The organism is Vreelandella venusta (assembly GCF_015689495.1).
GTDB classification, from domain to species: domain Bacteria; phylum Pseudomonadota; class Gammaproteobacteria; order Pseudomonadales; family Halomonadaceae; genus Vreelandella; species Vreelandella venusta.
In genome coordinates this window covers 1782918-2244290 of sequence record NZ_CP065135.1, presented here as the reverse complement: position 1 = coordinate 2244290, position 461373 = coordinate 1782918, and the positions used below count along the sequence as shown (strand labels likewise).

At 51.3% G+C, this 461373-nt stretch carries 449 protein-coding genes, 10 tRNA genes and 3 rRNA genes (2 of these 462 running past the window's edge); 206 read left to right on the top strand and 256 right to left on the bottom strand.

The genetic code is table 11. The features are described 5' to 3' along the window. From dusB to ppa, 6 genes are all read right to left on the bottom strand, one after another. Positions 1 to 315 carry the 5' portion of a tRNA dihydrouridine synthase DusB gene (gene dusB / locus IR195_RS10730; RefSeq protein WP_206047474.1) on the bottom strand. The gene continues 726 nt to the left of window position 1, outside the view, so the window shows 315 of its 1041 coding nt (coding positions 1–315); it begins with the start codon at positions 313 to 315; its stop codon lies off the left edge, out of view. A gap of 99 nt (positions 316 to 414) precedes the next feature. Then, positions 415 to 1326 (bottom strand): 50S ribosomal protein L11 methyltransferase, encoded by a 912-nt coding sequence (gene prmA / locus IR195_RS10725; RefSeq protein ID WP_206047473.1) that lies wholly within the window; start codon positions 1324 to 1326, stop codon positions 415 to 417. Positions 1327 to 1434: 108 nt separating this feature from the next. After that, a complete protein-coding gene (accC, locus tag IR195_RS10720; protein ID WP_125748228.1) occupies positions 1435 to 2775 on the bottom strand; it encodes an acetyl-CoA carboxylase biotin carboxylase subunit in 1341 nt (446 codons plus the stop codon). A 30-nt stretch (positions 2776 to 2805) separates the two neighbouring features. Further along, positions 2806 to 3270 (bottom strand): acetyl-CoA carboxylase biotin carboxyl carrier protein, encoded by a 465-nt coding sequence (gene accB / locus IR195_RS10715; RefSeq protein ID WP_125748225.1) that lies wholly within the window; start codon positions 3268 to 3270, stop codon positions 2806 to 2808. Positions 3271 to 3566: 296 nt separating this feature from the next. After that, the gene (gene dsbD / locus IR195_RS10710; RefSeq protein ID WP_206047472.1) at positions 3567 to 5447 is read right to left on the bottom strand and encodes a protein-disulfide reductase DsbD; all 1881 of its coding nucleotides are present in this window, start codon (positions 5445 to 5447) and stop codon (positions 3567 to 3569) included. A gap of 217 nt (positions 5448 to 5664) precedes the next feature. Further along, on the bottom strand, positions 5665 to 6195 hold the full coding sequence (gene ppa / locus IR195_RS10705) for an inorganic diphosphatase (RefSeq protein WP_125748222.1): 531 nt from the start codon (positions 6193 to 6195) through the stop codon (positions 5665 to 5667). A 272-nt stretch (positions 6196 to 6467) separates the two neighbouring features. Here ppa and IR195_RS10700 point away from each other — a divergent pair, with 272 nt between their 5' ends. Beyond that, entirely contained in the window at positions 6468 to 8183 is a 1716-nt protein-coding gene (locus IR195_RS10700; protein ID WP_125748219.1) for a bifunctional protein-serine/threonine kinase/phosphatase, read from the top strand. A 92-nt stretch (positions 8184 to 8275) separates the two neighbouring features. On the opposite strand, the gene IR195_RS10695 is transcribed toward IR195_RS10700, so the two are convergent. Both IR195_RS10695 and rnt read right to left on the bottom strand, forming a co-directional pair. Continuing rightward, positions 8276 to 9535: a 6-phosphofructokinase gene (locus tag IR195_RS10695; protein ID WP_206047471.1), complete on the bottom strand. Its 1260-nt coding sequence runs from the start codon at positions 9533 to 9535 to the stop codon at positions 8276 to 8278. 218 nt (positions 9536 to 9753) lie between these two features. Continuing rightward, on the bottom strand, positions 9754 to 10422 hold the full coding sequence (gene rnt, locus IR195_RS10690; RefSeq protein ID WP_125748213.1) for a ribonuclease T: 669 nt from the start codon (positions 10420 to 10422) through the stop codon (positions 9754 to 9756). A 210-nt stretch (positions 10423 to 10632) separates the two neighbouring features. Between rnt and IR195_RS10685 the strand changes: the two genes are divergently transcribed. From IR195_RS10685 to IR195_RS10675, 3 genes are read left to right on the top strand one after another with little or no spacing between them, the layout of a single operon-like run. After that, a complete protein-coding gene (locus tag IR195_RS10685) occupies positions 10633 to 11853 on the top strand; it encodes an argininosuccinate synthase (protein ID WP_125748210.1) in 1221 nt (406 codons plus the stop codon). Between the two features lie 53 nt (positions 11854 to 11906). After that, positions 11907 to 12233: an HlyU family transcriptional regulator gene (locus IR195_RS10680; RefSeq protein WP_125748207.1), complete on the top strand. Its 327-nt coding sequence runs from the start codon at positions 11907 to 11909 to the stop codon at positions 12231 to 12233. A gap of 30 nt (positions 12234 to 12263) precedes the next feature. Further along, positions 12264 to 13391: a DUF294 nucleotidyltransferase-like domain-containing protein gene (locus tag IR195_RS10675; protein ID WP_206047470.1), complete on the top strand. Its 1128-nt coding sequence runs from the start codon at positions 12264 to 12266 to the stop codon at positions 13389 to 13391. Positions 13392 to 13394: 3 nt separating this feature from the next. Here IR195_RS10675 and IR195_RS10670 read toward each other — a convergent pair whose 3' ends face one another. Genes IR195_RS10670 through IR195_RS10655 form a run of 4 tightly spaced genes read right to left on the bottom strand, consistent with a single transcriptional unit; the run spans position 13395 to position 18797 of the window. After that, complete coding sequence (locus tag IR195_RS10670) at positions 13395 to 16163, bottom strand: sensor histidine kinase (protein ID WP_206047469.1); 2769 nt, start codon at positions 16161 to 16163, stop codon at positions 13395 to 13397. A gap of 2 nt (positions 16164 to 16165) precedes the next feature. Continuing rightward, positions 16166 to 16369, bottom strand: coding sequence for a hypothetical protein (locus tag IR195_RS10665; RefSeq protein WP_125748198.1), 204 nt, complete (start codon positions 16367 to 16369; stop codon positions 16166 to 16168). Then, positions 16366 to 18426, bottom strand: a complete 2061-nt coding sequence (locus tag IR195_RS10660) for a 3'-5' exonuclease (protein ID WP_206047468.1) — start codon at positions 18424 to 18426, stop codon at positions 16366 to 16368. Before IR195_RS10660 ends, IR195_RS10665 begins: the two co-directional genes overlap by 4 nt. Continuing rightward, positions 18423 to 18797 carry a response regulator transcription factor gene (locus tag IR195_RS10655; protein WP_146943564.1) on the bottom strand — a complete coding sequence of 125 codons (375 nt, stop codon included), beginning with the start codon at positions 18795 to 18797 and terminating at the stop codon, positions 18423 to 18425. The genes IR195_RS10660 and IR195_RS10655 overlap by 4 nt, the downstream gene beginning before the upstream one ends. A gap of 154 nt (positions 18798 to 18951) precedes the next feature. Here IR195_RS10655 and IR195_RS10650 point away from each other — a divergent pair, with 154 nt between their 5' ends. After that, the gene (locus IR195_RS10650; protein ID WP_206047467.1) at positions 18952 to 20010 is read left to right on the top strand and encodes a tRNA-queuosine alpha-mannosyltransferase domain-containing protein; all 1059 of its coding nucleotides are present in this window, start codon (positions 18952 to 18954) and stop codon (positions 20008 to 20010) included. A 53-nt stretch (positions 20011 to 20063) separates the two neighbouring features. On the opposite strand, the gene nth is transcribed toward IR195_RS10650, so the two are convergent. The 7 genes from nth to rsxA are packed head-to-tail and all read right to left on the bottom strand — an operon-like array spanning position 20064 to position 25970. Next, positions 20064 to 20702: an endonuclease III gene (nth, locus tag IR195_RS10645; RefSeq protein ID WP_172420925.1), complete on the bottom strand. Its 639-nt coding sequence runs from the start codon at positions 20700 to 20702 to the stop codon at positions 20064 to 20066. A 15-nt stretch (positions 20703 to 20717) separates the two neighbouring features. Further along, positions 20718 to 21419 carry an electron transport complex subunit E gene (locus IR195_RS10640; RefSeq protein WP_125748186.1) on the bottom strand — a complete coding sequence of 234 codons (702 nt, stop codon included), beginning with the start codon at positions 21417 to 21419 and terminating at the stop codon, positions 20718 to 20720. Next, positions 21416 to 22075, bottom strand: coding sequence for an electron transport complex subunit RsxG (rsxG, locus tag IR195_RS10635; protein ID WP_125748183.1), 660 nt, complete (start codon positions 22073 to 22075; stop codon positions 21416 to 21418). Before rsxG ends, IR195_RS10640 begins: the two co-directional genes overlap by 4 nt. After that, positions 22072 to 23121, bottom strand: a complete 1050-nt coding sequence (locus tag IR195_RS10630) for an RnfABCDGE type electron transport complex subunit D (protein ID WP_206047466.1) — start codon at positions 23119 to 23121, stop codon at positions 22072 to 22074. The genes rsxG and IR195_RS10630 overlap by 4 nt, the downstream gene beginning before the upstream one ends. Next, positions 23118 to 24794 carry an electron transport complex subunit RsxC gene (gene rsxC / locus IR195_RS10625; RefSeq protein ID WP_206047465.1) on the bottom strand — a complete coding sequence of 559 codons (1677 nt, stop codon included), beginning with the start codon at positions 24792 to 24794 and terminating at the stop codon, positions 23118 to 23120. Before rsxC ends, IR195_RS10630 begins: the two co-directional genes overlap by 4 nt. Continuing rightward, a complete protein-coding gene (gene rsxB / locus IR195_RS10620; protein ID WP_125748175.1) occupies positions 24781 to 25383 on the bottom strand; it encodes an electron transport complex subunit RsxB in 603 nt (200 codons plus the stop codon). Before rsxB ends, rsxC begins: the two co-directional genes overlap by 14 nt. 5 nt (positions 25384 to 25388) lie before the next feature. Next, a complete protein-coding gene (gene rsxA, locus IR195_RS10615; RefSeq protein WP_206049721.1) occupies positions 25389 to 25970 on the bottom strand; it encodes an electron transport complex subunit RsxA in 582 nt (193 codons plus the stop codon). A gap of 246 nt (positions 25971 to 26216) precedes the next feature. Between rsxA and IR195_RS10610 the strand changes: the two genes are divergently transcribed. Genes IR195_RS10610 through IR195_RS10600 form a run of 3 tightly spaced genes read left to right on the top strand, consistent with a single transcriptional unit; the run spans position 26217 to position 28589 of the window. Further along, positions 26217 to 27380 (top strand): Na/Pi symporter, encoded by a 1164-nt coding sequence (locus tag IR195_RS10610; protein WP_125748169.1) that lies wholly within the window; start codon positions 26217 to 26219, stop codon positions 27378 to 27380. A gap of 20 nt (positions 27381 to 27400) precedes the next feature. After that, positions 27401 to 27634, top strand: a complete 234-nt coding sequence (locus tag IR195_RS10605) for a hypothetical protein (protein WP_206049720.1) — start codon at positions 27401 to 27403, stop codon at positions 27632 to 27634. Next, the gene (locus tag IR195_RS10600; RefSeq protein WP_206049719.1) at positions 27627 to 28589 is read left to right on the top strand and encodes a PstS family phosphate ABC transporter substrate-binding protein; all 963 of its coding nucleotides are present in this window, start codon (positions 27627 to 27629) and stop codon (positions 28587 to 28589) included. The genes IR195_RS10605 and IR195_RS10600 overlap by 8 nt, the downstream gene beginning before the upstream one ends. A gap of 130 nt (positions 28590 to 28719) precedes the next feature. On the opposite strand, the gene metG is transcribed toward IR195_RS10600, so the two are convergent. From metG to IR195_RS10580, 4 genes are all read right to left on the bottom strand, one after another. After that, the gene (gene metG / locus IR195_RS10595) at positions 28720 to 30756 is read right to left on the bottom strand and encodes a methionine--tRNA ligase (protein ID WP_125748164.1); all 2037 of its coding nucleotides are present in this window, start codon (positions 30754 to 30756) and stop codon (positions 28720 to 28722) included. Between the two features lie 99 nt (positions 30757 to 30855). Further along, positions 30856 to 31137: a hypothetical protein gene (locus IR195_RS10590; protein ID WP_125748162.1), complete on the bottom strand. Its 282-nt coding sequence runs from the start codon at positions 31135 to 31137 to the stop codon at positions 30856 to 30858. Between the two features lie 248 nt (positions 31138 to 31385). Then, positions 31386 to 32567 carry a 1-acyl-sn-glycerol-3-phosphate acyltransferase gene (locus IR195_RS10585; protein ID WP_125748159.1) on the bottom strand — a complete coding sequence of 394 codons (1182 nt, stop codon included), beginning with the start codon at positions 32565 to 32567 and terminating at the stop codon, positions 31386 to 31388. Between the two features lie 58 nt (positions 32568 to 32625). Then, complete coding sequence (locus IR195_RS10580) at positions 32626 to 33564, bottom strand: recombination-associated protein RdgC (RefSeq protein WP_125748156.1); 939 nt, start codon at positions 33562 to 33564, stop codon at positions 32626 to 32628. A gap of 158 nt (positions 33565 to 33722) precedes the next feature. Between IR195_RS10580 and IR195_RS10575 the strand changes: the two genes are divergently transcribed. The 8 genes from IR195_RS10575 (at position 33723) to IR195_RS10540 (ending at position 44774) form a co-directional block, all read left to right on the top strand. Beyond that, positions 33723 to 34151, top strand: a complete 429-nt coding sequence (locus tag IR195_RS10575; RefSeq protein WP_206049718.1) for an acyl-CoA thioesterase — start codon at positions 33723 to 33725, stop codon at positions 34149 to 34151. A 159-nt stretch (positions 34152 to 34310) separates the two neighbouring features. After that, complete coding sequence (gene gyrA, locus IR195_RS10570) at positions 34311 to 37085, top strand: DNA gyrase subunit A (RefSeq protein ID WP_206049717.1); 2775 nt, start codon at positions 34311 to 34313, stop codon at positions 37083 to 37085. After that, on the top strand, positions 37069 to 38172 hold the full coding sequence (gene serC / locus IR195_RS10565; protein ID WP_206049716.1) for a 3-phosphoserine/phosphohydroxythreonine transaminase: 1104 nt from the start codon (positions 37069 to 37071) through the stop codon (positions 38170 to 38172). Before gyrA ends, serC begins: the two co-directional genes overlap by 17 nt. A 5-nt stretch (positions 38173 to 38177) precedes the next feature. Then, a complete protein-coding gene (gene pheA / locus IR195_RS10560; RefSeq protein WP_038484667.1) occupies positions 38178 to 39269 on the top strand; it encodes a prephenate dehydratase in 1092 nt (363 codons plus the stop codon). 11 nt (positions 39270 to 39280) lie between these two features. After that, positions 39281 to 41572, top strand: a complete 2292-nt coding sequence (locus tag IR195_RS10555; RefSeq protein ID WP_146943539.1) for a bifunctional prephenate dehydrogenase/3-phosphoshikimate 1-carboxyvinyltransferase — start codon at positions 39281 to 39283, stop codon at positions 41570 to 41572. Beyond that, complete coding sequence (cmk, locus tag IR195_RS10550) at positions 41562 to 42251, top strand: (d)CMP kinase (protein ID WP_206049715.1); 690 nt, start codon at positions 41562 to 41564, stop codon at positions 42249 to 42251. The genes IR195_RS10555 and cmk overlap by 11 nt, the downstream gene beginning before the upstream one ends. A 184-nt stretch (positions 42252 to 42435) precedes the next feature. Beyond that, entirely contained in the window at positions 42436 to 44112 is a 1677-nt protein-coding gene (rpsA, locus tag IR195_RS10545) for a 30S ribosomal protein S1 (RefSeq protein WP_125748140.1), read from the top strand. A 287-nt stretch (positions 44113 to 44399) separates the two neighbouring features. Further along, positions 44400 to 44774: a histone-like nucleoid-structuring protein, MvaT/MvaU family gene (locus tag IR195_RS10540; protein ID WP_206049714.1), complete on the top strand. Its 375-nt coding sequence runs from the start codon at positions 44400 to 44402 to the stop codon at positions 44772 to 44774. Positions 44775 to 44852: 78 nt separating this feature from the next. Here the strand turns inward: IR195_RS10540 and IR195_RS10535 are convergent, their stop codons facing one another. Further along, positions 44853 to 45686 carry a helix-turn-helix transcriptional regulator gene (locus IR195_RS10535; RefSeq protein WP_125748133.1) on the bottom strand — a complete coding sequence of 278 codons (834 nt, stop codon included), beginning with the start codon at positions 45684 to 45686 and terminating at the stop codon, positions 44853 to 44855. Positions 45687 to 46056: 370 nt separating this feature from the next. On the opposite strand from IR195_RS10535, the gene IR195_RS10530 reads away from it, so the two are divergent. After that, positions 46057 to 46398, top strand: a complete 342-nt coding sequence (locus tag IR195_RS10530) for a hypothetical protein (RefSeq protein ID WP_125748130.1) — start codon at positions 46057 to 46059, stop codon at positions 46396 to 46398. Between the two features lie 31 nt (positions 46399 to 46429). On the opposite strand, the gene IR195_RS10525 is transcribed toward IR195_RS10530, so the two are convergent. Genes IR195_RS10525 through pilB form a run of 6 tightly spaced genes read right to left on the bottom strand, consistent with a single transcriptional unit; the run spans position 46430 to position 52075 of the window. Then, positions 46430 to 47302, bottom strand: a complete 873-nt coding sequence (locus IR195_RS10525; RefSeq protein ID WP_206049713.1) for a DNA replication terminus site-binding protein — start codon at positions 47300 to 47302, stop codon at positions 46430 to 46432. A gap of 13 nt (positions 47303 to 47315) precedes the next feature. Beyond that, a complete protein-coding gene (gene yacG, locus IR195_RS10520) occupies positions 47316 to 47549 on the bottom strand; it encodes a DNA gyrase inhibitor YacG (RefSeq protein WP_083004574.1) in 234 nt (77 codons plus the stop codon). A 39-nt stretch (positions 47550 to 47588) separates the two neighbouring features. After that, positions 47589 to 48185, bottom strand: a complete 597-nt coding sequence (coaE, locus tag IR195_RS10515) for a dephospho-CoA kinase (protein ID WP_206049712.1) — start codon at positions 48183 to 48185, stop codon at positions 47589 to 47591. Positions 48186 to 48225: 40 nt separating this feature from the next. Continuing rightward, positions 48226 to 49071, bottom strand: a complete 846-nt coding sequence (locus tag IR195_RS10510; protein WP_146943533.1) for a prepilin peptidase — start codon at positions 49069 to 49071, stop codon at positions 48226 to 48228. 55 nt (positions 49072 to 49126) lie between these two features. After that, positions 49127 to 50356, bottom strand: coding sequence for a type II secretion system F family protein (locus IR195_RS10505; protein ID WP_206049711.1), 1230 nt, complete (start codon positions 50354 to 50356; stop codon positions 49127 to 49129). Positions 50357 to 50362: 6 nt separating this feature from the next. Continuing rightward, positions 50363 to 52075, bottom strand: a complete 1713-nt coding sequence (gene pilB / locus IR195_RS10500; RefSeq protein WP_241006830.1) for a type IV-A pilus assembly ATPase PilB — start codon at positions 52073 to 52075, stop codon at positions 50363 to 50365. A gap of 258 nt (positions 52076 to 52333) precedes the next feature. Between pilB and IR195_RS20540 the strand changes: the two genes are divergently transcribed. The 4 genes from IR195_RS20540 to IR195_RS10480 all read left to right on the top strand — a co-directional run bounded on the left by IR195_RS20540 (position 52334) and on the right by IR195_RS10480 (position 54449). Next, positions 52334 to 52726 carry a prepilin-type N-terminal cleavage/methylation domain-containing protein gene (locus IR195_RS20540; RefSeq protein ID WP_277395566.1) on the top strand — a complete coding sequence of 131 codons (393 nt, stop codon included), beginning with the start codon at positions 52334 to 52336 and terminating at the stop codon, positions 52724 to 52726. 165 nt (positions 52727 to 52891) lie between these two features. Further along, on the top strand, positions 52892 to 53347 hold the full coding sequence (locus tag IR195_RS10490; protein WP_206049709.1) for an anti-virulence regulator CigR family protein: 456 nt from the start codon (positions 52892 to 52894) through the stop codon (positions 53345 to 53347). 90 nt (positions 53348 to 53437) lie between these two features. Then, the gene (locus IR195_RS10485; RefSeq protein ID WP_206049708.1) at positions 53438 to 54247 is read left to right on the top strand and encodes an inositol monophosphatase family protein; all 810 of its coding nucleotides are present in this window, start codon (positions 53438 to 53440) and stop codon (positions 54245 to 54247) included. 125 nt (positions 54248 to 54372) lie between these two features. Beyond that, positions 54373 to 54449 (top strand) — tRNA-Pro (locus IR195_RS10480). A gap of 147 nt (positions 54450 to 54596) precedes the next feature. On the opposite strand, the gene IR195_RS10475 is transcribed toward IR195_RS10480, so the two are convergent. Together IR195_RS10475 and IR195_RS10470 are read right to left on the bottom strand one after the other, a co-directional pair. Further along, positions 54597 to 55349, bottom strand: coding sequence for a VIT1/CCC1 transporter family protein (locus IR195_RS10475; protein WP_125748105.1), 753 nt, complete (start codon positions 55347 to 55349; stop codon positions 54597 to 54599). Positions 55350 to 55427: 78 nt separating this feature from the next. After that, positions 55428 to 55787, bottom strand: coding sequence for a hypothetical protein (locus IR195_RS10470; protein ID WP_146943420.1), 360 nt, complete (start codon positions 55785 to 55787; stop codon positions 55428 to 55430). 406 nt (positions 55788 to 56193) lie between these two features. On the opposite strand from IR195_RS10470, the gene IR195_RS10465 reads away from it, so the two are divergent. Next, positions 56194 to 58917 (top strand): cation-translocating P-type ATPase, encoded by a 2724-nt coding sequence (locus IR195_RS10465; protein WP_206049707.1) that lies wholly within the window; start codon positions 56194 to 56196, stop codon positions 58915 to 58917. 116 nt (positions 58918 to 59033) lie between these two features. On the opposite strand, the gene IR195_RS10460 is transcribed toward IR195_RS10465, so the two are convergent. The 3 genes from IR195_RS10460 to ppnN all read right to left on the bottom strand — a co-directional run bounded on the left by IR195_RS10460 (position 59034) and on the right by ppnN (position 61541). Beyond that, complete coding sequence (locus tag IR195_RS10460; protein ID WP_206049706.1) at positions 59034 to 59234, bottom strand: hypothetical protein; 201 nt, start codon at positions 59232 to 59234, stop codon at positions 59034 to 59036. 126 nt (positions 59235 to 59360) lie between these two features. Next, a complete protein-coding gene (locus IR195_RS10455) occupies positions 59361 to 60086 on the bottom strand; it encodes a sulfite exporter TauE/SafE family protein (RefSeq protein WP_206049705.1) in 726 nt (241 codons plus the stop codon). Positions 60087 to 60158: 72 nt separating this feature from the next. Then, positions 60159 to 61541 carry a nucleotide 5'-monophosphate nucleosidase PpnN gene (gene ppnN / locus IR195_RS10450; RefSeq protein WP_125748093.1) on the bottom strand — a complete coding sequence of 461 codons (1383 nt, stop codon included), beginning with the start codon at positions 61539 to 61541 and terminating at the stop codon, positions 60159 to 60161. 174 nt (positions 61542 to 61715) lie between these two features. Between ppnN and IR195_RS10445 the strand changes: the two genes are divergently transcribed. Further along, positions 61716 to 62618 (top strand): LysR family transcriptional regulator, encoded by a 903-nt coding sequence (locus IR195_RS10445; RefSeq protein ID WP_125748090.1) that lies wholly within the window; start codon positions 61716 to 61718, stop codon positions 62616 to 62618. 52 nt (positions 62619 to 62670) lie between these two features. Here IR195_RS10445 and gcvP read toward each other — a convergent pair whose 3' ends face one another. Next, on the bottom strand, positions 62671 to 65565 hold the full coding sequence (gene gcvP, locus IR195_RS10440) for an aminomethyl-transferring glycine dehydrogenase (RefSeq protein WP_125748087.1): 2895 nt from the start codon (positions 65563 to 65565) through the stop codon (positions 62671 to 62673). 77 nt (positions 65566 to 65642) lie between these two features. Beyond that, complete coding sequence (gene gcvH, locus IR195_RS10435; RefSeq protein WP_206049704.1) at positions 65643 to 66032, bottom strand: glycine cleavage system protein GcvH; 390 nt, start codon at positions 66030 to 66032, stop codon at positions 65643 to 65645. Between the two features lie 410 nt (positions 66033 to 66442). Here gcvH and IR195_RS10430 point away from each other — a divergent pair, with 410 nt between their 5' ends. Together IR195_RS10430 and gcvT are read left to right on the top strand one after the other, a co-directional pair. Next, positions 66443 to 67852 carry an alanine/glycine:cation symporter family protein gene (locus IR195_RS10430; RefSeq protein WP_206049703.1) on the top strand — a complete coding sequence of 470 codons (1410 nt, stop codon included), beginning with the start codon at positions 66443 to 66445 and terminating at the stop codon, positions 67850 to 67852. Positions 67853 to 67945: 93 nt separating this feature from the next. Beyond that, positions 67946 to 69058 (top strand): glycine cleavage system aminomethyltransferase GcvT, encoded by a 1113-nt coding sequence (gene gcvT / locus IR195_RS10425; RefSeq protein ID WP_206049702.1) that lies wholly within the window; start codon positions 67946 to 67948, stop codon positions 69056 to 69058. A gap of 64 nt (positions 69059 to 69122) precedes the next feature. Here gcvT and IR195_RS10420 read toward each other — a convergent pair whose 3' ends face one another. From IR195_RS10420 to IR195_RS10410, 3 genes are all read right to left on the bottom strand, one after another. Beyond that, on the bottom strand, positions 69123 to 69971 hold the full coding sequence (locus IR195_RS10420; RefSeq protein ID WP_216662326.1) for a LysM peptidoglycan-binding domain-containing protein: 849 nt from the start codon (positions 69969 to 69971) through the stop codon (positions 69123 to 69125). 32 nt (positions 69972 to 70003) lie between these two features. After that, entirely contained in the window at positions 70004 to 70885 is an 882-nt protein-coding gene (locus tag IR195_RS10415) for an acyltransferase (protein ID WP_125753580.1), read from the bottom strand. Between the two features lie 133 nt (positions 70886 to 71018). Then, positions 71019 to 71924, bottom strand: coding sequence for a LysR family transcriptional regulator (locus IR195_RS10410; RefSeq protein WP_125748074.1), 906 nt, complete (start codon positions 71922 to 71924; stop codon positions 71019 to 71021). Positions 71925 to 72071: 147 nt separating this feature from the next. Here IR195_RS10410 and IR195_RS10405 point away from each other — a divergent pair, with 147 nt between their 5' ends. Both IR195_RS10405 and IR195_RS10400 read left to right on the top strand, forming a co-directional pair. Continuing rightward, positions 72072 to 72770, top strand: coding sequence for a CoA transferase subunit A (locus IR195_RS10405; RefSeq protein ID WP_125748071.1), 699 nt, complete (start codon positions 72072 to 72074; stop codon positions 72768 to 72770). 45 nt (positions 72771 to 72815) lie between these two features. Next, positions 72816 to 73481: a CoA transferase subunit B gene (locus IR195_RS10400; protein ID WP_206049701.1), complete on the top strand. Its 666-nt coding sequence runs from the start codon at positions 72816 to 72818 to the stop codon at positions 73479 to 73481. Between the two features lie 36 nt (positions 73482 to 73517). Here the strand turns inward: IR195_RS10400 and IR195_RS10395 are convergent, their stop codons facing one another. After that, entirely contained in the window at positions 73518 to 74285 is a 768-nt protein-coding gene (locus tag IR195_RS10395) for a VOC family protein (protein WP_146943410.1), read from the bottom strand. A 134-nt stretch (positions 74286 to 74419) separates the two neighbouring features. Continuing rightward, the gene (locus IR195_RS10390) at positions 74420 to 74683 is read right to left on the bottom strand and encodes a GrxA family glutaredoxin (RefSeq protein ID WP_125748065.1); all 264 of its coding nucleotides are present in this window, start codon (positions 74681 to 74683) and stop codon (positions 74420 to 74422) included. A gap of 130 nt (positions 74684 to 74813) precedes the next feature. Between IR195_RS10390 and hybE the strand changes: the two genes are divergently transcribed. Next, positions 74814 to 75251, top strand: a complete 438-nt coding sequence (gene hybE, locus IR195_RS10385; protein WP_206049700.1) for a [NiFe]-hydrogenase assembly chaperone HybE — start codon at positions 74814 to 74816, stop codon at positions 75249 to 75251. Between the two features lie 76 nt (positions 75252 to 75327). Then, positions 75328 to 76101: a 3-hydroxybutyrate dehydrogenase gene (locus IR195_RS10380; RefSeq protein WP_125748059.1), complete on the top strand. Its 774-nt coding sequence runs from the start codon at positions 75328 to 75330 to the stop codon at positions 76099 to 76101. A gap of 52 nt (positions 76102 to 76153) precedes the next feature. On the opposite strand, the gene IR195_RS10375 is transcribed toward IR195_RS10380, so the two are convergent. From IR195_RS10375 to IR195_RS10365, 3 genes are read right to left on the bottom strand one after another with little or no spacing between them, the layout of a single operon-like run. Then, positions 76154 to 76693, bottom strand: a complete 540-nt coding sequence (locus IR195_RS10375) for a response regulator transcription factor (RefSeq protein ID WP_083004453.1) — start codon at positions 76691 to 76693, stop codon at positions 76154 to 76156. Positions 76694 to 76731: 38 nt separating this feature from the next. Further along, positions 76732 to 78006 (bottom strand): ATP-binding protein, encoded by a 1275-nt coding sequence (locus IR195_RS10370; RefSeq protein ID WP_125748056.1) that lies wholly within the window; start codon positions 78004 to 78006, stop codon positions 76732 to 76734. 7 nt (positions 78007 to 78013) lie between these two features. After that, positions 78014 to 78430 carry a hypothetical protein gene (locus tag IR195_RS10365; protein WP_125748054.1) on the bottom strand — a complete coding sequence of 139 codons (417 nt, stop codon included), beginning with the start codon at positions 78428 to 78430 and terminating at the stop codon, positions 78014 to 78016. 149 nt (positions 78431 to 78579) lie between these two features. Here IR195_RS10365 and pyrC point away from each other — a divergent pair, with 149 nt between their 5' ends. Then, positions 78580 to 79617 (top strand): dihydroorotase, encoded by a 1038-nt coding sequence (gene pyrC, locus IR195_RS10360; RefSeq protein WP_206049699.1) that lies wholly within the window; start codon positions 78580 to 78582, stop codon positions 79615 to 79617. Positions 79618 to 79691: 74 nt separating this feature from the next. Here pyrC and mtnN read toward each other — a convergent pair whose 3' ends face one another. Then, positions 79692 to 80405 (bottom strand): 5'-methylthioadenosine/S-adenosylhomocysteine nucleosidase, encoded by a 714-nt coding sequence (gene mtnN, locus IR195_RS10355; RefSeq protein ID WP_206049698.1) that lies wholly within the window; start codon positions 80403 to 80405, stop codon positions 79692 to 79694. A 48-nt stretch (positions 80406 to 80453) separates the two neighbouring features. Next, positions 80454 to 81320 carry a bifunctional methylenetetrahydrofolate dehydrogenase/methenyltetrahydrofolate cyclohydrolase FolD gene (gene folD, locus IR195_RS10350; protein ID WP_125748045.1) on the bottom strand — a complete coding sequence of 289 codons (867 nt, stop codon included), beginning with the start codon at positions 81318 to 81320 and terminating at the stop codon, positions 80454 to 80456. A gap of 336 nt (positions 81321 to 81656) precedes the next feature. On the opposite strand from folD, the gene IR195_RS10345 reads away from it, so the two are divergent. The 8 genes from IR195_RS10345 (at position 81657) to IR195_RS10310 (ending at position 87026) form a co-directional block, all read left to right on the top strand. Beyond that, positions 81657 to 81733: transfer RNA gene (locus IR195_RS10345), tRNA-Pro, on the top strand. 92 nt (positions 81734 to 81825) lie between these two features. Then, positions 81826 to 81902 (top strand) — tRNA-Arg (locus IR195_RS10340). Positions 81903 to 81958: 56 nt separating this feature from the next. After that, a tRNA-His gene (locus IR195_RS10335) sits at positions 81959 to 82033 on the top strand. A 46-nt stretch (positions 82034 to 82079) separates the two neighbouring features. Next, positions 82080 to 82154: transfer RNA gene (locus IR195_RS10330), tRNA-His, on the top strand. 545 nt (positions 82155 to 82699) lie between these two features. Continuing rightward, on the top strand, positions 82700 to 83941 hold the full coding sequence (locus tag IR195_RS10325) for an NAD(P)/FAD-dependent oxidoreductase (protein WP_206049697.1): 1242 nt from the start codon (positions 82700 to 82702) through the stop codon (positions 83939 to 83941). Positions 83942 to 84045: 104 nt separating this feature from the next. Beyond that, positions 84046 to 84255: a putative motility protein gene (locus IR195_RS10320; protein ID WP_089040872.1), complete on the top strand. Its 210-nt coding sequence runs from the start codon at positions 84046 to 84048 to the stop codon at positions 84253 to 84255. A 356-nt stretch (positions 84256 to 84611) separates the two neighbouring features. Beyond that, a complete protein-coding gene (locus IR195_RS10315) occupies positions 84612 to 86201 on the top strand; it encodes a peptide chain release factor 3 (protein ID WP_125748033.1) in 1590 nt (529 codons plus the stop codon). 33 nt (positions 86202 to 86234) lie between these two features. Next, entirely contained in the window at positions 86235 to 87026 is a 792-nt protein-coding gene (locus IR195_RS10310; RefSeq protein WP_206049696.1) for a TatD family hydrolase, read from the top strand. On the opposite strand, the gene ygfZ is transcribed toward IR195_RS10310, so the two are convergent. After that, positions 87023 to 87991: a CAF17-like 4Fe-4S cluster assembly/insertion protein YgfZ gene (gene ygfZ, locus IR195_RS10305; protein WP_206049695.1), complete on the bottom strand. Its 969-nt coding sequence runs from the start codon at positions 87989 to 87991 to the stop codon at positions 87023 to 87025. The genes IR195_RS10310 and ygfZ overlap by 4 nt on opposite strands. A 177-nt stretch (positions 87992 to 88168) precedes the next feature. On the opposite strand from ygfZ, the gene IR195_RS10300 reads away from it, so the two are divergent. The 7 genes from IR195_RS10300 to IR195_RS10270 all read left to right on the top strand — a co-directional run bounded on the left by IR195_RS10300 (position 88169) and on the right by IR195_RS10270 (position 95838). Further along, positions 88169 to 88366: a hypothetical protein gene (locus IR195_RS10300; protein WP_038484371.1), complete on the top strand. Its 198-nt coding sequence runs from the start codon at positions 88169 to 88171 to the stop codon at positions 88364 to 88366. Next, positions 88366 to 88773, top strand: a complete 408-nt coding sequence (locus tag IR195_RS10295; RefSeq protein WP_206049694.1) for an OsmC family protein — start codon at positions 88366 to 88368, stop codon at positions 88771 to 88773. The genes IR195_RS10300 and IR195_RS10295 overlap by 1 nt, the downstream gene beginning before the upstream one ends. A gap of 26 nt (positions 88774 to 88799) precedes the next feature. After that, positions 88800 to 90824 carry an excinuclease ABC subunit UvrB gene (gene uvrB / locus IR195_RS10290; RefSeq protein WP_206049693.1) on the top strand — a complete coding sequence of 675 codons (2025 nt, stop codon included), beginning with the start codon at positions 88800 to 88802 and terminating at the stop codon, positions 90822 to 90824. A 3-nt stretch (positions 90825 to 90827) separates the two neighbouring features. Next, positions 90828 to 91649: an endonuclease VIII gene (gene nei / locus IR195_RS10285; RefSeq protein ID WP_206049692.1), complete on the top strand. Its 822-nt coding sequence runs from the start codon at positions 90828 to 90830 to the stop codon at positions 91647 to 91649. Between the two features lie 177 nt (positions 91650 to 91826). Further along, positions 91827 to 93332, top strand: coding sequence for a fumarate hydratase (locus IR195_RS10280; protein ID WP_206049691.1), 1506 nt, complete (start codon positions 91827 to 91829; stop codon positions 93330 to 93332). Between the two features lie 117 nt (positions 93333 to 93449). After that, a complete protein-coding gene (gene cls, locus IR195_RS10275; protein ID WP_206049690.1) occupies positions 93450 to 94868 on the top strand; it encodes a cardiolipin synthase in 1419 nt (472 codons plus the stop codon). A gap of 52 nt (positions 94869 to 94920) precedes the next feature. Further along, a complete protein-coding gene (locus tag IR195_RS10270) occupies positions 94921 to 95838 on the top strand; it encodes a LysR substrate-binding domain-containing protein (protein WP_125748009.1) in 918 nt (305 codons plus the stop codon). A 32-nt stretch (positions 95839 to 95870) separates the two neighbouring features. On the opposite strand, the gene IR195_RS10265 is transcribed toward IR195_RS10270, so the two are convergent. Beyond that, positions 95871 to 96965, bottom strand: coding sequence for a bifunctional nicotinamide-nucleotide adenylyltransferase/Nudix hydroxylase (locus tag IR195_RS10265; RefSeq protein WP_125748006.1), 1095 nt, complete (start codon positions 96963 to 96965; stop codon positions 95871 to 95873). Positions 96966 to 97140: 175 nt separating this feature from the next. Between IR195_RS10265 and IR195_RS10260 the strand changes: the two genes are divergently transcribed. Together IR195_RS10260 and yccX are read left to right on the top strand one after the other, a co-directional pair. Continuing rightward, entirely contained in the window at positions 97141 to 98040 is a 900-nt protein-coding gene (locus IR195_RS10260; protein WP_125748003.1) for a YihY/virulence factor BrkB family protein, read from the top strand. A gap of 128 nt (positions 98041 to 98168) precedes the next feature. Continuing rightward, positions 98169 to 98444 carry an acylphosphatase gene (gene yccX / locus IR195_RS10255; protein WP_206049689.1) on the top strand — a complete coding sequence of 92 codons (276 nt, stop codon included), beginning with the start codon at positions 98169 to 98171 and terminating at the stop codon, positions 98442 to 98444. Here the strand turns inward: yccX and IR195_RS10250 are convergent. Further along, the gene (locus IR195_RS10250; RefSeq protein WP_206049688.1) at positions 98441 to 99406 is read right to left on the bottom strand and encodes a D-2-hydroxyacid dehydrogenase; all 966 of its coding nucleotides are present in this window, start codon (positions 99404 to 99406) and stop codon (positions 98441 to 98443) included. The two genes, yccX and IR195_RS10250, sit on opposite strands and share 4 nt — an antisense overlap. A gap of 202 nt (positions 99407 to 99608) precedes the next feature. On the opposite strand from IR195_RS10250, the gene IR195_RS10245 reads away from it, so the two are divergent. The 13 genes from IR195_RS10245 to IR195_RS10185 all read left to right on the top strand — a co-directional run bounded on the left by IR195_RS10245 (position 99609) and on the right by IR195_RS10185 (position 110680). Beyond that, positions 99609 to 99890, top strand: coding sequence for an FmdB family zinc ribbon protein (locus IR195_RS10245; protein ID WP_125747994.1), 282 nt, complete (start codon positions 99609 to 99611; stop codon positions 99888 to 99890). A 66-nt stretch (positions 99891 to 99956) separates the two neighbouring features. Continuing rightward, positions 99957 to 101738, top strand: a complete 1782-nt coding sequence (gene aspS, locus IR195_RS10240; protein WP_172420859.1) for an aspartate--tRNA ligase — start codon at positions 99957 to 99959, stop codon at positions 101736 to 101738. A 117-nt stretch (positions 101739 to 101855) separates the two neighbouring features. Then, a complete protein-coding gene (gene ruvC, locus IR195_RS10235) occupies positions 101856 to 102407 on the top strand; it encodes a crossover junction endodeoxyribonuclease RuvC (protein WP_206049687.1) in 552 nt (183 codons plus the stop codon). A 70-nt stretch (positions 102408 to 102477) separates the two neighbouring features. Then, positions 102478 to 103086, top strand: a complete 609-nt coding sequence (ruvA, locus tag IR195_RS10230) for a Holliday junction branch migration protein RuvA (protein WP_089038396.1) — start codon at positions 102478 to 102480, stop codon at positions 103084 to 103086. 42 nt (positions 103087 to 103128) lie between these two features. Beyond that, on the top strand, positions 103129 to 104166 hold the full coding sequence (ruvB, locus tag IR195_RS10225; RefSeq protein WP_125747985.1) for a Holliday junction branch migration DNA helicase RuvB: 1038 nt from the start codon (positions 103129 to 103131) through the stop codon (positions 104164 to 104166). Next, positions 104163 to 104555 carry a tol-pal system-associated acyl-CoA thioesterase gene (ybgC, locus tag IR195_RS10220; RefSeq protein WP_125747982.1) on the top strand — a complete coding sequence of 131 codons (393 nt, stop codon included), beginning with the start codon at positions 104163 to 104165 and terminating at the stop codon, positions 104553 to 104555. Before ruvB ends, ybgC begins: the two co-directional genes overlap by 4 nt. A 200-nt stretch (positions 104556 to 104755) precedes the next feature. Continuing rightward, on the top strand, positions 104756 to 105436 hold the full coding sequence (gene tolQ / locus IR195_RS10215; protein WP_232060367.1) for a protein TolQ: 681 nt from the start codon (positions 104756 to 104758) through the stop codon (positions 105434 to 105436). A gap of 11 nt (positions 105437 to 105447) precedes the next feature. Then, positions 105448 to 105885, top strand: a complete 438-nt coding sequence (gene tolR / locus IR195_RS10210) for a protein TolR (protein WP_125747976.1) — start codon at positions 105448 to 105450, stop codon at positions 105883 to 105885. Beyond that, positions 105848 to 107128: a cell envelope integrity protein TolA gene (tolA, locus tag IR195_RS10205; RefSeq protein WP_479715078.1), complete on the top strand. Its 1281-nt coding sequence runs from the start codon at positions 105848 to 105850 to the stop codon at positions 107126 to 107128. The genes tolR and tolA overlap by 38 nt, the downstream gene beginning before the upstream one ends. Then, positions 107128 to 108420, top strand: coding sequence for a Tol-Pal system beta propeller repeat protein TolB (gene tolB, locus IR195_RS10200; RefSeq protein WP_125747974.1), 1293 nt, complete (start codon positions 107128 to 107130; stop codon positions 108418 to 108420). The genes tolA and tolB overlap by 1 nt, the downstream gene beginning before the upstream one ends. A 46-nt stretch (positions 108421 to 108466) precedes the next feature. Further along, complete coding sequence (pal, locus tag IR195_RS10195; protein ID WP_125747971.1) at positions 108467 to 109012, top strand: peptidoglycan-associated lipoprotein Pal; 546 nt, start codon at positions 108467 to 108469, stop codon at positions 109010 to 109012. An 84-nt stretch (positions 109013 to 109096) separates the two neighbouring features. Then, a complete protein-coding gene (ybgF, locus tag IR195_RS10190; protein WP_125747968.1) occupies positions 109097 to 109885 on the top strand; it encodes a tol-pal system protein YbgF in 789 nt (262 codons plus the stop codon). Between the two features lie 33 nt (positions 109886 to 109918). Continuing rightward, positions 109919 to 110680 carry a YciK family oxidoreductase gene (locus tag IR195_RS10185; RefSeq protein WP_206049686.1) on the top strand — a complete coding sequence of 254 codons (762 nt, stop codon included), beginning with the start codon at positions 109919 to 109921 and terminating at the stop codon, positions 110678 to 110680. Between the two features lie 61 nt (positions 110681 to 110741). Here IR195_RS10185 and IR195_RS10180 read toward each other — a convergent pair whose 3' ends face one another. Both IR195_RS10180 and ubiG read right to left on the bottom strand, forming a co-directional pair. Continuing rightward, positions 110742 to 111407, bottom strand: coding sequence for an HAD-IA family hydrolase (locus IR195_RS10180; RefSeq protein ID WP_206049685.1), 666 nt, complete (start codon positions 111405 to 111407; stop codon positions 110742 to 110744). Continuing rightward, positions 111408 to 112151, bottom strand: a complete 744-nt coding sequence (ubiG, locus tag IR195_RS10175) for a bifunctional 2-polyprenyl-6-hydroxyphenol methylase/3-demethylubiquinol 3-O-methyltransferase UbiG (RefSeq protein WP_125747960.1) — start codon at positions 112149 to 112151, stop codon at positions 111408 to 111410. A 165-nt stretch (positions 112152 to 112316) separates the two neighbouring features. Between ubiG and IR195_RS10170 the strand changes: the two genes are divergently transcribed. The 6 genes from IR195_RS10170 to IR195_RS10145 all read left to right on the top strand — a co-directional run bounded on the left by IR195_RS10170 (position 112317) and on the right by IR195_RS10145 (position 121609). After that, complete coding sequence (locus IR195_RS10170) at positions 112317 to 113609, top strand: nucleotide sugar dehydrogenase (protein ID WP_206049684.1); 1293 nt, start codon at positions 112317 to 112319, stop codon at positions 113607 to 113609. A gap of 9 nt (positions 113610 to 113618) precedes the next feature. Then, positions 113619 to 114467, top strand: coding sequence for a coiled-coil domain-containing protein (locus tag IR195_RS10165; RefSeq protein ID WP_206049683.1), 849 nt, complete (start codon positions 113619 to 113621; stop codon positions 114465 to 114467). 70 nt (positions 114468 to 114537) lie between these two features. Next, positions 114538 to 116391 (top strand): autotransporter assembly complex protein TamA, encoded by a 1854-nt coding sequence (gene tamA / locus IR195_RS10160; protein ID WP_206049682.1) that lies wholly within the window; start codon positions 114538 to 114540, stop codon positions 116389 to 116391. Positions 116392 to 116400: 9 nt separating this feature from the next. After that, positions 116401 to 120408 (top strand): autotransporter assembly complex protein TamB, encoded by a 4008-nt coding sequence (tamB, locus tag IR195_RS10155; protein ID WP_206049681.1) that lies wholly within the window; start codon positions 116401 to 116403, stop codon positions 120406 to 120408. 9 nt (positions 120409 to 120417) lie between these two features. Beyond that, the gene (gene msrA / locus IR195_RS10150) at positions 120418 to 121038 is read left to right on the top strand and encodes a peptide-methionine (S)-S-oxide reductase MsrA (protein ID WP_206049680.1); all 621 of its coding nucleotides are present in this window, start codon (positions 120418 to 120420) and stop codon (positions 121036 to 121038) included. A 73-nt stretch (positions 121039 to 121111) separates the two neighbouring features. Continuing rightward, on the top strand, positions 121112 to 121609 hold the full coding sequence (locus tag IR195_RS10145; RefSeq protein WP_241006829.1) for a c-type cytochrome: 498 nt from the start codon (positions 121112 to 121114) through the stop codon (positions 121607 to 121609). Between the two features lie 39 nt (positions 121610 to 121648). Here IR195_RS10145 and can read toward each other — a convergent pair whose 3' ends face one another. After that, on the bottom strand, positions 121649 to 122296 hold the full coding sequence (can, locus tag IR195_RS10140; RefSeq protein ID WP_125747938.1) for a carbonate dehydratase: 648 nt from the start codon (positions 122294 to 122296) through the stop codon (positions 121649 to 121651). A 172-nt stretch (positions 122297 to 122468) separates the two neighbouring features. On the opposite strand from can, the gene gorA reads away from it, so the two are divergent. The 4 genes from gorA to IR195_RS10120 all read left to right on the top strand — a co-directional run bounded on the left by gorA (position 122469) and on the right by IR195_RS10120 (position 126539). After that, positions 122469 to 123851 carry a glutathione-disulfide reductase gene (gorA, locus tag IR195_RS10135; RefSeq protein ID WP_206049678.1) on the top strand — a complete coding sequence of 461 codons (1383 nt, stop codon included), beginning with the start codon at positions 122469 to 122471 and terminating at the stop codon, positions 123849 to 123851. A 234-nt stretch (positions 123852 to 124085) separates the two neighbouring features. Continuing rightward, on the top strand, positions 124086 to 124664 hold the full coding sequence (gene ectA / locus IR195_RS10130) for a diaminobutyrate acetyltransferase (RefSeq protein WP_125747933.1): 579 nt from the start codon (positions 124086 to 124088) through the stop codon (positions 124662 to 124664). A gap of 123 nt (positions 124665 to 124787) precedes the next feature. Continuing rightward, positions 124788 to 126056 carry a diaminobutyrate--2-oxoglutarate transaminase gene (ectB, locus tag IR195_RS10125; RefSeq protein ID WP_206049677.1) on the top strand — a complete coding sequence of 423 codons (1269 nt, stop codon included), beginning with the start codon at positions 124788 to 124790 and terminating at the stop codon, positions 126054 to 126056. Positions 126057 to 126140: 84 nt separating this feature from the next. Continuing rightward, positions 126141 to 126539 carry an ectoine synthase gene (locus IR195_RS10120; protein WP_125747927.1) on the top strand — a complete coding sequence of 133 codons (399 nt, stop codon included), beginning with the start codon at positions 126141 to 126143 and terminating at the stop codon, positions 126537 to 126539. A gap of 80 nt (positions 126540 to 126619) precedes the next feature. Here the strand turns inward: IR195_RS10120 and IR195_RS10115 are convergent, their stop codons facing one another. After that, positions 126620 to 127861 (bottom strand): NADH:flavin oxidoreductase/NADH oxidase family protein, encoded by a 1242-nt coding sequence (locus IR195_RS10115; protein WP_206049676.1) that lies wholly within the window; start codon positions 127859 to 127861, stop codon positions 126620 to 126622. Between the two features lie 148 nt (positions 127862 to 128009). On the opposite strand from IR195_RS10115, the gene IR195_RS10110 reads away from it, so the two are divergent. Next, positions 128010 to 129014 carry a hypothetical protein gene (locus tag IR195_RS10110; RefSeq protein WP_206049675.1) on the top strand — a complete coding sequence of 335 codons (1005 nt, stop codon included), beginning with the start codon at positions 128010 to 128012 and terminating at the stop codon, positions 129012 to 129014. Positions 129015 to 129092: 78 nt separating this feature from the next. Here the strand turns inward: IR195_RS10110 and IR195_RS10105 are convergent, their stop codons facing one another. Beyond that, on the bottom strand, positions 129093 to 130025 hold the full coding sequence (locus IR195_RS10105) for an NAD-dependent epimerase/dehydratase family protein (RefSeq protein ID WP_206049674.1): 933 nt from the start codon (positions 130023 to 130025) through the stop codon (positions 129093 to 129095). Between the two features lie 198 nt (positions 130026 to 130223). Between IR195_RS10105 and IR195_RS10100 the strand changes: the two genes are divergently transcribed. Next, complete coding sequence (locus IR195_RS10100) at positions 130224 to 131696, top strand: coniferyl aldehyde dehydrogenase (RefSeq protein WP_206049673.1); 1473 nt, start codon at positions 130224 to 130226, stop codon at positions 131694 to 131696. Positions 131697 to 131739: 43 nt separating this feature from the next. Here IR195_RS10100 and IR195_RS10095 read toward each other — a convergent pair whose 3' ends face one another. After that, positions 131740 to 132207: a MerR family transcriptional regulator gene (locus tag IR195_RS10095; protein WP_206049672.1), complete on the bottom strand. Its 468-nt coding sequence runs from the start codon at positions 132205 to 132207 to the stop codon at positions 131740 to 131742. Between the two features lie 213 nt (positions 132208 to 132420). On the opposite strand from IR195_RS10095, the gene IR195_RS10090 reads away from it, so the two are divergent. The 6 genes from IR195_RS10090 (at position 132421) to yidD (ending at position 137139) form a co-directional block, all read left to right on the top strand. Beyond that, the gene (locus IR195_RS10090; RefSeq protein WP_125747925.1) at positions 132421 to 133260 is read left to right on the top strand and encodes an ATP-dependent zinc protease family protein; all 840 of its coding nucleotides are present in this window, start codon (positions 132421 to 132423) and stop codon (positions 133258 to 133260) included. Positions 133261 to 133298: 38 nt separating this feature from the next. Further along, positions 133299 to 134822, top strand: coding sequence for an inactive transglutaminase family protein (locus IR195_RS10085; protein WP_125747922.1), 1524 nt, complete (start codon positions 133299 to 133301; stop codon positions 134820 to 134822). Next, positions 134819 to 135817, top strand: coding sequence for an alpha-L-glutamate ligase-like protein (locus tag IR195_RS10080; RefSeq protein WP_125747918.1), 999 nt, complete (start codon positions 134819 to 134821; stop codon positions 135815 to 135817). Before IR195_RS10085 ends, IR195_RS10080 begins: the two co-directional genes overlap by 4 nt. A gap of 31 nt (positions 135818 to 135848) precedes the next feature. Further along, the gene (locus tag IR195_RS10075) at positions 135849 to 136298 is read left to right on the top strand and encodes a transcriptional repressor (RefSeq protein WP_038484256.1); all 450 of its coding nucleotides are present in this window, start codon (positions 135849 to 135851) and stop codon (positions 136296 to 136298) included. Then, the gene (gene hisI, locus IR195_RS10070) at positions 136298 to 136765 is read left to right on the top strand and encodes a phosphoribosyl-AMP cyclohydrolase (protein ID WP_125747915.1); all 468 of its coding nucleotides are present in this window, start codon (positions 136298 to 136300) and stop codon (positions 136763 to 136765) included. Before IR195_RS10075 ends, hisI begins: the two co-directional genes overlap by 1 nt. Before the next feature lie 86 nt (positions 136766 to 136851). Further along, positions 136852 to 137139 carry a membrane protein insertion efficiency factor YidD gene (gene yidD, locus IR195_RS10065; RefSeq protein WP_146945199.1) on the top strand — a complete coding sequence of 96 codons (288 nt, stop codon included), beginning with the start codon at positions 136852 to 136854 and terminating at the stop codon, positions 137137 to 137139. A gap of 22 nt (positions 137140 to 137161) precedes the next feature. On the opposite strand, the gene IR195_RS10060 is transcribed toward yidD, so the two are convergent. Next, positions 137162 to 137578 (bottom strand): SufE family protein, encoded by a 417-nt coding sequence (locus tag IR195_RS10060; protein WP_125747912.1) that lies wholly within the window; start codon positions 137576 to 137578, stop codon positions 137162 to 137164. A 39-nt stretch (positions 137579 to 137617) separates the two neighbouring features. Then, a complete protein-coding gene (locus IR195_RS10055; RefSeq protein ID WP_206049671.1) occupies positions 137618 to 138814 on the bottom strand; it encodes a tyrosine-type recombinase/integrase in 1197 nt (398 codons plus the stop codon). Positions 138815 to 139016: 202 nt separating this feature from the next. Between IR195_RS10055 and IR195_RS10050 the strand changes: the two genes are divergently transcribed. Continuing rightward, entirely contained in the window at positions 139017 to 140051 is a 1035-nt protein-coding gene (locus IR195_RS10050; protein ID WP_206049670.1) for a DNA-binding protein, read from the top strand. A 239-nt stretch (positions 140052 to 140290) separates the two neighbouring features. Beyond that, positions 140291 to 140932 (top strand): TetR/AcrR family transcriptional regulator, encoded by a 642-nt coding sequence (locus tag IR195_RS10045; RefSeq protein ID WP_206049669.1) that lies wholly within the window; start codon positions 140291 to 140293, stop codon positions 140930 to 140932. Positions 140933 to 141114: 182 nt separating this feature from the next. Here the strand turns inward: IR195_RS10045 and nfuA are convergent, their stop codons facing one another. Further along, positions 141115 to 141726, bottom strand: coding sequence for a Fe-S biogenesis protein NfuA (gene nfuA, locus IR195_RS10040; RefSeq protein ID WP_125747898.1), 612 nt, complete (start codon positions 141724 to 141726; stop codon positions 141115 to 141117). Positions 141727 to 142012: 286 nt separating this feature from the next. Here nfuA and metH point away from each other — a divergent pair, with 286 nt between their 5' ends. From metH to IR195_RS10020, 4 genes are all read left to right on the top strand, one after another. Continuing rightward, positions 142013 to 145708 (top strand): methionine synthase, encoded by a 3696-nt coding sequence (gene metH / locus IR195_RS10035; RefSeq protein ID WP_206049668.1) that lies wholly within the window; start codon positions 142013 to 142015, stop codon positions 145706 to 145708. Continuing rightward, complete coding sequence (locus IR195_RS10030; protein ID WP_206049667.1) at positions 145708 to 147024, top strand: MATE family efflux transporter; 1317 nt, start codon at positions 145708 to 145710, stop codon at positions 147022 to 147024. The genes metH and IR195_RS10030 overlap by 1 nt, the downstream gene beginning before the upstream one ends. 138 nt (positions 147025 to 147162) lie before the next feature. After that, positions 147163 to 148821 carry a nitrite/sulfite reductase gene (locus IR195_RS10025; protein ID WP_125747890.1) on the top strand — a complete coding sequence of 553 codons (1659 nt, stop codon included), beginning with the start codon at positions 147163 to 147165 and terminating at the stop codon, positions 148819 to 148821. Then, the gene (locus tag IR195_RS10020) at positions 148808 to 149353 is read left to right on the top strand and encodes a DUF934 domain-containing protein (protein ID WP_206049666.1); all 546 of its coding nucleotides are present in this window, start codon (positions 148808 to 148810) and stop codon (positions 149351 to 149353) included. The genes IR195_RS10025 and IR195_RS10020 overlap by 14 nt, the downstream gene beginning before the upstream one ends. A 135-nt stretch (positions 149354 to 149488) precedes the next feature. Here IR195_RS10020 and smrA read toward each other — a convergent pair whose 3' ends face one another. After that, a complete protein-coding gene (gene smrA, locus IR195_RS10015; RefSeq protein WP_125747884.1) occupies positions 149489 to 150079 on the bottom strand; it encodes a DNA endonuclease SmrA in 591 nt (196 codons plus the stop codon). Positions 150080 to 150200: 121 nt separating this feature from the next. Between smrA and IR195_RS10010 the strand changes: the two genes are divergently transcribed. Genes IR195_RS10010 through IR195_RS10000 form a run of 3 tightly spaced genes read left to right on the top strand, consistent with a single transcriptional unit; the run spans position 150201 to position 151734 of the window. Then, positions 150201 to 150671 (top strand): gamma-glutamylcyclotransferase family protein, encoded by a 471-nt coding sequence (locus IR195_RS10010; RefSeq protein ID WP_206049665.1) that lies wholly within the window; start codon positions 150201 to 150203, stop codon positions 150669 to 150671. 47 nt (positions 150672 to 150718) lie between these two features. Continuing rightward, positions 150719 to 151345 (top strand): NAD(P)H:quinone oxidoreductase, encoded by a 627-nt coding sequence (gene wrbA, locus IR195_RS10005; RefSeq protein WP_206049664.1) that lies wholly within the window; start codon positions 150719 to 150721, stop codon positions 151343 to 151345. Then, positions 151342 to 151734, top strand: a complete 393-nt coding sequence (locus IR195_RS10000) for a DUF2069 domain-containing protein (RefSeq protein ID WP_193060433.1) — start codon at positions 151342 to 151344, stop codon at positions 151732 to 151734. The genes wrbA and IR195_RS10000 overlap by 4 nt, the downstream gene beginning before the upstream one ends. 29 nt (positions 151735 to 151763) lie before the next feature. On the opposite strand, the gene IR195_RS09995 is transcribed toward IR195_RS10000, so the two are convergent. Beyond that, positions 151764 to 152456, bottom strand: a complete 693-nt coding sequence (locus IR195_RS09995; RefSeq protein ID WP_206049663.1) for a cytochrome b/b6 domain-containing protein — start codon at positions 152454 to 152456, stop codon at positions 151764 to 151766. A gap of 237 nt (positions 152457 to 152693) precedes the next feature. Here IR195_RS09995 and pdxH point away from each other — a divergent pair, with 237 nt between their 5' ends. Then, a complete protein-coding gene (gene pdxH, locus IR195_RS09990) occupies positions 152694 to 153338 on the top strand; it encodes a pyridoxamine 5'-phosphate oxidase (RefSeq protein WP_038484211.1) in 645 nt (214 codons plus the stop codon). 120 nt (positions 153339 to 153458) lie between these two features. Here the strand turns inward: pdxH and IR195_RS09985 are convergent, their stop codons facing one another. Next, positions 153459 to 156203 (bottom strand): bifunctional acetate--CoA ligase family protein/GNAT family N-acetyltransferase, encoded by a 2745-nt coding sequence (locus IR195_RS09985; protein WP_125747868.1) that lies wholly within the window; start codon positions 156201 to 156203, stop codon positions 153459 to 153461. A gap of 106 nt (positions 156204 to 156309) precedes the next feature. On the opposite strand from IR195_RS09985, the gene IR195_RS09980 reads away from it, so the two are divergent. After that, positions 156310 to 157251, top strand: a complete 942-nt coding sequence (locus IR195_RS09980) for a histone deacetylase family protein (protein ID WP_125747865.1) — start codon at positions 156310 to 156312, stop codon at positions 157249 to 157251. Between the two features lie 132 nt (positions 157252 to 157383). Continuing rightward, positions 157384 to 158016, top strand: a complete 633-nt coding sequence (locus IR195_RS09975; RefSeq protein WP_125747862.1) for a helix-turn-helix domain-containing protein — start codon at positions 157384 to 157386, stop codon at positions 158014 to 158016. 36 nt (positions 158017 to 158052) lie between these two features. Here IR195_RS09975 and IR195_RS09970 read toward each other — a convergent pair whose 3' ends face one another. The 8 genes from IR195_RS09970 to IR195_RS09935 form a co-directional block, all read right to left on the bottom strand. Continuing rightward, on the bottom strand, positions 158053 to 158403 hold the full coding sequence (locus IR195_RS09970; protein ID WP_125747859.1) for a TusE/DsrC/DsvC family sulfur relay protein: 351 nt from the start codon (positions 158401 to 158403) through the stop codon (positions 158053 to 158055). Between the two features lie 2 nt (positions 158404 to 158405). Continuing rightward, positions 158406 to 158693 carry a sulfurtransferase complex subunit TusB gene (gene tusB / locus IR195_RS09965; RefSeq protein WP_206049662.1) on the bottom strand — a complete coding sequence of 96 codons (288 nt, stop codon included), beginning with the start codon at positions 158691 to 158693 and terminating at the stop codon, positions 158406 to 158408. 36 nt (positions 158694 to 158729) lie between these two features. Then, positions 158730 to 159095 (bottom strand): DsrE family protein, encoded by a 366-nt coding sequence (locus IR195_RS09960; protein ID WP_125747853.1) that lies wholly within the window; start codon positions 159093 to 159095, stop codon positions 158730 to 158732. Positions 159096 to 159150: 55 nt separating this feature from the next. Then, the gene (gene tusD / locus IR195_RS09955) at positions 159151 to 159540 is read right to left on the bottom strand and encodes a sulfurtransferase complex subunit TusD (RefSeq protein WP_172420825.1); all 390 of its coding nucleotides are present in this window, start codon (positions 159538 to 159540) and stop codon (positions 159151 to 159153) included. Between the two features lie 80 nt (positions 159541 to 159620). Continuing rightward, entirely contained in the window at positions 159621 to 160301 is a 681-nt protein-coding gene (locus IR195_RS09950) for a Bax inhibitor-1/YccA family protein (protein ID WP_125747847.1), read from the bottom strand. Between the two features lie 221 nt (positions 160302 to 160522). Beyond that, a complete protein-coding gene (locus IR195_RS09945) occupies positions 160523 to 160699 on the bottom strand; it encodes a hypothetical protein (RefSeq protein ID WP_186808867.1) in 177 nt (58 codons plus the stop codon). A 177-nt stretch (positions 160700 to 160876) separates the two neighbouring features. After that, positions 160877 to 161881, bottom strand: coding sequence for an aldo/keto reductase (locus tag IR195_RS09940; RefSeq protein ID WP_206049661.1), 1005 nt, complete (start codon positions 161879 to 161881; stop codon positions 160877 to 160879). A 22-nt stretch (positions 161882 to 161903) separates the two neighbouring features. Continuing rightward, positions 161904 to 162887, bottom strand: coding sequence for a hydrolase (locus IR195_RS09935; RefSeq protein ID WP_241006828.1), 984 nt, complete (start codon positions 162885 to 162887; stop codon positions 161904 to 161906). Positions 162888 to 163274: 387 nt separating this feature from the next. Between IR195_RS09935 and IR195_RS09930 the strand changes: the two genes are divergently transcribed. Further along, entirely contained in the window at positions 163275 to 164684 is a 1410-nt protein-coding gene (locus IR195_RS09930) for a cytochrome ubiquinol oxidase subunit I (RefSeq protein ID WP_206049660.1), read from the top strand. Next, on the top strand, positions 164681 to 165679 hold the full coding sequence (cydB, locus tag IR195_RS09925; RefSeq protein WP_146945195.1) for a cytochrome d ubiquinol oxidase subunit II: 999 nt from the start codon (positions 164681 to 164683) through the stop codon (positions 165677 to 165679). Before IR195_RS09930 ends, cydB begins: the two co-directional genes overlap by 4 nt. Positions 165680 to 165795: 116 nt before the next feature. Here the strand turns inward: cydB and IR195_RS09920 are convergent, their stop codons facing one another. From IR195_RS09920 to IR195_RS09910, 3 genes are all read right to left on the bottom strand, one after another. Further along, positions 165796 to 166965 (bottom strand): alpha-hydroxy acid oxidase, encoded by a 1170-nt coding sequence (locus IR195_RS09920; protein WP_206049659.1) that lies wholly within the window; start codon positions 166963 to 166965, stop codon positions 165796 to 165798. A gap of 171 nt (positions 166966 to 167136) precedes the next feature. Then, on the bottom strand, positions 167137 to 167439 hold the full coding sequence (locus IR195_RS09915; protein ID WP_125747830.1) for a helix-turn-helix domain-containing protein: 303 nt from the start codon (positions 167437 to 167439) through the stop codon (positions 167137 to 167139). Beyond that, the gene (locus IR195_RS09910) at positions 167436 to 168782 is read right to left on the bottom strand and encodes a type II toxin-antitoxin system HipA family toxin (protein WP_206049658.1); all 1347 of its coding nucleotides are present in this window, start codon (positions 168780 to 168782) and stop codon (positions 167436 to 167438) included. Before IR195_RS09910 ends, IR195_RS09915 begins: the two co-directional genes overlap by 4 nt. A gap of 194 nt (positions 168783 to 168976) precedes the next feature. On the opposite strand from IR195_RS09910, the gene IR195_RS09905 reads away from it, so the two are divergent. Then, positions 168977 to 169282 carry a hypothetical protein gene (locus tag IR195_RS09905; protein ID WP_146945197.1) on the top strand — a complete coding sequence of 102 codons (306 nt, stop codon included), beginning with the start codon at positions 168977 to 168979 and terminating at the stop codon, positions 169280 to 169282. Between the two features lie 187 nt (positions 169283 to 169469). After that, on the top strand, positions 169470 to 170249 hold the full coding sequence (locus tag IR195_RS09900) for a transporter substrate-binding domain-containing protein (RefSeq protein ID WP_146945198.1): 780 nt from the start codon (positions 169470 to 169472) through the stop codon (positions 170247 to 170249). Between the two features lie 91 nt (positions 170250 to 170340). Here the strand turns inward: IR195_RS09900 and IR195_RS09895 are convergent, their stop codons facing one another. Beyond that, complete coding sequence (locus IR195_RS09895; protein ID WP_206049657.1) at positions 170341 to 170931, bottom strand: hypothetical protein; 591 nt, start codon at positions 170929 to 170931, stop codon at positions 170341 to 170343. A gap of 250 nt (positions 170932 to 171181) precedes the next feature. Next, positions 171182 to 171613 carry an HD domain-containing protein gene (locus IR195_RS09890; protein ID WP_206049656.1) on the bottom strand — a complete coding sequence of 144 codons (432 nt, stop codon included), beginning with the start codon at positions 171611 to 171613 and terminating at the stop codon, positions 171182 to 171184. A 438-nt stretch (positions 171614 to 172051) separates the two neighbouring features. On the opposite strand from IR195_RS09890, the gene IR195_RS09885 reads away from it, so the two are divergent. Beyond that, positions 172052 to 172465, top strand: coding sequence for a DUF3617 domain-containing protein (locus IR195_RS09885; RefSeq protein ID WP_206049655.1), 414 nt, complete (start codon positions 172052 to 172054; stop codon positions 172463 to 172465). A 352-nt stretch (positions 172466 to 172817) separates the two neighbouring features. On the opposite strand, the gene betT is transcribed toward IR195_RS09885, so the two are convergent. Further along, positions 172818 to 174842, bottom strand: coding sequence for a choline BCCT transporter BetT (gene betT, locus IR195_RS09880; protein WP_241006827.1), 2025 nt, complete (start codon positions 174840 to 174842; stop codon positions 172818 to 172820). Between the two features lie 361 nt (positions 174843 to 175203). On the opposite strand from betT, the gene IR195_RS09875 reads away from it, so the two are divergent. After that, the gene (locus IR195_RS09875; protein ID WP_206049654.1) at positions 175204 to 176106 is read left to right on the top strand and encodes a LysR substrate-binding domain-containing protein; all 903 of its coding nucleotides are present in this window, start codon (positions 175204 to 175206) and stop codon (positions 176104 to 176106) included. A gap of 3 nt (positions 176107 to 176109) precedes the next feature. Here the strand turns inward: IR195_RS09875 and IR195_RS09870 are convergent, their stop codons facing one another. The 5 genes from IR195_RS09870 to IR195_RS09850 all read right to left on the bottom strand — a co-directional run bounded on the left by IR195_RS09870 (position 176110) and on the right by IR195_RS09850 (position 181595). Further along, entirely contained in the window at positions 176110 to 177177 is a 1068-nt protein-coding gene (locus IR195_RS09870; RefSeq protein ID WP_206049653.1) for an Ldh family oxidoreductase, read from the bottom strand. Between the two features lie 141 nt (positions 177178 to 177318). Continuing rightward, positions 177319 to 178251 carry an electron transfer flavoprotein subunit alpha/FixB family protein gene (locus IR195_RS09865; RefSeq protein ID WP_206049652.1) on the bottom strand — a complete coding sequence of 311 codons (933 nt, stop codon included), beginning with the start codon at positions 178249 to 178251 and terminating at the stop codon, positions 177319 to 177321. Positions 178252 to 178275: 24 nt separating this feature from the next. Continuing rightward, positions 178276 to 179025: an electron transfer flavoprotein subunit beta/FixA family protein gene (locus IR195_RS09860; RefSeq protein ID WP_206049651.1), complete on the bottom strand. Its 750-nt coding sequence runs from the start codon at positions 179023 to 179025 to the stop codon at positions 178276 to 178278. Further along, positions 179022 to 180533 (bottom strand): sodium/proline symporter PutP, encoded by a 1512-nt coding sequence (putP, locus tag IR195_RS09855; protein WP_206049650.1) that lies wholly within the window; start codon positions 180531 to 180533, stop codon positions 179022 to 179024. The genes IR195_RS09860 and putP overlap by 4 nt, the downstream gene beginning before the upstream one ends. Before the next feature lie 276 nt (positions 180534 to 180809). Then, a complete protein-coding gene (locus IR195_RS09850; protein ID WP_206049649.1) occupies positions 180810 to 181595 on the bottom strand; it encodes a pyrroline-5-carboxylate reductase family protein in 786 nt (261 codons plus the stop codon). Positions 181596 to 181947: 352 nt separating this feature from the next. On the opposite strand from IR195_RS09850, the gene IR195_RS09845 reads away from it, so the two are divergent. From IR195_RS09845 to IR195_RS09795, 11 genes are all read left to right on the top strand, one after another. Continuing rightward, positions 181948 to 183978, top strand: coding sequence for an NADH:flavin oxidoreductase (locus tag IR195_RS09845; protein WP_206049648.1), 2031 nt, complete (start codon positions 181948 to 181950; stop codon positions 183976 to 183978). Between the two features lie 135 nt (positions 183979 to 184113). Next, entirely contained in the window at positions 184114 to 184875 is a 762-nt protein-coding gene (locus tag IR195_RS09840) for an SDR family NAD(P)-dependent oxidoreductase (protein ID WP_206049647.1), read from the top strand. Between the two features lie 358 nt (positions 184876 to 185233). Continuing rightward, entirely contained in the window at positions 185234 to 186619 is a 1386-nt protein-coding gene (locus IR195_RS09835) for an MmgE/PrpD family protein (RefSeq protein WP_241006826.1), read from the top strand. 465 nt (positions 186620 to 187084) lie between these two features. Beyond that, complete coding sequence (locus IR195_RS09830) at positions 187085 to 188293, top strand: aromatic ring-hydroxylating oxygenase subunit alpha (protein ID WP_206049646.1); 1209 nt, start codon at positions 187085 to 187087, stop codon at positions 188291 to 188293. Positions 188294 to 188532: 239 nt separating this feature from the next. After that, the gene (locus IR195_RS09825) at positions 188533 to 189690 is read left to right on the top strand and encodes a quaternary amine ABC transporter ATP-binding protein (RefSeq protein ID WP_241006825.1); all 1158 of its coding nucleotides are present in this window, start codon (positions 188533 to 188535) and stop codon (positions 189688 to 189690) included. Between the two features lie 34 nt (positions 189691 to 189724). After that, a complete protein-coding gene (gene proW / locus IR195_RS09820; RefSeq protein WP_206049645.1) occupies positions 189725 to 190693 on the top strand; it encodes a glycine betaine/L-proline ABC transporter permease ProW in 969 nt (322 codons plus the stop codon). 46 nt (positions 190694 to 190739) lie between these two features. Beyond that, positions 190740 to 191762 (top strand): glycine betaine/L-proline ABC transporter substrate-binding protein ProX, encoded by a 1023-nt coding sequence (gene proX, locus IR195_RS09815; RefSeq protein ID WP_206049644.1) that lies wholly within the window; start codon positions 190740 to 190742, stop codon positions 191760 to 191762. A gap of 309 nt (positions 191763 to 192071) precedes the next feature. Next, on the top strand, positions 192072 to 192962 hold the full coding sequence (locus tag IR195_RS09810) for a dihydrodipicolinate synthase family protein (protein ID WP_206049643.1): 891 nt from the start codon (positions 192072 to 192074) through the stop codon (positions 192960 to 192962). A 24-nt stretch (positions 192963 to 192986) separates the two neighbouring features. Then, complete coding sequence (locus IR195_RS09805; RefSeq protein WP_206049642.1) at positions 192987 to 194315, top strand: NAD(P)/FAD-dependent oxidoreductase; 1329 nt, start codon at positions 192987 to 192989, stop codon at positions 194313 to 194315. Between the two features lie 26 nt (positions 194316 to 194341). After that, a complete protein-coding gene (locus IR195_RS09800) occupies positions 194342 to 195847 on the top strand; it encodes an aldehyde dehydrogenase (protein ID WP_206049641.1) in 1506 nt (501 codons plus the stop codon). A gap of 83 nt (positions 195848 to 195930) precedes the next feature. Further along, complete coding sequence (locus IR195_RS09795) at positions 195931 to 197040, top strand: FAD-binding oxidoreductase (protein WP_206049640.1); 1110 nt, start codon at positions 195931 to 195933, stop codon at positions 197038 to 197040. Positions 197041 to 197369: 329 nt separating this feature from the next. On the opposite strand, the gene IR195_RS09785 is transcribed toward IR195_RS09795, so the two are convergent. Continuing rightward, the gene (locus tag IR195_RS09785) at positions 197370 to 198347 is read right to left on the bottom strand and encodes a LysR substrate-binding domain-containing protein (RefSeq protein WP_206049639.1); all 978 of its coding nucleotides are present in this window, start codon (positions 198345 to 198347) and stop codon (positions 197370 to 197372) included. Between the two features lie 768 nt (positions 198348 to 199115). Between IR195_RS09785 and IR195_RS09780 the strand changes: the two genes are divergently transcribed. Both IR195_RS09780 and IR195_RS09775 read left to right on the top strand, forming a co-directional pair. After that, a complete protein-coding gene (locus IR195_RS09780; RefSeq protein WP_206049638.1) occupies positions 199116 to 199529 on the top strand; it encodes a hypothetical protein in 414 nt (137 codons plus the stop codon). 825 nt (positions 199530 to 200354) lie between these two features. Then, positions 200355 to 200564: a hypothetical protein gene (locus IR195_RS09775; RefSeq protein WP_206049637.1), complete on the top strand. Its 210-nt coding sequence runs from the start codon at positions 200355 to 200357 to the stop codon at positions 200562 to 200564. Here IR195_RS09775 and IR195_RS09770 read toward each other — a convergent pair. Continuing rightward, a complete protein-coding gene (locus tag IR195_RS09770; protein WP_206049636.1) occupies positions 200552 to 200749 on the bottom strand; it encodes a hypothetical protein in 198 nt (65 codons plus the stop codon). The genes IR195_RS09775 and IR195_RS09770 overlap by 13 nt on opposite strands. Before the next feature lie 153 nt (positions 200750 to 200902). Between IR195_RS09770 and IR195_RS09765 the strand changes: the two genes are divergently transcribed. The 6 genes from IR195_RS09765 to IR195_RS09740 all read left to right on the top strand — a co-directional run bounded on the left by IR195_RS09765 (position 200903) and on the right by IR195_RS09740 (position 204265). Beyond that, positions 200903 to 201256: a hypothetical protein gene (locus tag IR195_RS09765; protein ID WP_206049635.1), complete on the top strand. Its 354-nt coding sequence runs from the start codon at positions 200903 to 200905 to the stop codon at positions 201254 to 201256. A gap of 89 nt (positions 201257 to 201345) precedes the next feature. Then, positions 201346 to 202386: a hypothetical protein gene (locus tag IR195_RS09760; protein WP_206049634.1), complete on the top strand. Its 1041-nt coding sequence runs from the start codon at positions 201346 to 201348 to the stop codon at positions 202384 to 202386. Next, a complete protein-coding gene (locus tag IR195_RS09755) occupies positions 202383 to 202733 on the top strand; it encodes an STAS-like domain-containing protein (RefSeq protein WP_206049633.1) in 351 nt (116 codons plus the stop codon). The genes IR195_RS09760 and IR195_RS09755 overlap by 4 nt, the downstream gene beginning before the upstream one ends. Next, positions 202714 to 203232 (top strand): hypothetical protein, encoded by a 519-nt coding sequence (locus IR195_RS09750; protein ID WP_206049632.1) that lies wholly within the window; start codon positions 202714 to 202716, stop codon positions 203230 to 203232. Before IR195_RS09755 ends, IR195_RS09750 begins: the two co-directional genes overlap by 20 nt. A 182-nt stretch (positions 203233 to 203414) precedes the next feature. Continuing rightward, the gene (locus IR195_RS09745; RefSeq protein WP_206049631.1) at positions 203415 to 204056 is read left to right on the top strand and encodes a hypothetical protein; all 642 of its coding nucleotides are present in this window, start codon (positions 203415 to 203417) and stop codon (positions 204054 to 204056) included. An 11-nt stretch (positions 204057 to 204067) separates the two neighbouring features. Further along, on the top strand, positions 204068 to 204265 hold the full coding sequence (locus tag IR195_RS09740; RefSeq protein ID WP_206049630.1) for a hypothetical protein: 198 nt from the start codon (positions 204068 to 204070) through the stop codon (positions 204263 to 204265). A gap of 8 nt (positions 204266 to 204273) precedes the next feature. On the opposite strand, the gene IR195_RS09735 is transcribed toward IR195_RS09740, so the two are convergent. The 22 genes from IR195_RS09735 to IR195_RS09630 form a co-directional block, all read right to left on the bottom strand. Next, positions 204274 to 212955, bottom strand: a complete 8682-nt coding sequence (locus IR195_RS09735; RefSeq protein ID WP_206049629.1) for an LPD38 domain-containing protein — start codon at positions 212953 to 212955, stop codon at positions 204274 to 204276. A 19-nt stretch (positions 212956 to 212974) separates the two neighbouring features. Further along, entirely contained in the window at positions 212975 to 214231 is a 1257-nt protein-coding gene (locus IR195_RS09730; protein ID WP_206049628.1) for a hypothetical protein, read from the bottom strand. Positions 214232 to 214240: 9 nt separating this feature from the next. Further along, positions 214241 to 214501, bottom strand: coding sequence for a hypothetical protein (locus IR195_RS09725; RefSeq protein WP_206049627.1), 261 nt, complete (start codon positions 214499 to 214501; stop codon positions 214241 to 214243). Beyond that, positions 214498 to 214974, bottom strand: coding sequence for a hypothetical protein (locus tag IR195_RS09720; protein WP_206049626.1), 477 nt, complete (start codon positions 214972 to 214974; stop codon positions 214498 to 214500). The genes IR195_RS09725 and IR195_RS09720 overlap by 4 nt, the downstream gene beginning before the upstream one ends. A 2-nt stretch (positions 214975 to 214976) precedes the next feature. Further along, positions 214977 to 215597, bottom strand: a complete 621-nt coding sequence (locus IR195_RS09715; RefSeq protein ID WP_206049625.1) for a hypothetical protein — start codon at positions 215595 to 215597, stop codon at positions 214977 to 214979. Then, positions 215594 to 216106, bottom strand: a complete 513-nt coding sequence (locus IR195_RS09710; protein ID WP_206049624.1) for a hypothetical protein — start codon at positions 216104 to 216106, stop codon at positions 215594 to 215596. Before IR195_RS09710 ends, IR195_RS09715 begins: the two co-directional genes overlap by 4 nt. 31 nt (positions 216107 to 216137) lie before the next feature. Then, positions 216138 to 216506: a hypothetical protein gene (locus IR195_RS09705; protein ID WP_206049623.1), complete on the bottom strand. Its 369-nt coding sequence runs from the start codon at positions 216504 to 216506 to the stop codon at positions 216138 to 216140. Beyond that, complete coding sequence (locus IR195_RS09700; protein ID WP_206049622.1) at positions 216496 to 216864, bottom strand: hypothetical protein; 369 nt, start codon at positions 216862 to 216864, stop codon at positions 216496 to 216498. The genes IR195_RS09705 and IR195_RS09700 overlap by 11 nt, the downstream gene beginning before the upstream one ends. After that, positions 216865 to 220779 carry a phage tail tip fiber protein gene (locus IR195_RS09695; protein WP_206049621.1) on the bottom strand — a complete coding sequence of 1305 codons (3915 nt, stop codon included), beginning with the start codon at positions 220777 to 220779 and terminating at the stop codon, positions 216865 to 216867. Positions 220780 to 220806: 27 nt separating this feature from the next. Beyond that, entirely contained in the window at positions 220807 to 222432 is a 1626-nt protein-coding gene (locus tag IR195_RS09690; RefSeq protein WP_206049620.1) for a hypothetical protein, read from the bottom strand. A gap of 65 nt (positions 222433 to 222497) precedes the next feature. Then, positions 222498 to 222914 carry a hypothetical protein gene (locus IR195_RS09685; protein ID WP_206049619.1) on the bottom strand — a complete coding sequence of 139 codons (417 nt, stop codon included), beginning with the start codon at positions 222912 to 222914 and terminating at the stop codon, positions 222498 to 222500. Next, a complete protein-coding gene (locus tag IR195_RS09680; protein ID WP_206049618.1) occupies positions 222911 to 223303 on the bottom strand; it encodes a hypothetical protein in 393 nt (130 codons plus the stop codon). The genes IR195_RS09685 and IR195_RS09680 overlap by 4 nt, the downstream gene beginning before the upstream one ends. Further along, positions 223300 to 224334: a hypothetical protein gene (locus IR195_RS09675; protein WP_206049617.1), complete on the bottom strand. Its 1035-nt coding sequence runs from the start codon at positions 224332 to 224334 to the stop codon at positions 223300 to 223302. Before IR195_RS09675 ends, IR195_RS09680 begins: the two co-directional genes overlap by 4 nt. 9 nt (positions 224335 to 224343) lie before the next feature. Continuing rightward, a complete protein-coding gene (locus tag IR195_RS09670; protein WP_206049616.1) occupies positions 224344 to 224874 on the bottom strand; it encodes a hypothetical protein in 531 nt (176 codons plus the stop codon). Then, the gene (locus IR195_RS09665; RefSeq protein WP_206049615.1) at positions 224874 to 225575 is read right to left on the bottom strand and encodes a phage adaptor protein; all 702 of its coding nucleotides are present in this window, start codon (positions 225573 to 225575) and stop codon (positions 224874 to 224876) included. Before IR195_RS09665 ends, IR195_RS09670 begins: the two co-directional genes overlap by 1 nt. Positions 225576 to 225578: 3 nt before the next feature. Then, a complete protein-coding gene (locus IR195_RS09660) occupies positions 225579 to 225899 on the bottom strand; it encodes a hypothetical protein (protein ID WP_206049614.1) in 321 nt (106 codons plus the stop codon). 56 nt (positions 225900 to 225955) lie between these two features. Further along, complete coding sequence (locus tag IR195_RS09655) at positions 225956 to 226900, bottom strand: P22 phage major capsid protein family protein (protein WP_206049613.1); 945 nt, start codon at positions 226898 to 226900, stop codon at positions 225956 to 225958. A 51-nt stretch (positions 226901 to 226951) separates the two neighbouring features. After that, the gene (locus IR195_RS09650) at positions 226952 to 227890 is read right to left on the bottom strand and encodes a hypothetical protein (RefSeq protein WP_206049612.1); all 939 of its coding nucleotides are present in this window, start codon (positions 227888 to 227890) and stop codon (positions 226952 to 226954) included. Between the two features lie 253 nt (positions 227891 to 228143). Further along, entirely contained in the window at positions 228144 to 230402 is a 2259-nt protein-coding gene (locus IR195_RS09645; protein WP_206049611.1) for a portal protein, read from the bottom strand. Further along, positions 230395 to 230844 (bottom strand): hypothetical protein, encoded by a 450-nt coding sequence (locus tag IR195_RS09640; protein WP_206049610.1) that lies wholly within the window; start codon positions 230842 to 230844, stop codon positions 230395 to 230397. The genes IR195_RS09645 and IR195_RS09640 overlap by 8 nt, the downstream gene beginning before the upstream one ends. 20 nt (positions 230845 to 230864) lie before the next feature. After that, positions 230865 to 232475 carry a terminase gene (locus IR195_RS09635; RefSeq protein ID WP_206049609.1) on the bottom strand — a complete coding sequence of 537 codons (1611 nt, stop codon included), beginning with the start codon at positions 232473 to 232475 and terminating at the stop codon, positions 230865 to 230867. Beyond that, complete coding sequence (locus IR195_RS09630; RefSeq protein WP_206049608.1) at positions 232456 to 233025, bottom strand: hypothetical protein; 570 nt, start codon at positions 233023 to 233025, stop codon at positions 232456 to 232458. The genes IR195_RS09635 and IR195_RS09630 overlap by 20 nt, the downstream gene beginning before the upstream one ends. A gap of 119 nt (positions 233026 to 233144) precedes the next feature. Here IR195_RS09630 and IR195_RS09625 point away from each other — a divergent pair, with 119 nt between their 5' ends. Beyond that, the gene (locus IR195_RS09625) at positions 233145 to 233408 is read left to right on the top strand and encodes a hypothetical protein (RefSeq protein ID WP_206049607.1); all 264 of its coding nucleotides are present in this window, start codon (positions 233145 to 233147) and stop codon (positions 233406 to 233408) included. Positions 233409 to 233544: 136 nt separating this feature from the next. On the opposite strand, the gene IR195_RS09620 is transcribed toward IR195_RS09625, so the two are convergent. The 12 genes from IR195_RS09620 to IR195_RS09565 all read right to left on the bottom strand — a co-directional run bounded on the left by IR195_RS09620 (position 233545) and on the right by IR195_RS09565 (position 241003). Further along, the gene (locus IR195_RS09620) at positions 233545 to 233733 is read right to left on the bottom strand and encodes a hypothetical protein (protein WP_089038242.1); all 189 of its coding nucleotides are present in this window, start codon (positions 233731 to 233733) and stop codon (positions 233545 to 233547) included. Positions 233734 to 234071: 338 nt separating this feature from the next. Next, positions 234072 to 234533, bottom strand: a complete 462-nt coding sequence (locus IR195_RS09615) for a 3TM-type holin (protein WP_089038244.1) — start codon at positions 234531 to 234533, stop codon at positions 234072 to 234074. Continuing rightward, complete coding sequence (locus IR195_RS09610; protein ID WP_206049606.1) at positions 234530 to 234817, bottom strand: hypothetical protein; 288 nt, start codon at positions 234815 to 234817, stop codon at positions 234530 to 234532. Before IR195_RS09610 ends, IR195_RS09615 begins: the two co-directional genes overlap by 4 nt. A gap of 32 nt (positions 234818 to 234849) precedes the next feature. After that, on the bottom strand, positions 234850 to 235203 hold the full coding sequence (locus IR195_RS09605; RefSeq protein ID WP_206049605.1) for a YcbK family protein: 354 nt from the start codon (positions 235201 to 235203) through the stop codon (positions 234850 to 234852). Between the two features lie 145 nt (positions 235204 to 235348). Continuing rightward, positions 235349 to 235933, bottom strand: coding sequence for a hypothetical protein (locus tag IR195_RS09600; protein WP_206049604.1), 585 nt, complete (start codon positions 235931 to 235933; stop codon positions 235349 to 235351). 113 nt (positions 235934 to 236046) lie between these two features. Continuing rightward, positions 236047 to 237054: a hypothetical protein gene (locus IR195_RS09595; protein WP_206049603.1), complete on the bottom strand. Its 1008-nt coding sequence runs from the start codon at positions 237052 to 237054 to the stop codon at positions 236047 to 236049. A 25-nt stretch (positions 237055 to 237079) separates the two neighbouring features. Beyond that, positions 237080 to 237634 (bottom strand): hypothetical protein, encoded by a 555-nt coding sequence (locus IR195_RS09590; RefSeq protein WP_241006824.1) that lies wholly within the window; start codon positions 237632 to 237634, stop codon positions 237080 to 237082. Between the two features lie 425 nt (positions 237635 to 238059). Then, positions 238060 to 238428 (bottom strand): hypothetical protein, encoded by a 369-nt coding sequence (locus tag IR195_RS09585; protein WP_206049601.1) that lies wholly within the window; start codon positions 238426 to 238428, stop codon positions 238060 to 238062. Continuing rightward, complete coding sequence (locus tag IR195_RS09580) at positions 238428 to 238739, bottom strand: hypothetical protein (protein WP_206049600.1); 312 nt, start codon at positions 238737 to 238739, stop codon at positions 238428 to 238430. Before IR195_RS09580 ends, IR195_RS09585 begins: the two co-directional genes overlap by 1 nt. Next, a complete protein-coding gene (locus tag IR195_RS09575; RefSeq protein WP_206049599.1) occupies positions 238729 to 239241 on the bottom strand; it encodes a NinB/YbcN family protein in 513 nt (170 codons plus the stop codon). The genes IR195_RS09580 and IR195_RS09575 overlap by 11 nt, the downstream gene beginning before the upstream one ends. Next, positions 239238 to 240059: an ATP-binding protein gene (locus IR195_RS09570; RefSeq protein ID WP_206049598.1), complete on the bottom strand. Its 822-nt coding sequence runs from the start codon at positions 240057 to 240059 to the stop codon at positions 239238 to 239240. Before IR195_RS09570 ends, IR195_RS09575 begins: the two co-directional genes overlap by 4 nt. A 2-nt stretch (positions 240060 to 240061) precedes the next feature. After that, on the bottom strand, positions 240062 to 241003 hold the full coding sequence (locus IR195_RS09565) for a replication protein (protein WP_206049597.1): 942 nt from the start codon (positions 241001 to 241003) through the stop codon (positions 240062 to 240064). An 11-nt stretch (positions 241004 to 241014) separates the two neighbouring features. Here IR195_RS09565 and IR195_RS20535 point away from each other — a divergent pair, with 11 nt between their 5' ends. Next, positions 241015 to 241146: a hypothetical protein gene (locus IR195_RS20535; RefSeq protein WP_277395565.1), complete on the top strand. Its 132-nt coding sequence runs from the start codon at positions 241015 to 241017 to the stop codon at positions 241144 to 241146. Here the strand turns inward: IR195_RS20535 and IR195_RS09560 are convergent. From IR195_RS09560 to IR195_RS09550, 3 genes are read right to left on the bottom strand one after another with little or no spacing between them, the layout of a single operon-like run. Beyond that, positions 241143 to 241334, bottom strand: coding sequence for a hypothetical protein (locus IR195_RS09560; RefSeq protein WP_206049596.1), 192 nt, complete (start codon positions 241332 to 241334; stop codon positions 241143 to 241145). The genes IR195_RS20535 and IR195_RS09560 overlap by 4 nt on opposite strands. A gap of 32 nt (positions 241335 to 241366) precedes the next feature. Further along, on the bottom strand, positions 241367 to 241696 hold the full coding sequence (locus IR195_RS09555) for a hypothetical protein (protein ID WP_206049595.1): 330 nt from the start codon (positions 241694 to 241696) through the stop codon (positions 241367 to 241369). A gap of 58 nt (positions 241697 to 241754) precedes the next feature. Continuing rightward, positions 241755 to 241982, bottom strand: coding sequence for a helix-turn-helix domain-containing protein (locus tag IR195_RS09550; RefSeq protein WP_206049594.1), 228 nt, complete (start codon positions 241980 to 241982; stop codon positions 241755 to 241757). A 154-nt stretch (positions 241983 to 242136) separates the two neighbouring features. Between IR195_RS09550 and IR195_RS09545 the strand changes: the two genes are divergently transcribed. Both IR195_RS09545 and IR195_RS09540 read left to right on the top strand, forming a co-directional pair. Continuing rightward, positions 242137 to 242841, top strand: coding sequence for a S24 family peptidase (locus IR195_RS09545; RefSeq protein WP_206049593.1), 705 nt, complete (start codon positions 242137 to 242139; stop codon positions 242839 to 242841). Positions 242842 to 242903: 62 nt separating this feature from the next. Continuing rightward, positions 242904 to 243938, top strand: coding sequence for an SDH family Clp fold serine proteinase (locus IR195_RS09540; RefSeq protein WP_206049592.1), 1035 nt, complete (start codon positions 242904 to 242906; stop codon positions 243936 to 243938). A 1420-nt stretch (positions 243939 to 245358) separates the two neighbouring features. On the opposite strand, the gene IR195_RS09535 is transcribed toward IR195_RS09540, so the two are convergent. After that, positions 245359 to 245610 carry a hypothetical protein gene (locus IR195_RS09535; protein ID WP_206049591.1) on the bottom strand — a complete coding sequence of 84 codons (252 nt, stop codon included), beginning with the start codon at positions 245608 to 245610 and terminating at the stop codon, positions 245359 to 245361. A gap of 313 nt (positions 245611 to 245923) precedes the next feature. Here IR195_RS09535 and IR195_RS09530 point away from each other — a divergent pair, with 313 nt between their 5' ends. The 6 genes from IR195_RS09530 (at position 245924) to IR195_RS09505 (ending at position 248733) form a co-directional block, all read left to right on the top strand. Then, positions 245924 to 246076, top strand: coding sequence for a hypothetical protein (locus IR195_RS09530; protein ID WP_206049590.1), 153 nt, complete (start codon positions 245924 to 245926; stop codon positions 246074 to 246076). A 45-nt stretch (positions 246077 to 246121) separates the two neighbouring features. Continuing rightward, complete coding sequence (locus IR195_RS09525) at positions 246122 to 246394, top strand: hypothetical protein (RefSeq protein ID WP_206049589.1); 273 nt, start codon at positions 246122 to 246124, stop codon at positions 246392 to 246394. Between the two features lie 8 nt (positions 246395 to 246402). Then, the gene (locus IR195_RS09520) at positions 246403 to 246699 is read left to right on the top strand and encodes a hypothetical protein (RefSeq protein WP_206049588.1); all 297 of its coding nucleotides are present in this window, start codon (positions 246403 to 246405) and stop codon (positions 246697 to 246699) included. Then, entirely contained in the window at positions 246696 to 246860 is a 165-nt protein-coding gene (locus IR195_RS09515) for a hypothetical protein (protein WP_206049587.1), read from the top strand. The genes IR195_RS09520 and IR195_RS09515 overlap by 4 nt, the downstream gene beginning before the upstream one ends. A 78-nt stretch (positions 246861 to 246938) precedes the next feature. Beyond that, positions 246939 to 247781, top strand: coding sequence for a hypothetical protein (locus tag IR195_RS09510; protein ID WP_206049586.1), 843 nt, complete (start codon positions 246939 to 246941; stop codon positions 247779 to 247781). Further along, entirely contained in the window at positions 247774 to 248733 is a 960-nt protein-coding gene (locus IR195_RS09505; RefSeq protein ID WP_206049585.1) for a hypothetical protein, read from the top strand. Before IR195_RS09510 ends, IR195_RS09505 begins: the two co-directional genes overlap by 8 nt. 47 nt (positions 248734 to 248780) lie before the next feature. Here the strand turns inward: IR195_RS09505 and IR195_RS09500 are convergent, their stop codons facing one another. Beyond that, the gene (locus tag IR195_RS09500) at positions 248781 to 249584 is read right to left on the bottom strand and encodes a hypothetical protein (RefSeq protein WP_206049584.1); all 804 of its coding nucleotides are present in this window, start codon (positions 249582 to 249584) and stop codon (positions 248781 to 248783) included. 113 nt (positions 249585 to 249697) lie between these two features. On the opposite strand from IR195_RS09500, the gene IR195_RS09495 reads away from it, so the two are divergent. The 4 genes from IR195_RS09495 to IR195_RS09480 are packed head-to-tail and all read left to right on the top strand — an operon-like array spanning position 249698 to position 252040. Next, complete coding sequence (locus tag IR195_RS09495) at positions 249698 to 250057, top strand: hypothetical protein (RefSeq protein WP_206049583.1); 360 nt, start codon at positions 249698 to 249700, stop codon at positions 250055 to 250057. Then, entirely contained in the window at positions 250057 to 250851 is a 795-nt protein-coding gene (locus IR195_RS09490) for a DUF2303 family protein (protein WP_206049582.1), read from the top strand. Before IR195_RS09495 ends, IR195_RS09490 begins: the two co-directional genes overlap by 1 nt. Before the next feature lie 52 nt (positions 250852 to 250903). Beyond that, positions 250904 to 251449 carry a single-stranded DNA-binding protein gene (locus IR195_RS09485; RefSeq protein WP_206049581.1) on the top strand — a complete coding sequence of 182 codons (546 nt, stop codon included), beginning with the start codon at positions 250904 to 250906 and terminating at the stop codon, positions 251447 to 251449. A gap of 12 nt (positions 251450 to 251461) precedes the next feature. After that, positions 251462 to 252040: a hypothetical protein gene (locus IR195_RS09480; RefSeq protein WP_206049580.1), complete on the top strand. Its 579-nt coding sequence runs from the start codon at positions 251462 to 251464 to the stop codon at positions 252038 to 252040. A gap of 191 nt (positions 252041 to 252231) precedes the next feature. On the opposite strand, the gene IR195_RS09475 is transcribed toward IR195_RS09480, so the two are convergent. Next, positions 252232 to 252960, bottom strand: a complete 729-nt coding sequence (locus IR195_RS09475; RefSeq protein WP_206049579.1) for a hypothetical protein — start codon at positions 252958 to 252960, stop codon at positions 252232 to 252234. A 375-nt stretch (positions 252961 to 253335) separates the two neighbouring features. Between IR195_RS09475 and IR195_RS09470 the strand changes: the two genes are divergently transcribed. The 3 genes from IR195_RS09470 (at position 253336) to IR195_RS09460 (ending at position 254478) form a co-directional block, all read left to right on the top strand. Further along, the gene (locus IR195_RS09470; RefSeq protein ID WP_206049578.1) at positions 253336 to 253575 is read left to right on the top strand and encodes a hypothetical protein; all 240 of its coding nucleotides are present in this window, start codon (positions 253336 to 253338) and stop codon (positions 253573 to 253575) included. 94 nt (positions 253576 to 253669) lie between these two features. Beyond that, positions 253670 to 254095: a hypothetical protein gene (locus IR195_RS09465; protein WP_206049577.1), complete on the top strand. Its 426-nt coding sequence runs from the start codon at positions 253670 to 253672 to the stop codon at positions 254093 to 254095. Positions 254096 to 254142: 47 nt separating this feature from the next. Continuing rightward, complete coding sequence (locus tag IR195_RS09460) at positions 254143 to 254478, top strand: hypothetical protein (RefSeq protein ID WP_206049576.1); 336 nt, start codon at positions 254143 to 254145, stop codon at positions 254476 to 254478. Between the two features lie 250 nt (positions 254479 to 254728). Here the strand turns inward: IR195_RS09460 and IR195_RS09455 are convergent, their stop codons facing one another. Continuing rightward, positions 254729 to 254932, bottom strand: a complete 204-nt coding sequence (locus IR195_RS09455) for a hypothetical protein (RefSeq protein WP_206049575.1) — start codon at positions 254930 to 254932, stop codon at positions 254729 to 254731. 173 nt (positions 254933 to 255105) lie between these two features. Here IR195_RS09455 and IR195_RS09450 point away from each other — a divergent pair, with 173 nt between their 5' ends. The 3 genes from IR195_RS09450 (at position 255106) to IR195_RS09440 (ending at position 257216) form a co-directional block, all read left to right on the top strand. Continuing rightward, positions 255106 to 255327, top strand: coding sequence for a DUF4224 domain-containing protein (locus IR195_RS09450; protein ID WP_206049574.1), 222 nt, complete (start codon positions 255106 to 255108; stop codon positions 255325 to 255327). Further along, positions 255324 to 256343 (top strand): tyrosine-type recombinase/integrase, encoded by a 1020-nt coding sequence (locus IR195_RS09445; protein WP_206049573.1) that lies wholly within the window; start codon positions 255324 to 255326, stop codon positions 256341 to 256343. The genes IR195_RS09450 and IR195_RS09445 overlap by 4 nt, the downstream gene beginning before the upstream one ends. Before the next feature lie 360 nt (positions 256344 to 256703). Next, entirely contained in the window at positions 256704 to 257216 is a 513-nt protein-coding gene (locus IR195_RS09440; RefSeq protein WP_206049572.1) for a hypothetical protein, read from the top strand. 608 nt (positions 257217 to 257824) lie between these two features. Here the strand turns inward: IR195_RS09440 and IR195_RS09435 are convergent. From IR195_RS09435 to IR195_RS09310, 26 genes are all read right to left on the bottom strand, one after another. Continuing rightward, positions 257825 to 258394, bottom strand: coding sequence for a TetR/AcrR family transcriptional regulator (locus IR195_RS09435; RefSeq protein ID WP_206049571.1), 570 nt, complete (start codon positions 258392 to 258394; stop codon positions 257825 to 257827). Between the two features lie 11 nt (positions 258395 to 258405). Beyond that, on the bottom strand, positions 258406 to 258948 hold the full coding sequence (locus tag IR195_RS09430; RefSeq protein WP_206049570.1) for a carboxymuconolactone decarboxylase family protein: 543 nt from the start codon (positions 258946 to 258948) through the stop codon (positions 258406 to 258408). Positions 258949 to 259138: 190 nt separating this feature from the next. Further along, positions 259139 to 259723, bottom strand: a complete 585-nt coding sequence (locus IR195_RS09425) for a hypothetical protein (RefSeq protein WP_206049569.1) — start codon at positions 259721 to 259723, stop codon at positions 259139 to 259141. Between the two features lie 14 nt (positions 259724 to 259737). Then, complete coding sequence (locus tag IR195_RS09420; RefSeq protein ID WP_206049568.1) at positions 259738 to 261120, bottom strand: phage head spike fiber domain-containing protein; 1383 nt, start codon at positions 261118 to 261120, stop codon at positions 259738 to 259740. 137 nt (positions 261121 to 261257) lie between these two features. After that, positions 261258 to 262133, bottom strand: coding sequence for a hypothetical protein (locus IR195_RS09415; RefSeq protein WP_206049567.1), 876 nt, complete (start codon positions 262131 to 262133; stop codon positions 261258 to 261260). A 1-nt stretch (position 262134) separates the two neighbouring features. Continuing rightward, the gene (locus tag IR195_RS09410) at positions 262135 to 263568 is read right to left on the bottom strand and encodes a hypothetical protein (RefSeq protein WP_206049566.1); all 1434 of its coding nucleotides are present in this window, start codon (positions 263566 to 263568) and stop codon (positions 262135 to 262137) included. After that, positions 263565 to 269264, bottom strand: coding sequence for an SPFH domain-containing protein (locus IR195_RS20470; protein ID WP_241006823.1), 5700 nt, complete (start codon positions 269262 to 269264; stop codon positions 263565 to 263567). The genes IR195_RS09410 and IR195_RS20470 overlap by 4 nt, the downstream gene beginning before the upstream one ends. 469 nt (positions 269265 to 269733) lie before the next feature. Continuing rightward, positions 269734 to 270288, bottom strand: coding sequence for a DUF1799 domain-containing protein (locus tag IR195_RS09400; RefSeq protein WP_206049772.1), 555 nt, complete (start codon positions 270286 to 270288; stop codon positions 269734 to 269736). After that, positions 270240 to 270581 carry a hypothetical protein gene (locus IR195_RS09395; RefSeq protein WP_206049565.1) on the bottom strand — a complete coding sequence of 114 codons (342 nt, stop codon included), beginning with the start codon at positions 270579 to 270581 and terminating at the stop codon, positions 270240 to 270242. Before IR195_RS09395 ends, IR195_RS09400 begins: the two co-directional genes overlap by 49 nt. A gap of 79 nt (positions 270582 to 270660) precedes the next feature. Then, positions 270661 to 271626 (bottom strand): phage tail tube protein, encoded by a 966-nt coding sequence (locus IR195_RS09390; protein ID WP_206049564.1) that lies wholly within the window; start codon positions 271624 to 271626, stop codon positions 270661 to 270663. Further along, complete coding sequence (locus tag IR195_RS09385; protein WP_206049839.1) at positions 271619 to 271804, bottom strand: hypothetical protein; 186 nt, start codon at positions 271802 to 271804, stop codon at positions 271619 to 271621. Before IR195_RS09385 ends, IR195_RS09390 begins: the two co-directional genes overlap by 8 nt. A gap of 72 nt (positions 271805 to 271876) precedes the next feature. Continuing rightward, positions 271877 to 272275, bottom strand: a complete 399-nt coding sequence (locus IR195_RS09380; protein ID WP_206049563.1) for a hypothetical protein — start codon at positions 272273 to 272275, stop codon at positions 271877 to 271879. Further along, positions 272272 to 272874, bottom strand: a complete 603-nt coding sequence (locus IR195_RS09375; RefSeq protein WP_206049562.1) for a phage tail protein — start codon at positions 272872 to 272874, stop codon at positions 272272 to 272274. Before IR195_RS09375 ends, IR195_RS09380 begins: the two co-directional genes overlap by 4 nt. A gap of 12 nt (positions 272875 to 272886) precedes the next feature. After that, entirely contained in the window at positions 272887 to 273192 is a 306-nt protein-coding gene (locus tag IR195_RS09370) for a head-tail joining protein (RefSeq protein ID WP_206049561.1), read from the bottom strand. Positions 273193 to 273203: 11 nt separating this feature from the next. After that, a complete protein-coding gene (locus IR195_RS09365; RefSeq protein WP_206049560.1) occupies positions 273204 to 274187 on the bottom strand; it encodes a major capsid protein in 984 nt (327 codons plus the stop codon). 65 nt (positions 274188 to 274252) lie between these two features. Next, positions 274253 to 274621 (bottom strand): head decoration protein, encoded by a 369-nt coding sequence (locus IR195_RS09360; RefSeq protein ID WP_206049559.1) that lies wholly within the window; start codon positions 274619 to 274621, stop codon positions 274253 to 274255. A gap of 35 nt (positions 274622 to 274656) precedes the next feature. Further along, the gene (locus IR195_RS09355) at positions 274657 to 275781 is read right to left on the bottom strand and encodes a head maturation protease, ClpP-related (protein ID WP_206049558.1); all 1125 of its coding nucleotides are present in this window, start codon (positions 275779 to 275781) and stop codon (positions 274657 to 274659) included. Positions 275782 to 275793: 12 nt separating this feature from the next. Then, positions 275794 to 276102, bottom strand: a complete 309-nt coding sequence (locus IR195_RS09350) for an Acb2/Tad1 domain-containing protein (protein WP_206049557.1) — start codon at positions 276100 to 276102, stop codon at positions 275794 to 275796. Then, entirely contained in the window at positions 276099 to 277598 is a 1500-nt protein-coding gene (locus tag IR195_RS09345; RefSeq protein ID WP_206049556.1) for a phage portal protein, read from the bottom strand. The genes IR195_RS09350 and IR195_RS09345 overlap by 4 nt, the downstream gene beginning before the upstream one ends. Position 277599: 1 nt before the next feature. Then, a complete protein-coding gene (gpW, locus tag IR195_RS09340; protein WP_125747745.1) occupies positions 277600 to 277824 on the bottom strand; it encodes a gpW family head-tail joining protein in 225 nt (74 codons plus the stop codon). Between the two features lie 8 nt (positions 277825 to 277832). Continuing rightward, the gene (locus IR195_RS09335; protein ID WP_125747743.1) at positions 277833 to 279908 is read right to left on the bottom strand and encodes a phage terminase large subunit family protein; all 2076 of its coding nucleotides are present in this window, start codon (positions 279906 to 279908) and stop codon (positions 277833 to 277835) included. Beyond that, entirely contained in the window at positions 279901 to 280401 is a 501-nt protein-coding gene (locus tag IR195_RS09330) for a DUF1441 family protein (RefSeq protein ID WP_206049555.1), read from the bottom strand. Before IR195_RS09330 ends, IR195_RS09335 begins: the two co-directional genes overlap by 8 nt. Before the next feature lie 223 nt (positions 280402 to 280624). After that, positions 280625 to 281563, bottom strand: coding sequence for an HNH endonuclease (locus tag IR195_RS20620; RefSeq protein WP_423250119.1), 939 nt, complete (start codon positions 281561 to 281563; stop codon positions 280625 to 280627). A 159-nt stretch (positions 281564 to 281722) separates the two neighbouring features. Then, positions 281723 to 282139, bottom strand: a complete 417-nt coding sequence (locus IR195_RS09320; protein ID WP_206049553.1) for a hypothetical protein — start codon at positions 282137 to 282139, stop codon at positions 281723 to 281725. Beyond that, positions 282136 to 282498, bottom strand: a complete 363-nt coding sequence (locus IR195_RS09315; protein ID WP_206049552.1) for a phage holin family protein — start codon at positions 282496 to 282498, stop codon at positions 282136 to 282138. The genes IR195_RS09320 and IR195_RS09315 overlap by 4 nt, the downstream gene beginning before the upstream one ends. A 28-nt stretch (positions 282499 to 282526) precedes the next feature. Further along, entirely contained in the window at positions 282527 to 283057 is a 531-nt protein-coding gene (locus IR195_RS09310) for a glycoside hydrolase family 24 protein (RefSeq protein WP_206049551.1), read from the bottom strand. 178 nt (positions 283058 to 283235) lie between these two features. Between IR195_RS09310 and IR195_RS09305 the strand changes: the two genes are divergently transcribed. Continuing rightward, positions 283236 to 283412 (top strand): hypothetical protein, encoded by a 177-nt coding sequence (locus IR195_RS09305; protein WP_164517046.1) that lies wholly within the window; start codon positions 283236 to 283238, stop codon positions 283410 to 283412. A gap of 353 nt (positions 283413 to 283765) precedes the next feature. Then, positions 283766 to 285799, top strand: a complete 2034-nt coding sequence (locus tag IR195_RS09300; RefSeq protein ID WP_206049550.1) for a sensor domain-containing diguanylate cyclase — start codon at positions 283766 to 283768, stop codon at positions 285797 to 285799. A gap of 53 nt (positions 285800 to 285852) precedes the next feature. Here the strand turns inward: IR195_RS09300 and IR195_RS09295 are convergent, their stop codons facing one another. Continuing rightward, complete coding sequence (locus tag IR195_RS09295) at positions 285853 to 286110, bottom strand: hypothetical protein (RefSeq protein ID WP_206049549.1); 258 nt, start codon at positions 286108 to 286110, stop codon at positions 285853 to 285855. 392 nt (positions 286111 to 286502) lie between these two features. Between IR195_RS09295 and IR195_RS09290 the strand changes: the two genes are divergently transcribed. Next, a complete protein-coding gene (locus IR195_RS09290; protein WP_206049548.1) occupies positions 286503 to 289055 on the top strand; it encodes a bifunctional diguanylate cyclase/phosphodiesterase in 2553 nt (850 codons plus the stop codon). Between the two features lie 144 nt (positions 289056 to 289199). Here the strand turns inward: IR195_RS09290 and IR195_RS09285 are convergent, their stop codons facing one another. The 6 genes from IR195_RS09285 to IR195_RS09260 form a co-directional block, all read right to left on the bottom strand. After that, positions 289200 to 289760, bottom strand: coding sequence for a hypothetical protein (locus tag IR195_RS09285; RefSeq protein ID WP_206049547.1), 561 nt, complete (start codon positions 289758 to 289760; stop codon positions 289200 to 289202). Next, positions 289760 to 290269, bottom strand: a complete 510-nt coding sequence (locus IR195_RS09280) for a VRR-NUC domain-containing protein (protein WP_241006822.1) — start codon at positions 290267 to 290269, stop codon at positions 289760 to 289762. Before IR195_RS09280 ends, IR195_RS09285 begins: the two co-directional genes overlap by 1 nt. Further along, entirely contained in the window at positions 290266 to 290577 is a 312-nt protein-coding gene (locus IR195_RS09275; RefSeq protein ID WP_206049546.1) for a hypothetical protein, read from the bottom strand. The genes IR195_RS09280 and IR195_RS09275 overlap by 4 nt, the downstream gene beginning before the upstream one ends. 108 nt (positions 290578 to 290685) lie before the next feature. After that, positions 290686 to 290844 (bottom strand): hypothetical protein, encoded by a 159-nt coding sequence (locus tag IR195_RS09270; RefSeq protein ID WP_206049545.1) that lies wholly within the window; start codon positions 290842 to 290844, stop codon positions 290686 to 290688. Positions 290845 to 290846: 2 nt separating this feature from the next. Beyond that, the gene (locus tag IR195_RS09265; RefSeq protein ID WP_206049544.1) at positions 290847 to 291575 is read right to left on the bottom strand and encodes a hypothetical protein; all 729 of its coding nucleotides are present in this window, start codon (positions 291573 to 291575) and stop codon (positions 290847 to 290849) included. After that, entirely contained in the window at positions 291569 to 292582 is a 1014-nt protein-coding gene (locus tag IR195_RS09260; RefSeq protein ID WP_206049543.1) for a hypothetical protein, read from the bottom strand. The genes IR195_RS09265 and IR195_RS09260 overlap by 7 nt, the downstream gene beginning before the upstream one ends. Before the next feature lie 83 nt (positions 292583 to 292665). Between IR195_RS09260 and IR195_RS09255 the strand changes: the two genes are divergently transcribed. Next, positions 292666 to 293151, top strand: a complete 486-nt coding sequence (locus tag IR195_RS09255) for a hypothetical protein (RefSeq protein WP_206049542.1) — start codon at positions 292666 to 292668, stop codon at positions 293149 to 293151. A gap of 231 nt (positions 293152 to 293382) precedes the next feature. Here the strand turns inward: IR195_RS09255 and IR195_RS09250 are convergent, their stop codons facing one another. The 3 genes from IR195_RS09250 to IR195_RS09240 all read right to left on the bottom strand — a co-directional run bounded on the left by IR195_RS09250 (position 293383) and on the right by IR195_RS09240 (position 294473). Continuing rightward, positions 293383 to 293778: a hypothetical protein gene (locus IR195_RS09250; protein ID WP_206049541.1), complete on the bottom strand. Its 396-nt coding sequence runs from the start codon at positions 293776 to 293778 to the stop codon at positions 293383 to 293385. A 4-nt stretch (positions 293779 to 293782) separates the two neighbouring features. Further along, a complete protein-coding gene (locus IR195_RS09245; RefSeq protein ID WP_206049540.1) occupies positions 293783 to 294154 on the bottom strand; it encodes a hypothetical protein in 372 nt (123 codons plus the stop codon). 82 nt (positions 294155 to 294236) lie between these two features. Continuing rightward, positions 294237 to 294473, bottom strand: coding sequence for a transcriptional regulator (locus tag IR195_RS09240; RefSeq protein ID WP_206049539.1), 237 nt, complete (start codon positions 294471 to 294473; stop codon positions 294237 to 294239). An 88-nt stretch (positions 294474 to 294561) separates the two neighbouring features. Here IR195_RS09240 and IR195_RS09235 point away from each other — a divergent pair, with 88 nt between their 5' ends. Then, positions 294562 to 295230, top strand: coding sequence for a LexA family protein (locus IR195_RS09235; RefSeq protein WP_206049538.1), 669 nt, complete (start codon positions 294562 to 294564; stop codon positions 295228 to 295230). 50 nt (positions 295231 to 295280) lie between these two features. On the opposite strand, the gene IR195_RS09230 is transcribed toward IR195_RS09235, so the two are convergent. Next, entirely contained in the window at positions 295281 to 296357 is a 1077-nt protein-coding gene (locus IR195_RS09230) for a helix-turn-helix domain-containing protein (protein ID WP_206049537.1), read from the bottom strand. 17 nt (positions 296358 to 296374) lie between these two features. Beyond that, positions 296375 to 296995, bottom strand: coding sequence for a hypothetical protein (locus IR195_RS09225; protein ID WP_206049536.1), 621 nt, complete (start codon positions 296993 to 296995; stop codon positions 296375 to 296377). A gap of 267 nt (positions 296996 to 297262) precedes the next feature. Between IR195_RS09225 and IR195_RS09220 the strand changes: the two genes are divergently transcribed. The 10 genes from IR195_RS09220 (at position 297263) to IR195_RS09175 (ending at position 301975) form a co-directional block, all read left to right on the top strand. After that, positions 297263 to 297649, top strand: a complete 387-nt coding sequence (locus tag IR195_RS09220; protein WP_206049535.1) for a response regulator transcription factor — start codon at positions 297263 to 297265, stop codon at positions 297647 to 297649. After that, positions 297646 to 297825 carry a hypothetical protein gene (locus tag IR195_RS09215; RefSeq protein ID WP_206049534.1) on the top strand — a complete coding sequence of 60 codons (180 nt, stop codon included), beginning with the start codon at positions 297646 to 297648 and terminating at the stop codon, positions 297823 to 297825. Before IR195_RS09220 ends, IR195_RS09215 begins: the two co-directional genes overlap by 4 nt. Then, positions 297822 to 298148, top strand: coding sequence for a hypothetical protein (locus IR195_RS09210; RefSeq protein ID WP_206049533.1), 327 nt, complete (start codon positions 297822 to 297824; stop codon positions 298146 to 298148). Before IR195_RS09215 ends, IR195_RS09210 begins: the two co-directional genes overlap by 4 nt. A 10-nt stretch (positions 298149 to 298158) precedes the next feature. Further along, positions 298159 to 298302, top strand: coding sequence for a hypothetical protein (locus tag IR195_RS09205; RefSeq protein ID WP_206049532.1), 144 nt, complete (start codon positions 298159 to 298161; stop codon positions 298300 to 298302). Positions 298303 to 298558: 256 nt separating this feature from the next. After that, complete coding sequence (locus IR195_RS09200) at positions 298559 to 298798, top strand: hypothetical protein (RefSeq protein WP_206049531.1); 240 nt, start codon at positions 298559 to 298561, stop codon at positions 298796 to 298798. Between the two features lies 1 nt (position 298799). Further along, positions 298800 to 299744 carry a recombination-associated protein RdgC gene (locus IR195_RS09195; protein WP_206049530.1) on the top strand — a complete coding sequence of 315 codons (945 nt, stop codon included), beginning with the start codon at positions 298800 to 298802 and terminating at the stop codon, positions 299742 to 299744. Further along, positions 299737 to 300030, top strand: coding sequence for a hypothetical protein (locus tag IR195_RS09190; RefSeq protein WP_206049529.1), 294 nt, complete (start codon positions 299737 to 299739; stop codon positions 300028 to 300030). Before IR195_RS09195 ends, IR195_RS09190 begins: the two co-directional genes overlap by 8 nt. 73 nt (positions 300031 to 300103) lie before the next feature. Beyond that, positions 300104 to 300616, top strand: a complete 513-nt coding sequence (locus IR195_RS09185) for a hypothetical protein (RefSeq protein ID WP_206049528.1) — start codon at positions 300104 to 300106, stop codon at positions 300614 to 300616. Between the two features lies 1 nt (position 300617). Further along, positions 300618 to 300926: a helix-turn-helix domain-containing protein gene (locus IR195_RS09180; RefSeq protein WP_206049527.1), complete on the top strand. Its 309-nt coding sequence runs from the start codon at positions 300618 to 300620 to the stop codon at positions 300924 to 300926. Further along, positions 300833 to 301975, top strand: a complete 1143-nt coding sequence (locus tag IR195_RS09175; protein ID WP_206049526.1) for a tyrosine-type recombinase/integrase — start codon at positions 300833 to 300835, stop codon at positions 301973 to 301975. Before IR195_RS09180 ends, IR195_RS09175 begins: the two co-directional genes overlap by 94 nt. A gap of 42 nt (positions 301976 to 302017) precedes the next feature. On the opposite strand, the gene IR195_RS09170 is transcribed toward IR195_RS09175, so the two are convergent. Together IR195_RS09170 and IR195_RS09165 are read right to left on the bottom strand one after the other, a co-directional pair. Then, positions 302018 to 302108: transfer RNA gene (locus tag IR195_RS09170), tRNA-Ser, on the bottom strand. 58 nt (positions 302109 to 302166) lie between these two features. Next, on the bottom strand, positions 302167 to 303873 hold the full coding sequence (locus tag IR195_RS09165; RefSeq protein ID WP_125747687.1) for a potassium/proton antiporter: 1707 nt from the start codon (positions 303871 to 303873) through the stop codon (positions 302167 to 302169). Between the two features lie 147 nt (positions 303874 to 304020). Between IR195_RS09165 and IR195_RS09160 the strand changes: the two genes are divergently transcribed. Both IR195_RS09160 and IR195_RS09155 read left to right on the top strand, forming a co-directional pair. Next, positions 304021 to 305181 (top strand): ABC transporter substrate-binding protein, encoded by a 1161-nt coding sequence (locus IR195_RS09160; RefSeq protein ID WP_206049525.1) that lies wholly within the window; start codon positions 304021 to 304023, stop codon positions 305179 to 305181. A gap of 26 nt (positions 305182 to 305207) precedes the next feature. Then, on the top strand, positions 305208 to 306593 hold the full coding sequence (locus IR195_RS09155) for a 3'-5' exonuclease family protein (RefSeq protein ID WP_206049524.1): 1386 nt from the start codon (positions 305208 to 305210) through the stop codon (positions 306591 to 306593). 35 nt (positions 306594 to 306628) lie between these two features. Here the strand turns inward: IR195_RS09155 and IR195_RS09150 are convergent, their stop codons facing one another. The 3 genes from IR195_RS09150 to IR195_RS09140 form a co-directional block, all read right to left on the bottom strand. Next, positions 306629 to 307435: an alpha/beta fold hydrolase gene (locus tag IR195_RS09150; protein ID WP_206049523.1), complete on the bottom strand. Its 807-nt coding sequence runs from the start codon at positions 307433 to 307435 to the stop codon at positions 306629 to 306631. A gap of 55 nt (positions 307436 to 307490) precedes the next feature. Next, positions 307491 to 308159, bottom strand: coding sequence for a 7-cyano-7-deazaguanine/7-aminomethyl-7-deazaguanine transporter (locus IR195_RS09145; protein WP_206049522.1), 669 nt, complete (start codon positions 308157 to 308159; stop codon positions 307491 to 307493). 162 nt (positions 308160 to 308321) lie between these two features. Next, positions 308322 to 310238, bottom strand: a complete 1917-nt coding sequence (locus tag IR195_RS09140) for a propionyl-CoA synthetase (RefSeq protein WP_206049521.1) — start codon at positions 310236 to 310238, stop codon at positions 308322 to 308324. A 287-nt stretch (positions 310239 to 310525) separates the two neighbouring features. Between IR195_RS09140 and IR195_RS09135 the strand changes: the two genes are divergently transcribed. Continuing rightward, entirely contained in the window at positions 310526 to 310846 is a 321-nt protein-coding gene (locus tag IR195_RS09135; RefSeq protein ID WP_083004010.1) for an ArsR/SmtB family transcription factor, read from the top strand. A 44-nt stretch (positions 310847 to 310890) separates the two neighbouring features. On the opposite strand, the gene sohB is transcribed toward IR195_RS09135, so the two are convergent. Then, positions 310891 to 311937 (bottom strand): protease SohB, encoded by a 1047-nt coding sequence (gene sohB / locus IR195_RS09130; RefSeq protein WP_146945379.1) that lies wholly within the window; start codon positions 311935 to 311937, stop codon positions 310891 to 310893. Positions 311938 to 312072: 135 nt separating this feature from the next. On the opposite strand from sohB, the gene IR195_RS09125 reads away from it, so the two are divergent. Continuing rightward, the gene (locus IR195_RS09125; protein ID WP_125747673.1) at positions 312073 to 312384 is read left to right on the top strand and encodes an SCP2 sterol-binding domain-containing protein; all 312 of its coding nucleotides are present in this window, start codon (positions 312073 to 312075) and stop codon (positions 312382 to 312384) included. A gap of 23 nt (positions 312385 to 312407) precedes the next feature. On the opposite strand, the gene nudC is transcribed toward IR195_RS09125, so the two are convergent. The 4 genes from nudC to IR195_RS09105 are packed head-to-tail and all read right to left on the bottom strand — an operon-like array spanning position 312408 to position 315189. Further along, positions 312408 to 313187 (bottom strand): NAD(+) diphosphatase, encoded by a 780-nt coding sequence (nudC, locus tag IR195_RS09120; protein ID WP_125747670.1) that lies wholly within the window; start codon positions 313185 to 313187, stop codon positions 312408 to 312410. Next, complete coding sequence (gene dnaQ / locus IR195_RS09115; protein ID WP_172420789.1) at positions 313180 to 313932, bottom strand: DNA polymerase III subunit epsilon; 753 nt, start codon at positions 313930 to 313932, stop codon at positions 313180 to 313182. The genes nudC and dnaQ overlap by 8 nt, the downstream gene beginning before the upstream one ends. Then, positions 313920 to 314399, bottom strand: coding sequence for a ribonuclease HI (rnhA, locus tag IR195_RS09110; protein WP_125747666.1), 480 nt, complete (start codon positions 314397 to 314399; stop codon positions 313920 to 313922). Before rnhA ends, dnaQ begins: the two co-directional genes overlap by 13 nt. Beyond that, positions 314392 to 315189 carry a class I SAM-dependent methyltransferase gene (locus tag IR195_RS09105; protein WP_206049520.1) on the bottom strand — a complete coding sequence of 266 codons (798 nt, stop codon included), beginning with the start codon at positions 315187 to 315189 and terminating at the stop codon, positions 314392 to 314394. The genes rnhA and IR195_RS09105 overlap by 8 nt, the downstream gene beginning before the upstream one ends. Before the next feature lie 111 nt (positions 315190 to 315300). On the opposite strand from IR195_RS09105, the gene gloB reads away from it, so the two are divergent. The 6 genes from gloB (at position 315301) to IR195_RS09075 (ending at position 323226) form a co-directional block, all read left to right on the top strand. Beyond that, positions 315301 to 316068 carry a hydroxyacylglutathione hydrolase gene (gloB, locus tag IR195_RS09100; protein ID WP_172420787.1) on the top strand — a complete coding sequence of 256 codons (768 nt, stop codon included), beginning with the start codon at positions 315301 to 315303 and terminating at the stop codon, positions 316066 to 316068. A gap of 29 nt (positions 316069 to 316097) precedes the next feature. After that, positions 316098 to 317303 (top strand): transglycosylase SLT domain-containing protein, encoded by a 1206-nt coding sequence (locus IR195_RS09095; RefSeq protein ID WP_206049519.1) that lies wholly within the window; start codon positions 316098 to 316100, stop codon positions 317301 to 317303. 203 nt (positions 317304 to 317506) lie between these two features. Continuing rightward, the gene (locus IR195_RS09090; protein WP_206049518.1) at positions 317507 to 319387 is read left to right on the top strand and encodes an extracellular solute-binding protein; all 1881 of its coding nucleotides are present in this window, start codon (positions 317507 to 317509) and stop codon (positions 319385 to 319387) included. Between the two features lie 98 nt (positions 319388 to 319485). Further along, a complete protein-coding gene (locus IR195_RS09085) occupies positions 319486 to 320559 on the top strand; it encodes a microcin C ABC transporter permease YejB (protein ID WP_125747656.1) in 1074 nt (357 codons plus the stop codon). 2 nt (positions 320560 to 320561) lie between these two features. Beyond that, complete coding sequence (locus tag IR195_RS09080; RefSeq protein WP_206049517.1) at positions 320562 to 321635, top strand: ABC transporter permease; 1074 nt, start codon at positions 320562 to 320564, stop codon at positions 321633 to 321635. Next, on the top strand, positions 321628 to 323226 hold the full coding sequence (locus IR195_RS09075) for an ABC transporter ATP-binding protein (protein WP_125747652.1): 1599 nt from the start codon (positions 321628 to 321630) through the stop codon (positions 323224 to 323226). The genes IR195_RS09080 and IR195_RS09075 overlap by 8 nt, the downstream gene beginning before the upstream one ends. Positions 323227 to 323396: 170 nt before the next feature. On the opposite strand, the gene IR195_RS09070 is transcribed toward IR195_RS09075, so the two are convergent. Both IR195_RS09070 and IR195_RS09065 read right to left on the bottom strand, forming a co-directional pair. Continuing rightward, the gene (locus tag IR195_RS09070; protein ID WP_125747650.1) at positions 323397 to 324101 is read right to left on the bottom strand and encodes a pseudouridine synthase; all 705 of its coding nucleotides are present in this window, start codon (positions 324099 to 324101) and stop codon (positions 323397 to 323399) included. Beyond that, complete coding sequence (locus tag IR195_RS09065; RefSeq protein ID WP_125747648.1) at positions 324101 to 324916, bottom strand: amidohydrolase; 816 nt, start codon at positions 324914 to 324916, stop codon at positions 324101 to 324103. Before IR195_RS09065 ends, IR195_RS09070 begins: the two co-directional genes overlap by 1 nt. A 72-nt stretch (positions 324917 to 324988) precedes the next feature. On the opposite strand from IR195_RS09065, the gene rarD reads away from it, so the two are divergent. Beyond that, positions 324989 to 325897 (top strand): EamA family transporter RarD, encoded by a 909-nt coding sequence (rarD, locus tag IR195_RS09060; RefSeq protein WP_125747646.1) that lies wholly within the window; start codon positions 324989 to 324991, stop codon positions 325895 to 325897. Here the strand turns inward: rarD and IR195_RS09055 are convergent. Beyond that, positions 325868 to 327523: a methyl-accepting chemotaxis protein gene (locus IR195_RS09055; protein WP_206049516.1), complete on the bottom strand. Its 1656-nt coding sequence runs from the start codon at positions 327521 to 327523 to the stop codon at positions 325868 to 325870. The two genes, rarD and IR195_RS09055, sit on opposite strands and share 30 nt — an antisense overlap. Positions 327524 to 327753: 230 nt before the next feature. On the opposite strand from IR195_RS09055, the gene IR195_RS09050 reads away from it, so the two are divergent. The 5 genes from IR195_RS09050 to IR195_RS09030 all read left to right on the top strand — a co-directional run bounded on the left by IR195_RS09050 (position 327754) and on the right by IR195_RS09030 (position 333069). Then, a complete protein-coding gene (locus tag IR195_RS09050; RefSeq protein ID WP_125747642.1) occupies positions 327754 to 329454 on the top strand; it encodes a SulP family inorganic anion transporter in 1701 nt (566 codons plus the stop codon). Positions 329455 to 329549: 95 nt separating this feature from the next. Further along, a complete protein-coding gene (locus IR195_RS09045; RefSeq protein ID WP_206049515.1) occupies positions 329550 to 330680 on the top strand; it encodes an MlaE family ABC transporter permease in 1131 nt (376 codons plus the stop codon). Next, a complete protein-coding gene (locus IR195_RS09040) occupies positions 330680 to 331504 on the top strand; it encodes an ABC transporter ATP-binding protein (protein WP_206049770.1) in 825 nt (274 codons plus the stop codon). The genes IR195_RS09045 and IR195_RS09040 overlap by 1 nt, the downstream gene beginning before the upstream one ends. Before the next feature lie 6 nt (positions 331505 to 331510). Then, the gene (locus IR195_RS09035; protein WP_206049514.1) at positions 331511 to 332452 is read left to right on the top strand and encodes an MlaD family protein; all 942 of its coding nucleotides are present in this window, start codon (positions 331511 to 331513) and stop codon (positions 332450 to 332452) included. Further along, positions 332449 to 333069 (top strand): ABC-type transport auxiliary lipoprotein family protein, encoded by a 621-nt coding sequence (locus IR195_RS09030; protein ID WP_206049513.1) that lies wholly within the window; start codon positions 332449 to 332451, stop codon positions 333067 to 333069. The genes IR195_RS09035 and IR195_RS09030 overlap by 4 nt, the downstream gene beginning before the upstream one ends. Here IR195_RS09030 and IR195_RS09025 read toward each other — a convergent pair. The 10 genes from IR195_RS09025 to IR195_RS08980 form a co-directional block, all read right to left on the bottom strand. Beyond that, a complete protein-coding gene (locus IR195_RS09025; protein ID WP_172420758.1) occupies positions 333043 to 334908 on the bottom strand; it encodes a serine/threonine protein kinase in 1866 nt (621 codons plus the stop codon). The genes IR195_RS09030 and IR195_RS09025 overlap by 27 nt on opposite strands. 63 nt (positions 334909 to 334971) lie before the next feature. Then, positions 334972 to 336225 (bottom strand): 2-oxo acid dehydrogenase subunit E2, encoded by a 1254-nt coding sequence (locus tag IR195_RS09020; RefSeq protein WP_206049512.1) that lies wholly within the window; start codon positions 336223 to 336225, stop codon positions 334972 to 334974. Positions 336226 to 336242: 17 nt separating this feature from the next. Further along, on the bottom strand, positions 336243 to 337220 hold the full coding sequence (locus IR195_RS09015) for an alpha-ketoacid dehydrogenase subunit beta (protein WP_125747630.1): 978 nt from the start codon (positions 337218 to 337220) through the stop codon (positions 336243 to 336245). 1 nt (position 337221) lies between these two features. After that, a complete protein-coding gene (locus tag IR195_RS09010) occupies positions 337222 to 338424 on the bottom strand; it encodes a thiamine pyrophosphate-dependent dehydrogenase E1 component subunit alpha (protein WP_206049509.1) in 1203 nt (400 codons plus the stop codon). Positions 338425 to 338587: 163 nt separating this feature from the next. Continuing rightward, positions 338588 to 339364 carry an ABC transporter permease gene (locus tag IR195_RS09005; protein WP_422823839.1) on the bottom strand — a complete coding sequence of 259 codons (777 nt, stop codon included), beginning with the start codon at positions 339362 to 339364 and terminating at the stop codon, positions 338588 to 338590. Continuing rightward, the gene (locus tag IR195_RS09000; RefSeq protein WP_125747624.1) at positions 339354 to 340319 is read right to left on the bottom strand and encodes an ABC transporter ATP-binding protein; all 966 of its coding nucleotides are present in this window, start codon (positions 340317 to 340319) and stop codon (positions 339354 to 339356) included. Before IR195_RS09000 ends, IR195_RS09005 begins: the two co-directional genes overlap by 11 nt. Further along, a complete protein-coding gene (locus IR195_RS08995; RefSeq protein ID WP_206049507.1) occupies positions 340316 to 341509 on the bottom strand; it encodes an ABC transporter permease in 1194 nt (397 codons plus the stop codon). The genes IR195_RS09000 and IR195_RS08995 overlap by 4 nt, the downstream gene beginning before the upstream one ends. 3 nt (positions 341510 to 341512) lie before the next feature. Then, entirely contained in the window at positions 341513 to 342421 is a 909-nt protein-coding gene (osmF, locus tag IR195_RS08990; RefSeq protein WP_206049505.1) for a glycine betaine ABC transporter substrate-binding protein OsmF, read from the bottom strand. 149 nt (positions 342422 to 342570) lie between these two features. Beyond that, positions 342571 to 343962 carry a cysteine--tRNA ligase gene (gene cysS / locus IR195_RS08985; RefSeq protein ID WP_206049497.1) on the bottom strand — a complete coding sequence of 464 codons (1392 nt, stop codon included), beginning with the start codon at positions 343960 to 343962 and terminating at the stop codon, positions 342571 to 342573. 11 nt (positions 343963 to 343973) lie between these two features. After that, a complete protein-coding gene (locus tag IR195_RS08980) occupies positions 343974 to 345653 on the bottom strand; it encodes a glutamine--tRNA ligase/YqeY domain fusion protein (RefSeq protein WP_206049495.1) in 1680 nt (559 codons plus the stop codon). Positions 345654 to 345809: 156 nt separating this feature from the next. Between IR195_RS08980 and IR195_RS08975 the strand changes: the two genes are divergently transcribed. Continuing rightward, a complete protein-coding gene (locus tag IR195_RS08975) occupies positions 345810 to 346310 on the top strand; it encodes a peptidylprolyl isomerase (protein ID WP_038483952.1) in 501 nt (166 codons plus the stop codon). 13 nt (positions 346311 to 346323) lie between these two features. Further along, the gene (locus IR195_RS08970; RefSeq protein WP_206049493.1) at positions 346324 to 347094 is read left to right on the top strand and encodes a UDP-2,3-diacylglucosamine diphosphatase; all 771 of its coding nucleotides are present in this window, start codon (positions 346324 to 346326) and stop codon (positions 347092 to 347094) included. Positions 347095 to 347167: 73 nt separating this feature from the next. Here the strand turns inward: IR195_RS08970 and IR195_RS08965 are convergent, their stop codons facing one another. From IR195_RS08965 to IR195_RS08930, 8 genes are all read right to left on the bottom strand, one after another. After that, a complete protein-coding gene (locus IR195_RS08965) occupies positions 347168 to 348985 on the bottom strand; it encodes a SurA N-terminal domain-containing protein (protein ID WP_206049491.1) in 1818 nt (605 codons plus the stop codon). Between the two features lie 111 nt (positions 348986 to 349096). Then, positions 349097 to 349369: an HU family DNA-binding protein gene (locus IR195_RS08960; RefSeq protein WP_009724302.1), complete on the bottom strand. Its 273-nt coding sequence runs from the start codon at positions 349367 to 349369 to the stop codon at positions 349097 to 349099. A 194-nt stretch (positions 349370 to 349563) separates the two neighbouring features. Beyond that, a complete protein-coding gene (gene lon / locus IR195_RS08955) occupies positions 349564 to 351993 on the bottom strand; it encodes an endopeptidase La (RefSeq protein ID WP_125747610.1) in 2430 nt (809 codons plus the stop codon). 199 nt (positions 351994 to 352192) lie between these two features. Then, the gene (gene clpX / locus IR195_RS08950; protein ID WP_125747609.1) at positions 352193 to 353473 is read right to left on the bottom strand and encodes an ATP-dependent Clp protease ATP-binding subunit ClpX; all 1281 of its coding nucleotides are present in this window, start codon (positions 353471 to 353473) and stop codon (positions 352193 to 352195) included. A gap of 74 nt (positions 353474 to 353547) precedes the next feature. Then, positions 353548 to 354165: an ATP-dependent Clp endopeptidase proteolytic subunit ClpP gene (gene clpP / locus IR195_RS08945; RefSeq protein WP_089038315.1), complete on the bottom strand. Its 618-nt coding sequence runs from the start codon at positions 354163 to 354165 to the stop codon at positions 353548 to 353550. Positions 354166 to 354227: 62 nt separating this feature from the next. Further along, positions 354228 to 355580: a trigger factor gene (gene tig / locus IR195_RS08940; RefSeq protein WP_125747607.1), complete on the bottom strand. Its 1353-nt coding sequence runs from the start codon at positions 355578 to 355580 to the stop codon at positions 354228 to 354230. A 248-nt stretch (positions 355581 to 355828) separates the two neighbouring features. Then, positions 355829 to 356197, bottom strand: coding sequence for a hypothetical protein (locus IR195_RS08935; protein WP_125747605.1), 369 nt, complete (start codon positions 356195 to 356197; stop codon positions 355829 to 355831). 2 nt (positions 356198 to 356199) lie between these two features. Further along, positions 356200 to 356661, bottom strand: a complete 462-nt coding sequence (locus tag IR195_RS08930; protein WP_125747603.1) for a flavodoxin domain-containing protein — start codon at positions 356659 to 356661, stop codon at positions 356200 to 356202. Between the two features lie 142 nt (positions 356662 to 356803). Between IR195_RS08930 and IR195_RS08925 the strand changes: the two genes are divergently transcribed. Continuing rightward, positions 356804 to 357010 carry a DUF2788 domain-containing protein gene (locus IR195_RS08925; protein ID WP_125747601.1) on the top strand — a complete coding sequence of 69 codons (207 nt, stop codon included), beginning with the start codon at positions 356804 to 356806 and terminating at the stop codon, positions 357008 to 357010. Between the two features lie 129 nt (positions 357011 to 357139). On the opposite strand, the gene IR195_RS08920 is transcribed toward IR195_RS08925, so the two are convergent. The 12 genes from IR195_RS08920 to IR195_RS08865 all read right to left on the bottom strand — a co-directional run bounded on the left by IR195_RS08920 (position 357140) and on the right by IR195_RS08865 (position 368686). Then, positions 357140 to 357436, bottom strand: coding sequence for an integration host factor subunit alpha (locus IR195_RS08920; RefSeq protein WP_009724294.1), 297 nt, complete (start codon positions 357434 to 357436; stop codon positions 357140 to 357142). A gap of 105 nt (positions 357437 to 357541) precedes the next feature. After that, positions 357542 to 359923, bottom strand: coding sequence for a phenylalanine--tRNA ligase subunit beta (pheT, locus tag IR195_RS08915; protein WP_206049484.1), 2382 nt, complete (start codon positions 359921 to 359923; stop codon positions 357542 to 357544). Between the two features lie 26 nt (positions 359924 to 359949). Then, the gene (pheS, locus tag IR195_RS08910; RefSeq protein WP_125747597.1) at positions 359950 to 360969 is read right to left on the bottom strand and encodes a phenylalanine--tRNA ligase subunit alpha; all 1020 of its coding nucleotides are present in this window, start codon (positions 360967 to 360969) and stop codon (positions 359950 to 359952) included. A gap of 159 nt (positions 360970 to 361128) precedes the next feature. Continuing rightward, on the bottom strand, positions 361129 to 361482 hold the full coding sequence (gene rplT, locus IR195_RS08905; RefSeq protein WP_009097607.1) for a 50S ribosomal protein L20: 354 nt from the start codon (positions 361480 to 361482) through the stop codon (positions 361129 to 361131). A 57-nt stretch (positions 361483 to 361539) separates the two neighbouring features. After that, positions 361540 to 361734 carry a 50S ribosomal protein L35 gene (gene rpmI, locus IR195_RS08900; protein ID WP_009724291.1) on the bottom strand — a complete coding sequence of 65 codons (195 nt, stop codon included), beginning with the start codon at positions 361732 to 361734 and terminating at the stop codon, positions 361540 to 361542. Positions 361735 to 361815: 81 nt separating this feature from the next. Further along, entirely contained in the window at positions 361816 to 362307 is a 492-nt protein-coding gene (gene infC, locus IR195_RS08895; protein WP_009724290.1) for a translation initiation factor IF-3, read from the bottom strand. Between the two features lie 60 nt (positions 362308 to 362367). Continuing rightward, positions 362368 to 364290: a threonine--tRNA ligase gene (thrS, locus tag IR195_RS08890; RefSeq protein WP_206049477.1), complete on the bottom strand. Its 1923-nt coding sequence runs from the start codon at positions 364288 to 364290 to the stop codon at positions 362368 to 362370. A gap of 214 nt (positions 364291 to 364504) precedes the next feature. Further along, positions 364505 to 365374 (bottom strand): OmpA family protein, encoded by an 870-nt coding sequence (locus IR195_RS08885; RefSeq protein ID WP_146945144.1) that lies wholly within the window; start codon positions 365372 to 365374, stop codon positions 364505 to 364507. Positions 365375 to 365665: 291 nt separating this feature from the next. After that, complete coding sequence (locus IR195_RS08880) at positions 365666 to 366133, bottom strand: DUF2489 domain-containing protein (RefSeq protein ID WP_146945143.1); 468 nt, start codon at positions 366131 to 366133, stop codon at positions 365666 to 365668. 148 nt (positions 366134 to 366281) lie between these two features. Continuing rightward, positions 366282 to 367388, bottom strand: a complete 1107-nt coding sequence (locus IR195_RS08875; RefSeq protein ID WP_206049469.1) for a COX15/CtaA family protein — start codon at positions 367386 to 367388, stop codon at positions 366282 to 366284. 55 nt (positions 367389 to 367443) lie between these two features. Further along, on the bottom strand, positions 367444 to 367950 hold the full coding sequence (locus tag IR195_RS08870) for a hypothetical protein (protein ID WP_125747587.1): 507 nt from the start codon (positions 367948 to 367950) through the stop codon (positions 367444 to 367446). Positions 367951 to 367960: 10 nt separating this feature from the next. Then, positions 367961 to 368686, bottom strand: coding sequence for an SURF1 family protein (locus tag IR195_RS08865; protein ID WP_206049467.1), 726 nt, complete (start codon positions 368684 to 368686; stop codon positions 367961 to 367963). On the opposite strand from IR195_RS08865, the gene IR195_RS08860 reads away from it, so the two are divergent. After that, entirely contained in the window at positions 368685 to 368876 is a 192-nt protein-coding gene (locus tag IR195_RS08860; protein WP_038483896.1) for a DUF2909 domain-containing protein, read from the top strand. The genes IR195_RS08865 and IR195_RS08860 overlap by 2 nt on opposite strands. Positions 368877 to 368880: 4 nt before the next feature. On the opposite strand, the gene IR195_RS08855 is transcribed toward IR195_RS08860, so the two are convergent. The 5 genes from IR195_RS08855 to IR195_RS08835 form a co-directional block, all read right to left on the bottom strand. Next, positions 368881 to 369738, bottom strand: a complete 858-nt coding sequence (locus IR195_RS08855; protein ID WP_146945139.1) for a cytochrome c oxidase subunit 3 — start codon at positions 369736 to 369738, stop codon at positions 368881 to 368883. Then, complete coding sequence (locus IR195_RS08850) at positions 369735 to 370325, bottom strand: cytochrome c oxidase assembly protein (RefSeq protein ID WP_206049465.1); 591 nt, start codon at positions 370323 to 370325, stop codon at positions 369735 to 369737. Before IR195_RS08850 ends, IR195_RS08855 begins: the two co-directional genes overlap by 4 nt. 35 nt (positions 370326 to 370360) lie before the next feature. Continuing rightward, a complete protein-coding gene (gene ctaD, locus IR195_RS08845) occupies positions 370361 to 372004 on the bottom strand; it encodes a cytochrome c oxidase subunit I (protein ID WP_241006821.1) in 1644 nt (547 codons plus the stop codon). A 36-nt stretch (positions 372005 to 372040) separates the two neighbouring features. Continuing rightward, positions 372041 to 373162 carry a cytochrome c oxidase subunit II gene (gene coxB, locus IR195_RS08840; RefSeq protein ID WP_125747576.1) on the bottom strand — a complete coding sequence of 374 codons (1122 nt, stop codon included), beginning with the start codon at positions 373160 to 373162 and terminating at the stop codon, positions 372041 to 372043. A gap of 125 nt (positions 373163 to 373287) precedes the next feature. After that, positions 373288 to 373461 (bottom strand): DUF2970 domain-containing protein, encoded by a 174-nt coding sequence (locus IR195_RS08835; RefSeq protein ID WP_125747573.1) that lies wholly within the window; start codon positions 373459 to 373461, stop codon positions 373288 to 373290. 132 nt (positions 373462 to 373593) lie between these two features. On the opposite strand from IR195_RS08835, the gene IR195_RS08830 reads away from it, so the two are divergent. Both IR195_RS08830 and IR195_RS08825 read left to right on the top strand, forming a co-directional pair. Next, positions 373594 to 373953: a hypothetical protein gene (locus IR195_RS08830; protein ID WP_206049463.1), complete on the top strand. Its 360-nt coding sequence runs from the start codon at positions 373594 to 373596 to the stop codon at positions 373951 to 373953. A 101-nt stretch (positions 373954 to 374054) separates the two neighbouring features. Continuing rightward, entirely contained in the window at positions 374055 to 374270 is a 216-nt protein-coding gene (locus IR195_RS08825; RefSeq protein ID WP_125747569.1) for a hypothetical protein, read from the top strand. 35 nt (positions 374271 to 374305) lie between these two features. Here the strand turns inward: IR195_RS08825 and hrpB are convergent, their stop codons facing one another. Both hrpB and IR195_RS08815 read right to left on the bottom strand, forming a co-directional pair. Then, positions 374306 to 376747 (bottom strand): ATP-dependent helicase HrpB, encoded by a 2442-nt coding sequence (gene hrpB, locus IR195_RS08820; protein WP_206049461.1) that lies wholly within the window; start codon positions 376745 to 376747, stop codon positions 374306 to 374308. Between the two features lie 20 nt (positions 376748 to 376767). Next, complete coding sequence (locus tag IR195_RS08815) at positions 376768 to 377427, bottom strand: TetR family transcriptional regulator C-terminal domain-containing protein (protein WP_206049459.1); 660 nt, start codon at positions 377425 to 377427, stop codon at positions 376768 to 376770. A gap of 202 nt (positions 377428 to 377629) precedes the next feature. On the opposite strand from IR195_RS08815, the gene xdhA reads away from it, so the two are divergent. From xdhA to guaD, 4 genes are read left to right on the top strand one after another with little or no spacing between them, the layout of a single operon-like run. Further along, on the top strand, positions 377630 to 379087 hold the full coding sequence (gene xdhA / locus IR195_RS08810) for a xanthine dehydrogenase small subunit (RefSeq protein ID WP_206049457.1): 1458 nt from the start codon (positions 377630 to 377632) through the stop codon (positions 379085 to 379087). Continuing rightward, positions 379071 to 381494 carry a xanthine dehydrogenase molybdopterin binding subunit gene (xdhB, locus tag IR195_RS08805; protein ID WP_206049442.1) on the top strand — a complete coding sequence of 808 codons (2424 nt, stop codon included), beginning with the start codon at positions 379071 to 379073 and terminating at the stop codon, positions 381492 to 381494. The genes xdhA and xdhB overlap by 17 nt, the downstream gene beginning before the upstream one ends. Further along, positions 381491 to 382363, top strand: coding sequence for a xanthine dehydrogenase accessory protein XdhC (gene xdhC / locus IR195_RS08800; protein WP_125747558.1), 873 nt, complete (start codon positions 381491 to 381493; stop codon positions 382361 to 382363). Before xdhB ends, xdhC begins: the two co-directional genes overlap by 4 nt. Before the next feature lies 1 nt (position 382364). Continuing rightward, positions 382365 to 383678 carry a guanine deaminase gene (guaD, locus tag IR195_RS08795; protein WP_206049435.1) on the top strand — a complete coding sequence of 438 codons (1314 nt, stop codon included), beginning with the start codon at positions 382365 to 382367 and terminating at the stop codon, positions 383676 to 383678. Positions 383679 to 383921: 243 nt separating this feature from the next. Here guaD and rrf read toward each other — a convergent pair. The 10 genes from rrf to IR195_RS08745 all read right to left on the bottom strand — a co-directional run bounded on the left by rrf (position 383922) and on the right by IR195_RS08745 (position 395710). Further along, positions 383922 to 384037 (bottom strand): 5S ribosomal RNA (gene rrf, locus IR195_RS08790). A 118-nt stretch (positions 384038 to 384155) separates the two neighbouring features. After that, positions 384156 to 387048, bottom strand: a 23S ribosomal RNA gene (locus IR195_RS08785). A gap of 303 nt (positions 387049 to 387351) precedes the next feature. After that, a tRNA-Ala gene (locus IR195_RS08780) sits at positions 387352 to 387427 on the bottom strand. A gap of 184 nt (positions 387428 to 387611) precedes the next feature. After that, positions 387612 to 387688 (bottom strand) — tRNA-Ile (locus IR195_RS08775). Positions 387689 to 387879: 191 nt separating this feature from the next. Continuing rightward, a 16S ribosomal RNA gene (locus tag IR195_RS08770) occupies positions 387880 to 389414 on the bottom strand. Together the 16S, 23S and 5S rRNA genes with 2 tRNA genes alongside form the textbook arrangement of a ribosomal RNA operon. 441 nt (positions 389415 to 389855) lie before the next feature. After that, entirely contained in the window at positions 389856 to 390848 is a 993-nt protein-coding gene (locus IR195_RS08765) for an adenosine deaminase (protein WP_206049427.1), read from the bottom strand. A gap of 15 nt (positions 390849 to 390863) precedes the next feature. After that, on the bottom strand, positions 390864 to 392591 hold the full coding sequence (gene cydC / locus IR195_RS08760) for a thiol reductant ABC exporter subunit CydC (protein WP_206049425.1): 1728 nt from the start codon (positions 392589 to 392591) through the stop codon (positions 390864 to 390866). Then, positions 392588 to 394267: a thiol reductant ABC exporter subunit CydD gene (gene cydD, locus IR195_RS08755; RefSeq protein ID WP_206049417.1), complete on the bottom strand. Its 1680-nt coding sequence runs from the start codon at positions 394265 to 394267 to the stop codon at positions 392588 to 392590. The genes cydC and cydD overlap by 4 nt, the downstream gene beginning before the upstream one ends. A gap of 4 nt (positions 394268 to 394271) precedes the next feature. Then, a complete protein-coding gene (locus IR195_RS08750) occupies positions 394272 to 394520 on the bottom strand; it encodes a cytochrome ubiquinol oxidase subunit I (protein WP_125747548.1) in 249 nt (82 codons plus the stop codon). Between the two features lie 215 nt (positions 394521 to 394735). After that, the gene (locus tag IR195_RS08745) at positions 394736 to 395710 is read right to left on the bottom strand and encodes a calcium/sodium antiporter (protein WP_206049404.1); all 975 of its coding nucleotides are present in this window, start codon (positions 395708 to 395710) and stop codon (positions 394736 to 394738) included. Positions 395711 to 395932: 222 nt separating this feature from the next. Here IR195_RS08745 and IR195_RS08740 point away from each other — a divergent pair, with 222 nt between their 5' ends. The 8 genes from IR195_RS08740 to IR195_RS08705 all read left to right on the top strand — a co-directional run bounded on the left by IR195_RS08740 (position 395933) and on the right by IR195_RS08705 (position 404441). Next, positions 395933 to 397258 carry a paraquat-inducible protein A gene (locus IR195_RS08740; RefSeq protein WP_241006820.1) on the top strand — a complete coding sequence of 442 codons (1326 nt, stop codon included), beginning with the start codon at positions 395933 to 395935 and terminating at the stop codon, positions 397256 to 397258. Then, positions 397251 to 398936, top strand: a complete 1686-nt coding sequence (pqiB, locus tag IR195_RS08735) for an intermembrane transport protein PqiB (protein WP_206049397.1) — start codon at positions 397251 to 397253, stop codon at positions 398934 to 398936. Before IR195_RS08740 ends, pqiB begins: the two co-directional genes overlap by 8 nt. Before the next feature lie 10 nt (positions 398937 to 398946). Beyond that, a complete protein-coding gene (locus tag IR195_RS08730; RefSeq protein ID WP_125747540.1) occupies positions 398947 to 399534 on the top strand; it encodes a PqiC family protein in 588 nt (195 codons plus the stop codon). A 278-nt stretch (positions 399535 to 399812) separates the two neighbouring features. Then, complete coding sequence (locus IR195_RS08725) at positions 399813 to 401066, top strand: DEAD/DEAH box helicase (protein ID WP_125747538.1); 1254 nt, start codon at positions 399813 to 399815, stop codon at positions 401064 to 401066. Positions 401067 to 401143: 77 nt separating this feature from the next. Beyond that, positions 401144 to 401647, top strand: coding sequence for a hypothetical protein (locus tag IR195_RS08720; RefSeq protein ID WP_206049390.1), 504 nt, complete (start codon positions 401144 to 401146; stop codon positions 401645 to 401647). Between the two features lie 7 nt (positions 401648 to 401654). After that, entirely contained in the window at positions 401655 to 402860 is a 1206-nt protein-coding gene (locus IR195_RS08715) for an MFS transporter (RefSeq protein ID WP_206049388.1), read from the top strand. A gap of 181 nt (positions 402861 to 403041) precedes the next feature. Continuing rightward, positions 403042 to 404112, top strand: a complete 1071-nt coding sequence (locus IR195_RS08710; RefSeq protein ID WP_125747532.1) for an asparaginase — start codon at positions 403042 to 403044, stop codon at positions 404110 to 404112. An 89-nt stretch (positions 404113 to 404201) separates the two neighbouring features. Then, positions 404202 to 404441, top strand: coding sequence for a DUF2789 domain-containing protein (locus IR195_RS08705; RefSeq protein ID WP_125747530.1), 240 nt, complete (start codon positions 404202 to 404204; stop codon positions 404439 to 404441). Positions 404442 to 404495: 54 nt separating this feature from the next. Here IR195_RS08705 and IR195_RS08700 read toward each other — a convergent pair whose 3' ends face one another. After that, positions 404496 to 404912: an SRPBCC family protein gene (locus IR195_RS08700; protein WP_206049386.1), complete on the bottom strand. Its 417-nt coding sequence runs from the start codon at positions 404910 to 404912 to the stop codon at positions 404496 to 404498. A 203-nt stretch (positions 404913 to 405115) separates the two neighbouring features. Between IR195_RS08700 and queC the strand changes: the two genes are divergently transcribed. The 4 genes from queC to IR195_RS08680 are packed head-to-tail and all read left to right on the top strand — an operon-like array spanning position 405116 to position 407590. After that, complete coding sequence (queC, locus tag IR195_RS08695; RefSeq protein ID WP_125747526.1) at positions 405116 to 405826, top strand: 7-cyano-7-deazaguanine synthase QueC; 711 nt, start codon at positions 405116 to 405118, stop codon at positions 405824 to 405826. Further along, a complete protein-coding gene (gene queE, locus IR195_RS08690; protein WP_206049384.1) occupies positions 405826 to 406470 on the top strand; it encodes a 7-carboxy-7-deazaguanine synthase in 645 nt (214 codons plus the stop codon). The genes queC and queE overlap by 1 nt, the downstream gene beginning before the upstream one ends. Beyond that, the gene (locus tag IR195_RS08685) at positions 406470 to 407309 is read left to right on the top strand and encodes a 6-pyruvoyl trahydropterin synthase family protein (protein ID WP_206049382.1); all 840 of its coding nucleotides are present in this window, start codon (positions 406470 to 406472) and stop codon (positions 407307 to 407309) included. The genes queE and IR195_RS08685 overlap by 1 nt, the downstream gene beginning before the upstream one ends. Beyond that, positions 407306 to 407590 (top strand): YkgJ family cysteine cluster protein, encoded by a 285-nt coding sequence (locus tag IR195_RS08680; protein WP_206049380.1) that lies wholly within the window; start codon positions 407306 to 407308, stop codon positions 407588 to 407590. Before IR195_RS08685 ends, IR195_RS08680 begins: the two co-directional genes overlap by 4 nt. Before the next feature lie 8 nt (positions 407591 to 407598). On the opposite strand, the gene IR195_RS08675 is transcribed toward IR195_RS08680, so the two are convergent. Further along, positions 407599 to 411504, bottom strand: coding sequence for an ATP-binding protein (locus IR195_RS08675; RefSeq protein ID WP_146945209.1), 3906 nt, complete (start codon positions 411502 to 411504; stop codon positions 407599 to 407601). 30 nt (positions 411505 to 411534) lie between these two features. Next, positions 411535 to 412191 (bottom strand): MiaE family protein, encoded by a 657-nt coding sequence (locus tag IR195_RS08670; RefSeq protein ID WP_206049378.1) that lies wholly within the window; start codon positions 412189 to 412191, stop codon positions 411535 to 411537. A 521-nt stretch (positions 412192 to 412712) separates the two neighbouring features. Here IR195_RS08670 and acnB point away from each other — a divergent pair. The 3 genes from acnB (at position 412713) to IR195_RS08655 (ending at position 417956) form a co-directional block, all read left to right on the top strand. After that, a complete protein-coding gene (acnB, locus tag IR195_RS08665; RefSeq protein ID WP_206049376.1) occupies positions 412713 to 415316 on the top strand; it encodes a bifunctional aconitate hydratase 2/2-methylisocitrate dehydratase in 2604 nt (867 codons plus the stop codon). A gap of 191 nt (positions 415317 to 415507) precedes the next feature. Next, on the top strand, positions 415508 to 416002 hold the full coding sequence (gene rraA, locus IR195_RS08660) for a ribonuclease E activity regulator RraA (protein ID WP_125747512.1): 495 nt from the start codon (positions 415508 to 415510) through the stop codon (positions 416000 to 416002). Positions 416003 to 416069: 67 nt separating this feature from the next. Next, the gene (locus IR195_RS08655) at positions 416070 to 417956 is read left to right on the top strand and encodes a glycerophosphodiester phosphodiesterase family protein (RefSeq protein ID WP_206049369.1); all 1887 of its coding nucleotides are present in this window, start codon (positions 416070 to 416072) and stop codon (positions 417954 to 417956) included. Positions 417957 to 418035: 79 nt separating this feature from the next. Here the strand turns inward: IR195_RS08655 and ppsA are convergent, their stop codons facing one another. After that, positions 418036 to 420420: a phosphoenolpyruvate synthase gene (ppsA, locus tag IR195_RS08650; protein ID WP_125747510.1), complete on the bottom strand. Its 2385-nt coding sequence runs from the start codon at positions 420418 to 420420 to the stop codon at positions 418036 to 418038. A 283-nt stretch (positions 420421 to 420703) separates the two neighbouring features. Here ppsA and ppsR point away from each other — a divergent pair, with 283 nt between their 5' ends. Then, the gene (gene ppsR / locus IR195_RS08645) at positions 420704 to 421537 is read left to right on the top strand and encodes a posphoenolpyruvate synthetase regulatory kinase/phosphorylase PpsR (RefSeq protein WP_125747508.1); all 834 of its coding nucleotides are present in this window, start codon (positions 420704 to 420706) and stop codon (positions 421535 to 421537) included. 9 nt (positions 421538 to 421546) lie between these two features. Here the strand turns inward: ppsR and IR195_RS08640 are convergent, their stop codons facing one another. The 4 genes from IR195_RS08640 to IR195_RS08625 form a co-directional block, all read right to left on the bottom strand. Beyond that, entirely contained in the window at positions 421547 to 422125 is a 579-nt protein-coding gene (locus IR195_RS08640; protein WP_125747506.1) for a hypoxanthine-guanine phosphoribosyltransferase, read from the bottom strand. Between the two features lie 70 nt (positions 422126 to 422195). After that, positions 422196 to 423206: a beta-N-acetylhexosaminidase gene (nagZ, locus tag IR195_RS08635; protein WP_125747504.1), complete on the bottom strand. Its 1011-nt coding sequence runs from the start codon at positions 423204 to 423206 to the stop codon at positions 422196 to 422198. 81 nt (positions 423207 to 423287) lie between these two features. Continuing rightward, positions 423288 to 423809 carry a L,D-transpeptidase gene (locus IR195_RS08630; protein ID WP_146945214.1) on the bottom strand — a complete coding sequence of 174 codons (522 nt, stop codon included), beginning with the start codon at positions 423807 to 423809 and terminating at the stop codon, positions 423288 to 423290. Then, the gene (locus IR195_RS08625) at positions 423787 to 424464 is read right to left on the bottom strand and encodes a TetR/AcrR family transcriptional regulator (RefSeq protein WP_206049367.1); all 678 of its coding nucleotides are present in this window, start codon (positions 424462 to 424464) and stop codon (positions 423787 to 423789) included. Before IR195_RS08625 ends, IR195_RS08630 begins: the two co-directional genes overlap by 23 nt. 332 nt (positions 424465 to 424796) lie before the next feature. On the opposite strand from IR195_RS08625, the gene lexA reads away from it, so the two are divergent. Beyond that, complete coding sequence (gene lexA, locus IR195_RS08620; protein ID WP_206049365.1) at positions 424797 to 425474, top strand: transcriptional repressor LexA; 678 nt, start codon at positions 424797 to 424799, stop codon at positions 425472 to 425474. Positions 425475 to 425532: 58 nt separating this feature from the next. On the opposite strand, the gene IR195_RS08615 is transcribed toward lexA, so the two are convergent. Together IR195_RS08615 and purU are read right to left on the bottom strand one after the other, a co-directional pair. Then, positions 425533 to 426204: an energy-coupling factor ABC transporter permease gene (locus IR195_RS08615; RefSeq protein WP_206049358.1), complete on the bottom strand. Its 672-nt coding sequence runs from the start codon at positions 426202 to 426204 to the stop codon at positions 425533 to 425535. Between the two features lie 84 nt (positions 426205 to 426288). Next, complete coding sequence (gene purU, locus IR195_RS08610) at positions 426289 to 427143, bottom strand: formyltetrahydrofolate deformylase (RefSeq protein WP_125747495.1); 855 nt, start codon at positions 427141 to 427143, stop codon at positions 426289 to 426291. Between the two features lie 277 nt (positions 427144 to 427420). On the opposite strand from purU, the gene IR195_RS08605 reads away from it, so the two are divergent. Beyond that, on the top strand, positions 427421 to 429019 hold the full coding sequence (locus tag IR195_RS08605) for a ribonuclease J (protein ID WP_206049767.1): 1599 nt from the start codon (positions 427421 to 427423) through the stop codon (positions 429017 to 429019). A gap of 20 nt (positions 429020 to 429039) precedes the next feature. Here the strand turns inward: IR195_RS08605 and moaE are convergent, their stop codons facing one another. The 10 genes from moaE to IR195_RS08555 form a co-directional block, all read right to left on the bottom strand. Next, a complete protein-coding gene (gene moaE, locus IR195_RS08600) occupies positions 429040 to 429516 on the bottom strand; it encodes a molybdopterin synthase catalytic subunit MoaE (protein ID WP_125747493.1) in 477 nt (158 codons plus the stop codon). A 4-nt stretch (positions 429517 to 429520) separates the two neighbouring features. Continuing rightward, on the bottom strand, positions 429521 to 430315 hold the full coding sequence (moaC, locus tag IR195_RS08595) for a cyclic pyranopterin monophosphate synthase MoaC (RefSeq protein WP_206049351.1): 795 nt from the start codon (positions 430313 to 430315) through the stop codon (positions 429521 to 429523). A gap of 64 nt (positions 430316 to 430379) precedes the next feature. Further along, a complete protein-coding gene (gene mobB, locus IR195_RS08590) occupies positions 430380 to 430931 on the bottom strand; it encodes a molybdopterin-guanine dinucleotide biosynthesis protein B (protein WP_206049338.1) in 552 nt (183 codons plus the stop codon). Between the two features lie 41 nt (positions 430932 to 430972). Next, positions 430973 to 432145, bottom strand: coding sequence for a uracil-xanthine permease family protein (locus tag IR195_RS08585; RefSeq protein ID WP_423250118.1), 1173 nt, complete (start codon positions 432143 to 432145; stop codon positions 430973 to 430975). Between the two features lie 144 nt (positions 432146 to 432289). Then, a complete protein-coding gene (gene upp, locus IR195_RS08580; protein ID WP_038483772.1) occupies positions 432290 to 432919 on the bottom strand; it encodes a uracil phosphoribosyltransferase in 630 nt (209 codons plus the stop codon). 97 nt (positions 432920 to 433016) lie between these two features. After that, positions 433017 to 433700, bottom strand: a complete 684-nt coding sequence (ung, locus tag IR195_RS08575; RefSeq protein ID WP_206049336.1) for a uracil-DNA glycosylase — start codon at positions 433698 to 433700, stop codon at positions 433017 to 433019. A gap of 1 nt (position 433701) precedes the next feature. Further along, complete coding sequence (gpt, locus tag IR195_RS08570) at positions 433702 to 434181, bottom strand: xanthine phosphoribosyltransferase (RefSeq protein ID WP_146945221.1); 480 nt, start codon at positions 434179 to 434181, stop codon at positions 433702 to 433704. Between the two features lie 8 nt (positions 434182 to 434189). After that, on the bottom strand, positions 434190 to 434735 hold the full coding sequence (locus IR195_RS08565; RefSeq protein WP_125747482.1) for an adenine phosphoribosyltransferase: 546 nt from the start codon (positions 434733 to 434735) through the stop codon (positions 434190 to 434192). 34 nt (positions 434736 to 434769) lie between these two features. Next, positions 434770 to 436068 (bottom strand): NCS2 family permease, encoded by a 1299-nt coding sequence (locus tag IR195_RS08560; protein WP_125747480.1) that lies wholly within the window; start codon positions 436066 to 436068, stop codon positions 434770 to 434772. A gap of 197 nt (positions 436069 to 436265) precedes the next feature. After that, the gene (locus IR195_RS08555) at positions 436266 to 436892 is read right to left on the bottom strand and encodes a riboflavin synthase subunit alpha (RefSeq protein WP_206049334.1); all 627 of its coding nucleotides are present in this window, start codon (positions 436890 to 436892) and stop codon (positions 436266 to 436268) included. Between the two features lie 461 nt (positions 436893 to 437353). Here IR195_RS08555 and IR195_RS08550 point away from each other — a divergent pair, with 461 nt between their 5' ends. From IR195_RS08550 to IR195_RS08535, 4 genes are all read left to right on the top strand, one after another. Beyond that, a complete protein-coding gene (locus tag IR195_RS08550) occupies positions 437354 to 438397 on the top strand; it encodes a methionine ABC transporter ATP-binding protein (RefSeq protein ID WP_206049332.1) in 1044 nt (347 codons plus the stop codon). Further along, complete coding sequence (locus IR195_RS08545; RefSeq protein ID WP_206049330.1) at positions 438378 to 439031, top strand: methionine ABC transporter permease; 654 nt, start codon at positions 438378 to 438380, stop codon at positions 439029 to 439031. Before IR195_RS08550 ends, IR195_RS08545 begins: the two co-directional genes overlap by 20 nt. A 114-nt stretch (positions 439032 to 439145) precedes the next feature. Then, positions 439146 to 439937, top strand: a complete 792-nt coding sequence (locus tag IR195_RS08540) for a MetQ/NlpA family ABC transporter substrate-binding protein (RefSeq protein WP_125747476.1) — start codon at positions 439146 to 439148, stop codon at positions 439935 to 439937. 79 nt (positions 439938 to 440016) lie between these two features. Continuing rightward, positions 440017 to 440490, top strand: a complete 474-nt coding sequence (locus tag IR195_RS08535) for a GAF domain-containing protein (RefSeq protein WP_125747474.1) — start codon at positions 440017 to 440019, stop codon at positions 440488 to 440490. Positions 440491 to 440563: 73 nt separating this feature from the next. Here the strand turns inward: IR195_RS08535 and IR195_RS08530 are convergent. Together IR195_RS08530 and IR195_RS08525 are read right to left on the bottom strand one after the other, a co-directional pair. Beyond that, positions 440564 to 440640 (bottom strand) — tRNA-Val (locus IR195_RS08530). A gap of 31 nt (positions 440641 to 440671) precedes the next feature. Then, positions 440672 to 440748: transfer RNA gene (locus tag IR195_RS08525), tRNA-Val, on the bottom strand. 181 nt (positions 440749 to 440929) lie between these two features. Between IR195_RS08525 and IR195_RS08520 the strand changes: the two genes are divergently transcribed. Next, the gene (locus IR195_RS08520; protein WP_125747472.1) at positions 440930 to 442000 is read left to right on the top strand and encodes an endonuclease/exonuclease/phosphatase family protein; all 1071 of its coding nucleotides are present in this window, start codon (positions 440930 to 440932) and stop codon (positions 441998 to 442000) included. Between the two features lie 30 nt (positions 442001 to 442030). On the opposite strand, the gene IR195_RS08515 is transcribed toward IR195_RS08520, so the two are convergent. After that, a complete protein-coding gene (locus tag IR195_RS08515) occupies positions 442031 to 443407 on the bottom strand; it encodes a class II fumarate hydratase (protein ID WP_206049328.1) in 1377 nt (458 codons plus the stop codon). 349 nt (positions 443408 to 443756) lie between these two features. Between IR195_RS08515 and IR195_RS08510 the strand changes: the two genes are divergently transcribed. Then, positions 443757 to 444131 carry a phasin family protein gene (locus tag IR195_RS08510; protein ID WP_125747468.1) on the top strand — a complete coding sequence of 125 codons (375 nt, stop codon included), beginning with the start codon at positions 443757 to 443759 and terminating at the stop codon, positions 444129 to 444131. 75 nt (positions 444132 to 444206) lie between these two features. Here IR195_RS08510 and hda read toward each other — a convergent pair whose 3' ends face one another. Together hda and IR195_RS08500 are read right to left on the bottom strand one after the other, a co-directional pair. Continuing rightward, positions 444207 to 444911 carry a DnaA regulatory inactivator Hda gene (hda, locus tag IR195_RS08505; protein WP_125747466.1) on the bottom strand — a complete coding sequence of 235 codons (705 nt, stop codon included), beginning with the start codon at positions 444909 to 444911 and terminating at the stop codon, positions 444207 to 444209. After that, complete coding sequence (locus IR195_RS08500; RefSeq protein WP_146943733.1) at positions 444908 to 446020, bottom strand: AI-2E family transporter; 1113 nt, start codon at positions 446018 to 446020, stop codon at positions 444908 to 444910. The genes hda and IR195_RS08500 overlap by 4 nt, the downstream gene beginning before the upstream one ends. A gap of 200 nt (positions 446021 to 446220) precedes the next feature. On the opposite strand from IR195_RS08500, the gene purM reads away from it, so the two are divergent. Continuing rightward, a complete protein-coding gene (gene purM, locus IR195_RS08495; protein WP_125747462.1) occupies positions 446221 to 447288 on the top strand; it encodes a phosphoribosylformylglycinamidine cyclo-ligase in 1068 nt (355 codons plus the stop codon). After that, positions 447285 to 448043 carry a phosphoribosylglycinamide formyltransferase gene (purN, locus tag IR195_RS08490; protein WP_206049326.1) on the top strand — a complete coding sequence of 253 codons (759 nt, stop codon included), beginning with the start codon at positions 447285 to 447287 and terminating at the stop codon, positions 448041 to 448043. Before purM ends, purN begins: the two co-directional genes overlap by 4 nt. A 97-nt stretch (positions 448044 to 448140) precedes the next feature. Here the strand turns inward: purN and dcd are convergent, their stop codons facing one another. The 4 genes from dcd to cobA form a co-directional block, all read right to left on the bottom strand. Continuing rightward, complete coding sequence (gene dcd / locus IR195_RS08485) at positions 448141 to 448707, bottom strand: dCTP deaminase (protein WP_038483741.1); 567 nt, start codon at positions 448705 to 448707, stop codon at positions 448141 to 448143. A gap of 11 nt (positions 448708 to 448718) precedes the next feature. Next, positions 448719 to 449519 (bottom strand): iron-sulfur cluster carrier protein ApbC, encoded by an 801-nt coding sequence (gene apbC, locus IR195_RS08480; RefSeq protein WP_206049324.1) that lies wholly within the window; start codon positions 449517 to 449519, stop codon positions 448719 to 448721. Positions 449520 to 449673: 154 nt separating this feature from the next. Then, a complete protein-coding gene (locus IR195_RS08475) occupies positions 449674 to 450798 on the bottom strand; it encodes a coiled-coil domain-containing protein (protein WP_206049315.1) in 1125 nt (374 codons plus the stop codon). A gap of 139 nt (positions 450799 to 450937) precedes the next feature. Further along, positions 450938 to 451774, bottom strand: a complete 837-nt coding sequence (gene cobA / locus IR195_RS08470; RefSeq protein ID WP_241006837.1) for a uroporphyrinogen-III C-methyltransferase — start codon at positions 451772 to 451774, stop codon at positions 450938 to 450940. A 265-nt stretch (positions 451775 to 452039) separates the two neighbouring features. Between cobA and IR195_RS08465 the strand changes: the two genes are divergently transcribed. From IR195_RS08465 to IR195_RS08450, 4 genes are all read left to right on the top strand, one after another. Further along, positions 452040 to 452939: a GGDEF domain-containing protein gene (locus IR195_RS08465; RefSeq protein ID WP_125747451.1), complete on the top strand. Its 900-nt coding sequence runs from the start codon at positions 452040 to 452042 to the stop codon at positions 452937 to 452939. A 28-nt stretch (positions 452940 to 452967) separates the two neighbouring features. Next, positions 452968 to 453306 (top strand): 4a-hydroxytetrahydrobiopterin dehydratase, encoded by a 339-nt coding sequence (locus tag IR195_RS08460; RefSeq protein WP_206049313.1) that lies wholly within the window; start codon positions 452968 to 452970, stop codon positions 453304 to 453306. Continuing rightward, entirely contained in the window at positions 453307 to 454497 is a 1191-nt protein-coding gene (locus tag IR195_RS08455; protein ID WP_125747447.1) for an amino acid aminotransferase, read from the top strand. It begins immediately after the preceding gene. Between the two features lie 250 nt (positions 454498 to 454747). Continuing rightward, positions 454748 to 456232 carry an NCS2 family permease gene (locus tag IR195_RS08450; protein ID WP_206049312.1) on the top strand — a complete coding sequence of 495 codons (1485 nt, stop codon included), beginning with the start codon at positions 454748 to 454750 and terminating at the stop codon, positions 456230 to 456232. A 6-nt stretch (positions 456233 to 456238) separates the two neighbouring features. On the opposite strand, the gene IR195_RS08445 is transcribed toward IR195_RS08450, so the two are convergent. The 5 genes from IR195_RS08445 to purF all read right to left on the bottom strand — a co-directional run. Next, the gene (locus tag IR195_RS08445; protein WP_125753558.1) at positions 456239 to 457573 is read right to left on the bottom strand and encodes an MATE family efflux transporter; all 1335 of its coding nucleotides are present in this window, start codon (positions 457571 to 457573) and stop codon (positions 456239 to 456241) included. 165 nt (positions 457574 to 457738) lie between these two features. Next, complete coding sequence (locus IR195_RS08440; protein ID WP_125747443.1) at positions 457739 to 458323, bottom strand: YceI family protein; 585 nt, start codon at positions 458321 to 458323, stop codon at positions 457739 to 457741. 71 nt (positions 458324 to 458394) lie between these two features. Then, on the bottom strand, positions 458395 to 458949 hold the full coding sequence (locus IR195_RS08435; protein WP_125747441.1) for a cytochrome b: 555 nt from the start codon (positions 458947 to 458949) through the stop codon (positions 458395 to 458397). 232 nt (positions 458950 to 459181) lie between these two features. Next, positions 459182 to 460381 carry an O-succinylhomoserine sulfhydrylase gene (locus IR195_RS08430; protein ID WP_125747439.1) on the bottom strand — a complete coding sequence of 400 codons (1200 nt, stop codon included), beginning with the start codon at positions 460379 to 460381 and terminating at the stop codon, positions 459182 to 459184. A gap of 58 nt (positions 460382 to 460439) precedes the next feature. Beyond that, a protein-coding gene (gene purF, locus IR195_RS08425) for an amidophosphoribosyltransferase (RefSeq protein ID WP_089038171.1) crosses the window boundary here: on the bottom strand, positions 460440 to 461373 show its 3' portion. The gene runs 590 nt beyond the window's last position; only the last 934 of its 1524 coding nucleotides appear in the window; its start codon lies beyond the right edge, outside the window — the gene reads right to left on this strand; its stop codon occupies positions 460440 to 460442.

The following is a 461373-nucleotide window of genomic DNA, read 5'->3' as shown; positions in this document are numbered from 1 at the left end:
GTTGATATCAATCACCTGGGCGCCTAGTTCGGCGTTAAGGCGCGCAGCATTAGCCAGCATTTCAGCATCCCCTCCGGCAATTTGTACAACCCGTGGGTCAGGCTCACCTTGGTGATCCATACGTAGCTTGGACTTTCGGGTATGCCAAAGAGAAGGGTCAGCTGTCACCATTTCGCCGACCACCCATCCCGCACCTAAACGCCTACAAAGTTGGCGAAACGGGCGGTCGGTAACGCCAGCCATCGGCGCCAAGATAACTTGGTTGGGTAACTGGTAAGGCCCTATCATTGGTGGCTGAAAGTTTTGTGTGGTCATTGTGCTGCGCTGTTGATACAGATAATAATCGCCGAGTAGGCGTTTCAAGGGGGCGTATGATACGCCTACTCGGCGATGGGGTGAAGGCCGTTGGCTAGATTAAACAGCGCGGTGGCCAGATAGGCGAACCCACCCTTCGCGAATTGTGGGCTCTTCCATTGTCAAGCCCTGGGCTTCGTAGGCTTGCAAGACCTCATCCGCTTGGTTAGCTAAAATGCCAGACAGTGCTATTTGTCCGCCGGGCGCGACATGACCTGCAATCATTGGGGCTAACTCAACTAATGGTCCCGCTAGAATATTAGCCGTGACGACGGGGTAGTGGCCGTCGTTAAGTTGTTCTGGATAGTAAAGCGACAATTGTGCGTCGCTAATCTGATTGCGCGCCGCATTGTCTCGGCTTGCCTGAAGTGCCTGTGGATCTATATCAGTGGCGTCCGCATGGATAGCACCGAGCTTTAGTGCGGCAATGGCAAGAATGCCGGAGCCGCAGCCCACATCCAGAACGGTTTTATCTTCCAGTTCGCCACTAACGGCCAGGCTATCCAACCACTCCAGGCAAAGCGCTGTCGTGGGGTGGGTGCCAGTGCCAAATGCAAGGCCTGGGTCAAGAATGAGATTGACAGCATTGGCTTCTGGTGGCTCATGCCAGCTCGGCACAATCCATAGCCGTTGGCCCATTCGCAGCGGCGTAAAGTCATCCATCCACTCTCTTTCCCAGTCTCTGTCGGCTAATAGTTCATACTCAATCGTTGGGCAGGGTTCGCCGGGGACTTGCTCAGACCAAGCGGCCTGAATACGCTCAAGCATGGCTTCAATGCCACCTAAGTCGTCATATAGGCCGGTCAGAATTGTATCTTGCCAAAGCGGGGTAGTGCCTCGCTCAGGTTCGAAGACGGGATCATCGTGGGCGTCTTGTAGGCCAATGGCCGTTGCGCCTTCCTCTAACAGCAGATCTTCGAGTAGTTCGGCTTGTTCTGGAGCAACATGGGCTTTGAGTTGGAGCCAGGGCATCAGTAATCTCCACTGCGTACGTGCATTCACGCAAAGGTAAAACAATAACGGGGTGGCTATGGCCACCCCGTTGAGCATTATCAGCTATCTATATCGCTTTTGCAGATATTAGCTACTGAGTTTCTTTTCAAGATAGTGAATATTGACGCCGCCTTGGCGGAAATAACTATCTCTCACCAAATCTTTTTGCAGGTCAATATTGGTCTTGATCCCCTCAACCAGTAGCTCATCTAGGGCGTTGCGCATACGCGTTAGGGCAATCTCGCGATCAGCTCCCCAGGTGATTAGCTTGCCAATCAGTGAATCATAATGAGGCGGTACGGTGTAGCCAGTGTACAGATGAGAGTCCATACGCACGCCAAGGCCACCGGGGGCATGGAACAGAGTGACTTTGCCCGGGGAGGGCATAAACGTACGTGAGTCTTCCGCATTAATCCTGCACTCAAAGGCATGGCCATTGATCTTTACGTCTTCTTGGCGAATCGAAAGTGGCAGGCCGGAGGCAATGCGCAACTGTTCCTTAACGATATCTACGCCTGTGACCATCTCGGTGACAGGGTGCTCTACCTGTACACGGGTATTCATTTCAATAAAGAAGAAATCACCGTCTTCGTATAGGAACTCGAAGGTGCCCGCGCCACGATAGTTAATTTCGAGACACGCTTGGCGACATGCCTCGAGCACCTTTGCACGCGCTTCCGGGTTGATGCCAGGAGCAGGCGCTTCTTCCAGAACCTTTTGGTGTCGACGCTGTAAAGAGCAGTCGCGATCATAAAGGTGGATAGCATTGCCTTGCCCATCAGCCAGCACCTGAACTTCAACATGGCGGGGTTTCTCAAGGAATTTTTCCATGTAAACCGTGCCATCGCCAAACGCCGAGTGCGCCTCAGTGCGGGTGACAGTAATGGCTGAAAGCAGATGGCCTTCGGTGTGTACCACCCGCATACCGCGGCCACCACCGCCGGCAGCCGCTTTGATAATTACCGGATAGCCAATGCGGCGTGCTGTGGCTAGGTTGGTAGCATCATCATCACCTAACGGGCCGTCTGAGCCAGGCACGGTAGGAACACCTGCAGCCTTCATTGCTTCAATGGCGCTAACTTTATCACCCATTAGGCGGATAGTTTCCGCGCGCGGGCCAATAAAGGTAAAGCCAGAGCGCTCAACCTGCTCAGCAAAGTTGGCGTTTTCCGAGAGAAAGCCATAGCCAGGATGAATGGCGCTTGAATCCGTCACTTCAGCAGCGCTTATTAATGCAGGAATATTCAAGTACGACTGCGCTGAGGAAGCGGGACCGATGCATACCGCTTCGTCGGCCAAGCGAACATGCATCAATTCACGGTCAGCTTTGGAGTGAACCGCAACGGTTTTAATGCCTAGCTCTTTACAGGCCCGGAGAATACGAAGGGCAATCTCGCCGCGGTTTGCGATAAGTACCTTGTCCAGCATGGGAGAATCCACCCGTGTTGTTGTGAAAGATTAAGCGATGACGATCATAGGTTGATCGAATTCCACCGGCTCACCGTCTTCCACAAGGATGGCCTCGACGACGCCGTCGCGATCGGCTTCAATTTGATTCATCATTTTCATTGCTTCAACGATACATACCGTATCGCCTTGCTTAACCGTATCGCCAACTTCCACGAACGATTTTGCGCCCGGTGCTGGGCTACGGTAGAACGTACCTACCATGGGTGAATTAACCGCTTCACCTTGGTAGCTTGCGCTTGGGGACTCTGCCTCGGCAGCCGGGGCGCTGGATTGAGCGGGTGCCTGCTGCATAGGAGCCATTTGAGCATACTGTGGCATTGGCTGAGGCTGCCATGTTGCACCATTAGGATGGCGGCTGATGCGGACTGACTCTTCGCCTTCCTGAATTTCAATTTCGCTAATGTTTGATTCTTCGAGGAGTTCAATCAGTTTTTTAACTTTACGAATATCCATACCTGTTGCCCCAAAAGTGATGAAGGTTAATCGTAGTGCAGTTGGCTGTGGTACAGCCAGCTGCATTACGTGTCGTTACAGCGCAGTAAACCTTGCCTGAAAATGAACAGAACGCTGCACGATGTTGAACGTTACCCGGCGCTAAGTCCTAAAAAATGAGGATTTTAGCAGATATGGCTGCGAAGTTTGCCGAAAAAGTACCGGCATGTCTAGTGAAGGTCGACATAAGCTCGTTGTTGGTGATTTAAACAACTGTTTGACGACGTTCGCGACACAAGGTGGCTTTAGGCTCCAGCTCAGCCTTGTTGCCAGCGGCGTAACGCTTCCAGGTGCTGCACTAACTGGGGCGCAGTTATTTCGCCTTGAATGCGTGCATCTCGCACTTCTTCTCCCTGGCTAAAAAAAAGTAAGCTTGGTGGGCCGAATAAGTTAAACCGGTTAAGCAGCTCTCGGCTTTGAGCATCTGTATCGGTGACATCGACCTCGATCAGGCGGAAATCGTTCAATGCTGTGACCACATTGGGGTCTGGAAAAACATCGCGTTCCATTAGTTTGCAGGAGATGCACCAGTCAGCAGTGAAATTAACAAAGGCAGGCTGTTGAGCGCTTGCGGCTTCCGAGAGTGCTGTTTCAAGTGCGCTCAGCTCATCAACTTGCTGAAAAGCCAGTGTGGCTTGCGGTGTGCCGCTGTCCGATGAGGAGCTGGATACCGTTAAAGGGCGCAATGGGTTACTGCCGCCTTGGGCAGCGCCAATGACAAGGGCAATGCCCCATGCCAGTAACATCAGTCCTAACGTTTGTCGTGCTTTAGGCCAGCCTTGTGGCTGATTCATGTTTAAGGCGCCCAACATGAGTGCGCTACCTATCGCCAGCGCTGCCCAGAGCAAAAGCGCTATCGAAGGCGCTACTAATCGCTCAACCATCCAAATGGCAACGCCCAGTAACAGCAACCCAAAAGCAATTTTAACGCCGTTCATCCAAGCGCCTGAGCGGGGTAGTAGTGTTGCTCCAAAGGTGCCCACTAATAGCAGTGGCACACCCATGCCTAGACCTAGTGCAAATAAAACAGCCCCACCCATGGCTGCGTTTCCGGTTGAGGAAATAAACACCAACGCACCGGCAAGTGGGGCCGTTACACAGGGGGAAACCACTAAGACTGATAGAGCGCCTGCTAGGGCTAAGCCCGCAGGACCGCTTTGCTGTGCACGTGCTTGCCAGCCGTCAATTTTGGCGGCCAGTCGCGGCGAAACTCTTAAGTCAAACGCTCCGAACATAGCTAAAGCAAATAGCGTAAATAGAACAGCAAAAGTAGCTAGCACCGGCGCTGATTGTAGGTGGGCTTGAAGATTTAATCCCGCGCCGAACAGTCCCATTAATACGCCGACTAACGCATAGGTGGATGCCATGCCCAAAACATAGCTGGCTGAGAGTACAAATGCTCGGGGCCGAGTTGGTTTTTGTCCTACGATAATGGAAGACAAAATAGGTATCATCGGTAGTACACAGGGCGTGAAAGTAAGCCCCAGTCCGGCGATAAAAAATAACCCTAAGGCAAGAGGGAGGCTGGCGCTGCCGAGCAAGGCATTAAAGCGGCTATCTTCGCTTTGTGGGGCTGAGAATTCAGCGCTGCTATTTGTGTTCGCAGTTTGGCTAATTTGCTGGGTATTGCTGTCATCTGCGCCTGCCTGTGCTTGATCTGCAGCGTCCCAGTCAGCAAAGGCCGAGGGGGGGGATGACTCTGAAGCGTCAAGCGACAGGGTTTCCGGCGGATAGCAGAGACCTGCGTCGGCACAGCCTTGGAACGTTAGTTCAATATTGATCGGGCCGCTATAGGCAGGGGTAAATGGGGTTTCAAAGACTAATCGGTCGCGAAAAACATACACATCGCCCATGAATTCATCAGTTGTGAATGTTCCTTGCGGAAGTAGCGGTTCATCAAGGGATACAGCGTCCGTTTTGCTGCTAACGCTAAATTGGTGGCGGTATAAATAGTAGTCGTCGGCAATATCGACACCAATATAAATGGCGTTGCCATCATGCCAAGCGGCAGGCTGAAAGGCCTCTAGAACAGGTAAAAAGTCGCTTTGATTGCTGGAAGAGGAAAACCACTGAGCGTGGGCTAGCAGGGGAAGCCAGCAAAGTAACAGTAACAAGCTTAAACGCTTAAAAGACAACACGAAGTATCCTTACGCAGATGTATCAGGGAAATTTTGAAATAGCATATCCTACCTTGTGAAGTCAGCGTAGATGCTGCGGTGACGTGACGCGCTTCTTCATGCTGCGTTAATGTTAAACCTTAGAACTCGGAATTAAGCGGCAGAAAATACAAAAGGCTGCCACATGGGCAGCCTTTAAGAGGAAGCGAGGTCTGGCGTTATTGCTCAACCCGATAGGTTAAGCTTTTTGGTACGCCGCAACTGATTTTTCGATCGCTTTGCGTGCCGCTTCAACACCTTCCCAAGACTCTACTTTCACCCACTTACCTTTTTCGAGATCTTTATAGTTCTCGAAAAAGTGAGCGATTTGCTGACGCAGCAGTTCAGGAAGATCTGTCACTTCTTGAATATCGTCATACAACGTGCTCAGTTTGGGATGCGGGACGCACACCAATTTTGCATCTTCGCCGGCTTCGTCGGTCATATTCAAAATGCCAACAGGGCGAGCGCGAATGATGCTGCCCGGAGCTACGGGGTGGGGGGTAACGACTAAGGCGTCCAGCGGGTCGCCATCGTCTGCCAGGGTGTGGGGAATAAAGCCGTAGTTAGCCGGATAAAACATGGGGGTTGCCATGAAGCGGTCAACCAGAAGGGCACCCATATCTTTGTCGATTTCATACTTAATCGGCGCATGATTAGCAGGAATTTCGATCGCCACGTAAATATCGTTGGGCAGATCCTTTCCAGCGGGGATGTTATCGAAGTTCATCGTTTATTCCTTGGCTTGGCTTATCTTAGCTTGGCTTATGTCGTGCGAAGGCTAAGCAGTTGATGCATTGCATTAATGGCGGAGAATTATACGAAGTTGGCTAGTGGATTACCAATGCGACATAGGTGTGTGCCGCTAACAATGACAACGAATCCAAAAATAAGCATCGTTTTTCGCCACCACGACGTTTGGCGGGCATCGCTTCTCATGATCAGCGTGTATCATAACCACTGTGTGGTTCCCATGAAGAGCCGAAAGCCCAGGAGGATGAGTTGGCGCACGCCCAGTTACTAATTAGTTATGGCCAAGCCTTTGTAGCCCCTGATAGACGTCTGCACCGTAGCTCTATGTCGGTGCGGTTGCCTGATGCGCAGCTGTTGAAAGTAAAAGGGGGTTGCGCAGTTATTAGTGACTCGATTTCTCGTAACACCTTAGCTAAACAGGCAGGTGATTTAAGTGTTCGTGGTTTTTTGGCTGACTATTACTCTACGCCTGATCATTGGGACACGAAAACGTCGGCAACCCGGGTACTGCGTGCTCTCAATGGTTGGTGCTACAGCCAAAGCAAGCATGTTAAAGAAGGAAGTTTCGTATCTTCGCTATCCGCGATGGTCTTTCGCGAGCGTGAAGCGCACCTATTTCATATGGGGGATACGTTAGTTTTTCGCTTGCGAGGTGCTGAGTTCGAACAGTTAACCCGCGACCATGTAACCGATATTGGCGGCTACCGTTATCCCTCGCGTGCTTTGGGAATGGATGGCAGCGTCGATATCGACTATACCCATCTAGCGCTTAAACAGGGCGACTTTTTTGTTTTCACTACTCAGGGTGTCCGTGGCACCTTAATGCCATCTGATTATGTTCGTCTGATCCGCCAAAATGCCAGTGATCTAGACGCCGCCTGTGAGTGTCTAGCAAGCGAGGCAAAGCAGCGTGCCCAAGATAGGGGATATGGCGGCGATCAGTTTTGCTTCCAGATACTGCGTATTGATGAACTGCCGGAAGAGTCTGAAGATCACCCCGGGCTTATTTATGGTGACTTGCCTATTCCCCCCGAGCTAACGCCAGGAGAGCGATTTGACGGGCTTGAAGTGCTGTCGGTGCTGTCACGTAATGCGCAATCTAGAGTTTATCGCGTCCGCGATGTGCATTCAGAGCGTGAAATGGTGATGAAGGCACCCAGCCCAGAGCTCTCACTGCGTAACGCGTATCTGGAGCATTTTTTACTGCAGCAATGGGTGGTCGAGCGTGTAAATTCGCCCTTTGTCGTTAAAGTAATGCAGTCGTCACGGCCACGCCGTTACCTTTATTACTTAATGCAGCACGTGGAAGGGGAAACGCTCCGCCAGTGGGCAGAAAGGCACCCGCAAGCGAGTTTGGTGCAGCGCCTGGATATCGCCAATCAACTGGGTAAAGCGGTTCAAGCGTTGCATCATCGCGATATCATTCATCAGCAAATTACCCCGGATAATGTGCTGATCGACCCCCATGGCAAGCTTGTATTGGCAGATTTCAGCGCCTGTCACATGCGCGAGGTGGATGGCCATCGCCACTCGGGCGAGCTACTCCGCCAAATTGGTTTTAACGAACACACGGCCCCTGAGTACGCACTAGGTGATAGCGTAGGTCGACGTAGCGACCAGTACTCATTAGCATCAACGGTCTATTGGTTGCTGACAGGGGCATTGCCTTATACGTTGACGCCTAATCGACTGCGCAGCCACACCGATCTCGAAGAGCTCAGCTACCGTAGTGCTCGAACAACTAACCCAGAAATATCGACGGAGCTTGATGATGCGTTGCGCCGTGCGCTAGATCCTCAGCGCGCACTCCGTTTTAGACGGCTTTCCGAATTTCTGCATGCCTTAAGAGTCCCGTTGGGGCGCGTGCCAAGCCGTGAGGAGCCTCGCCAAGAGTCACGGCGTTTTTGGCAGGGGGTGGCGGGAATTCTACTGCTCTTATTGGTGCTTTCCTGGTTGTTGCGCTAGAAGCGTAACGTTGTTCAATTAATAAATACTAACCACAAAAAAACGGGGCGATGAATGATTTCATCGCCCCGTTTTTATGACACGCTAACTATTTACAGCGTGAATTTAGGCAGTTTTTGCGCGACTTTTGCCAGCTTCAGCTTAGCCACTTTAGGTAGGCCGTTTTCAAACGGAGGGAAATCCTCGCCCTGGATGAGCGGAGAGAGATACTCTCGGCAAGCGGGGGTAATCGCAAAACCGTTTTCGCTAATAAAATCCCGTGGCATGAATTTTTCTTGGTTAGCCACTTGTGACAGCGGCGCCGAGATGACATCCCACTGATAGGGAGTCTGGGAAATACGGCGAATGGCAGGCATCATGGCATTTTTACCTGCAAGTGCTAATGTTACCGCCTCGCGGCCCACTGCATAGGCTTGTTCAACGTCGGTTTTAGAGGCCAAGTGACGCGCCGCACGCTGTAAATAATCAGCAACTGCCCAGTGGTACTTATAGCCCAGGTCTTGCTTCACCATTCCTGCCAGGGTTGGTGCTACGCCACCTAATTGGCGGTGACCAAAGGCATCGGTATTACCTGCATCGGCAAGGAAAGTACCATCTTCATAGCGTGCGCCTTCAGAGACAACGATGACGCAATAGCCGTACTTCTGAACGCACTCTTCAACGCGCGCCATGACCGCTTTACGGTCAAACGATACTTCAGGAAAGATAATCAGGTGAGGCGGTTCGCCTTCGCCTTCTCCCGCTAAGCCGCCTGCTGCTGCAATCCAGCCAGCATGACGTCCCATCACTTCAAGGACGAATACCTTAGTGGATGTGGCGCACATAGACGCAATATCCAGCGATGCTTCACGGGTAGAGGTGGCAATATATTTGGCAACGCTACCGAAGCCGGGGCTGTTATCAGTAATAGGCAGATCGTTATCAACGGTTTTCGGCACATGAATCGCGGTTAGCGGATAGCCGAGCTTTTCAGACAGCTGGGACACTTTAAGGCAGGTGTCTGCGCTATCACCGCCGCCATTGTAGAAGAAGTAGCGAATATCGTGGGCTTTGAAAACTTCGATCAAGCGTTCATATTGAGCACGGTGGGTGTCAATATCTTTCAGCTTGTAGCGGCAGGAACCAAAGGCACCGCCAGGTGTATGGCGCAAGGCAGCAATCGATTCATCGCTCTCTTGAGTCACATCGATGAGGTCTTCCGTTAAGGCACCGATAATGCCGTTATGACCGGCATATACCTTGCCAATCTGATCGGGCGCTTGCCTGCAAGCTTCGATAACGCCACAGGCGCTGGCATTGATGACGGCGGTAACGCCACCGGACTGGGCGTAAAAGGCATTATGCTGAGCCATGGAAACGTCTCATCTCCTGAAAACGGGTAGTTAAAACAGTCTGCAAGCAAAGAGGAAATAATGCCCCTTTGCTTGTTTTCATAATCGTGCATTAAGCAGCGCGCACTAACGGCACGCATACCACTAATGACACGCTTACGTAGAAATATCGTGCAAACACGTGGCATGCAGCCGCGAAGTTTAGCGCAAAGCCACTGTGGGTGCATCTTGGAGGCTCATCACTCGCTGTCGTCCAGTTCCTGTTCCTGCTGAGCCAGCCGCCATCCGCCTAAGTCTTTATAGCGGTTGACCATCGCACAGAAGAGTTCTGCTGTACGCTCGGTATCGTAGCGTGCCGAGTGGGCGGACTTGTTATCAAACTCGATGCCTGCCGCTCGACATGCACGAGCAAGCACTGTTTGGCCGTACACAAAACCTGCCAGGGTTGCTGTGTCAAAGCTGGAAAAAGGGTGGAATGGGTTCCGTTTCACGCCGCAGCGGTTCGCTGCCGCATTTAGGAAGCCATGATCAAAGGCAGCATTATGACCAACCAGTATTGCCCGTGAGCACCCATGTGCCTTGATTGATTTGCGGATGGGGCGAAAAATTTCACCTAGCGCTTCAGATTCGCTTAGCGCCACTTGGCGACGCAACGGGTCATCTAGATTAATGCCTGTGAAATCAAGCGCAGATTGCTCGACGTTCGCGCCTTCAAACGGATGAATGTGATACGCGTAAGTGGCGTCGGGTAATAAATTACCGTCAGGGTCCATGGTGAGCGTCACGGCGGCAATTTCGAGTACTGCGTCACTTTGGGCGTTAAACCCACCCGTTTCTAAATCAATGACAACCGGCAGATAACTGCGAAAACGTTGGGCCATCAATTCGCGGGCAAATGCCTCGCTCATGCAGCTCTCCTTAGTAAAGCGAGTAATTAGTTAGAATAAGTGGTTAAAGCAACCCCTTTGTTGGCTATGATTCTAGCAGCTTTACCCCTTAGGCGTCGTTGACGGTATTCGCTGAGCATTGAGAGCGCTATACTCGTAGTTTATGTTATTACACCGCGCTCAGCGCGGTGTCGTTTGGGTGAACTACTTTTCATGAACAAGGAGTAAAGAATGTCCGATGTCAAAAAGGTTGTGCTGGCGTATTCAGGCGGCCTGGACACATCCGTTATCGTTAAGTGGTTGCAAGAGACCTACAACTGCGAGGTAGTGACCTTTACAGCCGACATCGGTCAAGGTGAAGAAGTCGAGCCCGCACGTGCTAAGGCTCAGGCACTGGGTGTTAAAGAGATCTATATCGAAGATCTTCGCGAGGAATTTGTTCGCGATTACGTATTCCCAATGTTCCGGGCGAACACTATCTATGAAGGCGAGTATCTGCTCGGTACTTCTATCGCTCGTCCGTTGATTGCTAAGCGCTTAATCGAAATTGCTAATGAGACGGGCGCTGATGCCATTTCTCACGGTGCAACGGGGAAAGGTAACGATCAGGTTCGTTTTGAACTGGGTGGTTACGCGCTTAAACCTGGTGTGAAGGTTATTGCGCCCTGGCGCGAGTGGGATCTCACGTCGCGTGAGAAATTGATGGCTTACTGTGACGAGCACAGCATCCCGGTTGATTTCTCAAATAAAAAGAAAAAATCACCGTACTCCATGGATGCCAACCTGCTGCATATTTCTTATGAAGGCGGCATTTTGGAAGACCCATGGGCCGAAGCAGAAGAGGACATGTGGCGTTGGAGTGTTTCTCCTGAAGCCGCGCCTGAGCAGCCGACTTATGTCGAGCTGACGTTTGAGAATGGCGATATCGTCGCTATTGATGGTGAAACGCTTAAGCCTCATGAAGTGCTTGAAAAGCTTAATAAACTAGGTGGCGATAATGGTATTGGTCGCCTGGATATCGTTGAAAACCGCTATGTCGGTATGAAGTCCCGTGGTTGCTATGAAACACCAGGGGGCACGATTATGCTGCGTGCTCACCGCGCCATTGAGTCGCTGACGCTTGACCGTGAAGAAGCGCACTTGAAAGATCAACTAATGCCTAAATATGCTGAAGTGATCTACAACGGTTATTGGTGGAGCCCTGAGCGCCGTATGCTACAAGCGGCGATCGACGAAACACAGAAAAACGTTGCGGGCGTTGTTCGCATGAAGCTCTATAAAGGCAATGCAACGGTTGTAGGGCGTAAGTCTGAGCAGTCGTTGTTTGATGAGTCGATTGCAACGTTTGAAGATGATGCGGGCGCATACGATCAAAAAGACGCAGAAGGCTTTATTAAGCTGAATGCATTGCGTCTGCGGATTGCTGCCGGTAAAGGTCGTCAACAGAGCTAAGCATGCTAAGCGGCCAGGCGACGTCTGGCCGCTTTTAATGTGAAGGAGAGCGAATGTTTAAAAAACTATTTTCTGGCCTGTTGGGTGGCGCGGGGGCTGGTGCCTCGGATGGAAGCACCAAAGCGGCCGAGCCAGTTGAATATAAAGAGTATTTGATTGTGTCTCAGCCTGATAACCAAAGTGGGCAGTTTCGCGTTAGCGGTTGGATCCGTAAGTTAGATGGCGAGGGCGTTACTCACGAGCACCGCTTTGAACGCTCTGACATGTTGCCAGGCCGTGATGCCTGCGATGCGATGATGGTCGCTAAAGCGCAGCGCTTTATTGATGAAGTGGGTGAGGAGATGTTTACCGCTGATCCTCGTAATGCTAGTGAAACCTAGCAAGCTTTTCGTTTAGTTGAGGAGCGGAGTATGCACATGGTCTATCGTGCTTCCCCTTGGCGCTCCTTGGTATGTCATCATGGCTCATTGGATATCTCGGCGCTAAGCGCTCCACTTCGCGATTTTTACGCGCATACCTCTCTTTTTAATCCATCCTTATCTGACGCCTATGCCGCACAGCTCTCTTTTGTTGAGACGTTGCTGCGTTATGACTTGCCTGCTTGGCGTATTAGCGAACTCATTAGCGACCACATCGCTTGGCTTTATCGTCAATCGATTGCCGCAGCACTAGATGAGATGCAGGCGCAAGGGTGGGGGAAGCCGCCGGTGGATTACTGTGTTGTTACCCTCGGCTCGGCGGCACGCTTTGAAAGCTTGCTGGGGCCTGACCAGGACAATGCGCTGATTATTGACGACTATCCTGACACTCGACACGTTGAAGTTGATGGCTACTTTCAGGCGCTAGGCGAGCGTTTTACACAGCGCTTAGATGAAGCAGGCATTCCGCTTTGCCGTGGCCATGTCATGGCGCGTTGGCCAATGTGGCGCAAACGCTTGAGCGAATGGCAGCAGCAATTTGTAATTTGGAGTGCGGATCGCCAGGTTAAGCGGGTGCAGCAAACCAATATATGGCTTGATTTTTATCCTGTGGCGGGGAACCCTGAGCTCGCACAAGCGTTAGGCCAACGGGTGCGTTCAACTCTCTCAAGCGCGCCTTTGTTCATGAATGAAATGGCGGCGTTGTTAGATGAGCTGCCGGTGGCGCTTGACCGGTTTGGCCGCATTGCTTCACATCCTGGGCTAGCAGCTCCCTATGACCAAGCAATCGATCTTAAGCGACAAGGATTGATGCCGTTAATAAGCGCTGCCCGATTACTCTGTGTGCGCTACCAGCGAAGTGAGATAGGCACCCGTGAACGATTAACGGCACTTGCCCATTTCACTCGTGCGTTGACGAAGGAGCAGTCGAACTTATTGCTAGCCGCCTTTAGCCGTATTCAGCACTTGCTTTTAGAGCAGCAACGCTACAATAAATCTTGTGGGCAGACCGCCGACGGTTGGGTGGACCTGCGACGCCTTCGTGATGATGAGCGGCTGTTGCTGAAATTTGATTTACAGCAAATCAAAGCGTTTGTTAATCAAGTAAAGCGCTTATAACGGCTATTCCTCCGTAAGTTGCGAAGAGTTACCTAGAGTTGACTCCTTTGGGGCTGCTGGTAGCTCTAGGGTTAAGCATGCGCCCCCCAGCGTTTTAGCATCTTCTACCCATAGCCTTCCACCAAGGTGAGCAATTATGCCGCGACTGATAGGTAAGCCAAGGCCGCTACCTTTGGGGCGTCCGCGTGGTGTCTCGCCGCTTTGCTGTATTTGATGAAATTTCTCAAATACGCGCTCACGCTCGTCAGCGCTGATACCTGGCCCGTTATCTTCAACGCTTAAACGAAAATGATTACGATGCCGATAAAGTGCCAACCGCACTTGAGGCTGCTGGCGGTCAGCGAATTTACTGGCGTTATCGAGCAAGTTAATAATGACTTGCTCCAAGCGGTCTTGATCACCGACCACCATAGCGGGGTCAGCCGCTAAACTGATATCCAGGGTAATACCTCGATCTTCATGTAAGCGGGCAACCGCATCGATGCTCTGTCTCGCTAGGGCAGCTAAGTCGAGGGTGACAGGATGAAGCGTCAGGCGACCGCTCTCTAAGCGCGCAAGGTCAAGAATTTCCTCGATTAAACGCGAAAGGCGCTGGCTCTCATGGACAATAACACCAAGAAAGTGTTGGCGTTTTTCATCGGGTAGTTGATCGCTATCGCGTAATATTTCGGCAAACGCGCGTATCGAGGTTAGCGGGGTTCGCAGCTCATGACTTACCATGGCGACAAACTCGTCCTTCAAGCGGTCAAGCTCGCGCAGCTGTTCATTGGCGCTGCGTAGCTCGTCACTGACGGCGACTAATTCTTGAGATTTTTGCTCTAGCCGACGGTTGTATTCCAGGGTTTGTGACGTGGTGTCTAAAATGCTCAAAATCGACTCAAGATCCAGTGCTTCTCCGCGTACTACAGAATTGATCAGTACGCGCGCTGATGCACTGCCAAGTGAGCCTGCCAGTGCCTGCTCTGAACGGGTAATTAGATCGGCTGTTGCCGGTTCGTCTGAGCGGTAGTCGCTTTTATTAATGCTTTGGTTAAACACACGATGGGTGACTTGATTGCCAAGGTAGCGAATCAACAGCGCTTTTAAGGCGCCTTGAGTCGTCTGGCCTCTCCATAAAGAGGTCGTTTGCAAGTTGGGGTGTAAGGCTTCAGTAAACAGGGCGGCTTGGGTTTGCTCAAGTGGCGTCGGGCGGGTAAATAGTGACACGCCAATCAGTAAGCCAACATTTGCCAACATACTCCACAGCAGTGCATGGGAATAAATATCCCAATCTTCCAGGCCAAATAAGCGGTAAGGCATTAACCATGCAATGCCCCATGGCCCCTGAGTTAGGAATGTTGCATCTAACCAACCGGATTGGGCAAAACCTGGCAGCAGTAACGTATAGCACCAGACTAAAAAGCCTGCGATTAAGCCAGCGGTGGCTCCTTGGCGGGTCGCACCGCGCCAGTAAAGGCCGATTAACAGAGCTGGAGCAAATTGTGCGACCCCCGCGAAGGAGACAAGCCCGATAGTGACAAGGCTGTAGGAGTCACCAATCAGCGCGTGGTATAGATAGCCAAGCAGCAGTATCAAAACGATGGCAATGCGGCGAATACCCAATAGCCAACCCGCCAACTCGCCGGACGTGCTCAGGTGAAGGCGTTGTGTTCTTAGCAGCAAAGGCATAATGAGCTGATTGCTTACCATGGTAGAAAGTGCAATCGTTTCAACAATCACCATGCCGGTTGCTGCTGAAAGACCGCCTATAAATACCAGTAAGGGTAACCCTTCAAGCCCTGCAGAGAGGGGCAGTGTCAGCACAAAACTATCGGAGTCGCCTGCGCCAGCACCTAACAATAGGCCAGCAAGGGCAATAGGAATAACAAATAGGTTGATGAGCAACATATAAAGCGGAAATAACCAGCTTGCCCTGGCTAAATGCTGTTCATCGACGTTTTCGACAACCAGCACCTGGAACTGGCGAGGCAGGGTTAAAAAGGCCAGAAAGGCGAGTACTAGCATTCCGGCCCAGCCAGTGGCACCGCCTGGTACACTTGCCAGCCCCATTTTATCCGCCACTTCAGGCACCATGGCAACGCTGTCGAATAGTGCGCCGGGGCCTTCATACAACACAAACACCACAAAAATACCGACGGCCATAAACGCAATTAGCTTTACCACTGATTCCAAGGCAATAGCAGCAACCATTCCCTCATGACGCTCACTGGCATCTAGGTGGCGCGTGCCGAAAAGTATAATAAATACCGCAAGTACTAAGGCGACCCAAAGCGATTTGTCCAGCCAGAAACGCTCATCAACCAGGGTGGCATCCGCTGTATTGGGATAGTTCACCAGTACGGCATGGCTAACAGTGATCGCTTTTAACTGCAGTGCAATGTAGGGCGTAATACAAATGAGAGCCATTAATGCAACGAGTGCGCCTAAACTCGTGCTTTTGCCATAACGAGCACTAATGAAGTCAGCAATAGAAGTGATGCGCTGGCGGGATGCGATGCGTACCATTTTACGAATGATGACAGGGGCGAGAAGCATCGCCAGAGTGGGACCAAGATAGATAAGTAGGAAGCTAGGGCCATATGCCGCCGCCCGCCCTACGCTGCCATAGAATGTCCAGGCGGTGCAGTAAACGGCAATCGATAGCGCATATACCGTGGGCGAGCCAATTAATGATCGACCTTGCTCGGCACGGCGATCCCCCCACGCGGCGACGATAAACAGTAGCGCCAAATAGCCAAATGCTGTTCCTAGAATCACTGCATCTGTTCGCATGATCAGCGCCCCGAGCGTTGTTCCATTAACCAAGCGGCGAGGCCAATTACTACGCCCCAAGCAACAAACAGATACAGCGGTAACCCGCTCATGCTCAAACCGGTGAGCCGATCAACCATGATAATCAACGGGGGGCTGAAGAGCAGTATTGCTAGGGCGAATAAGGCTATTAAACGCTCGATTTGCCGTGAGCCTGGATGTTTCATGAGGCACTGGCATCCTGGCGATCAAACGCGTTGGCCTGCAGCGCCAGCAGCTGCTCTAACGTATCCACGCCACGTGCTTCAAGGCGTGGTAACAACGCTAGCCATAACTCAGCGGTTACACGGGCATCCCCAAGCGCCGTGTGGCGAGTGCCTGGTGGAAACGTCAGGTCGTAGCGTTGTGCCAAGGTATCTAAATCATGTCCATCTAAGGCTTCGTCTAATGCTCTTGAGATTAATAAGGTATCGATAACTGGCAAATCAAAGACAACCCCTTTGTTAGTAATGGCGAGCATATCAAAAGCGGCATTATGCGCTAATAGAACCGCTTCACCGACGTAATCTCGAAAGCGCGTGAGGACAATATCAAGGGGCGGTGCACCGGCCACGTCAGCATCTGTCAATCCGTGTATGGCTGTACTGGCAGGGGGGATTGGGCGTTTCGGATCGACTTTTTGATCAAAGACCTCGCTGGCCAATAGCCGCGCATTGACCACCCGACAAGCCCCCAGGCTAATCACTGTATCTCCTCGGCGCAGCTCAAGGCCGGTGGTTTCAGTATCAAACGCAACCACCTCTAGGCTACGTAGCGTGCGGTTAGCCAATTCCTCATCGGGTGGCGGCAGGTCAGCAATGCCGAAATCATGGAACTCTGGTCGCGGAGGTGCGGTTTCACGAGGCGCCCCAACGCGCTCCATTGCCGGTAGCGGCAGGCGCAAGCGCGCATGAATAGCATCATCGTCAGCAAGACTCCAAATATCGCTTGCATGCTGACGCAGTACGTCAGACACCAGCGGATTAAGCGGTAGCGATGGCAGGGGCTGGCGACGCCATTTCGCTAGTTCATGCTCTGGCAAGGGGCTGCCTTGCCAAATTAAGTCCAAATAAACCCGCTTGTTGCCAAGGCATATCTCACCTTCAAAATGGCTAACCGGCAGGTGAGAATTCAGATGCTTGATTAAGGAATCAAACAGAACAATTAGTGCCGGTGCATCGCCTTTAAACCAGGCAGGCATACCAACAGGGGTGATGAGTCGATGCGCTGGGTCTAAGCGTTCATCCAGGGCTTGCCAGAAGTCATTCGACCACATGGGAGTTAAACGCTCACCTTGATGTTGCAAATCATCCAATAACTGTCCGATTTGACCAACATTATCGCCAAGGGTCGCGCCTTCCTCTTGAATTACCTGCTCGAACCGCTGGCGTAACATAGGGTTCTCCGCACCGTTATGGCGCAGTTGTATCAGTGCATCCGCTGCGCTGGTCAGGCTTGCCGTGTGTTGGCGTAACAAGGGGAGCTTAGAGGCGAGTTCTGCTCTAACCCCCATTTCATTTGACCAGGACGCGGTTGCATCGCTAAACGTTAGTAGTGTTTCTCCATCACTGCCAGGAACTCGGCGTAGCACAACCTTTAACCAGCGGTTATCACAGGGGGCAAGCAGCTCGCGGGGTGAACCATCCGCGGGAAGTTGGCTAAGCGCTTGTTGCAGGCTGGCAACGGGCAGCAGCGCCTCTAGGCGTTTACCCAAGCCCAGCGCCGTATTATCGATAAAGAAATCTTCCGCAGCCTGGTTGAAGAGCATCAAGCGGCGGTGGTGGTCACATAGTAATAAGGGAGTTTCGAGTACTTGCAGTAGCGTTTCTAGTTCGCGACGTATTTTTGCGGCGCTACGTGCGCCGTCGGCATGCGCTGTGGCTAATTGATTGCGATCAATGCGCCAACTCTCACGCACTCTTCGCAGATCAGGGCCGAGCCCTTTCAGCCAACCTTCTGGCGGGTGTTCATCACGCGCATCTGGGTTTGCCACTAACCTAGCCAGTTGAACCTGTAAATGACGGAGAGGGGTGAACAGCATGCGTTCTAGTAGCAGGCCAACTAAAAAGATTGTCGCGCCGCCGGAAAAACTACCCAACCAGAGCGCGACACGGGTAAGGCCGGTAGGCGTAAGCTGAGCATCTAGCCACGCAGCAAAAATAGCGCCCCCCAGCAAACTGATACCACTTAGCAATAGCCATAGGCCAATGAGCCGCTGACGTTTAGGGAGCCCATTGCGGGTCATTGCGGGTTACCACTGAGCAGTGATTTAACTTTTTCAATTAACGACTGGGTCGAAAACGGTTTGGTAATGTAGTCATCAGCTCCTAGTGCTAAGCCTTTCTCGCGTTCGATATCTCGCCCATGGGCGGTCAGCATAATGACCGGCAGCTGAGCGGTCGCTTCTGAACGGCGAAGGTGCTCAAGTACATCAAAACCGCTGATTCCGGGCAGACTTATATCAAGCAGCAGCAGATCGGGAGCTGAGTCGTTGATGCGTTCGAGTGCGGCTTCTCCGTCGTAGGCGGTGACAACTTGAAAGCCTGCCTGCTCCATTAAAAATTCCAGAGACAGTACAATATTGGGCTCGTCGTCGACCACGAGTACTTTGGCCATGATGCCCTCCCTAAAGGGGTCGTTGTTAGGTGTTTGATTAGAGTGTATGTAGCGCGACAGGTTAGGCCAAGACGACCTTGGCCGAATGCTCGTCATGTCTGTCATCAAGTGGCTGCTGTTTACTTCGCTTAGTGGGCTTTTTATTAAGGTGTTTATGCGCGTTTTATTATTGTCTGCTTATGAGGCTGTTAGTCACCGCTATTGGGCTCACAGTCTGATGGCCGAAGTAAGTGATGTCTCTTGGACGTTGCTTAGCTTGCCACCACGCCACTTTTCGTGGCGAATCCGCGGTAACCCATTGAGTTGGTGGTTAAAAGAGTATGAGACGCTGAGTGAACCCTATGAGGTTGTGTTAGCCACTTCGATGGTCGATATTGCCACGCTGGTTGGCTTATTTCCGCATTTAGGGCGTGCCAGAAAGATTGTTTACTTTCATGAAAACCAGTTTGCCTACCCAGAGTCTAGCGATCAGATCTCCCAGGTAGAGGCCAAGATGGTCAATTTATACGCAGCGTTGGCGGCGGATACGCTGGTGTTTAATAGCGCCTACAACCGCGACTCTTTTTTCGACGGTGCGCGGCGGTTGTTAAAAAAAATGCCTGAAAACCTGCCAGCAGCTAAGCCGTTAGAGCGCTTGCGCCAACAGGCAAAAGTGTTACCTGTACCAATAATGCCGCTAGCGGTTATTCCCCAGGTAAGCGTACACCCACGGCGGATTATCTGGAATCATCGCTGGGAGTACGATAAAAATCCCGAGGATTTCTTTGCAGTGCTGTTCAAACTGAGTGAGCAGCGGGTGCCCTTTGAGTTGGCGGTGCTTGGGCAGCGCTTTCGCGATGTACCTGCCATTTTTGATGAGGCAGAAGAGCGCTTGGCGGCGCACACAATTTGCTGGGGGCCACAGCCAGAGGCGGAGTATCGAGCGTTGCTAGCAGGCGGTGGTATTGTGGTCTCTACTACATGGCACGAGTTCCAGGGGTTAGCCATTATGGAGGCGGCCCAGCGCGGCGCGGTCCCGCTAGTGCCAGACAGGCTGTGTTTCCCCGAATTATACCCGAACGACTATCGCTTTGATGGCACGCGAGAGGGGCTTTACCAACGCCTGCACGCTTGGTTAACCGACCCTGCTAGCCAGCCAACGCTTTTGAACACCTGGCAGTGGCAGTGGCCCGAATGGCGTCACGCGTATCGTGCGCTTTTGATGGGACACTGATCACTGCATTGTTGGCCGAAGCCCGGCTTTGTTCAGGTTAACAGCCTGCGGACTTAAGCAAGTTCGGTTTTGTCTTGATAATCGCACAGGTCTTCAATAATGCAGCTGCCGCAGCGGGGCTTACGGGCAATGCAGGTATAGCGCCCATGAAGAATCAGCCAGTGGTGGGCGTCCTGTTTAAATGCCTTAGGAACATGGCGTAGTAGCTTTTGCTCAACCTCAACGACATCTTTGCCTTTGGCGATGCCCGTGCGGTTAGAAACTCGAAAAATGTGTGTGTCTACGGCGATGGTAGGCTGGCCAAACGCGGTGTTTAAAATCACATTGGCGGTTTTTCTGCCTACCCCCGGTAAGGCTTCCAGCGCTTTGCGTGTTTCAGGGACCTCGCCACCATGTTGGTTGATCAGCAAGTGACAGGTTTTCATCAGGTTTTCGGCTTTAGTGTTAAACAGCCCAATGGTTTTAATGTAACTTTTTAGCCCATCGATACCCAGGTCAATGATCCCTTGGGGCGTATTGGCCACAGGGAAAAGCTTATCAGTGGCCTTGTTAACACCAACGTCCGTGGCTTGAGCAGATAGCAGCACCGCGGCTAGCAGTTCAAAGGGCGTGCTCCAGTTTAGCTCAGTCGTGGGATGCGGGTTCTCCGCCTGCAGGCGAGCAAAAATTTCATGACGCTTTTGGGCATTCATCGGGTGCTCTCTTGGTTATTTGATAGTGCCAGTAACGCGTACGCGACGTTCGGTTCGGGAGACGGCTTGAACAGGTTGCGCGCGAGCGCTACGGCGTTGATCAATTACATTCTTTAGCGCAATCAACAGCCCCGCAACGAAAAAAGCCCCGGGTGGCAGTACGAAAAACAAAAATTGATAATCATCGACGAAGGTGAGTTGCCAGTTGCTGGCAATCGGCCCAAATAGTAGTTCCATATCGCTAAACAGCGTGCCTTGCCCAAGCAGCTCGCGTAGTGCCCCGAGCAGAATCAATACGGCACCAAACCCCAGCCCCATCATAAAGCCATCAATGGCGGCCGGTATGACTGGCTGGCGGGAGGCGAACGCATCTGCACGCCCTAAAATGGCACAGTTAGTGACGATCAATGGAATAAAAATTCCCAATACTTGGTAAAGCGAATAGGCAAATGCAGCCATTAAAAGCTCAGCGCAGGTCACGAAAGCGGCAATCACCATAACAAAGGCAGGCAGTCTTACTGCGCTGGGAACCTGGTGGCGAATCAGCGAAATAGTCGTGCTAGCACCCACCATGACAAGCAGGGTAGCGAATGCCAATCCCAGTGCATTGACAACGCTACCACTAACAGCCAGTAAGGGGCATAGCCCCAGTAACTGAACGAGAGCAGGGTTATTCGACCATAGGCCGTTTCGGGCTAGTTCGCGCCACTGACTCATTGGCTGGACTCTTCGAAGGTGATAGGGAGTTCTGTTTCGGCAGCGTTTTCGGCGACATGTCCGGAGACATAGCTAAGAGCACTCTGGACGGCGTTGACGACTGCGCGTGGCGTAATGGTGGCGCCTGTGAAAGCGTCAAAGTGGCCGCCATCTTTACCTACGGCCCATCCTCCCGGCGGCAGGCTATTTAAACTCAAACCGTTAAATTTAGTTATCCAGTCACTACGCTGGCGCTCAATGTCATCGCCAAGCCCAGGCGTTTCTTGGTGGTGGGTAACGCGTACCCCGGTAATACGTTGCTGCTGGTCAATGCCCACCAGTAGCCGAATTTCGCCATTATAGCCTTGGCGAGTAACGACCGGCAGGATGACGACCCGCTGATGATCGCGCTGGACGTACCATCCCTGTTGAGGTTCGCGGTGCCCCAGCTGTTCCGGGTTAGGAAGTTTGAATACGCCATCTAAAACCGTTTGAACCGCTACGTCTGCTAATGCGGCAGGCAATACATCCTGCAGTTGGCGGTGTTGATAGGCTAGCTGATGATCAGCGATACGCTCGGCAGTCACCGCTCGGGTCAACGCAACGCTGCCTGCAGTGACCAGCGAGAACATTCCTAAGGCGAAAGCGCCGCGTAGCATGGCTTGGCGGGAGGTCATGGTGAGTCACCGTGCTTGGCATGCTGCTGTGCTTTAGGCTGGCCCGTAGGGCGTGGCACGGTATAGATATCCAATAGCGGTACACATAAGTTCATCAGTAAAACGGCAAATGCCACTGCATCGGGGTAGCCGCCAAACGTGCGAATAATCATCACCAAGGCGCCAATCCCCGCGCCAAAAAATAGTTTTCCTCGGCGGCTGGTCGCCGCTGAGACGGGATCAGTGGCAATGAAAAATGCACCGAACATTGCTGCACCCGTGGTTAGGTGAAACAGCGGTGACGCAAAGTGGCTTGGGTCGCTGGCATAAAAAAGCGTGGCTAGCACTGCCATGCTAACAAGCATCGAGACAGGGATATGCCAACTGATAATCCGTTTGGCAATTAACAACAGTCCACCTGCTAACCAGGCTAGCGCGACGTTGCGCCAAGCGTTCAATGTTCCTTCAGGTAAAGGCTGACTAGCCCAAAACTCGCTGGCCAGTAGCGTTTCGCCTTTATGTTTAAAGGCATCTAGCGGCGTAGCACCACTTAGTGCATCAAGCGTGGCTGCCGATAAGGTACCAGTTATCTGGGGCCATAGGTTTTCAGAGATAAATGGCTGCGGAGGTGACCATAACGTCATATACGTGGGGAACGACACTAATAACAGCGCGTAACCCACCATAGCGGGATTGAAAGGATTCTGGCCTAGGCCGCCATACAGGTGTTTAGCAACCACGATGGCCGCAATAACGCCTATCCCAATGAGCCAACAGGGGCTAGCAGGTGGTAGCGATGCACCTAGCAGTACGCCGGTTAATAGCGCACTTGAATCTCTAAGCGCAGGCTGTAACGGACGCCGGCGAAGTTTTAACACCAGCGCTTCTGCGCCGAGTGCAAATAGGGCGGCTAAAAGCACATTACTAATAACGCCCAGGCCGAAGTAAAACGTCATTGCGCCAAGGCCCGGTGCAGTGGCGACGATCACCCATCGCATTAGCTGGGCGGTGGGTGGCATCGTATTAACTGATTCAGTCGTTCGCTGCGAGGCGTGCATCATGCTCATGGCGATTCCTGTTGTGCCATCGTGGCGCGAGCTTCAGCCAGCCGGGTATCAGCTGCCTTAAGGTTTTCTTGGGCGGTGGCCAGTTGAGTTTCTAAATCATCGTGGCGCTGATTTGGGTCTTCAGCTGCAGCCCTTGCGAGGGTTTTTTCAGCTTTTCTCACTGCCGCTTTAGCGGCGGTTTGAGCAATCCGCAAGCTGCGTAAATCCACTACTGGCGTTGTGCTGTCGGTTGTCTTTGCGCTATCTGACGTCTGACGACTTTGTGCCTGCCTCGCTTGGCGACGAGCTTGCTTCTCGGCATTCTCGCGCGCCAGCCGAGCCTGACGAAATTCAAAGCGATGTTTAGCGTGATCGGCTTTGGCGGACTCAATGCGCTTAATGCGAATACGCTGCTTTGCCGAACGATAGTCTTGTACTAATGGAATGTAACTAGGGCAAACATAACTGCAGGCGCCGCACTCAATACAATCAAATAAGTGGAGTTTTTCCAATGTAGCGTCGTTCTCTGCACGGGCATACCAATGCAGCTGTTGCGGAAGAAGCTGAACAGGGCAAACACTTTCACAGGCACCGCAGCGAATGCAGGGGGACTCACAAGGGGCTGGAGGAAGCTCTTCACGGGTAGCTGCAATCAAGCAGTTTGTCGTTTTGGTCACCGAGGCATCAAGTGTTGTGAGTGGTGAGCCCATCATCGGGCCGCCCACAATGACTTGATGAAGCTGTTGGTTTAATCCTACCTGCTGAAGCAGCGTTTCAACAGGTGTGCCAAGGCGCACCCAGTAGTTGCCTGGTGTGCTGATGGCGTCTCCCGTCAAGGTGACAATTCGCTCGACCAAAGGTTTACCATCACGTACTGCATATAGCGCTGCCAGCAGTGTGCCGGGGTTGTGGCAGAGAACACCGACATCGGCCGGAAGGCCACCACTGGGAACATCGAGGTTGAGCAGTTTTTTGATCAGTTGGCGCTCACCACCGCTGGGATAGCGGGTCTCGATGACCTCCATCGTTATGCTCACTGGATGCTGGCAGTCAGACTTTTGAAAGTGAGAGAGCACCTCTCTTAATGCATGGATCGCTTCGGGCTTATTATCTTCAATACCCACCACAATCTGATGGGCACCACAAAGCCTAGCGACCATTTGCGCGCCTTCCAGTATCTCGGTTGGATAGTGGCGAAGAGCCAAGTCGTCTGCTGTGATATACGGCTCGCATTCGGCGGCGTTGACGACGAGCGTATCAATGCGCTGATGATCCGCAATTTGGGCTTTGATATAAGCAGGAAAGCCTGCACCACCAAGGCCTACTAGCCCACAGCTGTCTAGTCTAGCAATGATCGCTTGGTGGTCTTCGCTACGCCAGTCAAGCGAGGGCAGCGTTTGCCAGCGGTCTAAACCATCGGCATCGATGGTGATGGCGCTATCACTAATCTGAGTCACTGTCCCACTAATGCTGGCGTGCAGATTGGCCGATATCATGCCATCTCGTTGGGCAATCAGGCTACCTACCTGAACCGCATCTCCGATCGCCACACAGGGGGTCGCGGGATTACCTGAATGCTGTTTGAGCGGAAGTGTTACCCGGGTAGGTAGCGTCGCGTTGCGAAGCGGCGATTGGTTAGAGCGGTCTTTTCGTTCGGGCGGAGTAATGCCACCTGGAAATTCATAGGCTGGCATGCTGGCTCCTGGTTAGCTGGCGATCGCTGGCGATTAACGGTGCTATGGTGACGACAGGCTGCCATTGGTTGAGAGGCTTGCTTCTGGGCAACATATCAATACAGTCGACGGGGCAGGGGGCAACGCACAAATCGCAGCCGGTGCATTCATCTTCTATCACCGTATGCATTTGCTTTGCAGCGCCAATAATGGCATCCACTGGGCATGCTTGGATGCACTTAGTGCAGCCAATGCACTCGGCTTCACGAATAAATGCAACGCTATCTTCGCTGGCTGCTTCGCCATCCAGTGGCACAGGCTCTCGGCCTAATAAGTCTGCTAATGCGTGAATAGTCGCTTCGCCGCCTGGCGGGCACTTATTCAAAGCATCACCCTGATTGATGGCTTCGGCATATGGCCGACAGCCTGGGTAACCGCACTGACCACATTGGGTTTGTGGCAGCAGCGCATCAATCTGCTCTACCAGCGGGTTCTCTTCGCCCTTGAAACGCACACTGGCCATTCCCAGTAGTGCTCCAAACGTGATGCCAATTCCGGTCAACACCCCCACTGCGCTGAGAATGCCCCACCAAGAAAATATGTCTCCCATGGCGGTTACCCCTGTACTAAACCTGAAAAGCCGAGAAAGGCCAGTGACATAAGACTGGCGGTGACCATTGCAATGGCGGCACCTCTAAACGGGGTTGGTATATCAGCACTGGCCAATCGCTCTCGCATCGCTGCGAACAGCACCAAAATCATCGAAAAACCCAGCGCAGCGCCCAAGCCATAGAGAGTCGTATGAAAGAAACTAAGCTCGCGGTTAAGTGATAACAGGGCAACGCCAAGTACCGCACAATTAGTCGTAATCAGCGGTAGAAAGATCCCCAGCACTTGATGCAACAGTGGACTGAGTTGGCGCACCATGATTTCGGTGAATTGCACGACGGCGGCAATAACAACGATAAAGCTGATAGTGCGAAGATAAGTAACGTCTAAGGGTACAAGTAAGCCATGATAGACCACATAGCTAGCGGCAGATGCTAGTGTTAGCACAAACGTCGTCGCCAGCGACATACCCATCGCGGATTCCAGCTTATTGGAAACCCCCATAAACGGGCAGAGCCCTAAAAACTGTACCAATACGAAGTTGTTGACCAGTGCAGTGCTGACCAAAATCAAGAAGAGTTCATTCATAGCGGCGTATTGTGCGCAGAAAAATCGTTGCTGGCTAGTAGGGGGAGCGCTATGACTGATTATTGAGCAGAAATAAGCTCTAGGTCAGCAGAGCTTGCTACCGCTCTGCCGATGCCCACCCTCCCTTAATACCGCCAGCTGCAAGCTTAGGTCTTGACCTTGAAAGCGCTTCAAATCTGTCATCAAACCGACATCATCCCGGCATACTCTCATCCAAATTAAAATCAGCTAGGGAGGGGGAACACAATGTCGACTTCAGGAGTTGTCTTACCGACGCAGGGGGAGCGCCCTGGGACGTCGCAATGGCTATCATGGTTAATTGTCATTGGACTGGTTTATTTGTTGTTAGCTGCGGTCGGGGCTATTGGAGATGGTTTCAAGGCTGCTACCGCAAGCAATGCTAAGGAGCTATTTTCATTTGCCACTAATCCAATCATTGGATTAGTTATCGGGGTTGTCGCAACCGCGCTAATTCAGAGTTCAAGTACTGTAACCGCTATCATTGTGGGGATGGTGGCGGGGGGCTTGCCAGTCAGTATTGCGATTCCGCTTATCATGGGTGCCAACATTGGTACTTCGCTGACCAGTACTATCGTTAGTTTAGGCCATGTGCGTAGTGGTGAAGAGTTTCGCCGTGCCTTCTCTGCGGCGACGGTGCACGATGCGTTCAATATCGTTGCCGTGGCTATATTGCTTCCCTTAGAAATGATGTTTGGTTTTTTAGAAAAAACCTCTGCCTTGCTGGCGGGCTTTTTTGTTAGCGATGCCAGCGTCGACATGAAAAGCGTCAATTTCATGAAAATGGCGATTTCACCGGCGACCGACTTGCTGAGCGCCTCGGTATCGTGGCTGCCGAATCAGGTCTGGATGGGCATTGCGCTGATTGTTATTGGGGTGGCACTAATCCTCTTTGTGGTAACGGCGATTGGTAAAGTATTGCGCAAGGTCATGGTGGGTAAGGCGCGTGACATCATGCACGCAAGCGTGGGGAGAGGGCCTGTCTCGGGCATGTGTTCGGGGGCAATCATTACGCTGTTGGTGCAGTCGTCCTCTACCACCACAGCACTGATTGTGCCACTTGCTGGCACGGGGGTATTTAATCTCAGGCAGGTCTATCCGTTCACCTTAGGTACCAATGTGGGTACCTGTATCACTGCGCTGCTCGCTGCAACGGCGATAAGTGGCCCAACGGCGGTATTGGCTATGCAGATTGCCTTGGTGCATCTGATGTTTAACCTAGTGGGGATACTGGTCATATACGGCCTGCCTTTTTTACGTGGCGTTCCACCTAGCATTGCCACTGGCCTTGCGGAGCTGGCACAGAAAAACAAACTCTATGTGGTGGCTTATATTTTAGGTGTTTTCTTTATGCTGCCATTGCTCCTGATCGGGGCGAGCCAGTTGTTTTGATCTAAGGGGATGGAATCGGTATGAGTTCACAGCGCAGAATTGAGACAGAAGCACGTATTCGCGAACTACGTGAATCGATTGATGAACTGGAAGCACAGTTGGCTGAGGCGTCCACCCAGGAGCGGGAAGAGCATGAGCAGCATGAGCTAATCGACCAGCTTGATCAGTATATTGATGCTGTAGATACCAAAGTGAGCGGTCTTAAAACCTTCTGGCAAGCTCTCAAGAAAGAGCTGGGGGGAGGCAATGACTAATGCTACACGCGGATATTCCTACTCCTTGATAGCGTCAGGCATGCTGTTGGGCCTTGTGCTTCAAGGCTATAGCGAGGATAGCCACTCAATGCAGGCAGCCGCCTCTGGTGATTTAACTGCCAGTGGTTCCAGTACCGTTTACCCATTGACGCGAGAAGCAGCACGTCGCTATGAGCGCGCCAATCCTGATGCCAATATTGCCGTCGAGTTCACTGGAACAACGGCTGGTTTTGAGAAGTTTTGTGCAGGCGAGACTGATATTAATAATGCATCGCGGCCAATAGACGAAAGCGAACGGGCTGTGTGCGCATCTAACGATGTAGCGTATGTGGAAGTGCCTATTGCGATGGATGCGATTTCGATCGTGGTGCATCCATCCAACCGCTGGGCAAATGATATTACTGTCGACGAACTTCACAGGCTTTGGTCTCCGGCGTCAGAAGGCGAGGTCATGACGTGGCGTGATGTGCGTGCAAGTTGGCCAGATGAACCCATTGAGCTATTTGGTCGAGGACAGGACTCGGGAACTTATGACTACTTCACAACGGCCATTGTAGGCACGACGCGTAGTAGTCGGATGGACTACGTTGCCAGCGAAGATGAGGAGTTTCTAGCTGCGCAAATCGCTGCTGAACCAGGTGCTTTAGGTTTCTTTGGTATCGGCGGATATCATCGTCACTGGAATGAGCTAAAGCTCCTTGCGGTGGCCAATAGCGATCAACCCGTATTTCCGACGCTGGAAACCGTCAAGCGTGGTGAATACACCCCCTTATCTCGTCCGCTTTATCTTTATCTGAATAGACAAAGTGTTGAGGACAAACCGGAACTTCACCGTTTCGCTATGGCCTATGTCGAAGGCATTCGTGACTGGATTCATTTTACCGGATACCTTCCGCTTGAAGAACAGGAGTATGCTGACACCCTCGACGCGCTTCGTCAGCTTGAGAGCCAGTGAGGGAGTAACAAGCTGACCGCGTATTAGCTGTTTTCTGGGCAGCTTATTGTCGCTAAGCGATGGACAAAAAAAGGGGCTAAGGCTGTAGCAGGCCTTGCCCCTTATTAGTGACTGATTAATCTATTAGCCGTTAAGTTACACGCTGTCCTGGTTCCGCACCGGCATCGGGTGAAAGGAGGTAAATACCTTCTTTGTTAGCAGATGCTAATACCATGCCTTCTGATAAACCGAAGCGCATTTTACGAGGAGCTAAGTTAGCCACCATAATCGTCAAGCGGCCTTCAAGCGCTTCTGGTGAATAAGCCGAACGAATACCTGAAAAGACGTTACGTGTTTCACCGCCTAAATCCAGCGTAAGCTGGAGCAGTTTGTCAGCGCCTTCAACGTACTGAGCTTTGGCAATACGGGCAATGCGTAAATCAACTTTCGCGAAATCATCAAAGCTGATTTCTGCTGCAATTGGCTCTTCCGCCAAGGGGCCTTTGGGAGTGTTTTTCAGCTTCTGTTCTTCCACTAAATCCTCCTTGGATGCCTCAATCATAGCGTCAATCTTATCCCGCTCAACCCGCGTCATTAACGGCTTGAATTTGTTGATCGAATGATTGACTAATACGCTATTGCGGCTGTCCCAATCGAGTGATTCGATCGCTAGGAATTCACGTGCCTGTTCGGCCATGCTTGGCACCACTGGTGCAAGATAGACCATCAACTGGCGGAATAAGTTGATGCCAACTGAGCAGATTTCCAGCACTTCGGTATCACGGCCTTCCTGCTTGGCTAGCGCCCAGGGGGCCTTGTCGGCGATGTACGTATTGGCGTCGTCGGCCAATTCCATGATTTTGCGCATAGCCCGGCTAAATTCACGCGCCTCAAAATCGTCGGCAATCTCGTCGCCAGCCGCGATAAAGCGCGCGACCATTTGTGGTTCGGCGCAGTGTTCAGCCAGCTTGCCGCCGCCCAGCTTTTTGACAAAACCGGCGCAGCGGCTGGCGATATTGACTACTTTGCCTACCAGGTCAGCATTAACCCGCGCAGAAAAGTCGTCGAGGTTAAGATCTAGGTCATCCACTTTAGATGTCAATTTAGCGGCAAAGTAGTAGCGTAAGTACTCTGGATTTAAATATTCAGCGTAGGTAGCTGCTTTAATGAAAGTGCCACGAGATTTTGACATCTTGGCGCCGTCTACAGTTAAAAAACCGTGACAGTTGACCGCAGTCGGCGTACGGAGGTCTGCACCATGCAGCATGGCAGGCCAGAATAAGGCATGGAAATAGACAATATCTTTGCCAATGAAGTGGTAAACCTCTGCGTCGGAATCTTTCCTCCAAAAAGTATCGAAGTCGATACCTTTTCGCTCACATAGGTTTTTAAAACTTGCTAAGTAGCCGATGGGGGCATCTAGCCAGACATAGAAGTATTTACCTGGAGCATCCGGGATTTCAAAGCCAAAGTAGGGGGCGTCTCGGGAGATGTCCCACTCATTAAAGCCCGACTCGAACCACTCCATCAGCTTGTTACGAATTTGCGGCTGTACATGGCCGTCATTAATCCATTGCTGAAGGAACTCTGCAAAGTCTGGTAGCTTGAAGAAGTAATGCGTAGAGCTGCGTACTTCTGGTGTTGCCCCAGAAATAGCTGAGACAGGATTGATCAAGTCAGCAGGCGTGTAAGTGGCGCCGCACTTTTCACAGTTATCGCCATATTGATCATCGGCACCACATTTTGGACACGTGCCCTTAATAAAGCGGTCCGCTAGGAATAGGCCCTTTTGCGGATCAAACATTTGCTCAATATCGCGGGTGGCAATGTGGCCTTTATCACGTAAGCGGGTGTAGATCAGTTCGCTAAAATAACGGTTTTCATCTGAATGGGTGGAGTGATAGTTATCAAATCCCACGCCAAAGCGGGCGAAATCTTCCTGATGATCCTGAGAAACGCGCTCAATCAGGGCTTCGGGCGTGATGCCTTCCTGCTCAGCCCGCAGCATAATGGCAGTGCCGTGGGCGTCGTCGGCGCAAACGTAGTAGCACTGCTGTCCACGACTTTTTTGAAAACGCACCCAAATGTCGGTTTGGATGTACTCAAGAAGATGACCCAAATGAATGGCGCCGTTGGCATAAGGGAGCGCGCTTGTCACCAAAATGTTGCGCGGGGCAGTATTTGACATGGTGAATGATAATTCCGGTTAGGCAGTGCAAATTAAGACGGCGAAGTAGAGGTTCGCTTCGCCGGTAACGTCAACATGCTGCTTACAGCGATTACTCCACTAGTAGAGTGCCTGCTCTTCCTGAACGACTTCACGCAGAAGCTCTAAAAAAAGCTTGTCAGCCTCAGAGTGCTCGGTGGGGTCTTCGGGGATATGGACGCTCGTAGTGTCGGAGATTTCGTTGGCAATATTGGCCATCACGGCAGGGCTATTGCCTTCGGCTAGCTGCAGTCGTGCAATCGCGAGGGATTGTTCTAAGATTTTTGGATCTTGGAGCAGCTTGCGAATAAAGTCGCGTAGTTCATTAATAATACGTGTTTTTTGAATTTCTGATGCGGACATTGGAGTTCTCCTTAAGACCGCGCTTGAGGGATGTTCAAGCGAGACCAATGAATGCTTTGACCATAGCACTTTTTTTACTGCTGAGCATGGGTTCCTGGGAGCATTGGGTGCAGCCTGTTGAGTTTTTACTAGCGCACTTGTTCAGCGCCTGTGTCTCCCGTGCATATGTTCCCAGTACGTATGTCTCCAGTACGTATGTCTCCAGTACGTATGTCTCCAGTACGTATGTCTCCAGTACCTTTGCCGCTTTAAAGGCTCAGGCGCCCAGCTTTGTGTTTGACAGGATTGGCGTACTGTTCCAACCAATAAGGCCGCAACGCTTCAGGAATACTTGCCAACCGGGCGTTAAAGCGCTCCCTGTCTTGACGCGTTATCGTTTTACGGGCAATGAGTTCTGGCGATTCGCCTAACGCTTCCAAAGCTAAATAATGGCTAGGGAACAAGCGATAACCGCCGATCACTTGGCGGTCAATTTCCGCTGCCACTTCATCAGGCGTCGCCATATCAGCACCTACTGGACTGCCAAAGCGCAGTTGCACTCGACCTTTTGGACCAGTGATGCCTAACACAATAGAGCGGATATCTTCGAATTCGCTTTTCGCGTAGCTTCCTTCGGTAGCGATGTCGTGAAGTTCCTGAGCTTTCTGCTGATCGCAAGGATCGTATTCGTAGCTAATCGATACCGGCACTAGTTTCAACTCGGCGATGGCGTCACCAAATACCATATCCCGGTCAGCGTTGCGTCTGGCCATGGTCAGCATTTTGATAATGGCTGGGTCGGTGCGATCAATGCCATTTTTAGCTCGACCCTCTCGCTGTGCCATCCAAATAGAGTGCTGGTCAACAGTAATTGAGTGGCGGATATAGGCTGATAGCTGCTGATATGCCGCCAGCATCGCCCGCTTGCCTCGGGCACTGCGCGGTACAATAAAGCTTTTGTTTAACCGCATTAGATCGGTGACGTAGGGCTTTTTCAGCAGATTATCGCCGATCGCAATACGCACGGTATCGCGATTAGCTAGATAAAGCGCGTAGTTCACAAATGCGGGGTCTAGCGATATATCGCGATGGTTGCCTATAAACAGATAGGCGCTGTCGTGGTCGAGCTTATCAAGTCCGGAGACTTCGAAGGCATCCGTAGTAGTGCGAATCATGCGCTCCATATAGCTGGCGATACGCATCTGGAAATCATATACGGATGTAACGCCCTTTACTTCGCGGCGGATGGCATGGCCTGCTAAAGCGCGGGCAATGGGAGGCGCCCACTTGGCCATGCGCGGGAGCCTGAACTGAGTCAATGCATTTAAAAGCTCGCTATCATGTGATAGGCGCTCAAGAACATCGGCCACTTCATGATCCATATAGGGGCGAATATCAGCCCAGGGGTCGTTGGCGGTGTCAGCGTTAAGTGCGTTGTTGTGATGAGTCATGCGATCCGTTGGATATAGGCAGAAATAAACAGTTTACATCAGCAGGCTAACAGCTGAATTAAGCGTCTGGCTGGGAAGCAGCTTCGCGCTGAGCTTCCCCACCCAGCCACTCGATTAGGCGAGGAATATCGTCAGAAAGTGCCTGCGCCATCAAAATAAAATCAGTTTCTAAGCGTGCAAGTGCATCATCGCCATCATCTGCGTGATCAGCTTCCTCTATTAATGCATCGCCAAAACGCAATGATTTCAGCGCTAAATCATCATGCAGAACAAAGCTTAAACGACCTTCCAAGCTAACTGCGAGCTTGCTGGCTTGACGCCCGCTTTCAAGCAATTGCTGGATCTCGTCGCTATCTAGATCAACTTGGCGAGCACGCAGTACGCCATCATCGCCTTTGGCTTTTAACTCAACCTGATCCCCTAACACAAGATCAGCAGGGCGGCTTTCCGCTTCGCCCAGCCATTGCGTCATAGCACGGATAGGCAGTGTTTGTGATGTCAGCGGTGTGACTTTCAAGCTACCCAGCGTTTCACGCAGGAGATCCAGTACATCTTCTGCCCGTGTACGAGAGCTGGCATTGACGCCAATTAATTGATGACGCGTATCCCACCATAAATCGATTTTCTGACTGCGAACAAATGCGCGGGGCATTAGTTCCTCAGTGACTTGCTCTTTCAGCGCGGTTTTTTCTTTGCGCGTTACCTTGCGGCCTTCGCTGGCTTCGATATCAGCGACTTTATCGTCCACTTCCTCTTTTACGACAGACGCGGGAAGCAGGCGCTCTTGGCGCAGAGCTGAAAGAAGTCTGTGGCCTTGGATTTCATGCAGCCGCTGACCACCCCCCAGTCGTCCTGCAGGGGCTGTCCAGCCTAAGCGACGCGCATCCGCATTGCCTAGAGGCTTGGCTGCGTGCTCGTCTAGCGCATTTGCTAGTGTATCGCTATCAAGCTCAGGGGCGCCGTGAAGGCGGTATAAATGTAGGTGCTTAAACCACATGTCACCAATCCTATTTAAAAGGTGGCACATTATGGCGAAACCAAGCCTTTCCTACCAGCGCCTTAGGGGGATTGCCTTATTATTGCACTGGTTTAAAACTTGTGTTTGATTTGAGAGGTTTTGTGAATGGTTAACAGATGTCTAGAGATGGGGGTGTTATGTCTACAGTAATATCCAGCGTTGCGCTGCGAGTACGTGGTTATCATTTAGACGGCTACGGTCACGTCAACAACGCGCGCTATCTTGAATTTATGGAAGAGGGGCGTTGGGCTTTTTTTGATGACCATCCGCGCCTGATAAATCAACTTCATAAGGCCGGTCGAGCATTTGTCGTGGTCAATCTAAATATTGATTATCGAGCGGCCGCTGTACAGAACGATGATTTGCAGATTATGACCGGCATAGTAGGCGTGGGCGATCGTAGTGCGGTTTGTCATCATCGAATTGTGCGTCAAGACGGTGTGTTAGTTGCCCAGGCAGATTTAACCTTTGTTCTGCTTGATGTGAAGGCAAATAAGGCCGCTCCCATTGAAGGAGACGTACGAGCGGTGTTTGAGGGACTTGTGGTCGATAAAGACGCCTTTTAAGCATAAAACGTAATGCCGTTGCCACTGACTGCCCTTGGTGCTTATGCAGTGGTATGATGGTGCTGACTCTGCGCGCCGCCTTGTTGTGGTATCAAGGGCGGCTTTTTTAAGCGCTTTCAACTCTCGCAGTGCCAATGCAGTGCAAAGGATCTGACTTTCATGGGTGACATCGCCAGAGAAATCTTGCCCGTCAATATTGAAGACGAGCTTAAACAGTCGTACCTCGACTACGCGATGAGTGTCATTATCGGTCGCGCTCTTCCCGATGTGCGTGACGGCCTCAAGCCGGTTCACCGGCGCGTGCTTTTTGCCATGCATGAGCTGAGCAACGATTGGAATAAACCGTACAAGAAGTCGGCGCGTGTCGTCGGCGATGTCATCGGTAAATACCATCCGCATGGCGATAGTGCGGTGTATGACACTATCGTTCGTATGGCCCAGCACTTTTCCATGCGTCACGTACTGGTGGATGGTCAGGGTAACTTTGGTTCTATCGATGGTGATAACGCGGCCGCCATGCGTTACACCGAGGTGCGCATGGCGCGCCTTGCCCACGAGCTGCTAGCTGATCTTGAAAAAGACACCGTCGATTGGGTCGATAACTACGACGGCACCGAACGCATTCCTGCCGTGCTACCAACTAAAGTCCCGAACCTGTTAATCAATGGGTCATCCGGGATTGCGGTGGGCATGGCGACCAATATCCCGCCTCATAATATGCGGGAAATAATCGATGGTTGTCTGGCGTTAATTGATGATTACACGCTCACCGTTGATGACCTCATGCAGTACATTCCTGGGCCGGACTTCCCTACCGGGGGCATTATCAATGGTCGTGCGGGTATTTTAGACGCCTACCGCACTGGGCGTGGGCGTATCTATGTACGTGCCTGCCACACGATTGAGCATGATGATAAGAGTGGTCGCGATCACATTATTATCACTGAATTGCCTTACCAGGTGAATAAAGCGCGATTGATCGAAAAAATCGCTGAGCTGGTAAAAGAGAAGAAAATCGAGGGTATTGCTGAACTTCGCGATGAGTCGGATAAAGACGGCCTGCGCGTGGTGATTGAGATCAAACGCGGCGAATCGGGTGATGTCGTCGTCAACAACTTGTTTGCGCAAACACAACTGCAAAATGTGTTTGGGATTAACATGGTGGCGCTGGAAAACGGCCAGCCACGCACTCTTAACCTCAAAGAAATGCTTGAGGCGTTTATTCGCCATCGCCGTGAAGTTGTTACTCGCCGTACCTTGTATGAGTTGAAAAAAGCCCGTGAACGTGGCCATTTGTTGGAAGGACTGGCAGTTGCCATCTCCAATATTGATGAAGTAATCGAGCTTATTAAGGCATCTCCTAATGCCTCTGAAGCGCGCGAAAAATTATTAGCTAAAACGTGGCAACCTGGTCAGGTTACCGCGATGTTGGAACGCGCTGGCGCAACCTCATGCAAGCCTGAAGAGCTGGATGAAGGGTTTGGTCTAAATACCACGGCAACCGAATATCGACTGTCGCCTGCGCAGGCTCAAGCAATCCTAGAGCTTCGTCTGCATCGCCTAACAGGTCTTGAAACCGAGAAGCTGTTAGACGAATACCTGTCGATTCTTGAGAAAATCGCCGAATTTACGACCATCCTGGCGTCTCCTGATCGCCTAATGGAAGTGATCCGAGAAGAGCTGCATGCTGTGCGTGAGCAGTATGGCGATGACCGCCGTACGGAAATTCAGGCGAGCCACCTTGATTTATCGATTGAAGATCTCATCGCTGAAGAAGATATGGTGGTCACTGTTTCCCGCTCCGGCTATGCCAAGACTCAGCCGTTATCTGACTATCAGGCGCAACGCCGTGGTGGACGAGGTAAGTCAGCCACCGCGATGAAAGATGAAGACGTTATTGAACACCTGCTGGTCGCATCTACCCATGACACTGTGCTGCTGTTCTCTAACCGAGGCAAGGTGTATTGGCTGAAAGTGTACGAGATGCCGAATGCTAGTCGTGGCTCTCGAGGCAAGCCGCTGGTCAATATGCTTCCGCTTGAAGAAGGCGAAGCCGTCAACGCCATTTTACCGGTGCGTGATTACGACCCTGAGCACTACATTTTCTTTGCCACGGCGAAAGGTACCGTTAAACGTACCAGTCTTGAGCAATTCTCTCGTCCACGTAGTGTTGGCCTGATTGCCATTGATTTGGAAGAGGGCGACCGTTTGGTGGGAGCGGCTATTACCTCTGGCTCTGATCACGCTATGCTGCTTTCCTCTAACGGTAAGGCGATCCGCTTCGAAGAAGGCAATGTGCGTGCCATGGGTCGTACCGCCCGGGGTGTGCGCGGTATGCGCTTGGCAGGTGATGCTGAAGTTATTAGCTTGATCATTCCTAAGAGCCAGCAAATCGACGCTGAAGATGATGCCGATGTCGATGCGGATGCCCAGGTTGTTGGGGCCGAAAATGCTCAAACGGAAGGTCAGATCTATATCCTCACGGCCAGTGAGAATGGTTACGGCAAGCGTACTCGCCTGGAAGAGTTCCCGCTGCGTGGTCGTGGTGGGCAGGGCGTTATTGCCATGCAAACCAGCGAGCGTAACGGCGCTCTGGTGGCTGCCATGCAAGTCTATGACAGCGATGAAATGATGCTGATCACTGATCGCGGCACCTTGGTGCGTACTCGGGTTGAAGAAGTGTCAACGACCTCGCGCAATACTCAGGGGGTTATGCTGATTCGCCTGGGTAAAGAAGAAAAACTAGTGAAAACTGTCCGTGTGGATGAGCCTGTCGAAATAGATGAGCTTGAGCCAGATAGCTCAGAAACAGACGCCCTAGACACTGGTGCGAGTGATGCCGATGTCGTCGAGAGCGATGCTGTTGATCCCGGCAAGCCAGATAACGCTGACGATGGCGAACAGGAACAGGGAACCGATGACACGTCATTATAACTTTTGCGCAGGGCCTGCGGCCCTGCCTGTTGCAGTGCTTGAACGTGCGCGCAACGAACTGCTGGATTTTCAAGGGCGTGGCTTGTCTGTGATGGAGATGAGCCATCGCAGTGATGAGTTTGTCGCTATTGCTGATCGAGCAGAAGCGGACCTGCGCCATTTGCTGGGTATTCCCAGCAATTACAAAGTGCTTTTCTTGCAGGGCGGAGCCAGCATGCAGTTTGCGATGTTGCCGATGAACTTGCTTGGACAAGGCGGGAGTGCCAACTTCATCCAAACTGGCATTTGGGGGAAAAAGGCGCTTAGTGAAGCTCAGCGGCTAGGGTTTGACTGTCATGTGGCGGCGAGTAGCGAAGCCAATGGCCATACGGCGGTGCCGGATGAAAATGCATTGGCGATTAGCCGCGATGCTGCCTATTTGCATTACACCTCAAATGAAACCATTGGTGGTTTAGAGTTTGACTATACGCCAAGAGTGCAGCGTGCAGATGGTGTAGATGTTCCTTTGGTTTGTGATATGTCGTCGAACATCCTGTCCGGCCCTATTGATGTGGTGCAGTTTGGGGTGATTTACGCGGGAGCTCAGAAAAACATTGGCCCGGCTGGCTTAACCCTGGTCGCTATTCGTGATGACTTGCTTGGCAAAGCATCTGGCTCCATTCCGTCGCTGTTTGATTATCAAATGCTTGCGGATGCGGGCTCTATGGTCAACACGCCGCCAACGTTTGCTTGGTACTTGGCAGGCCTCGTCTTCCAGTGGTTAAAAGATGACATCGGTGGTTTAGAGGTGATGGATAGCATTAACCAGCGCAAAGCGCAGAAGCTTTACGCTGCTATTGATGCCAGTGATTTTTATACAAATCCGATTGCCAGCCGCAACCGTTCCCGCATGAATGTTCCGTTTGTGCTCGCCGATAGCAATTTAGACAGTGTATTCCTGCAAGAAGCTGACGAGGCGGGACTTCTTAACCTAAAGGGCCATCGTAGTGTTGGCGGTATGCGTGCGAGTCTATATAACGCGGTGCCTGAAGAGGCCGTTGATGCGCTAATCGCCTTTATGGCGGATTTTGAACAACGAAGAGGCTAACCATCATGTCCGATACGCCGATTAATTTAGACGACTTACGTCAACGTATCGACCAGTTGGATGGCGATATTCTGCGCTTGATTAGTGAGCGCGCCAACTGCGCCCAGCAGGTGGCACACGTTAAGCTTGCTCAAGATAAAGACGCTGTATTTTATCGTCCTGAGCGGGAGGCGCAGGTGCTGCGCCGCATTATGTCGTTGAATCAAGGCCCGCTAGACTCAGAAGAGATGGCAAGGCTGTTTCGCGAGATTATGTCGGCGTGCCTTGCGCTGGAACAGCCTGTCAAAGTTGCTTACTTAGGCCCAGAGGGTACCTTTACTCAGCAGGCGGCGCTTAAGCACTTTGGTGAAAGTGCTGTCAGTATGCCGATGGCAGCGATTGATGAAGTCTTTCGTGAAGTGGAGGCCGGTGCTGTTCATTATGGAGTGGTGCCGGTAGAGAACTCCACCGAAGGGGTCGTCAATCACACGCTCGACACCTTTATGGACTCGTCAATCAAGATTTGCGGTGAAGTAGTACTACGCATTCACCACCACCTGCTGATTAGCGAAACCACGCGTCGGGATAAGGTCTCACGCATCTATTCCCATCCGCAGTCGTTTGGCCAGTGCCGTAAATGGCTGGATGCTCACTATCCCCACGCTGAGCGGGTGCCAGTTTCCTCTAACGCAGAAGCTGCCAAGCTGGTCAAAACAGAGTGGCACAGTGCAGCAATTGCCGGAGATATGGCGGCCAAGCTGTATGGTCTAGAGCGCATTGCCGAAAAAATTGAGGATCGCCCTGATAATTCCACGCGCTTTCTGATTATTGGTAATCAAGATGTGCCGATATCTGGCGAGGATAAAACCTCAATTGTTGTCGCTATGCGAAACCAACCCGGTGCATTGCATGATCTGCTGGAACCGTTCCATCGTCACCGCATTGATTTAACGCGGATCGAAACACGGCCCTCGCGGACTGGTGTTTGGAATTATGTGTTCTTTATCGATTTCAAAGGGCATCGAGATGAGCCGCAGGTAGCAGCAGTGCTCGAAGAAGTCAGGTTACGTGCTTCTGAGCTGCGTGTGCTTGGCTCCTATCCTCTAGGCGTGCTGTGACGGAGTGTGTGGTGCAAGCGTTGGAATCTAGCGCCGGCGTTCGGTCATCTTGCCAAGAGTCACACCTACTAATTGTTGGCCTTGGTTTGATCGGAGGGTCGCTGGCTGCCGCGCTACGGCGCTCCGGTTTCAAAGGGCATATTTCTGCGTGTGACTTCAATGCGTCAGAGATTGCCTTGGGGATTGATTTAGGGGTGATCGATCATGGCAGTTCACAGTTAGCAGAACTGCTTGATGGCGTCTCCATGGTGGTTTTGGCCGTGCCGGTATTGGCCATGGAGAGTGTGATGGCCACCCTGGCGGGTTCGCTTCACCGTGCGTCTGAAAACGTGGTAATTACCGATGTGGGCAGCACGAAAGCGACGATCCGTGACTGTGTTGTGCGTGCCTTCGGCGAGGTGCCCCCTTCGGTAGTGCTAGGTCATCCTATTGCCGGCTCTGAAAAAAGTGGTGTTGCCGCAGCAGACTCGACCCTCTATATCAATCACAAAGTGATACTAACGCCGGAGCCGAATGTCGACGCAGGAGCGCTTGCACGGGTTGAAGCATTATGGCGTGCCACTGGCGCAGACGTACTGCAAATGAGTGTAGAGCGGCACGACCAAGTGTTGGCACGTACCAGTCATTTACCGCATTTACTGGCATTTTCGTTGGTCGATACACTGGCACGTCAAGATGAGCGGTTAGAAATCTTTCGCTATGCAGCCGGTGGGTTTCGTGATTTTACCCGAATCGCGGGCAGCGATCCTGTTATGTGGCGAGATATCTTTATTGCCAACCGAGACGCTGTCTTGTCATCGTTAGATGATTTTGAGGCGGGGCTCGCTCGGTTGCGGAAAGCGGTAGAAAGCGGCGATAGCGATGCGCTTATTGCAACGTTTGATCGTGCCAGTCATGCACGCCATTATTTCGACACGTTATTGAATAAAACCAGCTATCAGGCGGAATATCATATGCAACCACACGGTAAAGTGACTTATCGCGTGCAGCCGGGCGGCCAGGCGCAAGGCCGTCTGCGCGTGCCGGGCGATAAATCAATGTCCCATCGCTCCATTATGCTGGGTGCTCTGGCGGAGGGAGTCACTGAGGTTAAAGGGTTTCTTGAAGGTGAAGACAGTCTTGCGACACTGCAGTCTTTTCGCGAGATGGGGGTTGCCATTGAAGGACCATATCAGGGGCGAGTGACTATTCATGGCGTAGGGATGCATGGCTTGAAAGCTCCGGCAGGCCCCCTGTATGTGGGCAATTCAGGTACTGCCATGCGCCTGTTTGCTGGACTATTGGCAGGTCAAGCGTTTGACAGTGAGCTAACCGGTGACGAATCGCTTACCAAGCGGCCAATGGGGCGTGTTGCTGACCCTCTGCGTTTGATGGGGGCGACTATCGACACCGCTGAAGGCGGGCGTCCGCCACTTAAAATTAAAGGTGGCGCCCCATTGAAGGGCATTTACTACGACATGCCCATGGCCAGTGCGCAGGTGAAATCCTGCTTGCTGCTAGCCGGCATGTACGCTGAAGGCGAGACTCGCGTGCGTGAACCCGCGCCAACTCGTGATCATACAGAGCGTATGCTTAATGGATTTGGCTACCAGGTCTCGCGCGAGGGCGATACTTGTTGGCTTCAAGGGGGCGGTAAGCTGGCGGCAAGCCCAATTGATGTTCCTTCTGATATTTCTTCTGCCACATTCTTCCTCGTCGCTGCAGCTATTACGCCAGGGGCTGACATTACCCTTGAGCACGTAGGTATCAATCCTACGCGTGTTGGTGTGATTAACATCCTCAGCTTGATGGGGGCTGACTTAACGCTTGAAAATCAGCACGAGGTAGGCGGTGAGCCGGTGGCGGATATCCGGATTCGCTATGCGCCTTTAAAAGGGATTGATATCCCGGTTGATCAAGTACCGCTTGCCATTGATGAGTTTCCCGCACTGTTTATCGCCGCCGCTAACGCGCAAGGCAAAACACGTTTGCGTGGTGCTGAAGAGCTGCGGGTCAAGGAGTCTGATCGGATTCAGGCAATGGCCGATGGGCTGGCAATACTAGGCGTTGAACACACAGTTGTTGAAGATGGCATTGATATTGTTGGTAATGCCGACGATTCTGTGGCGAGCTACGGTGGCGGGCGTATAGACAGCTTAGGTGATCACCGTATTGCCATGGCGTTTGCAATCGCCGCTTTGCGTGCAAGCGATGAGATTATTATTGATGACTGCGCAAATGTGGCCACCTCTTTCCCTGATTTTGTGACCTTGGCGCAGCGTATCGGTATGCAGGTGAGTGTGGAGGGAGCTAATGCCGAATAAAGCCCCCGTGCTAACGATTGACGGACCAGGTGGTGCAGGTAAAGGCACCATCAGTGGGTTGGTCGCCGAACGCCTGGGGTGGCACCTATTAGATAGTGGGGCGCTTTATCGGCTTACTGCTCAAGCAGCTTTAAAGCATGACGTAGCGTTGGATGATGAGGCGTCGTTGGCGTTGCTTGCTGAGCAGCTTGATGTCGCTTTCCCGGTACAAGGTGGGCAGTCTCAAACGCTTTTAGAAGGTGAAGACGTTTCTCGAGCGATACGCACAGAGCAGGTTGGTGAGCGTGCATCCCGTGTCGCGGCTCTTCCGCAAGTTCGTGAAGCACTGCTTCAGCGTCAGCGAGATTTTCAACAACCGCCAGGCCTAGTAGCCGACGGTCGTGATATGGGAACTGTCGTCTTTCCTAATGCTCCATTGAAAATTTTTCTAACCGCAAGTGCGCAGGAGCGAGCTAGGCGGAGGCATCTACAGTTGCAGGAAGCAGGGGTGGATGCTAGTCTATCGAGTCTTTTAAAGGAGATTCAGGCACGCGATGCACGCGATACGCAGCGCAGTGTGGCTCCTCTCAAGCCGGCAGATGATGCCATAACGCTTGATACCACATGCCTGAGCATACCGGAAGTGGTTGATCAGTTGACCGAATTACTAGACCAACGTGGCATAGTAAGCGGCAGTTGATTCTCCCTTGCGGCGTTTTTGGAAAGGTGTCACGACGTGGCAGGGCGATAACTCCATATCCGAGAGCCCGGTCAGGTCTAACCAGCGCTAACACCTCCAAAGGCTGAATGACATTAGGCCCGTACTTGCTGGTGGTACGGAGAAGGCATTTATGCCTCAACAACGTTGATCACGTAGGAAAACCATGAGCGAAAGCTTTGCTGAACTGTTTGAACAGTCCCTTAACGACATTAACATGGAGCCAGGCGCAATTGTCGCGGCTCAAGTTGTCGACATTGACGGTGACTGGGTTACCGTTAACGCTGGTCTGAAATCTGAAGGTCAGATCCCTGCGTCACAATTCCGCGATGAGAACGGTGAACTGACCATCGCTATCGGTGACGACGTGCACGTTGCACTTGAAGCTGTAGAAGATGGCTTCGGTGAAACGCGTCTGTCCCGTGAAAAAGCCAAGCGCGCAGAAGCTTGGAAGATTCTGGAAGCAGCCTTCGAGAAAGACGAAGTCGTCAAGGGCGTGATCAACGGTAAAGTCAAAGGCGGCTTCACAGTCGACGTCGACTCTATCCGTGCCTTCTTGCCGGGCTCTCTGGTTGACGTTCGTCCGGTTCGTGACACTGCGCACCTGGAAAACAAAGAGCTAGACTTCAAAGTCATCAAGCTTGACCCGAAGCGTAACAACGTCGTTGTTTCGCGTCGTGCTGTGCTGGAAGCTGAAAACAGTGCTGAGCGTGAAGCGCTGCTGGCAACCCTGCAGGAAGGTCAGCAAATCAAAGGTATCGTTAAAAACCTGACTGATTACGGTGCCTTCGTTGATCTCGGCGGCGTTGATGGTCTGCTGCACATCACTGATATGGCGTGGAAGCGCATTAAGCATCCGTCTGAAATCGTTGCTGTTGGCGACGAAATCAACGTCAAAGTGCTGAAGTTTGACCGTGAGCGTAATCGTGTATCGCTAGGTCTTAAACAGCTGGGTGAAGATCCTTGGGTCAATATCAAAGACCGTTACCCGGAAGGCACCAAAGTACACGCAGTCGTCACTAATCTGACTGACTACGGCTGCTTTGCTGAGCTGGAAGAGGGCGTCGAAGGTCTGGTTCACGTTTCAGAAATGGACTGGACTAACAAGAATATCCATCCGTCTAAAGTTGTCCAAGTGGGCGACGATGTTGACGTTATGGTTCTTGACATCGATGAAGAGCGTCGTCGTATTTCTCTGGGTATCAAGCAGTGTACTGCTAATCCGTGGGAAACGTTCAACGCTGAATACAACAAGGGTGACCGTGTTTCAGGTACCATCAAGTCTATCACTGACTTTGGTATCTTTATCGGCCTTGAAGGCGGCATTGATGGTCTGGTTCACCTGTCTGATATTTCTTGGACAGAAACTGGCGAAGAAGCTGTTCGTAACTTCAAGAAAGGTGACGAAGCTGAAGCCGTCATTCTTTCAATCGATCCTGAGCGTGAGCGTATCTCCTTAGGTATTAAGCAAATGGATTCCGATCCAGTAGCTGAGTATCTGTCGGTTAACGACAAAGGCAGCATCGTTACAGGCCGTATCGTAGAAGTTGATGCCAAAGAAGCACACGTTGAGCTAGCGACGGATGTTATTGCTATCCTCAAGGCGTCTGAAATCAGTGCTGACCGCATTGAAGATGCCCGTAACGTGCTGAATGAAGGCGACAGCATTGAAGCGCGTATCGTAAGCGTTGATCGTAAGAGCCGTCAGATCAGTCTGTCGGTTAAGGCGAAAGAGCAAGATGATACTCGTCAAAATCTGAAGAAACTGCGTGATCAAGAGCCGGAAGTAGGTGGCCCGACCACTATCGGTGATCTGATCAAACAGCAGATGGGCCAAGACTAATTAAGTAGTTGATTGCCTAGAAAAACGCCGCCCTAATGGGCGGCGTTTTTTTATGAATATATACGATGTAGAATAGATCACTAGCCTATGTTTGACTTGAGTATAAATCTAATTTTTATAGTTTCAATTAAGCAATAAAAATCGATTAGTATTTAAGCTAAAATCAACTAAACTATTGTCAGCTAGCGCGTTTAAAGCAATAATGTACGCGCATCCTGAACTCGTACGTACGGAGTTGATCGATTGATTAACTCGCGCTGTTTAAACCTCTGCTAAAGGGAATCCCTATGTCGTTATTAAATGAGTATATTCAAAAGGAACAGCAGCTAAAGCAACTGCAAGAAGACTTACAGCGTTTGGAAGGTGATCAGCGCTTGAAAAGCGAGCTTGAATTTAAAGCTAAGCTTGAAGCGCTAATGAATGAGTTCGGTAAGCGTCCTTCTGATGTTATTGCATTGCTGGATCCTAGCGCGGATCAACGTGGTTCAAAAGGTGCTGCTGCATCCTCCACACGCCGTAAGCGTCGTCTGAAGATTTATAAGAACCCGCATACCGGTGAAGTGATTGAAACCCGAGGCGGCAATCATAAAGGCCTACGCAGCTGGAAAGATGAGCATGGTGATGAAACCGTCGAATCCTGGCTAGAGCGTATGGAAGACTAAGTCTTTTTAAACCGGCATTTCTAACCAGAAGTGCCGGTTTTGGTTTGATGAGAGCGGATATAAAATTATCCCAACCGGCTAGGCAGATAAAGGTATTCGTAGCTCAATATGGTGTGGATGCCATAACACTTGCGGTGCATCACCGCTGATATTTAAACGTTTTTTTTCATCCATTAATGCCACTAGGGTTTCAGACATTATATAAGATAACTGTGAAATGTTATCGAAATATATTTTCGCATAGTAGCGTGAAGGAATGTCTACCCGACGGTAGTTGACAGGCAGTGCTAGGTATTTGGCAGTATTTCTATTCTCTAAATAGAGCCCGATATCAGTTCTCGTGTGGTTTGGAGTAGGTTCTTCTACAGCGGCCGTCACTTTCTCTGTTAAAAGGTCTGGCAACACCATGGTTGGGGTAGATGTTTCTAGTAGGGTTTGTAGGTGCCCTAAATGGTTGGCGTGATACTTTGTGTTGCCTAGCCCATGAATGTGGTCTGGCGCTTGGTATAAGCGCATTAAAACTACATGTGCGGGACGGTTTCTTTCAATGCTGATCGTGAGCTTTTTGTCAGGTCTGTTCAGAAGATACAGACTGCTTACCGCTTGGCGGTATTCGCGGGGTGACATTCGATAGCGGCGTTGGAATGCGCGTGAGAAAGAAGAGTGATTAGTATATCCACAACGAATAGCGATTTGCGCTATATTTTGTGAGGTGAGTGAAAGTAAGACAGCGGCTCGCTCAAGGCGCCTTTTTTCACGGTAAGCACTAGGTGAAATGTTGAAGCAGTGGCGGAACTGTCGGCGTACTTGTGATGCTGAGTATCCTAAGTGGTTAGCAAGGTCTTCGATTCCAAGCGGTTTATCGAGAGTGTCTTGCAGCCAGATCTCAGCTCGCGTCATTGCATTGAACATTATCTGGCCTCCTATGCTTAAGTCGTACAGGTCGCGTTACTCATCTCACCTGTAATGCACCATCCCGGTGCTTGCGTTGCTAGTAATCTAATAGGCGATTAACATTGCTGCTTGCCTACTAGATGAATTTGCCGCTATATGCGCCACCTTAGGTTGCTTAACTGGGCGTTTTTGCTCTGCCAGTAGGAGCATCCTGTTTTATATCGTGAGCAGCTTATTTAATACTAAGCTGTGATGCCTTTATGCTGGCAACAGAGAGCAAAGGCAAGTTTGCTCAGAGGCTTTACGCGTTTGGGCACAGTTTTGCCGGAAAAAGGTCTGTTTCAGCAGACTTGTCATTCATTTCAAGTAAGGTGTAAATGAAACATCGATGAAATATCAAAAAGTTCAAAAACAGCTAGATGAGCGTGAAAAGCTACGTAAGTTTCGTGAGCTGGATGATGCCTTCGCGCAGGCGCTGCGCCAGTTAGAAGACCCTAACAGCGATTTCAATATTCCAACGGGACCGCCAGTACGTTCAATTGCGGCGTTGGAGGCTGACGACCAAGCAGCAGACGAAGCGGCACACTCTCATGAGCAAGAGCGTTTGTTTGAGCAGCGCTTAAAAGTGCTGATTGGCGAATACGATTTGTCGGAGCAAGATGTTAGTGAAGTCGTGCACGCGCTACTGGCGTCTAAGCAGTGGAAGCTTGACGATGTGCCAGCAGCGTGAATAATGCGATTTTATGAGGTTTGGAGGCTCGCTAGCGATACCGATAGATGCGTAAGCTAGGTAAATATACCTCATCTTCTAATTTTTCGTCACTCCGCTTAGCTCTTGTGCGAGCCGTTGGAGGCGTTTCTGCTGGGGCTTTAAGATGCGGTAATCGCCCTTCATTTGCAGGCACAATTAATGGCATTGCAATATTAAGTGCTCGTCGCGTGTGTCCATCCGCAAGCGGTTCGACAAAAAATAGATTTGCTCGCATTAAGGGAGCTTGGGTTTGTACCTGTGCCAATATTTCTCCACTGGGAATGCTGGCGAGCTTGCGTAGCTGTATACGAATATGTGGAGCATCGCTGTCTAGCTGTAATAATTTTTGCTCAGCCTCTTGAACACTAACGCGTTTGATTGAGCGACCGCTGCTGTACCACGCTAGCCTAACTCTGGATACTGGCGCAGGGGCAATGGGGAGCTGCCTCCAGCACTGTTTCAAGTGGAGCCGTGCGAATCCGCTTTTACGAAGTATTTCGTTGATATGCGGGTGACGGTTCGGTAAGCGAGACTTGGCATCGTTCAACGCGTTTGGATGAGACTGCTTAATGCGTGCGAGTAAATCGCTGATATTTACTTTTGCGTGGTTAATTTGATGGCACGCTTCTAATAAGTCATCGTTAGCAGCGATGACCGCAATGTAGTTACGCGTTTCTCGTCCATCCTGTCCCTGCTGGTGCCACATGTCCAGCAGTGCTTCCCGCAGCCAAGTAGAATCATTCGCTTCTGGGTGGAATCGCCAAGTAGGTGGTGGGTTAAATTCGTATAGCGCTGCAGCCCACTCAATGTTGGCTACCAATTGATCAAAGTGAGCATCAAGCTCATGTAGTTGATGATATAAAGGTAGCGTGGCGTCAGTCATATTGGGTGAGCCTTCAAGAAAGAGGTGCGTCTCTATCTGCTTGAGCAAGCAGGGTATCTAAGTCCGCCTCATCCATAGCAGATTCACCTGCAATACGATGCGACTCTTCTGCCCAAGCGCCCAAATCAAGCAGTTGGCAACGTTTACTGCAAAAAGGGCGATAAGTACTTTCTGGCCCCCAAATAACTTTCTTGCCACATTGCGGGCAAGCAACCTCAAGCGGTGAATCATTCGCTGGCGTAGGCATGACAAACTCCTGTTTCAAAAGTGCGTCTCTAGCACGTCGTTAAGTGCACTCGGCGCGATAATAACGATCCAGCTGGATGACCTGGCGCATCATATTCGCATGGTCACCACTGTTATCGATGACATCATTGCCTTTAGCAAGGCGTTCTGCGCGCGGAAGTTGGGCGGCGAGGATAGCACGCACCTGAGATTCACTCACCCCATCGCGGGCAAGCGTACGTGCAAATTGCAGCGATTCGGGTACGTCAATGATTAACGTACGATCAACCAGTTTATCTTGGCCAGACTCAAAAAGCAGAGGAGACACTAATAACACATAAGGCGACTGCGCCTGCAGGCGGTCTAGATGCAAAAGCAGGCGCTCGCGTATTCTGGGATGAGTGACAGACTCTAACCACTGCCGTTGCGCAGGATCTTCAAAAATGATGCTACGCAGTGCTGACCTATTCAGTGTCCCGTCGAGGTTCAATACGTCGCTGCCAAAGTGTTCGGTAATAGCGGCTAGCGCGGGTTCGCCAACGGCAACGACTTCTCTCGCGACATCATCGGCATCTATCCAGCCAATCCCCAGTTCTTCAAATGCACGGGCAACGGTAGACTTTCCCGAGCCTATACCGCCTGTTAGTCCAATGATCATGCATGCTCCCCAAAAAATTGAATCAAAACCGACGTTAGGCTTAATACAGCAACGACGTATAGAGCGCCATTAACTCGTTGCCTACCAGTATGCAAATCCAGCCCGCCAGCGCAAGAAAGGGACCGAAGGGGAGAGGTTGGCCGCGCAGTTGAGGAAATAGAGCTTGAGCGGCTAATCCTATGGCTGCGCCAATTCCCGCAGATAAAATAAGCAGCAACGGTAACATGCTCCAACCTACCCAAGCGCCAAGGGCAGCGAGTAATTTGAAATCACCGAACCCCATGCCTTCTTTACCTGTTATGAGCTTAAAAGCCCAGTAGAAAGCCCATAGCACAAGATAGCCCGCCATTGCGCCGATGACAGCGCCAGAAAGCAGCTGTGGCTGAAAGAGTAATTGGTAAACTAAGCCAGCCCATAATAGCGGAAGGGTTAACATATCAGGGAGTAAATAGGTACGAAAGTCGATTACTGCCAAGGCCAGTAGCGTGACACAAGCGCCATAGATAAACATTGCGTTTAGCGTTGGGCCATGCAAGGCCACAACGACTACTGCAAGTAGTCCGCCCATCAGCTCAACGAAGGGGTACTGTACACTGATGGAGGTTTGGCAATGGGCGCATTTTCCCCTTCTTTTTAGCCAGCCTATTAAAGGTAGGTTATCGTGCCAGGCAATGGGTTGTTCGCAGCGTGGACACATTGACCTTGGCGTAGCAAGGTTAAAGCGGGGGGATGTTTCTTCGACCAGCTCAAGAGAGACGCGTGCTTCATTACGCCAACGGCGCATTAGCATAACGGGTAAACGAGTGATGACAACGTTAAGAAAACTGCCAAAGCAGAGGCCGATTAGTAAAGCAAAAAAGAGGTAACAGTTTGACGGTAAACCCATGGTATTCCAATTGTTGGGGAAGTGCTTGTTGGGGACGTGCGTATGAGCGGTTTATTTATAGTGCGGTGCCAATTTCAAAAATAGGTAAATACATGGAGACAACAACGCCGCCCACTAGCGCGCCAAGAACAACGATAATAATCGGTTCCATTAACGAGGTCAGGGCATCTACTTTATTATTTACTTCTTCTTCGTAGTAATCGGCGACTCGGTTAAGCATAGCATCCAGCGAGCCAGCTTCCTCACCAATACTCACCATTTGAACTGCCAGTGCTGGAAAACGGTTGGTCATACGCATGGCGAAATGCAGCTGTTGTCCAGTGGTCACATCTTGGCGTACGTCATGAATCGCTTTTATATATACTCGATTATCTGCTGCACCTGCGGCAGTTTCGAGTCCTTCAATGAGTGGCACCCCAGACGTAAAGGTAGTCGCTAAAGTGCGTGTAAATCGTGAGACAGCCGATTTGTGTAAAATATCGCCAATGAGGGGGAGGCGAAGCATCAGGCGGTCTAGCCGATAAGCGATGCGTGGTGAGCGCCGCACTGCCGTTTTCAGCAGCACGACACTGACGGCTAGGGAACAAGTTGCTTGTAACCAGTACTTTTGGGCCATGTTCGATAGGTTAACTGTGAATTGAGTGAGTGCTGGTAGTTCTGCACCAAAACCCTGAAACATATTCTCAAATTCGGGCACGACTTTGATGAGTAGCAGCATGGTCACGGCAACACCGATGATCATCACCGCAGTGGGGTACCACAGGGCTTTTTTGACACGACTTTTGAGTGATTCGACTTTCTCTTTATAACTGGCTATCCGTTCCAGCATTTGGTCAAGCGCACCAGCCTGCTCTCCAGCGTCTACCAGGCTAACAAACAGGCGGTCAAACTGTTTGGGATGTTTGGCCATGGCGCTGGAAAGGCTATCGCCCGAAGAGACGTCTTCCATGATGTGCTGGGTTAGAGCCACCATCGCGGGTTTTTTTAGGCTTTCCGAAACGGCTTGTAACGCCTGAAGAATAGGGATGCCTGCTCGCACCATAGTGGCCATTTGCCGTGCAAAAATCATGATATCGACGTTGGTTACCTTGCTGCGCCCACCAAAGCTGCTACGTTTCTGGACTTTTGTCGCGACAATACGCTGCTTAGCCAGTTGCTCAATGATTTCGGGTTTGGTGCGGCCAATCAGCTCGCCGCGCATGGCTCGGTCTTGTGGCCCTTTACCCTCCCACCTCCAGCGGTGCAGCGGCGTTGGCTTTTTGCGGAGGGCTTTAGCGTTGGCCATGGCGCGTTACTCCTTACTGATGCGGTTAACTTCTGCCAAGCTAGTGCTGCCATCCAGCACACGACTTAAGCAGCGTTGATAAAGGCTAGGGTAACCTTCGCGGCGTGCTTGCTGATCGATATTCAGCGCGTCAACATCACGCATAATCAACTGGCGCATGGCATCAGTAACAGGCACCACTTCATAGATACCAATACGACCTTTATAGCCCTGGGTGCAGTGTTTACAGCCGACGGCTGAATAAATCGTGCCGTTGCGAATGTCCTGCTGGCTAAAGCCAGCCTGACGCAGTGCTTCGTCAGGAATCTGTGCGGGGGTTTTGCATAGGCTGCATAGCTTGCGTGCCAAGCGTTGGGCAATGATCAAGCTAACCGAGCTGGCGATGTTATAGGAAGCGATGCCCATATTTGCTAAGCGGGTTAGTGTTTCAGCGGCGGAGTTTGTGTGTACGGTAGATAGCACTAAGTGTCCCGTTTGGGCTGCTTTCACGGCAATTTCGGCGGTTTCCAAGTCACGAATTTCGCCCACCATGACGACATCGGGATCTTGGCGTAAAAAGGCACGTAGAGCACTAGCGAAGTTCAGACCTATTTTAGGAAGAACGTTGACCTGATTGACCCCCGACACTTTAATTTCTACTGGGTCTTCGGCGGTGCAAATATTACGCTCAATTTGGTTAAGAATGTTGATGCCTGTATAAAGCGTCACTGTTTTACCGCTTCCCGTAGGCCCGGTAACCAGAATCATTCCTTGAGGCTTCTTAAGCGCGTGTTCATAAACGGCCTGTTGTTCAGAGCTAAAGCCTAGTTGTTCGATAGAGAGTTGAGCAGTGGCAGGATCTAGCAAGCGCAGCACTATTTTTTCACCAAACACAGTGGGCAGTGAGTTCACTCGAAAATCAATTGAGTGAGTGCGTGAAAGCTGCAGCTTGATTGCCCCATCCTGGGGTAGGCGCCGCTCAGAGATGTCCAGCCGAGACATGATTTTTACCCGAGCCGCAATGCGGTGCCGAAGCGCAAAAGGTGGGCGGGCAATTTCAAACAGCATGCCATCAATACGAAAGCGCACCCGGTACAGGGTTTCATAAGGCTCAAAGTGAATATCGGAAGCGCCGCGGTTGATAGCATCTAAGAGTATTTTATTGACGAATTTGACGACGGGGGCATCTTCACTCTCTTTTGTTGCCTTGTCTAAGGTTGCCTCATCTTCGTCCTGCTGAACAATATTCAACGCGCTGATCGCATCATCTACGTTGTCCAATTCATCTAGCATGCTGCGCTCATTTTGCGCTAGATACTGCGTTAGAGTGCTTTTAAGTTGATCAACGGGAGCCAGTACTCCATCGATACTTAGCCCGGTAGCGAATTGCAGCTCATCTAGCTGGGTTAGCGTTGCGGGGTAGGGTACAGCTACCGTCAGTCGATGCCCATGGCGTGCCAGGGGAAGGACCTCTAGACGCTCTAATAAGTTAACGGGATAGTCGTTGGCGGGTGGCAGCGCATTTATACGAATGACATCTAGCTCAACGACCGGCAAGCCAAACTCCCAGGCAGCGGCCTGCGCTGCTGCGCCTGATTCTACTAGCCCGCTATCAACCAGGTGCTGTAACAACGACACATCAAGCTCTGTTGCTGTGTTTTCCGCGACAGTCGCCTGAGCATCGGTCAGCTCGCCGTTTTCAACCAGCCGTTTAGCGATACCGTGCGGACCGCTATGCATGGCTATCTGGCTCAGCGTTGGCATGGGGGATAAATTGTTTATGGCTAAGATCAATCATATTTATTTTTGCTTTTTTATGTTGACTATTAATTATTATTAATGGTCAACGGAAATGTAACGATGTGATTGCTATTGTTAGTTCAATATAGCATCGAGAAGCTGTTGGTATTGTTAAACATTGTGGCATGGGTTTGTTTAATGCACTTATCGCATTCATATTGTTGAAGGGGAAGTTTAATCGAACAAAGGAGAAGTGTTATGAAAAAAAGATTTTTTAAAATAACTATAATTCACAAGCAAAGTGGTTTTACTCTCATTGAACTGATGGTAGTCATCGCGATTATCGGCATCCTGGCGGCTATTGGTGTACCCAAGTATGGTAGCTACTTGGACCGCTCCGAGGCTTCAGCATGTGTTGGAGAACTCAACTCATATCGAACACTTTCAATCGCGGAAGCGTCTCTCGGAGAGGGCGCGCCTGAATTCAGCTTTCAGTCATGTGCTGAAAATACGGATGTTGACGAGCTGTTTAATGTGTTTGCCGGCGCTGCAGATAACCAACTATCAGAAGCTATTGAAGTTTTAACTCAGGATCGTCAGGAAACTGTGTATGTGTCTGAAGGCGGGATAATTTCTCTGAATAATGAGTAATAGTGTGCATTACGTTAAAATCTAACCATTAGCTTTGGTCGTTGTGCCAGCTAATGGTTTTTTGTATCTGCAGGTTTTTTGACCGTGTTTTAATATTGCTCAATCTTCACACTGCCTGCGCATTTGCTCTTTATACTTAATGCTCCTGGTCACAAGGAGCCGATAATGAAATCAATTCCTATTAGCGCTTGCCTGTTAGTTTGCACCTTGCTTTGGCAAGTAGCGGCAGTCGCGCAGCCAGCACACGCACCTGCCCATGGTGTTAGAGACCACAGTCCTCACTTCGAGCGTCAGCGTGGCGGCCAGGATATAGGCCGACATGAGCGTCGCCATCGCGATGAACGCGTTGTAGACCTTCCTCGTATTAACGAAGTTGAATTGCTGCGTCTCTTGCGGCAATACGATGTGCCACGCGCTCAGCCATTGCCGCCGGGTATTCAGCGCAACTTAGAACGCGGTAAACCACTGCCTCCTGGAATTGCAAAACGCTTCGATGGTCCGTTGGCATCTCAGCTTCCCCATTACCCCGGCTACGAATGGGAGCGTGTAGGGGCCGATGTCGTGTTAATTGAGGCGGCGACCCGTATCGTTGTCGATGTGCTGGTTGATGCGTTGCGTTAATGTTTTGCATGACGTCATGGTAATACCATGTGCCACCGCTTAAGCTGAGCTGACGTTTGGGTAACGTGAAACCACAAGTAAGGAACGTTAATGGCGGTCTACACTTTAGAAGAGCGGCTGGCGCTGGCGGTATGTATTGCCGAGGAAGCGGGGCAGATGATTCTCCGCGCCCGTGAACAACAAGACTTTAAACAACATTTAAAAGCTGGCATTGAGCTAGTTACTGATGTTGATGTGGCAGTTGATTCGCTGATTAGCCAGCGCTTAGAGGAGCATTTTCCTGGTGAAGCAAGGCTAAGTGAAGAGTTGAGCCCTGAGCGGGCGCTGCATGCCCCCGCTGAGCAGCTGTGGGTGGTAGATCCTATCGATGGAACCATCAATTTTGCCCAAGGCCTGCGCCATGTGGCGGTGTCGATTGGTTGGATAGAGAGTGGCATCGGTAAAGTGGGCGTTGTTCATGCGCCTTTCTTGGGTGACACCTTCAGTGCTGCTCAAGGGTTGGGTGCATACTGCAATCAGCAATCAATTAAGCCTAGCGAAGCTGATACGCTTGAAAGTACCCTGGTAGCTACCGGTTTTCCCTACGATAAGCAGGCTCGTAAACAGCTTCTACCACGTTTGGAAGCCGTGTTGGTGAACTGTCAGGATGTTCGCCGCAATGGCGCTGCTGCAATTGATCTCTGCGATGTCGCCTGTGGCCGCTTAGACGCGTATTACGAAAGCGTTTCACCATGGGACTTTGTTGCGGGTTGGGTTATTGCGCGTGAAGCAGGCGCGAAGGTGGGCCACTTAACGGAGGTGCCCGACGGCGTGCCAGCTGACCTTTACCCAGAGCAACTACTCGTCACAACGCCCAAGGTATACGATGCCATGGCATCGCTACTTAAGGGTATCGATTAGCTGCTAGCGGCAAGCAATTGAAAAGAAAGCGCAAAAAGAGCTTTTCATTTGGTTAAGAAAGCGATAGTATACGCACCGTCTTGAGGCAAACGATGTTGGTTAACGATTGCTGCTAATCAAGGCATCGGAGTGTGGCGCAGCTTGGTAGCGCGTTGCAATGGGGTTGCAAAGGTCGCAGGTTCGAATCCTGTCACTCCGACCAAACAGATAAAACGGTCACCTAGCTACTACAGCGGTGGCCGTTTTTTAGTTTTTAAGCTTAATTCTGGATTAGCAATCATTAGCATAAGTTGTGAAGCCTTCTGATCCCACGATGCTTAGCTAACTAAGCACGCCAGTTCTGCTAGGTTTAGCCTGCTAATAGACTCTGCGCGAGAGAGCCTGTCGCAAAAGCAAGTCCTGCCGCGGCGGTACCCATGGAAAGGGTGCGTATGCCTGAGCGCCAGGCCGGTAGGCCGTAGACGGCGCTCTTAAGCATGCCAATAGCAAGGAATATGCCGCAAGCCAGCCCTAGACTGGCTAGAAACTGTGTCGTGATAGTGATGCTAGGTATTGTATACGGAAGTAACGGTAGAGCACCCACGAGCAAAAAAGCACTAAAGGTAACTAACGCTGCCCGCAGAGGGTTAAGGCCAGCAGATGAAAGCCCATGCTCTTCTTGTAACATGGTAGCCACCCATCTATCTGGTTCACGGCATATCGTTTCTACTACTTGTTCAAGTAGTTCTCCTTCAAAACCTTTGGCGTGGAAAAGTTGACGAATCTCTTCGCGTTCGCCCTCAGGCACTAGGTCGATATGTTGTCGTTCGATACGCTCAGTGCTGGCGATTTGAGCTAGCTGGGCCTGACCGGCTTCGTAATTGCTTACTGCCATACTGAAACCGTCAGCGATTAAGTTGGCGAAACCTAATACAAGCGCCACCTGTGGTGAAAAGCCTGCGCCAAATGCCCCTGATACGACCGCAAAAGTCGTCACGCAGCCATCGATAGCGCCGAGCACAGCATCGGGTAGCGTTGATGCTTTTACTGGAGCTGCCAGCCGCTTATGCACTGCATCCGGGTGATGATCATTGAGAAGGCTTTCACGGTTTGGGGTTGGCATATAGAGGCCTCATACTTCTCCAGGCTAAAAGCAGCATCGAATAATTGCTCTCCGCCTTCAAGTTAGCTTAGCCATGACTCAGAGCTCACTCCATATCTGCTCACGTAAGTCTTCGCTGAGTTCTGATACCTTGCGTATGCGGTTAAACGTTGCTTCTGCCATCTCTTCTGCAGTGTTGTGGTAGCAAACTGCCATTGACGAGAGGGTTTGAGGCCCTTCAAAACCGAGCATGCAGTAGGTTAGCTTGCTGTAGATCGGAGCCACCGATGAGATGAAATCCAGTTCATGGCGAAGCGCTTGATTTGCTGCTTCGAGCCAGATCCGTTGTAGCTTGGTGGCAGAATGTGTGGTTTCCACCCAAGGCTGATACCAGAACACCAGCATTAGTTCGTCGCTGGCAGGCTTTGCTGTCAGGCTGGGAAACAGTATCGTTGTCATTGTGTTGGTTCCTCTTAGACAGATATAAATAGTATAGCCACCCTTAATAGATTGACTGTAATTAATCACTGTTTATTTGATAAGGGTCATGTTTTATGGTCATGATGGTTTTTGTTTTTTTTTGTAATTTTTAAAGTATGACAAGCATATTTGAATAGTGTGATATTAATATTATATTTTTCATTTGTAGTAAAAATATATTATAAAAACAAAGGCTTGTGCTTATGACAGCCGGCAGCTATAGCTATGTGACGTATTCCTGGTGATGTTTTATCGGTGCACTTAGTCTTTATTGTGAGACTTTTTTTGCGTTGCATCATTTCCTTGTTAGTTTATAAGCACTATCGGTGTTGCGGTGCAGCAAGTTGCGGTAAGCTGACCGTATAGTTAACAAGGGAGCTTATGGATGAAAAACCCTCAAACACCAACGAATTCTTCTCAAGAGTGGCATGGTGCCTCGGTAGACCAAGCGCTTACGCGGCTGGCCACTACTGCCGATGGCCTATCCACCGTTGAGGCTCAAGCGCGCTTAGAGCGCTACGGGCCGAATCGTCTTCAGCAAACTCAAGAGCGGCCTTGGTATCGGCGTTTATTGGATCAGCTCAATAATATTTTAATTCTTATACTGCTGTTTGCTGCTGTTGCCAGCTTCCTACTTGGGCATAACATCGATGCGGCGGCCATTGTGGGAGTGGTGGTCGTGATTGCGCTGATTGGTTTTATCCAGGAAGGAAAAGCAGAGCAGGCGCTTGATAGCATCCGCAACATGCTCTCTCCTCAGGCAAATGTTCTACGTGACGGGAAGCGCACTACTATTCCTGCCGACGAATTAGTGCCTGGGGACATTGTGCTAGTGGAGAGTGGAGACCGAATACCTGCGGACGTGCGGCTTATTGAGGCGCGGCGTTTTCGTACCGACGAGGCGGCTTTAACTGGGGAATCTGTTCCTGTGGAGAAGCAGGCACACCCAGTGAGCGCAGATGTGGAGTTGGCGGAGCGAAGCAGTATGGCGTTTGCGGGCACGATTGTGGTGCAAGGCAATGCCCGTGGTTTGGTCGTTGAGACGGGGCGCTATACTGAAATAGGCAAAATTTCTGAGCTTCTGCGCCGTGTGGAAAAAATTAAAACGCCGCTGCTTCAGCAGCTTGATCGCGCAGGCAGGGTGCTGGCAGTTTTTATCTTGGGTGCAGCGGCTATTACCGCGTTGTTAGGCATGTTCCTTCATGGCCAGCCCGCTGCGGATATGTTTATGGCTGCTGTTGGTCTCGCGGTAGCCGCGATTCCTGAAGGTCTGCCCGCTATTGTCACCATTGGGCTTGCGCTTGGCGTGCAAAGCATGGCGAAGCGCAATGCTATTATTCGCCGGCTTCCCGCAGTTGAAACGTTGGGCTCCATCTCAACTATTTTTTCGGATAAAACGGGCACATTGACGCGCAATGAAATGACCGCGCAAGCGGTATGGCTGGGTGACGAGCAGTTTCTTATCGAAGGTATTGGTTTCTCGCCTAAGGGGGATTTTTATCGACTGTGTGCCAGCGGTGAACAAGAAACTGAATGTGTTGATATGGGCAGTACCCAACCGTTAAGCGACTTTTTATGTGCTGGCGTACTGTGTAATGACACTGAGCTGCAACAGCAGGCAGGGCAGTATCAGATTTACGGCGACCCGACAGAGGGCGCGTTAGTGGTTGCTGGCGAAAAAGCAGGTATCAAAACCTCAGAGGTGCGCCAGCAGTTTCCGCGGGTAGATGCGATTCCTTTCGAGTCAGACTATAAGTACATGGCCACTTTGCATGCACAAGCCGATGGCCAGCGTATCATCGTAAAGGGAGCGCCTGATCGTTTGATAGAAATGTGCGATAGCGTTGCTACTACAAAAGGCACCGCCGCTATTGATCGTAAGGAGTGGGAAAACCGCATTCACGAACTTTCCTCACGAGGTTTACGCGTTCTGGCCATCGCCGATAAATCCGCCGCTACGATTGATGAGCTTGACCATCACCATATTGAAGGTGGCTTGCGCTTATTGGGAATTATTGGCTTGCTGGATCCTCCTCGAGAGGAGGCAATCGAGGCGGTTAAGCGTTGCCAACAAGCGGGTATTCGCCCCGTTATGATTACCGGTGATCATGCTTCGACAGCGCTGGCTATTGCTAAACAACTGGGTTTTGCGCAAACCCAGAAAGCGCTTACCGGGCGAGAAATTGAAGCGATGTCCGACCAAGCATTAGAGAGTATCATTCTAGAGATCGATGTCTTTGCTCGGGCATCCCCAGAGCATAAGCTGCGTTTAGTAAAGGCGATGCAGGCACGGGGCGGAGTTTGCTCCATGACTGGGGATGGCGTTAATGATGGGCCAGCCTTAAAGCGTGCTGATGTCGGCGTTGCTATGGGCATACAGGGGACTGAGGCGGCGAAAGATGCCTCTGAAGTGGTGTTGGCAGACGATAACTTTGCCACCATTGTCAGTGCAATTGAAGAAGGTCGCAAAGTTTACGATAACATTCGTAAAACGATCACTTTTATTCTGCCTACCAACGTTGCTCAGGGCTTGGCGATTATGCTTGCTGTGTTATCAGGCTCGGTACTACCGGTAACACCGTTGCAGGCATTATGGGTAAATATGGTGGTTGCGATTACGCTAGGCTTGGCATTAGCGTTTGAGAGTGGGGAGAAAGACTTAATGACGCGTCAGCCAAGAGATCCTAAAGCACCGATGCTGGATCTGTTTTTATTATGGCGAGTGGTTTTTGTGTCTGTGCTGTTGCTTGTTGGCGTCTTCGGCATGTTCTCTTGGATACTTAACCAGGGGGGCAGCGAAGCGTTAGCGCGGGCAGGGGCGGTCAATATGCTAGTTACTGGCAGTGCCGCTTATTTGATTAACAGTCGTTTTTTAATTAATAGTACCTTGTCGTTTGCTGGCATTTTTGGCAGTCGCCCGGTATGGGTCGCTATTGTGATGGTGATGCTGCTGCAAATGGCGTTTACCTATCTACCCTTTATGCAGCTTATCTTTGATAGCGAAGGGTTAAATATGGCGCATTGGCTAGCTATTGTTGTCAGCAGTGGAATGATATATGTGTTAATTGAAGCTGAGAAGGCAGGTTGGCGAATGCTCGATGGCAAATAGACATAGACATAGGCTGAGGATGGGCTAATTGTCATTCTGTTTAAAGCCGAAAGCGCCACTAGTGGGTAAAACCCCGGGTGGCGCTCATCATGCTCAGGTTAGCATAGGCAATCTATCTAGCCTTGTGAGCGGTGATCCGCAAGGGCGGCTGCAACGGCTTCTTCCCATTGGCCGGCGGTAATTTCCCAGTGCGCCATTTCATCCAGATCCGGCGCGCCTTCTGAGGCTGCATTGAGTTCTTCAGGGGAGTAGCGTTCAAAGCAGTGCTTGGCGAATGCTTTGGTTTTTCCATCCCGAAGCTGATCAATCATTTCCATGCTATTTATCCTTTCCTTGGTGGTGGTTCCTACCTTGCCATTAGTGGTTTTAGGCAAGGCGTTATGACTGCGTCATTAGTGTAGCGGTTTGGCCCCCTTTCTGCCCAGTATGCCGCTCGCTAGGGGTTAAAGTGCAGCATCCACAATAATTTTCACTGCAATGCCTGCCAGCAACAGCATGATGAGATTATCAAACCAACGGTGCGGTAAGCGTTTACCGAGCTGTGCGCCAATGGGCATGGCGGCGAGAATGACGAATAGCGCTATAAAGCTGTAAAGCGTGCGTTCCCGTGTGAGTATTTCCGCACTCAGCAGCGCCGGTATTTGCACGCAAGTGATAGCAACAAAAAACACCGAGATAGAGCCGATGAATACGCGGCGCTCCAATTGCATGGCGTTTAAAAATGTCACAGAGGCGGGGGCAGACATACCTGCAGCACCCTGAAGAACGCCAGCCAATAAGCCGACAGGCAGTACGATGCGGTTAGCAATAGCGAAGGGAAGAGCGAGCGTTCGCCTAGCTATTTTGATCACTAAATAGAGCACGATCGATGCCGCCACCCCGAGCGATAAAAGCGTGGGGGATAGCACAACTAGTCCCCATGTGCCCAGCACAATGCCTAATCCACCTGATAGTGAGAAGGCGGCGAGAAATCGCAGCGGTAACAAATGGTGGCGATATTGCCATACTTGTAACATGTTACTGAACAAGTTGGGGGCAATTAACACGGCAATCGCCAGCTTCACGTCGTAAAGCATGGTGAGTACAGGGACTACAATGACCGGCACACCAGAACCGATAGCACCTTTGATGATGCCTGCTGCGATCAGCGTTAAAAGAGCAATAATCACGGTGAGTTTCCTGGGGGATCAGGCGCAGCGCGGTTGGGCTGCGCCTGATGAAATCGATATTCGCTAAATTAGTTACTTTAGAACATAGCAGGGTGTATATGCTTGTCCATCAAGTTTCATGCGTCCTTGGGCGACAAATGAGGTTAATAGCTCGTCTAAGCGCTGCATGAGTTCTGGTTCCGCGGTTAACTCAAAAGGTCCATGGGCTTCAATTGCTCGAATCCCTGGTTCTTTAACGTTACCCGCCACAATGCCCGAAAAAGCACGCCGTAAGTTGGCCGCTAGTTCATGGGTAGGCTGCTGACGATGAAGCGCTAGACCACGCATAGCTTCATGGGTGGGTTCGAAGGGGGCCTGAAAGTCGCGGGCAATGGTAAGGCGCCAGTTGTAGTAAAAAGCATCCTGATGCTTACGGCGGAAGTCGGCAATCGCGTCAATCTCTTCACGCATTTTACGTGCGACGGCCACAGGGTTGCCGGTAATAATCGTGTAGTAGCGGCGGATATCCTCGCCCAGCGTATAGACTAAAAATTCATCGATTTTCTGAAAGTACTCAGCGGAATCGGCAGGGCCGGTAAACACGAGCGGGTAAGGAATATCGTGATTGCTTGGATGAAGCAGAATTCCCAGCAGGTAAAGAATTTCTTCTGCAGTACCTACGCCTCCGGGAAAAACAATAATACCGTGCCCTAAGCGCACGAATGCTTCGAGCCGTTTCTCGATGTCTGGCATGACAACCAGCTCGTTAACGATAGGGTTGGGCGCTTCGGCTGCAATAATGCCTGGTTCAGAAATGCCCAAATAGCGGCCATCTTTACGACGCTGTTTTGCATGGGCAACGTTAGCGCCTTTCATGGGGCCTTTCATGGCGCCAGGGCCGCAGCCGGTACAGATGTCTAAATCACGCAAGCCAAGGTGATAACCAACGTCCTTGGTATATTCATACTCTTCTCTGGAAATCGAGTGGCCACCCCAGCACACCACCAAACTTGGATCGCGTCCGGGCTTTAGCGTGCCCGCCTTGCGCAGGATATGAAACACGGCGTTAGTTGTGCCTTCGCCCGTGGTTAAGTCAAACCGCTTGTGGTGTTGGATCTCGTTGTAAACATAAACTATGTCGCGAAGAATTGATGATAAGTGTTCACGTATACCACGAATCATTCGTCCGTCGACAAAGGCTTCGGCGGGCGCATTGGTTAGCTTAAGACGTATGCCTCGGTCTTGCTGTAAAACTTCAATATCAAAGTCTTTGTAGGCTTCCATAATGGCCAAACTATCATCCGTTGGGCTGCCGCAGTTAAGCACCGCAAGTGCACAGCGGCGTAGCAGATCATGCAAGCCACTTTTAGAGGTGCTTTTTAAGCGGTTAACCTCATGCTGGGAAAGCACTTCGAGGCTGCCTTCCGGGGAAATAATGCTGGAAATGGTGGCACGCGGCACTGGAGGTTGCGTCATTAGTCTGGCTGTCCCTAATCATATTGTTAACGAAACCACATACTATCATGGCCTTTACTAACTGAATTAAAACAATAAGGGTAGTGTGCTCCTTAGCGTCCGTTAAACGGCGGATTGTGCTACCCTGTGCTTTCGTTGAGAGCACACGGTGGCTAGTCAAGATGGCGCTTTATTATGTTTAATGCCCAGTATTTTCGGACGTTTATAACGTTAGTGGAAACAGGGAGTTTCACACGAACTGCGCGCCGTCTGGAGATGACGCAGCCTGGCGTCAGCCAGCATATCCGCAAGTTAGAAAGCTATTTGGATAAACCGCTGATAGAGAGAAAGGGCAGAAGTTTTACGCTAACGGAGTCTGGACGAAGGGCTTATGATTATGCGCTGAAGCTATTTGCCGAGCATGAGCAGTTTCGCCATGGTTTAGATGACGACTCACTGGATAGCGGCGAATGCCGGATTGCTTCTCCTGGCAGTGTTGGGTTGATGTTTTACCCTTTTATTCTTGGCCAGCAGCAGATGCACCCTAACTTAACGGTCAACTACAGTTTTGCTTTTAATCACGAAATCGTTAATGACCTGCTTGAAGGCCGCTACGATATTGGCATCGTAACTGAGCAGGTCAACCATACCGAACTGACCTGCACGGTATGGCACAAAGAGCCATTATGCTTAGTCGTACCTGCTGATTTCGCTGGTAGCACGCTTTCCGACCTGATGGGCATAGGCTTTCTTAATTATTACGACGGTATTAATCACGCCAATGCACTGCTGCGCGCTAATTATCCAGACGAATTTCGTTCAATGACGCATTTTCGGCATCAGGGATTTACTAACGAAGTGAGCATGGTGCTGGATGCAGTCGCTCGAGGGTTGGGATTTACCGTGGTGTCACGTTTGGTGTTAGAGACCTCTCCTTGGCAGCGCCAAGTAAAAGCCTTGGCGCTGCCTCAAGGGATTAATGAAGTGCTCTATCTGCTGCGTCGGCGCGATTCAGTCTTGCCGAAACGTTATGAAAAGCTGCTGGAGGGCTTTCATCACCAACGCCTGCAAGAAAAAACGCCCCTGGTGCCCGAATAACGGGCGCCAAGGGCGTTTAAGTGTGTTGGCTTAAGAGCGTATGCGGTGAGTATTAACGGCGATATTCGTCAATGCTAGGGCAAGTACAGATAAGTTGCCGATCGCCGAATACGTTATCAACGCGGTTAACCGCAGGCCAGTATTTTGACGCAGCAACCGCCTCTGTTGGGAAAGCGCCTAGCTTACGGTCATAAGGGCGCTGCCACTCGCTATCCATCAAATCTGCTTGGGTATGAGGGGCATTCACCAGCGGGTTATTATCCAGCGGCCATTCGCCCTTTTCGACACGCGCAATCTCTTCTCGAATCGCGATCATGGCATCACAGAAGCGATCAATTTCATAGAGTGACTCAGACTCAGTGGGCTCGATCATCAGTGTGCCTGGCACAGGGAATGACATGGTCGGCGCATGGAAGCCGTAGTCCATCAGCCGCTTGGCAATATCTTCTTCACTGATACCGGAAGCACTCTTAAGCGGGCGAATATCGATGATGCACTCGTGGGCGACATTGCCGTTCTGGCCACGGTAGAGAATCGGATAAGCACTCTCTAATCGCTTGGCAATATAATTGGCATTAAGAATAGCCAGCTCAGTGGCTTCACGAAGCCCACGTGCGCCCATCATCTTAATGTATGCCCAAGAGATCGGCAGAATTGACGCGCTGCCAAATGCTGCAGCGGAAACCGCACTATTTTCTGGATTAACACCATTAATAGGCGTAACCACGTGATTGGAAACGAAGGGGGCAAGGTGAGCTTTGACACCGATAGGGCCCATGCCCGGACCACCGCCACCGTGGGGTATGCAAAATGTTTTGTGCAGATTAAGGTGTGAGACATCACCACCGAAGTCACCAGGCCGCGTCAACCCTACCTGAGCGTTCATATTGGCACCATCCACATACACCTGGCCGCCATGCTGATGTACTACCTCGCAAACCTGGCGAACATGGGACTCAAATACACCGTGAGTGGAGGGATACGTGATCATTACGGCAGATAGCCGATCACTGTGCTGCTCGGCTTTACGCGTTAGGTCATCCAGGTCAATATTGCCATTGGCGTCACACTCAACCACGACAACGTCCATGCTAAGCATGGCGGCCGACGCTGGGTTGGTGCCGTGGGCAGAGCTGGGGATTAAGCACACATTACGATGAGCTTCTCCTTGTGCTGCCTGATAGCGACGAATGGCCAGCAGACCTGCATATTCACCCTGGGCACCCGAGTTGGGTTGCATAGAGATATGGTCATACCCCGTCACTTCCACTAAGAAGGCGGCTAGCTCATCAATCATTTGATGATAGCCGGCCACTTGATCGCGAGGGGCGAACGGATGGAGGTGCGCAAACGCAGGCCAGGAGATCGGAATCATTTCACTGGTAGCGTTTAGCTTCATCGTGCACGAACCCAGCGGGATCATAGCGTGAGCTAAGGAAAGGTCTTTATTTTCGAGACGTTTCAAATAACGCAGCATCTCGGTTTCACTGCGATAACGGGTAAACGTAGGATGTTCCAAAAAGCTGCTTTCACGCCGATACAGCGCAGGAATGCCGCTGAGCTCGTCATTAATGACCTGTCCATCAAGCGCTGCGACGGACAAGCCGTGCTCATCGCCTAACAGCACATCAAACAGCGTCGCGACGTCGTGAGCCGTTGTCGTTTCATCCAGGCTAATGCCCACATCGCCATTGGCGAAGTAATGAAGGTTGATATCATGCGTCATGGCGCGGCCATGAATTTTACCCGCATCTACCTGGGTCAGACGGAGCGTATCAAACCAGCTGTCGTTTGCTAACGTGACCCCACCTTGCTTAAGGCCTTCCGCTAGCAAGGTAGTGAGGCGATGTACGCGGCCTGCAATTTTGCGAAGACCTTCTGCACCATGGTAGGTGGCGTAGAAGCCAGCAATATTCGCCAGTAGTGCCTGGGCAGTACAAATATTCGAGGTCGCTTTCTCGCGGCGGATATGCTGTTCGCGGGTTTGCATGGCCATGCGCAATGCAGTGTTACCGCGGCTATCTTTGGAGACACCAATAATGCGACCTGGAATCGAGCGTTTCAGCTTGTCGGATGTAGCAAAGAAGGCAGCGTGTGGTCCACCAAAGCCCATCGGGACACCAAAACGCTGAGAGTTACCGACAACGATATCAGCGCCCATTGCGCCTGGTTCTTTAAGCAGCACGAGGCTCAATAGATCCGTGGCGACGCACGTCATGATGCCGCGTTCTTTGGCGGCGCTTAGTAGCGGAGAAAGGTCCGTGATGTTGCCACTGGCGGAAGGGTATTGCACCAGGGCACCAAATACATCGTGTTCCGCCAGCGTTTCAGCAGGACCACTGATTAGCTCAAAGCCAAAAAACTCCGCGCGAGTTTTAATAACGTCTATTGTTTGTGGAAATAGATCATCGGCAATAAAGAAAGCCGTTGACTTACTCTTCTTGTTACTGCGCTTGCAAAGCGCCATCGCTTCCGCAGCGGCAGTCGCTTCGTCCAGCAATGAAGCATTGGCAAGCTCCATGCCGGTTAAATCCATAATGACCTGCTGGAAGTTCAGCAAGCCTTCTAGTCGGCCTTGAGAGATCTCAGGCTGATAAGGCGTATAAGCGGTATACCAACCCGGGTTTTCCAGCACATTACGCTGTATGACCGCTGGCATGTGGGTACCGTAGTAACCTTGGCCGATGTAGCTTTTAGCCACACGGTTTTGGCGCGCCAGCTGGCTTAGGTAGTCTAATGCTTCGGCTTCGCTGCGTGGGACATCCAGGGCTAATTCACGGTCAAGGCGAATGTCGCTTGGCACGGTTTGCTCAATCAGATCTTCCATGCGCTGCAAATTGAGCGCTTTTAACATGGTGTCGACATCAGCGGGACTAGGCCCATTGTGGCGTTTGATAAAAGCATCATGGTCGGCCAGTTCGGCCAAACGGCGTGTTTCAAATGGCATGGGAGGGTTCCGAACGTAATGAGAAAACCGCGCAGGGTGAAACTAGAAAGCCTGCGGTACGCAGGCTTTCCGACTAATTAATCGTCTGAGCTTAGTGTTGCCTGGTATGCATCTGCGTCTAACAACCCTTCAAAGGCCGTGTCTGTCAGGCGCACTTTCATGATCCAACCACCTTCATAAGGTGCTTCATTGACTGTCTCAGGCGAATCTTCCAGTGCTTCATTCACTTCGATAACTTCACCGTTAACCGGTGAGTAAAGGTCAGAAGCCGCCTTAACAGACTCGATAACGCCAAACTCTTGGCCTTTGCTGAGTGCCTGACCAACTTCTGGCAGTTCAACGAAAACAACGTCACCCAACGCTTCTTGGGCATGATCAGTAATGCCGATCGTGACGGTACCGTCGTGGTGGTCAAGTACCCATTCGTGGCTTTCGGCATAACGAAGATTGGCAGGAAGATTGCTCATGATGATTCCCTTTATGAAACAGTTGTCTGGACAGGAGCATACTAACGCCTGTCGTTCGCCTTGGCGACTATTGGCCAGTTCTATGTCAGGCGATCTGCGCCCTATGTTAACGTGTTTCCAATCGGAAACAAATTTCTTCAGCGCCCCATGATGGCAAAAAAAGCGCGTCGAGTTTCCTGATGTTTTATATCTGCTAGTTTTTTTGAAAACAGATGCATTCTCTACTGAGTTGCGACATGACAATGGATGCGCACTAGGAAAATGGTGTAAAACATGCAAATTATGCGTTTTTTCAAAGCGTGAGACGCGCTATGGTGGAAACGTTTGATAACCTCAGCAGCAAAAACAAGGCAGCTTGACTGCCCGGTACCCATAATAAACGAGCTAACGAACAGGGTAAGGAGAAACACGTGGAAATATTAACTAACCTCCTAGGGGCAATTAACGGTGTCGTTTGGGGCCCGATAATGTTGGTCCTACTGCTAGGCGTAGGGATTTACTTACAGATTGGCTTGAAACTAATGCCGGTTAGAAAGCTCGGTGTGGGTTTCAAGCTTATGTGGAAGGGCCGCGACTCTAAGCCTAGTAAAGCAGATGCTGACCAGACATCTGCTGACAAAGATGGTGAGATTTCACCTTTTGATGCACTGATGACGGCGCTATCTGCGACGATTGGCACGGGTAATATCGCGGGCGTGGCAACGGCTATTGCGCTGGGTGGCCCAGGCGCGGTGTTCTGGATGTGGATCACTGCATTAGTGGGGATGGCCACTAAATTTTCCGAAGCGGTTCTTGCTGTACGCTATCGTGAGACCGATAGCACTGGCTACCACGTGGGTGGCCCGATGTTCTATATAAAGAATGGTCTCGGCAAGAAATGGCTCTGGCTGGGTGGGCTGTTCTCTTTCTTTGGTGCGGTAGCGGCTTTCGGAATCGGTAATACCGTACAGTCAAACTCTGTAGCGGATGCTATGGAATCTACCTTTGGTGTTCCGCATTGGCTAACTGGCGTAGTGATCATGGTGCTGGCGGGGGCTGTTATCCTTGGCGGCATTAAGCGCATTGCAAAAGTAGCCGGTAAACTAGTGCCCATCATGGGGATTGCTTATGTGATTGCTGGTTTGCTGGTATTGATCGTCAATGCAAGCCAAATTGGTGAAGCATTTGGTTTGATTTTCTATTATGCCTTTAATCCGATGGCAGCAGCGGGTGGCTTTGCTGGTGCAGCGGTAATGGCGGCTATCCGGTTTGGTGTGGCGCGCGGTATTTTTTCGAACGAAGCAGGTTTAGGTAGTGCGCCTATTGCACACGCAGCCGCGCAAACCAAAAACCCAGTTCGCCAAGGTCTCATCGCCATGCTGGGTACCTTTATTGATACCATCATCGTTTGTACCATTACGGCACTGGTTATTTTGACCTCTACGGTATGGACTGAAGGTGAGGCGGGCGCATCGCTAACGGCGCTTTCGTTCGACGCCGCCTTGCCCGGTTTTGGTAATCAGATTGTTGCGGTTGCCCTGGCTGTGTTTGCCTTTACTACGATTCTTGGCTGGTCGTTCTACGGCGAGAAGTGCTGTCAGTTCCTGTTCGGTACACGTTCAATTATGCTGTATCGCGTGCTGTTCGTTCTGGCAATTCCGTTGGGCGCTGTCGCACAACTTGGCTTTATTTGGCTGATGGCGGATACCTTTAACGCTATGATGGCCATTCCGAACTTGATCGCGCTGGCGCTACTTTCGCCAGTGGTATTCAAGCTTACCCGTGATTACTTTGCAGGCAAAGACGTGCTGCCTGGTGAAGCGTTGGATCACGATAAGTAACCCCTATTCAACGTAATACGGGCCGATAAGATGTAATAGAGCCGGGAAGCCAGTCATGGCTTCCCGTTTCTCTTTCTCGACCGAGGAAATCCCATGACCGACCTTAAACAGACGCCACTCCATGAATTGCATCTTTCGCTAGGAGCCAAGATGGTTCCCTTTGCGGGTTATGACATGCCGGTGCAATACCCATTAGGTGTTAAGAAAGAGCATGAGCACACACGTCAGCAATGTGGGCTGTTTGATGTTTCTCACATGGGCCAAATAACGGTTTCTGGGGATAATGTTGCTAAGGCGCTTGAGTCACTGATCCCCGCGGACCTAGTGGGACTAAGCAAAGGTGAACAGCGCTACGGGCTATTTACCGGAACTGATGGCGGTATTATCGATGATCTCATGGCCGTCAATGCAGGCGATCATTTTTATTTGGTCGTCAATGCTGCTTGTAAAGAGCAGGATATTGCCCATCTGCGCACCAATCTTGCTGCTACTCATCACATTGAGGTACTCGACCGAGGGCTACTGGCTCTGCAAGGCCCACAAGCACGCGATGTTATGAAGCGACTGTGCCCCGAGGCGTGTGAGCTGACGTTTATGCAGCATGGCCGCTTCACAATGGCTGGGCAGGAAGTCTGGATTAGTCGAAGTGGTTATACGGGTGAAGATGGCTTTGAAATATCAGTTGCTGCTGATGCATGTCAGGCATTGGCAGAGCAACTGTTAGCTGAACCCGAAGTTGAAGCGATTGGCTTGGGAGCGCGTGACTCGCTGCGCCTAGAAGCAGGGCTGTGTTTGTACGGTCACGATATGGATATGACGACAACGCCAGTAGAAGCTGGGCTTATTTGGGCGATTGGTAAGCCTCGCCGACACGGTGGAGAGCGTCCGGCAGGTTTCCCTGGAGCGGATCTTATTCTGCACCAAGTAACCGCGAAAGATCACACGCGTAAGCGGGTAGGCTTAGTGGCAGAAGGGCGGGCACCAGTAAGGGAGGGGGCGCTCTTAGTTGATGCGCAAGGTAATGAAATCGGTGTTGTCACTTCCGGTGGCTTTGGACCAAGCGTTGGTAAGCCAATTGCCATGGGGTACGTAGGGCGTGAATGGGAAGCGCCTGAGACCACCGTTTATGCGCTGGTGAGAGGTAAACAGCTGCCGATGGTGGTGACACCTACCCCGTTTGTGAAGCCAGGCTATTATCGCGGTTAAATTACTGCGGTTAATACAGCCACCGTTCATGAAAAAAGCCCCTGATGTTAGGGGCTTTTTTAGGTCATCTTAATACTTGTCGGGGGTCGATCGGCTTACCACCTTGGCGCAGGTCGAAAAGCAGATCGTAGCGCTGCGTTGTGCTGCTTTGGCCGACGTCGCATAGCGGGTCGCCTGCGCTTACTTGCTGGCCGACACGGACTAAAATACGCTCACACAGTGCGTAGACGGTCTGCAAGTTATCTGCATGGTGAATAATGACAACATCACCAAGCTGGCGCATTCCATCGGCAAAACGCACTTCACCTGGCGCAACTGCTTGGGCTTTGGCTCCTGCCTGGGTGGCCAGTAGCATAGGCTGTAGCGTACCACGGCTATCGGCACCAAAGCGGCGCACAATCCGGTAGTCCTCTAAGGGCCAAGGCCAGCGACGTGCAGAAGCCGGTAGGCTTGTGCTTGGCGTCGGTGCTGCTACTGCTGGCCGACTTGTGCTGGAGCTGCGAGAAGTGCCGCTACTAAGCGGTACACTGACAATTTGGCCAACCCTGAGCGCTGTGGGCGAGCTGCCTGGATTGGCGCTCTGTATACGCCCAGCTGTGGTGCCAAAATGACGCGCGATGCTTGAATAAGTATCGCCAGGCCGGATCTGGTAGCGATAGGGTCCACCAGAGGGCGCTCGCTCTTGCTGGGTAGGTATTAATAAACGTTGTCCAACGTTTAAGCGTTGAGCGTTGACTCCTGGATTGAAGCGTTCCAGACGCTCAAGTGGAACGTTTGCTCGGTTGGCAAGTTTTCCCAACGTATCGCCGCGCTGTACCTCTACCCATTCACCGTTTATTTGACCGGCAGTGCTGCTGGGCACAGGATTATTTTGATCATTTGAGGAGGGAGAGCCTGCACATCCCGCTAACATCGTTGCTAGCGCACAGGCTGCTAGCCACCGAACTAATCGTGGTTGGTTTGCTTGGCTAGCAAGGCGTCTTTTTCCTGCCAGAGTGAATTGATCCATGCGTGGAAACGTTCCTTGTGCTGCTGTTCTTCGTGATAGTTGGCTTCGTTCATCCATTGGGGAATGGCGAGTTGCCTTGCGTTAAGTGTAATGCAAGCTTCTTTTCCACATAGAAAACCCCAGAAAGTGGGCGTTGGATTTTCATAGCTGATGGTGACATCCAAAATTCCATCCAGTTTGTCGCCAAGCAGGCTAAGTACCTGTGAGACACCGCCAGCCTTGGGTCTCAGTAAATGGCGATACGGGCTTTGTTGCTTTTCCCGTTTTGCCACGGTAAAGCGTGTTCCCTCGACAAAGTTAAATATTGCAATGGGTGCATTTCTAGCTTGTCGGCAAACGCGCTCAGTTGATTCACGGTCGATAGTGGCGAGTTTAGGGTTCTTGGCAAGTTGCTCACGACTGAAGCGTCGCATAAAAGGGAATTCTAACGCCCAAAATGCCAGTCCGACGATAGGAATCCAAATTAACTGATGTTTCAAAAAGAACCGGGGCATTGGAATGCGGCGATGCAATGCCATAAACAGAATGAAGATATCTGTCCAACTGCGGTGGTTTGAAATAACCAGCCACCATTGCTGTGGGCTGAGTGAGTCCGGAATGCTGATAGTGACATCAGGTTTGATCCACCGACGCATCCACCACAGGTTTGCGCCAATCCAATTGAGCGCCACGCTGCACAGGCCATCAAGAATTCTCTGTTTTTGACGTCGACCTGGGGTGATGACCTTTAGCAGCGTTAACAAAATGAGTGGTACGCCCCAAAACAGCGTCGTTAGCGTCAGCAGCAGTAGGCTGATGACTCCTTTGGCAGTAGACATACCACGATTCCTTTTACGTATGATGACACTAGTGGTGCAATTCCAGCGATAGGTGGCCAATCTATAGCAACCCCGCGTAAATGCTAAAGGATCACGCCCACGCTGCCCAGTATATTACGAAACCTTAGCATGCTTAATGAGCGTGTTTGGGCGTTAGTGTCGGCGTATTGATGCCTTCGATTAGCACTTTGCTTAGTGCTTGTGCGGCGACCGATAGTTCATGATGCGTCAGTATGCCAACTCGGCAGGCAATGCCTGGTGAGGTTAAGGGAACACAGTGGGCACCGAGTTGGTGCATTTGCTGAATACACATTGACGGTACGGCACTTACACCTAAGCCATCTGCCACCATTCTACCAACGGTTGAGAGCTGATGGCTTTCAAAAGCGACCGGTAAGTCAATACGTTGTTTGGCAAGCCCCTGCTCTAGCAATCTGCGCACCATTGATGGGCGTTGCAGAGTAATAAAATCCTGTTGCAGCAGTGTGGCCCAGCTCAGTGTGTTGGCCTGGGCCAAGCCTGATTGGGGTGGTACAACAGCGATAAATTGATCTTCAAAGAGCGGCGTAAACGTTAAACTGCCGGTTCCTTCGGGTAAAAAGGCAATGCCTATTTCCACTTGGCGAGAGCGCACCATGTCGATGACTTCTTCGTTGATAACATCATGGACAGTGATATTGATTTTTGGATATTGCCGACGGAAGGTAACCAAAGCGCTAGGCAGTAGATTACAGGCAAAAGAGGGCATGGCTGCTACGCTTAAACGGCCAAGCTGGAGAGTGAAGCGCTGGCGAAGTCGCTCCTCAGTATTATCCCACTGAGCAAGTAAATGCTTCGCCAGGGGGATAAGCGTTTCACCCTCAGGTGTGAGTCGGACGCTACGGGTACTGCGTATCAACAGTTTTCCCCCTAGCGAATCTTCAAGCCCTTTGATGGCCAGGCTGAGCGCTGGCTGAGACAAATGCAGACGCTCACAGGCTTGGGTAAAGCTCAGAGTTTGGGCTACCGCAAGGAAAGCGCGAAGTTGCTTAACGGTCATACTGGCCCTTTGATGAGTTTTTTATATAAATTGATAAGAAAAACAAACTTAACAAATATATCATCTGGTACAACACTGGCTATACAGATCCAATCGCATCATACCGACGCGTGCAACGTACCACTGATAATAATGCGAGGCATAACAATGGCAGGATTTGATAAGCGTGTATCTTCCTATGAGGAAGCGATGGAAGGTATCGAAAGTGGCATGACCGTTATTGCTGGCGGTTTTGGCCTTTGCGGCATTCCTGAAAATTTAATCGCTGAGATTAAACGTCGGGCTGTTACTGACCTCACGGTAGTGTCTAACAATTGCGGTGTTGATGGTTTCGGGCTAGGTGTGCTGCTCGAAGATCGCCAGATTAGCAAAATTCTCGCTTCTTATGTTGGCGAGAACGCAATGTTTGAACAACAAATGCTTAACAACGAAATTGAAGTTGTGCTAACACCCCAAGGCACCTTGGCCGAGAAAATGCGCGCCGGTGGCGCAGGTATTCCCGCATTTTATACGGCTACTGGTTACGGAACGCCTATCGGTGAAGGTAAAGAGGTGCGTGAATTTAATGGTCGCCACTATATTTTAGAGGAAGCTATTACCGGTGACTTTGCGATTGTTAAGGGCTGGAAAGCAGATCGCTACGGTAATGTCGTATATCGACATACGGCACAGAACTTCAATCCTATGGCAGCCACCGCAGGCAAGATAACGGTTGTAGAAGTTGAGGAAATTGTTGAACCAGGCGAGCTGGAGCCAAGCCAGATCCATACCCCCGGTATCTATGTGGATCGCATTATTCAAGGCTCATTCGAGAAGCGCATCGAAAAACGCACGGTACGTAGCTGATCGCTCTCTGGTTTAGACATTTTTACTCAATAAGAGGTATACACCATGGCTTTAACACGTGAGCAAATGGCGCAGCGCGTTGCACGCGAACTTGAAGATGGTTTTTACGTTAATTTAGGTATCGGCATACCTACGTTGGTTGCCAACTATGTGCCTGACGGTATTGATGTCATGTTGCAGTCCGAAAATGGACTGCTGGGCATGGGGCGTTTTCCCACCGAAGAAGAAGTTGATGCTGATATGATCAACGCCGGTAAGCAGACGGTCACCGCTCGCCCCGGGGCTGCTATTTTCTCTTCAGCAGAATCATTTGCCATGATTCGTGGTGGCCATGTAGACCTGACCGTGCTGGGGGCTTTTGAAGTGGACCAAGAGGGAAATATTGCGTCATGGATGGTGCCAGGTAAGCTCATCAAAGGGATGGGCGGCGCAATGGATTTGGTTGCTGGCGCAGAAAACATTATCTGTACCATGACGCACGCTTCGAAACACGGTGAGTCCAAGTTGCTGGAAAAGTGCACGCTTCCTTTAACAGGGGCAGGGTGCATTAACCGCGTATTGACCGACCTCGCTTATCTGGAAATTAAAGACGGTGCTTTTATTCTCAAAGAGCGCGCACCGGGGGTCAGTGTTGAAGAAATTATAGAAAAAACAGCTGGCAAACTGATTGTGCCCGATCATGTTCCAGAAATGACGTTTGATGTTGAATAACCCTTAGTCGACTACGCGAGGCGTGAGCTAACCCGCTCACGCCATTTCGCAGCGCGTGTGGTAAGGCAGTAGGATTTCAGCAGTGCGCTCATGACCGTCGCCGACATGTTTTTGCACGAGTGCTAGCCCCCCCAGGCAAAGGCGATGCTCATCACCTGAGTGGAAAACAGTTTTTTGTGGCATTGCAGGATAAAATCGATGCTCAAGTAGCGATGACACGGAAAATACGCCGTTTTGCTGCCCCTCGAAACTAGGCATACCGCATGCTTCAAGCTGGCTATGCAAAGTGTCTAGAGGCTCACCAATCGTTGAGCAGTCGAAACCTGCGTGATGCAGTCTAGGGCCCATTATCGATAGCCAGGCGGCGAGGGGGTGCGCCTGTTGCAGCTGTTGATAGAGTGCCCAAGAGGGCATTGGCCATGGGCGTCCTCGGCATAGCAAATTTTGCCCTTGGCAATCGGCCGGATGGCTTTGTAGTACGAGCTGCGTGAGTGCTTCGCGGGGGGCTTTTGAAAGCGTTCCCAGCTGCAACTCTGCTAATACTAGCCAACTGCTATTGTCATTAGGTGCAAGTAAATGCACTAAAAGGCCTTTATCAGCCATAGCGTAATGGCCAACTGAACGGTAGCCCATATGGGCAAGGCTGGGGTTGAGCTCGCTAGCAGCAAAGGGACCATAGTTTAGTGTTACTAAGGTTAAATACTCGGCTGTCGTGCTGAGTGGCCATAATCTTAGGCCGCCAAGGTCTGGGTGCGTATGCATGTAGTCCAGCCAAAGCTGTTGAACAAACTCCTCTCGCTGCATTGGGGTACCCTCGCCGCCTAATCGAACATCACATGAGTTGTCACATGGCTGTGATACTTCATTATAGGCAAGCGAAGATTTGGTTGTTCAACGGGTGTTAACGTCAGTTTTAACGCCAGGGTTCAGAAGCCGGGTTAAGAAGCCAGCAGCTGCTGTTGACGGACAAATTGGTCGAACTCAGTAAAACCACCTATGTGTTGTTGGTCAATAAACACCTGAGGAACGGTATGGATAGGCTTGCCAGCTGTTTTTGCAATATCTTCCTTGGTAACGCCTTCTGAGGGCATATCAACGTAGCGGTAGCCTTCTATCTTTCCGTTACTCTCTAAATGCTCTGCGAGAAGTTTTGCGCGTACGCAGAAAGGGCATGACATGCGGCCAAAAATTACCACAAACATCGTAGAAACTCCTTTAGGATAAAAATGGGTTGCCTATTGTGGCGTAGCGCATGCAGTTTGGCTAATAGCGCTACACTACATGCTCCATTAAGCCGTGTTATGGGTGAATGTTTAATAATTGGAAGAGCGTATGCGAACCTTAGCTGCCCAAGAATATCCGCGCTTAGCTGAATTGGCGCTGCATTATCGAGATACGTATCTGCGTTCAATGAAGCAGTCGAGTCATTATAACCCTTGCCTTGGTGTCGATGCATTGTGCTTCCAGCCCTGGGAAGAAGGGCATGCGTCGCTACTGGTAGGTGCGTTAATAACACCTTGTGCAATGTGGTTAGTGGTTGTGCCAAGTCTGGATCAGCATGATTCCTTGGGGGATGTACTACGTCTCACCCTGCCTTCTGGCCATTATTCGCTTTCATATGAACAGTTGCCCAACGGCAGCGAGCTCTATAAACGCGTCATTCTGGAGGATCTAAATGATCTAGCAAGTATGCAGGAAGCTGCGCGATTGGCCCAGCGCATGATGACGCAGCTAATGGTGTCTGATGGACCTTCTCCAGAGGGTGGTTAGGCAGCAAAGTCTACTTCTATCTAGGCTGTCTGTTTTTACATTTTTACTCTGAATAATCTCGGCAAAAGGAACGTTTATGTCTTCTGAAAAAGCTGTTATACCCCGTGTTGCTGTGGTCACTGGTACCAGTAGCGGTATTGGTGAAGCGGTGGTGAAGCATTTCTGCAAACAAGGCTTTCAAGTGTTAGCCGTGGACTTTAATCCGGCTGGAAAAGAAGTCGCTGAGGCGGCTGGCGCCGCATTTTACCAAGGGGACTTAACCGACCCCGATGCGTGCCGCGGAGCAATTGCTGAGGCGGTTAAGCGCTTTGGTGGCGTCGATATCTTGGTTAATAATGCAGGTATTCAGCACGTCGCTTCCATTGAAACGTTCCCTGAAGAGAAGTGGCGCCAAATCATTGATTTAATGCTGACGGCTCCGTTTTTGCTCACCCAGGCAGCATGGCCGCATATGCGTAAAAAGGGCTGGGGGCGTGTGATTAATATTGCGTCTGTGCATGCGCAGGTAGCTTCACCTGGCAAAGCCGCTTATATCAGTGCCAAGCATGGCATGATTGGACTAACGAAAACCGCTGCTTTAGAAGGAGGTGAGCAGGGGATTACCGCTAATACGATCTGTCCTGCCTATGTAAAAACACCACTGGTAGATAATCAGATCGCCGACCAAGCCAAGCTTCATGGCATGGGTGAGCAAGAAGTGATTGAAAAAGTCATGCTAAAAAACGCAGCGGTTAAGCGCTTGATTGAGCCATCCGAGGTTGCTGAGTTAGTTGCTTATTTAGCTTCCGATGCGGCAGGCGCAGTAACGGGAGCTAGTTGGAACATTGATCTAGGCTGGACCGCCCAATAACAGTACGTTGATGTCCACTCTTTGCGTCGTTGTTGCGCAAAGAGTGGACGAATTACCTGCGTACCGGGCGCTTCTGTAATTTACGTTGTAATGTGCGCCGATGCATACCGAGTGCCCTAGCCGTGGCTGAAATGTTGCCATCGTGCTCTTGCAACACCTTTTGAATGTGCTCCCACGTTATACGATTGATAGAGGGAGGGTTGTCGGCTAGCTCAATATTTGGGTCGCCATCCTGATGGTCAAAAGCTGCAATAACATCGTCAGCATCTGCTGGTTTACACAGATAGTTAACGGCACCGAGTTTGATGGCTTCTACTGCTGTGGCGATGCTCGAATACCCCGTTAATACCACAATGCGGCAATTCGGTGCGCTTGCCAGCATGTCAGGCAGTAACTTAAGCCCCGAACTATGCTCAAGTTTTAGATCAAGTGTCGCCATTGTGGGCATGAACTGCGTGATCAGTGTCATTGCTTGATCAGCATCATGGGCAACTTGCACCTCAAAACCACGACGCGTAAGCGCTCTGCTTAGCACGTGACAAAACATTTCATCATCGTCGACGATTAAAAGGCGTTGGTCTTGCGTCTGCATGATGTCCTCGATTTTCTGGCGAATGCTCTGCGTCGCTGTTACTTATCAGGGGCGGAACAAAGAGGCAAAGTTACTTCCGTTAACGTGCCTCCTTCCGGATGATTGTACAGGCTTACTCCACCACCGAAACGATTAATGGTGGCATGGGTTAAAAACAGCCCGATCCCCATGCCTTTGCTTTTGGTGGAAATAAACGTGTCGCCTAGTTGATCAGCAATCGACATTGCGATGCCGGGTCCATGGTCGCGAATATCAATGACAACGCTTTCATCTTGCCAATCCAGTCGAATAGCAATTTGCTCTGGGTTAGCGTCGGCGGCGTTATTCAGCAAATTGGTTAGCGCTTGATCTAATGTGGCATCGACGGCCAACCAGGGGCGGCCGCGTCTTTCGGCAACATCAAAAAAGTGGCTAACATCTGGCCTGATAACGAGCCAGCGTTGCACAACGGCAGCTAGCCACAGTTCAGCATCTAGTATCTCGGGTTCTGCCATGCGCCGACGGTCAGCCGTTGCAACAAGGTGTTGTAAGCGCGATTTGCACACTTCTACCTGCTGACGAAGAATGGCTATATCTTGTTGTAAGACAGAGTCATGAGGCGCATCTTGGTGCATTTCATTTAGTAGCACGGCCATGGTTGAAAGCGGCGTGCCAAGCTCATGAGCCGTGCCAGCGGCTTGGGTAGCGACAGCTAACACTTGCTCGTTGCGCAGCGCCGCCTCTCGCGTGCGAGAGAGTGCTTTATCGCGATTACGTAGGGCGTGAGCCATTTTGTAGATGAAGAACGTGACCAGCCCGGCTGATAAGCCGAAATTAAGCCACATACCCAATACATGAAGACTTAGTGGGCCGTCGCTGTTGATGTGACCCAGCTGAGGTATCGGGTGATAAAAGAACATCAGGTAGGTGTAACCTGCCATTGAACAGCCGGCGATGATCCATGCATGCCGCCAGGGAAGGGTTGCAGCGGCGATAGTGACTGGCACTAAGTAGTAAGTAATAAAGGGATTTGTTGAACCGCCTGAAAAATAAAAGAGTAGCGTTAAGCCTGCAATATCGGCCAGTAAATGGGCAAGATATTCAAAATGATTAACCGCTTTTGGTCTGCCTAAGCGCCACCATGTGACGATATTCAGTATCCCCATTGCAATCACAACGCTGACGACTGCGGTCACTGGCAAGTCGAAAGCGAGCAACTCAATGCCAACGATAATGGCCAGTAAGAAACCGGTCCAGGTAATCCCCCTGACGATCGTTAATCGAACAAGGTTACGGTTAGGCGTCGAGAGCGGAAGAGGCAGGGCGGTAGGCATAGCGGAGTTACTTGCTCGATGTTTTCACGTTGTGAATCACATATTTTATAAATAACGTCATAACGAACGTCAGCCATCCCGCTGAGGCAAGCAGGTTGAATAGCAGCATTTTAGGCGGTAGCCAGGCACTGCCCAGTACGGCCTCTAACATGATATGGAAAAACATAGCGAGCAAGAGTGGTAGCGCTAGTGTATGTATCCACATGTCAGTGCGGCGCTTACGTACGTGGTAGCGTTTCAACAAGTAGCGCATTGGACGGTGCGCCCAGCCGAATAACACGAGCGCGCCAACAACGAACAAGACAGCCAGTGTCGGTTCGGTACTCCCATAATACATCGAAAAGGATATTGACCAGGCAAGGCCAAGCCATAGTAATCCTTCAATACTAGCGATTATGTCCGCATAGCGACGCACATTCTGCATAAAAAACTGAGTCCTTGACCTTACAAAGTGCCGCCATGATACGACACTTGGGAACGGCTGTGGGATGGATAGGGGAGATTTATCCGTTACCCGTATTGGGTATACTGTCCTGACTCTTTGACTAAATTCATTTCTGCACAGGACTTGCCGTGGACGCTATTACGTTAACTCGCCCCGATGATTGGCATCTTCATTTACGTGATGATGAGGCGCTAAGCGCTGTGGTAGGTCATACCGCCGCCCAAATGGGGCGTGCGATTATAATGCCTAATTTAACGCCGCCGATCACCACGACTGCTCAAGCAATAGCGTATCGGCAGAGAATTTTAGCCGCGCTGCCCGAAGGCAGTGCGTTTGAGCCATTGATGACGCTCTATTTGACCGACACGACGCCGCCTGAAGAAATCGAGCGTGCTGCTGAAAGTGGTGTCGTAAAAGCCGTGAAGCTGTATCCCGCGGGTGCAACCACTAACTCTGCATCAGGTGTCACGGACATTGCACACTGCGATGACACTATTGCGATGCTAGCCAGCGTTGGCATGCCGCTGTTAGTGCATGGTGAGGTGACCGATCATGAGATTGATATTTTTGATCGAGAGGCGGTGTTTATTGAGCGGGTGATGAAACCGCTTTTGGCTAAACACCCTAAGCTTAAGGTAGTGTTTGAGCATATTACGACCCAGCAGGCTGCTGAGTTTGTTGCAGCGGCACCTGATAACATTGCCGCTACGATTACGGCTCATCACCTGCTGTTTAACCGCAACAAAATGCTGGCGGGTGGTATTCGTCCGCACTATTACTGCTTGCCGATATTGAAGCGTGAGCAGCATCGCCAAGCGTTGTTAAAAGCAGCGACCAGTGGCAGTCCTAAATTCTTTTTGGGGACCGATAGTGCGCCTCATGCCCAAGGCGATAAAGAGTCTAGCTGCGGCTGCGCAGGAGCATACACAGCGCCTGCTGCCATTGAACTCTATGCAACAGCCTTCGAAGAAATGGATGCCTTGGACAAGCTAGAAGCGTTTGCCAGTCTAAACGGACCGCGCTTTTATGGATTGCCAGTTAATGCTGATAGCGTGACGTTGGAGCGTCGTTCATGGAACCTGCCAGCGCATTATCCCTATACAGCTGGTCAGCATATCATTCCGTTAATGGCGGGTGAGAGCCTGGCATGGAAGCTGAAAGCGTAGCGCTTGATGGCAGGCCAAAAAAAACGGAGCCAACGGCTCCGTTTTGTTAACGCTTGAGGCACTTTTTCTGAGCTCTATTGCTTCATCTTACCAAGCGCGACCAGCATTTGATCTACCATCCGTGAGGAATGGTCAGCCGCGATGTCCAAAAATTGCTCGAATGACAGGTGATTGTCACCACTGCCGGGTATATCTGAAAGCGCGCGAATGACCACAAATGGGCAGTTATAGAGATGACATGTTTGTGCAATAGCGGCGCCTTCCATTTCAACGGCTAGCATGGTTGGAAACTGGGCGCGGGTAGTAGCGACACGCTCAGGGTCGGCCATAAAGGCATCCCCTGTGGCAACCAATCCCTCACGCACATTAACTTCACCTAATTCGGCAATGGCGTTACGGGCAATATCCCGAAGTTGCTTATCTGCTTGGTAGGCTGCAGGCATACCAGGTACTTGACCAATCTCATAGCCAAAGACCACGGCATCAACATCATGGTGGCGAACTTCATCTGAAATAATCACATCACCAATAGCAAGATCGCTCGCGAAGCCACCTGCGGAGCCGGTGTTAATGATCGCATCAGGTTGGTGCCGCTCAAGTAAAATCGCGGTGCCTACCGCCGCATTGACCTTACCTATCCCTGACTGCAACACAATAATTTCCAGGCCGTGGCGTGTGCCCGTATAAAAAACGAAGCCAGCATGCTCGTAGCGTTCAGCGTCTTCTAGCTGTTCTGCCAGTATATTCACTTCCTGCGCCATCGCGCCGATGATTCCGATTCGTTGCACTTGTGATTACTCCTTAAGAAATCGTTAACGGCAGTGGTGTTTGTATCACTACTGGTCTAGGCCTTTGTCGTGCCGTTCAGCGGCTTCTAGCGTGTTTTCAAGCAGCGTGGCAACGGTCATCGGCCCAACGCCGCCAGGCACGGGAGTAATGAAGCTGGCGCGCTCTGCCGCGGCTTTAAAGTCAACGTCACCAGTGAGCGTGCCGTCGTCTTGGCGATTAATGCCAACGTCAATCACGATAGCGCCCGGTTTGATCCATTCCCCTTTAACGATGCCAGGTTTGCCAACAGCGACAACAACCAAGTCAGCGCGGCGCACATGAGACTCAAGCTGCAGAGTGAAGCGGTGACATACTGTTGTGGTGCAGCCTGCCAGCATCAATTCCAACGCCATTGGCCGCCCAACAATGTTGGACGCGCCGACAACAGTGGCATCTAATCCTCGCACGGCAATGCCGCTGTGGGCGAGCATGGTCATAATACCTTTAGGCGTGCAGGGCCTGAGCGAAGGCATACGCTGCGCCAGACGACCAATGTTGTATGGGTGAAAACCATCGACGTCCTTGTCTGGACGAATCCGCTCTAGAATAGGGCGAGAGTCTAAATGCTCTGGCAATGGCAGTTGAACAAGAATGCCATCAACCGTTGCATCGTTGTTTAACTGATCGACCAGCGCTTCCAGTTCATGCTGCTGCGTATCAGCGGGTAGCGCATGTTGAAAAGACAGAATACCTGCCTGCTCACAGGCACGGTGTTTGTTGCTGACATAAACATGGGAAGCTGGGTCTTCCCCGACCACAACAACAGCTAGTCCAGGTGCCCGATCGCCAGCTTGCTGGCGCGCGCTGATTTTCTCGGCAACTTGCTGGCGGACATTAGCGGCGATGGCCTTGCCATCGATAAGTTGGGCGGTCATGTAATAGAATCCCTGTGAAGGTTAGAAACGAAGCTGGGTGACTATGTCTAGGCCGTGGCGTTTAAAGTATGGGAAGGGCGGCGGGTGGGCATCTTACCCGAACCTGTGTACCTGAACACCGATACTTAAACCCCGCTATCTATCACTCAGCACTTGAAATTACGTGGCTGAGCGCAGGAGGTCACGGGCTTTCGATAAGGGCTGATTTTCGCATGCTAGGGCGACGAGGCAAAGCTTCTAACGAATCAATCACTTTAGGTGTTGACTTTAATCTCAGAAATAGTAATATATGCCTCGCTTGAGACGGGACATGCAGCAGCGTCTAAGGTAAGAAATCGGGATGTAGCGCAGTCTGGTAGCGCGCCTGCTTTGGGAGCAGGATGTCGGGGGTTCGAATCCCTCCATCCCGACCACATACCTAGCGCGGAAGGTGGTAACTTGCTTTTCCGAACATTGGTTGTGGTCAAGTGCTCATCAGTATTCAGTCTCTTAGAATGCTTTATGTGCGCCCATAGCTCAACCGGATAGAGCAACGGCCTTCTAAGCCGTAGGTTGCGGGTTCGAGTCCTGCTGGGCGTGCCATTAAAGCTTTTGATGGACGCATTCGGTAAGACATGTAAGTCAGTACTTCATCAATGGTGGATGTAGCTCAGTGGTAGAGCCCCGGATTGTGGCTCCGGTGGTCGTGGGTTCGATCCCCATCATCCACCCCATTTGATGACGCATATTAATTGTATGCAACTCCAGTTTTAGGTTGTGGTGGATGTAGCTCAGTGGTAGAGCCCCGGATTGTGGCTCCGGTGGTCGTGGGTTCGATCCCCATCATCCACCCCATTAACCTTATTGTTATCCTCAGAAAACTCCTCTCGCGTTATCATTGCTTTTCCCCTTTATTAATTATTTTATTTGAAATCAAGCTGACCTATGTTCGGCTATTTTGCGTTTTTGGTCACTCATGTTTTAAACCTCTTCGTGTTTTAAGCCTCTTTCGCCTTATTTGCTACGTAATGCCTTTCCTAGGTTTTGTCTTTGATTCATTTTGTGTCCGAAAAATGTCTCTCTACCTGAAATTATTGCGAAATTTTCCTAGGCTTCTTATTGCGATACCGCCATAGCAGAGCGGGTAGGTCTGCGCTTGATGAACCGCTTAAAAAGGTCTTTAGTAAGCAGTGCTGGTGCGTTTTGATGGCTTTGGCGGTACGTGTAGTGAAGTCATCTATATTATTTTTTAATGCGATATTTGTTGCTGCTTTTTGGGCTTAAAACAGTTTTTTAAGCTATGTTATTGCTGCTTGGTTAGTGATATTTTTTAGTCAGTTATTTGTTGAAAATAATCATTTGATCTGTAGTCAGTATTTTCTTTTAGGGAGTGCAACACAATGGCACGTCAAACGGTGGTGTTAGGGGCAGGTATGGTTGGTGTTAGCATTGCATGGCACCTTCAGCAGCGTGGCCATCAAGTAACGCTAGTAGATCGCCGCCAACCTGGTCGTGAAACCTCTTTCGGCAATGCCGGCATTATCCAGCGCGAAGCGGTTCGCCCTTATGCTTTCCCGCGGGATATGAAAACCATCCTGAGCGTGCTGCCAAATAAGCGTGTTGATATTCGTTATCGACCTGCAGGCATGCTTAATGCTGCTTCGCCGTTGTTGAGCTACTGGCATAACTCCTCCAGCCGCCACTATAAAAAAATAGTGCCTGAGTATGCGTCATTGATACAGCTCTGTTTGAAGACTCACGGTCCTATGATTGAAGCGGCAAATGCTGAACACTTGGTTCGCCGAGAAGGCTGGCTGGAAATTTATCGTACGCCAGCAGAGCTAGAAAAACGCGTAAAAGAAGCACAAGACGCCCGGGATAATTTTGGTGTTCAGTTTGATGTCTTGGATCGCGCTGCATTAGAGGCTAAAGAGCCAGATTTAGGTAGCGATATTATTGGTGCTATTCACTGGCTTGACCCTTGGACAGTTGCCGACCCAGGTGGGCTGGTGGCCGCTTATGCCGATGCTTTTGTGCAACAAGGCGGGCGTATTTTGCAAACTGATATTAAGGGGTTGAAGCAGCAAGGTGGGCGCTGGCAAGTCGATACGGCTGCTGAGTGCCTAGAAGCTGATCAAGTTGTTGTTGCGCTGGGCCCATGGGCAGGTAGCTGGTTGAAAGGCTTAGGCTACCATTTCCCGACCTTTGTTAAGCGTGGCTATCATATGCACTACGCCACACAACCTTCTAAAAAGCTTCACTATTGGTTAATGGATGCGGAAGTGGGTTACTTGCTTGCCCCTATGAATGCAGGCGTTCGGTTGACCACCGGGGCTGAGCTTGACCGGCTTGAGTCGCCAGCAGATGAGCAGCAGTTAGCGGCTGCAGAAAAAGTTGCCCGCACGATATTCCCCCTTGCTGAGCGTCGCGATGCCTCTGCTTGGAAAGGCGCACGGCCATGTTTGCCTGACATGAAGCCTGTTATAGGGCCGGCTCCCAAGCATCAAGGTCTGTGGTTGGCTTTTGGGCATGGGCATCAAGGATTTACCTTAGGTCCTGCTACCGGGCAATTGTTGGCGGATATGATAGAAGGTGAGCCAACTGAGATTGATATGACGCCCTTTAAGGCTGACCGTTTCTAACCTGTGAAGTAGTGGTTGTCTAAGTGTCTGATAAGCGGGATGCTTGGTAGTAAAGCATGATGTTTGCTATGTTGGTAAAACATATTCAGATCGAGAGGTGAATGATGGATGTTGCCGTAAGCAACGCAGTGAGCACCGCACTCTATATGAATCAAGCACAATCTGCTGAACAAGCACAGATGCAGCTTTTTAAGCAGGCGCTTGATATGCAAGCACAGCAAGTGTCGGAAGTGCTTGCTTCTGCCAATATGGGCGCTCAGCCAAGCCTTGCCCAAGAGGGCAGCGTAGGGACTCAGGTCAATACTTACGCCTAGCCAAATAAAAATCAGTTCGAAAAAAAGCGCCGACATGTTCGGCGCTTTTTTAATTCCCCTTAACTGCTTTCCTAGTGGATGCCGTCGCTTTGCCAGAAAAATTGGTGTTGGAGACTGCCAAGCAAACCGTAGCTGACTTCCATGAAGTATGGGCGAAAGAAAAAGCCCATTTGCCGCTCACCAAGGCTATGATTGAAGCAATTGGGAAACACTTGCTAGGCATAACCACTGCGCTGACTCAATGAACATAGCACCAAACCCCTCATAACGTTACAATCTGCCCCATTTTGAACATCTCAGCGTCGGTGACCTTCAGGTTAAGTGCATAGCTGAGTACAAATCTCTGTAGAGGTAAGATGAAAGATACACAGTTGGCTCGTGAGGCGGAACTTAGAAGGACGTTCGCTATCATTTCGCACCCCGACGCTGGTAAAACCACCATCACCGAAAAAATGCTGTTATTCGGAAATGCTATTCAGCTAGCTGGCTCTGTTAAGAGCAAGCGTAATGATCGCCATGCCACATCAGACTGGATGAAGATGGAGCAAGAGCGCGGGATCTCGGTCACGACGTCGGTGATGCAGTTCCCTTATGGTGGGCGTATCGTGAACTTGCTGGATACCCCAGGGCACGAGGATTTCTCCGAAGATACTTACCGTACATTAACTGCGGTGGATTCCGCGTTAATGGTGATTGATGGTGCGAAAGGTGTTGAGGATCGTACCATTAAGCTGATGGAAGTCTGCCGTTTGCGCACCACTCCTATATTAACGTTCATCAACAAGATGGACCGCGATATCCGCGACCCTATCGAAGTCATGGACGAGGTGGAGACTGTACTGAATATCCAGTGTGCGCCGATGACATGGCCGATTGGCATGGGGCGGCACTTTAAGGGCGTGTATCACCTTTATAACGATGTTATTCATCTGTATACCCAGGGACAAGGCAGCCGTATTCCAGATGACAAGCGAATTGAGGGTTTAGATAACCCGGAAGTTGACGCTGTACTTGGTGAAGAGCAGGCCGAAGAGCTGCGCATGGAAGTCGAATTAGTGCGTGGTGCTTCCCATGAGTTTGATCTTGATGCCTATCGTCGTGGTGAGCTGTCGCCGGTGTACTTTGGTACCGCAATGGGTAACTTCGGCGTACGCGAAATGATGGATGGGTTTGTTGAGTACGCGCCGCCGCCCCAGCCACGCCAGACAGACATCCGCGAAGTAACCGCTCAAGATGATCGCTTTACTGGGTTCGTATTTAAAATTCAGGCGAATATGGATCCCAACCATCGTGACCGTATTGCCTTTTTACGTGTCTGTTCCGGTAAGTACGAAAAGAATATGAAGATGCGCCACGTGCGGATAGGCAAAGATGTAAAAATTGCCGATGCGCTCACGTTTATGGCGTCAGATCGTTCGCAGGTAGAAGAGGCTTGGCCAGGCGATATTATTGGCTTACACAATCACGGCACGATTCAGATTGGGGATACCTTCACTGTTGGTGAAGATATGCGCTTTACCGGCATTCCTCACTTTGCGCCAGAGTTGTTCAAGCGTGTTCGTTTAAAAGACCCGTTAAAAATGAAAGCGCTTCAGAAAGGGCTCCAGCAGCTCTCCGAAGAGGGCGCTACGCAGGTCTTTATGCCGATGGATAACAACGACCTGATTCTTGGTGCTGTCGGTACACTGCAGTTTGACGTTGTTGCTCACCGCTTGAAGGAAGAGTACAAAGTTGACTGTCTGTATGAAGGGGTCAATGTACAAACCGCACGCTGGGTCTATTGCGAAGACGCCAAAATGTTGGAAGAGTTTAAGCGTAAAGCGAGCTCCAACCTGGCTATCGATGGCGGCGGCTACCTGACGTATATCGCGCCGACGCGGGTCAACCTGCAGATGACCCAAGAGCGCTGGCCAGATATTCGTTTTCAGCCCACGCGCGAGCACTGATCGAACCTTTCTTACTATAGTGACTTCCCTGTTATGTTGATTGATGCTCACTGCCACCTGGATTTCGAGGCATTTGACAATGATCGCGATGCGGTCATCGAAAATGCCAAGGCGGTGGGCGTCGAACACTTTGTTGTGCCATCAACGACGCGCTCCCTATGGCCTAATGTATTGACGCTTGCCGCGCGTAAGGAGGTAAGTAGTTGTGTTGGCCTTCACCCTTACTTTGTTGGTCAACACGCTAACGACGATTTGATTGCCTTGGAGCAGCTTTTGGCTGAACAGAAGGTTGAAGCCGAAAAGCGCATTGTGGCAATAGGTGAGTGTGGTATTGATGGCCGCTTTAGGGAGTCATTAGATAAACAGTGGGCCTATTTCGATGCGCAGCTCGGCCTAGCAAAACAGTTCGCTTTACCTATTGTGGTGCACTGCGTAAAAGCTAATGATCAGGTAAGCAAACGTCTACGCCAGCTAGCGCTTCCTAGAGGTGGGCTTATCCATGCGTTCTCTGGTTCTTATGAGCAGGCCGCTAAGTTTCTCGATCTAGGCTATACCCTGGGTTTGGGCGGGGCGATTACCTACGAGCGCGCACAACGACTGCGTAATGTGGTGTCGCGCTTACCTGACGATGGCTTTGTATTAGAAACTGACAGCCCCGATATGCCGCTTAGCGGCTATCAGGGGCAACGTAATGAACCATGCAGAGTGGCAAAGGTAGCCAGCTTAGTGGCAGCACTTCGCCATCAATCATTTGTAAAAATAGCGGCACTGAGTAGTGCGAATGCTATTCGCTTATTCCAACTCCCATATCCCAATTGCTACTAGACGATTAGGCTGCTGGCCAGCTGTTCAGGGTCGAGGCGCTCAACGGTATAGGGCAGGTCGCAGAGCGTTATCGGATGCCCTTGCCAATAAAGAGGTGAGAGCGCTTCAATCGCTTTAGTATTTGCAACGGCGAGCATTTCAATTTGCTGGTTGTCGCTAAATGCGCTGCTAACGACTTCACCGACGGTTTTCTCCTGCTCATCCACTAGTGTGTCACCAACCTGGGGCAAGCTGCTAACACTAGCGGTAACGCGCACTAAGCGCTTTTTTACTTGGCCCCGAAAATGCGCCCGGGCGACGACTTCTTGCCCTGTATAGCAACCTTTCTTAAAGCTTATTCCCCCAAGTGCTTCCCAATTCAACATTTGTGGGAGGAAGTGATCTTGCTGCGGGGCTGTTAACCACGCCAAACCGCTGCGGATATCTGCTAATTGCCACGTGTTAAGCGCATCTTCATCATCATTTATTTCAATAGCGCTCTGTTCAGCAGAATCTTCTATGCTGATTAACCAACGCCCGCTATCTGGCTGGCATAAGACCGTCGCTTGGGTATTGCTGTGATGGGTATAAGGTTGATCAGGAAGCGCTAAACCAAACGCTTGAGTAACCTTGTTGGCACTTTCGCTGGCGCCGACGATTAGCATTGATGACTGAGGCTGCAATTCGACGCGATAAAAAGCGGCAAATTTGGCTAAATGGCTGGCGAGCATATCGATCAATGAGGTGCTCAACAGTAGCCTATAATGGTCGTTGCTGATTTTCAGTAATTGAGCATTGGCCAGCATTCTTCCCTTTGGTGTGCAAAAGCAGGTAAGAGGGGCAAAAAAGCCATTGGCTAAGCTTACCTGTGCGCTTGTTTGCCCTTGCAGGAATTTCTCAGCATCTGCACCTTTGACATCTAAGGCGGCGAGGTGAGGCAAACGGACGCAGCCATTCATCTTGAGTAACGAAGAGACAGTCGCCATATAGACTCCATATGGGAAGATAGGGTAAACGTAACGTAATCGCATTTGTATCAAAGGTGCGGGCACTGCAGGTAGATTGCAAGGGCCCTGGCGCATGCTAGACTGCTTTGCCTGTATCAGTTTTGCATAGCTTTCAATAGCGTACTCACTTCAATTCAGCGTAGAAAAGGGCAAGGAATGGCATATCAATCATTAACGTTCCAAGGTGTCACAACAGTCGATCAGGTGAATAAGATTACCACGGCGCTGATGATGCTGGATGGTGTCGATAGTGCTGAGGTAGGGCGCCACGGAGCAGAAGTAGAAGGGCGAGCTAAGCGTGAAGCGCTTATAAAAGCTGTTGAGAAGTTAAACCTCGGTATAAAGGTTTCCTAATGCATAAGCCAATCACGATTATTAGTGAGCGTAACCAGACATTTCGTCAACGTATTGAAGTCGATGGTTTGGAAGATCTCTATGGCGACGTCCCACCGGCAGTCGGGGGAGACGGCAGTGCACCAGATCCGCATGATTACTTTGATATTGCCCTAGGTACCTGCAAGGCGATTACCGTGCAAATGTATGCCAGGCGCAAAGAGTGGCCGCTTGAGGGCATCACTGTCAAAGTACAGCGCGATGATAGCGAGGAAAGAAAAGGTGTCTATAAGTTAGCTGTGACGATGACTTTCCACGGCATTGAGGATCCTGAACAGCGGGCAAAGCTAGAAGATATTAGTCATCGTTGCCCGATACAGCGGTTGATGACCCAAGCGACGATTGAAATTTCCACGTTTACCGAGTAGTTCACTTCCCCCCTTAAGGAGTAATGATGAGCAAGGAATTCCGGCTGCAGTCCAAATTTAAGCCTGCTGGTGATCAGCCCGCCGCGATACGCAGCCTGGTTAGTGGGCTTGAGTCGGGACTTGCCCATCAGACCTTATTAGGGGTGACTGGCTCGGGTAAAACGTTCACGATGGCAAATATTGTGCAGCAGCAGCAGCGTCCAACGATTGTAATGGCGCCCAATAAAACGCTGGCTGCCCAGCTATATGGTGAGTTCAAATCGTTTTTTCCGGATAACGCTGTCGAATATTTTGTCTCTTACTACGACTATTACCAGCCGGAAGCCTATGTCCCTTCTTCAGATACCTTTATTGAGAAAGATGCCTCGATAAATGACCATATCGAGCAAATGCGCTTATCGGCTACCAAGGCACTGCTTGAGCGTCGAGATGCGCTGATTGTTGTCTCGGTATCGGCGATCTATGGTCTTGGTGATCCAGATCAGTATCTCAAGATGCGGTTGCATTTCACCCGTGGTGAATTAATTGACCAGCGTGCTTTTTTACGCCGCTTGGCCGAATTGCAATATACCCGCAACGATATGGATTTCCGCCGAGGTACCTATCGGGTGCGCGGCGATGTGATTGATATTTTCCCCGCGGACTCTGACGAGGAAGCGGTGCGGGTGGAGTTGTTTGATAACGAAATTGATTCTATACGCTTATTTGATCCATTAACTGGCGAGGTGCGAACTCATGTGCCTCGTATGACCATCTATCCTAAATCTCACTATGTCACTCCGCGAGAAACTATTTTAGGCGCTATTGATGCAATCAAGGCAGAGCTTAAGGAGCGCCTTGAGTGGATGCGTAAGCACGAGCGTTTAGTTGAAGCACAGCGCCTAGAGCAGCGAACCCTTTACGATATTGAAATGATGCTAGAGCTTGGCTACTGCAACGGCATTGAAAACTACTCGCGCTATCTTTCAGGTCGTGCGCCTGGCGAACCACCCCCGACGTTCTTCGACTATCTGCCGGATGACGCGTTACTGTTTATCGATGAGTCGCATGTCAGTGTGCCCCAGGTTGGCGGTATGTATAAGGGCGACCGTTCTAGAAAAGAGACACTGGTTGAATATGGCTTCCGGCTACCCTCTGCGCTAGATAACCGGCCAATGAAATTTGAAGAGTGGGAATCTATTTCGCCTCAAACCATCTTTGTGTCGGCAACACCGGGCAAGTATGAAGCAGAACATGCCAGTCAAATTGTCGAGCAGGTGGTGCGCCCAACAGGCTTGTTAGATCCGGAAATAGAAGTTCGCCCGGCCAGTACCCAGGTTGATGACCTGCTGTCAGAAATTGGCTTACGTACCGCCGTAGGTGAGCGTGTTCTGGTGACGACGCTGACTAAACGTATGGCGGAAGATCTAACCGAGTACTTTGATGAGCACGATATCCGTGTGCGCTATTTACATTCGGATATTGATACCGTTGAGCGAGTCGAAATCATCCGCGACCTGCGTCTTGGTAAGTTCGATGTTTTAGTGGGAATCAACTTACTTCGGGAAGGCTTAGATATTCCTGAAGTGTCGCTTGTTGCCATCTTGGATGCCGATAAAGAGGGCTTTTTACGCGCTGAGCGCTCACTGATTCAAACTATTGGCCGTGCAGCCCGTAACGCCCATGGTAAAGCTATTTTATACGGTGACAAAATCACCGATTCAATGCGCAAAGCCATCGATGAAACCGAACGTCGCCGCGCCAAGCAGACCGCTCATAACCAAGAGCATGGCATCACGCCAACCACCGTAACGCGCTCTGTGGCGGATATTCTTGAAGCTGCCCAGGCACCAGGCAAGAAGAGCAGCCGTCGCCGTGGCAACGAGCGGAAAGTGGCAGAGAGTGCTGCTGACTATGATGTGGCCACGATGAGCAAACACGATCTGCTCGAGGCTATCAGTAAGCTAGAGGACGCCATGTTTGAAGCTGCACAAAATCTAGAGTTTGAAGAAGCAGCGAGACTGCGTGATCAGCTTCATCAAATGCAAGAAAAACAGCTGGCGCTGGGGTAATCGATGCCTGAAGGCCCTGAAATCCGCCGTGCAGCAGATAGAATTGAGCAGCAGATAGGTGGCAAACATCTGGATGATGCGTGGTTTGCGTTTCCGGAACTCGCCGAGCAAGCCAATTCATTGATTGGTCAACGAGTTGAGGCAGTTGATACGTGGGGCAAGGCCATGCTCGTCCGTTTTGCAGACCATCGTGTGCTGTACTCACACAACCAGCTTTATGGCGTATGGAAGCTACATAGCGAAAATAAGCCGCCAAGCACCAAAAGGTCACTACGAGTTCGGCTGGTGGCTGAGGGCAGGGTGGCTAGTCTTTACAGCGCCTCTGATATTTCGCTCTGGCATGAGAGTGAGTTGAGCCATCACCCTTTCTTGTCGCGCCTTGGGCCTGATTTATTAAGTCAAAACGTATCGTCTGATGATGTGAAACAACGCCTGACTGGTTCAGCGTTTATACGCAGAAGCCTGGGTGCATTGTTACTTGATCAAGGGCTTGTCGCTGGATTAGGAAATTACTTGCGCTCTGAAATTCTTTTTTTATCTAACGTGCACCCTAAAAAGCGCCCCTGTGACTTAACTGAAAACCAGCTAGACCTGCTCGCCACTACGATTGTGGAAACGACCCGACAGGCGTATTTAGAAGCGGGTGTTACTAATCGTGAGGCATGGATTAAACAAGCCATTGCCTCCGGTGAGCCACGCCGGCAATGGCGCTTTAGTGTATTTGAACGCGCTGGCCTTTCCTGCCACCGCTGCGGCTCAGTAATCGAACGTACAATGGTCGGTTCTCGCCGTTTATATTTATGCCCAACGTGCCAATCCCTATAATTTATACCGTTACCTCACGTATGCTGACAAAAATCAGACTAATGCCCTAGTTATCAAATGTAGGTTGGCGGTGGTTGTGGCTGCCGCATATAAGGCCAATACGGTATACTTACCGGTACATCTAGACGGCCATTAAAAAGGCCGCAGCCAAGACGATAACCGAGGAGCTGTTTGTCCATGACCGTGATTCGCCAGGACGACGTCATTCAGAGCGTTGCCGATGCTCTACAGTACATCTCTTACTACCATCCTAAAGATTTCATTGATGCAATGTCAGCCGCTTACGAGCGTGAAGAGAACCCCGCGGCGAAAGACGCGATTGCACAAATCTTAATTAACTCACGCATGTGCGCTACGGGACATCGTCCAATTTGCCAAGATACCGGTATTGTGACGGTGTTTGTTCACGTGGGTATGAACGTCACCTGGGATGCCGAGCTAAGTCTCGATGACATGATTAACGAAGGTGTGCGCCGCGCGTATCAACTGCCTGATAACGTGCTGCGTGCTTCTGTGCTCGCAGACCCCGACGGTAAGCGAGCCAATACCAAAGACAACACCCCAGCGATAATTCACCATTCGCTTGTGCCGGGCGATAAGGTCGATATCCACGTCGCCGCGAAGGGCGGTGGTAGCGAAGCTAAATCGAAGTTTGCGATGCTAAACCCATCCGATAGTGTTGTGGACTGGGTGATGGAGCAGTTGCCTAAAATGGGCGCAGGCTGGTGCCCACCGGGTATGTTGGGAATTGGTATTGGCGGCACCGCTGAAAAGGCGATGATGATTGCCAAAGAAGCGTTGCTCGACCCTATCGATATTCAAGATTTGCAGGCGCGAGGACCTAGTAATCGCGCTGAAGAGCTGCGTTTAGAACTGTTCGATAAAGTGAATAAGAGCGGTATCGGCGCTCAGGGCTTAGGTGGTTTAACCACGGTGCTGGATATTAAAGTTAAAGACTATCCAACCCATGCTGCCAATAAGCCTGTGGCCATCATTCCCAACTGTGCAGCCACGCGTCATGCGCACTTCACGCTTGATGGCAGTGGCCCTGTGGCACTTCCTGCCCCTAAACTTGAAGATTGGCCAGAAATTACCCGTGAAGCAGGCGATAACGTCAAACGCGTCAACCTAGATAGCGTCACTCCCGAAGAAGTCAAAACGTGGCAGCCGGGTGATACGTTGCTGTTGAACGGTAAGCTATTAACCGGCCGTGATGCAGCACATAAACGTATGGTCGATATGATTGCCAAAGGCGAGCCGCTTCCGGTTGATATGAAAGGCCGCTTTATTTACTACGTAGGGCCAGTTGATCCGGTCGGTGACGAAGTGGTTGGCCCCGCAGGTCCAACCACTGCTACTCGAATGGATAAATTCACCCGCACTATGCTTGAAGAGACTGGCTTGTTAGGCATGGTTGGTAAAGCGGAACGAGGCCAAACCGCTATTGATGCCATTCGCGATAACCAGGCGGTGTATTTGATGGCTGTTGGCGGCTCTGCCTACCTTGTTGCCCAGGCAATTAAGAAGTCACGGGTTGTTGGTTTTGAAGATCTAGGAATGGAAGCCATCTACGAATTTGAAGTTGAGGATATGCCCGTTACTGTCGCTGTCGATAGCCTAGGAACGTCTGTCCACCAGACAGGACCGGCCAAATGGAAGGAGATCATCGCTCAAAAGGCGTAGCATACTGATGGCGTCGAACCGCAGTCAGTGACAATAAGCCCCGTCTCTCGCGGGGCTTTTGTGCATTAGCAGTGCAATAATCTGATCAACAGCTCACTTGATAGCGAGGAACAGGCAATGACCTCATGGTTGCTAGGGACCAGCATTATGTTGATACACCTATTGGGTATCGTGTCAGCAGTTATGGCGCTTATGTCGAGCAGAACATCCCAGGGGGCTATTGCTTGGATTATTTCACTATTAACGTTTCCTTATGTTGCGCTGCCTGCGTATTGGTTTTTCGGACGCCCGCGTTTCTATGGCTATGTAACAGCAAGGGGGGAGCGAGATAACGTATTACGTCGAGTGTTGGTACGTTATCGCCATAACATTAAGCCGCACCTTTCATCGCCGACTAGCACCGATATTCAGGCGGTGGAGCAGCTGGCAATGATGCCGTTGACTAACGGCAATAGCGCCGACTTGTTGATCGATGGTGAAGCCACCTTCACAAGTCTTTTTGAAGGTATTGATCAGGCCAAAAGTTATTTGCTGCTGCAGTTTTTTATTGTACGTAACGATGCTTTAGGTAAACGGTTGCAAGACCATTTAATCAAAGCCGCACAGCGAGGGGTGCGCGTTTATTTCCTATATGATGAAGTAGGTAGTCGGAAACTAGACGATGGCTTTTTAAATGAGATGATCAAAGCAGGTGTCGAAGTAAAAGCGTTTCGTTCTTCTCGAGGCTTCAAGCATCGCTTTCAGCTTAATTTTCGTAACCATCGCAAAATAGCGGTCGTGGATGGTAACAAGGGCTGGGTAGGTGGCTTTAATGTTGGTGTAGAATATCTTGGACAAAACCCACGGCATGGCCCCTGGCGCGATACCCATCTAGCCCTCGGTGGCCCGTGTGTGCTGGGTTTACAGGAAGCTTTTTGGGAAGATTGGCACTGGGCAACAGGGGAGGTCATTACCCTAAACTGGCATGCCGACAGTCATCCGCAAGATGATCATCATGTGGTTATTGTGCCATCCGGCCCGGCCGATAAACAGGACACGGCTAGTCTTTTAATTCAACAGTTAATTCATAGTGCCAATGAAAGGCTCTGGGTCACCAGCCCATACTTCGTGCCAGATCAAGGAGTGCAGGATGCGCTAAGACTAGCAGCAATGCGCGGAGTAGATGTACGGGTTATGATTCCCGAACGCCCCGATCATCTGTTGGTGTTTCTATCTGCATTTTCATTTTTGCCTGATATGTTAAGAGCAGGTGTAAAAATATACCGTTATCTTCCCGGTTTTTTACACCAGAAAGTCATGCTAATTGACAGCAATGCAGCGACCGTCGGCACAATAAACCTGGATAATCGATCTTTTAGGCTTAACTTTGAAATAACGGCCTTCATACCCAGTACCGCATTTGCTAGTAAAGTACATGCCATGTTGGAGCAAGATTTTGCTCAGTGTCGACGCGTTACAATTGACGAAATTAGCCAGCGCCCAATGTGGAAGAAAGTAGTTTCTCGTGCGGCATATTTAACCGCACCTATTCAGTAATCAATAATAACCCTGCACGCCGCTAACAACGATTAGGCAAAAGGAGTTTTGGGTGAATTTAGAAACAAAATGGCTCGAGGATTTCGTTGCATTAGCCAATACACGAAGTTTTTCGGCATCTGCCAGGCAGCGCCATGTTACTCAGCCTGCATTCAGCCGCCGTATTCGTGCGCTAGAGCAAGCGGTAGGGGTCACCTTAGTCGATCGCTCGACAACACCGATTGGGCTGACCTCGGAAGGCCAATTGTTTTTGATCACCGCACGCAATCTAGTCGAGCAATTGAACGAGTCATTAAGCCATCTCCGGGGAGTTTCTATTGCGAATGAAGCACTCGATATCGTCGCGGCACACTCACTGGCATTAAGCTTTTTCCCGCCTTGGATTTCCCGTTTACAAAAAGGCTTGGGTGAACTGCCTACACGATTGGTCGCTATGAACGTTGGGGAGGCTATCCATGTTCTGCGTGAAGGTAACTGTGATCTGATGCTGGCATATTATGACCCCTTTGCCACTATGCAACTGGACGCAGAAGTCTTTCCCTCTTTCTCGATTGGCCAAGTAAAAATGCTGCCGGTTTCACTCCCAGATGAAGACGGCAAGCCGCTTTTCTCAATTCAAAATGACAGCTCGATTCCCTATTTAGCTTATACGCAGGGGGCTTTTCTGGGACGAAGTGTGCGCATGCTGCTCAAAAACGACCCATTACGACTGAAGCTGCGCACGGTTTACGAAACGGCCATGGCGGAAGGATTGAAAGGCATGGTGCTGCAAGGAGTGGGGGTTGCTTGGATTCCTGATTTTTGTATTCGTGAAGAGCTCAAAACCGGCAAATTGGTAAGAGCTGGCGATGAAAATTGGGATATCCCTCTAGAAATTAGACTTTACCGCTGTTCGTTAGTCCATAAACCCGGCGTTGAGCGTCTCTGGCGTCAAATGATGAAATTGCCACGCGATTTTCTGCAGGCTTAGCCAACAGAGCGACTAGAAAAAAGCCTCAGATTTTAAAATGTGCCTAAATCGGCCGGTAATCCAAGAAAATTTTGAATAATAAAGAAGTGATCTTCAAACAAGCTTTCAGGTTCTAGATCAGCAAGGGCGACCCAGCGAGCATGGTCGCCGCCCTTGACTGGCTTTAAACGGGGCAACTGCTGATCAGGCCTGAGAGCAAAATAGAAGGCTTCAGCTAACGTTCGTCCACGCCAACTGCGGTGAGGCTCATCAAATAAGCGTTGTCCACGTAACGAGCCCTTTAACACGGGCTCGGGCACTTTAAGTCTTAACCGTTCACGGAGCTCCCTTAAGCAAGCATCTAATAAGCGCTCATGGGGATTTATAAAGCCTCCGGGTAATGCCAGAAGTCCTTTACCCGGTGCCGCCATGCGCTTCACCAACAAAATATGGCCTGATTGGACGACAACCGCATTAACAGTCACAAAAATGGGCGGATAGGGGGCCTGTGCCCAAGCTTGCTTGTATTGATCAAGTAGCTGCTGCTCTTCCAGTAGGCCGTGATAGGCAATACCTTTGCAAAACCTGTCAACGCTTTTGACGACTTCAGGAGGTAAGTCGTGGTAGGCACCGGTACTCAAGTAATCATCGGTAGAACCCGGTGAGCGAAATAATCGCTCACGTATTTGACTCGCTGAGATACCTTCAACGAGTGGGACGCTAATGGACTCCCATTGAGGGAAAAGCGATAAATAATAGCTTGATTGTCCTCTACTCGCACCAATCAAACCAATACGCGGTAAGCGTGCGTTTGCAGGAGACGTCAAATCACGCACTTTGCGTTGCACATCACGTACCCACACATCATCGTTATAAAGCGCATCGAGTAGTGGCGTGATTTCCAGGCGTTGATTGTCTTGATCATCAAACCCAGAACGAATCATTGCCTGTCGCTCATCGAACGTCCACGGATTGCGTAAAGAGCGTGCCTGCCAAGCAGAGCCCACTAATACGATGACTTGACGTGCTTGTTTTAACGCCTCTCGGATAATGGCAAGGTGGCCAAGATGGGGAGGCTGAAAACGACCAATAAACACCAAGCAATCAAAGTCGTAAGCCGTAGTAGATTTAACAGCATCCGAATTCATAGCGCTTCCTTGGTCGTAAGTGAGAAAGTAACAAAGAAAAGAGAACCATTATGAAGTGGGCAGTTAAGGTGCGCAATGCGTCTCCGCCTGCGCTCAACGTTTTAGTTCGGTATGATTGTTAGAGGTATCTTGCGCTAGTGCTTGATAGGGACACTCTTTTGTTAATGGAATGAATATGCTGAAAAAAACGATCACTTTTTGGTGGAACGTGGTTCAAGATGCTACGGCGTTATGGCTTGAACGAAATGCCTTCAGCTATGCCGGATCATTAGCGTTCTACACACTCTTCTCCTTAGCGCCTACCGTTATTATCGCGGTAACAGTGATAGGCGTGGTACTGGGTGAAGATGCCGCTCAAGGACAAATAGTTGCTCAGCTACAGGACACGTTAGGCGCTGATGCAGCACTAGCGATTGAGCAGGCCGTTGCCCAGTCACGTATCGAAGAGTCAGGTATCTTGCCAACAGTGCTTGGCTTTGTAGCTTTATTGGTGGGTGCCACAACCGTGTTTGCGCAGATGCAATTTTCGCTCAATACCATTTGGGGCGTCACTGCAAAGCCCACTTCCAATAGTGCCCTTATCTTTATCAAAAATCGCTTACTTTCCTTAACGGTCGTGTTGTCTATTGGCTTCATTCTATTAGTATCGTTAGTGTTGGGGGTTATCTTGCGGGGTATGCTCCACGGAGCTAGTAATTTATTGCCTTACGCTAGTTTATTAACAACATCGCTTGAGTCATTAATTTCACTGGCGATGGTGACGTTGTTATTCGCTACTATTTTCAAAGTATTACCGGATGTGGTGCTGCGTTGGCAAGATGTGCTGATTGGCGCAGTAGTAACTGCTGTGCTATTTACTATTGGGCGCAGTGTTATTGCTATTTATTTGGCATACACCGCCACCGCGTCGACCTATGGTGCGGCAGGCTCCGTTGTGATGATTTTGTTATGGGTATATTACAGTTCATTAATTCTACTATTTGGCGCTGCTTTTACGCGCTCCTTGCTGCTTCGTCGCGGGCGGGCATTGGTGCCACGTAATAGTGCAGTGCTGGTGAAGCGGGAGTTAGTTTAAAAAAGGTTGGTAGAAAGAGCTCCTTAGAGAGCTCATTTATAACAAGCGCAGATCAGCAGAGTTCAGCCTGTCGTCCTATCGGGCTGAATTCTATAAACGCTATTGTATAAATACTGAGAGGATCGTTTATGTCTACTTGCTGTGTACGTGCTTATGTAACAGGAAAAGTGCAGGGCGTATGGTTTCGGCGTTCAACACAGGAACAAGCACTTCAACGAGGACTAACAGGATACGCCAAAAACTTACCCGATGGACGGGTTGAGGTGGTGCTATGTGGCAATTCAGCTGCTGTATCTACGCTAACTGAATGGTTATGGCAGGGCCCTGAAGGAGCGCAGGTAACGCATGTCACTATTGAAGTGTTGGACGGCCACCGCGCTCCCGATCATTTTGCGACCTATTAATCAGTGCTTAAGACGTTCGCCTCAGTTTGCCATTGCTGAATGTTGTCAGCAGTGAGCGACACAATGTTCTGGCGAGCCTCGGGCGTAATCCAGGCATTGTGAGGGGTCACTATCAAATTAACTGCCTCACCTTCTGCTAATGCTGTTAAGAGAGGGTGTCCTTCTTTCGGCGGCTCAGTGGGGAGCACATCAACTGCTAACCCTCCAATCTTGCCAGCACGAAGCGCCTCAAGTGCCGCTTCTTCATCGATGATGCCGCCCCGGGCGCAATTGACCAATAGCAGTGACGGTTTGGCGTTTACCAGGCGCGTGCGATTGATAAGGTGCTTGGTTGTTTCGTTAAGCGGGCAATGCAAGCTAATAATATCTGCCGTTGGTAATAAATCGTCGAGAGAGGGTCGTTTGTCGTTTAACTCATTCCCAGGGCGAGCAGCAAATGTAACCTTCATCCCAAACGCTTCAGCTAAACGCGCCACTTCTGAACCAAGCTCACCTTGCCCCACCATCACTAGGTGCTTATTGGAAAGCTGCAGCGTCGAGTGAGCTTGTAAACAAAAGAAATCGCTGCGCTGCCATTCGCCACGAGCGATATCAGCTTGATAACGAGGTAAACGATTAGCCAATGCCAGCATAAGCAGTAATGTATGCTGAGAAACGCTAGCTGTTCCATAAGCAGTGACATTCTTTACAGCAATATTGTGGGCCTTAGCTGTGTCGAGATCGATATTATTAAGCCCTGTCGCCAGCACACATATAAGTTTGAGTTTAGGTAAGGCTGATAGTGTTTCTGCGTTCAGTACAACCTTGTTGACGATCGCTATGTCGGCATCCGCCAAGCGCTCACTTGCCTGTTCGGCAGTGCTTTGCTGATACACCTCTAAATGACTAACAAGGTCTCGAATTGCTGTTAGATCGATATCCGCGCCTAAGCTCTCGGCATCCAGCATTACCGCATTGGGCATTTTTCTTTTCTCCATTATCTGCCGAAAGGCACTTGGCCTTGCTCAGCAGGGGGCACAAAAGGGTATAATGTGTCGCTCTATCAACCGCAGTCTTGGAATTTATCCCGACAGGCCACATATTCTTTGTCTGGCAAGCGTTGGTTTTGCCACTAGTTTATACAAACTTAGCCTGTCGGAGTTGAGCTTTTCAGGAGTTATCAACATGCCCATCTATGAGTACGAGTGCAAGGCCTGCGGTCATCGCATGGAAAAATTGCAGAAAATCAGCGCGGATCCGCTGAAGGATTGCCCCGCGTGCCAGGGAGCCAGTCTGGAACGCTTGGTCTCGGCGGCTGGTTTCCGCCTTGCTGGCGGCGGTTGGTATGAAACCGATTTTAAAACAGGAAGTAAGAAAAACTTGGCAGCAGAAGGCCAATCTACTTCTAGCACTGGTACCACAAGCGATACCAGTAGCGCATCAACGAAAAAGGGCGCCGCGGCTTAGCCGCGGTTGTCAGGGTCAGAACGGCCCACGACAATCTCATTGCCACGTAACAGAACAGGATTAGACATGCGCAGCCATTATTGCGGCCAGCTTAACGAAACTTTGGTGGAACAAACGGTCACTGTCTGCGGTTGGGTACATCGCCGCCGTGATCATGGTGGGGTCATCTTTCTGGATATGCGCGATCGCGATGGCATCGCTCAGTTCGTTGTCGACCCAGATACCGCCGAGGCATTTGCTAATGCTGACCGTGCTCGCAGTGAGTACGTACTTCGTATTACTGGCCGTGTCCGGCTGCGCCCTGAAGGAACGCAAAATCCTAACATGCCAACGGGCATGATTGAGGTATTAGCTAAAGAGGTGGAGGTGCTCAACACAGCCGCCACACCACCTTTTCAGCTCGATGAGCACAACAAAGTAGGCGAGGAAGTTCGCTTAAAGCATCGCTATATCGACCTTCGACGCCCGGATATGATTGAGAAGCTACGCTTGCGTTCGCGTATTTCTCACAACGTCCGCGCTTACTTGGAAAACCAAGGCTTCCTGGATATCGAGACGCCGGTATTGACTCGTGCAACGCCGGAAGGTGCCCGCGACTACCTCGTTCCTAGCCGGACACATGCAGGCAGCTTCTTTGCACTACCGCAGTCACCACAGTTGTTTAAGCAGCTGTTAATGGTGGCCGGTTTTGATCGTTACTACCAGATCGCTAAATGCTTCCGTGATGAAGATCTGCGGGCTGATCGCCAGCCCGAGTTCACGCAAATCGATATCGAAGCCTCTTTTGTGGAAGAAGACGACATCATGGGCATTACCGAAGCCATGATTCGTCAACTCTTCCAGGAAGTGCTGAGCGTCGAGCTGCCTGAGTTCCCACGCATGACCTGGCAGGAAGCAATGGATCGCTTTGGCTCTGATAAGCCTGATCTACGCATTCCGTTAGAATTGACCGATGTTGATGACTTGATGCAGCAGGTTGATTTTAAGGTCTTCTCAGGCCCTGCAAGTGCGGAAGACGGCCGCGTAGCGGCATTGAAAGTGCCGGGTGGAGCCAAATTGTCTCGTAAAGAGATCGACGAATATACTAAGTTCGTTGGTATTTACGGTGCCAAAGGACTGGCGTGGATTAAGGTCAATGAGCGGGCCAAAGGGCTTGAAGGTCTTCAATCACCCATTGTTAAGTTCATGGAGAATGTGGTTGAAGAGCTGCTTGATCGCGTAGGCGCTGAAGATGGCGACATCATTTTCTTTGGTGCGGATAAAACGCGCATCGTCAATGAAGCGATTGGTGCATTACGCGTCAAGTTAGGTGCCGACCTTGAGCTTTACACTCAGGCGTGGGCACCGTTATGGGTTGTCGATTTCCCGATGTTTGAAGCGGATGACAACGGCCGTCTCAGCCCGTTACATCACCCATTTACCGCACCTTCTTGCTCGCCAGAAGCACTTAAAGCTGACCCAGCAAAAGCATTGTCGCGTGCCTACGACATGGTGCTTAACGGCACTGAGCTTGGTGGTGGTTCCATTCGTATTCACGATCAAACCATGCAAAGCACTGTGTTTGAAATCTTGGGTATTGGCCAAGAGGAAGCGCAAGAGAAGTTTGGCTTCCTACTGGATGCGTTGCAATACGGCGCGCCTCCCCATGGCGGCTTAGCGTTCGGTTTAGATCGTTTAGTGATGCTGATGGCTGGAGCTAAGACAATTCGTGAAGTGATTGCCTTCCCGAAAACCCAAAGCGCCGGCTGTTTACTGACTGATGCCCCGGGTGAAGTCAGCTCTGATCAGTTGAAAGACTTAAACATCCGTCTGCGCCAAAAAGCCAAAGCAGAGACCGCTAGCGAATAATCGCTTAGCTCTGCTTTCTAGGTCAGCAACGAGCAGTTCGGCAACCAGTAGTCCAACACCGACGTTTAGGCGTCGGTGTTTTTGTTTGAACCGCTCGCTACCAATAGGACAGCTGCCATGGATGAAAGACGGCCCGCTCCCGCGATTAGAATCTTGGGTATCGACCCAGGTTCGCGTATCACGGGCTATGGTGTCATCGATTTAATGGGTGTTAAGCCTCATTATGTCGCTAGTGGGTGCATTAGAACGACCGATGTCCCTTTAGAGCAGCGCTTGGCGCAAATTTATGCCGGTTTAAGCGAAGTAGTGGGGCTGCATCGGCCCGATGCCGTCGCCGTTGAGCGAGTCTTCATAGCTAAAAATCCCGACTCAGCTCTGAAGCTTGGACAAGCACGGGGCACGGCTCTCGTCTGCATCGCGAATCACGGTCTGAGTATTGCAGAGTACGCAGCAAGACAGATCAAGCAAGCCGTTACGGGCCAAGGAGGCGCGGAGAAAAGCCAGGTGCAGCATATGGTCACCGCTATTCTACAGCTCTCTTCAACACCGCAGGCTGACGCCGCGGATGCGCTGGCTATCGCGCTTACCCATGCGTATGCAGGGCATGGCTTACTTGCTGCCCCCTCTAAGGGCAGTCGTCGGCGCAGCACAGGGCGGTGGCGGCTTTAGCTGCTTACTGGTCATTTGTACAGAGTGTCTTTATAGTAAATGGCAGCTTTTTATTATTGCGAGCATACACATGATCGGTCGTATTAATGGTTTTTTGTTAGAAAAGCACCCCCCTTGGATTGTGGTTGATGTGCATGGAGTCGGTTACGAGCTTGAAGCCTCGATGAATACCCTAGTGGCGCTTCCTGCTGTAGGAGAGAGCGTATCCATGTATACGCATCTTACCATTCGTGATGATGCCCATTTGCTTTACGGCTTTGGCCGAGAACAAGAGCGCGCACTGTTTCGTGCCCTAATCAAGGTCAACGGCGTAGGGCCAAAACTGGCATTAGCCATCCTTTCTGGAATGGACGAAGCTGCCTTTATGCGTTGCGTCCGTGACGACGATAGTAAAGCACTGACGAAGCTGCCAGGCGTTGGTAAAAAAACCGCCGAGCGGTTAATTATTGAAATGCGTGACCGTTTCCCTGAATGGGAGAACGCGGCGGATGCGCCCCTCGCGTTAGAAGCGGCGAATGGTGAACCTGCCCCTCGTGACTCACTGGCAGATGCGGAAGCGGCCCTAGTGAGCTTGGGCTATAAGCTGACTGAAGCCTCAAAAATGTTAGCTGACATTAATCCCAAGCAGTCAACAGAGGCAATTATTAAAGCCGCGCTGACAAAACGCATGACTGGGTAACAACGTGAGTTATTTCATGGAACGACTGATAGTGCGTACTTTATGTTAGAACATGACCGATTAATCGCAGCTGAGCCCGAACAAGGGGAAGGGCGTATTGATCATGCGATTCGTCCCAAGCATTTAAAGGATTATATTGGGCAACCGCGGGTACGCGAGCAGCTTGAAATTTTCATTGGAGCCGCAAAGCTACGTCAGGAAAGCCTAGACCATACCTTGGTATTTGGCCCCCCAGGGCTGGGTAAAACAACGCTTGCGAATATTATTGCTACTGAAATGGGAGTGGGGCTGAAATCAACGTCTGGCCCTGTACTTGAGCGTGCGGGGGACTTAGCAGCAATGCTGACGAACCTAGAACCAGGCGACGTGCTGTTTATTGATGAAATTCACCGATTGTCACCCGTGGTAGAAGAGGTGCTATATCCGGCAATGGAAGATTTTCAGCTGGATATTATGATCGGTGAGGGACCCGCTGCCCGCTCGATCAAACTAGATTTGCCTCGCTTTACCTTAGTAGGTGCGACAACGCGCGCAGGCTTGCTAACTTCTCCCTTGCGTGATCGCTTTGGCATTGTGCAACGCTTGGAGTTTTACAACCTTGAAGAGCTGACTGAGATTGTCACTCGCTCAGCCCGCTTGCTAGGTGTTGAAACGAGTCATGCAGGCGCAGTCGAGGTTGCCAAGCGCTCCAGAGGCACCCCGCGTATTGCCAATCGGCTGCTGCGCCGCGTACGGGACTATGCAGAAATAAAGGGCAATGGCATCGTTGATGTTACTCTCGCCGATGCGGCACTCAACATGCTAAATGTCGATCACCACGGGCTGGATCATATGGATCGGCGCCTTTTGTTGGCAATGATCGATAAATTTGATGGCGGTCCTGTGGGAATTGACTCAATCTCAGCCGCTATTAGTGAAGAGCGCGGTACCATTGAAGACGTCATTGAACCTTACTTAATTCAGCAAGGATTAATGATGCGCACACCGCGGGGGCGCGTAGTAACACGGCAGGCGTGGCTGCACTTCAATAAAACACCTCACGAACATGCCATTGATCCAGAAGGAGAGCGGCGCCCATGAGTAACGGGTTCACGATGCCGGTGCGCGTCTATATGGAAGATACTGACGCCGGTGGAATTGTCTACTACGTTAACTACTTGAAGTTTATGGAGCGCGCTCGCAGCGAATGGTTACGTACGCTAGGTCTTAATCAGCAAACTTTGCTAGACGATGGCACCCAGCTAGTGGTATATCGCTTGGCCTGTCACTACAGCAAGCCTGCACGCCTGGATGATTCACTTATTGTCAGTACAAATATTGAGAATGTTGGTCGATGCCGGATGACTTTTTTACAGCAAGTGCAGCGAGATGAGGAACTCTTATGCGCTGCTACAGTCGAGATAGCCTGCTTATGCGCGCATAAGATGCGGCCAAAAGCATGGCCAAAAACATTGCAGGTGCTGGGTTGATTCGTTTAGGGCGAACACCGAGAACACGCATAAATCTATGATATGTGTAAACCTATGGCATGTGTAAACCTATAGCATGTATAAACCTATGGAGTAGATAGCACGATGTAGCGTGCGTACTTCATGGCCTTTATATACCACCACTGTTCGGAAATTCCGACATTAATAGCTTGATGAGGGTAACTGTGAACGATAACACCATGTCCATCCCCCACTTGATAATGAGTGCCAGCACGGTTGTGCAGCTGGTGATGTTACTGCTGGTGGTGGGGTCAATCCTCTCTTGGGTGGTTATTTTCCAACGCAGCATTGCCTTGCGCAGGGCAAAACAGGAGTACAACCAATTTGAAGAATCCTTTTGGTCGGGTGTCGATTTAAACGAGTTATACCGAGAGATTCCTGCTGACGACCCACGCTATGGCGCAGAGCATATTTTCCAGGCGGGCTTTCGCGAATTTAATCGTTTAATGCCCAAAACACGTAACCCCGACACAATCTTGGAAGGTGTGCAGCGGAGTATGCGAGTCGCCTGGTCTCGGGAAGAAGATCGCCTGACTCAGCATCTTGTCTTCCTCGCAACGGTGGCTTCAGCGAGCCCTTACATCGGCTTGTTTGGAACGGTTTGGGGGATTATGGGGTCTTTCCAATCCCTTTCTATGACCCAGCAAGCTACATTGGCAACGGTTGCGCCTTGGATTGCTGAAGCGCTAATTGCAACAGCTATGGGCCTATTTGCTGCTATTCCCGCAGTCGTTTTCTATAACCGCCTATCGAATGATGCCGCTCGTCTATTGGGCAAGTACGAAGACTTCGCCGAGGAATTTCACGCTATCTTGCACCGTAATTTGCAAGGCCGTGAAAGTAAGTCCAGCGCTAGCTAAGGGAGTACGCTATGCAAGGCCCGTTTAATCGCAGCGGCAATAAAAAGCCGATGGCTGAAATCAACGTAGTCCCCTTTATTGACGTCATGCTGGTCTTGCTGGTGATCTTTATGATCACCGCACCAATGCTCACTCAAGGGGTGCAAGTAGATCTACCTCAAGTCACATCAGAGCCCATCGACAACCAAGACGAAAGTGACCCGATTATTATCTCTGTCGACCAGGATGGAGGCTACTTCATCACGCTTGGCGAAGATTCAACAGCTGTCTCTCTTGAGCAAATGGCTGAGCGAGTCACGGCGATATTGCAGCGACGACCTGAAACGCCTGTTATGGTTCGTGGCGATCGCAACGTTGCATACGGACAAATAGTCGTATTAATGAGCACACTGCAACGCTCGGGTGTCGCTAATGTCGGTCTGTTATCTGAGCCGCCACAAGATGGTTAAACGTAGCGCGCAAATAGCAATCAAACCACCCCGTGACCCACAGGATGTTGGCTATACTTGGCCTACCGTTCTGGCGGTTGCGGTGCATCTATTAGTGGTGCTTTTTAGTTTGGTTAGCCTGCCCAGTTCAACGGCAGAGCCAGACTCCTCCTCGATTGTGCAAGCGACCTTCGTCAGTACTGAGACATTCACTGACCAAGCACAGCAAACGACGGAGCAACAAGCAGCGCTCAATAGCTCAACCGACCCAGAGGAAGCTGAGCCAGCACCTGACCCAAGTGAGCAAGAAGCACTGCAGCAGCAGCAGGCAGACGAAGCGGCCGCTAGAGAAGAAGCGCAAGCTCAAGCACGGGCAGAAGAGCAAGCACGCGAGCTGCAAGAGGCTCAAGCTCAGGCCGCAGCCGAGGCACAGCGACGAGAAGAAGAAGCACAACGTCTAGCCGAACAGCAGGAAGAAGCGGCTAAAGCCAGAGAAGAGGCTCAACGGGCAGCCGAGGCAGAAGCTCAGCGCCAACGGGAAGCTGAGGCAGAAGCCCAGCGCCAGCGGGAAGCCGAGGCAGAAGCCCAGCGCCAGCAGGAAGCCGAGGCAGAAGCTCAACGCCAGCGCGAAGCCGAGGCAGAAGCTCAACGCCAGCGCGAAGCCGAGGCAGAAGCTCAACGCCAGCGCGAAGCCGAGGCAGAAGCTCAACGCCAGCGCGAAGCCGAGGCAGAAGCTCAACGCCAGCGCGAAGCCGAGGCAGAAGCTCAACGCCAGCGCGAAGCTGAGGCAGAAGCCCAGCGCCAGCGGGAAGCCGAGGCAGAGGCTCAACGCCAGCGGGAAGCCGAGGCAGAAGCCCAACGCCAGCGAGAAGCCGAGGCAGAAGCTCAACGCCAGCGAGAAGCGGAAGCGGCCATGCAGCGTCAGCTAGAGGGAGAAGCCCAGGCTGCTGCGAACGCACAGCAGGCGCAGCAAGCAGCGAATGGGTTTATTAATATTGTGCGTCGTGCGGTAGAGCAGGCATGGTTAATTCCCGCAGGCGCCAGTGACACGATGAGTGCTACGATTCAAGTAAGGCTTGGCCCATCAGGAGAGGTACTTTTAACCACTATCGCCTCATCCAGCGGTGATAGTGCCTTTGACCGGTCTGCCATGCAGGCTGTCGAACACGCTGCTCCGTTCAGCGAGCTGAGGGATTTGCCCGCAGAGCAGCAGCGCAACTTACGTCAATTTAATCTGCGATTTACCCCGGGGGATGTTCGCTGATGCAAACCATAAGCAAAGTGTGGCTGTTTTGCGTACTGCTATTCGTTAGTAGTTATGCAACTGCAAATGCAAACCTAACTATCGAAATAACACGCGGGAGCGACCAAGCCTTACCGATTGGTATCGTTCCCTTTGCAGGTGGCGATAACCTACCTGAAGATGTGGCTCAAATCATCCAGGACGACCTTGAGCGCAGCGGTTTTTTTGCGCCCTTAGAACGCAGTGCCATGTTTGATAGACCAAGCCAGGCGGATGACGTTGAGTTTGGTACTTGGCGGTCGCTTGATGTTCGATATTTGGTGGTAGGCCGAGCACAACAGACAAATAGTGGTTATCAGATTCAGTTCGAGTTAATGGATATCAGTGGGCAGCGCCGTATGATTGGCGAAACGGTCACAGCAAATGTGAACGATTTGCGTGGTGCTGCTCACTATATTAGCGATCAAATTTTTGAAGAAATTACCGATATCCGGGGGGCTTTCTCAACTAAAATTGCTTATGTAACCGCTCAAGGGTTGGGCGATAATATGCAATTTGGCCTGTATGTGGCCGATGCGGATGGACGTAATAGTCAACAAGTACTTACCTCCGACCAGCCGATTATGTCACCTGCATGGTCTCCTGATGGTCGAAAGTTGGCGTACGTATCCTTTGAAACAGAGCGTCCGGCTATCTATATTCAAGATGTTTCAACTGGACAACGAATACAAGCAACGTCTTTCGAAGGTATCAATGGTGCTCCTACTTGGTCACCTGATGGCCGCAAAATCGCCATGTCGCTGTCCAAAGATGGACAACCAGAAATTTATATCCTAGACATCGGTAATCGCTCCGTAGAGCGGATAACTCAAAACAGCAGCATTGATACTGAACCAACTTGGGCGCCCGATGGACGTAGTCTGTTGTTTACCTCTGACCGTAGTGGTGGACCGCAAATTTATGAATACTCGTTAGGTAGCGGTGAAGCCAAGCGCGTCACATTTACCGGTAACTACAATGCTCGCGCACGCTTTTCACCTGACGGAGAGCAAATCTTTTTAATTCACCGTTCCAACCGCGGCTATCAAGTTGCACGTCAGGAGCGTGACGGGGGGCGTCTTGTTGTAATCAGTGAAACAACAAGAGATGAATCTCCTAGTGTTGCGCCGAACGGGACCATGGTAATCTTCGCTACCCAACAGGGTAGTAATGGGGTGTTAAGTGCCGTTTCAGCGGATGGCCGCTCGTCATTTAGATTACCCGCAGCGCAAGGTGATGTTCGCGATCCCGCGTGGTCACCTTTTTTTAATTGATTGACGAAAAGTTTTAATTTTTTGTTTTCAGGCAAGGAGTCTGATTATGCAACTTAAACCGTTGGCTCGCTCATTAGCAGTAGCGCTATCTATCGTAGTAATCGCTGGCTGTTCCAGCACCGGCGGAACCCAGGATGGTGACTCTTATGGAAGCCAGGATGGCAGCGGCACAGGAGCGAGCACCTCAGGTGTTGGCACTGGTGGCCAGTATGGCTCTACATCAGGTTCCGGCGCAGGCGCTGGTCAACAAGCCGATTCACGCATTCCAGAAGTCCGTACTATCTATTTTGACTTCGACCGCGACACCATCAGGGGCGATTACGAATCAGTCGTTATGGCTCATGCTCGCTATTTGCGTGCTAACCCCAGCGCGCAAGTTGTTCTGCATGGCCATACCGACGAGCGTGGCACTCGCGAATACAACATGGCCCTTGGTGAGCGTCGTGCCGGGGCTGTTAAGCGGTTCTTAAATATTCAAGGCGTGTCTCCCTCGCAAATGAGCGTCGTCAGCTATGGTGAAGAGCGCCCGGCTGCTAGCGGCCAAAGTGAGAGTGCCTATTCTCAAAACCGTCGCGTCGTCTTTAACTACTGATGGCATTGGCGTACCTAGCTGTACAACATCAAGTACGCGCTACTTGGTGCTGGGTACGCTAACTAAGTAATGATTGGAGTCATCATGAATCACAGTCTCAAGCGTTATTTTGAGAGGCTGTGCGGTGCGGGAGCCATAGTGCTCCCGCTGTCCGTATTGCCTTTGACAACTTTTGCTCAACAGCCCCTCGTTCAAGACTTATCAAGTGGCTCTGGCTTTTATCAGCAGACCCAACGCCAGGAATCATCTGGTGGGAACTTGGTACTCTTTAACCAAGTGCAAGAGCATCAGAGAGAGATTCAGCAGTTACGTGGTCAGATTGAAGAGCTTCGACACCAGTTAGAGCAGCTTCGTCGGCAATCACAGCAGCAATACCTGGATATTGAAGATCGCTTAATGAATAGCGGTCCTAGCCAAATTGAGCAATCGACCCCTGCAGTAGAGCCCGAGGCGGCAGAGCAAGTTGCCAACGCACCCTCGTCTCGCAACGTCAGTGAAGATGCTCAGGCAGACTACCAAGCAGCGTTTGCCCACGTCCAAGCACGTCAATTCGAAGATGCAATCAATGCATTTAAAGCGTTTGTCACTGATCACCCCGACAGCAGTCTGACCGCGAACGGATATTACTGGCTGGGCGAACTTTATGCGGCGGAAGGTGAACTTGGCGCTGCTGATGAGTCATTTAGCCGTGTTATTGAGCAGTACAGCGGCAGCAGTAAAGTACCCGATGCGCTTTATAAGCTAGGATTAGTAAAAGCGCGGCAGGGCGAGGCTGAACGCAGTCGTGAACTGCTGGAACAAGTACGTGATGATTACCCGCAGAGTAGCGCGGCAGGACTTGCCAATGACTTTTTGCGTCAGTCGGCAGGATAACGTCTGTTTACATTTTTGTATCAAGGAAACCTCATGAGCTGCAAAATCGACTATCAACCAGCGCCCAATCTTTTGGAAAACCGCGTCGTGTTGGTAACCGGTGCGGGTGATGGAATTGGACGTGCTGCTGCACTCACCTACGCCCGCCATGGGGCAACTGTGATACTGCTTGGCCGCACGATCGCTAAGCTTGAGCGTGTCTATGATGAAATTGAAGCAGCAGGCGGACCCCAGCCGGCAATTTTCCCGCTCAACTTTGAGGGTGCAACGCTCAAAGATTTTCACGATATGGCTGAAACGCTGGACAAAGAGTTTGGCCGCTTAGATGGATTGCTGCATAACGCTGGCTTACTAGGCAGAATTACGCCTTTTGAGCAGTACAATCCAGAGCTGTGGGAACAAGTCATGCAGGTCAATATCAATGGGCCTATTTGGATGACCCAAGCACTGCTACCTTTGCTTCAGCAGTCTGCTGATGCTTCTGTGATCTTCACCTCATCGAGCGTTGGGCGAAAAGGTCGGGCTTACTGGGGGGCATACTCGGTTTCAAAGTTCGCCACTGAAGGCTTTGTCGAAGTGCTTGCTGACGAACTTGAAAACCAGTCTACAGTGCGGGTTAATACGTTGAACCCAGGGGCAACACGTACCCAAATGCGTCGGACTGCTTACCCAGGTGAAGATCCATTGACGCTGCGCACCCCTGAAGAAATCATGCCCACCTACTTATGGCTGATGGGGCCAGACAGCACGGGGGCTAGTGGCCAGAAGTTTGACGCTCAACCACCACGTGCCTAAACCAGCGCTTTCTTTCGCACCGCTTGTCGATGTTCTGTGCATTTTCATTAAATTAGCGCTATCAATGAAAAGCAGTCAGGGCATCGACTAAGTCTTCACACGTTTCAAACCATAAGTCAGCTGGCCATTGCTGATAATCGTCTTCCTCACTGATATACCCGTAACCAACGGCAACCGCTGTCATTCCCGCCGCTTTGGCGGCCTCAATATCACGGATATGATCACCAACGTACCAACAGGCTTGTGGTGCCACATCAAGCCTGCGTGCAGCTTCCCAAAGAGGTTCTGGAGCGGGTTTTTTTAGCGTCAGATCATCCGCGCATAAAAGTGCTCCTGGCGTTAACGCCAAGGCATCCAGCAGTGGAAGGGTATAGCGCCTAGGTTTGTTCGTTACGATTCCCCACAAGCGTGATGCTGAATGCCAACGCTCCAACCATTGGTCAAGAGGGGCAAATAGACGACTGTGAACAGCAACGGCTTGTTCATAGTTATCTAACAAATACTGCCGCGCCGTATCATGTTCACTAGAACCACTTTCGATACCAATAGCCAAGGTTACTAAAGCACTGCCTCCGTTAGAAACCTGGCCTCGTATTTTCTCGTAGGGCAGCGGTGTCAGCCCATGATGCCGCCGCAATGCATTCGTTGCTTGAGCAAGGTCAGGGGCAGTGTCAACAAGAGTTCCGTCTAAATCAAACAGTATCGCTTCAGGTATTGATGTTGACATTTATTGGCTCGCTTTCCGGCAATACATCATGTAATTGACCGATACATCATTTGCAACCAGACGGTAGTGACGAGTCAGCGGGTTATAGGTCAGCCCCGTTTGTTCGTTAACTTCAAGCTCTGCAGCTCTTGCCCATGCGGCCATCTCAGAAGGGCGGATAAATTTTGCGTAATCATGGGTGCCGCGGGGCAATAGATTAAGCACATATTCAGCGCCTAAAATCGCAAAAGCATACGATTTTGGAGTGCGATTTAGGGTAGAGAAGAAAACATACCCCCCGGGGCGAACCAGTTGACTGCAAGCACGAATGACCGAGGCGGGGTCGGGCACATGCTCAAGCATTTCCATGCAGGTTACGATGTCATAATGCCCTGGCTGCTCTGCTGCCAGCGCTTCAACGCTTATCAGCCGATAATCCACCGTTGCTCCGCTTTCTAGCGCATGTAGCCGGGCAACGCTAAGGGGCGCTTCCCCAAGATCAATGCCGGTAACACTAGCACCACGATGGGCCATCGATTCGCTTAAAATCCCACCGCCACAGCCGACATCGAGCACCTTTTTACCGGCTAGACCTGCACGCGCGTCAATAAAGTCCAGACGCAGGGGATTGATAGCGTGCAGCGGCTTAAATTCGCCCTCTGAGTCCCACCAACGACTAGCAAGTGCTTCAAATTTCGCAACTTCCGCTGCGTCGACATTGTCGTGGTTGCGATGAGTAGTGCTATCCTGAGGTATCGCTTGCATGTTTTAACTCCCATTGTCGGTAAGTTGGCATGAAGGTGGCAACCAACCAGTCGTTCAGTATTATGTCATTCTAACCACTCCTGGAAAGGAACGCATGAAAAGGAACGCGACATGAATCTTAACCCCCTATTTTCGCGACTTTTATTTTCTCAGGGAGCGTGATGAATGCGAGTGTTACTCCACGGAAGTGAACTAAGTGCCGCTACCGCCGCCGCAGCATTAGCTTGGGTAGGCCATCAAGTTGAGTGGCTGCTACATGAAAGCGCGCCATGGCCACAGCTTTTGAAAGCGGACTGGCTGCGCAGCGAACCTGAATTAATGACGCATATTGAACAAGCGTTAGCCAATGGAACATTGAGAATCATTGAAGCGCCACAGCAGGCTCACTCTCCTGATGTGGTGTGGCTGGCTCTATCACCCGATCAGCGGCAGGCTGCCAAGACGCTGCTTGAAGCCCCTTTATTTGAACACCATAGTGGTGCCGTATTAATTAATAATTCAACATTTCCAGTAGGCGAAACAGAACAGTTGCACGCGCTTATGGGGCCCCAGCACAGTAGCGTGGCGTTACCCGACACCTTGGAAGAGGGGCGGGCCTGGCTCTCCTTTACGCGTCCTTCGCGCTGGCTGCTCGGCTGTGACGATGCAACCGGTGAACAGGTGGCGCGCGAGCTTTTGCGCGCCTTTAATCGCCGCAATGACGTGTTCCAACGGATGCCATGTAGAGCAGCTGAGCTAACTAAGCTCGCGATTAACGGCATGCTGGCAACACGTATCAGCTACATGAACGAGATTGCCGGGCTGGCAGATACACTTGGTGTTGACGTCGAGCACGTGCGCCAAGGCATGGGCGCTGATACCCGAATTGGTTATGAATATTTATACCCTGGCTGCGGCTTTGGTGGCCCCAATTTCTCTCGCGATCTAATGCGCTTAGCTGATGTTCAGTCAGCCAGTGGCCGTAACTCGGCATTGTTAGAGCAAGTAATGGACATCAATGAGCAGAAAAAAGAGACGTTATTTAGGAAACTCTGGACACTCTTCGAGGGCGATTTAGCCGGCAAAACGATTGCTATTTGGGGAGCCGCTTTTAAACCAGGAACCACTCGAATCGATCACGCGCCTGTACTGACACTCCTTGCTGCCTTATGGGCGCAAGGCGTGAAGGTAAATCTTCATGATCCAGCGGCAACACCCGCGTTGCTCAATGCCGTAGGTGACCGAGATGACCTAACCACATTCACCAGTGACCCATACTTGGCATGTGAGGGAGCCGATGCACTGATGCTAGTGACTGAGTGGAAAACTTATTGGAACCCTGACTGGCATCGTTTAGCCTCATTATTGAGCGCTAAGTTGGTGCTGGATGGACGAAACATTTACGACCCAGCTTTTGTGGCTAGCTGTGGTTTACGGTATAGAGGAATCGGGCGTCGAGCAGATCCCACAACGTATTGAGGAAAAGTCATGCCCAACAGTACTGCGTCTTCTCGCATTGTTCCCGATGTGGATCAAAGCTTGACCGCACAGCACTTGCGTCATCGCAGGGGCCCTAAGCTGTGGCCATTGTGGTTATTGATGATACTTATTATCATTTCATTAGGCGCCGCTGCTACAGGCCTCTGGTATGAAAGAGAGCGCTTATTAAACGAGATACATCGAGTTAGTGGAGAAGTATCTAATCTTCATGCGAGACTCGACTCGGGTGACACAGATACGCAAGATGCGATAGCCTTTGTACAAGCACAGATGACAACGCTGTTCCAAGAACAGGAGCAATTAGCTGTTGCGGTGACACGTACCCGTGAGGAACTTTACGGTCTTTTGACGTCAAACGAAGAGCTTGTGAATGGTGAGGCTCTGAGCAGCATTGCTGAGCGCATTAGTCAGCTGGAAGAGCAAGCAGCGTTACGTGACCAACAGCTCACCGCTATACGCTCATCGCTTGATGCGCTTGAGCAAGCGGGCTTGTCTGGGCGGCAAAATTTAGCAGAAGAGGTAACTTACCTAGAAGAAATGCTGTCGCAGCGCCTATCGGCGACTACCAACCGACTCGATGATATTGCTAAGTTAGAAAATGAAAACAGCGAATTGGTAACAAATGTTACCGCATGGCAAGAAGAGGTCGATCAGCGTTTTACTGAGGTAAACTCCACTCTTGAAATGCTAAGCAGTACTGACACCTCAGCTACTCAAGAAGCGTTACAAGCGCTTGAACAGCAATGGGCGCAACGGTTAAACACCTTAGAGAGTGATATCCGTCAAGTACGGCAAGCCCAGCTGGCATTCAGTGCTCAGATGGAGATGCTCCGCTAGAAATTGTCACCTGCATAAAGCAATGGGTAATAAAGCCACCGAGTCGCTGATTTGGTTAGGGATAAACAGCATGGAAAGAATACGGCGATGGCCTACCGTTAAACAAGCGACTCGTGAGGTGGTTTTACCGCTTCTTGTAACGTGGTCAGCTCCCGTATGGGCACTTAACGCGTCAATCGATGGTGTCAGTAGTGAAGTAGAGGACAATATTGATGCCTATTTACAGAATATTGACGAAGATCAGTACACCGATATCCGTTTAGAAGGCGAAATACGTAAGCGTGCGCAAGAAGCCATGCGTGTTTTCGGCTATTACGGGCCTGAGATTACGGTTGATGTTGATAGCTCACCTATCACACTTCGCATTGAACCCGGCTCGCCGGTCAAAATCGACGTGCTTTCTGTCAATATCAGCGGTGAAGCAAGAGATGACCCTCCATTTCAGGAAGCACTCGATGCGTTTCCCTTGAAGGAAGGCGACACATTACGGCATGCCCCATGGGATCGCCTGCGCAATCAGTTTTCAGGCCTGGCACTTGAGCGTGGTTATTTCGACTGGGGGTTTACTGACCGCCGAATGGAAATAAGGCCATACCTTGAAAGCGCCCGTCTCTATATGGATTTTGACAGCGGCCCACGCTATCAATTTGGCAATACGACTATTTCAGGCAGTCATATCGAGCCTGAGCGTTTGCTGCAAATGCAGACCTTTGAAGCAGGGGAGCCTTATCTAGCGGAATCGATAGCCCGTTATAATCAACGCTTAGCTGAAACAGAATGGTTCAGCTCTGTGACGGTGCGACCACGTTTAGAGACAGCGCGCGAACTGGCCCTATCGCCGCCAACAGGAAGCTCACCGTGGTGGAATGAAGCAACGGCATCGCAGCCTCAACGTCCTAGAGTGTCCAGCGCAGCGCTTGCCAGTGCGCTTAGTGTTACTCAGCGGGAGGACACCAGTCTGCCTATTGACGTAAGTGTCGAGCCTGCCGACCGCCATCAATTTGAAGTCGGGGTTGGCTTTGCAACTGACGTAGGGCCGCGCATGCGCTTTGCCTGGAAACAGCCATGGATTAATCGCTTTGGCCATAGTCTGGATCATGATCTGTATGTTTCAGCCCCCGACCAGCGCTTCACAGGGACCTACAATATCCCGTTAGAAGATCCGTTACGTGATAGTTATCGTTTGCAATATGGCGTGCGTAACTTGGATGACGGCGATACCCAGTCGTTAGAAGGTACCGTGGAGATCGCTCGTCGATGGGAGTTTGAAAACCGCTGGGTACAAACACTTTACTTCCGGACGACCTATGAAGACTTCACCCAAGGCGGAGTCTCAGATGAAGTCTTACTGTTTTATCCAGGCATTCAGTGGAGCCGTACAAGAACGCGTCCTCAGCGCTTTCCGCTGTGGGGAGATAGACAGCAATTATCGCTCGAGTATTCAGACACGATATGGGGATCCGATGCCAAGTTCGCGCGTATGACGGGCGACACAGAATGGATTCGCACCATTGGCGATGATAATCGTTTTTCCGCACGGCTAAGCATCGGCGCTATTGAAACAGATAATTTCGACAAACTGCCTCCTTCATTACGTTTTTTTGCGGGCGGTGACCGAAGTGTCCGAGGTTACTCCTACGAAAGCCTATCTCCGCGAAATGAAGAAGGGCTATTACGTGGCGGCCAGCAAATGCTGACCTCGACTCTCGAGTACCAGCGTCGCGTGACTGGAGACTGGTGGGGAGCAACTTTTGTCGATACTGGCGATGCCTTCGATAATTGGGGGCCAGAAGAGTTAAAAACGGGCGCCGGGGTTGGCATCCGCTGGATTTCCCCTGTGGGCCCTATCCGACTTGATGTAGCACACCCATTTGACGATGAAGACGATTGGCGCCTGCATTTTTCCATCGGACCGGAATTTTAGGAGAGCATTTTGGCTAAGGTTGCAAAAGCGGCATCTATCAAGCGTCAACCGCTCTCAGGTAAACATCGTATAGGGTTGTTTGTGTGGAGTTTTGTCCGATTAGTCATTGTGCTACCACTCTGGCTATTTGGTCTGGTCGCTCTGCTACTCGGCGTTGCGCTCTCTCCTTGGGGAACAGGTCAACTGTTATCGCAAGGGGAGCAACGGGGCTTCTTTACGTATGAGCATCAGGAAGGCGCACTGCTAGACCAGTTTGCCTTACGCGGTTTTCAGCTATCGCTTGGTGAGACGCGCGTCAACGTCGACAACCTTGAGTTAGCCTGGGCCGAAGACTGTGTGCTGTCAGGTAAGCTTTGCCTGGACAAATTGCATGTAGAAGGCGCAGATATACGTTTGGGCGAGAGTAATGAAGCGGAGCCAGACACACCAGAAACTGATGGGATGCCTAGCATCCAACTGCCTTTTCCTATTGAACTACGCTCAGTTGAGTTGAATAACGTTCAACTGCAGCTAGCTGATGGAACTCGCGTCGGCTGGGAGTCGTTTTCAACCACGATTACCGCGCAGCAACATCTTGTCAGTATCGCGCCCACTACGCTCATGCAACCAACCGTGTACTTGCCTCCCACAGCAGGCACTCAACTAACAGAAGGTATCCAGACGCCGTTACATGCATCTGCTATTGATGGTGCGGTTATGGCTACCCAGCCGGTCATAGCAGAACCTGATCAAGCGGTAGAAGCATTAACAGAACGGCAGCGCATTGAGCTGCCTGAAATAATGCTGCCCATTGATATCGACTTAGCATCCTTCACCGTGACTGATGTCACTGTCAGCGGGGCCGTTGATTACCAAGTCGAACGGCTCGCCGTTGTTGCGAGCGGCGAAGGCAACCAAATAGCTCTGCGCTCATTAGAGTTGATCACGCCGGATGCCGAGGCAAATCTCACAGCTAACGCTACATTATCAGACAGCTACCCCTTAGATGCCCGCTTAACCACAACGCTGTTTTTACCCGAAATATTTCCTGAGCTAAGTGGTGAAGAACTTGTTTTGGAACTATCGGGATCCCTAGATGAGCTGACAGCCAGTTTAGGGGCATCCGGTGTCGTTAATGCAACGTTTGAGGCTCAAGTCGATGCGCTGGCACCGACGCTACCTTTCAATGTTCGACTGCAGAGCGAGCGCCTGCAGTGGCCCCTGACACAACCTAGTAGCGATGAATCATCGGCAGAACCCTATGTTGTTGAAGATATAGACATCATTGCTAGCGGCAGTTTGGAAGCCTACCAGACAACGCTTTCCTTAAGCGCCCAAGGGCCGCAAGTGCCGGCCACTGACATTCGACTCAGTGGCAACGGAGATCTTTCATCGTTCCGCTGGACGCCGCTAACCCTATCGATTGATGACAGTTCGCTGAGCAGTGAAGGGGAAGTAAATTGGGCTTCGTCACTACGCGTTGATACCACCATCCGACTGGATCAATTCGATCCTTCGCTGTTTGTCGAACAACTCAACGGCAATCTCAATGGCGACATTACCGCGAGTGTGCGTCAAACCGGCGAGCTATGGGAAGTCAGTCTGCCAGTCCTCGATATTACTGGGGAGCTCCAGGAGTATCCCTTGGCGTTACAAGCCTCCTTAGAGGCTAACAGTGCGCTTGAAGTTGATATCCAAGAACTGCTTTTCACCCAGGGTGACAACCGATTAACGGCTTCTGGCCAAGTTAGTGAGCAAGCGATGTCGCTAGATACCGAGATTGCATTGCGACAGCTACAAACGCTACACCCAGACTTAGCAGGGACATTAACAGGTAACATTCTTGCCAGAGGTAGCATTAGCCAACCTAAAGTAGCAGCCGAACTAACCGGCCGTGAATTACGGTTTGCCGAAAACCGTATTGAAACGTTATCACTGACCAGCAATATCGAGGGAATCGAAGATCCATCGCTAGACATTGACATTGGGTTGCAGCAGGTCAATGCAGGTGGTCAGGCATTTTCGAGTATTGACCTTGAGCTTGATGGTCGCTTATCCCAGCATGCGCTTACTATCAGTGTCGATGGCCAAGCCGATAACATGCTAAGCCGTGCGCTTGTGTCGCTGGATGGGCGTTTTGATCAGCAAGCGCAGCAGTATCAGGGGCAATTAACACCACTGGAAATCGACTCTGAGTTCGGCAACCTATCTTTGGAAGCTCCGCTTGATATTCGTTACAACCTTGCAAATGGCCAAGCACAGCTCTCACCTTTCTGTGTGCGTCGCGAAGAAGGAGGGGTCGTTTGCTCGCAAGAACAGCTTAGCGCATCAGCAGACCAAGGGCGCGCAGTGCTAAGCATCAGAGAGGTGCCGATGGAAGCACTTGAGCCGTTATTGCCAGAAGAGTGGAGCTTTGAGGGCGACACGACGGCAGACATTGTTGCAGCTTGGCGCCAAGGCGGGACTCAATGGCAAGCCGATGTTCAGGTATTAAGTGAGCTGGCGATTACGGCAGTCAACGATTACGGCCAGCCCGTACAGCTTCCTGTGATTAGTTTAAACACGCAGTTAGATGCCAGCCAGGCTCAAGCTGATGCCAATATTGTACTGTCGTTTGAAGATGCTGGTGAGCTGTCACTCGATCTCACCATTAGTGATCCACTTGGTCGTGGTGGCCTTAGTGGCGAGCTAAGCGCCCAAGCGCTCTCTTTAGCACCTTACCGCCCGTTGGTGGTGGGCATGGATCGCTTAGAGGGCAACTTAAATGGCCGTATACAAATTGCAGGAACCACCAGTCAGCCCGATTTACAGGGGCAGCTTGCGCTGCGCAATCTAAGCGTTCATGGCCCTGATATTCCTATCGATATCAAAGATGGCGAGCTGATCGTTGCGTTTGACGGCGAACAAGGGGACATAAATGGTTTTGTTGCTGCTGAACGTGGTCGCTTGAATATCGCTGGGGATGCTTACTTTCCTACAGGCGACGACTGGCGTATTGGTGTCGATGTTAACGCGACTCAGGAGCCATTATTAATCGTTTTGCCACAGTTTGGGCGTTTAGAGGCAGCGCCTGATATTCGTATTCGCGTAACGCCGGATCGCTTGCAGGTACGTGGTAATGTTGACCTACCATGGGCGCGATTAGAGGTTGGTAATATCCCTGCCTCAGCCGTTAGTCCAAGCTCTGATGAAGTTATTATCACCGAACGTGATGATCGCGAAGCCGAGCAGAGAGCCCAGCAACGAGCTGAGAATGGGGAGCCAAGCGCTGCTGACGAGCTTTCACAATCAGGAATGGATATTGATGTGCTCATCACACTTACCTTGGGACGCGATATGCAAATATCAGCATATGGGCTTAATTCTGAGTTGGGTGGCACGTTGGAAATCCGCCAAGGCAGCGGTGCACTTCAGCTGTTTGGTGATGTCAACCTTGTCAATGGTCGTTTCAAAGCCTTTAGTCAGGATCTGCTGATTCGCCGTGGGCAGCTAATATTTAGCGGCCCTCCGGGATTGCCAATCCTCGATTTTGAAGCCATTCGTAACCCTGATATCACGGAAGATGAAGTTATTGCTGGTCTTCGTGTCAGTGGCAGTGCGGAAGAGCCCAACTTGCTGATTTTTTCTGAACCAGCAATGGATGAAACCCGTGCGCTATCATATTTGTTGAGAGGGCGTGCGCCGGATACTGCTGGAGGCGGGATCGATAGTGCGCTTACTACCGCCTTAATTGGTATGTCTCTCGGCAAGACAGGCGGAGCCGTTGGTTCAATTGGGGAAGCGTTTGGGATCAGCGACTTAACCTTGGATACCACTGGTGCGGGTGACAATAGCCAAGTGGCGCTGACAGGACAGTTAACCGACGATATCCGAATTAGCTACGGCGTTGGGATTTTCTCGCCCATTGCAGAATTGACCCTTCGCTACACACTTTGGCGCAACCTATATGTGCAGGCAGTATCTGGTGCAAATCAAGCCGTCGACTTAATCTATACATTTACTCGGTCAGGTGACCCTACGATTTATCCACGGCAATAAGAGGGCGTTATGACGCTATTTTCTAAAGCAAATTCAGCACCGCTCGGCCGCGTGACACCGATTGAAACGAGTAGCGTGCATACCGTTACGGGCCACTCGCTTCATCCTCCTTTTCCAGAGGGCTATGAAGAGATTGTGTTAGGCATGGGGTGCTTTTGGGGTGTTGAGCGTCTGTTTTGGCAAGTGCCGGGGGTTTATGTAACTGCCGCAGGCTATGCCGGGGGAGAAACACAAAACCCCACTTATAAAGAAACCTGTACCGGACAAACAGGCCATACCGAAGTAGTTAGAGTGGTATACGACCCCAGTGCACTATCCTTGGACACACTGTTGCAAATTTTCTGGGAACAGCACGACCCTACTCAAGGCAATCGTCAAGGCAACGATGTGGGTAGCCAGTATCGCTCTGCCATTTTCACAACAACGACTGCTCAGTTGGTGGCTGCTGAAAAGAGTGCCAACGCCTATCAAAAGGCGCTCGATGAAGCTGGCCGTGAAACTATTACTACCGAGATCAAACCGCTGAATATTTTTTACTACGCAGAGGCGTATCATCAGCAGTATTTGGATAAGAACCCTAATGGTTACTGTGGGCTTAAAGGGACTGGCGTTACTTGCCCCATCGGTTAGTCGTAGTAAGAAGGGCCAAGTACTCCATCATAAGGTCAGTAAAATGCTACACATTTTAAAATGTTCATGGCTCATGCCCTCGGCTTGGGCCTTGGTTATCTCAGCTGCAATTGCGACGCCCGCTATAGCCGAAGAAATGACTGGAGATGCTGTGCCAGCGATGCCGCAAACGGTTGAAGAGAGCCCGTTTGCAAGTGAGCGAGAAGCCGTCATATGGCGTCAGGATGAATTGAAAGAGCTAGAAAGGCTGCTGCGTCAGCTGCGTTTTGACATAGTGAATAATCAAGATGCACGCGGAGCCGCGCCGCGCTTAGCTATCCTTGAGGAAAAAGCGACCCAAGCTCATTTTTTGCCTGCATTTATTGCTGGTACTCATGGGCGCGGGTCTGACGCTCGCCCAGAAATCTGGGAAGAGTGGGCAGATTTTGCAGCGGGATTTAGCGATCTTGAGCAAAAGGTGGCAACGTTGGTTGATGCTGCCGAGCAAGAGGATTATCGCGCGGCAACGCGTGCATTTTCTGATGTTGGCTTAAGCTGCAAAAGCTGTCATCGCGCCTACCGCTATAACTAACCGAAATCGATGTCATTAGAGCGATAGGCACAGAGAGTGTCAGTCGCTTTGTTGAATGCGGTCGATACGATAAAGGGTCTCAACCTGCTCCAGGCCAGTTATGGTGCATTTGAGATCTTTTACACGGCCGTCGCTCAACCCATAGACCCAACCATGCACTGAAATATCTTGGCCTCTCTGCCAGGCACGTTGCAGAATTTTGGTTCGGCACAAGCTATTCACTTGAGCCTTTACGTTCAATTCGCACATGCGGTCAATCTGCTCTTCCATTGGTAAATGTTCAAGCGAATTACGGTGATGGTTATACTGTTCGCGCACTGAATGCAGCCAGTAATCGACGACTCCGCACTCACCGCCGGTTACAGCCGCTTTAATGCCGCCACAACCATAGTGCCCCACAATCATGATATGGCTGACCTTGAGTACATCCACCGCAAACTGCACAACTGACAGTGCGTTCATATCGGTATGGTGGAGCAGGTTAGCAACATTACGATGGACAAAGACTTCGCCTGGCGGAAGGGCAATAATCTGGTTGGCAGGCACACGACTGTCAGAACAACCAATCCAGAGGTAATCAGGGTTTTGCTGATTGGAAAGACGTTTAAAGTAGTCCGGGTCTTCCTCGCACATACGCTCTGCCCAAGCGCGATTATTATCAAGCAGTGTCTCAATAGCGTTAGACATTGAATCTCCTTCACAGGTTGGGAGCTGTTAGGTTCAAGATAGAGCAAACTAGGATACAGAGAGAGGGTTTTTAACCTTCTCGGAATCTAAGGTCAATCTTTGTGCTTAGCGATCGCTGTCAGCAAGCACATGACCGATAAGTACATGCAATGGTTCAGGATAGGAGTAGCACATGGCGGATAACGCGGAATATGAATACGATTTACTAGTAATTGGAGCAGGGTCAGGGGGCGTTCGCGCCGCGCGAATGGCGGCAGCAACCGGTGCCAGAGTGGCCATAGCAGAAGATCGTTACTTGGGCGGCACTTGTGTCAATGTCGGCTGCGTGCCTAAAAAACTGTACTCCTATGCGGCTCACTTTCACGATAGCTTCGATGATGCCGCGGGCTTTGGATGGCAATTACCTGGGCCTGCTGTCTTTGAGTGGTCAGTGCTACGCGATAATAAAATCAGTGAAATAAAACGGCTAAACGGTATTTATCAGCGGATGTTAGAGGGCGCTGGAGTCGTATTACTTCATGCTAGAGCAACCGTTACAGGGGCACATAGCGTTTCACTGGCTTCTGAAGAGGGCGTTACCCAAGTAACCGCGCAAAAGATACTGCTAGCGACAGGTGGCTGGCCATGGGTTCCTGATTTTCCTGGCAGTGAATATACAGTCACTTCCAATCAGGTATTTGACCTTGACGCCTTTCCGGATCGGTTCCTGGTGTTGGGGGGCGGCTATATTGCGGTTGAGTTCGCAAGCATATTCAACGGCCTCGGTAGTGAAACCCATTTGATTTATCGTGGAGAGCTGTTTCTAAAAGGCTTTGATGAAGAAGTTCGAGCTTTTACCCGCGATGAAATGAGCAAAAAAGGCGTCAATCTGCATTTCAATACCAATATTGAACGGATTGAACCCAATGGCTCGGCGTTTAACGTGTATTTAACTAACGGTGATGTTCAAGAGGTAGATGCCGTCTTAGCAGCGACAGGACGTAACGCCAATACGCAGGGGCTAGGGCTTGAAGCATTGGGCATTCACCTTGATAGCAAAGGGAAAATCCCCGTGAATGAACGCTATGAGACAGCGGTTCCTTCAATTTTGGCGCTTGGCGATTTGACCCAGGGGCCTGAGTTGACGCCCGTAGCACTGGCTGAGGCGATGCAGCTCGTCGATATCCACTTCAATGAAACACTACCTAAACCGCTAGACTACGCCACGATTCCTACGGCTGTTTTTTGTCATCCCAATATTGGAACAGTAGGGCTATCTGAAGAGGCTGCTAGAGAAAACATTGGCAAAATTCGCGTTTATAGCGCGGACTTTAAAGCAATGAAGCATACATTATCAGGCAGCCAAGAGCGCACCTTGATGAAGCTAATCGTTGATGATGCTACCGATGTAGTCGTAGGGGCTCACATGGTCGGTGAAGAGGCTGGAGAGTTGATACAAGGGATCGCCATTGCGGTCAGAGCCGGGCTTACAAAAGAAGATTTCGATCGCACCATTGGCATCCATCCAACAGGTGCCGAAGAGTTTGTAACAATGAGAACAGCCACGCGCAATTGATTACATAGAATTCATATTTTTAAGGCGAGCATTGGCTCGCCTTTTTTGTCTAGCAGCCAGGCAAGGTTGATCTAAACTCTTTCAATATAGCGGATCTTTCAGCTGATTTTCGCAGGCAGAGCGGCTTTTATAATTTAAATTTATGGAAAAGCACAGGATGAATAATATGATTTTTGAATTGCTCATAATCAGCTGTTATAATGGCGCTCAAATTCGCTACAGCGAAGCATAACCATGAGCACGCCAATAATACCTTTTACCCCTTCTGCAGACCTTGCTCGCCCAACAGTCGCTGATGCTGTGGTTGGGCATGCGTCTACTCCATTATTCATTCGCAAGCCAAATGCAGATGATGGTTGGGGCATCTACGAGTTGATAAAAGCTTGCCCGCCGCTTGATGTTAATTCTGCTTATGCTTATCTACTGCTGGCAACCCAGTTTCGTGATACCTGCGCGGTGGCGACAAATGAAGAGGGCGAGATAGTTGGGTTTGTATCGGGCTATGTGAAAGACAATGCGCCGGACACGTACTTTCTATGGCAGGTTGCCGTTGGTGAAAAAGCACGTGGTACTGGCTTGGCACGCCGTTTAGTCGAAGCCATTATGTCGCGCCCAGAACTTGATAATGTGCATCACCTGGAAACGACGATCACGCCCGACAATCAAGCCTCTTGGGGTCTATTTCGCCGCCTCGCTGCCCGTTGGCAAGCCCCGTTAAACAGCCGTGAATATTTCTCTACCGAACAACTCGGTGGGGAGCATGATCCTGAAAACCTAGTTCGTATAGGTCCATTTCAAACAGACAGCATGTAACCGTACGAACCAGCTCTTGCCCAATGCGCGGCTCTTGCAAGCTGGTTACGTTTTAAATTGGTTACCGCTGTTTCCGCCAGTTCGTCCCACGCTTGACTCAATGATTTTAAAAGGAGGTCGTTAATGCAGACCCAAACGCTTGAACGCATGGAATCTAACGTACGTACTTACTCGCGCTCATTCCCCGTTGTATTTACCAAAGCCCAGAATGCTCGTTTAACGGATGAGAATGGTCGTGAGTATATTGATTTCCTAGCCGGTGCCGGCACGCTCAATTACGGTCACAATAACCCACATCTCAAACAGGCAATGATCGACTATCTGTCAACAGATGGCATTGTTCATGGCCTGGATATGTGGACCGCGGCAAAGCGCGATTACCTAGAAACCCTTGAAGAAGTTATCTTCAAACCGCGTGGCTTAGACTACAAGGTACACCTGCCGGGCCCGACCGGAACTAACGCAGTGGAAGCGGCCATCCGTTTGGCCCGTGTTGCTAAAGGTCGCCATAACATTGTGACCTTTACCAACGGCTTCCACGGCGTCACCATGGGAGCACTGGCAACCACAGGTAACCGCAAATTCCGCGAAGCGACCGGCGGTATTCCCACTCAGGGTGCAAGCTTTTTACCCTTTGACGGTTATATGGGAGAGCATACAGATACGCTGGATTACTTCGAAAAATTGCTTAACGATAAATCTGGCGGCCTCGATATACCCGCGGGTGTTATTGTCGAAACCGTGCAAGGCGAGGGCGGTATTAACGTAGCAGGCCTAGAGTGGCTCAAGCGTCTAGAAAGCATCTGTCGCGCCCATGATATTCTGTTGATCATCGACGACATCCAGGCAGGCTGCGGCCGCACGGGCAAGTTCTTTAGCTTTGAACACGCGGGCATCACGCCTGATATCGTGACGAATTCAAAATCACTTTCTGGATTCGGACTGCCATTTGCCCATGTATTGATGCGTCCAGAACTTGATAAATGGAAGCCTGGTCAGTACAACGGCACGTTCCGTGGCTTCAACTTGGCGATGGTGACCGCCACGGCCGCACTTAAAAAATATTGGTCCAACGATGTTTTTGAGCGTGATGTTCAGCGCAAAGCGCGTATTGTTGAAGAGCGTTTCCAAAAGCTAGCGGCCTTACTCAGCGAGAACGGCATGCCTGCCACTGAGCGTGGACGTGGCCTCATGCGCGGAATTGATGTTGTCTCAGGCGATATTGCTGACAAGATCACCAGCAAAGCATTTGAGCACGGCCTTATTATTGAGACCAGCGGCCAAGACGGCGAAGTCGTCAAATGCCTATGCCCGCTGACCATCAGTGATGAGGACTTGTTAGAAGCGCTGGATATTCTAGAAGCCTCTGTCAATGCTGTTATCCAAGCGTGATTTAGCGTTAGGCTAATTCAGTAGCATCAATTCAGCACTGGGCCGCGTTGATTAATACTAAGTGCCTCATAACGGAGCAATTCTATGATCGTTCGTAACCTTGAAGAAGCACGTAAAACAGATCGTCTTGTCACCGCCGAGAATGGCAACTGGGACAGCACGCGTCTTGTTCTAGCCAATGATAATGCGGGTTTTTCATTTCATATCACTCGTATTTTCCCAGGCACTGAGACGCATATTCATTACAAAAATCACTATGAAGCTGTGTTTTGCTATGAAGGAGAAGGCGAGGTAGAAACCTTGGCCGATGGCAAAATCTGGCCGATCAAAGCAGGCGATATTTATCTGCTGGATCAGCACGACGAACACCTGTTACGCGGTAAAGAAAAAGGCATGACCGTTGCGTGTGTATTTACTCCCGCTATCACTGGCAACGAAGTACACCAGGAAGATGGCTCATACGCCGCACCTACTGGTGAGTAAAGCTTAACGCCAGAGATTGGCCAATGAAAAAACAGCCTGCTAAAAAAGCAGGCTGTTTTTGTGAGGGTTGCCATTCCTCCTCATGATCGTGTTGCTTGAGATGCAGCTATTCTCCGACGATACTTACGGCTTCTTCGGGCATTGTCGATTTGGTTTCGAATCAACGCCCAAATTGGTGATACGTTAGGCTTGGCCCGCTGATTGATGCTGTGCTTATACAATTGATACTTGACCACTGCCATATAGCCCAGTGACGCTAGTGGTTTGTTTTTCCAGGTGATTGGTGAGATATCGGGTGTATTCTGCTTTCCCTGCCGCCATGCGCGGGGTAGGTAGGGGTCGATAGCCAGAGCCGTACCGATTCCGACCATATCCACACCACTTTCCACGACCTGTTCAGCTACGGGCAGGCGGCGTATACCCCCTGTGACCATAATCGGCATCCGGGCTACCTGCTGTATATCCTTGGCGAACTCTAGAAAATAAGCCTCTCGGGCTAGGGTACGACCATCTCGAGATCGGCCATGCATGGCCGGCGCCTCATAGCTCCCACCGGAGAGCTCCACCAGATCAACGCTCAATTCATTAAGCATGATGACTACCTGGCGAGCATCGTCCTGATTGAAACCACCCCGCTGGAAATCAGCGGAGTTAAGCTTTACCGCAACTGCAAAGTCCGGCGAAACGGAAGCGCGAATCCCACTGATAATCTCCAGCAGCAACCGAGCTCGGTTTTTCAGTGAGCCACCCCACTTATCCTTGCGTTTATTGGTCAAAGGGGAAAGAAACTGACTGAGCAGGTAACCATGGGCAGCATGCACCTCCACCCCGGTAAAGCCGGCTTTCTCGGCAAGCTGTGACGTACGAATGAAACGCTGAATTACTGTTTCAATCATCGCCTCGGTCATTTCCCGGGGAGGATTAAAGTACTTTGATAATTTACCTAGATCCACAGATACCGACGAAGGCGCCCAGGTTTGCTGGCCAAGATCGCCCGGCATCTGACGACCAGGATGGTTGATCTGCATCCAGAAGTGACCATTCTGAGCGCGGCCAGTGCGGGCCCATCGCTTGAATTGTTCAATGTACTTGTCGTTTTCCAGCACCACGCCACTGGGACCAGTCATGGCGTGGCTATCCACCATAACGTTGCCGGTAATCAGCAGGCCAGTACCGCCTTCCGCCCAGGCTTTGTATAGCTGCAGCAGTTGACTGGAGGGAGCAAAATTATCATCTGCCATGTTCTCTTCCATGGCAGCTTTTGCAATACGGTTAGGAAGGGTAGCACCGTTTGGCAGGGTCAATTCAGTAAACACATTCATAGCGAGTCACCTCTGTGGTAGTGAAGCGACTTTAACTTTGAAGTCAACTTTAAGGTCAAGCCTGTTTTTTATGCTTGACCTTAAAGCTAGATTCAACCTTAAGGTGTCCAGACTCGATTCAAAGCCATCAACACAGAGGTAAGGCATTATGAAGGTGAGAAACATTGCGCTAACGTCGGGTGTTATCCTGGGTCTACTAACACCAGCGGCGTGGGCAGTCAACCCAGCAATTGAGGAGCAACAGGACAGCACAATGATCGACATCGCTGGCCATGATGTGCCTGTAGCAAGAGGAGGGCTGTATGACCGCTTTCGTTCTAACCCGCCTTTATCCGTAATCGAGGAAGAATCACCTGATACCGATCTGAGCTGGTTTAGGACTCTCGAAAAAACCAGGGTGGATATCGGATTTGAGTCCTATTCACCGAACTTCTATTACGAGAACAGCAAAATAACGGTCATCTATACAGCGGACCTCGACCGGTTAAGGGAGTTGATGCCTGCGGAGATACTGGAACAGGTACAGCCTCTTCAGGTATGGCCAGGGCGAGGCCTGATTGCCTTGACCGGCTATTCGTATCACTACTGCGATAACGACAGCTACAACGAGATCTCCCTGGCCATTGTGACCAACAGGCCGGGCGACTCGAATCTGGGACCGATCAGTCTGATCGGCCAGAACCTATCGAAGGATTTCTGGGGCTATATTCTCAAGCTGCCGGTGGATACGGAACTGGCCCGAGTCAGGGGCGTGGTAGGCTACAATCTACCCAAATGGCTTACCGGAATTCAGTATCACGAAAACGCGGAGTCGCTGACTTTCGAAATTATGGATCAGGAAACTGGCGAGTTGGATTTTGTGCTGGAAACAGCCAAGCTTGATGATGTGTCCGACAAACCATCCTTGGTCACCAACAGCTTCACCAACGTCGACCAGGAAGGCGAGTTGACCTATGGCTATGCCGTGTCGCGCCAGCTCCGCTATGGGTCTAGCATGAGCGATGAAACCGTTAATTTGACCCTGGGGGACGGTAGCTTCTCCCGCTACATTAAGTCGCTAGATCTGGGGGAAATGGTGCGTTATGACTACGTACCGGACTTCCAAAGCGCCTTGTACGCGCCTGAGCCTCTTGCTTCACTGATAACGGAATAAAGACCGAAAGGCTTCGGAAGGATGCTGGCTCAAGAAATCAGCCAGCATCTTTCTACTTAAACTAACAGAGTAGGGCGGTTAATGGCTCGCCTGCCCATCCCGAATTGCAGTCAGTCCCTCTCGATAGGTTGTGACCTTGAAATCCGGAAACAGAGACTTAAATTTATCTGAGAGAAAGAGGTTGTCTGATTTGTAGCGAGGCAGCAGTTCTTCGGTTTCCTGGATAGTTTTGCTGATCCGTGCGGCAACCCAGAGTTGCCAGCGCTTCAACACCTTGTAGTTCGCAGCCACGCCGAATATCTCCGCCGCCAGTTCAACGAACTGCCGATAAGTGAGGCGGTTGTCGTCGCAGGGTAAATGCCAAGTCTGCCCATAGGCTTCCGGCGTGTTGCCCAGCAGGGCCATAGCACGACTGGCGTCCGGTGTGAAAATCAGTGTTCTCAGAGTGTCGTCACGCAGAAAGACCTTTGCTGGTTTGCCGGCAAGCAGGTTGTCAATCACGGTGGTATTGGTAATGCTTTGTGTCTTTCCAGGCCCATAAAATTCTGGGGCTCGGCAAATTATCGCCTCGACACGATCTTGCGCCATAGCATCCAGTAGCATCTGGGTTATCTTGGCACGGGCCTGGCCTTTGGGCCCATTGGGAGTGAAAGGCGCATCTTCAAGCTGAGGCTGACTAGTCTGGGGATACATATAAGTATTGTCGAAATACACCAACTTGGCGCTGTGGGCTTCGCAGGCATCGAGTACATTGCGCATCATGACTGGCCAGCGCTCGACCCATAGCTGGCTGTCGATGGGTAAGCCGGCGGTCATATAGACGATCTCCGATCCTTCCACCGCTTGCAGGGTCTGCGAGGCGTCCATTAGATCTGCGCTGACCAGCTCGTCAGTGTCATTGATTTTCTCAGGCTTGCGGCTCACCAAACGTATATCGCTGGTGAAATCTCGTCTCAGGCTCAGGGCCAGTTCGCGCCCGATCTGCCCACTGGCTCCTAATATAGTTTGCATGCTTTCCGACTCCTTCGTTAACCCAGTTATATAGGCAAACTATAAGATTAAAGCTAACTTCAAAGTCAACAACTCACGCCTCGCCTTGACCTTAAAGCATTGTTTAACCTTAGTCTGCAACCTTAGTAACAGCCAATCAGCCTCCGTTGCACTCCAGCGACAGCGTATGCCATGCAATAATAGGATGAGGAATAAACGATGACTATCTCCGTAACCGCTGACCAGGGCTTATATGCAGCTGAGTTGCTGGCCCGTCAGCGCAAAGCGTTTCTCAATGAGAATTGGCCGACGCTCAAACAGCGCAAAGACCGGCTTACGAGACTACGCGCCACAGTGCTCGCCTATAGAAATGCGCTGGAAGAGGCCGTCAATGCTGACTTCGGGCACCGTTCACGCCAGGAAACCGACTTTCTAGAGCTAATGGTGATCATCCAGTCAATCGATTACCTGTCCCGAAATCTGCGCCGTTTCATGAAATCCGAGCGCCGGCATGTGGGAATATTTTATCGCGCCGGCAGCGCCTATGTTGAGTACCAGCCCTTAGGCGTGGTTGGGGTAATGGCACCGTGGAATTACCCGGTGTCATTGACATTGATCCCCCTGGCGACGTCTCTGGCCGCCGGCAACCGTGCCATGCTCAAGCCGTCCGAGTTGACACCGGAGACCAGTAAGGTGATCCATCGAATGATGGCTGAAACCTTCCCGGAAGAAGAGGTTTCGGTGGTGCTCGGCGGCCCGCAAGTCGGGGCAGCTTTTAGTCGTCTGCCGTTCGATCACCTGTTCTTCACAGGGAGCACCCTGGTGGGGCGCAAGGTGATGAATGCGGCCAGCGAGAACCTGGTGCCAGTCACACTTGAGCTGGGTGGTAAGAGCCCGGTTATTGTTGGCCGTGGCCAAGTGAATCCGCGAAACGTGGATAATATCGTGTTCGGCAAGCTGTCGAATAGCGGCCAGACCTGTGTGGCACCGGATTATGCGCTGATTCATGAAGAAGAACTGGACAGCTTTATTGCTGAGTACTCTGCATCGGTATCCCGTTTCTATCCCAAGGGGCCAACCAGTCAAGACTACACCTCCATCGTGAATGAAAGGCACTACCAACGGTTAACCTGTCTGGTTGATGATGCGCGAAACCAGGGTGCAAAAGTGATCAAGGTGGGGGTCAAACCTGAGACGGCTGCCTTGCGAATGCGGACATTAGCACCCACATTGGTTGTTGGCGCCAGAGACAACAGCGCTATCATGGAAGAAGAAATATTTGGCCCGGTTCTACCTATTCGTACGTATCGCAGTCTTGATGAAGTGATCCATTATGTAAATGCCCGGCCACGTCCATTGGCGCTTTATTATTTCGGGGCGCGTGACGCGGAGTGCGAGCGATTACTGCGTTGCACAGTCTCGGGCAACGTCGGGATCAACAACACCATTCTGCATGTGGCCCAGGAGGATTTGCCATTTGGTGGAGTAGGGCCAAGTGGTATGGGTGCCTACCATGGTATCGAAGGATTTCGTGCAATGAGCCATGCAAAAGGCGTGTTTGTACAGGGTCGCTGGAATGTGACAAGTCTGACCCGCGCGCCCTTCGGCAGGTTTGCCAACGTTGCTTTAGCAATGACACTCGGGCTAAGTCGAAGCCAAAAACGACCAACCAATGGGAATACTTCGTCATGAATAAGCTAAATTTACCTTGAGTTCAAAAACCTTGAATTGAAACCTAAGGTTGGTGCCGAGCGTGATTTTTAGATTTGGGGGAGCCCGTACCGGTGTTTGTGTCCTGAGGTAACAGGCCAAACCTCGACAGAACACGCTTGGCGTTTGCGGCACAATCTGTATCCTGCGGTTTAGCTTCGATTTCGGCTAGCACTTCCTTAAGTTGAGCCTTGCTTACAGCAAGTCGCTTCTGCATTTCCTCAATGTCCCGAACCTTCTTTTGAAGCGCATCCAACAGTGATCTATGGTTCCAATTAGCCAGATCAGAGGGCAACAGTGTACGTAACTCATCCAAACTAAAACCAGCCTGCTGCGCTGTGATTATCAGCTTTAGAGTAGTAATTGCCTCTGGTGGGTAAGTCCGGTAGCCGTTGGCCTTGCGGCTGACAGTCTGCAGCAGCCCAATGCGTTCGTAGAAACGAATTCTTGAGGGCGCCAAATTTGTGAGTTCTGCAAGTTCGCTAATTTTCATTGTAGCCATCCTTAAGATTGAAGTTAACTTTAAGTATGGTTTTCAATTTTTTCAACCGATCGATGTCTGATCTGTATGGCCACAAAAGTTCGCATAATATATATTATGTTAAATAAGATAAATAAAGGTTTCAAAACCGGCGGATCAAGTTGGACAATGTAATGTCCTTCTCCTTATCATTCATGCTCTTCTTGTTTAAGGATATCTCACGTTATGCGCCCAGGTGTATTGTGTCTAATGGCGGGTTTGTCGCTTTCGTTTGCAGGCTGTGCTGTGACACAGCCAGAAACGAATGAGCCGCCGCCATTAAGCGAAGCGTCTTTTAACACCCGCATCCTCGAACTTGAAACCTCTCTTGCTCAGCAGTGTGCATCCACGTCTGCACGACTGCACGAGCAGCAGCTTAACCAGCAGCAAGCATTGACAGCTGATGTTCGCGAAGTCGGCAGTCTCTTGCGCTACTTGCGCCAAGATGTGGCTGGCCTACAAGCTCGCGGTGAAGATCCCGTTATTATTCGTGAAGAGTGTGACGTTGATGCTGCTCAAGACAACAAAACACTGCTTGGCCGCAGCGAATGGGTTGGTTTACCCAGTGTTGGCACTTATTTGAAGGCACGCGTTGATTCGGGAGCCAACACTTCATCGCTATCAGCAGCCGACATTACCCGCTTTGAACGTGACGGTGAAAATTGGGTGCGCTTTAAGTTGGCACTAAATGACGATGACGTGGTCGTAGATCGCGTGCGTGATGAATGGATCGAAGCGCCAATTGTACGCAGGGTGCGTATTGTTCAGGCATCTGGTGAAGAGTCTCGCCCAGTGATCTCGCTTTTAATGACCCTGGGGCCAATCCGCGAAAACGTTGAGTTCACGCTCAATGATCGCACCCATCTAGACTATCCAGTGCTGTTAGGACGACGGTTCATGATGGATATTGCCACCATTGATGTTGCTCAGACCTATCTTTACGAGCGTCCAGAATTCCCAGGCGGTGAACCTGCTGATCAAGCCGCTGACGATGAAGCAGCAGATCAAGACGATACTGAAGAGTAACAGCTCTCCCCCGCCGTTTTTCGCTGAAAGGAATCATGATGTCACGGTTGCCGTTTTATTTAATCGTTGGACTACTGCTGTTAGTTGGTATTGCCGCCAGTGTGCATCGACATGTCCAGTTCGAAATCCCCTGGCTACCTGGCGAGCAGCGCCAAGTATGGGAAATCGAAGCTGTTATCAACTTTAATGCCCAGGACGGCCCTGTGCAGGTTGATCTAGCACTGCCTTCACATCAGGCTGGGTACCGGGTTTTGACCGAAAACACCGCGTCTTCTGGCTATGGGCTTGCCTATAAAGCAGATGAGCTAGGTCGTCAGGCTGAGTGGACTATTCGTAATGCCGCTGGCAGCCAGCAGCTTTACTATTCGGTGCAAATGCTGGTTTCGCCAGATGCGCGCTCACCGGTACAAACGCCACCAGAATTATCGTCTATTCCCCCCTGGGAAAGCCCGTATGACACAGCCGCTAACCAATTAATTGAACGTGCTTGGTCTCGTAGCGCCAATAACGCCACCTTTGCGAGAGAATTGATTTTAGATATTAACGGCGAGCGCCAAGGCGAAAATGCGCGACTACTCTTAACCCAGGAACAGCCATCGCCACTGATTGTGCGCTTGTTGAATCAAGCAGGTGTTCAAGCAAGGGAAGTCAGTGGGTTGTTGATGGAAGATGGCCGTCGTCGGCAAACCCTCAGCAGCTGGATTCAAGTGTTCGATGAATCTGCAGAAACCTGGACACTCTTTAACCCCACCACCGGCGAGCAAGGAAAGCCCGATAATCTCCTGCTCTGGGAAACAGGTGGTCGCGCGGTGCTAGAGGTTCAGGGCGGCACCAATTCGCGCGTCACCTTTTCAATGTTAACCCATTACCAACCGGCTTCTGCGGCGGTTCGCAATCACTACTCCGACGACACGCTACTCAACTTTTCTATCCATAGCCTTCCTTTGGAAGAACAGGCACTTTTCCAAACGATTCTGCTAATTCCCATTGGCGCGCTGGTAGTGGTGTTTTTACGAGTGCTGGTTGGGGTAAAAACATCGGGCACGTTTATGCCGGTGCTGATTGCATTAGCGTTTATTCAAACCACTCTGCTAACAGGTTTAATTGGCTTCCTACTGATTGTGGCCATGGGGCTGATCATTCGTAATTATCTGTCATACCTCAATCTATTGCTGGTAGCGAGGGTTTCAGCGGTCATCATCACTGTCATAGCAATCATCTCGATTTTTACCGTCATCGCTTATCGTATGGGCCTTAATGCTGGGTTAACTGTGACATTTTTCCCGATGATCATTCTGGCGTGGACGATTGAGCGGATGTCGATTCTTTGGGAGGAGGAAGGGCCGAAGCAGGTATTGATCCAAGGCGGGGGCAGCCTCTTAACCGCTGTATTGGCGTTCCTTGCCATGAACAACCCCTGGGTTCGCCACATTACCTTCAACTTCCTGGGCGTTCAGTTCATTCTAATGGCGCTCATCTTGTTGCTTGGTAATTACACAGGCTACCGTTTATTAGAACTACGCCGCTTTAAGCCGATTACAGATGAAGAGAAATCCTCATGAGCTGGCTAAAGAACTGGACATGGCCGACACGACTTAGAGATAAGGGAATTATCGGCATGAATCGGCGAAATATTCGCTATATCGGCCGCTATAATTCCCGACGTTTATATCCGCTGGTTGACGACAAGTTGAAAACCAAGCTTCTTGCGCAACGCTACGGCATTACAACGCCAGAGCTCATTGGTACAGTCACGACTCAGTTTGGGGTCAAGCATATCAGCGAGATGTTAAGTGGCCATTCGGGCTTTGTAATCAAGCCTGCTAAAGGCAGTGGCGGAAAAGGCATACTTGTTATTGAAAAGGTACAAGAGGGTATCTTTATCAAACCGAGCGGTGCCAGCTTGTCGATTGAAGATATTGAGCGCCATGTTTCGAACATACTTTCTGGGCTCTATTCGCTAGGCGGCTCACCGGATGTTGCCGTCATCGAAACACTGATCAATTTCGATGAGAGTCTGATGGCCTATACCTATGAGGGCGTTCCCGACATCCGAGTCATCGTGTTTAAAGGTTACCCAGTAATGGCCATGATGCGGCTTTCTACCGCCGCGTCGGATGGGAAAGCCAACCTTCATCAGGGGGCCGTGGGTGTCGGGCTAAATATTGCCACAGGCGCGGCCCTGCGTGGAGTGCAGTTTGATCGCCCGTGTTTTAGCCACCCCGATACAGGTCACGATTTGGCAAGCCTGGTTGTCCCACAGTGGGATACCCTACTCCACTTGGCAGCAGGCTGCTACGAGATGACCGGACTTGGCTATCTTGGTACCGACATGGTGCTAGATAGAAAGCATGGCCCCATGCTGCTTGAGCTTAATGCACGTCCCGGACTTGCGATTCAAATGACCAACGGGGAAGGACTTCGTCGCCGGCTTGACCTGATCGAACAGCAACCTGACGGTGTTCCCGTCGCTAAACGGGTAGCGTTTGCACAGCACCACTTTGCCCGCCAAAGCGAACTCGTAGAAACGCCTGACACTTCTTCGGCGACAGCGTAGACTACGCATATCCCGTTAAACGAGTGCCCTAATGACAGAAGCTAATACGCTATTACAACAAGCGGAATCCCAGTGTCATACCCGAGGCGTGAGATTTACACCTATTCGCCGCCGAGTATTAGAGTTGATTGCTGAGAATGGTGGCGGCCTAAAAGCGTATGACTTGTTAGACCAACTATCCACTGAACATGCCGCAGCAAGACCGCCCACGGTTTACCGTGCTCTCGACTTCCTTATCGAGCAAGGTCTCGTGCATCGGATAGAGTCACAAAACGCTTACGTTGCCTGTGCTTGCCCGGAGCATGCCCATGGCTTTCAGCTGTTAATTTGCCGCCACTGTGGCTATGTTGAAGAGCTTCACCTAGACGAAATAAGCGCTCAACTGGCCGAATTAGCCAAACGCCAAGGGTTTAACGTCGAGCGCCAAACGATAGAGCTTCAAGGCCTGTGCCAAAATTGCCGATCTGCGAGTAATGAGTAATGTCACGTTTTGACCAATTAGCCCCGCGCGACCTATTCAAAGCCCTAGAGTCTGCCAGCCCTTCCGACACGCTGCCCGGGACAGAAACGCTTCTTGACGCAGTTCGCTTTAACGAACAAGGCCTGCTGCCAGCCATTGCCCAGCAGTTTGATTCGGGCGAAGTGCTAATGATGGCCTGGATGAACCGCGAGTCGCTCGAAGAAACGCTAGCAACACAGCGTGTTTGCTACTATTCACGCTCGCGCAAAAAGCTCTGGCGTAAAGGTGAAACCTCGGGTCAGCAACAGCAGCTGAAGTCTGCGGCTCTCGACTGCGATGGTGACACGCTATTACTGCAAGTCGACCAAACGGGACCCGCTTGTCACACCGGTCGACGCAGCTGTTTTTACTTATCGGTAAACGAACAGCAGGCGGCAATTACCAGCGAGCCGCTTATCGACCCTGCGGCACTTTACGGCCAAAAATAGTGGTAAAAGAAATAGTGGTAAAAGAAATAGTGGTAAAGCCGCTATCCCAAGCAAAGCACTGGGCCTTGAAGGCTCTTGGCATCGCTATGATTGGCTGTATCAAGGTCTATCAATATACCATTAGCCCTCTTCTAGGGCCGCGCTGTCGCTTCTGGCCAAGCTGCTCGTCCTATACCGTTGAGGCCATTCAAGTGCATGGTCCTTTCAAAGGCGGCTGGATGGCAATAAAGCGCATTCTGCGCTGCCACCCAGGCAGTGCGGGCGGTATCGATCCCGTGCCCGGCGGCAGAAGCGAGCAATTGTGCCGTGAAGACCCCGACTTAACAGCGCCGCCACACTCTGAATGCAATCATAAATGCGATCATCAACACTGATTTATGCGCAGCCTGCTTTCTATTACGACTGCTTTGCCACTTGGTAAATACGCTCCAACATGGCATGCAAGCCGTTACTGCGGGTTGGTGATAGATGCTTGTCCAAACCTAAATCTTTCAAGAAGTGAGGTTCGGTTTGGCTAATCTCATCAGGCGTACGATCGCTATAGATTCTTAGCAGTAACGCGATCAATCCTGATACGATGGCGGCATCCGATGTTGCCTTGAAGATCAGCTTGTCGCCCTGCTCTGCGTGGCACATCCACACGTTAGATTGACAGCCCTGAATCTTATACTCCTCAGTCCGCTGCTCCTCCGGAAAGTCAGGCAGCTGCTTCCCCATATCGATAATGTATTGATAACGATCCATCCAGTTATCAAATATTTCAAACTCTTCAACCAGTTCTTGCTGGGCCAGTTCAGCGCCTGAAGTTGCCATGGCGTTACCTTTGGGGTTGGTGTACTCAATATACTGGCATTATAACGGGTTAGGCGTCTTTTTTGGGGCCGTTTTCAAGCGATGACGCTGCTGCTCTTGATGCCACTCATTATCTTCGGCGTGCAAGTAGCGGCTCGTCGTATCCAGCTTAGAATGGCGGGCACTTTCGGCTAAATAGCGCAGGCTTACTCCCGCTTGTGCTTGATGAGTAATCGACGTATGCCTTAGCCAGTGGGGGGTTGCACGACGCAGTGCACTCACATAGGCAGACTTGCCATTTTGCGCTTCTAACGCATCAGCCGCTTCGCTAAATACACCTTTAACCAGTCGATAAAGCTGGTTATCGCTAATTCCGCGACGTTTATCTAGCGCACGAATCAGCGGGCTGGGTTCGTAATGGCTAGGCAGGCCTGCTAATCCAAGGGCTTCCCGCCATTCGCACATGCATTCGAGCATGTCATCGGGCACCGGAATACGCGCCAGTTTACTCCCCTTACCCACCACCACCCACCACCATCGACCCTCGCTTTCCTGAAAGTCATCCATCCGAGCATTAGCCATTTCACTAATGCGAGGCGCTAATAGATAAGCGAAGCTGAATACAAATCGTCGCCGCGCTTGCTCATACGCTTCTCGCTCACTAGCGTGCCCAGCTGGCGCATTCAGCCACTGCCAAAACCATATCCAGAGATCTCGTTCTAAATAGCGCCCAATGATTTGCGTCTGGTTATTCAGCCGCCTCGCCTTGTCGCGCATAAGCGCAAATGGATTATGGCCTAGCCAGCCCGCCTCTATTAACCAGCTAAATAAGCCTTGCAGGATAATCAAACTTTGCCGCCGGCTTGCTGGCGAGAGCCCGCCACGAAAAGGCCGCCATTGCGCATGATTGCGAGGCTTGCTTGCCCCCACCCACCGCTCGGCTGGCTGAGGGTCTTCCAAAAAAGCGTCGTACTGGCGCAACATTTCGCGATTCATATCGCATAGCGAGCTGCCGTGGCTAGACAGCCAAAGCAGCAGGCGCTCCGCCTCTCGGCGGTAACTTTTCAATGTTTGAGGGCTGTCTTGGTACTCCCTTAACCACGCAGCAACAGCTTCTATGTCGTTTTGAGCATCAATTAACGGCGTGCCAGTTCCTGGAGTGGCGGGTACGGAAGGGTTAGGCAGCAAATCAAGCCAACTGCCCTTCTCTAGGCTTTTACCTACGTATTTTCGCTGTTGTTCAACTTCTCCGGGCATCGCTACGCCCTCCCTGGCCACTGGCTGATTTTTCAATGGGTTAAGTGTGCTGCTATCGGCATTAAAATTCAAGATAATTGCAGTAATCTTGAATTTATAACACTTAATGTAAATAATTTTACGTTTTATGTATTACGTAATTATTGTAATTTTAACCAAACCCTATGAAAATAGTGCTACCAATCTGATAGGGATAAGCACCATGGCTCGCAGCGGGATTCAATACAGTGATGTTCAGCAAGCAATCGATACTCTGCTCGCCCGCGGCGACACTCCTAGCGTGCAACGCATTCGGGAAGTATTGGGAACCGGCAGCTTTACAACGATTAGTGAGCATTTCCGTAATTGGCGTATTGAGCGAGAGCAAAATCGCGATGTTCCGCCACCTAAGGGCGTCCCAGAAGTCATCGTTAATGTCGCCACCGAACTATGGCGCGAGGCGCAAGAGGTCGCCAATCAAGCGCTCGCCCACTATCGTGAAGATGCTAACCGGCAGGTAGAGAGCGCCCAGCAGGAAGCTGCCGAAGCACTTCAGCAAACAGCCAATGCGCAGCAACGAGAAAGCGCCCTTGCAGAGCATTTACGACATACAGAACAGCGCTTGGAAGCACTTAATCGCGAGCTGGCCGCTAGCCAAGCGAACGAGCATCAGTGGCAGCAACAGGCAGAGCAAGCCAACCAAGATGCTAAGCGATACCAGCAGTTGCTTACCCAGTCTGAGCACGATGTCGCTTCACTGAAAGAGCGCTTCACTGAAGAGCTGCAACAACGCCAAGCCGCTTGGGAACAGCGCCTTGCTCAGGAAGAGCAGCGTAACGAAGCAGCGGAAGGAAAACTGATGGCGTTACTAGACACGCTTAGGCAAGAGCGCGCCCAGGAAGAAAAAGCACTACAAAAGCGCCTACTCCAGCAGGAGCAGCGCTCAGACAGTTTGGCGAAAGAACTTCAGCTCAAAAAAGATACGCTGCAGCGCTACCAGTTAGACAACATCAGCTTGCAACAGCGCCTTGACGAGCTTGAGCGCAACAATGTATCGCTAAAAGAGCAACACTCCAGCCTGCAAAGCGAGCTTGATAAAGCCCACCAAGCACTAGAAAAGCAGCAGAAGGCGGCGCTTCAAGACGAGAACTGGCAGCAACAGCTCTGGCAACGAATGGAAGCCCTTCAGGCACAGCTAACAGCCCTGCCGGAGACGATTTCCTCGCAAGAAAAAACAGATAATCCACCTAACGAGTGATCTACAGTCCATAAGTATGAAAAGTATCAAATACTTACATAGGTAGGCTACGCAGATTTAGAAGCCTTAACTCCCTATTCTGGCTTGATGGAAGGAGGCGGAGTTCAGCCTAAAAACCGGCCCCGCTAACAACACCATCTAATCAATGGTCAAGCTCAAGCGGCTAGTATAGGCTCCCAAAGACACCCAAGCTTCTTGTCTTTACGCTCCATATCTTTATCAATACTTGAGAAAATGAAATGCAAGAAAAGTCCTCTGACGCCAAGAAACCAGCCGACCCGCGCAATCGTCCCCGCACAAAGCCTGCTGATGTACGACTTAATGAGTTAATGAACGCTGCAGAAGCACTGTTTCTAGAACAGGGCGTTCAAGCAACCACGATCAACGACATCGTCAAAGCCGCCGACGTGGCCAAAGGCACGTTCTACCATTATTTTTCTTCCAAAAATGAAATCCTGGTAGCGCTTGGCAATCGCTACACGGAAAACTTCCTTGCTCATCTGGAGAAAGCGCTTGAGGCCTGCGACCAAAGCGACTGGATTGGACGGCTTCGCGCCTGGATTCGGGCAAACGTCGAAACCTACGTCGACACCTATCGAATACACGATATCGTCTATACCAATCACCATCACCATGATCGCTCCAATCAGGCTAAGAATGCCATTCTCGATCAGCTATTGAGTATCATTGAGGGAGGGCGGTCCGCGGGCCTGTGGGCACCTGAAAACCCAAGAGTGGTAGCGCTATTAATCTATTCCGGTGTCCATGGAGCTACGGACGACATTATTGCGTCCCAAATAAGAGACTGCTCGCCCTTTGCCGATAGCGTTTCGGATGCCTGTTTGAACATGCTGGCGTCCCCTGCAAAGAATGGTCGGTGAGATTGACGTCACGTTTATTGATAATCACGCCATCATTATTCAACGCGACCCGCAATCAGTAGCCTGAACGCCTCATCGTATTAATTTTCAACAAAAAACCCCAAACGCCGGACAGGGTGTCCAACACTTGGGGCGCCGTTTTGTCAGGCTTTTTGAAGCACAAACGCTACTGCTAAGTCGCGCTAGCGGTAGTAAGCGTTCGTTGTATCCGTGTGATCGGTCACGTCACGGATACCCGCTAGCTCAGGAATTCGCTCCATTAGTGTTTTCTCAACGCCATCTTTAAGCGTTAGGTCAACCGCGGCACAACCTTGGCAACCACCACCGAAAGCAAGAATTGCCACCTTGTCTTCGGTCAGCTCTACCAGTTTGATTTCACCACCGTGGGCCGCCAGCCCAGGATTGATCTCGCTGTAAAGCGTGTAGTTGATGCGGTCTTCCAATGGGCTGTCCGCATTAACTTTGGGCATTTTCGCGTTAGGAGCCTTGATGGTTAACTGGCCGCCCATACGATCCGCATTAAAATCAACCACTGCCTCGTCTAAAAACGCCAAACTGTTTTTATCGAGAAATACGTTAATTTTTTCAAGTTCAAGCTTAACGTCTGTCGGTTCTTCCTCACCGGGGCGGCAATAGGCTAAACATGTTTCCGCGTAAGGCGTGCCGGGCTGGGTGATGAAAATACGCACAGCAATGCCTTCAACATTCTGCTTTTCCAGCAGTTCAGCAAGATACTCCTGAGCACTGTCAGTAATATCAATACCTTGGGTATCATTTTCGATAGTCGCGGTCATAAGGGATGTTATCCTCCCGTGGTTGTGGCGTGGCCACATCACATGTCATTTATAACTATTTCATTAACGCCTATGGTAAGCAAAACTGCTCGTCAGCACAATCCTGACTATTTTAGTAGGCTATTGCCTATGCATATGAGCGCGCCTCATTAAGATACTGCAATAACTTCACGCCCTTACTTGCTGCCCTATGGGGTGCCCTTTGTTATGATAGGCGCCGCTCACACTATGACGACGACTATAAAAATATCCTTTTCGACTGAGATGCTGGAGACTTCCCCCTGCCATGGCTGCTAGTGATTTGACCGCTTCCCTTACCCAACGCCTTGCCCAACGTATCCTGATTTTGGACGGCGGCATGGGTACCATGTTGCAGAACGCCGAACTCAGCGAAGACGATTTTCGTAGTGACCGCTTTCGTGACTGGCCCTCGGACCTTAAAGGTAATAATGACTTATTAGCACTTACCTGTCCGGATTTGGTGGCGCGCATTCACCGCGACTATCTAGAAGCCGGCGCGGATATTATCGAAACCAATACCTTTAATAGCACCCGTCTGTCCCAATCAGACTATGGCATGGAAGATTTGGTGCCTGAGCTGAATCGTGAGTCGGCACGTTTGGCACGTAATGTCTGTGACGCCGTGGCGGCTGAAACCAATATCCCACGGTATGTCGCTGGTGTGCTTGGGCCAACGTCACGTACCGCGTCGCTGTCGCCGGATGTCAACGACCCTTCTAAACGTAATGTCACCTTCGACGAGCTTCGCGAGAACTACTATGAAGCGGCTAGTGCGTTAATCGAGGGCGGTGCCGATCTTATTATGATCGAGACTATCTTCGACACGCTTAATGCCAAAGCCGCTATTTATGCGCTTGAAGAGCTGTTTGATGACTTGAATACTCGGCTGCCGGTGATGATTTCCGGAACCATTACCGATGCGTCAGGCCGCACCCTTTCTGGCCAAACCACCGAAGCCTTCTGGAACTCTGTCCGTCACGCCCAGCCGCTCTCGGTCGGCTTAAACTGCGCCCTGGGTGCTGAAGAACTGCGCCCTTACATCGAAGAGCTTGCCACTAAAGCCGATACCTTTGTTTCTGCGCACCCTAATGCGGGCCTGCCCAATGAGTTTGGTGAGTATGACCAAACCCCAGAGGAAATGGCAGCCATTGTCAGCGAATTCGCGGAAAGTGGCTTGGTTAATATTATCGGGGGTTGCTGTGGCTCTACCCCTGAGCATATTCAAGCCATCGCTGAAGCCGTCAGTTCGATGCCTCCCCGCAAGATAGCAAAGCGTAGTTATGCATGCCGACTGTCTGGTTTAGAGCCCTTCAACATTGAAGCCGACGCGCTGTTCGTCAATGTCGGTGAGCGTACTAACGTGACCGGCTCGGCGCGCTTTAAGCGGTTAATCGTTGAAGAAGACTTCACAACCGCACTTGAAGTCGCCTTGGAGCAGGTCGAGAACGGTGCGCAAATTATCGACATCAACATGGATGAAGGCATGTTGGAGTCCCAGGAAGCGATGGTGCGCTTCCTTAATTTAATCGCCGGTGAACCCGATATCGCTCGCGTTCCCATTATGATCGACTCCTCTAAATGGGACATTATCGAAGCGGGCCTTAAGTGCGTTCAAGGCAAAGCGGTGGTCAACTCAATCTCGCTAAAAGAAGGCGAAGCTGCGTTTCGTGAACAAGCCACCAAGTGTCGCCGCTTTGGCGCTGCCATTGTGGTTATGGCGTTTGATGAGGAAGGCCAGGCAGATACCTTTGCGCGTAAAACTGAAATTTGTGAACGCGCCTACCGCTTACTCGTCGATGACATTGGTTTCCCTGCGGAAGATATCATTTTCGACCCCAATATCTTTGCTATCGCGACCGGCATAGATGAGCACAATAACTACGCCGTCGATTTTATTGAGGCCACCCGGTGGATCCGTGAGCACCTGCCTCACGCGATGATTTCCGGTGGCGTGTCGAACGTCTCGTTTTCATTCCGAGGCAATAACCCTGTTCGTGAAGCCATTCACTCGGTATTCCTTTACCACGCCATTCGTGCAGGCCTCAGCATGGGCATCGTCAATGCTGGCCAATTGGCGGTTTATGATGATTTACCCGCTGAGCTGCGTGATGCGGTAGAAGACGTTGTACTCAACCGCCGCAGCGATGGTACCGAGCGTCTGCTTGACATTGCCGACAAGTACAAGGGCGATGGCAGCGGCGCAGCCAAAAAAGAAGATCTGGAGTGGCGCAGTTGGCCGGTTAATAAGCGTATCGAACATGCGTTGGTTAAAGGCATAACGGCATATATAGAAGATGACACCGAACAGGCACGCGCCGAATCCGCCAGGCCCATTGAGGTTATCGAAGGCCCGTTAATGGATGGCATGAACGTGGTCGGCGACCTGTTTGGTGCCGGTAAAATGTTTCTTCCCCAGGTAGTTAAGTCGGCTCGCGTGATGAAGCAGGCGGTTGCCTATCTGATTCCCTATATCGAAGCGGAAAAAAGCGAAGAGACCAAAGCCAAGGGTAAGATCGTAATGGCCACGGTCAAAGGCGATGTTCACGACATCGGCAAAAACATTGTTGGCGTGGTACTGCAGTGTAATAACTATGAAGTTATTGACCTTGGCGTGATGGTGCCCACTGAAAAAATTCTGCAAGCGGCTCAAGATCACAATGCTGACATCATTGGGCTTTCAGGGCTGATTACCCCATCGCTTGATGAAATGGTACATGTTGCTAAAGAAATGAAGCGCCGAGGCATGAATCTACCGTTGCTCATTGGTGGCGCAACCACTTCAAAAGCCCATACGGCTGTAAAAATCGAACCTCAATACGATCACCCAGTCATTTATGTGACCGACGCCTCCCGAGCGGTTGGCGTTGCGGGTCGCTTACTGGCGCCGAATCTTAAAGCCGCCTATGTTGCCGAGATTCGTGATGAGTATGAAAAAGTGCGCGAGCGTAACGCCAAACGCCGCCCTAAAGCCGCAGACTTGGATTATACCCAAGCCCGTAAACGCCGTTTTCGTACTGACTGGAACAGCTTTACTCCAGTTAAACCTCAGGTGTTAGGCCTCAAAACTTTCGATGACTACGATCTTGAAGAGCTGATTGAACGAATTGATTGGACACCGTTCTTTATGAGCTGGCAGCTTGCTGGCAAGTACCCAAAAATCCTTGAAGATAAAGTAGTTGGGGAAGCTGCGCGCAGTTTGTTTGCAGATGCCAAAGTAATGTTGCGCAAGCTAATCGACGAAAAGCGCATTCAAGCGCGCGGCGTCATTGGCCTTTGGCCGGCTAACAGCGTTGATGACGATGTCATCGAAGTCTATGCCGATGAAAGCCGCAGCGAGGTCGTTGAGCGTTTGCACCACATTCGCCAGCAAACTACTAAAGGGCGTGACGGAATTTGCTACAGTCTTGCGGACTTTATTGCCCCTAAAGAAAGCGGCAAAGCCGACTGGATCGGTGGCTTTGCCGTTACCACAGGCCATGGAGTTGATGAACTTTCCAAAGCCTACGAAGCAGCAGGCGACGATTACAACGCGATCATGGTGCAAGCATTAACCGATCGCTTGGCAGAAGCATTCGCCGAGCGCATACACGAGCGTGTACGCAAAGAGTTCTGGGGCTATGTGCCGGAAGAGGCGCTGGATAATGAAGCGCTCATTGCCGAGAAATACCAGGGTATCCGCCCTGCTCCCGGCTACCCAGCCTGCCCTGACCATACCGAAAAAGCTACGCTATTCCGGTTGCTTGATGCGACAGAAAATACCGGTTTGGCGCTGACTGAAAATTTTGCCATGTGGCCTGCGGCGGCAGTCTCCGGCTGGTATTTCGCACACCCCCAGTCCAAATACTTCTCCACCGGCAAAATCACCCGGGATCAAGTGGAAGCGATTGCACAACGCAAGCAGATGCCATTAGCGGACATGGAGCGCTGGCTATCGCCAGTGCTCTCTTACGACCCTAGCTAATGTCGCCTGTGGGTCGCCGCCAAGGCAAGGTCATGCGCTTAGCCTTACCCATCATGCTGGGCATGCTCTCTCAGAGCATGCTCAACCTTATTGATGCGGCGCTGGTGGGCCATTTAGGCCAAGAGGCATTGGCAGGTGTTGGTATAGGCGGCTATGCCATGTTTATGATGACGGCGCTAGTTTTTGGCCTCTCTTCCAGCGTTCAGTCTCAAACCTCTCAAGACCTGGGCGCAGAACACTTTCCGTTGACTCGCTCACTTCACTCTGGCTTGCTGATCGCCGTTATTATCGGCATACCATTATCTTGCCTCGCGTGGTGGCAGGCTCCCCGATTAATACAATTAATTACCCCAGCAGATGACGTGACGGCCATTGCCGTAGAGTATTTCCGCTGGCGCGTTGTATCGTTAGCCGCGATTGCCCTGACGCTTTGCTTTCGCGGTTACTGGAACGGGCGACAGCATACACACCTTTACCTGCGTATTATCGTCATTGTGCATGTGTTTAATGTGGTCGCTAGTGCGGGGTTAATTTATGGCCTTGGTGGCCTTCCAGCGCTGGGTGCCAATGGTGCAGGGATTGGCACCACGCTTTCGCTGCTGCTGGGGCTGATGATATGGGCTTGCGTGACCTATAACGCCCACGCACTTACTCGGCAAAAGCTGACCTTGCGCTCATTACAGACCACCCTATTTTTGGCTATCCCACACTCAATGCAACAGGTGTGGTTTGCCGCCGGTTATGTGGTGCTGTTCTGGCTATTAGGTAGGATGGGCACGCAGAGTGTTGCCGTTGGCCATGTTCTCGTGAATTTATCACTGCTGCTTATTTTACCTGGAGTCGGCGTAGGTGTTGCGGCGATGAGCTTGGTAGGTGAGGCATTAGGGCGTGATGATCAACAGGCTGCACACCGCTGGGGAATCGACGCATTAAGCGTCGCTGGCTTGCTGCTGACAGTGTTGGCACTCCCTATGCTGTTGTTCCCGGCAACTGTTCTGGCTGTTTTCTTTGAAGACCAATCACTCATTCAGCTAGGTATTCTCCCCTTACAAATTACTGGCCTAATGATAGTCCTGGATGCTGCCGCACTGGTGCTGGCCCAAACGTTAATGGGCGCTGGTGCTCAGCGAACAGTGATGCTGCTTACTTTGAGCATGCAGTGGCTAGTCTTCCTACCACTGGCCTGGTGGGTAGGCATTGAGTTGGAATATGGGCTGCTTGGTGTATGGCTGGTGCAGCTCTTCTACCGTGCGCTCAACTCCAGCAGCTTCTTGTGGGTGTGGCAGCGTCGACGCTGGCTAGCTCAAGCGCCATGACTCATAAACCTTAAATGCCATTTAACGATAAAAAGATAATTATATATTCTTTTGTAGAATATGATAGCCGCGTTAAGGTGACGGCACATTACCGTCCGTCTCGACGTGACCATTTCGCTTTTAGCAGGATCGTGCCACATGTACCGTTATGATATTCACGACCAAACGTTGGTTGACGAGCGCGTCGCTCAGTTCCGTGACCAAATGGACCGCTACCGCGCCGGACGTTTGGGAGAAGAAGAGTTTCGCCCACTGCGACTCCAAAACGGCCTGTATATTCAGAAGCATGCGCCGATGCTACGAATTGCCATCCCTTATGGCATGCTGGCGGGTAAGCAGCTTCGCGCGTTAGCGGAAATTACTCGGCGCTATGATCGTGGCTATGGCCACTTCACGACTCGGCAAAACTTGCAGCTGAACTGGCCAGCATTGGAAGACGTGCCCGATATTTTGGCAGACCTCGCCAAAGTACAAATGCATGCTATTCAAACCAGCGGCAACTGCATCCGCAATACCACCAGCGACCAGTTTGCCGGTATCGCGGGGGATGAAGTGGAAGATCCGCGCCCCTGGTGTGAGCTAATTCGCCAGTGGTCGACCTTACATCCCGAGTTCGCCTACCTGCCGCGCAAATTTAAAATTGCTGTTAGCGGTGCCGCCGAAGACCGCGCCGCCATCCAAGTGCATGATATCGGCCTGCGGCTATGGCGTAACGAAAACGGCGACGTGCGCATCAAAGTGCTAGCAGGCGGGGGCCTAGGCCGTACACCGATGATTGGCGACGTGGTGCGCGAAGACCTTCCCTGGCAGCACCTCTTAACGTATTTGGAAGCGTGTGTTCGCGTGTACAACCAATTTGGTCGCCGCGATAACAAGTTTAAAGCCCGTATTAAAATTCTCGTCAAAGCGCTCGGTATTGAAGAGTTTCGCCGTCGCGTTGACGAAGAGTGGGCGCACCTTAAAGATGGCCCGCAAACACTCAACCAAGCAGCGGTTGATGCGGCCAAGATCCACTTCCCTGAACCAGAGCGTCGTCCAGTTGCTGAGAGCGCCATTGCCGATTTCGAACAGTTACGCAGCGAAAATCGTAGTTTGGCCCGCTTTGTGACGAATAACGTCACCGACCACAAAGTCCCTGGTTATAAGGCGGTGACCCTTTCACTTAAACGCCGCGAACACGCGCCTGGTGATGTCACAGCGGATCAAATGGAAGCCGTCGCCGACTTGGCAGATCGCTATAGTTTCGGTGAAGTGCGCGTGACCCACGAGCAAAACTTAGTGCTGTCTGACGTTCCCGTCGACGAGTTGGAAGCGCTCTGGAAAGAGCTTGATGCACTGGGCATGGCCAACCCCACAGTGGGCACATTGAACGATATTATCTGTTGCCCTGGCGGCGACTACTGTGGCTTGGCCAATGCGGTCTCCATACCTATCGCTCAGGCACTGCAAGAGCGGTTTGAAGACCTGGATTTCCTCTATGACCTCGGCCCACTGGATCTCAACATCTCAGGCTGCATGAACGCCTGTGGGCATCACCACGTTGGTCACATTGGCATACTTGGCGTCGACAAAAAAGGCGAAGAGTACTACCAAATCTCAATTGGCGGTAACTCAACGGACGATGCATCGCTAGGTAAAATCCTGGGCCCCTCTTTCTTCCGCGAAGACGTGCCGGGCGTTGTCGATAAGGTACTGCAAGTCTATGTGGCCGAACGTCACGAAGACGAGCGGTTTCTCGACACCTATCGCCGTATTGGCTTAAAACCCTTTAAGGAGCGTGTTTATGCCCAGCAATGACACTCAGACTGACGCGGTTGAGCTCACGCCGGTCCATGTCGACCATCTGATCGCTGATGGTGAACTGGCAGCAGAGAATGCTTGGTGTGTGTCCTACGATACAAACACGCTTCCTGAACAGCGTCCCGCCTTTGTGCCGCTGCCACTCTGGCAAGCGAATCAGGACGATGCCGAGCTGGCACCACTGCTTTCAAGTGATACCGAGTTGACGCCGGCGCTTGGCCAGCAGCTAAGCAGTACCCGTGCGGTTGCTCTCGATTTTCCGGCATTTACGGATGGACGTGGCTATACGCTTGCTCGTTTGCTTCGCGAACGCTACGGCTATACCGGTGAAGTACGTGCCGTCGGTGATGTGTTGGTCGACCAGTTGGATTACATGCGCCGCTGTGGCTTTACCGCCATGGCTCTGCGAGATGATCAGCATCCAGACGACGCTATCCGTGCGTTGAATATGTTTAGCGTTCGCTACCAAAGCGATGTTGAGCAGCGCCAAGCACTGTTCGAACGCCGCCTAGCGGACAGCAAGCAGTAACCGCAAACGATATCGAGATGATATCGAGATAGAAGCAGCAAGAAAGTAGAGATAGAAACAGAAAGGGCAGCCGCGAGGCTGCCCTTTTGCTTGATAAACAGCTTGATAAACAATTACCTAATAAATAATGGCAGGCTATCCGCGACGTTTTTGCTGGCGCTCACGGTTATTCGCTTTGGCACGGTCACTTTTACGTAGCATGACCCAAGTAGCACCCAGGCCACCCTCTGCAGGCTGAGCAGAAATATAAGCTTGCACTTCGTCGAACTGAGTGAGCCATTTAGCCAGATAGGAACGCAGGACGTTTGCAGGACTATCTATTTCTCGACCTCTCCCATGCACAATGAGTACAGAGCGAAGGTCGTGAAGGTAAGCTTCTTGAATAAATGGGAACAGCATTCTGCGACACTCTGCCAGCGGCCGCCGCAGCAGATGTAATTGGGCCTGGACACTGTACCCGCCATGCTTCAGTTTATCGACCACACCTTGCTGAATACCCTCACGGCGATATTCAATCGGATCAAAGGGCGGCAACAAGTCGACAAAATCATCGGATAAGAAATTGCGCTCCTCCAGACGCTGCTCAGCACTTTCACGACGAGCAAGCTGGGCCTCTGTAGGCCGCTGGCGCTGAGTGCCTGTATCTGCGCGGTTATGCTTGGCTAACGGCTTTACATCGCCGACCAACGCACTGAAATCCATCTCATCACGAAGTGATTGATTCATAACAGGCTCCTCTGACAAGGTCTAATACCCTTATCCTAGCAAACCCGTCGACATTGCTTAAGACTTGTTTTCATTAACATCTAACGCCACGCTAATAGCCAATACAATCAAAGGAGTGGGCATGGTTTGGTTAAAACGTTTAATCGCGTGTAGCACAGCACTACTGATCGGTGCTGCAGGGTGGCTTTGGCTGACAATGCTGAGCCCGTGGTTTTACGAACGCCCCTCCCACTTGCCAAATATCGAAGAACGAATCCACAGTGTCTTCGTCTATGGCACACTGCGCTATCTCCCGGTGCGCTGGGTGGTGATGGGCAGTTCAGGCAACCCACAACCCGCACGTCTTGAAGGTTTTAAAAAACAAGGCCTGGACTTGACTCCCGATGCCCATCGCCATGTAGACGGGTTAAGGTTAACAGTCACTGCAGATCAGCTATTGCGCTTGGATCGTTATGAGCGCTTGGGTATTCGCTATGAGCGGGTCAAACAAACGCTGGCGGATGGTTCAATTGCCTGGGTTTATCTACGCCTGCCCGCATTTAGCCAATTGCGTAACGCATCTCCTGTACAACCGGTAGCTCTGGTACCATAAGCAGACAACGCAGTGCCCTCTTTACGTCGTTATTTCTAGGATACCTCATGAGTGATTCCACGCCGTTTGTTTTAATTCTTTACTATTCGCGCTCAGGAGCCACTGCGGATATGGCAAGGCAAATTGCAGCAGGTGTCGAAAGCATTACGGGGATTGAAGCGCGGCTGCGCACCGTTCCCCCTGTCTCCACAACCTGTGAAGCCGTTGATCCCGAGATTCCAGCGGAGGGAGCAGTCTATGCAGACCTCGAAGATTTGCGCAACTGCAGCGCGTTGGCATTGGGTAGCCCTACGCGTTTTGGCAATATGGCGGCACCGCTTAAGTATTTTCTAGATACCACCAGCAGCCTATGGATGAATGGCGCGTTGATTGATAAACCTGCCTGTGCATTTACCTCCACTTCCAGCCTTCATGGGGGCCAGGAAAGCACGTTGCTCACCATGCTCATTCCGTTACTGCATCACGGTATGGTCTATGCTGGCATCCCCTATAACGAGACCACCCTTCTTAATACCCAAACCGGTGGCACGCCCTATGGGGCTAGTCATGTTGCCGGTGCGCGTAGTGACCGCTCTGTCGACGAGCATGAGCGTGCACTGTGTCTTGCTCAAGGCAAGCGGTTAGCCAAGCTTGCGCGAGCACTGCATACAATGCGCCAGGAGGACGCAGTATGAGGCAGTGGTTAGAAGGTCTTGAGACTCGCCATGGACTCGATAAGCTCACGCAGCAAGCAAGGCAGTTAGTCCTCGTCAGCTTTGTCATTTTACTGCTGCTTGTTGTCTATCGTGGCTTTTTTATTCAGGGTGATACCTTTAACTGGCGTCCAGTGGTCGCGTTTGTGCTGCCACTCTTGCTATTCCTACCCTCGATCATTGGTCAGCGAGCCAGAGGCCATGCCTGGTTAGCCTTTGTTAGCCTACTGTACTTCACGCAGGGCACTATGCTGGCAACCCTACCCGGCCAAGGCGTTCGCGGTGTGCTGGAAGCGCTTGCATCCCTGGCTCTATTTACTGGCTGCATGGCGTACGCGCGTTTTCGCAGCCGTCAACAGCGCCAAGCGTAAGCTTAGCTCCCCTCTGTTTGCTAAAAACATCAGTAGGGATAAAACCACAGCCAGCCACAAACGCCCGCCGCAACTAAAAAAGCACCTAGCGCAAATAGGCGATGCTTAGTTCGGCGGGCAGGTTTTATATCAATCGGTTCACTATTGAAACGTTTGATTCCCGTCACCATCGCCGCGACTAAATTTTCTCCTTGCAGAGCATGCACAACGATGCCCGCAACATGGATTGCTATCAGGATAAGCAGCACATCGCTATTGAGTGAATGCAAGCTGGCTAGCTCGCCACTTATGTCTCGGCCCAACAAACCGTAAAGCGGGCCCTGAAAGAAGATATCGTCACTCAAAAACAGCCCACTCACTGCCTGAAAACTCAGTGAGAGCAGCAGAAGCACCACCATCCATCCCCCCAGGGGGTTGTGGCTCGCATAGCGAGGTGCACGTCGCTTGAGCAGCGCATTTGCATAAATTGCCGTATTTTTTGGCCCATAAACAAACGTACTAAAGCGGGCATAGATAGGGCCTGACACACCCCAGATCACGCGAAATATCAATAAACCAATAATCAGGTAGCCTGCTTGGGCATGAGCCTCAATCGGAAACAAAAACGGTGCGCCATTGGTTTTCGCGGTGTAAAACGAAATGGCCACCGCTGCCAGCAGACACCAATGGAATAAGCGTACAAAGACGTCCCAAACGGCCAGCTGTTTTCTTTCATTCTGCATTACGTTGCCCTTTATCTTCTATCCATACATTTTCTCATTTCTTCAATGTTTCTGATATAACGCATTACAGAGCACAGGCGACGCGTTATACAATCAAGCAACTTTGCATTACCCGTAACGCCATCAACCTCTCGGCTGGGCTTCCAAATAGAGCTTGTCAACAAAGCGTAGAGACAGGGCTTGAGCTTTACCGAAAGACCAGCGACCATGAACAAAATTTAAAGGGAGCAGTATTCAATGACACGCAATATAGCTGATATTAGGCGCGATTATGAAGGTGGCCGCCTTGATGAAGCCCAAGCCCCCGACAATCCCTTTGTGCTGTTTGATGAGTGGTTTAGCCTAGCGCTGGAAACGGAAGGACAAGACGGTAACGCAATGACCCTTGCTACGGTAGACAGCCAGGGGCGCCCCCATGCCCGTGTCGTTCTGCTCAAGGGGTTTGATGAGCAAGGCATGGTGTTTTTCACCAACTACCATAGCCACAAAGGTAGCGAGCTGAGTAACGTACCTTTTGCGGCCATCACCTTTTGGTGGCCTTCGCTGTCACGACAAGTGCGCATCGAAGGTCCCGTAGAGCAAGTGGCACAAGAGGAGTCTGATGAGTACTTCTCAAGTCGTCCACGTGGTAGCCAGCTGGGTGCCTGGATTGCTACCCAAAGCGTTGTGATCCCCGATCGCAATTGGATCGAAGAGCGGCAAAAACGCTTTGAACAAGCCTACGAAGGGCAAGATATCCCACGTCCGAATCACTGGGGTGGCTATCGAGTTAATCCTGAAATGATAGAGTTCTGGCAGGGGCAACCCAGTCGTCTTCACGACCGCCTACGTTTTGAACGACGTGACGGCGGCGACTGGAGCCGCTTCCGCTTAGCCCCTTAATCAAGCAATTCATTAAGTTAGTCGGTTCTTAATTTAGACATTTCGTCACTTGCGTTTACCCATCCCATGAATGAGCCTGCCTCAAAAGAGGCAGGCTCATTTGGGTCAGAAGCAGCCTAGTCAGGCTGGGCTCTCTAACCGGTGACGCTGCCATTCACTTTCAGGCTCGTTCAACCTGAGCACGGCATCAATCACCTGCTCTTCCATGTTATAGCGACACTTAAAGCCTAAGTGCTTCATCAAAGCGCGCATGGGATGGTTATCAACCATAATTTTGCCGATCATTTCGAGCGTGCCAATGCTGGTGCAGTAATCAATCATCTTGTTCATTAACAGGCTACCAATACCCAGCCCCTGCAAGTCGTCACGGATAATAATCGAAAACTCCGTGCGAATATTATCAGGATCATTCCATACCCGAACGACACCCAACATCTCTTTACTCCCGTCATCATGCTGATGTTCGGCAATAAAGGCCATCTGTCGGTCGTAGTTGATATGCGACAGAATCGACAGATCACGCTGGGTTAAGTTAGATTTATTGTGGAAGTAACGAAAACGAATACTCTCCTCTGATAACTGCCGGTGGAACGTCGTAATCAGTGGAGCATCTTCCGCGCGGATGGGGCGAACCTCTACCCGCCATCCATTTGTCAGCGTTACCCATTCACGTAGCTCTTCAGGGTAAGGCATGATGGCAAAACGCGCAGGCGGCCCTAAGTCCATGGCAAAATCTACGGCTAACATCCCATCGCGGTTTAGCAACAAAGGATTGAGTTCAAGCCCTCTCAAGTCGACTAAGTCAGACGCCATTTGAGACAGCTTGACCAACAGCTGGCAGAGCCGCTGGATATCTCGTTCGGGGTCGGCCGAATGCTCGCGAATCAATGAAGCCGCATGGGTCCTGCCCACCACGTCAGCGGCCAAGCTCATGTTCAGCGGCGGTAGCGCAATCTGGCGGTCCGCTAGCACGTTTACTTTATAGCCACCTATCCCAAACACAATCAGCGGACCGAACACAGGGTCACGCGTGATCCCGGCACAGATCTGCATTGAGTGTTTACCACGCTGCATTGGCTGCAAACAGTATTCGCGAATAGCATATTGAGGGAATTTCTCGCGTACCTTATCGCCCAGCTGGCGAATTCCTTCAGCCACTTGTTCAGGCGTTTCTAAATCTTGCAGTAGACCCGCGGATATTTTATGGGGATGCTTACGGTAACGATAAGGACGACAATTGCCCTCGTGAATGACTTTTAGCGCCTTAGGGCCTGGAAAATGATCCGCCATTGCTAAGGCATCTTCCGGCTTGCTCAAATAGACACTAGGCGCCGCTGGAATGCCATAGGCTTCCAATACTTGGGCCGTTTCGGAATGGGTCAATGTTTGTCGCCCTTCCGCTTTGGCATTTTTAATCAGCGCGCGACACTCCGCACGAATCTCTGCGCTGGTGGAAAAAGGTAAGCTAGGCGGAATTTCATGCAGCAGCGCTTGAACACGCTGGTAGTCCACCATATGCATAAATGCTTTTACCGCCTTTTCCGGCGATGTATAGGTGGGTATCCCCGCCAAATTGCACACATGCCTAGCATTCAGAGCTTCTTTTAGCCCCATCCAACTCGTCAGCAAGTTACGTTTAAATGTTTTTCGATGATCAATCAGCGCCTGAGCGGTGGCCATTGAAGGCGCTAAACGCGTGGGTGCGTGAACCACCAGCACGGCATCCACATTTGGATCGGCAGTGACAATTTTTAGCGCTTCGACAAAACGCTCTGGCGTTGCGTTGCCGCCTAAATCCACTGGATTTTCACCAGGCTTGCTGATATCGACCTGGCTTTTATGCAGCACACGCTGGGTCTCTTCGCTAAACTCAGCCAGTTTACCGCCTGCACTAATCAGTTTATCGATCGCCAGCATGGCGGGCCCTAAGCCATTAGATACAATAGCCAATCGATCACCGCGAAGCGGTTTCATACGCGATAAGGTTTCCAGCGCATCCAGCAATTCATCATAATCATTAACGCGAACAACGCCAGCTCGGGCGAAGGCCGCGTCAAAGACCACATCACGATTAGCAATGCCTGGCGTGGGGGCCATACCCGAAATATCTGACTGCGGCGTTCGCCCACTCTTGATGGCGACGACCAAGCGGTTACGCGATGCATCACGCACGGAGGTCATAAAATGCTGAGCATCCATCACGCGCTCAAGGTGCAGTAGAATCGCTTGCGCTGGAGAAAACTGATTCACATAATCAATCAAATCTGGCAGTAGAACATCAACACTGTCGCCTACCGTGATTAAGTGTGAAAAGCCTACATCGCGACCGGCCGCCCAATCGATCATGGCATTAGCCAACATGCCCGATTGCCCTAGATAGGCCACCTTACCTGCTTGAACCGGCTGACTGGCATAAGAGGCATTCAGTTTTTTCCCAGGCACAATCAGTCCCATGCATTCAGGCCCCAGCACCCGGATACCCGACTCTATCGCTGACTGCAACATACGCTGCCGGATAGACCCCTTATTACCCGTCTCTCGATCCAGGTAGGCACCACCGGAAAGCACCAAAGCAGCCTTAACACCAAACTGGCCAAGTTTTTTGATCAGGCTAGGAACACCATCGATTGGCGAGCAAATAACTGCTAAATCAGGAATTTCAGGCAGTTCATTTACGGTGCGGACGCAATCTACGCCGAAGACTGTGTCATAGCCCTTCAGATTGACTGCCCATATTTTTCCCCTAAAACCGCCTTCTTGAAGATTACTGAGTACTAAACCGCCCAACGAAGCTGGCTTTTCAGAGGCACCGAACACGGCCACTGTGCGCGGTTCGAAAAAATGATGCAAAAAACGTGTGCTCACGAATGCGTCTCCCCTGAAATTAATAACCACTGTGTACGACTTATTGACACTGTCGCGCAAGCCCCTGAGACGATTAAGGTGGCGATATTGTCTTCGGAGCGCTTGCATGATTACTGCCTACCTTACTCACCCAGACTGCGCATTGCACCATATGGGGCCTGAACACCCTGAAAGCCCCCAACGGCTTGAAGCGATTCGTGCGCGCCTATCGCTAGCAGGCCTTCTTCAACAAACCATGCAGGCGGATGCCAAAGCGGCGTGTGACGAGGCGTTAGCAAGAGTGCACCCAGCAAGGCACCTTAATGCGTTAGCAAAGTGCCTGCCGAAAGAAGGCATCGTTACACTCGATAGCGACACAATGATGAACCCCGATAGCCTCAATGCCGCAAGAGTCGCCGCAGGCGCCGTCATTCGCGGAGTTGATCAAGTGTTTAAGCGCCAAGCTGACAACGTATTTTGCGCAGTACGGCCGCCAGGGCATCATGCAGAAGCGGCGGATGCGATGGGGTTTTGTTTCTATAACAACATTGCCGTCGGTGCGGCCCATGCAAAAGCAAAGTATGGTGCTAAACGTATCGCAATACTCGATTTTGATGTCCATCAATGCAACGGCACTATTGATATCTTCAAAAATGACCCCGAGGTACTGGTGTGCACGAGCTTCCAGTATCCGTTTTATCCATGGCGCTATTTACGCAGTGAATGGCAAAATGTGGTCAATACGCCGCTAGAAGTAGGCACTGACAGTAAAGAGTTTAGACGCATTATCGAACGGCAGTGGCTCCCCGCGCTGCATGCGTTCAAACCCGACTTAGTCATGCTTTCTGCAGGCTTCGATGCTCATCGTGACGACCCAATGGGAGACATCTGTTTAGAGGATGAGGACTTTTATTGGGTAACCCACTTAGCAATGGAGATTGCGGCCCTCTATGCAGAAAACCGAGTAGTTTCAGTACTTGAGGGGGGATATAACCTGAAAACCCTCGCTAGCGGTGCAGAAGCTCACTTAAAAGCGCTATTGGGTTTGCCGTTTACGGATGTCCCATGACGTATGCCACTCGCTATTGTAAAGCGCCATGCAGCGTTGCTTGAAACTGAGCTGCTTGAAAACTGTGCGACCTTGAAACAGGGTGTCTGTGATAACATGCGGTTTTATTGACGTTTACTCACGTGGCTTTTTATGACCGCTACTTCTGAAGAGCATGCTGCGCTGCGCATAGCTTCTGGGCGAAAGCCCTTTGTCGAACCTTTACGCTTGGGGGAACGGTTAAAACAGATTCGCCTTGCCAACCAGTGGACATTGGAAGACGTCAGCCAGCGCACAGGTTTAGCCCGCTCAACACTCTCCAAGATCGAAAATGATCAAGTGTCGCCTACGTTCAGTGTGGTTCAAAAACTTATTACCGGCCTGAACATCGACCTGCCCCAGCTATTTACGCCGCCGAAGCGTGAACGCTATACCATGGGGCGTAGAGATCTTACCCGTAAGGGCAAGGGCCAGGTACACCCTACCCCTACCTATGAGCATGAGCTGCTAGGACATCAGCTTGCGCAAAAGCGCATGATCCCTTTCAAGACCATTGTTAGAGCACGCAGTTTTGAGGAGTATCATCAGTGGGTTCGACACGACGGTGAAGAATTTCTGATGATTTTAGAAGGCGATATTTTGTTATACACAGAATTTTATGCGCCACTCGTGCTCGCCGAAGGCGATAGTATTTATTTTGATAGTGACATGGGGCACGCTCTTGTTTCTACCAGCCCAGAAGATGCGGTCGTACTTTCTGTTTGCACACGGGGCGACTCGGCCTAACGCCCACATCTCGTACTGCTAAAACTAACAAAAGAGCTATAAGCAGTTCGTAGGCTTAGGAAGGCCAGCGATGCGAGCAATACGCTTTGGTGGACTCCCCGGAAACAGAGTCATTAAATAAATTGAATTCCCCTTCTCATCACCTAGCGCCTGTTTTGTGGCTTTAACTAGGGGGCGCATGGCGGGTGCCATTTCATATTGACTATAAAAATCACGCACCAGGTGAATAATTTCCCAGTGTTTTTCTGTGAGCGCTAAGCCTTCGTCCTCAGCGAGTAACTGAGCAATCTCATCGCTCCACTGATCCTGCTTAACCAGATACCCCTCAGGATCTAGTTGGATTTTTTGTGACGAATCAAGATAACGGTATAAACTTTGATTGCTCATATTCAATACCAGGAAATGATCTTTTCATTTTGCTCGGTCAACCTAATAAAGCCGTCCATTTCTAGCAAAGGTAGCCCATGGCTAGTGGCAACAGAGTAAACTCCTCTCGCCATAGCATCTTCAGCGAGCAAAAAAATCGATGCTGTATTTGCTGCCCAGCCTTGCCACTCAGGATAGAGTGCAGCCTGCACGCCATCTTCTATCAGCACAACGGAATCGCCATTGCTGAGTGCGTTGAGCATTTGCACAGCAGCATCGTTATGGGGAGGTTTATTCAGAATATGCAGCATAGTTATTGGCTACTCTGCTAAAAATGGAGCGCAAAATTAAAAATTAAGAACATAATTATAACGCTGGAATAGGTCGGGCATATCTGAAGCCGGGACTAGGGTAACTCCCTCAACCAGCTGATCAGAGGCTATATTAAAGGCTTGTAGCGTCTCAGTAGGGACTAATATGTTTTCTATATCGTACATTTCTAACATATTAATTGTCGGTAGCGTTGCTTTTTGACCAGGCGCGCCAGCCCCTTGCTCTTTGAGTAACGCGAATATCCCCTGCCCTAAAAACAGCAGATCAACATCTTGTCCAAAGGCAGCAGACACAAGTGCAACATCCAGCCCTTCCCGCAACTCATTTGAGCGATAGGGCGCATGTCGTATAACGATAAGTCGCTCATTTGCTTCAGCCATCTTACTCCCTACCTATCAAACTCTGGTCGCCCTGGTTTTAGCCCTATTCACCATACTAAGCAAACGTAATCAATCGATCACAGCGCTGCTGTAGCTCAAGCAGTTGCCCCAGCCCCGTTAATTCAAAAGGTGGCTCAAGATTGAAATTCACGTGCCCGTGCCGCTTGGCCTCTGCCTCACTCACCACGCCACGGCGTAACGCCGCCGCAATGCAGACATCTAATGCCACCCCGTGCTGATGATGCAGATCAACCCAAGCATCACGCATATTTAGTTCATCTTGTGGAGGAGACATAAGCTGGGAAGCATTATGAACGCCATCTTGATAGAAAAAAATGCCCTTGATGTGGTGCCCTTCATTTAGCACTGCTTGGGCAAATCGCAGTGCGGAATGCGGGGCGGCACTACTATACGGCGCCCCCATGACCAATAAGCCATACTCCATCGGATTATCTCGATACAGTCCGCCCTAAAAAAAACAGACCCTAGTAAGTAGGGCCTGTTGCGATAGTACTGCAAGGATGATCAGTCGTTGCTCATAATGCCTAAAATCGAGAGCAGACTGATGAACAGATTATAAATGGAAACATAAAGCGTAATAGTTGCGAGGATGTAGTTGGTCTCTCCCGCCCGGTGAACAATCTCACTGGTTTGGTAGAGGATCGCAGCGGATGCAAACAGCACAAAACCAGCAGAAACCATCAATGAAAGCGCTGGGATGTTAAAGATCAGCCCAGCAACCATGGCCAAAATCAACACAATGGCGCCAGCCATCAGGAAATTACCTAAAAAGCTGAAGTCTTTCTTGGTGGTTAATGCAACCGCAGAGAGGCCGATAAACGTCAGACCAGTCATTGCCAATGCGTTCATTATCAAAGCGCCACCGTTAGGTAACGTCAGATAAGCAGAAATGATTGGGCCAAGCGTAAAGCCCATAAACCCAGTGAACGCGAAAGTAGCTAACAATCCAGCCGCCGAGTTGGCCGTTTTGTGAACCAGGAACATCAGCCCATAAGCACCGATGAAGAACACAAAAATGTTCATTTGTTGGATGCCCATTGCAACAGAGGCACCAGCGGTGACCGCAGAGAATAGCAATGTCATGGCCAATAGCGCGTAGGTATTACGCAGAACTTTGTTAGCGCCAACACTACTTACTTCGCCGCGCGTTTGCGCTCTCGCCGTGTTCGAATCGTTAAAAGCCATTTATCTATGCTCCCTAATGGTAATACTAACAACGGACAAGGATGCCGTTACCAAGTTCCAGACGCAAGTATTTGTCTTCCACGCAAACAACTGCTTTTTAAGGCACTTGCTCCTCCAGCGTTGACTATGCTTAATATTCCACACCATTTTGGACATAGAAATGCGCTATAAAATTCCCCTGACCGCGCCACATTTGGCGTGATTATCTTCGCCTCTTCCGCTTACAGCTTCACTGCTGGCGGTGAAACGTTATCGTCGTCTTCTTCCTTGTGAGATAAATGCTGCATTGTCGCTGCTTGACGCGCATCCTGAGCATTGTAGAGGCGTGCATCAATCACGTTCAGCACCGCCAGCTGTGCGAACAGCACGGTAAAACAAATGATCAGACCTTTTAACATGGCACTGTTCCTTAGGGGCTAACAACTTAGGGGGACAAACAACTTAGAGGGCTAACAACATCGTCGTTGGTAGCGAATAATAGTCCTAGGCGGAAAGAAAACAACTAGGCTTGGTAAATAATTTATCGCCGCTGCCACGCCCGCTTTCACACCACCAGTTGCCCGATCAATCGACTCTCAATCCGCAAACTCTTCAGTATCAACATCAGCTTGTTGCGCGTCGTTATAACGAGCGCCAGCAACTTTGCTCGGCAACAGCATACCGTTGAGCTGAGTCACTGTTGCGTCATCCAGTACGACCGTTGCAGCGCGTAAGTTCTCACGTATATGCGTCACTGAGGAGGAGCCCGGAATAGGTACAATATGCTCGCCCTGGGCGTTTAACCAAGCTAGCGCCAGCTGTGCGGGTGAGATCTCAAGACGCCTAGCAATGGTTTTAACGCCATCCAACAAAGCTATATTGTGAGGTAAATTGTCTTTACTGAAGCGAGGCATTCCGGCGCGCATATCCCCTGTCGAAAACTGGGTACTTTCTTCCACGGCTCCCGTCAAAAAACCACGCCCAAGAGGGCTGAACGCCACCAAAGCAGCACCGAGTTCCACACATACATCCCTCAGCGCAATGTCGGGATTACGTGTCCAAAGTGAGTATTCTGACTGTACTGCTGCCACGGGGTATTCCGCATTGCCTTTACGAAGTGTTTCAGCCGATACCTCAGATAAACCAACTGCGCCAATTTTACCCTCTTCCACTAGTCGCCCCAGCGCCCCAACACTCTCTTCAATAGGAACACTGCGATCTAGACGGTGCAGGTAGTAAATATCCAAATAATCCGTTTTTAGTCGTGACAGGCTCTCTTCACACTGGCGACGCACGGTGTCGGGGCGACCATCGATAATGCGTTTCCCCGTTTCAGCATCCAACGCCATTCCACACTTGCTGGCGAGAAACAGTTGGTGCCTTTTTGTTTTTAAAGCAAGCCCCAACAACCGCTCATTGGCTGTTCCACCATAGAGTGTCGCCGTATCAAAATGGCGGTATCCCATCTCAAAGGCTTCTTCCAGTACCCGGAGTGCCTCTGTTTCTGGCACATACTGGCCATAGCCATGGGAAAGATTCATGCATCCCAAGCCAATACGAGGAGACGAGACTCCGTTTAATCGGTCAAAAAACGCGGACATAGCAACCTCTGAGTGATTGACGTTAATTGGATAGTAGTGCACTAGTGTTATGCGTTTTGCCCTGGCTGCAAAGCTGCGACTGCAGCCAATTAGGCAACCGGTGTTCAAGATAATAACGCGGCCGCCACGGAGGCCCCTCTATAAAGCCCACATGGCCACCCGAGGCATGAAGCTCCAAGGTGACACAGCTTGGCAGGACTTCAGCCTTGGGAACGCTTTGGGGATAGATAAAAGGGTCATCTAGCGAATGCACAATGAGCGTTGGAATACGAATCTGCTCCACGAAAAAAGCACTACTGCAACGGCGGTAATAGTCATCAGCGCTTTCAAAGCCATGCAGCGGGGCAGTAACGCGGCCATCAAAGTCCCAAAACGTTTTCATACCCTTTAATGTTTCAAGCGCTGCTAAACGCGCTAGCTCCCCCCTGCGCCCTTGGCGTAAAAACGCCTGCCGTTTATGTTCAACATACCGGCGCAGGCCTCGCAGGAAGCGGGCCTGATAAACTCTTGAAAAGCCCTTATTGATTCGCTCTGCGCAGTGGTCTAGCCGAAACGGTACCGATACGGCTACCGCCGCCTTCAACGGCGTATTACTCCCCTTTTCGCCCAAATACTTGAGCAACACATTGCCACCTAATGAGTAACCAATGGCGGCAAACAATTTGTGTGGATAGCGTAACGTCAGTTGCTTAACCACATCCGCCAAGTCTTCACTCACGCCAGAATGATATCCTCTGGCACGATGATTTGGCTCACCAGAACAGCCACGCCAATTGACAGCCGCGCTCTGCCAGCCGCGCGCCGCTAGCGCCTGCTGTTGCCCAAGTATATACAGTGAAGCAGAACTTCCCGTCAGGCCATGCAGCAGCAACACGCAATTCGTCGCTTCACCTTCAGGCCCATACCAATCCAGATCGATAAAATCACCATCTTGAAGCGTCATTCGCTCCCGCCGACGCTGTAATTGAGGCGATGCCCGCCATAGCGGGCTATACAGTGTTTGCACATGCCCTCCCGACAGCCAGCGCGAAGATCGAAATGGAGGCATAGTTGAAGACCGCATTGAAGACGACATTAAAGACATGGAGAAAAAGCGCCAGCAAGAACAATAGCGGGATAGCTTAGCAAAAATTATCAGTCGATTTGGTTACGGCAGAAGTATCGCCTTTAGACTAGCACTGGCTCGCCTAACGCCAACACGCCTGGTATGCATTGTTCTCATAGATGCGACAATACGCCATGCGTCGCCGGGCACTTTCAACTTACGTCGCAGAGTGGTTTCAACTACTATTATTAATAGTTAAAGAAATATAGCCATAGCCTTTAAGAATATAGCTCCTGCGACAACGACTGATTTTTAACTCTTTCATGCCACACGATCTAGGAGGTCGCCATGGAATTAGATCCCCTGTTGCTTTCCAGGCTACAGTTCGCTTTTGTTGTCTCTTTTCATGCCATTTTTCCGGTGTTTACTATCGGTCTAGCGTCCTATATCGCACTACTGCATGGCCTATTCTACAAAACGGAAAATCCCGCTTGGGATCGCTTAGCGCTGTTCTGGACAAAAGTGTTTGCCGTTGTGTTTGGCATGGGCGTTGTATCAGGCATTGTGATGTCGTTTCAGTTTGGGACGAACTGGAGCAACTTTGCCTACGCCACATCTAACTTTCTAGGTCCTGTCCTCAGCTATGAGGTAGTAACGGCCTTTTTCCTGGAAGCTGCTTTTCTAGGCGTACTGTTATTTGGCCGCAATAAGGTACCTGAAGGTGTGCATCTGTTTGCTGCCATCATGGTTGCTGTGGGCACGTTTATATCTTCTTTTTGGATACTTTCTGCCAACAGTTGGATGCAAACCCCAGTGGGTTTTGAGCTAATCGACGGTCGGTTCCATATCACTTCCTGGATGGAAGCACTCTTTAACCCCTCTTTCGGGTATCGCTTTGTACACATGGGCATGGCTTCCTTCCTAACCGGCGGATTCGTCGTTGCTGGGGTGAGCGCCTGGTTCTTACTGCGCAAGCGTGATGTTGAAGCTAATAAAAAAGCGCTATCCATGTGTTTGTGGCTACTGCTGATTTTAGCGCCCGCACAAGCGGTAGTTGGCGATTTTCACGGTCTGAACACCTTAGAGCACCAGCCTACGAAAGTAGCCGCCATGGAGGGTAACTGGGAAACGCAAACCAATGTGCCACTTCTGCTTTTCGCTATCCCAGATAAAGAATCTCAGACCAATCATTTTGAAATCGGCATTCCCAACCTCGCCAGCCTGATCCTAACGCACCATATCGATGGTGAAGTTCCCGGGCTTAACGCAGTACCGATAGAAGAGCAGCCCCCTGTCATCATTGTGTTCTGGGCTTTCCGCGTCATGGTAGGTATTGGCGTGCTAATGATTGCGGTTGCGCTGACTGGGTTGTTTCTACGTCGCAATGGGCGCGTCTATGAAAACCCGCTTTTCTTAAAAACACTGACCGTCATGATTGCATCCCCCTTCCTCGCGGTTTTGGGTGGCTGGATTGTTACCGAATCAGGACGTGCGCCTTGGTTAGTGTATGGCGTTATGACTCACGCGGAAGGCTTAACGCCGTCGCTTACAGGCGGCATGGCGCTGTTTACCTTAATTGGCTATATCGCGGTTTACAGCGTGGTGTTTTTAACCGGAATTTATTATTTAACGCGAGTTGTGCGCAATGGCATGACAGAAACACAGGCCGAAGTTGGAGGCGAGATTGAACGCCCGAAACGCCCACTATCCGCAGCACACACCCCCTTTGATGATGATTTGGAAGGAGCCAACACATGAGTATTGATCTTTCACTCATCTGGGCTGCCATTATTGGCTTTGGCGTCATTATGTATGTCTTGATGGATGGCTTTGATCTAGGGTTGGGAATTTTGTTTCCCTTCGCCCCTGATGAAGAGTCACGCGATGTGATGATGAACTCTGTTGCTCCCGTGTGGGATGGCAATGAAACCTGGCTAGTGCTGGGTGGCGCTGGGCTGCTCGGCGCTTTCCCTCTGGTCTATTCCGTGTTTTTGCCCGCGCTCTATATCGGTGTTTTCCTAATGCTGGCTGGCTTGATTTTTCGCGGTATCTCGTTCGAGTTTCGCTTCAAGTCTAAGAAAAACCGCCGTTGGTGGAACCGTGCCTTTAGCTGGGGGTCCGCTATTGCAACCTTCGCTCAAGGGGCGGTCGTCGGCGCTTATATCCAAGGATTTGCTGTCGAAGACTTCCGCTATGTCGGTGGCGCACTGGATTGGCTGACACCCTTTACTGTATTAACAGGGCTAGGACTCATGGCTGGCTACGCACTGCTTGGTTCTACGTGGCTGATTCTGAAGTCAGAAGGCCATGTCCAGCAGTGGGCTTACCGAATTACGCCAAAACTGCTGTTAGCAGTGCTAGTCGTGTTTGGCATTGTCAGTCTGTGGACGCCGCTGGTTAGCCCAGAAGTGCGTGACCGCTGGATGAACCAGATCCACCTAATTTGGCTGTTCCCCATTTTTGCCATGGTCTGTGCTGGCGCTCTTTATCGTGCCGTCAAGCGCCAACAGGAAGGCCTACCGTTTGTTGCAACACTGGGGCTGTTTGTCTTTACCTACCTTGGTCTCATCGCCAGTAAGTGGCCGGTTATCGTACCGCCCAACTATACGATTTGGGACGCCGCTTCCGCCCCTGAGTCGCAATTATTTTTGCTGATTGGCGTGCTGTTTGTTATCCCCATCGTGTTGGCCTATACCGCCTGGACGTACTGGGTATTCCGCGGCAAGGTAAAAGTGGGCGAAGGATACCATTGAGGCTTTGCTACTTAATCTGTTAATTGCTTATCACAAATTGCTTGTAACAAAAAAGAAGGGTGCCATTTAGGCACCCTTCTTTTATTGCTTTGGATACAGGCCTCACTGAGTGTGGCCTACAGCTTGACGGTAGGGTCAGCAAAACCATTCGGCACATAAAGATTATGCGGACCTAAGCGGCTAACGTCTGTTTCACCACATAGCGCCATCGTGGTATCCAGCTCTTTATGAATAATCTGTAGCGCCCTGGTGACGCCCTCTTCACCGGCAGCCCCTAAACCATAGGTAAAAGCACGCCCAATGTAGGTTCCCTTAGCCCCCAACGCCAACGCTTTCAGCACATCCTGACCCGAACGGATACCAGAGTCGAGATGGACTTCTATCTCGCCTCCCACTTCATCCATAATGCTTGTCAGCATCCGGATCGAGCTCATTGCTCCATCAAGCTGACGACCACCATGGTTAGAAACAATAATGGCATCGGCACCTATCTCTACGGCGCAGCGCGCATCTTCAGGGGTCATAATGCCCTTAATAATCAGCTTACCGCCCCACCACTCTTTAAACTGCGCAATACGCTTCCAGTCCAGCGATACATCAAAGGCCTCGGCCGTCCAGGCTAACAAGGAGGAAGGGTCAGTAACCCCTTTGGCGTGCCCCACAATATTGCCAAATGAGCGACGTTTGGTTTTCAGCATTTCCAAACCCCAAGGGATTTTCGTTGCCATGTTAGCAATCGATTTTGCGGTCAATTTAGGGGGTGCAGAGAGTCCGTTTTTGAGATCTTTGTGGCGCTGCCCCAGTACTTGCAAATCGACAGTGACCACAATAGTCGAGCAGTTAGCCGCCTTAGCACGCTCAAACAAGCGGCGCATAAAGTCATCATCTTTTAAGGTATATACCTGGAACCAGAACGGCTGCGTCGTGTGTTCGGCAATGTCCTCAATCGAGCAAATCGACATGGTCGACAGCGTAAACGGCACACCAAATTTTTCAGCCGCCCGTGCTGCTTTAATTTCGCCATCTGCCGCTTGCATTCCTGTTAACCCTACGGGTGCAAGCGCAACTGGCATAGCCACATCTTCGCCCAGCATAGAACTTCGCGTAGAACGCCCTGACATATCGACCGCAACACGCTGTTTCAAGTGAATATGCTGGAAGTCGCTGGTATTTTCACGGAAGGTTTGCTCTGTCCAACTGCCTGATTCGGCGTAGTCATAAAACATTTTTGGCGTGCGGCGGGCGTAATGGCGACGAAGGTCTTCAATGTTGGTATAGATCGGCATAAATTATCCTTAATGAATATTATTCCCATTAACATCCAGAACAGACGGCCTTTATATTGTTCTTCAATACTGCACAAGTAAACGTCCTATTCCGCTCTCTTTACTCAGCAAGCTATTTCAGCATGACCGGCAGAGATTTGCGGAAATGGCAGCGTATTAAAATGAAGCAAGTTACTCGGTGAACGCCAAAATTTGCTCCAACAGGGCACGCTTACGCGGCAGCAAGCTCACTTCTAACCCTAGCGGACGGAATACACGATTCTTAACCTCTAGGGTGACATTGTTCTTATCGCCTTCCAGATCCGATAACGTTCGTCGACTGATACCCACCAAAGCGGCATAACGTGTTTGGTTCAACCCCAGCACATCGCGGCGTAATGCACGCAACAACGCACCATCGGTGATTTCCCCGGCATAGAAACGTTTTAGCAGAGCCACCAAGGCTTCCTCGCGATCATCCGCATAGCGCTTCATAACAACCCCCAACGCTTGAGTCGAGTATTGATAGTACGTAGGCCGACTGCAGGCATATCAAGAATTCGGGCTGGCACCCCACGGACAGCCAAGCGTTCATCGACGCCCTCTAGTCTCAATGCAAGCGCACGCAGCTCTTCCATCACTCGCTCTGGCTCGATAACGTCTGCCAGGCTGTCGGCAATTCCTTGCCAGTCGTACTCCCCGCCAATTTCCAAGGGCGTTCCCCATTGCGTTGTTCGTGTCACCCCCTCGGGGTCAGCCTTCATCGGCGCGAAGTCATATACAGGGGCAAGCTCAATGCCTTCGAGGCGCTTCAATAACGCCGTATTTCGGCCATGATTGTCAGAATTGCCGAAAGCGATATTCAACAAATCACGCTTAATCCACTCCAACGCTAAGCGCTCGCCATCGAAAAAGGCGCCTTGCTCTTGCACGCGGTATTGAGCTTCCAGCAAGCTAATCAGTCGGCGAATAGTGTCGCCATGATGCAGAAAGGTGCCCGGCGCGGCGTCTACCAAGGAGTAGACCGACTCAAGGCCATAGCGAACCCAAGTGCCATCGAGATACTCCATGTCGAAACGGGGTAACCACAGGGACGGGTAACGCTCTCCTTCCACCAAGCGCATCCGCTCGGTATCTATCGTGGCCACCCCTAACGATGCAAGCTCCTGATAGTAGTGATATTCAGCGCGCAAGATGTCGCAATCATCCGTTGAACGTCTACCGCGTGGAAATTTCACCAGCATGGGTAGGTCAGGTCGATGGTTCTCATCCTGCCAGGTGTCAATCCAAACCTGGTCGTCGTTCGTCAGCCTGAGCAGCAATTTTGGCGCTTCACCACCTGCCCCAGTGGCACCGCCACTGGCCGCCCCCATCTGCTGGGCATACTCTAAAAAGTCCACCTGACGCTCTATAACGCTTTGCAGTGGAAAACGTCGCTCCTCTAAAGCTTTTTTTACGGAGAGATCAGGCACTGATTGTTTGATTCTCAAGTTGCCGACCGGCGCGATAGTGCCACGTGCCAGTAATTCAGCATCCTGCTGCCCGACCGGCAAGTCGTGAAGCCCTAGATAATCCACCCAAAAACGTCGGCTAGCCCCAGCCGGCATGATGTCTTCCAAGAAACCGAACCAGTGTGGCGATTCATGAGTTAGCATTAACTCGATAGGCAACCGCATACTGCAAGCGTGCAAGTCATCTTGAAATAGCCACTCAACGGCATAGTCAGTCGCATAGCGCAGCCGAGACTCTCCGCGAGTACCCTGATCCGGATGGGGCAACGACAATTCAGCCGCGTCATGCCACGCTTGTTCAAAATGAACCTGTATCGTTAACTTCACGAATCACCCATGTCGAAAGTTGCTAATATCGAAGCCACTCATGACCCAGCCATTAATGTGCAGTAAAGCGCTCAAAAAATTCCTTCACCACTCATTTATGAGTAGTTTAGCGCACATAATTACTGCAACAAAGAATTAATGAGCATCATATTGCACATTTAATTATCCACACGAGCGCCATATGGGAACCTAATATGAATGCTACCCATTTAGAGCATGCGTTTGTCGCATTGCTGATTCAGATGGCTCTACTTCCCTTTGCAAATGCAAAAATCACCGGCACCATCGCGGTAGCACTGCTGCTTGGACGTGAGATTGCACAACATGAATACAGGCTAGCCGTTCAACGTGGTTGGGAATGGGGGCAAGCATTACCGGTGGGCATATTTGAAGGGGTTTGGCGTGGCTGGACGCTAGATTCAGCGCTAGACATTGTTGTACCGGCTCTAGTATGCACCGTGGTAGCCGTTGCGCTAAAAATCATAAAGCCAAACAGCTAAATCACGAAAGCCAAGCATCTAGCAACAACAAAAGTCCTGGCTCCTCAAAGGCTTTTATAACGAATCCCGAGCACACCTATTGGTACACAGGCGTTAAACAAGCCTTTATAAAGCACTTTACCTATTACGCGAATCATGCAAAATTGCTTAATCAACACCTTATATAAAAACGAAAAAGGAAAGTACTATGGCCCGTAGCCACATAGGAATAGCAACGGCACTTACCTCACTGCTATTTGTCGTTCCAGCCTACTCCGATGAGCCACTTCGCCTCGCTGTTGATGTTCCCTTTGAGCCTTTTGAGTACCGTTTGCCCGACGGCACCCTAACAGGCTTTGAGGTGGAGCTGGGTGAAGAAGTATGCCGACGCATCGAGCGTGAGTGCGAATGGGTAGAGCAAGGCTGGGACGGCATTATTCCCGGCCTACTAGCACGCAAGTACGACGCCATCATGTCCTCAATGGCAATCACCGATGCACGCAGCGAACAAGTGCTGTTCTCAGAACCCTACTATAGCAACCCTAGCGTATGGGTGACCCAGGAAGGCAACGAGATCGATATTGAAGATCGCGACGCCCTTGACGGCATATCGGTAGGCGTTCAGCGTGGCACCATCCGCGATGAGTACATCACCGACACCTATGGCGACCTCGTTGAAGTACGCCGCTATGCAACAGGCGAAGATCTCGCGGTAGATATGAGAACAGGCCGCTTAGACGCAGCTTTTATGTATTACCCACTGGCACTGTCATCGCTTGAAGTTAACGCTGAAGGCAGCGGGATTGTTACCAGCTCGCCACTTATCCGCGAGCCCAAGCACTATTTCGGGCATGGCGTGGCAGCAGCCTTCCATCCTCGTAATGAAGCCCTGGCGGAGCAGTTCAATGAGGCACTGCGCGAAATCAAGCAGGACGGCACCTACGACGAACTAATGCACAAATACGTCGACTACGACATCAAGATCTAAGGTCTGTCACTATCGCGCCAACGGTAACCCCAGGGATAGCACGCGACCCTTAACCCTGGGGTCGCTGAATTAAGCAGAAGGCAACCCCAATCTAATTACGTGACCGTACTTCATTAAGAATGGGCACTTGTACCCTACTCAGCCCAGCTAGTCGCCAGGTCTCAACCGGCTCGGTACCCTCTACTCCCTGGACTGAACCCCACGCCACTCGAATCGACGTTGTGTAAACCGCCCCGTCTCCCATCACAATAGTCGCGTCAATCAAATACCGCCGCTTCTGCTCTTGCATGACGTCATCATCGAAATCCGAGGTTACTTCAATCTCGGTAATCCCCGCATCGTTACACGCTTCATTGAAAAGAGAAAACTTCTCTTCATAATAGGGATCCGGCTCAATTTTCCGTTGATGCATACCCAGATGCCTTTCTATATCGCCATCGCAAATTGCTTGAACAACGACCTCAACCATCCCTGTTGCCGTATCGCTATACACCCCATTCGCTTCACTAGCCTCACTAGCCTCACTAGCCTCACTAGCCTCACTAGCCTCACTAGCCTCACTAGCCTCACTAGCCTCACTAGCCTCACTAGCCTCACTAGCCTCAGCCAGCGTAGTGGAAGCCAGTAGTAAAGAAAGCGCCACAGCGGTCGAAATAGAGAATAAATTACTTTTTTTAAACATGCTTACTTCCCTTTTTTAGCGCTACTCAGCATGAACTTGAGGTCGATATCAGCCCATCGCAATCACTCGCAATCCTTAAAATGACAGTAGCTTAGGAAGCGAAACCTGTCACAAAAAATTACCCCACATCTCACACCCCAAAAGCGCTTGGGAGCGCTTCGGGGGGAACGTTATGTGGGAATAGGTATTATTGGGTTATTTAGATGAGGGCAAGAGCCGGCAAAGGCAGCTAACGGCCAAGAGCTTCCTTTTAGGTATATGACCGCGATAGTAAATACTTGCGAACTGCCTTGTATTCTTCTTGACGTTCGTAATCTCTAGACGTAGGTTTTTCGATACGACTTAAATCCATATTTTCTGCATTATCTGCCAGTTTCACTATAAGCGCTATTGGGTTTTCGGCTGCCCTTTTTGCAGCATCCATCCGAGTTTCACCGACCCGCTTTGTTAGAGCATCAACTGCATTGACTATAGCATCTGAAAAACCCTCCTCATTTAGTACAGAAAGCGTTATATCTGTATCTTCAACGATATCATGTAGAACAGCTGCTATTTTTTCTTCAATGCCGTCAACTCTCATCATAACTTTGAGCGGATGGAGAATATACGGCGATCCAGACTTATCCGTCTGCCCTGAATGTGCTTTCACAGATATTTCTATTGCTTTTTCAAGTGTCGACATACTTACTCTTACCTAACAGTGATTATCACTCCCTTTACAATAGGCAGCGTTAGACACATTATCGTGACGACTGCATAACACTGTTGAACCTGCATGTCGCTCTTTTCCGAGATGTCGTGTCGAGACGACGCCTACCCACCACACTTTCACACAATTATTAAGGTGACACTAGCGTAAAGGACGAGACCTGTCACCCCTGCTCTCCGCGGGCTTCTACACCAAGCAACCGGTACCTGCGCCAAAATCGGAAACAATTACAATCAGCAACTTGAATATCAAACCAAACTGCGCGCTCTGAATGCCATGGGCGTCAATAGCTAGTCTGGCTATAGCGATACCATCTAGCACAACTGGCTACCTGACCATACCGCACTAACAATTTATTTCTTAATTAAGTTACCATTGATATTTACCATTTCTAAATAACAGGAGAAAAATATGCTAAAAAAAGGCCTGATTGCGACACTGCTTGTTGCAACTTCGCTACCTGCTTGGAGTCTTGATATTAAATCAGGTCATTGGGAAATGACGCGCGTTATGCAAGGCAACCTCCCTCCAGAGTTAACACAAGAACTCGCATACGAAGAGTGCATGACTCAAAGTGAGATTGACGATCTTGAGGGTACTTTTCGAGAAAGCATGACCGATGGAGGATTTCATAACTTAGTATTTTCACATGGTGAAAACACGTTAAATGTAACAGCAGTCAACACAACATCCACACCCAATATAAGCATGGATGTAACAATGACCAGATATAGTGATGAACACTTTAAAACCATCACTGAGGCAACTTCGCAAGAACCATTTACAATAATCCAAGAAGGTCATTGGGTTAGAGAAGGCTGCTAACTTGTCATCCTCGCTTAACTGCTTAATTCGTGCTTATTAAAGGTCACCCACTGAGGTGGCCTTTTGGGATGCCTAGCCCAGCCCTGAAACAGATTGGCTCTTATTTCATCTCAAACACACAGCATGGCTATAAATCTCGACTGACGAGTACGCCATTTGATGCGCTTGATAAAGGCCTTCTAACCAATAGACATTCAGCCTTCAATAGACCTTCCTATTCGTTCAATAGAAAAAACAGCAAGCCACTCAGAATGAATGGCTTGCTAAAAACTGTAAGGTCATTGCTGCGAGCCTCACGCTAGGCAAAGGAGTTCTCGCATTATACTAGCTATAAAAATTCGCTATTTATTATCTAGTTACGTACTAATTGCAAGAAGTGGAGATGTTTCTCGTACTGATCGAGAATATCGCTAATTACCTGAGCTTTACTCTGTCCAGTAATACTGTACTGTTGCCCACCCTCGCGCAGGTAAACTTCCGCCCGGTAGTGATTACGTTCGTTAGACTGCGTATGCTGGCGAAGGCTACTCATGGTAAAGGAAGGTGCAACGTACGAACGTGCTCTTACACCATAAATAAAGTCCGTTTCCTCACCATGTTTGACTCGAATGTAGCACCGATCCTCTTCCTGCGTTACTTTCACTTCAAGATCTTGTTTTTCGAATTCATTCGCGACATCTTTCATAGCAGGTTCTACGGATCTATTAATAAAGTCGATAACCTGTTGACGGCGTGGAGACGAGATAATTTGCTGTAAGCGTCCTTGCCAGTGATCACCGGTTTTTATACCGATTTGGTTACCGTTATTAGGCGCACAGGCGCTATGGCGCAAACTATCACGCTTGAGCGCTTCTATACGCAATGATTTGAAAAGACCAAAACCAACTAAAATCAAAATTGGTGCAAACGGCAGCGCAGATGCCAGCGAAGCAGCCTGTAAAGCTGATAGTACATTAGCACCTCCTGCCAGAATCAAAGCGGCAGCAACTAAGCCTTCTGAAAGCGCCCAAAATATACGCTGCCATACGGGCGACTCGTCACCATCTTTAGATGTTAATGTTGCAATAACCATTGAGCCTGAGTCTGCTGACGTGACAAAAAAAGTAATGACAAGCAACGTCGCAATCACTGAAGATATGCTAGACAACGGTAGTGCATCTAAAAAGTGAAAGAGAGAAGTCGAGCTATCTGCAAACACCTGTTCGACGAGATTAGGCATGGTATCATTCATGATCCCGTGTAACGCGGTATCACCGAAGACCGTTAGCCATAAGAAAGTCATACCAACAGGCACAAACAGTACACCTATTACGAACTCACGAATGGTGCGCCCCCGCGAAACTCGCGCTACAAACATACCAACAAAGGGTGACCACGCGATAAACCATGCCCAATAAAAGAGTGTCCAAGAACCTAAGAAACTATCGGCACTTTCATCATCCGAGTAGGCATAAATATTAAAGGTCATATCAAAAATGGATGATAAATATGTCCCCACATTTTGGCCCAGTGATTTAAAGATAAAAAGCGTCGGCCCTACTACTAAAACGAAAACCAGTAGTATGACCGCGAGACGCAGGTTCCACTCTGATAAACGGCGTATACCTCCATCCAAACCTAATACAACTGATAACGTGGCCATGCCGGTAACCGCAGCAATTAAAATGAGTTGAACCAGCGTATTAGAAGGAATATCAAATAGATAATTTAGACCAGAATTGATCTGCAAAACACCTAACCCCAGGGATGTGGCAATACCAAACATCGTGCCAAAAACAGCAAATACATCAACTGCATGGCCAATCGGTCCATAAATGCGCTTACCAATTAAAGGATATAACGCCGAGCTAATGCGCAGAGGCAAACCATGGCGGAAGCTAAAGTAAGCCAGAGCAAGCGCTACGATGGCATACACGCCCCAAACATGAACGCCCCAGTGAAAGAAAGTGAAACGCATCGCATCACGTGCAGCAGCAATCGTATTAAGATCTCCTTGGGGAGGATTTGCAAAATGAAAAACCGGCTCTGCAACCCCATAAAAAATTAATCCAATCCCCATGCCCGCTGAAAACAGCATCGCAAACCAAGATTTATAACTAAAATCAGGCTCACTATGGTCAGGACCAAGTTTAAAATCTCCATAACGGCTGAGCGCAAGAATTAAAGCCAGTAAAAGATATATCCCCATGGCCAAAAGATAGAACCACCCAAAAGTATCAATAATCCAGCTTTGCATTGAACCGAAAATAATACCTGCCGTTTCTGGCGCTGAAATGGCGAAGATCACAAAGATACATATTAGTAGAGCAGACGGAAAGAAAACCGGTCTATTAATACCCGCCATCAATGCGGGAGCCATCCTTTTAGAAGATTCCATGATGTGTTAAATCTCTTGATTATCGTATTGAATAAAAACAAGCCATATGAATTCATGGCCAATTATGAAAGCGTTAGTTTTTACTAAACTGCTTGCATGGCAATGCATTAAGAGAAAAGGTGTTAAGGTGTTAACTAACAGCCCATTAATTCAGAAACTGAGACGTTAAAATCAACGCCCTTGTTTAAGATAGTGTGATGGGAAACACTCGCTACACACAGGCCACCTAGATAGGATAAGGCCCTTTGCCATCATTCTTCTCCATAAAACAACTATCAAAATAGTATTCTTGCTCGACATTTTGCTTAAAAGTGAGCCATCATGGAAACGATGACTTTTGATAATTGGATCACGTTTTATAATGACCATCTCTCGTAGCGCTCGCCCCCTCGACCTTGTTGTGCTAAATACTTTTATCCATGTTATTGATAAAGGCGGCTTTACGGCTGCTGGCAAAACCCTACACATTGCCCAGTCGACCGTTAGTGCTCATATCAAGCGCCTAGAGGAAACCTTCGGTCAACCTCTTTTACAACAAGGGCAACAACGGCCAAGCCCTACTCCCGCTGGAGAAAGGCTGCTGTCTCATGCGCGGCAAATGCTACGGCAAAATTCATTAGCTTGGCAGGATGTTAATGAACAACGCCTGGACGGCGTTGTGCGGCTAGGTATTCCGGACGATTATTTAGTATATCTTCCGGAGGCTCTTTCAGAATTCGAAGCAAAATTCCCAAGCGTTGAGCTGGTAGTGCACTGCGGTCTTAGTGTTGATCTTGTACAGAAAGTAAAGTCCGGCGGGCTTGATTTGGCCATTACGACGCGTCAGCCCAAAAGCCCCGGAGGTGAGGTGCTTTGCCGCGAACCGACCGTCTGGGCAAGCGCGCCTGGTTACGATACTCAACAGCGCACCCCTTTGCCTCTAGCAGTGTCCACCGATGGTGTTTGCATCTTCAGAGAACGGGCTATCGCTGCGTTAGACACTGCAGGCATTATATGGCGGATTGCTTACACCAGCGCAAGCCTTTCGGGTCTCTCAGCGGCGGTACGTGCTGGCCTAGCGATAACGGCTATAACACCGTCAATGCTCAATTCTGGTATGCGGATTCTAGGTCCTTCGGCTTGTTTACCCGAGCTACCTGCCACAGAAATTGCTTTGCATCGTTCACCCGGTCGGCCAAGCGAAGCCACCAGACAACTTGCACATCAGCTCCAAGTGCATATAAAAGAGCGCTCGAAACGTATTAACTCAACGCATGCACTGTAATTTTCAGTACGTAAACGTTTTAATTTTTCTCACGGTATCGTCGTCTATTGCAATACTGCATGTTTGTTTAAGTCTTAGCTCGTCATGAGTCAATTGTTTATGATTTTGTTTTTCATGATCGAGCCCTTCTGAATTGGGCTGTTGGAGAGATGGCAATGAGCGCCGTCCAGGTATGTACACGCCTCTAGCTGCCAGTCGTTCAAGCTGCTGGCTTAAGCGTGCCGAAAAATGTTCATCAACTGCAGTAGGTGAAATCGCTATCACGACCATCCCGGCATTGGGCGCTTTACTTCCTGTTTGGAAGCTCGGCATATCCAACGACCAAGCTCCACTGGATAAACCAGCGGCAAGGCACTCAACCATTAGTGCAATATTGGCCCCTTTTGCTCCCCCAAAGGCCAACAGAGCCCCTCGCAGAGCCTCCTGAGCGCTAGTGGTTGCCTCACCTGTTTCATCAATTGCCCAGCCTTGAGGTATGTTTTGCTCCTCTGCGGCAGCCTTAACGATATTGACAAAGGCAGTAGCGCTAGCAGCTTGATCAATCACAATCGGAGCATTAACGTCACTTAGCGGTGCGGCAAACGCCATCGGGTTAGTGCCAAACGCGACTTTCCCACCGGGCACACCAGCCATCACGGCGGGGCTATTCGATACTGCAAAAGCAAGCAGCCCTTCTAGCGCAAGACAACGCACATAATACCCAAGCTCACCCGTAGTATAGCTATTACACTGCGTAAACAATGCGATACCCAGTGTTTGGGTTCTTTCAACGAACGTTGGCATTGCTTGGTCAAAGCCAAGCTGAGCAATTCCACCCTGCGCATCGGCATGAATGATGGCGGGCAGGGGAAACATAAGACGGGGAGTAGCCTGCGTATTAATACGTCCATCACGCAAGCTTGAGAGATAATCCAACAGATGAGGAAAGCCAACACTGGCACGGCCATAACGCGCCGCCGATACCGTGGCTTGCGCTAATGAACGGGCCATTGCGGGATTAGCACCTGCTGCAAGACAAGCGTTTTCGGCTAGCGCTACAGCTTCATGGACGGAGAATATGGTTTGTGTCATTGTCATTAATTCGCTGTTAGTGGTAGCGCAGCTGCATAGCTCGGCTATAAGAAAAGAAAGCCCAAACGTTAATTCACCTGTCGTCAAACCGTTTAAAAAAGGCACAGCCATAAACGGCTATGCCCTAAGCCATAGAAGCGGTTAGGCGTTTAATTGACGCTCTAGCTCTGGAATGACCTCAAAAAGATCTCCCACCAAGCCGTAATCAGCGACTTGGAAAATAGGGGCTTCTTCATCTTTATTGATCGCCACAATCACCTTGGAGTCTTTCATACCCGCTAAGTGCTGAATGGCCCCCGAAATGCCCACCGCAATATATAGATCGGGCGCTACGATTTTACCAGTTTGACCAACCTGCATATCGTTTGGCACAAAGCCCGCATCGACCGCTGCCCGTGACGCTCCCACTGCCGCACCCAGCGTGTCGGCAATGCCGTCCAGCAGTTTGAAGCTTTCGCTATTGCCCATACCGCGGCCACCGGAGACCACAACGCGTGCTCCTCCTAACTCTGGGCGATGGCTCTTGGCTAATTCTTCGTTGACAAGACGCGACTGGGTATTGCTTACCACAATCTCGACTGTTTCTACCACGGCGCCTCCCCCTTCGCTGATGGCATCAAAGGCGCTAGTGCGTACAGTGATCACCTTCAGTGCGTCGTCACTCTTGAACGTTGCTATGGCGTTGCCCGCGTAAATAGGCCGCTTAAACGTATCGGCGCTGTCGACGGCAATCACATCGGAGAGCTGACTAACGCCCTTCAGCGCCGCTAAGCGAGGAAGGACATTCTTGCCCGTGGTAGACGAACTGGCCAGCACGTGGGTGTAGTCATCGGCTAGCGCCACCAGCAGCGCGCCCATAGGCTCAGCCAGCTGATACGCGTAGACAGCATTGTCCGCCACACGCACCTTATTGACGCCCTCAAGTCGCGCGGCAGCGTCGACCGCGGCTTGAACGTTATCTCCCACGACCAGCACGTCAATGTTACCGCCAATAACTTGGGCAGCGGCCACGACGTGGGCAGTGGTGCCCGCTAGCTGACCTTCATGGAGATCAGCGAGTACCAGAATGCTCATAGGATTCACTCCTTAAACGTCTTATCAAAGCACCTTGGCTTCGGTTTTCAGTTTGTCGACCAGCTCGTCGACCGAGGCCACCCTGATACCGCCCTGGCGCTCGGCTGGGGGCTCGACTTTTAGCAGCCTGACTCGTGAGGTGACCTCCACGCCCAGATCCGCGGGCGTCTTGATATCCAGCGGCTTTTTCTTAGCTTTCATGATATCGGGCAACTTGGCGTAGCGCGGCTCGTTCAGACGCAGATCGGTGGTGACGATAGCGGGCAAGGATAGGACCACGGTCTGTAGGCCGCCATCAATCTCCCGGGTGACGCTGATCTCGTCGCCGTCGACAGTCACCTCTGAGGCGAAGGTTCCCTGAGGCAAGTTGGTCAACGCCGCCAGCATCTGCCCGGTCTGGTTGTTGTCGGTGTCGATCGCCTGTTTCCCAAGGATCACTAGGCCTGGCTGTTCGTCCTCTACTACTTTCGCCAAAAGCTTGGCAACAGCGAGGGATTCTGCACGCTCATCGGTCTGTACATGGATGGCGCGGTCGGCCCCCAAGGCAAGAGCGGTGCGCAACTGTTCCTGAGATGCTTTGTGGCCAATCGAGACGGCCACCACCTCCGTCGCCACGCCCTTTTCCTTAAGGCGGACGGCCTCTTCCACGGCAATTTCGCAAAAGGGATTCATGGCCATCTTAACGTTGGTAAGATCGACGTCGGAGTTATCCGCCTTGACTCGGATTTTGACGTTGTAATCGATGACGCGTTTGACCGCGACGAGGACTTTCATGCATTTATCTCCTGCTGTTTATTGTAAAGCGCTGCCTGCATCTCATCGAACTGGCGCGAGACCGAAGCCTGAGGGGCGTCCGTACTCAATGAGACGCCAACAATTGCGCCAAGCGATAAAATGAATCCCGGAACGATTTCGTACAGATCAAACAACCCACCCGATAGCCGCGACCAGACGATAACCGTGATGCCGCCGACAACGATGCCTGCAAGTGCTCCCCACTGGTTCATGCGCCTCCAGTAAAGACTTAGGATCAGAGTGGGTCCAAAACATGCGCCAAACCCCGCCCACGCGTAGGAGACCAGCCCAAGTACTTCTGAGCCCGGCGCCAGCGCAAGTAGCAACGCGGCAAGAGAAACGCCAAGTACAGCCAACCGGCCTACCCGCAGCAGCTCTTTTTGGGTGGCGTTTTTACGGAAGACCGCCTTGTAGATATCGTCAGCAATTGTCGAGGAGCAGATCAGCAGTTGTGAATCCGCAGTCGACATGACGGCTGCCAGAATTGCGGTCAGCAGCACGCCAGATACGACCGGGTTGAACAGTACATCAACCATGAACATAAAGATGCGCTCCTGATCATCTAGCCCTTCCGGGAAGAAGCCGTGACCGAGTACTCCGATTAGCAGAGCACAGACCAGTCCGATGGCTGTCCAGGTGACCGCCACGCACCGGGCAAAGGGAATGTTACGATGATCATTGATACCGGCAAAGCGAGCCAGGGAGTGAGGTTGGCCAAAGTAGCCTAGCCCCCAGGCGAGCGAGCTTGCAATGGCAATCCAGGTCAGGCTTTCACCGCTGGCCGTGTCGGTCAACCACTGCAGGGCTTGGGGCGACGCCTGCTGGACGGACACCATCGCAGCATTGATGCCGCCTAGCTCCATCACGGCCGCCACGGGCACGGCCACAAGGGCAAAAATCATCATGATGCCCTGCAGTACATCGGTCCAGGAGACAGCCAGATAACCACCGAAGAAGGTATACGAGATGATCGCTAGCACGCCGAGGATGACGGCCAGCGAATAGCTCATTCCAAAGACGGTATTCAGTAATTTTCCACCCGCCACTAGTCCGGAGCTGGTGTAAAACAGATAGAACACAATAATGAACAACGAGGCGATAACACGTAATATCTTGGTATGCTGCTGGAAGCGTTCCGCAAGAAACTCAGGAATTGTCAGAGAATTATTCGCCACAAAACTGTAAACCCGAAGCCGCTGAGCCACGATCAGCCAGTTCAGAATGGTCCCCATTAGCAAGCCGCCAGCCACCCAGAACGATGATAGCCCTGACAGGAAGGCAGCCCCCGGCATGGCTACCATCAGCCAGCCCGACATTTCCGAGGCACCGGATGAAATCGCCGTTGCGAAGGGTCCAAGCGTACGTCCTCCCAGTGCATAGTCCGAAAAGTCCGACGAGCGCTTCCAAGCGACGATGCCAATAATGAACATCACGACAAAATAAAGGGCGAACGTGATAATCACGATCGCGCTGTTGTTATCCAGCATTTAACTGGCTCCTTTTAAACACCAAGCAGGTCTAGTAGTGCGCGATAGCGCTGCGATTTGTTATATTCATGAGCGGGGCGCCACCGTGTCACCGCGCAGTGGCATATATCCATCGCCCTACCGTCGTACAGCCTCTCGGCCCCAAAAAGGAGCCACTGCCGGAAGTTGATTACTGCTGTTGTATAGGTACATACCCTCTCCTTTTTTTATAGCGCGTTGAAAGCGTTGTATGGCTGGGCGTTAGCTAGGCGTTGTGTTTGTTGTAGCGTTATACGATCAGGACTTGGCCGCACCGTGAGCGGCTTCCACTCCCTCCTGCACTGCTTCACGAAAGCCACGCTGTAGCATGGCGTTCAAACCTTTAGTGGTGGTACCACCGTAATTAAGAAAGCGGCTAACCATTTCTGTTGGCGACGCACTTTCCTCCAACATCAGTTGACTCGCGCCTGACAGCACTTGGAGTACGCTCCGCTTAGCCATCGCCGGAGAAATCCCTTGAGCAATAGCATGACGAATCAGTGCATCGGCCAATAGTGCAGGGAATGCAGGACCACTGCCCGTAAGCGCAGTCAGGTAATCAATTTGCGCTTCATCTTCCACCTCATCGCTTACACCGCAGGCAGAAAACAAGCGCTGAACGAAGGCGCGCTCTTCCATGCTGACGCCTGTCGTTGCGCACCAGGGGGTATAGGAGCGCCCAATAGCTGCTGCCGCGTTGGGCATGGCACGCACAACTCGCTCGCTTCCGGTTGCCTTGGCCAGCGTGGCCATTGGCACTTTGGCCATCAACGAAATGATCAGTCGGTTCTCAAGCGCAAGCGACAGTTGCGAAAACTGCTCGGGCCGCACCGACACCACGACAGTATCGACCACTTTCAGTAAGGCCTCGGCGCTATCGACACAGGCTACGCCTGGCCAGTCCTGGTAATGGTCATGCTGGCGACTAGCCGTTACCACCAGCTGCTCGGGTGCTATCAAACCACTGCGCAATACGGCCTCCCCCAGCGCACTGCCTAACCAACCATTACCCCCGATGATGCCGAGCCTCGATGGTGGTTTCATCTGTCACCTCCTGTTGTTGTGCGGCCATCTCTTCTGGCATAACCGCGCTTTATGGCATGCCGCTAAGCGTTCCAGATCCGCGAGTGAATATAGACGGCTACTTTTCGCTTTACGTGATCATGGACGGCACTGACCTGCGAGGCCATCAGCAGCCAATAAGCAGCATCAATCCAACCCGTTTAGTTAATCGTGGCGCGTCCGTTTTGCACGTATTGCCCTCTTTGTGATGGAAATGAGTCAGCCACACCAGTAAGTCTTCTATTGTCATGTACACCAATGTCAATTATATTGACAAATATGTACATTGAAGACTAGCGTATGTCAACCACCAAAACAACAAGGGAAGACGACCGTGAAAAACGACCCTTTGCTACAGCCGCTGCAACTAAAGCATCTCACTTTAAAAAACAGGGTAATGTTGACCTCTCATGAACCGGCCTACCCTGAAGATGGCATGCCTAAGGAACTTTATCGGGCGTACCATGTTGAACGGGCAAAAGCAGGTGTGGCGCTTACCATGACAGCAGGGTCGGCTGCGGTTTCCCGAGATAGCCCGCCGGTATTCAACAACATTCTGGCTTACAAGGATGAAGTGGTGCCGTGGATGCGCGACCTGACCGAGGCATGCCATGAGCACGGCACGGCGGTCATGATTCAGCTGACACACCTTGGCCGCCGCACCCGCTGGGATAAAGGCGACTGGCTGCCAGCCGTTTCTGCTTCCAACCACCGGGAAGCTTCCCACCGCGCTTACCCGAAAAAAGCCGAGCTGTGGGATATCGAGCGTCTGATCAAGGATTACACCGACGCAGCCGAGCGCATGTACGTTGCTGGTCTGGATGGCATGGAAATTCAAGCATACGGCCACCTGATGGACCAGTTCTGGTCGCCGCTGACCAACGAGCTAGATGCGCCTTACGGCGGCAGCCTGGAAAATAGGCTTCGATTTACCTTTGAAGTACTTCAGAGCATTCGCAAGCGTGTCGGCGATAAATTTCTTCTAGGCGTCCGCTATACGGGTGATGAGTGCTTAGCCGGAGGCCTCGACGCTCGGGACGGGATGGAAATTTCCCACCGCCTGAAAAACAGCGGGCTGGTCGATTTCTTGAACATTGTCAAAGGCCATATCGATACCGACCCAGGCCTGACAGACGTAATTCCTATCCAGGGTATGCCCAGCGCGCCGCACCTAGATTTTGCAGGTGACATTAAGCGCGAAGTCGATTTTCCAACCTTCCATGGTGCCAAGATTCAGGATGTGGCCACAGCTCGTCATGCAATTGCATCCGGAAAGGTCGACATGATCGGCATGACCCGTGCCCACATGGCCGACCCACACCTAATGAAGAAAGTTATCGAAGGCCGGGAAGAGGAGATCCGCCCTTGTGTGGGCGCCAACTACTGTTTGGATCGTATTTACCAGGGCGGCGCTGCGTACTGTATTCACAACGCTGCCACCGGCCGCGAAACCACCATGCCCCATACCATTCCCCCCGCCGATACCAAGCGCAAGGTGGTAGTCATCGGCACAGGTCCAGGCGGACTGGAGGCGGCCCGGGTGGCGGCCGAGCGCGGCCACGAAGTCGTCGTGTTTGAAGCTGCAGACGCCCCCGGCGGTCAGATTCGCTTGACGGCGCAGAGCGAGCGTCGCAGAGAAATGATGGGCATCATTGATTGGCGTTTCGAGCGCTGCCAGGCCATGGGCGTTACATTCCACTTTAATGTCTTTGCCGAACAAGATGAAGTGCTGGCCGAATTGCCTGACGTCGTCATCGTGGCAACGGGCGGGCAGCCTAACGAAGAGGCGCTGGCAGAAGGCAACGAGTTGGCCGTTACCGGCTGGGACCTGCTCTCGGGCCACGTAAAACCCGGCAATAATGTGCTGGTTTACGACGATGCCGGTGACCATACCGCACTGCAGGCGGCTGAAATCATCGCCAAAGCGGGAGGTAAGGTCGAGTACATGACAGCCGACCGCGCCCTGGCACCGGAAGTCATGGCCATGAACCTAGTGCCCTATATGCGCACGTTACAAATGCTGGATACCACCTTCACCCCCACCTTCCGCCTAATCAGCATCAAGCTTGATGGCAAGGAACTAGTCGCTTCGGTCAGCAGTGATTACACCAATGTCGTCAAAGAGCGGCGAGTGGATCAGGTGGTGGTCAATTTTGGCACCTTACCCATGGCTGACCTTTACGAGGAGTTAAAGCCACTGTCGAGCAATCAGGGCGCCGTCAATTATGACAATCTAATAGTAGGCACACCCCAGCCAGCAGCCACCGATGGGAAGTTCCAACTATTCAGGATCGGTGACGCCATCTCGCACCGCAATACCCACGCAGCGATTTACGACGCCCTGCGTATCGTCAAGGACCTGTAGGTTCCAGGTGCCAACGTGAGCCGGCCCTATGTCGGCTCACTATTTCGGCGAGCGAATATAGCAATAACTGATCGGTGGTGCCTGTACCCACCGAGCTACCTTCAGCTTCACTATCATTTGGTTAAGGAGAGTCCATTGAAACTTCGCAATAAAGTTGCTGTTGTTACGGGCGGCGGACGAGGCATTGGTCGCGGCATCACCGAAATGTTGCTTAAAGCTGATGCTCAAGTCTTGATAGCCCAACGCCAACCCCTAGGCGACGACCTCAACGCAAATCCCAATGTTAGCTGGCTGAAAAGCGACCTCATCGATCGCAATGCGCCTTACGCTATTGCTGAACACGTTAATAACGTCTTTGGAGGTGCTGACATACTCGTCAATAATGCGGGTATTATGTTTGAACAGTCACTTGACGATATGAGCGAGGAAGAGTGGGACCGGATGATGATTGTCAATATGCGTGCCCCTGTTTTTCTAGCCAAAGCATTGCTGCCTCAAATGCGACAACGTGGAGGTGGCAGTATTATCAATATCGGATCAGTTGAAGGATTAAGCGCGAACCCCAGGCATATTGCCTATTGCAGTTCGAAAGCCGCTATTCATGGCTTCACACGAGCATTAGCTGTAGACCTAGGCCGCGACGGTATCCGCTGCAACGCAGTTGCGCCAGGGTGGATTAACTCTGATTTAAGCAGTGGTTATATACAGGCTCAGCTAAGCCCTGAAGTCGCTCACAAAGAGCTTTTACGGCTACACCCTGTCGGTCATACTGGAGAGCCAACCGATGTTGGCTCTTGTGTCGTCTTTTTAGCCTCTGACGAGGCTCGCTTTATCACTGGGCAAGTGCTAGTAGTTGATGGAGGCCGCACCGCTAAGCTGTCATTACCATTCGATTAATTGTTATTTCTACTTGCAGAAAACACTCCCCTCACGATGCGTCCTCGGCTAGGTTTCAGCTATCAAGGTTGAATAACCTGTCTAGCGATGCCCACACGGTGCATATTGGCGGTAGTACCGCTGAAGGTATCGAAGCTCTGCGCGTTGGTCTACTGCTTTCACTCCCACGGCGATATGTAATCGACGCTTGATTGATCACTTTCTCGTCTATCAAATTGCGACAAAAAGTCGTTAGACAGGCAGCCAGAAAACCCCTCATTTTATAGGCGTAGCAGGATGTGGCCCCACCTCCTGCTTTTTATACCGCCAATAGAAAACACGCCCCTTGCTTATATAGCAAGAGACTGAAGGAGGACGCATGACCATCTCACTACATGCCTTTATCCAGACCCTAGAAATTCAGCGTATTCCCGCTTCTACACGTCAGCTGGTGCAGGCTAGCCTGCTAGACATTCTCGGCGTTGCGGCGGGCGCTTTCCGCAATTCGACAAGCCAACGTATCCAGCAATACGCCGTCAGTCACTACCCTGCTACTGACCTTTGTAGCCGTATTCTTTTTGACGGGAGGGCAGTCCATCCACTGGGCGCGGCTTGGGCAGGTGGGTTCTGTATCGACAGCCTGGATGCTCATGAAGGCCATTTCACTTCCAAGGGCCATGCTGGCGCCACAGTCGTACCTGCCCTTCTGGCACTGATAGACGCTTACGAACAGCAGGGGCGCACTATCAGTGGCCTGGAACTCTTGACCATCTTGTGTATTGGCTATGAAGCGGCTCTTCGAGCAGGTACTGCACTGATGGCGACAACCCCGGAGTATCATGCCTCGGGAGCGTTTTCTGGGATTGGGGTGGTCTGCGGTGCGGCCCGACTACTGAAGCTAGACGAAACCTCGTTTCGCCATGCCTTGGGTATAGCCGAATATTTCGCACCTCGCTGTCCAATGATGCGCCTTATTGATCACCCGACCATGCTGCGCGATGCCCACGGCGCCGGTGCCTACGCTGGGATTAACGCAATCCTGCTGGCCTGTGCTGGAATTACCGGTGCGCCTGCTACGACAGTTGAGTCAGGCCTGACGGCCAATTATTGGGAGGACCTGGGCAGTCGCTGGGAAATCGATGCGCAATACTTCAAACCGTGGCCGGTTTGCCGTTGGGCTCAGCCCGCTTTGACGGCAATGACCAAATTACTTGATCAGCATTCGCAGATTCGCGGTGAGCGGATCGATAGCATTGAGGTTGAGACGTTTCATGAGTCAATGCGCTTGCAGGGGCACTTTCCTCAGACGCCTGACGAAGCGCAATATGCGTTGGCCTTTCCTCTGGCGGCACTAATCGCACGCGGTCAGGTAGGTCCTGCAGAAGTCACCGAGGAGGCGATTCAAGCCGCGGATATTCTTAACGTAAGTCGGCGTATCATCATTCGGGAAGCACGCGATCTTTCAGATCGTTTCCCTGAGGAGATTCTTTCCCGGGTAACGGTCACGCTGACCAGTGGCGAGCGTTTTGAGAGCCCCACCACCGCGGCAAAAGGCGACCCAGCGACCGCCATGACGCCTGACGAGCTGAGCGCAAAGTTCCACCGACTCTCCGCGCCCAGTCTGCCCAAAACGGTGCGGTATGCCATCGAACATGAGATAGCGCAGTTGCCCACTCGCAGCCACTGCCAAGGACTGTTTGACCTTCTCTATGCCCAATCAGTAAAGCCACGCACGACGCCTACAGCCGTTGGCTCAGCCAAGTAGTCGCCCAACCTACATTGCACAAATGAACTGCCCTTTTTGGCAATGATTGCCTTCACTGATGAAGAACTATTTTAATTGGCTGCTGCAGCACGTTATTTTCTATTTACCTAATATGGCCATCAGATTAAAAGTGGCTTCGACACCATTTCCGATGAATCAAACGGCCGTTTTATTAAGATGCAACTAATTATGACAAACCCGATGATTTAGCCGCTAATAAATAGTCAGTGTGCTAATTCACGCCCCATGCTTCTTCATAACTTAAGGTTATCGTTCTTCCAGAGAAAAAGTCGATTCCCCGCGAAGAGCTTCCTACCTAGACTCGAAGGTAAGCACAAAGCTGTTAAACAAATATTTCTAACCTAAAACAGCGTTAGACAGCAAAAGACCGTTTCGCTGACATCGACAAGCGGCTTCGCTTGACTTTAAAACAGGCGTAGCGAAAGTAAATGAGGAGCTGGAAAATTGGCTAACAATAAAACGCTTGGCTTCGTCCAACAACGCAAACCACAGCATGCACTTCCCCGTGAGCTATACCGCGATGATGGCACTTACCGTGATGACTTAGCACAGATATGGCATAAAGAGTGGATATTTGCAGGCCATACCTTCGAGGTAGAAAAAGCGGGTCAGTACTTTACCCTCCAGATTGGTGACTATCCGATTGCTATCGTTCGCGGTAACGACGGTGAAATACGTGCGTTCCATAACGCTTGTCGTCATCGCGGCTCGAAAGTGTGCCAGAGCGCCAGCGGCAAAGTAGCCAAGCTTGTCTGCCCCTATCATAAGTGGACGTTCGGACTGGATGGTAAATTACTTTACGCTGGCAATATGGGCGAAGATTTCAATCCTCAGGACCTGCCGCTGAAGACAGCACACTGCGCCATCATGAACAGCTACATCTTCGTGTGTGTAGCCGATGAGCCACCGGCAATCGAGCCCTTCCTGGAGGCACTAAAGCCGTTCATAGAGCCGCATAAGCTCGACAACTGCAAGGTTGCCTATGAGTCTAATCTGATCGAGCGCGGCAACTGGAAGCTAGTGTTTGAGAATAATCGCGAGTGTTATCACTGTGACGGCTCCCACCCCGAGCTTTTGAACTCGTTTGTGGAAAACTTAGCAGTTGCAGGCGTGGCCGGTGATGATGACCCTGAGCTGCTGGCGTTTTGGGATCGCTGCGAATCAGCAGGATTACCCAGCCGCCTGAAGATGGATGTTAATGGCCAGTTCCGAATGACGCGTATCCCCCTTACCGAGCGAGCCGTGAGCTACACAATGGATGGCAAGCCCGCCGTCGCCAAGCGACTCGACAAAAGTGGCCTGGATAATATCGGCGCACTTTTATACTTCTACTATCCCTCGACCTGGAACCACTTTCTAGGCGATCACGCGCTAAGCTTCCGCGTGCTCCCCATAGGACCAGATGAGACGCTGGTAACAACTAAGTGGATCGTCCACAAGGACGCCCAGGAAAGTATTGATTACGACATTGAAAATCTTACCAAAGTCTGGCTGGCGACCAACGACCAGGACAGAGCACTAGTGGAAGGTAGCCAGGCAGGTATTCAATCACCCAGTTATGAACCAGGCCCCTACTCATCCGTCGCGGAGAATGGCGTTTGCCAATTTGACGACTGGTATTGCGAAACCATGGAGCGCAAGTTGACTACTTAAGGTCAGTCCAGCAGGTGGATGCTAATGCGACTACTCATTCACCTGCTTATTTAGCCTCATTAGTAACCGTTCGCATAAATAGGCCACCATTATCGCCTGAACAAGAATAGCGAGTTAAGCGATCGCCTTAAAAAAATTGCTGACCAGTTAACTACGTTTATAACAACCATCAATCAACACTTATATTCGTAAATAACTTCCAGTATCAGCTTAACCAATAAACATATAAGAGGTTTAAGATGAACACTGACGATGAAATTTTATCGGTCAAAAACATCTATAAGGTGTTTGGACCGAGACCCGAAGAAGCAATGGCCATGCTGGATAATGGCGCCGAAAAAGATGAGATCTTCGAAAAGACAGGCCACGTCATCGGGGTATTTGATGCAAGCTTCTCGGTAAAACGCGGCGAGATCTTCGTCATCATGGGACTATCCGGCTCGGGAAAATCAACCATGGTGCGGCTGTTTAACCGGCTCATCGAACCCACCTCAGGCAGTATCTACCTAAACGGAAATGAAATTACCGGTTTATCGGACAAGGAGCTACTTACCGTTAGACGACAAGACATGAGCATGGTGTTTCAGTCATTTGCCCTAATGCCACATATGACTATTCTGGAAAACGCGGCCTTTGGGCTAGAAGTCTCTCATGTTGAAGAAAATGAGCGTAACCGACGAGCATGTGAGGCGCTCTGTCAGGTGGGGCTATCGGGGCACGAATATAGCTACCCTCATCAACTTTCAGGCGGTATGCAACAGAGGGTCGGATTAGCCCGAGCTCTCGCTAACGACCCTGACATCCTGCTGATGGATGAAGCCTTTTCAGCCCTTGACCCACTTATCCGCACCGAAATGCAAGACGAGCTAATCCGTCTTCAAGCCGAGCAGCAGCGCACGATCATTTTTATTTCCCACGATCTGGATGAAGCGATCCGTATAGGCCACCGAATTGCGATAATGGAAGGAGGCCGTGTCGTTCAGGTAGGCACTCCACTGGAGATTCTCAACAACCCCGCCTCTCCCTATGTAGAAGCTTTCTTCAAGAGCGTCGACTCCTCCAGGATTCTGACCGCGGGCGACTTGGCCTATTTTCAGTCCGATATTGTGGTGAAGCAACCTGCAAAATCGCTTGAGCAGCCAGCACCTTTCGCCTACCTCACAGACAGCCAACAGCGCTTTGTCGGCCTCATTGACAGCAGCAACACTTCCCAGGGAAGCGTGCCGCAAACAATCTCCCTGAGTGATTCTTGCTTTGTGTCATCCACGACGCCGTTGCATGAAGTATTGGGGCTGGCAGCAGCAGTGCCTTACCCACTTCCCGTGGTGGCCGCCGATGGCACACTGCAGGGCATCCTTTCAAAGGACACCATTCTGAAATCGCTCAGCCGTCACTGAACCAAACAACGATATAACAGGGCAGGTAGACACTATGTCAGAACTACTTCTTGATCCGTTTCAGATCCTCCAAATCCCCCTTGGGGAGTGGGTAGAAGCTAGCTTGCAGTACCTTGTCAGCAACTTTCGAGATGTGTTCCGCGCTGTACGCTGGCCTATCGATCAAGTGCTCAACGGTATCGAAAGCATTCTTCAATCCGTGCCGCCTACCATCGGCATCCTGCTTGGCTCACTGCTGGGCTGGCAGATCGCCGGTCGGAGAATGGGTGTGTTCTGTGCCATTACGCTGATCATGCTCGGGCTGATCGGTGTCTGGAGCGAGTCGATGACCACACTTTCACTGGTGCTAACCGCCGTCTTCTTTTGCGCTTTGCTAGGCGTTCCACTGGGCATAGTTTGCGCCCGCCATGACCGGCTAGAAAAGCTTGTCCGGCCGGTACTCGATGCCATGCAGACCCTGCCGGCCTTTGTCTATCTAGTGCCTGTAGTCATGCTGTTCGGAATCGGTAACGTGCCGGGAGTGCTGGTCACTATCGTCTTCGCACTGCCGCCATTGGTTCGCCTCACCAACCTGGGGATTCGCCAGGTACCAGCCGACAAGATTGAGGCCGCGCGGGCATTTGGCTGCACCCCGTGGCAGATGCTGAAACGAGTCCAGCTACCTCTGGCTACACCCACCATCATGGCAGGGCTCAACCAAACGCTCATGCTGTCGCTCTCCATGGTGGTCATAGCTTCAATGATTTCCGTAGGTGGCCTAGGACAAATGGTACTGCGCGGTATTGGTCGACTGGATATGGGCCTTGCCACTGTAGGGGGGGCAGGTCTTGTGCTACTCGCTGTCTTCCTAGATCGCCTGACCCAGGCCATGGGTGAACGCAGTGCAGTGGCGGGTGATCCGCGCCGCTGGTATCACAAGGGGCCACTGGGGGTCGCTCTACGGCTATTCGGCATACGCCCCATTGTGTCTCAAACCGAAATCAAGAAGCTTAAGAAAGCGTAAAACAATGGCGTGAACATGCGCCTTCGATAATAACAGGAGCTATTTGATGAAACTCATCTCTGCACAACGCAAATTACGCTGGACTTACCCTGCAGTCATTTCGACTATCAGCTTGCTGGCCGTCTCCATCGTCAGTGCCAACGATGATCAACCTGGCGAAGGCATCACCGTCACACCTATCTTCCCCTCCATTGCCGAAGAGCACTTTCGTGGCGAGATCGCTCGTATCGGATTAAGCGAGCTGGGCTACGAGGTTGAACAGGCAAGAGAGACCGACTACCCCACAATGATGATGGCCCTCTCCTACAGAGATGCTGACTTTACCGTACACCTTTGGGACAACCTCCACGCCAACTTCTACGAGCGAGCGGGCGGCGACGATACAATGATGAAGGTAGGTAATATCATGGAAAACGTCATTCAGGGGTACTTGATTGATATCAAGACCGCCCTTGAGCACGACATTACCTCGCTTGAGGATCTGAAGAACCCGGAGATCGCCGCACTTTTCGATACCAACGGTGATGGCAAGGCAGATTTAACGGGCTGCAACCCAGGTTGGGGTTGTGAAATGACCATCGACCACCACCTCGAAGCCTACGACCTGGAAGATACCGTCACACAGAACCGTGGTTCCTACTTTGCCTTGATGGCTGACACTATGACGCGCTACGAACAGGGCGAGCCGATTCTCTACTATACTTGGGTTCCACAGTGGGTTTCCGCGGAGCTTGTTCCTGGCGAGGACGTTATGTGGCTAGAAGTGCCCCGCACCGACCTACCCGATGGTAGCAATGACGCCAACACCATGCACGAGGGTAAGAATATCGGTTTCGCTGTTGATAACGTCAAGGCTGTGATGAACAAAGAGTTTGCCGAGGAGAACCCTCCAGCACGTACGTTCCTCTCGCTTTTAAACATCACCACCGATGACGAAAGCGCGCAGAACCTGCTAATGCAGAACGGCGAGAACAGCAGCGATGACATTCGCCGCCATGCCCAACAGTGGGTAGAGAATCACCGCGAACAGTTCGACATGTGGATCAATCAGGCGCGGAACGCCGAATAGTTGCTATCTAAAATGGTTACCCATGCCCGCCCATAGGCGGGCATTTTATTGGCTAATCACTTGAAAACTTAATATTTAACTTTCAATACACCATTACATTAACCGATACCCGCCACTCTTTAATCATCTATCTCCTCCAGCCAAATAATCATAACTTTTAGTCATTGAAACTTAGTAAAAAAGGTTTCTTTTTAAGTTAAGAAGGCGTGTTTATTCTCTGACAACGATCTGGTGGTTATTAAACGTTTCTAAGCGTTTTCATACTCCCCCTTTTCCTACAACAATGCGGCTTACAATAAGGTAATTATTATGAACTTCGATGGTATCTGGACACCAGTTGTTACTCCCTTTGCTGATGACAACTCCGTTGATCTCGACAAGCTGGGAAGCGTTATCGACACACTGATTGACCAGAAAGTCAGCGGCCTCATCATTGGTGGCACGACCGCCGAGTATTACGCACTGAGTAAGAACGAGCGTAAGCAAACACTTAGCTACGTAGCCAAACACGTTCAAAAACGTCTTCCCATCATGGCCGGCATCAACGCCACCACCACCGACGAGTGTCTGGAGCTAGGCCAGCATGCCAAAACAGTTGGCTACAATGCCCTTTTAGTCGCCGCGCCCTACTACTGCCAGCCTACTCAGGATGAATTGCTGGCTCATGTCCGCTACATAGACGGCGAACTGGATATGCCCATCATGCTCTACAACTTCCCCGACCGTACGGGAACGCCTATGAGTATGGAGTTTATCCAGGCGCTGAACGATCGCCCTAACATCCAAGCAATTAAAGAAAGCACCGGTTCCATTGACCGGATGCATGCCCTGGCAACCGAATTTACTGACCAGCTCCAACTTAGCTGCGGTATGGATGACCAAGTGCTTGAGTTCTTCACCTGGGGGGCGCGCAGCTGGGTAGCGGGTGCTTCCAACTTCCTAGCGCCAGAGCACGTCGCTCTTTACCAGAAGTGCGTTGTCGAGCAGGATTTTGTAACAGGTCGTGAACTAGCTGAACGTATCCTGCCGCTGCTGAACCTGCTTGAGCAGGGAGGCAAGTTTTGCCAGTACATCAAGTATGGCTGTCAACTCGCAGGCCTCCCGGTTGGTCCGGCACGCCGCCCGCTGCTTCCACTCACTGACGAAGAGAAGACTACGTTCAAGAACGCATACGAAACGTTAGTAGCTTACCGCCGCTAAGCCATCGTTGGTGGAGAACTCACTATGCAGCTCCCATGCAATATAATTCCCCAAGATGATGGCCGTTGCGGTTGGTACGAAAGCCTACCAGCACCAGCGCCAGCCATACCGCTTCAGGGCAATGTGAAGGCTGACTGGGTCGTATTAGGCGCAGGGCTAGCGGGGTTGGCGGCGGCTCGTCGCTTGGCCGAGCTGCAGCCAGATAAACAAATTGCGCTAATAGAGGCACGCCGCGTTGGATTTGGCGCAGCGGGGCGTAATTCAGGCTTCATGATTGATTTACCCCATGATCTAACATCGCATAGCTACACTGGCGCCCGGGAAGCTGACTTTCGACAAATTTGCCTTAACCGGGGCGCCATCGATTTTATGCGCAATATAGTCACGCGCAACAACATCGAATGTGACTGGCAAGAAAATGGCAAGCTTCATGGAGCAGTAGAACCCCACGGTATCAAGGCACTTGAAGCATTCGCTAAAGGACTGAGTGCACTTAATGAGCCATATGAGCAGCTTGATGGCGAAGCCATGAAGCGACTTACCGGCACTTCCTTTTACAAAGCCGGGCTTCACGCTCCTGGTGCGGTTTTGGTTCAGCCAGCAGCGCTGGCTAGAGGTTTAGGCGCAACCCTCCCCGAAAATGTTCAACTGTACGAAGATAGTCCGGTGCGCAATATCCAACTAGCAGCTATACATACTCTGGCTACCGATCAGGGGAAGATAACAACACCCAAGCTAATTCTAGCTAATAACGCTTATGCCGCACAGTTCGGCCAGCTGGGTCTTAAGGGGCGCATTCTGCCTGTCTATACCTACGGCAGTTTGACTCGTCCTTTAAGTGCTGAAGAGCAGGCCACACTGGGCGGAGAAGAGCGTTGGGGACTGATTCCCGCCGACCCTATGGGAACCACGGTCAGGCGTCTTGGCAACGGTCGTATCTGTATTCGCAACTCGTTCACCTACAATCCCAGTGTGAGCGCCAGCGCTCAGCGCTTAAAGCGCGCCCTAGCCTCCCATCAGCACTCCTTTGAAAAGCGTTTTCCCATGTTGCCAAAGGTCACCCTGGAATACACCTGGGGCGGTGCTCTGTGCGTATCTCGTAATGGCGGCGCACCTTTCGGTCAGATCAGGCCAGGTGTATTCAGCGCTCTATGCCAGAACGGTCTGGGACTAACCCGGGGAACCATTTCAGGGAAACTGATTGCCGAATACGCGCTTGGTGTCCAAAGCGAGCTACTTGACTATATGTTGCTACAGCCACAACCCCAATCAAATCCGCCTGAACCAATACTGGGAATTGGGGTGCGATCCACACTTGCTTGGAAAGAGTGGCAAGCCGGTACTGAGCGTTAATATCGCTAATAGAGAGGAGAATAACAATGTCCGATGTTTTGACAAAAGAGACTATTCAGCAGCAGGTTGCACAATTAGAGTATCGTCGTTTAGCGTTTATCGATGGCCAGTTCGTCCCGGCTCAATCGGGAGAGCAGTTTGATACGTTAAACCCTGCTACCGGCAAAGTGCTTACCCAAATCGCCTCTTGTGATGCCAAGGATGTAGACCTTGCAGTTAAGGTTGCCCGACGGGTATTCGAAAGTGGTGAGTGGTCCCGGCTGGCGCCGGCTGAGCGTAAGACGATCCTCATCCGTTTTGCCGAAAAGATTGAAGAGCACTGTTTCGAACTAGCAATACTAGAGGCACTTGAAGCAGGCAAGCCGATCAGCGAATGCTATAACGTCGATATTCCGGATACGGCGAACACCATTCGTTGGCACGCTGAAGCCATCGACAAGTTGTACGACGAAGTAGCCCCTACCGGAAAGGATAACCTAGCCATTATCACCCGCGAAGCCATTGGTGTTGTCGCAGCGGTGCTGCCTTGGAACTTCCCAGCCATGATGGTGGGCTGGAAACTTGGCCCGGCATTGGCAACAGGCAATAGTGTGATCCTAAAACCCTCGGAGCTAACCTCACTAAGTACGCTACGTATAGCAGAACTGGCTCAGGAAGCAGGCATTCCCAGCGGCGTTCTAAACGTCGTGCCGGGGCTTGGCCATACGGCGGGCAAAGCAATTGGCCTACACCCAGATATCGATCTAGTGGCATTCACCGGTTCAACCGCTACCGGACGCCGCTTTCTGGAGTACTCAGCCGCCAGCAACCTAAAGCGTGTGGTGTTGGAATGCGGCGGTAAGAACCCACAGATTGTTATGCAAGACAGCGGTGATGTTAACGTTATCGCCAGCAATGTTTTGGCTGCTGCCTTCTGGAACATGGGAGAGAACTGCTCGGCGGGTTCGCGCCTGATCGTCCACCGCTCTGTAAAGGCCAAGCTGCTTGAAGCAATGCTCAGCCTGCTCGACAAGGAGTGGGCACTAGGCGACCCAATGGATCCGTCAATACAGCTAGGCGCCCTGGTAGAACAGGCGCACCTGGATAAGGTGATGGGACATATAGAGAATGCCAAGGCAGAAGGCCTAAAAGCGATTGTCGGTGGTGAGCGGGTCAATCAGGAGAGCGGCGGCTACTTTATTCCCCCGACAATTTTTGATGATGTGCCGGCTGATGCTTCGATCGCTAAGGATGAAATATTTGGCCCCGTATTAGCTATCATCCCTTTCGATACCGAAGAAGAAGCCATCCGTATTGCCAACGATACCTGCTACGGGTTGGCAGCATCGCTCTGGAGCGAAAATCTGAATACAGTTTATCGCCTATCGTCGGCTATTCGTGCCGGTACAGTATCGGTCAACTGCTTCTCTGAAGGCGATATTACCACGCCCTTTGGCGGGTATAAGCAGTCTGGCTTTGGAGGGCGCGATAAGTCAATCCACGCCCATGACCAATATTGCGAGTTAAAAACAACCTGGATTCAGCTATCTTAATTATTATTAACCAATGCACCAAGTAGTCGTTGTCTGTCGCTTCTACTGGCTGGAAGCGGCAGGGCCGCCTGAGGAATAACAACATGACCAGCTTTAACAGCTCTGATTATCTCAACCCGGTTAATACGCAAACGTGGACCAATGGGCGCCATCTTGTTCGCTGTTTGAAAGTGACCCAAGAAACGCGCGACGTCCGGACATATTGCTTTAGCCTTCAGCAACCAGTGCTGTTCTTCTTCAAACCAGGTCAGTTTGTAACGCTGGAACTAGAGATAGAGGGCGAGCAGTTGATGCGCTCCTACACGATCTCCAGTGCTCCTTCGATTCCTTACAGTTTTTCAATCACAGTCAAGCGAGTTCCAGGTGGCATTGTATCCAACTGGATTCATGACAACCTCAATGAAGGCGATCTGATTCCAGTTCATGGACCTGTCGGACAGTTCAACTGTATCGATTATCCTGCCGAGAAAGTGCTCTTTCTTTCTGGCGGTGTTGGTATCACGCCGGTAATGTCGATGGCACGCTGGTTTTTCAACACTAATGCCGAAGTCGATATGGTGTTTGCCCATAGCGCACGAACACCCAGCGATATTATCTATCGTGCCGAACTCGACTACATGTCAACGCGTATCGAAAATTTCAAGCTGCACCTAATCTGCGAGCAGAGCGAAACTGGGCAGGTATGGAGTGGCTATCGGGGTTTGTTGAACCGGGATATGTTGCAGCTTATTGCTCCCGATTTCAAAGAGCGCGAAATTTTCTGCTGTGGCCCTACCCCGTACATGGCCGCCATTCAACAGCTGCTTACCGACGCTGGGTTTGACTTTACCCATTACCACGAAGAATCATTTGGCGCGACTCCGCCGTCCGATATCGCCGCCGCCGAGGAACAGGCCGAAGGAGCGGCCGAGGTGGAGGAAGTAGATATCGATAGCCATTGGGTTACGTTCCAGGAGTCAGGCAAGTCGATCCAGGTTCCCAAAGGCACCATGCTTCATGAAGCAGCTGCTATCGTCGGATTGACGATTCCCAAGGCTTGCGGCATGGGCATTTGCGGCACATGTCGGGTGAAAGTTACCTCGGGTCAAGGAGAGATGAATCACAATGGCGGCATCAGTGATGAAGAGATCGAGGAAGGATATGTGCTTAGCTGCTGTACGAGCGTGACAGAGAATGTAGAAGTGGACTGTTGAAGCTTTTTCCTACATCAGACTGAATCACAGCATCTGATCCGACACTGATAGAAGCAAAACGGCGCCTAATCAGCGCCGCTTTTCTGTCACCGCATCAACACTCAATGGCATTGTGCTCAATGCAGGATACCTGAACCAGCCCATCCACCGAGTCACAGGTCAGAACCGGCTTATACTCAAGACACTGTCTTCATTAACCGCCAAAGCAAAGACATTGACCCAACCTATGGCCGAGAACGTCGGGGCAAGCAGGCAGGCAGGCAGGCAGGCAGGCAGGCAGGCAGGCAGGCAGGTGTTATATTCGGCAACGTGCTGATGCTAGTCGCGATTCATGTATTATCAGTGAGAATATTACATTGACTGATAAACCAGTGACGGAAAAGCACCAGAGTTTCATCGTCCTCCTTGTCTTCACGGTAGGTCAAATAGTGCCGCGTTCCCTCTAAAACCAGCTCCTTTTCGACGGGCTTAATCAATCGCCCACTCTCAACTAGGTGCCCAACCAAATGGTTCCAGCCTAGTACAACACCTTGGCCGCCAAGAGCCATCTGTATCAACATATTGTAATCATTAGCATTAAATGTGTGTATAGCTTCTCCTGAACGCCGATCTACACTCATTTTATGGATAGCCAACCAAGTCTCCCAGTTAACATGCTCAGCTAGTTGAGAACGTCCATAAGGGGTTAGGTTAAGCAGTACTCCGTTACGCAGCCCCTCTAGCGTCGTTAATGTCGGATTTTCTGCTAAGTAGGTAGGAGTACACACCGGATAAATCACATCATGAAACAAAGGAATACTGCGGTATCCTTCACGCATTTTCTGCATTTTAGTAATGAATATATCAGGATGAACACCCGGCTCCATCGTTAAAAAGTTTTCGGTTGATACCAGTTGGAGATCAATATCAGGATGGCTATTAAAAAAGCCTGGCAAACGGTGTGATAGCCAAAGTGACGAGAAGGCTGGCGAACAACAGAGAACCAAGGAGCGTCTTGTTGGTGACGACTGATGATTACGAATACGGTCTGTCGCTTGAGCAATGTTCAAAAATGAGAGCTGGACAGCATCAAAAAAAATAGCTCCTGATGGTGTTAGCTCAATTGAGCGACCAACACGATTGAATAGATCGGTTCCAAGAAAGCCCTCCAACTCTCTGACTTGGCGGCTAATGGCGGCTTGGGTAACGCACAACGATTCAGCAGCTCGAGTGAAGTTCTGGTAGCGCGCGGCAGCTACGAAAGACTTGACCGCTGTCAATGATGGCATCTTAATAAGTGTTTGATCAGGCTCAGTATGTTTAGTCATATTTAGAGAGCGCATGATACTTTGTTAGCTTTTTCATTGAACAAACCCTTGTGATCAAATGTGATCCATCTAGATCACCTATAGAACAATCACCCTACCTCAAAACTTGAGATGGCAACAGATGAATCTTCCACTACGAATATAATAATCGTGGGGAGCGGCAAAATTGCCATAACGTAGCTTTCGCACCCTGACTGAAGCTCCAAATATATCCCCATATACTTTAATAAATTCAATCTTTTATATGCCAGAAAAACACTCAACCAAAAATAAAATAATGCTGATCAACTTGCAAGATCAGCACGAAGCTGCATTTTCAGATCATTATCATTCACCATCCTGACTGGGATCGAATCAAGAGCGTTTGAGCCGGAGCGTCACACCGCCTGATCTCTTCATCACTCGTAAATACAACACAAACCATCGTGAAACCATGCTCCTAGTAAAAGAAGAGCATGTTGCTCTTTCTAGTAAATTATTGAGCTGAACAGCAAAAGCTTAAGGAGCTACACCGTTTCAAAACAGAATAGTAAGCTAACCTCCCCATTCTGCACCAGAAACCCTGCTCACCCGCTAAGCGCTATATGTGAGTAGCCAAGACTGATGCATGAGCCAATAAGGAAGAATTTGCCAACACCCAAACTTGCATGGAAGTCTATCGGTACCCGCTGGATCAAGAGGCCAAAGCCGATTAATTAAGATGATTCGCATATAAGTAGAAAGCTCAGTTATTCTTAACCGCCCCCTTTGCAACAACTGGAGAGAATCATGCTAAGGAAAAGCCTTATAACCATCTTAATGGTTGCAGCTTCGATGCCCGCCTGGGGCTTCGATATCAAGGCCGGACTATGGGAAGTAACCCGAGAGACAGAAAGCCCTTTTCCTGATGAATTAGAAAGCGAAGCTCATTATGTTGAGTGCATACCACAGGAAGATATTAACGACCCTGAAGGTACTTTTCGGTCAGCTTTCGCAGAAATGGGTATAAATAATTTCCAGTATAGCGAGATTGATAACGTTATTAATGTAAAAGGTGTCAATACATCGTATGAAACAGATGTCACTATGGATGTATTAATGACAATACTTAGTAGTGAACACACTCGAACTGTTACCAAAATAAACGGCTACGAAAGTGCCACCATGGTCCAGGAAGCACATTGGATTAAAGAAGACTGCTAAAGCAGCATGGTCGTTCAATCGACACTGATTAATGGCCACTTAATTAGGTGGCCTTTTGAATTTAGAGGTCGCACGGCCCGAGGCATTAACAAAGTCATTTTGCTTGGCAACCTGGGCTACCCCCCCCCAAAGTACGCTTCAACCAGGGCAGTACCACGGGCCAATGAAAAGCAGGTGTTGGGTCAACATGACAGAGCGCTATGCACGCTTAGCGCCACACCGAGCAAGGGACGCGGTAGCCAAGCGGCAATCACGTTCTCATCACGTTAAAGAACCGGTTGATAATATCGAAGTGTTACTGGCGAGGAAAAAGAAAGCTTAGAAACGAAAAAAGCCCCTGACGAATCAGGGGCTTTTCGGAATAATTGGCGGAGGGACAGGGATTCGAACCCTGGATAGGCTATTAACCTATGCCGGTTTTCAAGACCAGGGTTAAATTAGCTTTTTAAATTTAAAATTCAATCACTTAAAGCACAACAGTATAACGACTAGCGGTTATACTCTTGTGTTTTGTACTAGTTCCCACCTCAAAAGCTCGCCTTATAGTTACCCAATTTATCCTCCTCTTCACTACCCTGCTATCCTGATTTCAATAGATCAAAAAACACCTATGTAAACACCCGCCGAATACTTCACCCGAAGACTCACCGATGAAGAGCTCGTCACTAAGCTTCGTAAGATGGCGCTCACGCCCCTACTATCTAGCTAATAACACCAAGCTACCCAGCGTGGTGGCTTTTACTGGCCTGTTTGAATGAACAGTCTGCCCAATTCCTAATCATACTGATAATCTCCAAGCTCACCACAAGCTAAGGAGGTAGTAGCATGACTCAGGAACAAAACAATGAATGGGCGGTAGACCGCATTGAGTTACAGTCTATCGGCAAAAGGGATAAGCTTACGGCTGCAATAAGGGGCCCTAAAGATGCAACCCTGTACGTGAATCCTGAGTTGCCTGAAAATTATCGTAGCCTTACGCTAACCCAGCTCGAAGAACTGATAATGAAAGAGGCCAAAAGCCTTTATCCTAAGTGATCCAAGCGTCTATTAACATGCATTAAACTAACTTCTATAGATGCTAACCGCTCTTCGGTCTCCCGTTGAGCGGTTTCGAGCCGCTCAACGCGCTGGAGCAATACCGTCGTTTCAGAATGGCGCAAAGCCTGCTCGGCTGTCATTCGTTCGGCGAGAGTGTGAAGCTGCTGCTGTAGATCGGTCATGGTGTTGCCTCCCGGCAAGACTTGGCTGAAAAGTTATTATCACTCAGTGGATACGGGATGAAAAGGTGCTGGTAGCAATAGTAAGCCCGCTGGTACCACTTTTTCTTTTTCGCTGACATGCCTATTAAGTAATCGAAAACAAGGAGATAAGTAATGAAGGCTAACCCTATATTTTTGGCGGCAACAGTTTTTTTTGGGACCCCATCACTATCTCATGCTCAAGACTTTTCCTTTGATCAGTATGCAAAAGTTGTTGAAAGAGCGCACGAGCTAGGCGAGGTTTGCCGGGAGAGTGCGAATGCCGGCGAAATGACACCACAGTGCGAGACATTTTTAAATTATTACAACAACGAATATGACGAGCAGGCAGTGCTGCTTTCTGAAGAGATGTCTGAACGAGGCAACCAGTTTATCAACGGCATTGGCTATGACGAGTTTGATCGCGTGTCGGAGCTTGATATGCAGGTAGAAGAAATGGAAACATATGCATACGACTTGCAACATTGACGCTATATCCTCCTCACCTATCGAGTTTATTAGAAGTTGAGATATCAAAGACTTCGGCAATAAACCCCAGCTAATCAAGGGAGCGGGGAATGAAGAAGCTAACTGAGAGTCAGGCAAAATGGTTTGAAATAAGAAGGCGGGGCGAGGCTAAAAAGATTGGCAGGAAAAGAAAATCAGATGACAGGGAGCGTCCAGGCATTTTTACTCCCGTGCATGCCCCCGAAGTATTTTCAATACGCACGCAGAAAGAGCGCTCCAAAGTTGTTAGCTTCATATCTAAAGTGAGAGCTGCTTGTCTGGATGGCTGTAACGTGAAAATTGACTTTTCACACACTAAGAGGCTGGGGTCCGACGCTACTGTTCTGCTTCACGCAGAAATTCATAGAATTGTTCACTGTCTAGATGATATTGAGCTTAGAGCCATCCCTCCGCGTAACTGGATGGCGGCCCAAGCAATGAAGAAGATCGGACTATTTCGGTTAACAAAGACGCCGCTCAAATTTAGCAAGGAAGCCAATCACAAGCATGTCGCAAATTGGCACTCTGCATATGGCGAAGAAGTGAATGGCGAGAAGTCCGAAGGCCTACTGTCAGCCTATGAGGGTGTTATTGCAGAGGTGCTAACTGGTGACCTATACACGAAGATCACTGAGGCAATGATTAACGTGCATCACCACGCGTACATTGAAGACAGAAATGATGGGCTGTCATATAAAGATGACCGCAAGCCTTGGTGGCTTTTTTCGCAAGAGCTTGATGGCTACCTAACCGTGGCCTTCTGTGACCTGGGGATTGGCATACCTAGATCCCTTCCCATAAAAAAGCCAAAACTTTGGAAAAAAATTGCTACGATGGGTAGCGCTGGCAGTGACTCGAACGCTATTTCCGAGGCTATCAAGGATAGCCAGACCCGCACTGGCGAAGAGCACCGTGGAAAAGGGTTAAAGCAAATTGTTGATACAGTTAGGTCTTTTGATACAGGAATCGTCAAGGTGCACAGCAACAAAGGATGCTATACTTCCGAAATGGGAAGAGTTATCCATTCCGACTTTGAAGAGTCGATTATGGGAACGGTCATATCCTGGAGAATTCCACTTCCCGCTGAGAGGTCTGAGGAAGAATTTTCATGAGAGCAGTTAAAATGGCCAAAATCTCAATTGCCAAGCAATTCTCACGCTTCCCCGCCGGTCGTTATAAAACCGATGGTCCACATAGTGGTGAGAAATTTCGCGAAGAGCATCTTGTTCCTGCTTTACAAAAGGATGAGACAGTAACTATCGAGCTAGATGGTGCACGTGGCTATGGGTCTTCATTTTTAGAAGAAGCGTTTGGCGGTTTGATACGTGCAGGTGCGGATGTCACCTTGGTTAAAAAGAAACTTCGGCTTCATTCAAAGGATCAAAGCCTCGTATCAGAAATTAATGAATACATTGAGAAGGCTATCGATAAGAACAAACATGCAAGAATGCACAGCTAGCTTCGATTTTTCGAATGTAATTACGTGGGCGCTTGTAGTATTTGGCTGGTTGGTAGTGTACCGGCAAAATCGCGCCTTTCAGGACAGGAAAGAGCTTCGCGCAGCTTTAGATAAAATCATTATCGACATCGACAGCCTAAGAGAAATGGCTGTGAGCTACCATACAGTAGAGAGCGAAGCCAACTCCCTGCTATCAAACAAGATTAAAAGCCTGACACAGAGCATCTCTGCTAATATTTCTGGGACCGCTCTAGGCTCTCCAGACGTGCTTGAAAAAATAAAGCAAACACGTCAAAGCATTACGTTTGAAAACTTCGAAACTACTGAGTATGAGCCTCAGCGCCATAACTCTGGCTTGGTATTAGAGATTTTCGGCTCCACCGATGATCTTAAAGATTCACTCGAGACACGGTACACCGATCTTTACAAGCGCACGCTAAGGTATAAATTTTTGTGTTTAGTAAAACGCTCACCACAGTTAGATTCTGGGCCGACATGAGGCTAGTATCTTCTCTATTGGGGCTTTAACCACCATATTGATTAATATCAGGCCCTCGCCATCAACACAAAGCCACCTACGGGTGGTTTTTTATGGCCTGACAATTGGGTGGCGTGCATGCCACAAAGGCGGCATCGTTAAAGGGTCAGCTGATTTTAGGGACCCAAAAGGAGAAAAGGGTTGTGAGACTAACGAGCATAGCGGTTTTGATTGTTGCTATTTCTGGCATATCCGGATGTGCATCCCAAAAATATCAAGCAGATATAGATGACGCTCAAGCGCGAATCGACGGTTTGTCGCAGTACAGACTGGAGCATCTAGCAATATCGCCATCTAATCATGAGAACTTTGATTCAGCCACAGCAGTTTGCGGATCTACTTTCGTCTCATACCGTCAGGACATATTGCAATCAATTGATACCAGCAGTACAGCCAAAGCATCTTCCAGCCTCATCAAGGCTAGGCGCGAAATGGCAGACTTGGAGAAATGGCTGGATGGGTGCGCGAGTCACTATGGAATCCAGATAGTTGCTTTAATGAAGTCTCCTAACGATAAGGGCGGACTATCTACGTCTGACTGGCTAGGGCGTCAGCACGGAGCCATGATGGATCGCAGAATTGCTGCTAACCATTTAAATAGACATAGAAGTGAGATGAGGCAATTGAACCAAGCTATAGGCATGGCTTTAATGGTCGGAAGTTCGGCATCTTCGGCCCAATATCAATATATCAACCCTTACATCAAGAATGATGGCACCTATGTAGACGGTCACTTGCGGTCTGCGCCAAATTCCTTTTGCTACGACAATTTAAATGGATGCTAAGTGGAGTGGGTATGAATAAAGATGGAGTTATAGCAGTGCTGGCCATCGCGCTAATAATCACGATCATGCTGTATATATCAGCGCTTAATGACGTAAAAGGAGCTGAGCGATATGCCCAGCGGTTTTATCAAATGCTGCCTGTATCAAAGCAGCAGGAAATAATGGAAGCCTGGGAGACGCGACAAGAATTACTTGGCGACGCCCCCTAGCCTCATCGTTACTGAACAGCCTCCCCTGCTTGGTTGTAAAGCAGGTTAAAGAAATCTACCTCGCTATCCATCGCGTCTTCAATCTCGTCGAGCTGCTCATCGCGCTCTTCAGCAGTAAGGCGCTCATCGGCTTCAATGGCGTCGCGCACCTTGCGTAGCTTCGTCAGCGTTTTTTCAAGATCTTTCGCCATATCAAACAGTGCTATCTTGCCTCCATGCTCGTCATAGAAGCTGCGCGCCTCCTCTCGGGGCAGATTGATAAACTCCTCATGCAACTGCCCAACCTCGGTGCGCCGCTCATAGAACGTTTGAATATCCCCGTACTCATTGACCTCAGACTTGAAGCGGCCCACAAACGGAATGCGGTGGGCATCGATGGTTTCGCCAGTCGCCGTGCGTTTAATGCTGTCGGCCACTTTCTCAGTAAACGACCAGGCGCCGCCGCCGTAATAGTTAACCACATGCTGCAGTACATCAGGGCTAACGTCGACACCGCCTGATCGGTACTCACTGCCGCCGGTGAGCTCATTTATAAACTGGGCAAAGCTTTGGTAAGCCGATGGTGTAGACCTGAAAGCAAGTGAGCTATCTGGCTTGGGCGTGCCGAAGGGGAAGTTCTCTTTGAAGATCACGCGGCCTGCAAAGTCCTCATTGACTGCCACCTGAGTAACCGAGCCTAGCAGTGTAGGAGTGAGGTTTTTCATCACCAAATTGGATGTATCCTCTGAATCTTGAAAGCCGATGGGAGAAAAGCTTCCAAGAATGGCCAGCGTCATATCCTTGCCTGCTTCCGTCAGCGATGATTTACCCGACATAACGGATTCAGCGTGCGTACCGATGTTAGAGAACACGTTATATCCGTAAGGCAAAGGAATGCGCACATAGTCTTTGCCACCTGTCATGATGATCAGGTTGCGCTCTTTGACGTGGCCAGGAATCTTGTCATAGAACAGCTCACCGTCATCATCCTCGTCTGACATCATGCGGTTAAACATGGCCATTGCGTAACTGCCTACGGCCATACCTACGGCTAGCTTTTGGGCGGCGTTCATGCGGCCCCAGATGTTCATCCGATTTCCACCCACCGGTGTATCCTTTACGGTTGCCATAGTGCGGGCGACGTTCATGGTGCCCTGGATGGATGCGTTGGCGAACATGTACGCAGCATTAAGCGCAGTGCCTGCCTCCCCGCGGCGGTTAAAGTTGACCGTCAGGTTTTTGGCCAAGCTGGCGGCCTTTTTACGGCTAATGCCGGCCCTGCGCGCATTGACGTAGGCGGATAAGCGCACCGCGTTTTCAACGGAGCCGTTCATGTTCTCAACGAAGTCGGCTACGGTTTTCTTAGCCTTCAGCATATTGCCCATGGTGCCGCCGTTCTCACGGCCAATAATGCTTTTGATCTCTTTGGCCTGGCCAGCCAAATCCTTCATATCGAAGTAGCCTGTCTTGGCACCGTCCTCAATAAACTCATCGAACCAGCGGTCCCACTCGGTATTGCGCGGCGCATCAGGATCGGCCAGCCCTCGGTAGGCCGCTTTCATTGCGCGGGGAATATCTCTCGCCGTCTGCCTAGCAATTTTCTCGCCTTTTATCTTGCCGTCGTCCCTGGTCTGCTCTGCGGCCACGTTGAGCAACGCCGTTTGCACATCTCGGGTAAAGTTGGTCAGCATGAACTCAGGGTTATAGCTGGTCATCATGGCAGATAAAGCACGCGTGCCAGATGCTGCAGTACGTACCAGCAAGTTGTTCTGCTCAGGCCCTACATTGCGCATGGCGTTCAGCAAGCGCTGGTCGTTGATCTTGATGTAATACGTGCGGCCCGCCTTCTTGGTTTTGAAGTAACGCTCGTTCATTTCCATAGCTACCGGGCGCTCTTCTACTTCGATACGCTTGGTACCATCCGGATTAGTGCGCTCGACCTGAGTGCGCTGAGTATCTGGATCGTTGTTGGTGAACACCTGCCACAAATCTGGGTTGGGGTTATCCGTGATTAGTGACAGCAGAGCGTTGCCGACTTCGTTCTTGCGCTTGCGAATCATAGACTCAGTGGTATCCACAATCGCTTGCGTAGAGGGTGACGCCGCTTTTGATAGGCGACCAAGTGCTGTTTTGGTTTCTCGCCCGCCTATCTCGTAACCGCGACCTGAGCGCATCCGGCCGCTTCCATCCTGGCCTACAGGAACATCTTCATCATTCGCCCAGCCTTTTAGCGGTACGTAGTAGTCATAACTGGCATCCCAGGCATCTAGCGTTTCATCAGATTCAAGTCCACCTTCGCGGATTATCTCGCGGCGATGTGCCAGCATGTCATCCACAATAGCGGCCAAGCGCTCAAGTCTCAGTTTCTTACCGCTGCTTTCAGCCTCTTGCATAATGGCAGCCGCTTCAGCGTTGGTCATACCTGATCCGCCATCTGCGTAGCGCGGATCATCAGGGTTACGCTCAGCAATGCGGGCATTCCGCTCTGGCGCATGACGGGCATAAAGATAGGCATCTAGTTCTTCTTGTTGGATGCCGCGCGCTGCCATGCCCTTGGCTAATTTTTCAACGTAGTTGCGGCTCAGCTCGTTCAGATCGCGTTCTGTTTTGCCGTGAAACAACTCTTCGGCTAAGTAGACATCATTGTCTTCATTGATATTCCCGCCTGCTTTCTTGATAACCTCCTGAGTTACCTTGAGACGGTTCATCTTGTCAGCCATCTTTCGCAGCGCGGTCTGCTTTAGCGACTCGTCGGGCAGCGCGAAGTTGGTGCTGTCGTTGTCGAAGTTGCCGCCAGGCGTCGGCGACAAGCTAAATAGCAAGTCGTTACTATCTACGCCGTCGGGATCAAAAGCCGCCTGAGTTGAGCGAATTTGAGAAGGATCAAATAAAGCAATTTCGTATGCGTCACCATACTGAGTAACAACGCCATCAAAACCCTGCTCTTTGGCTTGCTCTGCGAACTTGGCTGAAATTTCAGGGCTTTTGGTCGACAATTGCTGTTTGAAATTGGGTGGCACACGCAAAAGTGAGTTAGGGCGAATATGCAGAGGCATAATCACCTCGCCGCCCACACCAGCTTTTTCACCATTTCGTTGCGCTTTCTTTTCAGCGTAATGCTTGGCAACACCTTGATCGGTTGTTAGGTAGACTCCTTTTCCGAGCCATCCGCTGTCGAGCCGGTCTTGATGCCCGGGAACGAACGCTTCAACATCGCCTCTTGTTCCGTGGTAGAAAGTGAGCGCCACTCTTCCGCCAGGATTGCTGCCATCTCCTCCAGTGAATCCGCCTTCATTAGTCGTTCGTCGTTCGACTTTTCCGTCATTACCCATCTCCGCTGTGATTGCTTCATCGATAGAGGCAATGTAGCCCATATCGCGGGCGCGTTGCATCCGGCCTTTCTGGCTCATGTCCAAGCCTTTGGCTTCGGCGCGCTGCCATGCGGTGCTTTCAGGGCCGTGATTCTCCAGACTGAATAGAGCAGAATCTGACTCTGAGTCGATGGCTTGCTGCTCACGACGCAGGTATTCCCTGGAGCGTTCAGAAAGCTGCATAACATCCGTGTCAGTCCAGTTTATACTAGGGAAGTAGCGACGCAGAAGCTCGCGGATTCTGGCAACGGCACGGCGCAGCACATTAGGCTGCCAGCCTTTTTCTGTAAGGTGGGCAACCATCTCTTCAGCGATGGTTATCTGATGTTCAGGGTTAGACTGATCAAGAAACGGGTAGCTTTCCAAGACCTCTTTCAGCGCTTCACGCCCGCGCGGATCTAGTGGCAGCGTGTTATAGACTTGGCGCATGACTGTTTCTAACTCTGCACCCAGCACACCACGAATACCTTTGTGCCCTACCGCCTCATGTACCGCGGTGCGAATACCATCTTCAACACTGTCTACGTTATCCGCAATGACATACAGCTCATCCCCGATAAACATGCCCCGAACATCCGCTGGGTTAACGCCACGAAACACCATGCCCATAAGAGCTGAAGGCGGGAGTTCTGCGGCACTTTGAATAACCTTTGTACCCGCCATTTCTGGCATGTCGCGAATTGAAGCTTCAATTTCTGAGCGAATAGGTACCGCATTCGGGGTACGAGGCTCAGGGCTGAGCGAATAGCCCTGTTGGCTAAATAAGCGTTCTGCTTCAGCGCGCTCAGAAGATGCGTTCGTGTTCGTAGGCTGAGGGCTTTCATTAGCCGCTGACTGTTCGCGATTAAAGGAATCCTGGTCAGAGTCAGGAAATGTTCTTTGCTGACGTCGGTCTTCGCGTATTTCTTTACTTATGGTGGATGCTAAATCGTGAAGCTCTGCACGGCTGAGGGGATGCTTAGTAAGGCCTGCTTGGCGCATCGCGCGGTTAAGCTGTGAAAGCACACCATCCCAGGCAGCCCCAAAACGGCCTCTCTCCCGTTCAGCTAAATGTGCAAATACTTCTTCTGCGCGAACATCTGCCGATGTGGAATCAGCTGGGTAATGCTGATTAACGTGATCCCACGCAGGCCTTAACGACGGGACTTCTTGCGTTTCAAGAACGCGATCAAGGATCTGCCTTTTGACTTTAGGCTCGAAGGTATTAAGTCCATAATGTCCAACCACCTCGTGCCGTAATGTTTTTCGCCCGTCTCTCGCGTCACGAAGGCTGGCAGCTGCAAGTACGAGCTTTCCTGATCCTGAGTGGTAGGCTCCTTTGATGACGCCGACGTTTTCTCGGGTTGCTGCGGGTCCATATGCATCCTCTTGGCGATTCACCACCATTAAATCAAGCGGGATATTGCCATTGTAGTCTGCCATAAACTCATCAGCGATGCGTTGCGCTTCTTCTAGCTTCACGCCCTGTTCTTTGCCATCGCCACGCACCACGCTACGAAGGCTATACATTGCCTCTTGGTTACTCTGACCGCTTTCCTGTTCGGCCTTTGTCACTTCAGCAATAGGGGCTTTAGTGCGTCTGCTGGCCTGCGTCCACTCTCCCTGGCTGATAAGCACAGAACTGCCACGCTCTACGTTGGTGGCTTGGAGTGTGCCGTCTTTATTGAGCGAATCGACGGTATAGGAAGAACCTGCTTTAGCGTAGCCCACATCAGTTGCAAGCTTGATCGTATCGCCTACTATTGCACCACCAAAGGCATTGCTAGCCAGCTGCTGTCGTGGCGTTAGCTTTGTAGGCTTTTGCTTTTTAGCAGCTGCAGGCAACTCCGCTGCCTGGGCACGTTGCACGTCACCTTGCCGCTGCTGAGTGCCGGCCTGCTGAACCTCCTGCTCTCGCTGGGCAAAGCTTTCTTCTGTTTGGGTTCCGAGGGTTAGGTTATCTGATTGCTGTGTTGTAGGGCGCTCAGTAGTGACAGCGAACTGCTTTGCTTCTCGAAGTGTGTCTTTAGTCGCTAGCTGTATACCTTTATCGAAAGCATCTCGGTTTTTAAACACCATAAACATAGGTGTTCGGTTACCGCCTATACTAAAACCGTGGTCAGCAATGACCATGCCATTACTACCATTCCATACTTTGCTATTCTTACTTCGACGCTGCCAATTAACAGTTTGGCTTTGCCCTTTATCGACATCTTTCAAAGGTTGAGCAGCTTTATGCTCATTAGTGGCGGTGTTGGCAGCTTTTTGAGCAGCATTCTGCACAAAAAAGCCCCACCCGCCATTTATTTCCACTGGTTGGGCGTTCGGTGTGTCACGGAAGCGCTTAGATAGCTCGACGGCTTTGCGTGTTTGGAAGGGCTTGCCGTCGGTCTTTAGAGTTACCGCTGGTTCTGCTTGCGTTCCTGCTCCAGTAAGTAGGTGTTGTTCTCTAGCACGCGTTGTTCGTGCGTCGTTGACCGCAGGTACTGGTTTACTTCGTCCAATGTTTTGCCCTGCTTGATCAGTCTGTCCGCTGCTAGGTGCTGGTGTATATCCTTCGCTCGTTGCTGGGCTGTTTGTGCCATTTAGTAGTGCCTCTTTAAGTTCTCGCGTCACGCTTGCGAGTGCTTCGCCATCCTTCACTCGGCGCGCGGCGTCATTGATTTTTTGGTTAATTTCAGGCGTGGTTGTGGCCCGCTCAAGTAGCGCAATGGCTTCTACCGAGGTTTCCTGCAGAGCGCTGTTGCGATCCTTCGCGATGCGGTTACCTGCCTGTTCAGCCGTTTGGGCGTTATCGTTCAGAGTAGCGAATAAACGCTTATCGCGCACCAAGGTTTGACGCAGGTTATCCATTACCTTCACACGCTCGCCCATGAGCGACTCTGCTGGATCATCGCCAAATAGGCCGCCTTGCTCGCCCCGACTGTCGGCAAAGCCAGCTTGTCGTACTTCATTAGCTAGCAGCTCGCGCTGATTATCGTTGGTCGGCTTCACGCGATGGAAGACACTGACGGCAGCCATTTGTTGGTCAGGGTCGGTAAAAGAGCGGCCAATAACTGCGCCGTCTTTTTCGGCGATTACCTTGTTAAGCACCGCACCAAAGGGCTCAGTATCAAGTTTGGCAATATTGGCACCATCGCGCACAAGCTGAGTACGTGGCAGGTTGCTCTCGCGTATCACTGTATCGATATCGCCTTCGCTATTACGGAACACCTTGGCGGCATCCATCGCTGTGGCGCTACCTGCGGCAATGTTCGCCTCGGCGGCCGCGCGGCGAGCATCATCAACAGTAACGCCATCGGCTTCTCGCAACACAATGGCGTTCACGTCAGGCTGCTGCAGCTGACGAGCCAAGTTAATGCGGTGGTGGCCATCAGCGGCGTACACGCTGCCGTCGCTGCGCTCATGGAGAATTAGATTGCCAGCGCGGATATCGTCCCATTTCTCAATGCCCTCAAGGCGGCTATCTACCCCCTGCTCATTAACCTCGGTGCGGAACTGATAGGCCTGAGGGTCTACCTGGATGCTTTCAACCGGCACGCGGCGCGGTGTTTTAGAATCAGGGTTTGGCGACGGCTGGCTAGGGGGCAGTACTGGTTCGGGCTGGGCCTCCTCTGACTGCTCTGGTTCCTGAGCCACTTCTTCTGCTTGCTCGTCTTGGCGCGTGGCATCCGGCGCAACTGGCGGCGCTAGTGACTCATCGGCCACTTGCTCGCCGTTGATGGTAACCGTTTTGTCGGGCAAGTCAGCATTTGGGTCGTAGTCAGCTATGCCGTCTTGGGCAGCCTGCTCACGCCATGCTTCTTCCCAACGGCGCTGGGCGCCCATATCCAAGCCTGCCACTTGCTCTTGAGCGCCATTGTTGTTGTCAGTGCTATTTAAGCGATCCATTACGCGAGTGAAGCGCTCAGAGACGCTTTGTAGCTGCTCACGAACAGGCATTAAAGCATCGCTATCGTTGCGGGACCGCGCGATGGTTTCAGCCTCAAGTGCGGCGGATATCTCGCTGCTAATGGCGTCCATTTCAGCAACGGCATCGTTATCACCACGCTCCTCAGCAGTAGTGCGCAAGGCTTTAAAGGCGTCACCGTAGCTGATGGAATCACGCACATCGCGCTCGGCGGATGACAGCTCAAAACGAGGCTTGGCGATTAGTTCGGCAGCAGTGCCGACTGCCTCAGCATTAGCGGTTTCGGCTTCTGGAGTCGGCGCTTCCTCTGGAGCGGGGGAAGATTGTTCAGTAGGCGATTCGCTCGGCTCTGGTTGCTCGCTTCCCTGCTGATTATTTCCGCGCATCTCCATGGCAGCGGTACCAGCTCGCACAGCTCCACCGGTGGGGCCACCTACAATAACGCCACCTGCCGCACGGCGCTCAGCGGTTGTAGCATCCCAGCCAGTCTCAGTACCAACAGACTCCCCAGCGTACTCAATGCCGCCTTCTTGAATCGCTTCAGTTACGCTTTCTGTGGCGGCAGCACGGCCAACGGCACCCGGTATTTGACGAGCGCTGGCCACTGCATTTTTGCCACCCGGCAGTAAACGGCCAAGAGCAAAGCGGTCTAGAAGTACAGAAGCGGCAGCCGTCGGACCGGATACAGCATAGTCGCGCCCCACCGGCATTCCTTCGCGGTTATCATTCTCCACGCGCCCTTCGCCAATCTCTTGTGTCCGGGCAGCTAGGTAAGCCGGTAGGTTAACCACCAAACCCGCCATATCAGCCAGCGCAGCGGGCCCTTGCTCGGCAGCAGCGCCTGCAATGGTTTTAATGCTCGGCTCGTCTAGTGCGCGATCAATCGTGTAGTTAGGCTGGTAGCCGAGGCTTATATCTTCTACCGCCTGTCCTGTATCGATAAGCCCAGTGCTGGTGTCTTCGGGCTTGGCGCGCATGGTGAAATCTAGGCCAAAGCCGCCTAACGTAATATCTGGCTCATACCCACGCTCGCGCATCTCGTCAACGCTGCCACCAATCACGCCAGGGTTAATGCCTCCAAGCGCATCAGTAATTGCCTGCTCTCCACGATCTGCCACGTTACCAACAAACTGAAGCGCATTTCCTGCTAGATCAAGACCGCGCTCACCAGCGTTGCGTAATGCGTTACTGGCTAAATTTGGTGTTGCGGGCTGGCTCCCATCAGCGCTGGGCTGATTTTCACGCCCACCAAACACATCTGCTTCAGTGCGGGTAAAGAACTGATCACGCACGCGTGCAAAATCTTCCGAGCTCTTAGCGAGAGGACGAACCACACGGTCAACATAGTTATTGCGCATTTTCTGACGAGTTTTCCAGTCAGCGCTTTGGAAGGCAGGATGCTCAGAAACAGCTTTCCACGGTAGGGGCTGGGGTTGTTCAGCGGCGTTCACACGCGGCTCCTTCTATGTGCTATAGGTCGCGTAGGATAGAATTAAGCAAATCATTTTCTGCTGGTTCACTAGACTTTGGTCCTGGCTGAAGCCCTCTCTCTCGCTGAGATTGTGGCGGCGGCTCAGTACTGGTACTAGCCGCCGCTGAAGACTGTCTTGATGCGGGTATGCTTAATCCTGCGGGCTGACGCCCAAAGGCACGGCTTTCTAACTCTGGCAACATATCCCGAATGGCCTGTCTTTCGCTTTGAAACTGAGCCAGCTCTTCATCATTCATAGCGTTAGCTGCGCCAGGCGCACTCAATATGCTTTCGATATCCTCTAAACGACCCGTGTAATATTTGAGCTCGTCACGAGATGAGTCATTGCTACGATTCAGCATTTGCCAGGCCGCTTCGCGGCTGGGTGCTAAGCCATTATTTAAAAGATATTCGATATCTTTTTGCGTAGCGGTAGGCCTATCCCAGTAATTGCCCCCTGACTGCGGCGCCCTTCCTAGCACCTGCTTAGTCTCACCAGTCACCGTATTGCGCTGCAGGATAGAACCGCCTGGGCCTTGCACTTGCTCCCAGCGCTCTTGCGAATCGCCGCGCAGCAGACCAAGCACTTGCGTGGCACGCTGTTGGGCTTCAGGCGAGCGCAGGGTATTACGCAGCATGCGCATGCCCTGCACCTGTTCCACAAGCGCTTCCACCGGCACATATTTCACTAGGTCATCTTCAGCGGTGCCGCGTCCTTCCGTCATCGGTGCGCGATAGGTGTTGCCGTCTTCGCCCACCACCTCTAGCTCCAGAGCCACACTCTGGCCATCCGGTGCCGGGTACATGCCGACCACACGTTTTTGCCCGCCTTCGCCGCGGTTAATCTCGGCGCCAAACATTTGATTAAGCGCAGCCAGGCTTTCAGGGTCGTTAGCATCGACCGAGGTATTGGGATCAATCACCGCCATCGCCTGATTAATAGAGTTGTCGGTTTCAGGGTCGAGCGCCGACCAGAACTTGGGATATTTGCGCAGTGTTTTCAGCTCGTCTTCGCCAACCTCCATGCCGGAGCCAATCTTGCCCAGCGTGAACTGAATATTTTCCATATCACGCTGCCGTTCCACCTCTTCCTGCTGGGCACTGAACTGCTCGCGCTGCATATTCATGCGCTCTTGCTGCATTCCCATCTGCTGGTCAGCGCGCTCGTCGGCACGTTGGCCGCGCTGAAACTGGTTCATCAGCCCAAAACCTTGCGCAAAGCCGCCCGCCAAGCCGCGTGTATCTAGTCCTGCCATGGTGTTCTCCTAGAAGATTGAGCTTGCGAGAAAGCCGATGCCCGCGCCGATAGCAGCGCCCATTGGGCCGCCCACGCTGCCAGCCTGCATGCCTGCCATCATGCCGATGCCAGCCCCAGTGCCTACGGCCTGCATCTTCTGCGCCTTTTCAGCCTGCTTCATTTGATCTTCTGCCACCGTCGCTTGGCGTTGCTGACCTGCGAGGTCACCCAGCCCTTGCATGGCCTCGCCTTCCATTTTTTGACGCAGCCCTAGTAACCCGTAGCTCATTGGTTCATCACCCGATCAGGAATATTGGAGAGGCCCATGCCACCAGCGAGAATTGCTTGTTGTCGATCTTGGGCAGAGATGCGCGCCTCGTTGCCTGCGCTCACCATTGACGCGCTGCGCTCTAGCTGGGTACGGCGCTCCTCAGCGGCTTGTTGCTGAAGCGTTTGGCTTATGCCGTAACCTTGGCGCTGCTGGGCAAGCCCTTGCTGGCTACTGTCGAACGCCAAGCCCACCGCGTTACTAGCATTAGCAGCGGCAGTGCCCGGGGCATTGTTGTCTTGAGCCACGCGGGCCAGCTCATCGACGTACGGCGCAAAGCGATTCTTCCAATCGGCCCACTGGGCCCGGTTGAGTTGACCAAGCAGCTGCGAGGCTCCCTGGTCACCGCGCATGGCTTGGTTTGGATCAATGCGTTGCTGTGCCGTCTGGGAGGGCGCGTAATTAATCTGCCCTAGCGTGGGTTGGTATTGCATGGCTACACCCCGCCTGTGCTGACTTGGTCGTAAAGATTCAGCCCTTGGGGCTGGCTGGGTTGGCTGAGATAGTTGGCGGTACCGGCACCGGCCACTTGTCCGAGTAGCTGCAAGTTGGCACTACGACGATTAAAGCGATTAGCAGCTGTTTGGCGGGCATCGACCGCAGACTGACTAGCAATGCTCGATAATCCTTGCTGTGCCTGTCCCGCTTGGCCCTGACCAATGGCGACAATGTTTTGGAGGCCGCGCACCTGCTGGTTTTCCTGCTCAAACTGAGCGCGCCCAAGGGTTTCACCACCTGCACTGGCACCACCTAGCGCAATGCCACTCATAGCAGACTGCGCCCGACCGCTAGACGGGTCGATACCTGCTTGGCTTAACTGCAAACCTGCTTGCTGACTGGCGTCGCTCACCGCTTGCTGCTGACTTTGAAGCGTTCGGCCAGCGATATAGCTCATATTGGCGTCGCTGGTCATATCGCCCACCGATTCCATGTAAGCGTTTTCAAGCGGTGCCAGCTTCTCTTGAGCGAAGTTCCACTTTTCGGCGGCTACTTGGGCAAGCTGGCGTTGCTCGGGAGTGTCTTTAACTGTTGTATCACCGCCACCACCACCGCTCATAGGTCATCACCATTTAGCGATTCATCGACATCTTGCTGGTACGCTTCGTCTTGCGTGGGGTCGAGTCCAGTCAAGTAGTCATCAAGGCCGTCTTCATGGAAATGGTCACGAATCGACAGGCTGACTTTGTTCATCCACTCATAACCGCCGATTAGATAGGCGCACTGTGTCACTACCGCGGTAAGCTGGTCACGCAGGACAAAGGCAAGGGTTTTGTAATGGCGGCTGTCAGAGCGCTCAAGGCATGAGCTATCACGCCAGTCCTGTAGGGCGCTGGCCATCAACGGTCGCAGATAGGGTTCATGTTCTCGATAGAACGGATTCGCGGGCAACTCGATCAGCGCTTCCCAAAACGTGCGGATCAGCGTGGTATCGGCTACTGGGTTATCTTTATCAACGAGGTCGTCGAGGGTTTGAGAAATACGGAACAGCATCTCGCAAAATTGCGCAGCCGCTTCGTTATTGCGGAGTACGCCACGTAAAAACGTAGCTTCATTCTGGCGGGGCATGCAGCACCTCACGGTGGGGCAATTTAAAGGGTTATTGTAGCAGGGTTAGCTGTTGCTTAAATTCCTTTACCGCTTCATACATCTCGGCGGCAGTATCGGCTTTACGAATTCTTGCTTTTGCCTTTACTCGATCTAGCTCAATGTGATGGCTTCGCAGCTGCCTCTTCTCGTGCTTATGTAGAACGGCGTTAATTAAAACATCTAGCGGCATTCCTAATTCTTTAGCCTCTGACTCCAGTAATTCACCGCAGCCCTCTCTGGCTTCCATTAACTTCTGTTTATAAACGTCAGCTTGAGCAGAATCGATATGCCGTGCGTTTGCCGCATGCGTATCAATCATCGATAAATAGTGCTCTTCAGCATCGTCTCGACTCGCGAAAGTACTAGCTTTAAGGGTCACCAACAGTCACCTCCAGTTCACGGTCTAAGCAGTTAACCCGCCCTGACAACGCAATTCGGTATGTTCCAGGAACATCGTACTCAATTAATAACGGTTCATTATCCGTTACAGTGCTTAGCTTGTTTGTTGATACCGTAAGCCCCACAGGCAGACCAGTTAAAGTAACGACTAGCCCTTCTATTTTTAAGCCGAACGATATTTCTTCCCTCTTTCTAATCTCATTGGGTGTAGTTGTCACATCTACATAATGAGAGTCATCAGATATATCCGAGCCTTCTGGTACTTCTATATAGCGAGCACCGCCCGTGATTACCTGAGATATTTCGCCGTTAAACTTTGAAACTACGTAAGTAGGCATTTAGTTGTCCTTTAACGTCAGCGTGCTAATCATCCGGTGGGAAACCTGAAACTGTAGACCGCTCTGAGTACCTGCACCGCGCAAATAGAGCCTAAAGGTCCGCCCACCACTTTTTGCTGGACGCTCTATCGTGAAAGAGATTGCTTGCCGTGTGTAATCAAAAGCGGTGCTTGAATACCCCGCTCTAAGCACTTCCGTCGCATATCGACTGACACCGTCTTCCTCTAATTTCGCGTATACAGGGAATTTACCTGTGGTGTCTACGAGCACCCTGAATGAGCATGTAATTTGAATGGGGCCAGGGGATTCAGGTAGATACAGGGCTTGTATTTGCTTCCAGTTAGTCCACCCACCAACGTCATTACTTCCCCCCACTGCACCAAGGACTAGCGTACCGCCGGTATAAGCAGATGAAGGGATGGTTATTGCTTGCCCTTTAACTTGTAAGGTATCGACATATGCGTCGCCGGTGAAAATTTTGTTACCGTCAATTCGAGTCGAATTAGGACGCGTCCAGTCATCGGTGCGATTTTTTGCAGCTGCGCCGCTATTAGCGCGCGTCAGCACCAGGCCAGCTGTCGAGCCAGTTAGATCTTCATAGACAATCGCGTCCTTACCCGCTAATGCCCCTGCGCCCTGTACGTTGCCGATATTAACAACGCCATTAAATCGCCCTTCGTTGAACTCGACATTGCCGTTTTGTCTGATACGCCAACCCCGTTGGCCTGCAATGTAGTTACCCGACTGCACATCAGCGTAAAAGCGCGCCGCTTCTGCAACGCTGAGATTATCGACGTCAATCGCTTCCGCACGGATTAGGCCGCCTGCAGTAGTAACTGGCGTACCGTCATCAAGAAAGAATTTTCCGATCGTGATGGGACCAAGATGCCCCTCTTGAATAGAGCCATTTCTAATCATTGCGTTGTTCATATAGACAACGTCATCATCAATGATAAACGGCTTTCTCTTATTCCCATTTGTGCGGCCAATCCAGAAGCGATCAACATCAAAACCGGCATCCACGCGGCTGCCGTCGTTATAGATACCGAAGCCGCCAATTAAGCCATTCGCTTGTACTTGAGCAGTGTATCGAGCCCCAATCGCCACTAACTCACCATCGACGCGCTTGATATTAGTCGTGAGATTTTGTTGTACTGAAGCAATGTCATCATCCAGCGCAGATTGCGCTGTAGTAATTGCCCGAGCGTTAGCGCTTAACTCGTCGTTGATACGGCTGACGTTCGTCGAAAGATTTTGCTGGACGGTCGAAATATCACCCTCTAACTGGGACTGAACCGTCGTAAGCGCTTGAGAAACACTGCCCACTCGGCCATCTAAGCGGCTAACTTGAGTGTTTAGGCTCTGACGCACTCCCGCAACATCACTTTTCAGATCAGAGCGAACCTCAAGTACTGCTTCGGCGTTGGAATTAATGCGCCCATCAACTCGATCTATCTCAGTATTAAAGTCCTGCTGAACAGCGGCAAGCGCCTCCTCGCTTGACGATTGAACATCCAGAATCGCTTGAGCATTTGCGTTCAGCGTCCCATCGATACGGTTGACGTTCGAAGAAAGGTCCTGACGAACTGTAGAAATTTCTGCGTCAAGCTGAGACTGAACGGTCGTCAGTGCACGGGACTGCGCATCAACTCGGCCATCAAGGCGGGATACCTCTGATTCAAAAGATTGCTGGATGCTAGAAAGATCATCACCCAGCGCAGCAGAAACGGTTTCAATTTGCTTAGCTAATGTCCGGTCTTCTTCCGCGAGAAGCTCCTGAGCTTGCTCAATAGCAGAGCGCGCATTCGCAAGCTGCACTTCAATGCCGTCGATACGTAAAGCGCTCGCCTGGGCTTCAGTTGTCCGCACTTCCTCTAAGCTATAAAACGTAGCGGACGCGGCACCCCGAGACGCTGACATAACACGCTGCACCGCCGCTAATAGGTCGTCTTCTGTCGCTCTAACGCTCGACTCACGCGTGATACGCCCTTCTGCATCGTCGACCCGGGCCGACATATCAAGTACATCACTGGAAACCGCCTCTACTGCCGATGACCATGCCTCACGTTCAGCCGCGATATCTGCCACGTTCTGCTCAGTGAGCGCTGTCATGGTAGCTATATCACGTGCCAGCGCATCGTACTGCGTTGAGCGGGTTTCAGTTTCCTGCTCTATTGAGGATGTGTTGTCGTTAAGCCGTGACAGGAATCCTTGCAGTTGGCTAGCAACCGCTTGCTCTTGCTCGGCTAATGCTTGCTGAATTTGCTCAATCGCTGCGGTGACTTCAGGAATCTCATTTTCTGAGAACGTCGCTAACACGCGATCGATCAACACGCCTTTACCTGTTCCTGAAGTGTCGCCCCATATCACTAGAGAATGTTCATGGCCTTCGGTATCCGCTGGCACATCAACCAGCATGTCGTGAAAGGTATACTCGCTATCCGGCGAGAAGCGTGCCCACTCACCGAGAACTCCATCAACGCAGTACGCAATAGCAAACTCGGCGCTGGCATTTAAGCTAGGTTGCTTGGCATATAAAGAAACGCGAATTTCATTACCACTAAACTGACTGGATGTGTCCTCGCTGATTAAACGACGCACACCGTCTTCACGAGGCTCTGCATTAGAGAGTGTTGAAGTAACAAGTGCGGCTTGCAGCCCTGCATAAATATCGCTGGTTTCAGGTGTTAAGGTACTGCCATCGGTTGCCGCCCACGCATCAAAATCGCTGCCCGGTTCAAAGCTGCTTGCAAACGATGGCCGTGCATCAAGTCGCGCAGATAGGATGCCGACTTGAGTAGCCAGCGAACTGAACTGGTCAATGCGAATTTTCTGCTCGTCGAGAATTAGCGCTTCGTTATTGCTGACATTGCCAAACAGCTGATCGATTTGGGACGCAAAGACTTCGTTATCGTTGATGCGTATCTGCGCCATTGAGTAAATAGAGGCAGAGTTAGTATCGTATGCCGCCGCCATAACGTTTTGCTGTAGCGCCAGTAGGCTGTCTTCTAATTCAAGCTGCTCAACGGCCTGATTAATCGCGGTAGTGCGATTTTCTACTTCCTGCTGGAACGCCTGCGCGCGTGCCTGCGCCTCAAAAGCCAAGCTCTGAATACGCTCGTTACGCTCATCGTCCAGCGCTTCAATACGCAGCTCTCGCTCTTTAGCCAGGCGATTTGCTACCGTGCCATCAAGCGACTCAGGCCCCCGCAGCTCCTCCTCTATCGGCCCAATGCGCTCAATGCTAGATTCGATAGCGGGGATTTTCTCAATTTCTTCCCGGAGGGACTGCGCTAAAACACCCTCGTCAATCTCTCCAGTTAGCAGTTCAATGACATATCCAAGATCTGCCAACGGCGCAGCGTAGGTGCCGTTCGGGCTGTTCGGCGGGCCTTCAATATCGGTAACTGAAGTAAATGTAATCCAGTAGTAATAGCCTTTCAGCTTTGTCGGATCGTCAGGATCAACCGCATCATCGCGCACGTAGTCTGTGTAAAAACTACCCGCTTCACGGCCAATGACTTCTGCGTTAGCAAAGTTGTCTTTTTCGCTTCGAAAGATGTTGGTATAGGCATGGTTGCGGTACTGCTGGCCGGGGATGGTCCAGCTTAGATTAATCATGCCGTAGAAGCCGCCTTGGGCATCAAAGTTGGCAGGCGCTGGCGGTATGCTTAAATCTGGCGCTGGCGGCAGTGCGCCAGAATCTAGGTTGCCATCTTGGCCTGGGCGCATGCCTGGCTTTAATTTACCAATGCCGCTATCCAACAGGTCACGCAACGTTACCTTGCGGTCTAAGGGGTCGCCCCGCACGCCTTCGCCGGTTTCCAGTATCTCGGTCATGGCAGCGATCAGGGGGCGTAACTCGCTCGGTGCCTTCGGCGGCACTGGCGGTAATGTCCGACGGCGTCGGTTCATGGGCACCTCACGGTGAGCCTGAAAAGGTTAAATCAATTCGCTTGGAGAGGTCGCGATTTGTATGGACTGCACTTCGTTGTTGCCCTGAATCTCAACTTCCCAATCTCGGCACAATGTAAAGCCTGCAGGAAGGCGAAACATATCAGAGCTGGTAATCCCGGAATCAAGAACAGTATTTCCATCGGCACGGATAATGAGCCTCACAGGGTAGTTAGATGCAATGAGCTTGCCGCAGGTAAATCCAGCGCTACCAGGAGGGAATTCATGAAGACGCGAGCGCCAGGTATAATTCATGAGGTTTCCCTTCCCCCACGCTTTAATGGCACTGTTCTGAATCAGGTAAAGTGTGCCCGCTGCTATGTCGTGATAGCCACCGCTGGCGTTAATATCCAGAAACTCGACGCCTTCACCAGGCGTAAAAACCATGCAGCCGCCACTATAGAACGCGATATAGCGGCCATCATAGCGGTAGGCGTGGATCGTTTCGGGGTTGAGCGATTGCCACTGGTCTTTTGAAAACACCTCGGCAGTCACTACACGAGCATCACGGCCACCTGCTGCGACCAAGCCTTCGTGCCCTGCGTAGATAACGTACTCGCCCATATCGACCAGTGAACGCTCGGATATACAAGGTTGGTCAACGTCTAGCTGCATTGGTGACATAGCCTCGGGACTGGCACCACTGACAAGGTAGGGCTGCCCTTGCGTCGCCACAATCAAGCCCGACGATGTAGCGCCAATGGCAACGATGTTGTCTTTGAAAGCCAGCTGATACGCCACTGGCCATGCATGAGGCAAGTACGCCTCGCTAAAGCACAGCGTGTTTTCAAAATATCCGGCCAGAATACCACCAGGTAGTGCAGTCAATCCCTGCAGCCTGGGGTCAGGCATATCCCACTCGACCGATGGCAATGCACGGCCAAGCTGGGCACTGGTGTAACTATCAAGATATTCACTTGCAGATGCGTTTACATTGGCAACGTACTGATAGATGCCATTCGACTCAGCACGGTAGATTCGCTTTGCCACAATGCCATGGCTGCCACTGGGGACGCCTGGGAGCGATAAATGCACTTCACCGCCTGCAGGCGCACTGCCCGTCATATCCCAGCGTTCAATGATATTGCTGGGCACACTGGGCGCACTTTCTTCGCCGAAGCGCGACACCAGCGTCACTACATAGGATGTTTCCAATGTCGTGGGCGGACGCTCGTCAACGGGTGCGCGATTACTCGGCGCAGATGCTGTCGGCCCGCTGCTTGGTGCGGGTATGCCTAGTCGATAGCCACCACCAGGATACGGCGGGGTTCCACTGGTAATATCGCTAATACCGCCCATTTTCGGCGGACCATCACCTGTCCAGTACACGCGGGAAAAATCGTCGCTCGCTAGTGGCGACTTCACAACGTGAACGTTACGCCCCATCCCCCAGGTCAGCCAAAAGCCTTGCCCATTGTTTCCGCTGGGATAGCGGTAAAGCGTGGATGGATTCGCCACAGTGCTAAGCGACTCTACGGTTAGCGGTGCGCGTTCAGGCTTTAGCGTACCGCGCTTTAGGTAAACATTTCGAGCCCGCTGTGCGTTGTTTTCTGGCAGCAACCGCGCGTCTAAAATTGGTAACTCGCCACGAAAGGCGCTGTGTTGGATTTTCAATATGTCCACCTTTCAGGCACAAAAAAAACCGCTTGCGCGGCTGTTGTTCTGCTAAGTTTTACGCCCTACCAGCTAATAGCGTTTGCGGCCTCATCTGTTTCAGCAGCCCGCACAGCTTTCACCAGTCTTTGCCGCTTCCCTGTCAGCGTCTGAAACTGGGTGAACATTTCCGCATTCTCAATAACGGCTGCGCAAAGTTCTGTCATCGTTTCAGTGCCGTCCTCACCATTACGCCCCAGCAGTATCGCATTGAGCACAGGCGTTGATGGCTGCTCGCTCTGCGTGTCTTCATGCCACGCCAAGAAAGCGCGCGCTTCAGCTTCTTGCGCGAGCCACGTTTGCTGCTCTATCGCCGGATACTCTCTGATTAGCGGCTCAGCCTCTGCGGCATACGCCGCGTTGATCTCTGCGATCTTTGCTGCCTGGGCGTCTGCTAATAGCTCAGCGGAAGTTTTTGCTGGAATAAACCACGGCTCACTCATGGTGTTAGCTCCCCATTTGGTTGCGGCACTACAACTGTCCAGCCATCAGCGCGCTTCACGTACTCAGCGCCTTCGGGTGCAGACGTTGCGACGATATAACAGCGGTCGGGATCGTAATCAGCGGCATCAATCCATTCGTCGGTGCCGGACCAATCATGTGAGCCGTTCATCGGCTGACACTCATAAGCAAGTCCGCACTGTCCGACCGTGATGTACAACTCTCCGTCGATACGGTCTACGCAACGAATGCCTGCCGCCAAAGTTTCCTCGGTTGCAAAGAACTTAGCGCCTTCGGGGAAAGGGGAAAGATCAAAGCCGTTCACGGTACTTTCCGATATTTTTAAATCAATAACGCCGCAGGTTCCCACTGGTATGAATTTAATCTTCACGCTTTCCATCTCCCAAAAATTACTATGTCGAGCGATTCAGAAAAATCTTCATAAGCTAACGTAGTGCCTTCTATCCTGTATATTCCCCTAAACCCGTTACTGCCATAGTGAGAAAATGCTACAGCTTTCCACTTAGAGTACTGCTCATAGCCAGATGCAGAAAAGCTCCAAGAAACACTAAAGGTACCCACAAACTGTTTTGGAGATGGAAATGACTGCCAAGTACTGGCGTTGTAGCTGAAAAGTACTCTTGTACGGCAAATCATAGTGCCGTCAGCGAACTTCACATAGTACCCGTCTTCATTGCTACCGCTCTCCATTACAGAAGATTGTTCGACATTTCCTACGATAGTCTGGGAGCTAACATCCTCGACCCAATCCCCCCAAATGCGCTCTCCTTCGGAGTTTAAGGCATTGGAGCAAAGCCTTTTCCAACTTCTAATTTTAAGAGCTGCGCTACTACTGTTGGCGGTATTTGCGTAATTGACAGCCTTTTGCACAAGTGCGTGGCCGCCATATAGACGTTGGGTTTCTACCCAAATAAACGAACCACTATTTTCAGGAAAAACTCCCATATTGGCGGTTGAATATAGTGCGCATTCACCAGAAATAGCTTGGTCTATGTTTTGATTAGCTGACTGACCTGAATGATAATTACCGAAGTGCGCTCTGCTTGCGAACGGGGCATCGGCCAATCGAACTAGCTCTCCACCATTCCCCAGATTGTTCAACCCACCAGTCACACCTCTCCCCAGAAGCGGCCCCAACTGATCAATCACACTGTTCAGTTCAGCGCGGTCAGGGAACTCAGCAATCAACTCGGCACTTGACCCCTGTCTACGATAGAGGCGCATGTAAGCACCGTTACCAGGGACGCTGAAATATTTACCATCAGCCGTGTTCTGGCGTCCCTCTGTGATCGTTGAATAGATGTTGTTAAGCCCCATAGCTGCATCGCGGAAACGCACCACTTCTTCTTGCAGCTTGGAGTTCGTTTGTTCTAGCTGTACGACAGCCTGCTCGAATGACATTGCATCCCCCTACATAAATCGACGTGGTTGAACCCGCGCGCCCCGCTGCTGCCCATACACTGACAGTCGGTAGGCGTCGTTAATGCCAGCAGTGAACTGCGTTTCGTGATACGCAGCTTGCTCGACGTTGCGCCACGGTTGAGGCAGCAACAGCAATCGATGAGTGGCGCCATGGCGCAGGGTTTCAAAGTATTGGTCACGTAACTCGGCGGGTAGTGCATTGTCAGGCGCTGGCTTGACCGCAATGCACGCCGTGTAGATGTCGGCATTGCGCTGCCGATGAATGGTCACTATGTCAGGCGCTAGCTGCTCATAGTCCGCGCCCGGCATCATGGCCCGGCCATTGCGGTATACAGCTAGTGCACGCACGCAGGTAGTGTCAACAGGGGCCGTAATGGCCCCCTCGCTTGTGACTGGCGCATCAACGATCCATGCATTGCCGTCCTGGCACAGCCGGAACTCTGCCCACCGCAACGCATCCCGAACAGTCATTAGCGGCGCTTCTGGCACGTCCTGCACCACCGTTTGCAGCAAATCCATTACTGCCGCGTCCGTGGCGGATTGGATGAGTTGTCAGGCGTGTTAGGCGAGATAGCGCGCGCTACTTCCACCTTCTGTCCCAGCGCGCCCATGTACGCCTGCATGTGCATTTGTGCGCGATTTAGGTTCGCAGCGTGTTCAGCGTCTTTCGAGTAAGCGCGATACAAGATGTAATCGGTAATCACTGGGGCGTAGCTGTCGTTGAGACGAATCGGGTCTTCTTTCAAGCCATCTAGTCCCAACGCAACATCGTGCGGTGTGGGTGTTGAGGAGTAGATCAGCTCGACTTCGGCACCATCCGCAGCAGGTGGGTACACATAGAATCGGGTTGGGTCCTGATCATCGAACACATACTGCTCAATGTTCACACTAGGCTCGTCGGCGTGCCAGCTGCGGCGCGTGGTATCCAGTGCACGGCGACTGGTAACCAAAATACCTAGTTTATCGCTGAGGTCTGCAGTATTTCGGACTACATCAATAAGGCGAAGACCATCGTCAGGTATCTCTTGCCGGGTTCCTGATACAAGTGGCACCGCTGCGTTGATTGAAGAGGCGTCGGGCTTAATCTGAACGATGGCCTGGTAGGATTCGTTCAGCCAGCCGATCAGCTCCTCGTTGGTCCAGCGGGTACCGGCGGCCGTCACTTCCTGCAGTACCAGTTTGGTATTGCGTATGACGGTGCCTACAGTTGTGACGGCCATTGCTTACACCTCCTGCATGTAACGGTTTTTTGCCAGTGCAGCCGTCCACGGGAATGTGCGCCCGTTTTTCAGATGCTTAAGCATGCGCCCCTGATACTTTGGTTTCTCGGGCTCTTCAGGCTCGGCAGGCGTCTCGCTAGGGCTTAGATCCTCCTCCGATGTAACGCCCTTTTCTGCCAGCGTTTCAGCGGCTTCAAGCAGCTCGGCGCGGATGGTCTCAACGCCTTGGCGCTTATTGAGCTCAACACCTAGCTTCTCGGCCAGTGGGTCGAAATCATCCTTGGTCACCGCTTCTTCAATCTGCTCAATCAGTGTCTTGGTCATGCGTGTTTCCTCACGGAAAGTAAAACGCCACCCCGAAGGATGGCCTAGGTAGGCGATTAGGCGGCGCGTTGCGCGTACAGATGCCCCATAGCGTTGGGATCGATCACCTCGTAGCCAAAGACATTCAAACCGCGCACCAACTGACCGAAGTCATTCGGGTTTTTCAGGTCTTCCATCTTGGTCATTTGCGACGCAAACGTGAGCGCTTTCTTATGACCGAAGATGCAGTTGGTGGCCTGCTTAGTCGTCGTGGCATCGGTGACTTTCGACATGTTGTTGCTGACAAACACATCGAAGCGGTCGAGCATGCCCACCTTGCCGTTACGGAATACAGAGGTGTTGTCACCCATGGCACTCGCGTCACGCAGGTCGGACTTCTTGAGCATGCCGTTCATCCATGCGGGAATGACGATCCAGCGGCCGTCATCCGGTACGTTCTGTTCATCCAGAACGGAACCGCAATCAACAAACACATCGAGAATGTTGGTTTTGTTCACGTCTACTGGCGCACCGGCTTCGCCCATGTTGTAACCACTGGATTCAAGACCGGCAGCAGCTCCTGCGTTCTCGGCCGCCGCATCCGCAAACACGTCGCCAAGAATCACCTTGTCGATGGCAATTTTCATCTGCTGGCCAGCATCATCTGACCAGTTATTCATCAGCTTGATGTCTGATTGGTACTCATCGATGTTATTCACTTCAAAGGCAAAGTATTTCGCCTTATCAATGTGAAGTTCGACCATATCGCTGGTCGGTTTCTCATAGCTGAGGCCACCGCCAATCTCGTAGTCTTTGATCGTGATCGACGGTGTGGTGCGGATCATCACCGTGTCGCCTTGCGACTTAATTTCTCCTTCATAATCCGTATTAGAAATTTCAGCGAAACACGTTCGCGTATACAACTTTTCAATCATCTTTCCCGACCAGACCTGTGGGATAAACCCAGAAGCGGACGTGCTGGAATAGTCGGGATGTGATGCGTCGCGTGCTGGACCTGCCATTGGAGTAACCTCTTATCGCCTCACGGCGAGGAATCGGAACCGCCAGCCGGGTTATCGAACCCGGCCTTCACGTTGGGCGGCGAATATGTCGGCTTCCAGGCGTTGCGCTTCGTCAGCGGAGTAGCGGCCAGCGGTCTTGTCACGATAGAACTGGGTAATGTCGGCACCCGTCCACAGCCGCCCGCCTTGTGCTTGCGGCGTTGGGGCTGCTTTCGTGGTGCGCGGTTCTACTTGCTCATCGGGGACCGTGCGTTTCTCTTGCGGCTTCGGCGCTGCCTGACTCAGATAGAGTTTGAATACGTCAGCCACCCCTTTGGCGTTTAGCGCCTGTTGCGCCTGGCTGAGTGCCTGTTGGTACTGCTTACCCGTTTGAGGATTGAACGTGCTAAGGAATTGCAGGAACGCCGGTTCGCTATTGATTTGCTGGTAGTTGGGCACCGCTTGCTCTAACCCAATCCAGAAACGCGCTTCTGCATCCTCTTGCTTCTCGGACTCAAGACGCTCAAGGCGTTGCGCGATCTCTGTGTTGGGCTGTTGCTGCTGGGAGCCGCTTAACCGCATCATTAGTGAGACAAGGTCGTCGCCATATTCTTCTTTGTAGCGGGCTAGCTCTTCGTCGCTCACACCTGGTAACGACTGCTTAGTCGCGTCGGGGGCTTTGGTGGCGTCGGCTAGCTGCTGCTTTAGCTGTTCGTTCTCTTTACGCAGCGCTGGTACTTCGGTGTCGTACTTACCGCGAATGACGTTAAAGCGGTGTTCCCAGTACAGAGCGTCTTTTGTCTCTGCTTTAGGTTCGGGCTTAGGCTCGTCTTTCGGCGGCTCGGCGGGTTGCGTATCGGGTTTATCAGTGTCCGGCTTCTCAGCGTCGCGTGGCGGGTTTTGCTCACTATCAGGAGCCTTGGCCTTATCGGCGTCGGGGTTCTCTGGTTCGCGGTCAAAGTGCTGTGCGGCGGCGTCAACTTGCGCCTGTACGGACTGGGGTAATGACATTTCAACTCCTATGACGCCTCTCGGCGTGTCTGTGAGCCGGACTTAGCCGGGGTTCACGATTCGGGTAACGGGTTCAACCTGCAGTGTTGAGCGTTGCCCACAAAAAAGCCGCCTCCGGAGAAGCGGCTTACTTGTGAGGCCGGACGATTCCGGCTATTTGAAACGGGTATCTATTACGTCGCGCGCGGTTTCTAGCTTTTCGATTAGTTCTGCAAGCACGGTTGCCTCGCCCTGCTTGCGTGCTATTTCTGCGTTATCGCGGCATCGCTCCAAGTGGTTGCGACAATCCTCGCGCAGGGACTTGAGTATTTCCCGCAGGTGCCGCCCCTCTGGGCTGCTGTTGATTTGCGATAGGGCTTTCCACTGCTGCTCGTTCATTCGCACCTCTCTGGGTTTCGGCTATCAACTTGGCAATCTGTGCTAGCAGGTGCTGAGCATCCAGCGGTGCCATTTGCTGGGCTATTTGTGTGTCGGCTTGGATTTCGGCAGCGTCGGCGCCGTACTTCTGTGCCTGCGCCTGCTTAACGGCCACTTCGGCTTGGGCCTTTGCTTGCTCGATCTGCTGCTGGGCTTCTAATTGCGCCTGCTGTGCCTTCTGTTGCTCGGCTAGGTTCTGCTCCATTTGCTCTTGCGTGGGGATCAGGCCGGGCATATCCAACTTCTCGGCCACGCTATCCAACAGTTTGCGACGACCTTCCATACCTACAATTCCCATATCCATTTCATTCTGAGTGAGCTGCAGGAACTGCTGGCGTAGCATATTCGTCTGTTCGCGTATCAACATGGCTGAGCTACCGCGCGCGACGACATTGCAATCACCTTTGATGCTGGGGTCTTCGCTGTACTGCATGTTGTGTAGCCATAAAGCTTCAATCACACGGCGCATCACGCCACGGTCAATGTGCCGGATGGCGTCTTTGATACCTTTGTTTGCTGATTCCATCAGCATTGATAAGCCACTAGCGGTATTACCAGCACCACCAACATTCTCATTGCCATAGGTGTAACGCGGGATGTTAGTGGCATCGTCTGCGCGCCGCTCAAACTGATCGTAAACAGCGAGCAATTCAGCAGCGTTACTACTGGGCTGGTAAAAGCGAACGGCGGCGTTATTACCGGTGACTTGGCTGTCTTTAGTACGCCAGATTTTCCAGGGGTAGATGTTGGTCGGATCTTCCTGGGGCTGCAGGCGGTCTTCGTAGACCTCTACCTGCGGGCCGGATGAAATAGCGAGGTTGTTAACAAGACTACGCGCCGTGGCGTTGCACACGTCTTGAATATCGGCCATGAGTTCAGGGATGGCTTGGCCCCAGAAACTGCCTGGCACTGGCTGGTAGCTCGCTTTGTGATAAGGGCGACGCTCCAACGGGTCACGGTTAATGCGAACACGGATAACGTGTTGGCCAATCAAGATGGCCTCAATCTCATACTCTGCCAGCGGGTCTTCAATATCGTCGGGGTTAACTCCCCACTGCAGCAGCGTTACGCCCTGGGCACCGCCGGAATAGATAAGCCCATCAATAGTTTCGCCGTGGGTTAGCCACTCATCATGGCCACGCCCTTCCAACTCGGCGCGCTCGCCGTCGGTCCATAGCCAATCACGCAAGCCGCCTTGGCCGTACTGCTCCAGCACGCGACGGATAGATTCTTCATTGAATGACGGGACACCAATCAGCTGGTTGAGCTGCATCCGAGTAAAGCGAGCTCGCTCAATGATGAACGCGCCGTCATCCACGTTTGTGGCGTCAGGGCTGGGATACATATCGAACGGTGATACCCGCTCGAACTCAGGCCGGATAGTGGTGCTCTTGATCGGCTGCCAGCCTTCTAGCCATTCCAGTGTAGGCACGCGTCGTAGGATCGGCGCACGCACAAACGCGCCTGGGTAGGTAACGAAGTCATCGACGAACTGTTCAAATGCTTCAGACCAGCCGCCTTCGGCTAGCTGATCGGCTATCACGTCTTCATGACGCTCGGCAGCTTCTTCAGCTTTCTCTTGCGCCATTTGCCGCACTTGCTCGCGCGCTTGCTCGATCAACGCAGCCATATCGACTTGCTGACCTTCCTGCTGAGCCTGCATGGCTTGCTGCTGCATCTGCTGGAATACAGGGGCAACGTACTCGTCGGGCACGTCTGCCACTGGTGTAGGTTGCAAACCCCACGGCTGCTCATTGGCAGGCATCATAATGTCGCGAATCCAAGCCCCAGCAGCGCGGCACTTGGTGGCGGTCAACATCATGTAAATTTCTGCACCACCTTCCTTGCGAATCGCCGCTAGCTTGTTGGGGTCGTACTCGCCTTTACGACGACGCAGACAATCCAGCAGTCGATATTCAACCTCTTGCTTAGCTGTCTTGGCGGATTCCCATGACCGGCGAATGTGCGCACCTAGCGACGACTCCATGAGCTGACGACGGCGCTCTTCCTCGGCCTGCATTTGCTGTACTTCAGCCGCTTGCTCGGCGTGCATTTCAGTCGCCGACTTGTATTGCAGCAAACCCAAACTAGCCATTAGCAGCACCCTGCGTTATCGCACGGTAAATAGCGGCATCGGCGGCACGCTTGTGGGTACGCATCCGTTGCACGTTGCGGCGCATCGGGCCTAGCTGCTTAAAGAGATCGGTCACGTAGCCAGCGGGATCGTCTAGGAACTCCAACAGCTTGACGTTAAACGTCACGCCCATATTGCCCTCAACCTCAAACTGCAGGCGCATACCTGGCTCTGGCGTCGTAACCTTCTCCTCGATAATGATCATATCGATTTGCACGTTGCCAACGTCGGGACGGAAACGCTTTGAGGGAATCGGGATGCCGTGCTTCATCAATTCTTGCGCCATGCCCATGGCGGCATCGCGTGCAAACTTTTCAATCTCACGGCTTTGCAGGCCTGACAAGCGCAATGCTGCCGTGCGGGCGCGCTGTTGCTGCGAGCCGTTCGGGGTGGTGTGAATCATAGCGCCTCCCGGCGGGGTGATTAGGTGTGTGCGCTCCAGCCACCGCGTGACGAGCGGTTAGCGGGCGTGGCGGGCAGTTGCGCCCTTGCAAACAGTGATGAGCGAGCGAGGGTTTCAAGCGCCTTGGCACCGTGAGACGCCCAATCGTGGCGAGGCGTCGACTTGTACACGCCGCGCTTGTCGTCCCATTCCTTCCGGTAATTGTCGAGGCAAAGAACGCCCTGGTGGCAGGCCTCCTCGTCTATCCAGCACATCGGCAGGAACTGGCGCGTGGCTTGAACGCCCTCAGCATGGTTGCTAATGCGCGGCACCGTTTCAAAGTTGATGCCGAAGCCCTTGGCAACATCGGAACGACTGAGCCCGGTACCCAACTCCCTAACGGCCAGATCGTGCGGGCCAAAGTGGCCACCATAGCGGTAGCCCTTCTTGTTGAGCAGGTCGGCGTAGTATTCGATGCCTTCGCCCTCGCCTTCTAGGTAGTCCACCAAGTGCACCTCACGCCCAACGACCTGGGCAAACCAAATCGCCATGGTGTCGTTCATGCCCAAGTCCCAACCGGTATAAACCGGCAGGCTTGGATTAACCTGCACCTCAGACGTGAGGCGCTTGTTCTTGCGCAGGAACTGCATTTGTGTGGCGAAGTAAGCGCCTTCTACTGACTGGTTGAACGCTTCCTCTGGTGTGCTGGGGTACTCCCGCTGCATATCATCCTGCAGCTTTTCAGCCTTTTTGGCGTACCAAGCGCGTTGACCTGGCGTAGTCGTGATGCGGTGTTTGTGCTCTAGCTGCTCGAAATATTCGTTTAGCCGTTGCGGTATCACCACACCTTTAGGCGACATGGTGTACGTTGGCTCTTGCCACCAGGGGAAGAAATGGAACTGAAAGTCCATCTCCGTCAACGTGCGGCCCATTTCCTTGAGCTGCTGCGCTGTTTGGCAGTAGTCGAAGAAATAGCCTTCGCGCCCTTCGGCTGTCGATTCCAGTGTTATTTGATTGCCGATGCCAACAGCTTCAAACGCACCAGTGACGATTTCCTTGGCTTTGTGCGGGAACTGGCGGCAGATTTTGCCGAACTCGGATACGTGCAAGCGCTGGAGCGTGCCGCCACGGTATGACGTGCTGACTTTGATGCTTGAGCCGTTATCGAAGACATAAGCGCCGCTACCACTCTTGTCACTGATCGGCCTGGGTATCTTGGTACCCAGCATTTTCAGCAGTGCGTGCCAGGCGTCGTCGATGTTCTCGTAAGCAAAGGTGATCTTATTGCGGAAAATGTCTTGAGCGTCTTCCAGCTTGTGACAGATACAGCCCGCGGCGAAGTTATCCTTGAACAGACAGTCATCTAGCGCGTCGATCATCTCGAACGTTGTAAAGCCCAACTGGCGAGCCTTCAAGATCAGGTCGAGGCAGTGGCCATTCAGGTAGCGCTCCCGCTGCGCCTTGTTAGGCTTGAAGCGCACTTTCTTACCTGACTTATTCTTGATCTTGTAGAGCGAATTGAGACGAAACCATTTGAGGCTAAGCGCGGCCAGCAAGTCAGCTTTATCGGTTAGCCTGCCCTTTGCATGGGCTCGCAGGTAGGCCTCTGCGCGCTTAACCTGGCGTGCCCGCTCACTCGGTGGCAGGATCATTAGGTGCGACCTCTGCCATGAGCTCTTCAAACGACTTCACGCCGTCGTCTTTATCGTTGATATCAAGCCCGTAGTTCTGACGTTCCAGCTTGATAACGCGGTCTAACGCCTGGGTGCCGTGGCCCATGCACTTACCGACATACTCAAGCGGCACGTCGATCTCAGCGACGCCACCAGTGGGAAGTTCAACACTGATCTTGCCTTCTGCTATCTGCCCTTCAAGTAATTCGGCAAATCGCTCAGTAATGCCCCGCCAGCGCTCAAGCGTTTTTCGGTGCCCCTTCACAACCGCCGCATTCTCGTTCGCAGCTTGCTCTACCACCTCGTCATCGAGCGCGGCTTGTGCCTCTGGCGGAAGCGTTGCGCGAGTGATCTTCTCTTGCGTGCGCTCCCTTACTCGCTCGGTTAAATCCTTCTTCCAGTCATACTTTTTGGCGCGGCGATGAATAGTCGAGCGGTTCACGCCATGACGCGCTTCAAGCTGCGCGAGAGAGAAACGACCGGTGCGATATTCCCGCTCGATCAGCTCCCAATCGTTTCGTTTAGCCATAAAAAAACGCCGCCATTGCTGGCAGCGCCCTAAAAAATATTGTTTTAGAACAGCGTTTCCTTTAACTTCTAAGTTCTATTAAGAAACGGGTTTATCAACTGTCAACAAGGAATATGAGTGTGTTTGAATTCTCTTTCGGCCTGATGCCAATACTCTTGGCGGTGGCTTTGCCGCTTATCTATATCGTTACACGTCAAGCACGTCGCGCAATTGCCTGGGTCGGGAAAAATGAACCACCCAAAGAGCGAGCTTGGGTTATCGTTTTGATAACAGCTCTTTTCGGGCTTATTGTTGGAAGCTTTATTCAACCAGTATATGAGCAAGCTCTGGTTTGCAACGCATACACTCAACCGCTTGTTCAGTGCGTTTTAACCAACCTATAGGCTTAGAAGTGCCCGGGCGTCTCACGACGTGCCGGGCGTTTGGTGGCAGTGCCTCACGGCATGGCCTTAGGCGGCGCTTCACAGCGTTGCCTTGTCGCCTCACGGCGAGAAATCTAGTGCCTTCAAGAGGCAATGTTCACTCTTTATCAATACTAAGGTGCATCCAATGAGCCGCTTGATGGAGTACAGCTACAATCATTCCCCAGCAAAGCCCCTCGGATTTAGCATCCTCAATTGCATCCCTAATTTTATTTTCGAAACGTTCAGATGCTGCCTCCCCTAACGGGGTTAGAGACTTTTGTCTAGAAAACTCAGAAATAGACATTTCAACACTCCAGCAGATGTACACTTACTAATGGTCGAAGATTAATTCGATCAACATGGTTTCACTAGCGAGGTGATCAACATGGCAACGAACCCTCCTTCAGGAGATGGCAAGCGTAACGGTGCGGTTAAGGGTCGATCTCAAACACAAACTCCTTCCGGCAACTGGGTTAAGCGAGACACTTCTACTGGAAGATTCATGGATCAGAAGACAAGTGACCAGACACCGTTCAAGGGAGTTAGAAAGGAGAAGAAGAAGTAATACCATTCCGGGCTGTTGTAGCAGCCCGGTTTAACAAGGGGTATGTATCACAATTACTATCAAGCTCGGCTCTGGAGCTATCTCCCCTTAATCTCTCTATATAAACCTTGCGCTTTAGCTTGTTCTCGAGCCACTTGCCCACTTTGCCACGTTGAAATGCCTCGCTCAGCAGTCTGGCCAGCAATATAGCCACCAACACCTAGCGTCATGAGATTCCAGAGCGCGTCAGGTAATGGCAAGGTCAACCCCACGTCAAACATGGCTGATAGATACGGCGCGATCAGATAGTTGTTAGCAACGATAGCCACGATGGTAAGCATGAGAATCGGCCGCCAGTTGCGTTGAAGCCAGCTTTCCCCCGCCGCCTCTGCTAGTACAACTTGCATCTGAGCTTTAAGTGCGCTGTTTTCTGCATCAATCAACTGCGCCTGAATTTCATGCTTGAGGCGCGCTGCTTCGTCTTTGTCAGTGACTGCCTTGTCGATCACGCTGAACAGCGGACCGGTAATCACCGATAACGCTTTAGCTGCAATGCTCACTGCATAGTCTCCAGCGCCGACACGCGGCTGTTCAGGTTGTTGATGCGGCTCTCAATCTCATCAAGCTCACGGCGTGCATCAGTAGCGCGGTAATAGGTATCACCCCAGCTTTTAAGCTCCTGGCGCATTTCTTGAAGCATTAAGCCCTGCATGGTTAGTCGCTCTTCTAAAACGACTGACTGTTGCCCCAGCTTCACTAATTCAGAGCCAGCCCAAATAATTAGCGCTACCAAGAGCACCTGTATGCCTGTCTGCATATGCCGCTCGAAAGCTGAAGGTTTCACGTCGCGCTCCTGGGGCATTACGCCGCCTCCCATTACCAGCGTGCCGGGCCATTGGAGCGCGTATCAACGTGGGTAAACGTCGAGTAGCGACCAAGGCTGGCAGATGGAAAGTTGGCGGCAAGCCAGTCGTAAACGGCATCAGGTTTAACGCCAGAAACACGAATATCAGCAGCGCGGCCTAGCGTGTGCTGACTATTGGGCGCGCCTCCTACACGGCGATTGTATTCAGGACAGCGGCAGCCGCTATTGATGACTACAGGTTTGCCGAAGTGCGTGCGCACCGCTTCAAGGATCGCAAGGGTATCAACGTCTACGGTGTCGAAGCCGCAGCCGCAGTTGCACGCAAATTCTGTGCGGTGGAAGTGAGGACTGATTTTGTTGGGCATAGAAGGTACCTGCTGTCTCACGACAGTAGAAATAGAAAAGCCCCACCATGAAAGGCAGAGCTTAATGAAAATTCAAGCTTGAGACTAAAAAGCAAAATCTGTTTATTAAACCAATATTTCAACAGCTTAGACTAAACAGTCGATATTAATCAACAGAACCCTTATTCATTATTTCATAACTTATTTTCTCATCGAGGTGTTTGAAAACCTCGGTTGCAAAAACCGTCTGCTTACGTAGCAAATCGACTTTGGCCTTTTTATCAGATTCATCATAAAGCCGATTAGACAGAATAAAACAAGAAACCTCAGCTTCAACAAAAATGTCATGAAGCTGATCAATCTTATCAAACTCGCTTTTCAACTCATGCTTAATTGTTCTAATTAACTCTTTAAATTCACTATCAACAAGTGGTGTATTTTCAGCAATATAAGGCTGTAACTTATCCCGCTCATTGTAAAAATAATAGTCAACATGTGCAGAAAAGCTACGGAATTTTTGGCTCAGCCTATCGATTATCGGTAAAATTCTTTTAATTCTATTAAGGTGTGCTTGGTGATTACTAGCTTTAACTGATGCGGCATACGCACCTTTAGCGCCGAGCCAAGCACCTAAGGCTGCACCACCTAATGTAAATAGCCCTGCACAAATTACTGTCATCCAATCTACCGTAGGGGCTTGGATGATCACTTGTACAGGCTGGCTTAGATACTCTGGCAGCAACGGCGGCACTCGCAGGGCCTCATAGCAAAACGCCCCAGCAAAGCCAGGGCGTAGAATCGGATGATGAAGAAACCATAACTAAAATTGATGCATAAGACAAGGCTTCTTTGAATCCAGCGAGCCTACATAACAGGTGTCTTCAAAAGATACCAAGCAATAGCGATTTTTCGAACCTCTTGATTCTCTATTTTCACATCTCCAAATATCTCAAGAAAATGACCATCATCAATTGAGTCATATTCTATCTCATTACTAGCATTCAAATATCTTCTGTAACACATACTTAAGAATGTGATCTTATTGGCCAAATCCTCTAAATATTTAGCAAACTTAAAATCATATAGATAAAAAATCTGGGAAGAGTAATAGTAGTGTTCTGAAATTATACAGAGATACCTCACTAAACTACGGATCGCGGCTGTTTGAAAATCTTGTGACGGTTCCGCTGACTCTCCTTGATATTTTTCATTAGTAAAATAAAAACCTAGAAAATCATTAGCAGCATCACAGACTACCTCATCAGACACACCTATAGTAAGATTATTTATTTCATTTTTTGCCCACTTAAATAAATTCATTGCTGCAGATTGCCTTTGTCTTAAAACGTCCCCACTCTTGTTTTTTATAAATTCAGACATAAGTGATTCATAAGCAAAGTCTATGCATATATTTGTCGGTGCATTGTAGTTCTCATGAAACATCTTTCTTTGGAAAGAAAGATGATAATGAAAGCTCTTAATAGGCTGAGCTATTGTTTCAGAATAAAAGGGCCAGTCTCCATTATATCCAAATAGCCTATCATTATAGCCCTCTAAAAGGTTTAAATAGTTTTCAAGCAATTTATTCTGATTATCCTCTTCTCTTCTTGATTCAGAAGTCCTGATCAACTCAGCTGTCTGCTCAGTTGCCAACATCCTAGAAAAAGTTGCTCCCAAGGGTATAGATAGCGCAGCAATTGCTAGAAAGAATTTACCGCGCTCATAGAAAGTGTCTATGCCATCTAGTGTTTTCGATAACGGAAGATCGAAAAGGCCATAGAACCAAGCTAACCCCACGGCTATTAGCACTGGCCCCAGTACCATGGCCCAGAACCAGCCGTGTCGAAATAAGCCTTTATCAGGATTGAGCATTTATGAAGTCCTTAATCATAAAAAACTATGCAGCTAAGGTTATTAATACCGCGACTGGCTGAAGCGAATGCTGTTCCCAGCTATCAAGAATTAACAACAAATGCTGCCATATATTTCCCCAGCTAGCTCTATCCGTGCGAGACCAAAATCTCACATTGAGCTCAGCACCTAAGTATTCATTAAACCACTTACGAACGGCATTAGGCGAGCGTAAACCCTGGCGTGAGTACGGCCACGTCACCTCACTATGATGGTAAAGCGCAGCCATACATAGATATCGAAGGGTCTCAAGCTGCTGAGCAGTTGGCTTACCTTTACCCTGCCCTGGAAGCTTTACACCCTTATGAAGCATTTGCTGGTATAGCGCTATCTCGACGGTCTCCCGATCCCCCGCCAACTCATTCTTGGTAAACGGCCCGAAGCAGTAACGGGCTAGCGCTGCCAAGTGCGCTGGCTGTTTCTCAACGGCACTAATCACCGCGCCCGCTTCCAGTCCATTCACAATACGCCAGTCATTGTTGTTGCGCTGAGTGGTCTGCACTTGGGCGCCCATGCGCGCTATCTCCTGCGCATAAGCCATAACGCTTCCACGCTGTTCGTGATACGCGTCAAAGATCATCTGTCGAGCTGAGATATACCGCATCACTTTCCCCTACCGTTGCGTTTTCGTTGCGTTATTGCGCAACTGTTGCGTTTTGTTGCCTGCTGCGTTGCGTTTATCTCTGCAACCACTTCATTCCAAACGTCTTTTATCCATTCCGGTGTTGCACTCGGATATACTTTTACAAACTGAATCTAGCGACATCTTAATTGGCGTGGACTCCTTCGAATGCATCTCTCTTATGAGTCGCTGCCTAAGAATTTCCACCTCTTGGTGCTTCGTAAGAGCCAGAACCTCCATTGCAGTCACGTAATCAAGGTTTCCGTAACGAACGGAATCAAGCGCCCTTCGGGTTGTTGGATCATTAAGTGCCAGGTCACGGATCTCTTCTATATGCTGTCCCATTACACTGCTATCTCCTCTATCTTCCAGCCGCCGCCGCGCTTCTTGGCAAGGGGATACGCCACCTTGAACCGGAACGGATACATTTCAGCCGCCACCTTCATCTTCACTCGGGCATCATCTGTGAATATTCGAGGACTACCCTTCGTGTCATGTAGCTCCATAACGCCATCGCCTGCCATAACGGCAAAGTCCACGGTAAGGAACGTTTTATCAGCCAGGCGTAGCTTGATGCCGTCGAAGCGGTACCACTGGATATCACCGGCACGCTTGAGTATTTCCAGATACTGAGCGTACGCCGCCTCAGTCTTGTTCATCTGACCAGCTTTAAGGCGACCCAGGGCCGCCAGCCGTTTGTTGTTGTGCATCATCACTTCACCGCCTTAACTAGCTGTCGCCTAGCTAGTTGATCCAGTGTTAGAACGATGGCCTCGTTCATCCGCGCTCGGCGCTCCTCACGACTTAAGTGCTGACCGTTATCGATTTCACCATGGCACTTTGGGCAAAGCGCAGCTGTTAATGCGTCGCTAGCTTTCTGCCCGCGCCCACGGTGTTGGTTGCTATGGGCGGCTTGGATGCCCCAGGTACCGCAAAGCACGCAGCTATCTATCTCGTGCACGTTGCTCAACCACTGACGGCAGCGGTGCGGTTTGGTGGGTAAATAGCACTCGTTAGGCAGCATTCTTCACCTCCTTGTATTCGTCTGGACAGAAGCCACGCAGGTTGGGATCAGTCAGCCGCATCCCCAGGCCAGTAAAGTGCTGCCAAACTCGGTCCAGGTACTCGGCCTTTTGCTTTTTGTTCATAGCGCGGGTCACTGGCCAGTCGAACGGATGCCGCATCAACGCCAGCTTTTGCTCATAGGTAAGGTCACCGAGTACTTGACGGCAGGCGTCGGCGTACTTCTTAGAATCACGACAGAGAATCACCATGCCAATGTGCAACTTGCACCACGCTTGATATTCATCGGCAGTCTGGTCACCCTGCTGACTGGCCTCTTGGCACCACTTCCATTGCAGGGCGTTTTGATCAAGGCTTCGTCTGGGTTCATGTTTTTGGATAACGATCTCGACTTGGCCCCACTGCTGGATAGCCGTTGTCAAAACGCGGGGGAGCTTGGCGACGGCTGCCAACGCTTCCTGAACTGACGATGCACGGCTAACAAATGGCTTTTGCTTGTTCATGCCGCACCTCGCTGCTTCCGGTAACTGCCCCAATCCAGCTTGAGCGTGGTACCGCCGCCTTCCTGCATCCGGTCGATGATGCGCTTGCCCATGTACTCCTCGAGCTTGTCAGCTTCCAGATTGCTAATCAGGATCGTCGGCAGCATCTGCTTGTAGCGCTCGTTGATGATCTTGAAGAGCATCAAGCGCTCCCACTCGGTGCCGAGCTGCGCGCCCACCTCATCCAGAATCAGCAGGTCTAGCCCACCAACGAAGGCGCGAATCGCCTCTCGCTCGCTGCCTGCTTTCTCCTTGCTGAAAGCTCGCTCTTTGATCAGGTCGATCAGCTCATAAACATCGATTCCCATGACCACACGCCCGCTGGCTAGCAGTGCGTTACCGATCGCGTAAGCCAAGTGACTCTTGCCAGTGCCTACGCTGCCGGTGAAAACCAGCCCACCGCCCTGCTCCAGGCGTTCATCAAACTTGGTGACATAAGCACGGCAAACGCTCAATACATACGATTGCTCGCGACTTTGCGCCTCAAAACCGCTGAGGGTTTTGTTTACGAAACGCCTAGGAATCAGCGAGTCTTCGCGCAGCTTCCCAAGTCGCCGGCGGCTGCTGGCTTCGCTGGTCTGATTCACCTCGGCCTGGCTAACGCCTTTGGCATCCTCAAGCGCACAGTGGGGGCACCCAGCCCACCGACCGTTAGGCATCTTGGTATTGGTAAACTCGCCATGAATACGGCAGCTGTCAGCTTTATTTTCAGCGGTACCGGCGAGCATGCTGGCTAACTGGCCGCGCACTTGCGGAGTTGTTGTCAGTGATTGAGCCATGGTTAATCCCTCGCCCACGCTGGGAGTTCAAGATCGTTGGTGCCGTAGGAGCCCACAGGCATCGGCTGGGCGAACCCCATGCGGCCATCGCTGCGCTGGGCTGGTCGTATCGCAGGTGGGAGCCAGTCGTTCTCGTACTCAGCGTTAGGCCCAAAGAACAGCTGCCCCTGCATGACAAACTCGGTGCGCTCGTCACCCTTGGCACGGATGAACTGGGCGTATCGCTCCACGCCCGCCTGCATAGTTTCGGCAGGCACGCCCTGCTTGCGGCGAGCACTCCACGCCTTGAAAGCTGATTTTTTGGGGTTTCCGCCAGCACGTTTCGGGTAAGCCGACCATGCCGCCTCGAAGTCATCGGGGTATGGGGCCGCGCTAGGTTTTGGTTTGGGTGTATCCGGTGGCGTCAGCTCAAGCTCAGACGATGCGGATGGTTCACCCTCTGAACGTAGTGAAGAGGGTTTAGTGTCTTTCCTGTCTTTATAGGTCGGCTCATTTTGGGCTGGTTTAACCGGCTCATTTTGGGCCGACTCGGCTCTTTTTGTCGGAGCCTTCCGTTTTGAGCCGTTTGAAGGTTCCCAGCTTGGAACATCCTTATTCAAAGTGATCGGTGAGCGGCTGCCACCTTTGCGGAAAATAACGTTGCGACGAACTAACTCACTTATCACTTTTGAAACACGGGACTCATGCATCTTGGTTAGCTTGGCAACGTCCTCCGCGAAGATGCGATCACTCTTTTTGTTCCAGCCATACGTCAAGCGAACCACGGTTAGCACTACGCGGCGTTCACGATCAGTAACTGGCGCTCCAATAATCTCATCGAACAACTCATTGGCTATGCGAGTGTATCCATCCTCCACTTGTGGCCCCCTGCCAGAGCGCTCAGGCTCCGGCCTATCGACGTCTTCTCGACGTGGAAACTGGAAAATCTCAGCAGTATTAGTCATAATTAACTCACATGATTTACTTCAAAGCCCAGCACGCTCCCCAGCGTTTAATGCTGGGCTTTGTCGTTTATGGCTTATCTCAAGACGACCTGACAGGGCCCCATATCGCCCCTAAAAAGCGGGCGTTAGCCCGCTGGCACTAAACCGCTCGTAACGTTTGCCTACGCCGTAAGCTGTAAAGCTGATCCTTCAGCGGCCCCGCGATAGCAATCGCGTGATCAAGCATCACGTCTTCTACTGCCACCCCGCGCCGCGATGCTTCCTGTGCAACCACCTCTTGGTGCTGTGGCGTCATGCGCCGATAAGTGCGCGTTAATGCTGCACGGTTCACAGTCACTCCTCGGGCCTAATCCGGCCCTTCTGCTAGGCGCGTAAGCGCTGCATCATCTGCTCAGTGATGCGGTTTTCGATGAGGTGCGCCATGAGGGCTTCCACCATGTCGTCTTGTGCGGCTTGTATGCTCTGGCCTTCGGCCAATCGCTTTAGCAGCACGTCTTGCCGGAGGTTAATGACCTCCATGCCCACTAAGGCGCACTCCCGTATTGCGTGGGAGATAACGCCCCCGTGGCGCATTTCTGCTACCTGTTCCAGCGCGAGGTATTCCGAATCCTTAAAGCGCACGCGAGCAGGGTTATCCAAGTGCTCGCCTTCCGCCTTGCGGGTAGTGGGAATACGAGGTTCACGGTTCAGCATTGAGGCTTCCTTCTTCGTTTTTGCTGAGATCGCGGCCTTCACAGGCAGGCGGCAGGGATTAGGCGACCTGTGTTGTTGGATCGCCAAAAATATCGGGGCGCAAGCCTTCAATAGTCAGCTCACCATCAGTGGCGTCTTGAAGCCGCTTGGCCATTTCAAGTGATGCTTTCCTATGTCCACCCGAGAGCTGCCACAGATAAGCCACTGACGTTTCAGCGCTCTCTGCTACCAGCTGTCGTTGATCGGATGATGTTTTGCTAAGCCAAATTCGTAATTGATGAGACATACGGCATCTCCTGTTTAATGCTAAACAATTTAGCTTTGCGCTAATTTAAAATCAAGCAAGGATTAGCATTTTGCATATTTATCATTCTGCTAAATACTGCGAATATCCAAATATGGACGCTTACCAAATTCGCAAAGAAAACTTGCTGAAACTCATGCAGACACGCACAAAAGCGGCGTGTGCTGACAAATGGGATACATCAGCCTCTACGCTCAGCCAGATAACCTCGAAAAAGTCAGTGAGGAATTTGGGGGATACGCTCGCGCGCAAAATAGAACGCGCGGAAGGTTTGCCTGTTGGCTGGTTGGATAGGACGCACGCTGATTCCGATATCGATAGCCACAACGCAGGTGCGAGCTTTATCCATAAGCCTCGGGGGCCTAATGAACTAGAGCTTCACGACACGGAAATACTGGATGAGGACACTCCGCTTAGAGATGACGAGGTTGAACTTCCTTGTTTCCGAGAAGTGGAGTTTGCAGCTGGTGATGGCAGCACTCAGGTAATCGAGAACCATGGGCATACGATGCGCTTCCCTCTGTCAAAGCTGGCCAAGCGCGGTGTATCTCCAGAAAACGCGGCATGTGCCACCGCTACCGGCACCTCAATGGAACCAACGATTGCCGATGGCTCCCCTATCGCTATCGATAAAGGCACTCGCTATATCATCGATGGCAAAATTTATGCCCTTGATCACGGTGGCATGCTGCGTATCAAGCGTCTTTACAAAATGCCTTTAGGTCGCGTGCGTCTTGTTAGCGACAACTCAGATGAGTACCCGGAAGAAATGCACAGCCTTATGGGTCCCGATGCTCCGAAGATCATCGGACGAGTGTTCTGGTGGGAAGTATTTGACTAGATGGGAAAACTTAGCGATTTATATTATAAAAAGTTTGATTGCAGCCAAAAATAGGGGGATAAATGACTAGTTCCATTTCCATCTTGAATACTCTTCAAGCTGACCAAGACAGTGGGGGCGAAACCGTATCCGAACCCGAACCCAAATCTAAACGGGACCAGGTGGCTGAACAACGTAAAAAAATACTGCTTGACTTAGGCATTGATTTAATAGTATATAGCGGTCAGATAACGTTTGATAGCGATAACAAGGTATTTGAAGTCCTCCAATTAACACCCGAAGAACACAGACAGGATACTGGAGTTCTTTGGTTGTCTACACTCGGAGGCCTTCCAGATAGTGCGTATACTATTGCCCGCGCATTTCAGCGAAAATACAAAAATTTCAAGGTCTTAGTATCTGGCTACTGTAAAAGCTCAGGTACTCTGGTGGCACTCGGTGCTCAAGAGTTGATCATGACAGATGGTGGTCAGTTAGGCCCGCTGGATATACAAGTAATGAACCATGAAGAATTTGGTGAGCGCTTATCCGGCTTAAATCCATCTGAAGCACTGAGAGCAATCAATTTTCAGTCAATTGAAATGCTTAGAGAGCAATTTTTAGAGCTCCGTCTAGGCTATAGATTAAGCACGAAACAGGCTCTTGAGGTAGCTACAAACTTGACTGGACAGCTAATGAGCCCAGTCACAGCCCAGCTCGATTTAATGAAGTACGGTGAATTTATTCGAGCTATGAGAATCGCCGAGGACTATGGATCCCGCTTGACTAATCATTGGGATGGAGCCAACCTAAAGGCAGGAGCAATTGGCAAGCTCACTTCAGGTTATCCATCTCATGGGTTCGCAATAGACAGAGAAGAAGCGGAAAAATCTCTCTTCTCAGCCGTTAGCAAGCCATGCGAAGGTTTGAGTGTACTCATTCAACAACTAGGTTCAGGCATTGATAGGCATGCCCTTTCAAACAATGATACTCCATTAGTTTTGAACCTGAACCATGCATTTGATGTCTACTCTGAAGAAGACAAAGCCATTCAGACCATGAATGCACACCAGGACGACAATAGTCATGAACATGAAACCGGAGAGCCGGATGCGTAAATATGGACAACGGCAAGTGAGCGTTGACGTATCAAAGCAGACAAAGGAAATTGTTCGCCGCTCTTACGAAAACGCCAAAAGAAGTACGGAAGAACCTGCTACTGAGCGTAGAAGCAGATTTCTTGGTGAAGAGTTTCTGGCTAGAATCTGAAGCTGAGTGTACTGCAAAAATTCAGAACCCGCCTAAGGCGGGTTTTTTTGTATCATGCCGAAATTTTTTGCCCTACCGCCCTAAGCCACCCTAATGCGGCGAGCCCCATAAATCATAAAATGTTTTGTCGGAACATTGATGACCAAATTTCTAGCTATTATCATTATGGCATTGCTCATAACTCTACCAGCGTCAGCAACAGGGTCCGCCATAAACGCATCCACCCCTGAAACGCAAACACAAGCATTACCCAGCACCCAGTCCCCCACAGCTTGAAGATGAAGAATGTCAGCAGATTCTTGGAGAGTCTCATGAAGAGCTAGGCATTGCACAGAGTGGCTGCTACACAGTATGTCGCAAAGGCGAAGCATGTGGTAACTCATGCATTAGCCGGAGCTACAACTGCACTAGACCCTGCGGCTGCGCATGTGACGGCTAATAAGCAAAAAATTGAATATGAATAACCGCCCATCGAGGCGGTTTTTTTATGCGCTAAATAAAAAATTTAGCATTTTGCTATTGACGAATATTTAGCATCAAGCTAATTTTATTAGCACGAATACACCACAACGTGTTCAGGCCCTCACAGGCCACGCTCTTTAACAACATGCCGTAGTACGCGCACAGCCACCCCGTATGCGGAGGCGAGAAAGCACACATACAAGATGCACTCGTCGCGGGGCGTTTCCTAACTGACGTGGAGACGTAGGCACTCTGGATTGCGACCCCAGGCTGCCGGTGAGTGACACCAGTTGTGCGTAAGGAACGAGAGTTCGACGGAGTCCCTTGCTGATGACAGGGGGCATCCGAAAGCTAATTCACTGAATTGGTTTTCGGATCAACGGTGTGGAGAAAAGATGTGATTAAGCGACGGTATTTCTATTCAGCAACACGAAGAACCGAGGGAGGAACATATGCCTGGTGGCACGGCGTTCTTGAAATACCTTCCTGGCGGCCCTTCCCAGCTAGGAAGATTTTGAGTCTGGCGGTGACTGACGCTAAGGAAGGCATCGATAGCATTACGGGCTATCAGGAATGGCACGACAGAAAGCCACGCATTGTGGCCCTCAACCGGCTCTAGAAGAGGTCGTTATGAACGAAGAATTGAAAGCACTTTATCTAGCGGCTCAACAAAACCATGAGGCCATCACACATAAAGAAAGCGAAATAACCAAACTTCGCAAGACGCAGCGGGAGCTTGAGCAGGCGCTTATGAATGAGATGGCTGCCAACGCAGGCGATGACAGCCAACCTTTCACCAATAGTTCATTACTCGTATTTAGTGGGGTACTTACCGTCCCACATAGCAAGTTGTTCTAGCACTTGCATACGAGCATCCAAGTTTGCAAACAAGTTGTTAATACATGATTGAGCATGAGCTGCGGCAACAACCCCAGAGGGATCAGCTTTGGCAGCCAATGTTGATAGCGCGCTTAAGTGCTTTCTCAGCTCTTCGTGCTGCTGCCCAAAATCAACATCCGTCAACGCCGCAACGCGCGGCAGTTTTGGTGGTTGTTCCATTTTTAGCTCCTGGTGTGTGGAAACTTCAGGATAACTAAGACGCGGGAGCTGCGATAGTGCCACTTAATGCCTGCCGCCTGGGCTGAGAATACAGGCGGCATCGGTATGCTGCTTGCCTCATGACTGCCATGGGCTATGGGGAAGCGCCAGGCAGCATATCGATGTATCCGCATCAGCTCCCTGCTTGCCCGCGCCCAGCGGGCTTTTTTACGGCATGGCCTATTGCCGAGTCGTCATGCCCGCGCCGCTTCCCTTCTTTCAATGTTGGCACTGCGAGAGCTGCAGAGGCGGCGCGCAATATTCAGGAGGTTTTATGGCAACTCTACCCACTAAGGCAATCAGCAAAGAAAAGCTACGGCGCCAAGCAGATGATGACGCCGCCGTCCGCTACCGACGGCGTTTGGAGTTAGATCAGCGCTTAGCTGATATACGGCTTGAGAAATCGTTACGTGAGGTTTGGCGGTGAGAGCCGCGTCCATCCTTATTCCACTCATCTTCAAGGTGAAACGACATGCCTACGAGAACGCTTAGCCTAATCGCGCTTGCCGCCATCATCGGCAGCATGAACGTGGCCAGCAAGCTGGATGCATCCGATAAAGAGCGTATGCATCGGAAATATTGCCAGGAAGTCGCGGTGTGGGAAGCGGAAAATGTACGTGGCATTGATCCGCTAGACCGTACAGGGCACCCAGACTATCGCGGTAACGCTGCAGAAGTATGTCCAGGAATGCGCCCCGCTGCATTCACCCCCACCTACCCTTCCCCATTACTGGTTCAGTTCTGAGGTGCTTTATGAACCGCAACAAACAAATCCAACTACGCGCCGAATCCCTGAGTGAGTCGATACATGACGGTGACGCCGAAGGCATTGCACGATTCGGCACATATCTGAATGAGGTTGGTGACTTGGCCAGCGCAGTCGATGAGCTAACAGCATCAACAACAGTGGCGGATATGGTCGATGCCTATATCCAGTCCACTGTTGGTCAAAGCGTGTTGTACGCATGGGCAAAAGACGTTGCCGAAGATGAACAGTTTAGTCTCGAAGAAGAACAGGCAGAAATGGAAGCAAGCTGGAGGGCCGCATGAGCGAATGGCGACTCACAGGCAAAGCGGGCTGGGATGAAGAGACTGGCGTGGCGGTTTACTACGTCACAAAAGGTAGCACCAGCTTGAACGTCAATGACCACGTTGAGCTAGGCAAGCTGCTTGCGGGAGCACAGGACCAAGAGCCAAGCCGCGAAAACTAAAAAGCCCCTTTTAGTGCGCGAACACGGATAGGGGCAAAGTCGATCAACGTCTGGGAAGATCATTGGGGAGTATAAACCATGAATTCAATTAATGAGAAGCCACGCATTCGCGTGCCTTCCGGACGCTATCGCGTTGTCGATAGCGCCGATCACTTAGAGCTATGGCGTGATGTTGATAAGACACCGACCACAGCTATTAAGGAAAAAGAAGTTAAGGGCCAAAAACTAACCGCTCTTGACGCTATGCACGTTATCGAACTAGCCACCAAAAAATTTGGCCCAATAGGTATCGGCTGGGGCTATCGAATCGAAGTAGATCGCTTTGATCAAGGCGCCCCCGTTTACGACCATAAAAAAGGCATGCTACTTGGCCACGAGCTAACGCACACAATTCGATTAGCTCTTTGGTACAAGTGGAAAGGGGAACTAGGCGAAATTAGTCAGTATGGCCACACCCCCGCTGTTTATTACACAAGAGGCAACTACTGGGTAACAGACGAAGACCCCGCTAAAAAATCGGTTACCGATGCCATCAAGAAATGCCTAAGCCTTCTTGGATTCGCCGCTGACGTCTATTACGGCAAGTTCGACAAGAAGGACTACAAGGATGTCCAGCAGGCGGCAACCGCTATTCAGGTTGCCGAAGATAAAGACGCTGAGATAGAGCGATACAAAGACGAGTACCGCGATTGGCTCAAACGTGAAGCCGATACGCTACGCAACAAAATCCCCCATCCAAAAAGCATCACTTTGGCGGCTGAGCGCGTACTTCAGCGTGTTGCAGATAAGGCCAAAATGGCTGGCATGGAGCCGGATGATGGACGCAACGTAATCATCAAGGCCCGCGATGAAGGTATCGCCCGCGTCTATGCCGAGCAAGAAAAAGCCAAACAGCAAAAAGAGGAAGCGAACCATGACTAACGCAGCCCCCAACACCGACTACAAAGGCGAGCTGATCGAGCTAGATGCCGTAGAGCAGGCCCTGGCAGGGCTGCGCAAGAAGTACGGCACGGTGCCCAATGTGCAGACCAAAGAGGGTTATGAGCTCTGCAAAAAAGGCATCAAAGAACTTACCGGCTACCGCACCAAGACAGAAGAACGTCGCAAAAAAATCACTAAGCCACACCGCGACTTTATTGACCAAGTTAATAACTACGGCAAGCGGCTAACTGCTGATTTGAAAGAGATTGAGCAGCCGCTGAGAGACGCAAGGCAGCACGAGGACGAGCGCGCCGAGCGTGAAAAGCAACAGCGCATCGCCAAGCTGCGCGAACGCATCCAGGTCGAAATCCTCAGCTACCGAGATACAGCGGTAGGGCTCGATTCTACCGGCCTAGCTGAGCTGCACGACTCAGCCGTGAACATCGACACCGACGGCTATTTTGACGTGACCAAAGAGGCCGAGGATGCAAAAGCGGAAGTACTACAGTACATCAGCGAAATGCACGGCCGCGCTCTTGAGAAAGAGCGCCTAGCTGCCGAGCAAGCCGAGATACAAGCAGAGCGTCGCCGCTTACGCGAAGAAAACGAGAAGCGCGAGGCTGAACAGCGAGAACTTGAAGAGCTGCGCCATTTCAAGGCAGAGCAGGAAGCCAAACGAAACCCACCTCCTCAACCTGAACCTGAACCAGAACCAGAACCAGCTCCCCTGCCCGCCGCTGCTGAGCATAAACCGCTTAATACAAGCCGCCTCAGCGCTGCCGCTGATTCTTACAAATCACCGGCTACGCCAACAGAGAAACCGGAGACGGTCACCATTAGCTTCAAAGAGTATAATCGGCTACTTAATTCAGAGGCTAAATTACTAGCTCTAGAAGCAGCTGGGGTTAGTGAATGGCCAGGATATAAGAATATTATTCAACAGGCTGCTTAATCAATCATGGTAAGTGCTGATGCAAACCATCTTCACTTACCATATTCTCAAGATGGAATATTACTAATAATTGTTAGTATACTAGCGACAATTGTTCCAATATTCCCAATATGCGGTAATGTATTTAAAAGAATTTTGGCAGGATTTCTCTTCGGTGGATCGCTTTTAATAAGTTGCTGTGCAGAGTCGACCGCTTCTAAAGAATCGTTAAGATCACTGCCAGATAAATATTTTTTCATTTCGGCTCTAAGGGAGTCGAATTCATCATCTAATTGGCTATTAGCAATAGATGCAACAAGCTTATTATTATCCCCCACAACACTCTGCTGCACGACTGTATGAGCTTGTCCTATTATTTGTATAACACTAGGATTAACATCCTGTTTATCATCAGTGGGCAGCTCATCAACAATCTCCTCCAGCTTATAATTAATTTCTCTGAAAAGCGGCATGCTTACCGCATCATTAAAAGTTGAAATCATACTATTATATTGAGGCCCTGTAGCAAAAAAGCATCGAACAAAATTTATCAAACTCAACTCTTCACTATTAACCTTCTTTATTATTTGATACATAAAAGCAATACGATCATTTATATTAGTAGGGAACTCTAGATCACCACTTCCAGCCATGCCAGTAAAAGTTTCTTTTCTGCCAGAATACCATACATAAAACTCATCCGCCTTATAACCAGCTAGTTGCTTATCAATTCTTGAAAGCACTTCATCATTTTCAAGAAAATTAACAAGCATTCTTAATCTATCATTAAAAGTAGCGTTATCAGAGCACAATAGGTCTGATGAATAATCCCGGAATCGTTCAATGCTTCGTTTTACTTTCTCAGGCTTCATATTAACCTCACTTTGATCAAGATAATACCAAATGTAGTTTCAACAGTTGATCGTACATGTTTCTGACTGATCACACACCCCATTCACTCACCACCTCCATGAGGTAACTCGCAATGTCTCATCCCACCGATGTGACCAGGTTCCTTGAGGACCTGGACGGCGGCGTATTGGCTGAACGCCTGGGTAAAGTCCTTAGCCATGCAGCAGCGGCTGCAACGGACAACCCAAAGAAGAAAGGCAAGGTTTCGATAGATCTCACTATCGAGAATATCGGATCAGGCGCCCGGGTCGGCGTAACTCATAAGCTGGCCTTCAAGATCCCGACCGAGCACGGCACCCAGTCGGAAGAACACACCACCGAAACGGTCATGTGCGTGAACACGGGCGGCGAAATGACGCTAGAGCCCAAAAACCAGTTCGACATGATCGGCCACCCGCATCGTAAAGATGCCCACCACGGAGAGCAGCACTAATGTCACTGACCAAAGAAGCCCTGCAGCACATTGAAGCAAGCCACAAAACTGGCACCGAAGCCGCCGAAGGTCATGCGTTGATCGTCGGTGATAATTTCAAACTGGTGGATATGGAGAAGTACCAAGACCAGCGCCGCCGCTTTCGTGGGCAATTCAAGACCAAGGGGCTGAAAGACTTTATCGCCTACGTTAATGGTCGCCAGAAAGACGCGCCGGTATTCATCGACCGCGACGCCATGGCTGCAAGTTCATATCTGGATATCGGCGACATCGACCTTCCCGGGCATTGTGACCATTCCGCCACCCTCACCCTACCCAAAACGCCAGAGTTCACCGCTTATCTACGGGCCGATGCCAGCACCTTCGATCAAGAGGAAATGGTCGAGCTGGTAGAGGACTGGGGCCATCTGCTGACTTTTGAAAACAGCGAAGGCGAAGCGCTGGAGCGTAGCAAGGTCTTTCACGCTTTCCGCAAGGTCAAATTGGACGACTTGACCAGTATCGAAAGCGACAAACAGGAGCATTCCAGCCGCGTGGGCGTGATGAATAGCGTCACCGTAAAGAATGCCGACCGACTGCCCACAGTGATGTACTGGACAGTTACCCCTTACGAGGGGCTGACAGAGCGCACGCTGGCAATGCATGTTTCCAGCAAAACTAAGGGCGGTCCATCGTTTGGGCTTCGCGCTATCGCGCTGGACGCCGCTAAAGAAGAGATCGCCGCCGAGTTCGCCAAGCTGGTGACCGATGGCCTGACAGAAAGCGAGTGCTTGCTGGGCACGTTCCAGCCTTAACGGCCGCACACAATCACGTAGGGCCTTCGGGCCCTTTTTATTTGGAGGTCACATGGCCCGAGGCATTAATAAAGTCATCTTGATTGGCAACCTGGGCCAAGACCCAGAAGTACGATTCACTCAAGGCGGCACAGCCGTCGCCAATATCAACATTGCCACCAGTGACAGCTGGCTAGACCGCAACAGCGGCCAGCGACAGGAACGCACCGAGTGGCACCGCGTCATCTTATTCAAGAAAACGGCAGAGATTGCCCAGCAGTATTTGAAGAAAGGCAGCAAGGTCTACATCGAAGGCCGACTCCAAACCCGCAAATGGCAAGACCAAAGCGGGCAAGACCGCTACACCACGGAAGTCGTTGCTAACGATATGCAAATGCTAGATAGCGGCGGGCAGCAGCAAGCCCCACAACAAAGCGGGTACCAGCAACCGCCTCAGAATCAGCAGCGCAGTGGCTACCAACAGCCGCCTCCGAATAATTCAGGCTATGGCGGTGCGCAGCAGCCCCAAGGTCATCGACCACCACAAGGGCAGCAGCCATATGGCGCGCCTGATCCTGGCCAGTACGCCAATTTTGATGATTCGGAAATACCGTTCTGATGAGGTGCTCTTATGGACTCAAAAACGCTATTAATCATTAAAGAAAGTTACTCCAGGCTAAAGAATCTCAAGCTAGTGGAGATTGAAACTGGGATTAAATGGCAAACGGTTTACTGGCACTTAAAGAAAGAAGGAGTGCCCATCACAGGAGATAAGGCTCGCTACGGCTCAGCTACTGATCGTCTGGCTGTATTTGGCGAGCAATTTTTCCAGCGCCTTGTGCCTGACGCAATTGATAACAACGACTTAAAGTGGCAGTCATCAATTGATTTTTCGGTTTACGGAGTGAAGGTTGATATTAAGACATCCCGTTTAATGCCAGCAGGCCGAAACAATAAAGGAAAGTCTTTTTCAGCTCGATGGTGCTACTGCATTAGCAAGCAACAAGACATAGCAGATTACTTCGTGTTGCTGGCACTACCTGAAAACGATGATGAACCACGGCACATCTTCCTGCTTCCAAAAGAGCTAGCAACAGCCAAGACCACGATCTCCATCCCTCTTACCATGAAAAGTAAGTGGGCCGATTACAAGGTATCGGCGCAGGAGCTTCAGCAGTTCTTCACGGCGTTTAAGAAACGCCAGGCCTAATGCACACATCGCGCCTAACCGCTTGCACATCGGCTCGGTCGAGCGCGTGTGCCCACCTTTATCAATAAGCCAGTGTAGCCAAAAAAACCCCATCCCTGGGCTCTACACGCAACAGCTGGCATATACCGGACGAGTCGACTACAACGCAGTAGGTGCGTGGGCAAGGCAATATGCCCCACGAAACGAGGTCTTTAACTAGCCAAATCATTAAAGCCTCGCTCACTTATCGCCCGTATTAAAGATGTTAAAAAGTGAACTATCGCAGAGTGGTAATCATTAAATACAGGATCAGTCATGCGATACAGTCCTCCCTCAAAAACCTTCAATGTAGGAAAGTCCTGGGCATCCTTTGGCATAACTTCGCCGCTTCGGTGCAATAAAATATTTCTTACTCTATTAGCTTCATCAAGTTTTAAGCTATGATTTTCATCGAGAACCAATGAGACTCCCAAAAAAGAATATAAATTTATAAGCACCTGGGATTGCGAAGAGGTATTTTCTGGTTTGCTTTTAGCACATCTACCTAGCATTTGGGCAAGGTGAATTCTGCTATCCGAATCCCAAGGCCACTGTTCAATGGAGTATTTAGGCTTACGGAAAACACGCAAAGCATTTCTTGATGCCTCTTCGTCGTTCTTTAAAATCGCAGCAATATTATTATCTAATCCACTTTCAAATGCAGACCACTGTCCTATAAAAGAATGAGCATAAATTGAGTGAAAATTCTCGGACTGCATTCTTTTTTTAAAATCGTGAACATCTCGTCCATTTCTATTCATTCGAGAATCATTTAAAAGGCGCTTATATATCCCGACTCTAAAATACTCATCTATTAGGTAACTGGACAATTCCTGAATGTGATAGTACATCCACCCATCTTCCATTGAGGTGCCTAATTTCGGTCTTTTTGTAGAGAACATAAAACCTCCAGATATAAATAAAACTGCCTAGCTGGTATTAAGATGCCTTAATTAATTTAATCCATTTAACAAAAAAATACACGGTATGACCACTTGCGAAGAAACAAGCACCTACCGAAAGAGAAACCGGCGCTTTTACAACCAAGCGTTCTGATACGTTATCGCCCATATCAAGGAAGCTCAACGGCTACATGATGCCCCACTGCAAGGCTCATCAGAGAATCAGAGGTACAAATGTGACCTACTACCCCAAGCCCATCATGTGCATGACATGCCGCCACGCCATAGCCGACTGTGACCACCTGCCATTCTCCAGCATGCCCATACTGAGCAAAAGCAAACACCGCATCATTGTCAGCTGTAAGGAGTACCAAGATGCTCGACCAGCTCCCAAACGCCCGACGCATTGCTGCGCTGGTGGTGCTTAGCCGGATACCCGACACGCCGCAATGGCGACTATCGACACGACTGTTTAAGGACTATGGCCGCTCTAAGCGGCTTTATTTTTGCCTGGAGGTTTTATGGGACACGTCAGAGGCCCCTTTCTTGAATACGAGTGCACCAAGTGCGGCTGCACTATCAAGGAAAACGCGCCGCGAAACCAAGAGCGGCTAGTTGATCGTATAGCTGACGCCAATGCCAGCCCAGACAAGAGAGTTTGTGCCTCTTGCTGGGATCCTGGTGATAACAATCTTGAATGAGGTGAATCATGACTAGCACAGCATTTGATGACCAGTTTGCAGTATGCACGCCTGAGGAAGAGGAGGCATTTCAAGCAATGGAGGTTGGCAGGGTTAAACAGTGGGATGGCGAGGGATTGCCGCCAATTGGCACAGTGTGCCGTATTGAGGTATGGAATGGTGAATGGGTGTTTTTAGATGAAGAGTATCGAGTTGACTTCATCGGTGAGCGTGTCGTTGTAGCGACTACTGTTGGCACTAAGCGAGAAGTTGAGCGCGTCTTTGATGTTCAGGTTCAATTTAAGCCGAGGATGTCCCCAGAGGAGCGTGCAAGGAACGCTATTCAGTGCGCAGCGGGTGGCCAGATGCTTACGCTGTATCAAGCGAGAAAAGTCTACGCCGCCATCCGAGACGGCAAGATTCCAGGCGTTGAGATTAATCGAGGTGATGTATGACGCAGCGAGAACGATTCGAAAATTTATGCGGGAGCTTTCCTTTCTGCATGCCCATGCATACCTACGTTAATGGCGACTACAGAGACACAGATACAAAAAGAGCCTGGGCAATCTGGCAAGCCGCTTGCCCCGAAGGCTACAGTTTGGTGCCTACCAAGATAACGGCTGAGTCTGGTCACAAGTACGCCCTCATGGGGGAGTTTTGCGAGTCTTTAAAGATTACATGCCCAGAGTGCTGGAGTGACGATGAAGCCGATGTTGATTGCGAAATATGCTACGGCCACGGTGAGTTCACGCAACGCGTTCCTATTGAGTGGGACACCATCAAGCGTATTCATGACCGAATAGTTTCTAAGTCAGCACCACCAGAAACGCAGTGTTAATTTTCCCCACCGATTAGTAGGCCGCCAACTGGCGGTTTTTTATTGCGAGGTATTGGTGCGAAAGAATACAGGCAAGCCGCTTAGCTTTATCAAATGGCACAAGGCGTTATTCAAAGAGGATAAACGTGAAGGCTATAGCGAAGTAAGACGACCATCCGCAGTACTACGTCAGCTTTACGGCATCTATCGATCATCATTTCAAGATAAGAGCAATTCACAGCCGCCACTAGGGCGGCTTTTAGTATTGACCTCACTTTATACTAGCAATGGACTTAATGTCCTGAAGCGCACCACGTGCTGCTGATTTTTGTTTAGGGCATCCAAGACTGTCGCTGTCCATGAGGCTCAGCCTCGCAGTTATAAATGCCGAGTTCGCGCTTAGAGCTATTCTTGGATCGTTCAGTAGCGCCGCTAACAGGTGTTCCAGCGCCGCCACTCTTGCTTCTATATCCATCACTCACTCCTTCATCCGCCCCTATACCAGTAACTCAAACAAATCCTAGCCCTATTTAATCTCTAAAGTCGAATCTATATAGGAGCTTCCTTTTCCACATGCCTCCCAAGAGGCGACTTTATGCGCTCACAGGCCCTGCTTGGGCCTCGCTGTCCACCAAAGGAGACGCCACCATGGACCTGTTATTAACACTAGGCGAGATAGAGACCCTGACTGGCCGCAAGCGAACCAAGGAGCAATGCGCCTCGCTTGATGCCATGGGGGTGCGCTGGAAGGTTAATGCCAGTGGCGCACTTATTGTAGGCCGTCGGCATGTTGAGCAAGTGCTTTGCGGCGAAAATCTCAGTCAGGCGCCAGAAACCAAACGACCTAATTTTGAGGCTTTACACGTATGACGCAGGAAAACCCAGGCATTCCCAGGGTGTATTGGAAAAGTGGTGCATGGCGCTATAAGTGTAACGCCCGCCAGAAAGCACTGGTGGGCAAAAGTTGGATACGCCTGGGAGAAACAGCTAAGGAAGCCCAAGCCGCGTATGAACAGTGGCAAGAGCGACTATTCCCTAAAGCAGGCATGGGCCGCATATTCGACCGCTATGAAGCCGAGATCATCCCCGCCAAGCCTGCTGAAGCTACAAGACGCTCCAACCTGCAGGAGCTTAAAAAGCTGCGCGCTGTGTTTGCCGATTGTGAGCCAGGCGATATAACGGTTCACGACATTTATCGTTATATGGACGCCCGCGGCGTTCAGTCTAAAACGCAGGCCAACCATGAGTTGGCATTGCTCAAGCACATATATAGGTACGCCCAGCGCTGGGGAATTGTCGAACACAACCCCGCCGATCCGGTGACCAAGTTCAAGCTCAAGCCGCGTGACCGCTATATCACACACGCAGAATTTAGCCGCTTCCTAAAATTCACCTCCCCGTGGGTGCGCCGCTATGCCCTGCTCAAGTACAAAACCGGATTACGACAGCGCGACCTGCTCACGCTTCGACTGGATCAACTCACTCCAGACGGTATTGTTTTACGAAGCAGTAAGGCAGGTAAGCAGGCCGTAATTCCCTGGGATGATGAACTGAGGCGTTTAGTGCAGGAGATAAAGGCCGACAATCTAGGCCGTGGCAAGCAAGGCCCCACATTGTTCTGCAAGCGGGACGGTATGCCCTACAACAAAGATAAGTTTCACAGTCGCTGGCAATACGGAATGCGGAAGGCTATGCATGAAGGCCACGTCGAGCGATTTACCGAGCATGATATCCGGGCTAAGCATGCGACCGATGCCGATGAGCAAGGCTATGACGCCATGACTAATTTGCAGCACAGCGATCGGCGAACTACCGAGGTCTATCTACGTGCTAAACGAGTGTTGACGGTAAGTACGTTAGGAGCGGAAGAGTTCTTAGAAGACTAGACATTAGTCTATTGTGCACTGGTCTAGCGAAAGCAGTATAACGGCAGGTGTTCCCCTCGTTATATTTTCGCCCTTTTTTGATGCCTAGAAACAAAAAAAGGAACCAGCTAAGTAGCTGATTCCCTTAATGTTTTGGCGGAGGGACAGGGATTCGAACCCTGGATAGGCTATTAACCTATGCCGGTTTTCAAGACCTACCCTTTCAATCATCATCCATCATAACCAACTGATTTTAATAACATAACACGCTGGGCGCAGTGTGTACCACATTACCGAAGTTCTCAATATTAAGCAGCTAGACACATTAGGATGCAGATCTCTGGCACAATCTGGACACAGTAAACAAATGGAAGCTATGTGATGTTAACAGCAAGCTCTTTCCACGAATGGCTAGAAAGCATTGGCATGACTGCGGCTTGGCTTCAGGCCTGGGGGGCACTACTCGCCCTATCAATTGCTATCAGCTTAGCTTTTTATAACCAGAATCAGGAACGAAGGAGAGAGAAAAATAAGCAGGTGCAATACATGGAAGCGATCGCAGCCATCAGCAGCGAGGCCTTACAAGCTGTATCTTCTATCATCTCGGAAATGCACTCAGGTTCGATACATGACCATAACATCACGACCAATGAACTTGATCGATGCGCTCAAGCACTGGCCACAATTACCCTAGAATCCCTACCTAATGCCAAAGCCTACATGGCTATTTACCAGCTACGAAAGGAGATTCAAGGAATTTGCTACATCGTCTCATGTCAGCACTATTACGACTTGGTCACTTCCTCTAGTACACTAGATGAAGTCTCGAATGCTGCGGCGCGGCTGAAGCAAGCCGATGAAGAGTTTTCAAAAGCACTGAGGCTTGCTAGGTGACAATCAACCTTTGTAATCCCACTTTCTTTCTCACCAATAACGAAAAGTTTTTTGGTCGAAGCATAGAATTATGAGTGCACAGAGAAGAAGAGCTAGCAATAAGAATGCGAGATTAATTTGCCTTCCATGGCAACTTTGAGTCCATTCATGCGTTATCTTCCATGTGTGACGCTTCCGACTTCTTTGCGGCGTTCCCTGGCGTCACGCTCTTATCGTAGCAGAGTTATAAAACCGCTGTTGTAAGAGATCGCGGACAGTTTTTGTAAGCGATGGCTTACAAAAACACAAAAAACCCGCCGTTCGGCGTTACCCATAAGCGGCGGTTTTTATTAGATATTCTTGGTCGGAGTGACAGGATTCGAACCTTCGACCTTTGCAACCCCATTTTCACGCGGCTATCCAAGTAAGCCATTGATTATAAATAGATACACACTCGTTTAAGTGCCAGCCAATACAGCCAATTTGCTCTATAAATATCAGCAGGTTACACGTTAGTTTTCAGCTGCTACATTCTCACCTTCACATGGGATTATGAGTGCACTCACCTCTATAGCAAGGTTATCGATCCATACTGGGTATATTCAGCAATCTGGTCGTGCCCTTCCCCGTCAGTGTCGCTGGAGAGCCGAGACGATCAAACACTCCAAGGTCACGACAGCCTGATCATAGGGAACCTGATCCTCCATCGTGGCTTTCGCCATTTCCTCGATCGCCCCAAATATCGCCACCAGCCGATAGTCAAGGCACCCATCGGTGTCATAGTCCGAGAAAAGCTCCCTATAGACATACACAAAGGAATTTCGAATGTTGGTGCGAATATTCTTATATTCGGGATAGGCCATTAAAGCCGAGACGATAGCTTCGTACTGAGGACCACACAGCCTGACACAATCAAAATAAAGTGCCACGACATGATGCACCTTCTCCTGCAGTGAGAAGGCCTTGCCAGCAACCTGTTGCCGGGTCACATCGACCAGTTGCTGGTCAAATCGAGCATATAGCTGATAAAGCAGATTGGCTCGACTCTGGAAGTGATCATAGGCCACGGGCTTGGTCACGCCCGCTTCATGGGCGAGTGTGGCCAGAGTAAGAGCGTCCGCTCCATCTCGCTCAAGAATCACCAGAGACAGATCCAGCAGTTGCTGTCGTCGCTCGTCCTTGGAAAGCCTTTTTCGCATTAACGCCTCACTTACTTAGGATTCGGAATCAGCTCAACTTTCGGGAAGTCAATCTTTGGTTGCACCAGATTATTGATCCAGTTACTGAAATTGTTAATTCCTGTCCATGACACTATCTGCACGATCAGAGCATCACTCATGCCTAGAGCCCTGCAGCGATCTTTCTGCTCAGGGGAGCAAGCTCCATTATGTTTCATCACGTCAAGGGCTAGGTCGAGCATTGCCTGATCCAAAGCATCACTGGCCTCACCTACCTGGGCAGCACGGCACTCCTCCTTACTCATGCCCAGCTTTCGGGCCGAAAAGGTATGCCCACTGACACAGTAATGACAGCCGTTTCGGTTAGCCACCGCTAGGGAGATCAACTCTCGCTGCTGCTCACTCAACAGACAGCGTTCCTCAATCGCCGCCTCGAATGCCAGGTAGCCTTTAAGGCTCGCCCCATCGATACCCAAGGCTCCGTAGAAGTTCGGGACCATCCCATAGCGCTCCTGGAACTCTTTCAGAATAGGCTTGGCCAGATCATCGGCCGTTTCAAGACTCACCGGTTTCATCGTTCACCTCATTCAACAAAAAATGGCAGGGCAAAGCCTGTTCTTTAAAAGAATATGGTGGTTTGTGGTAAAAGCTCAGCCGTAAACCTACCAATAGTAAGTATACCATTAGTAAGTTATGCCACAACCCTCTTTTCAAATGAAAAACCGCTTTCGCGGCCGTTGGGGTGGTCACTCATCTTCTACTGGCCTACAACCTCGCTGCTTGAATAAACAGGCAGTCTACGTCTTGTTCTGATAGAGCCAGCGCGTTGCCTATCGCTAGCAGTTGCGGATTGTAGCGCTCCCAAATGCCTGCTTTGTCTAGCCAGTTACGTACCAGTTTGCGCTCTACGGGGTCGGTGATGCCGTTGATGGCGTCGTCTACTTGTTCATCTAATCCGCTGCGTATTAGCTGTTCCATGCCCTGGCGGCTGGAGACTGACTCGGGCACTGACAGTACGCTTTCTGCGAGCATGCCGAATTTGAACGGTGGCGTGATGGTTTGTGTGCCACCCTCACCGTCGTCAACTTCACGAGGGCTTGTGTCGTAGACCGATTCGTAGAGGGCTAAAGCGTCGGTGTCATTTTGGATTTGTGCATAAACGCGGTCAGCGGTGCCAGTGCCGATGTACGGTGCTTCGGCTAAAACTGTAACCCGCTCATCAGTAATAGGCATTTTAGTGCGCGTATAGATTAGCGCTTTAGGGCCACTAGTGTAATTCGCGCCTTCTGGAATCGTATCTTCATCGCTAAAATCGGTTACATCGTTGATATATAAAATGGCATCAATCATTTAAACGATTCCTTTTACAATTTAGTTAAAGCAGATAGCTCTGCTTCAGTGGCGACATAAGGTGCGTAAAAACAACTTGCGTTTTTTCTATATCTACTTCCCCCTGAACTAACCGAAAATGATAATACTGTCAGGCTAGAAGGATCAGGTAGATTAAGGTCGTTAGCCGAGTATGAATAACCGTTTACAGCAAGAACACATTTCTTTGCACTATATGAAAATGCAATTTTAAGGCGCCCAGTTCCAGAAACATTGCTAGAGATTGATGAGTCTTCAGCTGCGCCGAAAACCGACAGCCTTATTACACCAGCGCTTCGCCATAACAATAGAGAATTAGAGGTTCTTAGCGTTGAAGCAGACCCAGACAACTGCAAAATATAATTTGAAGATTGGGTGTCATTTGGAAGGATGGTGTCGATGAACACTGTCCCCTCATGCGGGTCAAGCTCACCTCCCAGCAGCCTCCAAACAGCGTCTCTTGATTGTGTTACGATAGAGTCTGTAGTAGGTATATAACTACTCGGCACCGTTCCCTCATTTAAATGAGCCGCAAGCACACGCAGACCCGACTCGCCGTCTCCTTGAAATGAGGATAAACCGCCAGTAACTAGACTAATAACAATAGAGTTTGAGCCTGCCGAGGTAAACACCCCTGATCCCCATACGAGCACAGCGCCACTGCTCAATTTTGCCGCCCCTGACAATATAGTTTCACCACCGAGTGACATTATTTCGCCAGTTGAAAGGCTAGCAACGACCGAGAAAGGGTTTGTCGCAGCCCCCGAATCAAAAGAACTGATTCGCACAGAATCAACAAGCGAACCTATAGGCTCAACAATAACCAAAAAAGTAAAAGCGCCCTCTAAAGAGCTGTAAAAAAATCCCGCACTATGAAGGCCTTCTTCATTTGTAGAGATGACTTCGGTAGCCTTACCCCCTGGCCGCAAGTTGCTATCTACTTTGCTTAAAGTAACCCGACTAGTTACGTTCCAAGAGGCGTTTGTTAAATCCTCACTCCATAACTTAAGGTTAGTCGTATCGGGTTCGATAACCATTCCTTCGCATTTCCCTGTTGCGGGATTCCAATGCCGGGCTATAGCATTTATAGGAACTTCACGCAGGCTACCATTAGGACCAAACTCCCATTTAGGCTCTGAACGAGCAACTGTCAGCACGTCACTTGGATCAGTCGTCTCTGTCAGTACCCCGTCATCAACACGATAAATGCCGCGTTCAAAATCTAAATCAAGCGTCGCTTTGCGCCGAAACTGTTCAAGAATGTTAACCTTGTACGCATCCGCTACCGCCTCAACATAGCCTTTTGCATCCTCAGCCCGATCCGCATTAGCTGCCGCTGCGTCAATTTTTGCGGCATATTGGGCGGTGTAGCCTGCCATTGCGACCGCGCCTTTTAAACACGGCACGAATCGATCTAAATATCCTAACCCGTCGAGTCCCGTCTGAGGGTCTGCATCGTCTGTGTAAGTTTTCCCATCGCCTCCAAGTGCGACAGGGAACGTTACGCTATTAGCCATTACAGTTTCTCCAAAAGGCTCATGCCGTTTTCAAAATTGGCGTGAAACGAGTTAACCAGGGGATCGAGTGCTGTCTGATGACACACCATGTTGCGCTGATAGTTTTCTGCAGAGGGGGTAATGGAATAGACGTACAAGATCTCGCCCACAATATCTTCTGTACGCTGCAGGCGATGCAGACGCATGAACGCCTCGCTTTCACTCAAGTGTGCAAGCTCAAATGTGGCGGTACGTTTGGGGGTTACCCGCCGGGCATAGCGTGTACGCGCCCTGTCACCGGCCTCTTTTATCGAGGTACCACTGTCGTAGCCGTGCTGGATGCCGCGGCTGACGTTGTACTCTGGCTGCCATATATCCATCACTAACGTACGGCCCAACATGACGGCGCCATCTAGGTTCGCTGCATCGAAGATTTCTACATGCACGGCCGACCCCACCACCCGCTCATCAAAAAATACGTTGCTCAGCGGCGTGTGGTTTTTGCGGTCGTCTTCTCTTAAGCGGCGATTCCAAAAATTGTCATCACCCCACATCACATCCTGCATGTCGTAGACCACTGGCCAGGCATCTACTCGCCCGGTGTCATACACCAGGTCGGTACCGGCTGTGTCTCGGTAGACACGCACGCGCAATGAGGCCGTTGCACTAAAATTCTGTGCCGGAAAAGAGACGGCATGCAGGCGCCTACGCCGGGGGAACGTTATCCAAAACTGCGTATCAGCAGGGTTCAGCGAGGCGCTTTTTGTCATCACGGCAAATTTATCGTTTTGAAGATGCGAAAGCGGCAATGTGGGCAGCCAGTTGCCACCGCTTAGCGTGCCCTCATCAATGTAATTGGGCCAGCCCAGAGCGATACGATTAGGATCAAGCGGCATATCACCCCCAAGCGTTGATAGTCAGTTCATCGGCGGCGGCATTCAGCCGGTAGCCCGTAGCCAGCACCAAGCGCCCGGCGGCGTAGCCCAGACGAGGCGTTATCACGGTGGTGCTCTCGCCAATTACCGGGGCATCCAGCTCCAACGCCTCAATTTCGAGTGTGTCGCGACGCACACTCATAAGTTGCAGAATACGCGTGGCCACCGCCCGCGCTTTCGGGGCGCTGGCAAGTAACGTGCGAATCGTTAACTCTCCCGCCAAGGGGTGGCGATCACGCACTGCCGTATCATCTACAACCACTTTTCGGTATTGCTGAGAGAGACGCGCCCGGCGTGCATCGCTCACATCCCCTGCCAAATCGGTTGGCATACTCTCGATACGGTCGTATTCGAGCGTGACGCGCCACACTGGCAACCCGTTATCACCCGCGCCGGTACTGCTGCGCTTGATCTCGGCAATACTGTAATCATTGATCGTGGATGCCGTGGACACGGGCGCAAGTAGCTCGCGCAGTCGCAACACGCCATCGGGCTGTATGCTGAGATAGCCGCCGATACTCTCCGCAAACTGATCGAGCAGCGCCAACGTGTTAGCTTCGGCGTTGAGATACAGTTTGACGTTGCCATAGGCGTTAAGCGCGGCGACGTCATCAGCGTGGAGCGTATAGCCGCGTTCCGCCGCCAGGGCTTGTGCCACTGCGCCCAACCGTGGGTCGGCCTGCTCAGCGCTGACAGTGACGCTGCCCTGGGGTGAACCACCGAGCTTGATAAAACCTTGGTACGTTCGATACGCCCCCTCTCCAGGCTCGATGTTTTCCAGCTCTGACAGGCTGGCACACTCACCGCCGTTATTTAGCAGCCACCCTCGGTCATAAACGGCTGACACCTGACAATCAGCAAGCGATGACACTTGATAAATAAGGCGAGCACTATTAACCAGTTTCGGCACTGCCTCATCGGCAGTGCCCCACACTTGAGGCTTTGTCTCGCCCGCAATATCGTTTTCAGTGCCTTCTAGCCCGTCGGGCAACACGTTGGTACCCGCGTAGGTATCCATGGGGTGAGGCGTATTCAACGGCTCCAACGGGTCACGCAGTACTACCGCTACTTCATCATCATTAAAGGTCAGCCGCGCTACGGTGCCACGTACCTGTTCCACACCATTAAACGCCAACACCATCGTCCGACCATCCACAGCGTAATCGGCGAGGTGGTCCAGAGCGCCATCGCTATTTTCAAGCGTGGTCTGGCCATGGCCACTACGGCTTTGGCGCAGCAACTGGCCCGCGTACATGCCCCCTTGATATAACCCCGGCTGCAACATAACTGGGTTAAAGAATGCATTGTCGGGGGCGTCGTAACGCCCCAGGCTAAAGCGCAGTGTTTCAGGCTCGTTCACGGCGTTAAGCGCCTCCAGCGTTAACGTCCAGGTCATCGCCGTACCCCTTCCAAGGCCATATCGTCTTGCATGCGTTTCAGCATTTTGTTGCCCTCTTTAATCGCATCGATTTCACGCAGGAAGCCGCTACCGCGCTGCGCATTGGCAGCAGCGAGCAGGCGGGCATTTTCTGCGTGTAGGGTTTTGTTTTGCTTGCGGGTATCGATCAGCTCGCGCTTAACGTCCTGTAGCACTTGCAGTACGTCGCTATTACCCAGCGTGGGGAACTGCGGCAAGGGAACGCTAGGCATGGGCATGTCACGCGGGGAGGACATTGATAGCTTGGGCACTGACGCACCGCTGGTGGCCAGCTCGCGCAGAGCGTTAGCAGGCCCAGCAGGCACAACCATCTCGCCCTTATGCAGCTCAGCCAAATAGCCATCAAAACCTATATTCCACGCGCCGCTTGCATGACTACCGTTAACGCCACCCACGCCAGCATCAACGTATTTCCGACCTATTCTTTCGGCCCACTTGTGGAACTGTTCGGCGTACTTATGCCCAATGCCACCCGCTGCCTCTTTATGTTTGAACGTCAACCAATGACCAATCCCCTTTAGAGCTGTCGGGGATTGATGATCCGCAAACGTGACGCGCATGCCCTTAGCCGCATCTTTAGCTGCGTCGGTATTAGCTTTTGTTCCCTCAGCCCCTCTTCTAATAGCGCCCAACTCTTCTAAGTCAGAGGCTTTAAACGCAACGTCAGCAAGCAGATCCAGACGTCGCGTGCCTGAAGCGGCGTTGATCACCGCCCACTCATCCGGTGTTAACTGTAAGCCACTGGTTTCCAGTCGCTTGATGATCGTGTCTGATTGCGCGTCAAGCAGGGTGCGCTCATCGTGCGATAGCCTGCCGTCAGCTAGGGCGGCCTCAAGAGTCGTAACGAAGTGGTTGCTGTCCTCAAGCGCTAGTGTGCGCACATCATGTGACAGACCGGATTCAAGAATGCCGTCGACCGTAGCTAGCAGACTGTTGCTTTTCGACAGCGCGAATTTACGCACATCTGGCGATATGCCGTCAGCCAGCACAGCATCAACAATCGTCTGATACCGGTTAGTAGACTCAAGCGCCAGTCGGCGGTCACTGCCTTTTAGCGCCATGCCCACAACCTGATCAATCACGCTGACGTAGTTGTGGTTTGACTGCAGCGCCAATCGACGGTTATTAGGCGTCAGTTTTCTCCCGACGATGTAGTCAACGTTGGCCAGATACCGGTTGCCGTGCTCAACAGCCAGCGTTCTGTCAGCGCCCGCGATGTCGTTGCGAGTCGCATAATCAATGATGGCGTCGTATTCGTTCAGCGAGCCAAGTGCAAGCTGGCGGTTTCCAGCCGTTAGCTCGGATCGCGCCACGTACTCAACAACAGCGGTGTACCGATTGATGCTATCAAGCGCCAGGTGCCGGTCTTCTGCGCTTATGTCACGCTCGATGGCGTACTCAATCATCGCGCTGTAAACATTAGATGACTCAAGCGCTAAGCGGCGGCTAGCGTTATCCAGATCAGATCTAACTGCATAATCAACAACAGCAGTCATCGTGTTGCTACTGCTGAGTGCTAGCCGCTTGTTATCGTCTGCTAGCTCGCTAAACGTAATGTATTTAACGGTGGCAACCAGCGTGTTTGTGCTGCCAATCGCGAGCCGTTCTAGTTCTGAAGTAAGCTGGTTTTCTCCGACTAGGTAGCTGAGCGTGCTATCAAGACGGTGCGACTGCTCACCCAGAATAGTGCGCAGATCAGTGGGCAGTTGATCAGTATTAGTAGCAAAATCAATCAGCGTGCTGATCGTGTATTTGCTATCCATGATTGCCCGCTCAATTTCGTCAGCGAGCTCGTTTGTAACAACATCCCTAATTCCGTCAACGATAAACTGCTCAGGCGTTAGCTGATCGGGCAGTTTAGCGAGCATGCCAGTCACGCGGTCAATCGTGCCGACGGTTTGCGCACCGCTTGCACTCCACCCCTTTTGGGCTTCAATAAATCGATCAGCGTATTGGGTAATACTGCTCATTGCGGCGCGGTCGCCGCTCGCAGCCTTTGCGTACTGCTCATCAAACGCAGCAGACGCGGCAGCGAGCTTATCACCCGGCGAACCCAGTCCCTTGTCCGTGCTTTGCAGGCCGTCGATCCAGTTGTCGATACCAACGCCAAAACTGGCTAGCTGCTCACGCGCCCGGGACCACGCCTGAGCCTCTTGCTCAATTTCCCGAGTACGCGCCTGTTGAGCACGCTCGGCTTCCTGTTGGGCAACTTTTTCATCTTCAATAGCCCAAAGACGCTTCTGCATCATCGTTAGGTTATCGATTTCGGCGTTTTCCAACTCGCTCAAGCGGTCTATTTCAATCTGACGTAAGGCATCGGTATTACCCTGGGCTTGCAAAAGCTGGCGGCTTAATTGCTCTTGGGTGCGCAGTGCTTCTCCAGTGCTGCTTGCAGCGTCTCCAGTGCCCTCAATCGCCGGTGTCAGCTGTGCGAACGCGCTCTCTAGCTGCAGTAACGCGGCGACGTTAGCAGTTCCCGCGTCGGTGTTGAGGCTTTGTGCCTCAACCAAAGCGCGGAAACCGTCTCGTGTCTTGGGCATTTCAAGCCCCAGCTCACGCATTGTCTCGCTGATCTGCTCACGCAGCTCCGCTTCGCGCTCTGCTTGAGTGAAATAGTTCTGATAGTAGCTAGCCCCCATGCCGCTGAGTGCATCCAGACCGCCAACGGCCTCTTGTAAAGACCATGCATAGTGGATAGCACCGCCTGCTGCGTCATCAAATTGCCAGTTCAAACGCTCGGCACTGTTGCCTAACAGCACCGTAGAGTTAATCGCCTGAGTGAGACTATCCGCCGTACCCTGAATGTTGGTGGTGTTGGCTTCCAGGTGTGCCGCAACATCACTCTGAACTTGACTGTTGAGCGACTGCATCACGCGCTCAATATTGAGCACAGACAAAAAGGCATCCGCCATCTGCTGCGGGTCAACAATCTGGGCAATAGCGGACTCAACCAGCGCGCCGGAACCGTCGATCAATGCGCGCAAACGGGTATCGAATAGATCTTCGGGGCCAGAGTGGGTGAACCCTTCAATGCTGGCACGCATCGCGTCGACACGCGTATCGATCGCTGCATTTGCCAGCGTGTTATCGAAGTTCGCGATCTGGTCCATCAGCGCTTGCAGCGCGTCCTGCTGCTCGCCCAGCTTGTAGTCGCTGAACTTTGCAATGCCAAAGTCGCCAAGTGCAGAGGTGCGGTCGCCGAACACACCAGGCTGAGCACCCTGCACAAAATCAAAGTCGAAAGATTTTTTGCCACTCCCGAAGAGAGAGTCAGCAAGACCACCGAGCGCGCCACCGATAGCGGCGCCTAAACCAGGTATCGGAATCAACGCTTGGCCCAACGCAGCGCCGCCCATTGCGCCATAGCTGGAATTAGCATTCTTGCCAAAAACGGCGCTGCCGATGGCTGTGCCGGCGTAGCCACCAGCAAGCCCGCCACCGATGCCAAGAGCTGCATTACCCAGCCCACTGGCCGCAAATGAGTCAAAGCCCGCTCGCAGGCCGCCTTCCGTTTGAACCGCTAACTCGCTGCCGAAGGTACCTGCGTAGGTGGAGCCAGTGCCCTGAAAGGCACGATAGGCATTAGCGATCGCTCCACTGCCGTCCATCATTCCGCTGAGCGATGGCATGGTGCCGAAGGATTGAGAGTCGCCCGCGTCCGGCATGCCCGTGGTATCCAGCCCCATCATGCCCGCCACGCTAAACGTCAGCTTTTGGGTAGTGAGCATGTGGATTATTTCAGCCAGCGTTTGCTGGAACCCTCGCTTCACGATGTCAAGCGCACTTTCAGAGCCGTCGATCAAGCCCAGCCACAGACTCTGGCCGGAATCATCAACACGGCGCAGGGTGTTATCAGCGACGGTTTCCCAACTGATAAAGCTGTTGGCAATGCGCTGGCTGGCGTCTTCGGATGCTTTAGCGGTGTTGTCGGTTTCCCGTTGCGCGGCCTGAAAGCTTACTTGCAGCATGCCCATGGCCTGCATGTACTGCACAGTCGTCATGCGGCCAGTGGCCAACGCCAGGTTTAAAACGCCTACATCTTTAGCGTATTGGCGCGCTGCACGGCGGTTAGGCTGGATGCGGTCGAGTAGATCTTCGTAGCTGTTGGCTAGGGTGGTGGTTTCTTTTGCCGCTTCGCGGGCGGCGGCGGCTGCGGTTGAGGTTACGCCGCCAAACTCATTTACTTCGTTTGCTGCCCCACGTGCGCCACCAGTCACCAGTTCAAGCGCTTTTTCTAGCGCCATTTGCTGGGTTTTAAGTTTGTCGCTCTCCTCAGACGTGTTGGACTGCGCTGCCGCTGTCACTTCTATTGTTTCTTGAAGGTTTCTGAAGTCAGCCGCCAAGACGCTATTAGTTCTTGATGAACGTCGGCTCTGCACTTCTAGCGCTTCTTGCGCGCCTTCCAGCTTCGCCATCTCAAGGGTCACGGCGGCAAGCTGGGTACGAATAGACGTTTCGCCCATGTGCTGCAGTGATTCTGCAAGCTCATTGGCTCGAAACTCCATATTAGCGGCACGCTCTGCCGTGTTATCCAGCCTATTAGCCAGAACACCTAGTGCGCCCGTTGCCAGCACTGCAGCTCCAACGGGGCCGCCCACTAATAGCATGGCTGACGAAGCGCCACGCGTAGCAATTGCCAATGCCGTTTGGCTAGCGGCGGCTACACCGCTAACCCCCGCCATTCGTGCAAGTGCGGCTTGATAGAGAATAGATTGGCTAGTGGCTGCTATTTTAGCAGCGGTAGCAGCAGCAAACGCCCCGGCATAACGCCCCGCCATCAGCGCGGCCAGAACGGCCGCAGCATCTGTTAGATTACCAACGATGACCTCAGCGCCCCCCAGCTCTTTTACCCAACTATTAGCGGTTTGTAGGCTCTCTGTGAGTGACGGCACTAGCTCAGAAAGTAGCGTTTGCGACAAGCCTTGAGCGGCAAACTGCAGGCGCGCAACTTCGTCGTTATAGGTGGCCATGCCGTTGGCCGTGTCTTGACTGATCGTTAGGCCAAGTGCGTCAGCTTCCGCGCGCATCGCGGCGATGGCATCTGTGCCGCTATTAACGATTTGCACCAGCTTGACGCCCTCGCTATCCCAAAGCTGCTGGGCTAGTCGCACACGTTCGCTACTGTTTTCCACGCCCTGCATTGCTGCAGCGATACGCTCGAACTGTTCTTCCGGTGCCAGTTGGTTTAGCTCTTTCGCGCTAAGGTTCAACTTATCAAGCGCTGCCACCGCCACGCCCGTGCCCGCTGCCGCTTCTGCAATACGGCGGGTTTGGCGCTGCCACGCGGTGGTCAGTTGGTTAAATTCAACGCCCGATAGGCTAGCAACATAGTTATATTGGCTGAGCGCTTCCGTGCTAGCACCAATACGCAGATTGGTTTTCTGTAGCTGATCAGCCCAATTGATTTGCCCCTGCAGCGTGTTAGCGGCAAACATGCCCGCGATAACCCCCGCAATAGGTGCCGCCGCCCGGCGTAAAACAGCCAGCCCTTGGCTGGTGGCGTTAACGTCTTGGTTAAACTGTTTGCTTTTGCGCGAACCACGCTCGAAGCCCTGGTTAAGTTTGCCCAGCTCGTCATCGGTGGCTTTTATGGCCCGAATGCCGCCGCTGGCGTCACCAGTAATAATTAAGCCAGTTTTGTAGTTCTGGGCCATTTTGGAACCTCATATTGCGGGCAAAAAAAAAGGCCCGCACGCGGCGGGTCTGTTAAATAACGGGCATTAAAAAACCCGCACGGCGGCGGGTTTTCTACGTCGAGGTATACTTACAATCGTGCTCCACAGTTATCACACGTTGAGCGACGGTCAGACACTTCAGCTTGACAATTTTTGCATACGACCCTGCCGCCTGTTATTGGCGCGACCTTTTTGTTGGCTTCCTTCGAGTCCCGAGCCGCAGAGATAAAAAACAGGCATGATGCAACAGCGACTACCACGGCCACTAGCCCGCCAAATATGACGACATACACTCCATAAAGAGCGGCAAGCGCTGCGGCCACACCAATCAACCACGGCGCTAACACCACCGCAATTATCACCAGCACTGCTAATATTAATATCTGAACCATCGCCCGCGCCTCTTGTGCAATACAACAAGAAACTTAGCGCACTTAATTCAATTTTGCTACGCCACAAGCGACCCATCACCGTAGCTATGTGGTAGATCCACCACGTTAATTAGCTCTTGCACATTAATGCGCTGTTGGTGCACTAGCTGGTATTGCTGCTCTACACATTGTTCAATGTATTGCGTGGCCTGTTGTCGCTCTTCAGCCTCTTGCTCAGCCATGTAGCTTTGCTCATTAAACGCGGCAAGCGCGCCCGCTTCGATATGCTGTATTTGGGTTAGCAGCTTGTCTTGCTCGTCGTAATCGAGGCGGGCGTATTTGGGGTGACCATAGAGCGAGGTGTAGTCGATCCCCAGCCGTTGCCCGCCAGACATACCTACTGCAACGCGCCACTGGGTACGCATGGCGAGAAACAGTTCTAGCGCTGGCCAGTGCTCTTGCCATACCTCGAAGTGCTGGGACGCATCATCTACATCGGCATCCTTTAGCCCCCATCGGTCAGCGTCTTTTTTTCGCTGATCTTTGGGGGCTGGGCCACTTGCCCACCACTGGCCAGCGCCGCTTAGTTTTTTGCGGCGGCCTGGCTTCGCCCTTCCTGTGCGGCATACCAGCTAATGATTAGCGGGCGACGAACGTAGGTCTTACGCATTGCCCAGGAAACAAGCTCGTCATCAAAGGGAAGATCCTTTTTGTCTTCGCCCTTAATGCCTGTGATGTTTTTTAGATCTTCCAAGACATCGTCGTCGCTTTTCTCTCCCGCTTGAAGCGCATCGGCAATTGCGCGGTATTCCGGCCAATCGTGAAGTTTCCATTCAGCCTGAATGGTAGATGGCTTCTTTTCGCCCGGCACTTGGACAGGCACATCAACGGTGGAAGTGGGGACGTCTTTCTTTACTAGAGACATGGTGTGTTCCTTTGATCAGCACAAACAAGTACGCCGCCCAGCGGCGGCGCGGTGCGGTTAGTGGTTGAGAGTTGGGGTGTTAGCGAAATACGTAGCGGTAATCGCCATCGCCTTCAGGGGCGGAAAGCAAACGCGTATCCATGGTGCAATGGGTAATGCCTTGCACTTCTACCTCCCCGTAGTTGGAGAGCTGCACGCGCGCAGCTTCAAAGTCCACGATATTGCCCGGCGTTTTGCCTTGGCCGTATGTCACTTCGTCCACGACCGTGCCGTTGTGCGATTCGACCTTCTCAAAAATATTGAGGTCTTCAAGGCGCGGTTTCTGGATGTTCAGCTGTCCGGTCGACTTGCGATCGGTAAGGTGGACGCCCTCATAGTTCACCAGATTACGAAGCTCGACCTGCCCGGTCATATCGAACGACCAGGACTGCATCGGTGCCTTGTAGCCAAACAGTTCAAACGTGCTGTTCTGCTTATTCACCGGCACTTCACCTGCTTGGGGCGCTTTGGTGGCTCCCGCAGGTGGCGCTTGCGTGGTGGGTCGTTGGTATAGCCCTGTTAAGCTAAATTCGAAATACGGCAGGCCTTTGGCATCGGTCGTGCGCGTAACGGTACCGCGCACGCCCGGTAACACCTGAAGTTCGTCATTATCAGACCACCAGAGCAATGACACTGAGGTGGCGTCGCTAGAGATGGGGTCGTAAATAACTTTTTCTTCACCGGGGACAGCGGTGTCGATGGTTTCGCTATGACCTGAGCAAAGCATTAGCGGCCAAAAAGACGGCGGCACACCGGGCGTTCCTGAGCCCGCATAGGGCGTCCGGATCGTGCGGGTTGAATACGGGGCCACATTGATTTGCTCGTTAGCACCAAAGCCCGGCTTCATGCGTTCGCGCTCTGCGGTATCACCCTGGTAAACGCCCGGCGACTCTTTTGTCATGACGTCAAAAAACACGGCAGCGCTCAGGTCGGTAGGCGTGACGCCATATTCATCCTCGACGATGGCGGCAACGGTCAGCAGTCGCCATAATAGTGGATCACTCATTACCCTTTACCTCTTGCTTGGCCGCCTTAGCGGGCTTGGGTGCTGCCGTTTCAGTTTTCACCGGAGCGCCAGCGGCTTTTTTGGCGGGCGCTTTCGTGTGCGTGGGTGTGGGCTTAGTGCGGTGCACTAGCTCGCGTTTGCCGTCACGGATGACGTAACGGCCTCCTGCGTTGGGCATGGGGGTTTCCTCCAGGCATAAAAAAACCCGCACGCGGCGGGAGTTTTAGGTTGGGTGGGGGTGTGTTAAGGGCTAGTTGCGCAGCCAGGTGTCAGTTGTCCAATATTCGCGCCACCAGATTAGCTCGCCGCGTATGTCGTGATTTTCACCGCCGAGGTACTCAACAGGATTGTGAAGGTCGCTAAATCCGTGCCCCATCAACGATTCGCGTAGCGCTTGCCGCTGGGCTTTAAATTCACCGCGCTTGCACACCAGCCAAATGCCATACGTTAGCCGCAATGGCTGCACGGGCTGTGTTGTGCGCGCTTCGCCAGTGACCCCATCTTTAGCTAGATACGCTAATACTGCGGGCGTTTGCTGATCGAAATTATCAATAGGTTCAGCAAATGGGGCGTGGTCTACCGTTGCCATACCTGGGCATTTATCACGCAAAAGCGCCAGCAGGTCGTCGATAACGTCTGGATCATTCATACCAGCCCTGCCTTCTTATTGAGGATGTAGTTAAGGCGGTCGTTAAACTGCTGGGGTAGGTCCTCGCGCACTAGGTTTTGCGCGGCGTCCATTACCTGCTGATTGTCGACCATTTCAGGGATTGAGGGGCCAAAGCGCATTTCTGGGGTGCTTTGGTTGTCGCTGCGCGTTTTGCGGCGAAAGATGTGGTTCTTTGCTAACCAGCCGCCTTGAACTAGCTTGCGGCCTTCGCCTTTACGCACCTGAACCGTAACGCCACGGCGGCGGACCATGCTGCCCTTTCGCGGCCCACTTTTGACACGTCGTTTCGGGTTAACCGAGACCCAACGTTCACGTGGCTTAAACTGAGTCAGCGGCAAGCGGCGGCCTGTATACAGCACCGCTCGGTCAATGTTGTCTCGATAACGCTCAATGGCCATCCGCTTGCGAATATCGCCAGCGCTCACGGTGTAGCGTTGACGGGTTTCTTTGCTAATGCGGGTGGCCGCTTTGCGAGCTGTGGCGTTAACCGCCCATTTCAGCGCCTTTTCTACGTCTTTCGGGTCGAACTGCTTTTTCAATTCCTGCAGGTCACGCACATCAAACTGTACGTTGGGCATAGCACCCCTCCCTCACGACACCCAGAGGCGACGCCAATAGCCGTCGTCTTCCAGAGTTTGTTGTACCGTCCACGTTCGATTGGCCAGCGCAATCGTGTCGCCCTGCCCAGACGCGGGCACCCGCTCAACCGGCACCAGAATCGTCGCTACACACATAGCGACTTGGTCTTGGTCGTACACTTCGTGGCTTAAATCCAGCTGGTACGGTATCTCAACCAAGGCTGCACCGCCCTTTGGCTGGTAAGTGCAAAGGCCATCGCTGAGGTTGTTAACAACCGCCTCATTGAGGCGGTTGGCGTACTGGCCAAAGAAGTCCATGGGGCACCCGTTTACTCAGTGAGCTTGATGCATGCCTGCGGGCGGGTGCATAGGTGCGCTGGGTTTGACTGCGCTTCCAGTTCCACGCCCTTGTTGTGGCGTAACGTTTCGGAGGACGCGTAGTACGGTAGACCTAGGGTATTAACGGTATCGTTGTAGTCTGCTGGAGCGAAACGAGTAATGAAGAGATCCATTACACCCAGCGGCACTACGCGCGCTTGGTCGTCCGGAATCTTAACCGCGCCACCACCACGATAACGCTCCCAGTAAATGCCACCAAAGAAGAAAGCATCACGCGGGTCGGCGCGCAGGCGCTCGCCATTCTGCCAGCGCTCGTAGGCTTCTTTGACTTTGCTGTGGCTAATAAATTTGCGCCAGAAGCTTTTGCCGCACATAGCAGTCGCGCCAGTGAAGGACAGGCCGCCCAGCGCCGCTTCAATGTGCTCATGAATGTCTAAGCACTTGCCTTGAATATCGGTGCCTGCGGTGCCGAGCGCCATGGCAACGGACTTTTCTTGAATACCAAACGCTTGGTAAAGGTCGTAGATAACGCCGGTGCCATCGGAATCCAGCACCTTGCCCTGAATCGCACCGATGCGGTGGTATTCGTGGGTGATGTCGATAAAGCGCGCCATCTTCGCCAAGCGGCGGTTTACAACGGTTTGCACGGCTTGCATTTGATCTTCGCTGCCAAACTGGCGGACGTTTTGAACCTCGTCGGCAAGGATGGTGGCAGTTGTTGGCAAGTGTGCAGTGGTGAAGGTGATGCCCTTGCGCTTGTCGCCGCCAATCACTTGACCGGGTGCGCCGCGGGGCTTGTTTTCCACTAAGCCAAGCTTTTCGCCGTCTTTCTCAATCAGTACGCTGGTGGTACTGACACCTTCGGGATCAAACAAGCCTAGAGAACCAATCTGGTTAGGCGCGTAATCAACTTCGTTAATGGCGGCGGTGAGCGACACCATTTCAAAAATATCGGAATCAAAGGGACCAGGCATGGTCAGTCTCTCTCTTTTCGGTGATCAATAAGGGGATGCTGCCCTGCCTGGGCAGTCAGCGTGGCTTAGTCGCGAGTGATGATGTGCAACGCGGCGAGGGATTCAATGCCAGCGGCAATCTGCGGATCTGTTGCTGCAGCAGGCCAGGTGAGCATTGCGCCATGTACGGTGCAATCACGGGCATGGACTACACAGGGCTGAGGCTCGGTACTGGCATCCACGGCGGCGTAAAGCACCGCCACTGCCGTTTCAGTGCCGTCACTAGCGGCAGGTGCTAGCTGCACATAATTCCCATCGGCGTTTAACGCCAGCACCGTGCCGGGCACATGCTTGCCGCTGGCTAGCGTGCCTTGCTCACGTGAGCGCTTCGGATTCGCCTCTTCCAACAAGTGCTCGGCGGTATGGGTGCCTTCGGTATATGTCTGGGTTGGCATGACACTGCCTCTTCTATCGAGTTAATGGGCGCAGGTTAGGCCTGCTTGGGGCGATGGCGGGCATAGATCTTGTCGTAATCAATGCCCTTGCGGTGCCCGCCTTCTGGCGAGTGGCTGTTGTGGATGGTGAAGCGGTTTCCGTGGGCAGCGGCTACGTCGTAGATGTATTCGCTGGCTTGTTTATCATCCATGCCGTTGGCAATCAGCTTTTCCATGAGCTGCGCTTGGCCAGTTGTCTGACAGGCTTTGACGATGGCGGTAATGCGGGTGCGTTCTGCTGCGACGGCTTGCGTCATCAGTGAGTCAGCCACGCTGGGTGCATTTTCCTGAACCCATTCAGCCGTAACAGCGAGGCTTTCAAGCGCTGCGGGTTGCTGCTGGCGTAGCGCGATAATTTGATCGCCCAAGTCAGCCGCTTGTGCTTCGGCTTCTTCCGGCGTCATATCAAACGCAAGCGCCAGCGCATCAGCTGCGGTCATCGTTTCATTACCGGCGCCCGCCAGCTTGGCTTTCAGCGTGGCAATTTCGCCCGCTTGCTCCAGCTGTTTCATGAAGAGCTTGGGATCAGCACAGGCCACGGCTTTTAGCTGTGCGTCTGCCTCAGTGGCAAAGCCCCATTCAATGGCTTCGTCTGACCCTAAGAAGGTGTCGCCTTGATCCAGTAAGGCGGCAATCTCGTCTTTATCTTTGCCCGTGGTGGCGGCATAAATGTCCACCATGGCGGCATCGATGGTTTTTAGGTTCTTGGCTGTCTCTTCCATTTCCTGGGCATTGTAGAAACCCAGCATTAAGCCGCTTGCGCGGTGCGTCATCATGGTAGAGCCGATGGCCATCGAGCGTGTGTCCCCGGCCATCATGATGATGGTGGCAATGCTCGCGGCAGTGCCGGTCACGCGGGTATGCACCTTGGCGGTATGGTTGCGCAGATAGTTGTAAATGCGCACGCCACTGGCGACGTCGCCACCCGGGCTGTTGATCTCTAGCGTGATTTCATCCAGTTCGCCTAACCCATCGACGGCGGCAATAAACTCGCGGGCGGGTTGTTCGCCGGTGAAATCACTGATCCAGTCAGGCGCCCAGTCGCTGCCGATAGGCTTATCAATCGAGATGATGGCTTTGCGCGGGTTATCCGCCATGGCCTGTGCTTTGAACCATTTCATGGCAATTACCTTCTAGATGGTTGGCTGCGCCACGGCGCGCACTAGCGCCATGATTCCGGTTTGAATGTCTGTCTTGCCGATAGCAGCCCACCGAAGCGGCTCAGCGTTTTCAAAACGCCGTAGCTCTTCACATTCAGGACGCATATACATGGAGGCCTTTACTGCAGCGGCCTTGGCTTCTAAATCTTCCTTCAGTCGAGCATCAAGCTCAGACTGAAGATCAAGCAGCTCAGCACCTTTCGCCTTAATGCGATTCATGAGGTCGATTTCTTCTTGGCTCAGGCTGCGGTAACCACTGATCTTGGTGTGCTGGTCCTTCATGTGGGGTCCTCTTCTTCGGTGGCGGCCAGGGCTTCGAGCGCTTTTTGTAGCCCGCCGTTTTTGGCTGTAATGCGTGGGTCGGAATCCAGCACCAGGCCGTACTTGTCGGCGCTGGCGTTGCCCTTGGCAATCTCGGCATCGAGCAGATCCAGCGACCAGCCGCGCTCGCCTGCCTTTTCGCTGCGTGGGGCTAGACCGCCACGCACTTCAAGCAGATCGGCGGTAACTTCTTTCAGAGGATCTACCCAACTCCACTTAGGCGCGATCCAATCAATAGCGAGCAACTGACTGCGCCGCTGCCAGTAGTTGGCGACCTGCAGGCGGCCGCTGGTGACAGCAACGTCTAACCATTTGGCGGCAATACGACGGCACCACTGGTGAACAATCAGATGGGCTTGTAGCGCTTCGGCTCGGCGGCGGAACTCGAGAAGGCCAGCACGAATTGAGCTGTAGTTCACGCCTTTGAGGTCGCCTGTCAGCTGCTCGTAGGTAATGCCAGCACCGGTGGCCACCGCTAATAGTTCTGTGCGTAGCCACTCGGTATATTGACTCTGAATATCGGGCGGTGTGGAGAACGTGACTTCTTCGTCATCTTCTAAATAGTGAATACCGCCGGGCGTGAACTCGGTTAGCCCTTCGTCAGCTTCCCCGGGCATAGTGACGTGGGTGCCAAAAAACGGGCCGTCATCTTCGGGATCGTGGTCGGTTTTGCGCTTAACGAATGCGCCAAACAGTTGGGCGAGCTTTTGCCGTGCTAGCGTGGCGTCCTGCATTTCGTCAATTTCATACAGCCGCACAATCACGCTTGTCAGCTCTGGTACGCCGCGTAGCTGTCCTGGCCGGGTGCGGCGGTACATGTGGATGACGTTATCAGCCGGTACCGGTACGCGTTCGTTATAGGCCGCCGTCAGTTGTTCGTGTGGGTGGTAACGCCACAGGTGGTAGGCGGTACGCTGACCAATGCCATCAAACTCAATCCCCATCCGAATCAAGCGGCTCCCGAAAGCGCGGCTAAAAGCTGGGTCGAGGTGTTCGGCTTCAATCACCTGCAGCTGCATAGGCACGCTGAGGCCGTCTGTAGCTCGGCGGTATCGGATGCGGCCTAACGCTTCGCCTGCTTCGAACTGGGAACCCAGCGCCAGCGCTTGCAGGCCGTAAAAGTTGTCAACGCCATCTGCATCGCACTCTTCTATCCAGCGGTCCCACAACGCTTGAGTGGCGGGGTCGCCCCACTGGGGTTTGATGCCGGTGCCCACTAGGTTGGAAACATACTTTTCCTTGGCGCTGGAGGCATAAGCGTTGTTGCGAATGGCGTTGTGGCTACGGGCCTGCAGAATAGGCAGGCTGCGTTCTATCGGTGTGTTGGGGCCGCTAACAACATTGCCCTTGCCCGCCATGCGGCGCTTCGTGCTTGCCCCTTCGTACTGAGAATTTACGGGCACCAGGTGACCGCCGCGCATCGTCATACGGATGCGCGGTTTGGTGAATGCAGTCATGTTAGAGGCCCTTCGAGGTCATCACGATACGGGATCGGGTGCGTCGCTTGTTAGCAGGTATCAATGTGGCTGCAATCGTGCGTTCTAAATCACGGAGCTTGTCGATGTCGGTTTGGGCAAACTGCACAGTGCGACCGTTGTGGGTAACAGAGACAACACGTTTGCCCAGCCCGAGATCTACAATGGCCTGCCGAACCTCGGCAAGCTGTTCGGGTGTATAGGCCATGTTCGCTCCTAAAGTCTGGGTTTCACGACACGGGCGCGTCGTTTGCGTGGCTGTTTTGCGCTTGCAGCTTCGATGGCCTGCGCTTGCGGTGCAGTGCTGTCAGGCTGAATCACCAGCATGTTGGTATCCCAGCTTTCGGCCCACGCGGGCGGCTGTTCCCAGTTGATCTTTTCAACTTTAAGGAGGATCAGCAGCGCGAGGTTATAAACACATAGGTCGAAGGCTTCGTTAGCTTTTTTGCCTGGCTTTGACCACTTGCCTGTTTTGGGGTCACGCACTTCGTAGGTCAGCTCGTCATGCCACCAGCGGCCAAGCCATGCCGGAGTGTGTAGGTAGCCCATTCCGGGATTGTTGCGATCCAGCATGGAAGCAACGGCGTCTTTCAGTAAGTCGGTGCCTAGCAGGTATAGCGGCACGTCACCTTTCGCTGAGCTTTTGCGGCTTTTGCGGCCGGTGTTGTCGGGCCATGTTTTGCGCACACGGTTAGGGGTTTTGCTACTGGCCCCCTTTAACAGGTAAACGCGATTCTGCACGCCTGCTTTGGCTAAGCGGCGGTACCATTCGTAGGCCTGATTAGTAACTGACTCTTCACCTTCACCTTCCCCGCCAGTATCAACACCCACGGCTAAAATCGGCATTCTGCGGCCTGAGCCATCGGCCAACTTGTAGGTGCGGTGGATCACATCACGGGTAATGAGATCCCAGTCTTCGGGGTGACTGGCTGGGCTGATTGCCCGTGGCTCTTGGTCATTTTCTGGGCCACGGTCGTCTTTGATGTTGAAGCGGTCGACTACCCAGGTTTCTCGGTGCGGGCCGTTGCCATGCACCTGCACGACGAAGCGGCGATCTTTGCCGCCCTGCACATCAATAGTGGCGGTTAGGAACCTTACGCCATGGGGCACCGTGCGTTTGACGGTGTCTTCTGCTCTGTCCAATAGCCGTTGACTGCTGCGCTGGGTGGTTTTACGCCTGAACAGGTACGGCCTGCCCCAGTCGGTATTGATGACGGTCTTTAGCGTTTCTTGGCTATCCGTTTGGGCGTAGGTCTCTTCTGCTCGCGCCAGCTTCTCTGCCAGGCTTACCCAACTCTGAAACGCTGCACTAGGCCCTTCCATCCAAAACGAAGCGATGCGGGTTTGTCGGCGTGTCCCTATTAGTTCGCCGCTGGCCGTTAATTCCATACCTTCGGGAACCCATCGGCCTGTCAGGTTGAGCGCTCGCTTTTGCGAAGGCTCCACCAGCGTGCCACAGTGCGGGCAGAATGCTTGGCGCGCCGCTAGGTTGAAGTTGTCCATGGTGGGTGTAAACCACTGCTGACAGGAGTGCTCCTGACACTGCCAGTACCATAAACGGCGGTCGCCTTGGTTGAATAGATCCAAAATGCCGGTGGTGGGCGGCGCCATGTGAGGGCAATCTGCTGGTCGCTCCCAGTCCAGGTCTACCACTTCTCGTCCTGGCGAGCTCTCCGCCAGTGTCATTCCGGTGGAGCCAAACGTTTGCGTACGTTTTGCGCCTAGCGTGAAGGCGTCACCTTCGCCGTCGATATTTTCAGGCAAGCGGTCAAAGTCGGTAATCAGTACAAACTGGTAATCAGAGCTGGCCAATACATTTTTAGACGGCCATTTGATGCCAAGGTAATTGCCAGCCCTAAAGGTTTTGTCGTGAACATTGTTATCGTGGCCGCGCGGGCTGAGGCGCTTAGCGAGGTCTGGCGAGTTCTGCAGCATCCTGTCGATGCGCTTCTTGCTGAACTCACGCGCCTTCTCTTCCGAGATCTGAACAATCAACCCGTCGCCTGGGTCGCAGTCGATCTTATAGGCAACGTAGCCATCCACCAGGGCGTTTGTTTTACCTGTACGCGCTGGGCCTGCGAATATAACGGCGTCATAAAGGCGCGAGCCCATGCAGTCCAGCGGCTCTACCATATAAGGCGTGGCATCTGCCGACCAATCCCTAACCGTGCCGTCACCACCCACCACCTTCATGCGCTCAGCAGCGGCTTGGCTTGCGCGAATGCGGCGCGGCGGGCGTATCAGCTCAGCAACATCACGACGAATGGCAGCGGCGCTGGCTAGGTTACTCATCATCGTTGCCTTCGTCGTCACTCACAATTACTTGATACATCTGCTCGCGTAGAGCGTCTGTAGTTTGTTCCACCAATTCAATTGCCTCTGGTGGCAAGCCTGCATCGCGCTCGAGCATATCGGCGAGACTATCCAGTCCGCTGGCAACCGCTTTAGCGAGGCGCGACATTTCCCTGTGCGCCTCCTCAACCGGTACCAAAAGGCGCATTTCCTTCTCAAGCTTTACGCGTGAGATCTCAGATGCATACCAATCTTTGCGGTCGCTGGGGTGATAATCATTAGGGTCGGTAGCAGTCCCTGGCCGTGACTCGCTGAACAGCGCGGGGCCTGCATCCTTTAGTGCGTAAACGTTCGCACCGTTCCGAGAGCCAGCGGGAACCACACCCGATTCTTTGAGGCGTTTACGCACCGTGTCGCGGTGCAGACCAAACGCGTCGGCCAGCCTGGTGATGTTCCAGTTGTAGGCCTCTTCAAGGCGATTGATCTCTGCCACACGCTTGTCATCCTATCGGCACCGTACCTCTATTGATTTCGGCAGCATCGGCACCGCTAAATGCGGCAACCACGCGGATTAAAGCCAGGTGCTGCTGACGACCATGAACTGCCGAAAATTTGTCGAATTCCGCGGCTGCTTTCCCCCGTGGACAAGGCAATGCTCCTGGGAAGGACCCGCCATTTTTTTGCACCAAAATGGATCAAAAGCGGTTTATTCAAACCTACCAACCATCCCACTTGTCTGCCTTATCAATGTTGCAGGCTCTGCACAGAAGTTGTGCGTTCTCTTTTGAGTGGATGCCGCCTTTGCTTAACGGCTGAATATGATCAAGCTCGGGGGCATCGGCGTGCGTAGTTCCACGCAGCCCAACCGGGGTAAGCACACCGCACTGATTGCAGATCCAACCATCTCTTTCAAACACATCAAAAGGATCAAACGCGCCATAGGCAGCACGGCCGGATCTCTCTGCCGCTCTTCGTGCTGACTTTTCTCTTCGTTTGAGTACACGGGCAGCAGCCTGCTCGCAGCTATCAGAGCATACTCGCGACTTGCTTCCATACAGCCTTGAGAACACACAGCCGCATTGCGTGCATTTAATCGGCTCTCTACGACTGTGTTTAACAGCCTCGTACTGTTTAGCCCGATCCCTGCCAGCCTCAAGACGACATCGCTTGGAGCAGATCTTTACGCCACGCCTTGATGCAAATTGAGACGAGCATTGAACACATTCAATGAGCACAATTCTGGTATACGGACCAGTCCGAAGAGGCGTGTAGCTTTCCGAGCACACCCTGCTACAAAAGGTTTCACCCTCGCCTCTTGGTCGCTTTGTGTAGTAAGTCTTCGCACAATTCTTGCAGCTGTATGGGCCTCTACCCCTAGACGAAGGGCGGGAAGCCGAGGCGCACTCAACGCTACAGAACTTCTTTGCCGCAACTTCAAACGGCCTGAGGCTGAATGTTTTCGCGCACGCGGGGCAGGACCAGTCGACGCGCCTCTTTTTTCGGCCTTTGACGCCAGATGTCTTTTGCTTGTCTCGTTGTTGTCGCTGAAGGTCTCGGCACTTCTTAGAACAATAGACACGCCTGCGGCCCCTCGACGGCTGAATAAGGGTAACGCCGCAAGCAATACAGCACCCTGCTGACTGTTCTTTGCTCATACGCCTTATAACCCCTAGCTATCGTCACCTTCGCTGTTCTGGATAATATCAGCAACCGCCGCCCGATCAGCATTGAACCGGCGCCTAAGCGCCTCATATTCAGCTAGCAAGAACAAAAGCCCTTTATTGCCTTGCAGAATCAACGGTGGCGGGGGTAGCTCACTGGTTAGGTGTTCGGGTACCGCCGGGCAGTGGCTCTGCATCTCCATCTGCTGAATGTTGGAGCTCGCGCACCCAGTCAGTGATAACAGTAGGCCTATTGCCATCGAGCCAATCACGCGCTTCAGCATTGGTTTCTCCCAGTCTTTCCAGCGCTACTGTGCTGGCGCGCATGTCGTCAGCAATAATGGTTAGCGTTTGGTCGCGCTCGGACATGGCAGCGTTGAGCGTTTCAATCTGCTGGCGCTGCCATTGCTGGTGCTCGTGCAGAATCTCGGCCCTTTCGCGCTGGCGCTCGGCTTCGGCTTGGTAGGCGTCCCGCTGGGTAGTGACGTGCTGCCAGTAGAGATAAGCACTCACCAGGGCTAAGCCTCCCAGCGCCCCCCCCATCGCCCGACTCTTGAGCGTGCCGATCATTTGAGCAGCTTCCGAAGAAAGCCGAGAAAGATCTCGTAGAGGCCATCGGCCTTCTCCCGCATCCAGTCAGTGCCCAGGAATGCCAAGAACACGCACGGCGGGAACGCAATGATGGGCGGCCAGCCTTGTGACTCGGCGACCCACAGGAACACAGGGAACAGCGGCGTAGCCAGCAGCGTGCACATCACCGCGCCTAGCAGAGAGCGCTTGAAGCTGCCGCCTTCATGCACTCCACGCACAAATGCCATAGCAAACGTCACGATAGAAACCAATGCGATTGGCATGTACTCGAGCAGCCAGTGCCAGTTGTTAGGGTCACGATTTGGCATGGCGCGTTTCTCTTTTCGTCTTGAATTCATGGCGCACCTCTCGGGCGGGCCTCGTCAGTTAGTCGATGGAAATGCCGCCAGCCGCTTTATAAACGCTCAGCAGCTCATCAGTTGCCAGTTCCCGCTGGCCATAGCCAGCGCCGGGAAGGCTCGCCCAAATCTTGCGGCAAGCGTGGATGGCGTCACGGATACGGCCGTCATGGATCAATGAAAGCGCTTTACATTGTCGAATGAGATGCACCGCACCCATGTCTTGGCTTGATGGAGTGAAGTCAGGGAGATTGAAACGCTCGGCTAAATCGTCCCAAGTGCGCGTCAAAAACTGGTACCGCCCAGCAGCGCTAGACTTAATCCTGTAAGCAGGCAGCCATACAAGCTGACGTGGGTGATCGTCGTAACAATCGAACGTCTTTCCGCCCACAATCACATCGTAGCCGTCCTCATAACCGAAACGCGGTGTACCTTCGGCATAGGCCAGCATGTCTAGGAACGCGGAGACGTTGCCCGCGCGCGTATCTTTAGGCGGTTCTGGCTCAACGCGCAGCAGTTCCGCCTCCTGAAGCCAATGGGTAGGAGAATGAGCAGACATAGACAGCCTCGGACACTGGAGACGTGAAGTAACCAGGCAGAAAGGATTAAACAAACGGGAACAGAGAGGAGTAAGCGGTGCCGAATAATGTTACAAGGGCTATCCAGTCTTGGATGACTGAGCTATAGCCTAATCTTAAAACGCAAATACACCTCTCAAATGGAACCTGGAGGATCGCATGAAAAAGTGGATTATGATGGCGGCTGCTAATTGGCTGCGTAAGCCAGAAAACCAGCAGAAAGCTAAATCAGCATGGAACAAGTTTAGAGATCGCAAATCTTCGAAACAGACACCGCAACATCAGCGCAATACGACTGAGCGCCGACCTGGCGAAAACTCCGATAGGCAGCCTTAACCCCCGGGCGGAACCAACCTAGCTTCCTTGGAAAAGTAAAACTTAGAACTTAGATACGCAAAAGCCCTGCCGGTTACCCGGCAGGGCTTCGATGTGGGGTGGCTTAAGCGCGTAGCTTTGGCAGCCTACGGATTAGGATGCACCAAACCCGACACTAAAGCAAATTTTATAATCGAATGGCTTTCATCGGGTGCACCATGGTCTCCACCAAAACACGAACTGATGTAATGTATAGAATGGGGCAACATTTCATACAGTATTTCTTTAACTGCTAATATAAGCCGGACTTTTTATTAATAAAAAAATAGACGATACGCTACTGCGTTGACCCCCTCTCCTGACAGGTGCTGTAAATGACACTGACATTAAATGGAAAATCTACTCAAAGACATCGTGTTAAACGATTATTTTTTCGTCTTATTTCTTTTCCCTTCGCTACGCTTCGTGGGCGCCTAGTCATTGGTGCCATAGTGCTGTGGAGTCTGCTTTGCCTCATTGTCTTAACGTTTGGCTGGAAGGCGGGACGGCTCCTGGTTAATGAGACTAATAACCAGCATCTGCGGTATGAAGCGGAACTCATCAGCAACTCTATTACATTTCAAGTGAATGAACGAGTCAGAGAACTTGAGCGTTTGGCGGAGAGTATTACGCAGCCAAGGGAAGGTGCTCTTCTTGAACAGCATGCTTATACCATGGAGCCACTCTTTGAGGCACTGCTACTCTACGATCTGAATAGCAAAATTATTGACGAGTGGCCGGCCGACGGAGGTGCCAAAGGCTATAGTTTTGCCGATCGAGAATATGCACGCTTTATGCACGCATTTAAAACCCCATACGTCAGCGAACCTCTTATAGGACGTATTTCAAATACACCGCTGGTGCTAATGCTGGTTCCCATGCATGACAACCAGGGACGCTACACAGGCTTTTTAGGTGGTTTAGTCAATATAAAACAAAGCCGACTGTTCAGAAATTTTGAGCAAATCCGTCTGGGCGATAACGGCTATGTCACAATTACGACCGCGTCTGGACTGCGTATTTACTCCCCAGGTCAACAAGAAGCTATCGTGACATTACCCGATACTATTTCACCAGTCCTAGACAAGGCGCTGGATGGATGGGAAGGCGAAAGTGTGGGCCGCTCGCTATCAGATGAGCCTCAACTGGTAGCCTATCGACAAATTTGGCCTGCTAACTGGATCGTTGGCGTACATCTACCACAAGACCAAGCCGAAGCCCCCCTTATTGCAGGCATGAAGAAAATCACTGTTTATGCCTGGGGCGTGCTCATCCTTATCTTACCTCTAGTATGGGGAGTGATATGGATAACGTTACGCTCCCTAGTTCAGCTTGCTCAGCAGGTTCAAGAACTTCAAGATGGGCGCCGCTCTGTACTTAATATTCCGACCAGTGCGATGGAGCTTCGACGCGTCATAGATGTAATTAATGCGACAGAGTCTGCTCGTCAGGTCAGCTTAAATGATCTAGCCGAGCAGGAGGCAATGCTAAGAGGGACGCTATCCGCTTCGCCGCTGGGCATGTTTGTTACGGATCAACGTGGTCACTTGACGTTTATTAATGATTCCTTACATCAGCTATTGGGAGATGACGCCCCTAGCAGTCTAAATGACTGGAGCGACCGGGTTCACTGCGATGATCGCCAAGATGTTAGATCGGCTTGGCTGCGTAGTCTTGTAAAACAATCGAGCTTTGCGCGTCAATTTCGCTTCGTAGGTACTAATCAAGAGTTGTACTGGTTAGATGTGCATACAGCCGCTATTCGTGTAAACGATAAGTTCATAGGGACCGTCGGCACGGTGCGAGATATTACCCAACATTACAATGATTATGCTCAAAAGAACTGGGAAGCAGAGCATGACCCTCTGACCCGCTTGCTTAATCGTCGTGGGCTTAGGAGGCACCTAAAAGAGTTGTTTAATCAATGGCAAAGTACGGAAAAACCGACAGCAGTTATTCTTTTCGATCTGGATCATTTTAAACCGGTGAACGACCAAGGAGGTCACGCCCTCGGCGATCAAATGCTTCAACAGATCGCTAGTGTTATACAAAACGAAGTGCGAAGCAGTGATTATACAGCTCGCCAAGGCGGGGATGAATTTGCCATTCTGCTACCAGGCTGCACACCAGAGCGTGCCCCTATGATTGCTGAGTCCCTGCGCGCAAGCATTGCCGCTTGCTCAGTTGAAGCTAATGGACGCCAATGGAAAGTTACCGCAAGTATAGGTGTGAGCCACTTCCACAAAGGCGATAAGACTATCGATGATGTTCTATCTCGCGCTGATGCGGCCAGCTATCGAGCTAAGAAGAATGGACGCAATCAAATTGAAGTGTCGGAGGTGAAGCCTAAATTTTTAATAGTCGTTTAGACTATAGAGATAGTCAGAGCGTTGGCCATCATTTTTGGCCAACGCAACCCTATCTATTCCTGCCCGACCTCCCCCACCACCAACACTTGCCATAACCGCTTACGCCCTCGCTTACCCGCCACCTGCAACGCCTCAACACTCTCAAAATGTCTAACGCCCTCATTTATCCCCAGCGCCCTAAGCAACACCTCCTGCCATTCGACCATTTGCCTAGCAGTCACCATCCAAATACTGTTGCCCATCTTCTCTGGACGTATATGGGCCACTTGCATCAACATGGCGGCGGCTTGGCGCTTGGGTGCAAGGCGCACCAGGCGGCACGCAAGGGGAACAGCGGAAAGCAAAAAGCCCCGCCGGAAGTGAACTGCCTCCCGACACTTTAGCAATTATAATTATGTTTTTTTAGAGACGCATTGCTATTCAAATTTGCTCCAACCTAAATATGTAACAATTAGCAGCGCGGAAGAAAAATTAAAATAGCAGGAAGTTAAAGGAGAAAAGAAATTTGCCGATCTTAAATGGACTAGATCAGCTTCGCCCATAGCTGCCGTTGATGACCAGTAGAGAACCTCCACCAAAAGCGTTCAGCCGAGGTGCTCCGCTCATTTAAAACCGTTGATCAGGCTTAGGCCGTAATTGCACAAGGTCAATGCAAGCGCAGCAAGCTGCAACTTAGCCCACTTTCTAGCCCGGCGAAATACCTATGACACGAGCCCCTGTTCCGCCCCTCTCTAATGACGCGGCACCATACATTGACATAACACGCCTTGCTTCGCGCTATTTAATTTATGTCATCTTCGCCTTGTTTCTTACAGCAGGACTGACGCTGGTCTATCTAAGCCTTTCGATCGACGAAAGTCATGTCGAGCACAGCGAGACCGACGCCGCCAGGGCGATTGAGAGTAGAAAAGACAAAAACGGTACAGCGTTAGCTGACTATGCCTTCTGGATCGACGCTTATAATTACACATACAACTCCGTTAACATGACATGGGCCTATGACCGTGACAACATTGGCCCCTCTCTTTTTCCAACCTATGGCCTAGATGGCGTGTTTATCGTTGGGCCGGATGCGACGACCCGTTACGGCCTCATTGACGGCGAGCTTAGTGAAATTCCCTTAAATGCGTGGATAAACGGAGACTTGTCCGCTCTGTTTGCCGAAGCGCGCAGAGGATCCGTTGAAGACGAAATCGCGTATGGGTATTTTTCTGTAAAAGAAACCCCCGCCATCGTGTCCGTTGCGGTAATCCGGCCAGACAGTTCCTATGAACAATTCGACGAGCTGTCGTATTTGGTTTATGTCGACGTACTTACGAAAGCCAAGCTAAAGGAGATAGAAGAAACCTATGATCTCCGCGGTCTTAATGCGAGCTTTGGCGTCTCTAACGCCACACAAAGACCTAAGATCAGTTTGCAAGAAGATGTCGGCGAGGTGGTGACTTTACAATGGGAAGGTAAGGCGCTGGGCCGTTCGATGTTGACCAAGTTACTTCCGATGATGCTCTTACTCGGTGTGCTGTTAGCCTTGCTTGTAAAAAGTCTTCGCAGTCGCATCATCCTCGCAAGTGAGATGATTGAGATGGCACAGCATGATTTACGAATCAGCGAGCAGCGCTTTAAGAATATATCGGAAGCGTCCTCAGACTGGATCTGGGAGACAGACCCGAATCAGATCTTAACCTATTTATCTGAGCGTTTTGCTCAGCTAACAGGCTTTCCTTGCCACAACTGGATTGGACGGCCTTTGCAAGAACTTTTAAATTACGATACCAATACGCTGGCATGCGCAGCCGAACAAGGCAATGCCAGTGGACGCAAGCCAATTCTTTGTGAAATGCGTGACAACAACGACATAATTCACTACTGCCAGCTGCATGCTCATGCGGTAAGAGTGGATAATCAATTGCTGGGTTATCAAGGGACTGTTTGTGATATTACCCAAGAAATTGAAGCCAAGGCGCACATCGAGCATATCAGCTACCATGATTCCCTGACCGGACTCGCAAACCGTTACCGCCTCAACCATTACCTCAACGATCGGCTTAAAAAAGGACTGAACGACGATCGCCCTCTTTTTTTACTAGCGCTGGATCTCGACCGCTTCAAGCCCATTAACGACATCTTTGGTCACGCTGCTGGGGATTGGGTTCTCAGGCAGGTTGCTGATGCAATCAGTAAATGCACCCGTGAGACTGACTTGGTGGCAAGACTGGGCGGGGATGAGTTTATCGTAGTGGCTAATAATTGCCGCACCTATGAGCATGCAGAACACCTGTGCCAACGCCTGATTGAGAAAATCAATCAACCAATTCCGTATAACGGGAATGACCTCAACATTGGCGTGAGCATTGGCATAGTCGCTGCACCCTATCAAGGCTTAAATGCCCAGGATTTATTGCGTTACGCGGACATCGCGCTATATGAGGCAAAAGCTAACGGACGCAACCTGTTCTGCTTCTTCGAGCCTGCAATGAATGAACGCATCATGGAACGCCGTAAGTTGGAAATGGATATGCGTCATGCATTGCGTTTGCAAGAATTTCGCCTTGATTTTCAGCCACGCTATAATGTGGCTTTGCAAACGATAGTCGGTGCCGAGGCGCTGGTGCGTTGGCAGCATCCAATAAGGGATCTGCTCAGCCCCGCTTACTTCATACCCCTAGCTGAAGAAACAGGCCTGATCTTCGAGCTCAGTGACTGGGTGCTGCACGAGGCCTGCCTCAACGCCCTAAGCTGGAACGATAGTTTGATGGTGTCAGTGAATCTATCTCCAGTTGAATTTCAACGCAACGATTTGGTGGAACGCATTTCTGCCGTATTGGAACATACAGGCATCTCACCCAATCGCCTAGAGTTAGAAATCACTGAAAGCGTGATGCTCGATGATGCTGCCTCAGCGCTGACGACACTGAACCAGCTCAAATCGCTAGGGGTGCGCTTGTCGATGGATGATTTCGGAACGGGCTATTCCTCACTCAGCTATTTGCGTAACTACCCTTTCGATGGAATTAAGATTGATCGCAGTTTTATTATGGGGCTGGATCTTTCAACGGATAGTAACGCAATAGTCAACGCTATCATCAGCATGGGCCACGCACTTTCTTTAACTGTTACTGCCGAAGGCATCGAGACCGCGGACCAATTTGGAAAACTGGAAGAGCTTTCATGCGATCAAGCCCAGGGATTCTACCTGGGTCGGCCCATGTCACCTGCTATGTTCAAGCAAGTCATCAAGGAAGCAGAGGTAACCTGACTAAATCGGGTTAAATTTCTCCTTTCCGACATGACTGTTATAAATCAGTTAGAGACTTTTTTAACAGCTAAATAAACGATTAAACGAGAGTGCTTTTATGAGTATCGTTGACCTTCTATTCAGGTCAACGACTCGCTACATTCCTTACAGCACTTGCACTTCCCCCTGCGCTAGCCATTCCCACAGCCGCTTACGCCCCCTCTTACCCGCCACCTGCAACGCCTCAACACTCTCAAAATGTCTAATGCCCTCATTCATCCCCAGCGCTCTGAGCAATACCTCCTGTCGTTCCACCATCTGCCTCGCCGTAACCACCCACTTGCTGGCGCCCATCTTCTCGGGACGCACCCGGGCAGCCTGCAAGAGCATCGCCGCGGCTTGGCGTTTGGGTAGTTGATCGAGCATTACACCGCAGGCTTTATGCCACTCGCTTTGAGGGTGGTAGCGAAGTGCGGCCAGCATGGCCTGATCACTACGCCCACCGCCGCCCGGCATCTCTCCCGCCAGAGCCGTCACACTGAACGGTTGGAAGCCAGGGTTATCGTGGCGATAATCCAGCTGCAGCTCCAGCATGGTGTCAATGATACGGGACACCGCTGCATCACGCGCTCGCTCATCACTCTTTGCGGCCTCAACGACACGCCAGGGGTTTGCTACCCGCTTCCAACCATCAAACTGCATCACTTTCCCCTTAAGCTGCGTCATCACCCCTTCCTCCATTCACTACCACTTTCCAGCGCCAGCCGATCACCCACTATTTGCGTACGTGGCCAACTGGCGTATTCCCGCAACACCGCTTTCGCCTCATCGAGCCCTCGCGCCAGCACGGCGCAGTAGCCTTCGTATTCGCTACCTTCCAACCAATCGAACTGACTAGGCGCCAGCGCGGCGTCACGCGGGGGCGTTGCCTTGAATTCCAGGTACAAGCCAAACCAGCCGCCGCGGGCTTGGCGCACGGGTAAGTCGGACACGCCCGCCTTCACGCCCTGCCTTTTGAGATCGCTGGCGGTTTTCTTGTTGCGCTGGCCACCGTTGGGAACGTGATAAATCGCGTCGAAGAGCGGCCCCACCTCGGTACCGCGCATCTTCTCGCCATACAGCCAACGAATCAGCACGGCTTGCTCCTGCCCTTCCCAATCAACAGGCTTTGCCCGGGGGGCGTCGCTTTTAGTCAGTGCACGCGGGCGGCGGGGTTTCTGGATTCGTAACGTCACGCCATCCCCCCAGCGATCTGGTCGAGCATTCGTTGCTGGCGCTCCCAACATTGGTAATCGGCCACGATGCGCTCCAGCATCGCCCGTGCCGTATCGTTATGATCAAGTTCGGCACGGCTTTGGATACCACACGAATGACGGATGAAATCAGCGCAGTCCTCCGGGCTATGAGTACCATCGGGCAGTTGCCGATACTCAAGCGCTTTTGCTTGGCGGCGGCGGCAATCGAGGTACAAACCGAATCGCACGTTTTGGCACAATAACGCGGCACGGCGCGCCTGCTGGCCACCTTTCAATGCTTCACCCATCGTTACGCTCCCCTTGATCGTTCAACTCTTCGACACTCTTGCAAAAGGCGCCAGCCGCACAGGCCACCGCGATGAATACACCCACCAGCACGCCCAACAGAAACCAGCTCATGCCGTCCATTGCCGACGCCCTCCACGCTGTGATTTGCGCATGCACTGCTTGCACGCCGGTAACTGCTCACCAGTACCCGGGGCACGGAAGTCGTCGGCGCTTTTGCGGTAGTGGCACTGGGGGCATTTAGGGCGGTTATAAACACGACTCAACATGGTTAACGCCCTCCCATCGCGGCCAACGGCACGCCTGCTTGTGCCAGCAGCTCACGGCGGCGGGCTTCTTCCTGCTCACGCGCTTCCCGGCGCGCTTGGGCGTGGGCATCCGCCGGTTTATTGATGATCTCGCGCAGCTGGCTCACCATCCGCTTACGCTGGCGCTGCCCCTCTTGGGTCAAGGGCTTTTCCGGCGGCGGCAGCAAGTGCGCCACCTTCGGCGCAGGCAGCTTGCCTGCAGAAACAGCTTCGTTCAGTACGATCTCGCGGCGCTGCTGGTCATGCCCAAGCGATACCTGCCACTGAGGCTGGCGCCCTTCTGCCTTCGCCGCCTCCAGTTCACGCTCATACGCCGCCAGGAACGCCATGCGGCCACCAATCTGATCACCTCCGGACAGCACCGGCTTGGCCACACCTAGCGCCCGGGCAATCTCTGGAGTCCACACAACGGTTTCCTGTTCGTCCAAGCTACGCAGAGCTAACGCCCAAGCCTCGTTCGGCAACAGGTGTGCATTGGCACTCGGTAGCCGGTCGATAATCGCGGCCAGAGTCAGCTTGCCGTGTAGCTCGGTACGGCAGCGGGCCAAGGCACGGCGGATTTCGGCAAACGGGTAGCCGCTTAAGTCGTCGGTGATCAATACTGCGGCAGTTGGGCGGATCTCCTGCCCCAATACCTCGGCCGTGGCGTACACCAGTTCGAGTACCTGGTCAGACTCTTGGGCGGTTAGCATGACGAAGACTCCTGCTGTTGGCGGCGGGCGGCCATGATGCGCTTGGCCTCCTCCGCGTTGTTCAGGTTGGTTTGTGTGCTGTCGACTTGGCGGGCGCGGGTCTGAGTGACCTGCTGGCCAGTGGCAAGCTGTGTAGCGATGGATTCGCAGTCCTGGAGGAGTAAGCCCACTGGGTGCATGCGGGCGGTGTAAAACTGGCTATTGAGCTTCAGGTAGTAAGCGGCCACGGCAGGCGCACGCTCAACACCTACACGGTCGACCAGTTGGCTCATGTTGGCACCAGCCTTTTGATTCCAGACCGGCCAGGTGCCGTAACGGGCACGGTAAGCGCAGGCGTAGTTCGCCCAGGGCTTGAACGTCTTGGCTTTTGGATCACGGGTACCCGGCATGTCGGCAGGAATTCGCGCCAGCAGATCAGCAGCGCTTTCTTGCGATGACTGGCGTGAGCAGGATTGAGGTTCGTCAGCGCCCAGGTAATCACCCTCTGATGCAGCGGGGCTCGTCCCCGGTGCGCCTTTCTGAGTACTCTCTGCTGTAGTCTCTGTAGTAATCTCTGTAATAGTTTGGCGCTTTCCGCCATCACTGATTGGCGCATCTGTACAATCTAGTTTGGCGCTTTCCGCCATACTGGGTGGCGAGTTCGTACATTCTTGATTGGCGGATTCCGCCATACTGGAATGGCGCTTTTGTGCAACCTGCATAAGGGCAGCTTCAAGCGCCTCACGGTCAAGGCGGTAATAGGTTTTACAAGGCACGCCACGTCGCACTTCCTCAACGTAACCCTTGCTGACCAGTTTCTTGCGGGCCGTCTCTTGCTCACGACGCGTCATACCCGTTTCTTCCGTCCATTCCGACTGCGTTTTATAGAACCAGCCGTCGCTATCTTTGGTTCGGGTAGACCAGTACACGCATTGAGAAAGCATCAGCGCACCTGTAATACCAAGCCCCAGGTCTACAAACGTGCGGTTGAAGGCGATTGGCCTATCGAGCAGGTTAAGCATGCTCATAATGCACTCCACAAATAGGATGTCCCACCGTCACCCGCTAAAGTGATAGTTGAGACACCACCTACTAACAGGAGGAAAACGACGTGGCTAAACCGGATCAAAAGCTTAAAAACGAAATACTTGAGGCCGCAGCTAGCAGCTTCCCCAATCCATTTGAAGTTGATAGCTGGAACCGAGAACTGGGCAAAGACATAGTCACTGCGACGGTCAGCTATCTGAAAGAGCATGGTCTGGTGGAAGCCACCGGGCGTGTGAGAATGGGTGTGCTCGACAGCTTTCACGATGTCACTATCACCAGCGCGGGCTTTGACTACCTCAGCGAAGACGGTGGACTGACCGCAGAGCTGGGCGTTGTGACCGTTCGAATTGAAGCCGAAACGATTCAAGCGCTGGTCGCTGCTCAGATCGAAATGACGGATGCAACTAGGCAAGAGAAGAACCTCCTGCGCCAGCAACTTCAGGCGCTTTCGAAAGAGGGCCACCAGCGTCTAGCCAGCCAACTGATTCGCCTAGGTCTAGAGGCGGCTCCGCGCTCCATTGAATGGCTGAAAACACTGATCGTCCCTTGATCACGTCAATCTGCTTGAACAGCAGATACCCACTTCCCATGCAAAAACACAGGTACTCCACCGTTTGTGGGCGGCAGGCAAAGCGAAGCTCTAGCGCCAGCCCTTTGCCTTCCTCAAACCACACACGGCTATCAAGTAGGTGGGCAGCGCTTGGAAAGCCCGATTTCGAATCTGGAAAGAAATGCGTGGCAGGCATAGGCTGCGCCAGCGTCTTATCCGTTAGCAACTTGCTCATACCGTACCCCCTAAATAGAAAGCCACACCGCATCCCGCTAGAGTGATAGTTGCAACACCATTCACTAATAGAAGGAAAACGACGTGGCTGAAAACGAATACGATGCCCTTTGGGATGCCCATGAGCGTGAAGAATTTAAGAGACGCCATATCGACCCAAATGAATGTTTGGTCGACGATCAACTGGAGGTTACGCGCGAAGTGCTTAAGCAATTCATGATCATATTTCTTGAGCACCACTTGAGCCGCCGCTATCGCAGCTTGGGGCTGGCCCTTGAAGGTGTTGAGTTGTTCCAAGCGCGTGCCGCTGAGGTCCACCATTGGCATCCAAGCGAAACCCAAGGAATGAACGTCGACGATTTGCTGATCTTGTTGGCCGGAGAGTTTGAGCATGTGGCTATCCCTCCCGACGCGCGTGAGGTGATACGGATGAGGACGCCTTATCTTCCTGAGTGGTTTGATATTGAGGCTCGCCTCGCTTAGCCCCTTTTTTGGGAACTTGCGTAAGCGGTAACCCCAAGCGCTGGCGATAGAGCGCCAGCGTTTCGGCCATTTGATCAGCCTCTTCTCTAAGCGCCTTGGCGCTCCATTCCAGGCCAGCCGCCTTGTGATATTTCTCCTGGATACCTTCGATCAACCCGCCCAAGGCTTTTTCAACTTCCCACTGTTCCATTTCCTCGAGCGGTGGCCCGATGTGCCCAAGCCCCTGCTTGAGTGAGTCAAGGCGGCGCCGAAGCTCTGCCGTGCTGAACTGGCTCTGGTTGCTCATACCCTCACCTCACAAATACCTGTACACACAAACAGACCAGCGGCGAGGGCTGTGCTGTTATGCGCGATTGCATACACTGGAATCATTGAGACGCCACCTTTTCAGTAAGAGGCTGAACAAATACAGACGGGCAAAGTTGAGCAGCTGTAAATTTGCCACCAGTCAATTTTTCAGCACGTAGAGCAACAGCCGGAGACATGCCATGCTTGCCTCGAACCCATCCTGAAACTGTTGCTTGATCCACATTAAGTAGCTCAGCAGCTTTAATCTGCGTGCCGAAGAAACCCACCAAGCTTTGGAAGGTAGAGGTTTGGCTCATCTTTGGGCGCTCCATAATAGGCATTCCCATATAATAGATACAGGCATACCCGTTTGCAAGTGTATGGGTTCGCCTATATAAACCACTTATGGAATTCAAAGACCGCCTTAAAAAAGCCAGGAAGTTAGCTGGCCTCAATCAAGCAGAGCTCGCCAAAAAAATTGGCGTGCAGCAAACCAGTATCTCGGATTTAGAGCGCGGCAAGTCTAAATCAACGTCCTTTTCCACCCAGATGGCACATGAACTAGGCGTGAGCGCCCTGTGGCTTGCTACTGGTAAAGGCGAAATGGTTCCTAGCGCCGTAAGTTCTGTGTCCGACAGCAACGTGTCTATGGCGCCTACACCAATGCGCTACTATCGCTACCCTGTGATCTCTAGCGTTCAAGCAGGCAAGTTCGCTGAATGCGTGGTGCCTTATCCTTCAGGCATGGAAGAACAACACGAGAGCACAGACTATGACGCCAAAGGCCCGGCCTTTTGGCTGGAAGTTTCCGGGGATTCAATGACCGCGCCAGCGGGCGTAAGGCCTAGTATTACCGAAGGGACGCTAGTGCTAGTAGATACCGGCATTGAAGCCACCCCAGGCAAGCTGGTGGTAGCTCAGCTGGATGAAAGCAACGAAGCTACATTCAAGAAATACATCGTAGAAAGCGGACAGAAATACTTAAAACCGCTTAACCCCGCTTATCCATTGATACCTATCAACGGGAACTGTCGAATACTTGGTGTAGCAGTTGAGGCTAAAACAAAACTTTAAAGCCCGTAACACAAAAAACCGCCTTTCGGCGGTTTTTTGTGTTACGGGCTTTAAACTACTTCCAGCTTTGCATTGCGTTTTTCTTTCTTCTGAGGTCCAGCACTGTGGCCAGTCAAACCTACAATCAAACCTTCAATCTCATCTAAAGGCCATGAAAGTTGGTCAGCTATTTCGGCTTTTGTTATTTTCTCAGACCATAATTGAGACAAAACCTTGAGCCATATCGCTGATTTTTCACGCTCAATCCCAATAGGCTCTCCTGATCGGTACCCTCTTCTACCAAGCTCAATACAAATGCTTTTATACTGCCAGTCGCTTAGGATACTAACTGAATGCAGTCTGTACGCCATTGCCATAGCAGACACACGCCAGCGGCTTTTAGCTTTAATTACTACATCAGTACTGATAAATCCTGGCATCCTAGAAACCACATCATCTCTAGGCATCAAGAAAGAAGAGGCAAACGCATTGGCCTCTCTCTCAGCCTCACGAGAGCCGCCAGTGCCACCGTGCTTATGAAGTACAAGGTGACCTAATTCGTGAGCAGCATCAAAAATACTATGCTCTGCTGTCTTGAAGTTATTCAAGAAAATATAAGGCGTTGAGTTCCTCCAAAATGAAAACGCATCTACGGATGCTGTAGATTCGGACAACGATAAAAATCTAACCCCCTGAGATTCTAGTAAATGTACAATATTTGAAATTGGTTTGAGCCCTAACCCCCAATGCTGTCGCAGTGACATTGCAGCCACTTCAGGAGAGGTTTCATAGCTTAGATCAAGTAGATTAGCGTCAGGCAAGCTAAACCTTTCTTCGACCCAGTCAATAAGTTGAAGCCCCAGGGTGCCTGCCGTAAGAGCTGCATCTCTCTCTTTTGCAGTCATCTTAGTCAAGCTTCTAAAGCTAACAGCTTCAGTTTGTATAGGCTCAAGCTCATCCTGATAAAAGAAATCCAAAGGATAACCTAGAGCCTTTGCGAGCTTTCCAACTGTAGACTCATCAGGAGGGTTGACTGATTTTTCAATCCTCGACACGGTCACGGGAGTTACCCCAGCTAACTCAGCTAAAGCTTTAGCAGATAGCCTTCTGCGTTTCCGAGCCAAAATCAGACGATTGTGGTTAAACATTTTGCTCTCCTGAGCATTTACCTCCGTGCGACGACCGGGTCAAAGGTGTTATCAGTATCGCCGTCTTCGTTAAGCAGCGGATCAATATCAAAATCCGAGCCATCTGAAATATAGATACGCTCATAACATTCGTAATAGTTACCAAACTCAACTGTAGGGCATGACAGCTCAGCAGCGCCTCTGCTATCCATCATGAAAAAATAAGTCGTAATATCGTCATTTGTCGGTGATGCATCCGGCAGTAAATGATCAAACATATCAAAGGTGTGGGAGCAAGCTCGTTCAGCCGCTGCACCTCTTGGAGAGCGGGCTTTAGGGCTTGAATCATCTTCACTAGCAATTTTAATGTTTGAAAAACCGACTCTAATCTTTAGTGAGTCATTGCGGATAAACTCCATGTTATCTAGACGCTCAATTCTCCATTCATCACCTACGAATAAACGGCGAAGAGCAGCAACCCCTTGTAGGTAGGCGAACAGGCCAGCAGCGTTTGCAGGGTGAAAAGGCGTTGCATCGGCTGCGGCTGACATTGCCTGCGTGCGTACCTCTAGGAGCTTCTCTCTACTCAATTCAAGCTGATTCAATCGTTGATTTATGCTTGGTTCATCTTTAAAAACCCTGGGTTTATGAAACTGCATGATCGCACCTCATGTTAATTTTCTCACCCCTACTGTAGGGTAGAAAAAATTAACATGCAAGTAGACCTGTGCTGACAGTGCTTCTGACCAATCTAGAATTCATCTATTCAAGCTGACAGCCTGTGCCCTTTTTACTTTAAAAAATGGCTTTACCAGCGGTAGTGCCATCTGAATTAGACGTTAAAAATTAAATATGGGTTTTCCTATTGACCCTTAATATGTGTTTACCTATATTGCACCTATGAATATATAGGTGAGGGCTAATTCATGCACATCAAACAAGGCAATTGGCAGGCACGTATCAACCCACAACGCGGGAGCTTAGGGCTTACCCGCACTGAGGCGGTAGATCTCATGTTGTTGGCCGCGGGCAACACCTGCAAAGAGATAGCGCGCACTACCGGGCGCTCCCCTGAAACCGTTCGCAGCAGTCTCAAAAAGGGCTATCACAAGCTAGGCGTTTATAAAGCCGCTGGCGCGGTTGCCGAAGCTTTGCGCCGTGGCTGGATTACCCCGCTACTGGTCGCACTCATTATCAGCGGCATCAACCCAGACGCCGACACGATGCGCCACCGCTCGCCAACACGTAGCCGCCAGCAAGTTAGCGCCAGCCGCACGCTAACACGCCGTGACGTAGGGAGCGTGTACGCATGAACTTCCAGATCAAACAAGCGCTGCTGCGCATCAAAGGCACCGCGCGCGCCATGCGTGAAGACGCCGAAGCCGCACGCACCAAAAGCATCCCTATCGAACCGGCCGCGCTCGACCACTACGCCGCGATGCTCGACAAGGCCCTCGACACACTGGAAACCCAAGGTGGTGCCCAATGAGCAACCAACGCACAAACACTAAATGGGCAGTTGCCCTGCTAGCTCTTGTAGCAGCTATGGGAATGCTAGCCGAGGGCGAAGCCGAAGATGCCGAGCGTGACGTTCTTGTTTATTGCGAGGGCGTGGCTGTTTTCGAAGCCGAAAAAGCACGGGGCGTGCCGCTTGAAAACCGTACTGGCCATTACGACTGGGACGACTCAATCGATGTAGCGGAACAGTGCCCAGGCATGCGCCCAGCCGCGCCAGCGGTGAAAAGTCGCGAACACATCGTTTACAGCTACCCCAACCACGCACAGCCACCCGTTCAAATTGTTCAGTTTTGAGGTGATGACGATGACCACCTTCCGCGTATACGGCATGACCGAGAGCAAAGCCCGCCAGCTAGCACGTTCCCTGCCGCCCAAAAACAGAGAGTCAATCGAGGATTACGAGAATCGAGTGCAAGAGCGTTTCGAACAGCTCATGGGTGGCGGGTAAGAGGTTCCGCTGAGCGCCGCCTTTGATGCGCCGCAATTCGCAAAACAGTTCATCGATTTAGCCAAGCGAGCCGGACGGTACCGAAACCTTCACATTAGGCGACCTGAAACCATCCAGGTTCAGCGAGGCAAGAAGACCGTAAACACCACTTACTGGAAAGAATACGTCACGTGATCGATCAAGCCGCCTTCGACCGAATTTTCAAACAGCCAACGCCAGCTAACGGCGACAAGCCCCAGCAGGGAGACACTAATCAATGAGCGACACAACACCTAAGTGGCCCGGCCAACTCAGCCGCCAGCAAGCCATCGCCCTGCTGGAATCCATAACTGATCGCGAAGACCCGTACTGGTCAGACGTTGCCGATGATTTCTATGACGAAGATACCGACACGATGCCCAGCATTTTCCACCTCTTCGCCGCGCTCGGTATCTCCGAAGAAGAGTACAAGGCAGCGACAGGCGCCCAGAACGTCAACTGGCCGGGAGACGAATAACATGTGGTTCAAAAACCTACACCTCTACCGCTTACACGGCCACCAGCTGTTAAGCCCCGAACAAACGGCAGAGCTATTAACCGAGCATGCTGCCAAGCCGCTAGGCAATGCCGACGCGCGCCGGATCGGATGGACAGCGCCAGCGGGTCGCATGGGTGGCGGGCAACTGCTGCACACCCTGCAGGGCGATAGTCACCGACTGATCAGCGCACTACGCCAAGAGCGTTTGCTGCCCTCCTCTGTGATTGCCGAAGAAGTAGCCGACAAGGTGGCAGAGATTGAAGCCACCGAGGCACGCAAGGTAACGCGCAAAGAGAAAGCCGCACTGAAAGAGCAGGTCACGGAGGAGCTATTGCCCCGCGCTTTCGTGCGCAGCCAGAAAATAGACCTGTGGTGGGATGTAGAGCGCCAGCTGATCGGCGTAAATACTAGCAGCCGCTCACGCGCTGAAGACGTGCTCGACATACTGCGCGAAACACTTGGTAGCTTGAAGGTAACACCGCTCACGTCTCAAACGCTCCCCATCCGCGCGATGACTGAGTGGCTTGGCGATACAGCTAGCCGACCCGCTGACCTGCAGCTAGGCGACAACTTCGAGCTAAAAGCCAAAGGCGATGACGGCGTGGTGCGTGCACGTCAGGTGGATCTCGACAGCGACGAGATGCAGCAGCTCCTCGAAAGCGGCCGCCAAGCTAGCAAGCTCGCACTCAGCATCGAAAGCCAGCTCTCGTTTGTTCTGCACGACGATCTCGCGCTTAAATCCATCCGCTTCGGTGATGCACTGATCGAAGAAGCCGACGCCACCGACGATGGCGACAACGCCCTAGCCCGCCTGGAAACCGACTTCGTTCTCATGGCAGGCAGCCTGCGCCAGAACGTTGAACGTCTAATGGAGTGGCTGGGCGGCGAAGCCAAGCGTAATAGCGAGGGCGACCGCAATGCATGAACCCATCATGACCACAGACCCCAACACCGGTGAGCAAATACAGCTGGTGAGGCTAGCCCAACGTTACCAGCTACCGAAAGGAACCGTGTATAGCCGCTACTTGGCAGGCAAGCGTGGAATGCAGCTTGTAGCGAATCAGAAGCGCGGCAGTGTTAGTGACTCCGTCCGAGAACGCCTGGAGCTGGAAGAGCGCAACCGCTACATCGAGCTAGCGAAATGTTCGCCATTAGCAAAACCGTTTAAGCACATTGGTGACACACGCAAAATGGCTGGAGATGTTCAGTGAGCTACCAGCAAATTGGCTTCGACATAGTGAAATGGCCAGAGCCACGAGTTTTGATTCAGGAGGGTATGGAGCTATGACCCAGCCTACCCACACCCACCGCACTAGCGGTGGGCGCTTCACGCAAACTGGCGAGCAATTGGGCGGCGGCGCCCTGGAGGGACAACTGCTGGTGTTTTATCACGATCTCGATAAAGACATTAGCAGCATTACGACCGAAACGGACTGGCGGCAGAACTGGCGCTTAATTGCCCCCGATGACTGCACCGTGTGTATGGGTACCGGTACCGACCATATCAAAGGCAACAAAGCCAACCCTTGCGGGCATTGCTTTGGTTTAGGAAAGGTCATGGAAAGCGGCAAGGCAGCTGGCGGAGTATGGGATCTAGCCGCAATAGCAACCGGCATTATCAAGCGCCAGCAAGCCGAACTAAACCAACTGGGGCAGGTTGCGAACAACCCAGGCGTAAAAGCGCTAATCGAGCAGCAGCGCCAGCAAGCGATAGACGACAGCACGGCGCGGCAGGAACAAGAATGGCGTAACGGCAAAGGCTTTGGTTCCGGTGGCCAGCGGTATACAGGAGATTGATATGTCGGTGCTTACCTACACACCAAAAGAGGCATCCAAAGCGCTCAGCGTGTCGGTAGCCACCGTGTACCGCTGGATGGATGACGGCACTCTGCCCGTAGTGATGCTGGGTAAGCGCCGGATGATTCACGCAGAGCGGCTGCGGCAAAAACTGGACGCCGACTGCGCTGGGCAGCAAACTGAACTAGCGCCCGGCGTGGTGAAAGGAGAAACACCATGCCCCACAAACGTAAGGGTTCACCGTATTGGTGGACCAAAATCACCCCGCCGGGAGGCGGTACGCCGATTAGACGCTCTACTGGGACGGTAGACTATCGGGAAGCAAAAGCGCTTGAAGCCAAGTGGCGATCGGAGCTCTATCAACAAAACGCTTGGGGTACAGCGCCCCAGCATTCATTCGCCGAAGTTGCGACAGAGTTTCTGGTGGCCAGCAAGGAAAAGCGAACCTTTGGGGATATACAGCGGCGAGTCGGCCGACTCTATGACCACTTTGGGCCAGACGTCGTCATGGAAGAAATGGCCGGAAAGGACGTGCGGGAGTTTATCTCTGCTCGGCAAGCCGATGGCGTGAAGCCAGCGACCATCAACCGAGAACTATCGATTCTCAGCGCGATGATCAACCACGCGATTGAGCAATTAGAGTGGCCCATGAGCAATCCTGTTCGCGGCAGGAAGCTCAAGGAACCAGAGGGACGCGTGAGGTGGATTACTCACAATGAGGCAGATCGGTTAGTAACAGCAGCCAAAACGCAGCGAAGCGGTGAGCGGCTGGCAGACTTCATTCTATTGGCTCTGAACACAGGCGCCAGGATGAACGAACTGTTGAAAATGAGCTGGAGTCGCGTCGACTTCCATAATGCCTTACTACATCTGGAAGGTGAAGACACGAAAAGCGCCAAGCGTCGCTCGGTACCGCTGAACGATGCAGCGCTGGCAGCATTAAAAAGGCGCTGGGTATGGGTGTCGCAAAACTGCCCATACAGTGAATGGGTATTTGCCAAGGCTAACGGTGAACGCCTGGGATGCATCCGGCAAGGGTTCAAAAGTGCGTGCACCACTGCTCGCATCACGAACTTCCGAATCCACGATCTCAGGCACACATGCGCAAGCTGGATGATCAGCGAAGGCGTGCCGCTTATGGACGTAAAAGAAGTGCTCGGACACTCCACCGTGAAGATGACCGAGAAGTATGCCCACTTGGCACCCCACCGCGCACGCGATGCGGTTAACCAGTTGGGCCAGCGCTCGAATGGAAGCACCCCAGCCGAAGTGGCTCAGGATTTCCAGACACAATCTGGACACACTGAAAGACCGGTGAATTTAATAGAGGGCATGCTAGGAAGGAAACGCAGAGCCTAGAAACGAAAAAAGCCCCGTAAAAACGGGGCTTTAGAATCGAGGTGGCGGAGGGACAGGGATTCGAACCCTGGATAGGCTATTAACCTATGCCGGTTTTCAAGACCGGTGCATTCAACCGCTCTGCCATCCCTCCGGCTTATGGGTGCGTATAATAACAGCTTTCCCTTGGAAGTCAACGCCTTTCCGATTAATTAGTAGAGCCTTAAGCCAACACGGGTAATGTTCCCGCCTTCCATTTCACTAACCACCCAGTGAATGCCATGCCAGTCGACATCGTCGCCTACTACGGGGTGGCCGCCGACGCGTAGCGAGATAAACTCCGCAAGTGTCATGTCCTGCTCGCCGGGGCTTAAGGTTAAACCGTAGGCTTGGGCAATATCCTGCATTTGCGCTTCGCCATCCAAGGTAAAGGTACCAAAGAAAGCCCGCTCTTGTTTGAGCTTTGCATCGCCGTTGAAGAGGCGATTGAGCGCGGCGAGGTCTTCAGTGCGCCCAATGACACAAATAACATCATCAAGCTTTAACCGCGTACTCCCTTTAGGGTGAAGCATCACGTGGTTGCGAAATAGCGCCGAAATCAATGCCCCCGAAGGGAAACGCAGTAGCCGGATAGGAACATCTTCTAAGTCTTCGTTTTCGACTACGTAAACAAACATCTCAAAATCATTATCCGGCATTATGCCTAGCGGCCCTCGGCGGTTCGGCGTGGTACCTACTGGCACTTCTACTTTCAGCCATCGCGCCATAAGTGTTAGCGAACCGCCCTGAATAAGCAGCGACATCAGTACCACCGCAAATGCCACATTAAAGTACAGCGAGGCGTTTTCCACCCCGCCGATTAACGGGAAGATGGCCAGCACGATAGGTACTGCGCCCCGCAGGCCAACCCAGGCAATAAAGAAGGTTTCTCGCCAGCGGAATTTGAAAAATGGCTTAATGGTGATCAACACCGCCAGGGGCCGTGCAACAAAAATCAGTGCTAGCGCAACCAGTCCTGCTGGCAATGCCACGTCCCAGAGCTGGCTTGGCGTAACGAGTAAGCCTAGCACCAGGAACAAACCAATCTGGCTCAACCAAGCCAACCCATCGTGTACCGGAAGAATAAAGTTAAGGTGCCGCCCAGGCTGATTACCAATCATCAACCCTGCTAAATAAATGGCCAGGAAGCCGCTGCCGCCGAGTACACTGGTTAACCCAAACACACTAAACCCAAGCGCCAGCGCTAGCATGGCATAAAGACCCGGGGCTAGATCTAACCAACGCAGTAGCTTAGCGCTTAGCCAGCCACCACCAATGCCCACAATTAAGCCAATACCAAACTGGGAAATGAAGAACAGTAATGTTTCGCCAATGCCACCAATATCGCCAACCAGCAGTTCGACCAGCATCAGCGTGAGGAAAATGGCCATCGGGTCGTTGGTACCCGATTCAATTTCCAGCGTGGCCCCTACCCGCTCGTTGAGGTTAACCCCACGGCCGCTTAGCATCGAGAACACGGCTGCAGCATCGGTGGAGCCAACAATTGCCCCAACAAGTAACCCTTGTACTAGGGAAAGATCAAACACCCACATAGAAATAACACCAACAATAGCGCTGGTGATAAAGACGCCAAAGGTGGCTAACGAGAGCGCTGGCTTAAAGCCAACACGGAACGTTTTTAATCGCGTGCGAAGACCACCATCCAGCAGGATCATTGCCAGCGCTAGATGGCCAATCGTAAACGCCATGGTGTAATCATCGAACTCAACCCCTAGCAGGCCATCCTCGCCTGCCAGCATGCCAAGTCCTAGGAAAATCAGTAGCAGCGGCACTCCCATCATTGAAGAAAGACGGCTCGCTAAAATGCTGAGCGCCATCAGGGAACCGCCAACTAAGAAGAACGTGTAAATTGCGTCCATGTCTCTCCGTCTCACCATCAATGCCGTTCTATTATTACATGCCACCGTACAATTTACTGAGCTTGTTAGGCTTGTCGCTTACAGGGACTAGCCAGATCCTTCACCTCACAGCTAAACTCCGGCGTCATACCATCGGGAGTTAAGGTTATGTTGAACGCTTTTTGGCGTGTCGGTTCACTTGTATTCTGTGCATTAAGCATTTTTTTATTATTTTCAATTTCAGCCACTTACGCAAATGAAGACAGCGAAAAAGATAGTACCAGTGAGCCGCTGACGCTTGAGAGCGAGGTCTCATTGCCCATTGGGCTATGGCCCTCTATAGGCAGTGGCACAGCAGAAGACGTGCCACAAGAAGCGCCCAGCATGGCGCTTACACCACCACCACCGCTAGAGCCGCCCCCCTTAAAGCAGCTTCGTCTAATGCTAGATTGGTATGTCAGCCCTCAGCACGCCGCCTTAATTGTGGCGAAGCAACGGGGTCTGTTTGCTGCCCAAGGGCTTGCGCTTGAGCTGTTAACCCCTGCAGACCCATCTATCGCGATCAAACTGTTGACGGCGGGAGAAGTTGATCTGGCATTAACGCGCCAGCCGTTGTTGCATTTACACGCTCACGATGGCGCCACCATTACCCGTATTGGTACGCTGATTGAGACGCCACTCAATGCAGTCATCGTGGCGGGAGACGCTCCAACAGGCGAAACTACCGATCAACTTGCCGGCTTGCACTATGGCTTTTCAACTCGCGAAGGGCGTGATGTGCTGGCAGATCAACTGGTGCCTACCTCATTTCGCCAAATCGATGATTTCGCTCCGCCGGAAAGCGTCCACTTTGATGCTGCCGGTGCCCTGCGAGAAGGCCGTGTTGATGCCATCGCCGATGGCTTTTACCACACGCTGCCACAGCAGCTGGCGTCAGATGGCATTGTCACCCATACCGTGCGTTACAACGATGTTGACGTGCCGCGTCATGATGGTTTGATCCTGCTGGCACATAGCGACACAGTCACAAAACAAGCAGCTACCTGGTCACGTGTTCTTATTGCCTTGGAAGAGGCGAGTAATTGGATTATTGAAAATCCGGATGCAGCATGGTCATTGCTGATTAGTAGCTATCCTGCTCTGGATAATGCGATTAACGAAGCCGCCTGGGACGATCTATTACGCCGTATCGCTATTAGTCCAGCGGCTCTTGATACCCGACGCTACGCATCATTTGAACGCTATCTTGAGCAAGCCGGTATTATCGAAACAGCATTGCCGGTTTCCCGCTTAGCCGTCAATCCTCATACGTTGATCGCTGTACGCTGAAATAGAATGGTAATAACGCAAGCATCATGAGTAACACGCCACTGATATTTATTGATGTTGAGACAACAGGCACCCGCGCAACGCGTGACCGCATTACAGAAATTGCGGCATTAAAGGTAGTCAATGATCACATAACGGATCGCTGGGTCAGCCTGATTAATCCCGGCACCAGCGTGTCTTCTCACATCAGCCAGCTCACCGGCATTTATGATGATATGCTGATTGATGCGCCCTCTTTTCAGGCCATTGCGCGCAGCTTGCGCGACTGGCTCGGTGAAGACTGTCTTGTCGCCCACAATGCACGCTTTGATGCCAGCTTTCTGCGCAACGAGTTCAAGCGTGCCGACATTACCTATCAGCCGCACCTCCTCTGCACACTGCGCATTTCCCGCCGCTTAATGCCTGAACTGCCCAAGCACAATCTCCGCGCCTTATTGGCGCATTTCAACATTCCACAAGTCCGCCAGCATCGGGCAGAGGATGATGCCACTGCGCTTTGGCAATTGTGGGAAACCTGGCAGCAGCAGTATGACGCTGACAGCTGGCAAGCCGCTCTTGCCGATGAGCAGCGCCACCGTAGTCTGCCCGCACATTTGCCCAGTGAGCAACTAACCGGGCTTCCTGCTTCGCCAGGGGTTTATGTGTTTTATGGCCACAACCGCCTTCCACTGTACGTTGGCAAAAGTATTAATTTACGCAGCCGCGTGCTGGGCCATTTCCAACGCGACCACCAGGACGATAAAGAGATGCGCCTTGCCCAGCAAATACAGCACATTGAGTGGGAAGAAACCGCTGGCGATTTAAGCGCCCAGTTAAGAGAGGCTCAACTGGTCAAAGAGCTAATGCCGATTATGAATCGACAGTTACGTCGTCAGGGGCATTTAAAAACGTGGTATTGGCCAACCAATCAACCTTGCCCAACACTGGTCAGCGGCAAAGTCATCAGCCAGCCTCAGCCGGGAAAGCTATTTGGTCTGTTTCGCAGTGCCAAAGAAGCGAAAGATGCGCTGCGCAATATTGCCGAAACACATCAGCTTTGCCCGCAAGTGCTCGGAATAGATAAAGGAACAGGACGGTGTTTTGCTAATCAGTTAGGCAAGTGTCGAGGCGCCTGCTGTGGACAGGAGCCACTTGAAAGCCACACGCAGCGCGCCCAAGAGGCACTAGCATCTTTTCAAGTAAAAACATGGCCTTGGCCCGGGCGAATTATTATTCGCGAGAAAAGCTGTAAAAATGGCCCAACTAGCCATCATGTGGTCGATCACTGGTGCTATTTAGGCAGCGCCGCGACTAAACAGCGTGCCTTGAGGCTGAAGGGAGTCGCTGCCAAATTTGATGTGGATACCTATCGCATCCTAAACCGCTTTTTACGTGAGCCCGAGCGGCATAATCTCACGGTGTTGCCGCTCTAGCTCTTTTTAGCTCTGCTTAGAAATTAGCCTTCAGGCTAGGAGTGGGCAGCCATAAATGCATCAACAGCTTGCTGGAATGCTGCTGGTTGATCGGCATGAAGCCAATGTCCGGCGTTTTTAAGTGTTACGACCCTTGCCCGCGGCAGTACTTCGCGTAGCGCTGGCAGCATGTCATCTGCGACGTAGTGCGAATCAGCGCCTTTAAGCACTAGGGTTGGCCCTTCGAAAGCGCGGTCACCATCAGGTTTACCGATAATCGCGTCATAACCACGTTGAATTTCAGCCAACCCAACGCGCACTTCCATCTCACCCTGCTCATTGCGCACTAAATTGGTGGCAAGAAACAGCCGAGTTGGACGGGAATCAACATGCTCAGCCAATAAGGCATCGGCCTCACGACGGTTAGTGGGTTTAGCCGCTTTTACCCGTTCGAGCGCAGCAAACACATCGTCATGACCGTGCTGATAAGCCACCGGAGCAATATCTGCCACCATCAGTGACGCACAGCGTTCAGGGTTCATACGCGCCAGCGTCATAGCCACCTTACCGCCCATTGAGTGACCCAATACATGTGCGCGTTCGACTCCATGCTTATCGAGCGCCGCCAACACATCTTGGCTCATAGCGCTATAGCTCATACCTTCTGCATGAGGTGAACGACCGTGGTTGCGAAGATCCACAGCAATAACCCGCCTACTGCGCTGCCAAACCTTTAAGTGCGAACGCCAGTTATCGGCGCTACCCAACAAACCATGGATCACCACAATAGGTAGTTGATCGTCGCTACCTGATTCGTCGAGCAAATCGATAACATAAAGATCAATACGGGCATCATCAGTCATGCGGGCTCCTCAGTCGTTACGCTTGGTTTTTAGGCTGGGCCGTTAAGCTTAACCGTTATGCGGTTTGGGGGGATGTATCAGCTTGCCCTGTCCACACGACTAGCCGACGCGTTAACCACGCTAACAACAGGCCATATAAAGGCAGGAAGAATAATAGACTAATGCCAAGCTTAATGGCGTAGTCGACCACGGCTATTTCTATCCAATGTTCGGCCATAAAAGGGTCTAGGCTGTTATAAAATGCAGTCGCAAAGAAAGCAAAGGTATCCGCTAGATTACCCAATACGGTAGAGCAAACGGGAGCTACCCACCACGCCCACTGACGAAGACGATCAAACACTTGAACATCGAGTAACTGGCCTAGCACGTATGCAAGGAAACTAGCCAACGCGATACGGGCAACAAATACATTCCACTCCCCCAAGGCTTCGATACCGACAAAGCTTCCCCGTGGAAAAATTACCGAAACAACGTAAGAGACCACCAACGCCGGAAACATGACGCGCAGTATAATTGAGCGAGCCGGCCCTTTGCCGAATAAACGAACCGTTAAGTCAGTTGCCAAAAAGATAAAGGGGAAACTGAATGCGCCCCAAGTGGTATGAAAACCAAACAGGGTAAATGGCAATTGAACCAAGTAGTTACTGGCGGCAATAATACCAATATGAAAGGCGACCATTACCAGAAGGCAACGACGGTGCTGGGTGTCGGTTAATGCAAACATGCAGGTTGGCCTTTTTTTGCAAGTCCGAGGGGTTAGGGAACCCTCATATAATAAGCGCGGTTAACGCCACTGGGGCGCGCATTATACGCCTTCTGTTAGGTAATTAAAGCCGCCCACCTGCCCGGGCGGCTCTATTGATCACGCTATTAGCAACGTTTTAACCTAAACGTCTAGCGACTTGGCTTGCTCAGATGCGCCGACAGAGCGCTCACGCATCGCCGCATGCACGTCTTCTAAGCTAGTCGGATCATCAATGGTTGAGGGAATACCGAACGACTTACCGTCGGCAATATTACGCAGTAACTTGCGTAAGATTTTACCCGAGCGAGTCTTGGGCAGGCGATTGACGACCAACACCTGCTTAAAGCAAGCAATCGGCCCAATGTGCTCGCGTACTCGGCTAATTAGCTCTGCCTCAAGCGTTGCCTCATCGCCATCGAAACCATCCTTAGTGATTACCAGCCCGATTGGCAGTTGGCCTTTTAGCTCGTCGTGAATACCAATAACGGCACACTCAGCCACCGCAGGATGTGCACCGACGATTTCTTCCATTTCACCAGTAGAAAGACGATGCCCAGCTACGTTGATTACGTCATCGGTTCTACCCATGATGAACAAGTACCCCTCTTCATCAAAGTAGCCACCATCGCCAGTCAGGTAATAACCTGGGTAGGCTGCCATATAGGCACTATGAAAACGTTGGGGGTCACGCCAAATACCGGTAAGACAGCCAGGTGGAAGCGGTTGCTTAATGACCACGCTGCCCTGCTGCATAGTGTCTGCTTGCTCACCATCCCGATCCAAAATTTGCACGTTAAAACCCGGCACCGGGAAGGTTGCCGAACCCGCTTTGGTGGGCGCAGTTTCAATACCAGGCAAGTTTGCAGCAATAGGCCAGCCGGTTTCAGTTTGCCACCAATGATCGATGACCGGTACATCCAATAGGTCATCAAGCCAATGAAACGTCGGTGGGTCTAAGCGCTCGCCCGCTACATATAAGTGTTCCAGGCTGCTGATATCGTAATTAGCTAGCAGCTTGGCATCAGGATCTTCTTTTTTGATTGCCCGGAAGGCAGTCGGTGCAGTGAAAAAGCTTTTGACCTTGTACTCGTCAATCAACCGCCAAAAGCCGCCTGCATCAGGCGTTTTAACGGGTTTCCCCTCATACACGATTGTGGTGCAGCCTCTCAGCAGCGGTGCATACACAATATAAGAGTGTCCGACGACCCAACCCACATCCGATGCGGTAAACATCACATCGCCAGGATTCAGGGCATAAATTGCTTCCATCGAATAAGCTAACGCTACCGCGTAACCACCTGTGTCTCGCATGACCCCTTTGGGCTTACCTGTCGTGCCAGAGGTATATAGGATATAGAGCGGGTCGGTCGCTTTTACTGGAACACAGTCAGCAAACGGCGCATCTGCTACCAGTGCTTGCCAGTCATGGTCGCCTTGATGGAGTTCCGCACGATGTGCATCACGTTGAAAAATGACGCAGGCATCCGGTTTAAAACTGCTGAGCGCTATGGCTTGGTCAACAATAGGCTTGTAAGGAAGCACTTTATCCACTTCGATGCCACAGGAAGCCGCAATCACTACTTTTGGCTCAGCATCTTCAATGCGCACCGCCAGTTCGTGGGGTGCGAAACCTCCAAACACAACCGAGTGAACTGCCCCTAATCGGGCGCATGCATACATTGCGATGAGCGCTTCAGGCACCATCGGCATGTAAATGACTACTCGGTCACCCTTTGTCACACCAAGGCGCGCAAGTCCTCCGGCAAACTTCGCGACACGATCACGCAACGTTTGATAGGTAATGGCTTGCTTTGATTGGGTAACGGGAGAATCCCAAAGGATAGCGGGCTGGTCGCCTCTACCCTGCTCGACGTGGTAATCGATCGCCGCGTGGCAAATATTCAGCTCGCCATCGTCAAACCAGCGAGCATGTTGCTGATCGTCATAGCTAAGAATTGTGGAAGGAAATTTGAACCAAGGTAACCGCTTGGCCTGCTCGCCCCAGAAGGCTTCGGGGTTTTCAACAGAGTGCTGGTACGTTTGCTGATAGAGGCTCATGGTGGGACTTGCCTTTATTGTGTCAATGAAACTAGCCGATTGTTGACACTTTATAAAGTAAGTCGCTATCTCACCCTCATACTATGGGATAAATCGCGACTAAAGCGCTACACGCCCAACACCATTGTCGACAAAACACTACAGCACTACCATTGATAGACCGTTAAACCAGCGTTTGGACAAATACCGCTAAATTACTGATCATTTAACAACTGATCCTCGCGACGCGACGATGCCTAAATAACCTATAACAACGCTGTCACAACTGTGTAGGCAAGGAGATCCTCATGTCTGCTTCTACTAGCGCCGCTGCCCGTTTATTGGAACATGATTGCCACGCCATTGAGGCGGGCACTAATCTACTTAAAGCATTGGCAAACGAAAAACGTCTCCAAATACTCTGTCTGCTGGCAGAAAAAGAGCTCTCAGTCACTCAGATCAACCAGCAGTTGGAACTAAGCCAGTCAGCGTTAAGCCAACACTTGGCAATTTTACGCCGCGACCAATTGGTCGACACTCGCCGTGAATCGCAAACCATTTACTACTCACTGAGTAGTGAAAGCGCCAAGGCGATTATTGACACCCTGGCGCACCACTACGCCGCCTAACTGTCAAGTTGCTATCAACAGCAGCTATAAACAGTAGCGATTAACTATCGACGCTGCCAACCCGCCGCATCGATTAAACCAAGCCCTTTAACAATGGCTTGTTCAACGCCCGCCGACACTGCCAAGCCTACCTTACGGCTAAGAGTTTTCGGCGGTTCAAGCTTCACGCTGTACACTTGAGCCTGCGCCATGCGTTCTACCAAATACGCCTCGCTGGTCCCAATACTGTCGGTCAGCTTCCTTTCAAGCGCTTCACTGCCGTACCAGATTTCGCCCGTCGCTAGTGCATCAATGTCCATGTCTGGGCGATGCTGAGAGACATACTCTTTAAACAACCGATGGGTGTTTTCTAAATCATCAATAAACTTTTCACGCCCCTCTTCGGTGTTTTCCCCCAACACGGTCAAGGTTCGTTTATATTTGCCCGCAGTCAGCAGCTCAACATCAATATCATTGCGCTTTAACAAGCGATGAATATTAGGCACCTGAGCGACAACGCCAATAGAGCCAATCACCGCAAACGGCGCAGCTTTAATATGGTTAGCTGTACACGCCATCATATAGCCGCCGCTAGCAGCCACTTTGTCGATGCATACCGTTGTGGTTAAACCTGCTGCTTGAAGGCGGTCAAGCTGCGCCGCCGCTAAGCCATAGGCATGCACAAGCCCACCCGCCGACTCTAACCGCACGACAACTTCATCCTCGGCTGCGGCAACATCAATAATCGCCGACACTTCTTGAGCAAACTGCTCAGTTTGTGACGCCTTGAGATCACCATGAAAGTCCAACACCCATACCTTCTGAGCGCCTTGAGCCTCTCCTTTACCGTGCTTGGCAGCCTTATGCTTTGCTTTCTCTTCTTGGCGAAACGCTTTGACCAGTTTTTTTCTTGCACCTTGTTCTGTCGTGGTAACGCGCAGCCTGCGGCCACGGGAACGTCGCTGGTCATTAAGCGACTCTACGCTGAGCTTAAGGCTAGTTTCCCCACTCTCCTTATTACGCAATATTAGCGCCAGCACGATACCTGCCATCGCCATCAGCAAGCTGGCTTGAATCAAAAACGTGCCCATCTCTACCATCCACTCGCTCATACCTTCTCTCCTACTCGACAATCTAGCTTGATTAAAACGCTTGTTTAAAATAACCTCATTGATAGCGTCGTGAGAAACTCACCTAACGCCTTACACCTGCTTGGTTAACGACCAAATAATTTTTGGGAATTTATAATGTCATCGAACACATTAGATAAACTTCAGTCGCGCTTTAACCCTGAAGCTGCCAAAGGAATGGATGAAGTATTCCAATTTCATTTCTCTGACGCAGGCAGCCACCACATGGTTATCCAGGACGGAACGCTGGACGTACACGAAGGTGAGCATGACGATCCTTCTGTGAGCCTAAGCATGAGTACAGATACGCTAAAAGGCATTATGAGCGGAGACGTCAATGGTATGACGGCTTTCATGACGGGTAAGCTGAAAGCTACCGGCAATGTCATGCTGGCCACTAAGCTGACCAGCCTATTTCCCAGCCAATAACGCCCATTCTCGCCCGTGAGCACTCAACGCCAGCGGGCGAGATGCGTTTCGATAAGTTCACGTGAAATTGAGTACGGTGGTGGCAATGAGGGTAGCTGCCTTGGCGAAAACCAAGCGGCATCACTAATCTCTACACCATCGATATGAATGCGCCGCGTCGTCGCTTCAGCAAAGAACCCAAACATTAGTGAATGCGGAAATGGCCACGCTTGGCTTTGGTGGTAACGAAGGTTTTCCACATGTACGCCCACCTCTTCGTATATCTCACGATGTACCGCTTCTTCAGCAGACTCTCCAGGTTCAATGAAGCCTGCAAGTGTCGAGTAACGTCCCGGGGGGAATCTTGGGCTTCGTGCTAACAGCATCGCCTCCCCACTGGTAACCAGCGTGATAATACAAGGAGAAATTCGCGGATAGTTACGGTGCCCACAGGCATGACAGTGCATTGCAAACTCAGCTTCCAACTTGGTTGCCTTTTCGCCACAACGCCCGCAAAAACGATGGTTCTCTAACCAAGCGCCGACCTGAAGTGCCGTCGATAGCAGGCTGAACCAGGAAACAGGTAACTCACCGAGCCACTGCCGCCCATCTATCCAGTCCTCACCCGGCTTACTTTCTACTAAGAGCGCCACTGGTTCATCGTGCCAATAGCATAGCGGCTGCATCCGCTCGTCCCAGGGTTGAGTCGGCTGTAACGGTGTCAACTCACCGCCTTCCGCCAACGGTGCTGGCGCTAGATGACTACGCGACACGCAGATAACACGACCTTCTCGCGCATAATGGGGAATTTCACGTCTAAGCATCGGCACTATTACCTTCAGACCAACCACCATCAAACCAACGTAATTGATGCGCCTGACATTTAGCCTGATGCGCGGCGCGCTCTTCCTCACTAGGCCGGATGACCCTCAACTGCCCTGGCGTCAACGCTAAACGCTGTACCGACAGCCCTTCATTGGCTTGATTGTTTTGCTGTTCACCTGACGATGCTTCTGAGTCAAGCGTCAGCGCCGTTTGCCCGCCTGTCATCGCCAAATAGACGTCGGCTAGGATCTCGGCATCCAGCAATGCGCCGTGCAACACGCGATGACCGTTATCAATATCGTAACGCTTGCATAATGCATCGAGACTATTACGCTGGCCTGGGTGCATCTGGCGAGCCATCACCAACGTATCAAGAATGCGGCAATGTTCGCTAACAGGGCCTAATGCGGGGGACCGCCGCCGCTGGTTTAGCATCATCAACTCATGATCAATAAACCCCACATCGAAGGGGGCGTTATGAATCACTAGTTCGGCTCCTGCTATAAATGCCCAGAAGTCATCCGCTACTGCGGCAAATACCGGCTCATTGGCTACCTTGGCATCATCAATACCGTGAACCGCTACGACTTCAGCATCAATATGTCGCTCCGGGTTGATATATTGATGATAGGAGCGCCCTGTCAACCGCCGGTTAATCATTTCAACGGCACCAATTTCCACTAATCGGTGACCATCTTTTGGGTCAATGCCGGTTGTTTCCGTATCCAAGATCACTTGGCGCATGCTGATCTCCTGTTATGCTCATCAATGGCTTCGTTGGCCAACGCATCGGCGCGCTCATTACCAGGGTGCCCACTATGCCCTTTTACCCAGTGCCACTCGACGCGATGCCGTTGAGTTTCCTCGTGAAGGGTCTTCCAGAGCTCAGCGTTTTTAACCGGTTGCTTAGCCGCGGTCTTCCAGCCCCGCTTAATCCAATTATGAATCCATTGAGTAATTCCCTGGCGCACATACTGGGAATCGGTCCAGAGAGCCACATCACACGGCTTATTTAGCGTTCGCAACGCCATAATGGCCGCCATTAATTCCATACGGTTGTTAGTGGTATCTGCTTCGAAGCCCTTTAGCGTCTTTTCATGCTGCCCACTGGACAGCACCACCCCCCAGCCGCCTGGGCCCGGATTTCCGCGACAGGCCCCATCGGTATACACCGTAACGCGAGGCAACCCATCGGTTGCTTGCTTACTCACTTTCACTATCCTTTTCTAAACGATGTTGACCTGAATGGTATCGCACAGAAGCACCGGTTCTTGTCGCTCCCAGAGACGTGGGAGTGATCGGTGCACGCAATCCAAATTTAAGGCGCTCTACCGGCGCATGGCGTTGTCGCCGCTGCGCTTGAATCATGTAACTTTCACCCAATGGTAAATTATGCCTGCGCCCTAACGCTTCCCATCGCCCTCCACAGGTGGCACTCATTGGCCCCCGAAAACAGCAGTAGTCTACGCGCTCTACATCAAAATCGACAAACGCCAGCCAGTCGCGCAAGCGGTTAGCCGTTCGCCACTGTCCGCTCCAGGGAAAACGCCCTTGCTGCTTACGCCAGCGCTGGGTTAATCCGTTCAGTGCTAGCGGGTTAAAACCAAATAGAACCAACACACCGCTATCGGAAGTTACCCGGGCAGCCTCTTGTAACGTGTGGTGGGCATCTGGCAAATGCTCTAGCCAGTGATGAATAACCACTGCTTCTATACTACGGTCTGGTAAGGCTAGGTGATCTGGCGGACAGACTAACGTGGATGCTGTCTCCGCCATTGCTCTCGTCGGTGACCAGCGAATAGTATGAGGAATGGCCGACATGGTCATCAACGTTGGCCCCATGCTCATCTCTAAACTGTGGCCGCCTTTGCGCCCTTCAACCAGCGGCCCTAAACACGCTCGCTGCGTTTCCCATAGCGAACGGCCAGCCTCTGTTTGCCAGTACGCTTGGCTTTCCGCCATCTGCTGGGCGAGCCAAGTTGCCGTTGACGAAGTTGACATGAACAGCGCTTCCCTCCACAGTAAATGCTTTTTAACGTTTTGAACGCCAGCGTAAGCGCCTTCGAAAGCGTATAGTTGCGCGTCTATTTTTTGAACTAAAGGATCTCGCCCATGATGAGCGTGACACCGATTCCCGCACTTAGCGATAATTACATTTGGCTATTAAGACAGGATACCAGTCAAAGCGTTTGCGTGGTGGATCCCGGTGAAGCAGCACCTGTCATCGCGTTCCTTGAGCGTGAGTCCTTAACGCTGGATACGATCTTAATCACTCATCATCACCATGATCATACGGGTGGCCTTGCAGAGTTGATTAAACGCTTCTCACCTCGGGTGATTGGCCCCGCTAACCCTACTATCGAAGGCATTAATGAACAGGTAGGGCACGGCGATGAAGTACGTATTATGGGGCGCCTTTTTGAAGTCATGGCCACGCCAGGACATACGTTAGATCACGTGAGTTACTTCACTCCAGGAATTCCTGCGCTACTTTTCTGCGGCGACACCCTGTTTTGTGGTGGGTGTGGCCGCTTATTTGAAGGATCGCCAGAGCAAATGTTTGCCTCTCTGCAAATCTTAGCGGAACTCCCAGAGGATACGCTGGTCTTTGCAGCGCATGAATATACGCAAGCGAATCTAACATTTGCTCGTGCTGCAGATCCTGATAACGAAGACGTTAAATATGCACTGCAGGAGTGTGAGAAGGCTCGGGCATTAGACCGACCCACCTTACCCAGCACGATAGGACGCGAGCTGAGGATCAACCCCTACTTGCGCGTGAGCACCGAGAGTGTGCGTCAAGCAGTAGGTACACATGGGGTCAATGATGATGATCTCGCCACGTTCACCACTTTACGTGAGTGGAAGAACCGTTTTTAAGAACGCTATCGAGTAAAAACGAACCGACTATGACTTATCGAACGATTCGCCAGCGCTTATTACTAAGCGCTGGAAGCACTGTTATTGTGAGCCTATTTTTAGCCGCAGCGGCCAGCTCTCAAGCCTCTACAACCGAAGCATACCAATCTAACAGCGCACACAATGACGCGCTCATTCCACCCGACGTTAGCCCTAATGCCTTTCAGCATCACTTCTGGGAAGCGCTTGAACTACAACCTCAAGATGCCTGGAGCACACTGCGGGATAGCTTCCAGTGGCAGGAAAAGAATCTCCCTGCCGATGCTCAAGCGCGTGTCGACAAGTGGATAGAGTACTACCGTTCCAGCCCGCAAAATATTGTCGCTATTACGGAACGAGCAACCCCCTGGCTTGCCTGGATCACCCAGCAAGTAAGCGAGCGTGGCCTTCCTGGAGAAATCGCGCTAATTCCGTTTGTTGAGAGTTCTTTCGACCCCAGCGCCCGGAGCCATCGAGGAGCCGCTGGACTTTGGCAGTTTATGCCGGGTACCGGAGATGCCCTAGGCTTGGTTCGCAACGGCAACTATGATGGACGTTTAGACGTCGTGACGTCTACCGCAGCAGCGCTTGATTATCTGGAAATGCAGGCAGATGAGTGGTACGAGGGTGACCTGATGCTGTCGCTGGCTGCTTACAATGCAGGGGCTGGCACCGTTAACCGTGCGCAACGCCAAGCTCAGAGTCAAGGTCTTGCAGGCGACTACTGGGAACTATCACTGCCCCATGAAACGATGCAGTACGTTCCTAAACTTAAAGCCATTGCGACAATCATCAACAACCCAGAACAGTACGGGGTTTCACTTCCCGATATTCATCCCGATCCCGCTTTTGCCAAAGTTCAGCTGGAGCAGCCAGTGAGCCTGGCACAAGCCTCTCAGCTTCTGGATGTTAGTCAATCCGCGCTGGCCGAGCTAAACCCTGGCTTACTAAATGGCAGCCTTGACCCACGCAGCGCACAGACGTTACTGGTGCCTGAAGAAGTCGACACTCAGGTGTTAGCTCAGCTTTCGCAATCAAACAATACTGCACTGGCATCAACCGGCACGCCTAACGTTCACCGCGTTGAAAGTGGCGATAACCTATCTGTGATTGCGTCACGCTATAATGTCACTCAACAAGATTTGATCAGGTGGAATGCTCTTGAACGCCCAGAAGTACTGAAGCCAGGTCAACTGCTATCGCTTTCAGGTCGGTAATGCGGGGAGTCTAACCCAGCTTTGTTAACTAGGTTTAAAACGCAGCCTTTATTAGTCTTTCTAGGCCATGTCTCAGTTACTATTAGCGCCGCTGTGTGACTCAGCAGTTGTGTCTAAGGTTCTAAGCCCAGGTTCTAAGCCCAGGGTCTGAGTTCAGGTGCTAAGCCCAGTTTCTAAGCCTTTGTTGCTATAGGAAGTTACTAATGCCACGCGGTGTGTTGTTTACCAAAGTACTTTTGTTAGCCAGCGGCTTGCTGTTGAGCCTGTCGCTGTTAGCTTCTGAAAACGACGTCGAAATCAACACCGCTACCCCCGTCGAGACCGTACACGGGCTATCTCTCTACAATAGCCCACAGCTACCTGCTGATTTTGCCTATTTCCCCCATGTTAATCCGTCCGCCCCTAAGGGCGGAACGATTACCCGTACCGCCGTGGGAGGCAGTTTCGACTCTACCAACCCATTTATTATTCGCGGCACGCCTGCTACCGGTATTTCACATATTTATGACTCGTTGATGGTCAGTAATCCAGGCGAGCCCTTCAGTTTGTACGGGCTGCTGGCAGAAGGCGTCCGCCTGGACCCTGAACGCCGATGGATAGAGTTCGATTTGCGCCCAGAAGCTCGCTTTCAAGACGGGGAGCCGGTAACGGCCTATGACGTGGTGTTCTCACTGAACCTGCTGCGTGAAGAAGGCAACCCCTTCTACAGTAGCTATTACGCCGGTGTCGAACGCGCTGTCGCCTTAAATGATCATCAAGTGCGCTTTGAATTTAATGACACTGAATCACGCGAGCTGCCACTGATTGTCGCCCAGTTACCTATCTTACCTCGTCACTACTGGGAACCCCGCGACTTCAGCTCTCCGACTCTGGATGCACATCCAGGCTCAGGCCCCTATCGTATTAGCGAGGTAGATCCTGGTCGGCGCATTGTCTATCAACGAGATGACAACTACTGGGGCAAAGACCTGCCCGTCAATGTGGGTCGCTACAACATCGACCGTGTTGTTTACGAGTACTACCGTGACCGCGACATTGCCTGGGAAGCTTTTAAAGCAGGCCTTACCGATTTCAGAACGGATGCACGTGCGGCCACTTGGGCCATTGGCTATGATAATTTCCCTGCCTACCAAGATGGCTTAATTAAGCGGATTACCGTGCCCGATGTTAACCCCTCCATGATGCAGGCGTTTGTCTTCAATTTACGCAAAGAGAAGTTTCAGGACCCACAGGTTCGAGAAGCCCTGAGCCTCACGTTTGATTTCCCCTGGCTCAACACCAATATCTTCTATGGCACCTACCGGCGCACAGAAAGCTTTTTTCAAAATTCTGAAATGGAAGCTACTGGAACGCCATCAGAAGAAGAACTTGCGCTACTCGAACCTTTTCGTGAAGCGTTGATAGACTCGCATCATTCAGAACGACTGTTCACTGACCCACTGCCCATCGAACACCCCACAGAGCTGCGTGAACGCCTGCGGCTTGCACTTGACCTGCTGCGCGACGCTGGCTATCGCGTAGAAGATGGCGTACTAATCAACACTGAGACTGGCCGACCACTTACCCTGGAAGTACTGCTCTACGACTCGGGCCTGGAGCGTGTTGTGCAACCCATGCTACGCAATATGGCACGCCTTGGGGTTCAAACGTCGCTGCGCATTGTCGATATCAATCAATATCTTAACCGAGTACGCAGCTACGATTACGATATGGTCATCAGCCACTTCCCTCAGTCTAACAATCCAGGCAATGAACAACGTGATTTTTGGACCAGTGCTGCCGCGGAGGCACCCCAAAGTCGCAACCGCATGGCCCTTGCCCACCCGGCTGTCGATGCACTGGTGGAGCAACTGATTCGTGCAGATGACCGTGAAACGCTGGATACCATTACCCAAGCGCTTGATCGCGTGCTGCGCTGGGGCTTTTATGTTATCCCCCACTATCATTCAGGCGAAACGCGGATTGCTGTGTGGGATAAATTTGGCTACCCAGAACCGTTTCCGGCTTATGCCATGGATTTAGACGCTTGGTGGGTAAACACCGATCGGGAAGCAGAACTACAACGCCGTCACCAGCGTCGCTGATTTCGCCAGCCTAGGTTCATCAAACCTAGATTCATTCAACATAGTTATAACAACTTACCGGCAATAACTTTTAGCCTCAATTACTCATGGAGAGCGCTGTGGCACGTTATACCTTACGCCGACTGCTACTAATGATTCCGACCCTGTTCGGCATCATGCTGCTTAACTTCATGATTGTTCAGGCTGCCCCTGGGGGCCCCATTGATCAAATGTTGGCCCGCTTTGAGGGGGCCGATGCCATGGCAAGCACACGCCTGGATATGGGGGGCGCGGATGTACAAGTTAGCGATGACTCTAGGGGCGCGCGTGGAATCGATCCACGCTTTATCGAGCAATTAGAGCAGCAATTTGGCTTTGACAAACCCGCTCATGAACGGTTTATCGGCATGATGGTGGATTATCTCACTTTCGATTTTGGCACCAGCTTTTTTCGTGATCGCCCGGTGATTGAACTGATGATCGAGCGCTTGCCCGTGTCTATTTCATTAGGCTTATGGACAACGCTGCTGGTCTATCTCATTTCTATTCCTTTAGGCATCCGCAAAGCGCTACGACACGGCTCTCGCTTTGATGTTTGGACGTCAGGTCTGGTGATCGTAGGCTATGCCATTCCGGGCTTTTTGTTCGCCATTCTACTTATTGTCGTGTTTGCGGGTGGCACTTACCTGGATTGGTTTCCTCTACGCGGCTTAACATCACCCGATTTCGCCGAGCTATCCGCTTGGGGCAAAATTAAAGACTACTTCTGGCATATCACCCTACCAGTGCTGGCTGCCGCGATTGGCAGTTTTGCCACCCTCACCATGCTGACCAAAAACAGCTTCTTGGATGAAATTCATAAGCAGTACGTGCTGACAGCCCGGGCCAAAGGTGCCGACGAGCAGCGCATTTTGTATGGCCATGTTTTCCGCAATGCCATGCTGATCATCATTGCTGGGCTGCCCTCTGCAATGATTGGCATTTTCTTTACCGGCGCACTGCTCATCGAGGTAATTTTCTCTTTGGATGGCCTCGGCTTATTAGGCTTTGAGGCAGTAATGCAGCGAGACTACCCGGTCATTTTCGGAACGTTATTTCTGTATACGGTGATTGGACTGCTGCTAAAGCTAATATCCGACTTGACCTATGTGTGGGTAGATCCACGCATTGATTTTGCGTCGAGGGAGTCATAAACATGACATTTATCAGCTCGCGTCTTTCGCCGATTACGCTGCGTCGCCTAGCAGCATTTAAAGCCAATCGCCGCGCCCGAGTATCGCTGTGGCTATTTGGCGCTCTGTTTATTATCAGCTTATTGGCTGAACTGATCGCCAACGACAAGCCTCTCGTAATGAAATATGACGGGCAGTGGTATGTACCGCTACTGGTCGATTATCCGGAAACCGAATTCGGTGGCTTCTTACCCACCCGTACCGACTACCTAGATCCCTTTGTCCAACAGCAAATCAGCGATCACGGTTGGGCGCTATGGCCGATGATTCCCTACTCCTATCAAACTCTCGATATGCTGATGACACGACCTTCGCCTGCACCGCCAGATAGGCGCCATTGGCTGGGTACCGATGACCAAGGGCGTGATGTATTAGCACGCGTCATTTACGGGTTTCGACTATCGGTTGCCTTTGCCCTGGTGCTCACCGCTGGCTCTTTAGTACTGGGCGTAGTAGTGGGCGGTGTGCAGGGTTATTTTGGCGGCAAAGTAGACCTCATCGGACAGCGCATCACGGAAATCTGGTCGGGATTACCGGTGCTATTTCTACTGATTATATTGGCCAGTTTTGTACAGCCCGGTTTCTGGTGGTTACTGGGCATCATGCTGTTGTTTTCGTGGCTGGGACTGGTTGATATTGTGCGCGCCGAGTTTTTGCGCGCACGCAATCTCGAGTACGTTCGTGCGGCCAAGGCCATGGGGCTACCCTCTCGGCTGATTATGTGGCGCCACGTGCTACCTAACGCGATGGTAGCCACACTAACGTTTATCCCCTTCCTGTTCACTGGTGCCATTGGCACGCTCACCGCGCTGGACTTTTTAGGCTTTGGTTTACCACCTGGCGCGCCGTCACTTGGCGAACTCGCGGCACAGGGCAAAAACAACCTGCATGCGCCTTGGCTGGGCATCACCGCGTTTATGACGCTTGCCATTATGCTCTCACTACTGGTGTTTATTGGTGAAGGACTTCGCGATGCCTTCGACCCACGACATGTGAACCAGCATCAGTCACCCGCCCAGGAAGCCAAGCATGCCTAATCACGCCAACACTGCCAAACCACTCCTACGCTTAAGCGAGTTTTGTGTTTCCTTCGATGGCAACGTCGTTGTCGATTCCCTCTCTCTCACTGTCAATGCGGGCGAAACGCTCGCTATCGTGGGGGAATCTGGCTCGGGCAAGTCGGTCTCTGCACTGGGTGCGATTAATTTACTGCCTGACAATGCTAGCGTAAGCGGTCAGCGCTGGTTAGCAGAAACCGACCTTAATCAACTAGCCAAACGTGATTGGAATGGTATTCGCGGTAATCAGGTGGGGTTTATTTTCCAAGAGCCAATGACGTCGCTCAACCCGCTTCACCGCATTGGCAAGCAAATAGGTGAAACCCTGCGTTTACACCAGGGCCTTAGCGGGCAGGCTGCACGTACACGGGCCAAGGCACTGTTAGAACAAGTCAAACTACCGCGTCCTGACGAACTGCTTGACGCCTGGCCACATCAACTTTCTGGCGGCCAGCGCCAGCGGGTAATGATCGCCATGGCCATTGCCAATAATCCGGCACTGCTGATTGCGGATGAGCCAACGACGGCGCTCGATGTGACCGTTCAGCAAGAGATTTTAGCCCTGCTGAAAGAACTCCGCGATCATCACGGCATGGGTGTGCTGTTTATCAGTCACGACTTAAATTTGGTACGTCGCCATGCAGACCGGATATGCGTCATGTATCAAGGGAAAATTCAGGAAACCGGTAGCGTTGCCGATGTATTTAATAATCCCCAAAGCGACTACACCAAAGCCCTTATTGCCGCCGAACCAGAAGGCCGACCTGCTGAGCCTGCCGATACCACACCGCTTTTGACCACACGCCAGCTTAGCGTGAGTTTCTCGCGCCCAAGGACAGGGCTCTTTCAGCGCCAGCCTCCGGCTTTTGAGGCCCTGAAAGCCACCGATCTAACCATCGCTCCAGGTGAAACGCTGGGCATTGTTGGCGAATCAGGCTCTGGAAAAACGACGCTGGCGTCAGCGGTTATGCGATTAGTCGCTAGCCAAGGTGAGGTGATACTGGGCGACACCACGCTAAGTCAACTCTCTGGCGATACGCTGCGACGCCAGCGCCATCGGCTACAAATGGTGTTTCAAGATCCTTACGGTGCGCTTTCCCCACGCATGCCGGTCTTTGATATTGTCAGTGAGGGTCTACAGTTTCATCACCCTAACTTAACCCATGCAGAAGTTACCGAACGCGTGCATCGCACGCTGCAAGAGGTGGGCCTGCCGGAAAGCTGCGCTGCCCGCTACCCTCATGAGTTTTCGGGGGGACAACGCCAACGCATAGCAGTGGCGCGGGCAATTATCCTAGAACCTGAACTACTGGTACTGGACGAGCCCACCTCAGCATTAGACCGGACCGTACAAAAACAGTTGGTCACGCTACTGCGCGAACTTCAGGCACGCCGCCAACTAAGCTACCTGTTTATCAGCCATGATCTTGCCGTGGTGCGTGCTATGGCCCACCGCATTATGGTGCTAAAGGATGGCGATGTGGTAGAGCAAGGCGATTGCCTGGAAGTACTCGCCGCCCCCCAGCACCCCTATACCAAAGCGTTGATAGAAGCCGCCCACTTGCATTAGCTATCTGATTAACAAAAAAGTGTGCCTTGGCACTTTCTCAGTGCAACTACGTGCAAATACAGAAGCAAGATAACGGTATAAATATTTATTACTCATAAAAAAACGCCCCTGGTTTGGCACGAAGGTGCTGACCGGGACGTTTGAGTCACTAGCCGTAACGCTAAGCGTGTTTAGAAGCTGGCAATTTCTTCAGGCGTTAGCTCACGCCATTCACCAGGTGCTAGGTCATCTGGCAAGACCACATCACCAATCGAACGGCGATGCAGTGCATTGACGTGATTGCCTAGCGCTACAAACATGCGTTTTACTTGGTGATAGCGCCCTTCTGTAATGGTCAGTTCCGCTTGCTGGGGAGTAATAAACCTCAATACGGCAGGTTGCGTTGGCGTTTCCTCACCATCCAGTAGAAGCCCTTCCTCTACTTGGCGAATTGCCCACTCAGCGGCGCTACCTTCCATAGGCTCTGCCAACTCAGCAATATACACCTTGGCACAGCGATGGCGCGGCGAGGTGACACGATGGGACCATTGGCCATCATCAGTGAGCAGTAACAAGCCGGTGGTATCTACATCCAACCGCCCTACTGGCTGCAGTCGCTCGGCTTTGGGTAGATCAATAAGGTCAATCACCCTTGGATAGAGCCCACGGCGGGCAGTGCACTCTACTTCCAGCGGTTTATGCATCATCAGGTAACGCAACCCAACCAGTGCTAGCGTCTCACCGTTGAGTTTTATTTCGTCGTTCTGAGTGTCAACTTGGGTCGCCGACTGTTTAATGGGCTCGCCATTCAGGGTCACCTCGCCATTTTTTAACGCCCGCTTTGCTAAGCTGCGCGTTAGCGGGGTTGTTTCACTCAAAAAGCGATCAAGGCGCATTATTGACCCACTCCTGGCAGAAGCGAAAAGCGGTCGGCATCTTGCCAGGCAGGAAATTTTTCTCGAAAAGCATCTAGGTCCGTTTTATTTAGCGTCCCCGTTTCAATAAACGGAGAGTTTGCAGGGTGGTCGATCAGCGGTTCCCCTTTGAAATCGACCAGCATGGAATCGCCGCTATAGGCGAGTCCTTTGGCATCTTCACCGACGCGGTTTACACCTACTACATAAACTAGGTTTTCAACTGCACGCGCTTGTAAAAGCGTGCGCCATGGATGACGCCGGGGTGCAGGCCAGTTCGCCACACACAGCGCGGCATCATACTCGAAATGTTCGCCTTCTGCTGGCTGCTGACGCATCCAAACGGGAAACCTCAGGTCGTAACATACGCTCAATAGCAGCCTGAAGCCTTTCAGTTCAACGATCTTCCGGCTGTTGCCCATAGCATAGCGTTCATGCTCTCCGGCCATACGAAATAAATGGCGTTTATCGTAGTACTGTAAGTCGCCGCTGGGGGTAGCCCAGACCATACGGTTGACGTATTGCCCTTCATCGACAATTGCCACGCTGCCGGTCATGACACAGCCTCTCGCCTTGGCCTGCGTCTGTAACCAAGCAACGCTCTGGCTGGCGCTCATGGGCTGGGCCATTTCCCGTGAATTCATGGTAAACCCTGTTGCAAACATCTCTGGCAACACAATTAAGTCGGTATCGCGGCTATCTAATTCGCCTAATAGCCGCTCGAGATGCGCATGATTGGCTTGAGGGTCTTCCCAGCGCAAATCGCACTGCACTAAGCTCGTTTTCAGTTGACTCATGCCATGTCTCCTTTGCATCAGTGTATTCATCAATTATGTGCTAGATTAGCATTTTTAATTAGTGAGGCTGCTATGTTTCCACCCGCATCAAGGGACCCTGAAGCGGTCAAAGGCGTTATGTTTGGCTTAACGGCCTACATTATGTGGGGCTGCTTCCCACTATTTTTCGCTCTGTTTGATGGCATTCCCGCATTTGAAATCCTGATACATCGGATTTTGTGGTCGTGCCTTTTTCTGGTCGTGCTAATCAGCGTACTGCGCCGATGGACGCCAGTGGTTAAAGCTCTTATTGAGCCCAAGCGCTTGGGGCGCGTACTCGCCTGCGCGTTACTGATTGCTTTTAACTGGGGCCTCTATATCTATGCTGTTGAAAGCAAACAGGTGTTGCAAGCCAGTTTAGGTTACTTTCTAACACCGCTAGTCAATATTGCCTTAGGCGTGTTGGTGCTACGCGAAGTAATGGCTCGCCTCCAGCTGGTTGCGCTTGGTTTGGCAAGTTTAGCGATTGCAATCCAGTTTGTGATGTTAGGCGAGCTGCCCTGGATCAGCCTATTGCTAGCACTCAGCTTCGGTAGCTACGGATTGTTTCGTAAGCAAGTGCCCCTTGATGGGCTTTCTGGCCTGTTTGTAGAGACGCTGTTGCTGTTCCCACTAGCATTAATAGCGCTCACTTGGCTCAGTTGGCAGGGGGAGTCTCACTTTATTCATAATGTGCCGATGAGTGCCCTGCTAATAATTAGCGGTGTGTTAACTGCCCTGCCCTTAATGGCCTTTGCTGGGGCTGCACGACGCTTACGGCTGGCAACGCTAGGCTTTCTGATGTATATCAATCCCAGCATTCAGTTCTTGATTGCAATCATTATCTTTGGCGAGCCTCTAGGGCTCATCCAGTTAGCGACCTTTGTGATGATCTGGGCGAGCTTAGCGTTATATTCTTGGTCTTCTTGGCAATCACGTTCGCGCCAGCAGGTGGCTTCCTGAGGCTAATTCTTCCGCTGGTTTTTCAATACTCACTGCACTGGTGTTATTTGTCTTTTCAGGCTGGTAGCCCACGCGAAAGCCTCCCCAGTGCTTGCCATTAATGTAAATGGGAACCGAAAGATCGTGCATGATTTCGCCCGTGTCACGCTTATAGGTTTGTAGCAGCAGCGGTTTCTCATGGGCGCCGCAACGGCTGCCAGTCGGATCATCAAAAATACGTTTGCTGCGGCAATACTTGAGATCGTGGTCGTAATCACCGGTGGGCTCGCGGCTAACGGCTGCGTTATGGGTAGGCACATAGCCGTTGCGGTCACATGCAATGGCGTAACTTACCCCGTGCTCAGTAAGCAACGGTTCTTGCAAGCTGGGTAACTGTAAGTCTGTGAATGCATCAAAGCCGGTGTGGTAAAGCGGCGGCTGTGTCTCAGGTATGACCCTGTAATCAGGTTGGAATAGCGACGTTTCTGATATTTCACCGGAAGCAATCGCTTTCTCAAACGATTTACCAATACGGTTCGCCGCTTGACGAGCGACGCTAAACACATGCTGATGACGCCCCTGCAAACGCTGCTGTGCCAGCTCGCCATCAACGCCTTCTGCAGCGTCCATTAATGCCCGGGCTTGCTGGGCTAAATCGCGCATATCGCGATTGCCCTCATCTACATCGTCTTCCAGCTGACGCAAGCTATCAGCAACGGTTTGACTATGGACTTTGGTGCTCTCCATTGCCTCTGCGACACTGGTGATCTCCTGCTCAACTTGATCGAACTGTTGCGTGATGGTGGCAAGACTACTTCCCACCTGCTGCATCCCCTGGGAACGCTCTCGGATACGATTCATCAGCCCGCCCATGGTACCAACAACACGTTGGCCACTCTGGTGCATATCCTTAACAAGCTCATCGACGCTTTGTGTCGCCGTTGACGTTTTGAGTGCTAAGTTACGCACTTCGCCCGCAACAACCGCAAACCCTCGCCCATGTTCTCCCGCTCGAGCTGCCTCAATAGAAGCATTGAGTGATAGCAGGTGCGTTTGTTCTGCTATCCCCTCAATCATCGACGTCACATTGCGAACACGCTCAATTTTATCGTTTAGCGCCGATAGCATTTCCAGCGCCTGATCAGAGCGTTCGGCAACATCACTCATATCGCCAATAATATCAGCCAGCTCATCATGATTGTGATGACTTGCCTGACGAGCGCTCTCGGCAAGCGCGGCGACATGGCTAGCACTGGCACTCACTTGCATAATGGCAGCATTAATAGCGTTCATGCTTGATGACGCATCACTCGCCATGGCCTCCTGCTGAGTAAGGCGTTGCGCCATAAGATCAGCGTAATGAGAAACTTCTGCAGAGGCGATGGCCGTGCTACTTGCCCGGTTCATCAACCGATAGGCCATTGCACGAAGCGAAGCATAGTCACGAATGGGCTTGAAACCGTGAATGGGTTTCGTCAAACGTAGTTGATCAGCTGAATAAACTGACGTCATCGTTACGAGCATTAAAGCTGCACCAGCCCCCGTCGCCAACAGCAGCGCAATATAGGGAAAAGCACCCGGTTCAGTCATCATCCAAATAGAAACACTTAGCACTGTCAAGGGCGCTAATAGCCGAAGTAGTCGCATGTGGGATACTCTTTTATATTTGACGTTATTGAGCAGTCGATCAATAAAGAAGGAGCGATGGGCCACTTTTCAGTCAGCTTAACGGGTTATGCTAATGAATGAAGTAGCACTTTCGGGTCAGTACATGCTTTTGTTGGCAAGTAAAGGCCATCATTGTCGGCACAACGCGCTAAACTGACGGACTCACCAATGAGTTGGGTTTTACAAAATGAAGCTGACGCCAGGAGCTTATGTTCAAGCGCTATTTTCCTATTCTTACGTGGCTGCCTCACTACCATAAGCGCCTGTTAGGTGCCGATATATTAGCCGGACTCATCGTAACGGTGATGGTGATTCCGCAGTCATTAGCTTATGCCCTACTTGCAGGTTTGCCCGCGGTGGTGGGCCTATATGCCAGTATTTTGCCGCAACTTCTATATACCGTTTTGGGCACAAGTCGCACTCTAGCCGTTGGCCCGGTAGCTATCATTGCGTTAATGACGGGCGCAGCACTCTCCGCTGTTGCAACGCCCGGCAGCCCTGAGTATTTACAAGCTGCGCTGATACTTTCATTACTTTCTGGCGGTATATTGGTCGCGATGGGGGCCCTTAAAATGGGCTTTTTTAGCAATTTTTTGAGCCATCCCGTTATTTCAGGCTTTTTAACCGCATCGGGCATTCTGATTGCCGTTAGTCAGTTGGGTAGCCTAATGGGTGTTTCCAGCAGTGGCTTTACGCTGGTAGAGCGTGTGATAACCCTGTTACCCAATCTTGCCGCCTTTAATCCCTATACGCTTTCAATTGGTGCTGGAACGCTATTTTTCCTCGTCATGATGCGGCGTTTTGGTAAGCGGAGCCTCAGCGCTATTGGGTTGCCTAAAACGCTCGCCGATTTAATCATCAAGGCTGGCCCTGTCTTTGCAGTGGTTATTACGACGTTGGCTACTTGGCATTGGCAGTTAGCCGACCAAGGCGTTGCCATTGTCGGCGCCATTCCCAGTGGGCTACCTGCACTAAGCTTTCCCTGGGCAGATACGTCACTATGGCGCGCCCTATTTATCCCAGCGTTACTGATCAGTTTGGTGGGGTTTGTGGAGTCTGTTTCCATGGGGCAAATGTTGGCAGCAAAGCGGCGCCAACGTATCTCCCCTAACCAGGAACTAATTGGCTTAGGTGCCGCTAATCTAGCCGCTGGGTTTACCAATGGTATGCCGGTCACCGGTGGCCTTTCACGCACCGTAATCAACTATGATGCTGGGGCACAAACCCCCGCAGCCGGAGCCTTTGCAGCACTGGGAATAGCGTTGATAACGATGGCGTTTACTGGCTGGCTCTACTACCTGCCGATTGCTACGCTGGCGGCGACCATCACCGTGTCTATTTTAACCCTGGTCGATATTCCCATGTTGCGCCAAACGTGGCGCTATTCTCGCAGTGATTTCGCCGCGATGGCGGTCACAATTCTGCTCACCCTAGTTGAAGGTATCGAAGCTGGCATTATCGGTGGGGTTAGTCTTTCTATCGCGTTATTTTTGTATCGCACCAGCCGCCCCCATAGCGCATTGGTTGGCCGGGTGCCGGACACCGAGCACTTTCGAAATACTGAACGCCACGATGTTGAAACCGTTAGTAATGTGGCGCTACTGCGAATCGACGAAAGCCTCTATTTTGCAAACGCCCGCTACCTTGAAGATACCGTTTATAACTTAGTTGCCAGCTATCCCGAACTGGAGCACGTCGTGCTTATCTGTTCAGCCGTTAATTTAATTGATGCGTCAGCGCTCGAGAGCCTGGATGCTATCAATGCGCGTTTAAAAGATTCCGAAGTCAAGCTTCACCTGTCCGAGGTGAAGGGTCCCGTTATGGATCAGCTCAAAAAGAGTGATTTTTTAGAGGCCCTGACCGGGCGCGTTTTTCTTAGCACTTATGCTGCATGGCGTGAGTTTTCCTAAGTATGTTTTATTTAGCTTACCAAACACCTTTAACTAACGCTTGTTTGAATGCATCATAGTGTTACCACTGTCGTGGATGTCAATAAGGAGCAGGGATGCCAAGCGAGTGGATAGCGCGTGATGATCAAACAGTCGCCCTTAAAGGCGAGTGGACGCTTGCCAATTATCGCCATATCAAAGCGGCGCTTCAGCACAGTGAAACTCAAACTGAGCTTGGCAAGCCTACGGATACGACGGTTTCACTAGAAGCAATAACTCGCCTTGATACCGCTGGTGCCATACTCATTGTGGAGCTGATTGGCGTTGAGAAAGCGCAATCGGTAGCAGATTGGGCAGCCAAACTGCCGAAAGAGCAGCAGGCGTTGCTAGTGCGTATTGCCGAAGCGATGGAAGCGCCGCTTGACGTTGATACGCCTGCCTATTCGCGCATTAGCCAAGCACTTGCTAGCGTGGGTCAACAAGTGGTGGGGCTTTGGTCCCAGCAGCGCCAGCTATTGGCCTTTATTGGCCTGGTGGTGGCCACTCTTTTCCAGCTGATATTGCGGCCACGCCACTGGCGTTTAACGGCCACTGTGGCACATATCCAGCAGAGCGGCTTGAATGCCGTCCCTATCGTTGCGCTACTCACCTTTATGGTGGGCGCCGTGGTGGCTTTCCTTGGCGCTACCGTTTTGCAGGATTTTGGCGCCACAATTTATACTATCGATCTCGTGGCATTCTCATTCTTGCGAGAGTTCGGCGTTCTGCTTGCTGCGATCCTACTCGCGGGACGAACCGCCAGTGCCTTTACCGCCCAAATTGGCGCCATGAAATCCAATGAAGAGATCGATGCCCTTCAGGCGCAGGGGCTTGATCCTATCGAGCTTTTGGTACTCCCACGGGTAATGGCGATGTTAATTAGCCTGCCTATGCTTGCCTTTGTAGGTATGCTCAGCGGCTTAGCGGGCGGCGCCATGGTCACCTCTCTGGCACTGGATATCTCACTTACCCAGTTTATGACCACGCTGCAAAAAGACGTATCGGTGACACACTTTTTGGTCGGACTTAGTAAAGCACCAGTGTTTGCCTTCGTGATCGCCGTGATCGGCTGCCTGGAAGGCTTTAAGGTCAGCGGTAGCGCGCAGTCAGTGGGAGAACATACCACTTCAAGCGTCGTTCAATCGATTTTTATGGTGATTCTAATTGATGCCGTCGCCGCGCTATTCTTTATGGAGATGGGCTGGTGATCAATTCAGATAAACCGACTGAACAAAACGACTTACCGGTCATTAAGGTTCGAGGCTTGGTGAACCGCTTTGGCACTCATGTGGTTCACGAAAATTTAGACCTGACCCTTGAACGCGGGGAAATCCTCGGCGTTGTAGGCGGTTCTGGTACCGGCAAGTCAGTGCTGTTACGTAGCATCGTCGGCTTGAAGCGCCCCAATGACGGCACGGTTGAAGTTCTAGGCACAACTCTTAATCAGCTTAACGAGGCACAGCGCAGTCAAATAGAGCGACGCTTTGGCGTGCTGTTTCAGCGCGGTGCGCTGTTCAGCTCATTGAACTTGCAAGAGAATATTGCCCTACCGCTAATTGAACACGCCAGACTACCCCGTGAAGACGCCGAGCATCTTGCCAGGGTCAAGCTATCGTTGGTCGGGCTTCCACCACAGGCTGCGCTGCAGTTTCCTGAGTCACTGTCTGGGGGCATGGTCAAGCGCGCCGCCCTTGCCCGTGCCTTAGCACTTGATCCTGACATCCTGTTTCTGGATGAGCCCACCGCGGGGCTTGACCCTATTGGCGCCGCGGCCTTCGATCAGTTGCTGGTCACCCTTCGCGATGCACTGGGTTTCAGCGTTTTCCTGGTAACCCACGACCTGGATACGCTCTACGCCGCCTGCGACCGGGTAGCGGTTCTCTCACAAAAACGCGTATTAGTCGTGGATACCATCGATAAAGTAGCGGACACCAACGACGAGTGGATTAAAGACTACTTTCACGGCCCGCGTGGCCGAGCCGCTCAGCGTGCTCATAGCGCTTCTTCAAATAACGCAAACGTCCAGGAGTGACTGCACATGGAAACTCGCGCGCATCACGTTTTAATAGGTTTGTTCACACTGGGAACCGCCGTCGCGGCGCTGCTGTTTGCACTCTGGATGAGCTACGCCGACGGAGAGCGTAACTATCAGCCCTACCGCATTCTATTTGAGCGCAGTGTTAGTGGTTTATCAATTGGCAGTAAAGTGCAGTATAACGGCATTGAAGTTGGCGATGTTACCGAGCTGACACTGAACCCTGACGATCCCCGTCAAGTTATTGCCAGTGTGCGAGTGTATGAAGATACCCCGATTAAAACAGACACTCGAGCCAAACTATCATTTGCCAGCATTACCGGCAGCATGTCGATACAACTGTATGGCGGCACTCCCGAAAGTTCACGACTGATCAACCAAACGGACGACACGGCTCCTTTTATAACCGCAGACCCTTCACCGATCGCTACGCTATTTGATGAAGGCGAAACAATGATTCAAAACATTAACTCTATTCTGCTAAACGTTAATGAACTATTTAATGACGGCAATCGTGAACAAGCAGGCACCATTTTGACAAGCATTGCACAGATCACAGAGATGATCGCTTCACAACAGACAGCGCTTGATCAAAATATGGCACTGTTCGGTGAAGTGTCACGCCAAGCCACAGCGACTCTTGAGAGCATCGATACCCTCAGCCAAGAAGCGACACAGCTATTGCGTCGAGATGGCCAGCAAATGATGCAAAGCGCTGCGAGCGCCAGTCGTGATGTGGCCAGCGCCGCGCAACGAATTGAACAGCTCGTTAACGACAATGCCGCCGCTGTCGACAGTACGCTGCAGGGGGCACAAGACATTGCCCCCGCACTTTCAGCCCTACGTTCTACACTAACTAATCTTGAGCGTATTACTCGCCAGCTTGAAGAGAGTCCCGCAGACTTTTTTCTGGGCCGAGATCAGGTAGAGGAGTTTCGTCCATGAGCTTGCGCTCTAGGTTTAGCATCGTTCCACTAGCGGCGCTTGTGTTAAGCGCCGGCTGTTCAATACTGCCCGAAAGCAATCCCGCAACGCTCTATCGGCTGCCACCCCCTGCCACTCAGGCTGAACACACGGCCATTCCCCTCCCCGCAACGCTAGGCATTGCTACCCCAGAGGCAGGTCACTTGCTGAACAGCAACCGTATTGTGGTGTACCCGGAAGGCAATGTAGTCAATGTATATGAGGGTGTGCGCTGGCATGAAGACGCTCCAGACATGCTTCAAGCGCGCTTAATTTCTGACCTGCAGCAACGCCAACTATTCACTGGTGTAAGTAGCGACCGACTGCCCCACGATGTGTTGCTACTCAGCGAACTGCGCCACTTCCAAAGTGAGTACGACACTTCCCCACCTAGCATTCATCTTCAATTAGATGTCCAGCTTATGAGTACACAACACCGAAAGCCGCTAGCAGTGACGAGTTTTGTTATCCGCACCCGCGCGGCTAGTCCAGAGATCCCGGACGTCGTCAATGCGTTTGGCGCGGCCAGCGATGCGCTAGCTGAGCAACTTTCAGCATGGATCGCGGCGCAATCAAGCAGTCTGAGAGCCACCGATTGACGGCGTTTTTCTTAAAAAATCACGTGGGTCTTTAGGATAAAAATGTTCAGGTTGGCACTCTAAATGGGTAAAAAATCGCGTGTCTTTATAGGGCATTTTCATAAAGCCGGACACGCCTAACCCCTCGATCTGGCTAACAGACGCCAACATCTGCGCCAGCAACGCCCTAAATTCGGCCTCTCGGCTAGGGTCTAGAAGCCGATAATAGCTATGGATTTTAAGATGTTTTGGTAGTGCCTCAAAGATAATCATGCCGGTGTGATGGATCTCATTCAGCCGTAGCAGTATGTGCATAATGGTGTCAGGCAGGACCAGTAGCTCTTCTGGATCAGGGCCGTCTTCAAAATAGCTATGCTGGCGAGTGCGATCTTCCATTTCCGGAACCGCGCTCAGCTCGTAGTCAATAGTGGTACCAGGATCACAATGAAAGGACTCTTCTGAACTGGCGCGCTCCAAATGCAGCGTTTGGCGTGCATTAAACAAGCAGCTTTTAAACACCCCTTGACGATGAATGGCTCGCGCCAAGTGCACCATATTGTTGACGGCTTGAATGAACGCTGGCTTTAATGCGGGATCATGCAGGTTAAGCGAGGAGTCTATATATACCCCCTCTCGCTCCCAGCGGACGGCTAAACCACCGACAACTGGGTACTTTCCTAATCGGCTTACCGAGGCCAAAAACGCCTTTTCGGTTTCCCCCATACCTTGCATAAATTGCTTGTAATAGCGATCTAGCTGCACATCATTAACATCATTAAGTGTCTCTTCCGCATTCGCTTCGCGCAGAAACGCCTTCCGGGAGCTGTAAACGACCGTATCAATCTCCTGGTGCGCCGCGCGCCCCCAGACAGGCACTAGCGGCGTTTGTGTTGGAGTAGGTAAATCTAACATCACCACTTTGGCCATGCGGGACATCGCCTGTAAATAGTGATCACCAGCTTTATGGCGGATGTGGGGGTCGGGATCCAGCATGCCGTCTAAGGTGCGGGCAAATTCCAAGGGTAACCCCAGCGAGCTAGCGGGAATAGCACGATGACCAAAGCGGCAAGATTGCGCAGAGGCTAGTGCATATAGCGTGCCTGCGGCCCCTTGTTCATCGAATCGGGGCGATGATAGCGCTCCATTTAACTGCTCTTCACCAATAAAGTAGACATCGCCCAGTCGGGCGTTAGTTTGTTGCAGATTATCGGACATTAATTCCATCACGTTTGCCCCGACAAACTGGAGCTTTTCGTCTAACTGGGCAAACACGGACGATCCCCAATCAATCAATGCGATGGACTCGGTCTCTGGATCAAATACCAAATTTGACGGCTTGATGTCGCCATGCACAACGGGGCGTGCATTGGGCCCCGTTTCACGGCGCAGTGCAGAAAGAATTTCGGCCAACTGATGGGCAATGTGAACCACTAGCCGTGGAGAGAGACGGCCTTCTTTCAGTGATACCTGCTCAAGGTTCCAACCAGGCGCACGCTCCATTACCAGAATTGACTGGCCTCGAGAGCGCTGGTAAGCCACCAGCTTTGGTATGCGGGGATGGGACACCTGATCAAGCATAAACGCCTCTTCTTCAAGGCGTTCTTGTAAATGGGTCGGTAGCGTAATACGTGAGAATTTAAACACGTAGTGGGCAGGCACCTCTTGGTGTTGCGCGCTGCCCGAAAATACAAAGCCATAGGCACCTTTACCAACCAGCTCGATCCCCGTGTAGCCCAACTGGGCGAGCTGTGCCTGACACAGTGCTACCCAGTCTTTCAGCTTACGGGCATCATGGTGGCTAAGTAGATATACCGACTGCTCTTCCGGTATATAAAACTGCTGGAGCGGTGCCTGAGACATTTCTCATTCCTTGCCAACCAACTTCGGGCTATTTAACCTCTTGCCATGCAATGCCTAGCAACCTTAACCCAAGTGCAGCAGCATGGTTTCAGGCGCTTCCAAGTAGCCTTTCCAGGCATTGCAGAACCTAGCGATAGTACCGCCATCAATAAAGCGATGATCACCTGCCCAGGTGATGGTCATAATGGCTCGCCGCTGAACGTCGCCTTGCTCGTCGAAGCGCGGCAACCATTGGGTTTTACCAATCGCCACTATTGCCGCTTCTGGCGCATTGATAATCGGCGCGGCATAGGTTCCGCCCAACGCACCAATGTTAGAAATACTAATGGTGCCACCTTTGAGATCAGCCTGATCAACACGCCCTTCTCGGGCCGCAATGGTTAAACGCCCCACTTCACGAGCAATGTCTAGCAGCGTTAAACGCTCAACACCTTTCACATTGGGCACCAGCAAACCGGCTTTGCTATCCACCGCCATGCCAATATTGCACTGTTCGTAGTAGTGCAACTCGTTGGCTTCCGCGTTTAGCTGAGCATTGATGATCGGTGTCTCAGTAACCGCCAGCGCCATAGCTTTCATGAAAAAGGGCATAAGGGTTAGCCGCTCACCAAGCGCCTCTACCCGGGGCTTTAGTCGCTCGCGCAGCGCCAGCAGATCGGTCACATCGATCTCTTCACCATAGTGAAAATGCGGAATGGAGCTGGCGGCCTCAACCATTCTTTTTGCCATTACCGCGCGCACACCGCGAAGCGGCTCGACGCGAGGCAACTGTGCTTCTTGGGTTGCTTTTGATGGTGCTTGACTAGGTGCAGTAGAAGGCTGATTCAGGTGCGCCAGCACGTCTTCTTTTAATACCCGGCCATCTTTACCACTGCCAGCAATGGCAGCTAACTCAAGTTGGTGTTCACGAACAAGACGCCGCACGGCTGGGCTGGCAGGTATTTTGCCGCTGCTTGTACTCGCGTTGGTACCGGTTGCCACCGCGGCTGGTTCAACCGCCTTGGCTGAACCACTGTCAGCATCAGCGGCAGGCGATTGAGGTTCGTTAGCCTGTTCCGTCGCACCGGCTTCTTGCGTGTCATTTTCTGCTTGGTAGGCATAAAGCGGCGCGTGTACTTTGGCAATTTTTCCTTGGGCAACATAAAGTTTGGTGATAACGCCTGTTTCAGAAGCGGTAATTTCCACTAACGCTTTATCGGTCATCACCTCGACAATTGGCTGATCTTCCTCAATCCGGTCACCTTCCGCAACGCGCCACTCCACCACTTCACATTCAACAATGCCTTCGCCGATATCCGGCAGCATGAAATCGCTCATTATTTTTCTCCCTGGCGTTAAAAGTTAACGCTTTCGCGAATTGCTTCAAAAATTTTCAGATGGTCGGGCAAATACTCTTTTTCCAGCACTAGTGGGAAAGGTGTATCTAGCCCCGTTACCCGAGCAATCGGCGATTCCAAATAGAGAAAACAGCGCTCTTGAATCGTTGCGGCGATCTCACCGGCAAAGCCACCTGTTAACGGCGCTTCATGGCTGACGATCAAACGTCCTGTTTTTAGGACAGACTCAACGACAGTATCCGCGTCCCATGGCAACAACGTACGCAAATCAATCACTTCACAGGCAATGCCCTGCTCTTCAGCAAGTTCAACGGCTTTGCCGATGACTTCCATCTGTGCGCCCCAGCCCACCAGCGTTATATCAGTGCCCTCTTTAATGACCTCCGCTTCACCAATCGGAAGCTGGTAATCTTCTTGGGGCACGTCACCCACCGATGCACGATAGAGACGCTTAGGTTCTAAAAAAAGCACTGGATCTGGATCGCGAATGGAAGCGAGCAGTAGCCCTTTCGCTTGGTAGGGGTTGCGCGGTACAACGACTTTCAAGCCAGGCGTATGTGTAAAGTAAGCCTCTGGTGATTGCGAATGATAGAGCCCGCCCGCGATACCGCCGCCATAGGGCGTACGGATGGTTAACCCTCCCACATTGAATAAATCCCCTGAGCGGTAGCGGAATTTCGCAGACTCATTAACGATTTGGTCAAAGGCGGGAAAGATGTAGTCGGCAAACTGTATTTCAGCAACGGGCACTGAACCTTGAGCGGCCAACCCATTGGCAAAACCAACAATGCCTTGTTCTACCAACGGCGTGTTAAAGCAGCGTGCTTTACCATACTTTTCCTGTAAATGGCTGGTAGCACGGAATACACCACCAAAAACGCCAACATCTTCACCAAAACAGATAACTTTGTCATCTTCAGCCATGGCGATATCAAGCGCATTGTTGATCGCCTGGAGCATGTTCATTGTGGGCATGTTATGCCTCCCCCTGGGAATCTGTGGACGTATTCACCTCAAGGTCTAGCGACCGCGCTCCACGCGGGTAGGCCTCTGGATAGCGGCGAATATGGCGCTTAAGCTGGTCAAATTGACGCTGTAACTCAGGGGTGATATCGGCATAGACATCAGTGATCAGCGACTCTAGCGGTGGGGACGAACGCTTTTCTGCCCGTTTCATGGTATCCAGCACTTCGCGACGCAGCGTTTCCTGTTGGCTGGTTTCCTCTTCCTCGCTCCACCAGCCTTTTTTCAACAGCCATTTCTGCATGCGCAGTATGGGATCTTTTAACCGCCATGCTTCTTCTTCACTCTTGGCACGATAGCCAGAAGGGTCGTCTGAAGAGGAGTGAGCAGCAAGACGGTAAGACATGGCTTCAATCAGCACGGGCTTGTTCTGTTCAATGGCAATCTGACGCGCTTGACGTGTCGCTTCATAAACCGCCAGTGCGTCGTTTCCGTCAACGCGTATCACATGCATATGATAGCCAAATGCCCTGGGGGCAATGCCATCCGCTGCAAACTGCTCGGTTGATGGTGTTGAAATGGCATAGCCATTGTTGCGGCAGAAAAAAATCACCGGTACTTGGTGAACTGAGGCCATATTCAGCGCGGCGTGAAAATCACCTTCTGATGCGGCACCCTCTCCGAAAAACGTTAAGGTGCAGTGCCCATCACCGGCTAATTTCTGGCCGTATGCATAGCCTGTCGCCTGGGGGATTTGCGTTGCAAGCGGAGATGAGATGGTCATGTAGTGCAGCTTGCGCGACCCATAATGAATCGGCATTTGGCGGCCTTTACCGTAGTCAAGCTCGTTGCCAAATAGCTGATTCATAAACTCATCAATGGAGAACCCGCGATACATTAAGGCGCCTTGCTCGCGGTACTGCGCCATGATCATATCGGCATCGTCTAGCGCAGCAGCGGCGCCAACAACGGCGGCTTCTTCACCCGTGCTTTGCATATAAAAACTGAGCCGCCCTTGGCGTTGGGCGGCCATCATGCGCTCATCTAGGATACGGGTGGCCAGCATGGCTTGATAGAGCCGTCTGGCATGATCACGCGGTAGGTCTGGCTCTAGCGCACCTTCGTAAAGCTCGCCCTCAGGGTCAAGCAGGCTGAAGGTAGCCATTGAGAATTCGTCGCCGGTCATAAAGCGCGGCTGATGTACGTAGTTTGTCATGCTTATTATCCTTGTATTACCCCTTTTGAGGGCATTGTTGTTGGTGTTGACCGTTTTTACCAGTGGATTTATCTAGCATAGGTCAATCTTGTCGAGGTTAGTGTCACCTCGATCAACTCAACATAAGGACAGTAACGCAGTCTGCTACTTTTAGGGATACAACTTAAGACGCAGATAGACGATTGCGCAGCTGTTGCTGCAACGCATTAAATAGACTATCGACGGTCAACGCGAGTAACGCGATCAACAGCGCACCTTGTAAAACATACGCCATATTGCCATTCACGATACCGGCTATGATCGGGTCACCTAAGTTACTGGCACCTACCGTTGCCCCTATAGCCGCTGTGGCAATATTAATAGTTACCGATGTTCGGATACCGGCCAGAATCACCGGTGTGGCCAATGGCAGCTCAACGCGAGTTAACACCTGCCAAGGGGTCATCCCCATGGCAAACGCCGCCTGTTTAAGACTCGTATCTACATCTTGCAGCCCGGCAAGTGTGTTTCGCACAATCGGCAATAAGCCATAGAGCATTAGCGCCACGATAATCGGCAATGTTCCAAAACCCAACACAGGAACCGCCAGGGCAAGCACTGCCACAGGAGGAAATGTCTGACCCAGAGAGGCCAACTGCCCCGCTAGGGGTAAGAAGTCTCGCCCCCATTGACGAGTGACTGCGATGCCGGCCAATACGCCTACACATATCGTAATGACAGCTGCGATGCCAACAACAAACACGTGCCTTGCCAGCAGAGCAGCAAAATCAGCGCGGGAATAAATCACCTGACGGGCGTCTGGCTCAAGCCAACGAAATGCGGGCTCTAACGCCGGGATACCCAATACCCCGATCAGCAGCAAAAGCGCCCAACCAAAAGGCCATAGCCAACGCGGACCGACTGCAATCGATGATTCACCACGGTTACGATCACGCGTCACGGTGACTCACCTTGTCTAACTGGGCCTCTTTGACCACTTTGCGCAGCGATAACTCGCCCATCGGCATATCATGCTGGTCGACAACCGTCAGCCTGTCGCAGTGGTCACGCAGCATCATTGAAAGCGCCTGGCGCAGTGAAAAATCCCCCGGAATGCGCGACTGAGCAGGCAGCGTCTGCCCAAGCGATGACATGTGATCCTTCACGCGTGTTAAAGCAGCTTGCTTTAAACCACGCTCCAATCCTCCCAATAGCGACTCAACAAATGGATCGGCGGGGGCTTGAAGCAGCGCTAGCGGAGCCCCTTGCTGAACAATTCGTCCTTCGCGCATAACGACTAAATGATCCGCCAGCTTGAGCGCTTCATCCATATCGTGAGTCACGAACACCACGGTTTTATGCAGCCGCGCCTGAAGCTTTGCCAGCTCGTCTTGAAGCTTTTCTCGAGTAATAGGGTCTAGCGCTCCAAAAGGCTCATCCATCAGCAAAATATCAGGATCTGCCGCCAATGCGCGCGCAACGCCTACCCGCTGCGCCTGGCCGCCAGAGAGCTGGTGAGGATACTTATGGGCAAACTCTTCCGTGGGAAGGCCTAATAGACGCATTAACTCTTCTACGCGTGCTTTAACATCAGCGGCAGGCCATTTTAACAAACGCGGTACCAGCCCAATGTTGTGCGCTACCGTCCAATGGGGAAACAGGCCGGTACTCTGGATCGCATAGCCGATGCGGCGGCGAAGCTTAACCGGGTCATAGTGGCCTATTGCCTGTCCGTCGATGATAATGTCGCCGCTACTATGCTCAATCAAACGATTTATCATACGTAACGTCGTCGATTTTCCGCAGCCTGATGACCCTACCAGCGCACAGAACTTTCCTTTCGCGACGTGTAAGGATATGTCGTCTACCGCTGTGTCTTCGCCAAAGTGCTTCGACACATGGGAAAGCTCTATCATTTATGTCCCCCGGGGCGAAGCGCGTCGGCTAATGCCCCCAAACTAGCATCTACAATAAGTGCCAAGACTAAAATAGGTAGCGCGCCAAGCAACACCATGTCCATAGCCGCTTGGCCCAACCCCTGAAAAATAAACGTGCCAAGCCCACCTGCCCCAATCAATGCAGCAACGGCCGTTAAACCAATCGCTTGAACAGCGGTAATTCGCACACCTTCTAATAGTATTGGCAGCGCCAACGGAAATCTTACCTGCCAGAAGCGCTGATACGGACGCATGCCCATCGCCTTAGCAGCATCTAAGGTTTCAGGGTCAACTTCATCAAGCGCAATATAAGTATTGCGCACCATGGGTAACAGGCTATAGGCAATGAGCGCCATCAATGCGGGGGTGGCGCCAATACCGCTAACCCCTAACTGCGCTAAAACAGGTACGTTAGCAGCGAGCCAAGCAAGCGGAGCCAGCAGTAGACCAAACAGAGCCAAGCTCGGAATCGTTTGCAGGAAATTCAGCCATGCAAACGCTATTCGTTGTAGACGTTGGTAACGTCGCATTAACATAGCGAGCACTAAACCAACTACGATACTAACGCTCACCGCTATGCCGACCAGCACCACATGTTGCAGCATGGCACGATAAAATTGCTGGTCGCGCGCTTGAAACTCCTGAACAAGGGCTAAATTTTCAAGCCATAAGGCGGCACAAAGCAGCCACGCTACCCCCACGCTGCTGAGCAATAGAGCTGTCCATAAGCGCGACAGCTGCAAACGTAAACGCACTTCCACTAAGCACAATAAAAGTAAAAAAAGCACGACCCAATAGGCAGCACCAATACCTAAACGCGCTTGTGGCAGAGAGGGGTCAATCAGCCAGTGTCCGGCCACCATAAGCCCGAAAGGCATCAATAACAGGATCAGGGTAACGATACACAGTTGGGCGTAATAATGAAGGCGGCTTGGCCTTACAGCCAAGCCACCCATAGCGATAAACAACAAAGAAACAAGCAGCGCACCGGGCCACCCGATCGCAGCTACTAAGCCGTAGTAGGTACCCGCGACAATCCTATTAGGTGCGACACTAACAAGACTCAGAAGCCAAGAAGCCCCTAACATAACGGCACTTAAACAGATCAATACGGAGTTTAAATGCCCATATTGACGGGGTAGCGATGGCGAGGCGTCTATCTGTGACATTCATTAGTCATCCAGGCTATCAAGATAGTCGCTTGCGACTTGATCGGGAGAGAAACCATTTACCGCGACATCTGCGTTCAGCGTTTGCAACGTCACAAGATCAAGCGTTACAAATACGTCGTTGAGTAGCGTCTCGATTTCAGGGTAAGCCTCCAGCACCTCAGCACGCACAACTGGCGATGGCTGATACACCGGCTGAACCCCCTTGATATCTTCTAAAACAACCAGCCCAAGCGCACTTAAACCGCCATCGGTGCCGTAGGTCATGGCACCATTAACACCGCTTGTTTGTTGAGCAGCCGCTCGCATAGTCGCCGCCGTGTTACCACCGGACAGCACCAGCAACTGATCATCGCTAAGCTCAAAACCGTAAGCATCCTGGAATGCAGGCAAGGCCTGAGCGGACTCTACAAATTCTGCACTCGCTGCGAACTTAAACTCGCCGCCTTCGTTAACATAAGCGGCAAGATCATCAAGGGTCGTTAAGCCGTTGGCCGTTGCCACGTCTTCACGAATACTCATGGCCCAAGTGTTATTAGCGCTAGCAGGCTTCAGCCATATCAGCCCCCGCTCCGCATCACGCTGTTTAACGGTCTGGTAGGCATCCTCTGCACTATTCCAGACGGGGCTGTCAGTCATATCAAAGAAAAAAGCACCGTTACCGGTATATTCGGGATAAAGATCAATCTCTCCCGCTTCAAGCGCACTACGCACAACGCTGGTGCCACCTAGTTGTAGGCGATCTTCTGTAGGCACACCGCCACGCTCTAGCGCTTGAATAATCAGCTCACCCAGCACGGCCCCTTCTGTGTCGATTTTGGAGGAAATGACAACAGGGTCACTGGCGTAAGCAGTCGAAAAAGTAATGGCTGATAAGCAGGCGACGATGGTCGGTTTTAGGGTAAAGCGCATAGTGGTCATCCTATTATTTTGCGTTTTGAAGGTCCCATCTGAGTATAAGAGCCAACGGCGTTGACGCCAGACGCCATGTTAATGACGCCTGACATCTACAACGTTTCTATTCGATGCCCTTCTTTAATCACCCTCAACATCGATCACGCTTAAGGCGCTTCAATCACCCAGGTTGTTCCCTCACGGGAATCCTTTAGGATAATTCCCAAACTCGCTAGTTCATCACGAATAGCATCTGCCTGTGCAAAATCTTTATTCGCTTTAGCGTCTTTACGCTGGGCTATTTTGGCTTCAATCTCAGCCTCGCTCAGTGCTACCTGCTGCTGATTACCTTTCAAAAAGGTCTGAGGATCTTGCTGCAAAAGCCCTAGCACACCTGCTAGACGGGTTAATTCCGCGGCTAACCGCTGCGCTCTTTCTGGCGACTCGCTCTTAGCGCGATTGAGATCCCGCGCTAGATCGAATAATACCGCTAACGCCTCAGGCGAATTAAAGTCGTCATCCATCGCCATAGTGAAACGCTCGGCATAACCTTCCTCATCTGCGCCACCGTGAGACGATACTTCCACCCCTTCTAACGCTGTATAAAAACGCGTCAGCGATTTGCGGGCCTCATGGAGAGAGTCTACCGAGTAATTAATAGGGCTACGGTAGTGGCTAGCCACTAGCAAGAAACGCACAACTTCCGGATCATGCTCGGCCAACACATCACGGATGGTAAAAAAGTTACCCAGCGATTTTGACATTTTTTCCTGATTAACCCGCACAGCCCCGGCATGCATCCAGGTGTTGACGTAGGTTTTACCAGTCGCTGCCTCTGATTGGGCAATTTCGTTTTCATGGTGAGGAAACGTAAGATCAGGACCACCACCATGAATATCGAAGGTATCGCCTAAGCAGCACGTTGACATTGCTGAGCATTCAATGTGCCACCCAGGACGGCCATTGCCCCAAGGAGAGTGCCAGTGTGCTTCGCCCGGTTTAGCGGCTTTCCAAAGCACAAAATCAAGCGGGTCTTCTTTATGGACATCAACCTCGACCCGGGCACCAGAACGCATATCATCAAGTTGACGATTATTTAGCTTGCCGTAATCAGCGAACTTGCGTACCCGATAATACACATCACCATTGGCAGCAGCATAAGCAAAGCCTTTTTTAATCAGCGTCTCAACCATGGCAACAATGTCATCAATATGACCTGTCGCCCGAGGCTCATGGCTTGGGGGCAATACCCCAAGACGTGCTTCGTCTTCATGCATTGCCTGAATCATGCGTTCGGTGAGTGCACTGATCGACTCGTTATTCTCTTCCGCACGCTTGAGAATTTTATCGTCAATGTCGGTGATGTTACGGACATAAGTAACATCATAACCGCGATAACGCAGATAGCGGGTTATCACATCGAAGGCTACCATGACCCGCGCGTGGCCAAGGTGACAGTAGTCATACACCGTCATGCCGCAGACATACATACTGACTTTACCCGCCACTAGCGGGGTAAACGGTTCTTTGCGGCGTGTCAGCGTATTATAAATGTGCATATGACGATTCCTTAGCCCTTCTGTTTGATTTTCGCCCAGCTATCTTTCAACCCAACGGTACGATTAAACACCAGCTGCCCTGGCTTAGAAGCATGACGGTCAGCGCAGAAATAGCCCACCCGCTCAAACTGGAAGCGGTCTTCTGGAACAGCATCCGCCAAGCTGGGCTCGCCAATAGCGTGGCATACCGTCAAGGAGTCGGGGTTCAGGTGTTCAAGGAAGTCGACATCTTTGTCACGGTCCGGCTGTTCAACCGTAAATAAATTGTCATACAAGCGCACTTCCATCGGCACACCATGGGCAGCACTCACCCAGTGAATCACGCCTTTCACCTTACGACCTTCAGGGTTTTTACCTAGCGTATCGAAATCCACCGAACAGTGCAGTTCCGTCACGTCACCGGCTTCGTTCTTAACAATGTCATCACAACGAATCACGTAACTGTTACGCAGGCGGACTTCTTTGCCGGGCGCTAAACGGAAAAACTTTTTGGGTGCATCTTCCATGAAGTCGTCTTGATCGATATACAGCTCGCGACTAAACGGCACCTTGCGCACCGCCATATCTTCTCGTGCAGGGTGCCCTGGCACGTCATAAACTTCTTCATGATCTTCAGAAACGTTGGTCAGCACCACCTTAAGGGGTTTCAATACACACATTGCCCGCGGCGCATTGTCCTCAAGATCAGAACGAATCGCATGGGTTAGCATGGCAATATCCACCAAGCCCCCATCAGCGCGCGTAACACCAATCATCTCACAGAACTTACGAATGGAGGCTGGCGTATAGCCACGGCGACGCATGCCTGAAATGGTTGGCATACGCGGGTCATCCCAGCCATCGACAATCTGCTCGTCAACCAGCAGTTTCAGCTTGCGCTTGGAAGTGAGGGTGTAATCCAGATTCAGTCGAGCAAACTCGATTTGGCGCGGCTTGGCGGGAACCGGCAAATTATTCAAAAACCACTCGTACAGCGGGCGGTGGTCTTCAAACTCCAGCGTACAGATTGAATGGGTAATGCCTTCGATGGCGTCAGACTGGCCATGGGTAAAATCGTACGACGGGTAGATTTTCCACTTGTCACCTGTTTGATGGTGGCTGGCATGGCGAATCCGGTAAAGGATCGGGTCGCGAAGATTGATATTGGGCGACGCCATATCAATTTTTGCACGCAGTACTTTTTCGCCTTCGCCAAACTCGCCGTTACGCATGCGTTCCAGCAAATCTAGGTTTTCGTCAACGCTGCGCTCGCGGTAAGGACTTGGCTTACCCGGTGCCGTGAGTGTGCCACGGTATTCGCGAATTTCATCTGGAGAAAGATCATCAACGTAAGCTTTGCTCTCGCGAATAAGATGTTGTGCCCACGCATAAAGCTGATCGAAATAATCAGAAGCAAAGCGAACTGGGCCTGCCCAGTTAAAGCCTAACCAGCTGACGTCCTCTTTAATGGCGTCGATATACGCCTGTTCTTCCTTCGCCGGGTTGGTGTCGTCAAAGCGCAGATGACACTCACCACCTAGCTGCTCTGCCAACCCGAAGTTTAAACAGATCGACTTTGCATGACCGATATGTAAAAAGCCATTAGGTTCAGGAGGAAAGCGCGTCACAATTTTGGTGACCTGGCCGCCCTCTATTTCGTCGCGTACTTGGTTGCGAATGAAGTTCGGCGCTGGGGTGGTCTCGTTGGTCATGGTGGTGTTGATAACCTCATGGTGGATGGCGAGCTAGGCAACCAATGCCTAAGCTATTAGGGTTTGCGCTTCGCGGTGCCAAGCAAAACCGCTATTATAACGTGACGCCGATGCACAGCGCCAAGGCGAACGCCTTTATTGAACAGGAATTTATCTATGATCGTATTACAGACCAACCACGGTGACATCACTATTGCGCTTAATCATGAAAAAGCGCCGAAAACCGCCGCCAACTTTGAGCAATATGTCCGCGATGGTTTTTATGATGGCACTTTGTTCCACCGTGTGATCGATGGCTTTATGGTTCAGGGCGGTGGCTTCGATCAAGATTTTAACCAAAAGCCAACCCGCGATCCGATCGAGAACGAAGCCGACAATGGCTTACAAAACACGGTTGGCACACTGGCGATGGCACGCACTCAAGACCCTCACTCTGCCACAGCCCAGTTCTTTATCAACGTTGGTAACAATAGTTTCTTGAATCATAGTGGTAAAAGTCTTCAAGGCTGGGGCTACGCCGTGTTTGGCGAGGTTGTCGATGGCATGGACGTAGTAGACGCCATCCGTGGTGTCAGCACCACACGCCGTGGCATGCACGCCGATGTGCCCGCAGACGATGTCATTATTGAGCGCGCATATGTAAAAGAAGCCGACTAATTACGGGAGTTCTATGCGCACTCTGCTGATAGCTGATATGCATCTAAGCAGTGACACCCCTGAAATCAATCAGGGGTTTTATCGCTACTTAGAGCACACTGCTACCGGGGCTGATGCCCTGTATATTCTAGGCGACCTGTTTGACGCCTGGATCGGTGATGATCTCCTTGACACACCGCATCCTCTTAGCGACATCGCCTGGGAAGTGATTAGACGGTTACGCAAACTAAGCAGTAACGGAACCGCCATTTATTTCCTGCACGGCAATCGCGACTTTCTGATTGGCGAGCGCTTCATCAGTGAGAGTCAAGCCTCTCTGCTACCCGAAAGTCAAACGGTGGAACTCCAAGGAGTGCCTGTCGTTATTCTGCATGGCGATAGCCTTTGCACTAGAGACGAGGCTTACATGGCGTTCCGCCAACAATCGAGAGATCCTCAGTGGCAAACGCAAATCCTATCCTTACCCCTTGATCAGCGATTAGAGCTTGCCAAGAGTCTGCGCATGCAGTCGGGCGATGCCAATGCGAGCAAAGCGGAAGCGATCATGGACGTGACCCATGAAGAAGTGGTGGCACTAATGGCACACTCAGGTGTCACCACCATGATCCACGGCCACACCCATCGGCCAAAGGTACATGACCTGACGGTTGAGGACGTTCCTGCAAAACGTTTTGTTCTCGGTGATTGGGATACTCACCATGGCTGGGATATCGTCGTTGAACGCACGGCAGAGCATGACGCGATGCCTATTCTGCGCCAATTCACCTTAGCCAACCCACCCTGACATCTAGCGTTGCACCATCAAAAAAGCCGGCCAAATTAATTGGCCGGCTTTTAGGTTGATAAAAACGCGCTAATTACCGCTCAATCTTCGCATCACTACGCAGATCGTCTACTAAGCCCTGAATGATAGACTGTGCGCGAAGCTGCTCGGCCATTTGTGCAACAAAGGAGGTAAGCTGCTCGTCAACTTCGCCTACCGATACGCTATCCAGCGCTACGACGGCAACACCTTCCGGCAATGACACAGAACGGTAAACGCTATCACCCTCCTGCGGACGCGGCATACGAAACACCTGTTGCACTACTGCCTGGGGAAGCACACCGTCAGACTGACGCGAGATATTGTTAGCCTCACGCCAATCAATATCGCTGGCCTCGCCCGCTTCCACCGCTTCAATCATACGAGCCGCTTCTTGCTCCAGCGCTTCTTGGCGCTGTTGAGCCACTACAGCATTAGCGACTTCGTCACGCACATCGTCTAACGTGAGTTGAGTCGTTTCGCGGTGTTCCGCAACACGCAGCACCAAGCGACGATCATCATCAAGCTCGATCACTTCGCTGTTATAGCCCTCTTCTAGCACATCAGCACTAAAGGCCTCATCCAGCACTCCTGGCTCTGAAAGCACACCTTCACCTTCACCGCGTGCTAGCCAGTCAGTTTGATTTAGCGTTAGACCGAGGTCATCCGCAACGCTTTGTAGATCATCAGCAGCAAAACTCTCATCAATTAAGCGCTGAACTTGCTGATTGAACTCATCACTAACTTCACGCAGAGCAACATCTTGCCGAAGCGCTTCACGCTGCTCTTCAAAGTCGGGGACTACCAGCTCGGTTACCTGAAGGATATGAAACGCACCATCCATTTCCACCAGTTGAGAGGTTTCACCCTCATCTAGAGCAAAAGCAGCTTCATCAAAGGCATCACCAAAGAAACCACGACTAATCACCCCTAAGTCGCCGCCTTCCTCAGCACTCGCCGTATCATCCGAATAACGCACAGCAGTATCAGCGAAAGAATCGCCACGACTCAAAGCATCTAACGCCTCATTAGCGCGTGCTTCTGCTTCTTGACGGCTGCGCTCTTCACCAAACGTCACCATAATGTGCGAGACACGTCGATCGGCATTGCGATTCTGCTCGCGCCACGCATCGCGCAAGCTCTGCTCATCAACCTCAACATTTTCTGCCATGGCTTGACGATCAACTAGCACATACTCAACGCGTACCTGCTCAGGACGTTCAAAACGCGCCTGGTTTGCATCGAAATATGCCTGCATTTGTGCGTCAGTAACATCCGCCTCTACAGTCACATCATCGGTATCTAATAAAACATAGCGAAAACTGCGCTGCTGGCGCTGCAGCTCAGCTAAACGCTCCTGCTCGTTTTCCAAACTAAAGTCGCTAAACGCAAGGCCTTGTTGCAAGTGCTGACGTTTAATATCAGCACGCAGCTCTTCACGAAACGCCACAGGAGTATATCCGGCACCGGCAAGGCGATTGCGGAATATTTCAGCTGAGAACCGACCATCTTGATCATGAAACTCTGGCAAACCAACAATCATTTGATCTAGTTGGGCATCAGAAACAAACACACCACCGTCTTCAGCATACCCCGTTAGCAGTTGCTGAGTTATTAGCTGGTCAAGAACGTCATTACGCAGCGCCCGCTCTTGCTCTGGTGGCACTTGTCCAGAGCGAAGCGCACGTTGTACTTCAAGCTCAACCTGCTGACGCATGATAGGTTCGCCGTTAACGCTCGCCACCTCATTAGGGTCATCGCCAAAGATACTAAATAGCGACTCCACGCCAAAAAGCGCCATGGCAGCGACCATGACACCGATAATTATTTTGGCACCCCAGCTTCTGGAGCCATCTCGAATACTTTGCAGCATGCTAGCCTCAGATCATCACAGCTATCTATCGCCCTAACTATCGGGCCAGAAAAAAACATGGGCGCATCGCGAATGCGATGCGCCCATTAGCTTACAGCAAACGCGAGCCAATTAGTTGACGGCGTCTTTCAGCGCTTTACCGGCTTTGAAGCTGGGGACTTTTGCAGCGCTAATTTCAATCGGCTGGCCAGTCTGCGGGTTACGGCCAGTACGAGCAGCACGCTCTTTAATTGCGAAAGTACCAAAACCTACCAGTGAAACACTTTCGCCTTTTTTGAGGCTATCGGTGACAGACTCCACCATGGCATCCAATGCGCGGGTTGCCGCTGCTTTAGGAATATCAGCAGACGCGGCAATAGCTTCAATCAGCTCGGACTTATTCACACTTCACCCCTTAACTGTTTCAAAAAAATGGCTCTGAACGGCACTGCCACCGTTAGATGCAACTTCAAAGCATAGCTGTGTTTTATAGCAATGCCTTGAAACCCCTGTCAAGCGACAGTGCCGAGAAATGCCCGCAACTCAAGGTCTTGGGCAAAACTATTAAGTACTGTTAAAACTCAGCGGAGCATTAACGCTTAATGGGTACTCGTTACGACGGTTGAATTAAAAGCCGGATCAGAACCTTTCAACGAGACACTCTCGTCGATTGGATCATTATGTAACGCTACGGCCAGTACTTCATCTATCCACTGTACGGGGCGGATATCAAGTGCCCCTTTGATATTTTCTGGCACTTCCTTGAGGTCGCGACGATTTTCCTCAGGAATTAGGACCGTCTTTATACCACCGCGACGGGCTGCCAGCAATTTCTCCTTTAGCCCCCCAATAGGCATCACTTCGCCACGTAGGTTCACTTCGCCTGTCATGGCCACATCACAATGCACAGGGCGTTGAGTATAGGCAGAGACAATAGCGGTTACCATGGCGATACCTGCACTTGGGCCGTCCTTGGGCGTAGCGCCCTCCGGAACGTGAATGTGCAAGTCTTCATTCTCAAACCGTTGAGGATCAATGCCATACTCTTTTGCACGTGCCTTAACGACCGTTTGCGCCGCACTCACTGACTCTTTCATAACATCGCCCAGCGAGCCGGTTTTGTTAACGCGTCCTTTGCCGGGTGTCACAACCGACTCGATATTCAGCAATTCGCCGCCAACCGATGTCCACGCAAGCCCCGTCACCCGACCTACTTGATCTTCCTGCTCAGCCAACCCGTAGCTATAACGGCGCACACCGGCATAGGCTTCAATATCTTCAGCTGTCAGCTCTTGTTGAGCCTGTAAATGACTGCCCTGCTTATCGCCCGTTGTCTGCTCGGCTTCTAAACGCTCACGCAGCACCTTGCGGCACACTTTAGCGATCTGGCGCTCCAGCTCGCGCACCCCCGCTTCCCGAGTGTAATAGCGCACTAGTTCTAGCAGAGCATCATCATTGAGGGCTAGCTCTTCGGATTTGAGGCCATTCGCTTCCTGTTGCTTCGGCAACAAATAACGCCTAGCGATCGCTAATTTTTCATCTTCGGTGTAACCCGGCAAGCGAATTATTTCCATACGATCCAAGAGCGGACCAGGAATATTCATTGAGTTAGCAGTACAGATGAATAGCGTTTCCGATAGATCGTAGTCCAGCTCAAGGTAGTGATCACTAAAGCTATTGTTTTGCTCAGGATCAAGTACCTCTAGCAGCGCTGATGCAGGGTCACCGCGATGATCCATACCCAGCTTATCGACTTCATCCAATAAAAACAGTGGATTCTTAACGCCAGCACGGCTCATCCGCTGGATTAGTTTACCCGGCAACGAACCAATGTAGGTGCGGCGATGACCGCGAATTTCAGACTCATCACGTACACCACCTAACGCAAGGCGAACATATTTACGATTCGTGGCCCGCGCGATAGATTGACCAAGAGAAGTTTTACCCACACCCGGCGGGCCCACCAAGCATAATACAGGCCCTTTCATCTTGCGTACGCGCTTTTGTACTGCAAGATACTCGAGGATGCGCGCCTTAACTTCTTCTAAACCGTAGTGATCTTGGTCCAGCACTTCCTGAGCTTTCACTAAGTCGTGCTTGACACGGGTACGCTTCTTCCAGGGGACGGCTATTAGCCAGTCTAAGTACGAGCGAACCACGGTAGCTTCAGCTGAGTTAGCGGCCATCATTTTCAGCTTACTAAGCTCTTGAGTCGCTTTTTCAGCCGCTTCTTTAGGCATTCCAGATGATGCGATGGCTTGCTCGTATTTTTCAGCCTCGTTCGGCACATTATCCAGCTCACCCATCTCTTTCTGGATGGCTTTCATCTGCTCATTGAGGTAATACTCACGCTGGGTCTTTTCCATCTGCTCTTTGACACGCGAGCGGATGCGCTTCTCAACCTGCAGCAAATCAATTTCGGACTCAATCAGCGCCATTAAGTGCTCAATGCGATCACGTACGCGATCCATTTCGAGCAACTCTTGCTTGTCGCCTATTTTTAATGACAAATGCGCACAGATGGTATCAACCAACCGACTAGGATCCTCAATTCCAGAAAGCGAATTGAGCACCTCGTTGGGCACCTTTTTGGACAGCTTGACGTATTGCTCAAATTGATTGAGCAGCACACGTACCAGCGCCTCCTGTTCACGACTGGTTAGCGGCTCGCTCTCGCGAGGCACCAAGTGAGCTTGGGTGTAACCCGTCTCGTGCTCTTCAATATCAATAACATCAGCACGAAAATTACCCTCAATCAGCACTTTTACAGTGCCATCAGGCAATTTTAGCAGCTGCATGATATCGGCCACGGTGCCCATGGCATAAAGATCAGCGTTGTCGGGCTCATCCTGGGAGGCCTCACGCTGAGCCACCAGCAGCACACGCTTGTCGGCCTCCATCGCCGCTTCCAACGCTTGGATGGACTTCTCACGACCAACAAAAAGTGGAATAACCATTTGCGGGTACACAACCACATCCCGCAAAGGCAACAGGGGTAGACATTGTGTCTGATCGGCGTTCTGCTGCATCGCAGACGTTCCTCAAAATCGGATGAGTACTTGAAAGGGTACTTAGCCAAGTACCTCACAGTATGAAAAGCATGGCGCTAGGGCGCTGAGCAGCTAGGCAAACATTTCATTAGTAACTTATGAATAACAAGGGGCCGCCTAGGCGACCCCTTGGTTTGGCGCAAGCGGTAAAAGCTAGGCCGTGGCGCGCACGTCAGGACTAACCGTCGGTGCCATCAACACGAGCATCTTCCTGCTGCGAATAGATCAGTAGCGGCTCACTCTCACCAGCAATCACTGAACTATCAATCACCACTTTGCTAACACCTTCAAGCGAAGGAATCTCATACATGGTGTCTAGCAGCACAGACTCAAGGATCGATCGCAGGCCTCGCGCGCCCGTTTTACGTTCCATTGCCTTACTAGCCACTGCACGCAACGCTTCGTCTCTAAACTCAAGCGTCACATCTTCCATTTCAAAGAGCTTGGCGTACTGCTTAACCAGCGAGTTTTTAGGCTCAGTTAAGATCTGCACCAACGCATCTTCATTTAGCTCAGTGAGCGTCGCAATCACGGGCAGACGTCCAACGAACTCAGGAATTAAACCAAATTTCACTAAATCATCGGGTTCTACGTCGGCCAATAATTCACCGACACCGCGCGAAGACTCTTTGCTCTTCACGCTGGCATTGAAGCCAATGCCACCTTTCTCAGCACGGTCACGGATAACTTTATCAAGACCCGCAAAAGCACCACCCACAATAAACAGCATGTTGGCCGTATTGACCTGAACAAACTCTTGCTGGGGATGTTTACGACCACCCTGCGGCGGCACGGATGCCGTTGTGCCTTCAATTAACTTGAGCAGTGCCTGCTGGACACCCTCACCCGACACATCGCGCGTGATGGAAGGGTTATCAGACTTTCGCGAAATCTTATCGATTTCATCGATATAAACAATGCCTCGCTCAGCCTTTTCGACGTCGTAATCACACTTCTGCAGAAGCTTTTGGATGATGTTTTCAACATCTTCACCCACATAACCTGCTTCTGTCAGCGTAGTGGCATCGGCAATGGTAAAAGGTACATTCAATAGCCGCGCCATGGTTTCCGCCAACAGTGTTTTACCACTACCAGTAGGACCAATAAGCAGAATATTTGATTTACCTAGCTCTACATCGCCTTCACGCACTTCCGTCTTAAGACGCTTGTAGTGGTTATAAACCGCTACGGATAGCACCATTTTGGCGCGATCTTGTCCGATGACATAGTCGTCTAACGTATGACGTATTTCGCGAGGCGTAGGTAAACGCTCCTCATCGCTCTCGGCATCGGCTTCGAGAACTTCTTCGCGAATGATGTCATTACATAAGTCGACACACTCATCGCAGATATATACGGACGGGCCTGCAATTAGCTTACGTACTTCGTTTTGATTTTTACCACAAAACGAGCAGTATAAAAGCTTGCCACCTTCGTCCTTGCCTTTGCCGTCGGCCATTCGCGTACCTCTATCACTGCGGCGGCTTACGCCGCCGGAAAAGCTCGTTAGAAAAGCAGAATCCTACCACGCTATCAGGATGTAGGCCGCTTATCCAGCACTGCGTCAATCAAGCCATACTCTTGGGCTTTAGTGGCGCTCATAAAGTTGTCACGGTCAGTATCCCGAGCAACAGTATCAAGTTCTTGACCTGTATGATGGGCTAAAATCTGGTTCAGTTTTTCACGAATACCTAAAATCTCACGGGTGTGAATCTCGATATCAGACGCTTGGCCTTGGTAGCCACCCAGCGGCTGGTGAATCATCACACGGGAATTAGGCAAACAATAACGCTTACCTGCTGCGCCTGCTGTCAGTAACAATGCCCCCATGCTAGCCGCTTGACCAATACATACGGTCGATACGTCAGGCTTAATAAATTGCATGGTGTCATAGATAGACATACCTGCGGTAACAGATCCACCTGGCGAATTGATGTAAAGGTGAATATCTTTATCAGGGTTCTCTGACTCAAGAAACAGCAGCTGTGCTACCACTAAATTCGCCATGTAATCTTCAACTGGTCCAACCAGGAAAATAACACGCTCTTTTAGCAGGCGTGAGTAGATGTCATAGGCTCTTTCCCCTTTGGCGCTCTGCTCAACCACCATGGGCACTAAACCGCCGGCGTTTTGAATATCAAACTCACTCATTCGTGATTCCTTGCGTCCGGTAAGGGAAAGCGCACCCACAGCGGGTGCGCCACGCGATGAAGTTAGGCGCTAGCTTGCTCGCTTTCTTCAACATCTTCATCTTGCTCGGCCTGTTGCTGAGCCGCGGCCAGTGCCTGCTGGTATGACATTTCAACGTCTTTAACGTTCGTCTGCTCCAGCAGCTTATCAACAGCCTTCTCTTCTAGGATGGCAGACTTCACCTGGGTTTTGAGCTGCTCATTACCCATGTAGTATTCAACTACTTCGGAAGGATCCTGATACTGCTCTGCCAGCTCTTCAACCTTAGCTTTAATTGCATCATCATCAGCGTCCAGCTCATTCGCCTTGATAACCTCGGCAAGCAGCAGTCCTACTTGGACGCGGCCTTTTGCTTGCGCTTCAAAGAGCTCATTCGGTAGCTGGCTGACATCGAAGTCCTCGCCCAGACCGAACTGCTGTGCTGCCTGACGCTTCATACCGTCAGTTTCTTGCTGAACAAGCGCGCTTGGCACAGGAATATCGTTCGCTTTTTTCAGCGCGTCTAATACTTGCTGCTTAACACGGTTATCCACCGCCTGGGCCGCTTCACGCGTCATGTTCTTTTTGATTTCAGCGCGGAATTTTTCTTCATCGCCATCTTCAACACCAAAGCGCGCAATAAACTCAGCGTCTACGGCCGGCAGCGTTTGGCTACTGACTTTATGGACAGTGACTTTAAAGGTGGCTTCTTGGCCTGCTAGGTGCTCGGCTTGGTAATCTTCAGGGAAGGTAACAGTAATGGTTTTCTCATCACCTGCCTTCGCACCGATCAACTGCTCTTCAAAGCCTGGGATGAAGCTGTTAGAGCCAATAACTAAAGCATGGCCCTCAGCACTTCCACCTTCAAACGGCTCATCACCCAGGAAGCCCTGGAAGTCGATAGTCACTTGATCGCCATCAGCAGCGGCGGCGTCTACTTCTTCCCATGCAGCATTTTGCTTACGCAGTGTATCGATCATTTCGTCGACATCAGCATCGCTGACCGTCACTACTGGACGCTCAACCTCAGTGCCTTCGATAGACGCAAGCTCAACCTGCGGGTAGATTTCCATAACTGCCACAAACTCTAGGTCTTTGCCAGTTTGGTTTACTTTTGGCTCAATCTGGGGAAAACCAGCAGGATTAAGGCCTTCTTCCGTGATGGCACGCACGTAGCGCTCACGCATCACTTCACCTACCACTTCATTGCGCACGCTGTCGCCATAGCGCTGACGAACTACAGCCATCGGCACTCGGCCTTGGCGAAAACCATTCAGGCGAACGTTTTTCGCAGTGTCTACTAAGCGAGCGCTGACGGCCTCGTCGATTTCGGCGGCCGGCACCTGAATAGTGATACGGCGTTCGATCTGGGAGGTCGTCTCGACGGAAACTTGCATGAATTGTCCTCTAGCGGCTGGGCGTTATGTTGATTGCGTAAAATAAGTACAAGGGGGCAATTTTAAGAACCCTAGCGCATCGTGGCAAGCGCCATGCTCGCAAGATGGGGGCATAACCCACAAATACAAGGGTAATCACTAGCAAAACGACCATTTTAGGTCGTTTTTTGACCATAATGCAGTCAAAATTATTTTTAAACGTTACACGAAGCCTTGTAGCCTGATTATCATTTCTAAAATGGAGGCTTTTAATCGCGCTTTACCCACCACAAAGAAACAGCATGAAATAGCAAACCGCAGGTTGCTGCGTGGGAAATAAACACTTGCCAGCTAATCCAGTCGGTAAACAGACCGTGCCATGCCCCCATCACTAAGGCACCCATTAGCAGCATAAGCAGCAAGCGCTGGCATAATTTCGGCAGCGCTTTTCGTGCCTCAACCGACAGCATTTTCCACTGTACAGCAGCAGCCCCTACCACAATGACTAGCGCAACAAGCAACAATGTCTGGCGTGTCTCATGCCCTTCTACCATGTAACGAGGTATTGCGGCCAACATCACAATGCAAAGTCCGACGGCAACGCTAATACGTTCTGGAGAAAAAGGGACTCGCTGCATGATTAAGCAACCTTCAGCTGTTGAGACTCAATCCACTCTTCCACCCACGGAATAGCGGCGTCATCTGCCATAAAGGTCTCCATTGCATCCACCTCTAGCCGCTCACCTAAGCGCGTTGCGCCGTGATCTGCTAATAATGCGTCGAGCGCTCTTCCCGCCCCACAGAACGTGTCTCCGTAGGAGCTATCGCCCAGCGCAATCAACCCATAACGCAACGATGTAAGCGAGGGGCTTTTTTCCTGTAGCCCGCGCACAAAAGCAACAAAATTTCCCGGATAATCTCCACTGCCCGTGGTTGATACACAAAACAGCGTAAGATCCTGGCTATTGGTCAAATCGTCTATCGTCGGCTGCTCAGAAATAGCAACGCTGTAGCCAGCCTGCTCAAACAACGGCTTTACTTGCTCTGCGACATCTAGCGCGCCACCGTACATCGTACCGACTAGAATCGTTAGCGTTGGCATGGCCTACTCCTCTGCAATAGTGTCGCACTGCGCTTTGTTCAGTCGACAAATACCCGATGAATTTGGTCAAATATTAACACGACTCGCAAAAACGACACACGCCTTCTCATAAGGCGCTATCAATCACTCAGTAGGAAATCTTATGCAGCAGCTTTTTGAGGCATGGATAACACCGGTTATGATCGGCGGCTTAATCGTGTTTATGTGCTTTATTATTTGGGACTTAGCCAAGAAATCCAACGCAGGAAAGTTTGGCACTATCATGCTTTTTATCGTTCTAGGTGCTGGCATGCTGGGTTATATCCTTAAGGTAGTGATCACTTGGCTCCTTGAAGGACGTGGGCTTTAGTCCAAAATTAAAAAGGAGCACCAGAAGGTACTCCTTTTCATTTATTACCATTCTGCACATCAGTTCAACGCAACCGCTCGATACATTAAGTCACCGAACCAATGCGCCTTAACTCCCACCACACGTAAGTTAGCTACTTGTATAGCGCTCTACCTGTTGCTTGAGTTTTTGACCGGGACGAAAAGTGACAACTCGCCGTGCAGAAATGGGAATTTCTTCACCTGTCTTGGGGTTACGCCCCGGTCTTTCGCGCTTATCACGCAAATCGAAATTGCCGAAACCCGATAGCTTAACCTGCTCGTTTTCGCGTAAACAGGCACGGATTTCTTCAAAAAAAGCCTCAACCATGGCTTTTGCTTCTCGCTTCGACAGCGCGAGCTCCGTGTGTAAATGTTCTGCTAGCTCTGCTTTGGTCAACGCACCCATAAGGCCCCCTCCATGTAGCAAACGCATTGCCAAGAACGTGATAAGCGTCGTGTCATGGCATTATTAATTATTCACGTAACAGTCCTTCACACCTACCTACAAATCCTATCCACGTAGCTCAGCATCTAATTCTGCTCGCACTTGCGATACGATGGAATCTACCAACAGGTTGATTTCATCATCATTTAGCGTGCGCGATCCGTGCTGCCACGTCAAGCCCAATGCAATACTCTTGTGACCATCCGCCACCCCCTTACCAGCATAGACATCAAATAGCTTAATATCCTTTAAGTAGTCGCCAGCTTGCGCTTTTGCACAGTCAAGCAGCGCTTGAACCGGCACCTCCGTCTTCACAGTGAAAGCCAAGTCACGACGAACTTCTGGATAGCGTGACAGCGGCTCAAAGGCCGGGATAAGCCCTTCGCTCAGCGCATCTAAGCGAACCTCAAACATAACGGCATCAACTTTCAGCCCTAGCTTGGCTCGTACCTGAGGATGCAAGGTGCCAATCCAACCGGCAGGCTGACCATTATGCAACAGCTTCGCTGTTTGCCCAGGGTGGAGCGAAGGATGCTCACCTGGCTCAAAACGCCAAGCATCAAGCGCGCCACCAAGCGCCAGCAAGCTTTCTAAGTCGCCTTTTAGGTCGTAAAAATCGACTTGGGCTTTAGCCCCGCACCAACCTTCAGCCTCACGACCTCCGCACACTAGCGCCCCCATCATCGGGACCTGTGAAAGGTTGTCCAAATGACCATTAAATACCAAGCCAGTTTCAAACAGCCTGACCCGGGCTTGCTGACGGTTCAGGTTATGCTCAAGTGCACGCACTAAGCCTGGGAACAAACTAGCCCGCATTACCGATAGATCTGATGAAATCGGATTCGCCAACACTGGCGAAATAGCGTCTGGCAACATCACCGCTTGGAGATCAGGCGCAACAAAGCTATAAGTCACCGCTTCCTGAAAACCACGAGCAACCATTTGGTTACGCAGCCGAGCTTGAGTTAGCACCGCCTCGTTTGCCGGGCGCAGTGCCAAACGCGCCGCTGGGCGTCGAACTGGCAAGTTGTTGTAACCATGGACCCTGGCAATCTCTTCTATGAGATCCTCTTCGATCGACACGTCAAATCGCCAGCTAGGCGCTGTGACTAACCAGCCATCTGCCTGCTTCTCTACCGCCAGCCCTAGACGCTGCAGGATGTCAGTCACATCGTCAGTGGGCAGCCGCTTCGATAGCGCACTCTCTAAACGCGCCTCGCGCAATACAATATTACGCGGAGCTGGTAGGTGCTCACCACTGGACGACTCAGTAACAGGCCCAGCCTGACCACCACATATCTCCATTAGAAGCTGAGTGGCACGTTCAATCGCTACACTGGCAAGCGCCGGATCAACGCCGCGTTCAAAACGGTGCGATGCATCTGTATGAAGACCGTAAGAACGCGCCTGACCTGCAATAGCCAGCGGCGTAAAATAGGCAGATTCCAAGAAAATCGTATCGGTCTTCTTACTTACCCCTGAGTTCTCGCCCCCCATAATGCCCGCCATTGCTAGCGGACCTTCATCATCAGCAATAACCAGTGTCTCAGGTCTTAGCGCTACTTCCTGACCGTCCAACAAAGTCAGCCGCTCTTCATTACGCGCCAAGCGAACGGTAATACCGCCGTGAAGATTGTCACGATCAAACGCATGCAACGGCTGACCAAGCTCTAACATCACGTAGTTAGTCACATCAACGACAGGGTCAATGGAACGAACACCGCTACGCCGGAGGCGCTCTACCATCCACAGCGGGGTTTCGACGCCAACATCCACCCCTCTAATAATGCGACCCAGGTAGCGCGGGCACTGCTCCGGCGCTTTAATACGCACTGGGAAAGTATCGTCAATACTGGCTTCAATGGCTACAATCTCAGGCCCACTCACCGGAAGACGATTGAGCACCCCAACCTCTCGAGCCAGCCCTTTAATACTCAGGCAATCACCACGATTCGGCGTGAGATCAACTTCAATGGTCATGTCATCGAGCTGCATGTACTCGCGAAAACATAGACCTACCGGCGCAGAGGCAGGCAGCACAAAAATACCTGGTGACGTCTCTTCCTCAAGGCCTAGCTCTGAAGCCGAGCAAATCATTCCGCGTGACTCAACACCACGCAATTTGGCTTTTTTGATTTTAAAGTCGCCCGGCAGAACACCTCCCACCTGAGCAAACGGAATTTTTTGACCAACATCGACATTGGCAGCACCACAAACAACCTGAACAGGCTCGCCGGTACCATCATTGACGGTACATACGTTGAGCTTATCAGCATCTGGGTGCTTCTCTTTAGTCAGCACTTCCGCTACCACTACGCCACTAAACGCAGACGCAACAGCCTCGATAGCATCGACTTCAAGGCCTGCCATAGTAATTTGATCAGCAATTGCCTGTGTATCAAGCTGCGGAGCCACCCAGTCACGCAGCCACTGTTCTGAAAATTTCATATTGATTCCCGTCGTTGGCAGCGGTCTTAGGTAAATTGGCGAAGAAAACGCAGATCGTTCTCAAAGAACAGACGTAGGTCATTGACGCCGTAGCGCAGCATCGCAAGCCGCTCGGCACCCATACCAAACGCAAACCCTGTGTAGCGCTCAGCATCAATACCTGAGTGCCTAAACACCTCGGGATGCACCATCCCACAGCCCATAATCTCTAACCAGCCGCTATGAGAGCAGACACGACAACCAGCACCGCTACACATCACGCACTGAATGTCGACCTCAGCGGAAGGCTCAGTGAATGGAAAGTAAGAGGGGCGGAAGCGCACTGACAGATCATCGCGCTCAAAAAACGCCTGGAGAAAATCCTCGATAGTGCCCTTAAGATCTGCAAAGCTCACACCTTCATCAACCAACAGACCTTCCACTTGATGAAACATTGGAGTGTGGGTGAGATCTGAATCACTACGGTAGACACGACCAGGGCAAACAATACGGATCGGTGGCTCACTACTTTTCATAGTACGCACTTGAACTGGCGATGTGTGAGTACGTAACAAGCGCGTAGCATCGAAATAGAAAGTATCTGCCATCCCACGCGCGGGGTGGTGAGCGGGTATATTTAGCGCTTCGAAATTATGATAGTCATCTTCAATTTCTGGCCCTACCGCCACATCGTAACCAATTCTAGTAAACAAACCTTCAATACGCTCAAGCGTACGAGTGACGGGATGTAGACCGCCATTCTCTTGGCCGCGACCAGGCAGTGTTACGTCAATTTTTTCAGCGGCCAAGCGAGCGTTAAGCGCTTCACTTTCAAGCTGCTGACGTTTTGCATCAATTTCAGCTGCCAGGGTCTGCTTCGCCTGATTAATTTGCTCACCGGCGGCAGGACGCTCTTCTGCTGATAGCTTGCCTAAGCCTTTCAACAAGGCCGTCACTTCGCCTTTTTTACCCAAGTAACGTACGCGCAACTCATCTAGAGCAGAGACACTTTGCGCCGCATGAATAGCATCGCGAGCCTCTGACACCAGAGTAGGAAGATGGTCCATCCGATTCACTCCGAATTAAGCGTTTTCCATCTCTAAAGATGGCTGGCATGTTGAAGGTGACAAAAAAACAGGGGAAGAGCGGCTGCTCTTCCCCTGCATGGGTCACACTGAAATGACCTCTAACACGTCACACTGAGATTAAACTCGGTGCAATGCGTCTTATTGGGCAGCCTTGGCTTTTTCCACGATAGCCGCAAATGCAGCTTTCTCGTGTACCGCCAGGTCGGCCAATACTTTACGATCAATTTCAATGCCGGCTTTCTTCAGACCGCCAACAAAGCGGCTGTAAGACATGCCATTGATGCGCGCACCAGCGTTAATACGCTGAATCCACAGAGCGCGGAATTGACGCTTGCGGTTGCGGCGGTCACGGTAAGCATACTGACCGGCTTTGATGACAGCCTGTTTGGCAACACGGAAAACACGCGAACGGGCTCCGTAGTAACCTTTAGCCTGCTTCAATACTTTTTTATGGCGACGACGGGCAACTACGCCACGCTTAACACGAGTCATAACACACTCCTGACTTTATGGCTGAGGCTAAATGCACTCAGATAAGAAAATTCGACCTTACAGATTCGGCAGCATGCGCTGAATCAGCGCTTTGTCAGAAGCATGGATCTGCTTCATGCCACGTAGCTGACGCTTACGCTTGGTCGACTTCTTAGTCAAGATGTGGCTACGGAAAGACTGCTTGTGCTTGAAGCCATTAGCGGTCTTTTTAAAGCGCTTGGCAGCGCCACTGTTACTTTTGATTTTCGGCATGAGAAAACTCCGCTCGATATTTTTTAGAAAACCCAGGGCCGATCAGCGCTCTCACGCTGACCCGTTAGCTTCGCCGTTGGATCACTTCTTCTTCGGGGCAATAATCATGATCATCTGGCGCCCTTCCATTTTCGGGAAAGACTCTACCGCTCCGATCTCTTCCAGGTCTGCCGCAATCCGTTCCATTAGTTTACGACCAATGTCCTGGTGCGCCATTTCACGACCACGGAAGCGCAATGTGACTTTGCCTTTATCACCACCTTCTAGAAAGCGCGTCAGGTTTTTTAGCTTGACCTGATAATCGCCTTCGTCAGTGCCAGGACGGAATTTGACTTCCTTGACCTGAATTTGCTTCTGCTTTTTCTTTTGAGCCGCTTTCTGCTTCTTCGTCTCAAAAACAAATTTGCCGTAATCCATAATCTTACAAACAATGGGATCGGCATTCGAAATTTGTACGAGATCTAAACCGGCAGCTTCTGCACGCTCAAGTGCTTCGGTGGTGGGCACAACACCCAACTGTTCACCTTCAGCATCGATCAAACGTACTTCTTCTTCGGTAATTCTCTCGTTCATTGGTGGGCGCTTGTCTTGTGGACGCCCGCGCTGATTGCTTCGCTTGATTGCTCCGTCTCCTTAGGCAATTGACGATGTCGCCAGGGCTGCTCGCTCTGCATTACAACGTTCGATGAATTCATCGACTGTCATTGTACCGAGGTTTTCGCCGCTGCGAGTTCGCACGGCCACTGAGTCAGCTTCGACTTCCTTATCTCCCACCACAAGGAGATAGGGAACTTTCTGTAACGTATGCTCACGGATTTTAAAGCCGATCTTCTCGTTCCTCAAGTCCGCTTTAACTCGTAAGCCATTTTTTTGCAGCCGTTGCTCCAACTCAAGCGCATAATCACGCTGCGCATCAGTAATGGTCATCAACACAGCTTGCTGAGGCGCCAACCATAGCGGCATCGCACCAGCATAGTGCTCAATTAGGATTCCCAAGAACCGTTCAAAAGAACCTAAGATAGCACGATGAAGCATCACTGGGGTCTTTCGTGTCCCATCTTCATCAACGTATTGCGCGCCTAAGCGCCCTGGTAAATTAAAATCTAACTGTAGAGTACCACATTGCCAAACACGATTCAGGCAATCACGCAGAGCGAATTCAATTTTCGGGCCATAAAAAGCCCCCTCTCCAGGCTGAAGCTCCCAATCAAGCCCCGTCGCATTGAGCGCGGCTTCAAGCCCCTGCTCTGCCCGATCCCACATCTCTGCTTCGCCAAGAAAGTCCTCAGGACGAGTTGACAGCTTGAGCTCAACATCCTCGAAACCAAGCGTTTCATAAACTTGCAGAGTAAGCGCAATGAATGCTTCCGCCTCTGCCTGAATTTGACCCTCGGTACAAAAAATATGCGCATCATCTTGAGTAAAGCCACGAACGCGCATCAGACCATGCAACGAGCCCGATGGTTCATTCCGGTGGCAGCTACCAAACTCTGCGAGACGTAACGGCAAATCGCGGTAGCTTTTCAACCCCTGATTAAATACCTGTACATGACAGGGACAATTCATTGGCTTAACCGCATACTCACGTTTTTCTGACTCAGTAGTAAACATGAGCTCACTGTAGTGCCCCCAGTGGCCCGATTTCTTCCACAACGAAAGATCTACTACTTGCGGCGTCTTAATCTCTTGATAACCATGCGCTCGCTGAATTTTGCGCATGTAATCTTCTAGCGCCTGGTACATCGTCCAGCCATTGGGGTGCCAAAAAACCATGCCTGGGGCTTCTTCTTGCAAATGGAAAAGATCCATTTTGCGCGCCAATTTGCGATGGTCTCGCTTTTCAGCCTCTTCTAGGCGCTTCAAATAAGCTTTGAGCTGCTTCTTATCGCCCCATGCTGTACCGTAAATACGTGTCAGCATTGGGTTTGAGGCATCTCCGCGCCAATATGCGCCAGCCAGCTTGGTCAGCTTGAATGCTTTCAGGTGGCGCGTATTCGGCACATGCGGCCCACGACACATGTCCGTGTACTCTTCGTGGTGATACAAACGTATTGTTGCACCTTCAGGTATATCGCGGACAATTTCCTGCTTGAACGTTTCGCCACGCTCAATAAACGTTTTCATCGCCTTGTCGCGATCAACGTACTCACGCACCACGTCGTAATCACGCTCAATAAGTGATTGCATGCGTTTTTCGATGGCTTCCAAGTCGTCAGGCGTTACCGACTTGCCGAAATCAATATCGTAATAAAAACCATCATCAATCACTGGCCCGATGGCCATCTTGGCATCAGGGTATAGCTGCTTAACCGCATGTCCAATCAAGTGAGCACAGGAATGGCGGATAATCTCAAGCCCTTCAGGATCACGGGCGGTAATTATCGCCACTTCAGCATCTTGCTCGATCAAGTCAGCAGCATCGACCAATACACCGTCAATCTTGCCAGCCACACAGGCCTTGGCCAAACCAGGGCCAATGGATTCTGCGAGCTGCATGATAGAAAGTGGTGCTTCGAACGTTCTTTGACTGCCATCCGGCAATGTTACTATGGGCATTAAGATATTCCTTGAGCGCAGTGGTGATCCATACCAAGGATCACATTTCGCTATCAATGATCGAGAGTGTTTAGGTGCTTTTTGAGGGTTGCCCAGCCTACCAGAATTTAGCCAGCCACAACATAAAACGGGAGGCATAAGCCTCCCGTTTCGTGCTTAAAGGGCATTAATCACTGGCACAATGGCCTCCCCCTTTAACGTAGCGATGCGTGGCTTAGTTCCACTCATCCATTTCTACACGACGGTTTTGTGCACGACCCGCATCGGTATCATTGCTAGCAACCGGACGCTCTTCGCCGTAGCCAATAGCGCGCATACGGTTAGCACCTACGCCACGCTGGGCAAGGTAAGCAGCAACAGACTCTGCACGGCGCTGCGACAGATTTTTGTTGTACTGATCCGGCCCACGAGAATCAGTGTGGCCTTCGATGCTCACACGGACGTTCGGGTTATTAACTAAACGCTCAGCCACACCGTTTAGCACATTTTGCGCACCCGGTGTTAACTGTGCGGAGTCAAATTCAAAGTTAACATCGCGAAGAACTAAGCTTTCAGGGCAGCCCAGTGAGTTAACTTCAACACCTGCAGGAGTGTTGGGGCACTGATCGCGGTAATCCGGCACACCGTCATTATCAGAATCGAGTGGGCAGCCATTTGCATTAACAGCTACACCAGCAGGAGTTCCCGGGCACTGATCGCGGTAATCTGGCACACCATCACCATCGGAGTCCAGCGGGCAGCCTTCAGCATCTACAGCAACGCCAGCAGGTACTTCACCATAGCTTGGGCATTGTGGTGCTACGGGCTCAGGCGTACGATCAGCGCACAACAGACCACCGATCGCTGCACCAGCAGTTGCACCAATAGCGGTATTTTCATCTTCGTCAGAATTGCCGCTAGTTGCGTATGCAATACTGCCGCCGATAACACTGCCCGCCAGGCCGCAAACGAAAGGATGCTGATACCAATCGCGATCGCTACTTGCGCTGGTTTGGCCAGATGATTGTGATGCTGAGCTGGCACAGCCTGATAAACCTACCACCAGTGCAGAACCGATTAGCAAGCCAGTCGTTGATTTTTTCATGCAAAACTCCTTCTTGATCCAATGCTGACATGGTCATAAGACCAAATCTATCCCAATGCTTCTAATTTGCGAGAGCATCCATTTTTCGCTGCTCAGCACCATGGCAACAATGTACTTTCACCATAAGGCTGAACGTTTTCTAATGATTAACGTTTAATCACGAGAAGGCAACAATGCCGAGATATCAACTTCTTGCCAATACCGACATTCTCAGCATAGCAAAGTTGACGCAATAAGCGCCAAAAAACATAGGCTACCGTACTCAAAGCCCGCCATGCTCGTTAAACAAGGTTAATGAAGACCCCTAGATCCTTTGGACCTCCAGTCAATGATCTTCTTTGCTGCCTCAAGTACGGCAGGACGCATTTCGTCCTCAACAGCAATACGCTCTTTATCTTCTTGCATTCGCTCTCGTGGCGTCAATTGCTTACGTGCGGAGTGAGTTTTTAAATGCCGAGTACGATTGTACACCTCTGCAAACGCCTGAAAGTCTGGACGCTCTGTTAGGCTAGAATCAATGATCTCAAGCAGCACTTTGCATCGCCAAGCTCCTTCTGTAATGTCGACTTGCTCTTGCACAAGCGCACTAGCAACAAAATCCAGATTCTCCAGGCTGTTTTGATGGGCACGACGTTCTTCGTCCAGCCGAAATGCTTCTCGACGTTTAACCTCTTGACGAAGCTTATAGGCATAAAAACCAAGAGCTGCAATGACAATCATTGCAACGATGAATAACAACAGCGCTCCTGTGGAACTCATAACGCTCCTTTCACAACGGAGAGGTAGAAAGCTTGACGATAATTGTACACCCTATTCCCCCAATGAGACCACTTTGACTATTTTCCAGCTCTGTTTCAGCTCAAAAACAAACAGCCTCCCACTGTTTTTAAAGAAGCAAAACCTCACCTTACGTCAAGAAAACCTGCGTTGACTTTAGATCATTCACCTCACTAAAGTGCTGACTAGAGCGATATTTCCAGCACCAGACCGCCCAGCCCATACTCAAGGTCAGCGCAACCGCTCCAGCGGTATGTAACAGAGCCAGCCATAGTGGAAGCCACAGCAACACATTAGCAATACCAAGCGCAACTTGGGCAAAATAAGCAATTACCACCAATCTGAGCGCTCGCCCAACAGACACAGCATGGCGATATCGCCACCATAGCGCTGACACTACAATGCCAAGCAGAAGCGCTCCAATACGGTGCATAACGTGAATAGCCGTCCGTGCGTCGGCATGTAACTGCCCGTGTAAATAATTAGGGCCAACAGTTTGTGTCAGGTGAAAGCCTTCGCTTATGTCCATTTCCGGCCACCATTGCGTATTGCAGGTTGGAAACCCCTGGCAGGCAATACCTGCATAGTTACTGGTTACCCAGCCACCTAAAGCAAGCTGCAAAACTAATACCAACACGCCTATCACCCAAAGCACATTAGCGTTCCTAAGTGGAGAGATATAGCGTGTAGGTGAAGAATTATGGCCTGAGGAGGTATGGCCTGAAGAGGTAGACACAAGCTTTGTCAAGCTATGCCGAGTTCGCAAATGCAACCAAAAAAACACCATCAGTACACTTAGCCCACCCAACAAATGCAAAGTAACTACTTGTGGCCAAAGCTTTAGCGTCACTGTAAAAGCGCCAAATGCGCCTTGAAGTAGAATAACAACGAGCAAGAGAATACTTACTTTCCATGGAAATCCCGCACGTTTACGTAATGAAAAACCCAGCGCCACTACGCTTAAAACAATAAGTCCTAACAAACTTGCTACATACCGATGAGCCATCTCTACCCATGCTTTAAAAGGCACAAGAGGAACATCGGGATGCTGCAAGGCAGCATGCTCGGCGTCAGGGACTAACAACCGCCCATAACAACCTGGCCAATCTGGGCATCCCAAACCTGCGTCAACCAAGCGCGTCCATGCACCAACTAGAATCACTAACGCTGTCAGCGTAGTACCGATCAAGGTTAAACGTTTCAGCCATTGTAAGCGTCGCTCAGTGGAATATGGCACGTTGCTTCCTTACGACCTGCGAGGTCGAGCATGCAGAGTAACGATGTGGTGTTCGCTATAGCGGGTTAACCTTAAACAAGTGACGTATATCATCGAGAATATCAGCTGCAGGCACTGCCTTATTAAATGACAACGCTGGCCTGCCGAAAGGATCCATTAGCCATACACTATTTTCTTCACGCCATGCAGGTTCTGCCAGCCAACGATTAACCGTTTCTCCTGGCAGCTCTTGTGCACTCCCACCTATTCGCAGCCGCTGTAAACGAGGAGCTTCACGGCCCAACGCACGGTGCAGACGCCACAATTCATCCATGCGCTCATCACAGAGAGAAGTACAATCAAATACCAGTGTCCAAGCATCGTTTTTTTCGGGTTGAGCGCTCAGAGGCCAGTCATCTAGTACTGGTACGCTGACATGCACTTGACCATGGGCAGTATCTTCACTGGGTATGCCTATTTGCCATGTCAACATTATCCACGCAGTAACAATAGGCGCCGCAAATGCTGCAAATATCAGCATCAATTTAACTCGCGGATAATGAACTGGCTGGCGTTGTTGCATGCTTTTCCCCTCAGCAACCTGTAAAGCTATCTTTTGTAAGACTATCTTTTGCAAGGCTATCTTTGCGCAGGCGACGGCCGCCCAATACCATGACCACTGTCGCAGCAAGCGCTAACCCCCACCATTGAAAAGCATAGCCAAGATGGCGACTAGGCGGCATCACGTTTGCTTCCCACCAGGGCGTAAACACACCCTCACCCTGATCAGCATGCAGCCAGCCAGCGTAAGTGAAGGCCGGCAATGTTGATTCCCATGGGGTTAAACTGATCTGCTGCAGCCTTAGCCCTTCCCTGTTTTTGCCATATAGCGGACCGCCGGAGCGCGCAACCTGCCACTCTCCTGAAACGCTGACGACACCCTCTGGAGTATCCGCTTGAGGCACCGCCCTACTTGGCCCTGTTTCAATAAAACCTCGTTGAATAAGCCACAACTGATCAGAAGTATCTCGAAAAGGGGTTAACACAGCCACGCCCAAATGCCCGTCTACAATGCGGTTATCCAGATAAAGCGTATGGTTAGCGAGGTACTCTCCTTGCAAATGCAACTCAGATCCCTCTACTGGCATAGTAAGAGGCGATTTAACCGAAGGCGCAGCCTCCCGTGCGGCTAACAAAACTCGCTTGTCAGCGGCACGCTCCCACTGCCATAGTCCTAGGAAGATACCTAGTAAAACTAATACGCCCCAAAACACACACCAGACGTATAGACGTTGCGACCCAAAAGAGGTTTTCTTCATGTGGTTAAAGCTGCTCATTGGCCTAGTTTTTATTGGAATAGTCGCTAGCTTAGCGGCCGGCGCAGGTTTTTTATTAAAGGATGACAGCAGCTCGCGACGGCTACTAGCATCCCTTAAATGGCGCATTGGGTTAACATGCCTACTCATGGCCTTGTTAGTATTTGGCTTCTGGTCGGGAGATTTAGGCTGATTGATTAAAAAACGTATACAAAAATAAATAACCCAACCCACACGACATCTACAAAGTGCCAATACCAACAAGAGGCTTCAAAACCAAAATGATGATCTTGGGCAAAGTGTCCTTTATGTATACGTATCAGCATGCTGGTTAAAATTAATGTACCTATAATGACGTGAACGCCGTGGAAGCCCGTCAGAATAAAGAAAGTAGCGCCGAAGATACCTGCCTCAAGCGTAATGCCATAATGGTTGTAGGCTTCATAATATTCGACGCCCTGAATCATAATAAAACAGCAGCCTAGCAATACAGTTCCTGACAGCCAGTTTCTGCACGTCTTACGTTCGCCCAATTTTAAAGCCTCATGCGCGACCGTTAATGTAATGCTAGACGTTACCAAAATGAGCGTATTGACGAGTGGCAATTGCCATGGACTTAAGACACTATCCGGGCCAGCCACTGATGAATCAGGCGGGTTTAACAACGGCCACTGAGCGACAAAATCAGGCCACAGCAACGCAGAAACACCTTTTGCACCTTCACCACCCAACCAGGGTATAGCGAACGTTCTAACGTAGAACAGCGCACCAAAGAAAGCTGCAAAAAACATCACCTCCGAAAAAATAAACCAGCCCATCCCCCACCGAAACGAGCGATCCATTTGGGCATCGTAAAGTCCGCTCATTGACTCGTGAATAACATCTCTGAACCAAAGCCCCATGACGGTGATTACACAAGCCACACCGATTAGCATGAACGGGGTACCCGTGTCGTACACAAGCTTAATCCCTGTACCCACCATCATAGCCCCGAGCGCCAGCGAGCCTAGAATAGGCCATCGACTCGTTGTTGGAACATAGTAGCCGCCACTCATATCGAATCCCCTATCGTGTTGTTGTCATTCTTCGAGGTGTCTTTTACTAAGTGATGAACCGGGTACAAGGTATACACCAGCGTTATCGTATTAATGTCCTCGGGAAGGTCACGCGATAGCTGGAATATCAGAGGAATCGTCAAACGCTCATCCCCCTGAAGTTGCTGCTCTTGGAAACAAAAACAGCTTACTTTTCTTAAATGCGTCGTAGCGTTTGAAGGAGAAACGCTAGGTACAGCCCGCCCCCAAATTTCGACATGACTGTTGTTAGTAAACGTAAAATCTACCTCAGCTGTTTGGCCTGGGTGCACACGCATTTGGCGGTTTTCGACGCTCATTCGCCATGGCAATCCCGCACTACCTCGAGTAATAAACTGAACAGTAATATAACGAGACTGATCAACTCCTTCATGAATAATGGCTTTGGCCGTTGTATCCACCTTGCCATTAAGCCCTGTCACACTGCAGAACACGTTATATAGAGGGACCAGTGCGAATGCGAAGGCAAACATTCCAATGAGCGCCGCCACCGTACGAATAACCGTCCGCTTAACCCCAACTGATTGCACCGTATCGTTGACTGCCATATATCCCCCTAGGCCATCCACTGATAGATAGCCTATTAGTCATGATGATGGGTACGGTTAAATACGGGCGGTGTCTCAAAAGTATGCAATGGTGCCGGACTGGGAACGCTCCACTCTAGGTCTTCTGCGCCTTCCCAAGCTTTTGCAGGTGCTTTTTTACCTCCTCTCACGCACAGCACTACAACCAATACAAACATCAGCTGTGACGCACCAAAAAAGAAGGCACCAATGCTGGAGAGCAAATTGAAATCCGCAAATTGTAAGGCATAGTCAGGAATGCGCCTTGGCATGCCCGCCAAGCCTGCGAAATGCATAGGGAAAAACGTTAGATTAACGCCAACGATAGAGCACCAAAAATGGCATTGGGCAAGTCGCTCGTTAGGATAGTGGCCTGTCCATTTGGGTAGCCAATAGTAGACGCCAGCCATAATGGCAAAAATAGCCCCCGGCACCAGTACATAATGGAAATGCGCCACGACAAAGTAGGTATCGTGGTATTGGAAATCCGCAGGTGCAATGGCCAACATGAGTCCTGAGAAACCACCTATGGTGAATAGCACGACGAAGGCCAAAGCAAACAGCATAGGCGGCTCAAAACTGATCGAGCCACGAAACAGCGTGGTCACCCAGTTAAATACTTTCACGCCTGTGGGCACGGCGATCAGCATGGTCGAGTACATGAAAAACAGCTCCGCTGTTAGCGGAAGACCGACGATAAACATATGGTGTGCCCAAACTAAAAATGACAACAGCGCGATAGCTGCCGTGGCATACACCATAGATGCGTACCCAAACAAAGGCTTACGCGCGAAGGTAGGAATAATGGCTGAGACAATACCAAAAGCCGGCAAAATCATGATGTAAACTTCAGGGTGGCCAAAGAACCAGAATAAGTGCTGGAAAAGCACTGGATCACCGCCACCCGCAGCGTCAAAGAAACTGGTACCGAAGTTTATATCCATCAGCATCATGGTTATAACGCCCGCTAGTACAGGCATTACCGCAATCAATAGAAAAGCCGTAATTAACCATGTCCATACGAACAGCGGCATATCCATCATGCGCATTCCAGGTGCGCGCATATTCAGAATGGTCGCAATAATATTTATAGACCCAAGAATCGAGCTAATACCTGCAATGTGCAGGGCTAAAATAAAGAATGTTGTAGAGGCAGGTGCGTAAGTCGTCGATAATGGCGCATAAAATGTCCAGCCAAAATTGGGCCCGCCCCCCGGCATAAATAGTGTAGAAAGTAACAATGTAAACGCCACCGGAAGCAGCCAGAAACTAAAGTTATTAAGCCTGGGCAGCGCCATATCCGGCGCACCAATCTGCAGTGGAATCATCCAATTGGCTAGCCCAGTAAACGCTGGCATTACCGCAGCAAACACCATTATTAATCCATGCATGGTGGTCATTTGGTTGAAAAATTCCGGCTCTATAAGCTGCAAACCAGGTTGAAATAGCTCGGCTCTCACTACTAGGGCAAATATGCCTCCAACAAAAAACATAGTGAGAGAAAAAATCAGGTATAGAGAACCAATTTCTTTATGATTAGTTGTCAAAACCCAGCGTAGTATCCCTTTGGGCTGAGCTGCATGGTCGTGATGAGAGTGACCGCCAGCCGCTGCAGTGGAGCTATGTTGCAGCGAGTGTTGAGGAGGTAGTTTGGGCGCCATGAGCATCTCCGCCTGATTTATTGTTAGTACCTTAAATTATTGTGCAATACGTTCGGCCACCACAGCTGGCTGCACCGCATCACCTGTCTCATTGCCCCAAGCATTGCGGGTATAAGTAACAACAGCAGCTATTTCGACAGGATTTAACGTGCTGCGGAATGCGGGCATAGCAGCGCCAGAAACACCGTTAATAACCCGATCCATATGCCAATCCAAATCGCTAATCAATTGATTATTATTGGCTAGTGCAGGAAATGCGGGTGGCGCCCCCTGACCTTCGTTTTGGTGACAGGCAGAACAGATAGTCTGATAAACAGTCTCCCCCCGCGCCATCAAATCATCCATTTCCCACTCTCGGTCAACCCCCATCGCCTCTTGCTCTGCGGCTTCTTTACGTTCTGCCAGCCATGCTTCGAACTCTTCTTCTTCCATCGCATGCACAACCACTGGCATAAATCCGTGGTTAACGCCGCAAAGCTCAGCACATTGACCACGATAGATCCCCGGCTCATTAATTTTCACCCAGTTCTCATTGATGAACCCAGGAATCGTATCCTGCTTAACGGCTAGCTCAGGCACCCACCAAGAGTGAATAACGTCATCTGACGTCATTAAAAAGCGCACTTTACGATTGATCGGCAGTACCAATGGCTCATCTACGTCTAACAAATAGTGTTCATCTCTCGATTCTTCTCCACGAATTTGTGCAGTTGGTGTGCTCATATTGGATGTAAACGCAACATCTTCACCAAGGTACTCGTAGCGCCAGCGCCATTGTTGGCCAGTAATCATCACATCTAGATCAGCTTCTGAAGAATCGTACATATTCTTCAGCGTCGCCGTTGCGGGCACGGCCATGCCAATCAAAATCAGAATAGGAATAGCGGTCCAAAGAATTTCAACGGAGGTATGCTCATGAAAATTCGCCGCTTTTCCCCCTTTTGAGTGTCTGTATTTGAATAGTGAGAAAAACATCACCCCAAACACAATCACTCCAATTACCACGCATACCCAAAAAATCGCCATATGCAGCCCAAAAATATCTTGGCTGATATCGGTGACCCCAATAGGCATATTCCAGCCATTATCATGAGCATGAGCTTGAGTGATACTGAAGGCACTGGTAATGGTTAGCAGCCATTGCCACGATAGATGCATAGCGACCTCCGTTATTATTGTTGTTCTCGCCAACCCTTTTATTAGGTCAGAATTAACTGATTAACGTCAGTATAGAAAACATGTGGCATTCGTCACGAACAACTATCGTGAGGTGTATCAACGCTTCATCGCGATGCAATCACTGCAATCCCCACTAAGATCAAAACAAATATGAGCGTGACTACAATCCCCGTCACAATAAAGACAGCGGGGTTGCCGCTAGAAAAATCCTGTTGCCGTTTGAGGTCATTTTGTACACCTAAAAGTGCTGACAGTACTGATTTAACGACTGACCACATTGAGCCTCTCCTCGCTATCACGTATCGCGCTGTCTGAATGTGCAGCTCTTCTGCATAGCTTTAGCTATAGTTGAAGATAGGAGAACCTGTGAAGAATGCCTCACAAATTGAAAAACTCGATAGGAACCTGCCATGGACCATACACACAACAAGCAGCCCTCATCCGCCAACGACGTTCACCAAGATATCGTGGCTTGGTGGCAGCATTACTGCCTATTGAGCACCATGCCAATGGTACGTTGTCAGATTGCATGGCTTGAGAGCGTCACAGAAGCCATGCAACTGGAGGCCGAGCTTTTCCAAGCTATCGCTAAAAGTAGCGAAAAACTGACGCTATGCCTGACTGATGACAACGAGAGCTGTAGCGCTAAGGAACTCACTGAGCATTACCAAGAGATGGTCAAAACGCTTACCGATGCTAACCTTGAGCGTTTCGCTAAGGTATCTCAGCTTTCCCATGAATTTCGACGTAGCCTTTGGGAAGAAATCTAACAAATCTAACAATTTGGGATTAAGCTTGCGACTTGCTGTCGTGCCATTCACACTACGCACGCTTTGCTAAGAGCAGCTTTTGACTGGTGATGGAGCCTAACATGCCCAAATGTCGTGGATTTATTTTGTTGTTCTCGTTGATAACCGTGGTCTTAGTATCGTTAACCGGGTGCACAACTTACACTTGGCCGGATGGGTCGCAAGAGACTGTACTGGGAGTGCCCCCAGAAGAAGAAAACCGGCGTTATGAAGAGCAGCGCGCCGACGGAGTACGCTATCGCTTACCAGGTAAAATACCTGATGAGCAAACGGAATGATTTTCTTCGATCAGGCTTCTCTTTAAACGGCACCATTAAACTTTATGTCGTTTTGTCGATGCCGTTGCTTGAGCGGTCATCGGATCTTCTGGCCAGGGGTGTTTAGGATAGCGGCCACGCATCTCTTTACGCACCTCTGGGTAGCCATTCACCCAAAAACTGCGTAAATCCTGAGTCACTTGAAGCGGCCTTTTGGCTGGTGAAAGCAGATGAATGACAACAGGCATATGACCGTCCGCAACGGTGGGAGTATCCTGCCAACCAAACGCTTCCTGTAACTTCAGAGCAAGCACTGGCGGTCTTCCTGCTAGGCAAGGCTCATAATCAACCGATGCTTGATTACCACTAGGAGCCATTATTGACGGCGGTGTTAAACGTTCAAAATGGCTTTGCTCGTCCCAACTAAGCGTTGCCATTAAGTAGCTATGAAATGGCATTTTTTCTAGCTGGCTGAAGCGTGTTATACCCGTCATGTAAGGTGACAGCCATACATCCAAACTGTCCAATAGCGCGCTCTCTGACCAGTCAGGCCATACGTCAGAATAAAGGCTCGCCACTAGCGCCATTCGCCCCCGTAACTGCTTAACCTTGCCATTAAAAAGCGCCGCAGGTCGTTGTTTCAATGCACTCAGCAATGCTTGCTGGACGGCCTCTCTAGATAACTCCGCTAAGGGCCGACGTGCCAATACAAGTTCACCATGGCGCTGAACAGCTTCACCAAGAAGCTTTCCTTGGGCATCTGACCAAGTAACACGCTCCTCCCACTGTTGAGTTTCAGGGTAAAAGTCAATAAGCGCTGTCTGCATAATCGGTTCTGCCAGGTAAATTGCCGCCTCACTACTGGCACTCTCTACGCTAACGGCGACGATAAATGCTTCATTCGCCAGGGGGTGGCTAGCGGAGAGCGTGGCGGTTTTGCCATTGGCAAGCTTGAACCGACCTGGACTGATGAATTGACCAACACGATCCGGGTAAGCTATCGCCAGCAGGCAGCTAAGCGGCTCAAGCGGTAGCTTATCTGGCAGCTTGAGGCTAGCCATATCCATAAGACGCTGAGTTTCTCGTTGCCATTGAGGAAATCGCCTGGGTTGGCCGAGCCGCTGAGCCAGCGCATCTCTTAGCGAGCTACTGACACGCTCTCTGCCCTCTAACAGAGTTGCTAAAGCACAGGCAAGCGGTACTGCATTCAATGACGCTGCTTTCGACAGCATGACCGCTAAACGTGGCTCAAGCGGCCAGCGCGCACTTTGTTTACCTAAGGGTGTTAATAATCCCACTGTATCAAGAATGCCAAGCTGACGGAGCAAAGCCTGACTACTTTGCCATGCACCGTTAGGCGGTGGCGTCATCCAAACTAACTCTTCTGGCGAACGTGCTCCCCATCTGGCGACTTCCAGCGCTAGCCTTGATAAATCAGCTTGGGCTATCTCGGGCTCACCGTAAGCAACCATTGGCTGCTCTTGAGACCACAACCGATAACACGTGCCCGGCTGTTGCCGCCCTGCACGTCCGCGACGTTGATCAGCGCTGGCACGATTGACGCGCCGGGTAGTTAGTCGAGTAAGCCCTGTTTGCGGCTGAAACAACGGTACTCGCTCCAAGCCCGCGTCAATGACCACATTAACGCCATCAACAGTCACGCTGGATTCCGCAATGGCCGTCGCGACAATCACTCGCTGGCGTGCTTCATGTAGCCTCAATGCAGCTTGCTGCGCTTCGATGGACATGCCGCCATGCAATGCGCGCACCTCAACATCAAAGGCACTATTTTCCAGCATTTGTACTAGCCGGGTTATCTCTGCTACCCCTGGTAAAATCACCAGCACGTCGCGGCTATCAACATTCGCCAAGGCCTCGGTTACCACTCGGTAAGCAGCGGCGTCTAGCGTCTCATCGCCCCCCAAAGGGCGGTGATATGTGTCGATTGGGAATTCGCGACCTGTGCTTTCAATCACGCATGTATCGCGACCCAATACGTTTGTTAGCGCGGCAACATCTAGCGTCGCAGACATCACCACCAGTCGTAAGTCATCGCGAACGCTTTGCTGAATGTCCAGCGATAGCGCCAGCCCAAGATCTGCTTCTATGCTGCGCTCATGAAACTCATCGAAGATGATACCGGCGACTCCTTCGAGCAACGGATCATCTTGTAGCATACGCGTCAGGACGCCCTGAGTGAGCACCTCCAAACGAGTATCCGAGCTCACTTTACTGTCCCCGCGCATACGATAGCCAACTGTCTTACCGATAGGCTCATTAAGCTGCGCGGCCATAAAGCTTGCCGCCAAACGAGCAGCTACCCGTCGAGGCTCTAGCAACAGTATCTTCTGGCCCTGCGCCCATTGACTGTTTAGCAAGGTCAGCGGGACTCGGGTTGTCTTACCCGCCCCCGGCTGAGCGACCAAGATAAGTCGGTTATGTTCAGAGAGAGCCGTCTGAATCGGCTTGAGGTGCTGCTCAATTGGAAGCGTAGACATCGCCAATAGGGGCATAGTAGCTAAACTGATGAGTCGTTTGATAAATGCGACGTTGAAATACCGCATCCTTTCAAAATCACATGCTCAAGGAAACGGCAAATAGACTCGAAATCCGTTTCGCCAAGCTCCTCAGTCCCTAAAATCCCCGTTACCTGCGCACTGTATTCCGTGTAGTGTTGGGTGGACGACCAAATCAAGAATATAAGCCAGCGCGGATCGACATCATCCATTTTTCCTAGCTGAGACCACTGATGGATAATTTCTGCACGAGAAGCTACCCACTCTTTCAACTCCCCAGAGAGGTAATGACTCAAGAAAGGCGCACCCGCCAAAATCTCGGCGGCAAATAACTTTGAACCTTCGGGGTAGCGCTGGCCCAGCATCATCTTGGTACGTATAAAATCGCTTAACACCTTAGCTGGGTCACTTTCAGGTGTAATGTCTTCAAGTACCGCATTCCAGCGGTTCATCATTCGATTAAGCAGTCGAACATAAAGCAGCTGCTTACTACCCATGTAATAGAGAATATTCGCTTTAGGAAGACCTGCTATATCGGCGATTGCCTGAAGGCTGGCACCACGATAACCATGTTGAGAAAACACCTGCTCAGCAGCGCTCAGGATGGTCTGTTCAATGCGATCTCTGCTGGCATTTTCATGGTTAGCGGTATCCGCTGTCATTGATTAAGCTCCTTTAATAAGCGCTTTGGATAGGCACCAATGGTCAGCCCATGGGACCTATCAGATTAAATTGGTTTATCGACGCCTGCCGTGCAAGTGCGCAGACAGCGGCGCTAGCAACAAATTCTTGCAAGGTGCGCTTTTTTGTCTCAAGCTAAACAACATTGACCGATCGGTCAGAACAATCATAACGGAGTTTGGCATGGCTACGATTGAGTTCCTGCTCAACGGCACCCCCAAGCAGTGTCATGTACCCCCTGACACCAGCATTCTAACGCTGTTGCGCGATCATTTGGGCTTCACTGGCACAAAAGAGGGCTGCGCATCGGGTGATTGTGGCGCTTGTACAGTCGCAATCAGCAATCCAGGCAATATGCAAAGCCGCTTTTTAAGCGTCAACGCGTGCATTACCCCGGCTCACCAACTTCACGGTCGGCATGTCATTACTGTCGAAGGGCTCGCGACTGAGGGCAACTTTCACCCAGCTCAACGCGCAATGATCGAGTGCCATGGCAGCCAGTGCGGATTTTGCACACCTGGGATTGTCATGTCATTGTTCACCTTGCATACCAACCAGCAGCAGCGCCCCTCGCCTCTTACACCAGACACACTGGAAGCCGCACTAGGTGGAAATTTATGCCGCTGCACGGGATACCGTCCTATTCGTGACGCCGCCTTGAGCATGCAAGATTTCTCTTGGGAAGCACCTCAGTGGTTCGATGCGTCGCAGCCAGCCAGCCAGCCGCTTCCTGTGTCAGAGTCAACCGAACAGAGCGAACCACGCTTCATACAACCAACTACCTTGGCTGAGTTGACCGACGCACGATATCGCTATCCTGATGCACGCCTTGTGGCTGGCGCAACAGATCTGTGGTTGGAAAACACTCAGCGCCTCACCGCGTTGAATCAGCTTATCGATATCACTCGTGTGGCTGAATTAGGCCAAATTGAAGAGGCGACATTCCAAGCTCAACCAGGTTGGTGGATAGGCGCTGGGGTTACGTACACGCAGCTTGAGCCGTTATTTAACCGTCACTTTCCTGCGTTTGCACACCTCCTTCACAGGCTCGGCTCCCAACAAGTTCGTAACCGGGGAACGCTCGGCGGCAACATCGCCAACGCTTCGCCAATTGGGGATACGCCACCTGTGCTACTGGCGCTCAATGCCTGGGTAGAACTTACCAGCCATGTCGGTACTCGCCAGCTGTTGCTAAGTGATTTTTTTATCGACTATAAAAAAACCGCACTGGCTGCTGATGAAGTCATCAGTCGTATTTTTATACCTCAACTGGCTGAATCAGCCACACTCAGGGTTTGGAAGCTTTCTAAACGGCGCGAGGATGACATAACGGCGGTATTAGGTGCGTTTTGCTACCGTGTTAATCAAGGTGTGATGGAGGATGTTCGCATTGCCTTTGGCGGTATGGCTGCCACTCCCAAGCGAGCGAGTCAAACAGAAGTTGCGCTAAAGGGCCAGCCCGTCTCCAATGCTAGCTTTCAAGCAGCCCAGCAAGCCCTTGCTGAAGAGTTTCAGCCAATGAGCGATGTACGGGGCAGCCAATACTACCGAGAACAAGCCGCACTTAACCTATTAGAACGCCTCTACTTATCGCTTTCGTCACCCAACCAGGAGGTGATGCTCCATGCGTACGCTCACTAAACTTGATGGCGACAGCAGCGGTGCTCGTCGAGAATTACATGACCACATCCAAGGGTCAGGCCCACTTGCCCGCCATACTGTCGATAGCCATGGTCAGCGCCAAGCAGGCACCGCCAGCTTCCATGAAAGCGCTGAAAAACACGTTACCGGCAAGGCCGCTTACATCGATGACCTCAAAGCACCAGCAGATGCCCTGCATGTAGCTCTGGGGCTGTCTCCTGTCGCACACGGCACGTTGACCGCGCTTGATCTTGAAGCAGTTAAACAAGCGCCTGGGGTTGTCGATGTCATCACTTTTCACGACGTACCCGGTCATACGGATATCGGTCCGGTTTTCCCAGGCGATCCCATTTTTGTAGATCAAGAAATTAGCTACGCAGGCCAGTGTATTTTCGCCGTTGCCGCTACCTCGCTTCAGGCTGCTCGCCGAGCGGTAACGTTGGCCAAGTTAAGTATCGACGAACAACCGGCGAGCCTCGACCCGGTGGCTGCTGCTGAACGCAATGATGTGGTTCGCCCTACACATGTTCAGGAGCGTGGTGATTGGCAAACGGAACTGCGCCAAGCCGAGCAAACGATTGAAGGCGAGCTTTTCATCGGCGGGCAGGAACATTTCTACCTGGAGGGGCAAGCATGCTTGGTTCTGCCCACTGAAGATGAAGGGGTCATTGTTCATACCTCTAACCAGCACCCTAGTGAGACCCAAAAGCTTGTCGCTGAAGTACTGGGCATTCCTTTTCATGCTGTCACCGTTGAAGTACGCCGAATGGGCGGTGGTTTTGGAGGCAAAGAAACTCAAGCATCCCCTTGGGCTTGTATGGCAGCTATTATTGCCCGCAGAACTGGCAAAGCCACACGTATACGCCTACCGCGCAGTGATGACATGCGCGCGACCGGTAAGCGACACCCATTTCATAATCGCTACCGACTAGCCATTAATCGGCAAGGCGTCATCCAAGGGGGAGACATAACAGTTATTGGTGACTGCGGCTATTCACCTGACCTTTCGGACGCCATTATTGATCGTGCAATGTTCCATGCCGACAACGCCTACTCATTAGGCAATGCCCGCGTCACCGGTCATCGCGCTAAGACCCATACCGCTTCTAACACAGCTTTTCGTGGTTTCGGCGGCCCTCAGGGTATGATGATTATCGAAGCTGCAATGGATGATATCGCGCGCAAAGTCGGTGAGGACCCTCTCACCATACGCAAACGCAACTTCTATCGCGACGGGCGCGACGTCACTCACTACGGCCAATCAGTGGATCAAAAACAGTTACTCCATACACTGGTAGACACACTGGAAACCAGTAGTGATTACTGGGGGCGCCGTGCGGCTATTAAGGCATTTAATAGCAACAGTCCCATTATTAAAAAAGGGCTCGCGCTAACGCCAGTAAAGTTTGGTATCTCATTTACCGCCCAGCACCTCAACCAGGCTGGTGCGCTGCTGCATGTGTATACCGATGGCAGCATCATGATCAATCACGGCGGCACCGAAATGGGGCAAGGGCTGCACACCAAGATTTGCCAAGTTGTGGCTCGCGAGCTTGGCTTGGATTTAGATAGCGTGCGGATTAGCGCAACTCGCACGGATAAAGTACCCAACACATCTCCTACCGCGGCCTCAAGCGGTGCCGACCTCAATGGTATGGCTGCGCGAGATGCCGCCAGTAAATTGCGCGCAAGGTTATTCGACTTTGCTGCGGTGCATTTTGAGGGCGGCTTAGATCGAGAAGGGATGCGTCTGGAAAATGGCATGCTGATTGCTGGTATTGGAGAAAGCGAGCGTCGCATCCCTTGGGGAGAGCTTGTCCAAACAGCTTATCTCAATCGTATCTCGCTTTCAGAAAAAGGCTTTTATGCGACACCATTGATTCATTACAACCGTACAACGGGCCAAGGCCGCCCTTTTTATTATTACGCGTTTGGAGCAGCTGTCGCCGAAGTGAGTGTTGACACCCTGAGCGGCGAATATTTAGTCAACCGCGTTGACGTACTACATGACGTTGGCAATTCGCTAAACCCTGCCATTGATATTGGCCAAGTAGAAGGTGGCTTTATCCAGGGAATGGGCTGGCTAACCAGTGAAGAGCTTAAGTGGAACGATAGCGGTGCGCTGGTTAGCGACGGACCTGCAACCTATAAAATACCCACGTTTGGCGATCTTCCCGCGATTTTTAACGTTGAACTATTGGAAGGCCACCCAAACTCCATGGCAAGCCTATATCGCTCTAAAGCCGTTGGTGAGCCGCCGTTTATGCTTGGTATGTGTGTCTGGTCTGCACTACGTGATGCGCTTTCAAGCTTAACCGATTACCAACAGTCTCCCCATCTCGACACTCCCGCCACTCCTGAAAGAGTGATGCTCGCTGCAAACGCAATTAGAGAAAAAGCACTATGACACGGCCCCCAGCAGAAACTTGGCACGCGGCACTCGATCGCTTGCAGCGTAGCGGTGTTCCCCACGTATTGGCTACTCAGGTAACCAGCGCGGGCTCAACTCCGCGTGAACCCGGCGCGCGTATGGTGATCACTCAAGAGGCGATCTATGACACGCTAGGTGGCGGTACTTTCGAGTGGCAAACTATCCACGCTGCGCGGGACTTTTTACAGCAAGGCCGCGCGGGCTTTCACTTAGAGGCATTCTCGCTAGGTGGGCGCAGCGGCCAGTGCTGTGGCGGCTACGTCAATGTGCTGCTGGAAATGTTTCCTGGTGCCGCTATCAGTATCGCTTTATTTGGCGCCGGTCATGTCGGGCGAGAAATCGTATCGCTTAGCGAACCGCTACCCTGGCAAATACACTGGTTTGATAGCCGAACCGATGTATTTAACGAACACGACCAGCAGCAATCGCGACTCAGTTGCCATAAGCTGAGCAGTGCACAGGAGGCAACTTCAGCCCTACCACCCAGGTGTCACGCACTGGTATTAACCCACAACCATGATGAAGATTATGCGCTTATTACCGCTTTACTACAGCGCCAGGACATCGCCTCAATAGGACTAATCGGCTCTGATAGCAAATGGGCAAGCTTCCGAGGACGGCTGCAGCGCGAAGGCTATACCACTGAGCAAATAGAGCGTGTACGCAGCCCCATTGGCTGTATTCATAACACTAAACTTAGCAATAAAACCCCCTATGCGATTGCGTTGACAGTGGTAACCGAGCTGCTTTGGCTAACGGACAAGCCAGCCTCACTAGACATGCGCGGCCTTGAGCCGAATGCAATTCGTGCACTTGTTGACGATACAAAAACGACTCAGAGTTAATATGAATTCCTCAATCGATACGCTCATTCGCGCTGAAATTGTCAGTTTTGCACGCGACCCAGGTAATGATGACCTACCTCAACCAGGTAGCCTAGAGCATTATGGCGACGGATTACTTTGGCTAAAGGGCAGTCACATACAGGCTGTCGGCCACTATGGTGATCTCGCTGATCAACTGCCAAGTGACGCCCATGTTATTGATTATCGTGGCAAGTTGATTATGCCCGGTTTTATCGATACTCACGTTCACTATGTTCAGCTAGACATCATGGCTTCCTACGGTCGCCAGCTGCTTGATTGGCTAAATGACTATACGTTTCCTGAAGAGTGCCGTTTTGCCAATCATGCGCATGCAGAAGCGCTATCGAACGCTTTTCTAGATGAAATGCTTCGCGCGGGAACGACAACAGCCCAAGTATTTGGCTCAAGTCATCCTGGTTCAGTGGATGCGTTCTTCACCGCCTGCCAAAAACGTCAGCTACGCATGCTGGTTGGTAAAGTATTAATGGATCGCAACGCGCCTGACGCCCTAATGGATGGCATGTCAGGGATTGCAGACAGTGAGCGACTTATTCAAGACTGGCATGGCAATGGCCGACTAGGTTATAGCGTCACGCCACGTTTTGCGCCCACCTCCACCAAAATGCAAATGGATGCTGCCGGCGCCCTCTTACGCAATGACTCTAGCTTGTGGCTACAAACTCATTTGGCCGAAAACAGTGGGGAATTAGACTGGGTAGCCGAACTATTTCCTGGTAGCCGCGACTACTTAGCCGTTTATGAGGAAGCAGGATTAGTCGGCCCCCGCAGTACCTTCGCACACGGCATTCATTTGGATAACGATATGCGTCAACGCTTGGCGGATCGAGGCGCTAATATTGCCTTTTGTCCAAGCTCCAACCTTTTCTTAGGCAGCGGATTATTTGACCGAGAGGCAGCTAAACAGACCGGCATGGCATTTACCTATGCTAGCGATATCGGCGCAGGCACCGATTTATCAGGGTTTGGTACGCTTAAAGCCGCCTATCAAGTGGGCCAACTAAGAGGACAGCCTCTCACCGCATGGCAAGGTTTTTACGGTTTAACCCATGGCAATGCAAAAGCGCTCTCCTTAGATACCCATATCGGTCAACTCGCTCCCACTTATGAAGCAGACTTTGTCGTGATTGATCCTCATGCGACATCGCTGTTGAAGCGCCGTATCCAACACAGCACAACGCTCGGCGAGCGTTTATTTGCGCTGATGATGCTCGCTGATGATCGCGCTATCTATGAAACTTGGGCCGCTGGCGAATGCCAGCACCAACGGGATTAATTTTCAACGTTAACTCGTCATTCCCGCAGGCCCTAGCCCTTGTCATTCCCAAAGGAATCCATGTTGGGCTAGGGCTTCAGGGCTGCTGCAGGCCAAGTTGGATTCCCGATCCCCCCACTCGGGAATGACGTGCGGTGTGGCCGCTTTGTGACAGGGGGCTAGGTGACAGGGGGCTAGGGAGTGCTTTTTCTTCCGCGCAAACAAAAAACCCAGCCGGTTGGCTGGGTTCTTTGTTAAATAAGTGCCTGACGATGACCTACTCTCGCATGGGGAGACCCCACACTACCATCGGCGCTAAGCGGTTTCACTTCTGAGTTCGGCATGGGATCAGGTGGTTCACGCGTGCTATGGTCGTCAGGCGTAACTTGTAATGCATATCATGCTGAGGTGTTTTGTGGCGTCTCTCGTTTCCTGTCACCGACAGGAAGCGCGTATCCGGTTTTCGTTATCACTGCGACCAGACCCCTTGGGTGTTATAGGGTCAAGCCTCACGGGCCATTAGTACACGTTAGCTCAACGCCTTGCAGCGCTTCCACACCGTGCCTATCAACCAGCTGGTCTCGCTGGGCCCTTCAGGAGGCTCTAGGCCTCAGGGATGTCTCATCTTGAAGGGGGCTTCCCGCTTAGATGCTTTCAGCGGTTATCCCGTCCGCACATAGCTACCCGGCAATGCCACTGGCGTGACAACCGGAACACCAGAGGTGCGTCCACTCCGGTCCTCTCGTACTAGGAGCAGCCCTTCTCAAACATCCAACGCCCACGGCAGATAGGGACCGAACTGTCTCACGACGTTCTAAACCCAGCTCGCGTACCACTTTAAATGGCGAACAGCCATACCCTTGGGACCGACTTCAGCCCCAGGATGTGATGAGCCGACATCGAGGTGCCAAACACCGCCGTCGATGTGAACTCTTGGGCGGTATCAGCCTGTTATCCCCGGAGTACCTTTTATCCGTTGAGCGATGGCCCTTCCATACAGAACCACCGGATCACTAGAACCTGCTTTCGCACCTGCTCGACGTGTCTGTCTCGCAGTCAAGCACCCTTATGCTCTTGCACTCATTGCACGATGTCCGACCGTGCTGAGGGTACCTTCGTGCTCCTCCGTTACTCTTTGGGAGGAGACCGCCCCAGTCAAACTACCCACCACACACTGTCCTCGATCCGGATAACGGACCTGAGTGAGAACGCCAATGATGCCAGGCTGGTATTTCAAGGTTGGCTCCCCTCGAACTGGCGTCCGAGATTCAAAGCCTCCCAGCTATCCTACACAGGCAACATCAGCGTCCAGTGTGAAGCTATAGTAAAGGTTCACGGGGTCTTTCCGTCTAGCCGCGGGTACACCGCATCTTCACGGCGATTTCAATTTCACTGAGTCTCGGGTGGAGACAGCGTGGCCATCATTACGCCATTCGTGCAGGTCGGAACTTACCCGACAAGGAATTTCGCTACCTTAGGACCGTTATAGTTACGGCCGCCGTTTACCGGGGCTTCAATCAAGAGCTTCGGACGAATCCTAACACCATCATTTAACCTTCCGGCACCGGGCAGGCGTCACACCCTATACGTCCGCTTGCGCGTTAGCAGAGTGCTGTGTTTTTACTAAACAGTTGCAGCCACCTGGTATCTTCGACCGGTTCGGGCTTAGAGAGCAAGTCTCATCACCCTACGCCGGCGTGCCTTCTCCCGAAGTTACGGCACCATTTTGCCTAGTTCCTTCACCCGAGTTCTCTCAAGCGCCTTGGGATTCTCACCCTGACCACCTGTGTCGGTTTGGGGTACGGTCGCACATGATCTGAAGCTTAGAGGCTTTTCCTGGAAGCGTGGCATCAATGACTTCCTGACCGTAGTCAGTTCGTTTCGTGTCTCGGCCTTGAAGGGTCCCGGATTTACCTAAGACCCAAGCCTACTCACTTTCACCAGGACAACCAACGCCTGGCTCACCTAGCCTTCTCCGTCCCCCCATCGCAATCATGTCCGGTACGGGAATATTGACCCGTTTCCCATCGACTACGCCTTTCGGCCTCGCCTTAGGGGCCGACTCACTCTGCTCCGATTAGCGTCGAACAGAAACCCTTGGTCTTCCGGCGGGGGAGTTTTTCACTCCCCTTATCGTTACTCATGTCAGCATTCGCACTCGTGATACCTCCAGCGAACTTCTCAATTCACCTTCATCGGCTTACACGACGCTCCTCTACCGCTCACACATAGTGTGAACCCGTAGCTTCGGTACCTGGTTTAGCCCCGTTACATCTTCCGCGCAGGCCGACTCGACTAGTGAGCTATTACGCTTTCTTTAAAGGATGGCTGCTTCTAAGCCAACCTCCTAGCTGTCTGAGCCTTCCCACATCGTTTCCCACTTAACCAGGATTTCGGGACCTTAGCTGACGGTCTGGGTTGTTTCCCTTTTCACGACGGACGTTAGCACCCGCCGTGTGTCTCCCACGCTTGCACTCACCGGTATTCGGAGTTTGCCTCGGGTTGGTAAGTCGGGATGACCCCCTAGCCGAAACAGTGCTCTACCCCCGGCGGTGATACGTGAGGCGCTACCTAAATAGCTTTCGAGGAGAACCAGCTATCTCCGAGCTTGATTAGCCTTTCACTCCGATCCACAAGTCATCCAAATCTTTTTCAACAGATCCTGGTTCGGGCCTCCAGTTGATGTTACTCAACCTTCACCCTGCTCATGGATAGATCGCTCGGTTTCGGGTCTATATCCAGCGACTGTGTCGCCCAGTTAAGACTCGGTTTCCCTACGGCTCCCCTAAACGGTTAACCTCGCCACTGAATATAAGTCGCTGACCCATTATACAAAAGGTACGCAGTCACAGAACAAGTCTGCTCCTACTGCTTGTACGCACACGGTTTCAGGGTCTATTTCACTCCCCTCTCCGGGGTTCTTTTCGCCTTTCCCTCACGGTACTGGTTCACTATCGGTCAGCCAGGAGTATTTAGCCTTGGAGGATGGTCCCCCCGTCTTCAGTCAAGGTTTCTCGTGCCCCGACCTACTCGATTTCACATGATCAGATTTTCGACTACGGGGCTATCACCCACTATGGCCGCGCTTCCCAGCGCATTCGTCTAATCAGTCACATGCTTAAGGGCTGGTCCCCGTTCGCTCGCCGCTACTAGGGGAATCTCGGTTGATTTCTTTTCCTCAGGGTACTTAGATGTTTCAGTTCCCCTGGTTCGCCTCTTACGCCTATATATTCAGCGTAAGATACTCATCTTATGATGAGTGGGTTTCCCCATTCAGAGATGCCCGGGTCACAGGTTGTTTGCCACCTCGCCGAGCCTTATCGCAGGCTTCCACGTCTTTCATCGCCTCTGGCTGCCTAGGCATCCACCGTGTGCGCTTCATTGCTTGACCCTATAACCCGAAGGAGTCTGGTATCTCGCAATGATAACGATTGCCGGATACGCTTGAGACGTATCACAAAACAATTACGTATAAACGTTTTAAAACGTTTATGTCAGCATGATATACATTGTTAAAGAGCGACTGTTCGATGAACAGTGATAAGGCAACGCAGTCTCAGCGTTTAACTTATCAGTGGTCACAAAACATCAACAAACGGTTGGTAACGTACAACTTAATGGTGGAGCCAAGCGGGCGGTGCGACGTTTCGCTCGAACCGCTGACCACACATGGTCAGTTCTACATCTATATTAATGGTGGAGCCAAGCGGGATCGAACCGCTGACCTCCTGCGTGCAAGGCAGGCGCTCTCCCAGCTGAGCTATGGCCCCATTGCATTACTTGTTCCGGGCAATTTTATACAGGACAAGACATTTCATGGCGACGCATAGCCTGCTATGCGAGTCATAAAACAACGTCGTACTGGATAAAATTTAATTTGTGTGAGACTAGGCGAAAGACGACGACGTGTAGCCTGCTACACAAGGAGTCTTTCAACAACGTATCACGCAAATTTGGTGGGTCTGGGCAGACTTGAACTGCCGACCTCACCCTTATCAGGGGTGCGCTCTAACCAACTGAGCTACAGACCCGGGCATTCAACCATCATTGGGCACCGTAAACCTGTTAGCCGACCTCACCCTGCTTTCCATTTAAGGTCAGGGGGTGCGTTCTAACCAACTAAGCTACAAACCCTTATGACAGCTAAAATAGCTACCGTTTGCTCTATTATCTGATCAGGTAATTCATTGTGAGCGCTTACCGCGAGGGATGATGCATCGTTTAAGGAGGTGATCCAGCCGCAGGTTCCCCTACGGCTACCTTGTTACGACTTCACCCCAGTCATGAACCACACCGTGGTGATCGCTTTCCCGAAGGTTAAGCTAACCACTTCTGGTGCAGTCCACTCCCATGGTGTGACGGGCGGTGTGTACAAGGCCCGGGAACGTATTCACCGTGACATTCTGATTCACGATTACTAGCGATTCCGACTTCACGGAGTCGAGTTGCAGACTCCGATCCGGACTGAGACCGGCTTTTCGGGATTAGCTGACTCTCGCGAGCTCGCAACCCTTTGTACCGGCCATTGTAGCACGTGTGTAGCCCTACTCGTAAGGGCCATGATGACTTGACGTCGTCCCCACCTTCCTCCGGTTTGTCACCGGCAGTCTCCTTAGAGTTCCCGCCATTACGCGCTGGCAAATAAGGACAAGGGTTGCGCTCGTTACGGGACTTAACCCAACATTTCACAACACGAGCTGACGACAGCCATGCAGCACCTGTCTCTGCGTTCCCGAAGGCACCAAGTGATCTCTCACAAGTTCGCAGGATGTCAAGAGTAGGTAAGGTTCTTCGCGTTGCATCGAATTAAACCACATGCTCCACCGCTTGTGCGGGCCCCCGTCAATTCATTTGAGTTTTAACCTTGCGGCCGTACTCCCCAGGCGGTCGACTTATCGCGTTAACTTCGCCACAAAGTGCGCTAGGCACCCAACGGCTGGTCGACATCGTTTACGGCGTGGACTACCAGGGTATCTAATCCTGTTTGCTACCCACGCTTTCGCACCTCAGTGTCAGTGTCAGTCCAGAAGGCCGCCTTCGCCACTGGTATTCCTCCCGATCTCTACGCATTTCACCGCTACACCGGGAATTCTACCTTCCTCTCCTGCACTCTAGCTTGACAGTTCCGGATGCCGTTCCCAGGTTGAGCCCGGGGCTTTCACAACCGGCTTATCAAGCCACCTACGCGCGCTTTACGCCCAGTAATTCCGATTAACGCTTGCACCCTCCGTATTACCGCGGCTGCTGGCACGGAGTTAGCCGGTGCTTCTTCTGCGAGTGATGTCTTTCCTAATGGGTATTAACCACTAGGCGTTCTTCCTCGCTGAAAGTGCTTTACAACCCGAGGGCCTTCTTCACACACGCGGCATGGCTGGATCAGGCTTTCGCCCATTGTCCAATATTCCCCACTGCTGCCTCCCGTAGGAGTTCGGGCCGTGTCTCAGTCCCGATGTGGCTGATCATCCTCTCAGACCAGCTACGGATCGTCGCCTTGGTGAGCCTTTACCTCACCAACTAGCTAATCCGACATAGGCTCATCCAATAGCGGGAGCCGGAGCCCCCTTTCTCCCGTAGGACGTATGCGGTATTAGCCTGGGTTTCCCCAGGTTATCCCCCACTATCGGGCAGATTCCTATGCATTACTCACCCGTCCGCCGCTCGTCAGCGGGTAGCAAGCTACCCCTGTTACCGCTCGACTTGCATGTGTTAGGCCTGCCGCCAGCGTTCAATCTGAGCCATGATCAAACTCTTCAGTTTAAAATCATTGTGATGCTTACTCGTTACCCGAAGGCAACAAAAGCGCATCAAACTTGGCTCAAGGTTCAAACGAATTCATTCAACTATTGTTTAAAAACTTACGTTTAAAAACTGTCGTTCTCATGACCGCTTGCCTTGATATTTGGTGATTTATCACCCTCATCGGCAAGCGCCCACATGAATTACCTGATCAAATTTTTAAAGAGCTACCGAAGGGCGTTGCCGTTCGATGTGGGGCGTATTCTACCCATTTCTATTTGTTCGTCAACACTTTTTTATCTTGTTTAATAGCCATCTAGCAAAAGGATGTTCGACCGCCTAAAAACACAGCTTAACTGCTAGTAAGAGCTTCATCACAGATGGCGACAATCCCTATGTTGGCAACGGTGAAATGGGCAATGGTTTAAACAAATCACCACAGACACGAGATCCGCGCTCCCTTCACACTCGATCAAGGCGTTGCAAAAGTTCTCGGCGACGCGATTCATCAACGAAAGCTTCCTCTATTGCATTACGATTTAGCATGCGAAACACCTCCGCATCCCAGCCAAATGCTTCTGCACAGGCAACATGATTTGTCAGCAACCCACCTCCAAAATAAGCCGGGTCGTCTGAGCTAATTGTTACCTTAAGGTTTTCTTTCAACAACTGAGGAAGAGGATGCTCTCGAAGATCATCAACCACTTTCAAACTAACATTAGAAAGCGGACAAACCGTTAGAACGATCTGACGCTCCCTGAGCCGCTTAACCACTGCATCACTTTCGAGGCAGCGAACTCCATGGTCAATTCGCTGAACATCGAGGAGATCCAGCGCTTCAGCAATATATTCGGCGGGCCCTTCTTCTCCTGCGTGGGCAACACGCACTAAACCAAGCTGTTTTGCTCGCGCAAAGAGCGCCTGGAATTTTGCCGGAGGGTTACCCCGCTCTGCGCTATCTAAACCAATCGCATCCAGAAACTTCCAGTACGGAGCAGCATTTTCAAGCACGCTGAGTGCTTCTTCAGCCGGACGATCGCGCAAAAAGGCCATAATCATGCCAACAGACAGATCAAGTGTTGCCTCTGCTTCTTCTTTGGCGCGAAGCAATCCCGCCATCACAACGTCAAGGGGAATGCCACGTTGGAGATGGGCCTGGGGGTCAAAATGCATATCAATGTGCACCACCCCTTCACCACGAGCACGTTGGAAATAGTCCATCGCCAAGTCATAAAAGTCCTGTTCAGTGCGCAGCACGCTCATGCCTTGGTAATAAAGATTTAAGAACCCCTGTAGATCATCAAAATCGTAAGCTGCTTTTGCTTCTTTAACCGTCGCATAAGGAAGCTCAATACCATTTCGCGTGGCAAGCTCAAACATTAACTCAGGCTCTAGTGAACCTTCGATATGCAAATGAAGCTCTACCTTAGGCAGCTGAAGAAGAAATTCATGCATACGAAACTCCTGTCATTAGGAAAAATCATTTCCAGTATTATCAAGAGTATCCGCATTTAGTTTTCCCCCAGCAAGTCGCCAGTGATAGTTAACGCCAGGCAGCAACGACGAGCATTCGACTTGGTGAATAAAAAAGATCGCTGTGCGATCAATGAGCCAATGGTCAAGAGATTTAGCAATATGCATAGCGGTGAATGCATCGACACCGGCAAAGGGTTCATCTAAAAGCACAACTGCAGGGTCACGCAAGAAAATACGAGCCAATGCCACTCTTCGTGCCTGCCCCCCCGAGAGCTGCTGCCCCATTTCGCCGACTTGGGTCATAAGCTGATTTGGCTGCTGCTTTACCCAATCCTTTAGGGCAACTTGAGAGAGAGCTTCCCACAATTGATCATCGCTTGCCTCAGGGTTTGCAATACGCAGATTCGCTGCTAAAGACCCATCAAACAGGTCAACCTGCTGCGTGAGCAAAGCAAAATGCTCGGCACGGCTCTCCGCCGTCACATTAGAAGGCGCATAGCTGGCAACGTAAACCTGTCCCTCTGAAGGCGATACTCTACCCATAATAAGGTTAGCCAACGTTGACTTGCCTGCTCCTGAGACACCTGTCACTACTGCTCGCTCTCCGGCAGGCAAGGCAAATGTAGTGTCAGACAGCACCGAATAGGCTGTATCGGGGTAACGGAAGGAAACATTATTAAACGCCACTGGATGCCCACGAGAAGCATTAGAAAAAGCTAACGACGGCGCCTTAGTCATTATGCTGCTTAGCGCATTTAGTCGCCGAGCAGCACCATAGCTAGCACCGACCTTTAGAAAGGCATTAGGTAGCGTAGTGAATACTTCATTTATACCCAGCACAGCGATAACCGCCATAACTATGATCGGCCCCGCCACTTGGCCAGCCTCTACAATGAAACTACCCAGCCATAACACGCCCACCAACAACATGCCGGTCACCGCTAATACTAACGCGTTACCAATGGCCGACTTATATGCAAGTTGGCGCTGATTACTTAGCGCTTGATCTTCGTGCTGCTTGATCCGCGCACGGTACCAAGGGTTGGTTTGGTAACTCATTAACTCAGCCGACGCTTGTACTTGATCAAGCACTAAACGGCGTAACTCTTCTTGGTCGTTAACTTGCTGGAAACTATTACTAAACCCCAACCACGCATAACCAAGCGTCACCACAAGCCATAGCCCACTCAATACGACTGCTATCAAACCACCCAGCACTGGCACCCAAAGAGCGATAAAGCCAGAGACAATCAGGATGCTCAACAGCCCAACTAATGGAGGGAAAAGCAATCGCAGATACAGGTTGTCAAGCGTATCAATATCCGACGTTAAGCGACTTAGCCATTCACTCGCGCGGCGGCGCTTAAGGGTTGCATCATCCAACCTTGTTAAATCGCCAAATACGCGGTAGCGCAAATCAGCGAGCAATGTCAGTACGGTATTGTGGTTATAAAGACGCTCCGCGTAACGCGCCACCGTTCGCAACAGTGCAAAAAAACGAATACCGCCACCAGGAACATAAATATCCAAAGCAACGGGCAACCCTGCTGCCAACGCGATGCCAGCCAACGCGCAGGCGGTAATAAACCAACCAGAAAGCCCTAACAGTGCAAGACCTGCCAGCAGCGTCACCAACGCTAATAGTGCGCCTATAAAAAAGCGCTGACGGCGGCGTAGCATGATGAGTAGCCAAGGTTTCATCTCACGATAAAACTGCTTCATACCGTCGCCTCAATAAGCCGACCAGCCTCACAAGTAAAATGGCGATTAGCAACAGCTACCACCGCAGGGTGATGCGTTGCGATTACCAGCGTACGTCCCTCCTCTGCCCAATTTAGCAACGCTTGAATAACAACCTTCTCAGTCGTGGCGTCTAGGCTTGCCGTCGGCTCATCTAACAAAACCAGTTGCGCCTCGCTAAGGTAGACACGCGCCAGCGTCAGACGCTGTGCTTGCCCTCCAGAGAGCCCGACACCACGCTCGCCGACCAGGCTTTCCAGACCATTTGGTAGCTGGGATAACAGCTCCCCCAACCCCGCCCGTTGCAATGCTCGCATCATTGACGCTGGATCGGCTTCAGGAGCGGCTAAGCGCAAGTTATCGGCAAGGCTGCCCTGAATAATGCAAGGCGTTTGATCCAGCCACGCGACCTGACCACTGTGACGATAGCGGCACTCACCACTGCTAGGCATCATAAAACCAGCCATTAAGGCTAGGATGGATGATTTACCGCTACCTGATTCACCGGTGATAACAACCACGTCACCAAGTCGGATGATGGCGTTCAGGTCGGACAAGACCGTGGCACGCCCCTCATATCCGACACCCGCCCCGCGCAGCTCAATAACGGTATTTTCCGAACGAGGCACTGATGTGGCTGAAGGAACTAGCGACCGTTCATTAAGTATCGTAACGATACTTTCAGCCGCCCCTAATGCTGTTGCACGATCATGATAGTGTTGGGATAACGTTCGCAGGGGCTGAAAAAACTCGGGCGCCAGCAATAAAACGGCTAGCCCGGTGAAGAGAGTTAGAGAAGACGATGGCCCATAGTCGATATAACCAAGTAGACCAAAACCGACGTACATGGCTACAACCGCAATCGCCACGGATGCAAAAAACTCAAGTACTGCTGATGATAAAAACGCGAGGCGTAGCGTGCGCATACTCAATCGTCGATAGTCATCAGTGGCATACCAAACGTCCCTTTGCGCTGACTGGGTACGACCAAACAGCTGGAGCGTCGTCATCCCTCTGACTCGGTCAACAAAATGGGCCGATAAACGCGACACAGCAATGAATTGATCGCGATTCAAACGCTCGGCGCCCATACCTACCAATGCCATAAAAAGCGGGATAAGCGGTGCTGAAAGCAATAAAAAGATGGCCACAAGGTAGTCCAGCCATCCAACAACACAAAAAATAAGTAACGGTAATGCGACGACAATCCTCATCTGAGGATAAAAACGTGCGAAATACCCGTCCAACGCGTCAATATGCTCTACCGCCTGAGTCGCTATTGCACCGCTCTGCTGGCGAGTAAGCCAAACTGGCCCAAGCGTCGCCACTTTATTTAGCAACGCCTCTCGCGCATGCTGGCGAATACGAAGACTTGCCTGTGCACTACTGGCTTCTTGTATTGCTTGAAGGAGTGAGCGAAGTAGCACCACTGCCATCAATCCCAGAAAAAAAATGGTCAGTGACACCGATGAACGGCCATGAATGACAAGCTGATCAATGCACCACGCAAGCCCTATCACGAGTAAAGCCGTCAATCCCCCTGCAAGCACGCCGCATATTGCGGATAACGTGAGTGTTTTATGCTCACGCCGAGCGAGTGATTTCAACCATGCGCGTGAAGTTAAGGGTATTAGCTGATCAGTTTTAGAAGTAGCCATATAGTTAGTGGCACTCCTCACTTGCTGGTCGCACCTTACCAATAGTAGCGACACTCAAGCCAAAAACAGCCGCAAACACCGTTGCCCACAATAGCGCAAGATGGCCACTAGCTATTTTTTTAGTTTTCAAGAAAAGTCCATGGAGTAGCGCTATATAAGAGGCCAGTCCGATGGTAACAACCGAGAAACTCGCGCGAAACGATACTACGAAGGCGAACTTAACTGGTGATAACACTCGGGGGTCAAGCTCCATCACACTCTCCTAAGACTTGGATAAGTATCCCATTGCTGGGTCACACAAGCTTAGTTAAGCCTTACTGGTGCTGCACTTTAGCAATAGGCATGCGCTCTAGGCACGATGCAGCGACACAGCAACCAAGCCTGATATTCGAATGTGTTGTAATTTGACGTTATAACAAACGTTATACACTACTAATCCTGCTGCAAAACTGTGTCGCATTGACGCAGCTAGGACATCACTACAAGGCTAACCATGTAGCCGGTGTAAGCAATGAACATAGAGAACAACACCCCCCCCTCGATACGATTTATACGCCGTGGGCGACCCCGCCAGGAGAACGCAAAGAAAACCATCATTAGGGTCATAAAAGTCATCACGCTCCAATCACGGATTAGCACCTCGCGCCCCACTTCAATGGGTGTAATAACACCGGCAAGGCCTACCACGGCCAAGCTGTTAAACAGATTAGAACCTACAACATTACCCAGCACCATATCATGCTCTTTGCGCCGCAAAGCGCTAATAGAGGAAGCAAGCTCTGGTAAGGATGTGCCTATTGCTACGACGGTTAAGCCAATAATTAAGTCGCTCACTCCAAAAGCTACCGCTATTTCGACCGCCCCCCACACTAAGATGCGCGAGCTAGCAATCAACAACACCAGCCCAACTAACGTCCACATAAGCGCCTTGCCACGAGACATGGACTTGCTATCCAGCGCTTCTGACACTTCCCCCACTAGCGGGTCGTCTTGCTGCCCTCGTGAACGAACAATACTAACCCCAATAAACAGTGCCAATGCGCCTAGCAGTAAGACGGCTTCCCCGCGAGAAATCCAACCATCATAAAGCATATACCCCGTCAGAAGCATGACGCCTACCAACAATGGCATCTCCTTGCGGATCACGCCGGAGTGCACCGCCAGAGGGGCTAGCAACGCGACAAAACCTAAAACAAGACCAATATTAGCGATATTTGAACCATAGGCGTTACCTACCGCTAAACCAGGATTTCCTTGCATGGCCGCCAACACTGACACCATCATTTCAGGTGCAGAGGTACCAAAACCAATAACCAGCATGCCAATTAATAGAGGCGACAATCCTAGCCACCTAGAGGTAGCTGCAGCACCATCGATAAATTTCTCGGCGCTCCACACAAGAAGCACCAACCCAAAAACTACCGCCAAAAAAGCGAGCAACATTATTTCATTTCCTTAATAACGTAATGTTAGGCACTATCATTAGGCACCATTGCCGAGGCATCCTTGTCTAACTAGTTAGTGAGGTCAAGTGCTGTTTTGGCAGAACGAAAATAAATATCGATTTGACAGTAGCATCTGCCCACCGTACTAATTTGAATCCCTCAACGTATTGAGAATTTGCTGTTGCCTCATTTTCAGTTTATCAAACGACCTTCGTTGCAGGTGAAATCACCACAGGTCGACCGTCACCCTCCTGAAACACGTGCCCAGCGAAGACGCTTACGCGCTTGTCATGAGTGTGACTGGGTGTCTGCACTTCCCCCCCTCGGTTCTGGAGAGAAAGCATCCTGTCCACGCTGCTCTCATGTGCTGGTAAAGCGGCATCGCTACCCTGCCCAGAGATGCATGGCGCTAGCGCTTTCATCCTTGATAGCGCTACTTGTAGCAGTGTCATTTCCGTTTGTTAGCTTTAGCATCAGCGGTATTGGTAACCGTATAGAACTGTCTCAGACAGCCACTACGCTGATCGCGTTTCATCAGCCTATTGTCGCTATCGCTGTTATTATGACCATTGTTGTGCTGCCAGCGATTTATCTAATCGGCGTGATCTGGCTTCAATTTGGTTTACTTCGTGGCCACCCCATGCCATTTAGTCGGGACATCGCTCGTTCACTAGCGAGGCTTAGCCCATGGATGATGGCGGATGTTTTCATCGTTGGGGCACTGGTGAGTTTGATAAAAATAGCGGGCATGGCACACATAGAGTTAGGCATCTCTTTTTGGGCGTTCAGTGTGTTTGCCATTCTCTTATTGTTAACGACACAATCCATTGATTCAGATTGGATGTGGTTCTCTTTAGCGAAAGAACCCCGCGCGCCAGAAGGCACTCGTACAGGAACGACTGCGGCAAGCCAAGGTGTCACTGGCTGCCCAACTTGCGGCCTAATTAATCGCCTTGATGAGCACGGCACAGGGCGCTGCCTACGCTGCCAAGAAAAGCTTCACCCACGACTACCACACAGTTTACAACGCACTTGGGCACTGCTTTTCGCTGCAGCGGTAATGTATATCCCCGCTAATGTATACCCCATTATGACCACTACAAGCTTAGGGCACTCATCACCCTCAACGATCATCGGCGGAGTTATCCAGCTGATCCAAATGGGCTCCTGGCCGGTGGCCGTGGTTATCTTTGTGGCAAGTGTTATTGTGCCCGTTGGTAAACTGGTCGCGTTAATTTGGCTGTGTATGGTCATAAAGCATAGCAACGAACTCAACGCACAAAGCCGAACTCGACTTTATCGGCTAACTGAATTTATAGGCCGATGGTCAATGGTTGACGTATTTGTGGTTTCAATATTAGTAGCTCTGATTCGCGCTGGGTCGTTAATGTCAATCACACCAGGGCCAGCTGCGCTCGCGTTTGCTGCCGTCGTTGTGCTCACAATGTTAGCAGCCATGACGTTTGATCCGCGCCTAATTTGGGACACTCCGCCCCCTCGCTCTACACGCCGTAACTCGGCCACCAAGGAAACTGTTGATGGCTAACGATTCAACACCAAAGAACGCCGAAACCAGCGAAAACAACGACTTACATCGTGCGAAGTCATCACCGCAAACACGCCTCTCTCCGATTTGGATTGTGCCAATCGTTGCGATGGTAATTGGGCTGTGGCTTGCCTACGACAACTACGCCAGCCGAGGCACGCTCGTTACCCTCACTATGGACAGCGCGGAAGGTATCGAAGCGGGCAGCACGCTCATTCGCAGCCGCAATGTTGAAATAGGCAGAGTCCAAAACGTTCGCTTATCTGATGACCTTTCCCACGCCGTCATGACCGCTCGCATCCAACCAGAAGCGGAAGCGATGCTTAGGGAAGATAGTCGATTCTGGGTGGTAAAGCCGCGCATCGGCCGTGAGGGAATTAGTGGGCTGGGTACGGTATTGTCGGGTGCCTATATTCAGCTAGAGGCCGGTCAGTCCGATGAACCTGAACGCGAGTTTACGGTAAGTGATACACCACCCGTTGCACCAGCTGGGCAGGCTGGTTTGCAAATCAGCTTAGTCAGTCAACTGGGTAACTCACTGCGGATAGGCGACCCTGTTTCTTACCAGGGCTATACCGTAGGACGAGTCGAAGACACTCGGTTTGATGCAGAGTCTCGCACCATGCACCACCAAGTATTTATTGAAGAACCCTACGGCCAGTTGGTAACGGATAGCACTCGTTTTTGGACATCGAGCGGTGTTGATTTACAACTAGATGCCGATGGTGTACGTGTCAACGTGGAGTCCCTTGAAGCATTACTGGGAGGCGGCGTTACGTTTGGCGTGCCAGAAGACTTACCAATGGGGCAACCCGTAGAGCCCAATGCAAGCTTTAATCTCTATGCGGATGAAAACACTGCCCGGGAAGGCACCTTCAATCAGTATTTAGAGTACGTGTTATTGGTTGATGATACCGTTCGCGGGTTATCGAAAGGCGCACCCGTCGAATTTCGCGGGGTAAGAATCGGTACGGTTGCATCGGTGCCCTGGAATTTTACTGCTCCACAGCCCGACTCACGTTCTCAGTTTGCCATCCCGGTGCTGATTCGAATCGAGCCTCAGCGGTTGGGCATTGAGAATGCCGACATCGATATAGAAGAGTGGGACTCGCGCTTTAAGCGCCTCTTCGGCCTAGGGCTACGTGCATCACTCAAAAATGGCAGCCTATTAACCGGTGCACTTTTCGTTGACCTTAATTTTCAACGCGATTTAGCTGATGAATATGTCGCTGAAACGTTCTCGGAGCGGACGGTATTCCCTACCATCGCTGGCGGCTTTGCACAGATCCAAGCGCAGTTAACCAGCCTGCTTGAGAAATTAAACGCGCTTGAAGTCGAACCATTACTTGCAGGTTTAGACCGCAACTTACAAGCATCTGAAAGTATGCTCAACGAAATACGTCAGGTAAGCACCTCCATCAACCAGCTACTGAATGACCCCGAGACCCAGGCAGTCGGCGGAAACATAAATGCGACCCTTGAGGAGCTGCGTGACACTTTGCAAGGTGTATCACCGTCATCTCCAGCCTACCAGGAATTAACCACGGCTATTCAACGACTGGATCGCTTAATGCGCGACTTACAGCCACTTACTCGCACATTAAATGAGAATCCAAGAGCGCTCTTATTCGACAACCTGGATACTCAAGATCCCGTGCCTCGCGCACCACGCCAATAAGGAGCTTACTATGCGCTATAAGGCAGCCCACTATTTATCACTATTGAGCCTTTGCATACTGCTTAGCGCTTGCGCCAGCAGTGTCACGCCACCCTCTCGTTACATGCTACCAAGCGAAAATGCAGTGAGCTCGCCAAACCAGCCGACTGGCACACTGCAGGTGCGATCGCCACGTTTAGCACACTATCTAGATGTGGATGGTATCGTCATGCAGCTTGATGACATCACCCTGAAAGAAGCCCGCGAACACCAATGGGCTGAAAGTATTGGGCGCCAACTAGAACGAGCATTGCGTGCCCAACTCTCCAAAGAGCTAGCGTCCATTCAGGTCGTGCATGCTGATGGCAATGCTCCTGAAGCGCTTACATTGCTACTGGAAGTTGATCAATTTCAGGGACGGCACGACGGGCTAGCGGTCACCAGCGGCCAATGGCAGTTACGCGATGCAGATAACAACCTACTTGCGCTAAAAAGTTTTTCTGCAGAGACCGAGCTTCAACAGGATGGCTACCCCGCTCTCGTTCGCTCACTCGGCGAAAGCTGGGATAAGGTGGCCCTGCAAATCGCCAACGAGATCCGCAAAGGAAAATACTTTTAGATGTGATACCGGTTAGGCATCCAACCTGTATGTGAAACGCTGAAATGAAGTATCCGTGATATACTCTAAGCGCCATCTTTCAGCATTACCACGTCACCCCCGATTCAAGGCAATGTCTCATTCACCGCCTTAATCGGCAAAAAAATGACCATCGCGGCAGCGTGCTTTATCTGGCAAACTTCGCTGCCGCGAAGGTGTACCATCCTCGCTTTTTGAACATTACGCTCAGTAACGGCGACGCTAAACGGCGTCACTTACTAAGCGATTGCGGAGAACGCATGAGCTTTTCTGAACTTGGTCTGCACGACGATTTACTACGCGCGGTTACCGCGCAGGGCTATACGCAGCCTACCCCTATTCAACAAAAAGCTATCCCCGTTGTACTTGAAGGTCGTGACATGCTCGCCAGTGCACAAACTGGTACAGGCAAAACTGCTGGCTTTACATTGCCCATGTTACAGCGGCTTGCGAATGGCAAGCGCCCCGGCAAACGCCAAGTACGCGCGCTGGTGCTCACGCCTACGCGCGAGCTTGCTGCCCAGGTAGGCGAAAGCGTAACCGCTTACGGCAAGCACCTCTCTTTACGCTCGCATATTATTTTCGGCGGCGTTGGCCAACAGCCACAAGTTGATGCACTCAAAGCGGGGCTTGATGTGCTAGTTGCCACGCCAGGCCGGCTGCTAGATTTACATCAGCAAGGCCATGTCGATCTATCAGCCGTCGAAATCCTGGTGCTCGATGAAGCTGATCGTATGCTCGACATGGGATTCATCCATGACATTAAGCGTCTGTTGCGTTTAGTGCCAAAACAGCGTCAAAACCTACTATTCTCGGCAACATTCTCCAACGAAATACAGTTACTGGCACAACAGTTACTCAACAACCCGGCGTTAATAGAAGTTGCACCTCGCAACACGACCGCTGAAAAGATTGAGCAAACCATTTACCGAGTAGATCGTGATAAAAAACGCGAGTTGTTAGCCCACCTAATCCAGCAGCATGGCTGGTTTCAGGTACTCGTTTTCACGCGCACTAAACATGGTGCAAACCGCTTAGCAGAGCAGCTTTCTAAGCAAGACATTCCCGCTATGGCCATCCATGGCAATAAGAGCCAAGGGGCTAGAACACGTGCACTAGGCGCTTTTAAAAGTGGTGACTTGCAGGTCCTTGTCGCCACCGATATTGCCGCGCGTGGGTTAGATATTAACGAACTTCCTCATGTCGTTAATTTCGACTTACCCAATGTGGCAGAGGATTATGTTCACCGTATTGGGCGCACCGGCCGAGCGGGCAGCAATGGAGAAGCTGTTTCACTCGTATGTGTCGACGAACACGGCTTGCTGAGTGGAATTGAGCGCCTAATTAAGCAAAATCTGCCTAAACGCATCGAACCCGGTTTTGAACCTGACCCCAACGCCAAGCCCGAGCCGATTGAAAATGGCCGCCGTGGTCAGAAGCAGCCCCGCGCCAAGCGCAAGCCAGAAGGGCAAGCGAATACAGGCGGTGAACGTCGGCGTCGCGCCCGTCGCTAGCCCTTTGCTTAGGAATATGCGAAGGTTATCGCTTCGTGTATTCCGCTGGCACAGCTTAACTTATTCATGGAGTGATTATGGCGTCGTCTCAACTTATTAACGATTACCGCCAGTGGCTTACCTTTCAACGTCAGGAGCAACTAAGCCGCGAGCACCAGGGTATTTCACAACGGCTAGAAGATGCCCGAGCATCGGCTGGGCAAGTGCTGCAGGCCTATCGCAGCATGGCTGAAAAAGCCTCCACGGAGGGCGCCTGTTATCGCACGCTTTTCTTGCGCGAGCGCAACAATAACGAATCGCTTCCCTGCGAGGGATGGTTATTTGTACGACGGGTACTTAGCGAAGAGAGCAGCACGCGAGTACGGGTAACGTTACTTGAAACCTTTACGTTGGAAGACGGCATCATTACGCCGGGCGAAAAACCTGCACATAAATTAACTCTCGAGATCTATGACAAGCTGAATGTTGATAAGGGGATGCGTACCGAGGTGCGCGTAGACTGCTTAGATACGCAACAAGATTATCATTTCATCACCCTGCTTGATGCAGTACGCGGCGACTTACGCCCTCACCTAAAGTAAAATTAACATGGCTTCTCGTCGCACATACACTTTTATTGTGCTGATGTTCGTAGTAGGGCTTAATTTACGCCCTGCTATGTCGTCGGTTGCGCCCCTGCTTTCCCGGCTGCAAGAAACTGCTGGCTTAAGCCCTGCTTCAGCAGGCATTTTAACCACGTTACCAGTGCTTTTTTTAGGTTTGTTAGCCCCACTTGCCCCACTCTTGGCTAAGCAGTTAGGCAGTGAACGGGCCCTGAGCAGCGCACTGCTTTTACTAACCTGCGGATTAATCTTAAGAGGCTTGCCAGTCCCCGGGGCACTTTTTATTGGCTCAGCAATGGCAGGCGGCGCGATTGGCCTTAGCGGCACCCTTCTGCCAGCACTTGTTAAACGCGAACTGCCCCACAGCGCCGATCTTCTGACTGGCTTATACACCATGGCGTTATGTTTCGGCGGTGCTTTAGGCGCAGGTCTTAGCGTTCCTCTGATGCAATGGCTAGGCAGCTGGCAGTTGAGTCTTATGAGCTGGTCGCTGTTGGCATTAGTAGCACTGGCACTATGGATGACCAACATGCCAGCGGCTCAGCACAAGCACACCCCACGCAGTCTAAAAACTTCTTCTTCGCTTGCCCAACTAATGCGTAAACCACTTACGTGGCATGTCATGCTGTTTATGGGCATCCAGTCTTCCATGGCTTACATAGTGTTTGGTTGGCTGCCCACCTTATTAGTTTATAGAGGCTATGATGAAGCTGCGGCCGGCTGGACAATGGCCATCTCAATCATGTGTCAGCTGTTTTCAGCGCTGGGCGCACCTTGGCTAGCCCGCTTAACCTACGATCAACGCCCTGCCTTACTGCTAGTCCTTTTTAGCACCGCACTAGGGCTTTGGATGTTGCTTATTGCGCCATTAGCCTGGAAGTGGCCCGGCGCGGTACTTCTGGGCATTGGACAAGGCGGCAGCTTTAGCTTAGCGCTCAGTCTGCTGGTGTTACGAACGGCTAACTCGCGTCTTGCGGGGCAGCTTTCTGGCTTAGTACAGGGTGGCGGCTACACATTGGCAGCACTAGGCCCCTTTGGGGTTGGTCTGATGCTGCAAGCCGGAGCAGAGCTAGCCCACATAGCATGGTTGCTTATACTGCTGATTATTATTTGTTGCGGGTTCGCGCTATTGGCTGGGCGTAACCGCCAACTAGACGATCAGAGCGGTGAGCTGTTAGTACATCGTGGCTAGCAGTCATACCTGGCAATACCTGCCTCAGTTTGCCGAACCTGCTTCAACATCATACTGAGCCACTGACACTTAGACATAAGAACTCAGACATAAAAACTTAGACATAACCACTTAGGCACAAGTAATTAGACGCTACGATTGAGAAACACCCCTTTAGATTCGCCCAATTCAGGAAACGGCTATGAGCACCACTTCTCTCCTGGCAAGCGCCGCCCCCACTCAAGAACGTGTGCTGGTCATCTATACTGGCGGCACTATTGGCATGCAGCCAAATGTAAAGGGACTCGCCCCAGGGGGGGGCTTTCAAGATCGTATGGCAGACGCACTAGGCCAACTTCCTATACTGCACCAACATGCCCTTCCCGCTTATGACGTGCTTAGTTATGCATCATTGATCGACTCAAGTGCAGCGACACCGCTAACTTGGCAACAGATTGCCAACGATATTGCTGCCAACTTAGCCAACTACCGTGGATTTGTCGTTATCCATGGCACAGACACCCTAAGCTGGACCGCATCAAGTCTTGCTTATCAACTACAGGGAATTGACCGCCCAGTTGTATTAACAGGCTCTATGCACCCTCTTGAAACGGCTAATAGCGATGCCATCGGCAACCTTTATGGAGCATTAAGGTTTGCCGCAAATATTGAATTACAAGAGGTGGCAATCTATTTTTCAAATCGCCTTCTGAGAGGTTCACGAGCGATTAAACAGCACGCGGAATCCTTAGATGCATTCATCTCACCAAGCTATCCCTGTATCGGTGAACGCGTAGGCGAAGACTTCATCTATTACCCCAGTAGAGGTTTAGGATTTCAACAGCGTGGCGCGCCCCGTTTTGAGCTTTCAGACTATCAAGTCGTCTCCGATGGCGCCGTTATTAGACTCGCATTGTGGCCCGGAATAGCGCCTTGGCAATTGGAAGCTCTGCTCGGTGACTCCCGCGTAAAAGGGGCACTACTACAGCTTTGGGGAGCAGGTAATATACCCAACGACCCAGCAATCATTGATGTCATTGCCAACGCCAGTGGCGAAGGAAAACTGCTCGCCGCAATTAGTCAATGTCCCCAGGGCAGCATTCATATGGGCGAGTACGCAGCGGGCCATGGCCTAACAGAGGCGGGCCTACTGTCTGGAGACAACATGACACCTGAAGCAGCCTTCACCAAGCTTGTTCATCTTTTAGCTCAACCCTTGCCAACCGATGATCGACGTCAGCGATTTTTAACGTCACTTGTCGGCGAACGCTAAACAGCGCACATCGATCAATTCGCACTGGCGTAGTCACTTATACACGCTATGTTTAAACAGATGATAACAACCAAAAAGGAAAGCAGCGTATGGAACGGCCGGTACACCATTTTAGCGAGCTATTTGAACAACTCGGGCTACGCTCGGATGCAGAATCCATAGAACACTTTATTCAACGCCACTCCCCTCTCCCCAAAGAAATGCCGCTCGCAGACGCGCCTTGTTGGAACGAAGGCCAAGCTGATTTTCTGCGGGAAGCCGTGGAAGATGATGCCGACTGGGCTGAAGTTGTCGACCACCTTGATGCCTCAATGCGCAAGCAGGCTTGATTGCTCTGGCTGCTTTCCGCTACGCGCCGCTGATTAGCGGCGCCAATATAGCTATTAACTGTTAAGGCGAGCTTCAACGCGCTCAAGAATTTGCCTACTCACTTTGCCCACTAATGGCTTTGCAGCACGGTTCACCGCTTTTTCCATCAACCGGTTACGGATTTCATAACTCAGCGTGAGCGACACTTCCGTCCCCTCTGGCACTTCACGCAATTGATAACGACCTTGGTTTTTAACGCCTTCCAAGGATTCCCATGCCAGCACACAAGGTGGCTTGATCTCGGTTACCGCCACATCAAATGACCAATCCATTCCCACCGCATGGACATGCCAGCGATAACGATTATCGCCTAAGGTATCAATTGATCTAATGAGATCAGAATAGTCAGCAAAATCTTCAACTCGGCTCAGCAGTTCGAACACTCTTTCAGGCTGAGCATTAATAATTTCGCTATGTTCTATGGTGACCATGGATTCATCCCTTACGACTAGAAGGATTAGCTTAGCATGTTGAGCCATGCACATAGCGAACAGAAAATGCTACCAATTGCGGCTACTACTGGCCAGACAAGCTCGCATTGCGTAAACTGCCGACCTTCCGGACCGGACCCCGGAATCTCATTTAGCGCGACGCTAAAGCACTCAATAAATTCTCCGGCCAATGAGTAATTATTATGTCGTTACCCCCCGCCTCTGGCGCAGACGCGTCATCTACTGTTGTGATTTATTCCGGCGGCATGGACTCCTACACCGTTCTTCACCGCGCAATTAAAGAAGGACTAGACGTTCATGCCCTCTCCTTTGATTATGGCCAACGTCACTCCAAAGAACTGGACATAGCGAAAGCCGTTTGTAAGCAGCTCAACATCCCCCATCAAGTCGTTGATATACGTGCTATCCACGGTTTAATTGATAATTCAGCGCTGACTAACCCAGATATATCAATGCCCGAAGGCGACTATGCTGCTGATAACCTCTCTACCACCGTTGTCCCTAATCGCAACATGATTCTGCTTTCGTTAGCGATTGCTAAAGCAGTTAATATTGGGGCGGGGCGTGTCGATTACGGCGCCCACGGCGGTGATCATATTCTCTACCCTGACTGTCGGCCTGAATTTGTTCATGCCATGAATCAGGTCGCTGGCATCGCTAATTTTGAACCGGTAACACTACATGCACCTTATCTAGCATCGAGCAAAGCCGATATTTTGCGCGATGGTTTAGCAATGGGCCTGAACTACCGTGATACCTGGACCTGCTATGAAGGACGCGCACTAGCTTGCGGCAAGTGCGGCAGCTGCCGTGAACGTCTGGCGGCGTTTGCAGCCAACAACGTTTCAGACCCGCTGGCGTATGAATCGACTCCTGCACAGGTTATCGACTGATGTATCACGTCAAAGAAGCTTTTTATACTTTGCAGGGCGAAGGTGCCCAGGCAGGTCGTGCCAGCGTATTTTGCCGCTTTAGCGGCTGCAACTTGTGGTCTGGGCGTGAAATCGATCGCGCCAGCGCAAAATGCTCTTTTTGCGACACCGATTTTATCGGTACGGATGGTATTAACGGTGGGCGCTTTAACACACCACATGAACTCGCTGATCACCTTAAAACCCTTTGGCCAGTTCATGCGGGAAGAGCAACGCCCTATGTGGTATTCACTGGCGGCGAGCCATTACTCCAACTTGATACCCCGCTGATCGAGCTATTACATAGCGATGGATTTGAAGTGGCCGTTGAAACGAATGGAACGGTCATACCACCACCAGGAATTGATTGGCTATGTGTTAGCCCTAAGGGCACCAATCCACTGGTGGTCACCCGTGGTGATGAGTTAAAGCTGGTTTTTCCACAATCTGTGGCGCCACCCGATCAATTCGCCAACCTGGACTTCAACCACTTTTTTTTGCAGCCGATGGACCAGGGCATAGCGCACAAGAATCAGGCAACGGTTAAGGCAACCACCGCCTATTGCATGGCTAACCCCCAGTGGCGTCTATCGCTTCAAACGCACAAAATTGCAGGATTTGAGTAATGGCGTTATTTGTAAATCGTCTCAGCCATATTGATGTTTCACTGTGGTGCCCTACAAAAGGGTTGGTAGGCTGTAGCTGGCAAGTCGATGCTCAGTTGGATGGGGAACTAGGCGAAGATGGTATGCTTTTTGACTTCGGGGAAGTGAAGCCTTGGATCAAACGCACCCTCGATAGTGGCCTAGACCATACCCTACTCGTACCTATCAACGCGCCCGGCATTAAGGTTACTGACTGCGCTGAAGGTATCTGCATTAGAACAGCGACTCCTTACGAAATGGAAGTTCGCGGGCCAGCCCAAGCGTTTACCTTGCTCCCCTGGGATACCATCACTGTTGAACGTGTCAGCCACTATTTAAGCTCGCAGCTAACGAAGCAAGAGCAACGGCCAGCCAATGTTCACAGTGTCACGCTAACGCTGAGTGACGAGCCTATAGACGGCGCTGGCTATGGCTACACTCACGGACTGAAACGGCATCTTGGCAACTGCCAGCGGATTGCCCATGGCCACCGCTCGCGCCTGTTAATCTGGCAACATCAGGCTCGTCAGCCAGCGCTTGAGCAGCACTGGGCAGCATGGCTAGATAATCGATATCTGCTTGAACAGGCCGATATTGAGAGCCAGATTGATGAAAAGCTGACTTGCCGTTACCAGTCTGCACAAGGCACATTTTCAATCACGCTGCCTCAACAGCGCTGCTGTGTACTGCCCAAGCCGACAACCGTCGAGAATATTGCTTTATGGCTTGCCAAGCGTATTGCAGAGCACAGCGGCCATAAAACACTGGTTCAAGCCTTTGAGGGAATTGATAAAGGCGCGACGGCAGAAGCGTCGCCATGAGTAGTCACGTATTCGCAACAACGGACACCGCCGCCTGCCGAGCAGGCTGCGGTGCTTGCTGTATTGCACCGTCGATTAGCTCTTATATACCCGGCATGCCAAATGGCAAACCGGCGGGCGTTCGATGCGTACAGCTAAGTGATGACAATCTATGCAGGTTATTTGGCGATCCTAGTCGTCCCGCTGTGTGTGAACGATTCGACTATGATGCTGATGTATGTGGCGAGCACCGAGAAGAGGCGCTCGCCACACTTAACTGGCTGGAATCAACAACGCGTTAGTTGCCAACTCAGGTTTCGTTTTCAACGCTTACCGCGTGGGGCAACCGCCTATCAAGCAGGCTAACCCAACGAACAAGCACTGGCGCATCACTATGGCTCACTTCACTCAATAAGCGCCTAAATGCCTCCTTGGCCTGCAGGTCGTTTGGTGCAATACGCGTTAACCAAAGTTCGAGTGCGGCAAGCTCCTGATGGCGGTTTCCATGCTCGCGAGCCTGGTTAATGGCCATTTCAGCCAGCGCTTTCACTTCATTAGCAGGGTGGCCTAGCAAATCGCGCACTTTAGCTAGCTGCGTTGCCAGCTCGGGTAAAAAGAGCGTTGTGCGCTCCTTGGCAATGACCAGACACTGATCCAGATAATCTTCAGCCGCTTTTAGCTCTCCAAGCTCAATACACGCATCTGAGTACCATAGAACCGGGCGTTGATAGCGATCACGTCCATTCAGCTCTGCCATCTGGTCTAGGCTGTCCCGCACCTGCACCAAGCCCCCTTGGTCGCCCGCAAGCGCTCGCTGCCAGCCAAGAACCCCTTGAGCAGAAATTTGCCACAGTTGCAAATCGGGCGTACCCGTCATTGCAGCAGCGCGCTCAGCGTGTCGTGCCGCTAGGTGCACATGGCCAAGCTGCCGATAAAGAGCGGCGGAAAACATCAGCGCCATGGCAAGCGTGCCTGGATGGCCAATTTTTTCAGCTAACCGGATGGCTGAAGAGATATGCCGCTCTGCACGTTGGTAGTCACCACGTAAGCAGAGCGTCCAGCCTTGAAAAGAAGCAGCCGTCACTTGTGGGTGATCTGAGAATGGCAGCCATTCAATCATCATTTGCGCATTGAGCGGGTCAATTTCGTCCAGGTGATCATGCGCTTGCTGAATGCGACCAGCCCAGTATTCGCAATGCGCCCGCGCATAATCGGCCAGCCTTTGGTAGCGCGGATCTTCTAAACGTCCAGCAATATCTGCAAGCGTGGAGGCAAGTGCAAATGCATCAGCATGGGCATAGCGCTGACTTCGGCCAACCCATAAGCCCCACTTAACCAAAAATATTTGTTCAAGATCTTCAGGATCTTCCGTAGCGGCGCCACCCGACTGGCGAAGTAACTCCCTCGCACGCACGAAACTCTCATGCGCAGTGGGTGAACCATGCCCCTCTAAGGCGAAGGCCGCTTGACCACGTACGGTCAGCAGGCTTACTTCACGCTCAACTTCATGGTCCACATGGCGCAGGCTAGCAAGTCCGAAGTCTGCCATGCGCAGCGCCGTACGGTTAGCGCTTACCTTGAGGGCTTCCCGCGCGGCCAGCTCAAAGTAACGAGCGCCCCTGGCATAGTGGCCACTGCGGCGTAAATGAGTGGCAAAATCGCCAGGGTGGCGGCTAATCCATACAGGAAAACGCTCTTCAATTAGCGTGACAACCTGTTGATGAAGCTTAACCCGTACATCCCTAGGGCACGAAAGGTAAGCGGCTTCTTGCAGCAGCTGGTGGCTAAACTGATGCTCAGGCTCTCCCCCATCTTTATCCACTGGCTCGACAATTTCCAGCTGGCGCATGTGTTCGATCGCTTGGCACAGCCGCGGCTTTTCCCAACCACTGCACTCTTGCAGAAAATCAAGCCGGAAACGTTTGCCGAGTACCGCCGCTACATGGGCAATTTCTCGATCACCTTCCAACTGGTCAATTCGACTCGCTAGCAGCCCTAGCAGCCCTTTGGGCAGCTCATCAAACTGCACACTACGACCTTCACGGCGATCCATATCCACACGCCGACAAATCTCTTGCATATACAGCGGCACCCCATCGCAACGCTCAATGATTTGATTGCGTAGCCGGGGGCTTAAATGAATGCGATACCGGCGGGATAGCTGAGAAAGCAAACGAGACGATTGTTGCGCATCCAGCCTTCCAAGCGTAATTTGCTGATCCCAGTGAAGTTTGACCGGCAGCGGCTCTCGGCCATGGTGACTAGCAACCAGCATGAAGGCTGTATTGATCGGCAACCGAGCTTGCAGCCCTGCTAACACCTTGAATGAAGGTTCATCAAGCCATTGCAGGTCATCAATCATCAGTACCAATGTCCGTGAACTGGCCAAATGATCGATTAAGCGGTGTAACAGCTTTACAACTAGCTCAATAGCCTCACCATTCTGAGTTAACTGAGCAACTTCTTGAACATCACGCACACCGAGCGCTTCTTCAAGCAATTGCTGACGCTCATCCCCCAGGGGCTCCAAGGCGAGCGTTTCTTGCAACTGGCGAACAGCTTGGCAGGTTGGCGTTGCTTCCACATACCAAGCGAGCAGAGTGCGTGCGACACCGTAAGGCTCTAGCACCGATAGCCGCGTCGTTGGCTGCCAACAAATGGCAGCATCAAGACTCAGCTCTAACTGGCGAAAACCAACCATTAGCGCCGATTTACCCATCCCAGACGCGCCACGTACTAGCACGCTCTGGCGCAAACCAATACCAGCTCTCGCCAACGCATCTCTTAGCGTGCGCAGAGATGTTTCTCGACCAACTAAACTAGGAGGTAGCGCATCCCTACCGCCCTCATTTACTCCCAGCACTAACGCCCTCAAGCGGACGCGACCATCGCTAGCCACTAAACGAGAGGCCAACCGCGGTTGCAAATCCAGTGCAGGCGGCATGTGCTGACTGGCTTCTTGAGAGATCACCAGCTCACTGCCTTCAGCAGCGCTCATTAGCTCTAGTGATACTTGAGTCACTTGGCCAAGCGGGTCAGCTAGCTGACGTTCAGGCAGATAAACCACTCTTCCGCTATTCAGACCTGCGGCAAGCTCAAATTTGGGAGGCTCACCGTCACCCACCCAGTGACGCTGGCACTCTAATGGCAACGCCAGACGGCAGTGTTCATAAAGTGCCACCAGCTCTGCCAACTGATGAGCCGGGCCATGGGTACCAAAACAGGCCAAGCCAAGTCCACCTGTTGCGCCCGGCAACCAGAAGCCACCTAAGTGATGACACTGCTGCTCTAGCCAACGCAGTAGCTCTAATTGAAGCGCCAAACAGTTCCGGGTAGCTGCGCGATCTTGCCAATCACCTTGTAGCTTAAGCCGGATAGCCATTACAGATAGCTGGCGTAGCTCAATTTCATCTTCACGAAGTGGCTTACTATCCGCTGCCAATACACGTGAAAAAGCACCTTGGGGGCTCATGACGCGCGGATCGTGAGGACCATCAGACCAATAATTAGCTAACTGTAAAAAGCTTGGTTCGGGCTGCTGACCGGAAAGCGCTAACAACTGTAAATAGCTGTTGTACTGCTCATGGGCAGCCGCCATCTGGTGTTTCTCGGCCAACTGGCGCACCAGACGCTCATGAAATGGGCCGTAGCCAGAGAAGCGGCTGACTAAACCTTCCAATAGATCGTCAGGGACATCTGCGTGGGCATCCAGCACCTGTTCCGCGAAACGAATAACTCGCTGACGCCACTCGTTTCGCACCTGAACTAACCAACGCTGAAATTCGCTGCAGTTGGCAAGCTGGAGTTCTTCTATCAAATCCCCCTGATAGCACGACATCACCTCTTCGAGGTTTGCCAAATCTCGAGGACCTTCCAACAATTGCTGTAATTCGTGCAAGTCAACCCGCCAGTGGGCGGGCAACTGAAAAGCGATAGTCTGGCGGGATACGTTCAGCACTTGCTCGGCGTTGTCCCCCATCGACTGGCGCAGACAGTGAAGCGCATGACGTAGGTTGGTTCTGCCCGATGACAGCCCCTGGTCTGGCCAAAGTAATTCGGCGAGGGAGGCTCGATTAACCGGCTGCCGATGCAGCAACAAATAAACGAGCAGCGCTTTTACTTTGTCATAACTGAAGTGCGTCAGCACATCTTCTCCTTGTGACAAAGAGAAATGGCCAAACAGGGTCAGTTGGTCTGTCTCACGAGCATCGCGCATGATACATATCCTACCTAGACTAGCGGTGGCTTAAGCAGGCACACCGCTATGAAAACGAAAAGCCGTATCTGGCGAAGTAATCAACTCCGCTTCACGCGCCACAAAAAAGGCGATTCTGTCATCTATTGATGCCGATGTTTGCTGTCTTGCAAGCAGCAAATAGTCTTCAAAGTGACGGCCTTCTGACTTCACCAACGTGCGATAGAACTTGGCAAGCTCTTCATCTAAATAAGGAATTAAGCGCGCAAAGCGCTCGCAGCTACGTGCCTCAATGAACGCACCAATAATTAACACATCAATTAAACGCTCAGGATCATTGCTACGCACATGCTTGCGCAAGCCTTCGGCATAGCGTGACGCAGTAAGGTGACGATACGCCACGCCTCGCTTCTCCATTAAGCCAACCACCTGCTCGAAATGCAGCAGTTCTTCTCGAGCCAGTTGCGACATCTTGCTTAGTAGTAACGGCTGATCAACGTAACGATAGAGCAAGCTCATGGCCGTTGAAGCGGCTTTCTTCTCACACTGAGCATGGTCTATAAGCAGTATCTCTGGATTATCCAATGCCCATTGCAGCCATGCATCAGGCGTTGAGCAAGCAAGAAACTGATGGAGACATTCTGGCAGCAGATCATCCGCTTGCAGCGCATGACCTACAGGTTGCAATCTATTTAATTGTATCGACATAACACCATTACCAAGCGCTTATCTCACTATTGTACAACATATAAACGCCCTGAGCGTTTGTTCCCTGCCATTACGCTCGCCGTTGAGAGAGCCGTAACAGTACTTTTTATATAGCACATATCTAATATAAAATTACGCTTATATTGAAGCTCCACACCACAATACCCGCGATCTAACTGTCGTAGTGATAATAATACGACGAAATAATCAAACAGTATGGTAACGCGGCCTCACAATAATCACACGCGCCCTCACCCTCAATTACGCCTGTTCGGTAAAAAACTTCCATCCGCTGGATTAATTAAGAAAAAAACACGCTATTAAGAAACCCTACACCATCTCCTCAACATAAAGTACAAGGCACTCAGGAGCTTGCCGCCTTAACATTGTCGACAGTTTCCCGTAGAATCCACCTCATCCACCAGACGCTGTTTGTCAAGCGTATGTCACGTGTCCGGGCACATACTCAATACCGTGTGGGTATGCGCTCGTCACCATTAAGAAGATGAGAGGGCCCCAACGTGCTTGAAGCTTACCGCCAACATGTCGAGGAACGCGCTGCAGAGGGCGTACCGCCCAAGCCTCTGAACGCCGAACAAGTCGCTGCCTTAATTGAGCTACTTAAAAATCCGCCGGCCGGTGAAGAAGAGTTCATTCTTGACCTAATCACCAACCGAGTCCCCCCAGGCGTTGATGAAGCTGCTTATGTCAAAGCAGGTTTCTTAACCGCGATTGCTAAAGGTGAAGCCACCTCTCCGCTGATCGATAAGATCCATGCCGTCAAGCTTCTTGGCACCATGCAAGGCGGTTATAACATTGTCTCCATGGTTGAACTATTAGACAACGAAGAACTTGCTCGTGAGGCTGGCGAACAGCTCAAGCATACCCTTCTCATGTTTGATGCGTTCCATGATGTTGAAGAGCGCGCCAAAAAAGGCAACGCGGTTGCTAAAGACGTTATTCAGTCCTGGGCTGATGCAGAGTGGTTCCTCTCCAAGCCTGCACTGGAAGAGAAAATCACCTTAACCGTCTTTAAGGTGCCGGGTGAAACCAATACTGACGACCTCTCGCCTGCACCTGACGCATGGTCGCGCCCGGACATTCCGCTGCATGCCAATGCCATGCTCAAAAACGAGCGTGAAGGTATTGAACCCGAAGTGCAAGGCACAACTGGCCCGCTGAAGCAGATTGAAGAAGTCAAAGCGAAAGGTTTCCCCGTTGCCTATGTGGGCGACGTCGTTGGTACTGGCTCTTCACGTAAGTCCGCCACCAACTCAGTACTCTGGTTCTTCGGCGACGACATTCCTTACGTGCCCAACAAGCGCGCTGGCGGCTTCTGTTTTGGTGCCAAGATCGCACCGATCTTCTTCAATACAATGGAAGATTCTGGCGCACTGCCGGTTGAAATGGATGTTACCAAACTGGCCATGGGCGACATCATTGATGTCTATCCGTACGAAGGTAAAGTGTGTAAGCACGGTACCGACGAAGTACTGACAACTTTCGAACTCAAAACCCAGCTGATCCTTGACGAAGTGCGCGCAGGTGGACGCATTCCGCTGATTATCGGTCGTGGTTTAACAGGTAAAGCGCGTGAATCGCTAGGTCTTGAACCTTCTGATGTGTTCCGCCTGCCAGACCAGCCGGTTGATACTGGCAAGGGCTTCACCCTGGCTCAAAAAATGGTCGGTAAAGCGTGTGGCATGGACGGCGTACGCCCAGGTATGTACTGCGAACCCAAGATGACCACCGTTGGCTCTCAGGACACAACCGGCCCGATGACCCGTGACGAGCTGAAAGACCTCGCGTGTCTTGGCTTCCAAGCTGACTTGGTCATGCAGTCATTCTGTCACACTGCAGCCTATCCAAAGCCTGTCGATGTGGATACACACCACACACTGCCGGACTTCATCATGAACCGTGGCGGTGTTTCCCTTCGCCCCGGCGACGGTATCATCCATAGCTGGCTGAACCGCATGCTGCTGCCCGACACGGTGGGTACTGGCGGTGACTCCCATACCCGTTTCCCGCTGGGCATCTCATTCCCGGCAGGTTCTGGTCTGGTAGCATTTGCTGCTGCGACTGGTGTCATGCCGCTAGACATGCCGGAATCCGTGCTGGTGCGCTTTAAAGGTGAACGCCAACCAGGCGTGACACTGCGCGACCTGGTTCATGCTATTCCTCTCTACGCCATTAAGCAGGGCTTGCTGACCGTTGAGAAATCCGGTAAGAAAAACGCCTTCTCTGGTCGTGTCTTGGAAATTGAAGGTCTTGAAGACCTAACCGTCGAGCAAGCTTTCGAGCTTTCCGACGCTTCAGCAGAGCGTAGCGCAGCAGGCTGTACAATTACCCTGTCTGAAGAAAGCGTCACCGAGTACCTCAAATCCAACATCACACTGCTGAAGTGGATGATTGCGAATGGTTATGGTGATGAACGCACGATCAGTCGTCGTATCGAAGGCATGGAAGCATGGCTTGAAAACCCAAGCTTGATGCGTGCTGACAAAGATGCTGACTACGCCGAAATCATCGAAATTGATTTGAGCGAAATTAAAGAGCCCGTTCTTTGCGCGCCTAATGATCCTGATGATGCTCGCCTGCTGTCAGATGTTGCCGGCGAAAAGATTGATGAAGTATTTATCGGCTCATGCATGACCAACATTGGTCATTTCCGTGCAGCTGGTAAACTGCTTGAAAAACAGCCTGCGGGCAGCCTGAAAACACGCCTTTGGCTGGCACCGCCGACCAAAATGGATCAGCACCAGCTAACCGAAGAAGGCTATTACGGCATTTATGGCCGTGCTGGCGCCCGCATGGAAATGCCGGGATGTTCACTGTGTATGGGTAACCAGGCACGCGTTGCAGCGAAAAGCACCGTTGTGTCTACGTCTACACGTAACTTCCCGAACCGCTTAGGTGATGGTGCAAATGTATACCTCGCTTCAGCGGAACTCGCAGCCGTTGCTGCCGTGGAAGGTCGCCTTCCGACTGTAGAAGAGTACCAGCGCTACATGGGTGAATTTGACGCACTCGCTGGAGAAATATATCGTTACATGAACTTCCACGAAATCGAGGAGTATCAAAAAATCGCCTCGAACGTGATTCCGGTTGCTCAAGAAGCTTAACGCTCTTGCAGTACCGAGAACTTATCGCCGATGCTCGCAACATCGCAAGAAGGATGACAATGTCTCCTTCTTGAGCCGATGACCGAACGCCTCAGCCTGTTTGTCAGGTTGGGGCGTTTTTTTGCCGCCTGATGTTGATTAATTGGCTTCCTAGACTAACTTTCGAAACCGATGCTTCATAGGAGCGTGTAATGACAAATATGAGTCCTATTGTCACTCCAGATTTATGTGATGCGTACCCTGACGTGACCGTACTAGAACCGATGTTTGCTAATTATGGCGGCATCGATAGCTTTTACGGCCCTATTCGTACCGTTAAGTGTTTTGAAGACAACTCATTGGTTAAACAAGCCGTTGCCGAGCCAGGTGATGGTGCCGTACTGGTTGTGGATGCTGGCGGGTCATACCGCTGTGCCATGCTTGGCGATATGCTCGCCGAACAAGCGGCTAAAAATGGCTGGGCTGGCGTGGTGATGTATGGCTGCGTGCGAGACGTCGATATTCTCGCCACACTGCCTCTCGGCGTCCAAGCATTAGGTAGCCACCCGCGTAAAAGCGAAAAGCGCGGCGAAGGACTGCGTGATATTCCCATTACCTTTGCAGGCGCCACGCTACACACGGGACAATGGCTTTACGCAGATAACAACGGCATTATTATCGCCGAAAAACCGCTTGAGCTCTCCTAAGACAAGGGCTTGCCAGGTGTGGTACTTAGTGCCACCCTGGTAATTCAACTCTGACAAAATTGTGACCATGCAGCCGCTTAACCAACTGGGCTACACCCTACTCCACACTCTACGCGACCATCTTCGTCCTCTGATTGCCTATCACCTGCTCTTCACGCTGTTAGCTTCTGCTCTTATTGTGCCATTAATTGCGTGGATCTCTCGGGCCTTACTAGCGCAGCTCAACCGAACAGTAGTCACCAATGATGCGCTTATTACACTACTTTTTAGCCCACTAGGCTTAGTTGCGTTACTCGTGGGTCTTGGCTTTGCATTCTTACTGATTTATTGGCAACAAGCAGGCATGCTGCTAGTTGCCGTCAGACCGAAAGACAACCACTACCGACTCGCCTTTGAAGCACTCTGGTTAAGCACGCGCCGCTTGCCAGCACTCGCGGGCCTAGTCATTCTTCAGGTAGGATCCCACTTGCTCCTCCTAGCCCCTTTTATGATGGGCTTAACGTGGCTTTACGATGTATGGCTAAGCGGTATAGATCCCTACTATTTACAACAAACTCGCCCCGCCTCGCTGTGGTATTTTATCGCTTGCGCACTGCCGTTACTGTTTATCTGGCTTGGGCTAGCCGCACGGCTCTACCTACGCTGGTTACTAGCGCTACCGTTAGTAGCGCTGGACAACTGCTCCCCTTTCCAGGCACTGAAACGTAGCGTGCGCTTAACTCGTGGCTGGCATCGCTCGATTGGTGTGGCGGTTTTGACACTGCTGATCGTTATTATCAGTCTACCAGTTATCTCTACATGGCTATTTGATAGCGTCGTGACGCCTCTGTTATGGGGGCTACCCGAACATAATGCCGTGCTGATTCCAGCAATGTTGGCATATTTAACCAGCTACGTACTGGTTACATTAGCCATTACCTTTTTAGGTATTGCCACCAATGCCCTTTTGTCAGCGTGCTTATACTTGCAGCTGGCTTTTAAAGAGGCTCGCCCTGCTCCACGATCAGAAAATGCCCATCCTGGTCGCCTTGCGTGGGCGATTGAACTAAGCGTACTGCTACTAGCGGGGCTACAAGCATGGTGGATACTCAATAGCTTTGAAATACGCGACAACGTAGCGGTTATCGCCCACCGTGGAAGCTCGATGGTCGCACCGGAGAATACCCTATCTGCGATAAGACAAGCGCTTGAAGACGGTGCTGATGCCGTAGAGCTAGATGTTCGCCTTAGCGCTGACAACCAGGTGCTTCTTTATCATGACCGCAGCTTGGCTCGGCTAACAGGCGATCGGCGTGAGTTTGACTCACTCACTAGAGCAGAGCTGAGCAAAGTTGATGTCGGCAGTTGGTTTGGTGATGCCTTCCAAAACGAGCGAATTGCCGGCTTGGACGATGCCATGGCGCTAGTCCGAGGGCGCGCCAGCCTAATGATTGACATGAAACCTTCACCTGGCGATGAAGAGAGGCTTGCTCGCGCCGTTTTAGCAACCCTTGAAGCAGAAAGCGACATTCGTTATCGCTGCTGGGCAACTCAGCATAACGCGCTCAATGCGAACGCGAACTGCGGCTTTCCAAATGTATTCTTGGAAATGCGCATGGCGACCATGGCGCCCAGCATGGTTACTTTTTTAAAACAGCAAGCCCCCGAATTGCGCATTACCTTACTCGCCCAACTGATCTTGGCTGGCACACTGGATCGGCGCCAATTTGATGCTTTAGGCCTGCGCCATAACCGCATCACGCCACAAGAGATTCGATTAGCGACGCTTTATAACTATGAAATACATGCCTGGACAGTCAATGACCAAACACGTATGTCGACACTGATTGACCTGGGGGTTGACGCGATCATCACTGACTATCCAGACCGCTTGAGCGAATTAATAGAAAACCGCCGTGCGCTGAGCGACGGCGGTCTAATGCTTGTAAAGCTGCGCAACTGGCTACGCCAATAGCTAAGGCCTCTTTATAAGCCTCAATCGCCCGGCGCAATGGCCGGGCGAAGTTGCAAATCAGTGCTGCGCGCTGACGGTATTATTCGATGGTTTCACCCGCCAGCATAAACCAAGTTTCAAGCACCGCATCTGGGTTTAATGAGACAGAGTCTATTCCCTGCTCCATCAGCCACTTAGCCAAATCTGGATGGTCAGAAGGGCCTTGGCCACAAATGCCGACATACTTACCTTGCGCTTTGCAGGCTTTGATGGCCATTGCTAGTAGCTTTTTCACTGCAGGATTTCGTTCGTCAAACAGGTGTGCAACGATGCCTGAGTCACGATCCAGGCCCAGCGTCAGCTGAGTCAAATCGTTAGAACCAATCGAGAAACCATCAAAGTACTCGAGGAATTCATCAGCCAGCAGTGCGTTAGCAGGCAACTCACACATCATGATAACTTTTAAGCCATCAGGATTAGACTCGCCGCCCCGTGGCAAGCCATTAGCCGCTAGCAATTCTACGACCTCACGCGCCTCATCGGTTGTACGAACAAAGGGCACCATGATTTCAACGTTATCAAAGCCCATTTCGTCACGAACCCGCTTCAGCGCTCGGCACTCAAGCTCGAAACAGGGTCTAAAGGCATCCGAGATATAGCGCGAGGCCCCTCTGAAGCCAAGCATTGGATTCTCTTCACCAGGCTCATAAAGCTTGCCACCAATCAGGTTTTCGTACTCATTGGATTTAAAATCAGAGAGCCTTACGATCACTCGCTGAGGATGGAAAGCAGCGGCCAGAGTCGAGATGCCTTCGACCAGCTTATCAACATAGAAACTAACAGGGTCATCGTAACCGGCAGTACGCAAATCGATGACCTGCTGAAGATCAGCAGGCAGCGTGTCGTAATCCAACAGCGCTTTAGGGTGAACACCGATCATACGGTTAATGATGAACTCCAGCCTAGCAAGACCAACCCCTGCGTGGGGTAAGCCAGCAAAGCCAAATGCACGGTCCGGGTTACCCACATTCATCATGATCTTGAAGGGGATCGCAGGCATCGCGTCGACACTTGAAACCTTACAGTCAAATGCCAGCAACCCTTCATATACGTGGCCAGTGTCACCCTCGGCACAGGACACCGTGACATCAATGCCTTCTTTAAGCTGAGTGGTTGCATCCCCGCAACCAACCACTGCCGGTATACCCAGCTCCCGGGCAATAATAGCCGCGTGACAGGTACGTCCACCACGATTAGTCACAATCGCTGATGCACGCTTCATGATCGGCTCCCAGTCCGGGTCGGTCATGTCGGTGACCAGGATGTCACCCTCTTGTACTTTGTCCATTTCTTCTGGGCTAAGCACTGTTTTTACCGTGCCACGCCCGATCCGCTGACCAATTGCTCGCCCGGTAATCAGCGTGCGTCCCTTTTCACGCAGATGGAAGCGTTCTAACTTACCTCCTTCCTGCTGTGAAACAACGGTTTCGGGACGTGCTTGAACGATGTAGAGCTGACCATCATCACCATCCAGTGCCCACTCAATATCCATCGGGCGCTGGTAATGGTTTTCAATGGTCATGGCTTGCCGCGCAAGATCCATGATCTGTTCATCGTTAATACAGAAGCGACCACGATCTTTGAGAGGCACATCAACCGTTTCAACTGATTTACCCGCGCTGGCATCTTGCCCATAAATCATTTTGATCAGTTTAGAGCCTAGTGTCCGGCGTAGCACCGCGGGACGGCCAGCTTCAAGCGTGGGCTTGTGGACATAAAACTCATCGGGATTGACTGCTCCCTGGACGACAGTTTCGCCAAGCCCCCAAGAAGCAGTGACGAACACAGCGTCGCGGTAACCAGACTCAGTATCCAGCGTAAACATAACTCCGGAAGCGCCGGTCTCAGAACGAACCATTTTCTGCACACCGGCAGACAGCGCCACATTTTCATGGGCGTAGCCACGGTGTACGCGGTAAGAGATCGCCCGATCATTAAACAGCGATGCAAACACTTCGTGTACCGCCTGCTTAATATTGTCAAAGCCTTCAATATTAAGGAACGTTTCCTGCTGGCCGGCAAAAGACGCATCAGGCAGGTCCTCTGCCGTTGCCGAGCTACGTACGGCAACTTTCAAGCTGGGATGCTTAGCCTGAAGCTGCTCATAGGCAGCGCGTAAAGCATGCTCAAATGCGGGGGGAAGCGGCGTATCAATAATCCACTGGCGGATAGCCTTGCCTGCCTCTGCCAGCGCCTTCACGTCATCGACATCAAGGCGAGAAAGAGTGGCGTTGATGCGATCGTTCAAGCCTTCGTGAGAGAGAAACTCACGATAGGCATGAGCCGTCGTGGCAAATCCACCGGGCACTGTCACACCGACACCTGACAAATTCGAGATCATTTCGCCAAGCGAAGCGTTTTTACCACCCACGCGTTCGACGTCTGCCATACCCAGCTGATCGAACCATAGAATGTACTCTTCCACGCAACCCCCTCGCTTTTAGACTGCTTTGCGACCTGAAAGGCCGACTCTAATTGACCATGTCACACTAGCATCGCCCCGTCGCATTCGCCATTGGTCTAATAGCGAACGGAGTGGAGGATTTTTACAACAAAGCTCAATAAAGGGCTTTTTCTGTAGTCTTAACGAGATAGTTTTAATTAAATTAAGCTTTAAAACGAACTGCAAAAGTGAATGGCTTGGCGACGATTGTGCTAACCCACACCTCGCCCCACAATAGCAACTTTATTTATTGATGGATTTAGCGATGAAGCGAACAGCCTTTTTTATTTCTGATGGTACCGGCATTACAGCAGAAAGCCTTGGGCGCAGCCTGTTAGCTCAATTTAGTGATGTGGAAATTGATATGCTGACAAAGCCCTATATTGATACTCTGGACAAGGCTCAAGCTTTAGCGGAAATAATCGACTCTACCGCAGTACGAGACGGCCATAGACCGATTATCATTGATACCATTGTCGACCAGGATATCCGTAACGTCATTCGACAGGCTTCAGGCTTCAAGGTGGATATCTTCTCCACCTTTTTAGAACCCTTGGAGCAAGAGTTAGAAACTCACTCCTCTTACAGCGTCGGCAGAACACACTCGATTGGTAGCGATGATGTTTACATGGATCGCATCCACTCCGTTCATTTTGCGCTAGACAATGATGATGGCGCACGAACGCATCAATACGATAAAGCCGACATTATTCTAGTTGGCGTTTCACGCTGCGGAAAAACACCCACCTCGCTTTATCTAGCGCTGCAATTTGGTATTCGAGCAGCTAACTACCCATTGACTGAAGATGATTTGGATGAAGATGGCAGTTTAAAACTGCCCAAGGCACTAGCTCCTCACAGACACAAGCTATTTGGCCTAACAATTGATGCCCGCCGATTAGCAGCAATACGCAACGAGCGCCGCCCAAACAGCCGCTACAGTTCAATGGATCAGTGCTTGCAAGAAGTTGGACAGGCTGAGTCGCTATATCGCTCGATGCACATCCCGTTTATCGATACGACACGCTTTTCAGTTGAAGAGATTTCAACCCGCATGATTGCGGAGACAGGCCTAGCTAGGCGCTTTTCGCCCCGCTAGGCCAGAACATCACATGCCCTTGGGAGCAAATATTCCAGGGGCATTACGCCAGTAGCCTTTGTAATCCATACCAAAGCCGAACACGTAGCGATCTGCAACCTCTAGGCTACAGTAATCGGCTTTTAGGCCAGGAACAGCTTTGCGGTCATGCTGTTTATCCACTAGCACTGCCGTTGTAACGCTCGCCGCCTGGGCTTCCTCGCAGTAGGCAAGGATAGCGGCTAGCGTAGAGCCCTCATCAAGAATGTCATCGACGATGACGACGTGGCGACCTGCCATGGGAATTTCTGGAGAAACACGCCAAAAAAGCTCGCCACCACGCAGCTCATTGCGATAGCGGGTAGCGTGCAAATAATCAACTTCAAGAGGGAAACCTAATCGAGTTAGCAGGTGCCCTGTAGTAATCAAGCCGCCATTCATAACACAGTAAAAAACCGGTAACTTATCCCCTAGATCTTTACTAATCGCCTCGGCCATTCGGTCCAGTGCACGCTCAACTTGTTGTTGAGAAATTAAGCAGTCAGCGTTATCCATCAGCTCACGCATTGAGTCGAGCGACTCAAGCGCTTCTTTATCCAGTTTGGACATCGGGTTACTCCAGGAAAGGGGTTAACTGGTCAGTGATTTAAAATTGAAAATAACTTAAGAAAAGAGGGGGTTAATTCGCCAACGCTTCTAATTTGGCATGGGTACGACGCCAGCGGCCAAGCGCCGTTAGCGCATCCACATCGGGACGGGCTCGCCCATAGCGTAGCTTGATTGGTCGTTTACTGTGTAATCCCTGGCATGCTTCAACAACATCTAACGCTGCAGAGCGGTCATTACAGACCAATAGCATGTCGCAACCTGCGGCAAGGGCAGCGCTGGCGCGCGCCTTCGGATCACCCGCCTCGTGAGCGCCCGCCATGCTTAAATCATCTGAAAAGATACAACCTTTAAACCCCAATGACTCTCTTAACATCCCCAACCAACTTGGCGAGAAGCCAGCAGGACGTGAGTCAAACGCACTATAAATAACATGGGCAGGCATAACACCATCAAGCTGAGTAGCAAGTTGGCTAAACGGAACAAGATCGCGCTGTTTAATAAGCGCCAGCGGACGGTCATCCACAGGTAACGCCACATGGGAGTCAGCGGCAACGCCACCATGGCCAGGAAAATGCTTACCTACCGCCGCCATACCCGCTTCATGCAAACCGTTGATAAAACACTGACCCAGCGCAGCGACGTGTGCAGGGTCGGTGCTGAAGCTACGATCACCGATCACGCTAGAGATACCACTTTCGACATCTAAAACAGGCGCAAAGCTGATATCCAGACCGCAAGCAGCCATTTCCATCCCCAGCAACCAACCCGCATCTTTTGCTAATGCAAGACCGGATGCCGAATCCTTAGCAAATTGATCACCAATGCGTGCCATGGCTGGCATGCGAGTAACGCCTTCTTTAATGCGCTGAACGCGACCGCCTTCTTGATCAATACCGAGTAACAGCTCGCCGCGAACACGGCGAATATCACTGCAAAGCTTTCTAACCTGGTAAGCATTCTCGACATTTCTAGCGAATAAAATGACACCGCCCACAGCAGGGTCCATCAAAAGATGTTTTTCAGCTTTGGTTAATCGCGGCCCTTCTAGGTCAAGCATGACCGGGCCTAAAGATTGAGTCATTGTGATGGATCCAACAAAAGGGCCGTCAATTTTAGTTGATCAATCTCTCGTGTCAAAAAATCAATAATAAGTTGATTCAGCTTAGCCATTATGAAGCCAAACGGGTGTGCCCGGCGGCGCATGCTCAAAAAGATACATCAGATCATCATTGCGCAACCGAATACACCCATGTGAAGCAGCTACGCCCATCGGTTGATCAGGAGGAGTACCATGAAGATAGATAAAGCGGCGCTGAGTGTCGACATCCCCGCCTCGATTCAGCCCTCTCTCTAAACCACAGAGCCACAGAATGCGCGTTAATATCCAATCACGCCCCGGGAATTCAGCCGCCAGCGCCGATGTAAACACCTCTCCAGTCCACCGCCGCCCCCGAAAAACAGCGTTCTCAGCTAAACCACCTCCTATCGATGCACGGATATAATGCCATCCAAGGGGGGTTTGACCGCTGCCTTCCTGTTGCCCTACGCCCTTCTCACCGGTGGACACGGCACATTGGTACTCCAGTGTGCGCCCCTGCCACCAGCATAGCTGCTGCCGCTGGATATTGATCTCTATCCAACCGCCATTCTGCGGGGGTAGTTCAACTAACGTGGGCGTTCGCATAAGGTCCTTCATCAGCAGCAGGCGGTAGCGGAGCATTCATAGCGGCAACCACCACGGGGCGTAAACGTCTTACCAAATCCCTGACGGTGACTTGCTCATTATAGTCTTTCGCGGCAATGTCTCGCAGCGCATCTAAACCCGACAGCGTAAAAATCACGGTGCCCAGCATGAAATGCAGTCGCCAAAAACGCTCAGCATCAGGTAAATCGGGTGTGGCTTGACGCACCAACTCAGTAAAGCGGGTAAACACATCGCCGTACTGCTGTTGGATATAACGGCGCAAATGCCCTTGCGCCTGACTATACGCCAAGCCTAGCAGACGCATAAACACCTTCAAACTATTGCGCTCAGCAGGCACTGCCAGCACTGTGCTTGCCATTGTTTCCAACAGCACTTCAAGCGGGATCACATCACCGTTGTACTGCGCTTCCAGCTCATCAAGCGCCGTGTGAAAGCGTTGCGAGAAGGGATCTAAATAGCGTGCAAACACAGCCTGGATAAGCGCCTTTTTAGAGCCAAAGTGGTAATTGACAGCAGCCAAATTAACCCGCGCTTTACTGGTGATATTGCGTAGCGATGTTTCGGCAAAACCACGCTCGGCAAACAGCACCTCAGCGGTATCGAGGATACGTGTTACCGTATCAGATTGCGCCATAGCGCCCTCCAGAAAACGAGTGTTTAAAACATCGTTAAATACTATGCCATAACGCTATTTGGCTCAATCACTTATCTTTAGCTTTTTCCGCGATGCTAAAACGCAGCCTAGGCAGCCATTCAAACACCAGCTATCAGACGCTATCGGGGTTGCCACTGTCATAGCCTCTCAGACTTGCCGCTCCTATCCTTATTCTAGGCACCAATTGCATAACGGACGTCATTGTAAAACGCTCTAACATGTACTGGACAGAGCAACATACTGTATACTTAACCACATACTGTTTAAGCCGACATGTTGCCACTGTCTTGTTCATTTTTTTGGAGTTTGTTATGTCGCGTCCACTTACTGCCCGTCAACAGCATGTTTTTGATTTTATAGTTAAAACGATGGCTGAATTTGGCTATCCACCGACCCGCGCAGAAATTGCCAAAGCGCTAGGTTTTCGCTCCCCGAACGCTGCCGAGGAGCATTTACGAGCACTTGAGCGCAAAGGTGCTATTCGCATTATTCGTAACACCTCACGGGGAATTCGGCTGCCGAATCAGGAACCGCTGGATGTCAGTGATGTCTCGACAACCGCATCTGCCGCCAATGTAGAACCACTACCCAATGGCCTACCAGTCATTGGAGAAGTGGCTGCAGGAAGCCCGATTCTTGCAGCGGAACACATTGATCGTTATTGCCCTCTCCCCGCTGAATACTTTACCCCCAAAGCAGATTACCTACTTCGGGTGCGAGGCTTGTCAATGAAGGATGTAGGCATATTGGAAGGTGACCTTCTTGCCGTACATCGCACCGACCGGGTTCGTGATGGGCAAATTGTAGTAGCAAGGTTAGAAGACGAAGTAACCGTAAAGCGCTTCAAACGGCAGGGCCATACGGTGACACTGATTGCCGAAAACAACGACTTTGCGCCCATAGAAATTGACCTACGCACTCAGCAGCTTGATATCGAAGGGGTAGGAGTTGGCGTTATACGTGGCGGGAACGGCCAAGCACTGGGATAAGCGAGCCAGTGCAAATGCCGGTGAGGCAATCGTTAGATGCCTTACCGGCCTTACACACTTACTGAGAATCTATATAGCGACGATCATTAAACGTAGCTACCCAGCTCGGGTGATACACCAGCAAAATGCTGAGCAACATCCCGGTGATAAAAGCCTCGGAGGGCATTAACAGGGGTAAGAAGCGCGCATACTCTTGGGCTAAGTACACAGCTTCAGAGTCGGTACCCGCCACTATGATTAGCAAGACCGCTGACAACCCTCCGGCCAGCGTTGCCAGCGCCGCGCCAAAAAAGCCGCATACGAATAAGAAGATCATCAAGTTATCCGGCAGGCGCCGGTCTACCCATCGCCATACCAGACCGGTAATGACCGCAGGTACAATGCCGGTTACCAATACATTGGCGCCGAGTAATACCCATTCGTTGCGGCCACTGGCCGACATTGCAACATTAATCAGCACATTGCTGATTAATGCGAGAGGCATTTTGAATACCAGCGTCATTAAGACGGTGAAGACTAAGTGCAAGGTTAACCAATCGACTGCCTGGGCACGCAGTTGCCACATCAACACCACAGCGAGCGTCGCTGCTAACCACCGATGCTGAAGGGACACATCGCCTATCAGTACTCGCCAAGGGCGCAGCCATATCATCCACGCAAGCATACTCAACGATACCAACCACGTCAGCAACAATGCCCAGGGAGCTAAAACACTTTGCGCGAAAGACATGGATGCCCCTATCTACCTGTCAGCTAGCGAGAGGCCAGCTATAAGCTTGAATTGACGAAAACTCTACTTATCTAAACAACACGTTTAGCTGAACACCACGGTCTTATTGCCATGGATCAGTACGCGGTCTTCTAGATGCCAACGTAATCCACGCGCCAAGACTGCTTTTTCGACATCACGCCCAAAACGCACCAGATCCGTTGGCGTGTGACAATGACTTACCCGATGAATATCTTGTTCAATAATCGGCCCTGCATCGAGTTCTTCGGTGACATAGTGACAGGTAGCACCGATTAGCTTAACGCCACGCTGGTAAGCCTGATGATAAGGCTTTGCTCCGGCAAAAGAGGGTAAAAAACTATGGTGGATATTAATGACTCGTCCCGCATACCGCGAGCAGAGCGACGGTGGCAAAATCTGCATGTAACGTGCTAGCACAACGCAGTCAGCTCGCGCGCTATCAATCTGAGCCTGCACCTGCTCGAAAGCAACCTGCTTGTTATCAGGATCTACGGGCACATGATGGTAAGGAATGCCATACCACTCAGTGAGTGATCGCATATCCTGATGGTTTGAAATAACTCCGACAATATCGCAATCAAGCTCCCCAGCCTGCCAACGATAGAGTAGATCAACCAAACAGTGAGACTCTCGTGACACCATCAACACCACGCGCCTACGCTTTTGAGTATCAACCAGCGACCACTGCATATTGAAGGCTTGAGCCACCGGTTCAAACGCACTACGTAACGCTTCGGCAGACATACCCAACGAATCTGCCAAAATTTCGTAACGCATGAAAAATCGACCAGTCTCAAGATCAGAATGCTGACTTGCTTCGGTGATAGAACCACCTTGTTGAGCAATAAAGCTTGAGACACGCGCCACAATGCCCACTTGATCAGGGCAAGACACCACCAAACGGTAATAATGAGACATAAAAAAACACTCTTGACATATTTTAATGGCACGTTCGACAAGCACCTACCAGCGGTAGGGAAGCGGTATAATAGGCGCAACAGTGTACCTTATGCTTATCAAGGAAGCACCGCAGCCAAATGCCACGATGATTGTTACCCGCCCCCGCCTTCCCGTATAGTTAAGGTCTTACTTTTTAGGCTTTTCATTACTGATGCACCCACCACGCGTTCAACTTCGCCCCCGCCGTCGCCCTCCCCTGCGCCTACTGCCGCTAGGTGGGTGTGGTGAAATTGGCATGAACCTTACGCTGTATGGATACGATGATGAGTGGATCGCCGTCGACTGCGGCATGATGATTCGCCAAGATCTACCTAATTCCCCACTGCAAGTGCCTAATACGGACACCTTAGCAGCACTCAATATTACTCCAAAGGCACTCTACATTACCCATGGCCATGAAGATCATATTGGTGCCGTGGCGTGGCTCTGGCCCAGGTGGAATTGCCCTATTTTTGCAACGCCGTTAGCGGCGGGGTTGCTGCGCCATAAGTTTGCTGAACATCAACTGAGTAGTGCCGCTATACATGTCGTAGAGCCAGGTGATGCAATGGAGCTCGGCCCCTTCACGTTGCGCTACCTTCAAGTTACCCATTCAATTCCTGAAAGTTGCTCAATCCTAATGCAGGCTGGCGACTATCGCGTGCTGCACACCGGAGACTGGAAACTAGACCCCAACCCGTTAATTGGTTCGCCCATTAACGCTGCTCAATTTCGTGCGCTCGCGCCTATCGATCTCGTCGTAGGCGACTCCACTAACGCCCCGATGCCTGGTCATTCGGGCAGTGAAGGAGATGTTGCTAAAGCACTCGCTCACACCTTAAAACAGTGCACAGGACGCGTGGTGGTCTCTTGCTTTGCCAGTAATCTTGCCCGCGTATTAGCGATTGGGGTTGCTGCCCAACAGTGTGGCCGGCGCGTCAGCCTGATGGGCCGCTCAATGGAGCGCATGGTGAGTGTCGCCAAGGGACTAGGGTATCTAGACGACTTTCCGCCGCTAGTACCGCCCCATGATTTAGGCTACCTGCCACCAGAAGAGGTGGTGATTATTGCGACGGGCAGCCAAGGTGAACCACGTGCAGCACTGCAACGCTTAGCACAGCGGAGGCACCCGTTTGTGGATCTTGAACCAGGCGATAGCATCATTTTTTCTGCTAAAGCCATACCAGGCAACGAGCGCCCGATTGAACAACTGAAAAAACGCCTAGCGCAGCTTGGGGTGTCAATTTTCGATGAAATGAACCACCCAGAATTACACGCTACCGGGCATCCTGCCGAAGATGAGCTGCGCAAGCTGTATCAATGGGTGCGACCGAAAACACTGCTGCCGGTGCATGGAGAAGCGCGCCATCAGGCAGCCCATCAGGAAATCGCCACCAGCCTAGGCATTCTCGCCCCGCTCGCACCGGTAAATGGCGACATGTTGATGTTCGACAATCTAGGGTTGCGCTGTGAAGCACGCTATCCCCAACCGCCCTGCATCGTTAATCAGAATAGCGTCGTTCCCCACCCAGGGCTTGATACCGGCACCCACTCATCGCGACGCGGCAGTCTGTTCTTAGCGCTGCCAGTGACAGCTACTGACACTGGCTGGTGCCGTATTGGTCGTTTGATGCTGGATGCCAGCGCTACTAGCCCTCTCGATGAGGATAGTTTCAGCGAATGGCTAGATGATCAGTTGCAAGAAATAGCAGCGGAGACATTGGCCGATTTGCGCCAAGCACTGCAACCGAGGCTAATTCATTGGCTCGCCAATCACCTTCAGCATATGCCAGATGTACATTTGCAAATAATGGCAACCGAAATGCCCTATTCAGAAACCATGAACAGCGATTGATAAGCGATTGGCAATAGCGTCTACCAGCGCTCTGCAGCTTGCTGATCAGTAGACCGCTCTTTCACCCAGTAAGCCCCCTGACGGGAGTGCTCTTTTTTCCAAAATGGCGCCTGAGTTTTTAAAAAATCCATAATAAAATCACAGGCCTGGAAAGCATCACGACGATGAGCACTGGCCACCAGCACGCGCACGATAGGGTCTCCCGGCGTCAAATCACCAATGCGGTGAATAATCCGTACGGCCTGCAACGCCCAGCGTTGATATGCCTGCTCGCCAATCTGCGTTAGTGTGCGCTCGGTCATCCCTGGGTAGTGCTCAAGAGTCAGCCCAATAACATCAGGGGATTCATTAAAGTCACGCACAAATCCCGTGAAGGTAACAATGGCGCCGATATCGGTACGCCCGCGCAGCGCGCTTTCATAGCCATCATCCATTTTAAACGCTGCTTCTTGAACCCTGACGACAATATCTAACTCAGTCTCTGTAATATCCGTCATCTGATTACCCACCCGTCACTGGAGGAAAGAAGGCTACTTCATCCTCATCGGTAAGGCGCGCACTGTCGTTGGCCATCACTTGATTGATAGCACACAGCGTGCGCTGCTCTGACAACACATTAAAGCGTGCATCCATCTCGCTTAACGCCGCTTTCAACCCCGCGACATCTCGGCTAGGCAGTTGATCAAGCCCAATGGCGAGATCACTCTCTTCCACCCGCTCACGCAGCTCAGCAAGAAACTTAACCCGCACGCAAGGGGATGCACATCGCTCGCCTAAGCGAACTTCGCCCGCAACGCCACCGCCAGTCACAATCGGTTCTGGCACACCCCGTTGATAATCACCACGCACACCACCCCGCTTACTTTCCAATTGAATGGCGTCAATGCGCATCTCTTTATCCACCGCTTTACACATATCGTAAAGCGTCAGACAAGCTACTGACACGGCTGTCAAAGCTTCCATTTCCACCCCGGTCTGCCCATTCAAGCGACAAAGCGCGGAGACATGAACACAACCATTAGCGTGATCAACATCGAAATCTACAGCGACTTTTGAAAGCGCTAATGAATGGCACAACGGGATCAGCTCATGGGTGCGCTTTGCTGCCTGAATACCCGCAATGCGCGCGGTCGCCAGCACATCGCCTTTGGGCAATTCGCCATCGCTCAACAGTTGCAACGTTTTAGGCTGCATAACGATACGCCCAGACGCTACCGCCTCGCGGCGGGTCTCTCGCTTATCTCCGACATCGACCATATTGGCTTCGCCGTGTGTATTGAGGTGAGTTAGCTGCATATCGTTACCTTTTTAATCAAGCCACGGTGTTATAAAAATACTGCTCTGGAAGCTACTAATTTATTTAGTTAGCCACAGCATTGGGCTGAGCATGCATCCACTCAACCACCCACTCAGTGATCGCTTCAATATTATTAAGGTCCAGCCGCTCAGCTGTTGGGCGAATTGACGGGGGTAGCGGGTCAAGTGACGCGACCGCCTGCACCCAGTCACCACTGACAATGGAAGCATCGCCAATTCCTGCACGGTACAGCACTAGCTTAGGAATTGGCCACGCCTTGAAGCCTTCCACGATAACTAAATCTGGCGCTTGGGTAGCCATCATTGACAAGAGGCAGCTAAGATCCGGCTCTGCTTGGCCAGGTGTCTCTTGCATCATGGCAAAACGCTCTCGGGATGCAATCAACATAGGCGCTGCGCCAGCCTGACGCAGTTTGTAGCTATCTTTTCCTGGCTGATCGACATCAAAGCTGTGGTGAGCATGCTTTATCACCCCCACCCTAAGCCCCTTTTCACGCAGGCGAGGCAAAAGTTGCGCTAACAACGTCGTCTTACCAGTACCACTCCAAGCGGCAATGCCTAGCACAGGAAATGGACTATCAATTGCCTCTACCATTAACAACTCCCAATAACCAACCGGTGGGTATGATTGAGTGGCTATTCACCCTCTTTTTCAGCAGGTAACAGCCAGTTTAGCGCAATGCCAACTAATGCTGCTAAGCTCACTCCCTGAAGAGTGAACTGACCACCGCCAAACTGCATACCACCTATCCCAAATACTAAAATTAATGAAACCACCACCAGATTACGCGCCGCGGTTAATGACTGGCCTGCACGCACCAAGGTATTCATACCAACCACCGCGATCGAACCAAACAGCAAGGTCATAATACCGCCCATCACAGGGCCCGGAATAGTTTGCAGTAGCGCACCCAACTTGCCCACAAAGGCCAGTACAATCGCAATCACTGCGGCGATGATCATGTACATGGGGTTGAATGCCCTTGTCAGCGTCACGGCCCCCGTTACTTCTGAGTAGGTTGTATTAGGAGGACCACCAAACAGCGCAGCCGCCATTGTCGCCAGCCCATCGCCTAACAAAGTGCGGTGCAGGCCAGGCTTCTCTAAATAGTTTTTGCGTGTCACTGAGCCTATCGCCACCATGTCGCCGATATGCTCCACCGCAGGCGCAATTGCCACCGGAATCATGAACAAAATAGCCGCCCAATGGAAACTCGGCGCAGTAAAGTTGGGCAATGATAACCAAGCAGCATCACTTACCGCAGTGAAGTCAACAACGCCCATAACAAGCGCCAAACCATACCCCACTGCTATTCCCCCCATTATCGGCACTAGGCGAAGAATTCCACGCCCGAAGACAGCCAATATAAGCGTTACCAGCAAACTGGCCATGGACAGAAAAATTGCTTGACCATAACCAATGTTATCGCTTGTCTCTCCTGTTGCCATACTGACAGCGACTGGCGCCAAAGCTAAGCCAATCACCATAATAACTGGCCCGACCACGACTGGCGGTAACAGCCTGTGCAGCCAAGCCGTGCCTTTAACACGCACTACTTGAGAAATAGCAACGTACACCACTCCCGCTGCCATTAAGCCGCCTAGCGTGGCTGATACGCCAAAGCTTGCGATCGAGCCTTGAATTGGAGCAATGAACGCAAATGATGACGCCAGGAAAACCGGCACCGTCTGCTTGGTAATTCCGTGGAACACCAGTGTGCCTACACCCGCAGTAAATAGTGCAACACTGGGATCTAAACCGGTTAACAGCGGAACCAATACCAACGCGCCAAAGGCCACGAATAGCATTTGCGCACCTGTCAGCAGCATCTTGGGCCAAGATTTATGACTTGCTGAATATCTCATCTAACGTTTCCAATATTTTCGTTGTCGGTGGTTAGCCAAAAAAATGCCCCCAACGCGAAGCGTAAGGGGCATTGTTAGTCGGAGCGATTAGCGCGTCCCGAAGATCTTATCGCCTGCATCTCCCAAACCAGGCACGATGTAACCGTGCTCATCTAGCCGGTCATCAACGGAGGCTGTGTAAATCTCAACATCTGGGTAGGCATCCTGAACACGCTTAATGCCCTCAGGAGCAGCTACCAGCACGATAACTTTCATATGCTCACAACCACGCTCACGCAACATATCTAACGTCGCCACCATTGAGCCACCAGTTGCCAGCATTGGGTCGATGACAAGCGCCATGCGCTCTTCAATATCATTGGCAAACTTGGCGAAATAAGGCACCGGCTGAAGAGTCTCTTCGTCCCGATAAAGACCCACTACACTAACGCGTGCACTAGGAATCAGGTCAGTCACGCCCTCCAGCATACCTAAGCCGGCACGCAGGATTGGCACAACCGTTACTTTTTTACCCTTTAAACGACGTGTCGCGATAGGCTCATTGTTCCAGCCTTGAATCTCATGATCCTCGAGCTCTAGCCCCTTTGTTGCCTCATAGGTCAGCAGCTTAGCCACTTCACCAGCTAGCTCTCGGAAGCTCTTGGTACTTAAATCAGCTTCGCGCAGCAGTCCCAGCTTATGTTGAACAAGCGGATGATTAATGGCGTAGACACTCATGGGACTTCCTCGCTGCATGGGATTCAGGATGGCGACCTAAGTCGCATCGACAAGCTTACAAAATTGCGCGCCATTCTACCCGCAACTGACCAGCAGGTTAAGGGGTTTCCGGCAATTGCCACTCAATCGGCGAACGGCCCTGCTCTATTAGAAACTGATTGGCACGGGAAAAGTGGTGATTGCCAAAAAAGCCTCGATGCGCTGAAAGTGGCGAAGGATGCGGGGACTCCAAGACCAAATGGCGCGACTGATCAATCAGGGCTTTCTTCTGACGCGCATGGCTTCCCCACAACAAGAAAACACACGGTTCAGCATGCCGACTGACGGTTTCAATCGCGCAGTCGGTGAAGTGCTCCCATCCCTTGCCACGATGAGAAGCAGCATTACCTTGTTCAACCGTTAATGCCGTGTTGAGCAGCAACACCCCTTGGGTTGCCCAAGACTCCAAAAAGCCATGGCGCACGGGCGCAAACCCCACATCAGCAGCTAATTCTTTGTAAATATTGACCAAAGAGGGCGGCACTTGAATACCCGGCTGCACCGAAAAGCATAATCCATGCGCTTGATTGGGGCCGTGATAAGGGTCTTGCCCTAGAATAACCACTTTCACAGCGGCTAGAGGTGTCAACTCAAAAGCACGAAACCAGTGCGACGAGTGCGGGTAGATAACTTTCTTGGCGGCCTTTTCTTGAGCCAAAAATGTTTTCAGGGCTGACATATAGTCAGCCTGAAATTCTTGTCCAAGCCATTGATTCCAATCGTCGGGTAGCGGGTTAGCCATATTACCTCTTCAGTTGATCCGCCAGCGGCTCAACATAAGCAATGCCCATATCCCAAGGAAACTGGATCCAACACTGCTGAGCCACTTCGGTAAGGTATTGATCAACCAGAGGGCGTCCTTCTGGTTTAGCATACATTGTCACGAAATGCGCTTTAGGCAGCATTTCACGAACGGCACGGGCGGTTTTACCGGTATCTACCAGATCATCAACCAACAGCCAACCATCACCATCATGGTCAACGCCCTTCATGATGTCTAAACCGCCTTGGTCCATATGGTCATAGCTTTTGATACACACAGTATCGATCAAGCGAATATTGAGTTCACGGGCGATAAGCGCCGCAGGTATTAATCCGCCACGGGTAATCGCGACGATACCTTTGAAATCTCGTTCAACTAGCTGATGGCAAAGTTGACGCACATCGCGATGTAATTGATCCCAGGAAATGGTGAAGTGCTGATGATAGCGTTCGCTACTCATAAGAGGCGTTACTCGTCTTCGGTGAATGAACATACCGCGAATACGCTATAGCCAGCATCGCGAATTTTCTGAGAACCGCCCAGTTCAGGCAGCTCAATAATAGCTGCGGTTTCCACCACGTGCCCACCAGAGCGCTGAATTAGATTCGCTGCTGCCAGCATAGTACCGCCAGTGGCAATCAAATCATCCATCAACAGGATACGGTCATCTTTCTGAAAAGCATCAGAATGAAGCTCAACCTCAGAGTGGCCATACTCCAGCGTGTAAGTTTCACTAACCGTCTTAAACGGCAGTTTGCCCTTCTTACGAACGGGTACAAAGCTGCAGCCTAATTCGTAGGCCAAAGGCGCACCGATAATGAAGCCACGGGCATCAATAGCCGCGATGGCATCTAAGTTCATTTCCTGGTAGCGATGCACAAAGCTATCAATCAGCTTACGAAAGGCAGCACTATTTTGCAGGAGCGGAGTGATATCACGAAAATTTACGCCCTGCTCTGGCCAGTCAGGAACCGTGCGAATAACGGACTTAATGTAGTCGCCGTAGATGCTCATCGCGTCTCTCATTGATTAAAGATAAAGCGGGTAATTAACCCAGGAAAAGAAATTTTGCCGCAAACAGTAGCGCTAACGCTATGACGGCGGGGTTCAAATCACTGAACCGCCCTGAAAGCGCTTTGATCGCTGCATAGCTAATAAAACCAAGCGCAATTCCCTCAGCAATTGAGAATGTCAGTGGCATAGCCAGGGCGGCGATCAGGACAGGTGCCGCGTCAGTTGGGTCTTCCCAATTTGCGTGGGCTAAGCTTCCCGCCATCAGAACGGCCACATAAAGCAGCGCCCCTGCTGTCGCATAGGCCGGAATGGAACCGGCTAACGGCGCAAAGAAAAGGCTAATTAAAAACAGCACACCAACCACAACCGCCGTTAACCCCGTACGACCACCGGAAGCGATACCCGCAGTTGATTCAATATAGCTAGTCGTTGTCGAAGTACCCAATGCAGCCCCCGCCATAGACGCGGTACTGTCAGCCATCATAGCGCGACCAATGCGTGGCAGCTTGCCATTTTCATCCAGCAGTTTGCCGCGGTGGGCCACACCTACCAGCGTGCCTGACGTATCGAACAGATCCACAAACAAGAAGGCAAAAATGACGCTTAGCATCGCCACATCCAGTGCGCCCATTAGATCCATTGCCATAAAGGTAGGCGCAATCGAAGGCGGCATCGACATAATACCGCCATACTGGTTATGGCCGAATAGCGTCGCCAGGATAGTGATGCCCAAAATACCGATCATTACCGCACCGGTTACACGCAGATAGGAAAGCGCCGTAATAACGAAAAAGCCCAACAAGGCATAAAGTGCGGGTGGCTGGGACAAGTCACCCAGCGCCACATAGGTGGCTGGATTAGCGACCACAATACCGGCATTTTTAAGTGCAATCATCGCCAGGAACAAGCCAATACCCGCGGCAATCCCCAAACGCAATGAGAGTGGAATAGAATTAATGATCCACTCACGGATTTTAAAAATACTGAGCATGAAAAACGTTAGACCGGAGAAGAAGACAGCCCCCAATGCCGCCTCCCAGGTATAACCCATCCCCAGTACCACACCGTAGGTAAAAAAGGCATTCAGCCCCATTCCTGGTGCTTGAGCGATCGGGTAGTTTGCCCAAAGCCCCATAACAAAACAGCCGATGGCGGCAGCGACACAGGTAGCAACAAACACCGCGCCATAATCCATCCCCGCTTCCGAGAGAATACTCGGGTTGACGAAAATGATATAAGCCATCGTAAGGAACGTGGTGAACCCCGCGATCAACTCGGTCTTTACATTGGTCTTCTGCTCGGTGAGCTTGAAGTAATTGTCCAGAAGTTTCATGTCGTTTTTATCCTTCGCGCTTACGCTAAATGCGTCCCTTGATGCGAGAAAAGCCGCACATACTACCTAAAGGCTCTACGCGTTGCGAGCGCCTCGTGTGCCGCTAGTGTTGGTGGGAAGTTCTCCCCCACTAATATGAATAGCAAACTTCAGGCCATGAGCTAACCGATTGGTCAACGGTAAGACAAAAAACACAATTAGAGACGACTCGCTAACACCCTTTCGACTGTTTCAACAATCACCTGGGTTTGCGGATCAATCTCGATATTGACCTGGTCGCCTAGCAAGCGATCTTTTAAAACTGTACGCGCCAGCGTCTCCGGTATCAGGTTGACACTAAACTCAACCCCAGCACCATCACCCGCGGGTCGTACGTCACCTACCGTCAAGCTGATACCATCAACGCCAATGTATCCCTTCTCAAATACAAACTTAGCGACTCTCTCAGGTAATGAAAACCACAATCGACGATTGTTGGGTGCCTCTTCTATTGCCACCACATTGGCCATACAAATAATGTGGCCAGACATGGAGTGCCCACCAATTTCATCACCAAAACGCGCCGCACGCTCTATATTGACGCACTGACCAGGTACAATTGCACCAAGATTTGTCAAACGTAACGTTTCACGCATCAGGTCAAAACTGACATTCCCATCCTCTATCGCAGTTACCGTCAGGCAAACACCATTATGAGCTACCGATGCACCAATAGTGAGCCCCTGGCGCAACGCTTCCGGCAATGCGACTACGTGGGTGCGAAACTCTTCCAGCTCTTTAACAGCGATAACCTCAGCCACGCCTTGCACGATGCCAGTAAACATATTGCTACGCCCTCTTTCTCAACACATTAAAGTCAAAATAGGTACTAAAATTCTGTGCAAGCTTACTACTAAATACTCTTCCCGTGTGCAGCCAGCTGCCTTGCTGCAAACGTTGCAACGACTTTTTTTCTGGCAACAAGAGCTGCTCAAGCAATCGTCAGAACCAATCACTAAAAAAAGCCATTGCCTCAGAAAATAAACCTAAATTATTGCATTAAAACATGAAATAGAATGGCACTCATTGACAAGACACCCGCTTCTCTTTAGACTTTCGCCGCAAATGTAATGACGCCGATTTGTACCCAGATTGCGGGCGTCCACTAAGCCAATGGCTTGGTGAAGTGCAGCTAAAAGGGTGTGTCCAGCGTTGATGGCCACCCGCAAGGGTGGCCTTTTTTTATTTCCCGCCCTACGCTTGCTCCCTCGCACTCCGTCTTCGGCCTACCGTTAAGGCAGACGCTATGATTGAAATTAGCAACGTTAGTAAAACCTATGGCACTGGCAATAGTGCCGTTCATGCCCTAAAAGATGTCAATTTAACGATCCCCAAAGGCACCATTCACGGCGTTATTGGCCTTTCAGGCGCTGGCAAGTCGACTCTTATTCGCTGTGTCAACCTGCTTGAACGCCCAAGCACTGGCAGCGTATCAGTTGATGGCCAGGAAATGACCCGCCTGAGCCGCGGCGAATTAAACCGCGCCCGACACCGTATTGGAATGATTTTCCAGCATTTCAATCTGCTAACAACACGTACGGTATTTGATAATGTGGCACTTCCCCTTGAGTTAATGGGCGAAAGCCGCAGTGCTATAAAAGAGCGCGTATTGCCACTACTGGAGCTGGTGGGCCTGGCCGATAAAGCCAAGCAGTATCCAGCCCAGCTTTCTGGCGGCCAGAAACAGCGTGTCGCAATCGCCCGCGCACTGGCCAGCAAACCCAACGTCTTACTGTGCGATGAAGCCACTTCAGCGCTAGACCCCCAGACCACCAGTTCTATTCTTGAGCTGTTGAGAGAAATTAATCAGCAGCTCGGTATCACCATTTTGTTGATTACTCACGAAATGGAAGTTGTGAAGTCTATTTGTCATCGAGTAAGCCTGATCTCTAATGGTGAGCTAGTGGAAGATGCTGAAGTTGGTGATTTCTTCACTGCGCCTATCACACAGTTGGGCAGGGAGTTCCTGAACGACTTTTTGCAGCTAAGCCCGCCTAAAGAACTGATCGAACGTTTAAGCGATACACCTAGCGAACACACCCACCCCGTTGTTCGGCTAACGTTTTCCGGTGATGCTGTTTCGACGCCGCTTATCTCACGCCTAGCCCGGGAGTGCAGCGTTGATGTCAGCATACTCCAGGCAAAGGTCGAGTCCATTCAAGACCGTACCTTAGGGCTGATGATTGCAGAACTGCTTGGCAGCCCCGCGCAAACTCAGGAAGCAATGGCTTATTTAGAAGCACATCAACTACAGGTAGAGGTACTTGGTCATGTCCAGCGCAATGTTTGATCTTATTTTACAAGCCACGCTGGATACGCTCTACATGGTGGCTATTTCAGGCGTGATTGCCACCCTGCTCGGCTTGCCGCTTGGCGTCATGCTCTACGTCACTCGTCCTCATCAGATATTAGCCATGCCTGCACTCAATCAAGTGCTAGGTATTGTTACCAATATTGGCCGCTCAATTCCGTTCATCATTTTGATGGTGGCGATCATCCCGTTCACTCGCATGCTGGTCGGCACCTCTATTGGTATTAATGCCGCCTCAGTGCCGTTAACTATTGCCGCTATTCCATTTGTGGCTCGGCTAATCGAAGGTGCGCTTAACGAGATATCGCCAGGGCTTATTGAATCTGCCCAATCAATGGGCGCAACACCTTGGCAGATCATAACTAAGGTACTGATCCCTGAGGCAAGGGGCGGGATTATTACGGGGCTGACGATCACGTTAGTGACACTGGTCAGTTACTCTGCCATGGCGGGCGCCGTAGGTGGCGGTGGCTTGGGCGACTTAGGCATTCGCTATGGCTATAACCGCTTCAACCCCACCATTATGTTAATTACCGTCGTTATACTGGTGGTGATGGTTCAAGGCTTCCAAAGCCTAGGCGACTATTTGGTACGCAAAAGTGATCGCAAGTGACGATAGTCTGCACCTTTTATCGGCATAGTCGAATATAACCAAAACGCATTAGAATTTTATTTCTTATTGCCGCATAATCACATCCAACCTTTACCGAGCCACAGGAGTGACACCATGCAAAAACTACTTATCGGCAGCCTGACTGCCTTAGCACTTGCGGTTAACGTTGCCAACGCAGAGACACGCACCATCAAAATGGGCACTGTGGCAGGTCCGGAAACCGAAGTTATGCAAGTGGCGGCTCGTATTGCCAAAGAAGAGTATGACCTAGACGTTGAGATTATTGAGTTCACCGACTATGTCACGCCGAATGCTGCCCTCGCCGATGGCAGCTTAGACGCGAACGCCTATCAGCACGAACCGTACCTACAGGCGATGGTCAATGACCGTGGATACGATCTTGCTATTGCGGGCTACACCTTCGTTTACCCGATCGGCGCTTATTCTGAAAAGTACGACAGCATCGAAGCGCTGCCCGATGGTGCTCAAATCGCGCTGCCCAACGACCCATCTAATGAAGGGCGTGCACTTATTCTGATGCACAACCAGGGCCTGATCACCCTGAATGATCCGAGCAACCTGGAAGCCACCCCCATCGACATCGCTGAAAACCCACGCAACTTCCGCTTCCGCGAAATTGAAGCGGCACAACTACCCCGTGTACTCCCAGACGTCGACATGGCGTTCATTAACAATACGTTCGCCCAACCGGCTGGCTTGAGCTTGAGTGACGCGATCATCAAGGAAGGTCCTGAGTCTCCCTACGTCAACTTGATTGCGGTACGGGGCGGAGACGAAGATCGTGAAGAAATCCGTCAACTTGTTGACGCTTATCAGCGCGATGAGGTCATCGAAAAAGCAGAAGAACTGTTTAAGGGCGCAGCTGTACCCGGCTGGATCGAATAAACAGTACGGTATTCTCTATCGATGTCATCAGGCCAGCCTTAGGGCTGGCCTGATGTGTTTAACCCTATAAGGAATTCGTATGCATAGTGTTGATTATGCGTTGCTTAATCGGCAGCTTGAAGCTCTGCTAGACACACGTGATTGGCTAACCAACAGCGCACAAACTTGCGCCTTTATTCAACATGCCCTGAGCGACATCAACTGGGCGGGGTTCTATTTACAGCGCCAGCCCAACCAGCTCAGCCTTGGGCCATTTCAGGGTAAACCTGCCTGCCACCCAATCCCCTTCAGCAAAGGCGTTTGCGGGGCTGCTGCCCGCCAACAAACTACCCAACGGGTTGATGACGTTCACGCTATTGCTGATCACATCGCCTGCGATGCTGACTCTCGCTCAGAGCTCGTTGCCCCCATTGTAATCGACGGCTATCTCTGGGGAGTGCTCGACCTAGACAGCCCCCAGCACGCACGCTTTAGTCAAGAAGATCAGGCGGGTATTGAGGCACTGGTGGCGACGTTTATTCGCCAGACTGACCTCCCTCTCTTTCTCGACTAGCTTTTTTATCGACTAGCTTTATCGATTAACCATAAAAAAAGCCCCATGCTGAAGCATAGGGCTTTTAAGTATTTGGTAGGACCAGGCGGATTTGAACCGCCGACCTCCACGATGTCAACGTGGCGCTCTAACCAACTGAGCTATGGTCCTATAAGTAACTAGCTGCACACAACACGAAATATGGTAGGACCAGGCGGATTTGAACCGCCGACCTCCACGATGTCAACGTGGCGCTCTAACCAACTGAGCTATGGTCCTGCTGTGCAACGGATGCGTATTCTACGTCTTCATAGCTGAATTGCAAGTAGTTTTTAGCACTGTTCAATCAAGCAAATGAACGACTCCCCTCAATTTTAATGTCTTATCGACACTTATCTGTGGTTACCGCTAAGCTAAACATAGATTAACCACTATTCACGGTTAAACCAGGAGGCAAATCTTGCTTGGGCCTTTGCTAGGATGCATCGCTATCTCATTGTTACTCGCCACACTGATTGCCCGCGTACCTATGCGCTGGTGGTGGGTGCGCAGTTTTGAATTTCCGCGACTGCAAATCGCCGTATTAGCGGCAGTATGTGGTTTAACAAGCCTTTGGATATTAGCCCCAGGGCCGTGGCGGGCTACCGCAACACTGGTCTCACTCGTCACGCTAGCGCTTCAGCTGCGCTACATCTTGCCATGGACAAAGCTCTGGCCTGTGCAGGTAAAAGCCGCCCATAATGCCCCTAAAGACCAGATGGTTACACTGTTAATCGCCAATGTACTGACACCCAACCGCCAGTCAAAAGAGTTACTGGAGATCATTAACCACCACCAGCCAGATATAATTCTCACGCTGGAATCCGACCAATGGTGGCAAGAGCAACTTGACTCGGCATTAGATGAGCAGTGGCCGCATAGCGTTAAGATTCCCCTAGACAACCTTTATGGTATGCACCTCTATTCTCGCCTAGCCCTGAAAGATACTGAGATTAAGTGGCTTATTCAGGATGACATACCTTCGATTCACACCCAGGTAGAGCTTAAAAGCGGCCAGCACATTCGCTTATTTGCCGTTCACCCAAGACCACCAGCCCCCAGTGAAAGCGAAAAATCGCTATGGCGTGACGCGGAACTGTTGTGGATTGGCAAAGAAATACATCGACACCCAAAGGCCACTATTGTTGCCGGCGACCTGAATGATGTTGCCTGGTCACGTACAACACGCCGTTTTTGTCGCATAGGAGGCATGCTGGACCCACGACGTGGTCGCGGCTTGTACAGCACCTTTCACGCTAATTACCCCCTATTGCGCTGGCCGCTCGACCACGCGTTTGTAAGCGAGCACTTCACCCTCGTCAACATGCAGCGACTTGGGGCGTTCGGATCTGACCACTTCCCTATATTGGCCACTTTTTGCTATCGGCCTTCGCGTCAAGATGAACACGAAACGCCCGATGCCAGTGCAGAAGAGCGTCAAGAGGCGAACGACACCATTCAAAAGGGCAAAACGGAAAAGCAAGAAACCTAACCGCCCACTCTCTTAACATCTCAACAGAGGCTACTCAGGTATACCTCCTTGCGTTAATACCGCAGGGTCTAGCAAACGTTCGAGCGTTGAGCGATCTAGATCAGTTTCTTCTTCTGCTACGTCGATGATTGGTCGCCCAGCTTGATAGGCTTTTTTAGCCACCGCCGCGGCGGCGTTATAGCCAATCACGCTATTAAGGGCCGTGACTAAGATAGGGTTCCGTGCAAGCGGCCCCTGTAAATTATCGTCACGCACTTTGAATGTGGCGATAGCACGCTCACCCAGCAAGGTAGCGGTGTTACTCATCAAGGTAATCGATGTAAGAAGATTCGAAGCGACTAGCGGCAGCATCACGTTGAGCTGGAAGTTACCACTCTGACCCGCCACCGTTACCGCGGCATCCAGGCCGATAACTTGCGCTGCCGCTTGGGCGGCCGACTCGGGAATCACAGGATTTACCTTACCCGGCATAATGGAGCTACCAGGCTGTAGTGCCTCAAGCTCAATTTCGCCCAGCCCCGCCAACGGCCCTGAATTCATCCAACGCAAATCGTTAGCGATCTTCATAACCACACAGGCTAACCCTTTCAACTGCCCTGATAACTCCACGGCAGCATCCTGGGATGCCAAACTGGCAAAAAAGCTATCATTAGGTACAAAAGGTAGGCCGGTCTGCTGGCTTAAGTCGCTAGCCATTAGCTCGGCAAACCCCTCAGGCGCATTGATACCGGTGCCCACCGCCGTGCCACCTTGCGCCAATCGACACAGCCTTGTCATGACGCTATCAAAACGCTCGATGGCCTGCCCCACTTGGCTCGACCACGCGCCTAGTTCTTGATCCATACGCAGCGGCATGGCATCCATCAGATGAGTACGACCTGTTTTAACAACATGGGCCAGCTCGCTCGCCCTACGATCAATCGTGGCCTGCAGCGTCACCAGTGCGGGACGCAGTGTTTCATTAACGGCTATCGCTGCCGACAGGTGGATGGCCGTTGGGATAACGTCGTTACTCGACTGCCCCATATTAACGTGATCATTTGGCGTTACTTCCACCCCTTCACGACTGGCAAGCGTCGCGAGCACTTCATTGACATTCATATTGGTCGACGTACCAGAGCCTGTCTGGAAAACATCAATCGGAAAATGCCCATCATGCTTGCCACTCATCACTGCCTGAGCCGCTTTCTCAATCGCCTCTGCGCGGGGTTTATCTAACAAACCCAACTGACAGTTACTTCGCGCAGCAGCGAGCTTTATCCGCGCAACAGCGTGAATAAATGCCGTGGGCATGGGTGTATGCGAGACAGGGAAGTTGTTGATAGCCCGTTGGGTTTGAGCGCCATAAAGCGCATTTGCAGGCACATCAAGCTCACCCATGCTATCCCGTTCAATACGTGTATCCATCCTGGCACTCCTTTTAAAAATGACTTAGCCAACGTCGCTCACATCACTAACGTCACGTTTCCCAAAGATTATTTTAGTGATAACGGTTATCTATACGTTTAAGCCTAGCCCTACCGGCGCGTTAGGTAAATCCATGCGCATCGCCGACTCACATAGCAACACTCACACGATCTCTAAATTCACTCCACTGCAATGTTGCACCGCACAAAAACCCCTGTTATGCTGCAACGCAAGATAGCTAGATATCAGCTGCGGTGGATGCTTAACCAAACCGTTGCTGATCAACCAATACTAACGGCACCGTCAATCAATGGGCCGATTAGTGGGCAATGGAACAGGAGTGTTTACCATGCAAACATTTAACACCAACGAAATGACTCAGCAGTTCGACAACATGTTCATGGCGCCTGTGCGTGCGTACATGACGCTAAGCATCGATTACTCTGAAAAAATGCTTAACGCACAGTTTGATGCCAACAAATCTTACCTAGATACCGGCATCGCCCAAATGCGTCAGCTGATGAGCGTAAAAGATGCCAACGGCCTGCGCAGCTACATGGAAGGCCAGCAGAAAGTGGCTAAAGAACTCGCTGAGCGTGTAAAAGGCGATGCAGATAAAGTCGTTGCTCTTCAGCAAGACTTCTTGCAGAAAGGCCAAAAACTGACAGAAGATAATGTTAAGCAAGCGCAAGCTGCTGCTAGCAAAATGAGCAAAACTGCTTAATCTGTTAGTTATTGACTTGCTGCCATTAAAACGCCCCTGCCAGTGATCTGGCAGGGGCGTTTTAGCAATTGCGCTTTACCAATTAAGAGCAGACTTGACGAAAGGAATAGTCAGTTTTCGCTTAGCGGATAGCGATGCTTGATCAAGCGTCTCAAGTGCACGACACAAATCCCCCAGCTCTCGCGGCCCCCGGTGCAAAATGTAGCGCCCTACATCATCAGGCAACTGCATTCCACGTACGTTGGCGCGAAGCTTTAACGCTGCCAGGCGTTCGTTATCATCCAACGGATGCAGATGAAACGTGACTCCCCAGGTAAGTCGAGATGCTAAGTCAGGCAATGCAACATCTAACTGGCGCGGAGACGTATTGGCGGCAATCACTAAGGCTTTTCCCGCATCACGCAGCCGATTAAAAGCGTGAAACAGAGCTTCTTCCCAGCGTTTACGCCCGATCACATATTCAAGATCATCAATGGCGACAAGATCCAAGCGTTCAATATCCTCCAGCATCAGCGGAGGAAAATGACCCAGGTCTGCCAATGGCAGATAGAGTGCCCGCTTATCTGCATCGGAGGCCGCGTGACACGCCGCCTGTAAAAGATGGCTACGACCACTGCCCGGTGCGCCCCATAAATACAAAAACGGCTCAGCGTCAGACTCAAGCTGCCGACTCAGATACTCCATTAATGAAGCGTTTGCTTGTGAGGCATAGTAATTATTAAATGTCGCGTCGTCTCGCAACCCTACCCCAAGCGGTAGCTGTGCCGGCAAACGGCTCATGGTGACTCCCTTTCGTCGTGACGACCTAGTCCATCGTTGTCATGTTGCTGTTCTATCGGACGTTGCTCGGCATCATAGAGAGCACTGCCTTTATAACGATCTTTAATTTCCCTTAAAAGCACCATAATAATCGCTGCTACAGGCAATGCTAAGAGTACGCCCGTCAGACCGAAAAGATCCCCACCCGCCAGTACCGCAAAGATTACTGCGACAGGATGCAGGCCTATTTTATCGCCTAACAGCTTAGGCTGAAGTATGACACTTTCTGCTGCCTGACCGATACCGAATACCGCGATCACACCCAGCACAGCCCACCATGTATCAAATTGGAACAGCGCTACGATAAGCGCCACCACTAACCCCACAATAAACCCAAGGAACGGCACAATACTGACGAGCCCTGACACAACACCAATCAGCAGGCCGAAATTCAGCCCCATCAACGTTAGGCCCGCCGCATAAATAATACCCAAACACAGCATGACCAGTAACTGCCCACGCAGAAACGCTGATAGAACTTCATCGCAGCGCTGAGCCAACCGGTCAACATCGCTTTTCCATTGACGAGGAACCAAATCGGCAAGACTAGAAATCAATCTGCTCCAATCAAGTAGTAAATAGAACGTTACGACAGGAATAAGCGCAACGTAGGTCACCCAGGAAATGAAAGCCACTCCAGAACGGCCTATTTGGCTTAGTGCTTGAGCTGCATAACTACCCGCATCACGCCAGTTTTTGATCAATGTTTCTCGAACGTTCGTTAGCTCGGCGCCCAAGTCGTACCCCGTCCACTCCTGAACTTGTGGCGCTAAAATATTCTCAATCCAGTTGAAAACACTCGGCAGCGCTTCTCCCAGCTGTTTTGTCTGCTGAACAACTAGCGGGATCAAAATAAGCAGGCTTAAAGAAAGTATCAGCAACAGGACAAAAAAGACGCTACTAACTGCCCAGGGCCGCTTCATGCCTAACCGTTGGAAATAATTAGCAAGCGGGTCAGCTAGGTAGGCCAAAATTAAACCCGCAATAAATGGCATCAATACCGCATCTAGTAAGTAGATGCAGCCCACCAACACCACCAAAAACACAACGCCCCACCATGAATGTCGCATGCTCTTTATATCCCTCCTGGAAAGCTGGTTAGCGCCCTTAGCATACTGAATAGTAACAAAAGTAGCGTATTGAACATCGGTTAACGCCGCACATCGATGCGACTTACGTCTCTGGGTGTTACAATCCGTTCCGTTATTGCCCCAGCACTGGCCAATTCGCCAGCACTACCCGTACTGCTATAGGCTTCACAGGATCTGTCATGACCGATACCTCCACTTCTCAGGCCACTCCTTCACTCAGCTATAAAGACGCAGGTGTCGATATTGATGCCGGCAACGCGCTAGTTGATCGCATCAAACACGTTGCCAAACGCACAACACGCCCTGAAGTTCTGGGTGGCCTTGGCGGGTTTGGCGCACTGTGTGAGCTTCCCGCTGGTTATAAGCAGCCAGTCCTGGTCTCCGGCACGGATGGTGTCGGCACTAAGCTGCGTCTTGCCATGGACCTTGGTAAGCATGACACCATTGGCATAGATCTTGTCGCAATGTGTGTCAACGATTTGATCGTTGCAGGTGCTGAACCGCTGCTCTTCCTTGACTACTATGCCACGGGCAAGCTGGATGTGGATATCGCTGCAGATGTCGTGACCGGCATTGGCGCTGGCTGTGAATTGGCTGGTTGCGCACTAGTCGGCGGCGAAACTGCCGAAATGCCCGGCATGTACGAAGGCAATGACTACGACTTGGCAGGCTTCTGCGTTGGCGTTGTTGAGAAGGCCGATATTTTAGACGGCAGCAAGGTAGCCGAAGGCGATGTATTGCTGGGGCTAGCCTCTTCTGGCCCGCACTCTAATGGCTACTCGCTGATTCGCAAAATTCTGGAAGTTAGCAACACCTCACTCAGTGATACTGTGGATGGGCAGCCGCTTGGCGACGCGCTGATGGCGCCAACGCGTATTTATGTGAAATCGTTGCTGTCGATGATGCGTGGCACAGATATTCCCGTTCACGCGCTTTCTCATATTACGGGTGGTGGTTTACTGGAAAACATTCCCCGTGTTCTACCCGACACCCTCGCAGCCCACGTTGATCTTGCTACCTGGCAGCGCCCAGAAGTATTTAACTGGTTACAAGCCCAAGGCAATGTCAGTGAAACTGAAATGCACCGCGTACTGAACTGCGGCATCGGCATGGTGGTTGTCGTTCCCCAAGCCCAAGCTGACGACGCTATGGCACATCTGCAAGCTCAAGGCGAGACCGTCTATCGAATTGGACAGATTATTCAGCGCCAGGAGGAAGCCGTCGTTTTGGAGAACCTTCGCGCATGAGCAGTACCGACTTCGACAGTGGCGCGTTCAACGACACTATCAACGATATGGCGCCAGAACCAACAGCGGCGCGACGTGTCGTGGTGCTAATTTCTGGCAGTGGCAGTAATTTACAGGCGCTGATTGACGCGCAAAGCCATGATCGACTTGGCGGCGAGATCGTCGCTGTTATTTCCAATGAGCCGGATGCGTTTGGCTTGAAGCGCGCCTTAGAAGCAGGTATTGAAGCCGTTGCGCTACCTCATCGCGAATATGATAGCCGCGATGCTTACGACGGAGCGCTCATCAAAGTCATCGAACGTCATGAGCCTGACTTGATTGTTTTAGCAGGCTTTATGCGCATTTTGACGCCGCGCTTTGTACAGCGTTTTTTAGGCAAAATGCTCAATATCCACCCTTCACTACTGCCCGCCTATCAAGGGTTAAATACCCATGCCAGGGCGTTAGCAGACGGTGCCAAACAGCATGGCTGTAGCGTGCATTTTGTCACTGAAGAGCTAGATGGTGGGCCTGTTGTGCTGCAAGCAGAACTGAACGTGACAAATGAAGATACCGTTGAGACGCTTAAGGAGAAGGTGCACGCTCGTGAACACCTTATCTTCCCAATTGCCGTTCAGTGGTTTCTGCAAGGCCGCCTACAATATAGCGCTGAAAACGCCACCATGGATGGGCATCCTCTGCCTCCCCATGGTATGCGGCTCTCCCACACAGATGCTGCAGAAGAGCTAGACGAAGAGTTTGACGAAAACGCCTAGACGTCACTGCTCTGACCATAAAAAACGCCTTACCGCTATTAGCGCGTAAGGCGTTTTTCGTTCAGCCTATCAATAAAGTGAGCAATAAAGTGCGCAATTAAGTGCGCGGCAGCGTAACGCCTCGTTGCCCCATATATTTACCACCGCGATCTTTATAAGATGTTTCACACATCTCATCCGACTCAAGGAACAGCATCTGAGCTACCCCTTCATGGGCATAAATCTTGGCCGGCAGGTTGGTAGTATTTGAAAACTCAAGCGTCACATGCCCTTCCCACTCTGGCTCAAGCGGCGTTACGTTGACAATAATGCCACAGCGCGCGTAAGTGGATTTGCCAAGGCAAATCGTCAGCACACTGCGCGGAATACGAAAATATTCAACCGTGCGTGCTAATGCGAAGGAATTCGGCGGAATAATACACACATCGCCCTTAACATCGACAAAGCTTTTGTCATCAAACGCCTTGGGATCAACAATAGCCGAATGTATGTTGGTAAACACTTTAAATTCATCGGCACAGCGAACGTCGTAGCCGTAGCTCGACGTGCCATAAGAAATGACACGCTGATCATTCACATAGCGCACTTGCTCAGCTTCAAATGGTTCAATCATGGCATCGCTTTGCGCCATGCGACGAATCCACTTATCAGATTTAATACTCATTTGTTACGTCATCACTCGCTAAAAGAAATAGTCGGACCGCTGCTATGGCTAGCATTTACTGATTGCGCTACTTGATGGGCAATGTCTGCAAACGTGCGGCTCACTGAGCTGTCGGGTTCGGAAATTACGCTGGGGCGACCAGAGTCAGCTAACTCACGGATAGATAGCGTTAACGGCAACCGCCCAAGAACGGTCGTATCGTACTCTTCTGCAATGCGATCACCACCACCAGTACCAAAAATTGCTGCTTCGTGGCCGCAATTTTCACAATGATAAAGGCTCATGTTCTCTACTACGCCTAGCACTGGCACATTGACCTTACGGAACATCTCAATGCCTTTGCGAGCATCAAGAAGCGCAATATCCTGAGGTGTGGTGACAATCACAGCGCCAGAAACAGGCACTTTTTGCGCCAACGTCAGCTGAATATCGCCGGTACCAGGCGGCATATCAATCAGCAGGAAATCCAAATTATCCCATTGGGTTTGTGTCAACATTTGCTGAAACGCACCGACCACCATAGGACCACGCCAGACCATCGCCTCACGAGTGTTGACCATAAAGGCCATCGACATCGCTTGAAGACCGTGCGCTTCTAGCGGCAGAAACTTATTGTCCTCCGTCGCCTGAGGCCGTACGCCCTCTTTAACACCCAACATTTGCGCTTGGCTAGGACCGTAAATATCAGCATCCAGTACGCCAACACGATACCCTTGGCCGGAAAGCGCTAGTGCCAAATTAACAGTAACGGTCGATTTTCCGACCCCACCTTTTCCCGATGCCACCGCTACTATATGTTTTACACCTTCCATCAATGGCACTCCTGTCTGTTGCGACTAATCGATCCGTGGTTTGAATGATACTCCTAGGCGGCCTATTTCTAAACCAGCATGCAAAAAGCGGATGCAGGGGGTGCCTACATCCGCTTTCTTACGCTAGCAATCAGCGCATACTCATACGTGTCGATCAATTACTGCTCTGCTGCCCCTGATCTTCGGCACTCGCTTCTTCGGTTTGCTCAGAATCATTTGAGTCAGCGCTGTCACTCTCGTCATCTGTCAAAGAAGGTACTTCATCATTCGCCGCATCGTTGACATGTAAACGCCCCTCCAACGAAGAAAGCTCGTCACGCCAATCGCTAAGCTGGGTTTCCAGGCGCGCCAGCTGCTCTTCACGGGCTTCAATATCACTTTCAACGTTAGCTACTTCTTCACGACCAATATCCAGCGCGACCATAAGATCATCCATCTCGCTACGCACTTGGTCGAGGCTCTGTTGCTCTTCTTCACGCAGCTGGGTTAACGCGTCAACCTCGCTTTGTAACTCATCCCGCTCACTTGTAAGCGAGTCACGCTCGCTTTGTAAATTATCCAATTCACTTTGAACGGCTGCAACGTCTTCCTCAGTACCGGATAGTTGTTGGCTAGCTTCACTAATCTTAGTTTCTAAGCCCGACAACTCCTCTTGAGCGGCATTAAGCTCGTCAACCGCCGCCTGACGCTCTTGTTCAGCTTGCTGGCGTGCTGACTCTGCTTCTTGGCGAGCCTCTTCGGCACTTTGACGCGCTTCTTCTACTTCCTGGCGAGCAGACTCAGCTTGGTCACGTGCGCTTTCCACTTGATCGCGCTCTTCTTTTAGCGATTGCAAATCGGCTTCAGCGCTCTTGACCTGCTCGTTCAACGCATCAACCTCTTGCTGAAGTGCATCACGCTCAGCGACCAGCTCTTCAAGACGCGATTGCACCGCATTTGTATCACGCTGAGCGGACTCTAAATCGCTTTGTGCCTGAGCCTGCTGCTCTTCCAGCGATGCCATCTCCTCGCGCATTGCACTTAAATCGGTTTCAGCTTGCTCAACTTCCGCAATCCGCTGGCTAAGCTGATTATTCTCTTGCTCGACGCTAGCTAACTGACCTTCTAACGTTTCGACACGCTCTTGGCGTGTGCCTGAATTAGACTGCGCCATAATTGCCCAAATAACAGCAATGGCGGCAATACCAGCAATACCTTTGACGCGGTTATCCTTAAAAAGCGTTTTCATGTCCGGCTTACTCGCTGACGCTTGATTATCCGAGTGGTTTGCTTCTGGCATATTGCGTCCCTCTCTTCATTTATAGGCTACCGATATCAGCAGCGTTAATAGACATTTAGCACCTGACACTCTTTTACTAGCATACACATCTAGCAACATCTAGCCAGCGATCAACGTATGTGACTAACGGCCTATACAGTTACCCGCTTGTTGGCTTAGCCACATGCTTACTCTCCTTAAAGCCTATCGCATCCGCAGCGGCAAGCTCAAACCAAGAAAGCGAGCTATGTAGTGACACAACACTGCCAATAATCAATAACGTAGGCGATGTAACCTCACCTTGGTAAAATGCCTCTGGCAGCTGTTGTAAACAACCAATATGGGTACATTGATGCTGTGTTGTGCCCTGCTCAATTAGCGCCAAAGGCGTGCTGGGCGTGAGTCCATGGTCCATTAATGCTTGGCAGATAGCCTCTAAGTTACTCAGCCCCATATAAAACACCAGGGTCTGGCCAGACTGGGCTAACGCTTGCCAGTCAAGCACGCCTTGTCCAGGTTGCAAATGTCCCGTAACAAAACGCACCGATTGCGCATGCTCTCGATGCGTCAACGGTATACCTGCATAGGCTGCACAGCCGGATGCCGCTGTAATCCCCGGAATAACTTCTACCGCCACGTTTTCAGCCACTAGCGCTTCAAGCTCTTCCCCGCCTCGGCCAAAAATGAAAGGATCTCCTCCCTTGAGACGCACAACTTGCTTACCTTGCTTGGCCCAAGCCACCAATGTTTGATTAATTTCGTTTTGCGGGACGCTGTGCAACGCCTTCGCCTTGCCAACGTAAAACCGCTCAGCCTGAGGCCCAATCAAGGCTATCACTTCCTCGCTAACGAGGCGGTCGTAAAGCACCACTTCTGCTACCTGAAGCCGCTTATAAGCCTTCAACGTCAATAGCTCTGGGTCACCTGGGCCAGCACCTACCAAACTTACCCAACCATCGCCACCTTTTTGAGCGCTAGCCGAGTGGCCTGTTTTTATAGTGGCTGCCTTTACATCGCTCAAAGAAACACCCCGAGAATAAAAAATGATCTCGCCTATTAAAAAGCAATCAACCATCCCGTGTCGCGCCCAAATTACTAAGGGCGATGCGTAATACCCCCTTAAATTCCCTCAAGGAATATGCATAGAGCAATTAATTTCAAAAAAAGCGAGTATTGTCAGTCATAGCTTACATATTAGTAACGTTTTTAGGGCTAACCTTTACGATTAACTTTTATTTGGCATATGCTTTGGAGCTTCACGCATGCTCGTGAATGATACAGCCCCAGTACCGCACAGTACTGATAGCCTGATATCCCAGATACCTGGGGTTATTTTTCAATTCTACCGATCACATTGCGGCCGTATGTACTTTCCCTATCTGGAAGGCGGGGGCGAGGCACTGGCGCACATCGACCGACAACAATTAGCGCATGACGCTGGTCAACTTATTGAACACTTAACCGGTCACGATCATCCCAAAATAATGTCATCCATTGAACGATCTGCACGCTGGATGCTACCGCTTACGACTCGCTTTCGCCTGCCGTTTCCTAAAGGAAAGCCACACTGGATTGCGGTAAGTGCTAATCCCTCCCCAGCAGCCAATGGTATTCGCTGGAGCGGCATCATGATGGATATTACTGATCAAGTCGCTGAAGAGCAGCGACTAAGAAAACTCTGCGACACGGATCCTTTAACGGGATTGCCCAACCGTCGCAAACTTATGGTGAACCTAACGAATCTAGTGTCACTAAGCAGCAGGCACGGGACACCTCTTTCTATCATGATGGTAGACATAGATCATTTTAAACAGCTCAATGATCGCTGGGGGCACTTACAGGGCGATAGCGTACTTGAACAACTTGCCTTACAAACTCAGCAACTCCTGCGCTGCGAAGATATGGTGGCAAGACTTGGCGGTGAAGAGTTTATGGTCGTGTTGCCGCTTACACCGCTGCAACAATGCCATAAGCTCGCTGACCGTCTCCGACATGCCATCGCAAGCTACGATTTTGGAATCGGGGTAGGCCAAGTAACCGTGAGCATTGGTGTAGCGGAATATCGCTGTGGTGAGCCTTTAGCCAACTTAATAGCGCGCGCTGACCAAGCGTTATACAGCGCAAAAGAGGTTGGTCGCGACTGTGTATGCCTTCTACCCTGATAAGGGTAATTTTAAAAGGAGGCAACCCATGACAACGCTTGCTCAAACCACCTGCGAACCTTGCAGTGGCAATGCCATACCGCTCACTTATAGTGCATGCCAACCCCATCTAGCAGCGCTTTCAGAGTGGCAGATTGTTGACCACGATGGCATCATGAAGCTGACGAGACAATTTACGTTTCGCAACTTTGCCGATGCCCTGGCATTTACCCAGCGCGTTGGCGATATAGCAGAGCAGGCTGGGCATCACCCTGTCATTGTTACTGAGTGGGGTAAAACCACCGTGACATGGTGGTCCCATGCAATCAAGGGCCTGCATCTTAATGATTTCATTCTTGCCGCCAGAACCGACGAGGTAGCCGAATAAATGTTTGAGCAAATTGAGCGAGTCCCAGGAGATGCCATTCTCGGGCTGATCGAAGCTTTCAAAAAAGACACCAATCCCCAGAAAGTCGATTTAGGGGTTGGCGTGTATCGCGATGCACAAGGCAATACGCCAGTCATGCGCGCTGTCAAGGAAGCAGAAGCTCGCCTGCTCAAGAATGAAACCACCAAGACCTATATTGGTTCTCACGGTGCCCCTGCTTACGGTGATGCTGTGCTGCCTATGGTACTCGGTGCAGATTCTTCCGTATTAAAAGCCAACCGCGCGAGCGCCACCCAGTCTCCTGGTGGAACAGGCGCACTCCGCTTAGCTGCTGACTTTATTGCTCATCAGCTGCCTGGAAAAGGAATCTGGGTCAGCGATCCTACTTGGCCAAACCATCACGGCATTTTCACCGCCGCGGGTATCGAACTTCATAAATACCCCTACGTTGATGCTGACAACCGCCTTGATTTCGCGGGTATGTTAGCAGCACTGAAAAAAATTCCCGAAGGCGACGTTGTGGTACTTCACGCCTGCTGCCACAACCCGACCGGCTTTGATCTGTCTAAAGATCAGTGGCATGAAGTCATGGCGGTACTGAGCGAGCGCAAACTACTGCCATTGGTTGACTTTGCTTACCAAGGCTTTGGGGAAGGACTGGACGAAGATGCCTATGGTGTTCGTCTGCTAGCTGAAAACCTTGATGAAGTTATCATCACCAGCTCTTGCTCAAAGAACTTTGGCATTTACTGCGAGCGTACTGGCTGCTTGATCCTGGTTGCAAAAGACGCCGAGCAGATGGAAAACGTGCGCTCTCAAGCAGCGATTGTTGCCCGTGAGAACTACTCTAACCCTCCCGCCCACGGCGGCGCGATCGTCAGCGAAATTCTCCACGATGCTGAGCTGTCTGCAATGTGGCGTGAAGAGCTGACCGAAATGCGTGATCGCATCAACACGCTGCGTCGCGACTTCGTTGAAGCCCTTAAGCCCTACGGCCTTGCTGAAAAATATGCATGCGTTGCAGAACAGCGCGGCATGTTCTCTTATACTGGTTTAACTCCGGAACAAGTAGACCGCCTACGTGACGAGTTCGGTATTTACATGGTGCGTTCTGGTCGTGCCAACGTGGCAGGATTCTCACACGAGAATTTACCTTACCTCGCTAAGGCCATCGCTGCCGTTAACGAATAACGCCCGTTAGTTGATCGCCGTCGCATCAACGACAAAAACGCCCAGGCAAATTGCCTGGGCGTTTTTGTCGATGAATTGAAGATAACTATCTGAACAGGCAAACGATTGTTATGTACAATTGCGTGCTTGCCGCCAGAGCCTGGGGCGCCCGTGCGGCGTCCGCTACAACGCAATGCTTGACCGATCAGTCAAATTTTCGGCACACTCAGCATAGCCTTGTATACAACACACCATAACTAAGAGGCCTAACATGGCGGCTGTCGGCACTCACTATCCGTGGTACAAAAAAGAAGACACCGACGCGTTCTTCGCGCTGTTTCAAAACAATATTGCCAACTTTGTCATTATCGCAATTACCATGCTGGGCATGGGGTTTCCCACGTCCATTGTGTATGGTCAGGTGTTGCCTGGTGCCGCAGTGGCAGTCATGGCAGGCAATTTTTATTACGCATGGAGTGCCGCTAGGCTCGCACGAAAAGAAAACCGCAGCGACGTCACCGCGCTCTCCTACGGTATCTCCACACCGGTCATGTTTGTGTTTCTATTCGGCGTATTGCTCCCCGCCAAGCAGCTAACCGGTGACGTGGAATTAGCCTGGAAAGTTGCCGTGGCCGCCTGCTTTATTAGTGGCGCAATAGAAGCCTTGATTAGCATCATTGGCCGCTGGGTGCAGTATCACCTCCCGCGGGCCGCCATGTTGGGTGCTGTTGCTGGCGTCGCACTCACCTTTATTGCCGGCGAGATGCTATTTAAAACGCTGGAAATGCCTATCATTGGACTGCTGGTGCTCGGCATTATCATTGTTGGTCTTGTGGCCCGCGTCAGCATGCCGTTTAAGCTACCGACATCACTGTTTGCCATTGTGGTCGGTACTGCGATGGCATATTTGATTGGCGATGCGGGCAGCGAACGCTTTAGCGATGCTTTTACCCATTTAGGGTTTTACCCCCTGCTGCCTAATTTGGCATGGTATGAAGGGCTAGGCTTGCTGTTTAGCGGCATGCTGGCCGTACTTACCGTTGTGCTGCCCATCACCCTCTATAACGCTATTGAAACCATGAATAACGTTGAAGCGATGGAAGCGGCTGGCGATAAATACGATGTGCGTGAGTGCCAGGCAGTTGATGGAGCAGGCACGATGATCGGCGCGCTATTTGGCGGCGTATTCCCAACAACTGTTTATATCGCCACGGTGGGCGCGAAGTGGATGGGCGCAGGACGAGGCTACAGCATTTTAAACGGTGCCGTTTATGCCCTCGCCACTATGTTTGGTCTGATCGCTGCCTTAGCGGCCATTATTCCGGTCTCAGTAGTGGCCCCTATTTTGGTATTTGTCGGCATGTCGATGATAGCCACTGCGTTTCAAGCGAACGATACCCGCTATTATCCGGCCATTGCGCTGGCGATGCTGCCCTACTTTGCCAACTACGTAATGACACGCTTCAACCGCGGCGCTGGTGAGGTCGTCAGCGATATCTCCAGTGCCATTGTTGTCATGGGACAAGGTGCGATGTTTATGGCTATCTTCCTTGGGGCAATGACAGTGTCGGTAATCGACCATCAGTTCCGCCGTGCAGCGGCATTTGCCGCTATTGCGGCTGGCTTCTCATTTGTAGGACTAATGCACGCACCAAAACTGGCCTTTAACGCGGCGCCTGAATTTGTCATGGGTTACTTGGGCATGGCATTACTGTTTATGTACTTCTCATTCCAGGAAGCCCCTAAGAAGCACTAAACGGCATTACTTGCTGAATCCCGCCTGCCGATGCGGGCGGGATAAAATGCGCTTGAGCACTATCCAAGCAACAATACCTGCCAACACGTTACCCAATGCCGCGCCAGCGGCTAAGCCTGCCCATCCAAACAACTGCGCACCCAACCATAAACAAGGTAGATAGCAAATAAACAATCGTGCGCTTGAAAGCAGCATTGCTCTAAGTGGCCAGCCGAGCGCATTACCTGCCGACACCACCAGCATACACACGCCCAGCGCGGCATAACTCGGCAACAAAAAGCGAATGAGCAGCGCAAGCTCACTTTGCACCTCTTGGTTTCCAGCTAACACCATAGCCACCCAAGGCGACGCCAGCGCCAGTAAAAGCCCCAAGCTAAGCTGCCATATTAACGCGACATTCACGGCCAAGCGCATTAGTTGCTGAATCTGCCCCCAGTCGCCCGCGCCATAGCAGCGCCCAAGCCATGGTGGTAGCGACATCGTCATCGCCAATATCACCATCAGCGAAACCGTTTCTAGGCGGCTGGCAAGCCCCCAGGCTGCCACTTGGGTATCGCCCAGGCTAGCAACAGCCGCAATCGCCAACATTGATGCCAGTGGCGGCATCAACTGACTAACCATCGCAGGAGCAGCGATACCGGTAAAAGGCCGCCACGAGCGCCTTGCTTCTTGCCAAAGTGCGGTATTCGTCGTCCACTTTTGATGCTTAAGCTTAATACTGCTAAATAACAGCCCAGCAAAAAATGCAATGGCGGTTGCCCAGGCCGCACCCGCTAGCCCCCATCCTTGCCAAGAACCAATGCCAAAAATGAATAGCGGGTCCAACCCCAGGTTAATAAGGCTGCTGAGCACCATCATCTTACCTGGCAGCCGTGTATCGCCATGAGCACGAAACACACTATAGATAAAATAGAGCAGCGCGCCTAACCAAGCTGAAAATAGCTGCGGCCCCCAGTAAGCGTGTATATAAACCAATGCGCTATCATCGGCACCTAGCAGCCTAAATATAGGCACTTGAAGAAACCAAAGCGCTACAACGAGCAGGCCAATCACGAGGCCACCGGCAATTAGCACAAGACTGCTTAACCGCTTCGCTCGAACGTCTTCTCCAGCGCCTAAGGCGCGCGAAATGAGCGCCGCAATCGCGATCCCCATTCCCACTTGAATGCCAATAATCAGAAATGACAAAGGAAAAGTAAACGACTGGGCGGCCAAGGGCGCTGTTCCCAAACGGGCAATAAAAGCACTATCTACAAGCTGGAAACCCAATAGCGCCAGTACACCAATGGCCATCGGCCACGTTTGGCGCCATAAGGTTATCGCCAGCTCACGTTGCTGCATAATGACCGCTGCCAAAGAGAAATCCTCAAAACAGAGTAGATAACGGTGAACGCTAACTAGTTAACAATTCTAACAACCTACGAGGTGTAAGTTGTTTCTTGCAACTCCCAACGCAAAAGCGCCATCACCCAGACAAGGGTGATGGCGCTTTATGCTCACACTCGTTTACTGACGAATGCCTTCAAACGTCACGTAAAGTTCCAGCTCATGCATCGCTTCAGGGAAGTCGCTCATATCAATACCGAAATCACTCAGTGTTAACATGGTGCTGCCTTCAAAGCCTGCACGATAATTGCCCCAGGGGTCATCACCTTCACCCATTAAGGTAACAGGCATTTCAATTTCCTGTGTCTCACCATGAAGCGTTAACTCACCGGTTACGACGCCTTCATTTTCACCCGTTGATTCAAAACCGGTTGAGGTGAAAGTTGCCGTAGGAAATTCGCTGGCATCAAGAAAATCGCTGCTCAAGAAGTGACGATCACGCTCTGCATGATTAGTGTTGAGGCTGTCCACCTGCACTTCCATTGCTACAGAAGAGGCTTCTAAATCCTCTGGGTCATAAGAAAACTGACCATCAAACTCTTCGAAAGTACCCAGAATATAGGAGAAGCCGAGGTGGCTTATTTTGAATTGAACAAAGGCGTGCTGACCTTCAGTATCAATTTGATATTCTGCTGCTTGCGCTTGGCTGAACGTCGCTAGCGAAGCGGCGGCAATTGCAGTAGCAAAAGCGGTTTTCTTTAACATCGTGGAAATCTCCTTTATTTTCCTAATAAACACTACGAGCAAACTATCAGCGCAGTGGACAAAAAATTCCATTATTGCTTGCGGCCATGAGCAGGATTCACCATCCGTACGAGTGTCGAGTGGCGATCCCACCAATGATGCTTCAGAGCGGCGAGCGCGTGTCCTGCAGCCAATACCATAAGTACCACGGCACTGTACCAGTGCACATTGCCTGCCAGACTAGCTTGATCAGGAAGCCCGTGAAGCAGCGCTGGCACTTCAAACCAATCAAACACACTAATTCCACGCCCATTGGCGGTAGAGATTAAATAGCCACTAACAAGCACTAACAATAACAGGACATACAACATTATGTGGCCAACATGGGCAGCTAGACGTTCAAAGCGGCTTCCCTCTGCATGAGGCGTTGGTTGAATTAAGCGCCATATCAAGCGAGCAAAGGTAGCTATTAACAGCAAGATACCAATCGAGCGATGCACCCACGGCGCTTGGTTATACCATGTATCGTAATAGCCAAGATCTGTCATCCACCAGCCTAGAACAAACAATCCCACAATTGTTAATGCACTTAGCCAGTGAAGCGCAATACTAATAACTCCCCATCCACTCTGCGTGTTCCGCCACATCCTTGCTTTCCTCGTTATAAACAGCAACTTCATGCCTGCTGTACGCACGCTTCTATACAAAGCATACCGTCTTAATGATCAAAACACTGCTGAAAAAAGCAGAACACACCATTCGTAAAAACCGTTTGTTAACAGCATGCTTAAAATCGTCGTTAGGCAAATGCTGTCAGCGATGACCGCAATAAAAAACCGGCCACGAATGACCGGCTTATCAAAACGCTAGTTGAATCGCTTAGCTAGCCACCAAAGCATCCAGACCAACAGCAAGATCACGCTGAATATCAGCCTGGCTTTCCAGCCCCACCGCTATACGAATCAACCCAGGCACGATACCTGCGGCCTGCTTCTGCACATCAGAGAGACGACCATGCGTTGTAGTCGCCGGGTGGGTAATGGTGGTTTTAACATCTCCGAGGTTACCTGTTATAGACAGCATGTTGGTAGCATCAATGACTTGCCAAGCTCCCTCCTGGCCACCTTTCACCTCAAAGCCCAATACGGCACCAAACCCTTGCTGTTGTTTTTTGGCAAGCGCATGCTGAGGATGGGCTTCTAAGCCACTATAGTGCACTTTATTAACGGCCGGGTGTTGATCTAGCCAGAGCGCCAAAGTCAGCGCATTCTCGCAATGTGCCTTCATGCGCAGCGATAAGGTTTCAAGCCCTTTGGTGAAAATCCACGCATTAAAGGGACTCAGGCAAGGCCCGCAAGTACGTACCACACCAAATACTTCTTCCAACACGTCGTGTTTACCAACCACCGCGCCACCAATAGCACGTCCCTGGCCATCCAGATACTTCGTTGCAGAATGGATAACTAAGTCAGCGCCAAGCGCAATTGGCTGCTGAAGTGCCGGTGTTAAGAAGCAGTTATCAATCGCCAACAATGCACCACTACGCTTAGCAAGTTCGGCTAATGCTGGAATATCCGCGACTTCAGACAGCGGGTTGGACGGTGTTTCCGCAAACAACAGCTTGGTATTTGGGCCGATGGCCTCTTCCCAGGCAGAAACGTTAGATAGCTCTACATAACGAGTCGTGATACCAAATTTGCCCAGATATTTGTCAAACAAACTCACGGTAGAACCAAACAGCGAGCGCGATGCAACGATTTCATCGCCGGCACTTAGCAGTGCCAACGCCGTCGATAAAATGGCCGACATACCCGAACTTGTTGCCACGCATCGCTCTCCACCTTCAAGCGCCGCCAAACGGCGCTCGAAGGTATGGACCGTCGGATTAGTAAAGCGAGAATAGACGTTGCCCGGCTCCTGCCCCCCAAACTTGCGCGCGGCTTCAGCCGCGCTTTCGTAAACAAAGCTTGAAGTGGGAAAAATGGGCTCGGCATGCTCTTGCTCAAACGTACGGTGATGGCCCGCACGAATGGCAAGGGTCTCTAGCGACCAATCATCCTGGTGACTATTATCATGCATGGCTGAGCACCTTTAAAACGTCAATAAAAGTTGTAATACGAGCTATTAATACGCGGTATTAGTCGTCAAGATCGTCATCATCTTGGTTGTGCATACCCACTAGCGCATGGTCACCCGCACTTTGATCTTTGGCTGCGTCATTACGACTCGCTTCAAGCACAGCCAAGTAGGCATCATCAATGTCACCAGTGACATAGTTACCGTCGAAGACAGAGCAGTCAAACTCATCCATTTCAGGATTAACCTCACGGCAAGCCGCTTTCAAATCTTCCAGATCTTGATAGAAAATTCGATCCGCACCAATCAGCTGACCAACCTCTTCTTCTGTGCGGCCATGCGCAATCAGTTCTTTTGCCGCAGGCATATCAATGCCATAGACATTAGGGTAGCGAACGGGCGGAGCAGCTGAGGCGAAATACACTTTACGGGCCCCTGCATCGCGCGCCATCTGAATAATCTGCTTACAGGTGGTTCCACGCACGATAGAGTCATCCACCAGCAGCACATTTTTGCCTTTAAATTCGACATCAATGGCATTCAGTTTTTGACGCACCGATTTTTTACGCTGCGTTTGGCCAGGCATAATAAACGTGCGGCCAATATAGCGGTTCTTCATAAACCCTTCGCGATAGGTCACCCCTAAGTGCTGCGCCATCTCAAGGGCAGAAGTGCGCGACGTATCGGGAATTGGGATAACAACGTCAATATCGTGATCAGGCCATTCATTAAGAATGCGGTCGCCAAGCTTACGCCCCATCTGCATACGAGTGCCATACACGTAGGCACCATCAAGAATAGAGTCGGGGCGCGCAAGATAGACATGCTCAAAAATACAGGAACGCAGCACAGGTCGATCAGCACAGACCTGAGTATGAATCTGCCCCTGCATGTCGACAAAAATCGCTTCACCGGGCGAAAGGTCACGCTCCAGCTCAAAGCCGCCGACATCTAAGGCGACAGATTCCGAAGCAATCATGACCTCCTGCCCCTCG

Excerpts from the sequence above, each read along its gene's own strand:
- hisI (WP_125747915.1), top strand. The coding sequence starts at position 136,298 with ATGTCACGTTTTGACCAATTAGCCCCGCGCGACCTATTCAAAGCCCTA.
- can (WP_125747938.1), bottom strand. The coding sequence starts at position 122,296 with ATGTCTAACGCTATTGAGACACTGCTTGATAATAATCGCGCTTGGGCA.
- IR195_RS08970 (WP_206049493.1), top strand. The coding sequence starts at position 346,324 with ATGCGCACTCTGCTGATAGCTGATATGCATCTAAGCAGTGACACCCCT.
- IR195_RS10605 (WP_206049720.1), top strand. The coding sequence starts at position 27,401 with ATGAGTTCACAGCGCAGAATTGAGACAGAAGCACGTATTCGCGAACTA.
- IR195_RS09260 (WP_206049543.1), bottom strand. The coding sequence starts at position 292,582 with ATGAGCATGCTTAACCTGCTCGATAGGCCAATCGCCTTCAACCGCACG.
- IR195_RS08670 (WP_206049378.1), bottom strand. The coding sequence starts at position 412,191 with ATGTCGATACAATTAAATAGATTGCAACCTGTAGGTCATGCGCTGCAA.
- purN (WP_206049326.1), top strand. The coding sequence starts at position 447,285 with ATGAGCAGTACCGACTTCGACAGTGGCGCGTTCAACGACACTATCAAC.
- IR195_RS09500 (WP_206049584.1), bottom strand. The coding sequence starts at position 249,584 with ATGAAGCCTGAGAAAGTAAAACGAAGCATTGAACGATTCCGGGATTAT.
- nudC (WP_125747670.1), bottom strand. The coding sequence starts at position 313,187 with ATGCTTAGACGTGAAATTCCCCATTATGCGCGAGAAGGTCGTGTTATC.
- IR195_RS08565 (WP_125747482.1), bottom strand. The coding sequence starts at position 434,735 with ATGAGCATCTACGGCGACTACATTAAGTCCGTTATTCGCACGGTTCCT.
- IR195_RS10315 (WP_125748033.1), top strand. The coding sequence starts at position 84,612 with ATGAAAGATACACAGTTGGCTCGTGAGGCGGAACTTAGAAGGACGTTC.
- IR195_RS09550 (WP_206049594.1), bottom strand. The coding sequence starts at position 241,982 with ATGTCTCATCAATTACGAATTTGGCTTAGCAAAACATCATCCGATCAA.
- IR195_RS08705 (WP_125747530.1), top strand. The coding sequence starts at position 404,202 with ATGGAACGGCCGGTACACCATTTTAGCGAGCTATTTGAACAACTCGGG.
- IR195_RS09770 (WP_206049636.1), bottom strand. The coding sequence starts at position 200,749 with ATGACCGATCTACAGCAGCAGCTTCACACTCTCGCCGAACGAATGACA.
- IR195_RS08540 (WP_125747476.1), top strand. The coding sequence starts at position 439,146 with ATGCAAAAACTACTTATCGGCAGCCTGACTGCCTTAGCACTTGCGGTT.
- yccX (WP_206049689.1), top strand. The coding sequence starts at position 98,169 with ATGTCTACTTGCTGTGTACGTGCTTATGTAACAGGAAAAGTGCAGGGC.
- IR195_RS09780 (WP_206049638.1), top strand. The coding sequence starts at position 199,116 with ATGCTAAGGAAAAGCCTTATAACCATCTTAATGGTTGCAGCTTCGATG.
- IR195_RS08765 (WP_206049427.1), bottom strand. The coding sequence starts at position 390,848 with ATGCATGAATTTCTTCTTCAGCTGCCTAAGGTAGAGCTTCATTTGCAT.
- IR195_RS09905 (WP_146945197.1), top strand. The coding sequence starts at position 168,977 with ATGAATGCTACCCATTTAGAGCATGCGTTTGTCGCATTGCTGATTCAG.
- proX (WP_206049644.1), top strand. The coding sequence starts at position 190,740 with ATGAAACTCATCTCTGCACAACGCAAATTACGCTGGACTTACCCTGCA.
- betT (WP_241006827.1), bottom strand. The coding sequence starts at position 174,842 with ATGGAATCTTCTAAAAGGATGGCTCCCGCATTGATGGCGGGTATTAAT.
- IR195_RS09450 (WP_206049574.1), top strand. The coding sequence starts at position 255,106 with ATGGACCTGTTATTAACACTAGGCGAGATAGAGACCCTGACTGGCCGC.
- tolQ (WP_232060367.1), top strand. The coding sequence starts at position 104,756 with ATGTCCATCCCCCACTTGATAATGAGTGCCAGCACGGTTGTGCAGCTG.
- IR195_RS09310 (WP_206049551.1), bottom strand. The coding sequence starts at position 283,057 with ATGTCTGCTCATTCTCCTACCCATTGGCTTCAGGAGGCGGAACTGCTG.
- IR195_RS08880 (WP_146945143.1), bottom strand. The coding sequence starts at position 366,133 with ATGAGTTCCACAGGAGCGCTGTTGTTATTCATCGTTGCAATGATTGTC.
- IR195_RS09210 (WP_206049533.1), top strand. The coding sequence starts at position 297,822 with ATGAGCAACCAACGCACAAACACTAAATGGGCAGTTGCCCTGCTAGCT.
- cydD (WP_206049417.1), bottom strand. The coding sequence starts at position 394,267 with ATGGCTACTTCTAAAACTGATCAGCTAATACCCTTAACTTCACGCGCA.
- IR195_RS08545 (WP_206049330.1), top strand. The coding sequence starts at position 438,378 with ATGTCCAGCGCAATGTTTGATCTTATTTTACAAGCCACGCTGGATACG.
- ppnN (WP_125748093.1), bottom strand. The coding sequence starts at position 61,541 with ATGACGCAACCTCCAGTGCCGCGTGCCACCATTTCCAGCATTATTTCC.
- IR195_RS09070 (WP_125747650.1), bottom strand. The coding sequence starts at position 324,101 with ATGCGCCTTGATCGCTTTTTGAGTGAAACAACCCCGCTAACGCGCAGC.
- tusB (WP_206049662.1), bottom strand. The coding sequence starts at position 158,693 with ATGCTGCATATTCTGAATAAACCTCCCCATAACGATGCTGCTGTGCAA.
- gloB (WP_172420787.1), top strand. The coding sequence starts at position 315,301 with ATGATGAGCGTGACACCGATTCCCGCACTTAGCGATAATTACATTTGG.
- IR195_RS08715 (WP_206049388.1), top strand. The coding sequence starts at position 401,655 with ATGGCTTCTCGTCGCACATACACTTTTATTGTGCTGATGTTCGTAGTA.
- IR195_RS09635 (WP_206049609.1), bottom strand. The coding sequence starts at position 232,475 with ATGATCCTGCCACCGAGTGAGCGGGCACGCCAGGTTAAGCGCGCAGAG.
- metH (WP_206049668.1), top strand. The coding sequence starts at position 142,013 with ATGGCTGCTAGTGATTTGACCGCTTCCCTTACCCAACGCCTTGCCCAA.
- ybgC (WP_125747982.1), top strand. The coding sequence starts at position 104,163 with ATGAGTAACGGGTTCACGATGCCGGTGCGCGTCTATATGGAAGATACT.
- IR195_RS08550 (WP_206049332.1), top strand. The coding sequence starts at position 437,354 with ATGATTGAAATTAGCAACGTTAGTAAAACCTATGGCACTGGCAATAGT.
- IR195_RS09640 (WP_206049610.1), bottom strand. The coding sequence starts at position 230,844 with ATGATTCACACCACCCCGAACGGCTCGCAGCAACAGCGCGCCCGCACG.
- IR195_RS10675 (WP_206047470.1), top strand. The coding sequence starts at position 12,264 with ATGCACATGGTCTATCGTGCTTCCCCTTGGCGCTCCTTGGTATGTCAT.
- IR195_RS09755 (WP_206049633.1), top strand. The coding sequence starts at position 202,383 with ATGAGAGCAGTTAAAATGGCCAAAATCTCAATTGCCAAGCAATTCTCA.
- gpW (WP_125747745.1), bottom strand. The coding sequence starts at position 277,824 with ATGGCCTATACACCCGAACAGCTTGCCGAGGTTCGGCAGGCCATTGTA.
- IR195_RS10540 (WP_206049714.1), top strand. The coding sequence starts at position 44,400 with ATGTCGTTATTAAATGAGTATATTCAAAAGGAACAGCAGCTAAAGCAA.
- IR195_RS09485 (WP_206049581.1), top strand. The coding sequence starts at position 250,904 with ATGGCCCGAGGCATTAATAAAGTCATCTTGATTGGCAACCTGGGCCAA.
- IR195_RS08710 (WP_125747532.1), top strand. The coding sequence starts at position 403,042 with ATGAGCACCACTTCTCTCCTGGCAAGCGCCGCCCCCACTCAAGAACGT.
- cls (WP_206049690.1), top strand. The coding sequence starts at position 93,450 with ATGACCTCATGGTTGCTAGGGACCAGCATTATGTTGATACACCTATTG.
- IR195_RS10115 (WP_206049676.1), bottom strand. The coding sequence starts at position 127,861 with ATGAATGTGTTTACTGAATTGACCCTGCCAAACGGTGCTACCCTTCCT.
- IR195_RS09525 (WP_206049589.1), top strand. The coding sequence starts at position 246,122 with ATGCCTACGAGAACGCTTAGCCTAATCGCGCTTGCCGCCATCATCGGC.
- IR195_RS10590 (WP_125748162.1), bottom strand. The coding sequence starts at position 31,137 with ATGTCCGCATCAGAAATTCAAAAAACACGTATTATTAATGAACTACGC.
- IR195_RS10525 (WP_206049713.1), bottom strand. The coding sequence starts at position 47,302 with ATGACTGACGCCACGCTACCTTTATATCATCAACTACATGAGCTTGAT.
- IR195_RS08460 (WP_206049313.1), top strand. The coding sequence starts at position 452,968 with ATGACAACGCTTGCTCAAACCACCTGCGAACCTTGCAGTGGCAATGCC.
- IR195_RS08510 (WP_125747468.1), top strand. The coding sequence starts at position 443,757 with ATGCAAACATTTAACACCAACGAAATGACTCAGCAGTTCGACAACATG.
- IR195_RS09590 (WP_241006824.1), bottom strand. The coding sequence starts at position 237,634 with ATGGCTTATGCGCAGGAGATAGCGCGCATGGGCGCCCAAGTGCAGACC.
- IR195_RS09515 (WP_206049587.1), top strand. The coding sequence starts at position 246,696 with ATGAGCGAATGGCGACTCACAGGCAAAGCGGGCTGGGATGAAGAGACT.
- IR195_RS09730 (WP_206049628.1), bottom strand. The coding sequence starts at position 214,231 with ATGGCAGGACTAGATACACGCGGCTTGGCGGGCGGCTTTGCGCAAGGT.
- IR195_RS08865 (WP_206049467.1), bottom strand. The coding sequence starts at position 368,686 with ATGAAGAAAACCTCTTTTGGGTCGCAACGTCTATACGTCTGGTGTGTG.
- IR195_RS08830 (WP_206049463.1), top strand. The coding sequence starts at position 373,594 with ATGGACCATACACACAACAAGCAGCCCTCATCCGCCAACGACGTTCAC.
- IR195_RS09970 (WP_125747859.1), bottom strand. The coding sequence starts at position 158,403 with ATGAGCAATCAAAGTTTATACCGTTATCTTGATTCGTCACAAAAAATC.
- IR195_RS09220 (WP_206049535.1), top strand. The coding sequence starts at position 297,263 with ATGCACATCAAACAAGGCAATTGGCAGGCACGTATCAACCCACAACGC.
- IR195_RS10490 (WP_206049709.1), top strand. The coding sequence starts at position 52,892 with ATGAAATCAATTCCTATTAGCGCTTGCCTGTTAGTTTGCACCTTGCTT.
- IR195_RS09455 (WP_206049575.1), bottom strand. The coding sequence starts at position 254,932 with ATGGATATAGAAGCAAGAGTGGCGGCGCTGGAACACCTGTTAGCGGCG.
- IR195_RS10660 (WP_206047468.1), bottom strand. The coding sequence starts at position 18,426 with ATGACCCGCAATGGGCTCCCTAAACGTCAGCGGCTCATTGGCCTATGG.
- IR195_RS10085 (WP_125747922.1), top strand. The coding sequence starts at position 133,299 with ATGTCACGGTTGCCGTTTTATTTAATCGTTGGACTACTGCTGTTAGTT.
- IR195_RS09795 (WP_206049640.1), top strand. The coding sequence starts at position 195,931 with ATGACCAGCTTTAACAGCTCTGATTATCTCAACCCGGTTAATACGCAA.
- thrS (WP_206049477.1), bottom strand. The coding sequence starts at position 364,290 with ATGCCCATAGTAACATTGCCGGATGGCAGTCAAAGAACGTTCGAAGCA.
- ybgF (WP_125747968.1), top strand. The coding sequence starts at position 109,097 with ATGAATCACAGTCTCAAGCGTTATTTTGAGAGGCTGTGCGGTGCGGGA.
- lon (WP_125747610.1), bottom strand. The coding sequence starts at position 351,993 with ATGCAGCAGAACGCCGATCAGACACAATGTCTACCCCTGTTGCCTTTG.
- IR195_RS09875 (WP_206049654.1), top strand. The coding sequence starts at position 175,204 with ATGACCATCTCTCGTAGCGCTCGCCCCCTCGACCTTGTTGTGCTAAAT.
- IR195_RS10145 (WP_241006829.1), top strand. The coding sequence starts at position 121,112 with ATGCCCTCGGCTTGGGCCTTGGTTATCTCAGCTGCAATTGCGACGCCC.
- IR195_RS09165 (WP_125747687.1), bottom strand. The coding sequence starts at position 303,873 with ATGGACGCAATTTACACGTTCTTCTTAGTTGGCGGTTCCCTGATGGCG.
- IR195_RS10530 (WP_125748130.1), top strand. The coding sequence starts at position 46,057 with ATGAAATATCAAAAAGTTCAAAAACAGCTAGATGAGCGTGAAAAGCTA.
- ubiG (WP_125747960.1), bottom strand. The coding sequence starts at position 112,151 with ATGCAAGCGATACCTCAGGATAGCACTACTCATCGCAACCACGACAAT.
- IR195_RS10380 (WP_125748059.1), top strand. The coding sequence starts at position 75,328 with ATGTCTTCTGAAAAAGCTGTTATACCCCGTGTTGCTGTGGTCACTGGT.
- ruvC (WP_206049687.1), top strand. The coding sequence starts at position 101,856 with ATGGATGAAAGACGGCCCGCTCCCGCGATTAGAATCTTGGGTATCGAC.
- IR195_RS10245 (WP_125747994.1), top strand. The coding sequence starts at position 99,609 with ATGCCCATCTATGAGTACGAGTGCAAGGCCTGCGGTCATCGCATGGAA.
- IR195_RS08500 (WP_146943733.1), bottom strand. The coding sequence starts at position 446,020 with ATGCGACATTCATGGTGGGGCGTTGTGTTTTTGGTGGTGTTGGTGGGC.
- IR195_RS09075 (WP_125747652.1), top strand. The coding sequence starts at position 321,628 with ATGCCTAATCACGCCAACACTGCCAAACCACTCCTACGCTTAAGCGAG.
- tolR (WP_125747976.1), top strand. The coding sequence starts at position 105,448 with ATGCAAGGCCCGTTTAATCGCAGCGGCAATAAAAAGCCGATGGCTGAA.
- IR195_RS09035 (WP_206049514.1), top strand. The coding sequence starts at position 331,511 with ATGGAAACTCGCGCGCATCACGTTTTAATAGGTTTGTTCACACTGGGA.
- IR195_RS08925 (WP_125747601.1), top strand. The coding sequence starts at position 356,804 with ATGCAGCAGCTTTTTGAGGCATGGATAACACCGGTTATGATCGGCGGC.
- cmk (WP_206049715.1), top strand. The coding sequence starts at position 41,562 with ATGCCGAATAAAGCCCCCGTGCTAACGATTGACGGACCAGGTGGTGCA.
- pheA (WP_038484667.1), top strand. The coding sequence starts at position 38,178 with ATGTCCGATACGCCGATTAATTTAGACGACTTACGTCAACGTATCGAC.
- ectA (WP_125747933.1), top strand. The coding sequence starts at position 124,086 with ATGAGCACGCCAATAATACCTTTTACCCCTTCTGCAGACCTTGCTCGC.
- IR195_RS10585 (WP_125748159.1), bottom strand. The coding sequence starts at position 32,567 with ATGACTCATCACAACAACGCACTTAACGCTGACACCGCCAACGACCCC.
- IR195_RS09285 (WP_206049547.1), bottom strand. The coding sequence starts at position 289,760 with ATGACGCAGCTTAAGGGGAAAGTGATGCAGTTTGATGGTTGGAAGCGG.
- IR195_RS09710 (WP_206049624.1), bottom strand. The coding sequence starts at position 216,106 with ATGCCCCGCCAGAATGAAGCTACGTTTTTACGTGGCGTACTCCGCAAT.
- IR195_RS10180 (WP_206049685.1), bottom strand. The coding sequence starts at position 111,407 with ATGTCAACATCAATACCTGAAGCGATACTGTTTGATTTAGACGGAACT.
- IR195_RS09195 (WP_206049530.1), top strand. The coding sequence starts at position 298,800 with ATGTGGTTCAAAAACCTACACCTCTACCGCTTACACGGCCACCAGCTG.
- pal (WP_125747971.1), top strand. The coding sequence starts at position 108,467 with ATGCAACTTAAACCGTTGGCTCGCTCATTAGCAGTAGCGCTATCTATC.
- IR195_RS08445 (WP_125753558.1), bottom strand. The coding sequence starts at position 457,573 with ATGCAGCAACGTGAGCTGGCGATAACCTTATGGCGCCAAACGTGGCCG.
- IR195_RS09490 (WP_206049582.1), top strand. The coding sequence starts at position 250,057 with ATGTCACTGACCAAAGAAGCCCTGCAGCACATTGAAGCAAGCCACAAA.
- IR195_RS10475 (WP_125748105.1), bottom strand. The coding sequence starts at position 55,349 with ATGCCAACCCCAAACCGTGAAAGCCTTCTCAATGATCATCACCCGGAT.
- IR195_RS09850 (WP_206049649.1), bottom strand. The coding sequence starts at position 181,595 with ATGAAACCACCATCGAGGCTCGGCATCATCGGGGGTAATGGTTGGTTA.
- IR195_RS10250 (WP_206049688.1), bottom strand. The coding sequence starts at position 99,406 with ATGCCCAATGCGGTAATGCTGGATGCCGAGAGCTTAGGCGCGGATATC.
- IR195_RS09975 (WP_125747862.1), top strand. The coding sequence starts at position 157,384 with ATGACCGCTACTTCTGAAGAGCATGCTGCGCTGCGCATAGCTTCTGGG.
- yacG (WP_083004574.1), bottom strand. The coding sequence starts at position 47,549 with ATGCCTACGCCAGCGAATGATTCACCGCTTGAGGTTGCTTGCCCGCAA.
- IR195_RS10325 (WP_206049697.1), top strand. The coding sequence starts at position 82,700 with ATGGCACGTCAAACGGTGGTGTTAGGGGCAGGTATGGTTGGTGTTAGC.
- pdxH (WP_038484211.1), top strand. The coding sequence starts at position 152,694 with ATGACACGCAATATAGCTGATATTAGGCGCGATTATGAAGGTGGCCGC.
- IR195_RS08750 (WP_125747548.1), bottom strand. The coding sequence starts at position 394,520 with ATGGAGCTTGACCCCCGAGTGTTATCACCAGTTAAGTTCGCCTTCGTA.
- osmF (WP_206049505.1), bottom strand. The coding sequence starts at position 342,421 with ATGCGCTTTACCCTAAAACCGACCATCGTCGCCTGCTTATCAGCCATT.
- IR195_RS08430 (WP_125747439.1), bottom strand. The coding sequence starts at position 460,381 with ATGCATGATAATAGTCACCAGGATGATTGGTCGCTAGAGACCCTTGCC.
- IR195_RS09105 (WP_206049520.1), bottom strand. The coding sequence starts at position 315,189 with ATGTCAACTTCGTCAACGGCAACTTGGCTCGCCCAGCAGATGGCGGAA.
- IR195_RS10580 (WP_125748156.1), bottom strand. The coding sequence starts at position 33,564 with ATGTGGTTTAAGCACCTACATTTATACCGCCTTCACGGCGCCCCTGAG.
- IR195_RS09900 (WP_146945198.1), top strand. The coding sequence starts at position 169,470 with ATGGCCCGTAGCCACATAGGAATAGCAACGGCACTTACCTCACTGCTA.
- IR195_RS08435 (WP_125747441.1), bottom strand. The coding sequence starts at position 458,949 with ATGTGGCGGAACACGCAGAGTGGATGGGGAGTTATTAGTATTGCGCTT.
- IR195_RS08850 (WP_206049465.1), bottom strand. The coding sequence starts at position 370,325 with ATGGCAGTCAACGATACGGTGCAATCAGTTGGGGTTAAGCGGACGGTT.
- gcvT (WP_206049702.1), top strand. The coding sequence starts at position 67,946 with ATGACCGACCTTAAACAGACGCCACTCCATGAATTGCATCTTTCGCTA.
- IR195_RS08655 (WP_206049369.1), top strand. The coding sequence starts at position 416,070 with ATGCAGCCGCTTAACCAACTGGGCTACACCCTACTCCACACTCTACGC.
- IR195_RS10185 (WP_206049686.1), top strand. The coding sequence starts at position 109,919 with ATGAGCTGCAAAATCGACTATCAACCAGCGCCCAATCTTTTGGAAAAC.
- IR195_RS09505 (WP_206049585.1), top strand. The coding sequence starts at position 247,774 with ATGACTAACGCAGCCCCCAACACCGACTACAAAGGCGAGCTGATCGAG.
- IR195_RS09425 (WP_206049569.1), bottom strand. The coding sequence starts at position 259,723 with ATGATTGATGCCATTTTATATATCAACGATGTAACCGATTTTAGCGAT.
- IR195_RS09750 (WP_206049632.1), top strand. The coding sequence starts at position 202,714 with ATGCAAGAATGCACAGCTAGCTTCGATTTTTCGAATGTAATTACGTGG.
- IR195_RS08475 (WP_206049315.1), bottom strand. The coding sequence starts at position 450,798 with ATGCCAGAAGCAAACCACTCGGATAATCAAGCGTCAGCGAGTAAGCCG.
- IR195_RS10680 (WP_125748207.1), top strand. The coding sequence starts at position 11,907 with ATGTTTAAAAAACTATTTTCTGGCCTGTTGGGTGGCGCGGGGGCTGGT.
- IR195_RS09510 (WP_206049586.1), top strand. The coding sequence starts at position 246,939 with ATGAATTCAATTAATGAGAAGCCACGCATTCGCGTGCCTTCCGGACGC.
- IR195_RS09410 (WP_206049566.1), bottom strand. The coding sequence starts at position 263,568 with ATGACCTGGACGTTAACGCTGGAGGCGCTTAACGCCGTGAACGAGCCT.
- IR195_RS09460 (WP_206049576.1), top strand. The coding sequence starts at position 254,143 with ATGCCCATGCATACCTACGTTAATGGCGACTACAGAGACACAGATACA.
- IR195_RS09200 (WP_206049531.1), top strand. The coding sequence starts at position 298,559 with ATGAGCGACACAACACCTAAGTGGCCCGGCCAACTCAGCCGCCAGCAA.
- IR195_RS09125 (WP_125747673.1), top strand. The coding sequence starts at position 312,073 with ATGTCATCGAACACATTAGATAAACTTCAGTCGCGCTTTAACCCTGAA.
- pqiB (WP_206049397.1), top strand. The coding sequence starts at position 397,251 with ATGGCTAACGATTCAACACCAAAGAACGCCGAAACCAGCGAAAACAAC.
- rpmI (WP_009724291.1), bottom strand. The coding sequence starts at position 361,734 with ATGCCGAAAATCAAAAGTAACAGTGGCGCTGCCAAGCGCTTTAAAAAG.
- purM (WP_125747462.1), top strand. The coding sequence starts at position 446,221 with ATGACCGATACCTCCACTTCTCAGGCCACTCCTTCACTCAGCTATAAA.
- IR195_RS08675 (WP_146945209.1), bottom strand. The coding sequence starts at position 411,504 with ATGCGCGATGCTCGTGAGACAGACCAACTGACCCTGTTTGGCCATTTC.
- IR195_RS09835 (WP_241006826.1), top strand. The coding sequence starts at position 185,234 with ATGACCATCTCACTACATGCCTTTATCCAGACCCTAGAAATTCAGCGT.
- pheT (WP_206049484.1), bottom strand. The coding sequence starts at position 359,923 with ATGAAATTTTCAGAACAGTGGCTGCGTGACTGGGTGGCTCCGCAGCTT.
- metG (WP_125748164.1), bottom strand. The coding sequence starts at position 30,756 with ATGTCAAATACTGCCCCGCGCAACATTTTGGTGACAAGCGCGCTCCCT.
- IR195_RS09050 (WP_125747642.1), top strand. The coding sequence starts at position 327,754 with ATGTTCAAGCGCTATTTTCCTATTCTTACGTGGCTGCCTCACTACCAT.
- nth (WP_172420925.1), bottom strand. The coding sequence starts at position 20,702 with ATGAATGCCCAAAAGCGTCATGAAATTTTTGCTCGCCTGCAGGCGGAG.
- IR195_RS10370 (WP_125748056.1), bottom strand. The coding sequence starts at position 78,006 with ATGCCTACCGCCCTGCCTCTTCCGCTCTCGACGCCTAACCGTAACCTT.
- IR195_RS09860 (WP_206049651.1), bottom strand. The coding sequence starts at position 179,025 with ATGAAAGTCCTCGTCGCGGTCAAACGCGTCATCGATTACAACGTCAAA.
- IR195_RS09700 (WP_206049622.1), bottom strand. The coding sequence starts at position 216,864 with ATGCCTACTTACGTAGTTTCAAAGTTTAACGGCGAAATATCTCAGGTA.
- IR195_RS09655 (WP_206049613.1), bottom strand. The coding sequence starts at position 226,900 with ATGGCAGGTCCAGCACGCGACGCATCACATCCCGACTATTCCAGCACG.
- ppsR (WP_125747508.1), top strand. The coding sequence starts at position 420,704 with ATGAAGCGAACAGCCTTTTTTATTTCTGATGGTACCGGCATTACAGCA.
- ctaD (WP_241006821.1), bottom strand. The coding sequence starts at position 372,004 with ATGGCGCCCAAACTACCTCCTCAACACTCGCTGCAACATAGCTCCACT.
- IR195_RS09445 (WP_206049573.1), top strand. The coding sequence starts at position 255,324 with ATGACGCAGGAAAACCCAGGCATTCCCAGGGTGTATTGGAAAAGTGGT.
- queC (WP_125747526.1), top strand. The coding sequence starts at position 405,116 with ATGTCGTTACCCCCCGCCTCTGGCGCAGACGCGTCATCTACTGTTGTG.
- IR195_RS08835 (WP_125747573.1), bottom strand. The coding sequence starts at position 373,461 with ATGTGGTCAGTCGTTAAATCAGTACTGTCAGCACTTTTAGGTGTACAA.
- IR195_RS09315 (WP_206049552.1), bottom strand. The coding sequence starts at position 282,498 with ATGAATTCAAGACGAAAAGAGAAACGCGCCATGCCAAATCGTGACCCT.
- coxB (WP_125747576.1), bottom strand. The coding sequence starts at position 373,162 with ATGCATCTATCGTGGCAATGGCTGCTAACCATTACCAGTGCCTTCAGT.
- IR195_RS10405 (WP_125748071.1), top strand. The coding sequence starts at position 72,072 with ATGGCAGGATTTGATAAGCGTGTATCTTCCTATGAGGAAGCGATGGAA.
- IR195_RS08640 (WP_125747506.1), bottom strand. The coding sequence starts at position 422,125 with ATGTCCAAACTGGATAAAGAAGCGCTTGAGTCGCTCGACTCAATGCGT.
- IR195_RS09305 (WP_164517046.1), top strand. The coding sequence starts at position 283,236 with ATGAAAAAGTGGATTATGATGGCGGCTGCTAATTGGCTGCGTAAGCCA.
- IR195_RS09670 (WP_206049616.1), bottom strand. The coding sequence starts at position 224,874 with ATGGATTTGCTGCAAACGGTGGTGCAGGACGTGCCAGAAGCGCCGCTA.
- IR195_RS09370 (WP_206049561.1), bottom strand. The coding sequence starts at position 273,192 with ATGGACTTCTTTGGCCAGTACGCCAACCGCCTCAATGAGGCGGTTGTT.
- moaC (WP_206049351.1), bottom strand. The coding sequence starts at position 430,315 with ATGCAGCTAACTCACCTCAATACACACGGCGAAGCCAATATGGTCGAT.
- clpX (WP_125747609.1), bottom strand. The coding sequence starts at position 353,473 with ATGGCCGACGGCAAAGGCAAGGACGAAGGTGGCAAGCTTTTATACTGC.
- IR195_RS09555 (WP_206049595.1), bottom strand. The coding sequence starts at position 241,696 with ATGCTGAACCGTGAACCTCGTATTCCCACTACCCGCAAGGCGGAAGGC.
- IR195_RS09715 (WP_206049625.1), bottom strand. The coding sequence starts at position 215,597 with ATGAGCGGTGGTGGTGGCGGTGATACAACAGTTAAAGACACTCCCGAG.
- nfuA (WP_125747898.1), bottom strand. The coding sequence starts at position 141,726 with ATGACCGCGACTATCGAAAATGATACCCAAGGTATTGATATTACTGAC.
- IR195_RS10030 (WP_206049667.1), top strand. The coding sequence starts at position 145,708 with ATGTCGCCTGTGGGTCGCCGCCAAGGCAAGGTCATGCGCTTAGCCTTA.
- IR195_RS10260 (WP_125748003.1), top strand. The coding sequence starts at position 97,141 with ATGCTGAAAAAAACGATCACTTTTTGGTGGAACGTGGTTCAAGATGCT.
- IR195_RS10060 (WP_125747912.1), bottom strand. The coding sequence starts at position 137,578 with ATGGCAACTTCAGGCGCTGAACTGGCCCAGCAAGAACTGGTTGAAGAG.
- rraA (WP_125747512.1), top strand. The coding sequence starts at position 415,508 with ATGACAAATATGAGTCCTATTGTCACTCCAGATTTATGTGATGCGTAC.
- IR195_RS10535 (WP_125748133.1), bottom strand. The coding sequence starts at position 45,686 with ATGTTCAATGCAATGACGCGAGCTGAGATCTGGCTGCAAGACACTCTC.
- IR195_RS09825 (WP_241006825.1), top strand. The coding sequence starts at position 188,533 with ATGAACACTGACGATGAAATTTTATCGGTCAAAAACATCTATAAGGTG.
- IR195_RS09945 (WP_186808867.1), bottom strand. The coding sequence starts at position 160,699 with ATGTTAAAAGGTCTGATCATTTGTTTTACCGTGCTGTTCGCACAGCTG.
- pilB (WP_241006830.1), bottom strand. The coding sequence starts at position 52,075 with ATGCATAGCGGTCCGCACGGTATCGCTAAACGGCTGGTTGAAAACGGC.
- IR195_RS09300 (WP_206049550.1), top strand. The coding sequence starts at position 283,766 with ATGACACTGACATTAAATGGAAAATCTACTCAAAGACATCGTGTTAAA.
- queE (WP_206049384.1), top strand. The coding sequence starts at position 405,826 with ATGTATCACGTCAAAGAAGCTTTTTATACTTTGCAGGGCGAAGGTGCC.
- cydC (WP_206049425.1), bottom strand. The coding sequence starts at position 392,591 with ATGAAGCAGTTTTATCGTGAGATGAAACCTTGGCTACTCATCATGCTA.
- IR195_RS20470 (WP_241006823.1), bottom strand. The coding sequence starts at position 269,264 with ATGGCCCAGAACTACAAAACTGGCTTAATTATTACTGGTGACGCCAGC.
- IR195_RS09395 (WP_206049565.1), bottom strand. The coding sequence starts at position 270,581 with ATGTCTCTAGTAAAGAAAGACGTCCCCACTTCCACCGTTGATGTGCCT.
- IR195_RS09365 (WP_206049560.1), bottom strand. The coding sequence starts at position 274,187 with ATGCCTGGTCCCTTTGATTCCGATATTTTTGAAATGGTGTCGCTCACC.
- IR195_RS09785 (WP_206049639.1), bottom strand. The coding sequence starts at position 198,347 with ATGACTAAACATACTGAGCCTGATCAAACACTTATTAAGATGCCATCA.
- IR195_RS10610 (WP_125748169.1), top strand. The coding sequence starts at position 26,217 with ATGTCGACTTCAGGAGTTGTCTTACCGACGCAGGGGGAGCGCCCTGGG.
- IR195_RS08465 (WP_125747451.1), top strand. The coding sequence starts at position 452,040 with ATGCTCGTGAATGATACAGCCCCAGTACCGCACAGTACTGATAGCCTG.
- IR195_RS10650 (WP_206047467.1), top strand. The coding sequence starts at position 18,952 with ATGCGCGTTTTATTATTGTCTGCTTATGAGGCTGTTAGTCACCGCTAT.
- IR195_RS09360 (WP_206049559.1), bottom strand. The coding sequence starts at position 274,621 with ATGCCAACCCAGACATATACCGAAGGCACCCATACCGCCGAGCACTTG.
- IR195_RS20535 (WP_277395565.1), top strand. The coding sequence starts at position 241,015 with ATGATTTACTTCAAAGCCCAGCACGCTCCCCAGCGTTTAATGCTGGGC.
- IR195_RS08560 (WP_125747480.1), bottom strand. The coding sequence starts at position 436,068 with ATGAAACTTCTGGACAATTACTTCAAGCTCACCGAGCAGAAGACCAAT.
- gcvP (WP_125748087.1), bottom strand. The coding sequence starts at position 65,565 with ATGCCATTTGAAACACGCCGTTTGGCCGAACTGGCCGACCATGATGCT.
- IR195_RS10280 (WP_206049691.1), top strand. The coding sequence starts at position 91,827 with ATGACCGTGATTCGCCAGGACGACGTCATTCAGAGCGTTGCCGATGCT.
- IR195_RS08725 (WP_125747538.1), top strand. The coding sequence starts at position 399,813 with ATGAGCTTTTCTGAACTTGGTCTGCACGACGATTTACTACGCGCGGTT.
- accB (WP_125748225.1), bottom strand. The coding sequence starts at position 3,270 with ATGGATATTCGTAAAGTTAAAAAACTGATTGAACTCCTCGAAGAATCA.
- sohB (WP_146945379.1), bottom strand. The coding sequence starts at position 311,937 with ATGAGCGAGTGGATGGTAGAGATGGGCACGTTTTTGATTCAAGCCAGC.
- moaE (WP_125747493.1), bottom strand. The coding sequence starts at position 429,516 with ATGACGGATATTACAGAGACTGAGTTAGATATTGTCGTCAGGGTTCAA.
- IR195_RS10655 (WP_146943564.1), bottom strand. The coding sequence starts at position 18,797 with ATGGCCAAAGTACTCGTGGTCGACGACGAGCCCAATATTGTACTGTCT.
- IR195_RS08965 (WP_206049491.1), bottom strand. The coding sequence starts at position 348,985 with ATGCTGCAAAGTATTCGAGATGGCTCCAGAAGCTGGGGTGCCAAAATA.
- IR195_RS10025 (WP_125747890.1), top strand. The coding sequence starts at position 147,163 with ATGTACCGTTATGATATTCACGACCAAACGTTGGTTGACGAGCGCGTC.
- aspS (WP_172420859.1), top strand. The coding sequence starts at position 99,957 with ATGCGCAGCCATTATTGCGGCCAGCTTAACGAAACTTTGGTGGAACAA.
- IR195_RS10120 (WP_125747927.1), top strand. The coding sequence starts at position 126,141 with ATGATCGTTCGTAACCTTGAAGAAGCACGTAAAACAGATCGTCTTGTC.
- IR195_RS09235 (WP_206049538.1), top strand. The coding sequence starts at position 294,562 with ATGGAATTCAAAGACCGCCTTAAAAAAGCCAGGAAGTTAGCTGGCCTC.
- IR195_RS10665 (WP_125748198.1), bottom strand. The coding sequence starts at position 16,369 with ATGAAACATCCAGGCTCACGGCAAATCGAGCGTTTAATAGCCTTATTC.
- IR195_RS09775 (WP_206049637.1), top strand. The coding sequence starts at position 200,355 with ATGACTCAGGAACAAAACAATGAATGGGCGGTAGACCGCATTGAGTTA.
- rpsA (WP_125748140.1), top strand. The coding sequence starts at position 42,436 with ATGAGCGAAAGCTTTGCTGAACTGTTTGAACAGTCCCTTAACGACATT.
- IR195_RS10630 (WP_206047466.1), bottom strand. The coding sequence starts at position 23,121 with ATGAGCATGATGCACGCCTCGCAGCGAACGACTGAATCAGTTAATACG.
- IR195_RS10265 (WP_125748006.1), bottom strand. The coding sequence starts at position 96,965 with ATGAATTCGGATGCTGTTAAATCTACTACGGCTTACGACTTTGATTGC.
- IR195_RS09915 (WP_125747830.1), bottom strand. The coding sequence starts at position 167,439 with ATGAAGCGCTATGCGGATGATCGCGAGGAAGCCTTGGTGGCTCTGCTA.
- gorA (WP_206049678.1), top strand. The coding sequence starts at position 122,469 with ATGGCGGATAACGCGGAATATGAATACGATTTACTAGTAATTGGAGCA.
- IR195_RS10600 (WP_206049719.1), top strand. The coding sequence starts at position 27,627 with ATGACTAATGCTACACGCGGATATTCCTACTCCTTGATAGCGTCAGGC.
- IR195_RS09470 (WP_206049578.1), top strand. The coding sequence starts at position 253,336 with ATGCTCGACCAGCTCCCAAACGCCCGACGCATTGCTGCGCTGGTGGTG.
- rarD (WP_125747646.1), top strand. The coding sequence starts at position 324,989 with ATGTTTCCACCCGCATCAAGGGACCCTGAAGCGGTCAAAGGCGTTATG.
- IR195_RS08450 (WP_206049312.1), top strand. The coding sequence starts at position 454,748 with ATGGCGGCTGTCGGCACTCACTATCCGTGGTACAAAAAAGAAGACACC.
- IR195_RS10050 (WP_206049670.1), top strand. The coding sequence starts at position 139,017 with ATGGCTCGCAGCGGGATTCAATACAGTGATGTTCAGCAAGCAATCGAT.
- IR195_RS09870 (WP_206049653.1), bottom strand. The coding sequence starts at position 177,177 with ATGACACAAACCATATTCTCCGTCCATGAAGCTGTAGCGCTAGCCGAA.
- tig (WP_125747607.1), bottom strand. The coding sequence starts at position 355,580 with ATGCAAGTTTCCGTCGAGACGACCTCCCAGATCGAACGCCGTATCACT.
- IR195_RS10640 (WP_125748186.1), bottom strand. The coding sequence starts at position 21,419 with ATGAGTCAGTGGCGCGAACTAGCCCGAAACGGCCTATGGTCGAATAAC.
- IR195_RS09480 (WP_206049580.1), top strand. The coding sequence starts at position 251,462 with ATGGACTCAAAAACGCTATTAATCATTAAAGAAAGTTACTCCAGGCTA.
- IR195_RS09000 (WP_125747624.1), bottom strand. The coding sequence starts at position 340,319 with ATGATAGAGCTTTCCCATGTGTCGAAGCACTTTGGCGAAGACACAGCG.
- IR195_RS09025 (WP_172420758.1), bottom strand. The coding sequence starts at position 334,908 with ATGTCTCAGGCACCGCTCCAGCAGTTTTATATACCGGAAGAGCAGTCG.
- IR195_RS10485 (WP_206049708.1), top strand. The coding sequence starts at position 53,438 with ATGGCGGTCTACACTTTAGAAGAGCGGCTGGCGCTGGCGGTATGTATT.
- IR195_RS08860 (WP_038483896.1), top strand. The coding sequence starts at position 368,685 with ATGTGGTTAAAGCTGCTCATTGGCCTAGTTTTTATTGGAATAGTCGCT.
- IR195_RS08535 (WP_125747474.1), top strand. The coding sequence starts at position 440,017 with ATGCATAGTGTTGATTATGCGTTGCTTAATCGGCAGCTTGAAGCTCTG.
- tolB (WP_125747974.1), top strand. The coding sequence starts at position 107,128 with ATGCAAACCATAAGCAAAGTGTGGCTGTTTTGCGTACTGCTATTCGTT.
- IR195_RS09675 (WP_206049617.1), bottom strand. The coding sequence starts at position 224,334 with ATGTCATTCGAGCAGGCTGTCGTACAGCTAGAACAAACGAACTCCAAG.
- IR195_RS08885 (WP_146945144.1), bottom strand. The coding sequence starts at position 365,374 with ATGAAAAAATCAACGACTGGCTTGCTAATCGGTTCTGCACTGGTGGTA.
- rplT (WP_009097607.1), bottom strand. The coding sequence starts at position 361,482 with ATGACTCGTGTTAAGCGTGGCGTAGTTGCCCGTCGTCGCCATAAAAAA.
- IR195_RS09175 (WP_206049526.1), top strand. The coding sequence starts at position 300,833 with ATGCCCCACAAACGTAAGGGTTCACCGTATTGGTGGACCAAAATCACC.
- IR195_RS09575 (WP_206049599.1), bottom strand. The coding sequence starts at position 239,241 with ATGAACAAGCAAAAGCCATTTGTTAGCCGTGCATCGTCAGTTCAGGAA.
- IR195_RS08930 (WP_125747603.1), bottom strand. The coding sequence starts at position 356,661 with ATGCCAACGCTAACGATTCTAGTCGGTACGATGTACGGTGGCGCGCTA.
- IR195_RS09140 (WP_206049521.1), bottom strand. The coding sequence starts at position 310,238 with ATGAGCCTCTATCAGCAAACGTACCAGCACTCTGTTGAAAACCCCGAA.
- IR195_RS08515 (WP_206049328.1), bottom strand. The coding sequence starts at position 443,407 with ATGGATACACGTATTGAACGGGATAGCATGGGTGAGCTTGATGTGCCT.
- IR195_RS09265 (WP_206049544.1), bottom strand. The coding sequence starts at position 291,575 with ATGCTAACCGCCCAAGAGTCTGACCAGGTACTCGAACTGGTGTACGCC.
- IR195_RS20620 (WP_423250119.1), bottom strand. The coding sequence starts at position 281,563 with ATGAGCAAAGAACAGTCAGCAGGGTGCTGTATTGCTTGCGGCGTTACC.
- IR195_RS08995 (WP_206049507.1), bottom strand. The coding sequence starts at position 341,509 with ATGTCACAGATAGACGCCTCGCCATCGCTACCCCGTCAATATGGGCAT.
- IR195_RS09225 (WP_206049536.1), bottom strand. The coding sequence starts at position 296,995 with ATGCAGTTTCATAAACCCAGGGTTTTTAAAGATGAACCAAGCATAAAT.
- IR195_RS10055 (WP_206049671.1), bottom strand. The coding sequence starts at position 138,814 with ATGCCCGGAGAAGTTGAACAACAGCGAAAATACGTAGGTAAAAGCCTA.
- IR195_RS09080 (WP_206049517.1), top strand. The coding sequence starts at position 320,562 with ATGACATTTATCAGCTCGCGTCTTTCGCCGATTACGCTGCGTCGCCTA.
- IR195_RS09720 (WP_206049626.1), bottom strand. The coding sequence starts at position 214,974 with ATGCAATACCAACCCACGCTAGGGCAGATTAATTACGCGCCCTCCCAG.
- IR195_RS09355 (WP_206049558.1), bottom strand. The coding sequence starts at position 275,781 with ATGAAATGGTTCAAAGCACAGGCCATGGCGGATAACCCGCGCAAAGCC.
- nei (WP_206049692.1), top strand. The coding sequence starts at position 90,828 with ATGCCTGAAGGCCCTGAAATCCGCCGTGCAGCAGATAGAATTGAGCAG.
- ygfZ (WP_206049695.1), bottom strand. The coding sequence starts at position 87,991 with ATGGCGACTGTCTCTTCGTTACTCAAGATGAATGGCTGCGTCCGTTTG.
- IR195_RS09570 (WP_206049598.1), bottom strand. The coding sequence starts at position 240,059 with ATGGCTCAATCACTGACAACAACTCCGCAAGTGCGCGGCCAGTTAGCC.
- IR195_RS09240 (WP_206049539.1), bottom strand. The coding sequence starts at position 294,473 with ATGAGCCAAACCTCTACCTTCCAAAGCTTGGTGGGTTTCTTCGGCACG.
- putP (WP_206049650.1), bottom strand. The coding sequence starts at position 180,533 with ATGCTGGATAACAACAGCGCGATCGTGATTATCACGTTCGCCCTTTAT.
- IR195_RS08685 (WP_206049382.1), top strand. The coding sequence starts at position 406,470 with ATGGCGTTATTTGTAAATCGTCTCAGCCATATTGATGTTTCACTGTGG.
- IR195_RS09605 (WP_206049605.1), bottom strand. The coding sequence starts at position 235,203 with ATGCCCAACAAAATCAGTCCTCACTTCCACCGCACAGAATTTGCGTGC.
- IR195_RS09890 (WP_206049656.1), bottom strand. The coding sequence starts at position 171,613 with ATGTCGACACTTGAAAAAGCAATAGAAATATCTGTGAAAGCACATTCA.
- IR195_RS09065 (WP_125747648.1), bottom strand. The coding sequence starts at position 324,916 with ATGAGTCAACTGAAAACGAGCTTAGTGCAGTGCGATTTGCGCTGGGAA.
- infC (WP_009724290.1), bottom strand. The coding sequence starts at position 362,307 with ATGAACGAGAGAATTACCGAAGAAGAAGTACGTTTGATCGATGCTGAA.
- clpP (WP_089038315.1), bottom strand. The coding sequence starts at position 354,165 with ATGAGTGAGTTTGATATTCAAAACGCCGGCGGTTTAGTGCCCATGGTG.
- IR195_RS09385 (WP_206049839.1), bottom strand. The coding sequence starts at position 271,804 with ATGCCCAACGCAGGAGGCCGTTACGTCATCCGTGACGGCAAACGCGAG.
- IR195_RS08920 (WP_009724294.1), bottom strand. The coding sequence starts at position 357,436 with ATGGGTGCGTTGACCAAAGCAGAGCTAGCAGAACATTTACACACGGAG.
- IR195_RS10375 (WP_083004453.1), bottom strand. The coding sequence starts at position 76,693 with ATGCAGACGCAAGACCAACGCCTTTTAATCGTCGACGATGATGAAATG.
- gcvH (WP_206049704.1), bottom strand. The coding sequence starts at position 66,032 with ATGAGCAATCTTCCTGCCAATCTTCGTTATGCCGAAAGCCACGAATGG.
- ppa (WP_125748222.1), bottom strand. The coding sequence starts at position 6,195 with ATGAACTTCGATAACATCCCCGCTGGAAAGGATCTGCCCAACGATATT.
- IR195_RS09650 (WP_206049612.1), bottom strand. The coding sequence starts at position 227,890 with ATGTCATTACCCCAGTCCGTACAGGCGCAAGTTGACGCCGCCGCACAG.
- IR195_RS08975 (WP_038483952.1), top strand. The coding sequence starts at position 345,810 with ATGATCGTATTACAGACCAACCACGGTGACATCACTATTGCGCTTAAT.
- IR195_RS09540 (WP_206049592.1), top strand. The coding sequence starts at position 242,904 with ATGACTAGTTCCATTTCCATCTTGAATACTCTTCAAGCTGACCAAGAC.
- IR195_RS09725 (WP_206049627.1), bottom strand. The coding sequence starts at position 214,501 with ATGAGCTACGGGTTACTAGGGCTGCGTCAAAAAATGGAAGGCGAGGCC.
- IR195_RS10165 (WP_206049683.1), top strand. The coding sequence starts at position 113,619 with ATGCCCAACAGTACTGCGTCTTCTCGCATTGTTCCCGATGTGGATCAA.
- IR195_RS09090 (WP_206049518.1), top strand. The coding sequence starts at position 317,507 with ATGCCACGCGGTGTGTTGTTTACCAAAGTACTTTTGTTAGCCAGCGGC.
- ruvB (WP_125747985.1), top strand. The coding sequence starts at position 103,129 with ATGTTAGAACATGACCGATTAATCGCAGCTGAGCCCGAACAAGGGGAA.
- IR195_RS09920 (WP_206049659.1), bottom strand. The coding sequence starts at position 166,965 with ATGCCGATCTATACCAACATTGAAGACCTTCGTCGCCATTACGCCCGC.
- IR195_RS09390 (WP_206049564.1), bottom strand. The coding sequence starts at position 271,626 with ATGAGTGATCCACTATTATGGCGACTGCTGACCGTTGCCGCCATCGTC.
- rsxG (WP_125748183.1), bottom strand. The coding sequence starts at position 22,075 with ATGACCTCCCGCCAAGCCATGCTACGCGGCGCTTTCGCCTTAGGAATG.
- IR195_RS10465 (WP_206049707.1), top strand. The coding sequence starts at position 56,194 with ATGAAAAACCCTCAAACACCAACGAATTCTTCTCAAGAGTGGCATGGT.
- IR195_RS09030 (WP_206049513.1), top strand. The coding sequence starts at position 332,449 with ATGAGCTTGCGCTCTAGGTTTAGCATCGTTCCACTAGCGGCGCTTGTG.
- IR195_RS09135 (WP_083004010.1), top strand. The coding sequence starts at position 310,526 with ATGTCTGCTTCTACTAGCGCCGCTGCCCGTTTATTGGAACATGATTGC.
- accC (WP_125748228.1), bottom strand. The coding sequence starts at position 2,775 with ATGCTGGACAAGGTACTTATCGCAAACCGCGGCGAGATTGCCCTTCGT.
- IR195_RS09805 (WP_206049642.1), top strand. The coding sequence starts at position 192,987 with ATGCAGCTCCCATGCAATATAATTCCCCAAGATGATGGCCGTTGCGGT.
- xdhA (WP_206049457.1), top strand. The coding sequence starts at position 377,630 with ATGGCTACGATTGAGTTCCTGCTCAACGGCACCCCCAAGCAGTGTCAT.
- rnt (WP_125748213.1), bottom strand. The coding sequence starts at position 10,422 with ATGAGCGAGGCATTTGCCCGCGAATTGATGGCCCAACGTTTTCGCAGT.
- IR195_RS09930 (WP_206049660.1), top strand. The coding sequence starts at position 163,275 with ATGGAATTAGATCCCCTGTTGCTTTCCAGGCTACAGTTCGCTTTTGTT.
- cydB (WP_146945195.1), top strand. The coding sequence starts at position 164,681 with ATGAGTATTGATCTTTCACTCATCTGGGCTGCCATTATTGGCTTTGGC.
- prmA (WP_206047473.1), bottom strand. The coding sequence starts at position 1,326 with ATGCCCTGGCTCCAACTCAAAGCCCATGTTGCTCCAGAACAAGCCGAA.
- IR195_RS20540 (WP_277395566.1), top strand. The coding sequence starts at position 52,334 with ATGAAAAAAAGATTTTTTAAAATAACTATAATTCACAAGCAAAGTGGT.
- IR195_RS09760 (WP_206049634.1), top strand. The coding sequence starts at position 201,346 with ATGAAGAAGCTAACTGAGAGTCAGGCAAAATGGTTTGAAATAAGAAGG.
- IR195_RS08730 (WP_125747540.1), top strand. The coding sequence starts at position 398,947 with ATGCGCTATAAGGCAGCCCACTATTTATCACTATTGAGCCTTTGCATA.
- IR195_RS09020 (WP_206049512.1), bottom strand. The coding sequence starts at position 336,225 with ATGAGCGATTTCATGCTGCCGGATATCGGCGAAGGCATTGTTGAATGT.
- IR195_RS09950 (WP_125747847.1), bottom strand. The coding sequence starts at position 160,301 with ATGGCTTTTAACGATTCGAACACGGCGAGAGCGCAAACGCGCGGCGAA.
- hybE (WP_206049700.1), top strand. The coding sequence starts at position 74,814 with ATGCGAACCTTAGCTGCCCAAGAATATCCGCGCTTAGCTGAATTGGCG.
- IR195_RS09495 (WP_206049583.1), top strand. The coding sequence starts at position 249,698 with ATGTCTCATCCCACCGATGTGACCAGGTTCCTTGAGGACCTGGACGGC.
- IR195_RS09245 (WP_206049540.1), bottom strand. The coding sequence starts at position 294,154 with ATGAGCAACCAGAGCCAGTTCAGCACGGCAGAGCTTCGGCGCCGCCTT.
- IR195_RS08745 (WP_206049404.1), bottom strand. The coding sequence starts at position 395,710 with ATGTTGCTCGCTTTTTTGGCGGTAGTTTTTGGGTTGGTGCTTCTTGTG.
- dcd (WP_038483741.1), bottom strand. The coding sequence starts at position 448,707 with ATGAGTATTAAATCTGATAAGTGGATTCGTCGCATGGCGCAAAGCGAT.
- IR195_RS09740 (WP_206049630.1), top strand. The coding sequence starts at position 204,068 with ATGAATAAAGATGGAGTTATAGCAGTGCTGGCCATCGCGCTAATAATC.
- cysS (WP_206049497.1), bottom strand. The coding sequence starts at position 343,962 with ATGCACATTTATAATACGCTGACACGCCGCAAAGAACCGTTTACCCCG.
- IR195_RS09535 (WP_206049591.1), bottom strand. The coding sequence starts at position 245,610 with ATGGAACAACCACCAAAACTGCCGCGCGTTGCGGCGTTGACGGATGTT.
- IR195_RS10395 (WP_146943410.1), bottom strand. The coding sequence starts at position 74,285 with ATGCAGCGAGAGGAGTTTGTTCAACAGCTTTGGCTGGACTACATGCAT.
- IR195_RS09645 (WP_206049611.1), bottom strand. The coding sequence starts at position 230,402 with ATGGCTAGTTTGGGTTTGCTGCAATACAAGTCGGCGACTGAAATGCAC.
- pheS (WP_125747597.1), bottom strand. The coding sequence starts at position 360,969 with ATGGACCATCTTCCTACTCTGGTGTCAGAGGCTCGCGATGCTATTCAT.
- IR195_RS09585 (WP_206049601.1), bottom strand. The coding sequence starts at position 238,428 with ATGATGCACAACAACAAACGGCTGGCGGCCCTGGGTCGCCTTAAAGCT.
- IR195_RS09205 (WP_206049532.1), top strand. The coding sequence starts at position 298,159 with ATGACCACCTTCCGCGTATACGGCATGACCGAGAGCAAAGCCCGCCAG.
- IR195_RS08440 (WP_125747443.1), bottom strand. The coding sequence starts at position 458,323 with ATGTTAAAGAAAACCGCTTTTGCTACTGCAATTGCCGCCGCTTCGCTA.
- smrA (WP_125747884.1), bottom strand. The coding sequence starts at position 150,079 with ATGAATCAATCACTTCGTGATGAGATGGATTTCAGTGCGTTGGTCGGC.
- IR195_RS10080 (WP_125747918.1), top strand. The coding sequence starts at position 134,819 with ATGAGCTGGCTAAAGAACTGGACATGGCCGACACGACTTAGAGATAAG.
- IR195_RS09015 (WP_125747630.1), bottom strand. The coding sequence starts at position 337,220 with ATGCCCACAATGAACATGCTCCAGGCGATCAACAATGCGCTTGATATC.
- IR195_RS08680 (WP_206049380.1), top strand. The coding sequence starts at position 407,306 with ATGAGTAGTCACGTATTCGCAACAACGGACACCGCCGCCTGCCGAGCA.
- proW (WP_206049645.1), top strand. The coding sequence starts at position 189,725 with ATGTCAGAACTACTTCTTGATCCGTTTCAGATCCTCCAAATCCCCCTT.
- xdhC (WP_125747558.1), top strand. The coding sequence starts at position 381,491 with ATGACACGGCCCCCAGCAGAAACTTGGCACGCGGCACTCGATCGCTTG.
- IR195_RS09335 (WP_125747743.1), bottom strand. The coding sequence starts at position 279,908 with ATGAGTAACCTAGCCAGCGCCGCTGCCATTCGTCGTGATGTTGCTGAG.
- IR195_RS10045 (WP_206049669.1), top strand. The coding sequence starts at position 140,291 with ATGCAAGAAAAGTCCTCTGACGCCAAGAAACCAGCCGACCCGCGCAAT.
- IR195_RS08625 (WP_206049367.1), bottom strand. The coding sequence starts at position 424,464 with ATGGCGCAATCTGATACGGTAACACGTATCCTCGATACCGCTGAGGTG.
- IR195_RS09010 (WP_206049509.1), bottom strand. The coding sequence starts at position 338,424 with ATGACAAACTACGTACATCAGCCGCGCTTTATGACCGGCGACGAATTC.
- IR195_RS09440 (WP_206049572.1), top strand. The coding sequence starts at position 256,704 with ATGTTAACAGCAAGCTCTTTCCACGAATGGCTAGAAAGCATTGGCATG.
- IR195_RS09160 (WP_206049525.1), top strand. The coding sequence starts at position 304,021 with ATGTTGAACGCTTTTTGGCGTGTCGGTTCACTTGTATTCTGTGCATTA.
- IR195_RS08615 (WP_206049358.1), bottom strand. The coding sequence starts at position 426,204 with ATGTCTTTCGCGCAAAGTGTTTTAGCTCCCTGGGCATTGTTGCTGACG.
- IR195_RS09475 (WP_206049579.1), bottom strand. The coding sequence starts at position 252,960 with ATGTTCTCTACAAAAAGACCGAAATTAGGCACCTCAATGGAAGATGGG.
- IR195_RS09270 (WP_206049545.1), bottom strand. The coding sequence starts at position 290,844 with ATGTTGAGTCGTGTTTATAACCGCCCTAAATGCCCCCAGTGCCACTAC.
- IR195_RS09765 (WP_206049635.1), top strand. The coding sequence starts at position 200,903 with ATGAAGGCTAACCCTATATTTTTGGCGGCAACAGTTTTTTTTGGGACC.
- dnaQ (WP_172420789.1), bottom strand. The coding sequence starts at position 313,932 with ATGCGCCAAGTGATCTTGGATACGGAAACAACCGGCATTGACCCAAAA.
- IR195_RS10470 (WP_146943420.1), bottom strand. The coding sequence starts at position 55,787 with ATGACAACGATACTGTTTCCCAGCCTGACAGCAAAGCCTGCCAGCGAC.
- IR195_RS09150 (WP_206049523.1), bottom strand. The coding sequence starts at position 307,435 with ATGACTGATGATGCCCGTATTGATCTTTATGTTATCGATTTGCTCGAC.
- IR195_RS08455 (WP_125747447.1), top strand. The coding sequence starts at position 453,307 with ATGTTTGAGCAAATTGAGCGAGTCCCAGGAGATGCCATTCTCGGGCTG.
- IR195_RS08700 (WP_206049386.1), bottom strand. The coding sequence starts at position 404,912 with ATGGTCACCATAGAACATAGCGAAATTATTAATGCTCAGCCTGAAAGA.
- IR195_RS09800 (WP_206049641.1), top strand. The coding sequence starts at position 194,342 with ATGTCCGATGTTTTGACAAAAGAGACTATTCAGCAGCAGGTTGCACAA.
- IR195_RS09350 (WP_206049557.1), bottom strand. The coding sequence starts at position 276,102 with ATGAAGGACCAGCACACCAAGATCAGTGGTTACCGCAGCCTGAGCCAA.
- guaD (WP_206049435.1), top strand. The coding sequence starts at position 382,365 with ATGAATTCCTCAATCGATACGCTCATTCGCGCTGAAATTGTCAGTTTT.
- IR195_RS09810 (WP_206049643.1), top strand. The coding sequence starts at position 192,072 with ATGAACTTCGATGGTATCTGGACACCAGTTGTTACTCCCTTTGCTGAT.
- apbC (WP_206049324.1), bottom strand. The coding sequence starts at position 449,519 with ATGGAAGGTGTAAAACATATAGTAGCGGTGGCATCGGGAAAAGGTGGG.
- gyrA (WP_206049717.1), top strand. The coding sequence starts at position 34,311 with ATGGGTGACATCGCCAGAGAAATCTTGCCCGTCAATATTGAAGACGAG.
- IR195_RS10410 (WP_125748074.1), bottom strand. The coding sequence starts at position 71,924 with ATGACCGTTAAGCAACTTCGCGCTTTCCTTGCGGTAGCCCAAACTCTG.
- tusD (WP_172420825.1), bottom strand. The coding sequence starts at position 159,540 with ATGGAGTATGGCTTATTGGTCATGGGGGCGCCGTATAGTAGTGCCGCC.
- IR195_RS08720 (WP_206049390.1), top strand. The coding sequence starts at position 401,144 with ATGGCGTCGTCTCAACTTATTAACGATTACCGCCAGTGGCTTACCTTT.
- IR195_RS10510 (WP_146943533.1), bottom strand. The coding sequence starts at position 49,071 with ATGGGTTTACCGTCAAACTGTTACCTCTTTTTTGCTTTACTAATCGGC.
- IR195_RS10090 (WP_125747925.1), top strand. The coding sequence starts at position 132,421 with ATGCGCCCAGGTGTATTGTGTCTAATGGCGGGTTTGTCGCTTTCGTTT.
- IR195_RS09685 (WP_206049619.1), bottom strand. The coding sequence starts at position 222,914 with ATGAGTGAGCCGTGGTTTATTCCAGCAAAAACTTCCGCTGAGCTATTA.
- IR195_RS09980 (WP_125747865.1), top strand. The coding sequence starts at position 156,310 with ATGATTACTGCCTACCTTACTCACCCAGACTGCGCATTGCACCATATG.
- IR195_RS08630 (WP_146945214.1), bottom strand. The coding sequence starts at position 423,809 with ATGCGAACGCCCACGTTAGTTGAACTACCCCCGCAGAATGGCGGTTGG.
- IR195_RS10310 (WP_206049696.1), top strand. The coding sequence starts at position 86,235 with ATGTTGATTGATGCTCACTGCCACCTGGATTTCGAGGCATTTGACAAT.
- IR195_RS10300 (WP_038484371.1), top strand. The coding sequence starts at position 88,169 with ATGGCATATCAATCATTAACGTTCCAAGGTGTCACAACAGTCGATCAG.
- IR195_RS09940 (WP_206049661.1), bottom strand. The coding sequence starts at position 161,881 with ATGTCCGCGTTTTTTGACCGATTAAACGGAGTCTCGTCTCCTCGTATT.
- IR195_RS10105 (WP_206049674.1), bottom strand. The coding sequence starts at position 130,025 with ATGCAAACTATATTAGGAGCCAGTGGGCAGATCGGGCGCGAACTGGCC.
- IR195_RS10445 (WP_125748090.1), top strand. The coding sequence starts at position 61,716 with ATGTTTAATGCCCAGTATTTTCGGACGTTTATAACGTTAGTGGAAACA.
- ectB (WP_206049677.1), top strand. The coding sequence starts at position 124,788 with ATGCAGACCCAAACGCTTGAACGCATGGAATCTAACGTACGTACTTAC.
- IR195_RS08870 (WP_125747587.1), bottom strand. The coding sequence starts at position 367,950 with ATGCAACAACGCCAGCCAGTTCATTATCCGCGAGTTAAATTGATGCTG.
- uvrB (WP_206049693.1), top strand. The coding sequence starts at position 88,800 with ATGAGCAAGGAATTCCGGCTGCAGTCCAAATTTAAGCCTGCTGGTGAT.
- IR195_RS09420 (WP_206049568.1), bottom strand. The coding sequence starts at position 261,120 with ATGGCAGGCTACACCGCCCAATATGCCGCAAAAATTGACGCAGCGGCA.
- IR195_RS08555 (WP_206049334.1), bottom strand. The coding sequence starts at position 436,892 with ATGTTTACTGGCATCGTGCAAGGCGTGGCTGAGGTTATCGCTGTTAAA.
- hda (WP_125747466.1), bottom strand. The coding sequence starts at position 444,911 with ATGAGCCGTTTGCCGGCACAGCTACCGCTTGGGGTAGGGTTGCGAGAC.
- IR195_RS10110 (WP_206049675.1), top strand. The coding sequence starts at position 128,010 with ATGAAGGTGAGAAACATTGCGCTAACGTCGGGTGTTATCCTGGGTCTA.
- yidD (WP_146945199.1), top strand. The coding sequence starts at position 136,852 with ATGATTGGCTGTATCAAGGTCTATCAATATACCATTAGCCCTCTTCTA.
- IR195_RS09180 (WP_206049527.1), top strand. The coding sequence starts at position 300,618 with ATGTCGGTGCTTACCTACACACCAAAAGAGGCATCCAAAGCGCTCAGC.
- IR195_RS09345 (WP_206049556.1), bottom strand. The coding sequence starts at position 277,598 with ATGACTGCATTCACCAAACCGCGCATCCGTATGACGATGCGCGGCGGT.
- IR195_RS08855 (WP_146945139.1), bottom strand. The coding sequence starts at position 369,738 with ATGAGTGGCGGCTACTATGTTCCAACAACGAGTCGATGGCCTATTCTA.
- IR195_RS08815 (WP_206049459.1), bottom strand. The coding sequence starts at position 377,427 with ATGACAGCGGATACCGCTAACCATGAAAATGCCAGCAGAGATCGCATT.
- IR195_RS10670 (WP_206047469.1), bottom strand. The coding sequence starts at position 16,163 with ATGCGAACAGATGCAGTGATTCTAGGAACAGCATTTGGCTATTTGGCG.
- IR195_RS09665 (WP_206049615.1), bottom strand. The coding sequence starts at position 225,575 with ATGGCCGTCACAACTGTAGGCACCGTCATACGCAATACCAAACTGGTA.
- msrA (WP_206049680.1), top strand. The coding sequence starts at position 120,418 with ATGACGCTATTTTCTAAAGCAAATTCAGCACCGCTCGGCCGCGTGACA.
- IR195_RS09885 (WP_206049655.1), top strand. The coding sequence starts at position 172,052 with ATGCTAAAAAAAGGCCTGATTGCGACACTGCTTGTTGCAACTTCGCTA.
- IR195_RS08980 (WP_206049495.1), bottom strand. The coding sequence starts at position 345,653 with ATGACCAACGAGACCACCCCAGCGCCGAACTTCATTCGCAACCAAGTA.
- IR195_RS09545 (WP_206049593.1), top strand. The coding sequence starts at position 242,137 with ATGCAGACACGCACAAAAGCGGCGTGTGCTGACAAATGGGATACATCA.
- IR195_RS09595 (WP_206049603.1), bottom strand. The coding sequence starts at position 237,054 with ATGCTCAATCCTGATAAAGGCTTATTTCGACACGGCTGGTTCTGGGCC.
- ung (WP_206049336.1), bottom strand. The coding sequence starts at position 433,700 with ATGGCTAACCCGCTACCCGACGATTGGAATCAATGGCTTGGACAAGAA.
- IR195_RS08605 (WP_206049767.1), top strand. The coding sequence starts at position 427,421 with ATGAACCTTACGCTGTATGGATACGATGATGAGTGGATCGCCGTCGAC.
- IR195_RS09465 (WP_206049577.1), top strand. The coding sequence starts at position 253,670 with ATGACTAGCACAGCATTTGATGACCAGTTTGCAGTATGCACGCCTGAG.
- IR195_RS10075 (WP_038484256.1), top strand. The coding sequence starts at position 135,849 with ATGACAGAAGCTAATACGCTATTACAACAAGCGGAATCCCAGTGTCAT.
- IR195_RS10415 (WP_125753580.1), bottom strand. The coding sequence starts at position 70,885 with ATGTCTACTGCCAAAGGAGTCATCAGCCTACTGCTGCTGACGCTAACG.
- IR195_RS09895 (WP_206049657.1), bottom strand. The coding sequence starts at position 170,931 with ATGTTTAAAAAAAGTAATTTATTCTCTATTTCGACCGCTGTGGCGCTT.
- IR195_RS09190 (WP_206049529.1), top strand. The coding sequence starts at position 299,737 with ATGCATGAACCCATCATGACCACAGACCCCAACACCGGTGAGCAAATA.
- IR195_RS10505 (WP_206049711.1), bottom strand. The coding sequence starts at position 50,356 with ATGGCCAACGCTAAAGCCCTCCGCAAAAAGCCAACGCCGCTGCACCGC.
- wrbA (WP_206049664.1), top strand. The coding sequence starts at position 150,719 with ATGAGTGATTCCACGCCGTTTGTTTTAATTCTTTACTATTCGCGCTCA.
- IR195_RS10010 (WP_206049665.1), top strand. The coding sequence starts at position 150,201 with ATGGTTTGGTTAAAACGTTTAATCGCGTGTAGCACAGCACTACTGATC.
- coaE (WP_206049712.1), bottom strand. The coding sequence starts at position 48,185 with ATGATCATTGGACTAACAGGCGGTATAGGCTCGGGAAAGTCTACCGTT.
- IR195_RS09185 (WP_206049528.1), top strand. The coding sequence starts at position 300,104 with ATGACCCAGCCTACCCACACCCACCGCACTAGCGGTGGGCGCTTCACG.
- IR195_RS08825 (WP_125747569.1), top strand. The coding sequence starts at position 374,055 with ATGCCCAAATGTCGTGGATTTATTTTGTTGTTCTCGTTGATAACCGTG.
- xdhB (WP_206049442.1), top strand. The coding sequence starts at position 379,071 with ATGCGTACGCTCACTAAACTTGATGGCGACAGCAGCGGTGCTCGTCGA.
- IR195_RS10390 (WP_125748065.1), bottom strand. The coding sequence starts at position 74,683 with ATGTTTGTGGTAATTTTTGGCCGCATGTCATGCCCTTTCTGCGTACGC.
- serC (WP_206049716.1), top strand. The coding sequence starts at position 37,069 with ATGACACGTCATTATAACTTTTGCGCAGGGCCTGCGGCCCTGCCTGTT.
- ruvA (WP_089038396.1), top strand. The coding sequence starts at position 102,478 with ATGATCGGTCGTATTAATGGTTTTTTGTTAGAAAAGCACCCCCCTTGG.
- IR195_RS09055 (WP_206049516.1), bottom strand. The coding sequence starts at position 327,523 with ATGCGACTACTTCGGCTATTAGCGCCCTTGACAGTGCTAAGTGTTTCT.
- IR195_RS08585 (WP_423250118.1), bottom strand. The coding sequence starts at position 432,145 with ATGCTATTCGTGGCCTTTGGCGCGTTGGTATTGGTTCCGCTGTTAACC.
- IR195_RS09045 (WP_206049515.1), top strand. The coding sequence starts at position 329,550 with ATGCCAAGCGAGTGGATAGCGCGTGATGATCAAACAGTCGCCCTTAAA.
- IR195_RS10095 (WP_206049672.1), bottom strand. The coding sequence starts at position 132,207 with ATGAAAATTAGCGAACTTGCAGAACTCACAAATTTGGCGCCCTCAAGA.
- IR195_RS09375 (WP_206049562.1), bottom strand. The coding sequence starts at position 272,874 with ATGCCCAACGTACAGTTTGATGTGCGTGACCTGCAGGAATTGAAAAAG.
- nagZ (WP_125747504.1), bottom strand. The coding sequence starts at position 423,206 with ATGACTCAATCTTTAGGCCCGGTCATGCTTGACCTAGAAGGGCCGCGA.
- IR195_RS09520 (WP_206049588.1), top strand. The coding sequence starts at position 246,403 with ATGAACCGCAACAAACAAATCCAACTACGCGCCGAATCCCTGAGTGAG.
- IR195_RS09530 (WP_206049590.1), top strand. The coding sequence starts at position 245,924 with ATGGCAACTCTACCCACTAAGGCAATCAGCAAAGAAAAGCTACGGCGC.
- rsxB (WP_125748175.1), bottom strand. The coding sequence starts at position 25,383 with ATGGGAGACATATTTTCTTGGTGGGGCATTCTCAGCGCAGTGGGGGTG.
- IR195_RS10420 (WP_216662326.1), bottom strand. The coding sequence starts at position 69,971 with ATGTTAGCGGGATGTGCAGGCTCTCCCTCCTCAAATGATCAAAATAAT.
- IR195_RS10685 (WP_125748210.1), top strand. The coding sequence starts at position 10,633 with ATGTCCGATGTCAAAAAGGTTGTGCTGGCGTATTCAGGCGGCCTGGAC.
- rsxA (WP_206049721.1), bottom strand. The coding sequence starts at position 25,970 with ATGAATGAACTCTTCTTGATTTTGGTCAGCACTGCACTGGTCAACAAC.
- IR195_RS10400 (WP_206049701.1), top strand. The coding sequence starts at position 72,816 with ATGGCTTTAACACGTGAGCAAATGGCGCAGCGCGTTGCACGCGAACTT.
- IR195_RS09960 (WP_125747853.1), bottom strand. The coding sequence starts at position 159,095 with ATGGCTGAAGCAAATGAGCGACTTATCGTTATACGACATGCGCCCTAT.
- IR195_RS09095 (WP_206049519.1), top strand. The coding sequence starts at position 316,098 with ATGACTTATCGAACGATTCGCCAGCGCTTATTACTAAGCGCTGGAAGC.
- IR195_RS09695 (WP_206049621.1), bottom strand. The coding sequence starts at position 220,779 with ATGAACCGACGCCGTCGGACATTACCGCCAGTGCCGCCGAAGGCACCG.
- purU (WP_125747495.1), bottom strand. The coding sequence starts at position 427,143 with ATGTCTCATTATTACCGTTTGGTGGTGTCTTGCCCTGATCAAGTGGGC.
- IR195_RS09145 (WP_206049522.1), bottom strand. The coding sequence starts at position 308,159 with ATGTTTGCATTAACCGACACCCAGCACCGTCGTTGCCTTCTGGTAATG.
- IR195_RS10170 (WP_206049684.1), top strand. The coding sequence starts at position 112,317 with ATGCGAGTGTTACTCCACGGAAGTGAACTAAGTGCCGCTACCGCCGCC.
- IR195_RS10365 (WP_125748054.1), bottom strand. The coding sequence starts at position 78,430 with ATGCAGAATGTGCGTCGCTATGCGGACATAATCGCTAGTATTGAAGGA.
- tolA (WP_479715078.1), top strand. The coding sequence starts at position 105,848 with ATGTCGGTCTGTTATCTGAGCCGCCACAAGATGGTTAAACGTAGCGCG.
- IR195_RS10000 (WP_193060433.1), top strand. The coding sequence starts at position 151,342 with ATGAGGCAGTGGTTAGAAGGTCTTGAGACTCGCCATGGACTCGATAAG.
- IR195_RS09660 (WP_206049614.1), bottom strand. The coding sequence starts at position 225,899 with ATGACCAAGACACTGATTGAGCAGATTGAAGAAGCGGTGACCAAGGAT.
- IR195_RS09155 (WP_206049524.1), top strand. The coding sequence starts at position 305,208 with ATGAGTAACACGCCACTGATATTTATTGATGTTGAGACAACAGGCACC.
- IR195_RS09250 (WP_206049541.1), bottom strand. The coding sequence starts at position 293,778 with ATGCTCAAACTCTCCGGCCAACAAGATCAGCAAATCGTCGACGTTCAT.
- IR195_RS09430 (WP_206049570.1), bottom strand. The coding sequence starts at position 258,948 with ATGAAACCGGTGAGTCTTGAAACGGCCGATGATCTGGCCAAGCCTATT.
- IR195_RS09230 (WP_206049537.1), bottom strand. The coding sequence starts at position 296,357 with ATGTTTAACCACAATCGTCTGATTTTGGCTCGGAAACGCAGAAGGCTA.
- IR195_RS09215 (WP_206049534.1), top strand. The coding sequence starts at position 297,646 with ATGAACTTCCAGATCAAACAAGCGCTGCTGCGCATCAAAGGCACCGCG.
- IR195_RS09630 (WP_206049608.1), bottom strand. The coding sequence starts at position 233,025 with ATGGCTAAACGAAACGATTGGGAGCTGATCGAGCGGGAATATCGCACC.
- IR195_RS10460 (WP_206049706.1), bottom strand. The coding sequence starts at position 59,234 with ATGGAAATGATTGATCAGCTTCGGGATGGAAAAACCAAAGCATTCGCC.
- IR195_RS09865 (WP_206049652.1), bottom strand. The coding sequence starts at position 178,251 with ATGAGCATTCTGGTACTCGCTGATCTCCATGAAGGTCAGCTAGCGGGC.
- IR195_RS09435 (WP_206049571.1), bottom strand. The coding sequence starts at position 258,394 with ATGCGAAAAAGGCTTTCCAAGGACGAGCGACGACAGCAACTGCTGGAT.
- IR195_RS09320 (WP_206049553.1), bottom strand. The coding sequence starts at position 282,139 with ATGATCGGCACGCTCAAGAGTCGGGCGATGGGGGGGGCGCTGGGAGGC.
- IR195_RS10575 (WP_206049718.1), top strand. The coding sequence starts at position 33,723 with ATGTCTACAGTAATATCCAGCGTTGCGCTGCGAGTACGTGGTTATCAT.
- IR195_RS09290 (WP_206049548.1), top strand. The coding sequence starts at position 286,503 with ATGACACGAGCCCCTGTTCCGCCCCTCTCTAATGACGCGGCACCATAC.
- upp (WP_038483772.1), bottom strand. The coding sequence starts at position 432,919 with ATGAGTGTCTACGCCATTAATCATCCGCTTGTTCAACATAAGCTGGGA.
- IR195_RS09415 (WP_206049567.1), bottom strand. The coding sequence starts at position 262,133 with ATGCCGCTTGATCCTAATCGTATCGCTCTGGGCTGGCCCAATTACATT.
- IR195_RS10295 (WP_206049694.1), top strand. The coding sequence starts at position 88,366 with ATGCATAAGCCAATCACGATTATTAGTGAGCGTAACCAGACATTTCGT.
- IR195_RS10020 (WP_206049666.1), top strand. The coding sequence starts at position 148,808 with ATGCCCAGCAATGACACTCAGACTGACGCGGTTGAGCTCACGCCGGTC.
- tamA (WP_206049682.1), top strand. The coding sequence starts at position 114,538 with ATGGAAAGAATACGGCGATGGCCTACCGTTAAACAAGCGACTCGTGAG.
- lexA (WP_206049365.1), top strand. The coding sequence starts at position 424,797 with ATGTCGCGTCCACTTACTGCCCGTCAACAGCATGTTTTTGATTTTATA.
- IR195_RS10695 (WP_206047471.1), bottom strand. The coding sequence starts at position 9,535 with ATGGCTCAGCATAATGCCTTTTACGCCCAGTCCGGTGGCGTTACCGCC.
- IR195_RS09995 (WP_206049663.1), bottom strand. The coding sequence starts at position 152,456 with ATGCAGAATGAAAGAAAACAGCTGGCCGTTTGGGACGTCTTTGTACGC.
- rsxC (WP_206047465.1), bottom strand. The coding sequence starts at position 24,794 with ATGCCAGCCTATGAATTTCCAGGTGGCATTACTCCGCCCGAACGAAAA.
- IR195_RS10320 (WP_089040872.1), top strand. The coding sequence starts at position 84,046 with ATGGATGTTGCCGTAAGCAACGCAGTGAGCACCGCACTCTATATGAAT.
- IR195_RS10100 (WP_206049673.1), top strand. The coding sequence starts at position 130,224 with ATGACTATCTCCGTAACCGCTGACCAGGGCTTATATGCAGCTGAGTTG.
- IR195_RS09565 (WP_206049597.1), bottom strand. The coding sequence starts at position 241,003 with ATGACTAATACTGCTGAGATTTTCCAGTTTCCACGTCGAGAAGACGTC.
- mobB (WP_206049338.1), bottom strand. The coding sequence starts at position 430,931 with ATGGTAGAGGCAATTGATAGTCCATTTCCTGTGCTAGGCATTGCCGCT.
- IR195_RS09380 (WP_206049563.1), bottom strand. The coding sequence starts at position 272,275 with ATGAATGATCCAGACGTTATCGACGACCTGCTGGCGCTTTTGCGTGAT.
- IR195_RS09275 (WP_206049546.1), bottom strand. The coding sequence starts at position 290,577 with ATGGGTGAAGCATTGAAAGGTGGCCAGCAGGCGCGCCGTGCCGCGTTA.
- IR195_RS09620 (WP_089038242.1), bottom strand. The coding sequence starts at position 233,733 with ATGTCTATTTCTGAGTTTTCTAGACAAAAGTCTCTAACCCCGTTAGGG.
- hrpB (WP_206049461.1), bottom strand. The coding sequence starts at position 376,747 with ATGTCTACGCTTCCAATTGAGCAGCACCTCAAGCCGATTCAGACGGCT.
- IR195_RS09580 (WP_206049600.1), bottom strand. The coding sequence starts at position 238,739 with ATGCTGCCTAACGAGTGCTATTTACCCACCAAACCGCACCGCTGCCGT.
- IR195_RS08935 (WP_125747605.1), bottom strand. The coding sequence starts at position 356,197 with ATGCAGCGAGTCCCTTTTTCTCCAGAACGTATTAGCGTTGCCGTCGGA.
- gpt (WP_146945221.1), bottom strand. The coding sequence starts at position 434,181 with ATGAGTAGCGAACGCTATCATCAGCACTTCACCATTTCCTGGGATCAA.
- folD (WP_125748045.1), bottom strand. The coding sequence starts at position 81,320 with ATGACCGCCCAACTTATCGATGGCAAGGCCATCGCCGCTAATGTCCGC.